Below are 380,301 nucleotides of genomic sequence, written 5' to 3' on the forward strand. Positions count from 1 at the left end.
TGCGCAATGTCACCCTCCAGGTGATGCCGACGGAGACGGAGGCACACCCCGGAGTGGATGGGAAGATCGAGTTGCTGAAGTTCGCGGATGGATCAGCGCTGGGGCGCTCCGACGGGGCTCACAACGGGCGGCCGACTTCCGACCCGCGGGAACTGCGCATCCTCGAACTGAGGTATGGAACCATCCGGGCCCAGGCTCTCACGCCGAGGGAGTCGATCGCCTTCATCGAGCAAGTACTGGGAGAGACATGATCCGCACGACCGCAGTCGGGGACGACCCCAGGCTGCAGTGGTTCAAGAGCAGCTACAGCGATGGCACTGAGGGCGACTCCTGCGTCGAGATCGCCACCGCTCCCGGCACGATCCACGTCCGCGACTCGAAGCACACCGCAGGCCCCACCCTCGCCCTCACCCAGGACACCTGGACGGCCTTCGTCACCGGCGTCCGCGACTGACGTCTGACGGCCCCGGCACAGTCACGCCGGGGCCGCACGCATGCCCCCACGGCAGACATGGGCAGCCTTGCTGCATGAGCGAAAACCGCATCGAGTTGAAGTGGTTCAAGAGCAGCTACAGCGGGGGCAACGACGGCAACTCCTGCGTCGAAGTCGCACGAGCACCCCGCGCGATCCACGTCCGCGACTCCAAGCAGACGACCGGCCCGCAGCTCGCCCTCACCCCCGCCTCCTGGGCAGCCTTCATCACCGACCAAGTCTCGGAACCGGCTTGGTTCAAAAGCACCTACAGCAGCGGCACGGATGGCAACTCCTGCGTAGAGGTCGCCGTAACGCCCCGAGCCATCCGCCTCCGCGACTCCAAACAAGCCGCAGGCCCACAGCTCGCTCTCGCCCACGCCCCTTGGGCAACCTTCGTGCAGCAAGCGGCCGGGCTCGACTGGTTCAAGAGCAGCCACAGCGGCGGAACCGACGGCAACTCCTGCGTCGAAGTCGCCCTGGCACCCCGTACGATCCACATCCGCGACTCCAAACAGGCAGCCAGCGGCCCCCGGCTCGCCTTCGCGCCCGGCTCCTGGGCGGCCTTCATCACGGTGGCGCGGGAGGAACTGTGAGCCCAGACCCCGAGCTGGACTGGTTCAAGAGCAGCCACAGCGACGGCCCGGACGGCAACTCCTGCGTCGAAGTCGCGCGAGCGCCCCGCGCAATCCGCGTCCGCGACTCCAAACACACCCCCGGTCCCGAACTCGCCCTCACCCGCGACACCTGGACGGCCTTTCTCGGAGGTGTGCGGGGCTGACCTCAGCCGACCATGGCGTCGGTGGCAGGCTGGGAGCATGATGTCTCCCTCTGAGCGGGACCTGAGCGCGGTCGTTCGGGATGCCGACTCCCCGGACTGGTCCGTGCGCGCGGCGGCAGGTCGGCGGCTCGCGGCGTCGGACGGGATCGGCGAAGTGGCGGACGTCATCGACCGTCTTCTCCTGGACGTCCAGGATTCCGGGGTCACCCAGGAGACCGCCGAGGCCCTGCTCGCGCGCAAGGACACCGCCGGGCTTCGCTGCGTACTGTCGGCCCGCGGCCGGGCTGTGGAGTCCTGGACCGCGGACCAGCTCCAGGACGCTCTGGACTGCGACCCCGAGTGGATGACGACCGACGGGGCGGACCGGCTGATCCGGCGACTTCACCAGCTGGCCGAGGACGACGACCCCGTCGTCCGGGACGAGGCCCGAGAGGCCCTCTCGCGTCTGCGGCCACGCGAGGAGTGGGCACGCGGTCCCGAGTGACCATCAGCCACCACAGCATGCGCCCCGCCCAGCCGACTGTGCCCCCCCTTCTCCTCGCGGGGCCGTTTCCTTGACACCTCGGTGGCTTTTTGGCCTCCAGGGCCCTGGGTCATAGTCGGCGCCATGAACCATGACGTGGACGTAGTGGTGGCCGGAGGCGGCCCGGTCGGGCTGATGCTGGCGTGCGAACTCCGGCTCGGAGGCGCGCGCGTGGCCGTGCTGGAGCGCCTCACCGAACTCAACCCGACGATCAAGGGCGGAGCGATCACCACGCCCAGCGCCGAGGCGCTCTACCGCAGGGGCATGCTGCCCGCACTGGCCGAGGTGCAGCGGCGGACGCTGGACCGCTTCCAGGCGTTCCTGCGCGAGCGGGACGGCGGGACCGAGGGCCAAGGACTGGGGATCGTCGGGCACTTCGCCGGAATCATGCTGCGCGCCGACCTGGTCGACCGTACGGAACCGGGCCTCGCCGACACCGGACCCGCCGCCGACATCGCCTTCGTGGCGCAGCAGGACATCGAGCGGCTGCTCGCGGAGAGGGCGGACGAACTCGGCGTCGACGTGCGCCGAGGCGTGGAGCTGACCGGCTTCGACGCGGACGACGAGGGCGTCACCGTGCGGACCAGCCACGGAGCCGTACGCGCCCGCTGGCTCGTGGGCTGCGACGGCGGCCGCAGCGCGGTCAGAAAGCTCGCCGGTTTCGACTTTCCCGGTACGGACCCGGAGATCACCTGCCACCAGGCGGTCGTGGAGCTGACCGGCGCCGAGGACCTGACGGTCGGCTGGACCGCCACGGACACCGGGGTGTACGCCTACGGGCCGATGCCGGGCCGGGTCGTCACCGTGGAGTTCGACGGCCCGCCGACCGACCGGGACGCGCCGGTGACCGCCGAGGACCTCCAGGCCCGGCTGCGTCGCGTGTCCGGGGTGGACGTCACGGTCACCGGGGTGCGGACCGCGACCCGCTTCACCGACCACGCCCGCCAGGTCACCGAGTACCGCAGGGGCCGGGTCCTGCTGGCGGGCGACGCGGCGCACGTGCACTCCGCGTTCGGCAGCCAGGGTCTGAGCCTGGGCATCGGGGACGCGATGAACCTCGGCTGGAAGCTCGCCGCGGTGATCGGCGGCCGGGCGCCGGACGGGCTGCTGGACACGTACACCGCCGAGCGGCATCCGGTCGGCGCGTGGGTCCTGGACTGGACCCGGTCCCAGGTCGCGGCCATGCGCCCGGACCCGCGGTCCCGGGCCCTGCGCGAGATCGTCAGCGGCCTGGCGGGGACGGTCGCGGGCACCACGTACCTCACCGCGCGGCTCAATGGCGCCGGGGTGCGGTACGAGCTGCCGGGCGGGCACCCGCTGACCGGCCGCAGCACCCCGGACCTCGAACTCGCCGACGGCGGCCGCCTCGCGGACCACCTCCACGGCGGCCGGGCGCTCCTGCTCGACCTCGCCGACGACCCGGAGCTCCGGGCCCTCGCCGCGGGGTACGCCGACCGCGTCGACATCCTGACGGCCGACTGCCCGGACCGCCAGGACCTGGCGGCGGTCCTCGTGCGTCCGGACGGCTTCACGGCCTGGGCGGCCGATGTGGGGGCCCAGGTGCCGACGGCCGGGCTGGCGGAGGCGCTGGAGGCGTGGTTCGGGGCGCCGGAGGCTGCGGTGGCTTGACGTCACCCCCCGCACCGGTACAGTGCAAAGAGCGGCATGCCCGCGCCCCATGTCCGGCGCCGGTGTCGCGTTTCTCTCTCAGCCCTCGTGCCGATGGTCTTCGACCGGGCCGGGCTTCTTCCCAGAAACACCACGTGGACCAGGGCTTTCATCGCCCCGCCCATGGTGTCGTCCCCGTCGCCCGGAGGCAGGCGTGTCCGCCCCTCCGTGATCTGCGGCCCTTCCTCTTGCCTGCCGTTTCCGTCCGGAAAGGACACCCCCACCATGACCACCACCCTCGAACCCCCCACCAGAACCCAGGACACCACCCGCACCCTCACCGGCGTCCTCCACATCGACGCGCACGGGAAGGGCCACCTGCGGACCCCCGCGAGCCTCCTGCCCTCCCCCACCGACCCCCACGTCTCCCCGGCCCTGATCCGCCGTCACGGCCTGCGGAAGGGCGACCTCGTCGAAGTTGAAGTCGAAGGCAGCGGCGGACCTCAGCGGGCCCTCACCGAGGTCACCGGAATCAACGGCCGCGCCCCCGGAGGGCAGCGCAGGCACTTCCGCGACCTGACCCCGCTGCACCCCCACGAACGGCTCCGCCTGGAGCACCCCGGCTCCGGCCTGGCCGGACGTCTCACCGATCTGCTCGCCCCGGTCGGCAAGGGGCAGCGCGGGCTGATCGTCGCCCCGCCGAAGAGCGGCAAGACCGTCTTGCTCCAGCAGCTCGCCGCGGCCGTCGCGGGCAACCACCCCGAGTGCCGTCTGATGGTGCTGCTGCTGGACGAACGTCCGGAGGAGGTCACCGACATGCGCAGATCCGTGCGCGGCGAGGTGTACGCCTCCACCTTCGACCGCCCCGCCAAGGACCACATCGCGCTCGCCGACCTCGTCGTGGAGCGGGCCAAGCGGCGCGTCGAGGCCGGGGAGGACGTCGTCATCCTGCTGGACTCGCTGACCCGGCTCTGCCGCGCGCACAACAACGCCTCGGCGGCGGGCGGCCGTACGCTCAGCGGAGGCGTCGACGCGGCCGCGCTGCTCGGCCCCAAGCGGTTCTTCGGCGCCGCGCGGCAGGCGGAGGAGGGCGGTTCACTGACCATCCTCGCCAGCGCCCTGGTGGACACCGGCTCCCGCGCCGACGGCTACTTCTTCGAGGAGCTGAAGAGCACCGGCAACATGGAACTCCGGCTGGACAAGGAGCTGGCGGCACGCCGTGTCTTCCCGCCCGTGGACATCGACCGCACCGGCACCCGCCGCGAGGAACTTCTCTTCACACGCGAAGAGTTGTCGGTCACCCGGGGCCTGCGTCGCGCCCTGCGCTCACACGGGGACGCCTCCCTGGAAACCCTGTTGCAGCGAATGCGGGAAACCCCGGACAACGCCACGTTCCTGCGCCGCGTCCAGCCCACACTGCCGGCGAACTGAGCACCGGGCACGGCAGGAGGGGCGACAACAGAACGCCGTCACCCCGCCCCGCGTCAGAACTTGATGCTTCCGATCATGCTGGCGACGTTCGTGGTCAGCTCGCTGATCGTGGGTGCGATGGTCGAGGAGGCGAGATAGAAGCCGAGGAGCATGCAGATGGCGGCGTGCCCCCCTTTCAGTCCCGACTTCTTGATCAGCAGGAAGACGATGATCGCCAGCAGCACCACCGCCGAAATCGAGAGTGCCACGGCGGCTCACCTCCAATGAATCCCAGGGACACGGGGGGTTCGGACTATGGGGGTTGTGACTCGGTCCAGCCCCGGCGGACCAGGCCGGAGGCCAAGTCCACGCGGACGCCGCCAGGTTCATACCCACGCAGCGACAGTGATCATAACTATGTGTGCTCGCGCATCGCTCGGCGCACGGCCGCACAAGGGGGCGCATGGCCAATATGGTCGGGCCATGACGACCCAGACAGTCGACACCGACTCCTTCCCCCGCCGACACGCCCGGACCCAGCGCTTCTCGCTCGGCGCGCCGCGCGCGTTCACCGTGGCTCCCGACGGCTCACGTGTCGCGTTCCTCCGCTCGGGTTCCGGCACCGACCGCGCCAACTCCCTGTGGGTCCTGGACACCACGGACGGCACCGAGCGCCCCGCCGCCGACCCCCGCGCCCTGCTCGCGGGCGCGGACGAGGAGCTGTCACCCGAGGAGCGGGCGCGCCGCGAACGCAGCCGGGAGGGCGGCGCGGGCATCGTCGACTACGCCACCGACGCGGCCCTGGAACTGGCCTCTTTCGCGCTGTCCGGGCGGCTTTTCACGGCCGAGCTGCGGGCCGGGACCGCGACCGAACTGACCGTGCCCGGACCGGTGATCGACCCCCGCCCCGCCCCGGACGGCACCCACATCGCGTACGTCGCCGGGGGCGAGCTGCGGGTCGTGGGCGCGGAGGGGGCCGGTGACCGGGCGCTGGCCACCCCCGAAAGCGAGGAAGTGACGTACGGCCTCGCGGAGTTCATCGCGGCCGAGGAGATGGACCGTACGCGGGGCTTCTGGTGGTCCCCGGAGTCGGACCGGCTGCTGGTGGCGCGGGTGGACGACACGCCGGTGCGGCGCTGGTGGATCGCGGACACGTCACACCCGGACCGTGAGCCACACCACGTGCGCTACCCGGCCGCGGGCACCGCCAACGCGGAGGTGACGCTGTTCGTCATCGGCCTGGACGGCACCCGCACCGAGGTCCGCTGGGACCGCGAGCGCCACCCCTATCTGGCGCGTGTGCACTGGTCACAGGCGGGTGCGCCGCTCCTCCAGGTGCAGTCGCGGGACCAGCGCGACCAGCTGATCCTGGCCGTCGACCCGGACACCGGCGCGACCCGGACGGTGCACGCCGACGAAGATCCAACATGGCTGGAACTTTTCCCTGGAGTGCCCGCCTGGACCCCCTCCGGACAGCTGGTCCGGATCGCGGACGAGGGCGGCGCGCGCGTCCTCACCGTGGGCGAACGCCCGCTGACCGGACCGCGGTTGCACATCCGCGCGGTGCTGGACGTGGCGGCGGACGACGTACTGGTCTCGGCCTCGGCCGGGGAGGCGGCCGAGGACCCGGAGACCGGCGAGATCCATGTGTACCGGGTCAGCGAGCGGGGCGTGGAACGCGTGTCCCAGGAGCCCGGCGTGCACTCGGCGGTGCGCTCGGGCGATGTCACCGTCCTGGTCTCCGCGACGCTGGACAGTCCCGGCGCCCGTGTCCAGGTGCTGCGTGACGGAAAATCGGCGCTCGGTGTCCGCTCGTACGCCGAACACCCCGGTATGTCCCCCCGCGTGACCCTGACCGAGGGGGGCGCACGCCGAATTCCGTGCGCCGTGCTTATGCCGTCGGACTACCCCGACGACACTCCCCTGCCCGTCCTGCTCGACCCCTACGGGGGCCCGCACGGCCAGCGGGTCGTCGCCGCCCACAACGCCCATCTGACCTCGCAGTGGTTCGCCGACCAGGGCTTCGCGGTGATCGTCGCGGACGGCCGGGGCACCCCCGGCCGCTCCCCCGAGTGGGAGAAGTCGATCCACCAGGACTTCACGCTTACCCTCGACGACCAGATCGACGCCCTGCACGACCTCGCCGAGCGCTACCCGCTCGACCTCTCCCGCGTGGCCATCAGGGGCTGGTCGTACGGCGGTTACCTCTCCGCGCTGGCCGTCCTGCGCCGCCCGGACGTCTTCCACGCGGGCGTCGTGGGCGCCCCGGTCACCGACTGGCGGCTGTACGACACGCACTACACCGAGCGCTACCTCGGCGACCCCGGGGCCGACCCGGAGAGCTACGCCCGCAACTCCCTGATCACCGACGAGGGCCTCTCCGACCCCGCCGAACCACACCGGCCCATGATGATCATCCATGGGTTGGCCGACGACAATGTGGTCGCCGCACACACCCTCCGGCTCTCCTCCGCCCTGCTGGCCGGCGGCCGCCCGCACGAGGTGCTCCCGCTGTCCGGCGTCACCCACATGACCCCGCAGGAACAGGTCGCGGAGAACCTGCTGCTGCTTCAGGTGGACTTCCTCAAGCGCACCCTGGGCGCGCCCGAACCGCGTTAACAGACAGGCAACTTGACGGACGTCACACCGATATGGGGACCCGCGAGGCTGATCCGCGTACGGCCGTGCGGGTGCCGTGAAACGGGCCGGGATACGCCATGTCATCCCGGCCCGTTGCCGTGCCCCTCCATCGCGCCCGGCACGACGTGCCGTTCCGCCGCGAACAGACACGCCGACGGATGCGCGACCGGACCGCCCACCGACCGGAACTCCTCCGGCACCGCCAGCTCCGGCACCTCGACAGCGCACCGCTCCTCCGCCTTCCAGCACCGGGTGCGGAACCGGCACCCGGAGGGGATCGCGGTCGGGGACGGCACGTCACCGCTCAGGATGATCCGCTCCCGGCGCGCCCGCGCCTCCGGATCGGGCACCGGCACCGCCGACAGCAGCGCCTGGGTGTACGGGTGCGTGGGGTGCTCGTAGATCTCCGCGTCCGTGCCGGTCTCCACGATCCGGCCGAGGTACATCACCGCGACCCGGTCCGAGATGTGCCGGACGATCGACAGGTCGTGCGCGATGAACACGTAGGACAGCCCGAACTCCGCCTGGAGCCGATCCAGCAGGTTGATCACCTGCGCCTGCACCGACACGTCCAGCGCGGACACCGGCTCGTCCGCGACGATCACCTCCGGGCGCAGCGCCAGTGCCCGCGCGATGCCGATCCGCTGCCGCTGGCCGCCGGAGAACTGGTGCGGATAGCGGCCCAGGAACTCCGGGTCGAGCCCCACCACCTCCAGCAACTCCTGGACCTTGCGACGCCGTTCGCCCTTGGGAGCCACCTCGGGGTGGATCTCGTACGGCTCCCCGACGATGTCCCCGACCGTCATCCGGGGGTTGAGCGAGGTGTACGGGTCCTGGAACACCATCTGGATGTTCCGCCGCACCTCCTTCAGGCGGCGCCCGGACGCGCCGGTGATGTCCTCGCCCCGGAAGCGGATCTCGCCCTCGGTGGGCCGTTCCAGATGGCAGAGCAGCTTGGCCACGGTGGACTTGCCGCACCCCGACTCGCCCACGATGCCGAGGGTCTCGCCCCGGCCCAGGCTGAAGTCCACGCCGTCGACGGCCTTCACGGCACCGATCTGCCTGCGCAGCACGATGCCCCGGGTCAGCGGGTAGTGCTTGACCAGCCCGCGCGCCTGAAGAATCGGGTCAGCCATCGAGGCACTCCCTCCAGAAGTGGCAGGCGCTCGCCCTGTCCGGCCCCGCCTGGTACGGCGGGGGCTCGTCCGTGCGGCAGACGTCCCGTGCCAGCGCGCAGCGCGGATGGAAGGCGCAGCCGGACGGGATGTGGCTCAGGCTGGGCGGCAGACCGCGGATGGCGTACAGCTCCTGCCCCTTGTGGTCGAGGCGGGGGATGGAGTCGAGCAGGCCGCGGGTGTAGGGGTGGGCCGGTGCCTTGTAGATGTCGTGCACGGGCGCCGACTCCACGATCCGGCCCGCGTACATCACCGCGATCCGGTCGGCCACGTCCGCGACCACGCCGAGGTCGTGGGTGATGAGGACCAGCCCCATGTCGTACTCCCGGCGCAGCTCCGCGAGCAGGTCCATCACCTGGGCCTGGACGGTGACGTCGAGGGCGGTGGTGGGTTCGTCGGCGATGACGAGGGCGGGTTCCAGCGCGATCGCCATCGCGATCATGATCCGCTGGCGCATGCCGCCGGAGAACTGGTGCGGATAGTCCCGCACCCGCTGGGCGGCGCCGGGGATGCGTACCCGGTCCATCAGCTCGACGGCCCGTTTCCGGGCGTCCTTGCGGGACATCCCGCGGTGCACGGTGAACATCTCCCCGAGTTGGTCGCCCACGCTGAGCACGGGGTTGAGGGCGGACAGCGCGTCCTGGAAGATCATCGCCATTCCGGCGCCCCGGATCTTCCGCCGCTCCTCCTCCTTCATGGTCAGCAGGTCGCGGCCCTGGAAGAGGATCTGGCCGCCGGTGATCCGGCCGGGCGGTGTGTCGAGGATGCCCATCACGGCCTGCGCGGTCACCGACTTGCCGGACCCGGACTCCCCGAGCACGGCGAGCGTCTCGCCCGCGCCGACCTCGTACGACACCCCGTTGACGGCCTTGGCGACACCGTCGCGGGTGCGGAACTCCACGTGCAGGTCGCGTACTTCGAGCAGCACGGTCACCGTCACCTCAGCTTCGGGTCGAGGGCGTCGCGTACCGCGTCGCCGAGCATGATGAAGGCCAGGACGGTGACCGCCAGCGCCCCGGAGGGCCAGAGCAGGGCGTGCGGGGCGTTGCGGATGTAGGGGGAGGCGGCGGAGATGTCGATGCCCCAGGAGACGCTGGGCGGCTTCAGACCGACGCCCAGGTACGACAGGGTGGCCTCCAGCGAGATGTAGGTGCCGAGCGCGATGGTGGCCACGACGATGACCGGGGCGACCGCGTTGGGCGCGATGTGCCGCAGCAGCAGCCGGGCCGGTGAGGCGCCGAGCGCGCGGGCGGCCTGCACGTAGTCGTTCTGCCGGGCGGTGATGACGGAGCCGCGGGCGATCCGGGAGATCTGCGGCCAGCCGAGCAGCACCATGAACCCGACGACGGGCCAGACGGTGTTGCTGGTGACCACCGACAGCAGCACCAGGCCGCCGAGGACGACCGGGATGGCGAAGAAGACGTCGGTGATCCGGGACAGCACCGCGTCCCAGCCCCCGCCGAAGAACCCGGCGAGGCCGCCGAGCACCGACCCGAGCAGCGCGACCCCGAGCGTGGCGCACACGCCCACCGTGACCGAGGTGCGCGCGCCGTACACCGTGCGGGTGTAGACGTCGCAGCCCTGGCCGTCGAAGCCGAAGGGGTGGCCGGGCGCGGAGCCGTCCTGGGCCTTGGCGAGGTCGCAGTCGAGGGGGTTGCCCGAGGTGATGGCCGAGGGCCAGATGGAGATGACGACCAGGAAGAGGATCACCAGCGCGGAGAGCAGGAAGACCGGGTTGCGGCGCAGGTCCCGCCAGGCGTCGGACCAGAGCGAGCGCGGCTTGCTGTCGGGCCCGCCGCCCGCCGGGCCGCCGGGCACCCGTTCCAGCGTGGCGGCCTCGCCGGTCGCGAGGTCCATCGCGCCGCCCATGCCGGTCCCGGCGATGGCTCCGCGCGGCTCGTACGACGACGGCTCAGGCATAGCGAATCCTCGGGTCGAGTACCGCGTACAGCAGGTCGACCAGCAGGTTGGCGACCAGGAAGACCAGGACCAGCACGGTGACGAAGCCGACCACCGTCTGCGTGTTCTGCCGCAGGATGCCCTGGTAGAGCTGGAAGCCGACGCCGTGGATGTTGAAGATCCGTTCGGTGACGATCGCGCCGCCCATCAGCGCCCCGATGTCGGTGCCGATGAAGGTGACCACGGGGATCAGCGAGGTCCGCAGCAGGTGCCGTACCACGACCCGGCGCCGGGGCAGCCCCTTGGCGACGGCGGTACGGACGTAGTCGGAGCGCCGGTTCTCCGCGATCGAGGTACGGGTCAGCCGGGTGACGTAGGCCAGCGAGACCGACGCCAGCACCAGCCCCGGCACGATCAGCTCGCCGAACGGCGCCTCCGGCGAGACCGAGGGCTTGATCCACCCCCACTCCACGCCGAGCAGCAGTTGGAGCACCAGGCCGGTGACGAAGGTCGGCACGGAGATCACCACGAGGGTCAGCAGCAGCACCCCGGTGTCGATCGGCTTGCCCCGGCTCAGTCCGGTGAGCACCCCGAGGCTGATGCCGACGACGAGCTCGAAGAGGACGGCCACGATGGTCAGCCGGACGGTGACGGGAAAGGCGGCCGCCATCAGCTCGGTGACGGGCTGTCCGTTGAACGCGGTGCCGAAGTCCCCGGTGAAGACGTTCCCCATGTAGGTCGCGTACTGCTGCCAGAGCGGCCGGTCGAGGCCGAACTCGCGTCGGAGCTGGGCGGCGGTGGCCGCGTCGCACTGCCGCTCCCCGCACAGGCCCGCGACGGGGTCGCCCATCACATTGACCATCAGGAAGATCAGCAGGGTGGCCCCGATGAACACCGGGACCATCTGGAGCAGTCGCCGGACGACGTAGCGTCCCATGGCGGGTCAGCTGACCTTGATCTCGTTGTACACCGGCACGCTGAACGGGTTGAGCTGGACGCCGGTGAGCCGCTGGCTGTAGCCCGCGTTGCCGTTCTGGTACCAGAGCGGGATGGCGGCCATGTTGTCCCGGACGACCTCCTCGGCCTGCTGGAAGGTGGAGATGGCCTGGGCCGGGTCGGTCTCGGCGTTGGCGCGGTCCACCAGCTCGTCGAACTCCGAGTTGGACCACTGGCCGTCGTTGGAGGAGGCGCCGGTGAAGTACAGCGGCTGCAGGAAGTTCTGGATGAGCGGGTAGTCCATCTGCCAGCCCGCGCGGAAGGGGCCGCTCATCTTGTGCTGGCCGAGCTGGTTGCGGAAGTCGGCGAAGGTGCCGACCGGGTTGCCGACGCAGGCGTCGTCCTTGCCGAGGGCGTGGTTGATGGAGTTGCAGACCGCGTCGACCCACTCCCGGTGCGAGCCGGTGTCCGCGTTGTAGGTGAGCTTCAGGGTGCCGCCGGGGATGCCGCCGCCCTGCCGGACCAGCCGCTTGGCGGCCGCCGGGTCGTACTCGCAGGCGTGTCCGCACAGGCCCGCCTTGAAGCCGCCGTCGGTGCCGAGGACGGGTGAGGTCCAGTCGGTGGCGGGGGTGCGGGTGCGCTGGAAGATGGTCCGGGTGATCTGGTCCCGGTTGATGGCCATGGAGAGCCCGGTGCGGACCTTCTCCATGCCGGGCCGGTTCCAGCGCTCGTCGTAGTACGGGAAGGCGAGGGTCTGGATGATGCCGGCCGGGGTGTTGATGTACCGGTCGCCGAGGTCGGTCTTCACGTTCTTCAGCTGGGCGGCCGGGATGTCGTCGGCGAGGTCGAGGTTTCCGGACATCAGGTCGGTGTAGGCGGTGTTGGTGTCGGTGTAGACCTTGAGGATCACCCCGTCGTTGACCGCCTTGTCGCCGCCGGGGTAGCCGTCCCACTTCCGCAGGGTCATCTGGGAGCCCTTGGTGTAGGACTCGATGGCGTACGGGCCGTTGCCGACCGGGGTCTTCAGCCAGGCCGCGTGGTCGGTGAAGAAGGCGCGGGGCAGCGGGGCGAAGGCGGCGTAGCCGAGGGTGTCGGGGAAGCCGGAGAACTTCTGGTTCAGGGTGACGGTGAAGGTGCGGTCGTCGACGACCTTGAGCCCGGAGAGGGTGTCGGCGTGCTGGCTCCCCATCTCGGGGTGGACCTGGTCGTAGCCGTCGATGTAGCCGAAGAAGTAGGCGTTCTTCTGCTTGTTCTTCAGGCTCGCGCCGTAGTTCCAGGCGTCGGTGAAGGAGCGGGCGGTGACCTTCTCGCCGTTGGAGAAGGTCCAGCCGTCCTTGAGCTTCACGGTGTAGTGCCGGGAGTCGGTGGTCTCGATCGACCGGGCCAGCATGTTCTGCGCCTCGCCGGTCTTCGGGTCGTACCGCTTCAGGCCCCGGAAGACCATGTCGAGCACCTTGCCGCCCTGCACCTCGTTGGTGTTGGACGGCTCCAGCGGGTTCTGCGGGTCGCCCCAGGAGGAGGTGAGCATCCCGCCGTCCGCGGCGCCGCTCGCTCCCCCGCCGCAGCCGGTCGCGGCGAGCGCCAGCGCGGCGGCGCCGACGAACCATCGGGCGTGCGTGAATCCGCGCATGGCCACCTCCGCAGTCCATCTCCGGCACGCTGTTCCTGGTGCCAACTATCGGCATGAACGACACGGGGCGCATGCGCACTGACCCGTCTGCGGCGCTCCTTACCCCTTTCAGTGCATTCGGGAGCGGCGCAAAGCGAAATCAGTCGATCCACATATCCGCGGCAAGCTCAAGAAGTACTCAAATGCGTTGGCTGGTGCGCGAGTTGCGTGAAGTATCTGACGCGTCCCGAACAAACGGGCGGATGACCACCGCCCCATGTCCTCACGGGGAAGGCAATTCATGAGACGTGCCCTGAGCACAGTCCTGTCCACCGCGCTCCTCAGCGGTGGCGCGGTAGCGATCTCCGCAGCACCCGCTTCCGCGGGAATCGTCTGCGACAGCTCGCCGATCTACAGCGTCGGCGACAAGCGGACGGTCTGGAAGGCGACCAACGTCCACAGTGACTGGGCGAAGCCCGGCGTGACCATCAGCTACGCGAAGAACAAGACCGGCTCCTGGACCGCCACCGGTACCGCGCAGTTCGGCACCGAGGCAGGCGTCGTCTTCGCCAAGGTCTCCACCTCCTTCAGCGTCTCGGTGGGCAAGACCTGGTCGAAGTCCGACACGTGGACCTACTCGGCCACGGTCAAGAACCAGCGCGGCAAGTCCAAGGGCCGCCTGATGATGTACCACGAGGCCAAGGGCTTCAGCGTCACCAAGTACCGGCTGGTGCCCAACGGGCGGCAGCAGTGTGTCAAGCAGAAGGTCTGGAAGAAGACCGGCGCTGTGGCGCCGGTGAAGCGCAACAACAACCTCTGGGGCATCCAGTACGGATGATCCGGACCACGCTGTACCCCCACCGGCTTGCGGCCGGTGGGGGCACAGCCCTTCGCGCACCCTCTCACCAGGCGATCCGCGGCGCCCGCGACCTCCGTCAGGCCCTCACCAGGACCGCTTCACCGGACTAGACCAATGACCCGAACCGAGCCGACCATCACTCGCTTTCCCGCAGGCCACGGCGGCCCTTCAGGCCGTTGACGCGCGCAGATCAGCGCTGATAGACAAGCTCATCCATCTCTACCGCCGACCCGTCGGCCGATCCAGGTCACCAGTCCAACAGGCGCTGTTCGTACGAGTGATGACATGAGGTCATGAGCCATGAGCCCACACGATCAGCACGGGGTGGAGCAGGCGCCGCGCAGACGCCCCTGGTCCCCGGTCCACCGGCTCGTGGCCGCCGGGACCGCCGCCCTCGCCCTCACCGCCGGTCTCGCCACTCCGCTCGCTCCGGCACCGAGCCGGGCGGAGGCGGCCCCCGCCGACAAGGTCCTCACCGTCGCCGTCGCCCAGAGCGTCGACTCGCTCAGCCCGTTCCTGGCGTTCCGCCTGGTCAGCACCAGCCTGCTGCGGCTGACGTACGAGTACCTCACCGACTACGCCCCCGAGGACGCCCGCCCGGTCCCCGGCCTGGCGACGAGCTGGAAGCCCTCCGCGGACAAGCTCACCTGGACCTACACCATCCGCTCCGGAACCAAGTGGTCCGACGGGCAGCAGGTGACCGCCGAGGACGCGGCCTGGACCTTCGACAAGCTGATGACCGACGAGGCAGCCGCCACCGCGAACGGCAGCTTCGTCACCAACTTCCGCAAGGTCTCCGCACCGAGCCCCACCAAGCTGGTCATCGAACTGAAAAAGCCGCAAGCCACGATGGCGGCCCTCGACGTGCCCATCGTGCCCAAGCACGTGTGGGAGAAGGTCAAGGACTATTCCAAATTCAACAACAATGAGAAATTCCCTGTCGTCGGCAATGGCCCCTTCGTGCTCGCCGACTACAAAGCCGACAGTTATGTGCGGCTGAAGGCGAACAAGAACTTCTGGCGGGGCGCGCCGAAGTTCGACGAATTGGTATTCAAGTACTACAAGGATCAGGACGCGGCGGTGGCCGCCCTCCGCAAGGGCGAGGTCTCCTTCGTCGCCGGTTCGCCCTCCCTGACCCCCGCCCAGGCGGCCTCCCTCAAGGGCGACAAGAACATCCGCGTCAACGACGCTCCCGGCCGCCGCTTCTACGCCCTGGCCGTCAACCCCGGCGCCCGGTCGAAGGACGGCAAGAAGTTCGGCGACGGTGACCCCTCCCTGCTGGACCAGCGGGTTCGGCACGCCCTGTTCAGCGCCGTCGACCGCGAGACCATCGTCGACAAGGTCTTCCAGGGACACGCCGTCCAGGGCCAGGGCTACATCCCGCCGCGCTTCGCCGGCTACCACTGGAAGCCCGCCGCCGGCCAGGAACTCGCCTACGACCCCGCCGAGGCGGCCCGGCTCCTCGACCAGGCGGGCTACCGGACCAACGGCGACGGCAAGCGCCTCGGCAAGGACGGCAAGCCGCTCAGCTACCGCGTGCTGTGCCACGCCACCGACCCGAACGACAAGGCGGTCGGGCAGTACCTCAAGGAGTGGTGGGGCAAGCTCGGCATCGGCATGACGCTCGACTGCCTGGACAACGTCACCGACCCCTGGCTCGCCGGCAAGTACGACCTCGCCTTCGACGGCTGGTCCGTCAACCCGGACCCGGACTACGTCCTGTCCATCCACACCTGCGGAGCGCTGCCCGCCACCCCGAAGGACACGGGCGCCACCGACAACTTCATCTGCGACAAGACCTACGACGGCCTCTACGCCAAGCAGCTCGCCGAGTACGACACCGCGAAGCGGGCGACGCTCGTGAAACAGGCCGAGTCCCGGCTGTACGACCTGGGCTACATGAACGTCATGGCCTACCCGAACGCCGTCGAGGCCTACCGCACCGACCGGATCGAGTCGATCGAGACGATGCCCAAGGCCGCGGGCAACATCTACGGCCAGGACGGCTACTGGAGCTGGTGGTCCGCGGTCCCCGCGGAGTCCGGTTCCTCCGGCGGCTCCGGCTCGGTCGGCGTGGTCATCGGCATCGTCGGTGGCATCGTGGTGCTCGCCGTGGCCGCGTTCTTCCTCGCCCGGCGCCGCCGCACCACCGCCGACGACCGCGAGTAGCCCATGAACCGGACCATCCCACCCACCCGGCCACCGGTGGTGCGTCATGACCGCTGACACCGAGCCGACACCGGCCGACACCGCGGGCCCGGTCACCACCGGGCCCGCGGCCCCCGGGCCGCGCTCCCGCGCCGGGAGCGGCTACGTCCGGTACGGGGCCAGCAAGCTGGGCGGCGCGCTCGTCTCCCTGCTCGCCGTCCTCGTCACCGGGTTCTTCCTCTTCCGGCTGATCCCCGGTGACCCGGTACGGACCATGACCGGCGGCCGACAGGTCTCGGCGGAGCAACTGGCCGCCTATCGAAGGCAGTTCGGTCTCGATCTGCCGCTGTGGCAGCAGTTCACGGACTACTGCGGCAAGGCGCTCACCGGCGATCTGGGCACCTCGTACCAGTTCCGCACCCCGGTGATCGACAAGATCACCGAGGCCCTGCCGAACACCCTGCTGCTGACCGGCACGGCCTTCGTGCTCTACACCGCGCTCGGCATGTACCTGGGGACACGGTCGGCGTGGCGGCACGGCCGCCTCGGCGACCGGCTGAACACCGGCCTGGCCCTGACCCTGTACTCGCTCCCGTCCTTCTGGCTCGGCCTGCTGCTGATCATCGTGTTCTCCGTGGGCCTGGGGCCCGTACCCGGCCTGTTCCCGACCGGCGGCATGGAAGCAGGCGGCACGGAGGGCTTCGCCCATGTCCTCGACGTCGCGCACCACCTCGTCCTCCCGGTGATCACCCTGGTCGCCGTCGAGTACGGGCAGACCCTGCTGGTCACCCGATCCGCGCTGCTCGACGAGATGGGCAGCGACTATCTGACGACCGCACGCGCCAAGGGCCTGCGGGACGACCAGGTACGCCGCCGGCACGCCGTGCCCAACGCGCTGCTGCCGACCGTCACCCTGGTCTTCGTGAACCTCGGGCGGACCGTCGCCGGCGTGATCCTGGTCGAGACGGTGTTCTCCTGGCCGGGCCTCGGCGGCCTGTTCTACCAGGCCCTGAGCGTGCCCGACCTGCCGCTGGTGCAGGGCCTGTTCCTCTTCTTCGCCTCGGCGGTGATCGTCATGAACACGCTGGCCGATCTGGTCTACCCCCTCTTCGACCCCCGGGTGGGCCGATGACCTCCTCCACCACCGCACCCGGCCCCCAGGCACTCGCCCGGCAGCGCCGCCTCCGTTCCGCCGCGCGGTTCTGGCGGCAGTACCGCACCCATCGCGCCGGGCTCCTCGGACTCGCGGCGCTCGTCGTCTTCACTCTGCTCGCGCTGACCGCGCCGCTGACCGTCGGCTCGGACGTGTCCGGCGTCACCGACGCGCCGGGCGCGCCCCTGGAGGCGCCCAGCGGACAGTTCCCGCTGGGCACCGACCGGTTCGGCCGGGACCTCCTGGGCCTGGTGATCTGGGGCTCGCGGGTCTCGCTGCTCGTCGGACTGCTCGCGGCCGTGCTGTCGGTGGCGATCGGCGCGCTGGTCGGGATCACCGCAGGCCACTTCCGGGGTCCGTACGCGACCATGCTGATGCGGATCACCGACTGGTTCCTGGTGATGCCGACCCTGGTGCTCGCCATTGCGCTGGCCACCGTCATGTCCCGTTCCCTGGGCACGGTGATCCTCGCCATCGGCGTCACCACCTGGCCGACGACCGCCCGGCTGGTGCGGGCACAGACGCTGGCCGTGGAGTCACGGCCGTACATCGAGCGGGCCAAGGCGCTGGGGGGCGGCCACTGGCACATCATGACCCGGCACGTCCTGCCCAACGTCATGCCGCTCGTCCTGGCCCAGACCACGCTGATGGTCTCCGCCTCCATCCTGTCCGAGGCGACCCTGGCCTTCCTCGGCCTCGGCGACCCCTCCGTCGTCTCCTGGGGCGGGCTGCTCCAGGACGCGCGCGAGGCGGGCGCGGTGAGCGCGGGCGACTGGTGGTACCTGGTGCCGCCCGGCATCGCGATCGCCCTGGTCGCGCTGGCGTTCACCCTGTGCGGACGCGCCGTGGAATCCGTACTCGATCCCCGGCTGGGGGTGGCCCGTTGACCCTGCTGGAACTGCGGAACCTGACCGTGACCTACCCGGGCGGGGCCGCCGCCGTCCGGGGGGTGGACCTGTCGGTGGCGGCGGGCGAGAAGCTCGGAATCGCCGGGGAGTCCGGCTGCGGCAAGTCCACGCTGGCACTCGCCGCGCTGCGGCTGCTCCCTGTCGGCACCCGGGTGGGCGGGCAGGTCCTGCTCGACGGCGAGGACATCCTGGCGATGCGCTGGGGCCGGGTGCGCGCGGTGCGCTGGGCGGGCGCGTCCATCGTCTTCCAGGGCGCCATGCACTCGCTGAACCCGGTGCACCGGGTGGGCGAGCAGATCGCGGAGCCGGTCCTGCTGCACGGCCGGACGACACCGGCCGCGGCCCGGAAGCGGGCCGGTGAGCTGCTGGAACAGGTCGGTCTGCCCGCCGCCCGCGCGAGTGCCTACCCGCACGAACTCTCCGGCGGCCAGCGGCAGCGCGTCATGATCGCCATGGCGCTCGCCTGCGACCCGCGACTCGTCATCGCGGACGAGCCGACCACCGCGCTGGACGTGATGATCCAGGCGCAGGTCCTCCGCCTGATCGAACGGCTCGTCAGCGAGCAGGACGTGGCCCTGGTCATGATCAGCCACGATCTGGCGGTCCTCGCGGACACCTGCGACCGGCTCGCCGTCATGTACGCCGGCCGCGTGGTGGAGGAGGGCGCCGCCCGCGCCGTCCACGAGGATGCCCGGCACCCCTACGCCCGCGCCCTGTCGGGCGCGTTCCCGCGCATCGGCGACCCGGCCTCCCGGTTCGCCCCGCGCGGCCTGCCCGGCGACCCGCCCGACCCGTTCGCGCTGCCCGCCGGGTGCGCCTTCCACCCGCGCTGCCCGGTGGCCCTGCCGGGCTGCGCCACCGACGACCAGCCGCTGCGGGCGGCCGGAACCGGGCGGGAGGCGGCGTGCGTGCACGTGGGGGCGGACACCGAGGACGCCGCGACGACACCGAAGAGCAGGAGCACCCCATGACGACATCGGAGCCGGCCCCCCTGCTCACGGCGCGCGGGCTGCGGGTGGTCTTCCCCGGCCGGTCCGGGGACGCGCCCGCCCGCGCCGTCGACGAGGTGGAGCTGGACATCCGGCCGGGCGAGATCGTCGCCCTGGTCGGCGAGTCCGGCTGCGGCAAGTCCACGCTCGCCCGCGCCCTGCTCGGGCTGGTGAAGCCCACGGCGGGAGAGGTGTCGTTCGCCGGACGCCCGCTGGAGTACTCCACCCGTGCCCTGCGGGCCTACCGCCACCGTGCCCAGTTGATCCTCCAGGACCCCGTCGGCTCGCTCAACCCCCGGCACACGGTGTACGACGCGGTGGCCGAGGGCCTGCGCATCCACGGGTACTCCGGGGACGAGCGGGCGGCGGTCGCGGACGCGCTGTCCCGGGCCGGACTGCGGCCCCCGGAACGCTTCTTCCCGCGCTACCCGCACGAGCTGTCCGGCGGCCAGCGCCAGCGCGTGGTCATCGCGGGCGCGCTGGTCCTGGAACCCGAACTCCTGGTCGCGGACGAGCCGGTGGCCTCCCTCGACGCCTCGGTGCGCGGTGAGATCCTGGAACTGCTGCTGCGGCTGCGCACCGAACTGGGCCTTGCCGCACTGGTGGTCACCCACGACCTGGGCCTCGCGTGGAACATCGCGGACCGGGTGGCGGTGATGTATCTCGGCCGGATCGTGGAGACGGGCCAGGTCGAGCAGATCCTCACCGCACCCCAGCACCCTTACACCCAGGCGCTGTTGTCCGTCCTGCCGGACGCGCCCAGCGACCCGGTGATCCTCACCGGCGAGCCCCCGGACCCCTCCCGCATCCCCACCGGCTGCCGTTTCCACGCCCGCTGCCAGGTCCTGGCCGGCGGCGAGGCGGAGCGGGCTGGCGTGGCGGACGCCTGCCGCACCGAGGACCCGGCCGTCCTGGACGCGGGCCCCACCTCCCAGGCGGCCTGCCACTGGGTGCACGCCCAGGTGACGGCGTAGGCCCCGCGCGTACGGGTCAGGCTTCGGGGGAAGCCACCAACTCGGCTTCGAAACCGTCCGAGTTGGCGAGATAGGCGGCGTAGTGCTCGGGCCCGCCCGCGTGCGGGTGCCGGTCGGGGAACAGCAACTGCCAGCCGTGCGCGGGTGCTCCGGCCGCGAGCGCGTCGACCGCGGCGGGCGGCCCGGCGTGGAAGGCGAGGTGGTTGAGGCCGGGCCGCAGCCGGTCGTGTCCGGTGCCGTGCAGTGCCGGGGACCGCTCGACGACGACATACGTCGGCCCCAGCCGCCAGCTACGGCCATTCTCCCAGCGCTGGTACGGCCGGTAGCCGAGGCGGCCCAGGAGCCAGCCCCACTCGGCCTCGGCGCGCGGAAGGTCGGGCACCCACAGCTCGACGTGATGCAGAGTCATGGCATTCTCCCGCGGAAGTGACGGTGCCTGCTGCGGAGTTCTCGCAGAGCGCCGTGTTCCCGGCACCCCTCGCGACGAAGGGCACCGGGAACACGGTGGGCGAAGCGGCGGTCAGGCGTTGACCACGTCCTTCTCCTCGGCGAAGTGGCACGCCGACTCGTGGGCCGCCGGGGTGTCGATGCCGTGGAAGCGCTCGGGCACGGCCAGCAGCGGCACCTCCTCGGCGCACTTGTCCTCCGCCTTCCAGCACCGGGTACGGAAGCGGCAGCCCGAGGGCGGGTTGGCCGGGGAGGGCACGTCGCCGCTGAGGATGATCCGCTCGCGCCGCTCACGGGCGGCCGGGTCCGGCACCGGCACCGCCGACAGCAGCGCCTGGGTGTACGGGTGCGTCGGGTGCTCGTAGATCTGCTCGTCCGAGCCGATCTCCGCCATCTTGCCGAGGTACATCACGCCCACGCGGTCCGAGATGTGCCGGACGATCGACAGGTCGTGCGCGATGAAGATGTAGGACAGGTTGAACTCGTCCTGCAGGCGCTCCATCAGGTTGATGACCTGCGCCTGCACCGACACGTCCAGCGCCGAGACCGGCTCGTCGCAGATGATGACCTCGGGGTTGAGCGCGAGACCGCGGGCGATGCCGATGCGCTGGCGCTGACCGCCGGAGAACTGGTGCGGGTAGCGGTTGACGTACTCCGGGTTCAGGCCGACGACGTCCAGCAGCTCCTGCACCCGCTTGCGCCGGTCGCCCTTCGGGGCCACCTCGGGGTGGATGTCGAAGGGCTCCCCGATGATGTCGCCCACCGTCATACGGGGGTTGAGCGAGGTGTACGGGTCCTGGAACACCATCTGGATGTTGCGCCGCACCGCGCGCAGCGCGCGGCCGGACAGCTTGGTGATGTCCTGGCCCTTGTAGAAGATCTCGCCGGCCGTCGCCGACTCCAGGTTCATCAGCAGCTTGGCGACGGTGGACTTGCCACAGCCGGACTCGCCCACGATGCCCAGGGTCTCGCCCTGGTAGAGGTCGAAGGAGATGCCGTCGACGGCCTTGACCGCGCCGATCTGCCGCTTGAACAGGATGCCCTGGGTGAGCGGGAAGTGCTTCACCAGGTCGCGGACCTGGAGGATCGGCTCACCCTGTCCGATGGGCGCCTCGATGGCGGCGACCGCCTCGACGTCGGTGGCCGCGTCGACCGTCTCCACCTCGGAGACGTTCGGCGTGGCGTCGTCCTTGGGCCCGTCGTCCTTCGCGAAATTCGTGGACTCAGCCATGGATCGTCTCCTTCCAGAAGTGGCAAGCGGAGGAACGGCCGGGGATCTCCGTGCCGTCCGGCTCGGTCACCGACACCAGCGGCGGAACGTCGCTGTGGCAGATGTCCTGGGCCGCGGTGCACCGCGGGTTGAACGCGCAACCCTTCGGGATCGCCTGGAGGTTGGGCGGCAGACCCTTGATCGCGTACAGCTCCTGGCCCTTCTGGTCCAGGCGCGGGATCGAGTCCAGCAGGCCCTTGGTGTAGGGGTGCGCCGGGCGCTTGTACAGCTCGTGCACCGGGGCGGTCTCCACGATCCGGCCCGCGTACATCACCGCGATCTTGTCGGCGACGTCCGCGACCACACCCAGGTCGTGGGTGATCAGGATCAGGCCCATGTTGTACTCGCGCTGCAGCTCGGCGAGCAGGTCCATCACCTGGGCCTGCACCGTCACGTCGAGCGCGGTGGTCGGCTCGTCGGCAATGATCAGGTCCGGCTCCAGGGCCAGCGCCATGGCGATCATGATGCGCTGACGCATACCGCCGGAGAACTGGTGCGGGTAGTCGTTGACCCGCTGGGCCGCGGCCGGGATGCGCACCCGGTCCATCAGCTCGATCGCCTTCGCCTTGGCGTCCTTGCGGGACATGCCCTGGTGCGCGCGGAACATCTCACCGAGCTGGAAGCCCACCGAGAGCACCGGGTTGAGCGAGGACAGCGCGTCCTGGAAGATCATCGCCATCTTGGCGCCGCGCAGCTTGCGCCGCTCGCTCTCCGGCAGCCGCAGGATGTCCTGTCCCTGGAAGAAGATCTCTCCCTTGGCGATGCGTCCGGGCGGGCTGTCCAGGATGCCCATGACCGCCTGCGCGGTCACCGACTTGCCGGAGCCCGACTCACCGAGCACGGCGAGCGTCTCGCCCGCGCTGACACTGTAGTTGACACCGTTGACCGCCTTGGTCACGGCGTCGCGGACCTTGAACTCCACGTGCAGATCGCGGACTTCGAGGAGCGGTGCGGTCCCGTCCGCTCCGGCGTTGCTGGGGGCCATCTCCAGGCTGGTCATGCCGTCACCTTCATCGTGCTGGGCCAAAGGGGTTCGACTCATGGCGGTGCCTCACCGGAGCTTCGGGTCGAGCGCGTCGCGCAGCCCGTTGCCCAGCAGGATGAAGCCGAGCGCCGTGATGACGATCGCCAGGCTCGGGTAGGTCCACATGAAGTCCTTGACACCCATGAAGTTGCGGCCCGCGGAGATCATGTTGCCCCACTCGGCGACCTCCGGGTCCACGCCGACACCGAGGTACGACAGCGACGCCTCGGCCACGATCGCGATGCCGACGTTGCTGGTGCCGTACACCAGCACGGAGGACAGCGAGTTGGGCAGGATGTGCTTGCGGATGATCCGGCTCTGGCTCGCGCCCAGCGCCTTCGCGGCGTGCACGTAGTCCATCTCGCGCACCGAGAGGATCTGGCTGCGCAGCAGGCGGGCGAAGGTCGCCCAGGTGAAGATGCCGAGCGAGAGCACTACGGGCAGCACGCCCCGGCCCATCAGCAGGATGAGGACGATGGCGCCGATCAGCAGCGGGAAGGCGAAGAAGACGTCGGCCACGCGCATGATCAGCGTGTCGACCCAGCGGCCGTAGTAACCGGCGACCGCGCCCAGGACCACGCCGATGACGAGGGCGACCAGGATCGAGGCCATGCCCACGACCACGGCGATGCGGCTGCCGTAGATGAGCCGGGAGAGCTGGTCGCGGCCCAGGGCGTCGGTACCCAGCCAGTGGCCCGCGCCCGGCGACTGGAGCGTCTGGGTCAGGTCCTGCTTGAGCGGGTCGTGCGGCACGAGCAGCGGCGCGAATATCGCGATCACGACCAGCAGCACAACGATGGCCAGGCCCACCACGGCGAGCTTGTTGGCGACGAAACGGTGCCAGATGTCGGACCACTGGCTGACCCGGGCGACGCTGGGTTCGGCTCCCGGGGGCGCCGGAACGGGACCGGCCGCCGTCGCCTCTTCGGTCTGCGAGACGAGTTCGGTCATTGTGAGACTCCTAGGAGGGGGCGATCCCGCGGGTCAGGCGAGGCGGATACGCGGGTCGAGGGCGGCGTACAGCAGGTCGACGACCAGGTTCAGCAGCACGAAGACCGCCACGCCGATCGTCACGACCCCGACGATGATCGGGTTGTTGTTCTGCTGGATCGCCTGGATCAGCGCGAGGCCGATGCCGTTCCAGTTGAAGATCGTCTCGGTGATGATCGCGCCGCCGAGCAGGGTGCCGAAGGAGATGCCCAGGTAGGTGATGACCGGGATGACCGAGTTCCGCAGGATGTGCCGCATCAGCACCGTCCTGCGCGGCAGGCCCTTGGCGACGGCCGTCTTGACGTAGTCGGCGCGCAGGACCTCCAGCATCGTGCTGCGCGCGAGCTGGGCCACCAGGGCCGCGTCGATGATCGCGAGCGTCACGGCCGGCAGCACGATGCCGCTCAGGCTGTCACCGGCGATCAGCGGGAACCAGTCCAGCTCGATCACGAACACGCGCTGCATGATCATGCCGAGCACGATCGACGGGATGCCGATGGCCAGCGTGGTGATGAAGGTCGCCGACACGTCCCAGATGGAGTATCTCCGCATGGCGGCCAGCACACCGACCCCGATGCCGATGACGACGTCGATCACGATGGCCGCGATCGCCAGCTCGGCCGTGTTGCCGAGCTTCGGGGTGAGGATCTCGGCGACCGGCCGGCCCTGCGTGTAGTCCGTGCCCAGATCACCGGTGAGGAGCTTCCCGACATAGGTGCCGTACTGGACCACCAGCGGCTTGTCGAGCCCGTACTGCTTGTGTAGCTCGGCGATGACCGCGGGGTCACGCGCCTTGTCGCTGCCCGCGATCTGGCCCACCGGGTCTCCGGGGAGCACGAACAGGCAGGCGAACAGGATCATCGTCGCGCCGAGCACGACCACGACCAACTGGCCCAGCCTGCGGACCACATACCTTCCCATGACTGCCTCTCTGCCTCGCTGCCTCTTCCTCGGCAGCTCCCGCGCCCCGGGAACGTGGGGGTGGGGTGGGGCGGGGTGGGGCGGGAGGACACTCCTCCCGAAGGGTCGTCGGGGGTCGCGGTGACCGAGCGGCTGCTCAGTCCCCACGACCCCCGGTTTCCGGATTCCGCCTGCGCGGTGACCCGCTACTTCAGGCTGAGCTCAGCCAGGTTCGGGTTCTCGTGGAAGTCCATCTTGATGTCGGCGAACTTCTTGGTGTTGACCAGACGGAGCTGGGTGCGGTTCCACAGCGGGATCAGCGCCTGGTCGCCCAGGGCCTTCTTCTCCGCCTGCTTGTACAGGGCGTTGCGGCCGGCCTGGTCGGCGGTGCCGCGGGCCTTGGCGAGCAGCGCGTCGAACTCCTTGTTGCTGTAGCGGCCACGGTTGTCACCGGTGACCTTGCCGTTCTCGTCCTTGTTGATGGACGCGGTGTCGAGCAGCGGGTACAGGAAGTTGTCCGGCGTCGGGTAGTCCGCGCCCCAGGCGAAGCGGTAGGCGCCGGTGGCGCTCGGCTTCTGCTGGTCGGCGAGCAGCTCGGCGAACGGCTTGGCGGTGGACTTCACCTTCAGGCCGAGGACGCTCTCGAGCTGCTGCTTGACGGCCTGCATCCACTCCTCGTGGCCGGCACCGGTGTTGTAGGCCAGCTCGAGGGTGGTGCCCGGCTTCAGGCCGCCTTCCTTGGCGAGCTGCTTGGCCTTGGCCTGGTCCTGCTTGACGCAGGAGGTGCAGAGGTTCTTCTCGTACACGTCCTTGAAGACGGGCGGCAGGATCGTCGTCGACTTGGTCTGCATCCCCTGGAAGACGCCCTTGATGATGGCGTCGCGGTCGATCGCGTAGGAGACCGCCTCACGGGCCTGGACGGTCTTCAGCGGACCGTTGTCGGTGATCGGGAGGAGGAAGTTCATCCCGTTCGTGTCGACGGTGAGCCACTCACCCTGCGGGTCGTACTTGGCCTTGGCGGCCGGAAGCTGCGGGGTGGGCATACGGGCCCAGTCGTACTGACCCGACTCGAAGCCCTGGTACTCCAGGGTGGAGCCGTTGGCCGAGTTCAGGATGTCGATCTGCACCTTGTCCAGGTGAGCCTTGGTCAGGCCGTAGCTGTCGTTACGGACCAGCGTGATCGACTTGTTGTGCTCCCACTGGCCCTGCATCTTGAACGGGCCGTTGCCGATGGGGGCCGTGTTGTACGCCTTGTTCTTGGCGTCGCCCGCGACCTTGGGCACCGGGCTGAAGACCGTGTGCGTGGTCTTGATGTAGAACTCGAAGTCCGGCTCGGAGAGCTTGACCTGGATGGTGTCCGCGGCCGGGGCGGTCAGACCGGACATCGTCTTCGACTTGCCGGACTGGGCGTCGGCGAAGCCCGCGATGCCGGCCATGTGGTAGGCCACGTCGGACGCGGCCGACTTCTGCGCCACGCGGTTCCAGCCACGGATGAACGACTCGGCGTCGACCGGCTCGCCGTTGCTGAACTTGGTGCCCGGCTTGATGGTGAAGGTCCAGGTCTTGCCGTCGGCGCTGACCTTCTTCGACGTGGCGAGCGCCGGGACGACCTGACCGTCGGCGGTCGGCTCGTAGAGGCCGGTGAAGAGGTTGTCCGTGACGAGGGTGCCCTCGGACTCCTGCGCGTTGTAAGGGTCGATGGCCACCGGCTCGGTGATACCCAGCCGGAAGGTGCCGCCCTTCTGGCCGGAGCCCTTCGAATCGCCCGAGTCGTCGTCCCCGCCGCCGCAGGCCGTGACCCCCAGTGCCACCACCGCAGCCATCGCCACCCACTTGGCACTCTTGGCACCGCGCATGGGTTCCTCCTCATGAGTCCATTGGTTCACCGCATGGGGGGATACGCGACACATCACCGTTGCCGGCGCCTGAAACGGTCAGGTACCCCCGTGCTCGTGAGTCGGTGTCGTCAACAGCGCTTGACCCGTCCTTCCGAGCTCTACGCGGCTAACTATCTGCCATGCCCGGCGGGACGAACCACACCTTCGAGGTCTCGGTTCGATCACACCTGGCGTCTACTTCTTCCAAAATCCGGACAAAGGGTTTGGTGAAAGATCCCTCCGAAACGGACTTGTTACACAACTATCGGTCTCAGTTGTCCGGATAGCGGACAGAAGGGATGGAAAACCGGTTGCGTTCGCGGCGGAGTGGAAGAACTCGACGCCGTCGGCGTTCCGGTGAGGCCCGATCAGGCCCGGAGACGGAAACGGATCGGACCGGCCCGAGGGGGCCGGGGTCCGGTTCGGACTCTAACAACGGGTCACATCCGCTGGGCCCGAGTAGGGAACCTGACGCCGATTCGTAGGGAAAACCCTGTATGGGAACCCGCGCGGCGGGCCCCGCACCCTCATGGGCGAGGGGCCCGCCCGGCGTCATGCCGGGCGGGCCCCTCGTCACGTCGTCGGCCGCCGGGGAGCGGCCGGCGCTCAGTTGTGCTTGGCGCGGCTCGCGGTGCGGCCGCGCTCCTTCTGGTCCAGGACGACCTTGCGGATGCGCACGGCCTCCGGGGTCACCTCGACGCACTCGTCGTCGCGGCAGAACTCCAGCGACTGCTCCAGGGAGAGCTTGCGCGGCGGCACGATCGCCTCGAACGAGTCGGCCGACGAGGACCGCATGTTCGTGAGCTTCTTCTCCTTGGTGATGTTCACGTCCATGTCGTCGGAGCGCGAGTTCTCGCCGACGATCATGCCCTCGTACACCTCGGTGCCGGGCTCGGTGAACAGCACGCCGCGCTCCTGGAGGTTCGTCATCGCGAACGCGGTGACGGCGCCGGAGCGGTCGGCGACGAGCGAACCGTTGTTACGGGTCGTCAGGGTGCCGAACCACGGCTCGTGGCCCTCGTGGATGGAGTGGGCGATGCCGGTGCCGCGCGTACCGGTCAGGAACTCCGTACGGAAGCCGATGAGGCCGCGGGACGGGACGACGAACTCCAGGCGGACCCAGCCGGAGCCGTGGTTCGACATGTTGTCCATCCGGCCCTTGCGGACGCCCATGAGCTGCGTGACCGCGCCCATGTGCTCCTCGGGGACGTCGATCGTCATGCGCTCGACCGGCTCGTGCACCTTGCCGTCGATCAGCTGGGTGACGACCTGCGGCTTGCCGATGGTCAGCTCGAAGCCCTCGCGGCGCATCTGCTCGACCAGGATGGCGAGCGCCAGCTCACCACGGCCCTGGACCTCCCAGGCGTCCGGGCGCTCGGTGTCGAGCACGCGGAGGGAGACGTTACCGATCAGCTCGCGGTCGAGGCGGTCCTTGACCTGGCGGGCGGTGACCTTGCGGTCCTTGACCGCGGACTTGGCGTCCGCGCCCTTGCCCGTGCCACCGCGGCCGACCAGCGGCGAGGTGTTGGTGCCGATGGTCATGGAGATCGCGGGCTCGTCCACCGTGATCAGCGGGAGCGCGACGGGGTTCTCCGGGTCGGCGAGGGTCTCACCGATCATGATGTCCGGGATACCGGCGACGGCGCAGATGTCACCGGGGCCCGCCACCTCGGCCGGCTTGCGGGTGAGCGCCTCGGTCATCATCAGCTCGGTGATGCGGACGTTCTGCACCGTGCCGTCGCGCTTGATCCAGGCGACGGTCTGGCCCTTGCGCAGCTCGCCCTGCTCGACGCGGAGCAGCGCGATACGGCCGAGGAAGTTGTCCGCGTCCAGGTTGGTGACGTGCGCCTGCAGCGGGGCGGCCTCGTCGTACGTCGGGGCCGGGACGTGCTCCAGGATGGTGGAGAAGAACGGCTCCAGGCTGGTGGAGTCCGTCGGGACCGTGCCGTCCTCCGGCTTGGTCAGCGAGGCGACGCCGTCACGGCCACAGGCGTAGACGATCGGGAACTCGATCTGCTCCTCGTCCGCGTCCAGGTCGAGGAAGAGGTCGTAGGTCTCGTTGACGACCTCGTCGATGCGCGAGTCCGGGCGGTCCGTCTTGTTGATGCACAGGATGACGGGGAGCCGCTGCTGGAGCGCCTTGCGCAGCACGAAGCGGGTCTGCGGGAGCGGACCCTCGGAGGCGTCGACGAGCAGGACGACCGCGTCCACCATCGACAGACCACGCTCGACCTCGCCACCGAAGTCGGCGTGGCCGGGGGTGTCGATGATGTTGATCGTGATCGGGTCCCCACCGTCCTTGGGGTGGTACTTCACCGCCGTGTTCTTGGCGAGGATCGTGATGCCCTTCTCACGCTCCAGGTCGTTCGAGTCCATCATGCGGTCGTCGACGGAGTCGAGCTGATGGGCGGCGAACGCGCCGGCCTGCTTCAGCATGCCGTCGACGATGGTGGTCTTGCCATGGTCGACGTGGGCGACGATGGCGACGTTACGGATGTCGTGGCGCGTGGCCATATTGCGGCGTTCTCCCGGAGTGTGCGGACTGCCCTGCGCGGGATTCTGCTGCGCGGGACCTGCCGGGCTGGACACGCCACGGCCTCACCCCATGGTACGTGGCCCTGCGGGGGACGGCCTCCGCAGGGCCACGGGGCCCGCTTCCGGTCAGCTCCCGGTCAGCTCTTGGACGGGCTCGGCGCGGCCTTCGCGCCCTTCTTCAGGAAGCCCATGTCCTCGTAGACGGGAGTCTGGAAGCCGAAGGCGCCCGCGTTGACCAGGGTCTTCCGGACGCCGACCAGCTGGGGGCGCTGGTAGAGCGGGATGGAACCGGCGGCCGCCCAGATCCGGGTGTCGGCCTTGCGGATCAGGTCGCGCGCCTCGTCCTCGTCCAGCGTCGAGGCGGCCTGGTCGAAGAGCTGGTCCACCTGGTCGGTGCCGACCCGGGTGTAGTTCTGCTCGACGTTCACCGAGCCGTCGGCGGCGGGCGCGGGCTTGGCGAAGATCGGGCGGGCGTCGGTGGCCGGGAAGGCGGACGCGGGCCAGGAGTACAGGGCGAGGTCGAAGTCGCCCGCCGCGATGTGGTCCTTGAAGTAGCTCTCGTCGGGGACCTTGACGACGGTCGTGCGGATGCCGACCTTCTCCAGCATCGCGGAGATCCGCCCGGCGACCGTGTTCAGGGTCGCAGAGCCCGCGCCGGTGGGGAGCACGAAGCGGAGGTTGAGCGCCTGGCCGTCCTTGGCGAGCGGTCCGTTGACCGCGCCCGCGGGGGCGGCGGTGCCCTTGGGGGCGTACGCGCCGGGGGCGCCGCCCTGGCCGGTGTACTGCTTGCCGTCCTGGGCGAGGTGGCGGCCGCTGCCGTCGCCGTGCTCGTTCTTGTCGTCGTGGCTCCGGTCGCCCGGGTTCTTGTCGTCCTCGCCGACGACGTACTCGCCGTCCTTGCCGCCCTCGGACTGGTCCTCGTCGTCCTTGGTGCCGCTCTCGGGACCGGCGGCCTTGTCGGCCTTCTTCTCCGTCTTGACCGGGCCGCCCGCCACCCAGCCCGCGTCGGCGAGCAGGGCCTGCGCCTCCTTGGTGTCCTGGCCGCCCAGCGCGCCGCTGTTGTCGGCGTAGGCCGCCTGCCCGGCCAGCGCGAGGTGGCTGCCGACCGGCTCGGCGGGCAGGCCGAGCGGGGCGAGTACGAGCTTGGCCAGCTCCTTGCGGTCCAGCGCGCGGGCCACCGCCCGGCGCACCCGCTCGTCGGCGAGCAGCCCCCCGGCGCCGTTCAGGGCGAGCTGGGTGTAGGCGGGCTCCAGCGACTTGCGTACGTCGAAGGAGCGCAGCGCCTCCTGCTCCTCCAGGTACCGGGTGATGGCCTTGCGCAGCTTCTTCTGGCCCGCGTGCGCCACCTTCTCCGACGCCAGGCCGTGGGCGAGCGCCCAGGAGCGGAGCTTCTTGGCGGAGGTCTTGCCGCCGCCGACGAGCGGGCTGCCCGCGCTCGTGCCGCCCGCGGCGCCGCCGATCCGCCCGGCCTCGGCCGGGTCGATGTCGGCGATGTCCACGGTGCCGTCGGCGAGCGCGGCGGCCCGGTTCTCGCGCGGGACGGTGTGCAGCACCATCTTGTCGAGCTTGGCGGGCTGCCCCCACCAGCGCGGGTTGCGGGTGAGGACGACGTCCTTGGCTGCGGTGTCGACCTTGTCCACCCGGAAGGGGCCCGCGGTGGTCTTCAGCTTGCGCCGGGCACCGTCGTTGAAGGCGTCCGGGGTGCCCATGACGTCCTTCGGGTACAGCGGGGAGAACAGCGACTTCCAGTCGGCGTACGTGCGGGAGAAGGTGACCCGGACCTGGAGGTCGTTGGCGCCGCGCTCGATCTTGGCGATGCGGTCGTACCCGGCGTTGCGGGCGGTCCAGTAGGCGCTGTCCTTGCCGGACAGGGCGCGCCACTGGGCGACGAAGTCGGCGGCGCCGATCTCGCGGCCGTCGCTCCAGACGGCCTGCTGGTTCAGCTTGTACAGCACCACCTGGCGCGGCTCGGTCTCGATGACCTTGGCGGACTCCAGGTAGGCGGGGTTCACCACCGGGCGGCCGCTCGCGTCGGGCTGGAACATCGAGGGGAGCACGGCCTGGGCGACCCGGGTGGTGCCCGCGTCGGCGTCGGCCTGGTAGGCGTTCAGGGTCTCCGGCAGCGCGTCCACGGCCCATCTGACGGTGCCGCCCTCGGCGACCTTGTCCCGGGTGACCTGGGCGATGTCCTGTCCGGCCAGCGGGCGGCTGGGCTTCTCGTCCGAGCCGCAGCCTGCGAGGAGGGGCACCGCGAGGGCGCCCGCGGTGAGGAAGGCGGTCGCGCGCAGGACCGCACGTGAGCCGACGCCGTCGTGGGACATCTCTGCTACCTCCGGAAAGCCGCGGGCGTGTTGATCCACTTTTGGCGGTATATGGAGCTGATCAGATCTATGCACCCACTGAAAACGACCGCACCGGGGGAAACGGGGCGACACGACCGCGCCACGCGGCAAGCCCACCCGTGCGGCGCAACCCCGCCCGCTCGCGGGGCCGCGAACCCGCCCATACGCTCCCAAAGTGACGTCATCCCTGGTCCGGGGCCGCCCCCGGCACGCCACGGCGCACATACGGGTGCGGGTCGCGCACGCGTTGGTGGGCGCGGTCGCCGGGGCGGGCTGGCTGGCGATCCCGGTGCTCGCGGCGCAGGACCCGGCGACCGCGTCCCCTCCGCCCACGACGGCCGCTCCCGCCGCGCCCCGTGACGACGAGTCGTCCGCCGTCGACCTGATCCTTCCGGTCGCCGTGCTCGGCACCGCCGGGGTGCTGGCCGCGTACGGCTACGTACGCCGGGGCCGCCGCGCGTCCGGGGCCGTCTCCGCCACGCCGACCGCCCCCGCCCCGGCCGAGTCCGACCGTGCGGCCCGCTCCGCCCTGGTCCGGGCCGACGACAGCGTCCGGGCGAGCGAGGAGGAGCTGCCGTTCGTGGCGGCGCTGGCGGACGAGCGCGCCGTCGCCCGCTTCCGCCACGCGATCCACACCGCCCGCGCGGAACTCTCCGCCGCCTTCACCCTGTGGCACCGGTACGAGGAGGGCGAGCCCCGCGACCCCGGCGACCGCCGACAGGCCCTGGCCGGGATCGTCGGCCGGTGCGCCGAGGTGGGGTGGGTGCTGGACGCGCGGGCCGTGGAGCTGGACCGGCCGCGCCGGGCCGGGGTGGGTCCGGCGCTGGAGGTGGCGGAGGAGGCGTTCCGCCGACTGGCGGCACGTGCGGCGGGCGCGCGGGCCATGGCCTCGGAACTGCGCGAGCGGTACGGGCCCTCGGTCGGCGCGCGGGCCGCCGGGGGCGCCGAAGAGGCCATGGACCGGCTGGTGTTCGCCACCTCCCGGCTCAACGAGGCTCGTCGCGCGGCCGACTTGGCCGACGGGGAGAGCGCGGTGCGTCAACTCCGGTTCGCCGAGGGCGCCGTGGCGCAGGCCGGGATTCTGGTGGCCGGGGTGGACCGCACGGCCCGTCGGCTGCGGGCGGCGTCGGCACTGGTACCGGCCGCGCTGACCGGGGCGGAGGCGGTCCTGGCGCGGGCGCGGGCCACGGGCACACCGGTGCCGTCCGGCACCGACGACACCCTGGCCGCCGTACGCGAGGAGCTGACGGCGGGCCCGTACGACCCTCTCGACGCGCTGCGCCGGATCACCCGCGCCCTGGTCCGGCTGCCGGGTGCCCGGAGCGGGGTGCTGGACACCGCCGCCGACCTGGTGGCGCGGGCCGCCGTCGGAGCGGCGGAGGACTTCGTCGCGGTGCACCGGGCGGGGGTCGGCGCCGACCCCCGCTCCCTCCTCGCGGCAGCGGTACGCACCCTCGCCACCCCCCACCCCGTCGAGGCGGCCGTCCTGGCACGCCGGGCCCTGGAACTGGCCGAGCGGGACGTACGCGCGCACGGGGTACCGGCGCCCGACGCGGCACGGCCCCTCAGAACAGACTGAGCAGCGCCTCCGCCGGGTCGGTCAGCGGGCTGTCGGCGCCGGGCAGCGGCAGCTCGAACCACACCGTCTTGCCGCGCGGCGTACGCCGGGAGCCCCAGGCCGCGCTGAGCAGCCCGACCAGTTGCAGCCCGCGTCCGCCCTCGTCGGTGTCCCGGGCGCGCCGCCTGCGGGGCTGGACCAGACCGGCGTCCCAGACCTCGCAGACCAGGGTGCGGTCCAGCAGCAGGCGGAGCCTGATCTCGCCCTCGCCGTACCGCAGGGCGTTCGTCACCAGCTCGCTGACCAGCAGTTCCGTGGTGTCGACCAGCGGCTCCAGGTCCCAGCTGAGCAGTTGCGCCCGCGCGTACTCGCGGGCCCGGCCCACGCTGCGCGGCTCGCGCGGCAGCGTCCAGTCGCCGACCGACTCGGCGGGCAGGCCCTGGACGCGGGCCATGAGCAGGGCGATGTCGTCCTCGCCGTGCCGGGTGTCGAGGCTGTTCAGGACGTGGTCGCAGACGTCCTCCAGCGGCCGGGAGGGGTCGGTGAGCGCCTGCACGAACGCCTGCAGCCCCTCGTCCAGCGGATGGTCGCGGGACTCGACCAGGCCGTCGGTGTAGAGGGCGAGCAGGGCGCCCTCGGGCAGCTCGACCTCCACCTCCTCGAACGGCTCGCCGCCCACGCCCAGCGGCATCCCGGGCGGCACGTCGAGCATCAGGGCGGACTCGCCGGGCTCCACCAGCACCGGCGGCAGATGCCCGGCGTTGGCGAAGGTGCAGCGCCGGGTGACGGAGTCGTAGACCGCGTACACACAGGTGGCGAGGTAGACCTCGCACAGGTCGGCGTCGCGTGGCTGGCGGGCCGCGCGGGTGGCCTGCTGGACCCCGCCGGGGGTGCCGAGACCGCGGGCGATCTCGTCCAGCGCGGAGAGCACCTCGGCCGGTTCGAGGTCGAGCAGCGCGAGCGTACGTACCGCCGTACGGAGTTCGCCCATCGCCACGGCCGCGCGCAGGCCGCGACCCATCACGTCGCCGACCACCAACGCCGTGCGGTGGCCGGGGAGTTCGATGACGTCGAACCAGTCACCGCCGACCTCGGTGGCCGCGTTGCCCGGCAGATAGCGGCAGGCGATGTCCAGGCCGGACGCCTCGGGGTCGCCGGGCGGCAGCAGGGACCGCTGGAGGATCAGCGCGCGTTCGTGCTCGCGCCGGTAGAGCCGGGCGTTGTCGATGCAGACGGCGGCGCGCGCGGCCAGCTCCACCGCGAGGTCGCGGTCGCGGTCCCCGAACGGCTCGCTGCCCTTGGTGCGGGCGAACTGCACGATGCCCACCACGGTGTCGTGCGCGACCATCGGCACGGCCAGCGTCGACTGCACGAGGCCGCCCTCCTCGGCGGGCACCCGTTGGGGCCGGGCGGTGCGCAGGGCGTCCGCGCAGGGGGAGTTGAACGGGTAGCGGTGCACCGCGCCCAGCTCCACCCGCTCCCCCGGGCCGCCGAAGGGCGCGTCGGAGACGGCGCTGGCGAAGGCGACCCGGCGCAGTTCCGCGCTGCCGTCGGCCAGTTTGGGCGGGGCCTCGTCGCCGGTCAGCAGGGCCTGGTAGAGGTCGACGGTGGCCAGGTCGCAGAAGCCGGGGACGACCACGTCGAGCAGTTCGCGGGCGGTCGTCTCCAGGTCGAGCGAGTTCCCTATCCGGGCGCCGGCCTCGTTGAGCAGGGCCAGGTTGCGCCGTGCGGAGGCGGCCTCCCTCGCGGCCTCTCGCCGGGCGGTGATGTCGGTGCCGAGCCAGGCCACCCCGATGGGGCGCCCGCTGCCGCTGTGCACCCGGTAGAGGTTGATGGACCAGTGCCGACGCTCGTCGGAGTCCGGGACGAAGCCGGTGACATGCATGTCCGTGATGGAGTCGCCGGTCTCCAGCACCCGGCGCATGGTGGCCGCCACCCGGTCGGCCTCGGCGCGCGGGAGGAAGTCGTGCACGCCCTTGCCCCGGTGGTCCTCCGGGGTGCCGCCGAAGATCGAGGCGAACCGGGTGTTGGCCCGGCGCACCCGCAGATCGGTGTCGATCAGCAGGAACCCGAAGGGAGATTGGCCGAATATCGCCTGCGAGGCGGCGAGGTCGGTCTCGATGCTGCGCAGGGTCCGCACGTCCACCACGATGCAGACGGCGGCCTTGTCGCCCTCGGCGGTGCGGGTGGGCATGACGTAGACCTCGGCCATGCCCTCCTCGCCGGGCGAGCCGTCCTCCCCGTCCGGCATGCGGAAGGGGACCACGCCGGTCCACTCCCGCCCGTCCAGGATCTCGGCCATCTTGCGCTGGCCGCGACTGCGCAGGTCGGGGTCGACGAACGCCTCGATCGGGTCGAGCCCCACGGCCCGGTGGGCGGGGACGCCGAAGAGCTGTTCGGCGCGCAGGCTCCACTGCTCGATCAGGCCGCCGGGACTGATGGAGAAGGACGCGACCTTGATGTAGTCGTAGATCGAGCCGGGCGGACTGCTCTGCCACATGTCGGCGGGGGCCGCCTCCTCGGCGGCCCGGGCCCTCGCGCCGCCCGACGGGTCCTCGGACTCCGTGGCCTTCGCTGGTATCTCGCTCACGCGAACCGTCCCCTCCAGCTCACCGCGTCCGGCACCGGTCACCGGGGGCGGCTGCCCGCAGTATCCAGCACTACGGCGCCGCACAACACGGTGTTCACGATCACAGCTCGGTACGGGTGCCTTCCGGACCGGGCCGCGACAACACTTCCAGTCTTCTAACCAGGGAACACGGCCTCGAATCACGCGCCCGGCAACGCGCTTGCGCACCGGGGCACGAGCCGACCCACGCGGGGGCGCGCACTCCCCCTCCGTACCCCCGGCTCACCCCGTCGTGCCCCTGATGCACCCGTCCGCGCTCCTGGTCACACGGGGACCGCGCGCGTCGTTCCGGGACCGTCAGCCGGGGACCGCCAGCTCGAACCACACGGTCTTGCCCCGCCCGCCGGGCCGGGTCCCCCAGCGGCGCGCGGAGCCCGCGACGAGCTGGAGTCCCCGGCCGCTCTCGTCCTCGGGGCGCGGGACGCGCTCGCGCGGCGGGTCCGGCAGCTGGTCGGAGACCTCCACCAGCAGGGCACCGTCGAGCCCTCCGGGGCGGACCAGGCGCAGTCCGATCGGGCCGTCCGCGTGCCGCAGGGAGTTGGTCACCAGCTCACTGACCAGCAACGCCGTCAGATCGGCGAGGGAGTCCAGATGCCAGCGGCCCAACTGGCCCCGGACAGCGGCACGGGCCGCGCGCACGGCGCCGGGTTCCGGGGGGAACGTCCACTCGGCGCAGTCGCCCTCGGTGTCGAACACGCCGATCACTTCCCAGGCAAGCGAGCCCACCCATGTCCGATTTCATGGGGTTACTGGCCACATACCCGGTATTCGGGGAGCAGTACCGCGCGGGCCGGGGCACTGTGGCACGAACGGCGTACACACCTCGCGGCGCGGCCCGGAGTCCGCCGCGTACGCCGGGAGTCCGCTCCCTACGCCGGGCGGCGCACCCCGTACGCCGGTCAGCGCGCCTGCGCGCCGAGGCGTGCGGCGATCTCTCGGACGGCCGGGACGTCCTGGTCGAGCCAGGGGACCTCCCAGAGGCGGTCGGGGGTGAGCCAGCGCAGCTCGTCGTGGTCCTGGAGGGCCTCGGGCTCCGGGGAGCCCGGACGGAGCCGGGCCGTCCACACCCACAGCACGTAAGGGGATTTCAGGGTCCACTCCCCCGGCACACGTTCGACCGCCTCGGCGTCGACGCCGAGTTCCTCGCGCAGTTCGCGTACGAGGGCGTCGTCGGGCCGTTCGCCGGGCTCGACCTTGCCGCCGGGCAGCTCCCAGCGCCCGGCCAGCTCCGGGGGCGCGCTGCGCCGTGCGGCGAGCAGCCGGTCCCCGTCGAGCAGGGCGGCTCCCACCACCACGATCCGTTCGGTCATGGTCCGGAGCCTACGGGAGCGCACCCCGCCGGTCGGTCGCGTCAGTTACGTGTGCTCTCGCCGTGCGGTGCGACGCGTTCGACGCTGTACAGCTGCCTGTGCCCGTGGCCGTCGAGACTGTCGGCGATCTTCTGGGCCTCGGCCCGTGTCGCGTACCGGCCGACCCGGTAGCGATTGCCGTTGTCGTCCTGCCGAATGACGAGCCAGGGCAGAATGACCGCACCCTCGTTCATCGCCCCCACCGTTTCCCTTCCCGTGCCCCTTCGCACCCGCCCCACCCGCTTCCTGCTCCGGGGCCCCAAGGTGTCCCGCCCAAGGAAACCGCAATACGCATATGCCCGAGCGTACGCCCAACCTTCACACAGCGAATACGGCTTTTCACGAAGAGGTACGCAACCGGCCAGAACGCAGGGGGGCGCACGGAATCGAACGCGCCGCGTCCGACGAGGCCGGGGAAAGAGGCGCGTGAAGCGGGCCGACCCGCGGCGACCAGGCGGAACGGCCGGATCGCGGCGGGCCGGGGACGTCAGGCGCGCGGTTCGCACACCGGGACGCCCTCCAGGGGAGCGCGTCCCATGTGCGCTACCTCACGAAGAGGCGTCAGCGCACGGATAGGTGGTACGCGACCTGGTAGCGGTCGGCGGGGATGACGACGTCGGCGGTCTCCACCGGGCGGCCCGAGGCGTAGTAGGTGCGCTGGATGACCAGGACCACATGGCCGGGGACACCGCCGAGGAGGATCAGCTCCTCGGCGAGGCCGGGGCGGGCGCCGACCTCCTCGGTGACGTTGTCCACGATCACGTCGATGGCGCGCATCCGCTCGACCACGCCCATCCCGCCGAGCGGGCCCTCCTCGGGCAGCATGACCGGGGTGCGGCCGGTCACGGCGAGCGGCTCCCAGGAGGTGGAGAGCATCATCGGCTCCCCGGCGTCCCGGAACAGGTACTTGGTGCGCATCACGCGCTCGCCCGGCTGGAGGCCGAGCCGCTCGGCGATCCCCGCCCCGGCCTCCGCGCGCTCGCTGCTGGACTCCCAGGTGCCGCGCGCGCTCGCGTCCGCCTGCTCCTGCCGGAAGGGGGTGGCGCCGCCCTGGGGGCGGTACCCCGAGCGCGCCACACTGCGGGGCACCGGCCGCTCGCGCACATACGTCCCCGAGCCGGACCGCCCCTCGACCAGCCCCTCGGCCATCAGCACCTTGCGGGCCTCCAGCGCGACCGTGTCCGAGACGCCGTACTCCTCGCGGATGCGGGCCTGTGACGGGAGGCGGGTATGGGGCGGCAGTGAACCGTCGACGATCTTCTGGCGGAGATCACCCGCCACACGCAGGTACGCCGGCTGCTCACCGAATGTCACGGGCCGCTCCCATCAGGTTGTACAGACAGCAACAGCGTGGCAACCGTGGGTTGTGCCATGCAAGCAAAGGCCAGAGAATCACTCGATGTGATGACGGGGTGGTGCGCACACCTGCGTCCAGCGACTTTCTCCGCCCATGACTCCCCCGTCCGGCCGCGATCACACCTTGGCGTTCTCGTCCGCCGTGTCGTCACCCTCGTCCGGGGCGCCGAGGTCCGGCGGGGTGGTCGCCAGCTTCAGCGCCTTGCGGGCGGGGACGGCGGTGCGCGGTTCGAGCAGGGTGAGGCCGTCGTCGTAGGGCACGTAGAACGCGTCGGCGTCGGTGGCGCGGGCCGCCTCGTCCCAGCGGGCGCGGGCCTTGTCCATGCGGGTGGCCAGGGCGGCGAGGGGCGCGCGGGCGGTGGCGGGCCAGGGGTGGGCGCGCAGGCTCCGCGAGCTGGCGGCCAGGGCGGTGGAGACTCGGCGGGCCCACGCTCTGTGGCCCGGCAGGTCGTCCTCGACATCGGTGGCGTCGGGCGCGCTGTCCATGGCCGCGTCGAGGACGTGAGCGGCCTTCAGGTACGCGACCTGGTGGGCATCGAAGGCGGACTCCTCGGCGCGGAGCGAACCGGTCACGGTGCCGCCGTCGGTGAGGCTGCCGAGCACACAGGTGACCTCGCGGTCGCCGAGCGACCAGCTCTCCTTGGTCGGCGTCACGGGGTAGACGTCGACGTCGTCGGGGAGCGCCCAGCCGTCCATCGCGTAGGCGTACCGCAGGCCGACACAGCGCTCGCCGGCGTCCTCGACGGCATCGTCGCCGGGGTACGCGTTCCCCCTGAGCTTGAACGTGCCGATCACCTCGCCCTCGTGCTTCCCGGCGCAGGGCACGGTGCGGATGCCGTCGATGGTGTCCTTCGGCCCGTCGTCGGCGTCGAAGCAGTCGCCCTTGACCAGCGAGAGGCTCGCGCCCTCGCGCACGCCCTCCTTGACGTCCCGCCAGGCCCGGTCCACGGCCCCGGTGGTGAACAGCAGCACGGCGAGGGCGAGACCGGTCCCGGAGAGGACGCTCCCGACGACCGCCGCGGCCCGGCCGCGCTGGCCGCGCTTGCGGATCTGGGGGAGGGCGATGAGGCCGAGGAGCAGGCCGACGCCGGGGAGGCAGCAGAGGATGCCGGTGACCAGGGAGGCGATGGCGAAGGGGTTTACGGGGGCGGGGGTGCCGTAGGGGGTGTGGGGGACTTGGGGGGTCGGGGGGCCGTAGGGGGCGGGGGACCCGTAGGGGGCCGGCGTCCCGTAGGGGGCGGAGGTCCCGTAGGGGGTGGGCGTCCCGTAGAGGTCCGGTGCCCTGTAGGGGTTCTGCGGGTCCTGCTGGGCCTGCGGGTCCTGCTGGGCCTCTTGGGGTGAGTCGTCCTGGGGCTGCGGGGACGGCTCTGACGGGCCCTTGGGCTCGCCGGGTTCGGGGGCAGGGGATATGGACACCGGTACCGTTTCTGGGACGAGTTGCGGCAGCGGGGGCGGACGAGGACTCTCGGCCGGGCTACCGTACGAATGCGCGCATGGTAAGCGGGTCCGGACAAGACCGGAAACGGCCCGGGTCCCGAACGGGCGCCGCGCGGAACGGACATGGGGGCGGGCAGGGCGTGGGGGACGGAATGAGCGAGGTCGGCATACGGGCGGTCAACGGCCTCACCGCGCGGTGGGCGCGGACGGTCGCGGCGGACGACGGGACGGTGTTCTCCGCGGCCGGGGTGTGGCCCCTGCTGGCCTTCCTGGCGGACGGCGCGGGCGGCCGGGCGCGGGCGGAACTCGCGGAGGCGCTGGGCGTCCCCGCGGACGTGGCGGCCACGGCAGCCCGTCAACTCCTCGCCGAAATGGCCTCGGTGCCCGGACTGGACGCGGCACTCGGCCTCTGGGCCCAGCAGCGGCTACGGCTCCGGGACGACTGGCGGGCCGGGCTGCCCGCCGGGACGCAGGGCACCTTCGGGGACGACCTGATCACCGCGCAGGAACGCCTCGACGCGTGGGCGGCCGAACGTACCGGCGGCGTGGTCGAGCGGATGCCGCTGAAGCTGACGCGGGACGCGCAGGTGGTGCTGGCGAGCGCGCTGTCCCTGCGGACGACCTGGCGCCAGCCCTTCACCGAGGTGCCGCTGCGCCCGGAGCACGGGCCCTGGCAGGGCCGTACGCTGCTCGGGCTGTTCCGCAGGTCGGTACGGCCGGACCGGGTGGGCGTGGCCGCGACCCCGGACGGCCATGTGACCTCCCTGACCGTCCCCGGGGACAACGGCATCGACATCCACCTCGTACTGGGCGAGGAGGGCATGACGCCGGGTCAGGTCATCGCGGCCGGGGTGGGCCTGGTGGAGCGCACGCTTCCGGTCACCGAGGGCGGCCGTCTGCCGCTGGGGCACGTGGGCCCCGGCCTGCGTGTGGAGCAGCGCCCGTCCGCGACCCCGGAGCCGGTGGCCCTGGACGTCCGCACGGTGGCGTACGAGGTACGCGCCGACCACGACCTGCTCGCCGACCCGGCCCTCTTCGGCCTCCCGAGCACCCCGTACGCCCACTTCCCCGGCATCTCGGACACCCCCCTGACGATCGGCGCGGCCCGCCAGTCGGCGGTGGCCCAGTTCAGCGCGAAGGGGTTCCGGGCGGGTGCGGTGACGGCGGTCTCGGCCCCGTACGGCGGCGCACCTCAGCCGACCCACACCACGACGGTCCTCAGCCTCACCTACGACCGCCCCTTCGCCTTCCTCACCACCACCCGCTCCCCCCGCCTCCTCCTCACCACGGGCTGGGTCACGAACCCGGCCCCGTTCCCCCCGATGGGCCTGTCATGAGCAAGCGCCTGATCCTCCTGTACGCGGCGGTACTGGGCGCCCTCAGCGTCGCGGCCGCCGTCCCCGTCGACGCGATCGCCCACCCGGCCATCACCGCTTGGACCTTCGCGGCGATGCCGTCCTCGGTGCTGATGACCGTCGCCTGGATGGCCGCGAGCACCCTGCTCCCGCCCACCTTCACACCGGGCCCGGCTCTCTCCGCCCTCCTCACTCTCACCTTCCACCTGAGCGCGGCCGCCCTCCAGACCGGCGCCCTGCTGCTCCTCAGGAAGGCATGCAGCAAGTGCCGCACCCTGGCCTGCGCATGACCCCCTCGGCCGCCCTGCTCCACCGCATCGAGCAGACCCCCGCGCTCGCCACGGCCCTGATCTGCCCCGGCGACTTCGACATCACCCGCCGGGACCCCATCGACGAACTGCACCTGCCGGGCGAAGTCCCGCTGCACCCGATCGCGGGCTGCGACACGGGCGGCACGTACTACCTCTGCGGGGCCGACGGCGCCGAGCAGCGCCCGGTCCTCCACACCGATTCGGAGGGCCGGGCCACCTTGATCGGCGCGGACCTGATCGAGGCGATCACCCTCGTCGTCGTACTGCCCTTCTGGCGTGACGTGCTGATGGGGTTCCCCCTGCCCGAGCTGAAGTCGGAACTCCTCGAATCCCACCCCGACTTCGAGGCCGAGCGCGACCACCTCCTGCACGCCCTGAACCTCCCCACCCTCCCCGAACCGGAAGCCGCCACCCGTCTCCTGAACACAGCCGCCCGCACGTCCCCCGCGTACGTCCCCTACGTCCAGGACGCAGGCCGACACCCGTACGACCCTACTTCGACCCCGCTCACCAGTAGGTACGCGCGACCTCCTCGGGCCACCGCCCCTGCCGCCGCCACTCCTGAAAAATCACGGCCGCGACGACGAGAAAGGAGCGCCGCACCTCCGGGTCCGGGTGAGGATGCTCCACGTCACCCACACCGCTCGCGAGCAGCATGTCGCCGACCACCACCCCCCGCGCCGTACAGGGACGCGCGACAGCCTCCTCCGTATCGACGAGGAGATGCCCGACGACCCCCTCCCCGGTCTCCCACGCATAGACGGACCCGGTGCCCAGGGAGAGGACCTTTCGACAGACGAGACTCGACGTCACGGGTACTCGGGCCCCCTCACCCACAGGCTCACTGAAGCAGCCGCCCGCGCAGAGCTGGCCGCCGCCGACGCCGAGTACATCAGCAGCCCGGGGGCGTCGGCCGCGTGAACATCCCCTACTTGTACGACGCCGGGGCGCTCATCGCCATCGACAACGACGACCGACGCATGTGGGCCCGCCACAGCTTGGCCCTCGAAGACGGCCGTGACATCCACATCCCGGCCGTCGTCGTCAGCCAGGCATGGCGGGACTCCCGCCGCCAGGTCGGACTCGGCAAGTTCCTCGCCGGGTGCCACGTCGTACCCGTCGGCCTCGAAACCGCCAAAGCCGCGGGCATCCTCTGCGGCAAGGCCGGCACCTCCGACATCGTCGCTGCCACCGTCGTGACCATGGCAGCCGGCCTCGGCGCCATCATCTGGACCTCGAACCCGAACGACATCCGCACCCTCATCGACGCCCAGGACATCGAACCCGCCCCGGTCATCCGAACCGTCTGACACCGCTGCGAGATCTGTCCCATCGGCTTCTGGGAGGACGACGGGGTCCAGTTCCGCCGGCCGGCCATGGCCGGAGGAGCGACTAAGGTCTCCCTGATCGAGGCCCAGCCCAACTACCAGGGCTTCGGCGCCTGCGACCAGCACGGCCGCCAGTACACCCGCCCTCCGGCCGAGAACGAGCCCCGCGGCCCACCGCCCACTCCGTGCTCTGCTGGTGGCTCCCCACCTTCTGGCGCCAGGACCACTCCGCGTCATGACCTCCCCGGAGAGCTAACCGATGCCGTCTCAGAACCCCGCCGGAATCGGCTACGGCCATGTGGTCGAGAGCTACGTGACGAGGACGTACGGGGGCCTGCCGCGCTATCTCGTACTGAACAGCGGGCGGTTCCTGGGCCCCCGGTGGTGGCACACCACCCGCTTCACCCGGCACCTGCTCAATGACGCCGCCGCGGTCACCGACGAGGAACTGGAAGCCCTCCTCGGGTACGAATGGCGCTCACGCCTCACCGCCGCCTGGCTGATCGGCGTGGACCGCCGCGAACAGTTCCGGGCACGCCTCGGCGACCTGCTCCTGGCCAGCGAGGTCTGCTACTCCGGCAGCGCCTACTGCTTCGCCCTGGCCCGCCTCGGCACCCACGCCGACGCCGAGATCCTCACCGCCTACCTCGACCACTACCTCCCCCGCACCGACCTCCACTACGACCAGCCCGCCGCCCTGGGCGCCCTCCTCCGCCTCGACGCGCACCTCGGCACCCACCACGCCGAGCGCTTCACGGAGCCCGACGGCCTCTGGGACGAGTGGGTCAAGGGAGTGGCCCGCCTCGGCTACCCCCGCCACACCCCCGCCGAACAGCACCGCTGGACGGACCTCCAGTGCGAGTTCGCCGACGGTTGGACCCGCCCGTAGCGCGGACGCACCCCAGCACGCTGCGGACTCCGCACGAACCGCAAAGGCCGCCCAACCCGCTCCACCGCAGGTCGGACGGCCTTTGCCGGACGTGTCAGACGTTGAACCGGAATGCCTGCGGCCCGATCCTGACCTGCGACGGAGCCTCCCGTAGCCCCTGAACTGGGATATCTCCGTTGGCGCGCGTGGCTCCCGACAGGCGTTTACGAGTGTCTTGCGGACTGGCTGCGGACTGAGTGTCCCCGCCGCTCGCCCGGCACAATGCGCAGATGCTCGATTTCGACCTCGATACCTACGCCCCCGAGTGGCTTCGCGGCCATGCCGCGATCACCGCCAGCCACGGCGACCGCCTGCGAGCGCTGGTCGGGAAGACACTGGCACGTACCTGGCTGCTTTGGGACGTCGCGGACGACACATGGTTCGCCGATGGTCCCGTTCTGCTCGACTTCGACGGAGAGCAGGTCGAGATCCAGCACCAGAAGTTCGACGACATCTCGGTGGGCTGGAACTCCCTCACCCCCCACGGGTCCGTCCGTTGGCCTGGGTTCGACCTGCGTTGGCGCCACGATGCGGTGCCGGCCCTGGCCGCACTCCATGGCCAGGTGCTACAGAAGATCGAGCTCCTGGAATGGCGCGGCAACGATGCGGCGCAAGGGATGGTGGCTATCGGGTTCGTCTTCCCGCACAGCCGGGTCACCGTCTTCAACGCGCTCGACGAGAACGGCCTGAGCTTCACGGCACCCGAGCCCTTCTACGAGTGCCACTCCCTGGAGTAGCCAGCCTTGCATGCCCTCTGAATGCTGGCTTCGCGATCAGCGAGCTCGGCTCGGACCTTCGGGTCGACCACCCGGACTTCGACGCCGAGCGCGACCCCGGACTACGTGCCGCGCGTGCCGGACTCATCCAGCACGCTGCGGACTCCGTGCGGACCGCAAAGGCCGCCCACCCCGCTCCGTCGCAGGTCAGACGGCCTTTCGCCGTACGTGTCAGACGTTGAAGCGGAACTCCACCACATCCCCGTCCCGCATCACATACTCCTTGCCCTCCATGCGGGCCTTGCCCTTCGCGCGGGCCTCGGCGACCGACCCCGTCTCCACCAGATCCTCGAAGGAGATGACCTCCGCCTTGATGAAGCCCTTCTGGAAGTCGGTGTGGATGACTCCGGCGGCCTCGGGGGCGGTGGCGCCCTTGGGGATGGTCCAGGCGCGGGATTCCTTGGGGCCGGCCGTGAGGTAGGTCTGGAGGCCAAGGGTGTTGAAGCCGACGCGGGCGAGGGTGGCGAGGCCGGGCTCGTCGGCGCCGACGGACTCCAGCAGCTCCATCGCGTCCTCCTCGTCCAGCTCGGCGAGGTCCGCCTCCAGCTTGGCGTTGAGGAAGATCGCCTCGGCCGGGGCGACCAGCGCCCGCTGGGCGTTCTTGAAGTCCTCGTCGGTCAGCTCGTCCTCGTCCACGTTGAAGACGTAGAGGAAGGGCTTCGTCGTGAGGAGGTGCAGGTCGTGCAGGAGCTCCGCGCGCTCCGAACCCTGGAGGATGCCCTGGGAGGACAGCGTGTCGCCCTTCTCCAGGATCTCCTTCGCCTCCTCGACCGCCTTCACCTTCGGCGCGACGTCCTTCTTGATCCGCGACTCCTTCTGCAGGCGCGGCAGGACCTTCTCGATGGTCTGGAGGTCGGCGAGGATCAGCTCGGTGTTGATCGTCTCGATGTCGTCCTTCGGCGAGACCTTGCCGTCCACGTGCACGACGTTGTCGTCCTTGAAGGCACGGATGACCTGGCAGATCGCGTCGGACTCGCGGATGTTCGCCAGGAACTTGTTGCCCAGGCCCTCGCCCTCGGAGGCGCCGCGCACGATGCCCGCAATGTCGACGAAGTCCACCGTCGCCGGGAGGATGCGCTCCGACGAGAAGATCGACGCCAGCTGGGCGAGACGGCCGTCGGGGACGCCGACCACGCCGACGTTCGGCTCGATCGTGGCGAACGGGTAGTTGGCCGCCAGCACGTCGTTCTTGGTCAGGGCGTTGAACAGGGTCGACTTGCCGACATTGGGCAGGCCGACGATTCCGATCGTGAGCGACACGTTGCGACTTCCCGTAGAGGAGTGGGCCAGGGGCTGCCAGGGCCCAGGGGACACCGGCCGATCCACCAGTTTACGGCGTCCCCGCCGGGCAATTAGCGGGAGCGTCCCCCGTCCGGTCGGACTGGCCCTGAGCTCACGTCTTCGGCGTGTCTGATGGGCGATTCGGCACATAAACAGACCTAAGTTGGTCCAGTGGAGCAACACAGAACGCGACCTCCGAAAGACGGGCCGCGACGCGGCACACCCACGCCCGCGCACCTTCCGCCCCAGGCCCGGCGCGGTCCGGACGCCGCGCGCGGCCCGGCCGGGGTGCCCGTCGCGGCCCGCCGCGGCCCCGAGGCCGTACGCGGCCCCGTCGCCGAGCCGGGCCCCGCGCCCACCGGCCGGCGCTTCCCGAACCCCCGGCTCACCGGGCTCGGCGGCGGCCTGTTCTGCGTGGCCGCGATGCTGCTGCTCGGCGGCCTGGACGCGCTGCTGTTCGGCTCGTCGCTGATCGCCTACGGCGTGCTGTTCCTGCCCGTCTGCGTGCTCACCGCGCTGTGGGTGCGGGCCGGTGACGTGCTCACCGCCCCCGTGGCCCTGCCGATCGCCTTCGGCGCCGGGCTCTTCCCCGTCGCCGACGGCAGCGCGGGGTTCCTCGGCTCCCTGATGGGCGTCTTCACCGGCCTCGCCACCCAGGCGGGCTGGCTCTACGGCGGCACGCTGGTCGCCGGGGTGATGGTTCTCGTACGCCGGGTGCGCTGGGTGCGGAGCAGACGGCGCCGTCCGTAGCGGCACGTAGGCCGGGGCGGGACCGGCCCTACAGCTGGTCCCCCGTGCCGGGTTGTTCCGGAGGGTGCATCCCGCCGCCGTCCTTGACGTCCACCGCACAGGTGCGTCGGTCGTAGTACTGGTCGTTGGGGATGAACAGCACTGCGGCCACCCGCTCGGGGTGCTCGACGGCGAGCCATTCGTCGCCCGTGTGGGGATCGGCGGCCGGTCCGAACGCCTGGGACGACTCGACCGTCTGGCACCCCAGCGCCACGCGCTTCTTGTCGACTGCGCAGACGTCCACCGCGAAGTCGGCATTGTCGTCGGCGCCGTCGAAGCGGAAGCGGAAGTGGACCTGGTCACCTTCGGCGGGCACCTGCGGGTGGGGCTCGAGGCGCCAGTCGACGACCACGGCGGTGACGCCGAGCGGCCGCCCGTCCGTCTCCACGACCCGCACCCTGGCACCGGGCGTGCCGCGCTCCGCCCTCGTGTCGGTGCAGCCCCAGGAGGAGCAGCCGGACAGGGCGAGCGTCAGCAGGGCCAGGGGGGCGACGGCCAACGCCCGTACGGGTATCACTGAGACGACCTCCGGTCGGAGTGAGACGGGGCAGCGTATCCCGGTCCGGCGCCCGGCAGCCGCCCCGGCCCCGCTACTCCGCCGAAGCCCGCTGCTCCGCCCGCATCGCCGCGCCCACGATGCCCGCGTTGTTCTGCAGCTGGGCCGGGACGATCTCGGCCTTGATGTCCTTGATGTGCGGGAGGAACTTCTCGGCCTTGCGGCTCACTCCGCCGCCGATGATGAACAGCTCGGGCGAGAAGAGCATCTCCAGGTGCGCGAGGTACTTCTCGACCCGCCGCGCCCAGTGCTCCCAGGTGAGGTCGCCGTCCTCCTTGGCCTTGCTGGACGCCTTCTTCTCCGCGTCGTGGCCGTTCAGCTCGAGGTGGCCCAGCTCGGTGTTGGCGACCAGGACGCCGTCGGTGAAGACGGCGCTGCCGATGCCGGTGCCGAAGGTGAGGACGATGACCGTGCCCCGCCGCCCGCGCCCGGCGCCGAACCGCATCTCGGCGAGGCCGGCCGCGTCCGCGTCGTTGACGAGGGTGACCGGCAGGCCGCCGAGCTTCTCGCTGAACAGGGTGCGGGCGTCCGTGCCGACCCAGCTCTTGTCGACGTTGGCCGCGGTGAGGATGGTGGCACCGTCCTCGACCACTCCGGGGAAGGTCAGCCCGACCGGGCCGGTCCAGCCGAAGTGGTCGATCACTTCCTTGACGCCGTCGGCGACGCCCTCAGGAGTCGCCGGGTGCGGGGTGAGCACCTTGCAGCGCTCCTGGGCGAGATCGCCCTTTTCCAGGTCCACCGGGGCACCCTTGATCCCGGAACCGCCGATGTCCACGCCGAAGATCTGCATGGCCCCACGTTACGGCGTACGACTGACGGTCACGCCTCGGGCGTACCGGTTCCGCCACGCTGGGCCGCCAGGGTGGCGGCCTCCTCGCGCAGATCGCGGCGCAGCTCCTTGGGAAGGGAGAAGGTGATGGACTCCTCGGCGGCCTTGACCAGCTCCACGTCGCCGTAGCCGCGCTGGGTCAGCCACTCCAGGACCTCCTCGACGAGGACCTCGGGGACGGACGCGCCGGAGGTGACGCCGACCGTGGTGACGCCCTCCAGCCAGGCTTCGTCGATCTCGCTCGCGTAGTCCACGAGGTACGCCTCGCGGGACCCGGCGAGCTTGGCGACCTCGACGAGGCGCACGGAGTTGGAGGAGTTGCGCGAGCCGACCACGATGACCAGCTCCGCCTCGGCGCCCATCTGCTTCACCGCGAGCTGACGGTTCTGGGTGGCGTAGCAGATGTCGTCGCTGGGCGGGGAGACCAGGCCGGGGAACTTCGCCTTCAGGGCGTCGACGGTCTCCATGGTCTCGTCCACGGACAGGGTGGTCTGGGAGAGCCAGACGACCTTGGACGGGTCGCGGATCTCGACCTTCGCGACGTCCTCGGGGCCGTCGACGAGCTGGATGTGCTCGGGGGCCTCGCCGGAGGTGCCGATGACCTCCTCGTGGCCCTCGTGCCCGATGAGGAGGATGTCGTAGTCGTCGTTGGCGTAGCGGACGGCTTCCTTGTGGACCTTGGTGACCAGCGGGCAGGTGGCGTCGATGGTGGCCAGCTGTCCGCGCTTCGCCTCCTCGTGCACGGTCGGGGCGACGCCGTGCGCGGAGAACATGACGATGTGGCCCGGGGGCACCTCCTCCGTCTGCTCGACGAAGATCGCGCCCTTCTTCTCCAGGGTCTGCACGACGTACTTGTTGTGGACGATCTCGTGCCGGACGTAGATCGGGGCCCCGTACTGTTCGAGGGCCTTCTCGACGGCGATCACGGCGCGGTCCACACCGGCGCAGTAGCCACGGGGGGCGGCGAGCAGGACACGGCGGCCAGGCGAAGCGGTCATGCGTCCCATCGTAAGGCCGGGTGGCCGACCCCGTAGATCCGCCCAGGGGGGTGTCCCCCGGCGCACCCCCTTTGTCGGTGGCGGCCGTTACGCTCGCCGCATGGCTGTGAACACATCGCCCGAGGCCCCGCTCCCGGTCGGGGAGGTTTCCCGGCTGATCGGACGCTGGATCGACCGGCTGGGCGCGGTGTGGGTGGAGGGACAGATCACGCAGTTGTCGCGGCGGCCCGGCGCCGGGGTGGTGTTCCTGACGCTGCGCGACCCCTCGCACGACATCTCGGTGAGCGTGACCTGCTACCGGCAGGTGTTCGACGCGGTCGCGGACGTGGTCGGCGAGGGCGCGCGGGTCGTGGTGCTCGCCAAGCCGGAGTGGTACGCCCCGCGGGGGCAACTCTCGTTGCGCGCCGCCGAGATACGGCCGGTGGGCGTGGGCGAGCTGCTGGCGCGGCTGGAGCAGCTGAAGAAGTCGCTGGCGGCGGAGGGGCTGTTCGCGGCGGACCGCAAGAAGCCGCTGCCGTTCCTGCCGCAGCTGATCGGGCTGGTGTGCGGCCGGGCCTCGGCGGCCGAGCGTGACGTGCTGGAGAACGCCCGGCACCGCTGGCCCGCCGTCCGCTTCGAGGTGCGCAATGTGCCGGTGCAGGGGGTGCACGCGGTGCCGCAGGTGGTCCAGGCCGTCAAGGAGCTGGACGCGCGGGACGACGTGGACGTGATCGTGGTGGCCCGTGGCGGGGGCAGTGTGGAGGATCTGCTGCCGTTCTCCGACGAGGAGCTGATCCGGACGGTGGCGGCCTGCCGTACGCCGGTGGTCTCGGCGATCGGCCATGAGCCGGACACCCCGCTGCTGGACCTGGTGGCCGACCTGCGCGCCTCCACCCCGACCGACGCGGCCAAGAAGGTCGTCCCGGACGTGGGCGAGGAGCTGGCGCGGGTACGGATGCTGCGCGACCGGGGCAGGCGCTGCGCCCACGCCCTGCTGGAGCGGGAGGAGCGGGGGCTCGCCCACGCGCTGTCCCGGCCGGTGATGGAGCATCCGCACCGGCTGCTGGACGAGCGGGCCGAGCAGCTGGACGCCCTGCTGGGCCGCGCCCGGCGCACGCTGGGCCATCTGCTGGACCGGGCGGAGTCGGAGCTGACCCACACGCACGCGCGCGTGGTCGCCCTCTCCCCCGCGGCCACGCTGAAGCGCGGTTACGCGGTCCTGCAGAAGGAGGACGGCCACGTGGTCCGCGATCCGGCCGAGGTGAGCGAGGGCGAGCCGCTGCGGGCCCGGGTGGCGGCGGGCGAGTTCGCCGTACGGGTCGATGTCGGCGGCGATGAATAGGGTGGGCGGATGAGCAGCAAGGTGGACGAGGCGCTGTCGTACGAGCAGGCGCGGGACGAGTTGATCGAGGTCGTACGGCGGCTGGAGGCGGGCGGTTCCACGCTGGAGGAGTCCCTCGCGCTGTGGGAGCGCGGCGAGGAGCTGGCCAAGGTGTGCCGCCGCTGGCTGGAGGGGGCGCGGGAGCGGCTGGACGCGGCGCTCGCGGAGGAGGCGGACGAGGAGGAGAGTGACTAGCCGCACCGAGATGCTTTGTTAAAGCTTGAACTTCTCTGGCGTAGGGTCGGGTCCGTCATCAGGTCCCGCCCCGCGGGCCGTACGCGCACCCCCAGGAAGTCACAGATGTCTCTCGTTCTCGACCCGGCCGCCCAGGACCTCCTCTTCCGCGAGGCCCGCACCGCGAACTCCTTCACCGACGAGCCGGTGACCGACGAGCAGGTCCGGGCGATCTACGACCTGGTGAAGTACGGCCCCACCGCCTTCAACCAGACCCCGCTGCGGATCACCCTGGTCCGCTCCCCCGAGGCCCGCGAGCGCCTGGTGGCCCTGATGGCCGACGGCAACAAGCCCAAGACGGCCGCCGCCCCGCTGGTCGCGATCCTCTCCGCGGACAACGAGTTCCACGAGGAGCTGCCCGCCCTGTTCCCGGCGTTCCCGCAGGCCAAGGACGCCTTCTTCGGCGAGCGCCCGGTCCGTGAGCGCTCCGCCGCGCTGAACGCCGCGCTCCAGGCCGCCTACTTCGTCGTCGGCGTCCGCGCCGCCGGTCTGGCCGCGGGCCCGATGACCGGCTTCGACGCCGAGGGTGTCCGCAAGGAGTTCCTGGACGACGACCACGCCCCGCTGATGATCGTCAACATCGGCCGCCCGGCCGCGGACGCCTCGCACCCGCGCGGCCCGCGCCTGTCGTACGACGACGTGATCACGACCGTCTGATCAGCACCCTGAAGGCCGCTCACGGCCGACGCGAAGGCCCCCGGAATGCGCTTCCGGGGGCCTTCGCGCATCGTGAGAGGGAGCCGTCACGCCATCTTGAGCGCCGTGGCCATGGTGGTCAGGCGGTCGAAGGACGCGGTGCCCGACACCACCGTGGTGGAACCGGGGGTGTCCTCCAGGACGAGGGCGTCGTAGCGGCCGCCGGTGTAGCGGGTCCAGGTGCGGCCGTCGATCTTCTCGGTCGCCTCGGTCACCCTGGCGCCCTGGGTGGCCTGCTTGATGAAGTCCGAGCGCTTCTGGGTGGACTGCTCGATCTGGACGTACTGGCCCTCGGGGTCCTGGAAGCCGAGGTGCCAGCGGTCGGACTCGTCGCTGCGGAAGCGGACGGAGGTCGCCTTCCAGGTGTCCGGCAGCCCCTGGGGGGCCGCCACCGGGTAGCTCACGGCCCGGCGCGCCGTGGTCGTCTCGACCGTGTAGTCGACCCGAGGGAGGTCGGGCTTGTGATCGTCGTGCGGGACGAACACGTAGATGACCGCCGCCGCGATTCCGATGAGGGCCAGGGAGAGGATCATGTCCCGGACCGTCTTCTGCTTGCCGTTCGAACCTGCCACGCCTCCTATGGTCTCAGGTGCCCTCCGCGCTCATCCGTGGGGCCCCCTGCTCATTTTGTAAGCCCGGCGATAGAGTCACCCCATACTCATCCGGCCGTCGTCGTATCAGAAAGGTGCGCTCCGATGACCGAGCATCATCTGCCGTCCGAACTCGATGTCCCCTCCGAGGCCCCCGACCGCAACCTCGCCCTGGAACTGGTCCGGGTCACCGAAGCCGCGGCCATGGCCGCGGGCCGCTGGGTCGGCCGGGGCGACAAGAACGGCGCCGACGGCGCCGCCGTGCGCGCCATGCGGACCCTCGTCTCCACCGTCTCGATGAACGGCGTCGTCGTCATCGGCGAGGGCGAGAAGGACGAAGCCCCGATGCTCTTCAACGGGGAGCGGGTCGGCGACGGGACGGGGCCCGAGGTCGACATCGCCGTCGACCCGATCGACGGCACCACGCTGACCGCGAAGGGCATGGCGAACGCGATCGCCGTGCTGGCCGCCGCCGAGCGGGGCGCCATGTTCGACCCGTCCGCCGTGTTCTACATGGACAAGCTGGTCACCGGGCCCGAGGCGGCCGACTTCGTGGACATCGACGCGCCCGTGTCGGTCAACATCCGCCGGGTCGCCAAGGCGAAGCGGCGCACGCCCGAGGACGTCACGGTCTGCATCCTGGACCGGCCCCGGCACGAGGGCGTCATCAAGGAGATCCGGGACACCGGCGCGCGGATCAAGCTGATCTCCGACGGTGACGTGGCGGGGTCCATCCTCGCGCTGCGCGAGGGCACCGGCATCGACCTGCTGCTCGGCGTCGGCGGCACCCCAGAGGGGATCATCTCGGCCTGCGCGGTGAAGTGCCTGGGCGGGACGATCCAGGGCAAGCTGTGGCCCAAGGACGACCAGGAGCGCGAGCGGGCGATCGCCGCCGGTCACGACCTGGACCGGGTGCTGACCACGGACGACCTGGTCAGCGGGGAGAACGTGTTCTTCGTGGCCACCGGGATCACCGACGGCGAGCTGATGCGGGGGGTGCGCTACCGCTCCGAGACCGCCACCACCGACTCCATCGTGATGCGGTCCAAGTCGGGGACCGTGCGCAAGATCGAGTCCGAGCACCGGCTCAGCAAGCTGCGGGCCTACAGTGCGGTCGACTTCGACCGGGCGAAGTAGCGGGTCAGGGGGCGCGGGCGGCGCTGCGGGTGCCGGTCCGTCGTGGCTGGTCGCGCAGTTCCCCGCGCCCCTGAAAAGCGCTCGGCTAGCCGGCTATACGCGCTGCGGTCGTCTTCTTCAGCTCCACCTCGCGCCTGCGCCTGCGGGCCAGGACCACCCGGCGTTCGGCCGCGGTCAGGCCGCCCCAGACGCCGTAGGGCTCGGGCTGGAGCAGGGCGTGCTCGCGGCACTCGATCATCACCGGACAGCGGGCGCACACCCGCTTCGCCGCTTCCTCACGGGACAGGCGGGCGGCGGTCGGCTCCTTCGACGGGGCGAAGAACAGACCGGCCTCGTCGCGGCGGCACACCGCCTCGGTGTGCCAGGGCGCGTCCTGGTCCCTGTCTCGCGCCGGGCCCCGCTGGGCCGGAACGGCGGCTACCTGCAGGGACGAATGCGGCGGTTGCAGCACGGGTCTACTCCTGACGACGGATTCGCTAGCGAGAGACGATGCAGCAAGCCCTACCCGTTGTACGCGCGCCTATGCACTGCGTTCCCAACCACCGGCGTACGACGGCCTGTTCGGCGTCAGTCACCCAGGTGCTTGCGCAGCTTCCCGTCGACCTTGCGCAGGGTCCGGTCGAGGATGTCCGCCACGACCTTGCCGCGCCGGGGCCGCGCCTCCACGTTGCCCAGCACCGACCAGCCGTCCACGTAGATCACCGGCGCGTCCGACTGCACCGAGTCCAGGGTGCTGACCTCGAAGTTGCCCAGCACGCTGCCGCCGGTGCCGCGCAGCGACACGTTCTCCGGGACGCGGATCTGGACGTCCCCGAAGACCGAGACCGCCTTGATCACCACCTGCTGGTACTCGAAGACGGCCTCGCTGAGGTCTATCTCCACGCTGCCGAACACCGCGAACGCGTGCACCCGGCGCCCCGCGCGCCAGCGGCCCCGGCGCACGGCGCTGCTGAAGACGGCGACCACGCTGGTGTCGGCCTCGGCCGGGAGGGCGCCGGGCCGCGGCCGGGGCGGGGCGGAGACGTACGCGGGCCCGGCCGGGCGGTCGTGCGCGGCGGGCAGGTCGCGTATGAAGACGTCCAGCTCGCCGACGGTCTTGGTGTGCAGCACCCCCTCCACCCGCTCGGCGTGCTCCTCGGCGGTCAGCCGGCCCTCGGCCAGGGCCTCGCGGAGGATGTCGGCGACCCGGTCGCGGTCGGCGTCCGAGGCGCGCAGGTCGGCCGGGCGCGGGGCGGTGTCCGCGGGCTGGGCGTGCTTCTGAAGGTCCACGACAGCAGAGTACCGAAACGCGATAGATCGCGACTAGGGGCTGTGGACAACTACCGGACAACGTTGCCGCGGCAGGGGCGCCGCGTAAGTGAGTCTTACCTCACCAGCGCACTGTCCGAGGCGGGTTCTACGCTGGACAGGCTCGCCAGCGTCGGCGGGCGCCGTCCGTCGAGTGAGGAATGGGCTGAGATGCCTGAGTTCGCGTACACCGATCTGCTCCCCCAGGGAGAGGACACCACGCCGTACCGGCTGGTGACCTCCGAGGGTGTGTCCACCGTCGAGGGGCCGGACGGGCGGACGTTCCTCAAGGTGGAGCCGGAGGCGCTGCGCAAGCTGGCCGAGGAGGCCATCCACGACATCCAGCACTACCTGCGCCCCGCCCACCTCGCCCAGCTCCGCCGGATCATCGACGACCCGGAGGCGTCCGGCAACGACAAGTTCGTCGCGCTGGACCTGCTGAAGAACGCGAACATCGCGGCGGCCGGTGTGCTGCCCATGTGCCAGGACACCGGCACGGCGATCGTCATGGGCAAGCGCGGCCAGAACGTGCTGACGGAAGGGCGCGACGAGGCGGCGCTGAGCCGCGGCATCTACGACGCCTACCTGAACCTCAACCTGCGCTACTCGCAGATGGCTCCGCTCACCATGTGGGAGGAGAAGAACACCGGCTCCAACCTCCCCGCGCAGATCGAGCTGTACGCGGCCGACGGCGGCGCCTACAAGTTCCTCTTCATGGCGAAGGGCGGCGGCTCGGCCAACAAGTCGTTCCTATACCAGGAGACGAAGGCCGTCCTCAACGAGTCCTCCATGATGAAGTTCCTGGAGGAGAAGATCCGTTCGCTGGGCACGGCCGCCTGCCCGCCGTACCACCTGGCGATCGTGGTCGGCGGTACGTCGGCCGAGTTCGCGCTGAAGACCGCGAAGTACGCCTCCGCGCACTACCTGGACGAGATCCCGGCCGAGGGCTCGCCGCTCGGCCACGGCTTCCGGGACAAGGAGCTGGAGGAGAAGGTCTTCGAGCTGACCCAGAAGATCGGCATCGGCGCGCAGTTCGGCGGCAAGTACTTCTGCCACGACGTGCGCGTGGTGCGCCTCCCCCGGCACGGCGCGTCCTGCCCGGTCGCCATCGCCGTCTCCTGCTCGGCGGACCGCCAGGCCGTCGCCAAGATCACCGCCGAGGGCGTGTTCCTGGAGCAGCTCGAGACGGACCCGGCGCGCTTCCTGCCGGAGACGACGGACGAGCACCTGGACGAGGCCGGGGACGTCGTCAAGATCGACCTCAACCAGCCGATGGACGAGATCCTCGCGGAGCTGACCAAGTACCCGGTCAAGACGCGCCTCTCGCTGACCGGCCCGCTGGTCGTGGCCCGCGACATCGCGCACGCCAAGATCAAGGAGCGGCTGGACGCGGGCGAGGACATGCCGCAGTACCTGAAGGACCACCCGGTGTACTACGCGGGCCCGGCCAAGACCCCCGAGGGGTACGCCTCCGGTTCCTTCGGCCCGACCACGGCCGGGCGGATGGACTCCTACGTGGAGCAGTTCCAGGCGGCCGGCGGCTCCAAGGTGATGCTGGCCAAGGGCAACCGCAGCAAGCAGGTCACCGACGCCTGCGACGCGCACGGCGGCTTCTACCTCGGCTCCATCGGCGGCCCGGCCGCCCGCCTCGCCCAGGACTGCATCAAGAAGGTCGAGGTCGTCGAGTACGAGGAGCTCAGCATGGAGGCGGTCTGGAAGATCGAGGTCGAGGACTTCCCGGCCTTCATCGTGGTCGACGACAAGGGCAACGACTTCTTCCAGGACCCGGCACCCGCGCCGACGTTCACCAGCATCCCGGTGCGCGGCCCCGGCCTGGCCTGAGGCCGGCCCCCCGGTCACCAGGCCCCTCGGCGTCCACCAGGGGGCCTGGTGCGGTGCTCATGCCGCGGGCGGGGCGTCCCCGCGAACGAGCGGGAGGAGCGCCTCGGCGACAGCGTCCGGGGCGGCCACGGTGTCGATGGAGAGCGGCTGGGACTCGGCCATGACCGGGACTCCGTCGTCATTCAGCGGCACGGTCTGCCAGCCGTCCGTGACGTGCCAGAACACCAGCAGCCCTCGCGGACGGCACTCGGTCACCGTCGTCCAGTAGAGAGCGACGCCACGCGCCTCGTCCCAACGCTCGTCCGGAGGGCAGCCGCGGGCGCCAAGGGCCTCGACGACGGCTCCGGCGTACCGGACCATCTCCGGATGGTTGAGCGGTCTCGCCGCGGCCATCGGCATCTGCCCTTCTCGGTATCCGGGCCCGGCATCCCGCGCTCCCGGGCAACACCTAGTGTGCCCGCATGACTTCTGAGGCTTATCTCTCCGGGCTGTTCTCGCTGGAAGGACGCGTCGCCGTCGTCACCGGGGGGAGTTCCGGGATCGGGCGGGGGATCGCCGAGGCGCTGGCGCGGGCCGGGGCCTCGGTGGTGGTCGTGGCGCGGGGCAAGGACGCGCTGGAGGCGACCTGCGCCCAGCTCGCCGGACTCGGCTGCCGTGCCGGGTGGGTGAGCGCCGATCTGAGTACGCGGGACGGGGTGCGGGCCGCCGCCGAGGAGGCCGCCGGGGTGTTCGGGGAGCCCGACATCCTCGTCAACTGCGCCGGGATCAACGTGCGGCCGCCCTTCAGCGAGTTGAGCGACGAGGACTGGGACCTGACGCTCGCCGTGAACCTCAGCGCGCCGCATCTGCTCGGCAAGCGGTTCGGGCCGGGCATGGCCGAGCGGGGTTTCGGGCGGATCATCCACATCTCCTCCCAGCAGGCGCACCGCGCCTTCGTCCGCTCGGGGGCGTACGGGGTGTCCAAGGGCGCGCTGGAGTCCCTCGCGCGCTCCCAGGCCGAGGAGTGGTCCCCGTACGGCGTCACCGTCAACACCCTGGTGCCGGGCTTCGTGATGACGCCGCTCAACGCGCGGCTGTCGTCCGACCCGGAGAAGGTGGCGGCGCTGGCCGCGCGGACGATGGTCGGGCGCAACGGCCTCGCCGAGGACTTCGCGGGTGCCGCCGTCTTCCTGGCGAGCCGCGCCTCGGGATACGTCACCGGCCAGTCCCTCTTCGTGGACGGCGGCTTCTCGGTGCACTGAACATCCCCGCCGAAAAGCGCCCCCGTCCGGCCCAGCCCAGGAACATCACGGCACCTCCGTTCGCTGTACCGGGTATGACCGACGAGTACCGCACCGAGCACGACTCCATGGGCGACGTCCGCGTCCCCGCCCACGCCAAGTGGCGCGCGCAGACCCAGCGCGCCGTCGAGAACTTCCCCCTCTCCGGGCAGCGTCTGGAGCGCGCGCACATCGAGGCGCTGGCCCGGATCAAGGGCGCGGCGGCGAAGGTGAACGCCGACCTGGGCGTGCTGGACCGGGACGTGGCCGACGCGATCCAGGGGGCCGCCACCGAGGTCGCGGACGGCACCTGGGACGAGCACTTCCCGGTGGACGTCTTCCAGACCGGCTCCGGCACCTCCTCCAACATGAACGCCAACGAGGTGATCGCCACCCTCGCCGGTGAGCGGCTGGGCCGGGACGTGCATCCCAACGACCAGGTGAACGCGTCCCAGTCGTCCAACGACGTCTTCCCCTCCTCGATCCACATCGCGGCCACCGCCGCGGTCGTCCACGACCTGATCCCGGCGCTGGAACACCTGGCCGCCGCCCTCACCCGCAAGGCGGAGGAGTTCGCGGACGTGGTGAAGGCGGGGCGCACCCATCTGATGGACGCGACCCCCGTGACCCTGGGTCAGGAGTTCGGCGGCTATGCGGCACAGGTGACGTACGGCGTGGAGCGGCTGCGTTCCGCGCTGCCCCGGCTGGCCGAACTCCCGCTCGGCGGCACGGCGGTGGGCACCGGGATCAACACCCCGCCCGGCTTCTCGGCGGCGGTGATCGAGGAGGTGGCGCGGGCGACCGGGCTGCCCTTCACCGAGGCGCGCGACCACTTCGAGGCGCAGGGGGCGCGCGACGGGATCGTGGAGACCAGCGGCCAGCTGCGGACCATCACGGTGGGCCTGACGAAGATCGCCAACGATCTGCGCTGGATGTCCTCCGGCCCGCGCACCGGCCTGGCCGAGATCCGGCTGCCCGACCTCCAGCCGGGCTCCTCGATCATGCCGGGCAAGGTCAACCCGGTCGTCCCGGAGGCGGTGCTGATGGTCGCGGCACAGGTCATCGGCAATGACGCCACCATCGCCACGGCCGGTGCCGCCGGAAACTTCGAGCTGAACGTGATGCTCCCGGTGATGGCGAAGAACGTGCTGGAGTCGGTGCGGCTGCTGGCCAACGCCTCCCGCCTGCTGGCCGACCGCACCATCGACGGCATCACCGCCGACCGCGAACGCGCCCGCGAGTACGCCGAGTCCTCCCCCTCGGTCGTGACCCCGCTCAACCGCTACCTGGGCTACGAGGAGGCCGCGCGGATCGCCAAGAAGTCGCTCGCGGAACGTAAAACGATCCGTGAGGTGGTGCTGGAGGACGGCTATGTGGAGCGCGGCGACCTCACCCTGGAGCAGCTGGACGAGGCGCTGGATGTCCTGCGGATGACACGCCCGTGACGGCCCGGGAACAGCTCCGCCGATTTCCCGCCACCTGTCCGGAAGGGTGACGCACACCGCGGCATCGGGTGCTTCCGGCACCTAATATCTGTCCATGACGGACGACGAAGCGGTGAGACGAGCGGAAGCGGCCCCTACGGCGTACTGGACGCCCGGCACCCCGATCCTGTGGCGGTACCGGGAGAACGCGGGCGACGCGTTCCACATCGCGCGTCCGGTCACCGTCGTCCGGGACGACGCCGAACTGCTCGCGGTGTGGCTGGCCCCCGGCACCGAGTGCGTCAAACCGGTGCTGGCCGACGGCACGCCCGTCCACCTGGAGCCGCTGGAGTCCCGCTACACCAAGCCGCGCGTGGTGCGGCGGGACCGCTGGTTCGGCACCGGGGTGCTGAAGCTGGCCCGGCCCGGCGAGCCCTGGTCGGTGTGGCTGTTCTGGGAACCGGGCTGGCGCTTCAAGAACTGGTACGTCAACCTGGAGCAGCCGCTCGCCCGTTGGGCCGGCGGGGTCGACTCCGAGGACCATTTCCTGGACATCTCCGTCCACCCGGACCGCAGCTGGCACTGGCGGGACGAGGACGAGTTCGCCCAGGCGCTGCGGGACGGCCTGATGGACGCGGAGACCGCCGAACGGGTCCGGGCGGCGGGACGGCGGGCGGTGGAGATGATCCAGGCGTGGGGGGCGCCGTTCACGGACGGCTGGCAGCACTGGCGGCCCGATCCGTCCTGGTCGGTGCCCGCGCTGCCGGACGACTGGGACCGTACGCCCGCGCACGTGTCCTCATGAGACCCTTGATGCGCCCCCGGACCACAACCGTAGGATCGTCCTCCGCAAGGGCATCGAGATACAACTACCGGAGTCCGCGCAGAGCCTGACCATATGTCACCGAGGGGCGGCAGCACGTGAGCGAGGGGTACGAGAGCGACGGCGGCGCGGTCACCGCGGGGTTCGCCCCGGTGGGGGAAACTGCCGCTGACCACGCGGGAATTCCGTTCCTGGGGCACGTGATCCGGGTATCGGGACTTCGGCGGCATCTCCTGCGCGCCCGGCGCGCAGCCCCGGACGGACGGATTCGACACGCGTGACGGAGCAGCCCACTTCCTCCTGCGGACGCCCCCAGCCGGGCGTCGACCCCGCCGCGCGTGGGGCGCTGCTGGGTGCCCCGGCCCAGGCACGGGGCGGCGCGGGCACGGGGAAGAACAAGAAGAAGGAGCGCCCAGTCAACGGCCCTGAGCACTCGCAGCCTGCCGCCGCCGAGCCCATGGGGGAACCTCCCGCGCGCGCGAAGTCCAGCGTGGGGGAACACCGTCCGAGGCCCGCGCCGGAGTCCATTCCCGCCCAGCCGGGCGCCGAGCAGGAGCGCGCACCGGGCGGCCCGGAGCGGCGCACCGGCCGCGGTGGCCCGCCCGGACGCCCGATGCCCATGCGCCGTGACGGCGACCGGCTGCGGTTCGTGGGCGCGGCCACCCGGCGCATCGCGCGCGGTCTCGACCTGGACGAGATCGTGATGGGCCTGTGCCGCGCCACGGTGCCCACCTTCTCGGACGAGATCCTGGTCTATCTGCGCGATCCGCTGCCGGTCGGCGACGAACGGCCCACCGGTCCGGTGGTGCTGCGGCTGCGCCGCACCGACCGGATTCCGGACGAGCGGGAGACCGAGGGCCTGCTGCTGCCGCCGTTCCCGGAGCCGGACGCGGAGCCGTCGGCGCCGGCGGCGCTCTCGGGTCCGGCCGCGCTGACCGCCGAGCTGTGCGAGGTGCGCCCCGGCGGCGCGCTGAACGAGGTGCTGCGCGGGGTGCGCCCGGTGTTCGCGGACACCCCCGCCGCCCGTGCCGCGCTGCCCGAGCTGCTCGGTGAGGACGGTGAGGCGGTCGTACCGTCCGGGCAGCGGGCGATTCTCGCGCCGTTGCGCGGGCGGCGCCGGGTGATCGGCGCGGCGGTGTTCCTGCGCCGTCCGGACCGGCTGGCGTTCGAGGCGGAGGACCTGCTGGTGGCGGCGCAGCTCGCCACGCACAGCGCGCTCGGCATCGACAAGGCGGTGCTGTACGGCCGCGAGGCGTACATCGCGGACGAGTTGCAGCGCACCATGCTCCCCGAGACCCTCCCGCATCCCACCGGGGTGCGGCTGGCCTCGCGCTATCTGCCCGCGGCGGAGACGGCGCGGGTGGGCGGCGACTGGTACGACGCGATCCCGCTGCCGGGCAACCGGGTGGCGCTGGTGGTCGGCGACGTGATGGGTCACTCCATGACCTCGGCCGCCATCATGGGCCAGCTCCGCACCACCGCGCAGACCCTGGCCGGTCTCGACCTGCCTCCGCAGGAGGTGCTGCACCACCTGGACGAGCAGGCGCAGCGGCTGGGCACGGACCGCATGGCGACCTGCATGTACGCGGTCTACGACCCGGTCGCGCACCGCATCACCATCGCCAACGCCGGGCATCCGCCGCCGGTGCTGCTGCACCTGGGCGGCACCGCCGAGGTGCTGCGGGTGCCGCCGGGCGCGCCGATCGGGGTGGGCGGGGTGGACTTCGAGGCGGTCGAGCTGGACGCGCCCGCCGGGGCCACGCTGCTGCTGTACACCGACGGCCTGGTGGAGTCCCGGCTCAGGGACGTCTGGACCGGCATAGAGCAGTTGCGGGAGCGGCTGACCGCGACCGCGCAGCTGACCGGCCCGGGCCACCCGCCGCCGCTGGAGGCGCTGTGCGACGAGGTGCTGGACATGCTGGGCCCCGGCGACCGGGACGACGACATCGCGCTGCTCGCCGCCCGGTTCGACGGGATCGCGTCCGACGATGTGCGGTACTGGTCGCTGGACGCGGAGGACGCGGCGCCCGGAAAGGCCCGTCGGCTGGCCCGCGCCGCGCTCGCCGACTGGGGTCTGGAGGACCTCACGGACTCGGTGGAGCTGCTGGTCAGCGAGGTGGTCACCAACGCGGTGCGGTACACCACGCGCCCGGTGACGCTGCGGCTGCTGCGTACGGACGTGCTGCGCTGCGAGGTCGGTGACGACGTGCCGCAGCTGCCCCGGCTGTGCCAGGCGAGAGCCACCGACGAGGGCGGCCGTGGCCTGTACCTGGTCAACAAGCTGGCCCGGCGCTGGGGCGCGACCCGGCTGAGCGTCGGCAAGGTCGTCTGGTTCGAGCTGCACGGGGGCTGACCCCCCGTCCGGCACGACGTGAAAGGGGCGCCCGGCATCATGCCGGGCGCCCCTTTCACGTGTGCGTCACTGCTGTCGGCCGTCGTCCCGCTGGGCCGGGTCGAACGGGTTGCGCGGGGTGAAGCCGCCGGACGGCGGCTGCGTGGTCGGCGTCTCGCTCGGGCTCTGGGTGGGGGGCGTCGTGGTCGGAGTGTCGCTCGGCGTCTCGCTGGGCGTCTCGGACGGGGCCTGAGAGGTGGGCGGTTCGCTGCTCGGGGTCTCCGACGGCGTCTGGGACGGGGTCTCGCTGGGGGTCGGCGGCGGGGGCGGGGCGACGGCGGCACCCTGGGTGGTGTCGAGGTCGAACTCGGCCTGGCGGGTCACGCCGAAGGTGTAGGCCGCCCAGATCCGGGCGGGGGGCCCGCCGCCGTTGACGCGGCCGTCGCCCATGGTGCCCTTGAGCGAGACATGGGCGAACTTCTTGACCTTCTGGTCCTCGCAGCCGGTACCGCCGTCCTTGTGCGCCTCGCCGAACAGGCCGACGGAGGTGACGAGGTCGGGGGTGTAGCCGGTGAACCAGGCCGAGCGGTCGCAGTCGGAGGTGCCGGTCTTGCCCGCGACCTGCTGCCCGTCCCGCCGCGGGTTGTTCGCCACGGACGTCTGCGCGGTGCCGTCGTCGACGACGCCGGTGAGCACGGAGGTCACGGTGTCGGCGGTGGTGCGGTCGAGCACCCGCTCGCCGACCGGGTTCGGCAGCGACACCGTACGGCCCTGCTGCTCGGCCGACTTGATGATGCTCGGGGTGACCTTACGGCCGTGGTTGTCGAGGGTGGCGTACATGCCCGCCATCTCCAGCGGGCTCGCGCCCATGGAGCCGAGGGTCTGCGCCGGAACCGCCTGCATGCCCTCGGTGTCCATGCCGAGCCGCTTCGCGGTGTCCATCACCTTGTCCATGCCGACGTCCACGCCCATCTGCGCGAACACGGAGTTGACGGACTTGTTCATGGCCGTCTGGACGCTGATCGGGCCGTAGCTGGCGTCGTCCTCGTTGGGCGGGGCGAAGCCGACGCGGGAACCGTGGTCCCGCACCTCGCGGCGGCTGGTGCCGTCGTAGACGGTGTTCGCGCCGATGAGGTTGCCGCTCTGGGTGGTGGCGCCATGCTCCAGCGCGGCCGCGAGGATGACCGGCTTGAAGGTGGAGGCGGGCTGGTAGTCGTCGCGGCCCGCGTTGTCGACATAGTGACTGTAGTAGTCCTTGCCGCCGTACAGGGCGACGATGCCGCCGGTCTTCGGGTCGACGGAGACCGCCCCGGCCTGGACGTCGGCGTCGACGGGCCGCCTCTTCGGGTCGAGCTTGCTGGTGAGCTGGGACTTCACCGACTTCTCCAGCGCGGTCTGCTTCTTGCGGTCCACGTTGAGGGTGATGGTCCAGCCCTGGCCCTCGACCTTGGCCTCGGCCTCCGAGCGGGAGATGCCCTCCTGCTTCATCAGCTGGTGCTGCAGCTGGGAGTTGGCGAGCTGGACCAGGTAGCCCTTCTGCCCCTCCATGCCGGGGGCGCCCTTGGGCTCCTTGGGCACCGGGAACTTCAGGGCGGCGCGCTTGCCCGGGTCGAGCCAGTGCTCCTTGCCCATGTTGTTCAGGACGTAGTTCCACCGGTCGGTGACCAGCCGCTTGCCGGTCGGGGTGGCGGTGGACCAGTCGTACTGGCTGGGGGCCTGGAGGAGGGCGGCGAGGTAGGCGCCCTGTTCGACGGTGAGGTCCTGGGCGTCGACGCGGTAGTACGCCTGGGCCGCGGCCTGGATGCCGTAGGCGCCGCGGCCGTAGTAGCTGGTGTTGATGTACCCGGCGAGGATCTCGTCCTTGGACTTCTCGCGCTCCACCTTCAGCGAGATGACCATCTCCTTGAGCTTGCGGGAGATGGTCTGGTCCTGGCTCAGGTAGTAGTTCTTGACGTACTGCTGGGTGATGGTCGAGCCACCCTGCTTGCCGCGCCCCGCCAGGGTGTTGAGGATGCCGCGGGCGGTGCCCTTCAGGTCGACGCCGGGGTCGGTGTAGAAGGACTTGTTCTCGGCGGCGACGAAGGTCAGCTGGACCTTGCGGGGCACCTTGGAGAGGTCGACTATCTCGCGGTTGACCTCGCCGTCGCGGGCGAGGACCGTGCCGTCGCTGTACTTGTAGACGTTGCTCTGCCGCTGGGCGGCCGCGTTGCCCGCGGGCACGTCGACCGACATGTACAGCGCGGCGAGGGCGCCCATGCACAGCAGACAGAGCGCGAAGACCGCGCCGACGATCTTCTTCCAGGTGAAGAGGCGCCGTATTCGGCCCTTGGCGGGCTTGCCGCCGGAGCCGTCGGAGCCGTTGGCGGCCGGGGCTGGTGAACGGCGTCCGGGTGCCGCGCGGTGGCCGCCGCGCTGTCGCGCTCGTCTCTCGTCCGCTCGTCCCATGGGTCCCTTGGCTCCGCTTCCGTCTCGGGGTCAGCTCCGAAAGCTAACACCCCCCTATGTGACAAAGAGCGTCCGATCCACTCTTTTACGGACGTGAGAATGAGCACCCACCCCCAAGGAACGGACGGGCGGGAAGGGGCGGAGGTTGTCCGGGGGAATGCCCGAAAAGCGGATCTCTCTCTTCCAGATCCCGCTATACACACGGGGTATACACCGTGTGTAGAGTGCTCGCCATGTCCATTGGTCACACCCTTCTAGGGCTCCTGGAGTCCGGCCCCCGGCACGGCTACGACCTCAAGCGGGCCTTCGACGACACCTTCGGCCACGACCGGCCGCTCGCCTACGGGCAGGTCTACGCGACCATGTCCCGGCTGCTGAAGAACGGCCTCGTGGAGGTCGAAGGCATCGAGGCGGGCGACGGGCCCGACCGGAAACGCTATGCCATCACCGACGCCGGCATCACGGACGTCGCGCAGTGGCTCGCCAGCCCGGAGAAGCCGGAGGACTACCTCCGCTCGACCCTGTACACCAAGGTCGTACTGGCTCTCCTCACCCACCGCGACGCCGCCGACGTCCTCGACACCCAGCGCTCGGAGCACCTGCGCAGCATGCGCGTGCTCACCGACCGCAAGCGCAAGGGCGACCTCGCGGACCAGCTGATCTGCGACCACGCCCTGTTCCATCTGGAGGCCGACCTCAGATGGCTGGAACTGACCGCGGCACGCCTCGACAAACTTCGCACGGAGGTGGTCGCATGACCCCGCCCGCGGGCTCCCTGCTCGTCGCCCATGATCTGCGCAAGTCCTACGGACCGACGGTCGCCCTCGACGGCGCCGCCTTCTCCGTCCACCCCGGCGAGGTGGTCGCCGTGATGGGCCCCTCCGGCTCCGGCAAGTCCACCCTGCTGCACTGCCTCGCCGGGATCGTCCGGCCCGACTCCGGCTCGATCACGTACGCCGGACGCGAGTTGACCACGATGAGCGACACCGAGCGCAGCGCCCTCCGGCGGGGCGAGTTCGGCTTCGTCTTCCAGTTCGGCCAGCTCGTCCCGGAGTTGACCTGCGTGGAGAACGTGGCGCTGCCGCTGCGGCTGAACGGCACCCCGCGCAAGGAGGCCGAACGGACCGCGCTCACCTGGATGGAACGGCTGGAGGTGCACGACCTCGGGCGCAAGCGGCCCGGCGAGGTCTCCGGCGGTCAGGGCCAGCGGGTCGCGGTGGCGCGGGCGCTGGTCACCGGACCCCGCCTGCTGTTCGCCGACGAGCCGACCGGCGCGCTGGACTCGCTCAACGGCGAGCGCGTGATGGAACTGCTCACCGACGCCGCCCGCTCCACCAACGCGGCCGTCGTCCTCGTCACCCACGAGGCCCGGGTGGCGGCCTGGTCCGACCGCGAGATCGTCGTGCGCGACGGCCGCTCACGGGACATGGAGCACAGCGCATGAGCCTTCGGCAGTACGCCCGAGACCTGGGGATGGGGGCCCGGTTCGCCGTGACCGGGGGGCGCGAGGGGTGGGTCCGTACGGCGCTGACCGCGGTCGGCGTCGGTATGGGCGTGGCGTTGCTGCTGCTCACCACCGCGCTGCCCGGTGTCGTCTCCGCCCGCCACGCGGTGGAGAACGCCCGGACCGACTACATGTTCACCCCGCACCCGCTGCCCCGGGGCGACGACACCTTACTGCTGGCGGCCACCGACACCTGGTGGCGGGCCAAGCCCGTCCGCGGTCGCCTGCTCGAACCCGAGGGCCCGAAGGCCCCGACGCCGCCCGGTGTCGGCCGCTTCCCCGCCGAGGGCGAGATGCTGGTCTCCCCCGAGCTGGGCAGGCTGCTCGCCTCCGGCGACGCGAAGCTGCTGCGCGAGCGGCTGCCGTACCGGATCACCGGGACCATCGGCGCGAAGGGGCTGCTCGGCCCGCGCGAACTCGTCTACTACGCGGGCACCGAGGGCCTGAAACCCGGTACGCCCGGCGCCCGCGTGGAGCGGCTGCGCTCCTTCGGCGACCCGCACCCGGAGCCCGAACACACCGACCCGGTACTGCTGATGATCACGCTGGTGTCGTTCGTGGTGCTGCTGATGCCGGTCGCGGTGTTCATCGCCGCCGCCGTGCGCTTCGGCGGTGAGCGGCGCGACCGCAGGCTGGCCGCGCTGCGGCTGGTGGGCGCCGACAGCCGGACCACCCGGCGGATCGCGGCGGGCGAGGCGCTGACCGGCTCGCTGATCGGACTCGCCGTCGGCGCCGGTCTCTTCCTGGCCGGACGGCAGCTCGCCGGGTCGGTGACGGTCATGGGCGAGAGCTTCTACCCCGCCTATCTCGACCCCTCTCCCCTGCTCGTCCTGCTGGTGGCGCTCGCGGTCCCGGCGTGCGCGGTGCTGGTCACGCTGCTGGCCATGCGCGGGGTGGTCGTCGAACCGCTCGGCGTGGTGCGTACCGCCGTGCCCGCCCGGCGTCGGCTGTGGTGGCGGCTGCTGCTGCCGGTGGCCGGTCTGGCGCTGCTCTACCCGATGGTCGGCCAGGGCCGCTCGAACGGCGACTTCAACCAGTACCTCGTCGTCGCCGGTGTCCTGCTGCTCCTGGTCGGCGTCACCTCCCTGCTGCCCTGGCTGGTGGAACGCGCCGTCGCCCGGCTCGACCCGGGTGCGCTGTCCTGGCAACTGGCCGTGCGCAGGCTCCAGTTGAGCAGCGGTACGGCCGCCCGTACGGTCAACGGCGTCGCGGTCGCGGTGGCCGGTGCCATCGCGCTCCAGATGCTGTTCGCGGGCGTGCAGAGCGCGTACGTGAGGGACTCGGGGAAGGACCCGGCCCGCGCTCAGCTGGAGATCGACCTCTCCGACCACGCCCAGGTCGGTCCGGCCGCCGCCGCGGTCGCCCGGACCGAGGGCGTGCGGACGTCGGTCGGGCTGGCCACGGCCTCGCTCGGCGCGAAGCCGCGGGACGCGGACGTCTCATTCGGCTTCGTGATGGGCGACTGCGCCGCGCTGCGGGAGCTGGCGCACCTGCCGTCCTGCCGTGACGGCGACACCTTCGCCCTCATCGACCCGGAGTCCGATCCGACGTACGACCCGTACCGCGACGCCTTGCTGCGTCCGGGCCACACCGCCTACATCGACCCCTCGTACGCCGACATCCGCGGCCTCGCGGTGCCGATCACCGTCCCCGAGCACCTGCGCCGGGTCACGTCCCGCAAGGACCCGCTGATGCCCAGCGCCACCGGTCTGCTGGTCACCCCGGCCGCGTTCCCGAAGGCCGCCGAACCGGCCCTGCTCGGCCAGGTCTTCGTACGGACGGACCCGGCGGTGCCGAACGCGCAGGAGTACGTGCGCAACACCGCCGCGCGGGTCGACCCGGTCTCGGACATCATGGCCGTGCGCCCGACCGAGACATCCTCCCGGTACGCCTCCCTGCGCACCGGCACGCTGATCGGCGCGTCCTGTGTGCTGATGCTGATCGGGGCGAGCCTGCTGGTCTCCCAGCTGGAGCAGTTGCGTGAGCGGCGCAGACTGCTGTCGGCGCTGGTCGCGTTCGGCACCCGGCGCCGCACGCTCGGCCTGTCCGTGCTGTGGCAGTCGGCCCTCCCGATCACGCTGGGCCTGCTGCTGGCCGCCGTGGTGGGCGTGACGCTGGGCGCGGTGCTGCTGCGGATGTCGGCGGCGAAGGTGACCGTGGTCTGGTCCGACGTGCTGGCACTGACCGGCGTCGGCGCGGGCGTCGTCCTCGCGGTCACCCTGCTCACCCTGCCGCCACTGCTCCGGATGACCCGCCCCGACGGGCTGCGCACCGAGTAGCGGATCAGTCCGCCGCGCCCACGATCCGTACGGGCAGCGGGCTCATCGCCTCGCGCAGGGCCGCGGCCAGCTCCTCGTACTCGGCGGAGCGGGCCGCGGCCGTGCGCATGGCGAGGGCGATCCGACGGCTCGGGGCCGGACCGGCGAAGGAGCTGGTGAGGACCTTGCTGCCGCGGGTCGCCTCCAGCCGTATCGCGGTGCGCGGCAGCAGGGTGCAGCCGAGGCCGCCCGCGACCAGCTGGACCAGGGTGGAGAGCCCGGCCGCGGTCGTGGTGACCGGGGCCGCGCCCCCGCCCCGGATCTCCCGGCCGGCCTCCCGGCAGATCTCCAGCGCCTGATCGCGCAGGCAGTGCCCCTCGTCCAGCAGCAGCAGGTTCAGCTCGCGCAGCGCCTCACGCGGGATGCCGCTACGGCAGCCGAGGTCATGCCCGTGCGGGGTGACGAGCACGAAGTCCTCGTCGAACAGCGGGAGTTCACTCACCCCGGGCACACCGAGCGGCACCGCGAGCAGCAGCAGGTCGAGCCGCCCGGAGTGCAGGCCCTCCAGCAGGCTGGCGGTCTGCTCCTCATGTACCTGGAGGTCGAGCTGCGGATAGCGCTCGTGCACCAGGCGCAGCACGGTCGGCAGCAGATACGGGGCGACGGTCGGGATGGCGCCGAGCCGCAGCACCCCGGTGAACGGCGCCCGGACCGCCTCCGCCTCCTCCAGCAGCGCGCCCATCTCGGCCAGCACCGCCTTCGCCCGCACCGCGAGCCGCTCCCCGGCCGAGGAGAGCAGCACCTTGCGGGTCGTCCGCTCCACCAGGGCCACGCCGAGGGTCTCCTCCAGCGCGGCGACCGCCCCGGACAGCGCGGGCTGGCTCATCCCGATGGCGGCGGCCGCGTCCCGGAAGTGCAGGTGCTCGGCGACCGCGGCGAAGGCACGCAACTGCGCCAGGGTCGGCTGCTTCCGCTTGCCACTACTGATGGTCACTGATAGCCACCTCCGATCAACCAGACCGAGTGTAGCTATTTCACTAATCAATCCACCCTGTGCCACCATCGGCGCAGTCCAACCCATGGGAGACATCCCGCAAGCTGGGGCGTCCCCGCGCTGCAAGGAGAGTACGTGCTCACTGTCGGTGACAAGTTCCCCGAGTTCGAACTGACCGCCTGCGTCTCGCTGGAGAAGGGCAAGGAGTTCGGGACGATCGACCACAAGACCTACGAGGGCAAGTGGAAGATCGTTTTCGCGTGGCCCAAGGACTTCACCTTCGTGTGCCCGACCGAGATCGCCGCCTTCGGCAAGCTGAACGACGAGTTCGCCGACCGTGACGCGCAGGTCCTCGGCTTCTCCGGCGACTCCGAGTTCGTCCACCACGCCTGGCGCAAGGACCACCCGGACCTGACCGACCTGCCGTTCCCGATGATGGCGGACTCCAAGCACGAGCTGATGCGCGACCTGGGCATCGAGGGCGAGGACGGCTTCGCCAAGCGCGCCGTCTTCATCGTCGACCAGAACAACGAGATCCAGTTCACCATGGTGACCGCGGGCTCCGTCGGCCGTAACCCCAAGGAGGTCCTGCGGGTCCTCGACGCCCTCCAGACGGACGAGCTGTGCCCGTGCAACTGGAGCAAGGGCGAGGACACCCTCGACCCGGTCGCGCTGCTGGCGGGTGAGTGACCCATGTCCCTCGACTCGCTGAAGTCCCGCGTCCCGGACTACGCCAAGGACCTCAAGCTCAACCTGGGCTCGGTCATCGGCAACTCCGACCTCCCGGCGCAGCAGCTCTGGGGCACCGTGCTGGCGACCGCGATCGCCTCGCGCTCCCCCATCGTGCTGCGTGAGCTGGAGCCGGACGCGAAGGCCAACCTCTCGCCGGAGGCGTACGACGCGGCCAAGTCCGCCGCCGCCATCATGGCGATGAACAACGTCTTCTACCGCACCCGGCACCTGCTGTCGGACCACGAGTACGGCACCCTGCGCGCGGGCCTGCGGATGAACGTCATCGGCAACCCCGGCGTCGACAAGGTCGACTTCGAGCTGTGGTCCTTCGCGGTCTCCGCGATCAACGGCTGCGGTCTGTGCCTCGACTCGCACGAGCAGGTGCTCCGCAAGGCCGGTGTCGAGCGCGACGTGATCCAGGAGGCGTTCAAGATCGCCTCCGTGGTCCAGGCGATCGGTGTCACCCTCGACGCCGAGGCCGTCCTCGCCGAGTAGTACCGCTTGGCAGTACCCCCGCCCGAAGGCCCCGCTCACACCTGGTGAGCGGGGCCTTCGGTGTTGTCGCGGACGTCCTCGGGGGCGGTGCCCCCGGAAACCCCTCCGGCCGGAACGGCCTCGTCCTCAGGCGCCGGACCGGCTGCGTCGTCCGTACCCGGAGTCGGCCAGTCCTGCTCCGCCGAATACCGCTTCAAGTACCCCACGACCGTGTTCGTCACGGCCACCAGCGGAACGGCGACCACCGCGCCGCCGATGCCCGCCACCATGCCGCCCGCCGCGACCGTCAGGACCACCGCGAGCGGATGGACCCGCACCGCCCGGCCCAGGATGAACGGCTGGAGCACATGGCCCTCGATCTGCTGGACCGCGAGCACCACCACCAGGGTCATGAGCGCGGCGAACACGCCCTGCGTCACCAGCGCGACGACGACCGCCAGCGCGCCGGAGGCGACCGCGCCGACCAGCGGGATGAACGAGAACAGGAAGATGAAGACCGCCAGCGGCACCGCCAGCGGCACATCGAGGAAGTAGATCCCGAGTCCGATGAATATGGCGTCGATCAGCGCGACCAGCACCGTGCCGCGCACGTACGCGGTCAGGGTGGCCCAGGCGCGCGGACCGGCACCGGCCACGCCCGGACGGGCGGCGGCGGGCATCAGCTTCAGGAACCACTCCCAGATCCGCTTGCCGTCGTACAGCAGGAAGAGTGTGGAGAAGAAGACCAGCAGGATGCCGGTCAGCGCCTCGACGACGACCTGAACTCCCTCAAGACCGGCGGAAGTTATCTGGTCGGTGTTGGCGCCGACGGCCTCGCGGAGGTTCTTCGCGATCTGGTTGATCTGCTTGTCGGTGACATGGAACGGGCTCTTCAGCAGCCAGTTGCGCAGATCGTCGATGCCGTTCTGGATCTGGCTGGAGAGGGTGTCGATGTTCTCCATGACCTGCCAGGTCACGAACCAGCCCAGCAGCCCGATGATCACGAAGCCCGATATGGCGGTGAGCGCCGTCGACGGACCGCGCGGCATGCCGTACCGCATCAGCCGGGCCACGGTCGGCTGGAGCAGCGCGGTGACCAGCAGGGCGATCACGAACGCGAACACCACGAGCTGGACGGCGCTGATGACCCGCATCAGCACCCAGACCGTGCCCGCCAGGACCAGCAGCCGCCAGCCCGCCTCGGCGGCGACCCGGACTCCCCACGGCACGGCGTGCGCGGGATCGGGGCGCGGGGCGGTCGGCGCCGGGCGGGGCGCGGGTACGGCCACCGCGTCGGGGGGTCCCTCGGGACCCGCGTGCTCCTTCTGGACCTCGGCGCGGCGCTCGTCCAGGCGCTCGCTCATCTCGGTCAGTCCGGCACCGAGCCGTCCGAGCCATCCTGGCATTCGCGTCATGTTGCCTACCCTTCCCCCGCGTCCCGGGCCCACTCCGTCGCGCCTTGTCACAAAGGGGGAGCCATCAGGGGACGACCGTACCGTGCGAAAGCCCCTCACCCCGGGAGGGGGAGGGGCTGCGCGCGGCCGGGTACCAGGAAGCGGCCCAGTACCAGTGGTTGGCCTAGTACCAGTGGTTGGCCTGCCAGAAGGTCCATGCCTCGCACGGGCTGCCGTAGCGGCTGTCCATGTAGTTGAGGCCCCACTTGATCTGGGTCGCCGGGTTGGTCTGCCAGTCGGCGCCCACCGAGGACATCTTGGAGCCGGGCAGGGCCTGGAAGAGACCGTAGGCACCGGAGGAGGCGTTCACGGCACGGTAGTTCCAGCTCGACTCGTGGTCGACGATGTTGCTGAAGCACTGGAACTGGCCGCCGCCCACCATCTGACGGGCCATGGCCTGGATCTGGGAGACGGAGTAGCTGCCCTGGGGGGCGAAGCTGGAGGCGTCGCGGACATCGTCACGGCTGGCGGCGGCGGCCTTGGTCTCGGCCCGCTCCTTCGCCAGCTTGGCCGCCTTCTCGGCGTCCTCCTTCTTGGCGATGGCCGTGTCGGCGGCGGCCTTGCGGGCCGCTGCCTCGGCGTCCTTCTTGGCGCTCGCGTCGGCCGCGATGGCCTGCGCGTCGGCCTGCTGCGTCAGGGACGCGGTCTGGACCTGCGCCTGCTGATCCGCGGGGAGCTCAGCGAGGAGCGTGGTGTCGGCGGCCGTCGGCTCGGCGTCGTTGTTCTGCGCGACGCTGCCCGAGGCAACTCCGACGACGCTTCCTACGGCGGTGACCGCGGTGGCGGAGGCCACTGCGAATCCCCGGACCGAAATCCGGCTCACACGGTTTCCTTCCAGCATCGCCCGCTTCGGTGACCGTGGCGGACGCAATCTTGCCCCCGACACTGGTCTCCCAACTGAAGGGTCACAGGAGACACGGGCCCGGTGGGCAACTCCCGCACGGGGAGCGCCGCGTGATGCGCGGGCGGCATACGACGACGCTATGGAGTTGGCGACTTGCTCCGTGGATCGCGCCTGCCGGGGGGCTGGAACGTGCCTCGGGGTACAGGTGTGTCGTATGCGGGGCCTGACAGGACTGAGACTCTGCCGTAACCCGGCGGCGAGTGGCAATTCCGGGTTGCGTGTGAAAGCTCACACCTCGTTTGGCCCAAGGGAATTCCGGAAATACCAGCGCACGCAGACGCCGCCCGGCTAAGCTCTTCGGCTTCTCCGGGCGGCGTCCGCTGCTGTCCGATGACAGGTCAGATGTGGCCGTCCTCCAGCATTTCGGTCACCAGCGCCGCGATCTGGGACCTTTCGGACCGGTTCAGCGTGACGTGCGCGAAGAGCGGATGCCCCTTCAGCTTCTCCACGACGGCCACCACGCCGTCGTAGCGGCCGACACGCAGGTTGTCCCGCTGCGCCACGTCATGGGTGAGCACCACCCGCGAGTTGGCGCCGATCCGGGAGAGCACCGTCAGCAGCACGTTGCGCTCCAGCGACTGCGCCTCGTCCACGATCACGAAGGCGTCGTGCAGCGAGCGGCCGCGGATGTGGGTGAGCGGGAGGACCTCAAGCATCCCGCGCGCCGTGATCTCCTCGATGACCTCCCTGCTGGCGACCGCCCCGAGCGTGTCGAAGACGGCCTGGGCCCAGGGGCCCATCTTCTCCGACTCGCTGCCCGGCAGATATCCCAGTTCCTGCCCGCCGACCGCGTACAGCGGCCGGAAGACCATCACCTTCTGGTGCTGACGGCGTTCCAGCACCGCCTCCAGGCCCGCGCACAGCGCCAGCGCCGACTTGCCGGTGCCGGCGCGGCCGCCCATGGAGAGGATGCCGACGTCCGGATCGAGCAGCAGGTCGAGCGCGATGCGCTGCTCGGCACTGCGGCCCTTGATGCCGAACGCCTCCCGGTCGCCGCGCACCAGCCGGACGTTGCCCTCCGGGGTGACGCGGCCGAGTGCCTTGCCGCGCTCGGACTGGATGGTCAGTCCGGTGTGCACGGGCAGCTCGGACGCCTCGGGGACGAACACATGGCCTTCCTCGAAGAGGATGTCCACCTGTTCACCGGGGAGCGTCAGTTCGGACATGCCGGTCCAGCCGGAGGAGTCCGTGATGGCGAGTTCGGCGCGGTACTCCTCGGCCAGCAGACCGACCGAGGACGCCTTGATCCTGAGCGGCAGGTCCTTCGACACGACGGTGACGTCGAATCCCTCTGCCTGGAGGTTCCGGGCCACCGCGAGGATGCGGGAGTCGTTGTCCCCCAGGCGGTAGCCGCTGGGCAGCACGCTGGGGTCCGAGTGGTTGAGCTCGACACGCACGGTCCCGCCGAGTTCCCCGATCGGGATGGGGGCGTCGAGACGGCCGTACTTCACCCGGTAGTCGTCCAGCAGGCGCAGGGCCTGGCGGGCGAAATAACCGAGCTCGGGATGGTGCCGCTTGGCCTCCAGCTCGGTGACCACGACGATCGGGAGCACTACCTCGTGCTCCTCGAACCGGGTCACGGCGTTGGGGTCGGCCAGCAGGACGCTGGTGTCGAGAACATAGGTGCGCCGGTCGGGCTTGTGGCGCTTTGTGCTGGTCACCACGGAAGGACGTACCCCCTCGGATGAGGTCGGGGAGCGACGAAGTGGAACTGGACCGGTCTCAGGCCCCCGCGTGCGGCGGGCCGGAGACCGGCCCTCCGCGGCTGCTTCCGTGCGTGCGACGCACGGTCGGGCTGGTGCAAAGGGCCTCCCGGGCGGGCGACCCCGTGCCGCCCGCTGAGTCCGACGCCCGTGGTTCGGGTGTCGGCCTGAGAGCGTTATGCCCTCGATCTCGCGCGACCATGCAGAAGCGGCCACCGGCAGGCCGGTGAACTCCTTGTTACTTCCGGGCGAGGCCGGGTACACGGGAGCACCCCGCCGGACGGGTGCCGACGGGGTGCCTGGTGTGTCCTGATGCGCGCGCGGGGCGCCGGTCAGCCGCCGAAGCGGCGGTGACGCGCAGCGTAGTCGCGCAGGGCGCGCAGGAAGTCGACCTTGCGGAAGGCCGGCCAGAAGACCTCGCAGAAGTAGTACTCCGAGTGCGCGGTCTGCCAGAGCATGAACCCGGAGAGCCGCTGCTCACCGCTGGTACGGATCACCAGGTCGGGGTCGGGCTGGGCGCCGGTGTAGAGGTGGCGGCCGATCATGTCGACGTCCACCGACTCGGTCAGCTCGGCCATGGTGACGCCCTTGTCCTGGGCGTCGGCCAGCATGGAGCGCACGGCGTCGGCGATCTCCTGGCGGCCGCCGTACCCGATGGCGACGTTGACCACTATGCCGTCGACGTGGGCGGTGCCCTCCTCGGCCTCCTTGAGGGTCTGCTGCATCCCGGCGGGCAGCAGATCGCGGGTGCCGACGTGGTGCACGCGCCAGCGGCCGTCCTCGGCGAGGGTGCGGACGACCCCGTCGATGATGTCCAGCAGCGGGCCCAGCTCGTCCTGCGGCCGGTCGAAGTTGTCCGTGGACAGCAGCCAGAGGGTGACGACCTTGACGTCGGTCTCGTCGCACCAGCCGAGGAATTCCTCGATCTTCTCGGCACCGGCCCGGTGGCCGTGGACCGTGCTGGACCCCGCGGCCTTCGCCCAGCGGCGGTTGCCGTCCATGATGACGCCGATGTGCTCCGGCACCGCCGCGTGGTCCAGGTGACCTTCCACCCGGCGCGCGTACACCCTGACGAGCAGGGAGCGCAGCTTGTCGCGCAGGTTCACGTGAGAGCCCCTCCAGAACGGCCGCGGTTGCGGTCCCCGCGGGGGGCGAGCCTACCCGCGACGCTCGCGCCCAAGAAAAACGGGCCGGTCCGTGGGGGGGGAGACGGACCGGCCCGAGGGGGGGTTTCCACCATAACCCTTTGTGAGGGCAGAAGCGCGACCCGGCGCGCCACAACTACTCTGCGGAGTCGCCCGGCGACGCCCCGGTGGGCCCGGAATGCTTGATTCAGGGGCGCGTGATGGCCGATTCGCATCGGATTCCCAGGCGATCCGTCCTCTCAGCGAACGATCATCAGGTTTTTACGCCACTTCGGTGGTCTCCCCCGTGCGCTGCCCGGGTCCCCCCGAAGGACGACCCCGCCGACGAACGGTGACTTGACCATTCCGCTAAGCGACGACCGGTCCGACCCGTTCGACCCGTCCGACCGGTCCGACCGGTCTCCGGGCGACGAGGAGATGGCGCGCGCTGTGCGCCACGAACGGGCCGTCGGCCGTGATCCGCTCGTGCAGCGCGCGCAGCCGGTCCTCGTACGCCTCGACGGTGAAGTCCGGCACCATCCAGATCACCTTGCGCAGGAAGTGCACGACGGCGGCGATGTCGTGGAACTCCAGCCGCGGCCGCGCCGTCCGCACCTCCTCGACCTCCAGCCCGGCCGCCTCCGCCGCCGCACGCTCCAGGTCGGGGTGGCGGCCCCGGCGCACCGCCTCCGGCTGCGGTCCGAGGAAGTACTCGACCAGCTCGAACACGCTCGCCGGTCCGACGTGCTGCGCGAAGTACGTACCGCCCGGCCGCAGCACCCGCGCGATCTCCGGCCAGTCGGGGGTCACGGGGTGTCTGCTCAGCACCAGGTCGAAGGCTCCGTCGGCGAAGGGCAGCGGCGTGCCGTCCGGTGCGGCGACGACCACCACCCCGCGCGGGCCGAGCAGCGCGGTCGCCCTGGCCGCGTTCGGGGGCCAGCCCTCGGTGGCCGCGAGCAGGGCGGGACGGGCCGGGGCGGCCCGCCGCAGCGCGAAGTCGAACACCTCGCCGCCGCCGGTCTGGAGGTCGAGCGCGGCTTCCGCCCGCGCCAGCCGCTCCCCCGCCGAACGGGCGTAGCCCCACTCCGGCCGCTCCTCCGTGGCCCGGCCCGCGAACCAGGAGAAGTCCCAGCCGTCGGTGGGCACGGCGGCGCCCTCCGCCACCAGCTCCTCGAAAGTCCTGTCCATGGGGGCATGGTTCTCGAGCCGGGGGCCCGGCGTCACGGGGTTTTCGCGGCGGTGTTGCCCGCGAAGGGGTCGGCCTACAGGGGGCGTATGGGGTCCTCGGTAACGCCGCGCAGGCGTACGTCTTCGGGTTCGGCTGTCATGGATCGGAGTGTGGCAGGGGGCACTGACAACCGCGTGGGGCGTGGGGACGGTGGGTACGGTCCCGGCGGAGGTGGGGCCGGATGGCGCGCTGGCGGGACGGGCGGGGAACCCTGACGATCCATCGGGGCGGTGGGGAGGTGTGTGTGCCGCTGGAGCGGGCGGTGTCCTACCGGGCGCGGACCCGGGGGCTGCTCGGGCGGGACGCGGTCGAGGGGGCGCTGCTGCTGTCACCGGCCGCGAGTGTGCACACGTTCGGGATGCGGATGGCCATCGACGTGGCGTACCTGGACCGTTCGCTGCGGGTGCTGGCGGTGCGGACGATGGCGCCGGGGCGGCTGGGGCTGCCCCGGCTCAGGTCCCGGCACGTACTGGAGGCGGGGGCCGGGGCGATGGCGGGGTGGGGGCTGGTGGCGGGGGTGCGGGTGTCGGTCGGGTAGGCGGTCACTGGGCGGTGCGGGGGAAGGAGACCTCCACACGGCGGTTCTTCTTGCGGCCCGCTTCGGTGGAGTTGTCGGCGATGGGGTACTGCTCGCCGTAGCCGCGTACCTCGAAGGTGACGTCGGGGGCGTTGAGGTCCTGGTCCAGTACGGCCTGTACGGCGTTGGCGCGCTGCTTGGAGAGGACGTCGCCGTGGGCGGCGGAGCCGAGGTCGTCGGTGAAGCCGAAGACGCGTACGCGCGTGGCCTTCTGCTTCTCGATCTCGGCGGCGATGCCGGTGATGCGGGCGCGGGCCTCCGGGCCGAGCTTGGCGCTGTCCTTGCCGAAGAGGACTTCCGCCTGGAGGGCGAAGGTGACGTCGGCGTTGGTGTCCTCGCGGCGCTCGTCCCCGCTCTGGTCCTCGACGACGGACTTGATGTCCAGCACCTTCGCCCCCGCGAGCGTCGCCCCCTCCGGCAGCTTCAGATCCGGATCGGTGGCGTCCACCTCGACGGGCGCGGCCGCGCTGGGCTCGGTGCCGGGGGGTTCGCTGGGGCCGTCGTCGGCGTGGGCGTTGGCGGCGGTGAGAGGGGTGAGGAGGGCGGCGGTCGCGGCGATCGCGAGGAGGCGGGCGAGACGGGTGGTGGTCACTTTGGCCTCAGCCGGAGATCTTGAAGGTGGCGGTGGGGAAGGTGGGAAGTTGGAAGTCGACTTCGGACGTGTTCGCCGGAGGCGCCGGAAACTGCATGAACACCGCGAGTTCGGCACCGGACTTGAGGCCCGAGAAGCCCGTGGTCGTCAGCGGGCGCCCATCCGTGTCGCGCAGGACGTAATAACGCTTCTTCCCCTTGGAGTCGACCAGGGTCGCGCCTCCGAGCGACCTGCCGTTCCTGATGATCTCTGTTTCGTCGCCGCTCAGGGCCGACGGAATGACGACGTTCTTGGCGCCGTCGTTCCTCAGGGTGCCGTTCACCGTGACGAAACCACCCGAGTCCCGCTTGGCGGAAGTGATGCGGAGTGTCAGTCCGTCCGATCCCCGCAACTCCGCCAGCGGATCGTCCGACTGACCTTCCTGCGCACTCGGATTCGAGCCACCCGAGGTTGTCGCGGAGGCGGAGGCGTGCGGCTTCTTGTCGTCCCCGCCACCACCGCCACAGCCCGCCGCACCAAGGGCAAGGACGGCGGCGACCGAAAGGGCTGCCGCCCCCTTGGCGGTCCGCCGCCCGGTGAAACGCATACTCATGGCTGAATTCCTTTACGCGTCGATCGCCTGTCAGTCGGCGGCCAGGTGGACATCGAAGAGATCCTGCGGTTCGGGCAGGTGAGTGAGATCGTGCGGGTCCAGATCCCAGTCACGGCCGCCCTTGCAGGAAAGCCGCGGCAGCACGTCACCGTGCGCCCCTTCTCCAGGCTTCTCGAACACGCAGAGGGGGTCGATCACGGCCTTCGCGGACGCGGTCGACTTGAACTTCTCCGTGCCCGGGACGACGGACCGTCCGACCGACCTATCGGTCTCGGCCTCGACCGTGAAGGCGAGCGGCCCCTGCTGGCTGCACCGTGCGCCGGCATCGTTCTGGGCCGCCAGTTCGTCGGCTCGCCAGCAGGAGTCAGGCAGCGTGACATCGCCGTCGAACACGGCTTCCCACTTGGTGGGGTCGAGAATGTCATCGACCCATTTCCCCGCCAGCAGATCGCGCCTGTCCTGGGCCGCCGCCAGGGCCGCGGCGTCGGCCGCGGTCTGGGCGCCCCCGCGGTTCACCGATGCCTGGCCGACCGCGAGATAGGCCAACGCGAGAAAGAGCAGGCCCGCCACCACGGTGATGTAGATGGGGAAGGCCTGCCCTGTGTCCTGACGGAATCCTGATCCGGTCAGCCGCCGGTCACCTCGGAGATCTTTTGGGTGATCGCATCGAAGATCGACTGGCCGATACTCGTACCCGTGATCGCCAGCACGATCGCCACCACCACCGCGATGATGCCGAGGTATTCCACCGCGGTCTGCCCAGCGTCGCTGCGGGCGGCGCGGGCCCGCAGGCTCGCGACGGCGGTGTTGAACCAAGCGCTCATGGTGTTCCCCTCCGGATTCGCCTCCGATCCGGGCACCGTATGGCGGGGGAAGGAGGGGGGCCCAGGGTCCGTGGGCCCAAATTCGGGCCCAGTGGGGTGCTCGCATGTCATGCCACCCCTAACCACTTCGCGGTGGCCTGGGACCTGTTCGTGGTGTGGAGTTTGGCGAAGATGTGGTTGATGTGGTTCTTGACGGTCTTCTCGCTGATGAAGCAGGTGGCGGCGATCTGATGGTTCGTCATGCCGGATGCGACGAGGTCCATGATCTCCGCCTCTCTGGTGCTCAGTTGAAAACTCGACCGGAATGAGTGTCCCACGGGGGATTGCAGTTGCGAAAGGGGTTTTGCAGACAAGCCCCGCATCGCAGAGGGAAGTTCGGGTTCCGTGTGTGCAGTCGCACTCGGAGGAAGGAGGGCCCGTGCCGCCCCCGGCGTCACATGCGGACGCCCCTCGCGCACATCCCGCACCGCCCGCACCAACTGCTCCGTGCCGAATTCCCCGTGCACCAGATATCCCCCCGCCCCCAGCCGCAGCGCCTCCCGCACGGTCTCCGCCTCGTGGCTGTAGGTCAGCATCATGACGGGCGCCAGCCGGACCAGGTGGGGCAATGCCGAGATTCCGTCGACGCCGGGCATGCGGACGTCGAGGAGGACGACGTCGGGCCGGTGCAGCAGCGCGGCCTCGTACGCCTCGCGTCCGTCCGCCGCCTCGGCCACCACCGTGGTGTCCGCACGACCGGTGAGGAGTGCGGTGAGGCCGGCGCGGACCACGGGGTTGTCGTCGGCGACCACGAGACGCAGCGGGTCGGTGGGGGGCGGGAACCGCATCGGAGTCTCCTTTCGTGGGCTGGGCTCAGGCGGGCAGGGGGAGTTCGACGCCGATCTCGGTGCCGGAGGCGTGGTCGCCCCGGCCGATGCGGATACGCGCCCCGGCGGACGCCGCTCGCTCCACCATGCCGAGGAGCCCGAAGTGGCCTTCTTCGCGCAGGGTCTGGAGGGTGAGGCCCGCCAGGAGGCCCTTGCCGTCGTCGTGGACCGAGAGGGAGAGGGTGCCGTTCTGGACGCCCGCGGTCACGTCGACCCGCGTGGCGTTCGCGTGGCGGTGGGCGTTGTCCAGGGCTTCGGCGGTGAGGGCGAGCAGGGCGCGGGTGGTGGGTGGGGGGAGGGGCGGGACCGGGTCGCCGGCGAGGTGGCAGGTGACGGGGAGGCCGGTGCGGGCCGTGAAGTCGGCGGCCTGGAGGTTGAGTTGCGGCCACAGGGGGGCGGGCGGCGACTCCTCGCGGAGGTCGGTGAGGAGTTCGCGGGACTCCGCCGCCGCCCGGCGGGCCGAGCGGGCGACCAGTTCCGCCTCCTGGCGCAGCCGGGCGGGGTCGGGGGTGGCGGCCGAGGCGGTGGTCGCGAGGGCGTCGGAGGCGAGGGCGACGCCGTGCAGGGTCTTGGCGAGGGAGTCGTGCATCTCGCGGGCGAGGCGGGCTCGTTCGCTCTGTACGGCCTCCGCGGCGGCCAGCCGGGCCCGTACGGCCGTCAGGGCGTGGGTGGCGGTGCCGAGCCGGAGCATCAGGTTGCGCAGGGTGGAGCCCATGGCGCCGGTGATGACGCACAGGCCGGGCAGCAGCAGGGTCTCGGCGAGCCCGGTGTGGCGTCCGGCGTCCAGGGTGGCGTGGACGAGGAGCAGGATCAGCGACTGGAGCGAGGCGAAGCAGGCGGCACCCCGCCAGCCGTAGAGGAGCCCGGCCAGCAGGGGGGTGCAGACGCTGACGTAGGCGAGGGTGGTGTCCGGCCCGGCGGAGACGAGGAGGAGCGAGCCGAAGAGGGTGTCGGCGGCGAGGAGGCTGGGGTGGCGTAGCAGGAGGGGCCCGAAGCGTCCCCAGTCGCGGAAGAGCACGTACGACACCATGAACGTGACGACGACGGCGGCGCCGACCAGCCGGGCCCCGAGTCCGGGCGCCGCGTTGAGCAACGCCGCCGGAGCCGCCAGTACGATCATCGCCAGCCGGAACCCGAACACCTGCCGTCCCACGGCTTGCAGCGCCCGGACCTGGAGCCCCTCGGAGGGCGCGGGGAGGGCGGGAGCGGCGACCGGTGCCCCCTCCGCGCCCGGCAGCCGCGAGCCGGACGCACGCGCGTCGGACACCCGCACCCCCGGCCTCCGTGTCATGACCCGACCTCCCCCCGTACTCATTCCCCCTCACTCCCCCGCCAACGACCCGAAGTCCACCCCCGACCCCAGCAGCAGCCCCGCTCCCAGGAGCAGCATCGTGGCCGGGACCATGAACGTGGTGATCATCAGCGTGGCCTTGGGGACCGCGCGGGCGGCCTTGCGGCGGGCGTTCTGGGCGTCGGTGCGGCGCATGTCCTTGGCCAGGGAGACGAGGGTGTCGACGATGGGGGCGCCGAGTTCCTCGCCCTGCTGGAGGGCGGTGACGAACATGGCGACCTGTTCGGAGTCGTTGCGGCGGCGGAGTTCGGTGAAGGCCTGGCGGCGGGTCATGCCGAGGTCCATCTGCCGCAGGGTGATGCGGAGTTCGTCGGCCCAGGGACCCTCGTAGTGGGTGGAGACGCGGTCGAGGGCCTGGCGGAAGCCGAGGCCGGCGCTGACGACGACGGCGAGGACGTCGAGGAAGTCCGGCAGGGTCCGTTCGATGACGTCCCGGCGGACCCGGATCGCGGACCAGATGCCGACCTCGGTCCAGAAGGCGCCGAAGGCGAGCAGCAGCAGGGCGACGAACCACTGGCCGCGCAGCAGGAAGACCAGGAAGCCGAGGGTGCCGAGCGCGCCGTAGACCGCGCGGCGGGCGGCGTAGCGGTCGATGGTGAGGCCGCCGGGGTTGCCCGCGAGGTCGATGCGGCGGCGGTAGCGGGTGACCAGGCCGGGGCCCATGAGGCGCAGCACGAGGGGCGCGTACCGCATGCCCATGCGGTCGATGACGGAGCCGACCGCGCCGGTGCGGGTGGCGCCGATCTCCAGCGCGACGGCGAGGTCGCCGGGCAGCTTGGTCTCGGCGCGGTACATGCGGACGCCCGCGAAGGCGCCCCAGACGCCGAGGGCCGCCAGCAGGGCGAGCAGGAGTGTCATCCGGTCCGTCATCCCCTCACACGTCGATCCGGCTCATGCGGCGGATGAGGACGAACCCGACCGCGTACAGGGCGAAGGCGATGATCACGCAGCCCTGGCCGACCGGTGAGCCGGTCAGGCGTTCCAGGGCGCCGTCCTTGACGCCGTTCATCAGGAAGAGCGCGCCGACACCGAGGGCGGGGACGGCGTACGAGGTCATGGTGACCTGGGAGAGCTGGGTGCGGATCTCGCGCCGGGTCTCCTTGCGCTCCTCCAGCGTCTCGGTGAGGTTGCGCAGGGCGGAGACGACCTGGCCGCCCGCCCGGTTGGAGAGCACCAGGGTGGTCACCAGGACGACGAGTTCGCGGGAGGGCAGCCGGGCGGCGAGTTCACCGAGCGCGTCCTCCATGGAGTGGCCGATCGCCAACTGGTCGGACACCTGTGAGAGTTCCTCTCCGGCCGGGGCCTCCAGCTCCTCGGCGGCCATGCCGATGGCGGTGCGCAGGGCGAGTCCGGCCTGGGTGGCGTTGGCCAGGATGCGGGCGAGTTCGGGGAGTTGGTTGATGAAGCGCTCGATGCGTTTCTGGCGCTGCCAGTTGAGGAACTGTACGGCCGCCCAGATGCCGAGGAGTCCGGCGATGGGGCCGAAGAACGGGGCCAGGGTGGCCTGGCCGACGAGCCAGAGCGCGGCGACCGCGGCGAGCATCCCGGCGAAGAACTCACCGGGGGTGAGGTCGAGTCCGGTGGCGGCGAGCCGGAGTTCCAGCGCCCGGCCCAGTGAGGTGCGGCGCAGTCTGCGGTCCAGCCCGCGGAAGCGGCGCCTGCGGCCGCCCGCGGACACCTCGTCGGCGTGTGCGAGCCGGTCCTCCAGGGCGGCGCGCCGGGCCCGCCCGGAGGCGTAGGTCTGCAGGCCCGCGACGGCGAGGACGCAGGTCAGCAGGGTGACGCCGGTGGTGAGCTGGGCGAGGGTGGACAGATCCATGGGCCTACCTGGCTTCTCGGACGGCGAGCTGGTCCGCGGTGTGGGCGACGCCGAACGCCTGGGGCACGGGCTGGCCGGCCATGTAGAGGCGGTCGGCGGTGCGGCGGGGCAGCGGGAAGTACTGGAAGGCGCCGTGGACCTGGCCGTCGGCGGTCATGGGGCGGGCGTCGAAGCGGGCGACGGTCGCCAGCCGGTACGGCTCGCCGCCGTGGCTGTCGAGCAGGGCGACCTCGGTGATGCGGCGGGCGCCGTCGGCGAACCGGGTGAGCTGGACCAGGACGTCGACGGCGCTGTTGATCTGGTCGTGCAGTGCGGCGAAGGGCACCTCGACGTCGGACATGGAGGCGAGGGTCTGGAGCCGGGTGAGGGCGTCCTCGGCGCTGTTGGCGTGCACGGTGGCGAGGGAGCCGTCGTGGCCGGTGGACATGGCCTGGAGCATGTCCAGGGACTCCCCGCCGCGGACCTCGCCGACCACGATGCGGTCGGGGCGCATGCGCAGGGAGTTGCGCACGAGGTCGCGGATGGTGACCTGCCCGCTGCCCTCGACGTTGGGCGGCCGGGACTCCAGCCGTACCACGTGGGTCTGCTGGAGCTGGAGTTCGGCGGAATCCTCGATGGTGATGATGCGCTCGTGCGCCGGGATCAGTCCGGACAGGGAGTTGAGCAGGGTGGTCTTGCCGGTGCCGGTGGCGCCGGAGACGATCACGTTGAACTTGGCCTGCACCAGACCGGCGAGCAGCAGCAGCATGTGGTCGTCGAGCGAGCCGAAGCCGATCAGCTCCTTGAGGGTGTAGGAGCGCGGGAAGCGGCGGATGGTGAGGACGGGGCCGCTGAGGGAGAGCGGCGGGATGATGACGTTGACGCGCTCACCGGACGGCAGCCGGGCGTCGACCATCGGATTGGACTCGTCCACGCGGCGGTTGACGGTGGAGACGATGCGTTCGATGGTCTGCATCAGCTGGTCGGCGGAGGCGAAGCGGAGCGGCAGCCGTTCGACGCGGCCACCGCGCTCGACGAAGATCGAGTCGGGCCCGTTCACCATGATCTCGGTGACGGAGGCGTCCTCCAGGAGGGGTTCCAGGATGCCGAGGCCGAGCGCCTCGTCCACCACGCGGCGGATGAGTCCGGCGCGTTCGGCGGTGGAGAGCACCGGGCCCTCGCGGCTGATGATGTGGCCGAGGACGCGTTCCAGCCGGGCCCGGCGTTCGGCGGCGGCGAGCGAACTCATCTCCGCGAGGTCGATCTCCTGGAGCAGCTTGGCCCGGTAGGACGCGACCAGGTGTCCGTCCTCGCCCCGGCTGCCCTGCTCCTCGGGGGAGTTGATGCGTGCCCGCAGGCTCATGGGACGGCCCTCCTCAGTGGTCGAGCGGCATGGTGGCGGACTTGACGGCGTCGCCCAGGCCCCAGCCGGGCACGACCTGGGGGATCTTGACGGTCGCGGTGACGGTGACCGAGTCCGCGCCCCCGCCGCTCTCCGAGCAGGACACGCTGAGCCCGCCGCTGACCGCGCTCGCGCACGCGCCCTGCGCGCCCTGCTGCAGCGAGGCGGCGCGCGCCCCGGCCCGCGCGGCGGTACCGGCCTGCTCGGCGGCGTAGGCGACGGCGCCGATCTGGATTCCGGCGAGCCCGACGATCAGCAGGACGGGGACGAACCCCAGGTATTCGATGGCTACTTGGCCCCGGTCATGGGGGCGCGTTCGGCTGCGGCGCATCTCAGTCCTTCACCTCCTCCACGGCACCGGCGTGGCCGGGCACCGTGACCGGGAAGTCGACGAAGCCGGGGAAGAGGACGGGCACCTTGAGGCGGACGTCGGCGGTGACGAAGCCGGTGCCGCCGCAGCTCACCGACGCGCCGCCCCGCCACGCCTCGGACAGGTGCTTCAGCCCGGCATCGGAGCAGGCCCCGTCGCGGGCCCCCCTCGGGGCGGCGGTGCCCGCCCGTACGGCCTCGTCGGCGGCGTTCCCCGCCAGCGTGAAGGCGTAGCCGACCAGCACGCACTGCCACATCAGGACCAGGGTCAGCACGATCAGCGGGGTCATCCCGAGGAACTCGATCGCCACCTGCCCCCGGTCTTTCCGTAACCTGCCGCGGCGCCTCATGCCTACTCCTTCCGCCGCCGGAAGCCCACGGCTCCCCGGTCGCCGCCGCGCTGTCGGCCGCCCCGGTGGGCGGGGCCGTCGGGCGCCTTGGCCAGGCCCAGTTCCCCGGCGAGGGCCCACAGGGCCTGGCGTACGGTGCTGCGGGCGTCGAGTTCGTGCACGCGTCCGGCGTCCACCACGCCCTGCAGCTCCTTGAAGGCGGCGGGGACGGTGGTGCGGGCCAGGGCGGTGCCGGTGATGCGCTGGATCAGCGCGGGCTGGATCTCGGTGATCCGGGTGTACCGGTTGACCACGACGGTGGTCTCCTCGGCCTTGCGGATCTGGAGCCGGTCCCACATCCGCACGGTCCGCTTGGCGGCGCGTACCGAGACCACGTCGGGCGTGGTGACCAGCAGCGCGGTGTCGGCGCCCTCCACGGCGGCGGCGGTGGCCCCGGTGAGCTGGGCGCCGCAGTCCAGGACGACGACCTCGTAGCGGGCGCGCAGGGCGTGGATGATCTGGCGGACGGCGCGGTCGGTGACCTCCTCGCCGCGCTCGCCCTCGCCGGGCGCGAGGAGCAGGGCGAGGCCGGTGTCGTGGCGGTAGACGGCGTCGGCGAGGACGCGCGGGGAGATGTCGGCGATGGCGGCGAGGTCGGCGACCGAGCGACGGAACTGGATGTCCAGGAAGGAGGCCACGTCGCCGGTCTGGAGGTCGAGGTCGGCCAGCGCGGTGGACCGGCCCGACGCCTGTGCGGCGAGGGCGAGTTGGAGCGCGACCGTGGTGGTGCCGGTGCCGCCCTTGGCGCCGCTGACGGTGATCACCGTGCCGCCGGGGCCGCTGAGCACGTCGGCCCCGCCGTGCCCGAGGTGGCGGCGCACCCCGCTGGACCACTGGGCCACGGCCTGCACCCGGTGCGCGAGGTCCTCGTACGCCAGCGGCAGCCCGACCAGGCCGCGGGCGCCCGCGTCCATCGCGGCGGCGAACAGCGCGGGCCCCGCGTCGGTGGTGACGAGGATGACGCCGACGGCCGGGAAGCGCAGCGCTATGTCCCGGATCAGCTCCAGCGCCGGTACGGGGCCGATGCGTTCATGGACGACGACGACCTCGGGGAGTTCGTCGACCGACTCGGCGGCGAGCCGGGCCAGGGTGTCGATCAGCTGCGTGGAGTCGGTGACCGGGGGGACCGGTTCGGCGTCCGGGAGCTGGCTGAGCAGGGTGGTGAGGGAGCGTACGGCGTCCGGGTCGGCGCCGGCCGGCAGAATCCTGGTGGGCATGCGGGGCGCCTCTCACTTGTCCGTCGCGAGTTCGTAGGTGCGCTCGCGGTCCGGTATCTGCGACTCGCCGCCGGGAGCGACCAGGGCGAGCCGGACCCGCTGGGCGAAGGACTCGGCGTAGGTGACGCGCTGGGCGTCCAGGGCGGACAGCGCGAAGGTGATCGGGACGGCGTCGGTGGGCTGCCGCTGCTGGTCGCGGTCCCGGTCGGGTTCCAGGGCCCGGATCTCCCCCAGGTCGAGGACCCGGGCATTGGTGACGATGATCTTCGACTGGTCGGGGTCGCCTTCCTTCTTCCCCTCGAAGGTGGCGTAGACGTTGACCCGCGCGCCCGGCGTGATCTTGCCCGCGACGCCGGTGGCCGCGTCCACCATGATGGCGACCTCCTGCTGTCCCGCCTGCAGTTCGGGCCGGTCGACGACCATGTCGGTCTGGAGCAGGGAGCCCGCGCGCAGGGTGGTGACGGCGATCTTGCCGCGCAGCTGGGCGAGGTCGGTGACGGCGTTGGCCGACAGCCACCGTTTGGGCATCCGGATCTTCTCGAACTGGTCCGCGCCGAGCGCGGTGTACGGCTGGACCGCGGACTTGACCCGGTACGCGGTGACCTCGGGGCCGACCTTGGAGCGCACGTCGCCGATGACGGAGAGCACGCCCGCGAAGGCGCCCAGGGCGCACAGGACGGAGAGGATCAGGAGTATGACGCCGCGGCGCTGACGGGAGTTCATGAACCGTGCAACCTCATTGGGGGAATCGGTCGGGCGGGACGGGAGCGTGGTCCGGGTCGGTTCAGGCGGGGGTGCGCCCCTGCAGGGCGTGCGGCGGATGCTCGGGCGGGGAGGCGGAGCAGAAGACACAGCGGTCGCCGATGACGTCGAGACCGCACCAGTGGCAGCTGGACTGCCGTACGGAGGTGACGAGTTGGTAGAGCACCGAGAGGTCGGCGAGATAGCCGCAGAACTCGATCATCCGGCCGGTGCCCCACCAGGCGGGGGACTCGGCGGGCAGCGGGGTCTCGCGCAGTCCGTGCGCGCCCCAGTCGTTCGCGAAGCCGGTGATCCAGTCGGACTGCAGCTGGCCCTTGGCGAGCAGCATCCAGGTACTGAACTCGGGGCCCTTGAGGGTGGCGCCGGGCACGGCCTTGACGAGCTGCGGCTCGGGATGCGCGACGACGGCGAACTGTGCTCCCGGAACCCAGGACTTGGCGTGGGCCTTGAGGCCGACGGGGACGTGGTCGAGCCGGGCCACCGAGCCGAGTACGGCACCGGCGTGGATGTAGTGGGTGAGCAGGCGCCCGGCACAGGCGAGCACACCGGGACTGAGGTCGCAGGTGGCGAGTTGCCGTAACTGCCGGGCGAGGACCGCGACGCCGAGCGGCGGCAGGTCGGGCCGGAACACGGCGATACGGTCGCTCTCCAGCAGGGAGCGCAGGGTGTGCAGTCGGCGCAGTACCGGCTCGGGGGTGGCCTTGGAGCACAGGACGACCAGATAGCCGAACTGGTCGACCACACCCTGGACTTCGGTGAGGGTCTGGTCCAGCGGGCGCCGGTCGAGATCGCGCAGCACGACGGCGGGCATGGTCCGCTCGTCCTGCGCCGGCAGTGCCAGGTCGGCACTGGTCACGGCGATGGCAGTTGGCACGCGCAGCTCCCCGCTCTTCGCACCCTCCGGCCCACCGGCACGGTTCCCCTCGGGCCATGACGACTTCGTTGCGTGACTACCTGAGCACTGTATCCACGCCTGGATCACGGGAGAACAGCGTTTGTGTAGCTCGTGGGGAACTCTCCGGCCACAACTCCCGGCAAAACAGGACACCTCACACCGGGCGGGCGCGAGCGATCCGGACGCCACCCCTTGACAGCCGGATTGGTCTGGACCAACTTGTACGCCAGGGGCGCACCTCGGGTGCGCATTCCCCTCCCCCGCGAAATCCTCCGCGAACTCCCCCACTGGAGGCTCCAGTTGGACCTCGTATCTGTCATGCCCGCGCGTGGCGGGCGCGGCCGGGCCCGTGCCTGGTCGGTGACCGCCGCTCTCGCCCTCGCCGTGGCGGGGCTGGCCGCCACTCCCGCCTCGGCGGCGGACGTCAACAACGCCAGGAACGCGGGCTTCGAGTCGGGCCTGTCCAACTGGACCTGCTCGGCGGGCAGCGGGACGACCGTCTCGTCCCCGGTGCACGGCGGCTCCGCCGCGCTGAAGGCCACCCCGGCCGGGCAGGACAACGCCCAGTGCACGCAGTCGGTGGCGGTCAAGCCCAACTCCACGTACACGCTGAGCGCCTGGGTGCAGGGCGGGTACGCCTACCTCGGGGCGACCGGCACCGGCACCACGGACGTCTCGACCTGGACCCCGGACAGCCCGTCCTGGAAGCAGCTCTCGACGACGTTCACCACGGGCTCCGCCACCACCTCGGTCACCGTGTACACCCACGGCTGGTACGGGCAGGCCGCGTACTTCGCCGACGACGTGCAGGTACAGGGCCCGGACGGCGGCGGAGGCGGTGACCCGGCGCCGACCAAGCCCGCAGCGCCCGGCGGCCTCGCGGTGTCCGGCACCACCTCGTCCTCGGTGTCGCTGGCCTGGAACACGGTGTCCGGCGCGACCGGCTACAACGTGTACCGCAACGGAACCAAGGTCACCGCGGTGAGCGGCACCTCGGCCACCGTCACCGGGCTCGCGGCCTCGACCTCGTACTCCTTCCAGGTCACGGCGACCAACTCGGCCGGTGAGTCGGCGAAGTCGGCCACCGTGAACGCGACCACCACCGCGGGCGGTACCGTCCCCAAGGGTGATCTGCCCAAGCACGCGGTGACCGGGTACTGGCAGAACTTCAACAACGGCGCGGCCGTGCAGAAGATCTCCGACGTGCCCGCCGCCTACGACATCATCGCGGTGGCCTTCGCGGACGCCACCTCCACGCCGGGCGCGGTGAGCTTCAGCCTGGACTCGGCGGGCCTGAACGGCTACACGGTCGACCAGTTCAAGGCCGACATCAAGGCCAAGCAGGCCGCGGGCAAGAAGGTCATCGTCTCCGTCGGCGGCGAGCGCGGCACGGTCGCGGTCAGCGACACCGCCTCGGCGAACAACTTCGCCAACTCGGTGTACTCGCTGATGCAGACCTACGGGTTCGACGGCGTCGACATCGACCTGGAGAACGGGCTCAACCCGACCTACATGACGCAGGCGCTGCGCTCGCTGTCGGGCAAGGCGGGCTCGTCGCTGATCATCACGATGGCTCCGCAGACGATCGACATGCAGTCGACGTCGGGTTCCTACTTCCAGACGGCCCTGAACATCAAGGACATCCTCACGGTCGTCAACATGCAGTACTACAACAGCGGTTCGATGCTGGGCTGCGACGGCAAGGTGTACAGCCAGGGCTCGGTGGACTTCCTGACCGCGCTGGCCTGCATCCAGCTGGAGGGCGGGCTCGCGCCCTCGCAGGTGGGCATCGGGGTCCCGGCCTCCACGCGGGGCGCGGGCAGCGGCTATGTCGCGCCGGGCGTGGTGAACAACGCGCTGGACTGCCTGGCCAAGGGCACCGGCTGCGGCTCCTTCAAGCCGTCCCGGACCTACCCGGACCTCAGGGGCGCGATGACCTGGTCGACCAACTGGGACGCGACGGCGGGCAACGCCTGGATCGGCGCGGTCGGCCCGCACGTGCACGGCATGGCGTAGCGGTACCGGAAAACGGGCGGTGCCCCGGTCTCCCTCAGGGGAGGCCGGGGCACCGCCCGTCGCTCATTCCGACTCGAAGTACGCGTCCAGTACCGCGTCCATCCCGGCGTCCCACTCCGCGAACCGCGAGCGGGAGGGCGCCTCGATCTCGATCGGGTACCAACGGCGGTCCGGGGTGTGCACCGTGACGGTGAAGCGCTTGCCGAACCGGGCCGTCTCCGTCTCCACGGCGGCGATCTCCGGCCAGGTGAACTCGCACTCCTCGGCGTCCAGGCTGAGCCGTACGCCCTGCCGGTCCGCGACTATGCGCGCCCGGCGGTCGGCGGCCTCGAAGACGGGCCCCTCTTCCGCGGGCTCCTCCTCGGCGGACTCCACTTCGGCGTCGGCCGCCTCGGCCTCCTCCGGAACGGATTCCGCGGGCGCCGAACTCCCTTCCGCCTCGGCCGAGTCGGCCGCTTCGGCCGTCGGCTTGGCGTCCTCCGGTTCCCCCTGGGCGGCGGAGCCCGTCAGACCGGGGATGAAGGCCGGGTCGAACCCGGCACCCGTGACGGGCTCGCCCTTCAGGGGCTGGCTGCTCGATCCTATGCGCTGCTCCACGGCGGCAGTATGGACGACTTCCCTGTGCCGGAACCACCCGGCGCTCCAATCCCGCCTGTATCCAGCCGGTAAGTCCCCCGTCCTGTCCGTCAGACGAACAGACTCACTACCGCCGCGACCGCGAACCCGGAGACGGAGAGGACCGATTCGAGGACCGTCCAGGTCTTCAGGGTGTCGCGTTCGGTGATGCCGAAGTACTTGGCGACCATCCAGAACCCGCCGTCGTTGACGTGGGAGGCGAAGATGGAACCGGCCGAGATGGCCATGATGACCAGGGCGGTGAACGCCTGGGAGTGATCGCCCTCGGCGAGCAGCGGGGCGACGATGCCCGCCGTCGTCACGATGGCGACCGTGGCCGAGCCCTGGGCGACCCGCAGGACGAGCGAGATCAGGTAAGCCAGCACGATCACCGGCAGGCCGACGCCGTGGAAGGTGTCCGACAGGGCCTGGGCGACCCCGCTGGCCTTGAGGACGGCGCCGAAGACACCGCCCGCGCCGACCACCAGCAGGATGTTGCCGACCGGCTTCAGGGAGGCGGTGGAGACGTTCTCCAGGGACTTGCGGGACCAGCCGCGCCGGATGCCGAGCAGGTAGTAGGCGAGCACCAGGGCGATGGTGAGGGCGACGAAGGGGTGCCCGAAGAACTCGATGACCGAGCGCACGGTGGACGGGTCCAGGACGACCGAGGAGAAGGTGGCGGCCAGGATCAGGATCAGCGGGGTGCCAATGATGGCGAGGACCGTGCCCAGCGGGACCGGCTTCTCGGCCGGTTCCACGCCCGAGGCGCGCTGCTCGGCGAGGACCGCCTCACGGGCCTCCTCCGCCGCCTCGACCATGTCCTGCGGTACGGGCACGAAGATGCGCCGGCCGACCCACGCGGCGAACGCCCACGCGGCCAGCACCGCCGGGATGCCGCAGACGACGCCCATGAGGACGACCCAGCCGAGCTGCACGTGCAGCAGTCCGGCGGCGGCCACCGGACCGGGGTGCGGGGGCAGGAAGGCGTGCGTCATGGACAGGCCCGCGAGCAGCGGCAGGCAGTACAGCAGGATCGACTTGCCGCCCCGCTTGGCGGCCGCGTAGACCAGCGGCGCCAGGACGAAGATGCCGACGTCGAAGAAGACCGGGATGCCGAAGATCAGACCGGTCAGGCCCATCGCGAGCGGTGCCCGCTTCTCGCCGAACAGCCGCAGCAGGCGCCCCGCGAGGACCTCGGCGCCGCCGCTGACCTCCAGGATCGCCCCGAGCATGGTGCCCAGGCCGATGATGATGGCGACGTGGCCGAGGATGCCGCCCATGCCGGACTCGATGGTGGAGACGGCGTCGGAGCGCTGGACGGTGCCGAAGAGTTCGGTGACCGAGAGACCGGCGAGCAGGCCGACGGTTATGGACACCGTGAGCAGTGCGACGAACGGCTGGAGCCGGACCTTGATGATCAGGAAGAGCAGCAGGGCGATGCCTATGCCGACGACGGTGAGCAGGCCGGGGGTGCCGTCCAGCAGGAGGAGCAGTCCTCCGGTGTGGGGTGGCGCGGCGGGCGCGGGTGCGGCGGCGAGCGGAAGGGACATGAGAGGGCGGTCCTCTGCGTGAGTGAGGTAAGTGCATCGGGCTTTCAGGCAGGGTGGAGCGCGGCACGGCACCCCGAGGGGGATGCCGTGCCGTGTGCGTCGTGCGGGTGGTGCGGTCCTTGAGGGGCGGTCAGCCGAGGACGGCGAGCGCGTCGATCTCGATGAGCAGCCCGGCGGGCAGGCCGACGTAGACCGTGGTGCGGGCGGCCGGGGGCTGGGTGAGGCCCTGCTCGCCGAAGTACGTGTTGTAGATGTCGTTCATCTCTGCGAAGTGGTCCACGTCGGTGAGGTAGACGCGGATCATCATCACGTCGTCCCAGCTCGCGCCGCCCTCCTCCAGGATCGCCTTGACGTTGGCGAGGGTCTGGAGGGTCTGCTCGCGCAGGGTGGGACCGGCGGGGGTGGGGGCCTTGCCCTCCTCGGCGGGCAGGAAGCCGACCTGGCCGGCGACCTGGAGGATGTTGCCCTTGCGGACGCCGTGCGAGAACTTCGCGGGCGGCACCGTGTGGGTCTTCGGGGTGAGGGCGATCTTGTCGGTCATGCGGTGGGGTCCTTCACTGGGGTTCTTCCGGAGTACTCGCCGCTGATCGCGTCCGCCGTGCGGCGCACCCGCGGGAGCAGGGTGAGGAGTTCGTCGGCGGTCACGACGACGTTCGGCGCGGACACCGACATCGCGGCGACCACCCGGCCGTCGGCGCCCCGGACGGGGGCCGCGACACAGTTGATGGACTCCTCGTGGCCACCGAGGTCGGTGGCCCAGCCCTGTTCGCGCACCTTCTCCAACTCGCGCAGGAAAGCACTGGCGTTGGGGGTGGAACGGGCCGTGTACAGGGGGTATTCGAGCTTCTCCGCCAGCGCCCGCCGCTCGGCCTCGGGCAGGTCGGCGAGCAGCAGCTTGGCGACGGCGGCGACCGTGATGGCGACCGGCTTGCCGACGCGCGAGTACATGCGCACCGGGTAGCGGCTGTCCACCTTGTCGATGTAGAGCACCTCGCCCTCCTCGTGCACGGCGAGGTGCACGGTGTGCCCGCACTCCTCGTTGAGCTTCACGAGGTGCGGGTGGGCGATCTCGCGGATGTCGAGGTTCTCCATCGCCTCCTGGGCGAGGGCGAAGAGCCGGGCGCCGAGCCGGTAGCGCTGGTCGGACTGGCGGTAGACCAGGCCGTGTTCGTGCAGGGTGCGCAGCAGGCGCAGCGCGGTGGACTTGTGCACGCCGAGCCGCTCGGCGACCTGGCCGAGGTCGGCGGGGCCCTCCGCGAGCAGCGGGAGGATGCTCAGGGCGCGGTCGACGGTCTGGCTCATGCGGTGCTCGTTCCCTCGGTGACCTGGTCGGCGCCGGTCCAGCCGGGGCCGAGTCGCAGTCTCCCCCACGCCGCGTCGTCGAGGGCGGCCAGCCGGTCGGCGTGGTCGCGGGCGGGCGGGTCGGCGAGGTCGCCGGGGACGGTGAGTGCGGCGGCGGCCATGAGGTGGCCGTGCCGGAGCCGGTCGCGTACGGGCAGCCCGCGCAGGGTGGCGGAGAGGAAGCCCGCGGCGAAGGCGTCGCCCGCGCCGACGGTGGCCACCACGTCGACGGTGAGGGCGGGCACGCGTACGGAGGTCTCCCCCGTGGCCGTGCGCTCGAAGACCGTCGCGCCGAGCGGGCCCTCCTTGACGACCAGCACCCGGGGTTCGGGCAGCAGCCGCCGGACCGCGTCGACCCCGCCCCGCGTGCCCCAGGCGTCCTCGGCCTCGTCGGTGCCGACGAACACGAGGTCGGCGCGCCGGGCCAGGTCCAGCAGCACCAGGGCGTCGTCGGCCTCGCGCCACAGACCGGGGCGGTGGTTGACGTCGAAGGACACCAGCGGGCGCCCCTCGCGCGGCGCGGTCAGCGTGTGCAGCAGCTCCCGGCACCCCGGCGACAGCGCGGCGGTGATCCCGGACAGGTGCAGCACGCGTCCGGCGTCCAGCGCGGCGAGGTCGGTGTTGTCGGCGTCCATCGCGGAGGCGGCCGATCCGGCGCGGTAGTAGGCGACTTCGTGGGCGTCCGTGGCCCGGTCGGCGGCGGTGCGGAAGTAGACCCCGGTGGGGCGGGCCGGGTCCACCCGGACCGCGCCGGTGTCGACACCGTAGGAGCCGATCCGGTCGACCAGGTGCTGCCCGAAGCCGTCCGCGCCGACCCGGCTGACCCAGCGGGCGGAGTGCCCGGCGGCGGCGAGCGCGCAGACCACGTTGGACTCCGCGCCGCCGATGCCGCGTCGGAAGGCGGGCACGTCGGCGAGGCGGCCGGGACGGTCGGGGAGGAAGGTGACCATGGACTCGCCCAGGGCGACGACGTCCACGACATCCACGCTGTCGGGGGCGGCGCTGGACGGTCCGTCGGCGGTCACGATGGTCTCGGCTCCTCGTCGGTGCTCCGGGGATGTGGTCCGGGGGTGCTCCGGGGTGACGACTTCGTTGACCCCGTGTTGGCCGAGATGTTAGACAGCACAGAGCGACATGCGCAATGGACGTTGCAAGCAATGCAACGATGCTGATCAGGAGGCTCGTATGGCTCGTGAGACCGGTTCCGAAGCCCTGGCGCGGCTCGCCGGGGAACGGGTCGACCACCGTTTCAAGGGCCTTCCGCCGGACGCCGCCGGGCTGACCGTGGGCGAGCTGGCCGCCGAGCGCCGCAACCTGTTCACCGGGGGCTTCGCCACGCCCGTCCTGGCGCTGTCCGCCGAGCGTCTGGCGCACAACCTCGCGCTGATGGAGACGTACGCCGACCGGCACGGCCTCGCCTTCGCCCCGCACGGCAAGACCTCCATGGCCCCCCAGCTCTTCGCCCGGCAGATCGAGCACGGCGCCTGGGGCATCACGGTCGCGGTGCCCCATCAGGTGTGGGTGGCACGGGAGTTCGGCGTCCAGCGGATCTTCCTCGCCAACGAGCTGGTGGACGCGGCGGCCCTGCGCCGCATCGCCGCCGAGCTGGCCGCCGACCCGGACTTCCGGCTCGTGACCTACGTCGACTCGGTGCGCGGGGTCGAGTTGATGGACGCGGCCCTGACCGGCGCCGCCCGGCCGCTGGACGTGGTGGTGGAGCTGGCGGCCGGTGAGGGCGCCCGTACCGGTGTCCGCACCGAGGCGGAGTGCGCGGAGGTCGCCGCCGCCGTGGCCGCCACCGACACCCTTCGCCTGGTCGGCGTGGCGGGCTACGAGGGCGAGGTGCCGAAGGCCGACCCCGAGCGGGTCGCCGCCTACCTGCGCCGCCTCACCGCGCTCGCCGCCGCCCTGGACGCCGAGGGCCTCTTCGACAAGGCGGACGAGATCGTGGTGAGCGCGGGCGGCAGCGCCTGGTTCGACACGGTGGCCGAGGTCTTCGCCGAGGTTCCCGAGCTGTCCCGCCCGGTGCTGAAGCTGCTCCGCTCGGGCGCCTACGTCTCCCACGACGACGGCCACTACCGCCGCATCACCCCCTTCAACCGGGTCCCCGAGGAGGGCGCGCTGGAGCCCGCGTTCCGGCTGTGGGCCCAGGTGGTCTCCCGTCCCGAGCCCGGCCAGGCGTTCGTCAACGCGGGCAAGCGGGACGCCGCCTACGACCTGGACAGGCCCGAGGCACAGGTCGTCCGCCGGGACGGTGTCGAACGCCCCGCCACCGGCGTCACCGTGACCGCCCTGTCGGACCAGCACATGTGGCTGGCCACCACAGCCGAGGCCGATGTCATGGTGGGCGACTGGATCGGCTTCGGCCTGTCCCACCCCTGCACCAGCTTCGACAAGTGGCAGCTCATCCCGGTGGCCGAGGCGGACGGCACGGTGGTCCAGTACGTCCGCACGTTCTTCTAGGAGGGCAGCGCCATGGAGGAACTCGTCGTCCGGGACGCGGACGTGGTCGACGGCAGCGGGGCGCCCGCCTACCGCGCCGACGTGGTGGTCGATCAGGGCCGGATCGTCTCCATCGTCAAGGAGGCCGCGGCGGCGGGCTGTCAGCGCCCGCGCGCCCGGCGCGAGCTGGACGCGGAGGGGCTTGTCCTCTCCCCCGGCTTCATCGACATGCACGCCCACTCCGACCTGGCCCTGCTGCGCGACCCCGACCACAGCGCCAAGGCCGCCCAGGGCGTCACCCTCGAAGTCCTGGGCCAGGACGGCCTGTCGTACGCCCCCGTCGACGACCGCACGCTGGAGGAGGTCCGCCGCGCCATCACCGGCTGGAACGGCTACGGCGACGACCTCGACCTGGACTGGCGCTCGGTCGGCGAGTACCTGGGCCGGCTCGATCAGGGCATCGCGGTCAACGCGGCCTACCTCATCCCGCAGGGCACGGTCCGCGCGCTGGTCGTCGGCTGGGAGGACCGCCCGGCGACCCCGGCCGAGCTGGACCGGATGCGGCAACTGGTCGCGGAGGGCCTGGAACAGGGCGCGGTCGGCCTCTCCTCGGGCCTCACCTACACCCCCGGCATGTACGCGAACGACGCCGAACTGACCGAGCTGTGCCGGGTGGTGGCCTCCTACGGCGGCTACTACTGCCCCCACCACCGCTCCTACGGCGCGGGCGCCCTGGAGGCGTACGCCGAGATGGTCGCCCTCACCCGGGAGGCGGGCTGCCCGCTGCACCTGGCCCACGCCACCATGAACTTCGGCGTCAACGAGGGCCGCGCCCCCGAGCTGCTCGCCCTGCTCGACGCGGCCCTGGACGCGGGCGCCGACCTCACCCTGGACACGTATCCCTACACCCCCGGCTCCACCACCCTCGCGGCCCTGCTGCCCAGTTGGGCGAGCGAGGGCGGCCCGGCGCAGATCCTGACCCGGCTGACCGACCCGGCGACCGCCGAGCGCGTCCGGCACCATCTGGAGGTCACCGGCTCGGACGGCTGCCACGGCGTACCCGCGGAGTGGGAGACGATCGAGATCTCCGGCGTGACCAGCCCGGCGCTGGCGCGGTACGTGGGCCGCACGGTGCAGGAGGCGGCGGCGATGCGCGGCGAGGAGCCGTGGGCCACCGTCCGGCACCTGCTGGTCGAGGACCGGCTCGGCACCACGATCCTGCAGCACGTCGGCCACGAGGACAACGTCCGCGCGATCATGCGGCACCGCGCGCACACCGGCGGCTCGGACGGCATCCTCCAGGGCACCAAGCCGCACCCGCGCGCCTACGGCACCTTCCCGCGCTACCTCGGCACCTACGTCCGCGAGCTGGGCGTGCTGTCACTGGAGGAGTGCGTGGCCCGGCTGACCTCGCGGCCCGCGGCCCGGCTGCGACTGCCGGACCGGGGCCTGGTGCGCGAGGGGTACCGCGCGGACCTGGTGCTGTTCGACCCGGCCACCGTCGCCGCCGGTTCCACCTTCGCGGAGCCGAGGACGCTGCCGACCGGGATTCCGCACGTCCTGGTGGACGGACGGTTCGTCATCGAGGACGGGCGGCGCACCGACGTGCTCGCGGGCCGTTCGGTGCGCCGTACCCCGGTGTGACGGTCAGGGCTTGGGGAGCGTGCAGCCGGCCGCGCTCAGGTTGAGCTTGTTGCCGGTCGTGAAGCAGGCCGGTATCTGGTAGGTCTGCTCGGCGTAGTTGATGCCCTGGCGGACGGTGACCTTGCCGTTCTGGTCGACCTCGCACGGGTTGTTCTCGGTGCAGGACTGGCCGTCCTCGTTGCCCGTGTTGTTGACGGCGACGACCTTGCCGGTGGCGGTGTCGATCACCGGGGAGCCGGAGGTGCCGCCGATGGTGTTGCAGGCGGCGGTGTAGCGCAGCGAGTCCTTCCAGGTCCAGCCGCCCTCCTTCAGCCGGTACACGAACCCGTCCGCGTTGCAGGCGTAGATCCGCTTCCAGTACCCGGAGACGACCTTGATGCTGCTCCCGGCCACCGGGTGGGTGTCGCTCAGGGGAAGCGCGTTGATCCCGTACGAGCTCTTGATCGCCGCGTAGCTGGTGGTCAGCCGGTACAGGGTGACGTCGGTGTCGGTCATCGTCGAGTAGACGACCTGGTTGGCGCGGAGCGTGGCGACCTTGGTGCCCGCCGAGTTCAGCAGGCCGAAGGTACGGCTGGAGGACTGGCCGGTGATGACCTGGCCGGGCTGCGGGAAGCCCGTCTCCAGGCAGTGCCCGTTGCTCAGCACCAGCGCGGGGTCGCTGTCCGCCGAGTTGGGCAGCCGGACGACGGAGCCGGAACAGTTGCTGAGCGACACGGTCCCGGCGAAGTCGACGGTCACCGCCTTGGCCTGCGGCGCGGCCATCGCGGGGGTCGCACCGAACCCGGCGAGCGCCACGGCGGAGAGCGCGGCCAGGAGAGGCTTGTTCATGTGGGGGTCCCCTCTTCGTGAATTGTCATGCACATTGTCACGAGAGGGGTGAGAGAGGACAAGAGTGCCGACCCGACGGGCCCCTTCCCCGTGGGGTGTCAACGCATGCGCGCGCCAATGGGGTTGGGTACTCGGAAGAAACCACCGCGAACCATGGCGGAACCGGTGCCGGAACACGTGGTGGAAAACACCGCCCACCAGGCACGGGCGGCCCGTAAGCTCGCGGGCATGCAGGTGATCCAGTCGACCAAGCTCGCCAACGTCTGTTACGAGATCCGGGGCCCGGTTCTCGAGGAGGCGATGCGTCTGGAGGCGGCCGGTCACCGCATCCTGAAGCTCAACACCGGCAACCCGGCCGCCTTCGGCTTCGAGTGCCCCCCGGAGATCCTGGAGGACATCCTCCGCAACGTCTCCACGGCCCACGGCTACGGCGACGCCAAGGGCCTGCTGGCCGCCCGCCGCGCGGTGGTCATGCACAACCAGACCCTCGGCATCGAGACCGACGTCGAGCACCTCTTCATCGGCAACGGCGTCTCCGAGCTGATCGTGATGGCCATGCAGGCCCTGCTCGACGACGGCGACGAGGTCCTCGTACCCGCCCCGGACTACCCGCTGTGGACGGCGGCCGTCTCGCTGTCCGGCGGCACCGCCGTGCACTACCGGTGCGACGAGCAGGCCGACTGGATGCCGGACCTCGCCGACATCGAGCGCAAGATCACCGACCGCACCAAGGCCCTGGTGATCATCAACCCGAACAACCCCACGGGCGCGGTGTACGACGAGGCGATGCTCAGGGGCCTGACCGACCTCGCCCGCCGCCACAACCTGCTGGTCTGCTCCGACGAGATCTACGACAAGATCCTCTACGACGGCGCCGTCCACACCCCCACCGCCAAGGTCGCCCCCGACCTGCTCACCCTCACCTTCAACGGCATGTCGAAGGCGTACCGGGTGGCCGGGTACCGGGTCGGCTGGATGGCGATCTCCGGCCCGCGCGCGCACGCCGACTCCTATCTGGAGGGCCTGACGATCCTGGCCAACATGCGGCTGTGCGCCAACATGCCGGGCCAGCACGGCGTGGTCGCGGCGCTCAGCGGCCGCCAGACGATCAATGACCTCGTGCTGCCGGGCGGCCGTCTGAAGGAGCAGATGGACACGGCGTACGAGCTGCTCACCAAGATCCCCGGCGTGAGCTGCGTACGCCCCAAGGGCGCGCTCTACCTCTTCCCGCGCCTGGACCCGAAGGTCTTCAAGGTCAAGGACGACCGGCGACTGGTCCTGGACCTGCTGCGCCAGGAGAAGATCATGGTGGTCCAGGGCACCGGCTTCAACTGGCCCGAACCCGACCACTTCCGCGTCGTCACCCTGCCCAACGTGGCCGACCTGACGGACGCGGTGACCCGGATCGGAACGTTCCTGGACGGCTACGGCCAGCACTAGGCGCACGACCGCGCCGTCCGCCCGGTGCGCGGCAGGACCAGGTAGGTCAGGGCCAGACCGCCGAGGCTGAGCACGGCACCGGCCAGCCCGGTCCAGCGCAGCGCGCCGACGGCGACGATGACCCCGCCGAGAGCGGAGCCGACGGCGGCACCGAGGTTGAAGGCACCGACATTGACCGCGACGGCCAGGGTCGGAGCGGATTCGGCCTGGCGCAGGATCAGTCCCTGCAGCGGGGCGATGGTGGCGGTGGCCAGCAGTCCCAGGAACAGGACCGCGAGCACGGCGGTGGGCCGCCAGGCGGCGGCGAACGGCATCGCCACCAGCACGCCGGTCAGGCCGCCGAACACCCCGCGCACCGTGGCGGACAGGGACCTGTCGGTCAGCTTGCCCGCGGCCAGGTTGCCCAGAAAGCTGCCGACCCCGTAGGCGAACAGCAGAGCGGAGACGCCGGCCCGGGAGAAGCCCGCGACGCGGATGAGCAGCGGCGCGAGGTAGGTGAAGACGACCGCGACGCCGGAGAAGCCGACCGCGGTGGTGGCGACGGCCAGCAGCACCGGCTTGCGGCGCACCACGCGCAGCTCGTCGCGCAGACCGGCGGACGACGCCCGCTGCGGGGGCAGCACCAGCGCCAGCAGCGCGACAGCGGCCAAGGCCAGCGCGGTCAGCACCGCGAACGGGACCCGCCAGCCGACCGCATGCCCCAGGAGCGAGCCCAGCGGCACCCCGAGCAGAGCGGCGACGGTGAATCCGGAGGCCACGGCGGCGATCGCCGAACCGGTCCGGTGCTCGGGCACCACTCTCGTGGCCGTCACCAGCGCCAGCGCCAGGAACGCGGCATGGCTGAGCGAGGAGATCACCCGCCCGACCAGCAACATCGTGAAGGAGGGGGCCACGGCGCTGAGCGCGCTGCCCGCGGCGAACAGCAGCATCAACCCGAGCGCCAGGGGCTTGCGGGGCAACCGCGCGGTCGCCAGGGTCACCGCGGGCCCGCCGACCACCACCCCGAGCGCGTAGGCGGTCACCGCCTGCCCCGCCGTGCTCTGCGGCACCCGCAGATCCGCGCCGACCTCGGGCAGCATGCCCGCGACCAGGTATTCCGACGTTCCGACGACGAAGACGCTCGCACACAGGGCCGCGAGCGAGACAGAGTTCCTGTTCATGCGGGGAAGCTAGACTTTCACATGGATGTGAGAGTCAAGCGGCGCCCCGCGCCCGAGGCGGCCACGAGGAGGCGACATGCGGATCGGCGAGCTGTCCCGCAGGACCGGAGTGCACGAACGGCTGCTGCGCTACTACGAGGAGCAGAACCTGCTCCGCCCCGAGCGGCGGCCCAGCGGCTACCGCGAGTACATCGAGGCGGACGTGGACACCGTGCGCCGCATCCGCAGCCTGCTCGCCGCCGGACTGAACACCGCTTCCATCGCGACGATCCTGCCGTGCCTGCGCGATGACGGCGAGCGCCTGGTGCCGACCTGCCCCGACCTCCTCGCCGACCTGGCCGAGGAGCGCAAGCGGATCACCAAGGCCATCACCGACCTGAAGGCATCCCGCGCCGCGCTCGACGACGTCATCGCCGCCGCCCCCGCCGACGTCGCCGCACGCGCCACCCGACCATGACCGCCGCCCACCCCGCGACGGACGCCGACCGGCAACACCAGCTGACGGGCACCCGTACCGACGCGTCACCCTCCCGCGACCACCCAGGCGCCGACCCGACTCAACTTTAGACTGAATCCAAGCTAGGATGGTTTCCTGTCAGCGCTGAGGAGGCCGTCCCATGTATGAACCGATCCGCTCCAAGTCGGTCCACAGCACCCCGGCGGCCTCGGACTTCCCGCACCGCTCCCGCGACGAGGAGCTGGACATCCAGCTGGCCGGGCACCTCGCGGCCCTGCTCGCCGTCACGGACGAGCTGCGCGGCCCGGCCGCCGACCCCGAGCTGGACCCGGCCGCCGAACGGCTCTCCGCCGAGGTGGCCCGGCTGCGCGGCGGACAGGCGCCGGTACGGGCGGTGCCGGGAGCGGCCGCCGATCCGGCGCCGCTGCACCGCCGGGCGCACACCCTCGCGGGCCGTGCCCTGGTCGTCGCCGCCTCCCGCGCGGACACGGCGGCCGCGATCCTGGCCGCCGAGCGGATGGAAGCCCACACGGCGGCCCTGGCCGCGCCGAGGGAACTCAGCGCGGCCCGCTGACCCGGCTTCAGCCGAGGCGCTCGACCAGCGCCCGGTACTGGTCCCACAGCTCCTTGGGCGTGTGGTCGCCGAAGGTGTTGAGGTGCTCCGGCACCAGGGACGCCTCCTCGCGCCAGACCTCCTTGTCGACGGTGAGCAGGAAGTCCAGCTCGGCCTCGGTCAGGTCCAGGCCCTCGGTGTCCAGGGAGCCCTTGGCCGGGAGCACGCCGATCGGGGTCTCGACGCCCTCGGCGCGGCCGTCCAGCCGGTCCACGATCCACTTCAGGACGCGGCTGTTCTCGCCGAAGCCCGGCCAGACGAACCGGCCCTCGCCGTCCTTGCGGAACCAGTTGACGTAGTAGATCCGGGGCAGCTTCTCCGGGTCCTTGTCCTTGGCCACGTCGATCCAGTGGGCCATGTAGTCGCCCATGTTGTAGCCGCAGAACGGCAGCATGGCGAAGGGGTCGCGGCGAAGCTCGCCGACCTTGCCCTCGGCGGCGGCGGTCTTCTCGCTGGCCACGTTGGCGCCCAGGAACACCCCGTGGTTCCAGTCGAAGGACTCGGTGACCAGCGGCACCGCGCTGGCCCGGCGCCCGCCGAAGAGGATCGCGGAGATCGGCACCCCGCGCGGGTCCTCCCACTCGGGCGCGATGATCGGGCACTGGTCGGCGGGGACCGTGAAGCGGGCGTTGGGGTGGGCGGCCGGGGTGTCCGACGCGGGCGTCCAGTCGTTGCCCTTCCAGTCGGTCAGGTGCGCGGGCTGCTCCTCGGTCATGCCCTCCCACCACACGTCGCCGTCGTCGGTCAGGGCGACGTTGGTGAAGACCGCGTTGCCCCACAAGGTCTTCATCGCGTTGGCGTTGGTGTGCTCACCGGTGCCGGGCGCGACGCCGAAGAACCCGGCCTCGGGGTTGATCGCGTACAGCCGGCCGTCCTCGCCGAACCGCATCCACGCGATGTCGTCGCCGATGGTCTCCACGCTCCAGCCGGAGACGGTGGGCTCCAGCATGGCGAGGTTGGTCTTGCCGCAGGCGGAGGGGAAGGCGGCGGCGACGTACTTGGCCTCGCCGTGCGGCGGGGTGAGCTTGAGGATGAGCATGTGCTCGGCCAGCCAGCCCTCGTCGCGGGCCATGACGGAGGCGATGCGCAGGGCGTAGCACTTCTTGCCCAGCAGCGCGTTGCCGCCGTAGCCGGAGCCGTAGGACCAGATCTCGCGGGACTCGGGGAAGTGCGAGATGTACTTGGTGGAGTTGCAGGGCCACGGCACGTCCTGCTCGCCCGCCGCCAGCGGGACGCCCAGGGTGTGCACGGCCTTGACGAACTCGCCGTCCGCGCCCAGCTCCTCCAGCACGGCGCTGCCCATGCGGGTCATGGTGCGCATCGAGGCGGCGACGTAGGCGGAGTCGGTGATCTCCACGCCGAGCGCGGAGAGCGGAGAGCCGAGCGGGCCCATGCAGAAGGGCACGACGTACATCGTGCGGCCGCGCATCGAGCCCCGGAACAGGCCACCCTCGCCGCCGGAACCCTGGAAGATCTCCCGCATCTCGGCAGGGTCCTTCCAGTGGTTGGTCGGGCCCGCGTCGGCCTCCTCCCGCGAGCAGATGAAGGTCCGGTCCTCGACCCGCGCGACGTCGGTCGGGTCGGAGGCCGCGTGGTACGAGTGCGGACGCTTCACGGGGTCGAGGCGGGTGAAGGTGCCCTTGGCGACGAGCTCCTCGCACAGGCGCTCGTACTCGGCCTCGGAGCCGTCACACCAGACCACGTTGTCCGGCTGGGTCAGTTCGGCGATCTCGTCGACCCACGAGATCAGTTCCTGATGGGTGGTCGGGATGACGGTGGGAGCCGCGTTGTCGCGCGCCACGATCGCTCCTAAGTGAGGGTTCATTGCCCTGGGTGAGGGATTTTCTCGGCCCCTTGGGGGCTGCGGCCCGGATGCCAGGCGGCAACCCGATCGGGAGTGCCGCTCATCCGGTACCGACCGCACTCATTTGATCATCCGATGCGAGTGCGCATATGTCCAGAGGGCGTCACAGGTGAGCGAGTACCCCCGAACCGGCGCGTTCCGCGTCCGCCCTGCTGACACGCCCACCTCTTTGCGCGCGCCTGGGACACGCATGGCGAATTCTTTGCAAGCGGGACGCGTGGCCGCCATGAGACGATGGATCATGGTGTGGGCGTGACCTCGGCCACCCACCCAGGGGTGCTGATCCGTAACTTACGGTTCCGTAGGTACGATGCGCTTCATGACCGCGTCCGTTCCCACGCTCTCCCTGCCGGAGCCCCTCAAGCCCCGGCTCCGTGGCTGGCTGCACCTGGGCATGTTCCCGGCCGCCCTCATCTCGGGCCTGGTGCTCACCGCCCTCGCGGACTCCACCCGGGGCCGAATCGCCTGCGGGATCTACGCCCTGACGGCGTGTCTGCTCTTCGGGGTCAGCGCGCTGTACCACCGGGGCAACTGGAGCCCCCGGGCCGACCGCATCCTGCGCCGCCTCGACCACTCCAACATCTTCCTGATCATCGCGGGCACCTACACCCCGCTCACCCTGCTGCTCCTGCCGGGCAGCAAGGGACAGTGGCTGCTGTGGGGCATCTGGGCCGCCGCCCTCGCGGGCATCGCCTTCCGCGTCTTCTGGGTCGGCGCACCCCGCTGGCTGTACACCCCGTGCTACATCGCGATGGGCTGGGCCGCGGTCTTCTTCCTGCCCGACTTCATGCGCACCGGCGGCATCGCCGTCCTGGTCCTGGTGGTCGTCGGCGGACTGCTGTACAGCGCCGGGGGCGTGGTCTACGGCATCAAGAAGCCCAACCCCTCACCGCGCTGGTTCGGCTTCCACGAGGTCTTCCACTCGCTCACGCTCGCCGCGTTCATCGTGCACTACGTCGGCATCTCGCTGGTCGCGTACCAGCACTCCTGAGAGCGTCCGGGGCGCGTGCCATGCTGACCGGGTGAACGGACCCGTGATCCACCTCGAAGTCGCCCCGGACCTGCACCTGTTCGTGCCGCACGCGCACCGGGCGGGCGTCGCCGGACTCGGTGTCGACGGCGTCTCCTCCCTCGGCCATGTCGTGGAGTCCCTCGGCATCCCGCTGACCGAGGTCGGCACCCTCACCGTGGACGGCCGCGAGGTCCCCCGCGCCCACGTCCCGGCCGACGGCGAATCCGTCCACGTCGGCCCGGTCCCGCGCCCCCAGCGGGTGCCCGGCGCCCCCTTGCGCTTCCTGCTCGACGTCCACCTCGGCACCCTGGCCCGCCGGATGCGCCTGCTCGGCGTGGACACGGCGTACGAGTCCACCGACATCGGCGACCCGGCGCTCGCCACGCGCTCCGCGGCCGAACGCCGGGTCCTGCTCAGCCGCGACCGGGGCCTGCTCCGCCGCCGCGAGCTGTGGGCCGGGGCGTACGTGTACAGCACCCGGCCGGAGCAGCAGCTCCGCGACGTGCTGGAGCGGTTCGCCCCGGAGCTGGCCCCCTGGTCCCGCTGCACCGCCTGCAACGGCCCCCTGCGCCCGGCCACCAAGTCCCAGGTGGCCGACCGGCTGGAGGCCGGTACGCGGGACACCTACGACGTGTTCGCGGCGTGCGGGGAGTGCGGGCGGGCGTACTGGAAGGGGGCGCACCACGAGCAGTTGGAGGCGATCGTGGCGGAGGCGGTGCGGTTCCGGGCGGAGCTGGGCTAGCGCCGTCCCGGTCTTGGTGCCGTCAGTTCTTGGTGCCGTCCACGATGACCGGGGTGCCGCCGGAGCCGCCGCCGCACGGGACGGCGTACACGGGGTGGGCCTTGGCGGCCTCGCGGTAGGCGTCCAGGCACTGGTTGTAGAGCACCTTGTCGCTGAGGGAGCGCTCCAGGATCTTGTTGGCGCGGGCGGTGCCCTCGGCCTCGATCCGCTTGCGCTCGGCCTCCGCCTTGGCGGTCCGCGCGGACTCGACGGCGCGCTCGGTGGCCTGCTCCTGCTGGATCTTCTTGTCGATCTGGCCCTGCAGCTGCTTCGACGGCCGGACATTGCGCAGATTGACGGTGGTCACGTCGATCCCGCGCGGAGCCAGCCGCTCCTTCACCAGGCGCTCGATCTCCGCGCTGATCCGCTCCCGGGCGGACGCGTACCCCTCCTCGCTGGTGTGCTTGGCGAACACATTGCGGATGATCTCGCGGCTGTCCGGCAGCACCAGCCGCTCCTGGACGGCGTCCTCGCTGCCCGCCAGCCGGTACAGCTCGACCGCCTTGCGCGGGACGACGGCCCACTTGATGGTGACGTCCGCGTACAGCACCCCGCCCTGCGAGGAGCGGACCTCCACCCGGTCCTCACCGCCCAGGTCGAGGTCGACCGGCCGGGTGGAGAAGGAGGTGACGTCGGTGAACGGCGACTTGAAGTGCATGCCGGAGGTCAGCGGGGTGCCGATCCGGCCGAACGTCACCGGGACGCCCACCTCATAGGCGCTGACCACATGAAGACAGGCGAACAGACCGGCCAGGACCCCACCCAGGGCGCCGATCGCAGCCCCGATCTTCCAGCCGGCCTCGGCTCTGCCGCGTCCGACGAAGAACAGCACGACCGCCACGACGAGCAGCAGTATGGACAGCACGAACACGGGCTTTCCCCCCACAGGATGCGCCACCCCCACGGGGCGGCGGGCAGCGCATCGTAGCGGGCACAGATGTACGGGAAGTAGCCGTGTGGGGCACCCGATTCGATCAGTTGTCGTCCAGCGCCGAACGGAGCGCGTCGGGATCGGTCACCGGGGCCTCGCAGGTGAAGTTCCGGCACACATAGGCGGCCGGGTCACCGCCGACCAGGGGGCGGTGGGCGAGGAGGGGGAACTCCTCCCCGTCCGGGGTGCCCGCCGCGACGACCGCGCCGGGGGCGGTGGCGAGGAGAGCCGTACGGTGCAGGGCGGCGGTGCGCTCGTCGGTGAGGGACGGGCCGACGACGGCGACCTCGCGGGGCCCGTCGAGCAGCGCCTCGGCCGCGGCGAGGCCCCAGCCGACGAACCGGGGCACGCGCGGCCCGAGCGCCTTGACCACGCCGAGGGCCCGCTCGGCGGCGGTCCGGTGGGCCTCGGAGCCGGTGTGCGCGGCGTAGGACAGCAGGGCGGCGGCCGCGGCGGACCAGCCGGACGGGGTCGCGTTGTCTGTCGGGTCCTGCGGGCGGCGGATGAGCTGCTCGGCGTCGGAGGCGGTGTCGTACAGCGCGCCGCTCTCCGGGTCGGTGAAGCGGGTCATGACCTGGTCGAGGAGGAGCCCGGCGAAGTCCAGCCAGACGCCCTCGCCGGTGACGGAGGCCAGCGCGAGGAAGCCCTCGGCGACGTCGGCGTAGTCCTCCAGCACCCCGGCGTTGGTCCCGGCGCGGCCGTCGCGGCTGGTCCGGGTGAGGTGGCCGTGCTCGTCGAGGTGGACGCGGACCAGATGGTCGGCGGCGGCGACGGCGGCCTCGATCAGGTCGGGGCGGTCGAAGTAGGCGCCGGTCTCGGCGAGCGCGGCGACGGCGAGGCCGTTCCAGGCCGCGACGACCTTGTCGTCCCGGCCGGGCGCGGGCCGCCGGGACCGCTCGGCGAGCATCCGCTCCCTGATGGAGGCGATCCGCTCGGCGTCGAAGACCCGCTCCGCCTGCGGCAGTTGCAGCACGGACTGGCCGTGCTCGAAGGTGCCCTCGTCGGTCACACCGAAGTACTCGGCGGCGAGGTCGCCGTCCTCGTCCCCGAGCAGGGCGCGCAGCTGCTCGGGCGTCCAGACGTAGTACGCGCCCTCGACGTGCTTGCCGGTGCCGTCGTCGCTGTCGGCGTCCAGCGCGGAGGCGAACCCGCCTTCCTCGGTACGGAGTTCACCGACGAGGAAGTCGGCGGTCTCCAGCGCGATCCGGCGGGCGAGGTCGGAGCCGGTGGCCCGCCAGAGGTGGGCGTACACCCGACAGAGCAGCGCGTTGTCGTACAGCATCTTCTCGAAATGCGGCACGACCCAGTCGCGGTCCACGGAGTAGCGGGCGAAGCCGCCGCCGAGCTGGTCGTAGATGCCGCCGCGGGCCATCCGCTCGCAGGTGTCGCTCGCCATCTGGAGGGCGCCCTCGGAGCCGGTGCGGGCGTGGTGGCGCAGCAGGAACTCCAGCGCCATGGAGGGCGGGAACTTCGGCGCGCCGCCGAAGCCGCCGCGCTGCGGGTCGTACTCCCGGGTGAGCCCGAGCAGCGCCCCGGCCAGCTCCTCCTCACCCGGCACCCCGGCCGCCTGCTGGACGATCTCCCGCTGGGCGAGGTCCCGAGTGATCTTCCCGGCGACCTCGGTGACCTCGTCCCGCCTGCCGTCCCACGCCTGGTGGACCCCCTCCAGCACCTGCCGGAAGGAGGGCATGCCGTGCTTCGGTCGGGGCGGGAAATAGGTGCCGAAGTAGAAGGGCTCGGCCTCCGGTGTCAGGAACACCGTCATGGGCCAGCCGCCCTGCCCGGTCGCCGCCTGCACGGCCTCCATGTACACCGCGTCGACGTCCGGCCGCTCCTCCCGGTCCACCTTCACACTGACGAAGTTCTCGTTCAGGTAGTCCGCGGTGGCCTGGTCCTCGAAGGACTCGTGCGCCATGACGTGACACCAGTGACAGGCGGAGTACCCGACGCTCAGCAGGATCGGCACGTCCCGCCGCCGCGCCTCCTCGAACGCCTCCGGCCCCCAGGGGTACCAGTCGACCGGGTTGTCAGCGTGCTGGAGCAGATACGGCGAGGTCACGTCGGCTAGCCGGTTCATACGATCCAGCCTCTCACAGCGTCCCTCCCGAACCGGGCACCCCGACGGCGGGGGGACAAGAGACCATCGACCGTGAAGGTGGAGGCACGGCGAGATGATCACCGGCGCGGTCAAGGGCGCCCTCCACATTCCCGCCACTGTCGACCTGGGCGTCATCTGGCGGCCGACATGCGCGCAGGCAGCCCGCCATTTCATTCCGGCTTCCACCGCCGAGCACGCACAGATGAATGGTTCGCCTTACCCACTTCTTGTGTAAGTGACAGTAACCAAAGTACCGTGCAGCACATGCGCGATGACGAGTGGTCACCGACTCCCGTACTACTGACTGTCGATCTCGTGATCCTGACGCTGCGGGAGGGCCACCTGCACATCCTCCTGGTGGAGCGGGGCGAAGACCCTTTCCGGGGCATGCGCGCCCTGCCCGGAGGGTTCCTGAACCACGACGGCGAGGAGATTCTGGATGCCGCCCACCGTGAACTGAGCGAGGAAACGGCCCTGGCATCCAGTTGGGTACACCTTGAACAGCTAGCCGTGTACGGGGAATCGGGTCGTGACCCCCGGGGCCGAGTCGTCTCGGTGGCACACCTGGCGATCGCACCGGGGCTACCCGACCCGGTCGCGGGCACCGATGCCACCGATGCCGCGTGGGTTCCCGCGGCCGCCGTGCTGTCCGGCGATGAGGAACTCGCCTTCGACCACCGTCGAATCGCGGCGGATGGGATCGAACACGCGCGCACCAAGCTTGAGTTCTCGTCTCTGGCCACGGCGTTCTGCGGCAAGGAATTCACCATCGCAGAGCTGCAACAGGTGTACGAAGCCGTCTGGGGCACCGCACTCGACACTCGCAACTTCTACCGGAAGGTCCAAGCCGCGAAGGGATTCATCCTCCCCGTCGGTACGGACCGCAGAAGCACCGGCGGACGGCCCGCCCGGCTGTACCGGGCCGGGCCGAAAACCGTGCTGTTCCCTCCGCTGATCCGACCCACGCAGTCCACTGTCGAAGAGCACACGCAAGGGGAAGAGGGATAGATGTCCACAGGCCCGGTGGTGATTCTCACCGCCCTCAATCTCGAGTATCAGGCCGTGCGCGAGAAGCTGGCGAGTGCGCAGGTGCACCGCCATGAGCGAGGTACACGGTTCGAGACGGGAACCGTGCGGGGTACGTCGTGCCGTGTCGCACTCGGCCTGACGAGCAAGGGGAACGGGTCCGCCGCAGTGATCGCCGAACGCGCGATTCAGGAGTTCTCACCGTCGGCCGTGCTTTTCGTCGGGGTCGCCGGCGCCTTATGGGACGCCACCAGGCTGGGTGACGTAGTGGTGGCGTCCCACGTATACGCCTACCACGGGGGCACCAGCGAGGATGACGGGCTCAAAGCCCGCCCTCGGGTGTGGGAAGCACCGCATGGCATCAGCCAGCTCGCCATGCATCTGGCCCGCTTGAACGACTGGGCGGATTCCGCCTCCTCTGACGAGGACGCGCCTCAGGTGCGATTCGGGGCCATCGCCGCCGGCGAGATCGTCCAGAACTCAAGGATCTCGGCCGAGGCGAAGTGGATCCGGCAGCACTACAACGACGCCCTCGCCATCGAGATGGAAGGGGCCGGTGTAGCACAGGCCGGCCATCTCAGCGGAGCGCCGGTGGCCATCATCCGTGGCATCAGCGACCGGGCGGACGGCACGAAGAACAGCACGGACGACCGCAGCCTTCAGCCGCAGGCCGCAGCGAACGCGGCGGCGTTCGCCATCCGACTGGCGGTGGAACTGGCGGCGGAACAGGAGGAGACCGCCGTGCCCCGAAACTCCGGGTCCCCTACAGCCGACCAGCGGGGCCGACACGTCAGCAACACCGCCCACAACAGCACCGTCGGCATCATGGCCGGCTCGGTCTCTGGCAGCAGCGTTCACATGAACCCGGCTCCGCAGGAGTCCGGCCCGATCGACCTGATCGGGAAACTCAACGATTTTCGGAAGAATTTGGGGCGGCACCACACCGAAGGCGCCGTCGACGAGGACACGTACCGGGAGGCCTTGGCCGACCTGGACTCCGCCCTCCGGTCTGCCGACGACAGCACCCCTGATTCGTCGAAGCGGGCGGTCATGATGCTCAGGAGACTGCGTGGCCTGGTCTCGGAGTGCCCTGCGCTCGCGGCCGAGCTGACCCCCCTGATCGCCGCCGCCGGTGACCGGGCATGAGCGACAGCGACGGTTCTACGTACAGCTCGGCCGCGTACGACTCCAACATCGGCATGCAAGCCGGGGTCATACACAACTCCAACGTCTACTACGTCCACCCCGATGCTTCGCCGCAGGAAAAGTTCAAGGTGGGCGTGCGGCTCCTGGAGGACGGGATTCCGAGCCGCGCCCACGAGATGATCACCGATGCGATCGCTCTTGGCCACCACACCGCGGAGGTGCGTTTCCACCAGGTGCTCGCCGTACTCAGCGCACGCACCTACTACGACCTCAGCGCCGAAGAGCTCCAGCGGCTGCAGCGCGTCTCCGGACTCGTACGGAATTATCCCGAGGACGAGTGGAAGGAAGCCCTGCGCGTCACTTTCGACCTGCTGGCGGCACTCAGCACCGCGAGCGGGGAGGCCGGACCTGTACTGAAGCAGTTGCAGGAGCTGCCGTCCCGCCAGCACAACGCGATCCTCCGCCACCTCGACCTCATGCTCACCGGCGGCCTGAAGGACGAGCTCTGGGCGGAGACCCTCGAGCGGGCCGCGGCACAGCGCTTCGGCAACGACCGGGCCCAACGGGTCTGGGCCTACTTCGAGCCCGACCCCATCGGGGCGAGGGCGGCACTCCCCCGCCCGAGCACTTCTGCCGCCGTCGCTGCCCGAGCGGCACTTCCGTCTCGGGTGGTCCTGTTCGTGGTCAGCAGTGTGGCCCTCGGCGTCCTGGCGTGGATCGCGAATCCGACCGAGGCGATCGTCGAGTCACTGGTGGCACTCGGCGCGGGTCGCACCGCGGCCCGATGCGGCCTCCAGTGGTGGGGCCGGAAGCCCCGCCCGGACATATCAGGTGGGGCCGACGTCCCACAGCCGCACAGTCCCGCCCCCGCCAAGGCCGGCTTCACCAAAAGCGTCCACAGTAAGTTCGACCACTACTTCAGCGTCCGCACGCCCTACGGGTTCACCCCGGACACCTGGCTCGCCCACACCACCGAGGTCCGCCGCGACCTCGCCGCCGAGATCGCGGACCTCTACCGGGAAAACCGCATCGGTGTGGAGCGGGTCACTTGGCTGATCCGTCACCTTGCCGAAGAGGCCCGGAACCGCCACAACAACGGCACCCTGTTCGATCAGTACCGACAGGTCCGGACGCCGGCCTGGACGAAGGCCCTCACCGTGGTGGCCCTCGCCGTTCTCGGTGTCGCGGTTCTCTCAGGCTTCGGCACGGCGGTCGCGGGCGCCACCCAACCGAGGCCGCTGTGGGCGGTCCTGGCCTTGCTCGGTGCGGCCTGGTCCGGGCACGCAGCTGCTCACCTGTGGCTGAAGGTCCGGCGTGAAAGACATCGAGTGGCCCAGGAGACTCGGAAATACCAGGAAGATCTGGCCGCACGAAAGAACGCTCAGCAGCGCTGGACGGATCACCTGGACGCCACCCGCCCCAGTGAGCGGGAAATGGAGACCTGGCTCGCCTGCGACAAGACTTCATTCGTCGACGAGGCGCTGCGGCACCACCGGCTCACCTGGCGGGATCTGATCACGCACACCATCCTCGTGACCCCGGCACCTTCCTGCAGACGCGGCCGGGTCAGAGGCGGCCCATGGCGGTACTCGGACTACGTCCTCCGCCTGTTCCTGTTCACCCGGGACGGCATCCGCGAGGTCAGCTCCGAGCTCAAGTTCTCCGACGCGACGCGCAAGAACGAGCAGCGGAGCAACTACCGGTTCGACGCGCTGTCCTCGGTGCAGGTGACGGAGAACGTCGATGTCGGCTACGACCTGGAACTCGTCCTAACCAACGGACCGGCCAGGAAGATCCACGTCAAGGACGCCGACGCCCATCAACTGGCGACGGACGAGAGCGCTCAGGAGATTTCCGAGATCAGTCTCAGTGCCGCCGGATTCACCCATACCTTCCGCCTCCTGGAAGGGATCGCGGCAGACGGAAAGGGCTGGATCGAGCGGCGCGACAACCTGACGCCCTTCCAGATCGCCGACCGGTCCTGAAATCAAGTGTGGGGATGGCTGTGACCTCCATGGATGATGTCACCGAGAGCAAGGTCCTGCTGGCTGAGTACGACCGCCTCAAGGAGGAGCAGAAGACCCGCATAGGGTTCCGCGACAACCTGCTCTACTTCACACTCGCCGCTGTCACCGCGGTCGTGGCGCTCACCGTCCAGAGCGGACAGGCCCAACTCTTGCTTTCCGCCCCCGCGATCTGCCTGATCCTGGGCTGGACCTACCTGGTCAATGACCAGAAGATCTCGGCGATTGGCTGCTACGTCCGCGACCAACTAGGACCGCGTCTTGGGGAACTCGCCTCCGCCCCTGGCGCGGTGTTCGGCTGGGAGGCCTACCACCGCAACGTTGCGGGTCGCATCATGCACAAGCGGCTTCAGACCGCAGTGGACCTGTTCACGTATCTGATCCTGCCTGTGGTCTGCATGACCGCGTTCTGGTGCTCCTCCACCGTTCAACCTCTGCTCGCGCTCACTTCGCTTGTACAGACGCTTGCCCTGGCCGTGCTGGGCTGGCAATTCCTCCGCCGTGCCGAGTGTTAGCGCAGGCCGTGCCGCTGGGCGTCCTCTCGTCTGATCGTCAACACCGGGGGCGGCGCTCTTCGTCAGCCACAGAGTCGATGTGCACATCGGAGAGGTCACTCAGTCAGCGAACTCCGCTCGCGAACCGCTCGTCGTGGGCTGTCCAGCCATGTCACCGAGGCCGTGAGGCACCAGCTCGCCATGGACGGGCTCGCTGAGATCGTCGCGGCCCACGAGGAGGAGCACGGCGCGCTCACGGAGCAGGAGGTCGAAACCGGCTCGCATCGGCATCCCGGCAGGCCGGGGTGCCCGTGTCGGTTCCGACCACTGTCGAAGCAGTGCGAGGGAAGACCGACTTGGCGCGCTTGCAATGGGTGCACATCCCTGCGCTTCGCCTACTCGACCGCCACCGTAGCCCCCCGAGCCGGTCACCCCCTCCAGCTCGCCAGGCCGGTGAGGTAGTCGTCCAGGAGTTGCTGCTGTCGCTCGGGTGGGAAGGCAGACGGGTCGAGCAGGGCCTGTACCACCAGGCCGAGGGTGAAGGACTGGGCGCCCGCCGCGAGGCGTGCCGGGTCTCCGGGGGGTAGTTCGCCGAGGGCCTGCGCGGCTGCCACGTGTTCGGTCAGGCGGGTGCGGCTCTCGGCGTACTTGCGGGCGTGGTCGGCGCCGATGGCCGGGTCCGTGAGGGCGGTGTCCCAGGAGCAGACCCAGATGCGGTTGCTGTCGGTGGCCTCGGGCGTCAGCGGCAGGATGTCGAGCAGGGCGTCCCGCAGCGCCGCGAGCCCCGGCCCGCCGGGGCGGCGGGGGCGGGCGAGGGTGCGCTGTTCGAGCAGGTCGAGCGCGTACTCGAGCAGGGCCCGCTTGGTCGGGAAGTAGTGCGTGAGCAGGCCGGTGGTCGCGCCGAGTTCGGCGGCGACGGCGCGCAGCGTCAGCCCGGCGAAGCCGCGGGTGGCCAGCACCTGCCAGACCGCCGCGGAGACGTCCCGCCGCCGGGCCTCGTGATCTCCCTTGGTACGTGGCATGGCGCCACGGTACATTGCCATAACACTTGTTATGCAAAAGGGGAGGCCCCCATGTTCTCGCTTCCGCTCGGCGACGGCGCCCACCTGGCCCCACTGGAGCCCTGGCACGCCGAGGAGTTCGCCGCGCATCTCGACCGCGCCCGCGAGCACATCCGCCCCTGGGTCGGCGCCGGGTTCGTCACCGAGGACGTACCGGGGGCGCGGGCCACGCTGGAGCGGTACGCCGCCCGCCAAGCTGCCGACGGCGGCCGTCTGTACGGCATTTGGCGGGACGGCACCCTCGTCGGCGGCGTGATGTTCACCGACTTCAGCACCGCTCTCGGCACCTGCGAGGTCGGCTGCTGGCTGGAGCCGTCCGCCGAGGGCCACGGCCTGGTCACCCCGGCCTGCGCCGCCCTGCTGGACTGGGCGTTCGGCACCCGCGGCCTGCACCGGGCCGAATGGCACTGCCGGGCCGACAACGACCGCAGCGCGGCGGTGGCGAAGCGGCTCGGTATGACGCTGGAGGGCGTGCGGCGCGAGGCGTGGCCGTACGGCGGTGCCCGGCACGACAAGCAGGTCTGGGCGGTCCTCGCACCGGAGTGGCACGCCCGGGAGCGCTGACCGGCCACACTCCTGATCCACGCCCCCTCGCGCTCCCCCCGCCCCCGAAGCACACTGGTGCGCAACGGAGTTGGTGGCGTCGAGGGGGACGTATGCGGGACGGGCATCGGGGTGAGGCCGACCGGCTGGTGGTGCGGGCGGTGGAGGAGGAGGTGCGGCGGTCGGGCGGGCGGGCCGACGGGCAGTTGCTGCTCACGCGGGCGCGCGCCGGGCTGGACGGGATGGCCGGGTCGGCGGCCGAGGAGTACGCCGCGTACACCCGCGCGCTCGACGCGTCCGAGGGGGACCGGCTCAGCTTCGCCCGGCGCTACGCCCGCGAGGGTGCCGGTACCCCGCTGCTGGTGGCCGCCGTCGCGGCGGTCGCGGCGGCCGTCGCCGACCTGTCCCTCGGCACCGGTGCGGGCACCGCGTTCGGGGCGGGCGTCGTCGTCGGCGTGGCCGGGGCCGCCGCGACGGTGGTGAAGGTGGCCGGTACGCATCTGCCCGCCGCCCATCACCGCAAGGGCGCGGCGAGCCAGCCCGGCGGCCCCGAGCAGCTGCGGCTGCAGTGGCTGACCGCGCTGGAGGTGCGCGGCATCCGCCCCTTCCTGGACCAGCAGCGGATGCTCGCCGCCTCCACCGCGCCGGGCAAGAAGGCCGGTCCGGCGCTGCGCGGGGCGGACAAGAGCGCGGCGGCCCGGCGTCGGACCGTACTGGAGCAGTCCTTCGGCCAACTCCCCGAACCGGAAGAGCTGTTCGCGGGCCGTACCGAGGAGCTGGCGCGGATCGGGCAGTGGGCGCGGGCCGCCCGCGCGGAGACGGAGACCCGGCCGACCGTGGTCGTCCTGCACGGCGAGCCGGGCTCGGGCCGCACCGCGCTCGCGGTACGCGCGGCGCACGAGCTGCGCGACCACTTCCGGGGCGCGGTCGTCGTCGACCTGCGCGGCGACGGCCGCGAGACCCGTCCGCTGTCCACCCGCGACGCCCTGCTGCATCTGCTGAACCGGCTCGGCGCGCCCCGCGAGCAGTTGCTGTTCCGCGAGCACGCCTCCCCCGAACAGCAGGTCAAGCGGCTGGCCGAGCTGTACCACCAGCACCTGGCCGGGCTGCCCGTGACGATCGTGCTGGACGACGCCTCCGACCCGGCGCAGGTCCGCGCGCTCACCCCGGAACGCTCCGACAGCCTGGTCCTGGTCACCTCCCGCACCCCGCTGAAGCTGGACGCGGACCTGCCCGCCTGGGTGCACCAGCTGCCCGTCGAGGCGCTGGACGCGGCCGGTGCCGAGGAGCTGCTGACCGCCTCCGCGCCGGACTCCGCCCACCCCCACGACGCCGAAGCCACCGAGAGGACCAGGGAGTTGTGCGGCGGGCTGCCGCTGGCGCTGCGCTGCGCGGGCTCGGCGCTCGGCTCCCGCCCGGCGAGCGGACTCGCGGCGGACCTCGCCGCGTACGGCCCCGTCGAGCCGGTGGAGCGGGTGCTGTGGCTGCGCTACACCGATCAGCCGGAGCCCGCCCGGCGTCTGCTGCGCCGCCTCGCGCTGGCGGGCCGGGCCTCGCTGGGCGTGGCGGCGGCCGCCGCGCTGCTGGGCACCGGCGAGGCGGAGGCGGGCCGTCGGCTGGCCGCGCTGGCCCGCGCCGGGCTGCTGGACCATGTGCGCGGCGACCGGTACCGGCTGCACCACCTGGTCCGCGCCTTCGCCGAGGCCCGGCTGCTGGACGAGGAGGAGCAGGCGGAGCGTACGGCGGCGCAGGAGCGGCTGATCGTGAACTACGCGGAGCTGGCCGACTCGGTGCTGCGCCTGGTCGATGGCAACATGTCGACGCGCTCGGACCGCTTCGGCTCGCACGGCTTCGTCTCGCTGGAGGAGGCGCTGCGCTGGCTGGACGACGAGAGCAGCTTCATCACGGCCACCCTGCGGCAGGCCGAGGGCGTGGACCAGGGCGCGGTGCTGAACCTGCTGGGCGCGCTGTGCGACTACTGCCTGCTGCGCGGCGACCTCTACCGGCTCGGTGAGATCAACGAGCTGGCGCAGGCCGTGGACGAGGGGCTGCTGGTGCGCTCGGTGCAGTGGCGTACCGGTATCGCGGCCCGGCAGCTCGGCGAGCTGGACAAGGCGCGCACCACGCTGGCCTCGGTGGTGGACCTGTACCGGGAGGCGCACCACGACGCGGGCGCCGCCCGTGCCCTGTGCTCCCTCGGCATCACCCTGCACCACCAGGGCAACCTGACCGAGGCGGCGGCCAAGCTCCAGGAGGCGCTGGACCTCCAGGCGCCCCCGCAGCTCGCCACCGACCGCGCCTGGACCATGCACGCGCTGGCCGCCGTCCAGCGCGACCGGGCCCGGCTGCCGGAGGCGTTGGACCTGCTGAAGCGCTCCCTGGTGCTGCACCGGGCGGGTGGTTCGGTGCACGGCGAGGCGTGGGCGCACTACCAGCTCGGCCAGCTCGCCCTGTGCCTCGGCGACGTCCCGCGCGCGGAGGACGAGCTGGGGGCCGCGCTGGAGCGCTACGGGCGGACCCGTGACGCGCGCGGTGAGGCGTGGGCGCTGACCCAGCTCGCGCGGGCCCGGCTGGTCGACGGGGACGCGGCGCCCGCCGTGGAAGGGCTGCGCCAGGCGGCCGTACGGCACCGGGACAACGAGGACGCGCGCGGCGAGGCGTGGACGCTGTACCACCTGGGGCAGGCGCTGGAGGAGACCGGCGATCTGGACCGGGCGGTCCGGGAGCTGGAGCGCTCGCGCACGATGTTCTCCCGGATGCGGGACGTGTACGGCCTGGCCTGGGCCCGGCACCACTCGGCGCGGGTGACCCGCGACCAGCGGGCCGCGCAGACCGGCTCGCTGCGCAACTCCGGGTTCGCCCGGCAGCTGCTCGTCGACGCCCGCGCCGACTTCCAGCGGGTCGGGGTCCCGCACGGCGAGGCGTGGACCTGCCTGGAGCTGGCGGTGGTGGACGCGGGCAACGAGCGCGGCCGGCAGGCGCTGGGGCTGTGCGACGAGGCGCTGACGCTGTTCACCGCCTACGGCGACCGGCGCGGCGAGGACTGGGCGCGCTTCCTGCGCTGCACCCTGCTGCCGTACGCGGCGCCGGGCGGCACCGAGGTGGGCACGGCGGTCGCCCAGGAGGAGCTGGCCCGCCTGGTCCGCGCCGACCATCCCCTGCGCGACGAGCGGCTCACCGACTGCGCCCCGGCGTACGCCCTGCTGCTGGAGCGGGGCGTCAGCCTGGAGGCGGGCTGGCAGGCATGGCGGCTGCGCATGACACCGGACCGGCACGCCCGCGATGTGCTGGGGGTGCCGGTACCGGCCAAGGGGTGAGCGGGGCGCGGCCCGGTGCTGCACCGGTCACGCCCGCCACTCGTACGGTCCCGGCGGGGTCAGCCCTGCCGGGGCTCGGTCGCCTTGTCGGAGGTCTCGCCCTGGGCGGGAGCCTCCTTGAAGTCGACCTTCCCCATGTGCTTGCTCATGGACTTCATCAGGCCCCACACGGCCAGGGCCATCACCGCGAACACGATGAAGCCGAGGACACCGGGGGTGACCTTGTTCTCGTCGATCTCCTTGGCGAGGGGGACGAGATGCGTCACTGCGAGGCTCACGCTTGCGCTCATGTCAGGCATTGTCCCGGATGCCCGCGAAGAGGTCGTCCTCGGGGAGGGAGGTGTCCACGAGGGACTTCGCCAGCTCGTACTCCTCGGTGGGCCAGACCTCCTTCTGGAGCTCCATCGGGACCTTGAACCAGCCGCCGTCCGGGTCGATCTGCGTGGCGTGCGCGATCAGCGCCTTGTCCCGGATCTGGAAGAAGTCCGCGCACGGGACATGCGTGGTCAGGGTGCGCTCGACCCGCTCGAACTCGTTCCAGCGCTTGAGCCAGTCCCCGTACGGCGACTCCAGCCCGCGGTCCAGCATCGCGTGGTGCAGGGCCTCGGTGCGGGGGCGGTTGAAGCCCTGGTTGTAGTACAGCTTGCTCGGCTGCCAGGCCGGGCCGAACTCGGCCTCCGGGTACTTCTCGGTGTCCGTCGCGCCCTCGAACGCCACCATCGAGATCTTGTGGGTCATGATGTGGTCGGGGTGCGGGTAGCCACCGTTCTCGTCGTAGGTGGTGATCACCTGCGGGCGGAACGCGCGGATCTTGCGGACCAGCTCACCGGCCGCCTTGTCGACGTCCTCCAGGGCGAAGCAGCCCTCCGGCAGCGGGGGCAGCGGGTCGCCCTCGGGCAGGCCGGAGTCGACGAAGCCGAGCCACTCCTGCTCGACCCCGAGGATCTCGCGGGCCTCGTCCATCTCCTTCTTGCGCACCTCGTGGATGTGCTCCTCGATGTACGCGTCGCCCTGGAGCTTGGGGTTGAGGATGGACCCGCGCTCTCCACCGGTGCAGGTCACCACCAGCACGTCCACCCCGTCGGACACGTACTTCGCCATGGTGGCCGCGCCCTTGCTCGACTCGTCGTCGGGGTGGGCGTGCACGGCCATCAGTCGCAGCTGGTCAGTCAAGACTCGTTCCTTGTAGGTCGGCGCCCCGCGGTCGGTGGGGCAGTCAACGGGTGCCGTGCCTGTGGCACGTCGTCCATGGGGCGGCGGTCGGAGGGCGGGCGGCAGGCTTCTATAGTGACCGAATCGGGGGACGAATAATTCCGCGGAGAGGACGATCATGGGTACGGCGAGCACGCGGCTGCCCGAGGGCCGATACGGCCGCTCCTCGGACGAGCGTGCCGATCACCGGCTCAAGATCCTCGGCGCGGCACTGGGCGCGGCCCTGCTGGTACTGGTCGGCTACTTCGCCTACCACTACGTCGCCAAGAACGAGATCAGCGCCCAGGTCATCACCTTCCAGGCCACGGACAACGCGGTGCGCGCGCATCTCGAGGTGCACCGGGACGCCGATGTCGACGGCTACTGCACCCTGCGCTCCCAGTCGGCGGACGGGGCCGAGGTCGGCCGGGCCGACTTCCGCTTCACCGGGCCCGACACCCGTGTGGACAAGGTCGTCACGCTCCGTACGACGGCCAAGGGGAGCACCGCCGAGCTGCTGGGCTGCCACGCCGGCTGACGGATCACCCGGAATGTGTACTGCGTGACCTGCGCTGATGCGATTCTGATGGCTTATGTCCTCCCCCTTTCGCCCCTGAATTGTTAGGCTCGTGGTTTCGCCCATCCAAGAGAGAACATGCTTCCTGGTAGGGCGATGCTTTGTATTCCCTGTACCGACGAGGAGCACCCTGTGACCCAGACCAGCGAGAACGTCACCTGGCTGACCCAGGAGGCGTACAACAAGCTCAAGGACGAGCTTGAGTACCTTACTGGTCCTGCGCGCACGGAGATCGCGGCCAAGATCGCGGCCGCGCGCGAGGAGGGCGACCTGCGCGAGAACGGCGGGTACCACGCGGCCAAGGAGGAGCAGGGCAAGCAGGAGCTGCGGGTGCGCCAGCTGACCCAGCTCCTGGAGAACGCCAAGGTGGGCGAGGCCCCGGCCTCCGCCGACGGCGCCGTCGCTCCGGGCATGGTCGTCACGATCGCCTTCGACGGTGACGAGGACGACACGACGACGTTCCTGCTCGCCTCCCGTGAATACGCCAGCTCCGATGTCGAGACGTACTCGCCGCAGTCCCCGCTCGGCTCGGGTGTGCTCGGCCACAAGGTCGGCGAGAACGCGGAGTACGAGCTGCCGAACGGCAAGAAGGCCACGGTGAAGATCCTGAAGGCCGAACCGTACTCGGCCTGACCTGGCCCCCTTTTCTTCCGACCGGCCCCCGGTGCCCTAGAGGCGCCGGGGGCTTCGTCGTACCCGGGGGGCCCCGCCACCGCTTCCGTTCAGGCGGTGGCCGAGCGGTACTTGCGGACCGCAAGGGTGCGGAAGACCACGATGATCAGGATCGAGTAGATCAGCGAGGCCCATACCGGGTGCTGCATGGGCCACGCGGTCGACGTGGACTCACCGGGGTTGGCGAACAGCACGCGGGCCGCCTCGACGGTGGCGCTGAACGGGTTCCAGTCCGCGATGTGCCGCAGCCACGGGGTCATGTTGCTGGTGTCCACGAACGCGTTGGACAGGAAGGTCACCGGGAAGAGCCAGACCAGGCCGCCTGAGGTGGCCGCCTCGGGGGTGCGGACGGACAGCCCGATGAGGGCACCGATCCAGGTGAACGCGTATCCGAGCAGAAGCAGCAGGCCGAAGGCGGCGAGGACCTTCAGGGCGTTGGTGTCGCCGTTGGACCCCACCCGCCAGCCGACCAGCAGGGCGACCGCGGCGAGGACCAGCAGGGTGAGCGCGGTCTGCACCAGGTCGGCCAGGGTGCGGCCGGTCAGCACCGCGCCACGCGCCATGGGCAGTGAGCGGAAGCGGTCCACCAGACCCTTGTGCATGTCGTCGGCGATGCCCGCGCCGGAGCCCGCGGTGGCGAAGGTGACGGTCTGCGCGAAGATCCCGGCCATCAGGAAGTTGGTGTAGGCGGTGGCGCTGGTGCTGCCGCCGATCTTCATCGAGCCGCCGAAGACATAGGTGAACAGCACCACGAACATGATCGGCTGGATGAGCCCGAAGATGACCACCTCGGGAATCCGGACCATGCGGATCAGGTTCCGTTGGGCCACGATCAGCGAGTCGCGGACGGCCCGGCTGAAGGGGTTGGCGGGCGCCACGGCCCGCGCGGTGTCACTGACGGCACTCACTTGACGGCCCCCTCGGTGTCGGTGGTGTTCTCGGCGTCCTTGGCGGTGTCCGGGCCGGCCTCGGCGGTGTGTCCGGTCAGGGAGAGGAACACGTCGTCGAGAGTGGGGCGGAGCAGCGCGATGTCGTCTATCTCGATGCCCCGGGTGTCCAGCTCCCGGATGACCTCGGCGAGCAGCTTGGCGCCGCCGGTGACCGGGACGGTGAGCTTGCGGGTGTGCTCCTCGATGGTGGTCTCGCCCTTGCCGAGGGCGCGCAGCACCTCGGCGGTGGCCGCGATCCGGTCCCGCTCGTGCACCACGACCTCGACGCGCTCGCCGCCGGTGCGGGCCTTGAGCTGGTCGGAGGTGCCCTGGGCGATGACCCGGCCGTGGTCGACCACGGCGATGTCGTGGGCGAGGTGATCGGCCTCCTCCAGGTACTGCGTGGTGAGCAGCAGGGTGGTGCCGCCGGAGACGAGCTGCTGGATGACCTCCCAGAGCTGCTGGCGGTTGCGCGGGTCGAGCCCGGTCGTCGGTTCGTCCATGAACATCACGGGCGGCGAGACCACGAGGGCGGCGGCGAGGTCGAGCCTGCGGCGCATGCCGCCGGAGTAGGTCTTGGCGGGGCGGTCGGCGGCGTCGGCGAGGTGGAACTGCTCCAGCAGCTCGGCCGCGCGCTCCTTCGCCGCCTTGCCCCGCATCTGGTAGAGCCTGCCGACCATCTGGAGGTTCTCCCGGCCGGTCAGATACTCGTCGACCGCCGCGAACTGGCCGGACAGGCCGATGGAGCGGCGCACGGTGTCGGGGTGCTTCATTACGTCCACGCCCGCGACGACCGCCTTGCCGCTGTCGGGACGCAGCAAGGTGGTCAGACAGCGGACGGTCGTGGTCTTGCCCGCGCCGTTGGGCCCGAGCAGCCCGAGGACCGTCCCCTCGGGCACGTCGAGGTCGACGCCGTCCAGTGCCCTTACGTCCCCGAAGGTCTTCACCAGACCTTCGGCATAGATGGCGCCCGGCATGATCTCTCCCCGTCGTCGGTGGTGCAGGCAGCTGACTGGCACGCGGACCCGGCACCCCCGGCGAGCGAGCGGTGATCCGGCCCCCACGTCACACACCGTAACGCGATGTATCGCGTCCCTCAACGGGTTTCCGGATTCCTTCCCCGAACGAGTGAACGGTGCCCCGACCGACTCGGCCCGACCCCGCCCGTTCCCCCGTCCGGCGCCGCTCAGTCGATGATCACGTACCCCGACTCCCGCAGGGCGGCGGTGACTTCGGTGCGGTGGGTCGGCCCCTGGGTCTCCAGGTGGAGTTCCACCTCCGCCTCGCTCAGGCCGAGGCGGGGGTCGGTGCGGATGTGGCTGACGTCGAGCACGTTGGCGTCGGCCGCCGAGAGCACGCCGAGCAGGGTGGCGAGGGCGCCGGGGCGGTCGGTGAGGCGCAGCCGGACCGCGAGGTAGCGCCCCTGAGCGGCCATGCCGTGCCGGAGCACCCGCTGCATCAGCACCGGGTCGACATTGCCGCCGGACAGCACCGAGACCACCGGCCCGGTGAAGCCGCCGGGGTCGGCCAGCAGCGCCGCGACCGGGCTGGCGCCCGCCGGCTCCACGACCAGCTTGGCCCGCTCCAGGCACAGCAGCAGCGCGGCCGAGAGGTGGTCCTCGCCGACCGTGCGCACCTCGTCGACCAGCTGCTCCACGATCCCGAACGGCACCACGCCGGGCGTGCCGACCTTGATCCCGTCGGCCATGGTCGCCGGGTTCCCCACCGTCACCGGGTGCCCGGCGGCCAGCGAGGGCGGGTAGGCGGCGGCGCCCTCGGCCTGCACGCCGATGATCCGTACGTCCGGCCGTACCGACTTCACCGCCACCGCGATCCCGGCCGCGAGTCCGCCGCCGCCCATGCCGACGACGATGGTGCCGACCTCCGGGCACTGCTCCAGGATCTCCAGGCCGACCGTGCCCTGGCCCGCGATGATGTCGGGGTGGTCGAAGGGGTGGATGAACACCGCGCCCGTCGCGGCCGCGTACTCCTGGGCCGCCCAGAGCGCCTCGTCCACGACCTGGCCGTGCAGGCGCACCTCGGCGCCGTACTCGCGCGTCGCGCTGACCTTGGGCAGCGGGGCGCCCTGCGGCATGAAGACGGTGGAGTGCACGCCCAGCAGGGAGGAGGCCAGCGCGACGCCCTGCGCGTGGTTCCCGGCGCTCGCGGCGACCACTCCGGCGGCGCATTCCTCGGGGAGCAGTCCGGCGATGCGGACGTAGGCGCCGCGGAGTTTGAACGAGCCCGTCCGCTGAAGGTTCTCGCACTTCAGGTGGACCGGTGAGCCCACCAGCCGGGAGAGGTGCCTGCTGCTTTCCATGGCGGTCGTACGGGCCACGCCCGAGAGCATCTTCTGCGCCCCGCGCACATCGTCGAGGGTGACGGAGCGCAAGGGGTCGGCCGTGCGGTAGCTCATCTCTCAAGTCTCGCAGTTCACGTTCGTCACCGGCGCCGACGGCGGTCGGGAGGGCGGGTTTTACCGGCGCCCGTACGGGCAACCGCCCAGCCGCGTACCCTGTCCCCCAACCCAGCACCCCTTCATGAAGCGAGCCTCCGGCCATGCCCACAACACCTGATATGTCGATGGACATGACAACCGTCGGTGACAGCAGTCTGCTCGACACCCTCCAGCACGAGGTGGCGGTGTTCGCGCGCCGCGCCGAACAGACGCGGCTCGGCGGGGTCGGGCAGGTGCGCAACTCCATGGACCGCGCCGCCTACCTGCTGCTCAACCGGCTCGACAACGAAGGCCCCATGGGCGTCAAGGCACTCGCCGCGAGCATGGGCATCGACTCCTCCACGGTGACCCGCCAGGTGGCCCCGCTGGTCGACGCGGGCCTGGTCAAGCGCACCTCGCACCCCGAGGACGGCCGCGCGGTGGTGCTCCAGCTGTCTCCGCGCGGGGCGACCCGGCTGGCGGAAGTACGAGCCTCGCGGCGCCAGTTGATGGCCGAGCTGACCGAGGAGTGGACTCCGGCCGAACGCGAGAGCTTCTGCGATCTGCTGAGCCGTTTCAACACCGCGCTGTCCGCGCGCATGGCCGTCCAGCCGCAGCCGCCCGCCGCCTCCTGAGGACGCCCCCTCCCGGCTCTTGACCCCCGGGCCCCGGCGGGCCTCAGATGAGATCCGGCCCCGGGCACGCGCCCGGGTGCCACGGGTTCTTCTCGCGCCGCAGGGTGCGCTGGGGGGAGGCGGGGTGCGAGATCGGGCGGCCGTGCGGGATGCCCGCAGGGCACAGGAGTTCGGAGGGTTCGTCGCGGGCGCGGCGGCCCGGCTGCTGCACACGGCCACGCTGCTCACCGCGGAGGAGCCGGACGCCAACCCGCGCGCGCGGCGCCTGCTGACCCGGGCGCTCGCCCACACCTACGCCCACTGGGACCACCCGCCCGGCGAGGACCCCTACGACCGCGCCCGCAGGCACCTGGCGACCGGCTTCGCCCACGCGCCCCGGCACCGCTCCCGCCCGCACGGCCCGCTCGCCGCGCTGACCCCGCGCGAACGGCTGGTCCTGGTACTGCGGCTGTACGAGGGGCTGGCCACCGAGCAGACGGCGACCTTGCTGGGGCTCCCCACCGAGCGGGTGGACGTCCTCTGCCACCGGGCGACGGCCACGGTGCTGCATCCGCCGCCCGGGCCCGCTCCGCGCGGGGCGGGCCCCGTCGTACGACGGCTCCGGCCGTGAACCGGCCGGACCGCGAGGCCGCCGTGCGGCGGCTGATGGAGGCGGTGCCGGTCAGGGTGCCGCCGGAGCTGCCCGGCGAGGCGGTGCGCCGGGGCGCCCGGCTGCTGCGGCTGCGGCGGCACGCGCGCCGGCTGTTGTGGCTGGTGCTGTGCGCGGCGGCGGTGGCGTTCCTCACCTGGGCCGTGCTGACCCGGCCGTGGGCGGAGCCGCCCGCTCGGACGACCCCGCCCCTGTCCGGCTGGTAGGCCGGAGCCCGCTTACTTGCCGAGCGCCTGCTGGAGGTCTTCCAGCAGGTCGTCCGCGTTCTCGATGCCCACGGACAGGCGGACCAGGTCGGAGGGGACCTCGAGCGCCGAACCGGCGGCGGAGGCGTGCGTCATCCGGCCGGGGTGCTCGATGAGGGACTCCACGCCGCCCAGGGACTCGCCGAGGGTGAAGATCTTCGCGCGGTCGCACACCGCGACGGCCGCCTCCTCGCCGCCCGTGACCCGGAAGGAGATCATGCCGCCGAACGCCCGCATCTGCTTGGCGGCGACCTCGTGACCGGGGTGCTCGGGCAGGCCCGGGTAGAGCACGCTGCTCACGCGCGGGTGCCGGGTCAGCATGTCGGCGATCTTCGTGGCGTTCTCGCTGTGCCGGTCCATGCGCACCGCGAGGGTCTTGGTGCCGCGCAGCACCAGCCAGGAGTCGAAGGGACCGGCGACGGCGCCCATCGCGTTCTGGTGGAAGCCGATCTCCTCACCCAGACCCTCGTCGGCGACGATCAGTGCACCGCCGACCACGTCCGAGTGGCCGCCCATGTACTTGGTCAGGGAGTGCACGACGACGTCCGCGCCGAGCGCCAGCGGCTGCTGCAGGTAGGGGGTGGCGAAGGTGTTGTCGACGACGAGCTTCGCCCCGCCCGCGTGCGCGACCTGGGCCACGGCGGCGATGTCGGTGATGCCGAGCAGCGGGTTGGAGGGGGTCTCCACCCAGACGGCCTTGGTGCGCGGGGTCATCGCGGCGCGCACGGCGGCCGGGTCGCTGGTGTCGGCGACGGACCACTCCACGCCCCAGCGGGTGGCGACCTTGGCGAAGAGGCGGAAGGTGCCGCCGTAGGCGTCGTTCGGGATGACGACGTGGTCGCCGGGGCTGAGCAGCGTACGCAGCAGGGTGTCCTCGGCGGCGAGGCCGGAGGCGAACGCGAAGCCGCGGCGGCCGCCCTCCAGCGCCGCGAGGTTCTCCTCCAGCGCGGTCCTGGTCGGGTTGGCGCTGCGGCTGTACTCGTAACCGCCGCGCAGGCCGCCGACGCCGTCCTGCTTGTAGGTCGAGACCTGGTAGATGGGCGGGACGACCGCGCCGGTGAGGGGATCGGCGGTGTTGCCCGCGTGGATCGCCAGAGTCTCGAAGTGCTCGCTGATGTGCCTGTCGCTCATGTGCACCGAGCGTAATGCGCTCGCGGGGGTGCTGCCGGACGCCGGGGGCGCGGCGGGCGGTGGACGGGAGTTTTCCACAGGCTCGGGGGAGGGTTGGCCAACTGTCACCGGCATCTGGTTCGCTTGACGCATGGCGACTCTCTGGCTGCTCCTGGCGCTGGCCCTGCTGGCCTTCGCGCTGCTCCCGCTGATCCGACGCGGGCGCGGCGGGATCGAGCGTGTGCACCCGGACCACCCGGACGCCGCCGACCCCGAGCGGTACGGCTTCCTGCGCCAGGAGGAGCTGGACGTCCGGATGCCGGGCCCGGACCAGGACCTGCTGGACGTGCTGGACGTGGTCGCCCGCACCGGTGACTACCGCGCCGCCGCCCAGCTCCTCGCGGGCACGGAGACGGAGGGCGAGACGCGCTGGCAGCGGGTGCAGGCGTTCGCCGGAGCGGCCTCGCTGGAGCTGCGCGAGCGGCCGGGCGGGATACATGGGACGCCGGGCGGCCAGTGGCTGCGGGTGTGGCGGGCCGAGCAGCCGAAGGACGCGGGCGGCGCGGCGGTGCACGCCGAGTTCCTGGCGCAGCAGGCGTGGCGGACCTCGGTGCCGGGCACGGACGACTTCCGGATCATCATGGAGGAGGCGCGCGACGCGTGTGAGCGGGCCGCGCTCGCCGCCCCCGGCGATCCGGTGCCGCGCATCGTCATGCTGTCCGTGGCGCGCGGACTGGGCTGGTCCCGGCCGGAGTTCGACGAGCTGTGGGGGAAGATCCTCGACGTCGCCCCGCACCACATGGGCGCGCACCTGGCCGCGCTGCACTACACCTGCGAGAAGTGGCACGGCTCGCGCGAGGAGGCGTACGCGTTCGCCGAATCTGCCGCCGCCCGCGCGCCCGAGGGTTCGCTGCTGGCCGCGCTGCCGCTGTTCGCGGTCTTCGAGCATCTGCCGGAGGTGAACCTGGTCGCGGGGTTCTACCGCAGCGAGGTCGTCGTGAAGGCGATGCACGGCGCGCTGCACGCGGTGCACTCCGCCCGGCCGGACGATCCGATGCTCGCGCACGTCCGGCATCTGCTGGTGTTCTTCCTGGTGCGGGCCGAGCGCTGGGCGGAGGCCATGGACCAGCTGGTGCACGTGGACGGCCATGTGGGCGCGCTGCCGTGGAGCCTCTCGGAGGAACCGGCCGAGGAGTTCGCGGTCTACCGGGCCCTGGCGGTCGCGGGCTACGAGGCCAACGGCGGCAACCCGGCGAGCCTCCCGGGCTGACACCGAGCCTCCCCGGCTGACCCCCCGTCCGGCCTCCGCGGAATACGTATTGCCCCACTGACCTGCGGTAGGGCATACTCCGCTTGCCCTGGGCTTTGCTTCTGCTTTGCCCGGGCCCGAGTCCCCCCACACTCAGGCGGCGGCACCGCGCGGCGGTGTGCGCCTCGTTCGTCTTGCTCCGGCCCGGCCCGGATGCCATGGGGGGATCTTTCCGATGGGCGCAACCCTGCGCGCGCTGCGCGCCCTCGTCCTGCTGTCCGGCTTCTACCTGATCAGCCTCGTCCTGCTGGCGGCGCTGGCCGGTACCGACATCGCCCTGTTCCACTGGGGGCTGCGCGGCTTCGGGGCCGTCAAGCTCGCCATCGTCACGGTGCTGCTGGCCGTGCCCGTCGTGCGCGGCATGTTCATGCTGCGCATCCCCGCGGCCGACGACCCGGCCGCCCTCGAGGTCGGCGAGGCCGACGAACCCCGGCTGTGGGCGCTGGTGCGCGAGGTGGCCGACGCGAGCGGCACCCACGCCCCCGCCCGCATCCTGCTCACCCCGGACGTGAACGCCTCCGTACGCGAGGACGCGCGGCTGCTCGGCCTGCGCCCCGGCCCCCGCACCCTCAGCCTCGGCGTGCCCCTGCTGACCGGGCTGAGCGAGGCCCGGTTGCGCGCCGTCCTCGGCCACGAGTTCGGGCACTTCACCGCGGGCGACACCCGGCTGTCCGCGATCGTGGTGCGCGGCCGGGCGCAGATCAGCCGGGTCGTCGAGCAGTTCCACGCCGCCGCCGCCGACAAGGTGGCCGACGAGCGCGAGCGGCAGGAGCGGACCGCCGCCAAACGGATCGCCAAGGGCAGGAAGGCCCGCGAGGTGGACACCCGGCACACCGGCGCGCTGTACCGGGGGATGGCGCGGCTCTACACCTGGTACGCCAAGCTCTATCTGCGCGCCTCCCTGAGCACCGCGCGCGGGCAGGAGTTCGCGGCCGACCTGGTCGCCGCCCGGATCACCGGACGCGACGTCACCGCCTCGGCGCTCCGCGAGATCCCGGTCCTCGTGGCCGCCCACGGCTTCTACCTCGACTCGTACGCGACCCTCGGCCTGCCCGCCCGCACGCTGCCGCCGCGCGGTCAGTTCTTCGGCGGGTTCCGCGAGTTGCTGGCGGCGCGCTCCGCCGAGCTGGAGAAGCTGCGCGCCGGGCTGCCCGAAGAGCCGGAGTCCCGGTACGACTCCCACCCGCCGATGGCCGAGCGGGTGCGCCGTATCGAGACGCTGCCCGCGGACGGACGCCGCTCCGAGGGCGACGGGCCCGCCCTGGCCCTGCTCACCGACCCGGAGCACACCCTGACGGCGCTGGAGGAGGCCGCCCTGACGGTGGAGGCGCTGGGCTTCCGGCGCGCCGCCGACTGGCCGGAGCTGCTGAACGTCGCCATGGCCGAGAACATCACCACCGCGCAGACCCCGCTGCACCGCGCGCTGACCGCCTACAACGGACGCCCCGCGACCCTGGCGGACCTGCTCGACGCCATCGACGAGGGCCGGCTGTGGCGGGTGGCCGAGCGGCTGCCGTTGTCCGAGGAGGCGTCCGCGGCGAAGGGACGGGCGTTCCGCCAGTTCGTGCGGCCCGCGCTGGGCGACTCGCTGCGCACGATGGTGCTGGCCGAGTTCAGCGCGCGTTCGCTGCTGAGCTGGGAGTTCTCCTGGTCGCGCACGGCCACCGTACGGCTGCCCGGCGCGCCCGACGGCGCCGCGGCGAGCCCCGAGGACGCGATGGAGGCCGCCGTGGACGCGGCCCTGGCCGACGTGCCGGACACCGCCCCGCTGCGCGCCCTGCTCCCGCCGACGCTCGTCCAGCCCGTCTGAGCGACCGAACCGCCGAACACCCCCTGACCCGAACGGACCCCACCCGCACATGACCGTCCTGCTCTGGATACTGGCCGCCCTGGCGGTCCCCTTCGTGCTCTTCGCCGCCTGGCTGGCCAAGGTGTTCCTGAAGGAGTTCTTCTCCGGCAACGCGGAGGCCGCCGTCGAGGCCGAGGAGGCCGCCGCGACCGCCTCCGCGAAGGCCGCCGCCTCGACCGCGCTCGGCCTGCTGCCCGCCGAGCGGCAGAACACCGACTCGGCCGGCCCGCCGACCCCGGAGACGACGGCCGCGCTCGCCGCGGTCCGGGACGGCGACTGGCGCCCCGCCGCCGACCTGATGGCGGCCGTCGGCCGGGACTGGGAGCGCCGGTCGCTGCTCACGTTCCGGCTGGCCGACAAGGCGGCCGACGACGACACCTGGCTGCTGGCCTGGGAGGCCGAGCGCCCCGAGGACCCGGACGCGGCCGTGGTCCGGGCCCGCAGCGCGGTGATCCTGGCCTGGCGGGTACGGGGCGGCAAGCGGGCGCAGTACACCACGCACGAGCAGTTCGAGGCGTTCCACCGCACGCTGCTGGAGGCCCGCGAGGAGGTGGCTCGGGCGGCGGCGCTGAACCCGGACGACCCGACGCCGTACGTCGCGGAGATCTGGCTGGCGCTGGGCCTCGGGTACCCCAACGCCAAGATGGACGATCTGTGGACCGAGATCACGGCCCGCGCCCCGCACCACTACGAGGCGCACTTCTCGGCCCTGCAGTACTGGTGCGCCAAGTGGCGCGGCTCGGAGCGGCTGGCGACCGAGTTCGCCGAGCGGGCCGCCGCCGCAGCGCCCACCGGGAGCCTGCTGACGGCGCTGCCGCTGATCGCGCACTTCGAGCACGACGAATCCGACGACACCGCCGCCGACAACACCCCGGTGATGGTGGCGCGGGTGGAGGCGGCCCTGAAGGACGCGGCCGCCGCCGACCCGGAGCACCCGCGCCTGCCGGAGCTGCGCCACCTGCTCGCCTACTACCTGCACCTGCAGGGCCGTGACGAGGCCGCGGTGGAGCACTTCCGGCTGGTCGACGGCCATGTGGACGCGCTGCCGTGGCGGTACCGGAACAACAAGGCGGAGTACTTCTGCGAGGTCCGCGACCGCGCCGTACTGGAGGCCCGGCGGGCCACGGGCTGAACCGGAATTCCAACGGCACGCGGGCCGTTGTACGAAGTGCACGTCCGCACCCGAGACCGACCAGGGAGACCTCATGCTCTTCGGCCGCACACCGCAGTTGCCCACCCCGGAGCAGGCGCTCACGGGGCGGGACGCGCCCGCCTACGAGGTTCCCGCCCGGCACACCGTCCTCGGCAACCAGCTCACCGGCCCCTACCCCGAGCGTCTGGAGGTCGCCGATTTCGGGCTGGGCTGCTTCTGGGGCGCGGAGCGCAAGTTCTGGCAGCTTCCGGCGGGGATCTACACCACGCTGGTGGGCTACCAGGGCGGCTCCACCGAGCACCCCACCTACGAGGAGACCTGCTCGGGCCTGACCGGCCACACCGAGGCGGTCCGCGTGGTCTATGACCCCGAGGTCATCTCGTACGAGCGGCTGCTGAAGACCTTCTGGGAGTCCCACGACCCCACGCAGGGCTTCCGGCAGGGCAATGACGTGGGCACCCAGTACCGCTCCGCGATCTACACCCACACCCCGGAGCAGGCGGCCGCCGCCGAGGCGTCCCGGGCCGCGTACCAGAAGGTGCTCACCGGCTCCGGGCACGGCACGATCACCACGGAGATCCTCCCGGCCGAGGGCCGCCCGTTCTACCCGGCCGAGCCGTACCACCAGCAGTACCTGGACAAGAACCCCGCCGGGTACTGCGGCATCGGCGGCACGGGCGTCTCCTGCCCGATCGGCGTCGCCCCCGCCCAGGGCTGAGCAGACGGCGCTGAGCAGACAGCGCTGAGCACACGGGAACGGGCCGCCCGGCCGGAGCCGGGCGGCCCTTTCGTGTGTCCAGGGTCAGATCGTCGCCGTGTCGATGACGAAGCGGTAGCGCACGTCGCTGGCGGTCACGCGGTCGTACGCGGCGTTGATCTCGTCCGCGCCGATCAGCTCGATCTCGGCGCCCACGCCGTGCTCGGCGCAGAAGTCCAGCATCTCCTGGGTCTCGGCGATGCCGCCGATGCCGGAGCTGGAGATGCTGCGGCGCTGGCCGAACATCGACTGGAGGGTGATCTGCACCGGCTCCTCGGGCAGGCCCACGTTGACCAGGGTGCCGTCGGTGCGCAGCAGGGACACGTACTCGGCGAAGTCGAGCGGCGCCGAGACGGTGTTCAGGATGACGTCGAAGGTGCCCGCCAGCTCCTCGAAGGTCTTCGGGTCGCTGGTGGCGTAGTAGTGGTCGGCGCCGAGCCGCAGCCCGTCGTCCTTCTTGCGCAGGGACTGCGAGAGCACGGTGACCTCGGCGCCGAGCGCGTGGGCGATCTTCACGCCGACGTGTCCGAGCCCGCCGAGGCCGACCACGGCGACCTTCTTGCCGGGGCCGACACCCCAGTGCTTGAGCGGGGAGTACGTGGTGATGCCCGCGCACAGCAGCGGTGCGGCCACGTCCAGCTCCAGCCCGTCGGGGACGCGGACGACGAAGTCCTCGTTGACGACGACGTTCTCGGAGTAGCCGCCGTAGGTGGGCTCGCCCTGCTTGTCGGTGTCGTTGTAGGTGAGCGTGGGGCCGCCGCCGGTGCAGTACTGCTCCAGGCCGGCCTTGCAGTTGTCGCACTCGCGGCAGGAGTCGACCATGCAGCCGACGCCCACCCGGTCGCCCACCGAGAACTTGGTGACCTCGGGGCCGACCTCGGTGACCACACCGGCGATCTCATGGCCGGGGACCATCGGGAAGATGCCCTCGGCCCAGCCGTCGCGGGCCTGGTGGATGTCGGAGTGGCAGATCCCCGCGAACTTGATGTCGATCAGGACGTCATGGGCGCCGACCGGCCGCCGCTCGATCGTGGTCCGCTCCAGGGGCGCCTTGGCGGCGGGCGCGGCGTACGCAGCAACAGTGGTCATGCCAGGGTTCTCCTAAGCTTCGCGGTGGCCCGGACACGGTTTCGACCGGGCACTCCCCCAGAGTGCCCCCATCCCGCGTCCCCACCCAGGTCACGCCTTTTCGTACGACCGGCGTGCCTACCACTGGGAGGGACAGGCTCCGGCGCGTACGACCCGGCGGGGCCCTCGATACTTGAGGCATGGACGAACAGCCGGAGACGGCCGCGAGCCGCCCGCTGGACCGGCGGGCCGAGCTGAGCGAGTTCCTGCGCAGCCGCCGGGCCCGGCTCAAGCCCGAGGACGTGGGTCTGCCCGAGTTCGGCCGGCGCCGCCGGGTGCCGGGGCTGCGCCGCGAGGAGCTGGCGCAGCTGGCCGGGGTGTCGGTGGCGTACTACACGCGGCTGGAGCAGGGCAACGGGCGGAACGTGTCGGCGGAGGTGCTGGACTCCATCGCCCGCGCGCTGCGCCTGACCGACGCCGAGCACGCGCATCTGACCCATCTGGCCAAGCCCGTGCCGCCCAAGAAGCGGCCGCAGGCCCGTCGCCCGCAGGTGCGGACCGCGCTCCAGCATCTGCTGGACTCGATGGACGCGGTACCGGCGTACATCGCGGGGCGGCGCACGGAGATCCTGGCCTGGAACCGGATGGCGACCGCGCTGTTCGGCGACTGGGCGGGGCTGCCGCCCGAGGACCGCACCTGGGCCCGGCTGGTGTTCCTCTGCCCGGAGTACCGCGAGCTGTTCATCGACTGGGAGCAGAAGGCGATCGACATCGTCTGCGGGCTGCGGATGGACGCCGGACGCTTCCCGGACGACGCCCGGCTGGCCGCGCTGGTCGGTGAACTCTCCGTCAAGAGCGAGGAGTTCCGCCGCCTGTGGGCCACCCACGACGTGAAGGAGCAGTTCTACGGCGTGAAGCGGCTGCGGCATCCGCTGGTCGGTGAACTCGCCCTGAGCTTCGAGGGGTTGCGGCTGACGGGCGACGCGGACCTCAACCTGATCGTCTACCACGCCGAACCGGACTCCGCCTCGGCCGAGTCCCTTCGCCTGCTGGCGAGTTGGGGCGCGGCGGCCGTACCGACGCTCTGAGACGAAAGTGCCGCCCCTCACCAGGAGGGGCGGCACTCACGCGCTCAGGGATTCCGGGGTGGGATCAGACGGCCGAACCGGCCTTCCACTGCGCCCAGTCCATGTTCCAGCCGTTCAGGCCGTTGTCGGGCGCGACGGTCTTGTCACCGGTGTTCTTGATGACCACGACGTCACCGACGAGGGAGTGGTTGAACACCCAGGCGGCCGGGGTGTTCGGGTCCTTGGCGCCCTTGGTGTCGGACAGGCCCACACAGCCGTGGCTGGTGTTCTCGCTGCCGAAGATGGACTTGGCGCCCCAGTAGTTGCCGTGCAGGAAGGTGCCGGAGCCGGTGAGGCGGATGGCGTGCGGCACGTCCTTGATGTCGTACTCGCCCTTGCCGTCGTCGTCGGTGAAGCCGACGGTCGCGCCGTTCATCCGGGTCTGCTCGAACTTCTCGGACATGACCATGGTCCCGGCGTACGTCTTGTTCTCCGGGGAACCGGCCGAGATCGGGATCTGCTTGACGACCTTGCCGTCCTGCGTGATCTTCATCTGCTTGGTCTTCGCGTCGACGTACGAGACCTGGTTGCGGCCGACGTGGAAGGTGACCGTCTTCTGCTGGACGCCGTAGACGCCGTCGGCGCCCTCGACACCGTCGAGCGACAGCTTCAGCGTGACGGTGGAGTTCTCCTTCCAGTACGTCTCCGGGCGGAAGTCGATCCGGTTGGCGTTGAACCAGTGGCCGACGACCTCCTGGCCGCTGGAGGAGGAGACGGTGATCCCCTTCTGCACGGCGGCCTTGTCGGTGATCGCCTTGTCGAAGTTGATCGACACGGGCATGCCCACCCCGACGGTGCTGCCGTTGTCCGGGGTGAAGTTGCCTATGAAGCTGTTGGTCGGGGAGACCGTGGTGAAGGAGGCGTTCTCGTGGGCCACGCGGCCCTCGGAGTCCTTGGCCTCGGCGGCGAGCTTGTAGGTCGTCGACCGGTCCAGCTGGGTGGTCGGCTTCCAGCTGAGCTTGTCGGCGGAGAGCGCGCCGTCGACCGGCTTGCCGTCCGCGGTGGTCATGCTCACGCCGGTCAGGGTGCCCTTGGCGACCTTGACCGCGGCCGAGTTGTTGATGGAGGCGTTGTTCGAGCCGTCCTTCGGCGTGATCGTGATCTGAGCCTCGGACGACTTCTGCGCCGCCGCCTCGTCGGCCTGGGCCTGCGAGCTCTCACCGCCGTCGGACGCGTTGGCGTCACCGCCACCGGAACAGCCCGTGAGCACGAGCACGCCACCGAGCAGAGCGGACGCGACCGTCAGGCCGTTGCGCCGCTTACTGTCCGTCATCACACGCTTCTCCATCGTTGCCGAATCCGCCAGAACCCCGAGAGTCCCCGTTGAAATCTTTCAACGCCGGGGCCACGCCTTCCCGTTCCCCGCAAGGGGGTTGTGTGGGGAACGCCACGTCCCCTGCCGGGACGGGCTGTGCGCGGCACTCCGTGCGCCTCTTGTCAGACGTGAAAACCCGGACGGCGGTTGCCGTCCGGGTTGATGCGTGCCCCGAATTCCGCGGCCGATGCCGCCGGTCTACCGCTCGTTCTCGCCGTCCGGCTCCTCGCCGTCCGCCTCATCATCCTCATATAGGTCCCAATCGGGCGAATCCGCGTCGTACTCAGACCGCTCGCTGGACCAGGAGGCTTGCTGGAGTTCCACCCCGGGCACCTCGCTGACCAGGTCGAACGGGTCGACGAGATAGGCCAGCGCCTCGGCGGTGTCTTCCGTCACAGCACCCTCGGCCTGCGTCCGCTCCGCATCCGGCAGCTCCGGGTCGGTGGCGATGCGGCGCAGTGCGGCCTTGGTCAGCTCGTCGTCGTCGACGACCTCCAGGACCAGCTCCACCCGAAGGCGCACAAAACGTGATGTCTCTTCAGCGTCCATGGGGCGAGCCTAGAACCGAAACCTGTCGTGACTTTCCTGTGACCCGCGATTTTCACTAACATCGCTCCACACGGCCAATTCACCAGCGTCACAAGGGGGATCGATACTCCGTGGCATTCGCTCGCCGTCCGTTGATGACCGCCACCGCCGCGGGCACTCTGCTGTGCGCCCTGTGGTTCGTCCCGTCCGCCAACGCCTCGCAGGACGGCCCCACGACGGGCTCGACGGCCGCCGGTACGGCGGTCTCCGGGTCGGCGGACTCCGGTGGCCCGGACTCGGGGATCACCGAGCAGGTCACCACGGTGTCCGGGCTGACCGGTCAGACCGAGTCCGATCCGACCCGGCTGGCGGACACCGGAAGCTTCGACACCACGCCGTACGTGGTCTCCGGCACCCTGTTCCTCGCCGTGGGCGCGGGCTTCGTGGTGTATTCGGTGCGCCGGGAGCGGCTGGAGTTCTGAGAACCGGAACACCGAAAAGGGGCCCCACCCGTAGGTGAGGCCCCTCAGCGGCGGCTAGCGCAGCGGTCCGGTGACCGTCTCGGCGGCCGCGACCAGCCCGCCCCCGCGCACGAAGGCGTCGGCGGCGGCCAGGTCGGGCGCGAGGAACCGGTCCGGACCCGGACCGCCCACCCCGGCCGCCCGCGCGGCCTCGATCACCGCGCGCGAGGCGGGCGCGGGCTCCAGCCCCTCCCGCAGCTCGACGGCGCGGGCGGCCGCGTACAGCTCGACCGCGATGACCCGGGTGAGGTTGTCCACGGCGGTACGCAGCTTGCGCGCGGCCGACCAGCCCATGGAGACGTGGTCCTCCTGCATGGCGGAGGACGGGATGGAGTCGGCGGAGGCCGGTACGGCGAGCCGCTTCAGCTCGCTGACCAGCGCGGCCTGCGTGTACTGGGCGATCATCAGGCCGGAGTCCACGCCCGCGTCGTCCGCGAGGAACGGCGGCAGCCCGTGGCTGCGGTTCTTGTCCAGCAGCCGGTCGGTGCGGCGCTCGGCGATGGAGCCGAGGTCGGCGGCGGCGATGGCCAGGAAGTCCAGGACGTAGGCGACCGGGGCGCCGTGGAAGTTGCCGTTGGACTCCACCCGGCCGTCGGGCAGCACCACCGGGTTGTCGACGGCGGCGGCCAGCTCGCGCTCGGCGACCAGGCGGGCGTGCGCCAGGGTGTCGCGCCCGGCACCGGCGACCTGCGGGGCGCAGCGCACCGAGTAGGCGTCCTGGACGCGCGGCGCGTCGTCCATGTGGTGCCCGGTGAGCTGGGAGCCCTTGAGCACCGCGAGCATGTTGGCGGCGGAGGCGGCCTGACCGGGGTGCGGGCGGATGGCGTGCAGCTCGGGCGCGAGGACCTTGTCCGTGCCGAGCAGGCCCTCCAGGCTGAGGGCGGCGGTGATGTCGGCCGACTTGTAGAGGGAGTCGAGGTCCGCGAGGGCCATGAGCAGCATGCCGAGCATGCCGTCGGTGCCGTTGAGGAGCGCCAGGCCCTCCTTCTCGCGCAGCTCGACCGGCTCGATGCCGTGCTCGCGCAGCAGCTCACCGGCCGGGCGTACGGTCCCGTCGGGGCCCTCGGCGTCGCCCTCGCCCATCAGGGCCAGCGCGCAGTGCGAGAGCGGGGCGAGGTCGCCGGAGCAGCCGAGGGAGCCGTACTCGTGCACGACCGGGGTGATCCCGGCGTTGAGCAGGTCCGCCATGGTCTGCGCGACCTCGGGGCGTACGCCGGTGTGCCCGGAGCAGACCGTCTTCAGGCGCAGGAACATCAGCGCGCGGACCACCTCGCGCTCGACGCGCGGACCCATGCCTGCGGCGTGCGAGCGGACGATGTTGCGCTGGAGCTGCGCCCGCAGCTCGGGGCTGATGTGCCGGGTCGCCAGGGCGCCGAAGCCGGTGGAGACGCCGTAGACCGGATCGGGTTTGGCGGCCAGCGCCTCCACGATCTCGCGGGCCGCGGCGAGCGCGGCCACGGCCTCCTCCGACAGCTCCACGCGGGCACCGGCGCGCGCGACGGCGAGGACGTCGTGCGCGGTGACACCGGTGGTCCCCACCACCACAGAGTGCATATCCATATTCAGGAGCGTACGCATTGAATGCGGTGGTGTCACTACTGGATCGCGTTCGCGCCCCTTACCGGCCCCGGGCCCGGCGGCCCCGGAAGCGGCGGCGCTCGTTCTTCGCGGGCGGCGGGGTCTCGTCCGCCAGCCGCACCACCGGATCGTCCGGACCCTCCCGCCCGGCCACCACCGGCAGGTCCGCGCGCTCGGCCTTGGCCCGGTACTGCGCGGCGTCGGCCAGCCGGAACAGCCGCCGGGCGTCGTGCACCGGACCGATGTCGTGCCCGGTGGACGCGACCCCGCAGGCCACCCCCTCGCCCAGCTCCAGCGCACCGGCCCGGCGGCACAGCTCCCCGGCCGCCGCCACCACGTCCTCCGCCGACGGCCCGAGCGCCAGCAGACAGAACTCGTCCCCGCCGAGCCGCGCGGCGAGCGCGCCCGGCAGCATCGCCCCGCACAGCGACAGCACCGACCCGAACCGCTCCAGCAGCCGGTCCCCCACCTCGTGCCCCTGGGTGTCGTTGACCTTCTTCAGCCCGTTCAGGTCGCACACGACGAGGCTGACCACCGCCCCGTCCGCCCGGTGCTGCGCCACCGCCTCCTCCAGCCGTACGTCGACCGCGCGGCGGTTGGCCAGGCCGGTGAGGGCGTCGGTGAAGGCGAGGCGGCGGACCTCCTCCAGCCGCTCGGTCTGCGCCAGCCCGGCCGCGACGACGGCGGCCAGCACGGTGGCGAAGTCGGCGTCCCCCCGGTCGAAGACCGGCACCCCGGCCGCGCGGGCCACGTACAGCTCGCCCCAGGCCCGGCCGTGCAGCACCACGGGCGCGACGACACAGCAGCCCCGGCCCCGGCGGCGCAGGGCGGCGACCCGCTGGTGGACGTAGCCGGGGGTGCCCGCGGCCGGGCCCCGCGCGGTCTCCACCCAGGCGTTGGGACCGCCGCCCCCGGCCCAGCGTTCGTGCAGGAACTCGGTGATCTCCGGGAACTGGTGGACCGGGTACGCCTCCAGCTCCGGGAACTCCTCCTCGTCCTCGGCGCGCCTGCCGACGTTCACCAGGACCCTGAGCCGCCCCCGCTCCCGCTCCCACACCGACAGCGCGGCGAAGTTCCCGGCCAGCGCCCGGCACGCCCCGAGCGCCGCCGCCCGCCAGGACTCCGGCGCGGTGTGCGCGGCCGCCATGCCCTGCGCCAGCCCCACCACGGCCGCGAGCCGATCATCCTCACCCATCACCCCAGGTTAGGGACGAATGGGCACATCAGGGGCATCGGCGCGGGCGATCAGGTGGTCACCGCGGGCTCACTCGCCCGGCCACTCGGGGGTGCGCTTCTCGTTGAAGGCGGCGACGCCCTCGGCGCGGTCGCCGGAGAAGGCGGTCGCGCGCCAGGCCGCGTCCTCGACGTCCAGGCCGGCCCGCAGGTCCAGGCCCTGGCCCAGGCGGAGGGCGCGCTTGGCGGAGCGGAGGCCCACCGGGGAGTTCTTCGCGATCCTCGCGGCCAGCGCGAGCGCGTCCTCGCGGTCCCGGCCCGCCTCGGTGAGCTGGTCGACCAGGCCGAGCGCGGCCGCCTCCGGCGCGTCCAGCCGTCGTGCGGTGAAGATCAGCTCGGCCGCGCGGGCCGCGCCGACCCGCCTCGGCAGCAGCTGTGTACCGCCGCCGCCCGGGATCACGCCCACGGACACCTCGGGCAGCCCCACCACGGCCGTCGCGTCGGCCACGATCAGGTCGCAGGCCAGCGCCAGTTCGAAGCCGCCGCCGAGGGCGAAGCCGTGCACCGCCGCGATCACCGGCATCGGCAGCTCCAGCACCCCGGTGTACGCCCCGCGCGCCACCGGGCGCTGCCGGACCAGGTCCGCGTCGCTGAACGAGTTCCGCTCCTTCAGGTCCGCGCCGACACAGAACGCGCGTTCGCTGGAGGACGTCAGTACGACCACCCGGGCGTCCCGGTCGGCGGCGAGCGCCGTGCAGGCCGCCGCGAGCGAACGGGCCATCTCCGTCGACACGGCGTTCATCGCCTTCGGCCGGTCCAGCACCAGTTCGGCCACGTGGCCGTGCCTGCGCACCAGCACGAACTCCCCGTACCGCTCCTCGCTCATGCCATCCTCCGGTTAACGCGGGTTAACACACTGTCGGCCCGATCATCGCAGCAGGACCGGTCCCCGGAAAAGAGCGGTGCCCACCCGTTCGGGTGATGACCTGGCCGACCCGGCCCGGACCACTCACACGAGCGCATAGCGTCCCCTTCGGCTGACGCGCCCGGCGGTGCGCGGCCGGGAGGAGCGGAGCGCATGACACCCAGAGAGCGGAAGTCCGCGACGCCTCCACCCCGGCCCCCTGCTGAATCGGTTCCTCTGGTGTCCTCGACCCGCATCCCCACGGACCCGACCAAGCCGCCGGGGGTGTCGTTCCTGGTGCGGACGGGGGTGGGCCGGGGGGTGCCGGTGGGGGGCGCTGAGGGTCGGCCGCAGGCCGGTAGGGAGCCGACTCCGGGTGCCGCACGGGACGGCGCCGAGGGGCGGCCGGACGCAGGGGCGACGCGGGCCGAGACTGGGGGGCGGTCCGGGGCCGGGAGGGAAACGACTGCGAGGCCTGGGCGGGCCACCGACGCGCGGACGGGCGCGACTGCGGAGGCGCGGCGAGCCGGGGCGGAGAGCCGGCACCCGGCCGAGAGGGAAACGGCTCCCAGGCCCGGGCAATCCGTCACCGACACTCGCGCGGGCACGGCTACGTCAGCACAGCAGGCCGGGGCGGACAACCAGCCCCAGCCCGAGGGAGCGGCTCCCCAGGCCGGGCAAACTGGTGCCAGACCTCGGGCAGGCGCGACTGCGGAGATGCGGCGCGTCGGGGCGGAAAGTCAGCCCTCAGCCGGAAGGGAAGCGGCTGCCGGGACCGGGCAACGCGTCACCGACCCGCGAGCGGAGGCACCGCGAGCCGGGGCGGACAACCAGCCCCAGCCCGGCAGGGACGCTGCGGCTGAGAGCCGTGGGCAGGTGCGCGCGCGAGCGAGGCAGGGCGGGGCCGGGGCTCGGCCACCGGCCTCGGCGGGGGCGGAACAGAACGGCGGCGTTGGTCGGCCGGAGGCAGGAGAGGCGAGGGGCGAGGCGGGTCCCCGGTCGCAGGCGGGCTCGCGCGCGGCCGTGAGTACCGCTGCCGCAGCCGATCAGCCCGAGGCGGTCGCGGCCCCGTCCACCCCCGTCGCTTCAACGGCGCCCCTCCCCTTGCCTCCCGAGCCGGACCCCTCCCCCGTAACCGCAACGGGCCGTGGTCGGCATCGGCGGAGGCGGCGGGTTGTGCTGCTCGTGGCGGCGGCGGCCGTGCTCGGGGTCGCGGTGCTGAGCTTCGTGCGGGTCGCGCCGGATGCCGGGCCCGGGACCGCGGAGGCGGAACCGCGGCGGTCGTGGAAGCTGGACGTCGAGCCGTCGCCGGGCGCATCCGCGACCGTCGTCGCCGTACCGTCGGCCTCGCCCGCGTCCGCCCCGCGGTCCGCGCGCCCCACCCGCAGCAGCCCGGTCGGCAGCAGCGCCGAGGTGCCGCCCACGCGCCCGACCCAGTCCCCGGCACCGCCCGTCACCTCAAGCGCACCACGGCCCCCGGCCGCGCCGCACACCACCGCACCGGAGGCGTCCTCCGAGCCCGAGCCCCCCGCCCAGTCCGCACCCGCCCCCGCACCCACGCCGACCCCGAGCAGTACGCCACCCCCGCCGGACAAGCCGGGCGTCTGCGTGCCCGTGCTGGGCCTCTGTCTGGAACTGCGGGGCCGATAGGGCTCAGTTCGCTTCGTCCCGGCGGGCCAGCAGCCAGGGCTCGACCATGCCCAGGCCACGCACCGAGCGCTGCCACATCGACTGGAGGGCGAAACGGTACTGCGGGGGCTCCTCGCCCTCCTTCTCGGCGGTGGCGACGGCCTCGGCCGCCTCCGCCTCCGAGGCGGGCGCCAGACCGGCGCGGATCAGCTCCTCCGCGAAGGCGCTGTCGACCAGCACGGCGTCGCGCGGCGCGATCGAGGTCAGCCGGGAGGCGAGGTTCACGGTCGTGCCGAACACGTCGCCCATCCGCGTGGTCACCGTGCCCAGCGCCATGCCGACCCGCAGTTCGGGCATCGTCTCGTCGTTGGACAGCGTCTCGACCAGGCGCAGGGCGATGTCGGCGGCGGTGGCCGCGTCGTCGGCGACGTACAGCACCTCGTCGCCCAAGGTCTTGATGAGGCGGCCGCCGCGCGCGGCCACCAGGTCGGCGGCGGTCGTCTCGAACGCCTCGACCAGCTCGCCCAGTTCCTCCTCCTCCATCCGGCGGGTGAGCCGGGTGAAGCCGACGAGGTCGGCGAAGGCGACGGCCAGACGCCGGTCGACCATCTCCTCGTCGTCCACGTTCTGCACCACGCGCCCGGCGGACGCGGCGAGCTGGCGGCGCCAGACGTAGACGAGGAACTCCTCCAGCTCGGGCAGGAGCAGTTCGATGATCGGGTACGTGACCTCGGTGCGGGTCATGCCCGGCTCGGGGGGCTCGGTCAGGCCCTCCAGGAAGGAATCGATCTGCCATTCGGCCAACCGGGCGGTGGTCTGCCCGGTGGAGCGGGCCACCTGCACCGCCATGGCCTCACTGAGCAGTCCTGCCTCGACCAGACCGGCGAGCCTGCGCAGGGCGAGTACGTCGGCCTCGGTGAGCGCCTTCGCCTGGCCTATGTCGGCGAAGCCCATCGCCCGCCAGAAACGGGACGCCAGCTCCATGGAGACACCGGCGCTGCGGGCTGCCTGGAAGGGGGTGTAGCGGCGCTCGGCGCCGAGGATCAGCTGTTCGAGGCGGAGGGCGAGCGGGTCGTCGCCGGGGTCGGGGGCATCGGGGTCCACCCGGCCCTCCGCGCCCGCGCCGGAGCCCGTGTCGTCGACGCTCACGCCTGCTGCCCTTCCGATCTGCCGCGGTCAGGTACCGACCGGCCTCAACTCTACGGCAGGTGTGCGCCAGCTCACTCCGCCGGGACCGCCCACCCGGACGCACCCTTCACCCCCCGGAAGCACCGCCCGGCGCGCACCGCGCACGGCAGGGGCGCGGGCCGGTGTCCCCACGCCCCTCTGCCCACTTTCACCCGTCCGGAACGCCCGGAACGCCCGCTACGCCGGGCGCAGATGCACGATGTCCCCCGCCCCGACGGCCTCCCGCTTCCCCTCCGCCGTGGCGATCACCAGCCGTCCGTCGCCGTCGATCGCCACCGCCTCACCCACCAGCGCCCGGTCGCCGGGCAGCTCCGCGCGGACCTGGCGGCCGAGGGTGGCGCAGCCCGCCGCGTAGGTCTCCTGGAGGGTGCTCTCGACGGGGTCGCCCGCGGCGGCGCGCCAGCGGTCGTACCAGGTCTCCAGGGAGCGGAGCACGGAGCGGAGCAGCGTGTCGCGGTCCGTGCTAACGGCGTTGGCGAGGGCCAGGGAACCCGCCTGGGGGACGGGGAGTTCGTCGGCGCGCAGGGTGACGTTGAGGCCCACGCCGACGACCACGCCGTCCTCCCCCGCCCGCTCGGCCAGGATGCCGCCCGCCTTGCGCTCCTCGCCGCCGACCGTGACCAGCAGGTCGTTCGGCCACTTCAGGGCGGTGTCGACCCCGGCCGCGCGGGCCAGGCCGGTGGCGACCGCGACGCCGGTCAGCAGCGGCAGCCAGCCCCAGCGCTCCAGCGGCACCTCGGCGGGGCGCAGCAGTACGGAGAAGAAGAGCCCCGAGCGCGGCGGGGCCGTCCAGCGGCGGTCCAGCCGTCCGCGTCCCGCCGTCTGCTCCTCGGCGACCAGCACCGCGCCCTCCGCGGCCGTACCGGCGGACGCGCGGGCGACGAGGTCGGAATTGGTGGAGCCGGTGCGCTGGAGCACCTCGACCGAGGACCACAGGCCGCCCTCCCGGACGAGTCCGCGGCGCAGCGCGGTCGCGTCGAGCGGCGGGCGGTCGAGGTCGGACCAGCGGCTGGGCCCTGAGGCATTGTGCGGCGTCATGCAAGTAACCCTAGGTGTGGGAAAGACCGCACTCCTGGGAGGTGGGGCCCGCACTACGCTACGGATGAGTAATCGTCCCCCCTTTTGAGCAGGCAGGGAGCCGCATCCCGATGTCCGAGCCGGAAGAGCGTCACGACACCGACATCCACACGACCGCCGGGAAGCTCGCGGATCTCCAGCGGCGCATCCACGAGGCGACGCACGCCGGTTCGGAACGCGCGGTGGAGAAGCAGCACGCCAAGGGCAAACTGACGGCGCGTGAGCGCATCGAACTCCTCCTGGACGACGACTCGTTCGTCGAGCTGGACGAGTTCGCCCGTCACCGGTCCACCAACTTCGGTCTGGAGGCGAACCGCCCGTACGGCGACGGTGTCGTCTCCGGGTACGGCACGGTGGACGGCCGTCCCGTGGCCGTGTTCTCGCAGGACTTCACCGTCTTCGGCGGGGCCCTCGGCGAGGTGTACGGCCAGAAGATCGTCAAGGTCATGGACTTCGCGCTGAAGACCGGCTGCCCGGTCATCGGCATCAACGACTCCGGTGGCGCCCGTATCCAGGAGGGCGTCGCCTCGCTGGGCGCGTACGGCGAGATCTTCCGCCGCAACACCCACGCCTCCGGGGTGATCCCGCAGATCAGCCTGGTCGTCGGCCCGTGCGCGGGCGGCGCGGTCTACTCCCCCGCGATCACCGACTTCACGGTGATGGTGGACAAGACCAGCCACATGTTCATCACCGGCCCCGACGTGATCAAGACGGTCACCGGTGAGGACGTCGGCTTCGAGGAACTGGGCGGCGCGCGCACCCACAACACCAACTCCGGTGTGGCCCACCACATGGCGGGCGACGAGAAGGACGCGATCGAGTACGTCAAGCAGCTGCTGTCGTACCTGCCGTCCAACAACCTCAGCGAGGCCCCGGTCTACGCGGAGGAGGCGGACCTCGCGCTCAGCGACGAGGACCGCGAGCTGGACACCCTCGTGCCGGACAGCGCGAACCAGCCGTACGACATGCACACCGTGCTCGAACACGTCCTGGACGACGGGGAGTTCTTCGAGACGCAGGCGCTGTTCGCGCCGAACATCCTCACCGGGTTCGGCCGGGTCGAGGGGCATCCGGTGGGGCTGGTCGCCAACCAGCCGATGCAGTTCGCGGGCTGCCTGGACATCAAGGCGTCCGAGAAGGCCGCCCGGTTCGTGCGCACCTGCGACGCGTTCAACATCCCGGTGCTCACCTTCGTGGACGTGCCCGGCTTCCTGCCCGGTGTGGACCAGGAGCTGGACGGCATCATCCGGCGCGGCGCCAAGCTGATCTACGCCTACGCCGAGGCCACCGTCCCGCTGATCACCGTCATCACCCGCAAGGCGTTCGGCGGCGCGTACGACGTGATGGGCTCCAAGCACCTGGGCGCCGACCTCAACCTGGCCTGGCCGACCGCGCAGATCGCGGTGATGGGCGCGCAGGGCGCGGTCAGCATCCTGCACCGCCGCACCATCGCCGAGGCGGAGACCGCCGGCACGGGCGAGGAGACGCGGGCGCGGCTGGTCCAGGAGTACGAGGACGCGCTGCTCAACCCGTACGTGGCGGCCGAGCGCGGCTACGTCGACGCGGTGATCATGCCGTCGGACACCCGCGCACACATCGTCCGGGGCCTGCGTCAGCTGCGTACGAAGCGGGAATCCCTGCCTCCGAAGAAGCACGGCAACATCCCCCTGTAGGACCGCGCCGACGGGAGCCGTCATGAACATCAAGGTCGTACGAGGCAATCCCACCCCGGAGGAGCTGGCCGCCGCCCTGGCGGTGGTCCGCGCCCGCGCCGTGGCGGCGGCGGAGACGCCGTCCGGCGCGGCGGGGCCGCGCGACGCGTGGTCGGACCCGGCCCGGATCGCGGGCCGCCGCCTGCCCGCGCCGGGCCCGGTGTCCTGGTCCCGCACCTACTGGCCGGGCTGAGCCGGTCGGGCTGAGCCGGAACCTGAGTACGGGTACTCAGGCGCGCGGGCCGGGCCGCGCCCCACGCTGGAACCATGCTGTGGTCAGACCCGGAGAACGAGCCGCCCGAGGAACTCCGTCACATGGAGGAGAAGCTCAGGCGGCTCGGCCTCTTCATGGCCCTGGCCATGGTGCTGGCGATGATCGTGATCGGACTGAGGTGAGGACGGGTCCGGCGCTAGGCTGATCGCATGACAGACCAGCGCCGCCGCCTCGTCCTCGCCTCCCAGTCCCCCGCCCGGCTGGGTCTGCTGCGGCAGGCTGGGCTCGCGCCCGAGGTGATCGTCAGCGGGGTGGACGAGGACGCCGTCAGCGCCCCCACCCCGGCCGAGCTGGCGCTCGCGCTGGCCGAGGCCAAGGCGTCCGTGGTGGCCGCCCGCCCCGAGGTCCAGGGCGCGCTGGTGATCGGCTGCGACTCGGTGCTGGAGCTGGACGGGCAGGCGCTCGGCAAGCCCGCCGACGCCGAGGAGGCCACCGCCCGCTGGAAGGCGATGCGCGGCCGCGCCGGGGTCCTCCAGACCGGGCACTGCGTGTGGGACACCGCCGCCAAGCGGTACGTCTCCGCGACCGCCTCCACCGTGGTCCGCTTCGGCGAGCCCACGGACGAGGAGATCGCCCGCTACGTGGCCTCCGGTGAGCCCCTCCACGTCGCCGGGGCCTTCACCCTGGACGGCCGCTCGGCGCCCTTCATCGAGGGCATCGAGGGCGACCACGGCAACGTGATCGGCATCAGCCTCCCCCTGGTCCGCAAGCTGCTGCGCGAACTGGGTGTCGGGATCACGGAGTTGTGGGCGCCGTCCGAGTGATGTTCCCGGTGTCGGCCGTACGGCCCTGAGGGTCACCCGTAGGGGTGGACGTGAACTTCGGCTCGGGGGCGGCCTCCGGGGCGCCTCCCCCGCCGGGCGTGTCGGCCGGGCGGGCGCCCGTGTCGCGCGGACGGTCGTACGTCATCAGCAGCAGCACCAGCAGGGCGAGGACCACCATCAGCGTCAGGAACGCGCCCGTGCCCACCAGGCCCCAGGCCACCGCGCCCAGCACGGCGTTCACCACGGCGACGCTGATCAGCAGGACGCGGCCCAGCCCGGCCGGGGCGCGGTCGCGCACCGCGACCAGCAGGGCCACCAGGGCACAGAGGGCGAAGTAGAGCCCGAAGACCACGCCTCCCACCTTCGAGGACGTCGCCATCACCTCGGGATCGAGACCGGCCAGCGACATGTTCTGACCGTCCACCACGGTCCCGAGCAGCCAGTTCACCGCCGCGATGCCGACCGCCTCGGCCAGCAGCACGAACGTCACGATCCAAGCCACCGGTCTGCGCACCACCGGCCCCACCCCACCTTCGCCGCCGCCCCCGCGCGGATCGCCTGTTACCGACAGTACGCCGGGTCAGCGCGAACGCTACTAATGGGTAGCACAGGGGACAAGACCCCGGTCGGCGGCAAAGAATCATTGGGCCATTCGTAGGGACTCCACAAAGAAACCGCGTGGCCCGCAGCACGCTCTCACAGAGACCTTGGCCACATGACAGGGCTAGGGTTTTCCGGTGGAGTCCTGCGTACCGAGGTACGACAAGGGCTTTCGTGGGTCGAGCGGGCCACGCATCACGCTCCGTGTGGGCAAGCTCACCATTGGGGACGGGTCGATGTGCCGTGTCGGCTGTCCCTAAACTCGGCTTGTTTCAAGGAGGGAGCCTCAATCGTGCACAAGGTGCTCATCGCCAACCGTGGCGAAATCGCTGTCCGTGTGGCGCGGGCCTGCCGAGACGCAGGTATCGCGAGCGTGGCCGTGTACGCCGACCCGGACCGGGACGCTCTGCACGTCCGGGCCGCGGATGAGGCGTTCGCCCTGGGCGGTGACACTCCGGCCACCAGCTACCTGGACATCGAGAAGGTCCTGAACGCGGCGCGGGAGTCCGGCGCGGACGCCATCCACCCCGGCTACGGCTTCCTCTCGGAGAACGCCGAGTTCGCCCAGGCCGTGCTGGACGCTGGTCTGACCTGGATCGGCCCGCCGCCGCAGGCCATCCGGGATCTCGGTGACAAGGTCGCCGCCCGGCACATCGCCCAGCGCGCGGGTGCTCCGCTGGTCGCCGGCACGTCGGACCCGGTCTCCGGTTCCGACGAGGTCGTGGCCTTCGCCAAGGAGCACGGCCTGCCGATCGCCATCAAGGCCGCCTTCGGCGGTGGCGGACGCGGTCTGAAGGTCGCCCGCACCCTCGAGGAGGTGCCGGAGCTGTACGACTCGGCGGTCCGCGAGGCGGTCGCCGCCTTCGGCCGGGGCGAGTGCTTCGTGGAGCGCTACCTCGACCGTCCGAGGCACGTGGAGACCCAGTGCCTGGCCGACAAGCACGGCAACGTGGTCGTCGTGTCCACCCGTGACTGCTCGCTCCAGCGCCGCCACCAGAAGCTGGTCGAGGAGGCCCCGGCGCCGTTCCTCTCCGAGGCACAGGTCGCGGAGCTGTACCGCGCGTCCAAGGCCATCCTGAAGGAGGCCGCGTACGAGGGCGCCGGTACCTGTGAGTTCCTGGTCGGCCAGGACGGCACGATCTCCTTCCTGGAGGTCAACACCCGCCTCCAGGTCGAGCACCCCGTGACCGAGGAGGTCGCCGGGATCGACCTGGTCCGCGAGATGTTCCGCATCGCCGACGGCGAGGAGCTGGGCTACGGCGACCCCGAGCTGCGCGGGCACTCCTTCGAGTTCCGCATCAACGGCGAGGACCCGGGCCGGGGCTTCCTCCCCGCCCCCGGTACGGTCACCCGCTTCGAGGCCCCGACCGGTCCCGGTGTCCGCCTGGACGCTGGCGTGGAGTCCGGGTCGGTCATCGGCCCGGCGTGGGACTCCCTGCTGGCCAAGCTGGTCGTCACCGGCCGCACCCGCAAGGAGGCGCTGGAGCGCGCCGCGCGGGCGCTGGACGAGTTCCAGGTCGAGGGCATGGCCACGGCCATCCCGTTCCACCGCGTGGTGGTCCGGGACGCGGCCTTCGCCCCGGAGCTGACCGGCTCGAAGGACCCCTTCACGGTCCACACCCGCTGGATCGAGACCGAGTTCGTCAACGAGATCAAGCCCTTCACCGCCCCCGCCGACGCGGACGCGGACGAGGAGCTGGGCCGTGAGACGGTCGTGGTCGAGGTCGGCGGCAAGCGCCTGGAGGTCTCCCTCCCCTCGTCGCTCGGCATGTCCCTGGCCCGCACCGGCCTCGCGGCGGGCGCCAAGCCCAAGCGCCGCGCGGCCAAGAAGTCCGGCCCCGCCGCCACCGGCGACACCCTCGCCTCCCCGATGCAGGGCACCATCGTCAAGGTGGCCGTCGAGGAGGGCCAGACGGTCCAGGAGGGCGACCTGATCGTCGTCCTGGAGGCCATGAAGATGGAGCAGCCCCTCAACGCCCACCGCACGGGCACCGTCAAGGGCCTCCTCGCCGAGATCGGCGCCTCCATCACCTCGGGCGCCCCGATCTGCGAGATCAAGGACTGACGCGCAGTCATCATCCCGACGCCCGGCGACCGAACATGGTCCGCCGGGCGTCGGCCTTTGTCCGGCAGTCCTCGAAGTACGTGCTTGGCGCAGCACGGCCCAGGAGCGGCCGAAGGAACGGTTCACCCGAGGAGGGGTGCCCGGCAGGGCGCAAGCGCGCCCCAGTGGCCGTGACGTCCCGTCGAGTCGCTACCTGCGGCGCAGGTCCGCCACCCTGGCGCGGTCCGGGGGCTGGTCGCCCAGGACTCCGCGGAGGGGGGCGCCGGGGACCTGGCCGCGGCGGGGGCCGGGGAGCTGGGAGCGCTGGCCGCGGGGGGGCTGGGGCTGGTCGGCCACCGGGGCGCCGCCCGCTCCGGTCACCGTGATCTGCACGCCCTGGTCGGCCAGGGCCTGGAGCTCGGTGGCGGCACGGTCGTCGTGGGCCGGGGGGTCGTCGGTGACCAGGCGGGTGATCGCCTCGGTGGGCACCGTACGGAACATGGTGTCCGTGCCCAGCTTGGTGTGGTCGGCGAGGACCACGACCTCGGAGGCGGCCTGGACCAGGGCCCGGTCCACGGAGGCCGACAGCATGTTGGACGTGGACAGCCCGCGCTCGGCGGTCAGGCCGCTCCCGGAGAGGAACGCCTTGGAGACGCGCAGGCCCTGGAGGGACTGCTCGGCGCCGGAGCCCACGAGGGCGTAGTTGGACCCCCGCAGGGTGCCGCCGGTCATGACGACCTCCACCCGGTTGGCATGGGCCAGCGCCTGCGCCACCAGCAGGGAGTTGGTGACCACGGTCAGCCCGGGTACCCGGGCCAGTCTGCGGGCCAGCTCCTGCGTGGTGGTACCGGCGCCGACCACGATGGCCTCGCCTTCTTCGACGAGTCCCGCGGCGAGGTCGGCGATGGCCGTCTTCTCCGCGGTCGCGAGATGCGATTTCTGCGGAAAGCCGGATTCTCGCGTGAATCCACCCGGCAGTACCGCACCGCCATGTCGGCGGTCGAGGAGTCCTTCTGCCTCCAGAGCGCGCACGTCCCGCCGTACGGTCACTTCGGAGGTCTGGACGACGCGGGCGAGTTCACGGAGCGACACGGCCCCGTTCGCTCGCACCATTTCGAGGATCAGTTGACGACGTTCTGCAGCGAACACGAAACTGACAGTAACCCCAACGACCGTCTGCTTTCAGCAGTTTGCGCCGAATAGCAGAAGTTGTTCGCAAGCGGACCCTGGAACTGATATAAGGCCTTACCGGCCGACTATGCCGCCCGCATGGGCCCGCCCGGTCCGCCCGGTCAGCCCGCCCCGCCCGCCTTGCGCGACTGCAACTGCCGGGCCACCTCGGCGATCGAGCCGGACAGCGACGGATAGACGGTGAACGCCTTGGCGATCTGCTCGACCGTCAGATTGTTGTCGACCGCGATCGAGATGGGGTGGATGAGTTCCGAGGCGCGCGGCGCGACGACCACACCGCCGACCACGATCCCGGTGCCCGGACGGCAGAGGATCTTGACGAAGCCGTCCCGGATGCCCTGCATCTTCGCGCGCGGGTTGCGCAGCAGCGGCAGCTTGACCACCCGCGCGTCGATCTTGCCCGCGTCCACGTCGGCCTGGCTGTAGCCGACGGTGGCGATCTCGGGGTCGGTGAAGACGTTCGAGGAGACCGTCTTGAGGTCGAGGGGGGCCACCGCGTCGCCGAGGAAGTGGTAGACCGCGATCCGGCCCTGCATCGCCGCCACGGAGGCCAGCGCGAAGACACCGGTCACGTCACCGGCCGCGTACACGCCGGGCGCGCTGGTGCGCGAGACCTTGTCGGTCCAGATGTGCCCGGACTCGCGCAGCTTGACCCCGGCCTCCTCCAGGCCGAGACCCGCGCTGTTCGGGATCGCGCCGACCGCCATCAGACAGTGCGTGCCGGTGATGACGCGGCCGTCGGCGAGGGTGACCTCGACCCGGTCGCCGACCCGCTTGGCGGACTGGGCGCGGGAGCGGGCCATCACGTTCATGCCGCGGCGCCGGAAGACGTCCTCCAGCACGGCGGCGGCGTCCGGGTCCTCACCCGGCAGCACGCGGTCGCGGGAGGAGACCAGGGTGACCTTGGAGCCGAGCGCCTGGTAGGCACCGGCGAACTCGGCACCGGTGACGCCGGAGCCGACCACGATCAGCTCTTCGGGCAGCTCGGTGAGGTCGTAGACCTGGGTCCAGTTCAGGATGCGCTCGCCGTCCGGCTGGGCGTCGGGCACCTCGCGCGGGTGGCCTCCGGTGGCGATGAGCACGGCGTCGGCGGTGAGGGTCTCCTCGGTGCCGTCGGCGGCGGTCACGACGACCTTGCGGGAGCCGTCGAGGGCCTGCATGCCCTCCAGGCGGCCCCGGCCGCGCATGACGCGGGCACCGGCGCGGGTGACGGAGGCGGTGATGTCGTGGGACTGGGCGAGCGCGAGCCGCTTCACCCGGCGGTTGACCTTGCCGAGGTCGACGCCGACGACGCGGGCCGCCTGCTCGATGTGCGGGGTGTCGTCCGCGACGATGATGCCCAGCTCCTCGTAGGAGGAGTCGAAGGTGGTCATCACCTCGGCCGTGGCGATGAGGGTCTTGGACGGCACGCAGTCGGTCAGCACCGACGCCCCGCCCAGACCGTCGCAGTCCACGACGGTCACCTCCGCGCCGAGCTGGGCGGCCGTCAGCGCCGCCTCGTATCCGCCGGGTCCGCCACCGATGATCACGATCCGAGTCACGTACCCCATTGTCCCGCACCCGGCGCGAAGCCAGCGCGGCGGGGGCGGAAGGCACCCTCGGTCAACCCTCCGCAGCCGTTTTGCCCAGCCTTTGTCGAAATCTGCATGACAACGATCGCATTCCCATGGGCTCTGTCATCTACGCGCGTAGGAGAACACCGGCTACCCTCATCGGCGTGAACGCATCTCTCCTTCCGGACGACCGCCAGGGCGACCCGCACGCCGCCGCCGACGCCGCCGCCGCGCGCCTGCGCGAACTCACCGGCGCCGAGACCCACGACGTCGCCCTCGTGATGGGCTCCGGCTGGGCACCGGCCGTGGACGCGCTGGGCGAGCCCGACGCCGAGTTCCAGGTCACCGAGCTGCCCGGCTTCCCGCCGCCGGCCGTCGAGGGGCACGGCGGCAAGATCCGCTCGTACCGCTTCGGGGACAAGCGCGCCCTGGTCTTCCTGGGCCGCACCCACTACTACGAGGGCCGTGGCGTCGCCGCCGTCGCGCACGGGGTGCGCACCGCCGTCGCCGCGGGCTGCAAGACGATCGTGCTGACCAACGGCTGCGGCGGCCTGCGCGAGGGCATGCGCCCCGGCCAGCCGGTGCTGATCAGCGACCACCTGAACCTGACGGCCACCTCCCCGATCGTCGGCGCCAACTTCGTCGACCTCACCGACCTGTACTCGCCGCGCCTGCGCGCCCTGTGCAAGGAGATCGACCCCTCCCTGGAGGAGGGCGTCTACGCGCAGTTCCCCGGCCCGCACTACGAGACCCCGGCCGAGATCCGCATGGCCCGCGTGATCGGCGCCGACCTGGTCGGCATGTCCACGGTGCTGGAGGCCATCGCCGCGCGCGAGGCGGGCGCCGAGGTGCTGGGCATCTCCCTGGTCACCAACCTCGCCGCCGGTATGACGGGCGAGCCGCTGAACCACGAGGAGGTCCTCCAGGCGGGCCGTGACTCGGCGGCGCGCATGGGCGAGCTGCTGGGACAGGTGCTGAACCGGCTGTAGCCCTACGGCGGCACCCGGCAGGCAGCGGACGGAATCAAGAGAGAGGTTCACCCGAGGTGCAGGACGAAGTGATCGCACGGGCCCAGGCATGGCTGGCCGAGGACCCCGACGCGGAGACCCGCGAGGAGCTGGCGAAGCTCATCGAGACCGGGGACACGGCGGAGCTGACCGCGCGGTTCAGCGGCACGCTCCAGTTCGGCACCGCCGGGCTGCGCGGCGAGCTGGGCGCGGGCCCGATGCGGATGAACCGCGCCGTCGTCATCCGCGCCGCCGCCGGACTCGCCGCGTACCTGAAGGCCAAGGGCGAGGCGGGCGGCCTGGTGGTCGTCGGCTACGACGCCCGGCACAAGTCGGCCGACTTCGCGCGGGACACCGCCGCCGTCATCACCGGCGCCGGACTGCGCGCCGCCGTGCTGCCGCGCCCGCTGCCCACCCCGGTCCTCGCCTTCGCCATCCGGCACCTCGGCGCGGTCGCGGGTGTGGAGGTCACGGCCAGCCACAACCCGCCGCGCGACAACGGCTACAAGGTGTACCTCGGCGACGGCTCCCAGATCGTGCCGCCCGCCGACGCGGAGATCGCCGCCGAGATCGACGCGGTCCGCGCGCTCGCCGACGTGCCCCGGCCCGAGTCGGGCTGGGAGGTGCTCGGCGACGAGGTGCTGGACGCGTATCTGGCGCGTACGGACGCGGTGCTGGCCGAGGGCTCGGCCCGGACCGCCCGTACCGTCTACACGGCGATGCACGGCGTCGGCAAGGACGTGCTGCTCGCGGCGTTCGCGCGGGCCGGGTTCCCGGAGCCGGTGCTGGTGGCCGAACAGGCCGAGCCCGACCCGGACTTCCCGACCGTGGCCTTCCCCAACCCGGAGGAGCCCGGCGCGATGGACCTCGCCTTCGAGCGGGCGACCGTCACCGAGCCGGACCTCGTGATCGCCAACGACCCGGACGCGGACCGCTGCGCGGCGGCCGTACGCGACGGCGGCGACTGGCGGATGCTGCGCGGCGACGAGGTCGGCGCGCTGCTCGCCGCCCACCTGGTGGGCCGGGGCGTCACCGGCACCTTCGCGGAGTCCATCGTCTCCTCCTCCCTCCTCGGCCGGATCGCCGAGAAGGCGGGCCTCGGCCACGAGGAGACCCTCACGGGCTTCAAGTGGATCGCCCGCGCTGAGGGCCTGCGCTACGGGTACGAGGAGGCGCTCGGCTACTGCGTGGACCCCGAGGGCGTGCGGGACAAGGACGGCATCACCGCCGCGCTGCTCATCACCGAGCTGGCGTCGGAGCTGAAGGAGTCCGGGCGGACCCTCCTCGACCTCCTCGACGACCTCGCGCTGGAGCACGGTCTGCACGCCACGGACCAGCTCTCGGTGCGGGTGGAGGACCTGTCCGTCATCGCGGACGCGATGCGCCGCCTGCGCGAGAACCCGCCCACCTCTCTGGCGGGCCTGCCGGTCACCTCGGCGGAGGACCTCACGCGTGGCACGGCCACCCTCCCGCCCACGGACGGCCTGCGCTACACCCTCACCGGCGCCCGCGTCATCGTCCGTCCGAGCGGCACGGAGCCCAAGCTGAAGTGCTACCTGGAGGTGGTGGTGCCGGTCTCCGGCCGTGCCGCCCTCCCCGAGGCGCGTGCGAAGGCGGCGGGGCTGCTGGCGGAGATCAAGCGGGATCTGTCGGAGGCCGCGGGGATCTGAGAAGTACGTACCGCGCCGGGTCGGCCCTTCGACGGGTGGGCCCGGCGCGGTCGTGTGCTCCGGTCAAGATCTGCACAAGTACCTCGTCCCTGGTGGTGAGCGCGGTCTCGGCCACTAGGGTCCGATCATGACCATGAACATGACTCGCCGCGGCCTGATACGCGGCGGTACCGGGCTCGCCGCGGCGGCCGCCGCCGGGCTCGGACTGCCCGCCCAGGCGGCTGTGGCCGCGCCCGTGGACAACCCCGCGAGCGTGCCGGGCGGGACCGCGCTGATCGATGTCGCCGCCGGGTCCACCCGCTGGCTGGCCGGGGTCGCCAACCAGGACAGCTCGACCACGCTCCAGGGCTTCGCCTTCGACTCGGCGGCCGGGCACTTCTACACACTTCAGGTGGCCGGGGCGAGCCAGATCGCCTACCTCCGCTCGGGCGGCCAGGTCGCGGTGACGGCGTCCATCGGCGGGGACGACCACGCCGAGTCGGGTGACCTGTGCCTGACCCGGCACGACATCGCCACCGGCGCGGTCAACGGGTACATGTACCTGCTGGGCTTCGGCCACGGCGTCTCCCTCGGCATCCAGCCCGCGAGCGGCGGGAACCCGGCGTACGTGTGGACCGAGGCGGGGTGCGGACGCAGCGGGTACGGGCAGGAGTTCGTCCGCTTCCCCTTCGCCACCAAGACCGTGCTGTGGACCAGCCATCCGTCGGTGCAGCGCTTCGGCTCACCGGACCCGGCGGCGACCTCGATGACGCCCTCGGTGGACGTGGACCACAACATCCTGCTGATCCGCTACGCGCTGGGCTCCGACCACTGGTTCGCGGCGTACGACCTCGCCGCGGCGACGGCCACGGCGGGCACCGGCACCCTGCCCGCTCCCCTGGCCCGCATCCAGCAGCCCCCGCTGTACATGTACAAGGCGGACGGCACCCCCGACCCCACCACCCCGGCCACCTTCCAGGGCTTCACGTCCTACGGCCAGTACGTCTACATGCTCGACGGCGACCCCCGTACGAGCACCCCGTCGAGCACCCTGACCGGCGTCGACAAGTGGGCCGTCCACACCACGTCGTTCGACCTGAACGGCACGGCGAACAACCCCACGACGGGCTACATCGCCAGCACGCACTCGGAGGCGGACGCGGCGGCCGACCCCCGCGAGCCGGAAGGCATGGCGATCTACACGGGCGCGGGCGCCCCGCGTCTCTGCTTCGGCATCACGAACAACTCGGGAAGCAACCGGCAGTTCGACCTTTATTACAAGGTCTGAGTCCTGAACACCCGGCGCGGAGCCGGTCTCCGCACCGGGTACGGATCACCGGTACTTCGCCACCGTCCCCACCAGGGCCTCGGCTTCGCCGGGTGTACCGGCTTTGCTGCCCGCGAGCCGGATGTCCTCGTCCGTCATCCCCCGGGCCAGGTCGATGGCCTCCCGCAGCCTGTCCGCGTTCCCCTCCTTCAGCATCACGAAGAACCAGCGCAACGCCTCGACGTCCTGATCCATGGCGGCAAGAAGGTCTCCCAGAACGACGTGGGCGTCGTCCACGCCGCCTTCCGCGGCAGACCGCAGCAGAGCGGCGACCTCCTCCGGCGCACGCTTCCCCCACCACAGCTGGGCGAGGTTGAACTGGGCGTAGGCGTCACCCTGACCCGCCGCCTCGTGGAACAGTCGCTCCGCCTGCGCCAGGTCCTGCGCGACTCCCAGGCCATTGGCGTACAGGTGTCCCAGACTCCGCTTCCCGACCGCGCTTCCGCGCTCTGCGCTCTTCCTGAACCAGGAAGCGGCATCGGAGGGATTCTCCTCAATTTCGAGGAGAATCCCTCCGACCAGATCCTGAGCGGCGACCTCGCCCGATTCCGCCACTTTCCTGAGAGAGGGCAGAATGGCGACCAGGCGATCGACTGCCGCCGAATCCCCCGCCTGGTAGGACTCGAAGAGAGTGCGGGCGGTTCCCGTGATACCCGAGAGCTTTTCAGTCACCGGCACATAATACCGCCCACCCCCACCGACGCGGATATCAAGCTGGACTGAACTCCATGGAGTCACTCCACTCCCAGAAAGCAGTCCCGCATTCGACTTCACCCTGAATGGAGTCCAAAATCGACTGACTCGACGAGCCGTTCGGAAAATCGATCGCGACCATGCGGTCACCATTCCACTCGCTCAGGAGATCCGCGGATTCCACAGCCGCCCGCAACGCCGACCGGCTGTCCACCGACGGCCGAGGCTCCGTGAACAGAACTCGAACCGCCCGACGCCCAGACTTCCTGATGACGCGATCCACCTCGTGCGCATCACTCGTTCCGACCACGTCACCCAGCACCACGCCGTAGGCATAGAACGGGATGCAGGAAACTTCGTACGCCCCGCCTTCGTCGACCTCCCGGAGCCAGAGCTGCTCACGCATACCGGGGAGGTCGAACAGCGTCAGATCCACCATGGCCATGAAGTTGCTCTCACCACGCCACACGGGGTCCTCGTGACTGACGTACGTAACTCCGTCGATTGTGACCTGCAAGACATCCTCCATCGGTGTGTCATATTACGTAGCGGCGAGGAATCTTCGCCACCGTCACCTGACCGTCCATCAGGCATTCGATGAGAACGGAATGGCCGAGCGGGCAGATCCAGAAGTGCGGTCCGGCGTCCAGGATGTCCCGTGCGTGCCGCACTGCGACATCCGCGGGCATGGTCACGGTCGGCATCACATAGTTTCCCCAGATGACAGCGACCCGCTCCCCTTGCTGCACGTACGAGGAAAGCAATTCCGCCGCCATCCTCGCCCAGTGGTCCTCGTCGTCCCACCAGAGGCGCTCTTCGTACGGGGCGGATTCGAAGTCGATGACGTCACCGGTGGCGGCCGCGAACCTGTTCAGGCTCGCTGCCGCAAGTGCACTATTCTCGGCGAGATCCAACTTCACGACCTGTCGGCCGTCCTCGTCGCGGGGGTCGTTCATGAAGTCCGGAAGGTACTCCGGGTGACTCGCGTAGGAACTGCTCTCGGTCATACATTCCGCCTCAGCCATGTCGAAATACTCCTACCGGGGAACCCGATCAATCGCAGAAGCCCCGCGAGGAATTAACTCACGGGGCTTCCGCTTTCCGTGGCGAACGCGATTCACGGCTCTAATGCCGAGCGCTCACCCGGGAGATGTCACCGAGGAAACGTCACCACGCCCTTACGGTACTCCCCCACATTCTTCGGATCTTCCGGACAGATCTCGATCACGAAGTCCCCCAGGGCATCCTGCGTCGGGTTGCCGGCCGCGTCGGCGGCACCTGGCTCGGCCTTCCAATCGATCAGGTGGGCCTGGACCGCATACCGACCAGGAGCGAGAGAGAATTGAAGCCGGTCCGCACCGGTGTATTCTCCGACCGCCTCAAGTCCACCCAAGGCCACCACGCCGTCCGAGACGAGAAGGTAGGGCTGCGACGAAACGAGGCAGTACCGCGCCTCGCGCTCGGTGAGACCGCCAAGCGCCGACACACCGCGAACGGTGAATTGACAGACGCCGTCACCACCGACATTGACAGGCACCAGGGCACCTTCCGCGATGGCTTCGTCGAGGCTTTCCTCGTCCGCGACCTCGTCCTCCCACTCATCCAGTTCGACGACCTCGGCGAAGCGGGAGAGGCGCCACAGGGCGAACATCCCGGCTGACGTGCCAACCGTTTCCGTCACATCCAGGTCCAGCAACGTCATGACTTTCCCGTACCTGACATCGCCTACTTATGTTCAATGCCGTTAATGCACCAAGCGCTCAAGCATGCCCTAAGGATTCCACTGCTTCAGCACGCGGACACCCGAAGGATCTTCCGGCCACACGTCGACCTTGATCCGCTCGATCGTCTCCGGAGATTCATCCGATTCAAGGTCGGCCGCCACAGCATTGGCGAGGTTGGACTTCTGAACTCGAATTCGCACCCACCCGGGTTCGACTTCGACCCGGGTGGCGTCCGGAAGATAGTCCGAGCACCCCATGACAACCATCCGCCCGGACGGAATCTCGACGCTCGCCTCGACGACATGGTCATAGGGGTCCATATCGAGCGAGGGACGACCGCTTGTCGAACTGATCTCCACCTGGACATCGACATCGACCTCGGTGCGAATGCCCAAAATGTCACGGACGGCGACCAGGCGATCGGTCAGGGCCTCATTCGTCCACCTTTCCGCCAACTCGCCTTCCGACGACTCGTCAAGGATGTGGATTTGACAGTAGTCTGCAAACAAACGAATTCGCATGTCTGCAGACTACCGTCACGTCCGGATCAAATCAAATTGATCCGGACCTGCGCGCCATCAGGAAGATCTCTGATCTGCGCATAAATGTCCGCCCGGAATCGAGCCAATTCGAGTTCCCTTTTCGGCTTCAGCGCGTCCAGCGCGAACTCCCCGCCCAGGCAGAAGGGGATCGCGGCAGCGAGTCGGTACCCGCTCCGCAGGGGGCCGTTCGAGGATTGCCAGGCGTGCGCGAGCCCACTGCCCGTCAACTCCTCATGGTCCTGCAGGATTTGATCAGCCCATTCATTCACGGTGGTTGCCATGAATTGCAATTCGGCCGTCTCGGGATCGAACGAGTAGAATCCCTTTTCCCCCGCAGCGAACTGGAACCCGAAGACGTCCTCTGCGAAGAACGTGAAACCGTCGACCAGTTCTCCGTACGGAGCACGCCAGCCTTCCGGAGCGTTCCACCACTCCGCAGAGCCAGCTCCGCCGCCCCACGGCCGCACGAAGAGTGCCGACTCGAACGCGTAGAAGCCGTTTCGACTGCCGATGAGAGAGCGGAGGGGGTCGGGAATCTCGCTGACGTCAGCCCTGTCCGGCGCGATGGCCGACGACGAGATCTCGATGAGGTTTTTGTGTGTCATCACGGGGTCCTTGAGTCGACGACCTTGAGCCTTACGCGCGTACCGTTGGGATATGGGCGCAACGAGTTTCCGATGCGCGCACCGGCTCCGCCATTGTCACCGCCGTCGATCGCACGGACGCTCGCCCCTTTTCCGCCTTCCTTGAACATGGCGGGCGGGTACTCGTCAAGCTGCTTTCCGGGAACCTTCTTGTACCCCTTCAGCGAGTCCTTTCGGTTCTGCTTCGCTCCAGGGCGGTTGATGGTCACGACATCCGGATGCCCGGCAGCCTGTGCGTCCTCGATGTGCTGGGCGGACTCAGGGTGAGTCGCCTTGTCGATCGTCACCTCGATGGGGCACGACGCCGCACCGTGGTTGTGGACCAGCACCTCGCTGGGCCCTGCGACGACATAGTACGTGTGCAGCCCCTCGACGCTCAGGTCGTACGTCACCCGGCTTGCCGTGTACGCCTTGACCTCGCGGATCGCCGTCAGACCGCTGCCACCGTTCTGGAGCTTCTGGCCGGCCTTGAGGTCGCCCGCCTGGGTCCAGGCGTTTCGGGTGGCTTCGTAGAACTGGTGGTGCTTGGTGGTCTGGATCGTCTTGGGGCCGGACTTGGTGGCTATGACGAGGTCGACGTAGTCGCGGTCGGTCTTGGTGACGATCACCGACTTGACCTTGTGCTTCTCCTTCTTCTTCTTGCCGGGCTCGGCCGTCAGGACAAAGTCGCCGGGCTTGACCTGGGAGATGGGCTTCACCATGGCGTTCGCCATGAGGACGCCGGTGCCGCCGGTGAAGCTGTGCGGCGTACAGCCCTTCGCCTTGGGGCCGAACTTGCCTGCCGCCGCGCCGAAGATGCCGCCCGTGGCCGCGCCGATCGCCGTGGCCTTCGCCGCGCCGCTCGCGCTGCAGCCCTCCTCGCTGGAGGCGCAGGAGATGCCGTAGCCGACCGCGCCTTCGGCGGAGCCGCCCGCCGCGCCCATGGCCGCGCCGTTGAGAACCTTGCCGCCGGTACCGGCGAGCAGTCGGCCCACCGCGCCGGAGGCAGCACCACCGGCCGCGCCACCGAGGGCACCGGTCGCGGCGCCGATCGCCACCGATCCGACGAAGCCGCCGACGGACTTGGGGCCGTCGCTCATCATGTAGCCGACGCCATTGGCCACCGCGCCCGCGAGGGCCGCGCAGCCGACCGCTCCGACACCCCAGGTCGCGGCGGTACATCCGGCGAAGACCACCACGCCCACCGCGACCGACACGATCGTCGAGGCGTGCTGCTTGACGAAGTTGCTCGTCGCCTTGGCCGCCGCCTTGACGCCCCGGCCGACCTTCTTGATGGCCCTCTTGCCCAGGTTCACGGCCTTGGCGGCTACGTGCTTGACCGCCTTGGCTACCTGCTTGACCTTCTGTTTGACGTGCTGGACGACCTTGTGCGCATAGCGTTTGACGCGCTTGTAGGTGCGTTTGACGTATCTCTTGACCTTCTTGACGCTGTCGTGGACGTAGTGCACGGCCTTGCGGACGGCCCGGTAGACCTTGTGGACGGCCTTCTTGACGGCCTTCTTGATGTGCTTGGCCGCCTTGCGGACCTTCTTGGCGACGGCCTTGGCCGCGTGCTTGGTCTTCTTCCAGGCCGACTTGGCCTTGCTCTTGACCTTCTTGGCGACCTTGTGGAACGCCTTCTTCACGAAGCCGAACCAGTGCCCGGTCGGGTCGACGCCCGTCATCGGGTTCTGGTTGGCGTAGGCGTACGCGTTGGCGTTCACCGAGTCCGGCAGCGGGTCGTTGCTCACCGTGTCCCGGCTGTTGAACTGCCCGGTCTGCGGCGAGTACCAGCGCGCGGCCATGTTGACCTGGGCGGTCTCCGGGTCGGTCCAGCCGGACTGGTACCCGAGGTTGCCCAGCATCCCCGCCGAGGCGGAGACCTTGCCGAACGGCGTGTAGCTGACCGAACCGCTCAGCGTCTCACCGGAGTCGGTGTACTGCGCGACCAGGTCGTCGTGGATGTCGGTCAGCGCCAGCACCGACGACGCGCCCGACCTCACGCCCAGCAGCGAACCGTCGGCGTCGCGGCTGTAGGTGGCCGAGCCGTCGGAGGCGACGTCGTTGCCGTCACCGCTGTACTGGAAGGAGAAGATGTCCGCGCCGACCTTGTCCTTGGCCTTCAGGACACGGTCCAGACCGTCGTAGGTGTACGTCCGGTCGCCCTCGTTGATCACGCGGTTGAAGGCGTCCGCCTTCATCTCGGTCCGGGTCCCGGACTCGTCCGTGATCGAGCTCAGCGTGCCGCGCTTGGTGTACGCGTACGTGCTGTGGCCGTCCGAGGTGAGCCGGTTGCGGGCGTCGTAGGTGTAGGTGTCGCCGCCGACGCGCGTGCGGTTGCCCGAGGCGTCGTAGCCGTAGACCTCCGTGGTGGTGCCGTTGTTCCAGGACGTCAGCCGGTCCGACCAGTCGTAGGCGTAGGTGTTCGTGGACGCGCCCGCGACACCGGTCGTCGTCTTCGACGCGATGTTGTCGTTGGCGTCCCACCCGTAGCCGGTGGAGGACAGCACCTTGCCGGTCGGCGAGGTCAGCTTGTCGTTGGTGATGCGCTTCAGCGCGTCGTAGGAGAAGGCGCGCTTGGACTTGCCGGTGCCGTAGTCGATCTGGGAGACGGCGTTGTCGGTGTTGTAGGTGTAGGTGGCGGTGGAGTCGGTGACGGCGTCCCGGACCGTCTTCAGGCGTCCGGCGGTGTCGTACCCGTAGGTCGACGTGCCGGAGGCGTCCGTGCGGGACGTCATCGCGCCGTCGCCGTTGTAGGCGAACGAGGAGCTGCCCGACGGGCCGGAGGCCGTCAGCAGTGCGCCCCGGTCGTCATAGGTGAAGGTGTCGTTGTCCGTTCCGGCGCCCGCGACGGACGTGACCCGGTCGTCGGAGTCGTACGCGTAGGTGTGGTCGGCCGTGGCGGCCTCCGCGCCCGAACCGGACTGCTTCACCAGTCGGCTCTTCGCGTCGTACTCGGCGGTGACGGTCACCCCGCCCGGTGAACGCTGCTCGGTCACCCGGCCGTTCGCGTCGTACACCGTGGTGTAGGTGCGGTCGGCCGCGGCGGGCTGGTCCGGGGTGGACGGCTCGACGACGGACTCGGGCAGCCCCCACTTGTTGTAGGTGGTGACGAACGGGTTGCCCCGGCCGTCGGTGAAGCGGGTGGGGTTGCCCGCCACGTCGTAGCCGAAGGACGTGGTGATCGACTCGGTGGCGGAGACCGGCTCCACCGCCTTGGTCACCAGACCCGTGGGGTCGACGGTGAAGGTGGTGGCGTGTCCCCGGCCGTCGGTCAGCGACAGCGGGTTGCCCGCGCGGTCGTAGCTGGCGCTGCTGGTGCGCAGCACCGCTCCGCTCGCGTCCAGGTCGCTGGTGGCGGTCAGCCTGCCGAAGCCGTCATAGGTGTTCTTGGTGCTCGCGTTGTCCGGGTCGGTCGCCGCGAGGACGTCACCGTCCATGGTGTAGGTGAACTTCGAGACGTTGCCGGCCGCGTCGGTCACCTCGGTGGTCTCGCCGAGGGCGTTGTACTTGTACGACTCCGAGACACCCGTCGGGCTCACCCTGCGGGAGAGGTCGCCGCCCGGCGCGTTGTACTCGTTGATCGCCGTGTACGCCCGCTGCGTGGGCTGACGCACGATGTCCGTGCTGGTCAGCTCGTTGCCCAGGTAGTCCCAGGTGGATTCCTGACGGGCACCGCCCGGGCTGTTCGACGACAGCAGGTCACCGGCCGCGTCGTAGACCATCGTCGACGTGCCGCCGCCCGGCTCGGTGACCGAGGCGACATCGCCGAGCTGGGTGTACGTGTACGCCCTGCGGTTGCCGAGCGGGTCGACCTCCGCCGTGACCTGGCCGAGCTTGTTGTACTCGTTCCAGGAGGTGGCCGTGATCGGGGTCGAGGCCCCCGGCGCGGTGTACTCCGGCAGCCTGGTCGACGTCTCCTGGCCGTCGGCGTCGTAGGCGGTGGTCGTGACGTTGCCGAGCGGGTCGGACGTCTCGGTGGTCTCGCCGAAGGTGTTGTAGCCGGTCATCGAGATGGGACGGACCGCCTGGGCCGTGCCGCCGCCGGTCTCGGCGTCGACGACCGGCTCGGTGACGACGCTCTGCTGGGCGGCCTCGTCGTAGGCGTAGTCGGTGGTGTTGCCCAGCTCGTCGGTCGAGGACAGCGGCAGGCCCCGCTGGTCCAGCTTCCAGGTGTTGGTGTGCACCGAGCTGCCGGCCGCCGGAAGCGTGCCGGCCGCCAGGGCGGACACCTGGGACGCGGTCAGCGCGTCGCCGTAGACCTGTACGTCGGCGATCGAGCCCTGTGCGTTCTCGCCGTAGGTGCCGTTGTACAGGCGTCGGCCGATCTGGAGCGGGCCGGTGGCCTCCCAGGGTGAGGTGAAGGCCGTCGTGGTGCCCGACTGGGTGCCGTTGACGTACAGCTTCAGGGATGCGGACGCCTGGTCGTACACACCGGTGAGGTGGGTCCAGGTACCGGCCTTGGCCGCGGCGGTGCCGGAGCTGGTCCGGGCGATCGCGGCGCCCGCGGCGTCCGTGGAGTGGCGGTTGAAGGTCCAGCCGGAGCCGGTGGAGTAGTAGAGCTGGAAACCGCTGTTGAACTGCCCGTCCTGGGCGAGGAAGGTGCTGTTCGCGGCGGTGGAGCCGAGCTTGACCCAGGCGGAGACGGTGAAGTCGCCGCTGGTGTTGACCGCCGGGCCGTCCGCCTGCCCGTAGGCGGTGGCGGTGCCGCCGAGGACGACGGAGCCGCCCTTCTCGGTGGAGCGGGTGACCGAACTGCCCAGGGTCACCTTGCTGTTGCCGCCGGAGGAGTCCTGGGCCGTGAGGCCGCTGGGCTCCGACAGCTTCCAGCGGGCCACCGGAGCGGTGGTGCCGTCGTGCTCCGTGGTGCCGGTGACGTTGCCCAGCCGGTCGTAACGGCTGTCGGTCCGGTCGACGTCACCGGTGGCCGGGTCGGTCTCGGCCTCCGTCACGACGTTGTCGTCCGGGTCGTAGGAGACCTTGGTGCTGCGGTTGACACCGGTCGGGTCGAGCACGGACGAGGCGACGCGGTCGGCGGCGTCCACGGTGAAGGTGGACGTGGTCCGGCCGTCGTTGGTCACCTGCTTGACCAGGTTCCCCGCCGGGTCGTAGGTGTTGGCCTCCTCGACGAACTGCTTGCCGTTCGCCGGGTCCTTGCGGGTGACCGAGGCGGACAGGCCGTCGTCGGTGTAGGTGTACGCCGTCACCCAGCCCATCGCGTCGGTGACCGAGGCGAGCCTGCCCGCCGGGTCGTACGCGCGGGACTCCTGGACCAGCGTGGTCGGCGCCGACGGGTTGTTCGGGTCGCCGGTGTAGCCGGGCAGGCTGGTGGTGAGGGCGCGTCCCTCGGCGTCGAAGGTGTAGGTGTTGACCGTCCCCATCGGGTCGGTCTCCTTCACCTTGTTGCCGTAGACGTCGTACTCGAAGGCCGTCGTGCCGCCGCCGGGGTCCGTCCGCGAGGCGAGACGGTTGTAGGCGTCGTACGTCATCGACGTGGACCGGGAGGCGTCGCCGCCGCGCACGTCGGCCACCGTCTGCGAGAGCACGTTGCCGTCGTCGTCGAAGCCCGTGGTGGTCTTCGCCTGGTGCACCGCGCCGGTGACCCGGTTGGTGACGGCGGGGCTGGTCTCGGTGACGACCTGGTCGTTCTTGTCGTACGTCTGGGAGGTGGTGAGCCCGGACGGCTGGGAGTCGGAGGTCTCCGTGCGGGAGATCTGCCGCCCCAGCTTGTCGTAGCTGTACGTGAGCTTCGCACCGTTGGCGTCGGTGACCGAGGCCAGGTCGCCGGTGGCGAAGTAGGTGTACTTGGTCGTCCGGCCGCCCGGTGTGGTGACCGTGTCCGTCAGACCGGCCGGGGCCGGCACGCCGCCGCCCTCGGCGGCCGGGGTGGACGCCGTGGTGTAACTGGTGCTGGCGGTGCGGCCGCCCGGATGCCCGGGGACCGGCGGACCGGTGACCGACAGCAGGTTGCCGCCGGTGTCGTAGGAGTAGCTGGTGAGGTAGGTGTTGTCCGTGGGGCCCGAGGAACGGCCGTCCCGCTCGGTGAGCAGCAGGTCGTTACGGGGGTCCATCGCCGGGAAGGCGGTCGTGGAGTCCGGGTAGTACGTGTAGTACTCCGTGGCGCACTTGTCCGCCGTCGTGTCCTGGCAGCTGGTCTGCGAGACCGTGTTGCCGCGCACGTCGTAACCGGTGATGCTCCGGTTGCCGTTGGCGTCGGTCACGGTGTGCAGGAAGCCGCCCGTGTCGTAGCCGTAGGTGGTCCGGTTGCCCTCGGTGTCGACCGCGGCCAGCAGACGGTTGCCCATCTCCGCGTCGTAGACGTACTTGAGGGTCTTGTTGGTCGGGTCGGTCAGCGTGACCGTGCGCACCGGGGCGACGCCGGACGACGCCTTGTACGCCGACCAGTGCTGCTCGACCTGGTCCTCGGTCAGCGGGTGGCCGTAGCCGGCGACCTCGGCGATGGAGCCGTTGAAGAAGCTCAGGTCACCGGGTGAGGCGTCCCAGCTCTTGGCGAAGCCCGCGCCGACGAACGACCGCGTGTTGCTCTGGTCGCCGACCGCGCCGGTGAAGTCGGCCTGCTTGGCGCCGTCCAGGTACATGGTCTGGGTGGTGCCGGAGGCCGACAGCACCGCGTGGTGCCAGGTGCCGTCGGTGACGGCGGCCGCGGAGCCGAAGGCACCGGAACCGGTGGCGCTCCACCAGTGGCCGTGCAGCTTGCCGTCGGTGCCCACGTACAGCAGCGGGCTCCAGGAGCCGGACGGGGTGCCGGACGGCGCCTTCGCCTGGTCGGAGAGGATCACACCGGGAGCGCTGGTCCTGAACCACAGCTCGACGGCGCGGTCGCCCGATCCGTGCCAGGGGGCGTACGGGATCTCGGCGTAGGACGAGGTGCCGTCGAAGGAGACGGCGGTCGCGTCACCGGCGCCGAACGGACCGGCCACGCCCTGCGTGACGGTGTTGTACGTGCCGAATCCGGTGTGCACCTCGTTGGCGGCCTGCTGGGCGGCGAGGGTGTCGGCGAGCCGCCAGTAGCCGGCCGGGGCCGAGCCCATCACCGCGGAGCGGTACACCTGCGAGGAGCCGGTGACGGTGGGCGGGTTGAGCTTCCAGGTGCCGCCCTCGGAGTCCGTGGCCTGCTTGACCAGATCGTCGGTGGTGCCGTAGACGACCGACGCCTGGGTCTTGCCGCCCGGCGTGGTGATCTTGTTCAGCAGACCGGCGGACCGCTTGGCGGCCTGGTACTGCGCGGTGATCACCGAGGGGTCGAGCGGCTCGGAGTAGATCGCGGCCTCGGCCAGCTGGCCCGTGTAGTGCCCGAGCTTGTCGTTCGGGTTCATCGCGGGCCAGCCGTCGGTGTTCACACCGGCGCCGAGGGAGAGGTAGGGCTGCTCCCAGTCGTTGATGGTGCCGCTCAGCGAGCCCTGCGAGGCACCGTCGAGGTACAGGGTCTGGCTGGTGGCCATGCCGGTGAGCACGGCGTTGTGCCACTGGCCGTCGGTGACGGAGGCCGTCGAGGCGATGGTGGACATGCAGCCGGGCGACATGGCCAGGCAGCCGCGCAGCTTGCCGTCGGTGCCGACGTAGACGGCGGGGGTGTTCTTCTTGGTGTGGCCGACCGGGTCGGAGTCGCTCAGCGGCTTGTCGCCGTAGTAGAAGAGGACACCTCCCGCGGTGGTCGTCCTGAACCAGAGGGAGACCGTCATGTACGACGGCGTGGCGCCCGGCGCGCTCGGCATCTCCACGTAGGAGGTGGTGCCGTTGAAGGTGGCCGTCTTCTGGGTGGAGCCCGCGAGGACGGACGAGCCGCCCAGGGTCACGTTGTGGTAGAGCGCGTTGTAGCGGCCCTGGTTGTTGTCGACGGAGTCCGCCGCGACGGTGGCACCGGACGCCTCACCGAGCCGCCAGTAGGCGTACGGGTCGGCGTCCAGCACCGTGGTGCGGTAGTGGTTGCCGGTGGCGTAGCCGTAGGTGGTGCACTTGGCGGGGGTGGCGGGCGGGCAGACCGAGGTGAGCTGGTCGCCGCTGTAGCCGTAGGTCCAGGTCTGGACCGTGGCGGAGTCGTTCGTGACCGCCGCGTCGGTGGCGACCGTGGCGACGTGTGCCGTGGTGGCGCCGGACGGCGTGGACCAGGTGAGGCCGAGCGAGCGCTGCGACTTCTCGTTGGTGATCTTCGTGAGCTGCTTGGCGGTGTTGTAGGTGAACTTCTCCGTGCGGCCCGCGTAGTCCTTGATGCCGGATATCGCCTTCGTGCCCGCCTTGGCGGTGGGCTGGGTGAAGGCGTACTCGGTGAAGTCCTTGTCCGTCAGGGCGTAGCCGTCGGTGACCGGCTGGAGCCGCGCGTACCTGCCGAGCGGGGGCTGGAAGGTGCCGTCGGTGTTGCGGCCGAAGGCGACCTGCTCACCACCGGGGTAGGTGATGATGACGCTGGTGACGGTGCCGGAGGGGTTCTTGACCTCGGCGGCCTTCATGTCGGCGACCGTCGACCAGCCCGCGCCGAAGGCTCCGTCGACCCGCGGGTCGATGCTGTTGTAGGAGCGGTCGATCTCCAGCGAGGGGCCGACCACCTCCACGTCCGCGTCGGAGTCGTCGGTGGTGTAGTTGGCGTCGCTCGGGTCGAAGTCGTGCCCGTCGGTGTTCTGGGCCAGGCCCGAGGTGACCGGCGGCTGGGGCACGGCGGTGGTGAAGCGGCTGGAGTACGTCGTCTCGGCGAGTCCGTCGCTCACCCCCGCGTACCAGGCGTAGTTCTTGGACCACTTGAGCTTGCCCGCGGGTATCTTCCAGCTGCCCTTGGTCAGGGCGCCGGAGGTGGCGACGGGGGTGGTGCTGCCGGAGTCGGCGTCGTACACCTCGAAGCTGTAGGACAGCGCCGCGTTGGGCGCCTTGTCGGCGTCGCTCGCGTAGACGAGCAGCTCCGGCTGGAGGGTGTTGGCCTGGAAGTTCTCCGGCGGGTACGAGGCGTTGACCTGCGGCTCGACATTGGTGCCGTAGGTCAGGTCGAGCGAGGGACGCCAGCCGGAGGTGGCCGAGTCGTCGGAGTGGAACTTCTTCCAGTGCAGCCCGTCACCGGTCGGCGCGGCCAGCGCCAGGCCGTAGTTGATCCCGCCTCCGGCGACCTGGGTGAACCAGGACGTCGACAGCGGCACGGGCATCTTCACCCCGACTCCGGTGCTGCCGGTGGTGTTGGTGCAGGAGGCGCCCGGGTCGGGCGTGGTGGAGCCGATGGCCGCGCCGTAGGACGGGCCGGGGTAGGTGGTGGTCGTCGACGGGGACCAGGACTGGGTCACCGGGTAGACGGAGAACGCCTCCGGGGTACAGGTGGCGGACCACAGCCCCCAGACGTTCAGGGTGGCGGCGGAGACCTGCCGGCCGGCGATCGTCGAACCCAGCGACGAGAACTGGAGGAAGGAGTTCGCCTTGGTGGTGCCCGCGTCGTACGAACCGACCTTGATCTGGTTCTCCGCCGAGCGGTTGGAGCTGTAGTCGTTCTGGACGTACGTCGCCTGGCTGGCGTTCACGACCGTCGTCGGGTCGACGGTGACCGGGTAGACCCGCTCGGGGTCGTCCAGCCAGGCCCGGTCGGCGGTCATCCGGAGTGCGGGATCGCCGTCCACGGTGGTCAGTTCGTAGCTGACCTCGTGGGACCGGGCGCCGTCGCCGGAGCGGCGGTCGATGCGCGAGTCCTCCATGTAGGCATGGGGGACGGTCGCGGCCACCTTGCCGTCGGCGCCGGTGAACTCGACGTCGCCGTTCTTGGCGATGCGCGGGGTCAGCCCCTTCGCGTCCAGCGCGAACAGCCAGGAGTTGTCCGCGTCCTTGGAGCGCAGGACGAGGTTCTCCTTGAAGCCGTCCGCGATCGGCGCGAGCTGCACATCGGTGCCGGGCAGGGCGTCGGCGTAGCGGAGGGTGCCGTCCGCGTCCTTCGACGCCTCGGTCTCGCGGGCGCCGATCAGGGAGTACGCGACCGAACTGCCGTTGCCGAGGCCGAGGGAGGCCAGGCGGTCGTCGGCGGCGTCGGGGGCGAAGTCGACGTCGACGGAGTTGGCGGTCTGTTCGAACCGGCCGCCGTCGCCCTCCCTCAGGCTGGTGTCGATCGGCTTCCAGGTGCCGTCCGACGACTTGAAGTTGGCGCGTACGTCGTAGTGGCGGACGGTGGTGGAGCCGTCGGCGTTGACGAAGTAGTCGGAGGTCGCCGTGGACTTCCTGGCGTCCCGCTCGCTCGTACGGGGGTTGAAGCTCTTCGCCGAGGCCAGGGGCTTGGTGGTGGCCTTCTGGGGGTGGCTCGTATGGCGTTGGTAGGCGCCGAGTTCGCCCTTGCCCCGGCCCGGCCGGTGACCGGCGGTGCGATGGGTGCTGGTGGCCGCCGCCGAGGCGTGGTGGCTCTTGCCCCGCGCGGTGCCGCCCTGCTGGTCAGGGGTGTCGAGGGAGGAGCTGTGGGCCCACTTCGCCAGTCCGGCGAGGGAGAGTTCGGGCATGCTCAGCGCCGGCAGGGTGGCACCGGTGGCCGCCGCTGTCTCGGTGGTGAGCATGAAGGAGAGGGAGACGAATACGGAAAGAGCCGTAGCCCTCGCTCGACGTCTGCCGGAACCGTCCGGCGGGAACAAGCGAGGGCTACGGACCCAGCGAACACGCATGGGAGAGCCTTAACTTAAGAAGTCAGCAAAACTTCGTAAGTTTTTCTTATCGTCGATCACTTGATCTATATCAAACCCTTACCTTTAACTGATCTTTACTTCAACTGTCCGCGTGGCACCGGCGCGTGGCCGGTCCCCTGGGATGCGCGCGGCGCAGCGAGGGCGACGCGAAGACGGCACGAAGACGGCACGACAAAAAAGCGGCGGCGGCCGGAGAAGCTCCGTCCGCCGCCGACCGTGCCCGGATTCAGCCCGTGATCAGCAGGACCGCCAGCAGCACCGCACCCGCCAGCGCCGGGATCAGGACCTCGTAGGCCCAGCGGACGGTGATCTCGCCCTGGGCGTACTCCGCCTCGCCGTGACGTTCGTGGAGTTCGCGGAGATCGTCCATGATCTTGTCGGACTCCGCGCGGGCGGGCGCCCCCATCGCGGGTTCGGCCCCGAAGGCACCCGCTCCCCGGCCGCCGAAGGGGCTGCCGCCCCGGGGCTCGTGGGCCCCGAGGGCCGCCTGCGCCGCCGCGCGGGCCTGCTTGTTGGCCGCGCGCTTACGGGCGCGCAGCGAGACGGGGATCGCCCAGAGCTGGAACTTGGTGCCGGAGTCGGCCAGGGCCTCGTTGGAGAAGCTCGAGCGCAGGGAGGCCAGTCGGCCCCAGGGCAGGACGATCACGCGGAAGGGGTTGCGGACCCGCAGCCGCTCCTCGCTCGCGAAGACCGCCGGGCGCAGGGCGAAGGCGCTCACCAGTGGCACGACCAGGATCAGCACGGCCAGCGCGAGCCACGGCACCCGGCCGTGGCCCCGGAAGAGCGCGTCACAGGCGAGCCAGACGACGATGGCCAGCACGAGCCCACCGCCCACGAGTCCCATCGGCGAGCGGTAGATCCGGTCCCTGGCGGCGGGCGCCACGGGCCGCGAAGCGGGTGACTGGTGGTCCGGGGTCGTCATGGCCCCGATTGTGCACGAAGGGGACGCGAGCTCCACCCCCCGGCCCGAGAGAGGAACGCATCCGTGACCTGCGAAGGTGTGACCCCGCACAACCCCACCCCTGGGGCTATACAGCCGCTACGCGCGTAGATATGCTCGTCTGGTGACCATGCCCACCACCACTTCCCCCGCGAAGGCGTTCGCCGACGTCACCGCGTCCGACAGCACGCTGCGCCGCTTTCTCCACGGGCTGCCCGGCGTCGACGCGGTCGGCCTGGAGGCGCGTGCCGCGTCGCTCGGTACCCGCTCGATCAAGACCACCGCGAAGGCGTACGCCATCGACCTCGCCATCTCGATGGTCGACCTGACGACGCTGGAAGGCGCGGACACCCCCGGCAAGGTCCGGGCGCTCGGCGCCAAGGCGGTCCACCCGGACCCCACGGACCGGACGAGTCCGACCACCGCCGCCGTCTGCGTCTATCCCGACATGGTGGCCGTCGCCAAGGAGGCCGTCGCCGGTTCCGGCGTCAAGGTCGCCTCGGTCGCCACCGCCTTCCCGGCAGGCCGCGCCGCCCTCGGCGTGAAGCTGGCCGACGTGCGCGACGCGGTCGCGGCGGGCGCCGACGAGATCGACATGGTCATCGACCGGGGCGCGTTCCTCGCGGGCGACTATCTCAAGGTGTACGACGAGATCACCGCCGTGAAGGAAGCCTGCGGGACGAGCGCCCGGCTGAAGGTCATCTTCGAGACCGGCGAGCTGTCGACGTACGACAACATCCGCCGGGCGAGCTGGCTGGGCATGATGGCGGGCGCGGACTTCATCAAGACGTCAACCGGCAAGGTCGCGGTCAACGCCACCCCATCCAACACCCTGCTGATGCTGGAGGCGGTGCGCGACTTCCGCGCGCAGACCGGCGTCCAGGTCGGCGTGAAGCCCGCGGGCGGCATCCGCACCACCAAGGACGCCGTCAAGTTCCTGGTACTGGTCAACGAGACCGCGGGCCAGGACTGGCTGGACAACCACTGGTTCCGCTTCGGCGCCTCCTCGCTGCTGAACGACCTGCTGATGCAGCGTCAGAAGCTGGCCACCGGCCGCTACTCCGGCCCCGACTACGTGACGGTGGACTGATCACCATGGCATCCGCATTCGAGTACGCACCGGCGCCCGAGTCCCGCTCGGTCGTCGACATCGCCCCCTCGTACGGCCTCTTCATCGACGGCGAGTTCACCGACTCCGCCGACGGCAAGGTCTTCAAGACCGTCTCCCCCGCCACCGAGGAGGTGCTCTCCGAGGTCGCGCAGGCCGGTGAGGCGGACGTGGAGCGCGCGGTGAAGGCCGCCCGCAAGGCGTTCGCGACGTGGTCGGCGCTGCCCGGCGCCGAGCGCGCCAAGTACCTGTTCCGTATCGCCCGCATCATCCAGGAGCGCAGCCGCGAGCTGGCCGTGCTGGAGACGCTGGACAACGGCAAGCCGATCAAGGAGACCCGGGACGCGGACCTCCCGCTGGTCGCCGCGCACTTCTTCTACTACGCGGGCTGGGCCGACAAGCTCGACCACGCCGGGTTCGGCCGGAGGACGACAAACGAGCACAGCGGCGCTTCGCCCCGCCCCCTCGGCGTCGCGGGCCAGGTCATCCCGTGGAACTTCCCGCTCCTCATGCTGGCGTGGAAGATCGCCCCGGCGCTGGCCACCGGCAACACGGTCGTCCTCAAGCCCGCCGAGACCACCCCGCTGTCCGCGCTGTTCTTCGCGGACATCTGCCGTCAGGCGGGCCTGCCCAAGGGTGTCGTCAACATCCTCCCCGGGTACGGCGACGCGGGCGCCGCGCTGGTCGCCCACCCCGACGTGAACAAGGTCGCCTTCACCGGCTCCACGGCCGTCGGCAAGGAGATCGCACGCACCGTCGCGGGCACGGACAAGAAGCTCACGCTGGAGCTGGGCGGCAAGGGCGCCAACATCGTCTTCGACGACGCCCCCATCGACCAGGCCGTCGAGGGCATCGTCACCGGCATCTTCTTCAACCAGGGCCAGGTCTGCTGCGCGGGCTCGCGGCTGCTGGTCCAGGAGTCCATCCAGGACGAGCTGCTCGACGCCCTCAAGCGCCGCCTGTCCACGCTGCGCCTCGGCGACCCGCTGGACAAGAACACCGACATCGGCGCGATCAACTCCGCCGAGCAGCTGGCCCGGATCACCGCGCTGACCGAGCAGGGCGAGGCGGAGGGCGCCGAGCGCTGGTCCCCGGCCTGCGAACTCCCCTCCTCCGGCTACTGGTTCGCCCCGACGCTGTTCACCAACGTCACGCAGGCGCACACCATCGCCCGCGACGAGATCTTCGGCCCGGTGCTGTCGGTGCTCTCCTTCCGCACCCCGGACGAGGCCGTCGCCAAGGCCAACAACACCCAGTACGGGCTGTCGGCGGGCATCTGGACCGAGAAGGGCTCCCGCATCCTGGCCGTGGCGAACAAGCTGCGCGCCGGGGTCGTCTGGTCCAACACGTTCAACAAGTTCGACCCGACCTCGCCGTTCGGCGGTTACAAGGAGTCGGGCTTCGGCCGCGAGGGCGGTCGCCACGGCCTGGAGGCGTACCTCGATGTCTGACCGTCTGAGTGTCTTCAAGACCTACAAGCTGTACGTCGGGGGCAAGTTCCCCCGCTCCGAAAGCGGCCGGGTGTACGAAGTGACCGACTCCAAGGGCAACTGGCTGGCCAACGCGCCGCAGTCCTCCCGCAAGGACGCCCGTGACGCGGTCGTCGCCGCGCGCAAGGCGTTCGGCGGCTGGTCCGGCGCGACCGCGTACAACCGCGGTCAGGTGCTGTACCGCGTCGCGGAGATGCTGGAGGGCCGCAAGGAGCAGTTCGTCCGCGAGGTCGCCGAGGCCGAGGGCCTGTCCAAGGCGAAGGCGGCGGCGGTCGTGGACGCGGCCATCGACCGCTGGGTCTGGTACGCGGGCTGGACCGACAAGATCGCCCAGGTGGTGGGCGGCGCCAACCCGGTCGCGGGCCCGTACTTCAACCTGTCCTCGCCCGAGCCGACCGGTGTGGTCGCGGTGCTGGCCCCGCAGGACTCATCCTTCCTGGGCCTGGTCTCGGTGCTCGCCCCGGTGATCGCCACCGGCAACACCGCGGTCGTCATCGCCTCCGCGAAGGCCCCGCTGCCCGCCCTGTCGCTGGGCGAGGTGCTGGCCACCTCCGACGTGCCGGGCGGTGTCGTCAACATCCTGTCCGGCGGTACGGCCGAGCTGGCCGCGCCGCTCGCCGCGCACCAGGACGTCAACGCGATCGACCTCGCGGGGGCCGACGCGGAGCTGGCGAAGGAGCTGGAGATCGCGGCGGCGGACAACCTCAAGCGCGTCCTGCGTCCACAGGCTGTGGATTACGCCGCGACTCCGGGCACCGAACGCCTGACGGCGTTCCTGGAGACCAAGACGGTCTGGCACCCGACCGGGGCGCTGGGCGCGTCGGGTTCGTCGTACTGAGCACCGAGTTCTGAGCACCGAGCACACCGAAGCCGCGCCGTCCCCTCACCTCGAAGGGGCGGCGCGGCTTCGCGCTGTCAGCCCTTGGGGGTGAGCAGGCCCAGGGTCTGGCCGACGACCGGGACCGCACCGAAGGACGGGGCCTGGGCGATCGGGGCGGTCAGCGCCAGGGTGTTGAGCGGCTTGAAGTCGGCGATGGTGGTGCCGATGCCGTTGTTCAGCGGGTCGGTGCCGGTACCGGCCAGCGGGTTGGGCTTGAGCCCGGCGATGGCGCCGGTGGCGTAGCCGACCGACGTGGTGAGCGCGTTCACCCCGGACTGCGGGTTGATGTCGCCGACGTCGGCGGAGCGCAGCGGCGGTACGTCCACGAGCGGGGCGGCGGCCTCGGCGTGGGCCGCGCTCGCGCCCGCCGCCAGGGCCGCTCCGGCCGACGCGAGGGCGATCAGGGCGCGCCGAGCGGCGGGCCGGCGGGGAGACCGGGGTGCGGAATGTCGGGCCATCGGTGGTGCCGCCTTCTGGTGCGCAGGGTAATACGGTCGACACGTAGGGTAGTTGACATGTGACGCGCGCTCCGATGTGGACCCGCGGGGTCGGCAGGACGGCCACCATGCGTCAAACTGGTGTTCCGTGAGCATCCATCCCCCGTCCCCCGCCCGCGTGGTGCTGCTGTCCGGCCCCTCCGGTTCGGGCAAGTCACTCGTCGCCGCCCTCTCCGGGCTGCCCGTGCTGCGCCTCGACGACTTCTACAAGGAGGGCGACGACCCCACCCTGCCGCTGGTGGACGGAAGCTCGGACATCGACTGGGACCATCCGCTGTCCTGGGACGCCGACGTGGCGCTCGCGGCCATCTCCCGGCTGTGCGCGTCCGGTTCGACGCCGGTGCCGGTGTATGACATCTCGCTGAGCGCCCGTACCGGCGAGGACACCCTGAGCATCGGCCGTACCCCGCTGTTCATCGCCGAGGGGATCTTCGCGGCGGAGATCGTCGAGCGCTGCCGTGAGCTGGGGGTGCTGGCGGACGCCCTGTGTCTGACCCGGGGTCCGGTCACCACCTTCCGGCGGCGTTTCCTGCGCGATCTGAAGGAGGGCCGCAAGTCGGTGCCGTTCCTGCTGCGCCGGGGCTGGCGGCTGCTGCGCACGGAACGCTCGATCGTGTCCCGCCAGGTGTCGCTGGGCGCGCACCCGTGCGGCCGGGACGAGGCGCTGAGCCGGATGGCGGCGGCCGCGGCGGGCCGCCAGGCGCGGCACCGGACGGCGGCGTAGCCGGACGCGGACATGAGGGAGCGGGACCGGACGGCCCCCCAGCCGTCCAGCCCCGCTCCCCGGTACTCCCCCGGTTTTCCCCCGTTGTTCCCCCGTGTTTCCCCTTACGGGTTCTCGCGCGGACCCTCCCCCCGGTGGGCCCCCGCGATTCCCCGTTTCCCCTCGGGCCGAGCCGTGACGGCTCGTTCCCCCGTTCCCCCCGTGGGTCCGTCCCCCGATGGACCCGTCCTTCAGGCCACCAGCTCGCCGAAGGCGTCCTCGTGGTCCCGGCCGAAGCTCAGGACCTCGTCCTCGCGCAGGCGCCGCAGCGAGCGCCAGATGCTGGACTTCACCGTGCCGACGCTGATGCCGAGTATGTCGGCGATCTCCGGGTCGGTACGGCCCTCGTAGTACCGCAGCACCAGCATGGTGCGCTGCGGCTCGGGCAGCCGGGCGAGCGCCTGCCACAGGACGGCGCGCAGCTCGGTGCCGCGCATGGCGTCCGTACCGGCGGGCGTCTCCGGCAGTTCCTCGGTCGGGTACTCGTTCAGCTTGCGGCGGCGCCACGCGCTGATGTGCAGGTTGGTCATGGTCCGGCGGAGGTACCCGCCGACCGCGGCCTTGTCACTGATCCGCTCCCACGCCCGGTAGGTCGAGAACAGCGCGCTCTGCAGCAGGTCCTCGGCCTCGAAGCGGTCGCCGGTCAGGTGGTAGGCGGTCGCGTACAGGGAGGCGCGGCGCTCCTGGACGTAGGCGGTGAACTCCGCCTCCGTCAGCGAGCGACGCTCCCCCTGCTCCCCCCTGTACGCGCTTCCCCCGTGCCCCTCCCCCGTGCGGGCGTCGACCACCGACATGTGACCGGTGTGCTGACGCCCGGTGCCGCGGACGCACCCCCGTACGCCTTGGGACTCGCGGCCGCGTGACGGCAGCGTGGACCCGGCACCGGACTTCCCGGAATTCCCGGAAACCTCGGCCCCCCGGTGTGCGTCGTGCAGACGCGTGACCACTGCGCTGGTGCTCATGCCGTGTGGCGTGTTCATCTCGCGCTCCCCGTCGTGGACTTCCGGTGCCTGGCGTGGCCGGTGATGCTCTCCCGCCTGCAGAAAAGCTTGCCGACCGTCCTTCATGGCCATGTCCGCCGACTGTCACAGACCTGTCACAGGGGCCGGTCGCGGCGGGTCGTGACCGGATCGGGCGGCCCGGAAGTGGCAAGGGCCCGGTTTGGTACGCGGTGTCCCGCTCGCGCCCGGCCTGCGAGAACCCGGTGCGGCACGGGTCGTACGACAGGCGGTACATGGGCCAGAATGAGCCCGTGCCTTCCCTGTTGCTGATCGAGGACGACGACGCCATCCGTACGGCCCTTGAGCTGTCCCTGACGCGCCAGGGGCACCGGGTCGCCACCGCCGCGAGCGGTGAGGACGGTCTGAAGCTGCTGCGTGAGCAGCGCCCTGACCTGATCGTGCTGGACGTGATGCTGCCCGGCATCGACGGGTTCGAGGTGTGCCGCCGCATCCGGCGCACCGACCAGCTGCCGATCATTTTGCTGACCGCGCGGAACGACGACATCGACGTGGTGGTCGGACTGGAGTCCGGCGCCGACGACTACGTGGTCAAGCCGGTGCAGGGCCGGGTGCTGGACGCCCGTATCCGGGCCGTGCTGCGGCGCGGGGAGCGCGAGTCCAGCGACTCGGCGACGTTCGGCAACGTCGTCATCGACCGCTCCGCGATGACCGTGACCAAGAACGGCGAGGATCTCCAGCTGACCCCGACCGAGCTGCGGCTGCTGCTGGAGCTGAGCCGCCGGCCCGGTCAGGCGCTGTCCCGGCAGCAGTTGCTGCGGCTGGTGTGGGAGCACGACTACCTGGGCGACTCGCGCCTGGTGGACGCGTGTGTGCAGCGGCTGCGGGCGAAGGTCGAGGACGTGCCGTCCTCCCCGACCCTGATCCGCACGGTCCGTGGTGTCGGCTACCGCCTGGACACTCCTCAGTGAGCGATCGAGGGGGATTCGGCCGCTGGTCGGCCGAGCGGGGGAGGAAGCTGGCCGGACTGCGTTTCACCAGCCTGCGGCTGCGGCTGGTGCTGGTCTTCGGGCTGGTCGCGCTGACGGCCGCGGTGTCCGCGTCGGGCATCGCGTACTGGCTCAACCGGGAGGCGGTGCTCACCCGCGCCCAGGACGCGGTGCTGCGTGACTTCCGGCAGGAGATGCAGAACCGCGCGGGCGCGCTGCCCGCGCACCCCACGCAGGACGAACTCCAGCGCGCCGCCGGGCAGATGGCGGGCAGCAGTCAGCGGTTCAGCGTGCTGCTGGTCGCCCAGGACCCCGACGGCCGCACGGTGTACGGCGGTTCGGGCGGGCTGAGCGGCTTCTCGCTCAAGGATGTGCCCCCGTCGCTGCGTACCGCGGTGAACAAGCGGCAGAGGACGAGCGGCTCCAACAGGTCGCCGTACCACCTGTACTGGCAGCGGGTCACCGACGGCGGCACGCCGTTCCTGGTGGCCGGTACGAAGGTCACCGACGGGGGCTCCACCGGCTACATGGCGAAGTCGCTGGAGCCGGAGGCGAAGGACCTCAACTCCCTCGCCTGGTCGCTGGGGATCGCCACCGCGCTGGCCCTGATCGGCTCGGCCCTGCTCGCACAGGCCGCCGCGACGACCGTGCTGAAGCCGGTGCACCGGCTCGGAGTGGCCGCACGGCGGCTCGGCGAGGGCCGGCTCGACACCCGGCTGCAGGTCTCCGGCACGGACGAACTCGCCGACCTGTCAAGGACGTTCAACAAGGCGGCCGAGGCGCTGGAGAAGCGGGTCGCGGACATGGCCGCCCGTGACGACGCCTCCCGCCGCTTCGTCGCCGACATGTCGCACGAGCTGCGCACCCCGCTCACCGCCATCACCGCGGTGACCGAAGTGCTGGAGGACGAGCTGGAGTTCGAGGGCGGCGGCATCGATCCGATGATCGAGCCCGCGGTACGTCTGGTGGTGAGCGAGACCCGGCGGCTGAATTCCCTGGTGGAGAACCTGATGGAGGTGACCCGCTTCGACGCGGGAACCGCCCGTCTGGTGCTGGACGACGTGGACCTCGCCGACCAGATCACCGCCTGCATCGACGCCCGCGCCTGGCTGGACGCGGTCGAGCTGGACGCCGAACGCGGCATCCACGCCCGGCTCGACCCGCGCCGCCTGGACGTCATCCTCGCCAACCTGATCGGCAACGCCCTCAAGCACGGCGGTTCCCCGGTGCGGGTCTCGGTCCGCATCGACGGCGACGATCTGCTGGTGGCGGTCCGCGACCACGGGCCCGGCATCCCCGAGGAGGTGCTGCCGCACGTCTTCGACCGCTTCTACAAGGCCAGTGCCTCCCGTCCGCGTTCGGAGGGCAGCGGCCTCGGTCTGTCCATCGCGCTGGAGAACGCCCACATCCACGGCGGCGAGATCACGGCCGCCAACTCCCCGGAGGGCGGCGCGGTGTTCACGCTCCGGCTGCCGCTGGACGCCTCCAGCCTCACGGAGGAGCCCGACGGCGACGACAAGGGCGACTCCCCGGCCGAGGCCGGCCACGGGGAGGCCCGGTGAGCGGGCGCGCGGTGCGCGGGCTGCTGACGCTGGGGCTGCTGGGCGCGCTGGCCACCGGATGCGGCATCCGGCCGACCGAGGTGCCGACCGACTTCGGCGGGGCGCCGTCCCGGCTGCCGTGTTCACCGGCCGGGTCCGGGCAGGCCACGCAGTCCCCGGAAGGGGTGCCGGTGCAGGTGTTCCTGCTGTGCGGGGCCTCGCTGGTGACCGTGGACCGTTCGGTGCGGGTGCCGGAGGGCACGCCGGACGCTCGGCGCCGGGTCATGGTCGCGCAGGGACTCCTGGACCAGCTGGCCGCCGCGCCGTCGGCCGGGGAGCGGGCGGCGGGCTACCAGACCCGGGTGCCGGGCGGCATCACCGTCACCGGCCCCGGACGCGAGTGGCCCGAGGAGGCGCTGCGGCTGAGCGCCGCCCCCGACAAGCTGGGCTCCCCCGCGCTCGCCCAGGTGGTGTGCACGTTCTCCGACTCCGCCGCCGCGGAGGGCGACGGCTCGGTGATCCTCGCCGGTCCGGCCCCGGCCGCTCCGCGCCGCTACGAGTGCACGGAGGACGTCCGCGACCATCCGGGCCGGGTCCAACCCCCGTCCGCCGCCGTCGCGTTGCACTGAGGCGGGGCCCTTTCCGGCGGGCGTGTGGCGCACGCCTCACCGGGGCGGGGGGAGCCGAAGCGGAACCGATCGCGCGCGGCGGCGCGTCTTGGGGGACGTGCAGCGTCAAGGCTCCATCGGCGGCAGCGCCGCGAACCGCATCCGAGTGACCGGGGCAGTCCTCCTCGTCGCGCATCTCGCGCTCGTCGCCTGGCTGACGCTGCGGCCGCTGGACGTGCCGTGGGTACGGCCCGCGAACCTCCGCCCGCTGGCCGGGCTGCGCGCCGACCTGGCGCTGGGCTGGCCCGAGGCGGGCCTCCGCATCGGCGAGGGTCTGGCCCTGCTGGCCCCGCTGGGCGTACTGCTGCCGATGGCGGACGGCAGGCTCACCGTCTCCCCCCTGGCCTCCCTGCTGCGCACGGTCGCCGCGGGCGCCCTGACCTCCCTGGGCATCGCCCTGTTGCAGACCGGGGTGCCGGGGCGGGTGGTGGACGTGGACGTGATCCTGCTGAACACCTCGGGCGTCCTCCTGGCCCACCTGGCACTCGTCCCGGCGGGGCGGGCGTGGCTGCGGCGCCGGGTCCGGGGCGGGGCCGGTGAGCGGGAGGGCGAGGAGTTGGGCCGCCGTGACGGGTTCGGGGGGCGGGGCGGGCTCGGAGGGCTTGGCGGACTCAGGGGCGTCCCTGAGGGGGCGCGTCAGGGTATCTCCGGTGGCGTGGCCGGGGGTTGCGGCGGGCATCCGGCCGGGGAGGCGCGCGAGGCCGACCGGACTGCCGGGGCCGGGGGTGCGGGTCCGGTCGGTGGTGCGGTGAGCGTGCGCGGAGAGCTTTCTCAGGGGCGGACCCCGACGATTCCCAGGGTCGGTATCGCCCCTTAGAGTGATGCTTCTCCCGCTTCGTCTCCGTACCTTTGGGCATACGACGACAGACGGGGCGCGGCACTCGGCCCGACCCGGCAGACGGCCCGTTCGCGGCCGACGACGACGGAGGAGCCCGCCATGACCGCCCTTGTCCGCCCCACCCACGGCCGCAGGATCGGCGGCGTGTGCGCCGCGCTGGCACAGCGCTTCGGCATGTCGGCGGGCATGATGCGCGTGATCTTCGTGGTGTCCTGTCTGCTGCCCGGCCCGCAGTTCCTGGTCTACATAGCCCTCTGGATACTGCTGCCCTCCGAGGACAAGGCCCGCGCCACCGCCTGGTGACGCCGCCCGCCACCCGGCCGGGTTCCGCCTACGCGGACGCCGCCGAGGCCGTCCCGGAGAACACCGGGGGCCTCGGCGGCGTCATGCGTGGGGGGTGTCGCGCTCGGGGTGCGTCGCGCGTCGGAGGCGGCGCGTGTGGGGTGCGTCAGCCGAGCGGGATGCCGTTGAGGCCCAGACCATGGGTGGGCAGGCCCGCCACGGGCAGACCGCCGAGCAGTCCGGCGACGGGGGCGGTGGGGCCCTGGGCGAGCATCTTCTGCACGGCGGGCCGCGCGGTGTTCAGTCCACCGCCGAGCACACCCTGCCCCTGCGAGACCGCCTCGGCGGCGCCGGGCAGCGCCTGGGTGACGTTCGCGGCCGGGAGCGTGTGGGCGACGGAGCCCACGAGAGGGAGGGCGTCCGAGGCGGCCGGGGCCGCGTTGGCCGCGCCCGCGCCCGCGGCGGCGAAGGCGGCACCGAGGGCGGCGACACCGAGGGTCTTGGCAGCAGACTGCTTCATGGTGAATGCGTCCTTGAATGCGGAGACATGGATCACGAATGATCCGAGCGATCCATGACCGTAAACACCGCGAGGCATCTATCGCAATCACCGAAATACGGACGGCTGGTGGATTCCTGTACGTATTCACGGGGCGCGCGATAAGTACTATCGGCACTCCATTTCCGCATAAGCGCTGGTGGCGGCAGCGCACGGGAACAGCCATTCGGGCAACCATCCTTCACGTCCGGGGCGAGTGAAGTCTTGGTCCCCCAGGGGACGTTCACGGAAAGGAATGAATCCTGATCTCATCGCATTGACTCCGAAAACGGCCCCGGAAATCGAGCGTGCGGCCGAACTCTCCGACGGGATGCTCGAATTCAGGCCGTTCACCCAGTGGCGCGATCCGTACCCCGTGCGCGTCGATACGCAATGGTGACCGCCGAGAAGGGTTTCGTACACCTCGCCTTCTGACAGTGTTCTGCCATGGGACAGCAAGCGACGACGCCGGTCCGGACGGCCAGGCTGGGAAAGGCGGTCGGCCCCGCGCCGAGCGCGGTGAGCGGAGCGGTGCTGCTGCTCCCCGGCGGGGACGAGGTCTCCACCCGCCGTCCGCTCCCGGTCCTGCCCGGCACCCTCGTCCGCGCGGTGGCCCGCGCCCTGGCCCGCGCGGGGCACGCGGAGGGGCTCGCCGTCCATCCGGTCCACTACCGCTACCGAGGCTGGAACGGCGACGAGGCCCACCTCGCGACCGACGCCTCCTGGGCCGCGGACGAGGTGGTGCGGCGGTACGGGGACGTGCCGGTGTGCCTGGTGGGGCTGGACATGGGCGGACGGGCCGCGCTGGGCGCCGGTGGCCATGAGGCGGTCGACTCCGTGGTGGCCATCGCCCCCTGGCTCCCGGAGGACGGCGCGGGCACCGCCGAGCCCGTCAAGCAGCTGGTGGGGCGCCGGGTGCTGATCGCGCACGGCACGAACGACGAACGGTGCGATCCGGAGCTGTCGTTCCGGCTGGCGGCCCGTGCGAAGAAGGTGAACCGGGAGGTCTGCCGTTTCGAGGTCCACTCCGATGGCCACGGGCTGCACCAGCACCGGGACGAAGTGCTCGCCCTGACCGTGGACTTCACCCTGGGCGCCCTCTTCGGGCACCCGTTGTCCCGCCCGGTGGAGGACGCGCTCGCCGCGCCCCCGCCGATAGGGCTGCGGATGCCGCTGGCGTCGGGGTTCGGCAAGTCCCTGCGCAAGTAGCCGGATCGTCGGGGTTGGGCAAGCAGCCGCGCAGGTAGCCGGGTTCAGGACGGGAGCAGGCTGCCCCTCCGGGAGAGGAGGAACTTCTTGAAGGCGGCCACCGGCGGGGTGTCCGGGCGGTCGGCCAGCCAGGCCACGCCGATCTCGCGGACCGCCCTCGGCGCCGTCACCGTCAGCTCCACCACGCCCGGCCGGGGCACGGTGGGCGGCGGCAGCAGGGCCACGCCGAGTCCGGCGGCCACCAGCCCGCGCAGGGTCTCCGTCTCCTCGCCCTCGAAGGCGACCCGGGGCCGGAAGCCCGCCTCGCGGCACAGGTCGTCGGTGATGCGGCGCAGGCCGTAGCCGGGCTCCAGGGTCACGAAGGTCTCGTCGGCCGCCTCGGCGAGCCGGATGCGGCGGCGGCTCGCCAGCCGGTGGTCGGCCGGGACGACCAGGCGCAGCTTCTGCTCGTCCAGCCGCCGGGCGACCAGGTCGGGGGCGTCCGGCACCGGCGAGGTCAGGCACAGGTCCAGCTCGCCCGCCCGCAGCCGCTCCAGCATGGCCTCGCCGTAGTTCTGCACCAGGCTGAAGCGGATGCGCGGATGGTCGGCGCGGAAGGCGTGGAGCAGGCCGGGCACGGTCTCCGGGCCCATGGTGTGCAGGAAGCCGAAGGCGACCTTGCCGGTGGCCGGGTCGGCGTCCGCGCGCACCTCCTCGGCGGCCCGCTCGACCTCGGCGAGGGCGCGTTCCACCGAGCCGAGGAAGGTGCGGCCCGCCGGGGTGAGCGAGACCGTGCGGCCGTGCCGGGCGAACAGGTCCACCCCGAGGTCCTGCTCCAGGCGGACCATCGCGCGGGAGAGGGTGGACTGCGGGACGTTCATCTCGTGCGCGGCCCGGGTGACGTGCTCGGTGCGGGCCACCCCGGCGAAGTAGGCGAGGCGGGGCGCGAGCAGCAGCGCCATGTCTTCTGTGTCACCGGACGGTGACAGGCGCGGCCGTGACCTCTGCTGATGCTCCATGGGAACGATTATGACGATTCCATGCATTGGACGGATGAGTGGGCGCGTCCTTAGGTTCGAGGCATGTCTCCCGCCAGTACCGGGGCGTCCGTCAGCCTGGACGCCCGCACGCCCGTCCCCTCCCCCGAGACCCCCTCCGCAGCTGCAGCCCCGGCCGACACGCGGCTGACGCCCGGCGGCCCCGGCTACCGCCGGATGAGCCTCGCCCTCTTCCTCGCGGGCGTGGCGACCTTCGCGCTGCTGTACTCCACCCAGGCCCTGCTGCCGCTGATCTCCGCCGACTACGGCGTGGCGGCGGGCGAGGCCAGCTGGACCGTGGCGGCGGCGACCGGTGGGCTGGCGCTGTTCGTGCTGCCGATGAGCGCGCTGTCGGAGCGGTTCGGCCGCCGGACCGTGATGACGGCGTCGCTGATGGTCGCGGTGGCCGTCGGGCTGCTGGTGCCGTTCGCTCCGTCGATCGGCGCGCTGGTGGCGCTGCGGGCCCTGCAGGGTGCCGCGCTGGCCGGGCTGCCCGCCTCCGCGACGGCGTACCTGGCCGAGGAGGTCCGGCCGAAGGCGCTGGTCACGGCGATCGGCCTGTTCGTCGCGGGCAACAGCGTGGGCGGCATGAGCGGCCGGGTCATCACCGGCTGGGTCGCGCAGGAGTGGGGCTGGCGGATCGCCGTCGGCGTGATCGGCGTGGTCGCGGTGGGCTGCGCGGTGGCGTTCCGGCTGCTGCTGCCCGCGCCGAAGCACTTCGAGGCGGGCTCGCTGCGCCCCCGGGTGCTGGCCCGCGCGGTCCGCGACCACCTCTCCTCCCCGCTGCTGCGCCGCCTGTACGCGATCGGCGCGCTGTTCATGACGGTGTTCGGCGGGGTGTACACGGTGATCGGCTACCGGCTCACCGAGGCACCGTTCTCCCTCCCGCAGGGCATCATCGGCTCGATCTTCCTGGTGTACCTGGTCGGCACGGTCTCCGCGTCGTCGGCGGGCCGCCTGGTGGGCCGCCTCGGCCGCCGCGGCGCGCTGTACACCGCGGGCGGTACGACGGCGGCGGGCCTGCTGCTGTCGCTGGCGCCGTCCCTGCCGCTGGTCCTGCTGGGCCTGGTGCTGATCACGGCCGGCTTCTTCGCGGGCCACGCGGTCGCCTCCTCGGCGGTCGGCAAGACGGCCACGCACGGCCGCGCCCAGGCGACCGCCCTGTACCAGTCCTCGTACTACATCGGCTCCAGCGCGGGCAGCACGGTCGGCGCGCTCGCCTTCCACTCCGGCGGCTGGACGGGCACGGTCGGCGTCGGCCTGCTCGCAATCCTGGGCGTCGTCGCCATCACCGCGCTGGGCACCCTGGCGGCCCGTACCGCCGCGCGCCGGGAGGCCGTACCGGCGCACTGAACCGTCGCGCGCGCCCTCCCGAGCTGCGGGTTTCCCGACTCCGGGGGCCATTGTCAGTGGGCTGCGGTAGCTTCCGGGTTACTGGGGCGCGATGGCGCGCGTACGGGACGGCCACAGGGGTGGGTGGACGATGGGTGACGGCACGGCGACGGCGGACCTCGATGTCGCGCTGGAGAAGCACCGGACCGAGCTGACCGGGTACTGCTATCGCATGCTCGGCTCGTCCTTCGAGGCCGAGGACGCGGTGCAGGACACGCTGGTGCGGGCCTGGCGGAGCTACGACAAGTTCGAGGGCCGGTCCAGTCTGCGGTCCTGGCTGTACCGGATCGCCACCAACGTCTGTCTGGACATGCTGGCCGCGGGCAACAAGCGGGCCCGCCCGATGGACCTCAGCGAACCGACCCCGCTCGCCCGGGCCGCGCTGTCCCCGCGCCCGGACCACACCTGGCTGGAGCCGGTGCCGGACGCGCGGGTGCTGCCCCAGGTGACCGACCCGGCGGAGGCTGCGGTGGCCCGCGAGTCGATCCGGCTGGCCTTCATGGCGGCGCTCCAGCAGTTGCCGCCCAAGCAGCGGGTGGTGCTCATCCTGCGCGAGGTGCTGGCCTGGCGGGCCAGTGAGGTGGCCGAGCTGCTGGACACCACGGTCGCCTCGGTCAACAGTGCCCTCCAGCGGGCGCGGGCCACCCTCGCCGAGCGTGCGGACACCGGCGCCGAGGCGGCGGTCTCCGACCCGCTGGACGAGGAGCAGAAACAGCTCCTGGAGCGCTATGTGAAGGCGTTCGAGGGCTATGACATGACGGCGCTCACCGCCCTGCTCCACGAGGACGCGGTGATGACGATGCCGCCGTTCGACCTGTGGCTGCTGGGCCCCGCCGACATCACCGGCTTCATGTCCACCGTCGGCGCGTCCTGCGCGGGCTCCCGCCTCGTCCCGGTCGAGGTCAACGGCCTGCCCGGCTTCGCCCACTACAAGCCGGACCCGGAGAAGGGCGGCTTCACTCCCTGGGCGGTCCAGATCCTGGAGCTCTCAGGGGGCCGCATCACCGGTTTCCACTGCTTCCTCGACACCCCCCGCTGGTTCCCCCTCTTCGACCTCCCCCTCCACCTGGAGGCCGAGTCCGACGAGGCCGAGCAGGGCGCGTAGCCCGGGGTCGGGGTCCCGCAGCCGTATCCGCCCGCCGCCACGCCGGGCGGCCAGCTCCAGCCGGGCGAGCAGCTCGACGTGCCCCAGCTCCGGCGGGCCCAGCCCGGCCACGTCGCACACGACAACCCCGCTGCTGAGGGCCGACCCCCGCACCACATCGGCCAGCCCCGCCACCTCATCCCGGGTGACGGGGCCACGCAGCACGAGCACGGGGTCGGTCCTGGGGTCCACGGGCGGTAGACCGGGGAGACACCCGCAACTCATCGCACCGGGGTCAGTCCACCGGGAACTCGCTGGTGTCGATCGCCACGTCGAACGGCTTGGGCAGCTGAACGGTGTCACCGAACTTCACCGCGCTGAGCACCCGGTAGACGTCGTCCTTGGGCTCACCGTAGAGCGTGACGGTGGGGCCGCCGGGGGCCCACGGGTCCACGAGGAGATAGAGCGGGATGCCCGCCGTCGCGTACGCGGCCGGTTTGCTGACCCGGTCGTGCCGGGCGTTCGACGGAGAAGTCACCTCGACGACGAGTTCGGCGAGGGCTGCCGGGATGTGGGACTGCGTCTCGGGCGGCCGTAGCGGTGCGACGACCAGATCGGGGATGAACATGCCCATGCGGGAGGGCACGGCGATGGACAGTGTCTGGAAGATCTCCCAGTCTTCGGGGATCACGGAGTAGAGGCGACGCTGGATGCGCGCCGCCATCACATTGTGGCGGTACGCGGGAGCGGGCGACACGGTGACGATCCCCTCGATGATCTCCACCCTGCTGCCCTCGGGCCAGTCCGACTCGTCCCAGAACCGGACGAGGTCGTCCCAGGTCCGGTCGGGGTCCTGGCTCACGGTGAGTGCGCTCATCGCGGTCTCCAATCAGTGCGTCACCGATCCCAGCATGACGAACGGGACCGGCGGAGGTCCACCGACTCCGGTCACCCGAATCAGTGTCACCGCAAGCGACGGTCAGCCGGCCGAGGCAGGGCGGGGGCTGCCGTGGAAGACCTGCCTGGTGTGCCAGGAACGGTGGGTGGCGGCGACGGGGTGGGCACCGGGCGCGCCGGCTCGCGCCGCAGCGCCGCCCGCAGTTCCGGCGCCAGCCGTCCGGCGGCCCCCGCCGTCCGCAGCTCCCGCACCCCGGTGCCGGGGCTGCCCGGTCCGCGGTCGGTGCGCACCTCCCACACACCGTCGCTCACCAGATGGTGGAACGGGTAGGCCGGAGTCGTCCTGTTCGGCGGACCGAACTCGGTCAGCAGCCGCTGGAGATCCGCCTCCACCGCGCTGTACCGCAGCTCGCCGGCGGCGTCCTGTCCATGACGGGTGATCGTACTGGCGTACAACCATCACTGGTCCGGCGGAGTCTGGGGGGGGGGGGGGGGGGGGGGGGGGCGCGGCCCGCGCCCGCCGCGCCCCCCCCCCCCCCCCCCGACCCAGCCAGAGTGAAGGAAGGCATGAAGCGATCCATCCGCCGCCGGGGCGCCGAGCCCCTCGGCCGTCGTACCGCGCAGGCGCTCGCCGTCGGTGTCGTGACAGCGACCGCCGGTGGTCTGCTCACCGTCACGGCCGGTACCGCCGAGGCCGCCGTGACCTGTGCCTCTCCCGTCTTCAAGCGGACGTTCTACGCGAACACCGGTTTCTCCGGCACGCCGAGGAAGACGGACTGCGACTCCGCGATCGACGAGAACTGGGGCACCCGGGCTCCGGCGTCCGGTCTGCCCTCGGACAACTTCGGCGTCCGCTGGGCGGTGACGCGGGACTTCGGCTCCGGCGGACCGTTCACGTTCGCCGCCTCGGCACGTGACGGCGTCCGCGTCTACCTCGACGGCGTGCGCAAGGTCGACCTGTGGCAGAACGGGTCAGCGACCCGGTCGAAGTCCGTCAACCTCACCATCCCGTCCGGCAGCCACAGCCTCCGCGTCGACTACGTCAACTGGACCGGCGCCGCCAACGTCAAATTCACGTACCAGCCGCGCACCTCGGCCGGTGTCGACAAGGTGAAGCCGCTGGCTCCGACGGGGACCTCCCTGTCGTACTCCTCGTACAACGCCAGGTTCGGCTGGGCGCGGAACAAGGAGATGGACCTCGCGGGCTACCGCGTGTACCGCCGGCTCAGCGGCACCCCGTACGGCAGCAAGCCGCTCGCCACGACGACCGCCACCTCGTACACGGACACCTCGCTGCCGCGCGACGGCGCGGTCTACTACTACGAGGTGCGCGCCGTCGACAAGCGGGGCAACGAGTCCACCGGCACCGCCGACAAGGGCGTCACCACCGCCGACCGGGTGGCACCCGCCGCGCCGAAGGGCGTCGACCGGAACTGGTCGATGGAGTACGCCGTCAAGGAGGTCAACCTCGACTGGGAGCCGAACACCGAGTCCGACCTGGCCGGTTACCGCGTCTACCGGTCCACCGACCGGAAGGTCGCCGTCACCCCGGCGAACCTGGTGAGCGGGACCACGCCGCGCATCTACACCTGGTACACGGACACGATCCCGCAGACCGGGGACGACTACTACTACGTCGTCACCGCCGTGGACAAGCACGGCCTGGAGTCCGCGCCGTCCGCCGCGAGCCAGGAGTTCCGGACGGGGGACGAGACGCCCCCGAACGAGACGGCGCTGAACGCCCGGGCCGTCGAGAGCGAGGCCGGGGTCACGCTGACCTGGGACGCGTCGCAGGCCACGACCGCCGACTTCGACGGCTACCGGGTGTACCGGTCGACCACGCCCCGGCCGGCCGGGACGAAGATGCAGGGCGAGCGGATCGGTGAGCACGTGCGGGGCACGTCGTTCGTCGACCGGGCGCCCGTACCGGGCAGGACGTACTACTACTGGGTCGTGGCCGCGGACCGGGCCGGGTGTCTCGGCACGCTGTCGGTGGACATGGAGGTGCCCGTCCAGGGGAACACCACCGCGCCGCCCGCCGTGACCGGCATGACCGCCACGCCGAAGGAGAACGGCGTCTCGCTCGACTGGGACGCCGTCGACGACCCCGGCCTCGACCACTACGAGATCCTGCGCGGCACGCTCGTCGACGGGAGCTGGACGTACGGGCCGCTGGTGGACTCCTGGACTCTCCGCGCGCAGGAGTTCACCGGGACGCATCACGACGACCTCACGGTCGCCGACGGTGAGCGGGTCCGCTACAGCGTCATCGCCATCGACCAGTACGGCAACGCGCTCACCCCCGACGGCGGGTCCACGGTCGCCGACGTGACCGAACTCGACCTCGGCCCGGACGCCGGCGCGACCCCGGCCGCGACCGGGGCCCCGCTCGTCTGGCTCAGCGCCAAGTGGAACGGCAAGACGAGTTCGATCTCCTTTGCCCTGTCCTCCGAGGCCGACGAGGGCGGCCGCAGGGCGACCGGCCTCAATGTCTACCGCTGGAACCCCGGCACCCGGGTCTTCGACAAGCTCACCGCGACGCCGGAGGCACCCTTGTCGGAGGAGTACGCGGACAGGGAGCTGCCCCAGGGCACGACGTCCTTCTACCGGGTGACCGTCGTGTTCGACGACGGGACGGAGTCGGGGGCCACCCAGACAGCGGTGGCGGCCCGCTGAGCACTCCCGTACGGGTCCCGGACAGGGCGGCGCTCCGTCCGGGGCCCGGCGGGACGGACCTCGTCATCCACCGCCGTACAACCTGACGGCGAGGTCCAGCACGCGCCGCACCGCCGGGTCCGGGTCCGGGCGGTGGACGGCGGTGACGGTGCTCTCCAGGCGCCCGGGCGCTCCGCGCAGCGGGACACAGGTGATGCCGGGCACCGGCAGGCCGAGCAGGGCTTCCGTCAGGAGGCTGACGCACAGGCCCGAGGCGACATAGCTGAGTAGGCCGGTGAGGTCGTCGGCGGAGGCGCGGACGTCCGGGGTGAATCCGGCCGCCTCGCAGACGAGGTGGATCTGCGACCGCAGGGTGGGCAGCGCGCTCTCGGTCGGCAGGACGAACGGTTCGCCGCGCAGGTCGGCCAGGTCCAGGGCGTCGGCGGTGGCGAGGGGGTGGCCGGAGGGAAGGGCGGCCATGACGCGTTCGCGGGCGAAGACACCGGTCACCAGTTCCGCCGGGACGACGCCGGGGTCCCGGACGAAGCCCAGGTCGAGCGAGCCCGCCAGGACCATCTCCGCCACCACCGCCGACGAGTCCTGGTGCAGCCGGACGCGCAGTCCGGGCAGCTCCCGCGCCGCCGCGCTCAGCAGGCCGGGCAGGTAGTGCAGGCTCAGCAGGCTGACGTACCCGAGGCGGAGGTCGCCCTCCAGGCCGTGTCCGACGCGGCGCGCCCGGTCCAGGGCCGCCGTCTCGGCGGCGAGCAGCCGGGCCGCGTCGGCCGCGAGGACCTCGCCTGCCGGGGTGAGGCGGACGCCACCGGGCCCTCGGTCGAAGAGCCGTACTCCCACGCGACGCTCCAGCCGCTGGATGGCCTGGCTGAGCGGCGGCTGGCGCATCGAGAGGCGTTCGGCCGCCCGGCCGAAGTGCCGCTCCTCGGCCACGACGAGGAACTGTTCGAGCAGTCGGCTGGACACGTCCATATCTCCGAGGATATGGGATGTACCCCAATTGATATTGGACGGTTTTTCGCCTGCGGCATGTACTGGAGGTCATCCCCCCGCGTACGAAAGGCACCCCTGTGTCCGACACCCTCGCAGGCACCCGCGCCACCGTCATCGGCGCCGGTGTCATCGGCATCTCGTGGACGGCGCTCTTCCTCGCCCACGGCCTCCACGTCACCGTCACCGACCCGCGCCCCGACGCCGAGGACGAGGTCCGGGCCGGTGTCGCGGAGATCGCCCCGACCCTGGCCGCGCTCGGCCTGCCCACCGGCGGGCTGACCGACCGGCTGCGGTTCGAGGGCGACCTGGCCACCGCCGTCGCGGACGCCGACCTCGTGCAGGAGAACGGTCCCGAGCGGCTGGCGGTGAAGCGGGAGATCTGGCGCACCGTCGAGCAGGCCGCGCCCGCGCACGCCCTGTTCGCCACCTCCACCTCCGGTGTGCCCGCCACCGCGATCGCCGAGGCGCTGGAGCAGCCCGAACGGCTCGTCGTGGGCCACCCGTTCAACCCGCCGCACCTGGTGCCGCTGGTCGAGATCGTGCCCGGGGAGCGGACCTCGCCGGAGACCGTGGAGCGGGCCCGCGCCCTCTACACCGCGCTCGGCAAGAAGCCGCAGGTCCTGCGCAAGGAGATTCCCGGCTTCGTCGCCAACCGCCTGCAGTCCGCGCTCTTCCGCGAGGCGGTGCATCTGGTCGCGGAGGGCGTGGTGACCGAGGCGGAACTCGACGCGGTCGTCACCGACTCGATCGGCCTGCGCTGGGCGGTCGCGGGACCGTTCCGCACCTTCCACCTCGGCGGCGGCCCCGGCGGGCTGCCGCACTTCCTCACCCACCTGGGTACGGCGATGGAGGCAGGCTGGCCCGCGCTCGGCCGCCCCGCCCTCGACGAGCCCACCGTCGCCCTGCTCAGCCGACAGGCCGAGGACGCCTTCGGTGCCGAGCCGGTCGCCGAGCTGGCCACGCGCCGGGACCGCGCCCAGCTCGCCCTGCTGAGGACGCTCGACGGGACATCCTGACCGGACCCATCACGACAAGCGACAAGCGACAAGCGACAAGCAAGGAGCACCATGGCGCACCCACCGCCGCCCCCCTTCGACCCCGAACTCGCCGTCGCCCTGGAGGCGATCAACCAGGTCATGCCGCCCGGTCTGACCCCGGAGCAGATCGTCCCGGCCCGCCGGAGCCCGGCACTGCGGGGTATGACCGACGCGGAGCTGACCATGGACGGCGCCTTCGAGGTGGCGGACCGAACGGTGCCTGGCCCCGAGGGCGCCCCCGACATCTCGCTGCTGATCTGCCGCCCCACCGCCCCGGCGACGGGCCCCCGCCCCGTCCTCTACTACACCCACGGCGGCGGCATGGTCGTCGGCGACAACCGGGTCGGCGTGGAACTCCCCCTGACCTGGGCCCGGGAGCTGGGCGCGATCGTGGTGTCCGTCGAGTACCGGCTCGCGCCGGAGCACCCGCACCCCGCGCCGGTCGAGGACGTGTACGCCGGTCTGCTGTGGACGGCGGCGCACGCCGGGGAACTCGGCGGCGACCCCGAGCGGATCGTCACGGCCGGGACGAGTGCCGGAGGCGCCCTCACCGCCGCCCTGGGGCTCCTCCTCCGGGACCGCGAGGGGCCGCGCCCGCTCGGGCAGATGCTGCTGTGCGCGATGCTCGACGACCGCAACGACACCCCGTCCACCCACCAGATGGCGGGCATCGGCGTCTTCGACCGCACGGCCAACGAGACGGGCTGGAACGCGCTGCTCGGCGAGCGCCGCGGCGGACCGGACGTCTCTCCCTACGCCGCCCCCGCCCGCGCCGAGGACCTCACCGGCCTCCCGCCGACCTTCATGGACACCGGCTCCGCGGACACCCTTCGGGACGAGGTCGTCACCTTCGCCTCCCGTATCTGGCAGTCCGGCGGCGACGCGGAACTCCACGTGTGGCCCGGCGGTTTCCACAGCTTCACCGGCTTCGCGCCCGAGGCCACCCTGTCCCGCTCGTCCCGCGTGACCCAGGTGGACTGGCTGCGGAGGCTTCTCGCCCGGTAGGACGGCGCGACCTCGTGCACCCCGGCCCCGGTGTTGCGGAGGCCGGGGTGCGCGGGGTTCAGCCCGCGAGGTAGTCGTGGACCGGGACGGCGGGCGCGAGGGTGAGGTCGGTCAGGATGTGGCTGGCCGAGACCACCTCGCGTACGGGCAGGTCGGCGAACGGCGCCATGACGTGGGCGAAGAGCTCCAGCCGGGCGGGTCCGGTCCAGGCGCCCTTGACCGTGATGTCGGTGATCTCGGTCCGGGCGAGCACACAGACCAGCTCCGGGACGATCTTCACACCGTAGGTGGGGACGGTGGTCTGCGCGCGGGCCTCGTCCAGGTCCATGGGCTCCCACTTGTAGGCCATGGTCGCGGTGGCGACGCGCTGGGTGCCGTAGTCGAGGGTGCCGACCAGGGCCCCGTTGTCCGGGAACAGCGCCGGGGTGCCGACGGTCTTCGGGTACGCGCTCAGCTCGCGGCCGGCCGCGGTGGCGGCGAAGTTGTCCAGGTGCATGGCGTGCAGGTACTCGCCGCGCTCGGCGCCATGTCGTACCGGAATCACCTGGCCGCACTCCAGGTAGGGGCCGTAGCCCTCGACGTCGCCCATCTTCATGATCTCGAAGCGGACCAGCGGCTCGTCGATCTCCAGCGGCTCCGGGACGACGGCGCGCAGGGCCTCGGGGTCGGTGCGGTAGACGACGTTGAGGTACTCGCGGTCGGTGAACCGGGTGGCCCGCGGCGGGTACACGGGGGTGGTCAGCGGGGTGCTGACGCGGTGGCGGACCTCTTCGGCGCGCATGGTGCCTCTTCTCGTCGAACGGGTCGAGCGGCAGGCGGAGCAGCGCCCCGCTTGCATACAAGGTGTATCGGATACATAGTGAATCCGATGGCTCGTCGCCGCAAACCGGCGGCCCGCACCCCCCGCACGGCAGGAAGTACCGCCATGACCTTCACCCTCCCCACCGGCCTCGACTCCCGCCCGGTCGCCGTCCTCGGCGCGGGCACGCTCGGCCGCCGCATCGCCCTGATGTTCGCCACCCGCGGCGGCGAGGTACGGATCTACGACCCGTCCGCCGAGGCCGGGAAGCAGGCGTGCGCCTATGTCGAGGAGCAGGTCGCCGAGGTCGCCGCCCGCGTCGACGGCGGCACGCCCGGTTCCGTGGCCGCCACCACGGACCTCGCCGAAGCGCTCGCGGGCGCGTGGCTGGTCGTCGAGGCCGTCCCGGAGCGGCTGGAGCTGAAGCGGCAGGTCTTCGCCGACCTCGACCGGCTCGCGGAGCCGGACGCCATCCTGGCCAGCAACTCCTCGTCGTACCCGACCAGCCAGTTCATCGACGGCGTCACCACCCCGGAACGGGTGGTGAACATGCACTTCTACATGCCGCCCGCGCAGAACGCGGTGGACCTGATGTCCAGCGGCCGTACCGACCGGGCCGTCCTGGACCTGCTGCTGGAAGTTCTTCCGGGCTACGGCGTCTTCCCGTTCGAGGCCCGCCGGGAGAGCACCGGCTTCATCTTCAACCGCGTCTGGGCGGCCATCAAGCGCGAGGCGCTGTCCGTCGTCGCCGAGGGCGTGTCCACCCCGGAGGACGTGGACCGGATGTGGGCGGTCAACACCGGTACAGAGGGCGGCCCGTTCCGCGCCATGGACCAGGTCGGCCTGGACGTCGTCCTGGACATCGAGAACCACTACGCGGCCGAGAACCCGGCCCTCCCCACCGGGCCGCGCGAGCTGCTCCAGCGGTACGTCGACGCCGGGCACCTGGGCGTGAAGACCGGGCGCGGCTTCTACGACTACGGCACCCGCGACTGAACGCGGCCCCCGGACCGGGACGGCATAGCCTGGTCTGCCGTACCGGCCCCGTCGGGCCGAGGCGTTCGCGGCGCAGACCTGGCACCGCAGAGAGGGTCCATCCATGCCGAAGTCGCCCACCAAGCGCCGCCCGATCACCCGGAGCGCCCTGACCGAGAGCGCCTGGGCGCTGTTCACGGAGAAGGGCTTCCACACCACGTCGATCAGCGACATCGTCGAGCGCGCCGGACTGACCCGGGGGGCCTTCTACTCCAACTACCGCGACAAGGAGGAGATCTTCCTCGCCCTCTACGACGCGCACGCCGACCACGTACTGGCCGAGCTGCGGGAGGCCGCCGCCCAGGTGGTGCCGGGCGACAACCCGATCGTCGGCATCCAGAGCCGGATGGTGGGCCGCACCGAGGAGGAACGCCGGTGGTTCCTGGTGTCCATGGAGTTCACCCTGCACGCCGCCCGGCACCCCGAACTGGCCCGGCAGCTCGCCGTCCACGAGAACCGGCTGAACCAGGGCCTGACCGAGGTCCTCGGCGAGGCCCTCGGCGGCGCCGGTCTCCGCCCGACCATCCCCGTCGAAGACCTGGCCCGCCTGCTGACCGCCCTCTTCGAGGGCCTCACCGCGCAGGAACTGACCAGCGGCCCGGACTACGACGGCCGCCACCTGACCCCGCATGTGATCAACGCGCTCACCGAACCGCTCACGGGCTGAGCGGCGCCGCCCGAGGAGTACACCCGTGTCGCTGGCCATGAACCTGACCCGCGCCTTGCTGCGCGCGAAGCCGAACGTGTTCCGCACCGAGCTGACCCTGCGCGAGGCGCTCCGCCACCCCCGCCCCGACGCCCCGCTCCCGGCGTCCCTGCGGCGGACCTGCACGGTCAGTCGCCGGACCGTGGACGGCCACGAGGTCATCACCCTCACCCCGAAGCGGGGCGCCACGGGCACCGAGGTGATCTACCTGCACGGCGGCGCGTACGTCCGCCCGCTGGTCGCCGCGCACTGGCGCATCGTCGCGGACCTGATCCGCCGCACCGGCGCCACGTTCACCGTCCCCCTGTACGGCCTGGCACCCCGCTACACCGCCGACGACGCGTACCGCTTCCTGGACACCGTCTACCGTGCGGTGCTCCAACGGGCGGGCGACCACCCGGTCTTCCTCTCCGGCGACTCCTGCGGCGCGGGCCTCGCCGTCGGCCTGGCGATCCACTGCCGCGACGAGGGACTCCGCCCGCCCACCGGCCTGATCCTGTTCTCCCCCTGGGTCGACGTCACCATGACCAACCCGCGCATCGCCGCCCTGACGGCCCACGACCCCATGCTGGCCCCCCAGGGCCTGGCCGCCGCCGGCCGCGACTGGGCGGGCGGCCGCGCCGTCACCGACCCCCTGATCAGCCCCCTCCACGACACCCTGGCCGACCTCCCGCCCCCCTGGATATACCAGGGCGGCCACGACATCTTCCTCCCGGACGCGGAGACTTTCACCGCCAAGGCGAACGCCGCGGGCACCCCGACCACTCTGCACGTCTGGCCGTCGGCCTTCCACGTCTTCGTGGGGGCGGGGTGGACACCGGAGGCGCGGCGGGCGTTGGACGAGGCGGCGTCCCGCATCAAGTCGGCCGGACGGGACTGATCAGCTCAGTAGTCGGAGAAGTTCCAGAACATGCCGACCTCGGTGTCCGAGACGACGATCAGACCGCAGTCCTCCGAGTAGACGCTGAGCGGGCTGTACCCCCAGTTCGGGATCGAGAAGTCGAGCGTGCCGGGCACGGCGCCGGGCCGGTCCACGTTGGTGTGGAAGGTGGCCGCGTCTCCGTACCGCGCGAGGACCGTCCGTGCCATGAACCGCAGTTCCTCCTCGCTCTCCGTGAAGCGCCTCAGGTTGGACAGCGTGCAGCAGTCGTCCGTGAGGGCCAGGAGCAGGTTCTCGGCACTGTGCCGGTCGATCTCACGGAGGCGACTCCTGATGTGCTCCGGGGGGTGCGAGACGAAGGGGTACGTGGGGGATGCCGCACGCTCCGCGTCCCGCGCCACGTCGTCCAGACCGACCCAGCCCCGCGGGTCCGGAACGCGGGCCATCAGCGGGAGCAGGTCGAGGACCCAGTCCTCGTGGCGGCGCGGGCCCGTGGCGTCGTACGGGTACGCGTCTTCGAACAGGTGGCGTACCGCGGCTTCCCAGGAGGCTTGGTCGATGGACATGGGGGGGCTGGCCTTTCTCGGCGGCGAGTGGGTGACCGGGGTCAGCGAATGCGGAGGTGTCAGCAGAGGCAGGCAGACTGCGCGCATGGACGCTTCTCAGGAACCCGATCGCGGTGACCGTCGTGGGCTGAAGTGGGTCCAGTCGACGGGCGGCCCCTTGATCGTCGTTCCACAGTCCTCGGTGAACGCGTGGGGCGGATGTACGGGGGACGGTTCCGTCCTCGGCGATGCTGACGGCCGGGACGACTATGACCGGGCCTGCGAGGTGGAGGACTTGGCCGGGGTGATCACTGTGGGCGCGGGCGGCGCCACCGCGCTAGTACTGGCCGATGAACCTGCTCAGACGTGCTTCCTGCCGGAAGAGCTGCTGTTCGTACGGTGGCTGGCCGCGAACTCGGAGGCCGAGTTGTTCGAGGCAGCCCGGGCGCTCCTGGCCGATCCGGACACCGTGTGGGAGGACAGCGGGCTGTGGGTCACCGACGGCCCGGCCGTTCTGATGGATTCGGCCGAAGCGGGCGACGATCTGGGAGCGGAGCACCCCGACGCGGGACGGCCGGACCAGGCTCCGGTGCGGCTCCCGGCAGGTCGGTGGAGGGTGCACGCGGCCCATGCGACGGACGAGTTCCCCTGGGTGGGCGTGGTGCGACTCCTCGCCGAGAACGGCCAGGACTGACGAACCCTTGCTGAGCAGCATGCCCTGCCTCGGGCGATCCGCCCGCTCGGCGGCACCGGCTCATCGTGCCCGAGTAGCCTGACGCCCCTTGGCCGCGCGCTGTCCGACCCGTCGGGTCGGGCCCGGCGCCGATCTCTCAGCACCGGGGCCTGACCTGGCGTTTCAGCTATCGGAGTGGCGGGCTCGACACCGGCCCCCGCCACCCCGGACGTAGAGCCCCGCTCAGTCCACCCGCCCCAACACCACCGGCGAAGCCGAGAACGCCGTCCCCGCCGGGGCGATGTCGAACGACCCCTCCGTCGCCTCCAGCGCGTAGCCGAAGCGGTCCGGGGTGTCCGTGTGCAGGGTCAGCAGGGGCTGGCCCGCGACGACGGCGTCGCCCGGCTTGGCGTGGAGTTCGACGCCCGCTCCCGCCTGCACCGGGTCCTCCTTGCGGGCGCGGCCCGCGCCGAGGCGCCAGGCGGCGATGCCGATGTCGTAGGCGTCGAGGCGGGTGAGGACGCCCGAGGTGGGGGCCGTCACCACGTGCTGCTCACGGGCCACGGGGAGGGTCGCGTCCGGGTCGCCGCCCTGCGCGGCGATCATGCGGCGCCAGACGTCCATCGCGGAGCCGTCCGCCAGGGCCTTCGCCGGGTCGGCGTCCTTGAGGCCGGCCGCGTCGAGCATCTCGCGGGCCAGGGCGAGGGTCAGCTCGACGACGTCCGCCGGGCCGCCGCCCGCGAGGACCTCCACGGACTCGCGGACCTCCAGCGCGTTGCCCGCCGTCAGGCCGAGCGGGGTGGACATGTCGGTGAGCAGGGCGACCGTCTTCACGCCGTGGTCGGTGCCGAGGCCCACCATGGTGGAGGCCAGCTCACGGGCGTCCTCCAGGGTCTTCATGAAGGCGCCGGAGCCGACCTTCACGTCCAGGACCAGGGAGCCGGTGCCCTCCGCGATCTTCTTGGACATGATGGACGAGGCGATCAGGGGGATCGCCTCCACCGTGCCCGTCACGTCGCGCAGCGCGTACAGCTTCTTGTCGGCCGGGGCCAGGCCGTCGCCCGCCGCGCAGATCACCGCGCCGGTGCCGTCCAGCACGGAGAGCATCTCCTCGTTGGAGAGCAGCGCGCGCCAGCCGGGGATGGACTCCAGCTTGTCCAGGGTGCCGCCGGTGTGGCCGAGGCCGCGGCCGGAGAGCTGCGGGACGGCCGCGCCGCAGGCAGCCACGAGGGGCGCGAGCGGGAGCGTGATCTTGTCGCCGACGCCGCCCGTGGAGTGCTTGTCGGCGGTCGGGCGGGACAGCGAGGAGAAGTCCATGCGCTCGCCGGAGGCGATCATCGCCGCGGTCCAGCGGGCGATCTCCCGGCGGTCCATGCCGTTGAGCAGGATCGCCATGTTGAGGGCGGCCATCTGGTAGTCGGCGACCTCGCCGCGGGTGTACGCGTCGATGACCCAGTCGATCTGCTCGTCGGTCAGTGCGGCGCGGTCCCGCTTGCTGCGGATGACGGAGATGGCGTCCATGGCCAGGGAGTTCCTTCCGGGAGGTGCAGGTGTGCGGCCCCCCTGCTCGTAGGGCGAGCAGGGGGGCCGCACGGACTTACTTGGTGAGATGGTCCGGGCCGAAGGCCTGCGGCAGCATCTCGGAGAGCGGGAGGACGCCCTCGGGGGTGTCCAGCAGCAGCGAGGGCCCGCCGAACTCGAAGAGGAGCTGGCGGCAGCGACCGCACGGCACGAGGAGGGCGCCGGTGCCGTCCACACAGGTGAAGTGTGTCAGGCGCCCGCCGCCGGTGCGCTGGAGGTGCGAGACCATCCCGCACTCGGCGCACAGGCCGAGCCCGTACGACGCGTTCTCCACGTTGCAGCCGGTGACCGTGCGGCCGTCGTCGACCTGGGCGGCCACGCCGACCGGGTAGCCCGAGTACGGGGCGTAGGCGTGCGCCATGGCCTCGCGGGCCTCGGCGCGCAGCGCCTCCCAGTCGAACGGGGTCGTCACTTGCCCTGTCCCTTCCGGTACCGCATGCCGTCCGCCTTCGGCATCCGCAGCCGCTGCGCGGACAGCGACAGCACCAGCAGCGTGACGACGTACGGGGTGGCGCCCACGAAGTCGCTGGGGACCTCGTCGGTGAACAGGTACCAGACCAGGACCGCCGCGGCCAGGACCGCGCTGAGGCCGCCCTGCCAGAACGCCTTGCGGTACAGCTTCCAGCCCGCGAGGGCGGCGAGCAGCACGACCAGCAGGAGCAGCAGCGCGTGCACGGTGACACCGCCGTTGCGGAGCTGGAGGGCGTCGGAGTAGCCGAACAGGCCCGCGCCCATGGCGAGACCGCCCGGCCGCCAGTTGCCGAAGATCATCGCGGCGAGACCGATGTAGCCGCGGCCGCCGGTCTGGCCCTCCAGGTAGGTGTGCGAGGTGACCAGCGCGAGGAAGGCGCCGCCGAGTCCGGCGAGGCCGCCGGAGATGGCGACGGCCGCGTACTTGTACTGGTACACGTTCACGCCGAGGGACTCCGCGGCGACCGGGTTCTCGCCGCAGGAGCGCAGGCGCAGGCCGAAGGAGGTCCGCCACAGCACCCACCAGCTGCCGACGAACAGCAGCACGGCGAGGATCGTGACCACGGACACGTCGGTGACGATACCGCCGAGAATGCCCGCGATGTCGGAGATGAGGAACCAGTGGTGTTGCTCGACCGAGTGCAGCGCGTCGGAGAGGCCCGGCACGGTGACGTCACCGAGCGAGTTCACCGGCGGGGACTGCTTGGGGTTGCCGCCCGCCTCGGCGGCCGTGCCCCCGGCGAAGAACAGCTTGGCCAGGTACTGCGTGGCGCCCAGCGCGAGCAGGTTGATCGCCACACCGGAGACGATGTGGTCGACCCCGAAGGTCACCGTGGCGACCGCGTGCACCAGGCCGCCGAGGACACCGAAACCGATGCCGCACAGCAGGCCGAGCCAGGGGCTGGACTGCCAGCCGATCCAGCCCGCGCCGAAGGTACCGAGGATCATCATGCCCTCGAGGCCGATGTTGACCACACCGGCCCGCTCGGACCACAGGCCCGCGAGGCCCGCCAGGCCGATCGGCACCGCGAGCCCGAGGGCCGCGCTGACCTGGCCCTCGGAGGTGAGCTGGTTGGCCCCGGTGATGACCCGGACCACGGCCACGAGCAGCAGCGCGCCGCCGACGATCATGAGGATCTTCGCGAGGGACCGGCCCGAGGGCTGGGCGGCGTCGTCCGCCTTGGGCGCCGCGGGCGGCGGCGCGTCCGTCATCGTGGCGGTCATCACGCCACCTCCTGCATCTCGGTGGGGGCGGCGGCGCGGGCGGCCAGCTCGGCGCCGACGCGCTGCTGCTGGCGCTTGAGGCCGTAGCGGCGCACGACCTCGTAGGCGATCACGACGCACAGGACGATGACGCCCTGGATCACGCCGAGGATCTCCTTGTCGTAGCCCTGGAACTCCAGGTGGTTGGTGGTGCGCTCCAGGAAGCCCCACAGCAGGGCGCCCAGCGCGATGCCCACCGGGTTGTTGCGGCCGAGCAGCGCGATGGCGATACCGGTGAAGCCGATGCCCGCCGGGAAGTCGTTGCTGAACTGGTGGCTGTCGTTGAGCAGGGTCGGCATGCCGATGAGACCGGCCACCGCACCCGAGATGATCATGCTGGTGGCGATCATCTTCTTCACGCCGACACCGCTCGCCGCAGCGGCCGTCTCGGACTGGCCGACGGTACGCAGGTCGAAGCCGAACCGGGTGCGGCCGAGCACGAACCAATAGCCGATGCCGACGATCACGGCGACGACGATGAAGCCCCACAGGACGCCCGCCGGGCCGGTGTCGATCTGGAAGAACCAGGAGGACTCCGGGAGCGGCTTGGTGGAGACCAGCGTGCCCGCCTCGTCGAGCTGGCCGAGCTGGCCGGGCTGCAGCAGGTAGCCGATGATCGCGGTGGCGATCGAGTTCAGCATGATCGTGGCGATGACCTCGCTGACCCCGCGGGTCACCTTGAGGATGCCCGCGATGGCCGCCCACAGGGCGCCGGTCACCATGGCCGCCAGGATGATCAGCGGGATGGCGAGCCAGCCGGGCACGGTCAGCGCGCCGCCGAGGACGGCGGCGACGAACGCGGCGAGCCGGTACTGGCCGTCGACACCGATGTTGAACAGGTTCATCCGGAAGCCGATGGCCACCGCGACACCCGCGAGGTAGTACGTCGTCGCCTTGTTCAGGATGTAGACCTGGCTGTCGGAGGCGAAGCCGTACGTCACCATGTCGCTGAACGCGGCGCCGGGGCTCTTGCCGGTGGCCAGGATCACCAGGGCGGTGACCAGCAGGGCCGCGACGATGGCCAGCAGCGGCGCCGCGATGCCGAGGAGCAGCCGCTCCTTGTCGATCCGTGAGGTCAGCTTGTTCATCGCGCGTCGTCCTCTATGTGCTCCAGGTGGCCGGAGGCCGCTCCCGTCATGGCGGAGCCCAGCTCCTCGGGCGTGATGGTGGCGGGGTCGGCGTCGGCGACCAGGCGGCCGCGGTACATCACCCGCAGGGTGTCGGAGAGCCCGATCAGCTCGTCCAGGTCGGCGGAGATCAGCAGGACCGCGAGTCCGTCGCGGCGGGCCGCGCGGATGTGGTCCCAGATCGCGGCCTGCGCGCCGACGTCCACACCACGGGTGGGGTGGGCGGCGATGAGCAGCTTGGGGCTGTGGCTCATCTCGCGGCCGACGATCAGCTTCTGCTGGTTGCCGCCGGACAGCGAGGCCGCGGTGACGTCGATGCCGGGGGTGCGCACGTCGTAACCGGCGACGATGCGCTCGGTGTCGGCGCGGGCGGCCTTCGGGTCGAGCAGGCCGCGGCGGGAATTGGGTCGCTCGGTGACATGGCCGAGGATGCGGTTCTCCCACAGCGGTGCTTCGAGTAGCAGGCCGTGGCGGTGGCGGTCCTCGGGGATGTAGCCGATACCGGCCTCGCGGCGGCGGCGGGTGGGGACGTCGCTGACGTCGGCGCCGTCGAGGACGACCGTCCCGGCGTCCGGGGCGCGCATGCCCATGATCGCCTCGACCAGCTCGGACTGGCCGTTGCCCTCCACACCGGCGATGCCCAGGACCTCGCCCTGGTGGATGGTGAAGGAGATCGCGTCGAGGATGACGCGCTCGATGCCGTCCAGGTCGGTCTGGGCCAGGTGCAGCCCGGCGACCTCGAGGAGCGCGACGTCGGTGACGGTGGACTCCTCCGTCTCCGGCGTCGGGAGTTCGCTGCCGACCATCAGCTCGGCGAGCTGCTTGGGCGTGGTGGTGCTCGGCTCGGCGGTGCCGACCGTGGTGCCGCGCCGGATGACGGTGATCTCGTCGGCGACCGACAGCACCTCGCCCAGCTTGTGCGAGATGAAGATGACGGTGAGGCCCTCGGCCTTCAGCTCCCGCAGGTTGTCGAAGAGGGCGTCGACCTCCTGGGGCACCAGCACGGCGGTCGGCTCGTCCAGGATCAGGGTCTTGGCGCCGCGGTAGAGGACCTTGAGGATCTCCACGCGCTGGCGGTCGGCGACACCGAGCTGCTCCACGAGCACGTCGGGGCGCACCCCGAGGCCGTACGCGTCGGAGATCTCCTTGATCTTCTTGCGGGCCTTGCCGCTGATGCCGTGCAGCTTCTCCGCGCCGAGGACGACGTTCTCCAGCACGGTGAGGTTGTCGGCGAGCATGAAGTGCTGGTGCACCATGCCGATGCCGCGCGCGATGGCGTCACCGGGGGTGTTGAAGGTGACCTGTTCGCCGTGGAGGGTGATGGTGCCCTCGTCCGGCTGCTGCATGCCGTAGAGGATCTTCATCAGGGTGGACTTGCCGGCGCCGTTCTCACCGCACAGGGCGTGGACGGTGCCCGCGCGGACGGTGATGTCGATGTCGCGGTTGGCGACGACGCCGGGGAAACGCTTGGTGATGCCGCGCAGTTCGACGGCAGCGGGAGGGCTGGACGCGTTGATGGCGCACTCTCCTCGGGGAAGGGGATGCGGGGGATACAGAGGGAGTGGGGGCAGGCGTCGGCGACGCTAGCGCGGCAACAGGCGCCAACTCAGTACTACACGCGTAGAGTTGACACATTGTTATGGCCCGGCGGGGAGCGCGCTTCCTGGCGCCCCCACGCCGAGCCGGGGTCCTTCGGGACCCGTCAGGTCACGGGGTGGTCTTGACCTTGGTGGTGCCGTCGACGATCTTCTTCTTCGCGGCGTCCAGCTTGGGCTGGATGTCGCTGATGAAGCCGCCGCTGGTGGACAGCGAGACGCCGTTCTTGGCGAGGGAGTAGCTGTTGACGCCGGTCAGCGCCTTGCCGTCGTGGACGGTCTTCACGAAGTCGAAGACGCCGAGGTCGACGTTCTTGACCATCGAGGTGAGGATCGAGCCCTTGTACTTGGCGAGACCCGGGATGTTGTACTGGTCCGAGTCGACGCCGATCGACCAGGCGCCCTTCTTGCCGCTGACGGCCTCGATCGCACCGTTGCCGGAGGAGCCGGCGGCGGAGTAGATCACGTCGGCGCCGTTGTCCAGCATGCCCTGCGCGGCTTCCTTGCCCTTGTCGGGGCTGGCGAAGCCGGAGGTGTCCGTGCCGTGGCTCAGGTACTGGGTGTCGACCTTGATCTTCGCGTTGGTGTCCTTGACACCCTGGACGAAGCCCGCCTCGAACTTCTTGATCAGCGGGACGTCGACGCCGCCGATGAAGCCGACGTGCGACTTCTTCGTCTTCAGCGCGGCCGCGACACCGGCCAGGTAGGAGCCCTGCTCCTCGGTGAAGGTGATGCTGTCGACGTTGGGCGCGTCCACGACCGAGTCGACGATGCCGAAGCTGGTCTTGGGGTACTTCTTGGCGACCTTGGCCATGGACTGCGAGTACGCGTAGCCGACACCGACGATCGGGTTGAAGCCCGCGTCGGCCAGGTCGGAGAGGCGCTGCTCGCGGTCGGCCTCGGTGTCGGTGGTCTTGGCGGTCAGCTCCTTGACGGAGCCGCCGAACTCGTCCTTGGCCTTGTCGGCACCGCGCGCGGCGGAGTCGTTGAAGGAGCGGTCACCGCGGCCGCCGACGTCGAAGGCGAGGCCGATCTTGATGCCCTTGCCGTCGCCGGAGGAGGCGGAGTCCTTGTCGTTCTCGGAGGAGGTGCTGCCACAGGCCGTGGCAGAAAGGGCGAGGGCTGCGGTGGCTATACACGCAGCGGAAAGCTTGGCTACCCGGCGCACGGGAAGGCTCCTTCACCTGACCTGAGCGCCACGATGGCGCTTGGTGGGAGCGTCTGACGACGCCCCGGCCGAGACGCCCCGTCGGCGTCGGCTTCGCGGCATCGTAACGCGCGTAGATGTCAGAAAAACACCTCTCGGGCAGCTGTTATCGAACCGAGGCAAACGGCACCTGAACTCGATCTACCAAGCCTTGGGCGCCCATGTTTCGGGGCGGATACGAGGCGGATACGAATGGCCTGCGGATGTGTTGCGCGGACGGCCCCCGCATGCTCGCGGGGGCCGTCCGGGGCACGGCCCAGGGGGGTCGGTCAGACCTCGGGGGACGCCATCAGCGCGGCCGCGGTGAAGAGTTCCACGCCGACCGTGATCGCGTTCTCGTCGGCGTCGAAATCGCCCTGGTGCAGATCGCGCACGGTCCGCTCGCCGGGCCTGCGGACGCCGAGGCGGGCCATGGCGCCGGGGACGTGCTCCAGGTACCAGGAGAAGTCCTCGCCGCCGAGGCTCTGCTGGGTGGACTCGACCGAGTCGATCCCGCAGCGGGCGACCATCGCGCGGCGCAGCAGCTCGGCGGTCTCGCGGTCGTTGACGACCGGCGGCACCCCGCGCACGTAGGTGATCTCCGACTTGGCGCCGTGCAGGGTGGCGACCTCGTCGATGGCGGCGTGCACGATGTCGGGCGCGTCCCGCCAGGCGTCCAGGTCCAGGCAGCGGACGGTGCCGGAGAGTTCGGCGTGCTGCGGGATGACGTTGGGGGCGTGGCCCGACTCGATCCGGCCCCAGGTCAGGGCGAGTCCGCTGCGGGTGTCGACGCGGCGGGCGATGAGGGCGGGCACGTCGGTGGCGACGCGGGCGGCGGCGGTGACCAGGTCGGTGGTCAGGTGCGGGCGCGCGGTGTGGCCGCCGGGGCCGTCCAGGGCGACGTCGAGCCGGTCGCAGGCGCTGGTGATCGGGCCGTGCCGCAGGCCGATCTTCCCGCACTCCACCCGGGGGTCGCAGTGCACGGCGAGGATGCGGCCGACGCCCTCGAGCGCGCCGTCGGCGATGGCGGTCAGGGCGCCGCCGGGCAGCTGCTCCTCGGCGGGCTGGAAGATCAGCCGCACCGGGCGGGCCAGCAGGCCCTTGGCGTGCAGGTCGGCGAGGACCAGACCGGCGCCGAGCACGACGGTGGTGTGCACGTCGTGGCCGCAGGCGTGGGCGCGGTCGGGCACGGTGGACCGGTACGCGCAGTCCTTGGTGTCCGGGATGGGCAGCGCGTCGATGTCGGCGCGCAGGGCCAGCACGGGCATCTCGGAGCGGTCGCCCTCGGTGTGCCCGATGTCGCAGATGAGCCCGGTTCCGGTGACCAGGACGCGGGGCTTCAGCCCGGCCCGCTCCAGCCGCTCCTTGATGGCGGCAGTGGTACGGAACTCCTGGTTGCCCAGCTCGGGGTGCATGTGCAAGTCACGGCGGAACGCCACGAGTTCGGCGTGCAGTGACTCGCTGAGCGCGCCGGGGAGCACAGCACCGGGGAGGTCGGCCACGGTCTCTCGGGTCATCAATCGGTTCACCCTCTGAAGGGTAGGACGCCCGGACGGTCAACTGACCCTCGATCAACAAAAGTTCAGCCCGTGGAGGGAAGAAAAACTGACCGGCGGACGCATGGCGGTGGACTGGGATGGGTAAAACCTTTCTTTCTCCCTCCACGGATACCACGCTCGCCGCTCTCGCGCTCGGTTTGTCCGCGGACCGGACCCTCGTGGCGCGGCGGGCGCCGGTAGGGTGCGGCGGCGTGACCGACAGCACCGTGGACTTCCTGCGCACCACCCGCTCGTCCTACGACGCGATCGCCAAGGACTACGCCGAGCGGTTCCCCTCGGGCCTCCCCCACCCCCTGGACCGCTCGCTGATCAGCGCTTTCGCCGAGCTGGTGACGGAGAACGGCCCGGCCCCGGTGGCCGACCTGGGCAGCGGGCCGGGGTTCGTCACCGCCCTGCTGGACAGTCTGGGCGTGCCGGTGTTCGGGGTGGACCTCTCCCCCGCGATGGTGGCGCTGGCCCGCGAGGCCCACCCGCACCTGCGTTTCCACGTCGGCTCGATGACCGCGCTGGACCTTCCCGACGCCACCCTCGGCGGCATCCTGGCCCTCTACTCCACGATCCACGTGCCGGACGACTCCCTCCCCCGGGCCTTCGCCGAGTTCCACCGCACCCTGCGCCCCGGTGCTCCCGTCCTGCTGGCCTTCCAGACCGGCGACGCCGACCATCTGCACCTGACGGAGCGCTTCGGGCACGAGATCGACCTGGACTACTGGATGCGCTCCCCGGCCGCGATCGCCGCCGGTCTCACGGAGGCGGGCCTGACCCTGGTCGCGTCGGTGGTCCGCGAGCCGCAGGGCGAGGAGTCGCGGGCGCGAGGGTTCGTACTGGCGCGGAAGGACTGAACCCTCAGGTCCCCGGCACCACCGTGGTCAGCCGGTGGGTGTCGCGGGCCGTGCCCGTCACCCCGGACAGGAAGCCCTGGGCGCGGGGGGAGGCGTGGGCGGTGAGCCAGGCGGGGTCTATGTCGCAGACCGCCACCCGGACGCCGGTGCCCTTCAGGGCGAGGGGCAGGGTGTGCACGACCGTGGAGGGGAAGCTCAGCACGGTGCCGCCGATCGGGCCCCGGCGGGCGATCAGTTCCAGGGGGAGGTCGGGGCGGACGATCTCCAGGCCGGTCTCGATGGCCAGCCGGTGCAGTTTCGGGGTGCTCTCGCGGCGGTGCGCGAAGTAGCGGGTGGCGCCGTGCGCCTTGGCCAGGGCCTGCACGGCCGCGAGGTAGCGGTCGGCGTCGACCACGCCGGTCTCCACCAGGGAGGTGCCGACCACGTCCGCGCTCTTCGTCACGCGGGGCGGGCCGAAGCGGGCGCGCGTCCAGGCGAAGTCGTTGGCGGTGACCGTGACGCCGTCCGGGGTCTCGGTCACCGGCATCGCGGAGAAGACCTCCACGCGTCGGCCGCCGCTCGGGGTGAGGCGGCGCCGGGCGGTGGCGGCGACCGGGGCGAAGAGCAGGTCACGGGGTCCGGGCGGGCCGCCCTTGCGGTGCCAGCGGACCAGGCGTTCGCCGCGGGCGAGCTGGGCGACGAACTCCATGGTGGCGGTGCCGTCGTCCACCACGACCAGCTCGGGCGTCCGGGTGATGGTGAGCAGGAGCTGTACGTAGCGGGAGAAGGGGTCGCCCATGACGATCCGGTCGGCCCGCCGGAGCGCCCCGGCCAGCCCGCCGACGGTGTGGAAGGGGGCGCTCGCCCCGCCCCGCGCCTCCTCCCAGCGCACCTCGTACCCCTCGTCCCGGGCGAGGTCGGCCATGCGGCGCAGCTGGCCCCGGGTCATGGGGTCGGTGGGGGCCAGTACGACGAGGGTCAGCTCCGCCCCGGCCCCCTCGCGCGCGGGCACCCCGCCCGCGTGGGCCCACTCCAATACGTTCAGCAGTTGCACCGGGCTCTCCACGAAGGCGAGCGTGCGGGCAGCGGGGCCGGGGTGTCCGGCGCGAGGGCTCATGGCGGGTGGTGACCGTCCCGTCGTAGTGCGGTCGGGCGAGTCGGGGTCAGACCGTGACCGGCTCGCCCGCGGCGGCGGCGATCTCCGCCTCGGCGACCACGCCGGAGACCCGGCGCAGCTTCTTCATCGGGCCCAGCTCGGAGTCGTAGACCTTCTTGACGCCGTCGCCGAGGGACGCCTCGATGGCGCGGATGTCGCGGACCAGGCGGACCAGGCCCTGCGGCTCGACGGAGGCGGCCTGGTCGGAGCCCCACATGGCGCGGTCGAGGGTGATGTGGCGCTCGACGAAGACGGCGCCGAGGGCGACGGCGGCCAGCGTGGTCTGCAGGCCGGTCTCGTGGCCGGAGTAGCCGATCGGGACGTTCGGGTACTCCTTCTCCAGCGTGTTGATCACGCGGAGGTTCAGCTCCTCGGCCTGCGCCGGGTAGGTGGAGGTGGCGTGGCACATCAGGATGTTGTCGCTGCCGAGCACCTCGACCGCGTGCCGGATCTGCTTCGGGGTGGACATGCCGGTGGAGAGGATCACCGTGCGGCCGGTGGCGCGCAGGGCGCGCAGCAGCTCGTCGTCGGTGAGGGAGGCGGAGGCCACCTTGTGGGCGGGGACGTCGAACTTCTCCAGGAAGGCGACGGCCTCGGTGTCCCACGGGGAGGCGAACCAGTCGATCCCCTTCTCCTTGCAGTACGCGTCGATCTGGCGGTACTCGTCCTCGCCGAACTCCACGCGGTGGCGGTAGTCGATGTACGTCATCCGGCCCCAGGGGGTGTCGCGCTCGATGTCCCACTGGTCGCGCGGGGTGCAGATCTCCGGGGTGCGCTTCTGGAACTTCACGGCGTCGCAGCCCGCCTCGGCGGCGGCGTCGATCAGCTTGAAGGCGTTGTCGAGGTCGCCGTTGTGGTTGATGCCGATCTCGCCGGTGACGTAGACGGGGCGGCCGGGACCGGCCTCGCGGGAACCGAAGCTGCGGATGCGGGAGTTGGTGCTCATCAGGGTGTTCCTTACTTGCCGGGGGAGGTGGGGAGGGGGTCGGGAAGGGCGTCGAGGGAGGGGCCGAGGAGCCAGCCCGCGATCTCCCGGATCGCGCCGTAGCCACCGGGGACGGTGGTGACGGCACGGGCGGCGCCACGTACGGCGTCATGGGCGTCGGCGACCGCGACGGGCCAGCCGACGAGGGCGAGGCAGGGCAGGTCGTTGACGTCATTGCCCGCGTAGAGCACTCGCTCGGGGGCGATGCCCTGCTCCTCGCACCACTGCTTGAGGGCGACGTCCTTGCGGTCGATGCCGTGCAGCACCGGCAGCCGGAGCTTGCGGGCGCGGGCGGCGACGACGGGGTTCTGCTCGGTGGAAAGGATCAGCACCGGCACCCCGGCGCGGCGCAGCGCGGCGATGCCGAGCCCGTCGCCCCGGTGCACGGAGACGAACTCCCGTCCGTCGGTGTCGATCAGCACCCGGTCGTCGGTCTGGGTGCCGTCGAAGTCGAGGACGACCGCGTCGATGTCGTCGCGGGTGGGCAGCGCGCCCGCCGGGACGGTGTCGAGCAGCGGGGCCAGCGCGCGGGCGCGGGCCAGGTCGTGCGGGTCGTCGATCTCCAGCACCCGGGCCGGGTCGGTGCGGACCAGTTCGGTGCGGCCGAAGAAGCGGTGGCCGTGGGTGCGGAAGCCGGTGACGTCCATCGCGTAGGCGGCGCCGGTCTCCAGCAGGTCCTGGGGGCGGTCCTGGCGGCGGGGGCGTACGGCCTTGTCGTGGTTGACGCCGAAGCCGCCGGGCGCGTCCGCGTTGCCGGGGGCGCCGTCGCGCCAGACGAAGCCGTGGAAGGGGGCGACGGTGACGGCGGTGTCGGCGCCCTCGTGGGCGACGGCTCCGGCGACCCGGCCGATGTCGTCGGCGAGCAGGAAGGGGCTGGTGCACTGCACGAGCAGCACCACGTCGACGGCTGTCCCGGTCCGCTCCTCGAAGGCGTCGAGGGCGTGCAGCACGGCGGCCTCGGAGGTGGCGGTGTCCCCGGCGATGGCGGCGGGCCGGTTGACGACCTCGGCTCCGGCCGCGCGGGCGGCCGCGGCGACGGCCGCGTCGTCGGTGGAGACGACCACGTCGGTGACGGCGGGGGCGGCCAGGCAGGCGCGCACCGCGCGGGCCACCAGCGGGACACCGCCCACGGGGGCGAGGTTCTTGGCGGGCACCCCCTTGGAGCCGCCGCGCGCCGGGATCACGGCGAGCACCCGGCGCGGCGGGTCGCCCGGATCGGCGGGCCAGTGGGTCATGGGGTCAGCTCCTTGCGAGGAAGAGGGTGCGGTGTTCACAGCTCGCCCATCCGCCGGATCACCGGGGCGACCCGCTGGACGCCGTGCCGGTAGGCGCCGCGGGCGGCCCGGCGCACGATCTGCCGGACGGGTCCGGCCTCCGCGCGGGTGGCGGGGCTGCCGGGCAGCGGGGCGCCGTCGGGGCCGAGGTGGTGGCGGGCGAGGATGCCGGGCAGATAGCCGGGCGCGGTCTCGGGCGTGTAGTAGGGCGCGAGCAGCGGCAGCGCGCCGGACCGCTCCAGCAGGACGGCGATCCGGGCGCGGGCGGCGTCGAAGGCGGTGGCGTACGAGCCGTCCCCGGCGGCGACCCCCTGCCGGGCGAGCCACTCGGGGTCGGGCTCCGGGCGGTGCCCGGCGTCCAGCCGGTCCCAGGAGGTGAGGCAGCCGGAGCCCAGGAAGTGGTGGTTGCCCAGCGCCTCGCGCACCCCGAGGTCGGTCAGCACGGCCGTCGGTACGCGCCGGTGCAGGGACTCCAGGGCGGCGGTGGAGCTGACGGTGACCAGCAGGTCGGTCCGGTCCAGCACCTCGCCCATGTGCCCGTACACCAGGCGGAGGTTGGCGGGCAGCTCCCGCCCCCGGACCAGCTTCTGGTACGGCAACTCCTCGATGTGCGTGGTGTGTTCGCCGGGCTTGGAGCGCAGCTTCAGCAGCACCTCGCGCTCCGGGTGGCGCCGGGCGTGCCCGATGAGCCGCTCCAGCAGGTAGGTCCGGTCGGCCCGGTTCTCCGGTACGGAGGGCTGCGCGGCGAACGTCACCGTGTAGGGCGCCCGTTCACCCGCGTACGCCTCCCCGCCGAGGAACGGCAGCGCCACCTCGGTGACCGCGTCGGCATCCGCGCCGGCCCCCTCGTACACCGCGCGGAACCGGTCCGCGTCCTGGGCCGAGTTGGCGAGGACGAGGTCGGCGCCGTGCCGGAGCAGCAGGCCGTCGGCGAGCTTCTCGTAGACGACACCGACGTAGCCGGTGACGACGACCGGGCGCGGGCCGGTGCCCCAGGCGTGCTTCAGGCCGTGCAGCATGGCCTGCACTCCGCCGCCGACCAGGGCGAGGACGAGGATGTCGTAGGACTCCCCGGTCATGGCGCGCAGGAACTCCGCGCCGGTGACCTCGCGGAGCGAGTCGGCGGTGGCGCCGGTCTCGGCGAGCTGGCGGGGTGTCGGGGTGGCCCGGCCCCGCAGGAGGTAGCCGTCGAGGCGGATTCCGGCGGCGGGAGCGAGACGGCGCGCGGTGAGCGCGCCCCACTTCCACCGGGTGTCGGAATCGGCGAGGACGGCGATCCGCGGGGACTTCGTTGCACTTGCTGGCACGCCGAAGACGCTAGGAAGCGTTTCGTAGGTCCGGCCCAACCCGAACTCAACAAACGGTTAACAGCACATCGACGAATGGGGATTTCGGCCCGGATCGGGGTTCGGGAAAACCTGGTTCACGGCTTCGCCACGCGTCGTTCACCCGATATCAAGGCGAGCGTCGACCCGAATGCCGGGCCCCGCCCTAACGTCCTCGGCGTGGTCAAGCTCTCGGTCATCGTGCCGTTCTACAACGTGCAGCAATACGCGCCGGACACATTGAGGAGTCTTCGTGCGAACGCGCGGGACGATTACGAGTTCATTCTCGTGGACGACTGTTCCCGCGACGGGACGCCGGGCATCCTGGAGCGCGCCGAGCGCGAACTGCCGGGCGCCGTCGTGGTCCGGCACGAGCGCAACGGCGGGCTGGCGACCGCCCGCAACACCGGTCTGGACCGGGCGCGCGGCGAGTATCTGACGTTCCTCGACGGCGACGACTGGCTCGCCCCCGGCTACTACGACCAACTGGTCTCGCACATGGACGAGTTGGGGTGTGACTTCCTGCGCACCGACCATGTCCAGTGCACCGCGCGGGCCCGGTCCGTGCACCGGGTGCCGCATGGCCGGCGGGGGGTCGTCCTGGACCCGAGGGCGGCGATCCTGCCCGCGGACCGGTCGACGTCGGTGGACTACGCGTACGCCTGGGCCGGGATCTACCACCGGCGGCTCGCGGACCGCGGGCTGCTGCACTTCACGGACGGGCTGCGCACGGCGGAGGACCGGCCGTGGATCTGGCGGCTGCACCGGGAGGCGGAGTCGTTCGCCGTGGTGGGGCTGCTCGGCGTCTTCTACCGGCGCGGGGTCGCCTCCTCGCTGACCCAGATCGGCGATGTCCGCCAGCTCGATTTCCTGCGCGCGTTCGACGAGGTCATAGCGGAAACGGCCGCCGACCGGGACGCCGACGCACTTCTGCCGAAAGCCGTGCGCACCTATTGCGCGATCATTTCCCACCATCTGGGAAGCATCGAAAGGTTCGAGCCCCCGGTGGCGCGAAAACTGAAATCCCTGAGCGCGGCCGCCCTCCGGCGCATGCCGCAGGACGTGCTGAACGAGGCGCTGGACTCGATGGACCTCGCCCGCGCCACCCGGCTGCGCCGACTGCGCCGCCGCCCCTCCCCCGCCGGGGCCGCCGCGTGACCACCCAGATCTTCCAGGCGTCCACGCTGTACGGCGTGGCCACCCTGGCCGCCGCCCTGGACTCCGGCTGCTTCGCCCCCGCCGACCAGCGTGTCCTGCTGGTCAGCAACAACGCGGCGACCCCGGAGACCACGCCCCCGCTGGACGAGATGCCCGGCTTCGAGCGGCTGCGCGACCGGTTCGACGACGTGCTCTCCTACAACGAGACCATCCACCCCTTCCACCCCGGCGGCTGGCTCCCCCGGGTGGACGACATGCCGCTGTGGCAGCGGTACTTCCGCCACGAGTGGCGACTCGGTGACGAGCCGGTCGAGTTGGCGGTGGAGTCGATCCAGGTCAACCCGTCGCTGGCGCTCGCGCAGATCTTCACCGGCGCCCCGGTCACGGTCTACGCGGACGGCCTGATGAGCTACGGCCCGACCCGCAGCAAGATCGATCCGCTGGTCGGCACCCGTGTGGACCGGCTGCTCCACCTCGACCTCGTACCGGACCTCCAGCCGCTGCTGCTCACCGAGTTCGGTGTCCCGGCCGAGATCGTGCCGACCGCCGCCTTCACCAAGGTGCTGGCCGAACTCGCCTCCACCGGAGACGAGTTGCCCGCGATCGAGGAACCCGCGCTACTGCTGGGCCAGTACCTGTCCGCGCTGGACATCCTCACCCCGGACGAGGAGGAGGCGCTGCACGTCCGCATGCTGCGCGGCGCGGTCCAACTGGGCCACACCCGCGTGGTGTTCAAGCCGCACCCCACCGCACCGGCCCGCTACGCCCGCACCCTGGAGGAGGAGGCGGAGCGGCTCGGGGCGGACCTCACGGTGCTGGACACCCCGGTGCTGGCGGAGGTGCTGTACCAGCGGATGCGCCCGGCATTGGTCGTCGGCTGCTTCTCCACCGCCCTGCTGACCGCCGCCACGCTGTACGGCCTGCCCGTCGCGCGGGTCGGCACCGGCACCCTGCTGGAGCGGCTCGCCCCGTACGAGAACAGCAACCGGGTCCCGGTCACCGTGGTCGACGCGCTGCTGCCCGAGCTGGGCGACCGGGCGGTAGTCACCGAGGGGCGGCGCGGGATGGAGGTCGCCGAACTGGGCGAGCTGGTCCGCGCGGTGGGCTTCGCCATGCAGCCGAAGATCCTGCCCAAGCTGCGCGCCGAGGTGGAGACCTTCCTCGCCCGGCACCTGGACCCGGCCACCCTGCGCTACTTCAAGCGGCGGCGGCTGACCGTGCTGGGGCTGCCCGGCGGGGTGCCCGCGCAGCTCGCGTTCATCCCGCGCAACGCGACCGTCCGCCGGGTGGCGCGCCGGGCGCGCGGGCTGCGCCGGACCGCCCGCGGCTGAACCGCCCGCTCACCGACCGACTCGATGCCAAGGACTCCGCAGATGACCGCCACCTCACCGCTGGCCCCGCCCACCGGTCTCTCCCAGCCGGTCGCCACCGGGGGGCGGGGGCGGCTGCTCGCCCTGGACGGGCTGCGGCTCGTGGCCGCGCTGATGGTGTGCATGTACCACTACACCGGGCGCGGCGGCACGATCTCGGAGTCCTGGCACCAGAGCCCGTCCGAGGTCTTCCCCCGGCTCTCCCAGATCACCCCCTACGGCTGTCTGGGCGTGCAGTTCTTCTTCGTGATCAGCGGCTTCGTGATCTGCATGAGCGGCTGGGGCCGCACCCTCGGCGACTTCTTCCGCTCCCGCGTGGCCCGGCTGTACCCCGCGTACTGGGTGGCGCTGGTGCTGGTCACCGCCGCGGCCTTCGTGCTGCCGGTGGTGGTGCGTCCGGTGCGGGCGGACGAGTTCCTGGTCAACCTGACCATGCTCCAGCAGCCGATGGGCGCCCACCGGATACTCGGCGTCTGCTGGACGCTCTGGGCGGAGGTCCGGTTCTACGCGCTGTTCGCCCTGTTCGTGGTGTGGCGCGGGGCGACCTACCGGCGCGTGGTGCTGTTCGCCAGTGTCTGGACGCTGGCCGCCGCGATCTCCACCACCGCCGGGAACGCCCTCACCGACGCGCTGGTCATGCCTGAGTACGCGCCGTTCTTCATCGGCGGACTCGCCCTCTACCTGGTCCACCGCTTCGGGAGCAGCCCGCTGCTGTGGGGGCTGGTGGCGATGTCCTGGCTGCTCGGGCAGAGCGCGGCCGTGCGCGGGCTGTGGCATCCGGGGGCGCACGGCGACTTCACCCGGCATCCGGTGGTGATCGTCGCCGTGGTCACCCTGGCCTTCGCCTCGGTGGCGGCCGTCGCGCTGGGCTGGACCCGCTGGGCATCCTGGCCGTGGCTGGTGACGGCGGGCGCGCTGACGTACCCGTTCTACCTGGTGCACGAGCACCTGGGCTGGTTCGCCGTCCGGGTGCTGCACCGGGGGCTGGGGCTCGGGGCCTGGCCGACGCTGGGACTGACGGTGGCGGGGATGCTGGCGCTGGCGTGGCTGCTGCACCGGTTCGTGGAGAAACCGTTCGGGCCCCGGCTGCGGCGAGCGCTCAAGAGCTGAGCTACCGGATGCCGTACGCGGCCTCGATCCCGGCCACGACGAGCTTCAGACCGTCCTCGAACTGCTCGTCGTAGTCGTCGAAGAGCAGCTTCCCGGCCTCGGCCGCGAGCGGGAACTCGGCCAGCCTGCGGGCCCGTTCCTCGACGTCGTACCCCTCGCGCCGCTCGCCGGGCAGCGGGCGTACGCCCTGTTCCTCGGTGACGAAGCCGATGGTGTACATGTTCGCCGTGCGCATCGCCTGCACGGCCTGGGCCAGGGTGAAGCCCGCGCCGGTGAGGACGCGCAGGTGGGACTCCATCGCGGGGGCGTGTTCGGTGCCGGTGAAGCGGGAGCCGCTGAAGACCTTGGCGCCGTCGCGGTAGCCGGTCAGCGCGGTGCGCAGACCCCGGCAGGCCGCCAGCAGCCGTTCCTGCCAGGTGTCGGCGGGGTCGAGCACCGCACCGGCCGCCATCCGCCGGTACATCTCGGTCGCCATCTCGTCGAGCAGCGCCTGCTTGTCCTTGAAGTGCCAGTACAGCGCGGGTGCCTTGACGTCCAGCTCGCGGGCGATGGCGCGCAGGGTCAGCCCGTCCAGGCCGGTCTCGTTCAGCAGCCGCAGCGCGGTGTCGGCGACCTTGCGGCGGTCCAGGGGGGCGCGTCGTTCCGTACTCACGCTTGACAGCTTAACAACGTTAAGGGCACGCTCGTGAGCGACGGCACTTAACGGCGTTAAGGAGAGTTGCGATGAATGCACCGTATGTCCCGACGGATGTGGATGTGCTGGTGGTGGGGGCCGGTCCGACCGGGCTGACCCTCGGGGTGGACCTCGCCCGGCGCGGGGTGGACGCGCTGGTGGTGGAGCGGGCGGACACCCTGTTCCCCGGCTCGCGCGGCAAGGGCGTCCAGCCGCGTACCCAGGAGGTCTTCGACGACCTCGGCGTGCTGGACGCGATCCGCGCGGCCGGTGGCCCGTACCCGCCCCAGATGGTCTGGCGGGACGGCCGACAGCTCGGCGTACGGCCAATGTTCGAGCCGGTGGAGGCGGCCGAGGGCGCCCCGTACACCGACCCGCTGATGGTCGCCCAGTGGCGCACCCAGGAGGTGCTGCACGCCCGGCTGACCGAGCTGGGCGGCCGGGTCTCCTTCGGCCGCGAGCTGACCGGCCTGGAACAGGACACCGAGGGCGTGACCGCGCACTTCGCGGACGGTACGACGCTGCGCGCGCGGTACCTGGTCGCGGCCGACGGGGGCCGCTCGGCGGTGCGGCGCGCGGTGGGCGTCGGCATGACCGGGGAGACGGTGGACCCGAGCCCGTTCCTGGTCGCCGATGTCCGGGTGCGCGGGCTGGACCGGGAGCACTGGCACGCCTTCCCCGGCGAGGACGGCACCGGTCTGATGCTGTGCCCGCTGGCCGGTACGGACGACTTCCAGCTGGCCGCGCGGCTGGCCGAGGGCGAGACACCCGACCTCTCTCTGGAGGGCCTGCGCAAGCTGGTCGGCGCGGGCACCCATCTCGACCCCGAGGACCTCACCGAGGTGCGCTGGGCCTCGGAGTTCCGGCCGCGCGCGGCGCTGGCGGACCGGTTCCGGGCGGGCCGGGTGTTCCTCGCCGGAGACGCGGCCCACGTGCACTCCCCGGCGGGCGGGCAGGGCCTGAACACCAGCGTCCAGGACGCCTACAACCTGGGCTGGAAGCTGGGCGCGGTGCTGCGCGACGGCGCCCCGGACGCCCTGCTCGACACCTACGAGGAGGAGCGCCGCGCCAACGCCGCCGCGATGCTGGACCTCTCCACGGGGGTGCACCGCGGCGAGGTCCAGCGGGGCAAGGCGACGGTCCAACTCGGCCTGGGATACCGGGAGTCGTCCCTCAGCGAGGACACCCGCCCGGAGCCGACGGGCCTACGCGCGGGCGACCGCGCCCCGGACGGCACGGTGGACGGCGTCCGCCTCTTCGACGCCTTCCGGGGCCCGCACTGGACCCTCCTGGGCGCCGAACTCCCCGGCATACGCTCCCTGCCCGCCGCGTACGGCCCCGGCGTCTTCCTGATCCGCCCGGACGGTCACGTCGGCTGGGCGGGCGACTCGGCCGAGGGACTCGGCGCGTACCTCGCCCGCGTCGGCCTGGGCTGACCTAGCCCGCTGCCAGCGACAGCTTCACCGCGAAGCCGAGGAAGAGCACCCCGGCCGCCGAGGTGGCCGTCGCCGACAGCCGCCTGCGGCGCCGGAACGCGGCGGCCAGCTTCGTGCCGCTGAAGATCAGGGCGCTGAGGTAGAGGAAGCTGGCGGCCTGCGCGAAGGCGCCGAGCACGACGAAGGAGAGCGCGGGGTAGGCGTAGGCCGGGTCCACGAACTGGACGAAGAAGGCCACGAAGAACAGGATCGCCTTGGGGTTGAACAGGCTCACCACCAGCGCCCGCCGGAACGGCCGCTCGGCCTCCGGCCCCTCCTCGACGGCCTCCGCCACGACCGCCTCACGCCGGGTCCGCCACATCTGCCAGGCGGCCCGCAGCATCCCGATCGCCAGCCAGGTCAGATAACCGGCCCCGGCGTACTTCACGATCCCGAACAGCACGGCGTTGGCCTGCAGCAGCGAGGCCACCCCGGCCGCGGACAACGTCATCAGCACGGTGTCCCCACACCACACCCCGGCGGCCGCCGTATACCCCGGCCTGATCCCCTTCCGGGCGGCCACGGACAGCACATAGAGCGAGTTGGGCCCCGGAAGCAGAATGATGAGCAGCAGCCCAGCCAGGTAGGCGGGAAGATCGATGACACCGAACATGAAAGCGAGTGTCGCACGACGTCCCGGGCAGCTCAGCGGGCGTCCGGTGGCTGATACACCCCCCACACCGACCGCAGCGTGTCGCAGACCTCGCCCAGGGTGGCGTGGGCGCGTAGGGCCCGCTTCATCGGGGGCAGGACGTTGGCCGTGCCCTCGGCGGCTTCGCGCAGTTCGGCCAGGGCCGTGGCGGCGGTGCGGGGGTCGCGGCGGGCGCGTAGTCGGGCCAGGCGGGCGCGTTGGCGGGCCTCCAGGGCAGGGTCGACGCGGAGGGGGGTGTACGGCTCCTCCGTGTCGAGGCGGAAGCGGTTGACGCCGACGACGACGCGCTCCCCGGACTCGGTCTCGCGGGCGATCCGGTACGCGTTCCGCTCGATCTCGGCCTTCTGGTAGCCGAGTTCGATGGCCGCCTCCGCGCCGCCCAGGTCCTCGACGCGGCGCAGCAGCTCCAGCGCGGTCCGCTCCACGTCGTCGGTGAGCCGCTCCACCGCGTACGAACCGGCGAAGGGGTCGACGGTGGCGGGGACGTCGGTCTCGTGGGCCACGACCTGCTGGGTGCGCAGGGCGAGGCGGGCGCTCTTGTCGGTGGGCAGCGCGAGGGCCTCGTCGAAGGCGTTGGTGTGCAGGGACTGGGTGCCGCCGAGGACCGCCGCGAGCGCCTGCACGGCGACCCGGACGAGGTTCACCTCCGGCTGCTGGGCGGTGAGCTGGACTCCGGCCGTCTGGGTGTGGAAGCGCAGCATCCACGACCTGGGGTCGCGCGCCCCGAACTCCTCCCGCATGATCCGGGCCCACATCCGGCGCGCGGCACGGAACTTGGCGACCTCCTCCAGCAGGCTCGTCCGCGCCACGAAGAAGAAGGACAGGCGCGGCGCGAAGTCGTCCACGGCCATGCCCGCCGCGAGCGCGGTACGCACGTAGGCCACGGCGTCCGCCAGCGTGAACGCGATCTCCTGCGCGGGCGAGGCGCCCGCCTCGGCCATGTGGTAGCCGGAGATGGAGATGGTGTTCCAGCGGGGCAGCTCGCGCGCGCAGTACGCGAAGAGGTCGGCGGTCAGCCGGAGGGAGGGGCGGGGCGGGAAGATGTAGGTGCCGCGCGCGATGTACTCCTTGAGGATGTCGTTCTGCACGGTGCCGGTCAGGCGGTCGCCCGGTATCCCCCGCTCCTCGGCCACCAGCTCGTACAGGAGGAGCAGCACGGCCGCCGGGGCGTTGATCGTCATCGAGGTGGAGACCCGGTCCAGCGGAATCCCGTCGAACAGCTCCCGCATGTCCTCGATCGAGTCCACCGCCACCCCGACCCGGCCGACCTCGCCGCGCGCGAGGGGCGCGTCGGAGTCGTACCCCATCTGGGTCGGCAGGTCGAAGGCGACCGAGAGTCCGGTGACGCCGTGGGCGATCAGGTCGCGGTAGCGGGCGTTGGATTCGGCGGCGGTGCCGAAACCGGCGTACTGGCGCATGGTCCAGGGGCGGCCGGTGTACATGGTCGGGTACACGCCACGGGTGTAGGGGTAGGCGCCCGGTTCGCCCAGCTCGGTGGCGGGGTCCCAGCCGGTCAGTGCCTCAGGGCCGTAGACCGGCTCGATCGGCGTGCCCGACTCCGACTCTCGCGCCATGGCTGCCTCCTGGGCGACTTCACTCCTCTCCCACGATGCCTCGTTGTTCGGGGGCGGGCGCGCGGGGGAAGCATCTCCGGCATGAGGATTCCGGGGAGAACCGTCGCCCTGTTCGCCTCGGCCGCCGCCCTCGCCGTGGCGCTCGGGGGGTGCAAGCCACCGCCGGAGGGGGCGGACGGGAAGCCGCAGTACCCGGTCCACTTCGACACGCCGTCCGCCCGCGCGCACACCTCTACCGGCGCACGGGTGCTCTTCTCGCGTGGGGACAGCGGGACGGGGGTACGGGAGCTGCAGGCCCGGCTGCGTCAGGTGGAGTGGCTGAACGACGGGCCGACCGGGGAGTACGACGACCTCACCGAGCAGGCGGTCAGCGGCTTCCAGGGCAAGCGCGGGCTGCCCCGCACCGGCCGCACCGACACCGTCACCTGGCAGCGGCTGGCGGCGATGACGCACCTGCCGGGTAAGTGGGACCTGTATCTGATGGGCGGCCAGCCCGCCGCCGCGCCCGACCCGCGCTGTCTGACCGGGCGGGTGCTGTGCGTGAGCAAGACCAGCCGCACCCTGCGCTGGATGATCGACGGCCGCACCCTGACCACGGTCTCGGTCCGCTTCGGCTCGCAGTACACCCCCACCCGCGAAGGTGTGTTCAGCATCTACTGGAAGTCCCGGCACCATGTGTCGACGCTCTACGACTCCCCGATGCCCTACGCCATGTTCTTCAGCGGCGGCCAGGCGATCCACTACTCCTACGACTTCGCGGCGCGCGGCTACGCGGGCGGTTCGCACGGCTGCGTGAACGTCCGGGACGAGGGGGCGATCTCGTCGCTGTTCGCGCAGGTCCGCGACGGCGACAAGGTCGTGGTCTACCGGTGAGGGAGCTGAGGGCGCGGGCGGGACCGGGGGAACGTGTCCCGCCCGCGCCGGTGCACGAGCCTTGAGGTACGGGGGGAACCCCGGCTCAGTGCGACGGCCGATGACCAGTCGGCTCACTCAGTACTGCGCCACCGCGTCCAGAAACGTCACACCTTTCCGAAACAAATTTTCGGAAGTGACAAAGCCGCAGGTCAGAGGGGATCTGGCGGGCGGAGGGGAGGTCGAGGTGGGTGCGGGTGCGGGGGGCGCGGTCGCCGTGGTCGCCCCGGCCGCCGTCGCCGCTCCCGCTCTGGTCGCCGGGGTCGCCCGGGTCGCCGTCGTGCAGTCCGTCGCCCTTGCCGTCGCCTATGCCGTCGCCCTTGCCGTCACTCGATCCCTCGCCGGTGCCCCGGCGGTCGCGCAGCCGCCCGGAGACGTCCGGGTCGGTGGCCGAGAGCATGGCCCGGCAGTACGACTTGACGCGCGTCGGGCTGCCCGCGAGGCCCTCCAGGGCGCGCCGGTTCCCGGCCTCGGGCTCCCGGCCGTCCCGCAGGTCGCGGCAGGCCATCGCGGCCGCCCACCAGCGGGTGCCGGGCCGGTAGGAGGGCTCGCCGGAGGCGGGCCGGTCCGCGCGTCCCGTGGCCTCGTCCGGGCCCGCGCCACCGGCTTCCACGTCGGAGTCGTCCGGTGCCGGTGCGCCGGGGGTGACGTCCGGGGTGCCCGAGGTGCCCGGCGAGGGGGCCGGGGACGCCGGGTCGCTGGGCCGGGCCGGGCTCGCGGCGGCGGAGACGGAGGCGCCGGGGCGGGGGGTGTCGTGCCGGAACGGGCCGGGCAGTGCCCCGCTCCCCGCGGCCACCGCGACCCCGCCCAGCGTGCCCGCGGCCAGCGCGGCGGCCAGGCCGAACCGGACCGGCCGGCCCCAGCGGGAGCGGCGGGTACGGGGCTCCGGGGCGCCGATACGGACGAGGCCCGCGTCACCGTGTCCGTACGCGCTCTCGGCGGGCACCGTCGCCCGCGCGTCCCGGAAGGCGGCCAACGCGGCTTTCTCTCCGGGGAGTTCACCGAACGCGGGCGCACCCTGGGCAGTCAGCGCGCCGAGCATCCGCGCGAGCCGGTCGGCCCGGCCGCGCGCGTCGGCGTCGACGGTCTCCAACGGCTCACCGCGCAGCAGACGTTCCGACGTCTCACCGTCCAGCCACTTGTCGTGCTCGTCGGCCATCACATGTCCTTCTGCGTCCGCGTACGCGTATGCGTCACACTCGCGGACCGCACCGCGCCACCGCGCGGGCTTCGCTGGGGCGGGAGCGCGTCGAGCCCTCCCGTCGATTCCGGATCGGTGCCGAGGAGTTCGGCGAGCCGCTTCAGACCCCGGTGCGCGGCGGTACGGACGGCGCCCGCGCGCTTGCCGAGGGTCTCGGCGGCGGTCTTGGCGTCGAGCCCGACCACCACGCGCAGCACGACGGCCTCGGCCTGGTCCTGCGGGAGGCGGGCGATGAGCGAGAGGGTGCCGTCGGTGGTCAGGGCCTCGATGGCCTCACCGGCGGTGTCCGACTCGGCGGCCCGGCCGGTCAGTTCGGTCTCGTCGCCGCCTATCAGGGGGCGACGGCCGCGCATCCGTATGTGGTCCAGGGCGCGGTTGCGGGCTATGCGCGCGGCCCAGCCCCGGAACCGGTCCGCGTCACCGCTGAACCGGTCGAGGTCGCGCGCGATCTGGAGCCACGCCTCGGACGTGACGTCCTCGGCGTCCAAGTCGCCGACCAGCGTCCGTACATAGCCGAGCAGCCGTGGGTGCACCGCGCGGTACACCATGCGGAACGCGGTCTCGTCCCCCGCCTGAGCCGCACGCACCGCGGCCGTCAACTCCGCGTCGTCCCCCTGCACCGCACTCCCTTTACGCCCGTCCTCGGTCGGCGCGAAAGGCACGTTACGGCCTGAAACCGCTGCTCGTCCATGTCTGTGGAAGATGCAACTGACTCGTGACACGCCCAAGGTGTGACACATGACGCGGTCATGACGCAGAACAAGTTACGGACCGCCCGCGGTCCGCACCACGCAACGGCCGGGGTCTCTCCTGTGGGGGGTGGCGGCTCCGGCCGTTGCCTCGGTGCTCACTGCCTCGACCAGCGGCGACGCAGCACACGGGACGTTCGCGTGACCAACCGCTTGACCGACGTGTCCCGGAGTCACCCGATCCTCCCCGGGCCGACGCGCCGCGTGGGCCCCGAGGCTTGCTCGGGGCCCACGTTCCTCACGGCGGGACTTCTCCGCTCGTCGGTGTGTCAGCCGGCGGACACGGCGCCGGCGGGGGCGATGGTGTTCCAGGTGCCGCCGAAGGAGTCGCCGCTGGTCTCCTTGGAGTTGGCGACACCGCCGTTGGTCTGCACGACGAACAGGTCGATCAGACCGTTGGCCTCGGTGACCGGGTTGACCGCGGCAACGGAATTGGCGTCGAGCACGACCTTCCAGGTCCCGGACCAGCCGCCGTTGGCGGAGGACTCGAGCATGCGGGCCAGACCGTTGTTCGACTGGACGATGAACAGGTCAAGCTTCCCGTCGGCGTGAGTGGCCAGAGCGACTTCCTTCGCCGCACCCGCCGAGGACTGCACACCCCAGTCCGCCGCCCAGGAACCGTTCGCGGCACTCTGACCACGGGTCGCCACCGCACCGTTGGACTGCACCATCGCGACGATCATCGCGCCGTTGTCGAAGTTCCCGACCGCGAGAGTGCTGCCACCACCAGCCACGGCCGCGGTCCCCATCGCACCCGCCGGCGCAAAGCTGCCCCACGAACCCCAGCCACCGCTGCCCGCACTCGTCTCCGTGACATCGGCGACACCGCCATTGGTCTGCAGAGCGAACAGGTGAAGACGCCCGTCGGCCTCATGACCCAACGCGAGCCGGACCACACCCGTCGCACCGCCGACCGAACTCCACGAACCCCACGAGTTGCTACCAGGACTGGTCTCCAGACTCCTGGCCACACCACCGTTCGTCTGCACGACGATCATCTCCAGCCGACCGTCGGAGTGCCGCCCCACCACCACCTGCGAAGCCGCGTTCGCAGCGAGCGGGAAACTCCAGGACCCATACGCGTGACTGCCCGCGCTGGTCTCCAACCGCGTCGCCACCCCACCATTGGACTGCAACACGAACAACTGCGTCCGCCCGTCCGCATTCACCGCCTCGACCGATGCCGCAGCCGTACCGGAACCGGCCAGCGATGACAGGGCACCGAACGAACCGGAGTTCGACGAGGACTCCGTCGCCGACACGACACCGCCGTTCGACTGCGTCAGCACCGACTCCAGTGTCCCGTCCTTGTGCAGCCCCACCGCCGGGTTGCCCGCGTTGGCCGATATCGCCGGGGGCACGGGCGGGTAGGGGTTGGCGGTGTCGGTGCCGAGCCCGTTCGACGGACCGCAACGGGGCCAGGCGCCGGCGCCCTGACCTGCGAGGACCTTCTCGCCGATCAGGATCTGCTCCTTCTCGGTGGCCTGGTAGGGGTAGGTGGCGTACACGGCCCCGCCGTAGGCGTTCCAGGTGCTCAGGCTGAACTGAAGGCCACCATAGAAGTTGTTGCCCGTATTGGCGGCCCAGTTGCCGGTGCTCTCACACCAGGCGACTTTCTCCCAGGTGCTCACCGAGGCGGCGTGCGCCGCACCGGTCCCCAGGAGGGAGAGGCCCAGGGCGGTGAGGAGAGTGGGAGCGAGAGCGGCTCGTACGTGCGTGACGAGCTTCCTGCGGGATGCGGGCATGGTGGTCCTCCGGTGGCGGCGCGGGGCGGTTTGCGGCAAGGTCGGCCAGAACTCGGGCCCCGAACGCGATGGTTCGGGGCCCTGACGGGTTGCGCTCAGCTGGTGCTGACGGCGCCGGCGGGGGCGATGGTGTTCCAGGTGCCGCCGAAGGAGTCGCCGCTGGTCTCCTTGGAGTTGGCGACACCGCCGTTGGTCTGCACGACGAACAGGTCGATCAGACCGTTGGCCTCGGTGACCGGGTTGACCGCGGCAACGGAATTGGCGTCGAGCACGACCTTCCAGGTCCCGGACCAGCCGCCGTTGGCGGAGGACTCGAGCATGCGGGCCAGACCGTTGTTCGACTGGACGATGAACAGGTCAAGCTTCCCGTCGGCGTGAGTGGCCAGAGCGACTTCCTTCGCCGCACCCGCCGAGGACTGCACACCCCAGTCCGCCGCCCAGGAACCGTTCGCGGCACTCTGACCACGGGTCGCCACCGCACCGTTGGACTGCACCATCGCGACGATCATCGCGCCGTTGTCGAAGTTCCCGACCGCGAGAGTGCTGCCACCACCAGCCACGGCCGCGGTCCCCATCGCACCCGCCGGCGCAAAGCTGCCCCACGAACCCCAGCCACCGCTGCCCGCACTCGTCTCCGTGACATCGGCGACACCGCCATTGGTCTGCAGAGCGAACAGGTGAAGACGCCCGTCGGCCTCATGACCCAACGCGAGCCGGACCACACCCGTCGCACCGCCGACCGAACTCCACGAACCCCACGAGTTGCTACCAGGACTGGTCTCCAGACTCCTGGCCACACCACCGTTCGTCTGCACGACGATCATCTCCAGCCGACCGTCGGAGTGCCGCCCCACCACCACCTGCGAAGCCGCGTTCGCAGCGAGCGGGAAACTCCAGGACCCATACGCGTGACTGCCCGCGCTGGTCTCCAACCGCGTCGCCACCCCACCATTGGACTGCAACACGAACAACTGCGTCCGGCCGTCCGCATTCACCGCCTCGGTGACCGCGGACGCGGTTCCGGAGGCCGCCAGCGAGGAGAGGGAGCCGAAGGAGCCCGAGTTCGCCGAGGACTCGGTCGCGGACATGATCCCGCCGTTCGACTGGGCCAGCACCGACTCCAGTTCACCGTCGCTGTGCAGCCCCACCGCCGGGTTTCCCGAGTTGGCCACGCCTGCGGCGGGAGCGGCGGAGTCGGCCGGGTTGTGCAGCCACTGGACGGAGCCGCCCTGGCCGGTGATCTCGGCGACGTTCCAGTTGCTGACGGAGGCGGAGTTGTAGCCGTCGTCGCCGGTCCAGTTCTGATCGACGAAGTAGACGGTGCCGTTGCCGGAGGAGTTCACGGTGGACTTGTAGACGACTCCCGTGTGTCCGGGGGTGCTGGCACCGGTGGCAAAGCTGAGGACGTCGCCGGGGACCGGGGTGTAACCGGCGCCGTCGCCGTTGCCGTGCCTCTGGAACTTGGTGGGGTAGGCGTTGTACCAGTTCGTGACTTCCTGGTTACCGTTGCCGCCAGGGCCGTCCAGGCCGTAGCGCTGGACGAGGTAGCGGTCGCTCAGATCGGCGCACTGCCACTCGTACTGGGCCACGCCGGGAACGTTGTCGATGGCGCTCCTTCCGCCACCGCAGACCTGCAGACCCATGAAGATGCCGCTGCTGGAGAGCGGGCTGCCGTTGCCGTCGCAGGTGGAGCTCCACCAGGAGGGCCGGCCCAGGTTGCCGCTCGTCGCCACGCCGAAGGCGCTCATCCTGCCGGTGTCGGACGCCTTGGCCGCGGTGGTGCCGCCGGCACGGACAGCGGTGCGGGCGTTCGTGTCGGCGCCGGTGCGGACAGTGGTGCGGGTGTTCGTGTCGGCGCTGGTCAGCTCGAGGTGCGTACCGAAGCCCTTGGGCAGGTGAGCCCTGTCGTGCTGGAGGTTGACCACCCAGGTTCGGTCGCCGGCGTTGACGATCCACTCGATGGTCTCGACACCGGTGTCGGAGCCCTTCTTGCCCGTGAGGTTGCCGTGCGAGCGGACGACGGTGCCGCGGACCTTCTGCCCGAAGACGGTGGCGACGGGCCCGTTCTGGGAACCGTGCAGGGCGTGGCGCCAGGCGGCGGCGCCGCCGGCCTTCGAGGTGGGGAAGGGGTAGGTCGGATGCGGGAGGGTCTGCCCGAACGGAACGGCCATGACGGACAGGTACCGGTAGGGCTTGAGGTCACCGACCGAGGCGACCTGGACACTCGCGCCGGGTCTGGCGACGTAGGGCGTACCGGCGGGCACGTCGGGGCTGGTGACCTTCAGGGCCACGTGGTCGAGGGTGATCGCCATGTGGTGCTGGGCGCCGCGCACCGCGGGGGTGTCGGCGTGGGCGGGCAGCACGGAGAGGCCGGAGACGGCAGCCGCGACGACGGCGGTGGCGGTGGCGGTCTTCTTCAGACGCGACTTAAACATGGGCATGACACATCCGTTCATCGAGTGCACACGGGGTGCGTCGCATGGGGGGGGTCCCGGTCCGGGTCCGTCGCCGGTCGCGGCTGTCCTGCAGGAACAGCCGGCCGCGGCGATGCCGATGCGGGACTGAATGAGAGGGGGGCGCCGGTGCGGCGCGCGGGGCGGCTTCCGCCGAGTGGGCGGATTGCCGGAATCACCGCTGAGGAACAGGGGCCAGTAGGGACAGCCGTTCTGCGGGAACAGCGGTCGTCAGGCCGAGTCGGGCGGCCGGAGGGCAGCGCCCGGCTACATCGCGGTCAGCCGCGGCGGCAGGTAGCGCCGCCGCAGCAGCGGCGAAGCCCGGTGACTCCGGTTGAGCAGATTCTCGACCTGGCGGGGCGAGCTGCGGACTTCCGGGGTGTCGGACGGGTGGGTGAGGAGGTAGAGCAGCAGGTCGACGCGGTCGGCTTCCGTGCGGCACGAGATGTGTTCGAGGCCGTCGCCGGGAGTGGCGTGCGCCCAGAGGACGTCGAGGACTTCGGTCGCCTCGCCTGACGGCGGCAGGCCGGCCGCCGAGCGGCGGGAGAGGCTGGCGTAGACGATGTCCATGTTCCACTCAGCCCCAGGTGGCGGTGTCCGGGGTGGCCGCCTGAGCGACGGGGGCCGAGACGGCCCGGACGGTTGCGACCGCGGAGGACGGAGCGGCGGCGGAGAGCAGGACGCCGAGGCTCAGCGCGAGGGTGGCGACCGCGGCGGAGACCTGAGCGGTACGGGTGCGGATCATGGTGATCGTTCCTTCCGGATGCTGCGACGGGGTGTCCTTGTCCGGTCTCGCGTCCCGCGGTTGACGCTTCGTCCGGTTGTCGTTCGGGCTGTTCCCTGCTGACAAGGAATAGCTTCGTCGCAGATCAAAGCCCTGGGAAGGCATTCACGGCGTCCTGAACAGGGCCTGTCCGGATCAGGACATTCAGTCATGCCCACGACAAGATTGCCCGAGGCTGGACCCCGTGTCCCGCCCCCGTCCGCCGGACGGACGACGTGCCTGCCCATGACCGGCGAGAAGTCCCCCTCAAGCGCTCCTGAGCTGCATGAACACCCCGAAAGAATCTTGAAAGGCGTAGCTCGGACCTGCGATCCTGACGCTCCAGGCGCGGCCGGGGGGCAGCGCCACGCAGAGGGATCAACCGGCATGCTTCAAGTACTCGGCGTGAGCGCCGACTCCATCGCTGTCTACCAGGCGATGCTCGACCATCCAGGCCACGGCGTCGACCGGCTCGCGGAGTCCTGCGGCCTCACTCCCTCGCAGGTCCATGACTGCCTCGACGAGCTCGGGCAGCTCATGCTGGTCCGCGCGTCCAGCGAACACCCCGGACAGCTGCGGGCCGTCGACCCGGAGATGGGCCTGGCCGACATCGTCGCCCGCCAGGAGGCCGACATCGCGGCCCGACAGGCCCAACTGGCCGCCTCCCGCGCCGCCGTCACCCGCCTGGTCGCCGACCGCGCCGAGCACCGGTCCGCCCACGGCGAGCGACTGAACGGCATGGATGCCATCCAGAGCCGGCTGGAGCGCCTGGCACACTCCGCGACCGTCGAGATCATCGGCGTCCAGCCCGGGGTCCAGCGCCCCGAGGACCTCGATGCCGGGCGCAGCCACGACCTGACCGCCCTCGCCCGCGGTGTGCAGATGCGCTCGCTCTTCCAGGACGTCGTGCGCAGCCACGCCCACGTCGCCTCCTACGCCCACACGTTGCTGAGCCACGGCGGGGAGGTCCGCACCTCCCCCACCATCCCCCAGCGGGTCGTCATCGTCGACCGCGCCCACGCGTTGGTCCCGGTCGACCCCGCCGACACCCGCAAGGGCGCCCTGTACGTCACCGAACCCGGCATCGTCACCGCCCTGCTCGAACTCTTCGAGCAGGCATGGAACACCGCCGTCCCCCTGGGAGCCGTCCGCGCCGACGACCCGGAAGCCGGCCTCACCGACCACGAACGCGAACTCCTGCGACTCCTCGGCACCGGCCTCACCGACGAAGCGGCCGGACAGCGCCTCGGCCTCACCGACCGCACCATCCGCCGGCAGGTCGCCTCGATCATGGAGCGTCTCAACGCCTCCAGCCGCTTCGAAGCCGGCATCAAAGCCGCCCAACGCGGCTGGCTCTGACGGGCCTTTCACCGGACGGCGTCCCGCGATGTGGCCCCCTCACGCCATTGCCGTGACGGCGGTGGCGGCTCCGGCCGTTGCTCTGCTCCGGCCGGGCGGTGAGCCCCGTCCGCTCAGTGGACCCCCGTCGCCTCACGGCACAGCCCCCGCAGGGAGCCCTCGCCGGTGAAAGCACGGCGTGCCTCCGACACCGGGTCCCAGATCCGGCCGTCCGGGGTGCGGAGCCAGTGGTTGTCGGCGGTGGCGCACCACTCCGCACCCGTCTCACGGGCGATGACCTCGCCGGTGTAGGCGCCGAAGCCGCGGAGGACGCGGGCGACGGCCTCGTACGGGGGATGGTCGCGGCGGATCTCCTCGATCACGCGGTCCACCCGCCACAGGCTCTGGGTGGAGTAGTCGAGGCGGAGGCGGGCGCCCTCGCGCATGGTGGCGACCGTGTCCGCGGCCCACCGCGCGGGGCGTGCCGCGGCCGAGGGGCGGTAGTCCGTCTGCGTTGTTGCGTACTGGGTAGTCACATAGGGGTAAGCGGTCCTGACCAGCCGCGCGTCACACGATTCGGCGCTGATTCGGCAACCGGCGCAGGACCGCCCCATCGCACTCCCAGGACGGACACAGAACCCGCCCGGAGATCATGTTTGAAGCCGTGGCGGCCCGCTCAGCCGCGTCCGCGCGCCCGGCGCGACACCACCGCGCGCAGCACCCGGCGCCCCTCCCCGGACACGTCCACCGCGCGCCGCAGCCCCTGCGGGCCGTGCTCGGCGAGGAGTTGCAGGACGACGATCTGCCGACCCAGCTCGGCGGCGACCAGCGGCGGCGCCTCCTCCGCGCCGTCGGCGCCCCGGACCGCCTCGTCGGACCCGGCCGTCAGCGCGCCCCCGGACGGCTCGGCGGGGTCGGCCGGGTCCAGCAGGCGGTGCAGCCGCAGCGAGGCCAGCGAGCAGGCGTCGGCCCACTCCCGCAGCGCCGCCCCGCTCCGCTCGGCCGGAGCCGTCAGCAGCATCCGGCGCGCCAGTCCGGCCGCCTCGTCCGCACCGGAACCAGGACCGGAACCGGAACCGGGCTCCACCGCGTCCACCGCCGCCCGCACCTTCGCCAGACTCTCGGACCAGTCGGAGTCGTCCACGAGATGCGCCCACAACGGGCGCAGCAACTCGTCGTCGTCGACGAGCAAGGACACGCACCGATCCGAACAAGCCAGCCCGCTCGCGGCCAGCCCGCGTGCGTCGGCCTGCGCGATCAGATCCTCCAGGCTCATGGAATGCCTCCCTCGCCTGGGCACCGCCTGTACGGAGCCCGCATTTCCCCTTACTGCGTGCGACGGGCCCGGAGTGTCACAGTCACCGGTTTTCAGCCAAGCGCGGCGGACGGCAGCGAGGGTCCCCGGAGCGCCTTCTCGTGCTGCATCCGGGTCAGCCGAAGGACCATCACGGCGGCCAGTACGGCGGCGACGAGGTCGATGCCGTCGGTCACGGCCCGCATCCCCGCCCCGGACTCCACCCGCAGCAGCCGGTCGGCGACCAGCCCGGCCACCCACGCCGCCCACCACAGGTCGACCAGACCGTGCCCGGCGGGCCGCCCCTGCGGCCCGCTGGCGTCCCACGCGTCCAGGACGATCCGGCGCGGGAACCAGAAGTTCACGATCGGGATGAACCAGCCGCCGATCGTCCACCACCGTGCCTTGCTCTGCGAACTCGCGTCGAAGACCTCGGCGTTGACCCGCACCCGCCACAGCCAGCACAGGAACACGACCGCCGTGGCGAGCAGCAGGACCCCTTGCGTGATGTCGAGGACCGACTCGGTCAGAAGAGACGGCTTCGCCAGGTCGGCCCAGATGGCGACCACGTCACCGGCACCGACCAGCCCGAGCATCACCACCGTCGCCCGCCCCAGCCCGACGGGCGAGCGCAGCGGCGGACCCGGCGGCACGAAGGGCGGGAAGGGCTCGACGGGCGCGCAGCGGGCGCACCGCGTCTCCCCGGTGACGGCCTCGGTGCTGTGGCAACTGGCGCAGATCATGGCGGTGTTCCCCCGGTACGGCTGAAACGGTGTACGCGGCCCTCCCCAGAGCCGCGCACACACGAGCGAACATGAAAACTTACGCGTTACGCCCACATTCCGTCCACTCACCCCGCCCGCTCACCCCAGCTTGTTCGCCAGCTCCTTGAACTGCGGCCAGGGCAGCGCCGGTTGCCCCGGGTCCCAGAGCTTCTGCACGGTGGCCCGCAGTGGCATCCGGATGCCGGAGGCGACCTGGTTCTCGGTCTGCGCGTTGGCGAAGTCGCACCACACCGCGAAGGAACCGCCGAGGATCTGGCCGTCGTACTGCGCCGGGACCGGGCTGGTGCCCCGGATCACGCGCGGGGTCCACTCCTGGTAGATGCGCTGGCCGGTCGGGTAGGTGAAGTCGTTCGGCTCGCCGAGGACGTAGTACAGGTACTCGTCGTTGTAGTTGTAGACCTTGCGGCCCGCGCTCAGGTAGTCCACCGGGGGCCGGGCGCCGATCTCCTTGCCGGTCCAGTAGGCGACCTGGATGTCCTTGGCGGGCTGGATCGTGGAGTCGCGCAGGAAGCCGTCGTTCCAGGCCCGCATGGTGCGGTCGTGGGCCCGGATGGTGTCCGCGCGGCCGTTCAGCCAGCCGGTGGTGAGGTCGGCGACGTTGCCGTTCGCGCCGTAGGCGTCGCGGGCGGCCGCGGCGAGCTGCGGGTAGGACGCCTCGGGGTCGGAGACGACCAGCGCCTGGTACTCGTCGCCGCCCAGGTTCCACTTGCTGCCCGGGAACAGGTCGGCGTACTCGTCGAGCAGATCGTCGACGATCTTCGCGGACTCGGGCTTGGAGATGTCGATCGCGCCGCGCGTGGCCTTGCCGTTGACGTTGCGGAGCTGGAGGTCGGGGTGGGCGGCGATGACGGCGCCCAGGTGCCCCGGCGAGTCGATCTCGGGCACGATCTGGATGTGCCGGGCGGCCGCCAGGTCGACGATCTTCTTGACCTGCGCCTTGCTGAGATGGTCCTTGGAGACGATCTCGGGGTGGCTGGTGGACTGGATGCGGAACGCCTGGTCGTCCGAGAAGTGCAGTCCCAGCTCGTTGTACTTCAGATCGCCCAGCTCGCGTATCCGGTCCTCGATCCAGGTCTCGGAGAACGGTTTGCGCGCGATGTCCAGCATGAAGCCGCGCGAGGGCTTGGCGGGCTCGTCCTTCACCACGCCCTCGGGCGCGGTGCCGCCGCCGTGGACCTCCTGCTTGAGGGTCCGGGTCCCGTAGAAGACGCCCGTGTCGGCGGGCCCGTCGATGTCCACCCGGCCGTCCCGCACGGTCATGGTGTACGACTCCGGGTTGCCGCTCCCGCCGAGGCCGAGGCGGACGTCACCGGCCTTGGCGTCGTTCTTCTCGCCGCCGTAGTCGAGGCCCAGCTCACCGGCTATGAGCTTGCCCTCGTCGGCCAGGGCCGGGTCGGTGACCACCACCCGGCCGCCGCCCTGCGGCTTCCAGCCGGGCCCGCGCGCGGCGGTGTGCTCGCGCACCGCCGGGATGGTCTGCGGCGCCTTCGACATGGGGTACGAGCGGCTGGGCGAGGGGGTCGGCGGGTCGGCCTGCCGGGAGGCGCCGACCGCGCCCGCGTCCGAGCCCCCACCGGAACCACCCCCTCCGGATGACGCCCACACGCCGACGCCCACCCCGGTCACCACGGTTCCTACGACCGCGGCGGCCATGATGGCCCGCTTCCGTTTCAGCTGCCGTGCCGGAGCACGGTGTCTGTGCTGGCTCACCCTCCCAACGTACGACCGAAACGCCGTTCACCCGTCACCGAGACGTTCTGAAACTCTCCCGTCCGAGTGAAATTCGGGCATCAGCCGGACACACAGTGACCACTCTCGATAACGTGTCGGCACATCCTTCACAGGTCCCCCTGTCGCCCCGTGCCAGCACGGCACGCCCTTGTCCCCCCTCCCACGAGGACCCACGCTGCCTGCGCACCGTTCGCCGTATCTCCCCACCCCGCTCGACGCCTTCAACCTGGCACCGGCCGAGGAGGCCCGCGCGCTGCTCCTGCGCTGTCTGCGCAACGCCCGCTGGGCGCACCGGCTCGCCGAGCACCGCCCCTATCCCGACCTGGCCGCCCTGCTGGCCGCGGCGGACGAGGCGGCCTACGACCTGCGGGTCGTCGACCTGGCCGACGCCCTGGCGGGCGAGTCCCTGCCCGAACTGCCCGAGGACACCTACTCGGCCGCCCACACCGCCCTGAGCGCGGCGCACGCCGCCTACGAGGCCCGCTTCGGCCATGTCTTCGTGATCGCGCCGGGCGGCGCCACCCCCGAGGAGGCGCTGGACCGCGTCCTGGAGGGAATCCGGTCACGATTGGCGAACGATCCCGAGGACGAGCGGGTGGTCGCCGCCGCGGAACTGCGGGGCCTGGCCCGGCACCGGCTGGCGACCCATCTGGGCGGCGCGGGCACCCGCGCGACCAGCCAGTACGCGCCCCGGCACGGCGTATAACGGGCGAACCGCCCCGGATGCCCACGAGCCGGAAACCCACAACCGGCCGGATCATCCGAAACAGGCCCCCCGTCAGCCACGCCGCACCTCATGGATACGATGCTGAGGGCCGGTGGACCGTACCCGGCCGGGCCCGACCGACAGTGAAGCCGGCGCGGCCCTAGTCCCCGCATCCGGAGGGTTCTTCCGTGCCGGCTGGAACGTTGTACCGCGGCCGGGAAGGCATGTGGTCCTGGGTGGCTCATCGAGTCACCGGCGTCCTCATCTTCTTCTTCCTGTTCGTTCACGTGCTGGACACCGCCCTCGTGCGTGTCTCCCCCGAGGACTACGACAAGGTCGTAGCCACGTACAAGACCCCGATCGTCGCGCTGCTGGAGTACGGCCTCGTGGCCGCCATCCTCTTCCACGCGCTCAACGGTCTGCGCGTCATCGCCGTCGACTTCTGGTCGAAGGGCCCGCGCTACCAGAAGCAGATGCTGTGGAGCGTCCTCGGCGTCTGGATCATCCTGATGGCCGGCGCCCTGTACCCGGTCCTCGGCCACGCCGCTCGTGTCCTGTTCGGGAGCTGACGCCGATGTCCACCTCTGAGATCAATCTGACGGGCTCCTCCGCGGACGCCGCCGAGGACGCCTACGCGCTGTCCCTCGACGCGCCGCGCTCGCGCACCCGTACCAAGAAGACCCCGAAGTCCACGCGGGGCAACTTCGAGATGGCCGCCTGGCTCTTCATGCGCCTGTCCGGCATCGTGCTGGTCGTCCTCGTCCTCGGCCACCTGCTGATCCAGCTGGTGCTGGACGGCGGCGTCTCCAAGATCGGCTTCGCCTTCGTGGCCGGTCGCTGGGCGTCCCCGTTCTGGCAGGTCTGGGACCTGCTGATGCTGTGGCTGGCGATGCTGCACGGCGCGAACGGCCTGCGCACGGTCATCAACGACTACGCGGAGCGCGTGAACACCCGCCTGTGGCTCAAGGGCCTGCTCTACACGGCCACGGTGTTCACCATCCTGCTGGGCACGCTGGTGATCTTCACCTTCGACCCGAACATCCGCTAGGCACGGGGCTGCGAGAATCATGAAGATCCACAAGTACGACACCGTCATCGTCGGCGCCGGTGGCGCGGGCATGCGCGCGGCCATCGAGTCCACGAAGCGCAGCCGCACCGCCGTGCTGACCAAGCTCTACCCCACCCGCTCCCACACGGGCGCCGCGCAGGGCGGCATGGCCGCCGCGCTGGCCAACGTGGAGGAGGACAACTGGGAGTGGCACACCTTCGACACGGTCAAGGGCGGTGACTACCTGGTCGACCAGGACGCCGCCGAGATCCTGGCGAAGGAGGCCATCGACGCGGTCCTCGACCTGGAGAAGATGGGCCTGCCGTTCAACCGGACGCCCAACGGGACGATCGACCAGCGCCGCTTCGGCGGTCACTCCCGCAACCACGGCGAGGCCCCGGTCCGCCGGTCCTGCTACGCGGCCGACCGCACCGGCCACATGATCCTCCAGACGCTGTACCAGAACTGCGTCAAGGAGGGCGTGGAGTTCTTCAACGAGTTCTACGTCCTGGACCAGCTGATCACCGAGGTCGACGGCGTCAAGACGTCCTCCGGCGTGGTCGCGTACGAGCTGGCCACCGGCGAGATCCACGTCTTCCAGGCGAAGTCCGTGATCTACGCGTCCGGCGGCACCGGCAAGTTCTTCAAGGTGACCTCCAACGCGCACACCCTGACCGGTGACGGCCAGGCCGCGTGCTTCCGCCGGGGCATCCCGCTGGAGGACATGGAGTTCTTCCAGTTCCACCCGACCGGCATCTGGCGCATGGGCATCCTGCTGACGGAGGGCGCCCGCGGTGAGGGCGGCATCCTCCGCAACAAGGACGGCGAGCGCTTCATGGAGAAGTACGCGCCGGTCATGAAGGACCTCGCGTCCCGTGACGTCGTCTCGCGCTCGATCTACACCGAGATCCGCGAGGGCCGGGGCTGTGGTCCCGAGGGCGACCACGTCTACCTCGACCTCACCCACCTGCCGCCGGAGCAGCTCGACGCGAAGCTCCCGGACATCACCGAGTTCGCGCGCACCTACCTCGGTATCGAGCCGTACACGGACCCGATCCCGATCCAGCCCACCGCGCACTACGCGATGGGCGGCATCCCGACCAACGTCGAGGGTGAGGTCCTCTCGGACAACACCACCGTCGTGCCGGGTCTGTACGCGGCCGGCGAGGTCGCCTGTGTCTCCGTGCACGGCGCCAACCGCCTGGGCACCAACTCGCTGCTGGACATCAACGTGTTCGGCCGCCGCGCGGGCATCGCCGCCGCCGACTACGCCCACACCGTGGACTTCGTCGAGCTGCCGGAGAACCCCGAGGCGATGGTCGTCGCGCAGATCGAGCGGCTGCGGGACGCCACCGGCACCGAGCGGGTGGCCGACATCCGCCGGGAGCTGCAGGAGACCATGGACGCCAACGTCATGGTGTTCCGCACCGAGCAGACGATCAAGACGGCGGTCGAGAAGATCGCCGAGCTGCGCGAGCGGTACCTCAACGTGTCCATCCAGGACAAGGGCAAGCGGTTCAACACCGACCTGCTGGAGGCCATCGAGCTGGGCAACCTGCTCGAACTGGCCGAGGTCATGGCGATCTCCGCGCTGGCCCGCAAGGAGTCCCGCGGCGGTCATTACCGCGAGGACTACCCGACCCGCGACGACGTCAACTTCATGCGCCACACGATGGCGTACCGCGAGGTCGGCGACGACGGCTCGGAGACCGTGCGTCTCGACTACAAGCCGGTCGTCCAGACCCGCTACCAGCCGATGGAGCGTAAGTACTGATGGCTACCCCTGTTCTGGACAAGGCCGAGGCGGCGTCCGCCGCGTCCCCCTACATCACGGTCACCCTCCGTGTCCGCCGGTACAACCCGGAGGTCACGCCGGAGCCGTACTGGGAGGACTTCCAGCTCGAGATGGACCCCAAGGAGCGCGTCCTCGACGGGCTCAACAAGATCAAGTGGGACCACGACGGCACGCTGACCTTCCGGCGTTCCTGCGCCCACGGCATCTGCGGGTCCGACGCGATGCGGATCAACGGCAAGAACCGTCTGGCCTGCAAGACGCTGATCAAGGACGTCAACCCCGGGAAGCCGATCACGGTCGAGCCCATCAAGGGCCTGACCGCGCTGAAGGACCTCGTGGTCGACATGGACCCGTTCTTCCAGGCGTACCGGGACGTCATGCCGTTCCTGGTCACCAACGACACGAACGAGCCCACCCGCGAGCGCCTGCAGTCCGCCGAGGACCGCGAGCGGTTCGACGACACCACGAAGTGCATCCTGTGCGCCGCGTGCACCTCGTCGTGCCCGGTGTTCTGGAACGACGGCCAGTACTTCGGTCCGGCCGCGATCGTGAACGCCCACCGCTTCATCTTCGACTCGCGCGACGACGCCGGTGAGCAGCGCCTGGAGATCCTCAACGACCGCGACGGCGTGTGGCGCTGCCGCACGACCTTCAACTGCACGGACGCCTGCCCGCGCGGTATCGAGGTCACGAAGGCGATCCAGGAAGTCAAGCGCGCCCTGATCACCCGCCGCTTCTGAGGCCCCGCCTCCGACGCTCCCCGAGGGCCCCGTTCCGCTTGCGGACGGGGCCCTCGGGCGTCGGTACGGTCAGCGGCCCCCACGCCGCGCCACGTCGAAGCGGCGCAACACCCGCACCAGCCGCCACACCCCGGCCACCGCCCCGACCACGGCCCCGCCCGTCAGCACACCTCTGGACGCCTCACCCGACAGATCGAGCAGATAGGTGAGCCCCAGCGCGACGGCGAACACCACCCCGGCGAGAGCGGCCGCGGTCACCAGCGCGAAGACGATCTCCACCGTCACCGCATCCTTCTCCCACCGCGACTCCCGCCCCATGTCCATGCCGAAAGTCTGGCACAAGGGCCTCACGCGGAGCCTGAGTTGAGAAGCCCCGCGCACACCGCTTCCGCGGGCCCGGGGACACGTCCGGGTGAAGGTGATCGTCCGGGACGCCGGGAGCGGTGCGTCCTACGATGATGGCCTCGACCAGCCCCTGGGAGGCATCGCGATGTCCGCAGCATCCGTAGAGCAGCCCTTCGCCGACGACGAGCCGTTCTCGCTGACGGCGATCGCCGCCGAGATCATGGAGCGCCATCCGGGCTACCGCGTCGAGATCATCGGAGGCCACCTCCTCGTGACACCGTCCCCGGATGCCCCGCACGCCCGTGCCCTGACCAGCCTCATGCGGCCATTCCTCGCGGCCGGCCTGGACGACGGCGAGACCGAGGTGTTCCAGAACATCTCGATCTGGCTCCCCGGAGGCGAGGACTACGCCATTCCCGACCTCGTCGTCGTGGACGGCGACATCGATGACCACCTGATCGAGGGCACCGCATACGACCCCGCCTGCCTCCGCCTCGTCCTGGAAGTGACCTCCGGCAACTGGAAGGACGACCTGAAGACCAAGGTCGGCGCCTACGCCCAGGCCAAGGTCCCCGTCTACGTCGTCGTGGACCGCAAGCACCAGCGTCTCCACGTCCTCACCGAGCCCATCGAGGGCACGTACGCCACCCACCGCATCCACTCCCCCGGCGAGACCGTCGACCTCCCCGACACCATCGGTGCGAAGGTCACCCTGGACGTGGCCGCGATCATCGAGGCGGGCCGCCCCCGGCGTTCTTGATTCGTTTCTGGCCGCCGCGGCTGGACTGGCAGGATGGCTCCGCCAGGACATCGCATGACACAGGGGGCCACCAGCATGACCCAGCCGTACCCGCAGCCCGGCGAGAACCCGCAGTGGGGCCCCGGGCATGCCCCGGCGGCGCCCGGTCACGGCTACCCCGGGCAGCCCCCGGCCGCGCCCGGCTACGGCTACCCCGCGTACCCGCCGCCCGCCGGATACGGCTTCCCGCAGCAGGCCCCCGCCCCGGCCGGTGCCCCGCTGCTGGCCCTCGGGGACATCATGGTGGTCGGCGATCAGATCATCACGCCGGCGGGAACGCTGCCCCTGCGAGGCGCGGTTTGGAACGCCACCGATCTCTCGCAGACCGAGGAGAAGATCCCTCCGCACGCCATCGTGCTGGCGATCCTCTTCTTCGTGTTCTGCCTGCTCGGGCTGTTCTTCCTCCTGATGAAGGAGAAGAAGACCACGGGCTACATCCAGGTCAGCGTGACCAGCGCGGGCCGCCACCACTCCACGATGATCCCGGCCCACCGGCAGGACGCCTTCCAGGCGGTCATGGCCCAGGTCGCCTACGCGCGGTCGCTGAGCGGCATGTGAGCGTCGGGCCGTCTCGGCCCAACGAGTGATCGAACGACCCCCGTGCGAGCGGCCCGCCCCGCTGACGCGGGGGGTCGCCCTAGCCTGACGCCATGTCAGACGACGAAGCGCATGAGCTGCTGGGGTTCGACAATGTGGTGCTTCCCGTGGGAGATCTCGGGGAGGCGGTGGGGTTCTACGAGCGGGCCGGGTTCGACGTGGGGTTCCGGTTCGACGAGGGCGGGATCGCGCTGCTGAGGGTCGGCGGGGAGACGCCCGGCATCCTGCTGCGCCACGAGGAGGGCCTCGGGCACCGCCCGCCCTCCTGGCCCGCGTCCCGGCTCTGGCTGGAGGTCCCGGACGCCCGCGCGGCGGCCCGGCGGCTGAAGGCGGCCGGGATCGAGCCGGTGGACGAGGCGATGTCGACGGCGACCGGGCGGACCGTCGAGTTCGCGGACCCGTGGGGCAACGTCTTCGGGCTGACCGACTACACCAAGCGCCCCGAACTCGCCCGCAGGGCTTGAGACTCGGACCTCACCCCGCTTGGTTGAACACGTTCAAAAACAGGTCTACAGTCATCCCTGTCAGCGTTTTGAACGCGTTCAAGAAGGGGTGGGGCATGGACCGCACCGTCATCGCCTATGTGATCTACCTGGCCGTCAGCATCGGGCTGACCGTCTGGGTCGCCCGTACGCTCAGCCGCAACGGCAGGGTCTTCCTGTCCGACGTGCTGCACGGCAACGAGAAGCTCGCGGACGCCGTCAACCACCTGCTGGTGGTCGGCTTCTACCTGGTCAACCTGGGCTTCGTGACGCTCTACCTGAGCGACGACGGCACCATCGAGGACACCCGCGGCATCTTCGAGACCCTGTCGGCCAAGCTCGGCGTGGTGCTGCTGGTGCTCGGCGCGATGCACCTCGGCAACGTCTTCGTGCTGAACAAGATCCGCCGCCGGGGCCTCATGGAGCGCGAGACGCAGCCGCCGGTCGCCCCGCAGGGGTGGGTCGCGCCGACGGCCGGAGCGTGAGCGGGACCGTGGACCGGGGCGTCACGAGCGCCCCGGTCCGGGGGCTGACCGTCCTCTACGACGCCGGGTGCGGCCTCTGCACCCACCTGCGCGACTGGCTCGTACGGCAGCCGCAGTTGGTGCCGCTGGAGCTGGTGCCCGCCGGGTCGGCCGAGGCCCGGACGCGGTTCCCCGGCGTGGACCCCGCCGCGACGCTGGAGGAGGTCACCGTGATCGGGGACTCCGGGCAGGTGTACCGGGGTACGGCGGCCTGGATCGTGGTGCTGTGGGCGCTGCGCGAGCACCGCCCGCTGGCCCACCGGCTCAGCACCCCGACCGGCGCGTTCCTGGCACGGGGCGCGGTGCTGGCGGCGGCCAAGTACCGGGTCGCGCAGCGGGACGGCCAGTGGGGCGGGCAGGGTACGTACAGCCGTACGGACGGCTGGCGGTACGCGCCCGAGCAGGGCTGGGTGTACGACCCCCCGGCCTGCGCCGACGGCACCTGCCCCACTGGTTAGGCTCCCTACGTGCCCGCGAAGAACGACGGCCCCGAGGCCGGACCCCAGAGCAAGTCGGAACACACCCGCGCGCTGATCCTCGAGACCGCGATGCGGCTGTTCCAGGAGAACGGCTACGACAAGACCACGATGCGGGCCATCGCCAAGGAGGCAGGTGTCTCGGTCGGCAACGCCTACTACTACTTCGCGGGCAAGGAGCACCTGATCCAGGGCTTCTACGACCGGATCGCCGCCGAGCACCAGGTGGCGGCCCGGTCGGTGCTGGCCACGGAGACCGATCTGGAGGCGCGGCTCGCGGGCGTGCTGACCGCGTGGCTGGACATCGCGGAGCCGTACCACGAGTTCGCCGTGCAGTTCTTCAAGAACGCGGCCGACCCGGACAGCCCGCTCAGCCCCTTCTCGGCGGAGAGCGAGCACGCCCGCGAGCAGGCGATCAGCGTGCACCGGGAGGTGCTGGCGGGCTCGAAGTCGAAGGTCTCCCCAGAACTCCGGGACGCGCTGCCCGAGCTGATGTGGCTCTCCCAGATGGGCCTGGTCCTCTACTGGGTCTTCGACCGTACGCAGAACCGCGAGCGCAGCTACCGCCTGGCCCGGCGCGGCGCCCGCCTCACCGCACGCGGCGTGGCCCTGTCCCGCTTCCGGGTGCTGCGCCCCCTGGTCCTGGAGGTCCACGAACTCTTCAACGACTTCCTGCCCGGCATGACGAAGGCCCTCCCGGCACCGCGAACCCGCGGCTGATCCGGCCCGCGCGGCGAGTCATCCCGGCGCGAGGTCGGGGTACACGGTGAGCACCGGATACTTCGCATACTTCGCACGAGAGTGGTGCCCCTCATGGCCGAGACCCAGGACGTCGTCGAGCTCATCCTCCAGGACCACCGGCGCATGGAGGACCTCTTCCGGCTGATGCGCAGCGTGGAGGCGGACCGGGCGGCGGCGCTCCAGGAGTTCGCCGATCTGCTGGTCGCGCACGCACTGGCGGAGGAGGCGGAGGTCTACCCCGCCCTGAAGCGGTACCGGAACATCGACGACGAAGAGGTCGAGCACGGCGAGCACGAGCACGACGAGGGGAACGAGGCCCTCCTGCACCTGCTGGAGGTGAAGGAGGTCGGCTCCGAGGAGTGGGACTCCAAGCTGGAGGAGCTGGTGGAGGCCATCACCCACCACACCGACGAGGAGGAGCGCACCATCCTCAACGGCGCCCGCGAGAACGTGCCGATGAAGCGGCGCGAGGAGCTGGGCGCGGCCTTCGTCGCGGACCGCGACCGCCGTCTCAAGGACGAGCCCGGCTCGGTCGAGAACCTGCGCGAGGTCGTCGGTTCCTGATCCCTGGGGGCGCGGGCCGGGACCAAGGCCCGCGCCGCCGCTCTCAGGCGTCGATGTCGAGCGCGGTCCCGTACAGCCGCCCGCCCCACCGCGTCCCCCGGCACGTGCAGCGCGGCACGCGGGTCGTTCCGCAGGTGCGTGACCTTGATCCGGTCGGCGGTGGTCGAAAAGCGGGGGACATCCCGCGCTCATGTGGTCACCCGTGCAGGAGGTCGCGCATCTCCCAGGAGTGGCCGGGGCCGTGTCCGGCGAACAGGGTGCACACGTCACCCGCGGCGGGCGCCTCGCAGGGCGCCAGACGGACGAACACGTACCGCGTCTCCTCCCACTGGACCCAGAGCTGCGTGCCCCGGTCGATCTCGCCCAGGTGGTCGGCGTGCGGACCGTCGTGCGCGGCCTCCAACTCGCAGGTGACGTGCGTCAGTTCGTGCGGGGGTAACTCGGCGGGGTCCTCCCCGGTGGCCTTCAGCTGGCGGACCAGCATGTCGCGGGGCGGGCGGCCGGGCTTGTTGCAGTGCCGCATGGGTCGGACCACCGGGTCTCCAGCATCTCGAAGTCGTCGATCTTCGGGGTTCACAGGCATTCACCCCGGCTGCGTCTGTTCGCGCGAGCGGTCAGTGCCCGGAGTCGCTGTTCGGGGCTGGCCGGCCGTACGTCCTCGGGACGCACGGTCCACTCGGTCCCACCCCCGGCGGGCCGCAGCGACCAGAGCCCGGCCCACTCCCCGCGGAATTCCCCCACACGTTCGTGTGCGTCCACCAAGAGGGTTCCGATGGGCGGGAGTTGAGGCGGTTCGTCCAACACTGGGCACTCCTCTCCGTAGTGAATCCACTACCAAGGGAAGTCAGCGTGACCTAGAGTTCGGGACCACTCAACCTGGCGTCAGTGGACGGAAAGTCGGTGACCGCGCCTTGAACATCAAGGAGTTGAACCCGGACAGCTCGCCTCAAGCGGCCTTCGGCGCACTTCTGCGCACCCACCGGGAGGAGAGGGGGTGGAAGCAGGACTATCTCGGCGTCGAGATGGAATATTCCAGCACGCATATTTCGTCGGTTGAAACTGGTCGCAAGATGCCGACCTTGCGCTTCTCGCGCAGCGCCGACCGGGCCTTGGGAACAGGGGACTTGTTCGAGCGGCGCTGGCGTGAGCTGAAACACGGCGTGCTGCTGGAGGGGTTCCCGGAGTACGCGGGGCTGGAGGGGCGGGCGACGGAGATCCGGGTCTTCGAGATCGGCATCGTTCCAGGTCTGCTTCAGACGCCGGAGTACGCACGGGTCCTCGCGGACAGCGCCGTAGAACGCGGCGCGATCACACCCGAACAGGCCACCGAGCGCGTCTCGTTCCTCGCAGAACGCCAGGCGGCGCTGGAGCGGTCGCGGCCGCCCATGGTGTTCGTGGTGATGGACGAGAGCTGCGTCCTGCGGTCTGTTGGCGGGCCGGAAGTCATGGACGCGCAGATCGAGCGGTTGATCAAGTTCGCCGCCCAGCCCAACACGATGCTTCAGGTCGCCCCGTTCTCGATAGGGGAGCGTCGGCCGTTCGACCTGCCCGTATACCTTCTGACGCTGTCCGACCGGTCCGTGTCGTGCTACGTGGAGGCACAGACACAGGGACGCCTGGACCGGGAAACCACTTCGGTACTGCCCGTCCTGACGGCCTACCATCAACTGCAGGCCGAGTCGCTCTCCCAGGCGCTGTCTGTGGCCGCGATCAAACAGCTTCGAAAGGGCACGTCGTGACGACCGAATCCCCCCGCTGGTTCAAGTCCTCGTACAGCAACAACGGCGGCGCCTGCATCGAGGTCGCCACCAACCTGCTCCCCGCCCACGGCGTCATCCCCGTCCGCGACTCCAAGGTCACCGCAGGCTCCGTGCTGGAACTCCCCGCCGCCGCCTTCGCCTCCTTCGTGACGGGCGTCAAGAACGGCCACTTCGGCGCCGTCTGAAAATCCCCGCTCCGCCTCGCTGTCCCCTGCCCAACGGCGGGACAGCGAGGCTACGCTGCCGCCCCATGACCGACACCCCGCAGTGGTTCAAGTCCTCGTACAGCAACAACGGCGGCCAGTGCATCGAGGTCGCCACCAACCTGCTCCCCGCCCACGGGATCATCCCCGTCCGCGACTCCAAGCGCACCGACGGCCCCCCGCTGAAGCTCCCCGCCGGGGCCTTCTCCGCGTTCATGGACGGAGTCAAGGCCGGGCGGCTCGGCGCAGTCTGATCACCGGCGCAGGGCGCGCCCCCGGCCGCCCTCGGGCCGCGACCGATTCACCCCTCGTCGTCCTCGTTCTCGCAGTCGCGCAGAAACCACAGGTCGAAGGTGTACTGCTCCGCCACCGGTGACCGCTCCCGCGCCCGGACGACTTCCCCGACCGTCATCGGCTGCCGTGCACCGCCCCGGACGTTCTGGTCGTAGTGATCGGCCGCCGCCTGACGACCGGTCCACCAGGCGTAGCCGGTGTACACACCGGGTCGGGGCAGCGTGGTCGTACCGGCCGGTCCGAGGGCCAATTGGTTGACGACCACGTCGCCCGTCCCGGACTCCAGAACCACGGCGGTCCAGCCCTCGGCGTCCTCGGGAGGCCGCTGAGGGCCGTTCCACACGCGGATGGCGACCGTGACGCGGAGGTCGGGCTGCAGAGTGTGGAGGTACACGTGGTAGCCGTTACCGGCGACCACCTCGGCACGAGCTCTGACGGCCGCCCGGGGGTCCGCCTCGTACGCGGCGGCGTCATAGATCTCGACGATGCCACGGTCCGGCCGTGCGGTGGTGCGGTACTCCGCGATGAGAGCCATGTCCGCGCGCGTCCTCCTGGGCTACGGATCGACAGTGACGTAGAAGGCGTCGCCATCATCGCCTCGTCCGTGCACCGAAGCGAACGGCGTGTCGGACGGGCGGGGCCGGATCGGGGCGGAAGGGTGTCCAAACCGGACACACCACCAGGGAGCGAGCGATGCCCGAAGTCACCACCCCGTACCCGACCGGCACCCCCTGCTGGGTCGATCTGATGGCGCGGGACCAGCAGGCCGCGCTGGACTTCTACCGGGACCTGCTCGGCTGGCAGGGCGCGCCCGGGCCGGGCGAGTTCGGCGGGTACGCGGTCTGCGAGCTGCAGGACCGGCCCGTGGCCGGGATCGGGCCGACGATGGGGCCCGAGGGCGCGCCGGAACCGCCCACCGTGTGGACGAGCTACCTCGCCACCACCGACGCGGTCGCCACCCAGGACCAGATCGTCGCCGCGGGCGGCGTCCTGATCGCGCCGGTGATGGACGTCGGCAGCCTCGGCCGGATGCTGATCGCCGCCGACCCGCAGGGCGCCGTGTTCGGGGTGTGGCAGCCCGGCGACTTCTTCGGCGCGGGCGTGGTCAACGAGCCCGGCGCGCTGACCTGGAACGAGCTGCACACCAGCGACGTGGAGGCGGCCACCGCCTTCTACGGCCAGGCGTTCGGCATCGAGATCACGCCGATGGACGGCCACGACTCCTACTGGGAGCTGCGCGTGGGCGGCCGTACGGTCGGCGGCGCCACCCTCCTCGCCAACGACCCGCCCGGCACCCCGGCCCACTGGCTGACATACTTCGCGGTCGACGACGTGGACTCCACGGTGGACGCCCTGGTCCGCGGCGGCGGCAACGTCCTCGTACCGCCCTTCGACATGGCGGCGGGCCGCATGACCGTGGTCACCGACCCGCAGGGCGCGCCGTTCGCGATGATCAGGTCGGCCGGTTCCTGAGTCAGCCCACCGACGCGGCCGGGGTCTCCACCCGCAGGGCGGTGGTGAAGAACTCGGTCAGCTTCTCCACCGCCGGGTCCATGAACCTCTCCCGGTCGCCGTAGAGGTCGACATGGCTGGCGCCCTCGATCCAGAAGAGTTCCTTGGGGTCGGCGGCCTTGTCGATCGCGCGCTCGGAGTGGGCCCGGCTGTCCGCGTCCGTGCCGACGATCATCAGCAGCGGGCGCGGGGCGATCATCTCGACGAAGGCCCACGCGTCGAAGGCCACGCACTGGTCGATGCTGTACGTGACGATCCGGTTGGGTGCGTTGGGGTGCATGCAGCGGGGGGTGCGGTAGAAGTCGTACGCCTCGCGCATCATGCTGCGCGGCGGGGCCTGTTCGGCCTCCTCCTCGGTCATCGGGATCAGTGGCATGGTGAGTGCCGCCTGCCCCTCGCCCTCCGTACGGGCGTCATTGGCCGTGGCCAGGAGGTGGTCGAGGACGGCGGGGTCCTGGCCGGTCAGGTCGACGCCCTCCCGGAACATGTCCCCGATGTTGACCGCGCTCACCGTCGCCACCGCCTTCATCCTGCGGTCGGTCGCCGCGGCGAACGGCACGTAGCCGCCGGAGCCGCAGATGCCGATGACGCCGATACGGTCGCCGTCGACCTCGCCCCGGGAGATGAGGAAGGACACCGCGTCCTTGACGTTCTCGCTGCGGATGAACGGGTCTTCGAGGAGATGCGGCTGTCCCTCGCTCTCCCCCTGGAACGCCGCGTCGAAGGTGAGGACCGCGAATCCCTTCTCCGCGAGGCGCTGCGCGTAGCGGGCGGGGGACTGTTCCTTCACGCTGGTGACGGGGTGCGAGATGACGATGCCCGGCAGCCCCGCGCCGTTCTGGTCGTCCTCCGGTGTGAACAGTTCACCTGCGAGGCTCAACCCATTACTGAGGAATGTGACTTTCTCTCGCATATCCGAATCCTTTCATCGGGTGGAAAGGCGGGCAACCGCGATCACGGCGGCGCGGGGCGGCGGCCTCAGGCGGCCAGGTGCTCGCCGAAGAAGCCGGCCAGCCGGGCCACGGCCGGGGTGACGTACGCATCCTTGTCGTAGAGGTCGACGTGGGTGGCGCCGTCGACGACGAACAGGTCCGCGTCGTCACCGGCGGCGGCGACGGCCTCGCGGCTGAAGTAGCCGGTGTCCGCGTCCGAGCCGATGACCATGAGCAGCGGGCGGGGCGCGAGGAGCCCGATCATGGCGTACGAGTCGTACTGGGCGAGCTGGTCGATGCTGCGCAGCACCCAGCCGGTGTTCGAGCGCTCGTGGTGGCCGCGCGGGGTGTAGTAGTACTCGGAGCCCTCGCGCCAGAGGCTGCCCTCCGGCAGGCCCTCCCGCGACTCGGGCACCCAGTTCTCCATGGCCGGGGCCTCGCCGCGGGCCTCGGCGGTGCGCAGTTCACCGGCCCGGTCGAGCATGGCCCGCACGACCTCGGGGCCCTGGGTGCGGCCGAGTCCGCGGCGGAACAGGTCACCGGTGTCGGCGGCGCTGACGGTGCCGACGGCCCTGATCCGGTGGTCGGTCTGCGCGGCGAACGGCACGTAGCCGCCGGAGGCGCAGATGCCGAGGGCGCCGATGCGGGCGGGGTCGACGTCCTCGCGGGTGGTCAGGTACGTGACGGCGGCGCGGACGTCCTCGGCGCGCTGGAACGGGTTCTCCAGGCCGCGCGGGGTGCCCTCGCTCTCGCCCTGGTAGGCCGCGTCGAAGACCAGCGCGGCGAAGCCCTCGCGGGCCAGGCGCTCGGCGTAGACGCTCGCGGTCTGCTCCTTCACGCCGCCCGCCGGGTGGGACACGACGACGGCCGGGAGGGGGCCGCCGGTGTGCCCGTCCGGGGTGAACAGGGTTCCGGCCAGCTTCAGACCGGAGCTGGCGAATTCGACGTTCTGCTTCATGTCTTTCGATCTTTCCTTCACGCGGACGGAAATTCGGCGGCGGCGGGAATTCGGATCTTCACGCCACTCGCCATATCGTCGACATTCGCACGCCGGGCCCTCCCGCGAAATGGGCCGAATTTGTCCCCGGACAGAATCGGCCCCCTCTCGGTGGCGGCCCGTCGCCGCGCGGGGAACAGGCGGCGTGTCCGGCGCGGTTGTGTCCGTCGGGGGGCCGTGCCATCGGACCCGCCTTCGCGGCGCGCCCGCCGCACACCTGGACCGATCCCGCAGGAGGACTGTTTCATGACTGACCGGCCCTTGACGCTCATGGCAGTGCACGCCCACCCCGACGACGAGGCGACCGGGACCGGAGGGGTCCTCGCGCGGTATGCGGCGGAGGGCGTCCGGACGGTGCTGGTGACCTGTACCGACGGCGGGTGCGGGGACGGGCCGGGGGGTGTGAAGCCGGGCGAGCCCGGACACGATCCGGTGGCGGTCGCGGCGATGCGCCGGGACGAACTCGAGGCGAGCTGCGAGGTCCTGAAGATCAGCGACCTGGAGATGCTGGACTACGCCGACTCCGGGATGACGGGCTGGGCGAGCAACGACGCCCCCGATTCCTTCTGGCAGACCCCGGTGGAGGAGGGCGCGGCCCGCCTCGCGGAGCTGATGCGGCACTACCGCCCCGATGTGGTCGTCACCTATGACGAGAACGGTTTCTATGGCCACCCCGACCACATCCAGGCCCACCGCATCACCATGGCGGCGCTGGAGCTGACCGATCTGACCCCCAAGGTGTACTGGACCACCATCCCCCGCTCGGGAATGGCCCGCTTCGGCGAGATCATGCGCGAGTTCCAGGGCGACATGCCCGATCCCGACCCCGCCGAGGCCGCCGCCCTCGCCGACCTCGGCCTCCCCGACGACGAGATCACCACCTGGGTCGACACCACCCCGTACAGCGGCCAGAAGTACGACTCCCTGGCCGCGCACGCCAGCCAGGGCGAGAACATCTTCTTCCTCAAGATGGGCAAGGAGAGGTTCGGTGAGCTGATGGGCACGGAGACCTTCCTCCGCGTCCGCGACACCACGGGCGCCCCGACCCCGGAGAACGACCTGTTCGCCGGGCTCCGCTGACCCGGTCCGGCCGGGCGCGGGTGCCGTACTCCGTGAGGAGCGGCAGGCGTCACGCCTCGCGGGAGGCCAGTTCGATCACCGTGATGTCCGACGGGGCCCAGACCCGCGTCGGCGGGCCCCAGGCGCCCGCGCCTCGGCTGACGTAGAGCTGGGTGTCGCCGTAGCGGTCCAGGCCCGCGACCGTGGGGTTCGCCGCCTTCGCGATGAGGTTGCCGGGCCAGAGCTGGCCGCCGTGGGTGTGGCCGGAGAGCTGGAGGTCCACGTCGTGGTGGACGGCCTCGCGGATCTGGACCGGCTGATGGGCCAGGAGGACGCAGGCGCGGGAGGTGTCGCGGTCGCCGAGGGCCTTGGCGAAGTCCGGGCCGTGGCCCTCGCTCCGGCCCTGGACGTCGTTGACGCCCGCCAGGTCGAAGTACGGCAGCTCCGTGCGGGCGTTCTCCAGCGGGCGCATGCCGAGGGTGCGGACCTCGTCCAGCCACTGGGCGGCGCCGGAGAAGTACTCGTGGTTGCCGGTGACGAAGTAGGTGCCGAGCCGGGACTCCAGCCCCGCGAGCGGTGCCGCCGCCGGGCCCAGGTTCTTGACGCTGCCGTCCACCAGGTCGCCGACCACCGCGATCATGTCCGGCTGGGTCGAGTTGATCGTGTCGACCACCGTCCGCGCGAAGCTCCGCCCCAGCACCGGGCCCAGGTGGATGTCGCTGACCACCGCGATCCGGAAGCCGTGCGCCGAGCGCGGGAGCTTGGCCAGCGGGACGGTGACCCGCTTCACGCGCGGGCCGCGCAGCACCCCGTACGTGCCGTAGCCCGTCGTGCCCAGCGCGACCGCGGCCGCCGTGCCTCCAGCGACGCGGGAGACGAAGAGGCGGCGGGAGAGGGCGGAGGCGGCGAGCGCCGTGGCCTGCGGCCCGTCGGAGGCGGACGAGTCGTCAGCCCCTGTGGACGGCTCCACCGGGGCCGGGGACGGAGCCGGGGAAAGGGACGGGGAGGCGGGCGCCTCGTCAGTCCCGGCCGAGGGCTCCACCGAAGGCGCCGGCACCCGCACCCCGCTCAGCCCCGCGAACACCGCTTCCCGCGTCGCCTGCCGGGCCCGTCGCCGCGCCCACACCCGCACCGGCTCGGTCGCGAGCGTCGCCAGCAGCAGGTACAGCGCCAGCGCCATCCACAGGAACCCCGGCCAGGCCAGGGCCCGTTGGAGCCAGAAGGGAGCGCCGGAGCGTTCCGCGACCAGGGCGGCGATCATCAGCACCGGGGCCGCGACGAAGAGCACCGTGCCCGCACGTCGGGCGAGACCGCGCGGGCGGGTGGTGTCGCGGACCAGGCTGCGCCAGACGTACCAGTGGAGACCCGCCACGAGGGCCAGTACGACCAGGGCGACGAGCACGAAGACGATGACCACCCGGCGAGTCTCCCCTATGACGTCCGACGCAGTGCGCGCAGTCCGCGCAACCCGATGACCCCGACGACCGTCCCCAGTACGAAGGACACGACCGCCAGCGTCAGGTGCACCCAGAAGTAGGCCGTGGGATGCCCGTCGTCGAAGGCGAGACCGCTGCCGTCCTTGACCAGATTCTTGACGAAAGTGACCCAGATGACCCAGCTCCACACCCCGAAGGCGAGCAGGAACCAGGAGACCGGGCGGCTGAGCTTCATGAGTCCAGTATCGCCGCCCGCTGTCCGGTTCCATGGCCGGGGTGGAGCGGGAGGCGGGACTTCACAGCCCGTGGCAGGTACGTTTCCGATCGTGTCCGCACCGAAGAAGATCGCTCAGCGATCCCTACTGATCACATCCGCCGCGCTGCTGACCGTCTCCGGCCTCGCCCCGTCAGCCTTCGCCGCACCCAAGCCGTCCGGAAGTCCCAGCACCGCTCCCCCCGCCCGCATGTCCCAGGTCGGCGGCGCCCGCCTCGGCGTGCCCGGTACGCAGGTGAACCTCGCCCCCGGCGTCCCCGTGCTGCCCAAGGGGCTCACCGGCCGCTCCTGGATCGTCACCGACGCCGAGAGCGGCGAGGTGCTCGCCTCGCACAACGCGCACTGGCGGCTCCCCCCGGCGAGCACCCTGAAGATGCTGTTCGCGGACACCGTGCTGCCCCGCTTCCCCAGGGACCAGCGCCACCAGGTGGTGCCCACCGACCTCGCCGGGATCGGCGCCGGTTCGAGCATGGTCGGGATAAAGGAGAACGAGTCCTACACCGTCCACGACCTGTGGCTCGGCGTCTTCCTGCGCTCCGGCAACGACGCCGTGCACGTTCTCTCCGCCATGAACGGCGGTGTCGCGCAGACCGTCAAGGACATGCAGGCGCACGCCGACGCCCTCCAGGCCGGTGACACCCACGTCGTCAGCCCCGACGGGTACGACGCCCCGCAGCAGTACTCCTCGGCGTACGACCTCACCCTGTTCGCCCGCTCCGGGCTGCAGAAGAAGGACTTCCGGGAGTACTGCTCCACCGTGCGGGCCAAGTTCCCCGGCGCGACCACGCAGAAGGGCAAGGGCAAGGGCACCCGCGAGACCTTCGAGATCCAGAACACCAACCGGCTGCTGAGCGGCGACGCGGACACCGCCGTCTATCCGGGCATCGCCGGGGTGAAGAACGGCAACACCACCAACGCGGGCGCCACCTTCACCGGGGTCGCCGAGCGCGGCGGCAAGGTGCTGCTGGTCACCGTGATGAACCCGGAGAAGCACGAGCACGACGAGGTCTACAAGGAGACCGCCCAGCTCTTCGACTGGGGCTTCCGGGCGGCGGGAAAGGTCCAGCCGGTCGGCACGCTCGTCCCGCCGCTCAACGCCACCCCGAGCGCCCGGCCCAGCGGGGCGCCCAGCGCGGACGTCACCGGCGCCCCGCAGGGCACCGCGGGCGCCGGGTCCGAGCCGGTGAAGGGCGCCACCGCCCAGAGCGGCGGCTCACGGGGTGCCGGAACCGCCCTGGGCATCGCCGCGGGGCTGCTGGTGCTGCTCGCGGGCGGCGCCTTCCTGGTCAACCGCCGCTGGCCGCTGCCTGATCTGATGCGTCGGCGGCAGCGTCCGTGACCTTCCCCTCGTCGCTGCGCGTCGCCGTCCAGGCGGCGCAGAACAGGATCAGCTTCGACGTGAAGTTGATCCACAGCAGCAGGGCGACGGGCACACCGAAGGCGCCGTACACGCTCTTCGCGGCGACGCCCTGGATGTAGCCGCTCAGCAGCAGCTTGAGGAGTTCGAAGCCGACCGCGCCGAGCAGGGCCGCCACGATCAGGCGGCGGCGCGGCGGTTCGACCCCCGGCAGCAGGCTCAGTACGTACAGCAGGACCAGGAAGTCGGCGAGCACGGCGACGGCGAACGCGGCGATCCGCAGCAGCAGGGTGCCCCAGCTGTGCTCGTCCAGGCCGATCGACGACGCCAGCTTGTCGATCGCGGCCGAGGCCAGCGTGGAGGCGGCCAGGGTCACCAGCAGGGCGCCGCCGAGCCCGATCAGCACCCCGGCGTCCTTCAGCTTCAGCACCACCGGGTTGCCGTCCCGCTCGGGCAGCTCCCACACCGCGCGCAGACAGTCCCGGATCTGGCCGACCCAGCCGATACCGGTGAACAGCAGCGCCGCACCGGCGATCAGCCCGACCGTGCCCGCGTTCTGCACCAGCCCGTTCAGGTCCAGCTGGTCGGCGAGGCCGGGGAACTGGCTCGCGATGTTCTTCTCCACGGTCTTCTGCCGGGCCGGGTCGAGCGTGGCCGCCGCGACCGCCGCGGCGACGGTCAGCAGCGGGAACAGGGCCATGAAGCTGACGAACGTCATGGCCGCGGCCAGCCAGGTCCAGTTCACCCGGTCCAGGCGCGCGTACGAGCGCCACGCGTGCGTGGTCATCAGCCAGGTCACGATCGGCCCGATGCCGGGCAGCTTTTTCAGCCAGTCCATGATCCGCCTCTGCCCTTTTCGCGGGAACTCCATGTGCCGATACCCCGGATGAAGCCCAACCCGTCGGCCACCCGTCGGCGCGTCCCATTAATCACCCATTGCGGGGAGCCCGGCGCCGCCGTGCGGACACTCGGCCATATGCGGACGATACGGTCACCCGCATGTCTGCTGTCTGCCGTCCTCCCCAGTCCCTGCTCGTCCTCGGCGGCACCTCGGAGATCGCGCTGGCCACCGCCCGCCGCCTCATCGCCCGCCGTACCCGCACCGTCTGGCTCGCGGGGCGTCCCGGCCCCGCCCTGGACCGTGCGGCGGAGCGTCTCTCCGTGCTCGGCGCCGACGTCCGCACCGTCGCCTTCGACGCACTGGACCCGGAGTCCCACGAGACGGTCCTCGGCAAGGTGTTCGCCGAGGGCGCCGTCGACATGGTGCTGCTCGCCTTCGGGGTCCTCGGGGACCAGGCACGGGACGAGCGGGAGCCGCTGCGCGCGGTCCGGGTCGCCGCGACCAACTACACCGGCGCGGTCTCGGCCGGTCTGGTCGCGGCCGGTGCCCTCCAGGACCAGGGCCACGGCTCGCTGGTGATCCTGTCCTCGGTGGCCGCCGAACGCGCCCGCCGCTCGGACTTCATCTACGGCTCCAGCAAGGCCGGACTCGACACCTTCGCGCAGGGCCTCGGCGACGCGCTGCACGGGACGGGCGCGCGGGTGATGGTCGTACGGCCCGGGTTCGTGCGGACCGGGAAGACCGCCCATCTGGCGCCGGGACCGCTGTCCACCACGCCGGAGAAGGTGGCCGCCGCCGTCGAACTCGGGCTGCGCCGGGGCGCGGAGACGGTGTGGGTGCCCGGCGCGCTGCGCCCGGTGATGTCGGTGCTGCGGCACGTGCCGCGCACCCTGTTCCGCAGGCTCCCCGTCTGAGCGGGGTGGGTCAGCGGCTGGGGATGGTGTCGCGCTCCGCGTGTCCGGCCTGCGGCGGGACCACCGGGCTGCCGAACCAGTAGTCGCGCAGCTTGCGCCACACCCCGTCCCGGCCCTGCTCGTACAGCGCGAACCCGGTGCACGGCCAGGCCGCCTCGAACCCGGCCAGCTCCTCGAAGGCGCGGTCCATCGCCGCCTCCTCGATGCCGTGCGCCACGGTGACGTGCGGGTGGTACGGGAACTGCAGCTCGCGCGGCACCGGCCCGGAGGCGTGCCGCACCTGCTGCTGGAGTTCGGTGCACTCCTCGGCGCCCTGCGCGATGTGGACGTAGACCACGGGCGAGAGGGGGCGGAAGGTGCCGGTGCCGGACAGCCGCAGCGGGAAGGGGCGTCCGGCCGTCGCGACCTCCGCGAGGTGCGCGTCGACGGCGGACAGGTCCGCCTCCTCGACCTCGGTGGGCGGCAGGAGGGTGATGTGCGTGGGGATGCTGAGCGCGGCGGCGTCGCCGAAGCCCAGGCGCCGCTGCTGGAGCAGGCTGCCGTGAGGCTCCGGGACCGCGATCGACACGCCGATCGTTACGATCCCCACGTCGTCTCCTGTCGTCGCGTTTCTGTTCTGTGGGCCGTCCTCGCGTACGGCCTTCGGCTATCGACTGTACGGCCACGGATGTCCGCAGGGCAGGCGCAACGGAAGTGATGTGCGGCGCTCTCCCCCACCGGACACGCGTGCGGGTCGCACGTCCGGGGACGGCTGTGCGCCCCCGGACGTCAGGTCAGGGCCGGTCAGTGCTTCGCGGGCAGGAAACCGACCCGGTCGTACGCCAGCGCCAGCGTCTCGGCGGCCACCGCGCGGGCCTTCTCGGCGCCCTTGGCGAGGATCGAGTCCAGCGTCTCGGTGTCCTCCAGGTACTGCTGGGTGCGCTCCCGGAAGGGGGTGACGAAGGCGACCATGATCTCGGCGAGGTCGGTCTTGAGGGCGCCGTACATCTTGCCCTCGTACTCCCGCTCCAGGTCCGCGACCGGCGTGCCGGTGAGGGTGGAGTGGATGGTGAGGAGGTTGCTGACGCCGGGCTTGTTCTCCCGGTCGAAGCGGATCACCGTGTCGGTGTCGGTGACCGCGCTCTTCACCTTCTTCGCGGTCGTCTTCGGGTCGTCCAGCAGGCTGACGACACCCTTGGGCGAGGCCGCCGACTTGCTCATCTTGACCGCCGGGTCCTGGAGGTCGTAGATCTTCGCCGTCTCCTTGAGGATGTACGGCTTGGGGCTCACGAAGGTCTCGCCGAAGCGGCCGTTGAAGCGGTCCGCGAGGTCACGGGTCAGCTCGACGTGCTGGCGCTGGTCCTCACCGACCGGCACCTCGTCCGCGTTGTACAGCAGGATGTCCGCGACCTGGAGGATCGGGTACGTGAACAGGCCGACGCTGGCCCGGTCGGCGCCCTGCTTGGCGGCCTTGTCCTTGAACTGGGTCATGCGGGACGCCTCGCCGAAGCCGGTGAGGCAGTTCATGACCCAGGCGAGCTGGGCGTGCTCGGGGACGTGGCTCTGCACGAAGAGGGTGCAGCGGTCGGGGTCCAGACCGGCCGCGAGGAGCTGGGCCGCGGCGAGGCGGGTGTTCGCGCGGAGGTCCTTCGGGTCCTGCGGAAGCGTGATCGCGTGCAGGTCGACGACCATGTAGAACGCGTCGTGCGTCTCCTGGAGGGCCACCCACTGACGGACGGCACCGAGGTAGTTGCCGAGGTGGAACGAGCCTGCGGTGGGCTGGATTCCGGAGAGAACGCGGGGCTTCTTGTCAGGGGTGGCCATGGTGCCCATTCTTCCAGAGGTGGAGGTGGGTCCAGTGCCCAGGTGGGTGGGGTGTGCGGGGCGCGGGGGACTGCGGCTCCGTCGTGGCTGGTCGCGCAGTTCCCCGCGCCCCTGAGGACGCTCAGGTGAGGTCGATCTCCGGGTACAGGGGGAAGGCCGCGACCAGGTCTGTCGCTCGCTTCGCGATCTCGTCCGCTGTCTTCTGGTCCAGGACGTGCTGGGCCTTCGACGGGGCGCCGGACTTCGTGGTGCCCGGTTCCGTGGTGGTGAGGACGCGGTCCATCAGGGCGGCCACCTCGTCCATCTCGGCCGTGCCGAGGCCGCGGGTGGTCAGGGCGGGGGTGCCGACGCGGATGCCGGAGGTGTACCAGGCGCCGTTGGGGTCGGCGGGGATGGCGTTGCGGTTGGTGACGATGCCGGAGTCCAGCAGAGCGGCCTCGGCCTGGCGGCCGGTGAGGCCGTAGGAGGCGGCGACGTCGATCAGGTTGAGGTGGTTGTCGGTGCCGCCGGTGACCAGGGTGGCGCCGCGCTTCATCAGGCCCTCGGCGAGCGCGCGGGAGTTGTCGACGACGCGCTGGGCGTAGTCCTGGAAGGAGGGCTGCCGGGCCTCGGCCAGCGCGACCGCCTTCGCGGCCATGACGTGCGGGAGCGGACCGCCCAGCACCATCGGGCAGCCCCGGTCGACCTGCTCCTTGAGGGAGTCGTCGCACAGGACCATGCCGCCGCGCGGGCCGCGCAGCGACTTGTGGGTGGTGGTGGTGACGATCTGGGCGTGCGGCACCGGGTCGAAGTCGCCGGTGAGCACCTTGCCCGCGACCAGACCGGCGAAGTGCGCCATGTCGACCATGAGGGTCGCGCCGACCTCGTCCGCGATCTCCCGCATGATCCGGAAGTTCACCAGGCGGGGGTAGGCGGAGTACCCGGCGACCAGGATCAGCGGGCGGAACTCGCGGGCCTGGGCGCGCAGGGCCTCGTAGTCGATCAGGCCGGTGGCCGGGTCGGTGCCGTAGGAGCGCTGCTCGAACATCTTGCCGCTGATGTTGGGGCGGAAGCCGTGGGTGAGGTGGCCGCCCGCGTCCAGGGACATACCGAGCATGCGCTGGTTGCCGAACGCCTGCCGCAGTTCGGCCCAGTCGGCCTCGGACAGCTCGTTGATCTGGCGGACGCCGGTCTTCTGCAGGAAGGGCACCTCGACGCGGTCGGCGAGTACGGCCCAGAAGGCAACCAGGTTGGCGTCGATGCCGGAGTGCGGCTGGACGTAGGCGTGCCGGGCGCCGAAGAGTTCGCGGGCGTGCTCGGCGGCGAGGGACTCGACGGTGTCGACGTTGCGGCAGCCCGCGTAGAAGCGGCGGCCGACGGTGCCCTCGGCGTACTTGTCGCTGAACCAGTTGCCCATCGCCAGCAGGGTGGCCGGGGAGGCGTAGTTCTCGGAGGCGATCAGCTTGAGCATGTCGCGCTGGTCGTGGACCTCCTGGCCGATCGCGTCGGCGACGCGGGGCTCGACCGCGCGGATCACGTCGAGCGCGGCGCGGTAGGCGGTGGTCTCGGCGGAGCCGGACGGAGTGGAATTCTCGGGCATGGGGGCCTCCGGACAGGGCGTCGGTGTGTCGTCGCGTTCGGTTCGGCCCAGGCGCACGGCACTGACTCCCGGGCCGCTCCCCGATGGTCCATCCCATCCCAGCGCGCCAGTCACGGCCCACGACCAGCGTACCGGCCGTGGGCGCGGGAGTGCGCGGGTCTAGAGGATCACGTGCGGGAGGAAGCGGGCGTACGAGTCGGTGATCAGCCCGGACGACTCGCGGATGCCGAGGCCGGCCGCCTCGTCGCCGACGATCCAGGCGCCGAGGACGACGTGGTTGCCGTCGAAGACGGGGAGCGGGGCGAGGGCCTGGTAGCAGCAGGTCTCCTCGGGCGCCGGAGGGGCGGGGCTGCCCGGCGGGTGCAGGGTGACGCCCTCGCCCTCGCGGCCGAGCAGCGGCTTCGCGGCATAGCCGGTGGTGGCGGCCAGCTCGCGGGGGCCGTCCAGGTAGGCCGGGAGGAGGTTGGGGTGGCCGGGGTACAGCTCCCAGAGGATCGCCAGCAGGGCCTTGTTGCTGAGCAGCATCTTCCAGGCGGGCTCGATCCACAAGGTGCTGCCGGTGCCGCCGCCGTTGTCCAGGGTGTCCAGGACGTGGTCGGCGAACTCGTCGGTGGTGAGCCATTCCCAGGGGTACAGCTTGAAGATCGCGCGGATGAACTTCAGCCGGTTGTCCACGAAGCGGCCGGAGAGGGTGTCCCAGCCTATCTCCTCCATGGAGAGCCAGTCGGTGGTGAGCCCGGCCTGCTCGGCGGTCTCCTTGAGGTAGGCGACCGTCATCAGGTCCTCGCCGAGTTCGTCGGCGGAGGAGTGCGCGAAGTGCAGCGGGGCGCCCGGCGGGAGCAGCTTCGCCTGCCTGCGCCAGGTGTCGACCAGCCGCTCGTGCAGCGAGTTCCACTGGTCGGCGCCGGGGAAGCGGTCCTCCATCCAGAACCACTGCGCGGACGCCGCCTCGACCAGCGAGGTCGGGGTGTCCGCGTTGTACTCCAGCATCTTCGCCGGGCCGGTGCCGTCGTAGTGCAGGTCGAACCTGCCGTACACGGACGGCAGTTCGGCACGCCGGTGCCAGGACTCGGTGACGGCCGCGGCCACCCGCGGGTCGGTGATGCCGAGGTCGGCGAGGCGGCCGTGCTCCACCAGGTGCCCGGCGGCGGCCAGGCACATGGTGTGCAGTTCCTCGACGGTCTCCTCCAGCGCCTCCACCTCGGGCAGCGAGAAGACGTAGTGGGCGCTCTCGTCCCAGTAGGGGCGCAGGGAGCCGTCGGGGTGGCGGGTCAGCGGGTAGACGATCCCCTGCTCCTCGACGGTGCGCTGCCAGTCGGGGCGGGGCGTGATCGTACGGCGTTCCATGCTCGTGTCGTCCCGGTTCGGTCAGCCGCCGGAGCTGCCGTGGCCGCTGCCGAAGCCGCCCCGGTGCACGCTGTCGCCGTCGCTGCCGCCCGAACGGCCCGAGCCGCTGCCGGACTTGCGGGGCGCGGTGAAGGAGCCGCTGCGAATCCAGGAGCCGCTCTTCTTGCCGCCGTAGTAGTAGGTGCCACTGGAGCCCGACCGGCAGTTCTTGCCGTCGACTATGTGGTAGCCCTTGCCCACGGTGTAGCTGTCCCGGTCCACGCAGCGCTTGTCCGGGTCGTCCGACGAGCACGCGGTGAGGGCGGCGGCGAGCAGCCCCATGCCACCCAGGACGACCGTGGTGGAGCGCAGTTGCGCGCGGGCGTTGGCCATGTTCTCTTCTCCCCCGTCGATGATGCGTTCGGGAGCCAGCTTAGAGATCGGTGTGAGTTTTCGGCAGGGCGGCCCCGCATACTCCTGTTCCCCTACAGTCACTTTGTGCTTTTTGGAATGGTGTGCGCGCTCGGCGCGGCGGTCTGCTTCGGTACGGCCACGGTCCTCCAGGCGGTGGCCGCGCGGGCGGCCGGGGAACAGGGCGGGGGCGGGGGTGAGGCGGCGCTGCTACTGCGGGCGGTGCGGCAGTGGCGGTACGCGGCGGGGCTCGCGCTGGACGGGCTCGGCTTCGTGTTCCAGATCCTCGCGCTGCGCTCGGTGCCGATCTACGCGGTGGGTGCCGCGCTGGCCGCGAGCCTCGCGGTGACGGCGGTGGTCGCGGCGCGGCTGCTGCGGGTGCGGCTGAGCGGGGCGGAGTGGGCGGCGGTCGGCGTGGTGTGCGCCGGGCTCGCGCTGCTCGGGCTGGCCTCGGGCGCGGAGGGCGACCGCGGCGGCCCGGCCTGGCTGCCGTACGCGCTGCTCGCGACGGCGGCGGGCGTACTGCTGCTCGGCGCGGTGGGCGGCCGGCTCTCCGGGCGGCCGCGCGCCCTGCTCCTCGGCCTCGGCGCGGGGTGCGGCTTCGGGGTGGTGGAGGTCGCGGTACGCCTGGTGAACTCCCTTCACCCGTACGCCCTGTTGACCGACCCGGCCTTCTACGCCCTCCTCCTCGGCGGCGGTGCCGCCTTCCTGCTGCTGACCTCGGCGCTGCAGCGCGGCTCGGTCACCACGGCGACGGCCGGAATGGTGCTCGGCGAGACCCTGGGCCCGGCGGCGGTGGGCGTGCTCTGGCTGGGTGACCGTACGCGGCCGGGGCTCGGTCCGCTCGCGGTGCTGGGGTTCGTCGTGGCGGTGGCGGGGGCGCTGATGCTGGCGCGGTTCGGGGAGGCGCCGGGGGCGGAGTCGGAGTCGATGGCGGAGGCGGAGGCTGTGCGCTGACGCGAGCGCTCGCTGTTCGCCGGGTGCGAGTCTCCCCCGCCGCTACGGCAGTGCCCGGCACAGCGCCTCCAGGACGGTGGGCCAGGTGCTGTCGGGCGGGGTGCCGTAGCCGACGACGAGGGCGTCCAGCGGTTCGGCGACGGCCAGTCGGTGGCGGTAGAAGGAGAGGCCGTGCAGGGCGAGCCCCTGCCAGTGCGCGGCCTGCACGACCGTCCGCTCGGTGCCGGGCGGCAGCCGCAGCACCGCGTGCAGCCCGGCCGCGATCCCGGTGACCGTCACCTCGGGCGCCCGGTCGGCCACGGCGGCGGCCAGCTGGTCCCGGCGGCGCCGGTAGCGCTGCCGGGCGGCGCGCACATGGCGGTCGTAGGCGCCGGAGGCGATGAACTCGGCCAGCGTGAGCTGGTCCAGCACCCCGACGGTGTCGCTGTGTCCCTTAGCCGCGGTCAGCTCCGCCCGCAGCGCCGGGGGCGCCACCAGCCAGCCGAGGCGGAGTCCGGGGGCGAGGGACTTGCTGGCGGTGCCGAGGTGGACGACGTGCTCGGGGTCGAGGCCCTGGAGGGCGCCGACGGGCTGGCGGTCGTAGCGGAACTCGCCGTCGTAGTCGTCCTCCAGGATCAGCCCGCCGGTCCGCCGCGCCCAGTCGACGACGGCTGCCCGGCGGTCGGGGTGCAGCGGGGTGCCCATGGGGAACTGGTGGGCGGGGGTGAGGAGTACGGCACCCTCGGTCGCCAACGGCGCCGTGTCGGTGCCGAGTTGGTCGTACGGCAGCGCGGTGGTCGTCAGGCCCGCCCCGGCGAGCAGGTCGTGGTGGACGTCGAGGCCGTACGACTCGACGGCGACCGTGCGGGCGCCGCGCCCGTGCAGCACGGTGCCGAGGAGGCGCAGGGCGTGGGAGAAGCCCGCGGTGATCAGCACCGAGCCGGGGTCGGCGCGTACGCCCCGGACGCGGGCCAGGTATTCGGCGACGGCGGTGCGCAGTTCGGGGCGGCCGCGCGGGTCGCCGTAGCCGAACGCGTCGTTGGGGGCCCGGGTGAGGGCGCGGCGGGCGGCCCGGAGCCACTCGGTGCGCGGGAAGGCGGCGAGGTCGGGGGTGCCGGGGACGAGGCTGTGCGTGGGACGGCCCGGCGTCCGGCGCCGGACCGGTGCGCCCGCCGCCGGGGACGTCGGTATGGCCCGCTCGGCGACCCGGGTGCCGGAGCCCTGGCGGGCGGTGAGCCAGCCCTCGGCGACCAGGTCGGCGTACGCCTCGGCGACGGTGTTGCGGGCGATGCCGAGGTCCGCCGCCAGGGTGCGGGAGGAGGGCAGCCGGGTGCCGGGGGCGAGCCGTCCGGTGCGTACGGCGTCCCGCAGCGCGTCGGTGAGACCCCGGCGCAGGCCGCTGCTCCCGGCCGGTTCGAGGTGGAGGTCGATGCCCAGATTGGCCCATGAATCCGCCATGGGAATGGACCATACTCCTGGGCAGCTTCGCTCGTAGGCTTGCCGGTATGGAGACCACGGAGAACACCACCGAGTACGCCCCCGAACACCCCGCCCGCCTGTCCTGGACCGAGCACGTGCCCGAGGTCTACAAGGCGATGGTCCGCCTGGACGCGGCCGCCCGGAAGGGCGTCGACCCGACACTGCTGGAGCTGGTCAAGATCCGCGCCTCGCAGCTCAACCACTGCGCGTACTGCCTCGACATGCACACCAAGGACGCGCTGGCGGCCGGGGAGAGCGTGGAGCGGATCATCCAGCTCAGCGCGTGGGACGAGTCCCGCCACTTCTACACCGAGCGGGAGGCGGCTGCGCTGGAGCTGACCGAGGCGGTCACCGTCATCACCGACGGCTTCGTCCCCGACGAGGTCTACGAGCGCGCCGCCAAGCAGTTCGAGGAGGCGGAGCTGGCCCAGCTCATCGCCGCGATCACGGTGATCAACGCGTGGAACCGGTTCGCGGTGTCGACGCGGATGGTGCCGGGGCACTACACGCCGGGGCAGCACCAGTAAGTACCGGCGCCGACGGGTGACTCGGAGGGCGAGCCGTAACATCCGCCCATGATCGAAGACATCAGCATCGCGGGCGACGAGCATGACGCGGAGGCGGAGAGGACCCTGTCCTGGCGGGCCGGGTCCGTTAGCCTCTCGGCCCTCGACGTGGACGACGCGGAGCTGCTGCACGACTGGCGGTCCGACCCGGTGACGGTTCAGCACCTGTGCACATGGCCCCTCCCCCTCTCCGCCCTGCGCGAGCGCATCGAGCGCGACATCGACAACGACGACCGCGACGACTTCCTCGTCCTCACCGCCGACCGCACCCCGGTCGGCCACATCGCCCTGACCGGCCAGAACCTGGTCGATGGCACGGCCGAGGTCGAGCTGCAGCTCGCCCCTGAGCATCGCGGGCAGGGTCACGCCACGGCCGCCCTGGACGCCCTGGTGGACCTCGCCTTCGGCGAACTCCCGATGTACCGGCTCACCGCGGAGACCCACACCGACAACACCCCCGCCCTCGCCGTCCTCACCCGCTCCGGCTTCACCCAGGAAGGCACCAGCCGCGCCGCCTGCCTCCACCGCGGCCGCCGCCACGACGTCGCCGTGTTCGCCCTGCTCCGCCCGGAGTGGGAACAGCTGACGCGGCCTCGCGCGTGGGACGCCTGACCCGGCGGCGAGCCCTGATCCGCCCTCGACTTAGGCTCGCCCCATGACGGAGTCGCCCCTCACCGAAGCCGAAGTCGCCGAGGCGGAACGGGAACTCGAGGTGTCCTTTCCCGAGGACTACCGAGCGTATCTGCGCGAGGTGAGCGCGGGCGGGGCGCTCTTCCGGCTCGAGCGGACCGACCGTGGCTGGTGGTGGGCGGGGAACTACGAGGGGCGACGCGAGCTGCTGGGCATGCCCTTCCCGCATCCCGACTCGTACGCCGAGGCCGAGGCCGAGCTGCTGGCGCGCGAACCACAGGCCGGGCCGTTCGAGGGCGATGAGGCTCGGTCCGCCTGGGACGACGAGGCCGAGAGGTTCGAGGATCTGAAGACGGCGGGCGCGATCGTCATCCAGGAACACGGCTGCGGCTTCTCCAGCTTGCTGGCCCTGACCGGCCCGCTGTCCGGCACGGTCTGGTGGGACGGGCGGGCCACGTGCGACCGCATCGTCCCCCTGTCCCTGGACCACGCCGACGGCGCCCGGCCCGTCCGGTTCAGGGAATGGCTGGACCACGGCTCCTGGGCACTCCTGCCGCCAAACTGGGGTTGACGCAGCGCCGGACGGGCAGGTCGGCTGCTGCGCGGGGCCGTCGAGGTGATGGCTGGAGCCGACGGGGCTCGCGAGTACCAGTCCCGCGACATGTACCTGTTCTGTGTTCCGGCGATCAGGTGAGGAGACAGCCTGCGCGGGGGTGAGTCCGGGGCGGCCCGCTGCGAGGCCCGTGCTCGAACGGGCAGGTGCCTCCGCTGAGTGTGATCACACGCCCTGATGGGGCGGCCCGGCCGCGTAGGCCAGCGGAGGGGCGATCGCCTGCGCGTCCGCTCCCTCGCCGACCCACAGGGCGATGAAGAGTGCGGCGGTCGCCTCCAGGAGTCCGGCGCGTACGAGACCGCCGGCGGTCACGGGTTGGCAGCCCACGTCCCGTACCAACTCGCTCGCACGCGCGAGGGCGGTCTCGTCGTCTCCGCAGACCGGTACGGCCAGTGGTCGTCCGTCGAAGACGGGTGGCCACATGCGCCACACATCCTCGTGGCAGAGGTTGAAAGCCTTGACCACGTGGGCTCCCGGCGCCGCCGCGGCGAGTCGCTGCGCGGCGGAGGGGGCTCCTTCCGTGAGCAACCGGAAGCCCGGACCGACCGGGTTCGAGCAGTCGAGCAGCACCTTGCCCGCCAGCGCCGCGTGCAGGTCCCGTGCCACGACCGCTCCCGCCCCGAAGGGCAGCGCGGCCAGCACCACCTCACCGGACTCGGCCGCCCCACGCAGACTGGCAGGCTTCGCGCCGCCTCCGACGCGCGTCGCGAGCCGCTCCGCCCCGCGTGGGTCCCGTCCCCCGATGGTCACCTCGTGCCCGGCCCGCACCCAGTGGGTGGCGAGTGCGTCGGCCATGTTGCCCGTGCCCAGTACACCGATTCTCATCGCGCGCGGTCCTCTCCATGCCTGCTTCGCTCGTTCACACCGACGCTAGAGAACCGTTCGGGCACCATTCGGTACGTGACGACCGACGCCTTCCTCGCCGACTGCCGCGCCCGCCTCGCCTTCGACCTGCTCTCCAACACCTGGAACGCCGTGGTGCTCTGGGCACTCCGCGACGGCCCCCGGCGCCCGGTCGAACTACGGGAGCGGATCGGTGGCATCAGTTCCAAGGTCCTCACCGAGACCCTGCGCCGACTGCGGTTCAACGGACTGGTCGACCGGCAGACAGACGACGACCACCCCTCACGGGTCGAGTACCAACTCACGCCCCTGGGCCGGACCTTGCTGGCACCCATCGACACCATCGGCGCATGGGCCTTCGAGCACGGCGACGAGGTCATGGCCGCCCAGGAAGCAGCGTCCACTCCCGACCCGCGGTCTCCAGCTTGCTAGTGCCGCATCAGGCAACGTTCGCCCTGCTTGTACGGTCAGGGCATGGATGCCAGCAGCCAGCCAGCTCTTGATGAGATCGAAGATCGCTTCGTTGAGCTTGTCGCGGGTCGGCTGCCCAGGGACGAGGCCGATCGCTGGGCGGCGAGGTGGGTGATGGAGGACGGGATCGTCTGGGACGACCTCTCCTGGTGGGCGCTGAACCGCCTCCACGGAATCGATCTCCCTGCGGGCGAGCACGGTGGCTACCTGCACGACGACGAACAGGTACGGGTGTGGCTCGCTGAGCTGAGGAAACGCCGAGCGATGTCGAGGTGACGTTCACCAGCCCGGACCGCGTCCGGGATGTGATCCACAACTTTTAACGCCGACGGCTTCGACTCCCTCTACCCCAAGTACGAGGGCGGCCGGCCCAGAACCTTCACTCTTCCCGAACGCCGGGAGGTCAAGAAGATCGCCAAGTCCAAGCCGGTCGAGCACGGCCTGCCGTTCTCGACCTGGAGCCTGGCCAAACTGGCCGACTTCCTGGTCGCCGAGGGGGTGGTCGACGACATCAGCCACGAGGGCCCGCGTCGAACGCCTCTACGCGATCGCCGACGCAGAGGTCATACCCGAGGACGGCGAACCCGAAGTCGTCTTATGCCTGGACGAGTTCGTCCCGCTCAACCTCCAGCCCCACCCCGGGCGGCAATGGGCCGAGCGCGGCGGGAAGCACAAGGACCCCGACCGGGAACCCCGCCCCCGCGGGCGGGCGACCTACACCCGCGAAGAACCGCACGAGGTTCCTCGAGTTCTGCCGCTACCTGCGCAGCGTCTACCCGCCCGAGGTCCGGATCGCGATCGTCCTGGACAACTTCTCTCCACACCTGACCACGAAGAAGGACTCCCGGGTCGGCGACTGGGCCGTGGCCAACAACATTGAGTTCGCCCACACACCGACCAACAGCTCCTGGCTGAACCGCATCGAGGCCCAATTCACCGCCCTGCGCTACTTCGCACTGGACGGAACGGACCACGCCAGCCACAAGGAGCAGAGCAGCATGATCCGCCGCTACATCATCTGGCGGAACAAGCATGCCGCCGACGAATGCCTACGCGAGGTAGTCGACAGGGCGAACGTTGCCTGATGCGGCACTAGGTGCCCCATCGGCAGGCCCCGCCCAACTCCGGGCGGGGCCTTTCGCGTGCGTTGTCTGGACGGCCCATGATTCGCTACTGCTCGGCCGAGCAATGGCCGAGCTAGCGATCTCTAGAGTTCCGGACGGATCATGAGTCCGCCGCCCGGCGCTGTCACGTCAGGGAAGCCAGCGCTTCCACTGGTCCGGGTGGGTGTCGACCCACTTCTTCGCGGCCTCCTCGGGGCTGAGCTTCTGCTCGGCGATCATGAGGGAGACCTCGTTCTGGTCCTCCGTCGTCCAGTGGAAGTTCTTGAGGAACTCCGCGCCCTTGCCGCCGGAGCGGGCGAAGTCGGCGTTGAGGAACTTGCGCAGCGGGGTCTTCGGGTACGCGCAGGTGATCTTCGCGGTGTCGGTGTCGCAGCCCTCCTTGTAGGGCGGGAGCTTCACCTCCGTCATGGGGACCTTCTTGAACAGCCACTGGGGGGTGTACCAGTAGGACAGGAAGGGCTTCTTCTCCTTGGCGAACTGCTTGATCTGGGTGATCTGCGCGGCCTCGGACCCGGCGAAGACGACCTGGTAGTCGAGCTTCAGGTTCTTCACCAGGGCCTTGTCATGGGTGACGTAGGCCGGGGAGCCGTCCATGATCTGGCCCTTGCCGCCGGACTCGGCGGTGCGGAACTGGTCCGCGTACTTGTTGAGGTTCTTCCAGTCCGTGATGTCCGGGTGCTGCTTGGCGAAGTACGTCGGCACGAACCAGCCGATGTGCCCGGTGACGCCGAGCCCGCCCGCGTAGGTGACGGTCTTCTTGTCGTGGACGTACCGCTTCTCCTGCTCGGGGTGGCTCCAGTCCTCCAGCAGGGCGTCGACGCGGCCCTGGCTGAGCGCGTCCCAGGCGGGGATCTCGTCGACCTGGACGGTGTCGACGCGGTAGCCCATCTTGTGTTCCAGCAGGTACTTGGCGACCGCCACGTTGGACTGCGCGCCCACCCAGGACTGCACGGAGATGGTCATGCTCTTGGCGCCGCCCGCGTTGGCGAACGGGCTCGCCTGCTTGGTCATGTCGGCGGCGCCGCAGCCGGTGAGCAGGGCGAGCGCGGACGCGGCCGCGACGCTCACCGAGAGGGTCGTACGGAATCGCATGTCACGCTCCCTTCTTCGCGCGGCGGCCGGTGGGCTGGGTCACCCGGTCGAGCATCAGGCCGAGGCAGACGATCGCGGCACCGGCGACCAGGCCGGTCGCCAGGTCGCCCTGGGCGAGGCCGAACGCGACGTCGTAGCCGAGGGCACCCGCGCCGACCAGACCGCCGATGATGACGACGGCGAGGACCAGGACCACGCCCTGGTTGACGGCGAGCAGCAGCGAGCGGCGGGCCAGCGGGAGCTGGACCTGCCAGAGCTGCTGGCGGCCGGTGGCGCCCAGCGAACGGGCCGACTCCAGCGCGGCCGGGTCGACCTGGCGCAGGCCCTGCGCGGTGATCCGGACGACGGCCGGGAGGGCGTAGACCACGGCGGCGGCGACGGCGGGGGCGCGGCCCACGCCGAACAGGGCGACCACCGGGATCAGGTACACGAACTGCGGCATGGTCTGGAACACGTCCAGTACAGGGCGCAGCGCCCGGTCCACCCGGTCGCTGCGGGCGGCCCAGATGCCGGTGGCGATGCCGAGGACCAGGGTGACGGCGACGGCGGCCAGCACCTGGGAGAGGGTGTCGAGGGAGGAGTCCCACACGCCGAGCACGCCGATCGCGGCCATGGCGAGGGTGGCGGTCAGCGCGGTGCGCCAGGTGCCGATCAGCCAGGCGAGCCCGGCGACGATCAGCAGGACCGACCACCAGGGCAGCGCGCGCAGGCCGTCGCGCAGCGGGTCCAGCATCCAGGTGGTGAAGTGCGCGGCCCAGTCGGCGGTGCCGCCGATGACGGGGACGCCGGAGTAGAGGTGCGCGGTCATCCAGTTGACGGCCTGGTTGACCGGCTCCGCGATGTTCAGGGTCGCGCCCCCGGGCCATTCGAGCAGGCCGAGGAAGCGCGCGGCGAGCGCGGCGGCGGCCGTGCCCGCGAGGGCGTACAGCCATGCCTTGCCGCGGGACTCGTCGGTGCTGTCGGCGGCACGGCCCGCGGCCGCGGTCACCCGGTCCAGCACGATGGCGAGCAGCACGATCGGGATACCGGCCGCGAGGGCGGCGCCGACGTCGACGGAGGCGAGCGCCTGGTAGACGCGGTCACCGAGGCCGCCCGCGCCGATGACGGAGGCGATGACGGCCATGGACAGCGCCATCATGATCGTCTGGTTGAGACCGAGCAGGAGTTCCTTGCGGGCCAGCGGGATGCGGGCGGTCAGCAGCCGCTGGCGCGGGGTGGCGCCGAGCGAGCGGACGGCCTCCAGCACCTCGGGGTCGGCGCCACGCAGGCCGAGCGCGGTGAGCCGGGCCATCGGCGGGGCCGCGTAGACCACGGTGGCGAGGACGGCGGCGGGGACGCCGATGCCGAAGACCAGCACCACGGGCAGCAGGTAGGCGAAGGCCGGGAGCACCTGCATGGTGTCCAGCACCGGGCGCAGGGCGCGGTCCATCCGCTCGGAGAGACCGCCGGCGAGGCCGAGCAGGACGCCGACGGCGACGGACGCGAGTACGGCGGCCACCATGAGCGCGAGCGTCTGCATGGTGGGCAGCCACATGCCGAGCGCGCCGCAGGCGAGGAACGCCACGGCCGTACCGGCGGCCAGCTTCACCCCGGCGACCCGCCAGGCGACCAGGGCGCCGAGCGCGGTGACGCCGACCCAGCCCAGGGCGAGCAGGGCGAGGTAAACACCGCGGACGCAGAGCACGACCGCGTTGCTGATGTGGCCGAAGAAGTACAGGAAAATCGGGTGGGTGTCCCGGTTGTTCATCACCCAGTCGCTGGCGTCGCCGAGCGGGCCGGTGAGGCTCACGGTCAGCGCGTGCGGCCAGTGTCCGCTGCCCCAGCGGCTGTCGAGCAGCGGGACGAGGACGGCGGCGGCGACGGCGAGGGTCAGGAGCTTGGCCGCCGGGCGCGATCTGAGCAGGGCGGGCAGGCCGCGGCGGGCGGTGGGGGCGGTGATCGTGGCCATCAGACCGCCTCGCGCTCGGGGGCGGCGGCCACGAGGGTGGGCTCGGCCTCCCGCTCGGCGGGGGCGGCGACGCCGGTGCCCGCGACCACGTTGAGCAGCGCGTCGGAGTCGACGACGCCCATGCAGGTGCCGTCGTCCATCACGCGCGCCGGTTCGCCCGCGCGGGCGACGGCCTCGATGGCCTCGGCGACCGGGGCCTCGGGGCTGACGGCGGGACCGCTGCCCGCCTCTTCGAGGGTGGCGGGGCGCATGGCGGTGCGGCAGGTGACGACCTGCTCGCGCGGCACGTCACGGACGAACTCGCGGACGTAGTCGTCGGCCGGGGAGTTGACGATCTCCTCGGGGGTGCCGAGCTGGACCACGCGGCCGTCCCGCATCAGGGCGATGCGGTCGCCGAGCTTGAGGGCCTCGGAGAGGTCGTGGGTGATGAACACCATCGTCCGGCCCTCCTCCTCGTGCAGGCGGGCCACCTCGTCCTGCATGTCGCGCCGGATCAGCGGGTCGAGCGCGCTGAACGGCTCGTCGAAGAGCAGGACTTCGGGGTCCACGGCGAGGGCGCGGGCGAGGCCGACACGCTGGCGCTGACCACCGGAGAGCTGGCCCGGACGGCGCTTCTCCATACCCGCGAGACCCACCTTGGCGACGACCTCGGCGGCCTTCTCACGGCGCTCGGCGCGGCCCATGCCCTGGATCTCCAGGCCGTAGGCGACGTTGTCGAGGACGGTGCGGTGCGGCAGCAGGCCGAAGTGCTGGAAGACCATCGCGGCGCGGTGGCGGCGCAGTTCGCGCAGTCGGCCGCGGTCCATGGCGCGGACGTCCTCGCCGTCGATGGCGATGGTGCCCGCGGTGGGCTCGATCAGCCGGGTCAGGCAGCGCACCAGGGTGGACTTGCCGGAGCCGGACAGGCCCATGACGACGAAGACCTCGCCCTTGCGGACCTCGAAGGACACGTCGCGCACGGCGGCCGTGCAGCCGGTCTCGGCGCGCAGCTCGGCGGGGCTCAGCGCGGCCAGCTCCGGGTCGGCGGGGACGCGCTCGGGCTTGGGTCCGAACACCTTCCACAGGCCGTCGACGGCGAAGACGGGCGCGTCGGACCCTTCGGTGGCGGTGGGCGGCTTACGGGTGGGAACGGTGAGCGTCATCGCGCGTCACCACCGATCAGTTCGACGGCCTTCTCCCCGACCATGAGCACTCCGATCATCGGGTTCACCGCGGTCATCGTCGGGAAGACGGACGCGTCGGCTATGCGGATGCCGTTGAGACCCCGGACACGCAACTCGGGGTCCACTACGGCGAGTTCGTCATCGGCGGCGCCCATCTTGCAGGTGCCGGCCGGGTGGTACACGGTGTGCGCGACCTTGCGCGCGTACTCGCTCAAGCTCTCGTCGTCCTGGACCTCGGGTCCAGGGCACACCTCGCGCTTGAGCCAGTGGGCCAGTGGTTCCGACTTGGCGACCTCGCGGGCGATGCGGATGCCGTCGACCAGGGTCTGGGCGTCGTAGTCGTCCTCGTCGGTGAAGTACCGGAAGTCCAGCGCGGGCTTGACCTCGGGGTCGGCGCTGGTCAGGTAGAGACGGCCGCGGCTCTTCGGCTTGGGGATGTTCGGGGTCATGGAGACGCCGAACTCGGGCCGCTCGTAGCCCAGTCGCTCCGGATTGTCCGTGAACGGGATCTGGTAGAAGTGGAACATCAGGTCCGGGCCCGCGTGTTCGGGGTCGCGGCGGACGAACAGGCCCGCGTCGGAGTCCATCGCGGAGTTCTCCGGGATGGGCCCGTTGGTCTCCCAGACGATGACCGACTCCGGGTGGTCGAGCAGGTTCTCGCCGACGCCGGGCAGGTCCAGCACCACCGGGATGCCGAGGGCTTCCAGCTCGGCGCGCGGGCCGATGCCCGAGTGCAGCAGGAGCCGCGGGGTGTCGACGGCGCCCGCGCAGAGCACCACCTCGTTGCGCGCCTTGACCAGGAGTTCCTGGCCGTCCTTGGTGCGGACGTGGACGCCTTCGGCGCGGGTGCCGTCCAGCTCCAGCCGGTACGCCCAGGTCTCCAGGAAGAGGTGGAGGTTGGTGCGCTCGTCCATCACCGGGTGCAGGTAGGCGACGGACGCGGAGGAGCGCTTGTTGTTCTCGGGGTGGTACGAGAGGTCGAAGAAGCCGACACCGTCGGTGAACGGCTTCTTGTTGAAGCCCTCGATCCGCGGCACGCCGAGCGTGGACTGCGCGGCGTCCACGAAGTCCCGCGCGATGGCGTTCCGGTCCTTCTCGTCCACCGAGACGATGTTGTTCTTCAGCCGGGCGAAGTACGCCTCCATCGGCACGGCGCCCCAGCCGGTCGCCCCGGCCTGCTCCCACTCGTCCCAGTCGGAGGGGAGCGGCTTGAACGAGATCAGGGTGTTGTGCGAGGAGCAGCCGCCGAGGACGCGGGCCCGGCTGTGCCGGATGTGGGAGTTGCCGCGCGGCTGCTCGGTGGTCGGGTAGTCGTAGTCGAGGTCGCCGCCGAGCAGGCCCATCCAGCGGCGCAGCGTGAGGACGTCGTCGCGGTCGACGTCGCTCGGGCCGCCCTCGATGACGGCGACGGTGACGTCCGGGTTCTCGGTCAGGCGGGAGGCGATGACGGAGCCCGCCGTGCCGCCGCCGACGACGACGTAGTCGTACTCGTGGATGTGTTCGGGCATGGGGTGTCTGACTCCTGGGGGCAGGGAGGTCGTACGAGGAGGTCTGGCGGGGCTCAGCCGGCGAACCAGCGCACGGGGCTCGGGGCGAGGTTCTGGTACACGTGCTTGGTCTCGCGGTACTCGGCGAGACCGGCGGGGCCCAGCTCGCGGCCGGTGCCGCTCTTGCCGAAGCCGCCCCACTCCGCCTGCGGCAGGTAGGGGTGGAAGTCGTTGATCCACACGGTGCCGTGCCGCAGCTTGGCGGCGACGCGCCGGGCGCGGCCGGGGTCGGTGGTCCAGACGGCGCCCGCGAGGCCGTACTCGGTGTCGTTGGCGAGGGTGATCGCCTCGTCCTCGGTGCGGAAGGTCTCGACGGTGAGGACCGGGCCGAAGACCTCTTCGCGCACGACACGCATCTCGCGGTGGCAGTGGTCGAGGACGGTCGGCTCGTAGAAGTAGCCGGACTCGGGGCGGTCGGCGGTGGGCTCGGGGCGCTTGCCGCCGCAGACCAGGGTGGCGCCCTCGGCGAGCGCGGAGGCGACGAAGTCCTCGGTCTTGGCGCGCTGCTGCGCGGAGACCAGCGGTCCGCACTCGACGCCGGGTGCGGTGCCGCGGCCGAGCCTGATCTTCTGGGCGCGCAGGGCGAGTTCGGCGACGAAGCGGTCCCGGACGGACTCCTCGACGATGAGGCGGCCGCCCGCCGAGCAGACCTGGCCGCTGTGGATGAACGCGGCGTTGAGGGCCTGGTCGACGGCGGTGTCGAAGCCCTCCTCGGTGGCGCAGGCGTCGGCGAAGACCACGTTGGGGTTCTTGCCGCCGAGCTCCAGGGCGACCTTCTTCACGCTCGGCGCGGCGGCCTGGGCCACCTTGACGCCGCTGACCAGGCCGCCGGTGAAGGAGACCAGGTCGACGTCGGGGTGGTCGGAGAGGCGGGCGCCGACGGTGTGGCCGGGGCCGGTGACCAGGCCCGCGACACCCTCGGGGAGTCCGGCCTCCACCAGCAGCCCGATGAGCGCGACGGTGGTCATCGGGGTGATCTCGCTGGGCTTGATCACGAAGGTGTTGCCCGCCGCGAGCGCCGGGGCGATCTTCCAGCTTGCCTGGAGCAGCGGATAGTTCCATGGGGTGATCAGCGAGCAGACACCGACCGGCTCGTGCACGACGACGCTGTGGATGTCGGGTGAGCCCGCGTCGACCACCCGGCCGGGCGCCTCGGCGGCGACCAGGTCGGCGAAGTAGCGGAAGGCGTCGGCGACGCAGTCGATGTCGACGCGGCCCTCCTCGACGGTCTTGCCCGCGTCCCGGCTCTCCAGCAGGCCCAGCTCCTCGCGGTCGCGGACCAGGAGGTCGGCGACGCGGCGCAGCAGGGCGGCGCGCTCGGCGACCGGGGTGTGCGGCCAGGGGCCCTCGTCGAACGCGCGGCGCGCGGCGGCAACCGCCCGGTCGACGTCCTTGACGCCGCCCTCCGCGACCGTGGCGAACGGTCGTCCGTCCGCCGGGTCCAGGATCTCGCGGGTCTCCCCGGAGTCGGCTTCCAGCCACTCGCATCCCGCGTAGATGGTGGCCGTAGCCGGTCGTTCCGTTCTGTCCGCCATGATCGGTTTTGCCTTCCGTTCCTGTTCAGCCGCCCTGCGTGACAGAGCTGCCACGTCCGGGCGGTTGACCGCATGCCCTCGGCCCGCGAACCGCATGCGCATTCAGTGGCCGAAAGTGTGCTGCGTCACGGAAATTACGGGAGAAAGGCGGAGGAATCGGGCACTGGAGGGTGGTATAGATCACGACGGCGGTACGCACTCCCGCGAACCGGGTCGATTCGATCAGTCCAGCGCCGCGTTCCCGGTCGGGTCGCAGTTCATGCCGGGCGGGCAGAACCAGGCGAGCGCGGTGGTGAGGAGTTCCAGCTCGTCCTCCCCGCCGTCGGCGTTCGCGCCGTACGCGGCGAGGGCGTAGATCTTGCCGTCGGCGGCGACGAACCGCTCGTCGTATACGTGCCAGGTGCCCACCTCGGGCTCGTCCCGGATGGCGTCGGCCAGGTACTCCAGACGGGAGCCGGTGAAGTCGCCCTCGTCGAGGTTGGTCAGCGCCAGCTTCTCGAAGCCGCGCGGCTTCGCGGTCTGGTCGGACAGGTACAGGTCGAAGGACGCGTCCGGGCTCGCCTCCGACACCTCGTACACCTGGAGCCTGCGCTCCCGGTCGGGGCTGCGGAAGTTGACCACGGACATGCCGTACTGGGAGGGCACCTCGGCCCGCGTCCATCCCTCGGGCACCGCGACCCGGAAGCCCTCGCTGTCGTCGCGCAGCTCGTATCCGGCGGGGGGCGCGCTGGGCGAGGGGGTCGGGGAGGGGGAGGGGGACGCGCTCGGGGTCACCGGGGCGGAGGACGAGTGACGGACGACGGGGCGGGCGTCGTCGCCCTTGTCCCGGCCGACGACCTGGGTCAGCACGAGGCTCACCGCGACCCCGGCCACCGCCGCGCCGACGATCACCAGCCAGAGCACCCGTCGGCTGGAGTCCCTCGCGGGCGGCTCCGGGACCGGGTCGACGGGGGGCCAGGGGGCGGTGACCGGCGGCTCCGGGTTGGTGGTGGTCGGGGACCAGGAGGCGGACGGGGGGTCGGGGTGGTGCGCGGGGGGCCAGGGGGCGGTTCGGGAGTCCGCGGGCGGCCAGGAGGCGGTCGGCGGGTCCGCGGGGGCGGAGGGCGGCCAGGCCGGGGAGTGCGGCTCCGTGGAGCCCGGGGAGTCCGTGGAGTCCGTGGAGGAGGAGGCCGCGGGCGGCCAGGCGGCGGGCGGGGGCGTGCGTCGGTCGGCGGGGGGCCAGGTGGAGGCCGACGGGGCGGCGGAGGCCGGGGGCCGGGCGTCGGTCGACGGACCGGCGGGAGCCGAGGCGTCGGTGGAGGTGGCGTCGGCGGACCCAGGGGACTCGACCGGAGGCCGGGCGTCGGTCGACGGACCGGCAGGAGCCGAGGCGGCGGAGGCCGGAGGCCGGGCATCGGTCGACGGACTGGCAGGAGCCGAGGCGTCGGTGGAGGCGGGGGCGGCGGACCCCGGGGAACCGGCCGGAGGCGAGGCGTCGGCATGGGGTGGGGCGGCGGACTCCGACGGTTCGGCCGGGGGCTGCGGGGCATCCGCAGGCCCGTCCATGGCCGGGGGCGCGGGGTCGGCCCCGGTCCCGGTCCCGGGAGTCTCCGGAGGAGATGTGCGGGGGTCCGCCGGGGGCCAGGTGGAGGTCGGGGTGGCCGCCGAGGGCTCGGCCGGGGGCCAGACGGGGGCCGTGGGCGGGTGGGCCGGGCGGGACGGGGGCGGTGGGGTCGCCCCGGCCCGGTCGACGGTGCCGTCCTCCCAGCGCTGGGTGTCCTCGTTCCAGTACCGCTCTCCCCCGCTCATCGCGGCCCCCCTCCAGGTCTTCCGGTCACATTCCGAGCAGGCCCGCGACGGCGCCCGCCGAAGCGAGCACGCTCAGCAGGGCCTGCGAGTCGTCCAGCAGCTGCCGCAGGCGTTCCCGGCGGGTCGGACCCGCCTGGCCGGTGCGGGCGATCTCGGCCTCGGTCTCGGCGAGCGCCGCGTCCAGCGCCACCGTCTGCTCGGTGCCCCGCACCCGCTCCAGGTCGGCCCGCAACTCCCGTACCGCACGCAGGAGTTCCTGGTCGCCGGGGTCGCCCGAGCCGTGCTGGTGGCTCTCGGCGTGCGCGTGGCTGCCGATGGCGAAGGTGCTCCCCGACACGTCCCCGATGCGTACGTTCGGTTCCTCACCGGCCATTTCCGGCTCCCTTCTGCGGCGCGGGCGCGCTCATGGAGGTGGCGGAGGCGTGGCTGCCGACCGCGAAGGTGCTTCCCTCGACCCGGCCGATGTGCACGTCACCGTTGCGGATGTTGACGATCTTCCGGACGAACTCACCGGTCTGGTAACCGGATTCGGCGAGCGCGGACCGTACGCCGTCGGCCACCCGGTCCTGCACGCCGCGCAGATAGCGGGCCACGTCCATCTCCTGGAACAGCGAGCCGACGGGCGTGGAGCCCAGCTCGCGCACCGAGAGGGCGGGGCCGTCGGGCAGGGCGCCCGCGTAGCCGCCGGTCAGCAGCCGCCAGCCGAGCGTCAGGCCCCGGCCCAGCTGGGCGAACGCCCGGCCCGCCGAACCCGGTACCAGGACGAGGGCGGTGGCGGCCTTGCCAAGGGAGTTGTTGTGGCGGAACCGGTGGGCCATCCGGTCGGCGTCCTTGAAGTCCTCGCGCACCGGCGTCAGCACATGCGGGGCGATCTCCAGCATCAGCATGCCGCCCTGGGTGTGGACGCGGACGTACACCGTGACGACCAGCTCCTCGTCCCAGCCGCCGACCCGGACGCGCAGGAAGTGCCGCCGCTTCTCGGCACCCTCCTCCACCGCCCGCGCCCGGTGCTCCTCGAACGCCTCGGGGGTGTACGGCGCCTGGTCGCGGGTGCGCAGCCCCTCCGCCGGGAGGAACACGCACTCGTCGATCTCCAGTCGGCGCAGCCGGTCCCGGACGCCGGGGCCCGCGTACTCGGCCGGGACACGCAGCTGCTCCAGGCGGGGGCGGATCTTCTCCAGGATCGCCCGGTTGCTCAGCGGCTGCCGTTCCTTCGCCAGCTCGTCCGGCTTGAGTTCCACGGCAAGCACCCAGGTGTCGTACGCGTCCCCGGCGCCGCAGAACGGACGCGCCTCGTGGTACATGACCAGCGGGGCGTGCTGCTCCAGCCGGATGCGCTGCCGGAGCCGCTGGAAGCGGGGGCCGGGCGCCTGCTCGGCGGGGTCGGCGGTGGCGTCCGGGAAGCGCTGCGGGGAGAGTTCGGCGGCCAGGGCCCGGCTGAACTGGGTGCGCTGGGCGTGCACGCACAGCGCGATCAGCGCCAGCACCACGAGCGTGCACCACCCCTGCCAGACCTCGACGGCGGGGGTGAGCGAGTCGGAGAAGTCCTCGGGGCTGCCGTAGCCGTAGGGGTCGTAGGTCGGCTCGTCGGCCGCACCCCCGCCGAACGCGGCGAAGACGGTGATGACGAACAGCGTGGCGAACCACGCGCGCCCCCACCACCGCGCCAGGAAGGCGAAGACGGCGCGGTACAGCGGCGGGCGCGCGGCCCGTCCGCGCAGCCACGGGGCGAGCGCGAGCCAGATACTGGGCCACAGGTACAGCGCGAGCAGCCCGCCGCTGAGCACCGTGCCCACCAGCCACAGCCCCGCGATCACGCCCGCCCAGACCAGCTCCTGCCGCCGGGCGCGCAGCGCGTGCGCGAGCACCCGGGCCGCGTCGAAGCCGAACGAAGGGGCCACGATCCGCTGCTCGTTGAGGTGGAGTTCCTCGATGACGCGGTCCCGGTAGCCGGAGTCCAGATAGACACCCGCGCACAGCAGCCGGGTCGCCTCGCTCGCGTGGGGCGGGGTGGGCGGCGGCTCGACCGGCGCCCCCTCGGCCATGGGCCGCTTCGCCTGCGGCGGCACCTGAGCACTGCTCATGCCATCCCCCGATGCATGGAAGTCCTTGCGCCCACGACGAGATGTGGACGAGCGCCGAGCATAGAGGGGTGACAGGCGGTCAGGAAACCGCAATCCGCTCGGCCATCAACTCCTTCACCGTGGCACGCAGCCAGGCGTGCGCCGGGTCGGCGTCGTGCCGGGGGTGCCAGGCGAGCCCGACCTCCAGCGGCGGCAGCGGGAGCGGGATCGGGAAGGTCACCAGCCCGAGCGGCTCGGCCATGGGCCGACCGCCCCGGCTGACGATCCCGATCAGGTCGGTGTCCCGCACCACGAACAGCGAGGCCGGGTAGGTCCCGACGCTGCCGACCACCTGCCGCGCGAGCCCGAGCGCGGCGAGCGCGTCGTCGATCGGTCCGTGCAGCCGCCCCCGCCGGGACACGCTGAGATGCCCGGCCGCACCGGCGAACCGCTCCGGGGTCAACTCCCCTTCCAGCAGCGGGTGTCCGGCCCGTACGACGCCGAGCATCACGTCCTCGTACAGCGTCTCCACGCGCACCTCGGGGGCGGTGGTGTCGACCACGCCGATCTCCAGGTCGGCGGTGCCCTGGCGCAGGAAGGGGGCGTCGACCGGGCTCTCGGAGAGGAACCGCAGCCGGATGCCGGGCGCCTCGCGGGCGGTGCGGGTCAGCAGCGGGGCGCCGAGGGTGGCGGCGGTCGCGTCGTGGCCGAGGATCGTGAAGGTACGGGTCATGGTGCGCGGGTCGGTGTCCCGGCCGGGCGCGAACAGCGCGCGGGCCCGCTCGACCACCGCGCTCACCTCGGCCCGCACCGCCAGCGCGTGCGGGGTCGGCACCATCTGCCGCCCGGCGCGCACCAGTACGGGGTCGCCGAGCGCCTTGCGGATGCGGCCGAGGGTGCGGCTCATCGCGGGCTCCGACAGATGCAGCCGCCGGGCGGCATCCCGGACGCTCTGCTCCTCCAGGAGCACGTCGAGCGCGAGCAGCAGATTGAGGTCCACGCCCGCGAGCGGCGAGGCGTCTCCAGATTGCGCCACACGCAATCATCCCTTGCGAAGGTTGCACTGGAAAGCAGGTCGGACCCGACCCTACGGTGAAGGCACACCCCCGCACCACCCCGACCAGCTCCCGGAGGAGCCGTGCCCCCGCCTGCCCTGAAACGCTCGACGCTGCTCGTGCTGTGCGCCTGTGTCCTGGTCGCCCAGAGCATGGTCGCCGCGATCAACCTGCTGATCCCCCAGTTCATGGCGTCATCCCCGCACCCCTCGCACAGCCAGCTGCTGTGGATAGTGGACGCCTACGTCATCGCCTTCGCCGGACTCCTCGTCCCGGCCGGCGCCCTCGGCGACCGCTACGGCCGCAAGGGCGCCCTGCTCACCGGCCTCGCCCTGTTCGCCGCGGGCGCCGCGACCGGTGCCCTCGCCGGTGACCCGGCCGTCCTCATCGCGGGCCGGGCCATCTCCGGGGCCGGAGCCGCGCTGATCACCCCGGCCACGCTGTCCATCCTGATGCGGCTGTCCACGCCCGAGACCCGGGCCCGCGCGATGGGCGCCTGGACGCTGTCGCTCGGCCTGGGCGGCGGGGTCGGCAACCTGGCGGGCGGCTTCGCCGGGCAATACCTTTCCTGGCGGGCCCTGTTCGCCGTCATGGTGCCGCTCGCCGCACTGCTCGCCGCCGCCGTCGCCCGGACCACCCCGCGCACCCCGCGCACCCCCGGCACCGGCCTCGACCCACTGGGCACCCTGCTGCTCACCGGGGGCCTGGTCGCCGTGCTGTTCGGCATCATCGAGGGCCCCTCCTACGGCTGGACCTCCGCCCGCATCCTGGGCTCCTTCGCCGCCGGTGCCGTGCTGACCGGCGCCTTCACCGCGCACGCCCTGCGCTCCCCCGCCCCGCTCTTCGACCCGCGCGTCTTCGCCTCGGCCCGGCTGCGCGCCGCGTCCCTCGGCACGGCCACCGGTTTCTTCGGCCTGTTCGCGCTGTTCTTCGTCAACTCCCAGTACCTCCAGGAGGCGAAGGGCATGGGCGCCGCCCTGACCGGCCTGGCGATCCTGCCGCTGCCGGTCGGGATGGCCCTGTCCCAGCGGCTCGCCGGACGCTGGGCCCACCGTCCCCGCGCGCTCGTCGGCACCGGCCTCGCCCTGATCGGCCTCGGCCTGCTCGCCGCGTCGACCGCCGACGCGGACACCCCGTACGCGCTGTACGTGTGCTGGCTGCTGGTGGTCTCCGCCGGTACCGGCCTGTCGATGCCCGCGCTCACCGTGGGCGTGATCACCTCGCTCCCCGCGCATCAGGCCGGACTCGGCAGCGGCCTCGGCACCACGGCCCGCGAGACCGGTGCCGCGCTGGGCGTCGCCGTCACCGGCACCGTGCTCTCCGCGCACACCGGCCTGCTCGACGGCATGGGCCCGGCACTGCGCACGGTCGCCCTGGTGGTGCTCGCGGCGACCGCGCTGGTGGTCGCGGGCTGGGGCGGCCGGAACCGCACCCTCCGGGCCGCGAGCCCCGCCCCGGAGCGCGTAGCATCTCCCTCCCCCCACCGATGATCAACTCAGGTCCGGTAGAACCGAGTTGTCCACTTCTAGGAGCCGTGCATGCCCGGGCTGCTGAACCCCGTCCTCGATCTGCTGATGCTCCGGGGCACCGTGACCGCCGTGGAACGGTTCACCGCGCGGATGCGGCGCCTGCGGATCGAGGGCGACGCGCTGGCCGGGCTCGACGTGCTGCCCGGACAGCAGGTCCGGGTCCTGGTGGGCACCACGCTCACCCGGCGCACCTACTCGGTGTGGCGCTACGAGCCGTCCGGCGCCGTCGAGTTGTGCGTGCTGGACCACGCCGGGGACGGGCCCGGCGCCCGCTGGGCGCGCGAGGCCGCGGTCGGCGACGAGGTGCGCCTCGGCAAGCCGGAGGGCTCGTTCACGCTGCGCCCGGACGCCGCGCACCATGTGTTCGTCGGGGACGAGACGGCGTCCGTCGCGTTCGGCGCGATGCTCGCCGCGCTGCCCGCCGGGGCACGGGTCTCGGGCTGCGTCGAGACGGAGACGGCGGCCGACCGGCTCCCGCTGTCCCACTCGGGACGGCTCGACTGGGTGCTGCGCGGCGAGGTCCCGCTGCCCGAGGCGGTGGGCCGCCTGGCACCCGCGCCGGGCGGGATCGCGTACGTCGCCGGAGAGGCGCGCACCGTGCAGGCGGTACGGCATGTGCTGCGGGACGCGGGCTGGGACCGGCGCTCGGTGCTGACCAAGCCGTTCTGGGCGCCGGGCAAGCGCGGCCTGGAGTAGGCGGGGCGCAGTCGGGACACGGGAACGGGCCCCGTCCGGAAGACCGGAGGGGGCCCGTCACTCGTCGCGTGCGGGGCTCAGATGAGGCCGAGACCGCGGACCGCGTCGCGCTCCTCCGCGAGCTCCTGCACCGAGGCGTCGATGCGGGCGCGGGAGAACTCGTTGATGTCCAGGCCCTGGACGATCTCGTACTTGCCGTCCTTGGTGGTGACGGGGAAGGACGAGATCAGGCCCTCCGGGACGCCGTAGGAGCCGTCCGACGGGATGCCCATCGAGGTCCAGTCGCCCTCGGCGGTGCCGTTGACCCAGGTGTAGACGTGGTCGATGGCGGCGTTGGCGGCGGAGGCGGCCGACGAGGCACCGCGGGCCTCGATGATCGCGGCACCGCGCTTGGCGACGGTCGGGATGAAGTCGTCGGCCAGCCACTGCTCGTCGTTCACGACCTCGGCGGCGTTCTTGCCCGCGACCGTGGCGTGGAAGATGTCCGGGTACTGGGTGGCGGAGTGGTTGCCCCAGATCGTCAGGCGCTTGATCTCGGAGACCGGGGTGCCCGTCTTCTTCGCGAGCTGGGTCAGCGCGCGGTTGTGGTCGAGGCGGGTCATCGCGGTGAAGCGCTCGGCCGGTACGTCCGGGGCGGCGGCCTGCGCGATGAGCGCGTTGGTGTTGGCCGGGTTGCCGACGACGAGGACCTTGATGTCGTCCGCGGCGTTGTCGTTGATGGCCTTGCCCTGCGGCTTGAAGATGCCGCCGTTGGCCTCCAGGAGGTCACCGCGCTCCATGCCCTTGGTGCGGGGGCGGGCGCCGACGAGGAGGGCGACGTTGGTGCCGTCGAAGGCGACGTTCGGGTCGTCGGTGATGGTGATGCCGTTCAGCAGCGGGAACGCGCAGTCGTCCAGCTCCATGGCCGTGCCCTCGGCCGCCTTGAGCGCGGGGGTGATCTCCAGGAGGCGGAGGTTGACCGGCACGTCCGCGCCGAGCAGCTGGCCGGAGGCGATGCGGAAGAGCAGGGCGTAACCGATCTGGCCGGCCGCGCCGGTGACGGTGACGTTCACGGGAGTGCGGGTCATGGCGTTCTCCGTATGACAGCTGGCGGTGGGGCGTCGCTGCCCCGGGCGGATGATCGATCTCTTGGCGTCAAGAGAGATCAGCGGTCAGGCTATCGCGCATCCGGCATGCCGGACGTCCGGGGCCCTGTGGCCCGCCCCACAGCGCGACTTCGCGGGCCCGCCGCCCCGAACGGCGGCGGCGGCCGCCCGTCCGGGAGAGGAGGACGAAGGCGGCCGCCGGTGGGGGTTCCGGATCGCCGGACTCCCGTGGGGGGGTACTCATTCGCGTGCCCCGGTCCGGGCGTCCCATGCGTCCGATGCCGGAAAACTCCCACCGAAGGCCGCCCGCTCACTTCGTGCAGCCGGTCCGCCCGGACGCCAGGGTCACGCACGCCTCCGCCTCGCCCGCACCGCCCACGGCGACCATCGGCGTGTACGCGAAGTCGTCCCCGGCGGCGGTGCCGCCCCGCTGCTCCGTGCCGCCCGCCGTGACGCGCACCTGGTCGCCCTGGACGGCGCCGGTGATCCGGCCCCAGGCGGTGCCGCAGGTCCGGCTGTAGCGGACCTCCAGCGTGGCGGCGCCGACGACAGTGGTCCGGGCGGTGGTCACCAGGTCGCCGCCGCACCCCATGGCCTCGGCGTCCTTGCCGGTGCAGCCGGAGCCCACGCACCGCACACCGGGCGGCAGATCGGCGGCGCTCGTGGCGGACGGCGCGGGGGACCTGACCGCGTCCGGTTTCTCGCCCCCACCACCCCGGCCGGTGAGCAGGACGACGCCGCCGATGACGACGACCGCGGCGACGGCGCCCGCGAGGAAGAGCAGCACCCTGCGCCTGCCCGCACGGGGCTCGCCGGTCACCGGGCGCGGAGGCACGGCGTCCCGCGCGTCCCCCTCCCCCGCGCTCGGCCGGGTCGGGATCACCGGCGGAGCACCGGCCGTGCCCGTCCCCGCGGGTGCGGTCCGGACGCCGCCCGCCGCCTCCGCCTCGGCCCGCGCCCCGCCGAAGTCGCCCAGCTCGGCGCGGGCCTGGGTGATCCGGATCTGCTCCATGGTGCGGTCGTGCCGCATCTCCGCGCGGCTCCAGGCCCGTTCGGCCAGCTCCCACATGGTGGTGAGGTGGACCGGGCTGGTCCCGGTGACCTCGGCGAGCGCGACGACCGCCCCCTTGGGCGCGAGCAGCCGCCCGTTCAGATACCGCTCCCAGGACGTCTTGCTGTACCCGGTGCGGTCGGCCAGCGCGGCGACGCTCAGACCCCCCTGGTCCACAAGGCGTCGCAGCTGTCCGGTGAACTCCCCGATCTGCGGATCGAGATCGTCCGGCAGCGCTTTCCAACGAGCCATGGCTCCCCCCTGGTCACTCCCCTTGCGGCACCGCGACGCCTCCCCGCGTCACGCCACCGCCCCCGCTCCACGATGCCCGAGGGAGGGGCACCTTCGCGGCGAATCCGGCCAACTGCCCCTGTTCCGGCGCCGGTCGAGGCACGTTGTGGCAGGGCACGGACACGGTGGCGGAACGGTCACCTCCGTGCCACAGCGCACGGACAGGCGTTGCCCGGCGCACACGACGGCCGCCAGGGTGAAGTCCCGGTGACTCGCCCCCGATCGGGGGTGGGGGCGAGCCACCGGCCTTGTGCAGAGCCCTAGTTGGCCACCGTGAAGTGCAAGGTGTCCTTCAGGAACGGGAGTTGCAGCAGCGGCTGGGGCTGCGCCATCAAGGCCAGCAGCACGATGGCGAGGCCCAGCACCCCGTAGGTGACGATGTCCGTGAACCGGGAGCGGACGGCCAGCATGCCGACGCCGGGGAGCGTCCAGCGCAGGACGCCGCCCACCAGCAGCGCGGCGCCGATCAGCAGCAGGCCGACCCGGGTCACGTCGAGCGCGATCAGCAGCAGGCCGAGACCGGCCGAGGAGAGCACGACGAGGATGGGCCACTGCCGCGCGGGCGCCGGGGCGTCACCGGCCGCGGCCCGGCCGCCGCCCTCGGGGCGCGCGGTGTCCTTGGTGAACAGCGGGAAGCGCCGGGTCATGCGCCTGGTGCGCCCCTGCGCGTCGGGCGCGCTGATCGCGTCCCGCACCTGCGGCTCCCCGGAATCCTCCGCCACCTGCGGCTCCCCGGAATCCTCAGCCGACACGGCGCTCCGCCGCCTCCACGACGTTCACCAGCAGCTGGGCGCGGGTCATCGGGCCCACGCCACCGGGGTTCGGGGAGATCCACCCGGCGACCTCGGCGACGTCCGGGTGGACATCGCCGACGATCTTGCCCTCGGCGTTGCGGGAGACACCGACGTCCAGCACGGCCGCGCCCGGCTTGATGTCCTCGGCGCGGATCAGGTGCGGGGCACCGGCGGCCGAGACGACGATGTCGGCCCGCTTGAGGTGGTAGGCGAGGTCACGGGTGCCGGTGTGGCACTGGGTGACGGTGGCGTTCTCGCTGCGCCGGGTGAGCAGCAGCGGCATCGAGCGCCCGATGGTCACGCCACGGCCGACGACCACGACCTCGGCGCCCTTGGTCTCCACGCCGTACTGACGCAGCAGGGTGAGGACGCCGTTCGGGGTGCAGGGCAGCGGGGCGGGCTCGTTGAGGACCAGGCGGCCGAGGTTCATCGGGTGGAGGCCGTCGGCGTCCTTCTCCGGGTCCATCAGCTCCAGGATGCGGTTCTCGTCGATGCCCTTGGGCAGCGGGAGCTGGACGATGTAACCGGTGCAGTCGGGGTCCTCGTTCAGCTCGCGGACGACCGCCTCGATCTCCTCCTGCGTGGCCGTCGCGGGCAGCTCGCGCTGGATGGAGGCGATGCCGACCTGGGCGCAGTCGCGGTGCTTGCCCGCGACGTACTTCTGGCTACCGGGGTCCTCACCGACCAGGACGGTACCGAGGCCGGGCGTGATTCCCTTCTCCTTCAGCGCCGCCACGCGGGCGGTCAGATCGGACTTGATCGCTGCTGCGGTGGCCTTGCCATCGAGAATCTGGGCGGTCATGCCCCCATCCTCGCGGATGACCGGCCCCCGGTTCCAATCCGGTCCGCGTGGGCTCCGCCACCGTCGCGTCCCAGATGTCCGGCGATGATCGTTGATGTTGCACTTGCACAACACATCGGGAATGCGGCTGGACAAGGAGTTGCGGCTCCACAACGATGATCGGCGCATACATCGCGGTCCGGTGGGGGGCAAACCGCTCAGATCTTGACGTTCCTCCGTGCTGTCCGCGTCGTTCCCGCAGGTCCAACGGAGGAAACCAGCCATGAGTTTCGGCTCGCCCCAGAACCCCTACGGTCAGCCCCAGGACCCCCAGCAGAACTACGGCCAGCCGCAGCACCCCGGCTACCCGCAGGCCCCGCAGGGCGTCCCCCCGCAGTACGGCTACCCGCAGGGCGACGGCGCCCCGCCCCAGGGGTACGGCTACCCGCAGCAGCCCGGTTACGGATACCCGCAGCAGCCGGGCTTCGGCCAGCCGGGCGGCCCCGGCCCGCGCCAGGCGTCGATGGGCCGCCGCTTCGGCGCCCGCTCGATCGACTTCGCGATCATGTTCGTGGTCTACCTCATCGTGGTGGGCGGCGGCATCGCGAGCTTCGCCAGCTCGGCCCAGGACTGCGACCCGGCCTCGACGACGTACGAGACCTGCATGAACGACGCCAGCTCGGGGATGATGAGCAAGATCGTCCCGATCGCGCTCATGTTCGGCATAGCGACCCTGCTGTACGAGTGGCTGATGGTCGGCCTGGTCGGCGCGACCCTGGGCAAGCTGGCCGTCGGCATCCGCGTCCTGCGCGTCGACACCGGCCAGAAGCCCGGTCTGCTCAAGTCCTTCGTCCGCTGGATCATCCCGACCGCCGCGGGCTACGTCAGCTGCGGCCTCGGCCAGATCCTCGTCTACGTGTCCCCGTTCTGGGACAACTCGGGACGGCTGCAGGGCTGGCACGACAAGGCCGCGGGCACCGTGGTCGTGCACAAGAACTGACCCGCGTACGGCCGAGGGCCGTGTCCCACCCGGATCGGGTGCGGCACGGCCCTCGGCATGTGCCTGCTCAGTGGAAGAAGTGCCGCGTGCCCGTGAAGTACATCGTCACGCCCGCCTCCTTGGCGGCCTCCACGACCTGCTCGTCCCGGATCGAGCCGCCCGGCTGCACGATGGCGCGCACCCCGGCGTCGATCAGGATCTGCGGCCCGTCGGGGAAGGGGAAGAACGCGTCGGAGGCGGCGAAGGCACCCCGCGCCCGCTCCTCGCCCGCCCGCTCGACCGCCAGCTTGCAGGAGTCGACGCGGTTGACCTGGCCCATGCCGACGCCGACCGAGGCGCCGTCCTTGGCGAGCAGGATGGCGTTGGACTTCACCGCACGGCACGCCCGCCAGGCGAACGCCAGCTCGGCCAGCTCGGCCTCGGAGAGCGCGTCACCGCTGGCCAGCGTCCAGTTGGCCGGGTCGTCGCCGTCGGCCTGGAGCCGGTCGGCCTCCTGGACCAGCACCCCGCCGTCGACCGGCTTGATCTCGACGGTGGCGGCCGGACCCTGCGGCGCCTTCAGCACCCGGATGTTCTTCTTCCGGGCGAGGGCCTCCAGCGCGCCCTCCTCGTAGTCCGGCGCCACGATGACCTCGGTGAAGATCTCCGCGACCTGCTCGGCCAGCTCCTTGCTGACCGGCCGGTTCACCGCGATGACCCCGCCGAACGCGGACAGCGGGTCGCAGGCGTGCGCCTTGCGGTGCGCCTCGGCCACGTCCGCGCCGACCGCGATGCCGCACGGGTTGGCGTGCTTGATGATCGCCACACAGGGCTCGTCGTGGTCGTACGCGGCACGGCGGGCGGCGTCCGTGTCCGTGTAGTTGTTGTACGACATCTCCTTGCCGTGCAGCTGTTCCGCCTGCGCGAGGCCGTTCGCGCCCGGCTCGACGTACAGCGCGGCGGGCTGGTGCGGGTTCTCGCCGTAGCGCAGGGTGTGCGCGCGGTCCCAGGTGCCGCCGAGGAAGTCGGGGAACGGGGAGTCGTCCACCGGGGCGTACTCGGTGGCGAACCAGTCGGCCACGGCCACGTCGTAGGCGGCGGTGTGCCGGAACGCCTCGGCGGCGAGCCGCTTGCGGGCGGCGAGGTCGAAGCCGCCCTCCTGCGCCGCGGCGAGGACGTCGGCGTACCGCTCGGGGCTGGTGACCACGGCGACCGAGGGGTGGTTCTTCGCGGCGGCGCGGACCATGGACGGGCCGCCGATGTCGATCTGCTCCACGCACTCGTCGGGCGAGGCGCCGGAGGCGACGGTCTCCCGGAACGGGTACAGGTTGACCACGACCAGGTCGAACGGCGTGACGCCCAGCTCGTCCAGCTGCGCGCGGTGGCTGTCCAGACGCAGGTCGGCGAGGATGCCCGCGTGCACCTTGGGGTGCAGGGTCTTGACCCGGCCGTCCAGGCACTCGGGGAAGCCTGTCAGCTCCTCGACCTTCGTGACAGGGACGCCCGCGGCGGCGATACGGGCCGCGGTGGAGCCGGTGGAGACCAGCTCCACCCCGGCCTCGTGCAGCCCGCGCGCGAGGTCTTCCAGGCCGGTCTTGTCGTAGACGCTGACGAGCGCCCGGCGAATGGGCCGCTTGGTGCTCTCGGCGGTGGCGGTCACGGGATAACTACCTTTCGTCCCTCAATGCGATGGCCGTTGCGGGCGAGCCGCCCCACGACCTCGACGAGCAGCCTTCGCTCGACGTCCTTGATGCGCTCGTGCAGCGCGCTCTCGTCGTCCTCGTCCCGGATCTCCACCGCGCCCTGCGCGATGACCGGCCCGGTGTCGACGCCGTCGTCGACGAAGTGGACGGTGCAGCCGGTGACCTTGGCGCCGTACGCGAGCGCGTCCCGTACGCCGTGGGCCCCCGGAAAGCTCGGCAGCAGGGCCGGGTGGGTGTTGACGAACCGCCCGCCGAACCTGGCCAGGAACTCCTTGCCGACGATCTTCATGAACCCGGCCGAGATCACCAGGTCCGGTTCGTGGGCGGCGACCGCCCCGGCGAGGGCCGCGTCCCACTCCTCGCGGGTCGCGTGGTCCTTCACCCGGCACACGAAGGTAGGCAGCCCGGCGCGCTCGGCGCGGGCCAGCCCCTCGATGCCGTCACGGTCGGCCCCCACGGCGACGATCCGCGCGCCGTACGCCTCGGCTCCGACGCGCTCGATCTCGTCCAGCAGGGCCTGGAGGTTGGTGCCGGAACCGGAGACCAGCACGACGAGTCGCCGGACCGCTGGACCGGCGGAGGTGGCGGCCACGATGGGGCCCTTTCTCGGGACGGCGATGTGTCCGGCCGGCGTTCGCAGGGCTCTTTGTAGGGTTCTACGAATGCTTCGCGTCCCGCCATACGGGGAAGTCTACGAAGCGCCCGGCCGCCAGCAACGATACCGGCACTCCGGACGGCCCCCACGGGACGGGTGCGTGGCCGGAAGGTAGCGTTCGGGGGGAGCCGGCTCGGGAACGCGGTCGCCGTGCGGCGCGTTCACGGGATGACAGCTCACGTCGGACTTTGATTCACCTAGGGGAAGACGCTCCTTTGATGCCCGATCGCAGCCCGCGACTCCTCACGTTCCCGCCGCTGCCCGGCCAGGAGGGCGAGCGTGGCGGTTTCCTGCTGCGGGAGCGGCCGACCTCGCCGCCCCAGGCGCCGCCCGGCGGCCGCGGCGACGACGACCGGGGCGGTGACCGCAAGGACGACAATCCGTACGCGCCCCCGCCCGAGGACCGCCCCGACCAGCCGTGGCGCCCGCGTCACCCCGAGGGCCACGAAGGTCACGAGGGCCGGCAGGGCTCCGGGGACGCCCGCTGGGGCAGCCAGTGGAGCGACCGCCAGCCCGGCCGCGCCCCCGGCGGCTTCGGCGAGCGCCCCGGCGCGGGCCCGGAGGGCCAGGGCGGCGGTGGCCGGAGCAAGCAGCGCTGGGACCCCACCGACCCGGCCCAGCGCCGCGCGCGGTACGCGCTGCTGTCCGGCATGTGGGCCGTCTTCTTCGTCCTCCTCGGCTGGCCGTACGTCTCCCTCCTGCTGGGCGCCCTCGCCCTCTACTGGGGCGGCAGCTCCCTGCGGGCCAAGCCCCGCACCCCCGCCCCCGACGAGCCCGCCGCTCCCCAGGGCGTCCGCCCCCAGACCACGGCGGCGATCGCCGGGATGGTCACCGCCGCCCTCGCCCTCGTCCTGGTCGGCGCGGTCTTCACCGTCCAGCTGGTCTACCGCGACTACTACACGTGCGTGAACGACGCCCTGACCCAGCAGTCGAAGCAGTCCTGCGACCAGATGCTGCCGGAGCACCTGCGGGGCGTGCTGGGGTCGGCGAACTCGTAGGCTGCCCGGCCGGGCTCAGCCGGCGGGGTCCGGGGTGTCCTCGGGGGCTTCCGGGGTTCCGGACGGGGTCAGGGCCTCGGCGGGCCCGGAGTCGCGGGGTGCCGCCTCGGGGGCATCGGGGGATTGCTGCGGCAAGGTGCCGGCCGGTTCCGCCTCCGGGGTCTTCGGGGTGCGCGGCGGGGGCGGGTCGTCGGTGTCGCGGGGGTCCGACTCCAGGAAGTCGTACAGCTCGTCCTTCTCGGGCTCCGGCGTGGGCTCGGCGGGGCTCGGAGTCTGCGCCGCCCGGGACGCCTTCGCAGGGGTCGGCTTCCGCGCGGGGCGATGCCTTCGGGGTGGCAGCACGCCCGTGCTGCGGAGGGTGTGCAGGCGCCAGGCTCGGGCCGCGAGGGTCACCGGAGTGCCCAGGAGGAGGAGCCAGAGCGCGGCCGCCGGGCCGGTCTGCCGGCCGTAGGGGCCGAAGCGGGAGAGGGCGGAGCCGCCCAGGGGCCCGCCGGACAGCTCGGCGAGCAGGGTGAGGGCGACGGCGCCGACCAGGGCGGCGAGTGCCAGTACGCCCATGCTCCGCCACGCCGACCAGTGCAGCCACGGCCGGGCCGGGGTCACGGCCGCCGACGCCACGAACCAGCCCGCGGTCACCCCGGCCGCGATCGGCACCAGGGCGACCGCCCAGTTCAGCGGGGTGCCGGGGCCCGCGTCGGGCACGGCCGCGAGCAGCGGGAACGGGGGCAGCAGCGGGGCCGGGTCCGAGGCGAGGGGGTGCACCATGTGCCCGGCGCCGAGCGCGAAGCCGGGGCCGAGGGCGTAGGAGGCCGACCACACCGCCGCGTTGGGGATCAGCGTGAGGGTGAGCAGCAGCACCGTGAACCGTCCGGTCCAGCCCTCCGTCAGCTGGGTGAAGGCCAGCCGGGCGGTGTCCCCGTGCCAGACCAGGGATGCGCCGAGCAGCAGGGCCCCGCCCCCGGTGAGCACGGCCGTGGCCGCTCCGGCCGCGCGGGCCGCCGTACCGAGCGCGTCCACGCGTACCCAGTGCGGCAGGCGGGACGACAGGGGCGGGTTCGGCCGTCCGCGGCCCGTCCAGACACCGACCCCCGCGGCGCCGCCGACGAGCAGCGGCAGACAGACCGTCACCCAGAGCCACTCGGGGCGGGGTTCACCCCCGTAGGCGTACAGCGTGGCCGCGGCAGCCACGGCGAGGTAGCCGAGGACGACACCCGTCCACGCCGTGCGCGCGGGAACCGGCGGCGGGCCGTCGGGTTCGTCGGACGCGTCCGTGGCGTCCCGCGCCGCCCGATACACCAGCCACACGGGCAGGGCGAGCAGCAGCAGCGGGGTCAGCCCGACCGGCTGGGGCGCCCCGGAGAGCGTGTCGGCGCGGACGAGTTCGACCCCGTGGGCCAGCAGCCACAGCGCGCCCGCGACATGCAGCGCGCCGCCGGGCCCGCTGTCCGGGTAGGGCGAACTGACCCACAGCACCATCACCAGCGCCGCGCACGCGCCGAGCCCGAGCCCGGCCGCGAGCGCTCCGCCCGCCAGCGCGGGCCCGAGGCCGGGTGAACGGTCGCGCATCCGGGACCGCAGGGACGACGACATGCGACGGAGTGTCAGCTGCATCACGCCCGCCATGCTCCCAACGACACGCGCTTTCCCCGCGTAACAGGCGAACCCCGGAAGTGTCGCCCAATATGTGTTTATGTGCCTTTTCACACAGAGGGGTGAGCCGTGACCCGAAGTACCGCACCCTCCCTGACCCCTGATCAGGCGTTCGACGCGCTGTACGCGTTCTGCGCCCCCGCCCTGGTACGGCAGACCTATCTGCTCACCGGGCGGCGGGAGTTGGCCCGCGAGGCGGTGGAGCGGGCGTTCCAGGCGGCCTGGCAGCGCTGGCCCGAGGTGGCCCGCGACCGGGACCCCGGCGGCTGGGTCCGGGCGACGGCGTACGAGTACGCCCTCTCCCCCTGGCACGGCTTCCGCCCCCGCCACCGCACCCCCGAGCCCCCGCCCGCCGACCCCTCCGCGCGCGCCCTGCTGCAGGCGCTGCTCCGGCTCCCGCCCTCCTACCGCCGCACCCTCGTGCTGTACGACGGCGTCGGCCTCGACCTGCCCGAGACGGCGGCCGAGACGGAGGCGAGCACCCCGGCGGCGGCGAACCGGCTGACCCGCGCCCGGGAGGCCGTCGCCGCACAGGTCCCGGAGCTGGCCGACCCGGCCGCCCTGCACCGGCGCCTGACCGAACTCGCCGCCACGGAACGGCTCCGCGCCGACGCCCCGAACACCGTCCGCACCGGCGGCGAGCGCCGCAACGTCTTCTGGACCCGCGCCGCCATCGCCTTCACCGTCGCCATCATCGGCGCCACCGGCCTCACCCTGCGCACGGCGCCCACGCACTACGAGGCGCCCATCGCCCCCGCCCAGGCCGTGCACGGCGTGCCCCCGGCGCCCGCCCTCGGCCCGCTCTCGAAGACCGAGCAGACCCTGCGCGCCAAACTGCGCGCGGAGTCCGGCAACGGCCCGGAACGGCTGGCGCCGTCCCCCGGCTGACGCCGTGTCCGAAAACAGCGGCGGGCCCGCCCCCACGAAGGGGACGGGCCCGCCGGTGTGCTGCCCTAGGAGCTTGAGCGTCAGGCGCTCAGGATCTCCCGCGCCAGCTTGGCCGTCTCGGTCGGCGTCTTGCCGACCTTGACGCCCGCGGCCTCGAGGGCCTCCTTCTTCGCCTGGGCGGTGCCGGACGAACCGGAGACGATCGCGCCGGCGTGGCCCATCGTCTTGCCCTCGGGCGCGGTGAAGCCCGCGACGTAGCCGACGACCGGCTTGGTCACGTTGTCCTTGATGAACGCGGCCGCGCGCTCCTCGGCGTCGCCACCGATCTCACCGATCATCACGATCAGGTCGGTGTCGGGGTCGTCCTGGAACGCGGCCAGGGCGTCGATGTGCGTGGTGCCGATGATCGGGTCGCCACCGATGCCGACGGCGGTCGAGAAGCCCAGGTCACGCAGCTCGTACATCATCTGGTACGTCAGCGTGCCGGACTTCGAGACCAGGCCGATGCGGCCCGGCTTGGTAATGTCGCCCGGGATGATGCCGACGTTGGACTGGCCCGGCGTGATGATGCCGGGGCAGTTCGGGCCGATGATCCGGGTCTTGTTGCCCTTCTTGCCCGCGTAGGCCCAGAAGGCGGCCGTGTCGTGCACGGCGATGCCCTCGGTGATCACGACGGCCAGGGGGATCTCGGCGTCGATCGCCTCGACGACGGCGTCCTTGGTGAACTTCTCCGGCACGAAGATGACGGAGACGTTGGCGCCGGTCTTCTCGATGGCCTCCTTGACGGTCCCGAAGACGGGTACCTCGGTGCCGTCGAAGTCCACGGTCTGACCCGCCTTGCGCGGGTTGACGCCGCCCACGACCTCGGTGCCGTCACCCAGCATGAGCTTGGTGTGCTTCATGCCGGTGGCGCCGGTCATGCCCTGGACGATGACCTTGCTGTCCTTGTTGAGCCAGATAGCCATGGTGTGTACGTGTCCTCGTCCTGAGTGCTTACTTTGCGGCGTGGGCCAGCTCGGCGGCCTTCGCGGCCGCGCCGTCCATGGTGTCGACGCGCTGGACCAGCGGGTGGTCGGCGTCGGTGAGGATCTTGCGGCCCAGCTCGGCGTTGTTGCCGTCGAGGCGGACGACGAGCGGCTTCTCGACCTTCTCGCCGCGCTCCTCGAGGAGCTGCAGCGCCTGGACGATGCCGTTGGCGACCTCGTCGCAGGCGGTGATGCCGCCGAAGACGTTGACGAACACGGACTTGACGTCCGGGTCGCCCAGGATGATCTCCAGGCCGTTCGCCATGACCTGGGCGGAGGCGCCGCCACCGATGTCCAGGAAGTTGGCGGGCTTCACGTTGCCGTGCTGCTCACCGGCGTACGCGACGACGTCCAGGGTGCTCATGACGAGACCCGCGCCGTTGCCGATGATGCCGACCTCGCCGTCGAGCTTGACGTAGTTGAGGCCCTTCGCCTTGGCGGCGGCCTCGAGCGGGTTGGCCGCTTCCTTGTCGTGCAGCTCTTCGTACTCGGGGTGACGGAACTCGGCGTTCTCGTCGAGCGACACCTTGCCGTCCAGCGCCAGGACCTCGCCGGAGGCGACCTTCGCCAGCGGGTTGACCTCGACGAGGAGGGCGTCCGACTTGATGAAGGTGTCCCACAGCTTGATCAGGACGTTGACGACCTTGTCCGCGACCTCGGCCGGGAACTTGGCGGCCTCGACGATCTCGCGGGCCTTGGCCTCGTCCACGCCGTCGATGGCGTCGATCGGCGTCTTGGCGACGGCCTCGGGGCGGGTGGCCGCCACCTCCTCGATCTCCATGCCGCCCTCGACGGAGGCGATGGAGAGGAAGGTGCGGTTGGCACGGTCGAGGAGGAAGGAGACGTAGTACTCCTCCACGATCTCCGGAGCGGTCTCGGCGATCATCACCTTGTGGACCGTGTGGCCCTTGATGTCCATGCCGAGGATGTCCGTCGCGCGGGCGACGGCCTCGTCCGGGGTGGCGGCGAGCTTGACGCCGCCGGCCTTGCCACGACCACCGACCTTCACCTGCGCCTTGACGACGGACTTGCCGCCCAGACGCTCGGTGATCTCGCGCGCCGCCTCAGGCGTGTCGATGACTTCACCGGCCAGCACCGGTACATCGTGCTTGGCGAAGAGGTCCCTCGCCTGGTACTCGAACAGGTCCACGCGCTTCCGTCCCTATCAGTGATCTCGCGGTCGTTGGATGCGTGGGCGTGCCGCGAAGGGCAACGTGACGTCCGCTTGTCACAAGGGGTGCGCACACGGTGTCCGAGCGCGCGGCATGTCCGTCTCGCAGGTTATCCCTGCTTGCCGGGGGGCCCTAAATCGCGAGTCACACCCGAGCGGTGATACCTGTCACATGATGCCGTTTTCCCTGACACGCCGTGCCTCTTGGGGTTCGTTTGTTCGGCCGGTGACCCCATCCGCCTTGTCACGCGGTGTCCGGTATGGGCAGCGGGCGCTTCTCGATCGCGGCGGCCATCACCTCCGGGAACAGGTCCGGGGTGCAGGCGAACGCGGGGGCCCCGAGGGCGGCCAGCGCGGCCGCGTGCTCCCGGTCGTAGGCGGGCGCCCCCTCGTCGGAGAGCGCGAGCAGGGTCACGAACTGCACGCCGGACGCCTTCATCGCCGCGACCCGCTTCAGCATCTCGTCCCGGATGCCGCCCTCGTAGAGGTCGCTGATCAGCACGACCACCGTCTCGGCGGGCCGGGTGATCTTCGACTGGCAGTAGGCGAGCGCCCGGTTGATGTCGGTGCCGCCGCCGAGCTGGGTGCCGAAGAGGACGTCCACCGGGTCGTCGAGCTGGTCGGTGAGGTCGACGACGGCAGTGTCGAAGACGACCATGCGGGTGCTGATCGACCGCATCGAGGCGAGCACCGCCCCGAACACCGACGCGTAGACCACGGACGCCGCCATCGAGCCGGACTGGTCGATGCAGAGGATCACCTCCTTCTTCACCGACCGCGCGGCCCGCCCGTACCCGATGAGCCGCTCCGGCACGATCGTCCGGTACTCCGGCAGATAGTGCTTGAGGTTGGCCGCGATGGTGCGGTTCCAGTCGATGTCGTGGTGGCGCGGCCTGCTGACGCGGGCGCTGCGGTCGAGGGCGCTGGTGAGGGTGGCCCGGGTGCGGGTAGCCAGCCGCTTCTCCAGGTCGTCCACCACCTTGCGGACGACCGCCCGCGCGGTCTCCTTGGTGGTCTCCGGCATCGCCTTGTTCAGCGAGAGCAGGGTGCCGACCAGGTGGACGTCGGCCTCCACCGCCTCCAGCATCTCCGGCTCCAGCAGCAGCGCGGCCAGCCCGAGCCGGTCGATGGCGTCGCGCTGCATGACCTGCACGACGGAGGAGGGGAAGTAGGTGCGGATATCCCCGAGCCAGCGCGCCACGGAGGGCGCCGAACCGCCGAGCCCCGCCGAACGCTCCCGCCCGGCCGGGCTCTTGCCCGCCTTGTCGCCCCGGCCGTACAGCGCGGTCAGGGTGCCGTCCATCGCCGCGTCCCGGCCGGACAGCGCGACTCCGGTGCCGTCCGCCTGGTCGCCGCCGAGCACCAGCCGCCATCTGCGCAGCCGCTCGGCGTCGGCGTCGAGTTGTGTCGTCCCGTTCGTCATGTCCCCACCCCCGCGAGGTCGTCGTCCATCGATGGCCGCTGCTCCGGTGTCAGGCCGAGCAGCAGGCGCAGCACCGGCAGCACGGCGGCCGCGCGTCCGGCATCGGGTTCCGGCGCGAAGCCGGGCGAGGTCGACGGGTGGGCCGTGGCCCCGGTGCCGCCGCCCGGACCGCGTCGGACCAGCTCGCCGAGCGTCCTGCGCACACCGGGCTCGTACGCCGAGAAGGTGCGGCGCAGCAGCGGCAGCACGTCGGTGAACGCGTCGGCGGATACGGAGGTCAGCCAGGCGTCGACCAGGGCGAGCAGCCGCTCGTCGTGCACCAGCAGCAGCCCTCCCCCGCCGCCTCCGACGAGCCCCTCGACCCACGCGGCCGCGTCACCGGGGGCAGTCCCCGGCGACAGCGCCAGCCCCATCAGCCGGGCCACGTCCTCGGCCTCCAGCACCCCGTCGTCCAGCAGCAGCCGCACCGCCCGGCCCCGGAGGAGACCGGGCACGGTGTCCCGCTGGGACAGGGTGCGCAGCACGGCCCGCCAGCGGGGCCGGAGGTCGTCCCGCCCGGTGAGCGTCTCGGACAGCAGGCCGACCGCACCGTGCACGGCGTCGACATGGCCCCGCATCTCCTGGGCGGCGTCGGTGTCCAGGGTGGTGCAGGCGGGCGGGAGCCCGATGAAGACGCGCTCCGCGAGGGCGGCCGCGACGTCGGCGAGGGCCCCGGTGTCGGTGCCGCGTACGTCGCCGTAGCGCAGCGAGCGGACCAGGGCGGGGAGCGCCTGCGCGAGGTGGCTCACGTCGGCGTCGAGGGCCGCGCGGTCGGCGAGCACCCGCATCACCACGGGCAGCGCGTCCGGCAGCCCGGCGAGCAGGCACTGCTCGGCCAGCGCGGTCACGTCGGCCAGCGCCCGCGCACCGATCGCGTCGGCCTCCGCCTTGGCGGTCGCCGCGCCCAGCACCGTGGTGCCCCACACCCCGGCCTCGGCGATGCGTACCGACAGCTCCGGCTCCCAGCGCAGCCGCCAGGTCTCCCGGAAGGTGCCCGTGCTCCCGCGCGAGCGGGCCGGTTCGCCCCAGCCGACGCCGAGCAGCCGCAGCCGGTGCAGCAGCCTGCCGCGCGCGGCGTCGGTGTCCTTGCGAAGGTCCAGCTCCAGCTCGCGCTCCAGCGCCTCCGGCTTGAGCCGCAGCCGGCGCTGCTCCCGGGCCAGGTCCCGCTGCAACGGCACCGCGGGCGCGGACTCCGGGACCTCGCCGAGCACGTCCCCGACCACCAGCCGGTCGTACACCAGGGACAGCGGGACGTCCGAGCCCTCGCACAGCACCGCGCGGACGGCGTCCGTGGTCTCGGTGAGGCCCGGCAGCGGGCGGCCGCGCATCACCGCGAGGGTGTCGGCCAGCCGGACCGCCTCGATGACATGGGCAGAGGACACGATCCGGTCCTCCGCGCGCAGCAGTCCGGCAACCTTGGTGAGCCACCGCTCCACCGGCCGGTCCGGCGCGCCGAACAGGTGGGCGTACCAGCCCGGTGAGTCGATCCCGGCGCCGTAGCCGCTGGACCGGGCCAGCCTGCGGTGGGTCCAGGGCACCCAGGTGAGGTCGGCCTTGACCTTGGGCAGGCCCTTGAGAAGTGCCCGGTCGGCGGTGACCGTCGCCTTCGCGCGGAGGGCAGGCACATGCCAGGCGCCGCAGACCACGGCCACCTCGTCCCCGAACTCCTTGCGGGCGGCGCGGATCTGGAGCCGCATGTACGCCTCGCGCACCAGGTCGCGCGGGCGGCCGCCGTCGCCGTACCGCTCCCGCAGGGCGCCCATGGCGTCCTCCAGCGCGGCGAACGGCGCGAACGGCTCGTCCCGGCCCGGACCCCGGTGCTCGACGGCGTCCTCCCACCAGCGCTCGGGGTCGTCGTACCCGGCCGCCTCGGCGAGGGCGGCGAGCGGGTCCACGCGGGCGTGCTCGGCCTCTTCCTCCTCGTCGCCGTCGCCCGTTTCCTCCTCCCGGGCCAGCGAGTGTGCGGCGGGCAGGTCGATGAAGCGGGCCGGGACCCCGTGCTCGACGGCCCACCGGATCGCCACCCACTCGGGGCTGAACTCGGCCAGCGGCCAGAACGCCGAGCGGCCGGGCTCGTCCACGGCGTGGGCGAGCAGCGCGACCGGCGGACGCAGGCCGGGGTCGGCGGCCAGCGGGATCAGCGGATCGGCCTCGGGCGGGCCCTCGATGAGGACGACGGCGGGCGAGGCGGCGTCCAGCGCGGCCCGCACCGCCCGCGCGGAGCCCGGCCCGTGGTGCCGGACGCCCAGCAGCAGCGGGCCCGCCTCGAACGCCCCGGCCGGGGGCGGGGACCCGCTCACGCGCTCACCTCCCGGCAGGCCCGGTAGAAGTCGGTCCATCCGTCGCGCTCGCGCACGACCGTCTCCAGGTACTCCTGCCAGACGACCCGGTCGGCGGCCGGGTCACGGACCACGGCACCGAGGATGCCCGCGGCGACGTCCCCGGCGCGCAGCACGCCGTCGCCGAAGTGGGCGGCCAGGGCGAGGCCGTTGGTGACGACGGAGATGGCCTCCGCCGTGGACAGGGTGCCGCTCGGCGACTTCAGCTTCGTCCGGCCGTCGGTGGTCACGCCGTCGCGCAGCTCGCGGAAGACGGTGACGACACGGCGGATCTCGGCCAGGCCCTCGGGCGCCTCGGGCAGGTCGAGCGAGCGGCCCAGCTGGTCGACGCGGCGGCTGACGATGTCGACCTCGGCGTCGGCGCTCTCCGGCAGCGGCAGCACCACCGTGTTGAAGCGGCGGCGCAGCGCGCTGGACAGGTCGTTGACACCCCGGTCGCGGTCGTTGGCGGTGGCGATGAGGTTGAAGCCCCGCACGGCCTGCACCTCCTCGCCCAGCTCCGGGATCGGCAGGGTCTTCTCGGACAGGATGGTGATCAGCGTGTCCTGCACATCGGCCGGTATCCGGGTCAGCTCCTCGACCCGCGCCGTCATGCCCTCGGCCATGGCCCGCATGACGGGACTGGGCACGAGAGCCTCACGACTGGGGCCGTGGGCGAGCAGGCGGGCGTAGTTCCAGCCGTACCGGATCGCCTCCTCCGGGGTGCCCGCGGTGCCCTGCACGAGAAGGGTGGAGTCGCCGCTGACGGCAGCCGCCAGGTGCTCGGACACCCAGGTCTTGGCGGTGCCGGGCACGCCGAGCAGGAGCAGGGCGCGGTCGGTGGCCAGCGTGGTGACGGCCACCTCGACGATGCGGCGCGGGCCCACGTACTTGGGTGTGATCACGGTGCCGTCCGGCAGGGTGCCGCCGAGGAGATAGGTGGCGACCGCCCACGGCGACAGCTTCCAGCGCTCCGGGCGCGGCCGGTCGTCCTGCGCGGCCAGCGCGGTGAGTTCGGCCGCGAAGGCGTCTTCGGCATGCGGTCGCAACGTCTGCGGCGCCCGGTCCGGGATCGGTTCGACGTTCGTGGGTTCTGTGGACACAGTCATGGCTGAGGCCCCCTCCAGCTCGGCCGTGGGTCATCTGGCATCCACCATGCAGCACCCCACTGACAATCGCTCCGACCTGTGGATAAGCCCGCCCGTGACCGATTGTCAGTGGGGGGTTCTAACGTCGTTGGCATGACTCAGCAGGGGGTGCGCCCGACTGCGGAACAGGTGCTTGCTCTGGCGCCTGACGCGTCGTCGCGCAAAGCGGGAAGCAAACTGGGTGTGGCGGGGCCGTGGTCCGGTGCGGGCAGCGGCCAGGAGGGGGCGGTGTGGGGTCTGTGCAAGGGGAGCGGCAGCAAGCCGTACCAGACGGTGGTGGACCTGTCGGACCCGGCCGAGCCCGCGTACAAGTGCACTTGTCCGAGCCGGAAGTTCCCCTGCAAGCACGCGCTGGGGCTGCTGCTGCTCCGGGCGGGGGACGAGGGCGCGGTGCCCGTCTCGGACACGGTGCCGGACTGGGCCGAGCAGTGGCTCACGGGCAGACGCGGGCGGGCGGAGGTCAAGAGGGAGCGGGACAAGGCGAATTCGGCCGCCGATCCCGAGGCAGCGCGCCGACGTGCGGAGCGGCGGGACCAACGGGTCACCGCGGGCGCCACCGAGCTGGAGCGCCGCCTCGCCGACCTGCTCCGCGACGGCCTGGCCTCGGCCGAGCGGGCGGGGTACGGGCTGTGGGAGGAGACGGCGGCCCGCATGGTCGACGCCCAGGCCCCCGGACTCGCCTCGCGAGTGCGGGAGTTGGGTGCCATACCGGCGTCCGGTGCGGGCTGGCCGGCCCGGCTGCTGGAGGAGTGCGCCCTGCTCCACCTGCTCGACCAGGGCTGGCTGCACCGTGACCGGCTCCCGGACGCCCTCGCGGCCACGGTCCGCACCCGCCTCGGCCTGCCCACCTCGGCGGACGGGCCACCGGTGCGCGACCACTGGCAGGTGCTCGCGCAGTACGACACGGCCGACGGCAAGCTGACCACCCGCCGCGTCTGGCTGCACGGCGCGGCCTCGGGCCGCACCCGGCTGCTCCTCTCCTTCGGAGCGGCGGGCCGCGCGCCCGAACTCTCCCTCCCGGTCGGCCTGTCCCTGGACGCGGACCTGTCCGACCACCCCGGCGCGGGGCTGCGGGCCGCGCTCGGCGAGCGGCACGCCCCGGCGGCCCCCGCCGCCGCCCGCCCGCCCGGCGTCACCACCACCCGGGCGCTGACCTCCTACAGCGAGGCGCTCCGCGAAGACCCCTGGCTGGAGTCGGTGCCGGTCACCCTGGACGCGGTCATACCCGTCCCCGACGATGCCACCGGCTCCTGGCACCTGGCCGACGCCGACGCGGACACCGCCCTGCCGCTGACCCCGTCGTTCCTGACCCGTCCGGGCCTGTGGCGCCTGGTCGCCCTGGCCGGGGGGACACCGCTCAAGGTGTTCGGCGAGTGCGGCCACCGAGGATTCACGCCCCTGACGGCGTGGCCGGAAGGGACGGCCGAGCCGGTGACCCTGTGCTGAACACCCCGCCCGCCCCGAAGACCCGCCTGGAAGGGACCCCCGTGACCGCGCCCACCTGGGACGACCTCCTCACCACCGCCCTGCTCGGCACCGACCGCCGCGCCCTGCCCGCCGACCCCGCCGGGCGTGAGGCCCCGGCCGCCCTGCTGGACGCCGCCGCGACGGCGGCCGTACAGCGGCGGGCCGGGCTGCGCCCCGGACCTGTGGGCACCCGGCCGGACCCGGCCCCCGAAGACACCCGCCCCGCGCTCCCGCCCGCCGCGGCCCACCGGCTCACACTGCTCCTGGCCGACCGCCCCGGCGGAGCCGGCGGTCGTCGCGGCAGCGCCCCTGACCTCACCGAACTCCTCCCCCAGTGGCTGGCGGCGGCCAACGCCCAGGGGTACGCGGCACCCCCGCAGATGGTGCCCGCCCTGCTGGACGCGGCCCGCGCCCGTACCGATCTCCGCCCGGCCGCGCTGGAGTTCGCGGGGGCGCGGGCCCTGTGGCTGGCCCGACTGAACCCGGACTGGCGGTTCGCCCAGCGAGCGGCCTCAGGCGGCACCTCGGCGCTGCCCGGCGCCGAGGACGAAGCGGGAGTACGACGGCTGTGGCAGGAGGGACTCTTCGCGGAACGGGTCGCCCTGCTGACTGCCCTTCGCACTCGAACCCCCTCCGCCGCGCGGGAGTTGCTCGCGGGGACCTGGGCGCAGGAGCGGGCCGAGGACCGGCTGATGTTCCTGGACTCGCTGCGGGCGGGCCTGGCGGCCGACGACGAGCCCTTCCTGGAGCAGGCGCTCGCCGACCGCAGCCGCAATGTCCGGGCCACGGCGGCCGAACTGCTGTCCACGCTGCCCGGATCGGCGCTCGCCGCGCGGATGGCGAAGCGGGCCGCGACCTGCGTGGCCCTGGACCACACCGGCACTGCGGCCGCGATCGTCGTGGAGGCGCCCGCCGCCTGCGACCCGGACATGGAGCGCGACGGCGTGACCGCCAGGCCCCCGACGGGCCGGGGTGAACGGTCCTGGTGGCTGGGCCAGCTCGTGGAGGCGGCACCGCTCGGCACCTGGCCGGACCGGCTCGGCGGGCGCACGCCGGAACAGATCGTGGCGCTGCCCGTGACGGACGGCTGGCAGGCCGAACTGCACGCCGCCTGGTGCCGGGCGGCCGTACGCCAGCGGGACGCCCGGTGGGCACGGGCACTGCTGGGCTCGCCTTCGGCGCCGGAGGCGGGCGGCCCCGGCGCGGTGTCCCTCGCGGACCGGGCCAAGCTGCTGGCGGCGCTGGAGGCGGGTGAACGGGCCGCGTGGGTGGCCGGGTTCATAGCCGGGCACGGCCTTTCGGAGGCGTTCCAGCTGCTCGGGGTGTGCGCGCTGCCCTGGACGGCACCGCTGGGCCGCGCGGTCGTGGACGCCCTCGACATCGCGCGGGAGGCGGGCAGTTACCCGTGGAGCTTCAGCGGGGTGATGGGCCTGGCCGAGCGCTGCCTCGACCCGGCGGAGACGGCCCGGCTGGACAGCCTGCTGGCCGTGCCGGACGAGCGGGCGGACGCCTCCCCCGGCGCCGGGGGCTACTGGGCGGAGGCGTTCCAGCGGCTGGCCACCACCCTGCGGCTACGCGCGGCGATGGCGGGCGAGCTGGCCCCGGCCGACGGGGCCTGAAGCGCGCTCAGCCGGAGGCGGCAGGCTGACGCGCGTTCTTCCGCACCCACTCCACGATGGAGGTGGTGGTCGCGCCGGGCGTGAAGATCTGGGCGACACCCTTCTCGCGCAGCGGCGGGATGTCCTCCTCCGGGATGATGCCGCCGCCGAAGACCAGGATGTCGGCGGCGTCGCGCTCCTTGAGGAGGTCGATGACCGCCGCGAAGAGCGTGTTGTGGGCGCCCGAGAGGATGGACAGGCCGATCGCGTCGGCGTCCTCCTGGATCGCCGTGGCGACGATCTGCTCCGGCGTCTGGTGCAGGCCGGTGTAGATGACCTCCATGCCCGCGTCGCGCAGCGCGCGGGCGATGACCTTGGCCCCGCGATCGTGGCCGTCGAGCCCCGGCTTGGCCACCACCACACGGATCGGACCGGCTGCCACACCCATCACTGCCTCCATCAAGGGACACCGTCAAGGGACCGCGGAAGCGGCCGCTTCCAGTCCCGTACCGACAAGTACCGCACACCTGGCACGTTCCGCCACCTGTCGAAAGTGAACGAACGTTATCCCCAGCATCGCGCAGCGGACTGTTTCACGGGACGCGGCGAGGGGGAAATCACATGGTGGGACATGAGGGCACGCGGGGGACAGAGCCGCCCCCCGCGTGCCGACAGGAGGTCGGCCAATGAAGGTCACCGGGGTATTGCCACTCTTCCTCCCGATCTGCAGGCGTCTGTGGCCCGGCAGACTGGCCTCCGTGTCCGCGACGCTGGTGAAGGCCACCGCGCTGGAGTCCGTGACGCTGGTCAAGGCCACCGCCCTCGAGGCCGCGATCCTGGCCGGTCACATGCTGCTGTACCCGACCGGCCTCACCCAGGAGCGCCGCCAGGCCGACCTTCCGGTGCCCGCGGGCACGGCGAGGCTCCCCGTCCCGACCGGGCCGCCGGTCGTGCTGCTGCACGGCTTCATCGACAACCGCTCGGTGTTCGTCCTGCTGCGCCGCAGCCTCGCCCAGCACGGCAGGCAGCGGGTGGAGTCGCTGAACTACTCCCCGCTGACCTGCGACATCCGCACGGCGGCCGAGCTGCTGGGCAGGCATGTGGAGGAGATCTGCGAGCGCACCGGCAGCGCCCAGGTGGACATCGTGGGGCACAGCCTGGGCGGCCTGATCGCCCGCTACTACGCGCAGTGTCTGGGCGGTGACGTCCGGGTGCGCACCGTGGTCACTCTGGGCACCCCGCACTCCGGGACCCGCGCCATTCCGCTGGCCAGCGCGCACCCGATCGTGCGGCAGATGCGCCCCGACTCGCCGGTGATCGAGGAGCTGGCCCGTCCGGCGCCGGGCTGCCGTACGCGGTTCGTGAGCTTCTGGAGCGACCTGGACTCCGTGATGGCCCCGCTGGAGGCGGCCTGCGTCGACCACCCCGACCTGGAGGCGCACAACATCCGGGTGAGCGGCATCGGCCACCTCGCCCTGCCGGTCCACCCCACCGTGGCGGCGGGCATACGGGAGGCACTCGACTCCGAGTCCGCCATGAGGCGGCAGGAGGGTGGCGGCCTCACGGTCGCCTGAGAATCCCGCCCACAACAGGTCGCCCGACCTCGTTAGATTCGACCCCATGACGACCTGGGACCGGACCGCGGTGACGGCACGCCTACGGGAGGCCGCGGCGCACGACCGCGCCAGGGAGCGTTTCGGGGCGGATACACACCGTTACGATCTGCGGCCCCCGCTGCCGGAGCCGGAGATCCGCGCCTTCGAGACCAGCCACGGCATCGAACTACCCCCGCCGTACCGCTCCTTCGTCGCCGAGGTGGGCGACGGCCCCGCCGGTCCGGCCCACGGTCTGCTGCCGCTGATCACCCCACGCCCCGAGGCCGCCGACGACTGGGCGGTGGACGACGAGTGGGCGCGGGACCGGCTCCCCGGACGCCTGGCCTCGCCGTTCCCGCTGACCGAGCCCGCGCCCGGCCGCCTCGGCACCGACGCCGACACGCTGACGCGGGGCACCCTGCTGCTGGCGGAGGCGGGCTGCGGAATGTACTTCCGGCTCGTCCTGAACGGTCCGCGCGCCGGGGAGATCTGGCTCCTCGACCCCGACTGGGGCGGCTTCACCCCCACGGACCGCGACTTCCACACTTGGTACACGAAGTGGCTGACAGCCCTGCCACAGCTTCCTCAGGGATGACACAGCGTCACAGGTGCTCGAACACTCCTCGAACACAGGGCCAAACTCGCGTCCCGCGAACCCCGAAACACGGCCGAATGCCCGTTTCCCGTCCACATGAAACCAGCGGAAGATTGTCGCGCCCGCATACCGCCGGGTACAGTCGCCGCACTGCTCTGGCAGCCCCTGTTGTCGAGGCGAAAGAGAAGTTGGTGAACGACCGTCACCCGTCGGGGACCATGACCCCGGCTCCGGCTTCCGACGCCTCCCACGCGCACTACGCGCCGTACGGAGCACCGGAAGTCCCGTACGACGACCTCACCACGTACGGCGGTTACGACACCACCGGTCTCCCGGTGGCCGAGGCGGCCTACGCGGCCGACCCGCACCTCGGCGGCTATCCGGCCGGCCCGCACACCACCGGCGCGTACGACACGACGCACTGGGGCACCGGCGATGGCGGACACCTCGCCCACGACCCCTACGCGACCCAGCAGCACACCGGCTACGACACGGGCGCCTACGACACCACCGCCTGGACCGTCCCCGCGCAGGGCACCCCGGAGGACACCGGCGCCTGGTCGCCGTACGGGCAGCAGATCGCCCCGGACCCCGCCCAGCAGTGGGACTGGGGCACCCAGACCTTCGACACCGGCGCCTACGACGCCACCCAGTGGAACACCGACGGCACCGCCCCGGAGCACCAGCGGGCCGAGGAGCCGTTCGACCAGCAGGCGACGGCCACCTTCGACCAGGTCACCCACGACCCGTACGGGGACGACGCCGCGTACGCGGAGTACGCCGACCACGAGTACGGCGAACACCCCGACGCGGAGGACGAGTCGACCGGTACGGGTGAACTCCCCGTCGTGCCCGCCCTCCTGGACGACCAGGAGGAGGTCGTCCCCGCGCCGCGGGCCGGTTCCCGCGCCGCGGCCCGCTCCCGCCGCCGGACACCGGCCAAGCGTTCCGCGCTGCTGACCGTCGCCGTCCCCTCGGCCTGTGTGATGGGGGTGGCCGGGATCGCGGCCGCCTCGGTCGGCGATCTGACCGGTGGGGCGCAGGAGGCCGCCGCCTCCGCGGCCGACGCGCACGCGGTGCAGCCGTCCGTCGCCAACAGCAAGCTCGACACCCAGCTGCGGACCCTGTCCGCCGGGGCCGACGACTTCACCGACCGGGTGAGCCGGACCCAGGAGCGCATCGACCTCAAGGCGCAGCAGGCGCTGGAGAAGAAGAAGGCCGCCGCCGAGGCCGCGCTCAAGGAGAGACTCCGCCCCAAGTTCGCCATCCCGGTGTTCCAGAAGGGGCTCAGCGCGCAGTTCGGGCAGGCTGGCGTGAACTGGATGTCCGTCCACACCGGCATCGACTTCCCCGTGTCGTACGGCACCACCGTGATGGCCGCGACCGACGGCGTCGTCACGACCAAGTGGAACAGCGCCTACGGCAACATGCTGGTCCTGACGGCCAAGGACGGCACGGAGACCTGGTACTGCCACCTCTCCAGTTACCGCGTACCCTCCGGCACGTCGGTCAAGGCAGGCCACCCCATCGCCTATTCCGGCAACTCCGGCAACTCCACGGGCCCCCACCTCCACTTCGAGGTCCGCCCGGCGGGCGGCGCGGCCATCGACCCGCTCCCCTGGCTCCGCAGCCACGGCCTGGACCCGACCTGATCCCGCCGCCCCGACCTTGACCGAGCCCCGCCCTTCCGGCGGGGCTCGCGTCGTGTCTAGAGCTTCTCCACCGGCGCGTACCGCAGCAGCAGCCGCTTGGCGTTGCCGCCGCCGAAGTCGATCGTGGCCTGTGCCTTGTCGCCGTCGCCCGCCACCGCGACCACCGTGCCCAGACCGAACTGGTCGTGGGTGACGCGGTCACCGATCGCCAGCGACACCACCGGCTTGTCGCCGGTCCTGCGGGTGGCGAACCCGGAGGCACCGGCCGCCGAGGAGCGGGACCGGGACGAGGAGAGGGTGGACGCCACCGAGGAGGCGGCCTTGCCGAACGCGGGCGCGGGCGCCGACGCGGCACCGGTCCGCTTCCACTCCAGATGGGTGGCCGGGATCTCCTCCAGGAACCGGGAGGGCGGGTTGTAGGACGGCTGCCCCCAGGCGCTGCGCAGCGCGGCCCGGGTGAGGTAGAGCCGCTCCCGCGCGCGCGTGATGCCGACGTAGGCCAGGCGCCGTTCCTCCTCCAGCTCCTTGGTCTGGTTGAGGGCGCGCATGTGCGGGAAGACGCCGTCCTCCATGCCGGTGACGAAGACGACCGGGAACTCCAGGCCCTTGGCGGTGTGCAGGGTCATCAGGGTGATGACACCGTCGCCGTCCTCCTCGTCGGGGATCTGGTCGGAGTCCGCGACGAGCGCGACCCGCTCCAGGAACTCGGCCAGCGTGCCCTGCTCGTCGCCCTCGTGCTCCTGCTCGAACTCCAGCGCCACGGCCGCGAGTTCCTGGAGGTTCTCGATCCGGGTCTCGTCCTGCGGGTCGGTGGACGCCTGCAACTCGGCCAGGTAGCCGGTGCGTTCGAGGACCGCCTCCAGCACGGTGGCCGGTCCGGCGCCGGACTCGACGACGGTGCGCAGGTCGTCCATGAGCGCGTTGAACCGCTTGACCGCGTTGGTGGAGCGCGCGGCCATGCCGTACGCCTCGTCCACCCGCTTCAGCGCCTGCGGGAAGCTGATCCTCTCGCGCTGGGCGAGGGCGTCGACCATCGCCTCGGCGCGGTCCCCGATGCCCCGCTTGGGCACGTTGAGGATGCGGCGCATCGGCACCGAGTCCTCGGGGTTGGCGAGGACGCGCAGGTAGGCCAGGACGTCCCGGACCTCCTTGCGCTCGTAGAAGCGCACTCCGCCGACGACCTTGTACGGCAGGCCGACGCGGATGAAGATCTCCTCGAACACACGGGACTGCGCGTTGGTGCGGTAGAACACCGCCACGTCCCCGGCCTTGGCGTCGCCCGCGTCGGTGAGGCGGTCTATCTCGTCGGCGACGAACTGGGCCTCGTCGTGCTCGTTGTCCGCGACGTAGCCGATGATGCCCGCGCCCTGGCCCGCGTTGGTCCACAGGTTCTTGGGGCGGCGGGACTCGTTGCGCTCGATGACCGCGTTGGCGGCGGACAGGATGGTCTGCGTGGAGCGGTAGTTCTGCTCCAGCAGGATGGTCGTCGCGTCGGGGTAGTCCTCCTCGAACTGGAGGATGTTGCGGATGGTCGCGCCCCGGAAGGCGTAGATCGACTGGTCCGCGTCACCCACGACGCACAGCTCGGCGGGCGGGACGTCGTACTCGTTGGGCGGGACGTCAGCGTCCTCTGCGGCGCGGGCCCCGGTGCCGACCAGCTCGCGGACCAGCGCGTACTGCGCGTGGTTGGTGTCCTGGTACTCGTCGACCATGACGTGCCGGAAGCGGCGGCGGTAGTGCTCGGCGACGTCGGGGAAGGCGCGCAGCAGGTTGACCGTGGTCATGATCAGGTCGTCGAAGTCGAGGGCGTTGGCCTCGCGCAGCCGCGACTGGTAGAGCGCGTACGCTTGGGCGAGGGTCTTCTCGAAACCGTCGGTGGCCTGGGCGGCGAAGTCCTCCTCGTCGATCAGCTCGTTCTTCAGGTTGCTGATCTTGGCGCTGAAGGACTTGGGCGGGTAGCGCTTGGGGTCGAGGTCCAGATCGCGGCAGACCAGGGCCATCAGACGCTTGCTGTCGGCCGCGTCGTAGATCGAGAAGGACGAGGTGAAGCCCAGCCGCTTCGACTCGCGGCGCAGGATGCGGACGCAGGCGCTGTGGAAGGTCATGACCCACATCGCGCCCGCGCGCGGGCCGACGAGCTGCTCGACGCGCTCCTTCATCTCGCCCGCGGCCTTGTTGGTGAAGGTGATCGCCAGGATCTGGCCGGGGTGCACATGCCGCTCGGCCAGGAGGTGGGCGATGCGGTGGGTGAGCACCCGCGTCTTGCCGGAACCGGCGCCCGCGACGATGAGCAGCGGGGAGCCCGCGTGGACGACGGCCGCGCGCTGGTTGTCGTTCAGCCCCTCCAGGAGGGCCGCCGCGTCGATCGGGGGACGCGGGGCGCCGTCGCGGTAGTGGGTGTCCCGGTCCGGGGGCACGTCGAACTTCCCCCCGAACAGGTCGTCCGGAACCGGCTCCGGAGCGTGCTCGTCCTCAGGCGGCGCGGGTTCTTCCTCGTACCCGCGCGGGGGCTGGAGGCCGGCCAGGAAGCTGTCGTCAAAGAGGCTGCTCATCGCTCTACGAGTCTAGGGCGCCCCACCGACAACCGTTCCCCGTCCCGGGAACCCGGCCGGATTCCCGGCGGGACGGCCTCCGTGTGGGCCGGTCCTCTTTTCGAGCCCCACGCGCGCGTGCCCTCCCTGCCGGGGACGGACCGCTCCCTAGCATCAAGGACATGTCGGGCATCTCGGGTATGCGTACGTGGGTGGCGGAGCGTCCTCCGGCGGCGGGCACGGCAGTCATGGCGACCGCCGTCGTCTCCATCGGCCTGCGGCTGGCGGGCGTCGAGGTGGTGTCCCGGATCTTCCTGGTACTGGCCTGCCTCGCCTGGCTGACCCTCGCCGCCACCTTCGCGGTACGGCTGGCGCGGCAGCGGGGGCGCTGGGCGGAGGAGGCCCGCGACCCGGCCGCGCTCACGGCGGTGGCGGCCACCGCGGTGCTCGGCACCCGGATCTCGCTGCTCGGCGTCCAGCCCCTGGCCGAGGCCCTGCTGGCCCTGGCGGCGCTGCTCTGGCCGGTGCTGCTGGTCTCCGTGCTGCGGCACTGGGGTCAGCGCATGCCGGGCACGGTGTTCATGTGTTGTGTGGCCACACAGGCGCTCGCCGTACTGGCGGCCACACTGGCGGGCGCGGAGGCGACGGCATGGCTTGCGCACACCGCGCTGGTGCTGTTCTGGCTGGGCCTGCTGCTCTACGCGCTGGCCCTGCCCCGCTTCGACTCCCGCCAGGTGCTTCGGGGGCTGGGCGACCACTGGATCGCGGGCGGTGCGCTGTCGATCTCGGCCCTGGCCGGGGCCCGGCTGATCTCCGCCGACAGCGCGCGGCTGTACCTGTGGAACAAGGACGACAGCGGCGTGCTGCACCAGGTCACCGCGATCCTGCTGGTCCTGGACCTGGCCTGCTACGCGGTGCTGGTGCTGGCCGAGCTGGCGCGCCCCCGGCCGCGCTACGGCCTGCTGCGCTGGGCCACCGTCTTCTCGATGGGCATGACGGCGACGGCGACCCTCGCGGTCGCGGCCGCCCTGGACGTGGCCTGGCTGAGCGGGCCGGGGAAGGTGCTGGTGTGGGTGGCGGTCGCGGTGTGGCTGGCGGCGGCCCTGGGCGCGGTGCTCGCGGCGCGCGCCGGGAGCAGCGGCCCTCAGGAGGCGGGAGCGCCGGACGTCACGTCCACAGCACGGCGATGAAGATGTTCACCGTGGTCAGGGCGCCGACCAGCCCGAACATGCCCTTGTCGACCGTCTCCTCGTCGCGCTTCACGTAGACCAGGCCGAGGATCACGATCAGCAACAACAGCTTGGTGCCGATCTTGATGTTGTTGACGTGGTGGCCGTCCGCCTCGTTGAGGCCGACCAGCACCACACCGGTGACCAGCATGGTGATCGCGCCGTGCAGCATGGCGGGCACGAAGCGGGCCGTACCCCGGCCCATCGCCTTCATCTGGGTGAGGAAGCCGCCGAGCAGCGCGGCGATGCCGATGATGTGCAGGCCGACGAAGACATGGATGAGTACGGTCATGGGAACCGAGCCTAGTTCGGCACACCCCGTCACCCCCGTACCGGACCCCGCGCCCCGCTCACGGTCCTGACGGATCTCACTCGTCTCACTCGCTCGCGGGCTATAGCACTCTCCGCTTCACTCGGGTCCCGCCTTCCCCTCTTTGATCATCAGGCTTCGATTCCACGGTTCCGCCACCAGGACATCCCGATCAGACACGGTCAGCTCCGGGCCCGTCGGGGACAGTTCCGTACAGGCGTTACCAACCCGTCACCATCCGGCCTAGCGTCCTCCCCCAGGTGACCGGCTCCCCACAGCCGCCCGGACCAGGGGCGGCAGCCGGACAGCACCGCCGAGGACCGTCCGTCGGCCGCCGTCTCCCCTGTGCGGACGGCCGCCGGACACCCCGCCCCACCGGGGCAGGACGTCCTCGGCCGCACGAGTCCCATGGAAGGACGTGACGGTCCAGGTGGCAGCGCACCGAAAGCTCCGAGCGCGCTCACTCAGCGGCAACACGGCCCGCACGGCAGCCACTCTCGCCCTGGCGGGAGCGGCCACCGCGACGGCCTTCGACGGAACGGGACACGCCGAGCCGCGACTCACCACCGCCCAGGTCAAGACCGAGGTGGACCGGCTGTACCGGGAGGCGGAGGCCGCCACCGAGAAGTACAACGGCGCGCACGAGAAGGCGAGCGCCGCCCAGCACCGGCTGAACTCCCTGCGCGACGAGACCGCCCGCAGGCAGGTCAGACTCGACACCGCCCGGAGCGCCCTCGGCTCGTTCGCCGCCGCGCAGTACCGCGACGGGACGATCGCCCCGAGCTGGCAGCTCGCCCTCTCCAGCAGCCCCGACCGCTACCTGGACGGCGCCGCCTTCGCCGAACGCGCCGGTGACCGCCAGGCCAAGCAGGTCGCCCGGGTACGCGCCCAGCTCCAGGAGATCGAGCGGCTGCGCGGCGCGGCCCGCGTCGAGGCACGGTCGGTGCGGTCCCGGCAGGCCGAGCTGAAGCGGCAGAAGAACACCGTCACCGCCAAGCTCGAGCAGGCCCGGCACCTGCTGGCACGGCTCACCCCGCCCGAGCGCGCCAAGGCCGCCGACGGCGCCCCCGCGACACCGGCCCGCGCCACCCGCTCCGCCACCGGCGGCCGCTCCGCCCCGGTCCCGGCCGCCCCCGCCAGGACGTCCGTCGGCCGGACGAGCGCGCCCACCGGCCGGGCCACCGCGCCCGACTCCCGCGCCTCGGCGGCCGTCGCCTACGCCTACCGAAAGCTCGGCAGCCCCTACGTCTGGGGCGCGACCGGCCCGAACGCCTTCGACTGCTCGGGCCTGATCCAGGCCGCCTACCGCTCCGCGGGCATCTCCCTCCCTCGCACCACCTACGCCCAGATCAACGCGGGCCGACGCGTCTCCCGCTCCCAGCTCCGCCCCGGCGACCTGGTGTTCTTCTACTCCGGCGTCAGCCATGTGGGCATGTACGTCGGCAACGGCCGCATGATCCACGCCCCCAACCCCTCGGCACCGGTCCGGGTGGCGCCCATCGACCAGATGCCGTTCGCGGGAGCGACCCGGGTGGCGTGAGCGGGGCCGGGTCCCCTGGGGGTTCCGTCGGGGACTTCCCCAGGGGGGTCTGCGTAGGAGCCCTCGGGGTCAGACCAGCCTGCGGGCCGTCGCCCAGCGGGTCAGCTCGTGCCGGTTGGACAGCTGGAGCTTGCGCAGCACCGCCGAGACATGGGACTCGACCGTCTTCACCGAGATGAACAGCTGCTTGCCGATCTCCTTGTACGCGTAGCCACGCGCGATCAGGCGCAGCACCTCACGCTCGCGCTGGGTGAGCCGGTCCATGTCCTCGTCGACCGGCGGGGCGTCGGTGGAGGCGAAGGCGTCCAGCACGAACCCGGCCAGCCGGGGCGAGAAGACGGCGTCGCCCTCCTGCACGCGGAAGATCGAGTCGATCAGGTCGGACCCGGTGATGGTCTTGGTGACATAACCGCGCGCCCCGCCCCGGATCACCCCGATCACGTCCTCCGCCGCGTCCGAGACGGAGAGCGCCAGGAAGCGCACGGGCTGCTCGGGGTCCGCCATCAGGGCCGCGCTGCGCCGGAGCACCTCGACTCCGCCGCCGCCGGGCAGGTGGACGTCGAGCAGGACCACCTCGGGCCGGGTCGAGGTGATGACCGAGACCGCCTGGTCGACGTCCGCGGCCTCGCCGACCACCTCGACCCCGGTCCGCGCGGTCTGCCCGATCTCCGCCTGCACCCCGGTACGGAACATGCGGTGGTCGTCCACGAGCACCACCCGGACCCGGCGCCCGGCCGTGCCCTCCGCCGTCGGCTCCGCGGTGTCGCGTCCGGGGTCGGCCACCTCCGCCTCCCCCGTCGTGCCGTTCGCCTCGGTCGCGTCACTCATGCCGTCTTCTCCGCCCTCTCCATCTCCAACTCGACTTCCGTGCCGCCGTCCGGCACCGGCCGCAGCCGGGCCGTGCCGCCGTTGCGCTCCATCCGGCCGATGATCGACTCCCGGACCCCCATGCGGTCGGCGGGTATGGAGTCGAGGTCGAAGCCGGGTCCCCGGTCGCGGACGGACACGAAGACCGTACGGCCCTCGACCTCCGCGTAGACCTGTACGGCACCGCCCTCGCCACCGTACTTGGCGGCGTTCACCATGGCTTCGCGCGCGGCCTGCATCTGCGCGCTCAGCCTGTCGTCCAGGGGACAGTCGCCCACCACCACGACCTCTATGGGCACGCCGTGCTTGTCCTCCACCTCGGCCGCGTTGCGCCGCACCGCCTCCGCGACCGTGTCCGGCTCGTCGGCCTCGTCCTTGCCGGTGCCCTCCGGCGTGTACAACCAGGTCCGCAGGTCCCGCTCCTGCGCCCGGGCCAGGCGGCGCACCTCGCCCGCGTTGTCCGCGTTGCGCTGGATCAGGGTGAGGGTGTGCAGCACCGAGTCGTGGACGTGCGCGGCGACCTCGGCCCGCTCCTGGGCACGGATGCGCATCAGGCGTTCCTCGGACAGGTCCTGGGTCACGCGGACGAGATAGGGACCGGCGAGCAGGGTGATGCCGACGACGACGGCGAGCGCGGCCTCCAGCACCGCTCCCAGATGGGTGGCGGAGACCTGCATCACGAAGATGGCGGAGACCCCGGCGGTGACCAGCAGCACGCCCACGCCCGCCCGGAGCAGGGTGAGCGTGCGCCGACGGCTGCCGACCTCGACCCAGCGGGCCCGACGGGCGTTGTCCGCCTGACGCCACACCAGGGCGACGCCCGCCGCGACCAGCACGACCGGGACCAGGTACGCCTTGGCCGTGTTGGTCAGATTGACGCTGCCCAGGAAGACGATGGACACGATGACCATGAGGAGCAGGGCGGCCATCTGCCCCTTCTCCGGTTTGCGGGCCACCAGTCTGCGGCGCCCGTCCGGCGAGGTCTCGGTGCCGACCAGCGAGGCGGGCTTGTGGTCGCCCACCCCGCCGACCCCGAGCGGGACGAAGAACCAGAACGCCGCGTACAGCAGCGCACCCAGTCCGTTCGCCATGAACAGGCCCGCGAAGGCCAGCCGCACCCACACCACGGGCAGCCCGAGATGCCCGGCGAGCCCCCGCGCCACTCCGCCCAGCCAGCGACCGTCACCGCTGCGGTAGAGCTTGCGCGGCGGCCGCGGGTCTTCGAGGGGGAGTGCTGCGGCTTCCGGCATGCCAACGATGGTCACACGGCGGTGGGTGCCGGGGCATCAGGGTCGTCCCCCGAGACTCCCCTGATCTTCGCCGGGGTTTCCCTGATCTCCGGCGGACCGCCCGCACCCTGAGCTGGGCTCGGCCCGGAGCCCGGAGTCGAACAAGTCCCCGGCTCGTCTCAGGGGAGATTTCAGGGTTCGACCAGGGTCGACCCGACTGCCCTCACGGCTCCCGGCCCGTCACCATGGACACATGACGGATCACGAGCACGCCGCGACGGGTCCGGGACCCGGCTCCGGCCCACGCCCGGCCTCGGGCACCGGGCCGACGGATGCCGCACCCGCCGCGCCGGAGCGGACGGGCCCGGATCGGACGGACAGTACGGATAGGCGGGAGACGCCCGCCGGAGCGCGGGGCGCGGAGAGAGGGGGTGGAGCAGTGCGGGACTCGGAGACGGCGGACCAGCGAGCGGGGAACTCGGGAGCGAAGGGTTCGGGCCGTCAGGACACAGCGGAGACGGGCACCGCGGCAGGGCACCGGCCCAGCACCGCCGAGGCCCCCCGCCGCTTCCGCCGCGACCGGCGGCACAAGACGATAGCGGGTGTCTGCGCGGGCCTCGGCCGGCAGACGGACATGGACCCGGTGATCTTCCGCATCACCCTGGCCGTGCTGGCCGCGACCGGCGGCATCGGCCTCGTGTTCTACGGCTTCGCCTGGCTCCTCGTGCCGTACGACGACGAGGAGGAGAACGAGGTACGCAAGCTGCTGACCGGCCGGGTCGGCGGACAGGCGCTGGCCGCCGTCCTGTTCGCCCTGATCGGCTGCGGGGTCATCCTGACCACGCTGCGCAACGGCGGGGTGCTGACCTTCGCCGTGGTGCTCTCCCTGCTGCTGGCCGGGGCCGGGTACTGGTCACGGCACCGGGCCACCGCCGACCCCGCCCCCTCCCCTAGTGACGAGCCGAAGTCGCCCAGGGGCCACCCCATAGCCGCGCAGGCCGCGGCGGACGCCCCGCCGGAGACCCAGGCACCGCCGATCTACTACAGCGGGCCCTCCTGGTGGCGGGACCCGATCGTCAAGGACGGCACCCACGTCGGCGGCACCGGCTACTTCTGGGGTCCCCGCGACGCCGCCGAAGAGCACGTCATGCCCTCCCCGCCCCTCGACTTCGTCATGCAGCTCCCCTGGCCCCACTCCCTGGCCGGACGCGCACCGGGCGACAAGCGGCCCAAGCCCCGGGGGCCGCGCTGGATCAGTGGCTGGGTGTTCCTGCTGGCCCTGCTGGCGGGCGGCCTGGGCGGCAGCCGTACCTGGGGCACACGCCCGCTGGCCACCAGTCTCCAGACCGGACTGGCCTGCGCCCTGGTGGTGTTCGGACTGGGCATAGCCGTCAGCGCCTTCCTGGGGCGCACGGGAGGCGGGTCCGCCTTCCTGGCCCTGGTCACGGCGCTGCTGCTGGCCGGAAGTGCCGCACTGCCGGGCGATGTCACCTCCCACTGGAGGCACACGGCCTGGCGGCCGACAGCCACGGCGGACGTCCGCCCCGCCTACGAGCTGGGGTCCGGCTCCGCCACCCTCGACCTGACCGGGCTGCACCTGACCAAGGACCAGACGGTGGCCACCAGGGCGGGACTGGGAGCGGGCCGACTGAAGGTGGTCATCCCGGCGGACGCGACGGCGGTGCTGAGCATCGACGTGGGGGTGGGCGACATCCGGATGCCCGGTGACGACGGCAAGGACGTGGACGTGCGGCCGGGCAGGCACGAGACGGCGAACCTGGCTCCGGACAGGAGCAGCGAGGAGACGGGCGTGCTGCGGATCGATCTGCATGTGGGCGTCGGACAGGTGGAGGTCAGCCGTGCTGCGTCATGAGTTCCAGCCCGGACGGCTGGTCGGCGGAATCTGCCTCACCGTCGCGGGCGCCCTCTACCTGGGGGACGCGCACGGTCTGTGGGACGTGCCCTGGTTCACGGCGATCCCCCTGGCCGTCGGCGGCCTGATTCTGGCGGGAATGACGACCGCCCTCACCCGCGCGATACGCAGGCGGAGCGGCACGGAGGACGAGAAGGTCTGAGGGCGGCCCCCGCCCGCCCCACTATGCCCAAGCCGCCAAGCCCGGCCCGCGCCGCCAAGCCCGGCCCGCGCCGCCGGGCCAAGCCCAGCCAAGCCCCGCCGGTGGGCCAAGCCCCGTCCGGCCCGGATCTAGCGGTAGCCGCCCGACCGGCGGCGGCGGCGGTCCCGGAGGGAGGCGTCGACGGAGAGATAGGGGGTGCCCGCCAGGACGAGCGGGAGCCAGGCCATCAGGTAGGCGAGGTCGTTGCCGTAGTAGTAGGGGCTGGAGGCCCAGCTGACGGTCAGCCACAGGCTCAGCGAGATCAGCGCGCCGCCCAGGGCGGCCAGTCGGCCGAAGAGTCCGATCAGGATGCCGATGCCCACGGCCAGCTCACCGAGGGCGATGGCGTAGCCGAAGCCGACCGGGCTCTTCAGGGCCAGGTCGACGAGGGCCGGAATGGCGGAGGAGTCCCGGACCCCGCGCATCGTGTCGCCGAGCGAACCGGCGCCGGCGGCCTTCATGAAGGCGCTGTCGGTGAGCTTGTCCAGGCCCGCGTAGACGAACGTGACACCGAGGAAGATCCGGAGTGGGAGGAGGGCGTAACGGGTGGCGGTGGCCCGCCAGTCACGGTCGCCGTCGAGATGGGAGGTGCGTGTGTCCGTCCGCATACCGTGAGTCATCACTTCAGTCGCCTCTCGCCCGCCGTGCCGGACCCCTCACACGACGATACGTATGACGAAGGGAGCCGGTTCAATCCTCCCCCGTCCTCCCCTGCGCCGATCTGCGGACATCGGCGCACCGTACGGCGGTGTGCGGGGGCTCAGTCCGTCACTTCGATGGGGTAGCGGTTGGTGGCCAGCCCGGCCGCCGTCACCACCTGGACCTCCACCGCGCCGGGCTCCACCTCGACCGGCACCGGGACGGTGAGGACGCCGTCGGTGGGGTTGCGGAAGCCTCCGGCGACCGGGATCAGCGGCACATGGACATCGACCGCGCCGATGCGGACGACCATGCGGGCGAGGCGGTCGGCGCCCTGGGCGCCGGGCGGGACGAAGCCGGTGCCCCGGATCTCGATGTCGTCCCCGGTGCGGATCGGCCCGTCCAGGTCGCCGGGCTCGCGGGCGCGGACCACGGAGAGGACCACCGGACGGCCGCCCTCGGCGTACTTGCCCGCCAGGTAGGTGGCCGCCGAGATCAGCACCAGCACGGCCAGCCCCCAGGGCAGGTCGGGCAGCTGGTCGGGGCGGCGGCCGAGGCGGACGGCGGCGAAGACCAGGGCGACGGCGCTGATGACGACGTACTGGATGTCGGCGAAGGCGCCCCGGCCCGCGTCGTCGGTCAGCAGGTCGGCGGCGCGCGGCCGATGCGCGGGGACCTTCTGGAGCCGCTGGCCGAGGACACGGAGTCCGACCACCCGGCGCACCAGGACGGAGATGCCGCACACCACGGCGAGGACGGTCACGACACCCGCGCCGCGCCCGAGGTCGAGACCGGCGAGGAGGGCGTCGCGCTCGGCGGGGTCGGAGGCGGCGGCGAGGCGGCCCGCCAGCAGCAGGACGGCGTAGGCGACGAAGAGCACCCAGCAGGCCGCGACCGTGCGGGAGGTCGACATCCGGTTGTCCTCGCCGATCATCGGGGCCAGCGCCCCGCCCCGCGCCCGGTGGAAGAAGCCGGCGAGGGTCAGCGCGGCCGCCACGGCCACCGCGGCGAGCAGTCCGGCGGTGCGGGCGCTGCTCCAGCCCGCGCCGATCGCGGTGAGGGCCTGGGCGAGCAGCAGGACCACCACGGCGCCCCAGGCCAGGAACGCCGTCCGCGTCCACAGCCCGGCCAGCCAGGCGTCGCCCTCGGCACGGCCGCGCTCGGCGACCGCCTCGGCGCGCTGGGCCAGTTCGGCGGAGATCCACTGGCGGGACGCCGAGGCGGAGTGCGCCACGGCCGGGGGCAGCCCGTGTCCGGCGGCGAACTCGTCCCGCCGCTGCCGGAAGGCGACGACGGCACGCCGGTGCCCCTCGCGCGCCCCGTGCGGGCAGTCCCCGCACGCACAGCCGCCGCCATGGGCCCCCGCGCCGTCCGCTGCCGCGCTCTGCCTCGCCTCCTGCACCGCCACGACCGACGCCCGCCTTCCCCGCTACCCGAGATCCCGGAATACGGCCGTCACGCACAGTGCGTGCGGTGGCCGAGCAACTCCCCTGTGAACAAGGCGAATTGTGCCCTACGCCGGGCACCCCGGGTTCGCCGGTCCGCGCAGGGCGGAAAGGACCGCCCATCCTGCTGACCCACTCGCACGCCCGTCCGAGCCCGCCCGTACGGGACGCTCAGCTCAGCAGGTCGGGTTCGCTCCGGCTGATGTCCTGCCACAAGGGCTGGTAGTTGATCCAGGCCACGAGGTCGCCGCCGAGCTGTTCGCGGGTGGCGACGGCCTGCCGGTGGTCGATCAGGACGGGGCGCCCGGCGGCCTCGGCGGTGAGCTGGACCTGGCAGGAGCGTTCCATGGACATGAACCACCAGGCGGCCGCGTCGACCGAGTCGCCCACGGTGAGCAGGCCGTGGTTGCGCAGCACCAGGGCCTTGCTGGAGCCGAGCACCGAGGCGATGCGGCGCCCCTCATCGGCGTCGACGGTGACGCCGGTGTAGGCGTCGTAGAGCGCGGTGTCCTCGTAGAAGGCGCAGCTCTCCTGGGTGATGGGGTCGGGGACCTCGCCGAGGGCGGCGAGCGCGCGGCCGTGCACGGAGTGGCAGTGGGCGACAGCGACGACGTCCGGGCGGGCCGCGTGGACCGCCGCGTGGACGGTGAAGGCGGCCTGGTTGACGTGGTAGCGGCCCTCGACGACCTGGCCGTCCTGGTTGGCCAGCACGAGGTCGCTCACGGTGACGTGCCGGAAGGGCATCCCGAAGGGGTTGACCCAGAAGCAGTCGCTGAACTCCGGGTCGCGGGCGGTGATGTGGCCCGACACGCCGTCCTCGAATCCGGCTCGCCCGAAGAGCCGCAGGGCGCCCGCGAGGCGTTCCTTGCGGTGGCGCCGCTCGTCGTCGACCGACTCGTGCATGGGCGGCATGGCGAACCGCAGCTTGTCGGTGGGCAGCGGCGAGGGAGGGGTGGGCCGGTGCATGGGTCCTCCAGCGCTGGGGTGCTTTACGGACCGGAAGTTACCGTCGGGTGGCGGGGTACCAAAAGAGGCCGGAGTACCAAAAGAGGTGGAACGGCCGGAGCCGTTCCACCTCTTCGCGGAGCCGGTCAGCGGACCGGCGCCGGGGTCACTCCCACTCGATGGTGCCCGGCGGCTTGGAGGTCACGTCGACGACGACGCGGTTGACGTCGCGGACCTCGTTGGTGATCCGGGTGGAGATCTTGGCGAGGACGTCGTACGGCAGCCGGGACCAGTCGGCGGTCATGGCGTCCTCGGAGGAGACCGGGCGCAGCACGATCGGGTGGCCGTAGGTGCGGCCGTCGCCCTGGACGCCGACCGAGCGGACGTCGGCGAGCAGCACGACCGGGCACTGCCAGATCTCGCGGTCCAGACCGGCGGCGGTCAGCTCCTCGCGGGCGATGGCGTCGGCCTCACGCAGCAGGTCCAGCCGGTCCTTGGTGACATCGCCGACGATGCGGATGCCGAGGCCGGGGCCGGGGAACGGCTGGCGCTGGACGATCTCCTCGGGCAGGCCCAGCTCCTGGCCCACCATGCGGACCTCGTCCTTGAACAGCTTGCGCAGCGGCTCGATGAGCTGGAACTCGAGGTCCTCGGGGAGGCCGCCGACGTTGTGGTGCGACTTGATGTTGGCGGTGCCGGTGCCGCCGCCGGACTCGACCACGTCCGGGTACAGGGTGCCCTGGACCAGGAACTCCACGGCCGGGCCCGCGTCCGCGATGATCTCGGCCTGGGCCTGCTCGAAGACGCGGATGAACTCGCGCCCGATGATCTTCCGCTTCTCCTCGGGGTCGGAGACCCCGGCGAGCGCCTTGAGGAAGCGCTCCTCGGCGTCGACGACCTTGAGCTGGACGCCGGTGGCCGCGACGAAGTCCTTCTCGACCTGCTCGGTCTCGCCCTTGCGCATCAGGCCGTGGTCGACGTAGACGCAGGTGAGCTGGGAGCCGATGGCCTTCTGGACCAGGGCGGCGGCGACGGCGGAGTCCACGCCGCCGGACAGGCCGCAGATGGCGCGCTTGTCGCCGACCTGCTCGCGGATCGCGGCGACCTGCTCCTCGATGACGTTGCCCGTGGTCCAGGACGGGGTCAGGCCCGCGCCCCGGTACAGGAAGTGCTCCAGCACCTGCTGGCCGTGCGTGGAGTGCATGACCTCGGGGTGGTACTGGACGCCGTAGAGCTTCTTCTCGTCGTTCTCGAAGGCGGCGACCGGGACCACGTCGGTGGAGGCGGTGACGGTGAAGCCCTCGGGGGCGGCGGAGCACGCGTCGCCGTGGGACATCCACACGGGCTGCTCGTCCGGGGTGCCCTCGAACAGGGTGGAGCCGGACATGGAGACGTGCAGCGGGGTACGGCCGTACTCGCGGGCGCCGCTGTTGTCGACGGTGCCGCCGAGGGTCTGCGCCATGAGCTGGAAGCCGTAGCACATGCCGAAGACGGGGACGCCTGCCTCGAAGAGGGCGCCGTCGAGCTGCGGGGCGTTCTCGGCGTAGACCGAGGAGGGGCCTCCGGAGAGGATGATCGCCGCGGGGTTCTTGGCGAGCATCTCGGCGACCGGCATGGTGCTGGGCACGATCTCGCTGTAGACCCGCGCCTCGCGGACGCGACGGGCGATGAGCTGGGCGTACTGCGCGCCGAAGTCGACGACCAGAACGGTGTCGGGGGCGGCGGCAGACTGGGTCGCTGATGACACGGGGTGCCTTCCGGCGGTTGGGCGGGGGTCTGTATGACCGATTCTAACGGGGTGGGCGCCGACCCCCTCCCGGACGCCGGAGGAGATGTCCACAGGGGGTCCGGGCGGTCCGGTGGCCGTGGCATACTGACCCCGTGTTCACCCAGACGACGTTCCGCTTTACCTATGGCACCGGGCCCGCCGGCTGCCATGGTCGTTCTGCTTGAGCACACCACAAGCGACTTTCGACAGGCACCCCGGGCCGACAAGGCCCGGGGCGCCTGTCGTTTCTCCGGGTCCTGCCGTTCCGGGGCGGCCACGAGCACCAGGAGCCCCTTCATGAGCACCGCCACCCCGCACACCGACTCCGAGCGGACCATCGACGACGCCCGGACGCGGATCGACGCGCTCGACGACCGGATCATCGGCCTCGTCCAGGAGCGGATGGCCGTCTCCTCCGTGGTCCAGCGGACCCGGATCGCCTCCGGCGGGCGGAAGGTGAGCCTGTCGCGCGAGATGGAGATCCTCGGCCGCTACCGGGACGCCCTCGGCAAGCCGGGCACCGCGCTCGCCATGACCCTGCTGGAGCTGTGCCGGGGTCGTATCTGAGTTCGGTGCCGCTCTCACCCGTACGGCGCGTGACCGGCTCGCGCATCGCTTCGTTGAGCCCGTTGTCCGTGCCAGCCAGGGGCGGGCCCGACAGAACCACGCGTGGCTCGCCGGGGCGATGAGGGGTACGGGTCGTGCCGTACGCCATGGGACCTCGTCCCGGAGAAGTGACCGGACGGCAGGGGACAGCAGGCCGGTCACCCAGGAGAAACGGTCGGCTCCGGGGACGCCCGGAGCCGTCCGGCGGACAACTGCACAGCTGAACCCGTGCCGGACCGGGCGGCCGCGGACGCCTCAGGGCGTGCGGTACGCAGCGCACCCTCCCCCATGTCCCCCGCGCACCTCCCGGCACCCTCCCCCGCACCACCCCCACCGCCGGCAGGTGCGGGATCACCGAGGCGGGCGGCGCGACCCCCCGGCGCCGCTTCCCCGGCACCGGCACACCTCCCTGACGCCGGTGCCGAAGACGAAGGGCCCCGCGGCCGAGTCCCGCGGGGCCCTTCGCCATGCCCGCACCCCCATGTGATCGACGCCACATCGGAATACCGGGCTCCAGGCACAACCCCCGGCCGTCCTCGCGTATCGAACCAGGCACCGGGATCAAGAAAACGGTGAGAATCGAGGGACCTGCGTTCGGAGGGGGACGCAGGTCCCTGTTCTCTTTCCGAGCTGCTCGCTCACCCCTTCTTGCGCGGCACCTCCGGCACCGCCAGCAGCGGCAGCCGCAGCGCGCCGAAGGCGTCCGCCGGGACCGCGGGAGTGCGCGGCGCCACCGCCTCCAGCCGCTCGTACGCCGCCCCCGGCACCGGCCGCGGGTCCGCCTCGCCCTTGTTCGGCCAGTACGACATGGCCCGCTCGGCCTGCGCGGTGATCGTCAGCGACGGGTTGACGCCCAGGTTCGCGGAGACGGCGGCGCCGTCGACCACCGAGATGCCGGGGTGGCCGTAGAGCCGGTGGTACGGGTCGATCACGCCGGTCTCCGGGGAGTCGCCGATGGGGCAGCCGCCGAGGAAGTGCGCGGTGAGCGGGGTGCCCATCAGCTCGCCGACGTTGCTGCCCGCGAAGCCGTTGATCTCGGCGGCGAGCGCGGAGGCGGCCTCGGTGGCGGCCTTGATCTGGGTCGGGTTCGGGGCGCCGTGGCCCTGCCGGGCGGTCAGCAGGCCCTTGCCGACGCCGCCGGGCTTCAGGTACGTGGTGAGGGAGTTGTCCAGCGACTGCATCACCAGGCCGATGATGGTCCGCTCCGACCAGCGCCGGTTGGAGACCGAGCGGGCCAGCTGCACCGGGTGCCGGACCGCCTGCGCGAGCCAGCCGAGGACGCGCGAGGAGCCTTCGGTGTAGGGCACCTGGAGGATGGTGAGGCCACCCATGGAGTTGGAGCCCTTGCCATAGCGGACCGGCTCGATGTGGGTGTTGGCGTCCGGGTGGACGGAGGACGTGATGGCCACCCCGCGCGTGAAGTCGACCTTGTCCGCGCCGTGCGCCTTGCGGTAGCGCCGGTCGTCGGTCTGGGCGCCGACCAGGGCCTCGGAGTTGGTGCGGGTGAGGTCGCCGAGCCGGGCGGAGAGGTGGGGCAGCTGATGGTTCGCCTTCATGCGGTGCAGCAGGGTCTGCGTGCCGTAGGTGCCGGCCGCGAGGACGACCCGGCGGGCGGTGAAGAGGCGCCCCTCACCGGTGCGTTTGCGGTCGGTGGGCAGGGTGGCGACCGCGTAGCCGCCGCGTGAGTCGTCCGTGACGGAGACGGCGGTGGTCAGCGGGTGCACCACCGCGCCCGCCTTCTCCGCGAGGTACAGGTAGTTCTCGTTGAGGGTGTTCTTCGCCCCGTGCCGACAGCCCGTCATGCACTCGCCGCACTCGGTGCACGCCCGGCGCGTGGGCCCGGCACCCCCGAAGTACGGGTCCGCCACCTGCTCCCCGGCCCGCGCCTTGGCCGAGCCGTCGGCGTCCTCGCCGTCCCCGAAGAACACGCCGACCGGTGCCATGTGGAAGGTGTCGCCGACGCCCATCCGCTGCGCCGCCGCCTTCAGGTGCGTGTCGGAGGGGGTGGTCGTCGGGTTGAGCCGGACCCCGAGCATCCGCTTGGCCTGGTCGTAGTACGGCGACAGCTCGTCCTGCCAGTCGGTGATGTGCCGCCACTGGGGGTCCTCGAAGAACGGCTTCGGCGGTACGTACAGGGTGTTGGCGTAGTTGAGGGAGCCGCCGCCGACGCCCGCGCCGGCCAGCACCATGACGTTGCCCAGCAGATGGATGCGCTGGATGCCGTAGAGGCCGAGCTTGGGGGCCCAGAGGTAGTTGCGCAGGTCCCAGGAGTTGCGGGGCAGGGTGGCGCGGGTGAAGCGGCGGCCCGCCTCCAGGACGCCGACGCGGTAGCCCTTCTCGGTCAGGCGCAGGGCGGTCACCGAGCCGCCGAAGCCGGAGCCGACCACGAGCACGTCGTAGTCGTAGCCGTCGTCGCGCCCTTCGCGCCCTTCTTCGGTCCGGGTGGGGACAGTCTTCTCCTGCGGCACGTGCTCTCCTCGTCGAGAACGGTGGTGGAACGGGCGGAACTGGTGGGGACGGGGTCAGCGGAAGCGGAACGCCTTCATCACCTTGAGGCTGCGGCTCATGAAGGCCGCGTACGCGGCGTCGTCCATGCCGAGCGAGGGCGCCATGGGCAGCAGCCGCTGGCGGGCGACGGTCTGGGCCTCGGTGTACTTGAGGATGCCCTCGGAGCCGTGGCGGCGGCCGAGGCCGGAGTCCTTCATGCCGCCCATCGGGGACTGGGCGCTGCCGTACGCGGGGGCGTACCCGTCATTGACGTTGACGGTACCGGTGCGCAGCCGGGCGGCGATGTCCATGCCGCGCTTGGCGCTGGTCGTCCACACCGAGGCGTTGAGACCGTACGGCGTGGCGTTGGCGCGCTCCACGGCCTCGTCGTCGGAGCCGAAGCGGTAGACGGAGACGACCGGGCCGAAGGTCTCCTCGGCGCAGACGGACATGGTGTCGTCGACGCCGTCCAGGATGGTCGGCTCGAAGAAGTACGGGCCGATGTCGGGCCGGGCCACCCCGCCCGCGAGCACCTTGGCCCCCTTGGCGACGGCCTCGGTCACATGCGACTCGACGGCCTTGAGCTGGCGTTCCCCGGCGAGTGAGCCCATGTCGGCGCCGTAGGCGAGGGCGGTGCCGAGCCGCATGGCCCGCGTGCGGGCGGCGAAGCGCTCAAGGAAGGCGTCGGCCACCGACTCGTGCACGTAGAGCCGCTCGATGGAGATGCAGAGCTGCCCGGCCGAGGAGAAGCAGGCGCGTACGGCACCGGCGGCGGCCTTCTCGATGTCGGCGTCCTCCAGCACCAGCATGGCGTTCTTGCCGCCGAGTTCGAGGGAGACGCCGATCAGGCGGGCGGCGGCGCCCTGGGCGACCTCGCGGCCGGTGCGGGTGGAGCCGGTGAAGGAGACGTAGTCGGCGTGCCGGACGATCTCCGGGCCGACCACCGGGCCCTCGCCGAGGACCACTTGGAAGGCTCCGGCGGGCAGTCCGGCCTCGATGAGCAGGTCGCGGGCCCACAGGGCGGTCAGGCAGGTCTCGGTGTCGGGCTTCATCACGACCGCGTTGCCGGTGACGAAGGCGGGCAGGGCGTCGCCGACGGAGAGTTCGAGCGGGTAGTTCCAGGGCGCGATCTGGCCCACGACCCCGCGCGGGTGCCGCAGTTCGGTCACCCTGGTCAGGGTCGGCATGGCGCCGGTGTGCCGCTTGGGCCGCAGATAGGCGGGGGCGCGGCGGCCGTAGTGCCGGGCGGAGACGACGACGGCCTGCACCTCCTCGTGGGCGTGCAGTCGGGCCTTGCCGGTCTCCAGCTGGATGAGGTCGAGCACCTCCGACTGGCGCTCCAGCAGCAGGTCGTGGAAGCGCAGCAGCACGGCGGCCCGTTCGCGCACCGGGGTCCGTTCCCACACCCGCTGGGCGGCGCGGGCGGCCTCGAAGGCGGCGGCGACGTCGTCCGGGGTGGACTCGGGCAGGTCGGCCAGCTTGGCCCCGGTGAGCGGGGTGTGGTTGCTGGTCCGGCCCGAGCCGGTGACGCCCTTGGTGAGCTGGGCCACCAGTTCCGGGGTGACCACGTCGGCGGCGGTGCGCACGCCCTCGGGGGCCGGGGCGATCGGGTTGGTGCCGGTGACTTCCAGGGCCTGCGAGTCCGTCATGAGCCGCAGGGTATGCCGGGGGGCGCGCTTTCGGTACCCGTCGGTAACGGGGTTTCACCGGCCGCACACATCCCGCCAGTGATCACTGGCGGCAAATGCGCTGATCAGGGGGTTGTCGGCCCGCTCACTCGGCTCCGGGTTTTTTCGACAGCAGCAGTCCGAGGGCCGCGAGCGGGGTGCGGCGGACGGCGGGGGCGGGCGTCACGACGGTCTGCGTGGGTTCCGTGCGGGGTTCGGGTTCCGGCTCCCCGGCCTCGACTCCGGCGCATCTCTCCAGCACCGCCGCCACCTCCGCCGCGTCCGGCCGGGCATCGGGGTCCGGGCTGCGCAGGCGGTCCAGCAGCGGGGCGAGCGGGCCGGGGTCGCCGTCGGCCATGGCGGCGAGCAGCGCGCCGAGCGACCACAGGTCGGAGGCGGGCCCGGCCCCGCGCCCGGACGCCCGCTCCGGCGCGACGAACCCCTCGGGCGCGTCCTCGGTGTGCCCGTCGCCGATCCCGAAGTCGGTGACGACGACCCGCCCGGTGCCGGACTCGATCAGCACGTTGGCGGGCTTGATGTCCCGGTGCACGATGCCGACCGCGTGCGCGGCGCGCAGCGCGCCCAGGACGGCGAGCCCGATCCGGGCCGCCTCGGCGGGCGGCAGCGGACCGCGCCGTACGGTCTCGCGCAGCGACTCGCCCTCGACCCACTCGGTGACGATCCAGGGCAGCCCGTCCTCGCTGACCACGTCCCGGAGCCGGATGGCGGAGGGGTGGCGCACCCGGGCGGCCGCCCCGGCCTCGCGCCGCAGCCGGTGCGCGGTCCGGCCGACGGCCGCGTCCCCGGCCGGATCGCCGGGCAGCCGGGGCTCCTTGACGGCGACCGTGGCACCGTCCCGTTCGTCGCGGGCGCGCCAGACGGTGCCGGTCGGCCCGGCCCCGACGCGTTCGAGGAGCCGGTAGCGGCCGCCGAGCGGAGGTCCGTCGGGCGAGGGGGCGCCGTCTTCACTCATGCCTCATGAGTACCGCGCGCACCGGGCGCTTGTCGACGCGGTCGACACCCTCAACTCGGCTTGTTTCAGGGCTTGTCGAAGCGCAGTCCGGCGATGGCCTCCTTCGCCACCTCCTGGCCGCGCGCGGTGAGGTCGCCCTTGCCGGGATAGCCGACGACGAGCTTGTACATGTCGCCGGAGGTGGTGCGGTAGTAGAAGAGCTGGAGTTCGCGCGGGAGCGGGTTCTGCGTGTCGTCAGTGGTGTAGACGACGGTGTTCCGGGCGGCCTTGCGCCCCTGATAGGTGGCCGAACCGTCCGGCCTGGTCCTCGCGCCGCTCGGCATGTCGAGCTGGTACTCGCCGTCCTTCTTGAACTTCTCGTCGTCGGCGTACATCTGGGCGGCCGCGTTGCTCTGGATGTCGTTCAGGGAGTCGTCGCCCTTGCGGTCCAGGCTCAGCACGACGGAGACCGCTCCGCTCCAGTCGGTGTACGACACCCAGTTGCGGTCGGTGTCGTCCTTCTCGGGGAGCTTCACCTGGTAGCTCTCCGGGACGGCGAGGGTGGCGCCCAGCGCGGGCGCCTTCCGGTCGGTCCAGCCGTCGGGCAGCGGGCCCGCGAACGGGTCGGCGAGCACCAGCCATCCGGCGACGGCGGCCACCACCACGCCCGCTCCGGCCCCGAGCCACGTCCGGCGGCCCGGCCGCCACCCGGGTGCGGCCACCGTGCGGGGCGGCAGTGCCGGGGGCCGCACGGCGGCCTCCAGCAGGGCCCGTACCTGCGGTGCCGTGGGCCGGGCGGCCGGGTCCTTGCGGAGCAGGCCGTCGATGACCTCGGCCAGCGGGCCCCGCGCGGCGGGCGGCGCCGGGGTGGCGTGCAGCACGGACTGGAGGGTGGCCGGGGTGTTGCTGCGCCGGAACGGCGACACCCCCTCGGTCGCCGTGTACAGGACGACCCCGAGGGACCACAGGTCGCTCGCCGGGCCGGGCCGTCGGCCCAGCACCCGTTCCGGCGCGGTGTACTCGGGCGAGCCGACGAAGCCGCCGGTGTCGGTGAGCTGGGTCTCGCCCTCGATCTGGGCGATGCCGAAGTCGGTGAGGACGACCCGGTCGTGCCGTCCGAGCAGGACGTTGTCCGGCTTCACGTCCCGGTGCAGGACGCCCGCCGCGTGCGCGGTCTCCAGCGCGCCGAGCACGTCGAGGCCGATCCGGGCGGCCTCACGCGCGTCCAGCGTGCCTTCCTGGAGGGCGCTGCCGAGGGAGCGGCCGTGCACCAGCTCCATGACGATCCAGGGGCGGCCGTCGACCACGGCGACGTCGTGCACCTCGACCACGGCCGGGTGGTCGAGGCGGGCGGCGGCGCGGGCCTCGCGGCGCATCCGCTCGAAGACGTTGCCGCGTTCACGCGCGGAGAGGTGGTCGGGCACGCGGGGTTCCTTGACCGCGACCTCGCGTTCCACCGTCTCGTCCCGGGCCCGCCACACGGTGCCCATGCCGCCGTGCCCGAGCTTGGCGAGCAGCCGGTACCGTCCGGCGATCAGCCGCCCGGCACCCGGTTCCCCGGGCGCGGGCGGCTGCGCGGGCACGGCAGGCTCGGGCGGTGGGCCCGGGTCCTGGTCCGGTGGGCGCAGTACGAAACTCGTCGTGTCGTCGGCCGCGCGGCCGACTCCCCCGTCGCTGCTCATGGTTCATGCCTACCAAGCGGTCCGCACGCGCAGCCAGGGGGAACACGAACCGGTCACAGACCCGTGACCAAGCCGGGCCGGTTCAGCGGGCCGTGACGGTGAAGGTGTCCACGGCGACGTCGAAGTGCTCGCGGGCCTGGCGCACCTTGCCGACCGGGCCCGACACCCACACGTCGTACATCCGGCCGTCCTCCTCCCAGCACAGGTCGTAGGTGTGCCGGGCGCCCTCGGCGGGGGTGTAGCCGTTCCAGGTGAACTCCCAGAGCGCGGCGGGGTGTTTCTCGTGGCTGGTCTCGGTGACCCGGCCGTCGCGGTAGCCGGGGTTGCTGTCGGCGCCCTCGGCGGCGAGGCGCTCCAGGACGGCGGCGGGACCGCCGGGTTCGGGTGGGGAGATCTTGATGCCGAGGCGGAAGGTCCCTCCGGCGGAGAGGTAGAAGACGCGCTCGCCCTGCCGTTCACGGGTGAAGCCGTCCGGCACGGCCAGGGCGAAGCCCGCCGGGTCGCGGACGGTGCGGTAGCCGGAGGGTGCCGTGGTGCCGGTCGGACCCGGTGTCCGGGAGGCGGCGGGGGCGCCGGGCGCGTCGTCGCCGCCGTCCCGGTGCTCGTGGAACATCAGCACCGCCGCCGACACCGCGGCTCCGGCCACCGCCGCGATCAGCAGGGCGGCGATCAGCCTCGCCCGTCTCGGGGGACGGCGGGCCGGCGCCGGTGCGGCGGGGCTCCCCGGCGCCTCGGGCGCGGCCGGCGGGTGCGGTGTGTCGGACTTGGCGCCGCGTACCCCGCCGAGCAGCCGGAGCGTGCGGGCGGCCGCCGGGACGCCGGACGCGGGCGGCACCCGGCCGGAGTCCAGGTAGGTGCGCAGCATCCGCTCCGCGTCGGCCGCGCCGAGCCGCAGCTCGGGGTCGCGCTCCAGCAGGCCCCGGATGACGGGGAGCAGCGGGCCCGCCTCGGCGGGCGGCCGGATCTCATCGGTGACGACGGCGTGCAGGATGCCGCCGAGCGAGTCGCGCCGGAAGGGCGACTCGCCGCTGAGTGCCGCGCACAGCAACGCGCCCAGCGACCACAGGTCGGAGGCGGGCCCGCCGCGCAGCCCCGACATCCGCTCCGGGGCGGTGTATTCGGGCGAGCCGACGAAGGAGCCGGTCTCGGTGAGGGTGGTGGCGCCCGCGACCCGCGCGATGCCGAAGTCGGTGAGCACGACCCGGTCGGTGCCGGACTCCAGGAGCACGTTGGCGGGCTTGATGTCCCGGTGCAGCACCCCGGCCGCGTGCGCGGTGGCCAGCGCGCTCAGCAGGTCGGCGCCGATCCGGGCGGCCTCGGGCGCGTCCACCGGGCCATCGGCGGCGATGCGCTCGGCGAGCGAGCAGCCGTCGATCAACTCCATGACCAGGTAGGGCCGTTCGTCCTGCTCGACCACGTCGTGCACCACGATGATGTGCGGATGCCGCAGCTGGGCGACCGCCCGCGCCTCGCGGAAGGAGTGCTCCCGGCGCCTGCGGGCGTCCTCCTCCGACAGGGAGTCGTCCAGGGTGAGTTCCTTGACGGCCACCTGACGGCCCAGCACCAGGTCGTCCGCCCGCCAGACGACGCCCATCCCACCGCGTCCGATGCGCGCCTCAAGGCGGTAACGGCCCGCGATCACACGGAGGTCGTGCCCCTCGGTCCCCATGGGGCCCATCATGCCGTACCGGACGTATCCCCTCCGGGGCGCTGACCGGCCAAGGTGGGGCATCGGACGTCCACTTAAGGCCACGCCCGGTCCGTCACCCCTCCTGGAAGCTGCGCAGAATCCGGCTGAACTGCTTCTTGGTGGTGGCCCAGTCGTCGGCCGGGGAGGACGCGTAGAGGGCGTACTCGGTGTCGTCGCCGTTCATGTAGCCGACGTCGATGGCGTGGTACGGGCCCGGGAAGTAGTGGGGGCCGTCCTTGGCCAGGGCGTTCCACGTGTACTCCCAGCGGGCGCCCGGCTCGTCGCGGAAGACCTCCTCCTTCAGCGCAAGCCGCTGGTACTGCAGCAGCCGGGGCGAGACCCGCTGGTCCAGATCGGTCAGGTGCTCGTAGGAGGTACGGAAGTCGGGCTCGGTGTCGACGGCGACCCGGACCAGGTGCTTGCCCTTGTCGGGCGAGTAGTCGACCTGGCGGAGGCCGTCCTGGTCGATGGAGACGGAACGCTTCCAGCCCTTGGGCAGGGAGAGGCTGAAGCCGACCGGGTCGTCGTACCGCTCCCAGCCGTCGGGGACGGTGCTGGAGCTGCTCGTCGCCGACGCGGAGGCGGAGGGGCTTTCGGAGGGGTCGCCCTCGTCCGTCGCGTGGTGGCCGCCCCACTGGAGGTAGCTGCCGGTCAGGCTCGCGCAGAACACCAGCACCGCGGCGGCGGCCAGCGTGAGCACGCGGGTGCGGCGGCCGCGCCGGGCCGGGGCGGGGGCCACCGGGTTGACGGCGGTGTCCCGGGCGGCGGGGGCGGCAGGCGGCGGGGACGGCGGCGGCACCGGCACGGCCCGTGTCTCCCGGCCCGCGGCCGCGTCGTCCAGCATCCGCTCGGCCGTGAGCGGGTCCGGGCGCCGGGCGGGGTCCTTGTGCAGCAGCGCGGCGATGACCGGGCCGAGGGCACCGGCGTTGCGCGGCTCCTCGGCGTTCTCCTCCACGACGGCCTGCATGGTGCCCAGCGCCGAGGTACGGCGGAACGGCGACCGCCCTTCGACGGCGGTGTACAGCGTCGCGCCGAGCGCCCACAGGTCGGAGGCGGGGCCCGGATCGTGGCCGCGTATTCGCTCCGGCGCGAGGTAGTCCACCGAGCCGACGACCTCACCGGTACGGGTGATGGTGGAGTCGCCCTCGATCTGGGCGATGCCGAAGTCGGTGAGCAGGACCCGGCCGTCCCGGCCGAGCAGGACGTTGCCGGGCTTCACGTCGCGGTGCAGGACGCCCGCCGTGTGCGCGGCGCGTAGCGCCCGCAGCACCCACAGGCCGATCCGGGCGGCCTCGCGGGACTCGATCCGGCCGCGCTCCTTGACCGCGTCGGCCAGCGACTCGCCCTCGACCAGCTCCATCACGATCCAGGGACGGCCGTCGTGTTCGAGGACGTCGTGCACGGTGACGACGGCGGAGTGGTTGATGCGCGCGGCGGCGCGGGCCTCGGCACGGGTACGGGCCAGCAGCACGTGCTGGTCGCTCTCGGAGACGTACAGCGCCGCGGTCAGCTCCTTGACGGCGACCTTCCGGTGCAGCACCTCGTCATGGGCACGCCACACCCGGCCCATGCCACCGCTGCCGATGGAATCGGTGAGCCGGTAGCGGCCCGCCACGAGCTGGCCCTGCATCTGATTCACGTTGCCCCGCAATGTTCTTGTCAGGGTCAGACTATGGACCGCTCCCCGCCCAGGGAACCGGCGGGGTGCCACGGAAACAGCACTGTGACTGTTGTCGCTTCCGCACAGTCGACGCAACCGAACGCCCGCTTCCGCAACGGGTCCTGGCGGAGCGTCTCCTCAGCCGGTGTAGCGGTAGGTGGCCGTCGCCTGGTCGTAGAGCCGGGTGACCTCGTCGCGCTCCGCCTCCGGGCCGCGGACCTGGACGATGTGGTACCGGCCGTTCAGCAGCATCGCCATGTTGCGCACGAACAGGTCGCGGCCCTGGGGGTCGGTCCAGGTGAACTGCCCCTCGGCCATGACCCGTCCGCCCACCTCGATGGTGCGCAGCCCCGACGCGGTGGCCCAGCTGGAGTCGCGGTACGGCTGCAACTCCCGTTCCTTGTCCCGCTGGTACACCATCGGGTCACTGCCGTAGGTGGCGGTGCTGTCCCGGCCGGGTACGACGAGCAGCTCGAAGTTGCCCCGCGAGTAGACGACTTGACCGCTGCCGTTGCGCGGCGTGTGGTTCCAGCCCTTGGCGACGGCGACCTTGAAGCCGGCCGGGTCGGTGCGCAGGGTGAAGCCGTCCGCGGCCGCACCGCCGCCGGTCTGGGTCTCGGTGGCGGGCGAGGAGGCGGTCGGCCCGTCGTCCGGGGCGCTCTCCCCGCTCGACGGCGACTGTGCGCGGGACGGCGCGGGACTCGCCGCTCCCGCACCCCCGGTCCGGTCCGCGCTCTCGCCCTGCTTGGGCATGAACATCACCGCGTAGGCCACGGCTCCGGCCAGCAGCAGGAAGACGAGCAGCAGCAGGACGCGGCCGAGGCTGCGCGGCGAACCGGTGGCCTCCTGCCGGGCGCGCTTGTGCCTGGCGTGCGGATGGGGCACCGGCGCCTTGTTCCGGCGCCGCCACCGGGCCAGCTCGCCACGCCGTCGCACTATCGGCAGCCGGGTCGGGTCGGCGGGCGGCACCGGCACCACATGGGCACCGGCGTCCGGTTCGGGCGCGGACCGCACCAGCGAGCGCAGCCAGCCGTTCAGCTCCTCGAAGTCCAGTCGTTCGGTGGGGTCCTGGCGCAGCAGCGACTCCACGACCGGGCGCAGCGGCCCGCACTCCTCGGCGTAGGCGGGCGGCTCCGCGCAGACCAGCTGCACCAGCTCGGCGGTGGACTCCTCCGGATAGGGCGCGTGGCCCTGGACGGCACGGAAGAGCAGCGCGCCGAGCGCCCACAGGTCGGTCGCGGGCCCCACCGGCGCGGCCAGCTGCCAGTTCTCGTGCACCGGCCCGGCCTGCTCGGGCGCCCACCGCTCGGTCACCGGCCCCACGACGGTCATCCGCATGTGCCGCGCCCGCTCGGCCGCGATCGCGGTACCGGGCCCGCGCCGCGCCCCGGCGGCCTCCGGCGCGTCCCAACCGGACCCGCCCGGCCCGCCGTTCTGCGCGGGCAGCGCGGGGCGCGGCGGCGCGGGGACACCCGGCTGGGCCGGGTTCAGCGGATAGGGCGGCGCCGCCTCCTGCCGGGCGGGGGTGCCGGGGCGGGGTGCGGCGCCGTGCCAGGGCCGCCCGGCCACCCCGTACGGATCGGCCACGGAACCGGGCGGCGTGCCGCCCTCCCCCGCGATCTCCCCCTCGGCGGGCGTACGGGCTCCGGGCAGGGCGGTACGGCCGCCCCGCTCCGTCTCCTGCACGCGGGCGGCGGCCCGGGCACCGGCGCGGTACGCGGCGATGGCCCCGGCGCGGGCGGCCCGGATGTCGTCCCCGGTCTCCGGCACCCGCGGCCGGACCGGGACGACGGCACCGGAGTCGCCGTTCGCGGCGGGTGCGGGCAGGCCGCCGGTCACCCGCGCCTGAATGGCGGCACGCCGTGCGGCCTCGGGGTCCGCGTCGGCGGCGGCCGCCGCGCCCGTACGGGCCACGGCACCCCCCGCCGTCTGCCGGTGGTCCGGCGCGGGCGGCTCCTCCGGACCGTCCTGGGCCGGGACGGGGTCGTACCCGCAGAGCGCCTCCTCGGCCGCGCCGACCGCGAGACCGGTCAGCATGACCCGGCCGTCGTCGCAGACCAGGACCGTGCGGGAGGTGATGTTGCGGTGGGTCCAGCCGTGGGCGTGCAGGACGCGCAGCGCCATCACCACGTCGGCCGCGACCTCGGCCGCCCGGTACGGCGACAGCGGCTGCTCGGCGAGCAGCGCGGACAGCGGGCGCGCCGACACCGCCTCGCTGACGATCCACAGCGAACCGCCCTCGGCGAACACGTCGAAGACCTGGTCCAGGCGCGGATGGTCGGGTATCCGGGCCGCCGCCTGCGCGGCCTCCACGGCGCGCCGGACCGCGGGGTCCTTGGGCGTACGGGTGGCGCTGCGGCCCGCCGGGGTCCGATGGCCGCGCTCACGCGCGGTGAACCCCTCGGGCAGTCCCTCGGCGTCGATCACCTCGGCCTCGACGACCTCCGGCAACGGCACCTGACGGACCAGCACCTCCTGGCCGCTGTAGGTGTCGAAGGCGTACGTCTCGGTGAGTTCGTACGCGTCGGAGGGCGGCAGCGGCAGGCGGTAGCGGTCGGCGAGCACCCGTCCCGCGTACTCGTCCATGCCCGCCACCCCCCTGCCGTTCCGGTCGCCCGCGATCGTTCACCGCCCGTCGGGCGTCACACCCGGCTGCGTACGGTTCTCAACCATTCACGATACGTGCCGGAGGCAACCCGCACCGGGGGGATGACCGATTACCGGCTCCCAACCCGAACTCGTTCAGGTCACGACTTGGGCTCGAAGGACGCCGTGAGCGTCTTCCAGGTGTCCTCGCGCAGCGTGTCGTCCCAGTCGGAGCTCTTCGCCGTGTACATCAGCGCGTGCCCGAGGTGGTCGTTGACCTTGAAACCCCGGTCGATGGAGCGGTACTTGGTGCCGCCGTCCACGTAGGTGAACTCCCAGTCGGCCGTGGTCCAGCCCCGGTAGTCCACCTTCGCTATGCGGATGCGGTCGTACTGGGAGCGGACCATGTAGCGCTCCTGGCTCTCCCAGTCCTTCACCGGGTCGCTCTTGGGCGTGCTGGTCCAGGCGACGAGCAGCTTCTGGCCGTCGGGGCCGGTGTAGCGGTCGCCCGCGCCGCTGGCCGACACGTACTTCCAGCCCTTGGGCAGGCCGATCGAGTAGCCCTGGGAGCTCTTGCGGGTCGTCACGACGGGTGCGCTGCCGGAGCCCTTGTTCCCGGTGGAGCCGGAGGAGGAGTCGTCGTCCGGATCGCCGCTGCCGCCCTTGCCGCCGGAGTCGTCGGCGGTGCTCGCGTCACTGGCCTCGCCGGAGCGGGAGCCGTCGGTGGCGGGCGCGGAACCCGACCCGCCCTGCCCGGTGCCCTTGCTGCTGCCCGTGTCCTTCCCTGCGGAGGAACTCGCGCTGGGCGCGCCCTGGGCGCCGGTGCCCTTGTCGTCGTCACGGCCGAGGGTGAGGACGAGCACGGTACCGACCGCCACCAGGGCCAGCGCGATCACCGCCGCGATGATGATCAGCGTGCGCCTGGGCACCACATCGGTGAGCGATGCCTTCGGCACGGGCCTCGGCGCGAGGTCCAGGTCCGGCGGCGGCATCACGGGCCAGCTCGAACTTGGCTTGTTCGCGCTGGCGTCGGGCGTGTCGGAGCCGCCGCGCCCACCGGCACCCGTCGACGCCGCGGCGCCGCTCTTCGGCCGGGCGGCAGCGGCGGCCGACGCCCCGGCCGCCTTGCGGACCGAGCGCAGCGCCCCGCGCACCTTGTCGCCGGACTCCTCCCGCTTGGTGTCGGGGGAGTCGGGCTGCGCCGGGATCGGCACGACCCGGGTGGCGTCCAGCGGTTCCGGGTCGGCGGCGCGGATGACCTTGGTGAGCATGGCCCGCGCGCCCGCGTCGTCGAGCCGCTGGGCGGGCTCCTTGGTGAGCAGCCCGTGGATGACGTCGGCCAGCGGGCCCGCGTTCTTGGGCTCCTCCGGGTTCTCGGTCATCACGGCGGTCAGCGTGGCGATGGCCGACCCCTTGTCGTACGGCGGCACACCCTCGACCGAGGCGTACAGCAGGCCGCCCAGCGACCACAGGTCGGCGGCGGGACCGGGCTTGTGGCCGCGGGCCCGCTCCGGGGAGATGTAGGAGGGGGCGCCGACGAGCATGCCGGTGGAGGTGATGGACGGGTCGCCCTCGACCTGGGCGATGCCGAAGTCGGTGAGCACGACCCGGCCGTCCTCGGCGATCAGCACGTTGGACGGCTTCACATCGCGGTGCAGGATGCCCTCGCGGTGGGCGGAGCGCAGCACGTCCAGCACGGCGAGCCCGACCTCGGCGGCGCGACGGGGCGTCAGCACACCGTCCTCGCGGATGACCTCGGCCAGGGACTTGCCCTCGACCAGCTCCATGACGATCCACGGCCGGTCGTCCTCGTCGACCACGTCGAAGACCGTCACCGCGCTGTTGTTGCGGATCCGGGCGATCGCCTTGGCCTCGCGCAGGGTGCGCGTGATCAGGCGCCGCTTCTCCTCCTCGTCGATGTTCGACGGGAACCGCAGCTCCTTGACCGCCACCGTCCGGCCCAGGGTCTCGTCCTCGGCACGCCAGACCGTGCCCATGCCACCCCGGCCCAGCACGTCCCCCAGCCGGTACCGCCCGGCGAGAAGACGACGCTCGTTCTTGCCCTGACGAGTCTCCTGACGGGATGAACCCGCCCGCTCCGCCTCCGACATGCGTCCCCTCATGCAACCCGCCCTGACAGAGCCTTCATTGTCCCTCACGCGACAACCGGCCGACGCCCAGGGGGCCTCTCTGGGCGCACCGCGTCCGCAGCGTCGGCACACCCCCTGAACCAGATGTTCCAGTTGCCGGGATGATGTGCCCCGACACGCAAAGGAGCCAGGGATGCCGACCCTTCGGACAGTCTTGTCCATACCGGTTCTCGTGGCTCTGCTGCTCACCCCCACCGCTCCCGGCGCGACCCCCGCCGCCGGATTCTCGGACACTGTGCTTCCGCTGCTGGTCAGCGAGGGTGGAGCCCCCGCAGCTGCCCTGCTCGCGCAGGACCGTCATGGCACACGCCGCGCATGGCGCTACGCGGACGCGGGCCGGGGTATCGCCCGTGCCGACCATTTCCGCGCCGGGAGTGTCACCAAGACCTTCGTGGCGACCGTCGTGCTGCAACTCGCCGCGGAACACCGGCTTTCCCTGTCCGACACCGTCGAACAGCACCTCCCCGGACTCCTGCCCCGACTCCGCGCCGGGACACGGCACTCCGCCGAGGAATCCGGCCGCGTCGCCCCCGCCGGGCCGAGCCGGTCGCCTCAACGGTCTCCCACGTCACCCCCGTCCACCGCACCCCGCGTCGACGGCACCCGCGTCACCCTGCGCGACCTGCTCACCCACACCAGCGGCATCGCCGACTTCACCGACGCCACCCGGGGCGAGGTGCCCCTGACCCCGCTTCAGGCCGTCCGTCTCGCGCTCACCCTCCCTCCCGGCCGCCAGGGCCGCCCCGCGTACGCCAGCACCGACTACGTCCTCCTCGGCATGGTGATCCGTCAGGTCACCGGCCGCTCCTACGCCGCCGAGGCACGGCGCAGGATCATCGCCCCGCTGGGTCTCGCGGGCACCTCCTTCCCCGGCGCCCGCCGCTCCCTGCCCTCGCCGCACGGCCGGGCCTACGCCCCCGACGGCTCCGACGTCACCGAACTCGACCCCCGCGTGGCCGGGGCGGCGGGCGAGCTGGTGTCCACGCTCGACGACCTGGACCGCTTCTACGCGGCCCTGCTGGCCGGCGACCTGCTGCCCCCGCACTGGCTGCGCGAGATGCTGGACACCCGGGCCGCACATGGGGTGTACGGCATGGGCCTGAATCCGGTCCGGCTTCCGTGCGGGCTCACCGTCTGGGGACACGACGGACGGATCACGGGAAGCCAGGTGCGCACCGCCGCCACCGCCGACGGCGGCCGGGTACTCACCTTCCGGGTGAACACGGGCGCGAGAACGGACCCCCGGCTCGAAACCGCCCTGCTCACCGCCGAGTTCTGCCCCCGCACCTGGTAGAACGACCAGGCCGGGAACGGAGATCCCGCACCAGGCCACTCGATCGAGTGAAGCCACCGGACGGTCGCCCGGCCCGCTCGAAGCGCCCTACAGCGGCACGATGTCCGGCGCCCCCAGCCGGGCGGCGTCCGCCGTCAGGTCGTCGGGCTGGCGCTGGGACTCGCGCTCGGCCTCGACCCGCTTCTCGTAGTGCTCGACCTCGCGGGCGATCTGGTCCTCGTCCCACCCGAGCACCGGTGCCATCAGCTCGGCGGCCTCGCGGGCGCTGCGGGTGCCCCGGTCGAAGGTCTCGATGGAGATGCGGGTGCGGCGGGTGAGGACGTCGTCCAGGTGCCGGGCGCCCTCGTGGGAGGCGGCGTAGACGATCTCGGCGCGCAGGTAGTCGTCCGCGTGCCGCAGGGGTTCGCCCAGGGTGGGGTCGGCGGCTATGAGGTCGAGGAGCTGGTCGGCCATCGAGCCGTACCGGTTCAGCAGGTGCTCGACGCGGGCCACGTGCAGTCCGCTGCGGTCGGCTATGCGCTCGCGGGCGTTCCACATCGCCGGATAGCCCTCGGCGCCGAGCAGCGGGATCTCCTCGGTGACCGACTCGGCCACCCGGCGGTCCAGTCCGTGCACCGCCGCATCGACGGCGTCCTCCGCCATCACCCGGTACGTCGTGTACTTGCCGCCCGCGACGACCACCAGGCCCGGCACCGGGTGCGCCACGGTGTGCTCGCGGGACAGCTTGCTGGTGGCCTCGGACTCACCGGCCAGCAGGGGCCTGAGGCCCGCGTAGACCCCCTCGACGTCATCGCGGGTGAGCGGCACCGACAGCACCGAGTTCACATGCTCCAGCAGGTAGTCGATGTCGGCGCTGGAGGCGGCCGGGTGCGCCTTGTCGAGGTCCCACGCGGTGTCGGTGGTGCCGACGATCCAGTGCCGACCCCAGGGGATGACGAACAGGACGGACTTCTCGGTGCGCAGGATCAGACCGGTGCTGGAGTGGATGCGGTCCTTGGGGACGACGAGGTGGATGCCCTTGGACGCCTTCACGTGGAACTGGCCGCGCTCCCCCACCAGCCCCTGGGTGTCGTCGGTCCACACCCCGGTGGCGTTGACCACCTGGCGGGCGCGGATCTCGTACTCCCCGCCGCCCTCCACGTCCTCCACCCGGACCCCGACGACCCGCTCGCCCTCGCGCAGGAAGCCGGTGACGCGGGTGCGGTTGGCGACCTTGGCGCCGTAGGAGGCGGCGGTGCGGACCAGGGTGGTGACGAAACGGGCGTCGTCCACCTCGGCGTCGTAGTACTGGAGGGCGCCGACCAGGGCGTCCTTGCGCAGGCAGGGGGCGACGCGCAGGGCTCGGTTGCGGCTGAGGTGGCGGTGCGTGGGCAGGCCCCGGCCGTGGCCCCGGGCCATGGACATCACGTCGTACAACGCGACGCCCGCGCCCGCGTACAGCCGCTCCCACCAGCGGTGCTGGAGGGGGTAGAGGAACGGCACCGGCTTGACCAGGTGCGGGGCGAGCCGCTCCAGCAGCAGGCCGCGTTCCTTCAGCGCCTCGCGCACGAGGGGGAAGTCGAGCATCTCCAGATAGCGCAGCCCGCCGTGTATCAGCTTGCTGGACCGGCTCGAGGTGCCGGACGCCCAGTCGCGCGCCTCGACCAGGCCGGTGGACAGGCCACGGGTGGCCGCGTCCAGCGCGGTGCCCGCGCCGACGATGCCGCCGCCGATCACCAGCACGTCCAGTTCACGCTCGGCCATCTCCGCCAGTGACTCGGCGCGCCGCGCCGGGTCGAGGGTCGCTGTCCTCACCGCTGCCTCCCGCTCTCGCAAACCCGCTGATGGGCCACGCCGGTACGGCGCGGGCCCCTCCTGCCCCTCCTCATGCCCAGAACCTCTTGCTCAAAAGTGTGGCGGTGTCGGGCGGCATCGGCCACCACGGGCTCCCCACCTGTGGATAACCCGCGCGTATCAGCCCGAAGACACACGAACACAATCACACATAACGGTCATATTTGTACCTAGTCTGACTGTGCGCCCGCTCGTCCAGTCCACAGGGCTTGCGCACCACTCCCCCTTCGGCTATCGGGAAGGACGGCTCACGCCATGCCCGCAGATCTCGCCGTCATCGGACTCGGTCCCTACGGCCTGCCGCTGGCCCAGGCCGCCGTCACCGCAGGCATCCCCACCATCGGATACGCCACCGGCCCCGAGGCGGGGTCACTCAGCCCCGCCGAACTCCGCCGGATGCGCTCCACCGGCTTCCGCCCCTGCACCGACCCCGCCCAGCTCGGCCGGGTCCGCACCGCCGTCATCTGCGCGCCCACCCCGCGCGGCGCCGACGGCGAACTCGACCTCGGCCAGGTCGAGGCGGCCGCCCGCACCCTGGCCGGACAGCTGCGCCCGCACACCACGGTCATCCTGGAGTCGCCCGTCCTGCCCGGCACCACCGAGGACTACCTGCGCCCGATCCTGGAGCAGGGCTCCGGACTGCGCGCCGGACGGGACTTCCACCTCGCCTACTCCCCCAGCCGGGTCGACCCCGGCAGCCGGGACCACGCCCCCGCCCCGAAGGTCATCGGCGGCCTCACCCCCGCCTGCACCGAGTCGGCCGCCGCCTTCTACGGGCGGCTCACCGACAAGGTCGTCCGCGCGCGGGGGCTGCGCGAGGCGGAGGCGGTACGGCTGCTGGAGACCAACTTCCGGCACGTCAACATCGCGCTCGCCAACGAGATGGCCGTCGTCTGCCACGAGCTGGGCGTCGACCTGTGGGACGTGATCCGCTGCGCGGAGACCAAGCCGTACGGCTTCCAGGCGTTCCGGCCGGGCCCCGGCGTCGGCGGCCACGGCGTGCCGCAGGACCTCACCGGCCACGCGAGCCGGGGCCTGCGCATGGTGGAGCTGGCCCAGCAGGTCAACGAGCGCATGCCGCACTACGTCGTCCAGCGCGCCGCCGCCCTCCTCAACGAGCACGGCAAGTCCGCCCGCGGCGCCCGCGTCCTCCTCCTCGGCGTCACCTACAAGGCCGACCTCGCCGACCAGCAGGGCACCCCCGCCCACGAGATCGCCGTCCGCCTGATGGAACTCGGCGCCTCCGTGAGCTACCATGACCCCCACATCCCCGCCTGGCACGTCCTGGACCGCCCGGTCCCCCGCGCCGACTCCCTCTACGAAGCCGCCGCCGCCGCCGACCTCACCCTCCTCCTCCAACCCCACCGCACCTACGACCTCCAGGGCCTCTCGGTAAAGGCCCAGCTCCTGCTGGACACCCGAGGAGTGACCCCGACGGGCGCGGCGCACCGGTTGTGAAGGGGGGCGCGCGGGGGCAGTGCGCCTGAGAGTGGTGGCACCGGACCGCACCCGTCGCTACGGTGGTCACACAGGTGGAGCCCACCGCAGCGGCTACTGCGGCAGGCTCCTGGATGGATCACGGAGTGTCCGCCCCTAGTTGTTGCAGGGGCGGCCGCTCACCATCCGAAAATCCGCAAGATCCACCTCCTTCGGAACTTCACCATCCACAGACGGTTCCGATCCCAACGGGTGGGCCTGCGGTGACGTCCCATGGACGACCCCCTTCCACGACGCCGCCCATCAGCCCGGTAGGCGGTCCGCTGGATTCGGGCCGGGCCCCGAGGGCCGAGGTCCGGATCGTGTCCTTGGAAGGGGGCGTCCCAGACAACTGGGGCGCCGAAAGGGACACTATCGGCTGGTCGGAGCGGTCAACCGCGTATTCGTCCCGAACGCACCCGTGCGCCCCTTGTGCGTCCGGACGCGCCCCCACGCACACGAAAGGGCCCGGTCACCCCAAGGTGACCGGGCCCTCTCCGTGCGAAAAAGCGATCAGCGGCGGTGCTGGCTGTCCGCGACCGTTACCTCGACGCGCTGGAATTCCTTCAGCTCGCTGTAGCCGGTGGTGGCCATGGCGCGGCGGAGGGCGCCGAAGAAGTTCATGGAGCCGTCGGGGGTGCGGGAGGGGCCGGTGAGGACCTCCTCCAGGGTGCCGACGGTGCCGAGGTCGACCTTCTTGCCGCGCGGCAGCTCCTCGTTGACCGCCTCCATGCCCCAGTGGTGGCCCTTGCCGGGCGCGTCCGTGGCACGGGCCAGCGGGGAGCCCATCATGACCGCGTCGGCGCCGCAGGCGATCGCCTTGGGCAGGTCGCCGGACCAGCCGACACCACCGTCCGCGATCACGTGCACGTACCGGCCGCCGGACTCGTCCATGTAGTCGCGGCGGGCGGCGGCCACGTCGGCGACCGCGGTCGCCATCGGGACCTGGATGCCCAGCACGTTGCGCGTGGTGTGCGCGGCGCCGCCGCCGAAGCCGACCAGCACACCCGCCGCGCCGGTGCGCATCAGGTGCAGGGCCGCGGTGTACGTGGCGCAGCCGCCGACGATCACCGGGACGTCCAGCTCGTAGATGAACTGCTTCAGGTTCAGCGGCTCGTGGGAGGAGGAGACGTGCTCCGCCGAGACCGTGGTGCCACGGATGACGAAGATGTCCACACCCGCGTCCACGACCGCCTTGGAGAACTCGGCGGTGCGCTGCGGGGAGAGCGCGGCGGCCGTGACCACACCGGCTTCCCGCACCTCCTTGATGCGCTGGCCGATCAGCTCCTCCTTGACGGGAGCCGCGTAGATCTCCTGGAGGCGGCGAGTGGCCACCTCGGCCGGCAGCTCGGCGATCTCGTCCAGCAGCGGCTGCGGGTCCTCGTGCCGGGTCCACAGGCCCTCGAGGTTGAGGACGCCGAGGCCGCCCATCTCACCGATGCGGATCGCGGTGGCCGGGGAGACGACCGAGTCCATGGGAGCGGCCAGGAACGGCAGCTCGAAGCGGTAGGCGTCGATCTGCCAGGCGATCGAGACCTCCTTCGGGTCCCGCGTACGGCGGCTGGGGACGACGGCGATGTCGTCGAAGGCGTACGCCCGGCGGCCGCGCTTGCCGCGCCCGATCTCGATCTCAGTCACGTCGTGCCTTTCCCTGATGCGTTTCAGCGTCTTCCAGTATCCCCGACCGGCTCGGCGGCGGCCGTCCCGGCGAAGCGGAGGGCGGCTCCGGAAGACCCGGAGCCGCCCTCGCGACGAAAGACCTAGCGCTTGCTGCTGTAGTTCGGTGCCTCGACCGTCATCTGGATGTCGTGCGGGTGGCTCTCCTTGAGACCCGCCGACGTGATCCGGACGAACCGGCCGTTGTCCTGCAGCTCCGGCACGGTGCGGCCGCCGACGTAGAACATCGACTGGCGCAGACCGCCGACGAGCTGGTGCACCACGGAGGACAGCGGGCCCCGGTAGGGCACCTGGCCCTCGATGCCCTCGGGGATGAGCGCCTCGTCGGAGGCGACGCCCTCCTGGAAGTACCGGTCCTTGGAGAACGACCGGCGGTCGCCACGCGTCTGCATCGCGCCCAGCGAACCCATGCCCCGGTACGACTTGAACTGCTTGCCGTTGATGAACAGCAGCTCGCCCGGCGACTCCTCGCAGCCCGCGAGCAGCGAGCCGAGCATCACCGTGTCGGCGCCCGCGACCAGGGCCTTGGCGATGTCGCCGGAGTACTGCAGGCCACCGTCGCCGATGACCGGGACCCCGGCCTCCTTGGCGGCGAGCGCGGCCTCGTAGATCGCGGTGACCTGCGGGACACCGACACCGGCGACCACACGCGTGGTGCAGATCGAGCCGGGGCCGACGCCGACCTTGATGCCGTCCGCGCCCGCGTCCACCAGCGCCTTGGCGCCGTCGCGGGTGGCGATGTTGCCGCCGATCACGTCGATGCCGGACGAGTTGGACTTGATCTTGGCGATCATGTCGCCGACCAGGCGGGAGTGACCGTGCGCGGTGTCGACGACGATGAAGTCGGCGCCCGCCTCGATCAGCGCCTGGGCGCGCTCGAAGGAGTCACCGGCCACGCCGACCGCCGCGCCGACGAGCAGCCGGCCCTCGGCGTCCTTGGCCGCGTTCGGGTACTGCTCGGCCTTGACGAAGTCCTTGACCGTGATCAGACCCTTGAGCACACCGCGCTCGTCGACCAGCGGCAGCTTCTCGATCTTGTGCTTGCGCAGCAGCTCCATGGCCTCCGGGCCGGAGATGCCGACCTTGCCGGTGACCAGCGGCATCGGCGTCATGACCTCGTGGACGCGCCGGGCGCGGTCGCTCTCGAAGGCCATGTCGCGGTTGGTGACGATGCCGAGCAGCTTCTTGTCGTTGTCGGTCACCGGCACACCGCTGATCCGGAACCGGGCGCACAGCGCGTCGGCCTCGGCGAGCGTGGCCTCCGGGTGGATGGTGATCGGGTCGGTGACCATGCCCGACTCGGACCGCTTCACCAGGTCGACCTGGTTGGCCTGGTCCTCGATGGACAGGTTCCGGTGCAGCACGCCCACGCCGCCCTGACGGGCCATGGCGATCGCCATGCGGGACTCGGTCACCTTGTCCATGGCGGCGGACAGCAGCGGGATGTTGACCCGCACGTTCCGGGAGACGTACGAGGCGGTGTCGATCTCGTCGGGCGCCATGTCCGACGCGCCCGGCAGCAGCAGCACGTCGTCGTAGGTCAGCCCGAGTGTCTGGAATTTACCGGGCACTCCGTCGACGTTGGCAGTCATGACACCTTCCCCAAATGGCCTTGATCGGTGCGGATGTCCATGCTAACGGGAAGCGTCGGGAGCAAATTCCACGCTACGGGGATGCTTCAGGCTTCGTATGTTCGTACGGATTGCGCGGCCCGCCGTCTCACGCGCGCGCTCGCGCGGAACAACGGGTGCGAGGCTCTCCGGCTACTGCTCGGCCAGGGCGCGCAGGCGGCTCAGCGCGCGATGCTGGGCGACTCGCACCGCTCCTGGTGACATTCCCAACATCTGCCCTGTCTCCTCCGCGGTCAAGCCCACGGCGATCCGCAGCAGCAGCAGTTCGCGCTGGTTCTCGGGGAGGTTGGCCAGCAGCTTCTTCGCCCAGGCGGCGTCGGAGCTGAGCAGGGCGCGTTCCTCGGGGCCGAGGGAGTCGTCGGGCCGCTCCGGCATCTCGTCGGAGGGGACGGCGGTGGAGCCGGGGTGGCGCATCGCGGCGCGCTGGAGGTCGGCCACCTTGTGGGAGGCGATGGCGAAGACGAACGCCTCGAAGGGGCGGCCGGTGTCCCGGTAGCGCGGCAGGGCGAGCAGCACCGCCACGCAGACCTCCTGGGCGAGGTCCTCCACGAAGTGGCGGGCGTCGCCGGGCAGCCGGGACAGGCGGGTGCGGCAGTAGCGCAGCGCGAGGGGATGGACGTGCGCGAGCAGGTCGTGCGTGGCCTGCTCGTCCCCGTCGACGGCACGGTGCACCAGGGCGCTGATCGGCCCGGGGGCCGTGCCCGCCTCGTCGTCGCGCATCGGTCCATGGTGCCTTGCGGCCGTCCGGTCCGTGGCATCGCGTTCGTGGTTGTGCACCGAAGCGTTATGAGCAGGTGCGCCGGCACTCATCTCCTGCGCCCTCCCCTTCCGCTCGCTTTTCGCTCACTCGACTCGTCCCCGAGAGACTCCACACCTCAAGGATGCGGCATCCCCGCCGAAACGAGCAGCACGCGGTCCCTCGCGGAGCGCGAACAGAACCGATTCCGCCACGTGCGCCTCCGGCCGGGTGGGCACGGGGGCGCCGGTGAGCCCGCGCTTCGGCATGACGGCCGCCACCGCCCGGCCACTCGGACCCGCCGCCGACCGGGCCGGTACGGCGGTGCCCATGAGCCCGCACTTCGGCAGCACCGCCGCCGAAGCCCGGCCGCTGCGACTCGCCCGTCGAGTCGGCCGGGAGCGGACCGGACCGCTCCCACCGGGCAGCCGCAATCGACCCCGGCGGGGAGCACACGAGCCCGCAGCGGGCGCCCGTGGCACGGCCCGGCCGCCGGCGTCGCGACGGTTCTTCGAGAGGTGCGTGTCCGTCAGCCGCCGCCCGGCCGCGCGGGACCCGCCCCGCACCGACCGGCGCGCGAGGGGCGTCACCGGCAGTCGAAGCCCGGCCTCGCGGCGCCCGCCGTCCACCGGCCGACCCGGGACTCGACCTGACGCACCCGTGAAGGGCACCGGCGACCGACACCGGCCGACCGTCTCCGGCGAACGCGGTATCAGCACCGGCCGACGTCGAAGCCGCCCACGCCATCGAGCAGCCGTACCCGCACAGCGCGCCGACGGCGCCGGGCGGAACGAGCCCCGCCGAACAGGCACCTCCCCGAGCGGCGCCCCCGGAACCGGCCGGGGCCGACCGCCCGCGCGCACCCACATCCTCCGACGCTCGCCAGGACCCCCAGGGCCAAGGCCGAGCGCAGCGGCCGCGCATGCCCTTACCGGACCAGACCCCAGCGGAAGCCGAGTGCCACCGCGTGGGCGCGGTCCGAGGCGCCGAGCTTCTTGAACAGGCGTCGGGCGTGGGTCTTGACGGTGTCCTCGGAGAGGAACAGCTCGCGACCGATCTCCGCGTTGGAGCGGCCGTGGCTCATGCCCTCCAGCACCTGGATCTCGCGTGCGGTGAGCGTGGGCGCGGCGCCCATCTCGGCCGAGCGCAGCCGACGCGGGGCCAGCCGCCAGGTGGGGTCGGCGAGGGCCTGCGTCACCGTGGCGCGGAGCTCGGCACGTGAGGCGTCCTTGTGCAGATAGCCCCGCGCGCCCGCGGCCACCGCGAGGGCGACGCCGTCGAGGTCCTCGGCGACGGTCAGCATGATGATGCGCGCGCCCGGGTCGGCGGACAGCAGACGGCGCACGGTCTCGACGCCGCCCAGGCCGGGCATGCGTACGTCCATGAGAATGAGGTCGGAGCGGTCGGCGCCCCAGCGGCGGAGGACTTCCTCGCCGTTGGCAGCCGTCGTCACGCGCTCGACGCCGGGCACGGTCGCAACCGCGCGGCGAAGCGCCTCTCGGGCAAGCGGGGAGTCGTCGCAGACGAGGACGGAAGTCATGACCGCCCTCCGCAGCTGATGCGCGTCACCTTGAGCCTCCAGGCTGGTACGGAATCGTCACCTGTGCGGTCGACCGTCTCGGACGCCTGCCCGAGCACTTCTGTTTTCAACCGCCTCCGCACTCTCAACGACGGTCACCCGAAAGAGTTACGGGTCGGCGTACTGACTTCGGCACTCTACGTGAGGGCTCCGACACGGTGCAGACATGCTCGGCGGACCCACGGCTTTTCATCACAACCCGTGCCCCATTTAGCCGTTTTTGGTCCCTTTTTTTGGTGTCTGAGGCTAGATTCGCAATGAGTCATATTTTCATCTCCTTAGACCGGAGATGTACGGTCGAAGGCACAGTATCCGCCCAGAACGGCTACAAGGGGTCACGTAATGGCAGATTTCTCCCGCCTTCCCGGACCGAACGCGGACCTGTGGGACTGGCAGCTGCTGGCAGCCTGCCGAGGGGTGGACAGCTCGCTCTTCTTCCACCCGGAGGGCGAGCGCGGTGCGGCGCGGAGTGCACGTGAGAACTCGGCCAAGGAGGTCTGCATGCGGTGCCCGGTCCGAGCACAGTGCGCGGCACACGCGTTGGCGGTGCGTGAGCCGTACGGCGTGTGGGGCGGGCTGACCGAGGACGAGCGCGAAGAGCTGATGGGCCGGGCGCGCAACCGGCTGGTGTCCACCACCAGCGGGGGCGTCGGCCCGCACGCCTGAAGGAACGTTTCTGCAATCACCCGGGCACGCACCCGCGTGCCCCTGACCCGTGCCCTCCGACAGGTGCCTAGGCGCGGGACGCCGCCCGGCCCAGCTGCTCCAACGTCGCGGCCACGGCCGGGACCTGGGCCAGGTCGGGCAGGGTGAGGGCGACGATCTCCCGTCGTACCGCGGGCTCCAGCCGGACCACGCGCACCCCCCGTGGCCGTACCGACTCCACCGCCAGGCGGGGCAGTACGGCCACGCCCAGACCGGCGCCGACCAGGCCGACCACGGCCGGGTAGTCGTCGGTGGCGAAGTCGATGCGCGGGGTGAACCCGGCGCCCTCGCAGACCCGCACCAGTTGGCCGCGACAGCGCGGGCAGCCCGCGATCCAGGGCTCCTCGGCCAGTTCCCCGATGGCGACGGCGTCGGCGCCCGCGAGCCGGTGCCGTTCGGGGACCAGGGCGACCAGACGGTCCGTCAGCAGCCGCCGTACGACCAGGTCGTCCCACTCCTCGGTGGGGGCGGCGCCCTCGTAGCGGAAGGCGAGGGCCAGGTCGCAGTCGCCCTCGCGGAGCAGTTCCACCGACCTCGGCGGTTCGGCCTCCTCCAGGGAGACCCGGGTGCCGGGGTGGGCGGCGCGCAGGGCGGCGAGGGCGGTGGGGACCAGGGTGGAGGTGCCGCTGGGGAAGGAGACCAGCCGGACCCGGCCCGCGCGCAGGCCCGCGATGGCGGCGACCTCCTCCTCGGCGGCGGTGAGCCCGGCGAGGATGCCGGAGGCGTGCCTGACCAGGGCTTCTCCGGCCTGCGTCAGCCGCATCTCACGGCCGCCCCGGACCAGCAGCGGAGTGCCGACGGAGGCTTCAAGTGCCTTCATCTGCTGGCTGACGGCGGGCTGGGTGCAGCCCAGATCGCGCCCCGCCGCCGAGAAGGAGCCGGTGGCGGCGACGGCGCGCAGGACGCGGAGATGGCGGGCCTCGATCACCCTTCGAGCATAAGGCGTGCTTGGGAAAGAGTCTCGATATCGCATCGACGCTTTGGGCAACGGTCACGTACCGTGCGCGCATGAAGCTTCTCTCCGTCAATCTGGGGCAACCGCGCGCGGTGCCGTACACCGACCAGGCCGAGGGGGTGACGGGCATCGACAAGCGGCCTTTCGACGGGCCGGTGCGGGTGGCGGCGCCGGGGCCGAAGGGCATCGGCGGCAGCGGGCTGGCCGGGGACGCGGTGTGCGAGCTGCGCCACCACGGCGGGGACGACCAGGCGGTGTACGCGTTCGCGCGCGAGGACCTGGATGAGTGGGAGCGCGAGCTGGGCCGCTCCCTGTCCAACGGCGTCTTCGGCGAGAACCTGACCACCGAGGGGCTCGACGTCTCCGGCGCGCTGATCGGCGAGCGCTGGCGGATCGGTTCCGGGGTGGTGCTGGAGGTGACGTCGGGGCGGATTCCGTGCCGTACGTTCCAGGGCCACATGGCCGAACGGGGCTGGGTGAAGAGGTTCACCCGTAAGGCCGTCACGGGTGCGTACCTCCGGGTGATCGAGCCGGGCGAGATCCGGGCGGGCGACGCGGTGGAGATCGTGCACCGGCCGGACCACGGGGTGACGGCGGCGACGCAGTTCCGCGCGGTGACCACCGAGCGCGAGCTGCTGCCGTCGCTGCTCGCGGCGGGCGACGCCCTGCACGGCGAGACGCTGGCCAAGGTCCACAAGTACCTGGCGGACCAGCCACGCTGAGCGGCCGTCACCACGGGCCGGGGCCCGCCCTACTCTTGGGCCATGACTACGGCTCTGATTACGGGATCGACCGCGGGCATCGGCGCCGCGTTCGCGCGGCGGCTGGCGGCGGACGGGCACGACCTGGTGCTGGTGGCGCGCGACACGGCGCGGCTGCGGGAGCAGGCGCTCGAGTTGCACGACCTGCACGGCGTCGAGGCGGAGGTGCTGGCCGCCGACCTCGCCGAGGACAAGGGCATCGAGACGGTGGCCGAGCGGCTCGGTGACCGCCGCCGTCCGGTCGACCTGCTGGTCAACAACGCCGGGTTCGGCAACAAGGGCCGCTACCTCGACGTCTCCATGGCCGACGAGCTGCGGATGATCAAGGTGCACTGCGAGGCGGTGCTCCGGCTGACCTCGGCGGCGACGGAGGCGATGCGCGAGCGCGGGCGCGGTGGCGTGGTGAACGTCGCCTCGGTGGCGGCCTTCGTCCCGCGCGGCACGTACGGCGCCTCGAAGGCGTGGGTCGTGCAGTTCACCCAGGGCGCGGCGAAGGACCTGGCGGGCAGCGGGGTCCGGCTGATGGCGCTGTGCCCCGGCTTCGTGCGGACCGAGTTCCACGAGCGGGCCGGGATGGGCACGGACAACATCCCCGGCTGGATGTGGCTGGACGCCGACAAACTGGTCGCCGAGGCGGTGAACGACCTCGCCCGCGGCAAGACCGTCTCCATCCCCGACCCCCGCTACAAGGCCCTGATGGGCCTGGCGAAGCTGGCACCGCGGGGGCTGCTGGGCGGGATCAGCGCGCGCACGGGGCGCAAGTACGGGCCGCGGTGACGAAGGCGGGCTGGGATCCGCATGCCTTGCGAGAGATCCGGCAGAGAAGGCTTCGACCACGGCCCTGACCTCGCGCATCTCGGGTCAGCCGACCCCTTCTGTTCCCTGCACACCCCGGGACTGCCCACACGACGGCGCTAGGGCGGCTTGTTCGCCGGGTTCCCGATGGTGGCAGCTACACGCTGTCAGCCATCGCCCGGATTCCTTTCGCCGCCCCGGTATCGGTGACAGCGGGGTTCGAAGCCCAGGCCGCTGTCATGTCTCCGTTGCGAGAGGAGCGGACTCGCAGATGGCCGATCCGATGCCGTAGGCGCCCGTGATCAGCGGATCCGTACTCTCGTGAGTCTCAGCGCAGCCAGATAGGCGTACCCCGGTGCTGTTCACCGGCCACTGTCAGTCGGGGGTGCTACACATACGACTGGCCAGCGTGAATCAGGTCGGTAGAATAGATTCAAAGAGGAGGTGCTTCGTGGATCTCAAGCTTGTGGGGGAGCGGATCCGCAGCGAACGTGAGCGAGCTGGGTTCAACCAGCGCGATCTCGCCGCACGCGCTCAGCTCTCCCAACCCACTTTGACTCGCATCGAAAACGGCGTTCGTGCAGGCGTGACGCTTGCCGAGCTCGACCGCCTAGCCGTGGCCTTGGACATTCCTGTACGTCTGCTGACCAGCGGCGATCCCGTGCGTGAGCGAGTCCAGGTCGCGGCGAGGATCAACGGGAGTGATGCCGGGGAGCGCGAGGTAGCGGTTCGTCGCGCCCTCGATGTCGTGGAACTAGACGCCCGGCTGGACAAACTGGGAGCGAGCGCGCCGCATGAACGGAAACCGGAGGGGCGCCTCCCTGTTCCCGACATCGGATTGGCATGGGAGCAGCAGGCGAAGACACTGGCCGATCAGGTGCGGCAAGAACTACGCCTGGGTTGCGCGCCGATCGCTGACGTTGATGAGCTGATCGAGCAGCTCACCGGCGCTGATACGGCGGTACTGGAACTTCCCAGCGCAATCGACGGAATCACGGCTGTCGATCCGATGCGTCGGACCACCCTGATCACCGTGCGGACCTGCGATGTGCCAGAGCGACAAAGATTCACTTTCGCACATGAGCTAGGGCACCTCCTCTGGCAGGACGGCATCCGCGTTCATGAACTGAACGGGAAGAGGACTCCGGAGGAGAGGCGGTGCGATGCCTTCGCTCGTCATCTTCTGGCGCCTGAAGACGGAATCAGATCATGGCTGTCCAACGAGCGTTACCACACGGCCGGCCTGATCGAAGAACGGACCGCAGCCCTCCTGGCACGGCACTTCCGCGTGAGCTTCCCGGTGATCCTCATTCAGCTCGAGTCGATGTCCATGCTCACCACAGAGCAGAAGAAGAGGATGCTGGGTCCCACAGGAGAGCAGCTCGCACAGAAGTACGGCTGGGGACCAGCCTACGAACAGGAGAAGGACGCGTCTCGTTCCACACGTGCTCCTCGCCGCATTCTCGAACGTGCCGTTGAGGCATACCGGCGAAATCTCATCGGGGTCCGCGCGTTGGCCATGCTCGAGGGGCGAAAGCCGGAAGAAGCCGAAGCGAGTCTCAGGGAAGTGGGTATCTTCCCTGACCTGCCGAAACCCAAGAGAGTAGATCGCGACCGATTGGTCGCTCGTGGCCGTACAAGGGGCAAGTAGACTGATCCCGTTGGGGGACGTCGAAGGGTGGAGGCTTGCCCGAGAAGCACGAAACGGCGCTGGGGGAATCCGCTCCGGAGGAACTGGCGGAGCCGCTGTGCATCCTGGACGCGGTTATCTGCGTGCACTTCGTCGGTGCCAACCTCCACAGGCTGCTTGTGGAGGTTCTCCGCCAGGCAGAACTCGTCCTCCTCGTACCACAGGAGGTCTCTGACGAGATCGTGGGCAAGGACCGGAAGTACCCCGGACTGAAACTCAGGTGGACTCGCCTGGTACGCAGCCCGTATGTCCGCGTCCTTCCGGCAATCGAGGCGCAGACGGCCTCGGCCCGCGTCATCGAGGTTTTCGAGGACGTACGAGGGCGACAGCTCGAGGAAGCCCTGCGAGACCCAAGAGATCTTGGAGAGGCAGTGGTCGTCGCGCATGGAGTGCACTTCCAGGACGAGGGCCACGAGGTGTACGTCGCCATCGACGATCAGGGCGGTCAGGCCCTCGCCAATAACCGCGACCTCACGGTCGTTACGGTCGAGGACGTGCTCTGCATGGCCATCGAATTTGGAAAGTTCCCCACCGAGGGAGACCTGAAGAAGGATTACGCGAAACTGCGGGAGTTCGGTAACGGGCTCCCGTCCTACACCTATACGGAACTTCCACTCGCCTACAAGGGCTGGCGGGAACAGGACATGGCCATCTCCTAGAGATGAGTGCACGCCTTCGATCCGGATGTGCGCCGGGTGACTCGGAATCCCCCCCCCAGCGAAGGCACATGACGACCAGACATTGCCAGCATGTTGTCGGTCGGAGCTTTCATCAACCAACGGTCGAGCTCTGAACAGCGCTTCGCCCCGCCGGGAGGACATGGCGGGGCGAAGTCACTTGCCCTGAACGGGCGTTGCCTTAGTGGGAGTGGCCGTGGCCGTGGCCGTGGCCCGCGGTGGCCTCTTCCTCTTCCTTCTTCTCGACGACCAGGGTCTCGGTCGTGAGGAGGAGGGAGGCGATGGAGGCGGCGTTCTCCAGGGCGGAGCGGGTGACCTTGACCGGGTCGATGACACCGGCCTTGACCAGGTCGCCGTACTCGCCGGTCGCGGCGTTGTAGCCGTGGCCCTTCTCCAGGTCCTTGACCTTGGAGACGATGACGTAGCCCTCCTGGCCGGCGTTCTCGCCGATCCAGCGCAGCGGCTCGACGACCGCGTTGCGGACGACGGTCACACCGGTGGCCTCGTCGCCGGTCTTGCCGAGACCGTCCTGCAGGACCTTCGCGGCGTGCACCAGCGCGGAGCCACCACCGGAGACGATGCCTTCCTCGACCGCGGCGCGGGTCGCGGAGATGGCGTCCTCCAGACGGTGCTTCTTCTCCTTCAGCTCCACCTCGGTGGCGGCGCCGACCTTGATCACGCACACGCCGCCGGCCAGCTTGGCGAGGCGCTCCTGGAGCTTCTCGCGGTCCCAGTCGGAGTCGGTGTTCTCGATCTCGGCCTTGATCTGCGCGATGCGGCCCTGCACGTCGGCGGAGTCGCCGCCACCCTCGACGATGGTGGTGTCGTCCTTGGTGACGGTCACGCGGCGGGCGGAACCGAGCACGTCCAGACCGGCCTGGTCGAGCTTGAGGCCGACCTCCTCGGAGATGACCGTGGCGCCGGTGAGCGCGGCCATGTCCTGGAGCATCGCCTTGCGGCGGTCGCCGAAGCCGGGGGCCTTCACCGCGACGGCGTTGAAGGTGCCACGGATCTTGTTGACCACCAGGGTCGACAGGGCCTCGCCCTCGACGTCCTCGGCGATGATCAGCAGCGGACGCGAGGCGTTGCTCTGGATGATCTTCTCGAGCAGCGGGAGCAGCTCGGTGATCGAGGAGATCTTGCCCTGGTTGATCAGGATGTACGGGTCGTCGAGGACGGCCTCCATACGCTCCTGGTCGGTGACGAAGTACGGGGACAGGTAGCCCTTGTCGAAGGCCATGCCCTCGGTGAAGTCCAGCTCCAGACCGAAGGTGTTGGACTCCTCGACGGTGATGACACCGTCCTTGCCGACCTTGTCCATGGCCTCGGCGATCAGCTCGCCGACCTGCTGGTCCTGGGCGGACAGCGCGGCGACGGCGGCGATGTCGGACTTCTCGTCGATCGGGCGGGCCGAGGCGAGCAGGTCCTCGGAGATCGCCTTGACCGCGGCGTCGATGCCCTTCTTCAGGGCGGCCGGGGAGGCACCGGCGGCGACGTTCTTCAGGCCCTCGCGGACCAGCGCCTGGGCGAGCACGGTGGCGGTGGTGGTGCCGTCACCCGCGATGTCGTTGGTCTTGGTCGCCACCTCCTTCACCAGCTGGGCGCCGAGGTTCTCGAACGGGTCCTCGATCTCGACCTCACGGGCGATCGTGACACCGTCGTTGGTGATGGTGGGCGCGCCGAACTTCTTGTCGATGACGACGTTGCGGCCGCGGGGGCCGATCGTCACCTTCACCGTGTCGGCAAGCTTGTTGACGCCGCGCTCAAGGGCGCGACGGGCGTCCTCGTCGAACTTCAGTGTCTTCGCCATGACAGCGGGAGCCCTCTCGGAAAATCTGGGTGGATGTGCCTGCGCCCCCGGCCGCCCGGCTTCTTTACGGTCGCGGGAACCAGGGGCGCAGTGGTGAAGCAGATGCTTCGGGGTGAACTACTTCTCGATGATCGCGAGCACGTCGCGGGCCGAGAGGACGAGGTACTCGTCGCCGTTGTACTTCACCTCGGTGCCGCCGTACTTGCTGTACAGCACGATGTCGCCGACCTTGACGTCGAGCGGCAGGCGCTCGCCGTTCTCGAAGCGGCCCGGACCGACGGCGAGGACGGCGCCCTCCTGGGGCTTCTCCTTCGCGGTGTCCGGAATGACCAGGCCCGAGGCCGTGGTCTGCTCGGCGTCCAGCGGCTGGACCACGATGCGGTCCTCGAGCGGCTTGATGGCAACCTTGGAGCTGGCGGTCGTCACGATCCGACCTCCCCCTTCTGAGAATTCACGGGGTTGACTGTCTGAGGTGGCGACCAGGTCGATCCGTCGTCGCGGGTGCCGGACCTGCCCGTCGCTTTGTTGGCACTCTCATGTGCCGAGTGCCAGTGCCGAGACTATGACCGGGGTTAGCACTCGGTCAAGCGGAGTGCCAATTGCCGTGCGGCGCGTCGGGGATGGGTACCTCTTTGGTGTGGCTTCACCGTGCCGTTGGGACGCTCGTCGTCCAGGGGGCTGCCGCCCCCGGGCCCCCGCTTCGGCCCTGGACGGGCCTCGTCCTCGATCGCCGGACGGGCTGAAGTGTCTACGGGTAGTCCGTCAGCTTTCCCGGCGTCAGGCCCCGGTCCCGGGCCTCCTTCAGCACCTGCGCCGTGCGCTCGGTCAGGGTGCCCTCCCGGCCCGGGGTGATGCGGATGATGTCGCCGGGGGTCAGGTGTCTGGGGGTGCCCTTGTAGGCGAGGCCGTGGCGGGTGGTCGTGGCGCGCCAGTGGGCGGGGGCTTCGGCTCGGGTGAAGACGGTGACCGGCAGGCGGAGTTCGCCGATCAGGGCGGCCAGCCTCCGGTCGCGTACGGCCTCCTCGTCGTAGGTCAGGAAGACGACCTTGTCGGTCGTGGCCACGTGGTCCACCCCCCGCGTCCCCGTACGGACCGAGAGGGGGCGGGCCGGGGAGGGGCGGTGGACGCCCTGCGCGGCCTTCTTGGTGAGGCGTTCGATGGGGTCGACCGACTGGGCGCAGCCGGTGAGCAGCAGTGCGGCCGAGGCGAGCGCGACGGCCCGTGCCGCACGGTGGGCCGGCCGCGCCCGGCGCCTCACAGGTAGTCCTCCAGGCGTGCCACGGCGTATCCCTCGCGGGTGACCTTGTTCAGGAAGCGGCGCATGTCGTCGAGCATCGTGCCGTCCCACTCGTCGGTGCCCCGGAAGTGGGTGAGGACGATGTCGCCCTTGCGCAGTCGCTGGTCGTCCTCGCGGTACTCCCAGTGGTCGACGAAGACCTCCTCGTTCCAGATCGGCGCGTACTTGATGCCGCAGGACTTGGCGGCGCGCAGGGTGTCCTGGTTGTAGTCGCCGTAGGGCGGGCGCAGGACCTCGGGGCGCTTGCCGTACTGCTTCTCCATGATGTCCTGCATGCCGCAGATCTCCTGGCGCTGCTGCTCGTAGGAGAGGCCGGGCAGGTAGGGGTGGGTCAGGGTGTGGTTGTTGACGGTGTTCCCGTACGACTGCATCTTGCGGAAGTAGCCGTAGTCGTCCTTCACCAGGTAGTTGCTGAGGAAGGCGGTGTACGGGACCTTCAGCTCGCGCATCATCTCCAGGAACCGGGGGTCCTTCTCGGCGCCGTCGTCGATGGTGAGGAAGACGATCTTCTTGTCGGTGGGGACGGTGGTGAAGACCGGGGGGAGGTTCTCGTCCTCCTGGTGGTCCACCTGGAACCCCGCGCGCGCGGTGATCCTCGGCTTGACCTTCGGCGGGGCCGGGGCCGTGAGCGGTACCTGGTCGAGCCGCCACTTGCGGGCCGCCGCCACCATGCGCCGCTGCTCCGCGAGGCGGGCCGAGGCGGCGTCAGGGGCCTTGGCGGGGCCGCCCTGCCCGGCGGGGGCGGAGCCAGAGTCCGAGCAGCCGGTGAGCACGGCGGTCGCGGCCAGCGCTGCGGCCGAGCAGCGCACGGCCAGGGACCCGAACCTGGTCCGGGATTTGTCATTTTGTACTACATGTCGCATGGTGCCGGATCTTGGCAGGTACCCGCCCCGATCCCGGCCCGACACCGCCGCCGGAGGCGCACGGTCCACCGACTGGCCCACAATGAGCCGGTGAACGACCAGCTCTCCGCTCTCCAGGGATTCCACGCGCTGCGCACCGACGAGGGCCGGGCCCTCCTCGACGAGGTGCGCGGCACCGCGCCCGTCGACGAACTCGCCGTGGCCACCCGGCTGCGCCGCACCCACCCGGCGGGGCTGGTGTCGGCCGCGCTCGGCCAGGCCCGGCTGCGCCAGCGGGCGGAGGCCAAGTTCGGGGCCGAGGACGCGCGGCGGATGTTCTTCACGCCGAACGGCGTCGAGCAGTCGACCCGGGCGAGCGTGGCCGCGTACCGCGCGGAGCGTATGCGGGCGCTCGGCATCACCTCGGTGGCCGACCTGTGCTGCGGGATCGGCGGTGACGCGCTCGCGCTGGCCCGCGCCGGAATCCGGGTCCTCGCGGTGGACCGGGACCCGCTGACCGCGGCCGTCGCGCGGGCCAACGCCGAGGTGCTGGGCCTCGGTGAGCTGATCGAGGTGCGCGAGGCCGACGTCACCGAGGTGGACACCGCCGGGTACGACGCGGTGTTCGTGGACCCCGCCCGGCGCGGCGGACGCGGCCGCGTCTTCGACCCGGAGGCGTACTCGCCGCCCCTGTCCTGGGCCGTGGCCACCGCGCTCGCCGCTCCCCGCGCCGCCCTGAAGATCGCGCCCGGCATCCCGCACGAAACGGTGCCCGCCGAGGCCGAGGCCGAGTGGATCTCGGACGGGGGTGATGTGAAGGAGGCCGTGCTCTGGTTCGGCACCGACGCGCCGGGCGGCATCCGCGCCACGCTCCTCCCCGGCCCCCGCACCCTCCTGGGCCGGGGCCTGCCCGACCCGGCGGTCCGTACCCCCGGCCGGTACCTCTACGAGCCGGACGGCGCGGTGATCCGGGCCCACCTGGTCGCGGAGGTCGCCGAGGAACTGGACGGCGGCCTGCTGGACGAGACGATCGCGTACATCACCGCCGACGAACTCCGCCCGACCCCGTACGCCACCGCCTACGAGATCACCGACCGGATGCCGTTCAACGTCAAGAAGCTGAAGGCGCTGCTGCGGGAGCGCGGGGTCGGCAACCTGACCGTGAAGAAGCGCGGCTCGGCGGTCGAACCGGAGGAACTGCGGAAGAAGGTCAAGCCGCAGGGCCCCCACGCCGCGACCGTGTTCATGACCCGCGTGGCGGGCGCGCCGACCATGCTGATCGGGCACCCGGCGTAGGCGCCCTCGGCCCCCGGCCCCTCGCGGGCCGGGAACGGCGAAGGCCGCCCCGGTCGGAACCGGAGCGGCCTTCTGATCTGAGCGCTGGGCAGGTCTTGCACCTGCATTTCCCCGCAGGAAGCGGGGCGTCTTGACTTGGACCACCAACGCGCGGCGTTCGTACCGGAGTTGTTCCGGCCGTTCGCTGTGTGATGATCATAGCCAGAGATCACCGTCGCGCGCCACCCGGAGCCGACGGATCGCGCCCCTCAGTTCTCGACCGGCTCGAACCGCCACCGGTGCACCGGCCGGGACACCAGCTCCGGGTCCGGCGCCGGGAGTTCCGGTACGTCCGCGTCGTAGGCCGCGTCCCACCAGGTGATGACCAGCACCCGGTCCCCCGGTGCCCGGAAGGTCTCGCGGCGCAGCGGGCGCGCGGCCAGCTCCTGCGCGCGCGCCCACTCCAGCAGCTCCCCGCCCCGGCCCTCGGCGGCCTTCGCCTCCCACATCAGGGCGACGCTCACGAGTACAGGTTCTCCTTGCTGACCTCGTGCACATGGTCGTGGTCGTGGCTGTGGCCGTTGCCCGGCACGTGCGGTTCGGTGACCGGCAGGGAGGAGTCGGCGGACAGGTCCCAGTCGGAGGCGGCCCGGTTGCGGGCGACCATCTCGGCGCCGAGTGCGGCGACCATCGCGCCGTTGTCCGTGCACAGCTTGGGGCGCGGCACCCGCAGCCGGATACCGGCCGCCTCGCAGCGCTCCTGGGCCAGCGCCCGCAGCCGGGAGTTGGCCGCGACACCGCCGCCGATCATGAGGTGGTCGACGCCCTCGTCCTTGCAGGCGCGCACCGCCTTGCGGGTCAGCACGTCCACCACGGCCTCCTGGAAGGAGGCGGACACGTCACGCACCGGCACCTCCTCACCGGCCGCGCGCTTCGCCTCGATCCAGCGGGCCACGGCGGTCTTCAGACCGGAGAAGGAGAAGTCGTACGCGGGGTCGCGGGGGCCGCTCAGGCCGCGCGGGAAGGCGATGGCCGTCGGGTCGCCCTCGCGGGCGTAGCGGTCGATGACCGGGCCGCCGGGGAAGCCCAGGTTCAGCACGCGGGCGATCTTGTCGAACGCCTCACCGGCCGCGTCGTCGATGGTGGCGCCCATCGGCCGGACGTCGGAGGTGATGTCCGAGGACAGCAGCAGCGAGGAGTGGCCGCCGGAGACCAGCAGCGCCATGGTCGGCTCGGGCAGCGGGCCGTGCTCCAGCTGGTCCACGCAGATGTGCGAGGCGAGGTGGTTCACGCCGTAGAGGGGCTTGCCGAGGGCGTAGGCGTACGCCTTGGCGGCCGAGACGCCGACCAGCAGGGCGCCCGCGAGGCCGGGACCGGCGGTGACGGCGATGCCGTCGAGGTCGCGGGCGGTGACGCCCGCCTCCTTCAGCGCGCGGTGGATGGTCGGGACCATCGCCTCCAGGTGCGCGCGGGACGCCACCTCGGGCACGACACCGCCGAAGCGGGCGTGCTCCTCGACGCTGGAGGCGACCGCGTCGGCGAGCAGGGTGGTGCCGCGCACGATGCCGACGCCGGTCTCGTCGCAGGAGGTCTCGATGCCGAGGACGAGAGGTTCGTCAGCCATTGATCTCGGTTCCTTGTACGTCTTCCAGGGAGGAAGAGGGGTCGGTCAGGCGCATCACCAGGGCGTCCACGTTGCCCGGCTGGTAGTAGCCGCGCCGGAAGCCGATGGGGGCGAAGCCGAAGCGCTCGTAGAGCTTCTGGGCGCGGGTGTTGTCCACCCGGCACTCCAGCATCACCTCGGCGCACTCGAAGGCGGTCGCGGCCCGCAGCAGCTCGGTCAGCAGCCGGGCGCCGAGGCCGGTGCCCTGCTGGTCGCGGGCGACGGCGATGGTCTGCACGTCGCCGAGGTCGCCGGAGGAGGCGAGCCCGGCGTACCCGACGAGCCGGGCGCCGTCCTCCGCGACGAGGTAGCGGCGGGTGGCGCCGTCGCCGCGGGCGTGCGCCAGCTCGGACCAGAACATGCCCCGCGACCAGGCGTCCTCGGGGAAGAGGTCCTTCTCCAGGCCCAGCACCCGGTCGATGTCCCACCAGCGCATCTCGCGCAGCGTCGCGGTCACTTGGGGGTGACCACCTTGTAGTTCTTCGGCACCTGGGCGTCGGGCCTGCGCAGGTACAGCGGGCGGGGCTCCGTCAGCTCCTCCCCCGCGGCCAGCTTCTCGGCGGCCAGCGAGGCGAGCGCGGCGGCGGACACGTGCTCCGGCTCGTGGACGTCGGGGAAGGTGTCCGGGTAGAGCAGCGCGCCCGCGCCGACGGCGGGCAGTCCCGCGACGCGCTCGGCGATGTCGGCCGGGCGGTCCACGGCCGGGCCGGTGAGCCGGGTGCGGGAGTCGGCGTAGGTCGCCCAGTAGACCTCCTTGCGCCGGGCGTCGGTCGCCACGACGAAGGGGCCCTTCTCGATGTCGGCGGCGTAGGCCAGGCCGTCCAGGGTGCACACGCCGTGCACGGGGACGCCGAGGGCGAGCCCGAAGGTGTCGGCGGTCATCAGGCCGACCCGCAGCCCGGTGTACGGGCCGGGGCCGGTGCCGACGACGATGCCGGTGACGGCGTCCAGCTTGACCCCGGCGGCGGCGAGCACCCGGTCGACGGCGGGCAGCAGCAGCTCTCCGTGGCGGCGGGCGTCCACCTGGCTCGACGAGGCGACGACGTCCGTCCCGTCGTGCAGGGCGACGGTGACGGCGGGGGTGGCGGTATCCAGAGCGAGCAGAAGCACGCGAACAGCCTACGGCGCCGACGGCTCGCGCACGCCCGTCCCGGTCGGACCGTGACTGACTGCTACGGTCTGTATGAAGTACGACATTTTCCGCGAACCGTTACGGGTCGGTACGAGGCAGAGGTGGCGCACGTGGCAGGGACCAGCTCGGGGATCGTGGCCGGACTCGTCGCGGTGTCCGTCGGCACCATCGGCGTCCTCGCCTACCAGGCCCACGCGGACGTCCCGGCGAGCCTGCGCGCCCCCTCGGCGAGCGCCTCCCCCTCGGTGGCCGTCACCAAGGCCCCGCGCGACCGCCGCCACCCCACCGCGCTGCCCGCGAACTCCGGCAAGGGCGAGCGGGTCGTGTACTCGGTCGACGACGACCGGGTCTGGCTGGTGACCGACCGCGGCCGCGTCACCCGCACCTTCGGCGTCCACCCCGGCGGCGTCGACCCGGCCCCCGGCTCCTACTGGGTGACCTCCCGCTCCAACGCGATCACCGGCAGCGACGGCGTCCCGGTCGAACACGTCGTCCGCTTCACCCAGGTCGACGGCGTCACCGTCGGCTTCAGCGCCGCCACCCGCAACAAGACCGCCGACCCCGGCTCCCCCCGCACCGGCGCCATCCGCGAGACCCGCCCCGACGGCGACGCGATGTGGCAGTTCGCCACGATCGGGGTGCCGGTGGTGGTGATCCGCTGATGGCATCGTGTCCGGGGTGCGAACCAGAACCAGGAAGACCTTCATAGCCGCGTGCGGCCTCGCGGCGGGCGCCCTGCTGGCCCTGTCGGCGTGCACGAGCGACGGCTCGTCCGGCGCCCGGTACGAGACGGACTACTCCGGCCATGAGCCGCTGCGGGTGTTCGGCTACCCGTCTGCCGGGTCCCTGCGGGCGGTCCAGGAAGTCGTCTGGCGCCTGGCCGACGGCGAGGCCGGGGAGCTGGCGAAGCTGGCCACCGGCGACGGCGAGCCGCGCCCCACGGCCGCGAACTGGGTCAAGGGCTTCCGTGCGGGCGCCCGGGGCCGGGTCTCCGCCGACTTCTACGACGAGGCGTCCGAACGGCAGGTCGTGGTGCTGTACTTCCGGGACACCGGGCAGGTCAAGGAGCTGAGCCTGCGGGTGGACGGGGACAGCGGGTGGCGGGTGCTGATGGACGAGGCCGACCCCGAGGAAGCGGTCAGGGCGCCGACCTGGGCGCCGAAGGAGCCCGGCGGGCAGGGGTCGGTGTCGACCGGCTGACGCCGGTCAGGCCGCCTCGCGGTGGGCCGGTGTGTGTTCGGCCCGGGCCGGGGGCGGGGGCGGGGTGGAGATCGCCTTCGCCGCCGCGCAGGATGCCAGCAGATCCCGCATGGGGACATGCGGGGCGGCCGGGGTGCGCTCGGGGCGGGCCGGGGGACGCGGAACGGGCATGGGGCGCCTCCTGAGCTGCGGGGGCGGGCGGGGTTAGGTATGCCTAACCACGGGCTGGGTACCATGTGACCACGCCCGGTACGTCCCGCGCAATACGTTTCCGACAGCCTGTCGGGATATCGGTGCCCTCAGCCCGCGAGCGCGTCCAGGCCGGCCTTCGCCCAGCGGTCGCCGAGGCCGGACAGGGTGACGTGGCGGACCTCGTCCGTGGTGTCGCCGACCGCGCGGTGGATGAGGATCTCCAGCCGGTCGTCGGTCAGTTCCTCGACCTTGCCCTCGCCCCACTCCACGACGATCACCGACTCGGGCAGGGACACGTCGAGATCGAGGTCCTCCATGTCGTCGAGCCCGCCGGAGAGGCGGTAGGCGTCGACGTGGACCAGCGGCGGGCCGTCGACCAGCGAGGGGTGCACCCGGGCGATCACGAAGGTCGGCGAGGTGACCGCGCCCCGCACCCCGAGCCCCTCGCCGAGCCCCCGGGTCAGCGTCGTCTTGCCCGCGCCCAGCTCGCCGGTGAGCATCACCAGGTCGCCCGCGCGCAGCAGCCCGGCCAGTCTCAGGCCCAGCTCCCGCATCTGCTCGGGGGAGGTGACGGTGAGCCGGGTCTCAGCCGGGTTGTGCGGTGCTGCTGCCTCGTCCATAGCCGCTAACGGTAGCCCCTGCCGGGACGGCTCCCGCGCGGGTGAGCAGGTCCGCGAGCCGGTCGGTGACGACCTCGGGATGCTCCAGCATGACGAGGTGCCCGGCCTCCGGCACGAGCACCAGCTCGGCGTCGGGCAGCAGGTCCGCGATGGCCTCGCTGTGCTCGCTCGGGGTGACCAGGTCGCGCACCCCGGCCAGCACCAGCACCGGCATGTCCGCGAAGCAGGCCAGCGCCTCGGTCTTGTCGTGGTCGGTGAACGCCGGGTAGAACTCCGCGACCACGTCGATCGGCGTGGACTCGATCATCCGCTCCGCGAACCGCCCGACCGCCGGATCGATGTCCCGCCCCGCGAACGAGTACCGCTTGATCACCCCGGCGAACAGCTCCGCGGTGGCCCGGCGCCCCTTCTCCACCAGCTCCGCCTGCTGCCCCAGCGCCTTCAGCACGCCCGGCAGCACCCGGCGCACCGCGTTGACCCCGGCCAGCGGCAGCCCGAAGTTGACCTCGCCGAGCCTGCCGGAGGAGGTGCCGACGAACGCGGTGGCGACGACCCGGTCCCGGACGTACTCCGGGTACTGCGCGGCCAGCGCCATCACCGTCATCCCGCCCATCGAGTGCCCCACCAGCACCACCGGCCCCTCGGGCACCGCGGCGTCCAGTACGGCCTTCAGGTCCCGGCCGAGCTGGTCGATGGTGACCGGCAGCCCGTCGCGGGTCTGGGACACGCCCCGCCCGGACTCGCCGTGGCTGCGCTGGTCCCAGTGGACGGTGCGGACGACGCCGCGCAGGGCGGCCCGCTGGAAGTGCCAGGAGTCCTGGGCGAGGCAGTAGCCGTGGCAGAAGACGACGGTCACCGGGGCGGGCGCCTTGCGGCCGAAGAGCCTGCGGCGGCGCGGGGAGACGCTCGGGCCGGGATCGGGGTCGATGTCGTCGACCTCGTAGTACAGCTCGGTGCCGTCGTCGGCGTACGCCTTGCCGGGGGTGCCGCGCAGGGTGCCGTAGGGGCCGGTGGAGTCCAGCGCCAGGACGGCCTTGCGGCGCATGCCGCGGCCGACCGTCATCCGCTCTATCGCGACCCCGGCCGCCGCTCCGGCGGCCAGGACGCCTATCGCGGCGCCGGCGAGGCCGGTCGCCCTGCGCCAGCCGCCGGACGCGGCCGTCGCGGCGACCGCGTCCACCACGGCGTCCGCACTGCTCTCGCTCACGTGCCGTTCCTCCTCGCCGTACTGGCGTTCGCCGGGCCGGTGCGCCCGGAGGCTACCGGACAGTAGCGCGCCCGGTACCCGTGCGGGTCATCCGTTCAGATGGACGCGGGGCACGCGCGTACCGATCCGGGTGACGATCTCGTACGCGATCGTGCCGCACACCTGCGCCCAGTCCTCGGCGGTGGGTTCGCCGCCGTCGCCCGGCCCGAACAGCACGGCCCGCGTGCCCGGTTCGGGTTCGTCGCCGCCGAGGTCGACCACGAACTGGTCCATCGCCACCCGCCCCGCGACGGTCCGCCACTTGCCCTCGACCAGCACCGGACCGCCGCCCGAGGCGTGCCGGGGAATGCCGTCCGCGTAGCCCAGCGGCACCAGGCCGAGGGTGGTCTCGCCCGGCGTGACGTAGTGGTGGCCGTAGCTGACGCCCTGGCCGCCCGGCACCCGCTTGACCAGCGCCAGCGACGCGCTCAGCGTCATCACCGGGCGCAGCCCGAAGTCGGCCGGGGTGCCCAGCTCGGGGCTGGGCGAGATGCCGTACATCGCGATGCCGGTGCGGACCAGGTCGAAGTGGCTCTCCGGCAGGGTCAGCGTGGCCGGGGAGTTGGCGATGTGCCGCACCTCCGGCTCCACGCCCCGCTCCTCCGCGTGCGCCACCATCTCCCGGAACCGGGTCAGCTGGGCGGCGATGGAGGGGTGGCCGGGCTCGTCGGCACAGGCGAAGTGGGACCACAGTCCGGTGACCCTGATCAGCCCGGCCGCCTCCGCCTCCAGGGCGGCGCCGACCAGCTCGGGCCAGTCCGCGGGCTGGCAGCCGTTGCGGCCTAGGCCGGTGTCGGCCTTGAGCTGCACGCGCGCCGGGCGGCCCGCCTCGCGGGCGGCCGCGGTGACCTCGCGCAGCGCCCACATGCCGCTGACCGACACGTCGAGATCCGCCTCGATCGCCTGCCGCCAGGGCCCGCCGGGCACCCACAGCCAGCACATGATCCGGCCCGGCAGCCCGGCCGCGCGCAGCGCGAGCGCCTCCTCCGGGGTGGCCGTGCCCAGCCAGGTCGCCCCGGCCTCCAGAGCGGCACGGGCGCACGGCACGGCACCGTGGCCGTACGCGTCCGACTTGACGACGGCCATCAGGTACGCGCCCTCGGCACGGGCACGCAGCGCCCGGACGTTGGCGCGCAGGGCACCCAGATCGATCTCGGCGCGGGCGCGCAGCGGCGCGGTCGGCACAGCGGAAGTCTCGTTCATGGCGCCCCCAGTCTCTCAGAGGGCGTCGGCGGCCCCCGGCCGCACTCCTCGGCGATCCGCCCCGACCGCGCCTGACCTGGTCTCAGTCCCGTACGACGTCCCGCCACGCCTCGGGCAGGTGCTCGGCGATGTCCAGCGCCGCGATGGGGGCGCCGCGTGAGGCGAGGCGCCCGGCGAGGCCGTGCAGGTACGCGCCGACGCTGCCCGCGTCCAGCGCCGACAGGTGGGAGGCGAGCAGCGATCCGGCGAGCCCTGACAGCACGTCACCGCTGCCCGCGGTGGCCAGCCAGCCGGTGCCGGTGGAGTTGACCCGGACAGGGCCGCCGCCGGGGTCGGCGACCAGGGTGGTGGAGCCCTTCAGCAGCACCGTCGCCCGGTAGGTCGCGGCCAGTTCCCGCACCGAGGCCAGCCGGGCCGCCTCCACCTCCTCGCGGCGCACCCCCAGCAGGGCGGCGGCCTCACCGGCGTGAGGGGTCATCAGGGTCGGCGCGGTGCGCCCGCGCACGGTGTCCCGGTCGGCCAGCCGCAGCCCGTCGGCGTCCAGCAGCACGGGCACGTCCGCGCCGAGCACCTTGGCCACGGTCGCCGCGTCCTCCCCGGCGCCCGGTCCCACCACCCACGCCTGCACCCGGCCCGCGTGGTCGGGGCCCTGGTCGGAGACGAGGGTCTCGGGGAAGCGGGCGATGACCGCGTCCCCGGCGGGGCCGACGTACCGTACGGCGCCCGCGCCGCCGCGCAGCGCGCCGGAGACGGCGAGGACGGCCGCGCCGGGATAGCGGGCGGACCCGGCGGCGACGCCGAGCACCCCGCGCCGGTACTTGTCGCTCTCCGCGTCCGGCCGGGGCAGCAGCCGGGCCACGTCCTCGTGCTGGAGGGCCTCCAGCACCGGGTCCGGGGGCAGTTCGAGGCCGATCTCGACGAGGCGCACCGTCCCGGCGTACTCCCGGCCGGGGTCGATCAGCAGGCCGGGCTTGTACGCGCCGAAGGTGACGGTCAGGTCGGCCCGGACGGCGGAGCCGGACACCTCGCCGGTGTCCGCGTCGACCCCGCTGGGCAGGTCCACCGCGACGACCGCGGCCCGCGCCCGCTCGGCGGCCGACGCCAGCCGGGCGGCGTCGGGCCTCAGGCCCCCCTTGCCGCCGATGCCGACGACACCGTCCACCACGAGGTCGGCCCGCTCGATCGCGCCGAGCGCCCGCTCGGGGCCGATGACGGCGCCGCCCGCCCGGCGCAGGGCGGCGAGGCCGCCCTCGTGGGCGCGGTCGGGTGAGAGGAGGACGGCGGTGACCCCGGCGCCGCGCCGACGCAGCAGGGCTCCGGCGTACAGCGCGTCGCCGCCGTTGTCGCCGCTGCCGACCAGCAGCACGACCCGGCTGCCGTAGGTCCGTCCGAGGAACTCGCCGCAGGCGGTGGCCAGTCCGCCGGCCGCCCGCCGCATCAGGGTGCCCTCGGGCAGCCGGGCCATCAGGGCGCGCTCGGCGGCCCGTACCGTCTCCACGCTGTACGCACGTCGCATGGGTCCGAGTCTGCCCCCGATGCGCGGGCCCCCGCACCCGGATGGTTCACCCCTCGGCGATCACCACGGCGGAGGCGACGCCCGCGTCGTGGCTGAGCGAGACGTGCCAGGACCGCACCCCCAGCTCGGCCGCGCGGGCCGCGACGGTGCCCTCGACCCGCAGCCGGGGCTGCCCGCTGTCCTCGACGTACACCTCGGCGTCGGTCCAGAGCAGCCCGGCGGGCGCGCCCAGCGCCTTGGCGAGGGCCTCCTTGGCCGCGAACCGGGCCGCGAGCGAGGCGATCCCGCGCCGCTCCCCGCCCGGCAGCGTCAGCTCCGCCGCGACGAACAGCCGGGCGGCCAGGTTGGGCGTACGCTCCAGCGCCGCCCGGAACCGGTCGATCTCGGCCACGTCGATCCCGACCCCGATGATGCTCATGCCGGGAGCCTACGGCCGCGCCCCTACTCGACCGTCACCGACTTCGCGAGGTTCCTCGGCTGGTCCACCTCGTTGCCGCGCGCGGTGGCCAGTTCGCAGGCGAACACCTGGAGCGGCACGGCGGAGACCATCGGCTGGAGCAGGGTGGGCGTGGCCGGGATGCGGATGAGGTGGTCGGCGTACGGGACCACCGCCTCGTCGCCCTCCTCGGCGATGACGATGGTGCGGGCGCCGCGGGCGCGGATCTCCTGGATGTTGGAGACGATCTTGTCGTGCAGCACGGACCGGCCGCGTGGGGAGGGCACGATCACGACGACCGGCACGTCCTGCTCGATCAGCGCGATGGGGCCGTGCTTCAGCTCGCCCGCCGCGAAGCCCTCGGCGTGCATGTAGGCGAGTTCCTTGAGCTTGAGGGCGCCCTCCAGGGCGACGGGGTAGCCCACGTGGCGGCCCAGGAAGAGCACCGTGTTCTTCCCGGCGAGGGAGCGGGCCAGCTCCCGGACCGGCTCCATGGTCTCCAGCACCCGGTCGACCGCGCCGGAGATGCGGGAGAGGTCGCGGACGACGTCCCGGATCTCGTCGCCCCACTTGGTGCCGCGCACCTGGCCCAGATAGAGGGCGACGAGGTAGCAGGCGACCAGCTGGGTCAGGAACGCCTTGGTGGAGGCGACGGCGACCTCGGGCCCGGCGTGCGTGTAGAGCACGGCGTCCGACTCGCGCGGGATGGTGGAGCCGTTGGTGTTGCAGATGGCCAGCACCTTGGAGCCCTGCTCGCGGGCGTGCCGGAGCGCCATCAGGGTGTCCATGGTCTCGCCGGACTGGGAGATCGCGATGACCAGGGAGCGGCCGTCCAGGATCGGGTCGCGGTAGCGGAACTCACTGGCCAGCTCGACCTCGCAGGGGATGCGGGTCCAGTGCTCGATGGCGTACTTGGCGATCAGGCCCGCGTGGAAGGCCGTACCGCAGGCGACGATGACGACCTTGTCCACTTCGCGCAGCTCGGCGGCGCCGATCCGCACCTCGTCCAGGGTGAGCGAGCCGGAGGGGTCGATACGGCCGAGCAGGGTGTCCGCGACGGCCTTCGGCTGCTCGGCGATCTCCTTGAGCATGAAGTAGTCGTAGCCGCCCTTCTCGGCGGCCGAGGCGTCCCAGTCGACGTGGTAGGCGCGGGTCTCGGCCGGGCTGCCGTCGAAGCCGGTCACCGTGACGCCCTCCCGGCGCAGCTCGACCACCTGGTCCTGGCCCAGCTCGATCGCCTCACGGGTGTGCGCGATGAACGCGGCGACGTCGGAGGCGAGGAACGCCTCCCCCTCGCCGACGCCGACCACCAGCGGGGAGTTGCGGCGGGCCCCCACCACCACGTCCGGCTCGTCGGCGTGCACCGCGACCAGCGTGAAGGCGCCCTCCAGGCGGCGGCACACCAGCCGCATCGCCTCCGCGAGGTCGGCGCTCGCGGAGAACTCCTCCGCCAGCAGGTGCGCGACCACCTCGGTGTCCGTCTCCGAGGTCAACTCATGGCCTCGCTCGGTGAGTTCGGCGCGCAGCACGGCGAAGTTCTCGATGATGCCGTTGTGCACGACCGCGACCCGGCCCGCGTTGTCCAGGTGCGGGTGGGCGTTGGCGTCCGTCGGGCCGCCATGGGTGGCCCAGCGGGTGTGCCCGATGCCGGTGGTACCGGCCGGGAGCGGGCGTTCGCCCAGCTCCTTCTCCAGGTTGACCAGCTTCCCGGCCCGCTTCGCCGTGGCCAGCCCGCCGTCCGCGAGCATCGCGACACCGGCGGAGTCGTATCCCCGGTACTCCAGCCGCTTCAGCCCGGCCATCACCACATCGAGCGCCGACTGCGCCCCTACGTATCCCACGATTCCGCACATGTGCCGCAGCCTACGGTCCGTCAGCGATCGAAAACGGTCGCCGCGTGCCCGAATTCGGAAATTCCCACGGGGGTACGAAGCCCCGGGCGGACATGAAAGAGCGGGGGCGTACCGCGCGGACAGTCGTCCCGCGACACGCCCCCGCTCTCCGGGGCCCCGGGCTCAGCGCCTGCGCGGCAGCGGGGCCTCCAGGCCGAAGGAGGCGCTGTTGAGCCAGCGCCGCATGTACCGCGCGACCGGGCGCTCGACGAGCCGGTGCACCACGTAGGACAGCAGGATCAGCCCGGCCACCGTGGACAGGACCAGCACCCGGGGGTCCATCCGGTCGCCGAAGTGGTGGACGACGGTCACGCCGATCACGTCGTGCAGCAGGTACAGCGGGAACGTCAGGGTGCCCGCGACGCTCAGCCACCGCCACTGGATGCGACTGGTCCAGCCCAGCGCGATGACGGCGATCAGCGCGAAGAAGCCCGTGATCACCAGGACCAGCCAGCCGCGCCACGGGTGCCAGGTGTGCCAGTCCAGGCGGCCGCCGTGCGGGGCCAGGATGAAGTGCATGGCGAGCAGCCACGACATCAGCACGATGCCCCACAGCAGCGGGGTCGCCCGGAACCGGTACATCAGGTAGAAGGCCATTCCCGCGATGAAGAACGGTGCCGAGGTCGGGTTGACCAGGACCGTCATCAGCGGGAGGTGCGCGGCGGGCGCGAGTACCGCGGCGACCGTCCAGATGCCGCAGAAGACCACCACCCGGGTGTAGGTGAGGCCCATCCACACCACGACGGAGAAGGTCAGGTAGAAGCAGAGTTCGGGCCAGAGCGTCCAGTACACCGAGTCCAGATTGGCCACACCGAGCGGCTTCTGGAGCATCGTGAGGTTCGCGAACACCTCCCGCGGGTTCGGATGGCCCAGCGGGGTGTCGAACGTGTAGATGACGAACGCCGACACCAGCACGCCTATCCAGTACATCGGATACAGCCGGGTGACGCGGGAGATGAAGAACTGCCGGGGAGAGCGGCCCCACGCGCTCATGCAGATGACGAAGCCACTGATGAGGAAGAAGAGGTCGACGCCGAGCCGGCCGTACGCCAGGTAGCCGTGCGAGTCGGGGAAGATCGCCTCGAAGGGGCGCCCCCAGATCTGCCGCATCGTCCCCGGGGTCTGGCCGGTGAAGTGGAAGAGAACCACCGCGACGGCCGCCAGGAACCGCAGCCCGTCCAGCGCGGCCAGCCGCTGCCCCTTGCCCCGGGTGCTCGGCGCGGCCGTCTTCGGCTCCGAGAGCGCCTGTGACTCCGGGACGTGGACGGGGGTGACCTCCTCGACGCGTCGCTCATCGGCCGTGACGGCCACGGCCGTGTCATCCTTCTGGGTCATCCATCCACCGTTTCAGTACCAGTCTCTGCGTTTCCTGCTGTGCAAACTTACGTTCACATGACATCTGAGCGAGAGAAAAGTTGCCCTGCCGTCTCCGAACAACCTCCGACCCCGCTCCACACGGCTCGCACACCTTCACCTTCGGGGCTCAGGACGAGACGGTCAGCCCAGCTTGGTCACCTGGGCGGCGATGACGTCGGCCGGGACCCGGTAGTCCTTGCCCGCGGCCATCGCGGCCATGTTGATGGTGGTGAAGGTGGCCACCGTGGCGCCCTTGCGGACGGCGACGATCTTGACCGGGGCCTGGACACCCTCGTCCGCGGCCATGGTCAGGTTCACCGCGACACCCTCGTCCCCGCCCTGCGGGGCGGCGGCGGTGGCGACCTTGAGGAACTTCGTCTTCTCGCCGCCGATGGTGGCCGTGAAGCCGCCCGCGCACTTCCGCGCCGCCGTGGTCAGCCCCTTCAGGGCGTCCTCGGCGGCGCCGCCGTCGTAGGAGCCGAGACCGATCAGCGTCTTGTTCACGTCGAGGGCGGCCATCAGCATGTCCTCGGGCTTGGTGCCGGGCGCGGGCTTCTTCGGCGTACCGAGCCAGGACCGCTTCGCCGTCGACGCGGGCTCGCCCTGCGCCACGGCCGCCTCGGCACGGGCCAGCGGCAGGCACGCCGCGTCGTCGGCGGTGACCTTGTCCGCGGCGAGGTCGTCGCCCGCCGGGACCTTGGTGGTGACCTTGCCGCTCTTCACGTCCGACTGGGCGAGCGCGGCCTTCTCCAGCTCGGCGGCGGTCAGCGCCTTGGCCGCCGGGGCGGCCGCGGCGGGCGAGCCCTCGCCCTTGCCCTCGGCCGCCTTGTCCGCTTCGCCGGAGCCACCGCAGGCGGTGGCGAGCAGGGCCAGCGCGGCGGCGGACGCGGCGAGGACGGTACGGCGGACGGCGGTGGCACTCACGTGAACGCTCTTCTCTGCGGACGGCGGACGACGTCCGCGACACTTTCCCCGCGCTTTACGCACAGTTGCCATGCACATTACGCACAGCCGGGGCACAGGTGATCATCGGGAGGCCAGCCGGTACCGGAACGTGACGGCCATGTGATCTCCACCCCCGCGCGCGTGACGCACCCCACGCCCATCCCCGTTCAAACAGCGTTAACAATGGAATGTGATCTCACCGGTCTCCGAGTTCCCGAGGAGCGCCCACCGGCACAAGCCGGAGGCGACTCCGTACGTCGACCTCACCCGCGCCGAATGGAGCGCGCTGCGCGACAAGACGCCGCAGCCGCTCACCGCCGAGGAGGTGGAGAAGCTGCGCGGCCTCGGCGACGTCATCGACCTCGACGAGGTGCGGGACATCTACCTCCCGCTCTCCCGCCTGCTCAACCTCTACGTCGGCGCCACCGACGGCCTCAGAGGCGCCCTGAACACCTTCCTCGGCGAGAAGGGCTCCCAGTCCGGGACCCCCTTCGTGATAGGCGTCGCGGGCTCCGTCGCCGTCGGCAAGTCCACCGTGGCCCGCCTGCTGCAGGCCCTGCTCTCCCGCTGGCCCGAGCACCCCCGCGTCGAGCTGGTCACCACCGACGGCTTCCTGCTGCCCACCAAGGAGTTGCAGGCTCGCGGCCTGATGTCCCGCAAGGGCTTCCCCGAGTCCTACGACCGCCGCGCGCTGACCCGCTTCGTCGCCGACATCAAGGCGGGCAAGGACGAGGTCACCGCACCGGTCTACTCCCACCTCATCTACGACATCGTCCCCGGCGAGAAGCTCACCGTCCGCCGCCCGGACATCCTCATCGTCGAGGGCCTCAACGTCCTCCAGCCCGCCCTGCCCGGCAGCGACGGCCGCACCCGCGTCGGACTCGCCGACTACTTCGACTTCAGCGTGTACGTCGACGCGAGCGGCGAGGACATCGAGCGCTGGTACCTGGAGCGGTTCAAGAAGCTGCGGCAGACCGCGTTCCAGAACCCGTCCTCGTACTTCCGCAAGTACACCCAGGTCTCCGAGCAGGAGGCGGTGGACTACGCGCGCGGGCTGTGGCGGACCATCAACAAGCCCAACCTGACCGAGAACATCGCCCCCACCCGCGGCCGGGCCACCCTCCAGCTCCGCAAGGGACCCGACCACACCGTGCAGCGGCTGCGCCTGCGCAAGCTGTAGCGGGCGGGGTTGGATGGGCGCATGCTGCACCTGCGCCTGATCGTCCCGTCCGACCGCACGGACGAGGTGGTGCGCCTGATCGAGTCCACGGTCGGCGCCGTCCACCTCGTCGTCCTGCCCGGCGCCGCCCGCGACCCGGCCGGAGACGTGGTGACCTGCGACGTGGCCCGCGAGGCGGGCGACGGCCTGCTCTCCCGGCTCCAGGACCTCGGCATCGACCGCACCGGCTCGATCTCCGCCGACGACGTGGACCTGTCGCTGTCGACGCGCGCCGACCGCGCGGAGGCGGAGGCGCCCGGCGAGGCGGCGGACGCCGTGCTGTGGCAGCACCTGGTCGAGGAGACCCACGAGGAGTCGACCCTGTCGGTGACCTACCTCGCCTTCCTCACCATCGCCACGATGCTCGCGGCCTGCGGTGTGGTGCTGGACAACGCGGTGCTGATCGTGGGCGCGATGGCGGTGGGCCCCGAGTTCGGGCCGCTGGCGGGGATCAGTACCGCGCTGGTGCGCGGGAAGCCCCGGCTGGCGTCCCGCTCGCTGCTGGCGCTGATCGTCGGTTTCGCGGTCGCGATGGCGGTCACGGTCGGCTTCAGCGTGCTGATGGACGCCGCCGGACTGTTCACCGAGGCCGGGCTGGAGGGCGACCGGCCCAACACCGGGTTCGTGTACGCGCCGGACGCCTTCTCGTTCGTCGTGGCGCTGCTCGCGGGCGCGGCCGGGACGCTCTCGCTGACCTCGGCCAAGTCCGGCGCCCTGGTCGGCGTGGCCATCTCGGTCACCACCGTCCCGGCCGCCGCGAACGCCGCCGTGGCCCTCGCCTACGGGGACACCACGCAGACCGTCGGCTCCAGCGAACAACTGCTGCTGAACCTGTTCGGCATCGTGGTGGCGGGGGTGCTCACCCTCCTGGCCCAGAAGGCGTTCTGGGCCAGGAAAGGGAGGAAGAGCGGGCCGGGCGGGAAGCCCGAAACGGCTTAGCCCAGCGCCGACTTGACCGCGTCGGCCAGCCGACCGGCGATCGTGCGGGCCTGGTCGATGTCGGCGGCCTCCACCATGACCCGGACCAGCGGCTCGGTGCCCGAGGGGCGCAGCAACACCCGTCCGGTCGCGCCGAGTTCACGCTCAGCCTCGCCCACGGCGGCCGCGAGGTCGGCCGAGGTGCGCACCCGCGAGCGGTCCACGTCCGGGACGTTGACCAGGACCTGCGGCAGCCGGTCCATCACCGAGGCCAGCTCGCGCAGCGCCCGCCCGGTCTCGGCGACTCGCGCCGCCAGCAGCAGGCCGGTCAGCGTGCCGTCACCGGTGGTGGCGTGGTCCAGGATGATGACGTGCCCGGACTGCTCGCCGCCGAGGGCGTAGCCGTGCTCCTTCATCTCCTCCAGCACGTACCGGTCACCGACGGCCGTCTGCACCAGGCGGATGCCCGCCCGCTCCATGGCGAGCTTGAAGCCCAGGTTGGACATGACGGTGGCCACGACGGTGTCGGCGGACAGTGCGGAACGCTCCCGCATCGCCAGCGCGAGCACGGCGAGGATCTGGTCGCCGTCGACCTCCTCGCCGGTGTGGTCCACGGCCAGGCAGCGGTCGGCGTCACCGTCGTGCGCGATGCCGAGGTCCGCGCCGTGCTCCAGCACGGCGGCCTTCAGCAGGCCCAGGTGGGTCGAACCGCAGCCGTCGTTGATGTTGAGGCCGTCCGGCTCGGCACCGATGGTGACGATGGTCGCCCCGGCCCGCGAGAACGCCTCGGGGGAGACACCGGCGGCAGCGCCGTGCGCCTCGTCCAGGACGATCTTCAGCCCGTCGAGGCGGTTCGGCAGCACCGACAGCAGGTGGGTGACGTAGGTCTCGAAGCCCGCCTCGTAGTCGCGGACCCGGCCGACCCCGGCGCCGGTGGGACGCTCCCAGGGCTCGCCGTGGCGGTGCGCGTCGTAGACGCCCTCGATGCGGGCCTCCAGGTCGTCCGCCAGCTTGTGGCCGCCACGGGCGAAGAACTTGACGCCGTTGTCCGGCATCGCGTTGTGGCTGGCGGAGAGCATCACACCGAGGTCGGCGCCGAGCACGCCGGTCAGGTGGGCGACGGCGGGCGTCGGCAGCACACCGACGCGGAGCACGTCCACGCCCGCGCTGGCCAGGCCCGCGACCACGGCCGCCTCCAGGAACTCCCCGGACGCACGCGGGTCACGGCCCACCACCGCGGTCGGCCGATGGCCCTCGAACGTGCCCGCCTCGGCCAGTACATGAGCCGCCGCGACGGACAGGCCGAGCGCCATCTCGGCCGTCAGGTCCGCGTTGGCGACGCCACGCACGCCGTCGGTACCGAAGAGTCGTCCCACTTGTCCTCCCGAGGAAGCGTCACTGCTGCCAGGAATCATGGCATGCGCCTGAGCGTTCGATCACACAAGCCTTTGAGCGTCTTGTGTCGTTATACGCCCTTGGCGGAGATAAACGAACGCCCCGGCGGCACACAGGGCGTGCCGCCGGGGCGTTCGGAGTACGCGCGAAGCGCCGCTGTTTAGCGCTTGCTGTACTGCGGGGCCTTACGGGCCTTCTTGAGACCGGCCTTCTTGCGCTCGACCGCACGGTCGTCGCGCTTGAGGAAGCCGGCCTTCTTCAGGGCACCGCGGTTGTTGTCGACGTCCGCCTCGTTCAGCGCACGGGCGACACCGAGACGGAGCGCACCGGCCTGACCGGAGACACCGCCACCGGCGATGCGGGCGACGACGTCGTAGCGGTCGTCCAGCTCGAGCACCTTGAAGGGCTCGTTGACTTCCTGCTGGTGCACCTTGTTCGGGAAGTAGTCCTCGAGGGTGCGACCGTTGATCTTCCACTTGCCGGTGCCCGGAACGATCCGGACGCGGGCGATGGCGTTCTTCCGACGGCCCAGGCCGGCGGCCGGCTGCGGCTCGCCGAAGTGGGACGCGAGGGACTCCGAGGTGTACTCGCCCTCGACGGGGAGCTCGGTCTCGGTGGTGTAGCTCTCGATGTCGACGAGCTCGGTCTCTTCGAGCGGCTGCTCGGGGGTGGTCTCGGCCACGATTCTCCTCAGATTCTCTTCAGCGTTAAAGGGTGGCCGGAATTACTGCGCGACCTGGGTGATCTCGAACGGCACCGGCTGCTGGGCAGCGTGCGGGTGCTGGTCACCCTTGTAGACCTTCAGCTTCGAGAGCATCTGACGGCCAAGGGAGTTCTTGGGGAGCATGCCCTTGACGGCCTTCTCGACGGCCTTCTCGGGGTTCTTGTCGAGCAGCTCGTCGTAACGGACCGAGCGCAGACCACCCGGGTAGCCGGAGTGGCGGTAAGCCATCTTCTGGGTCCGCTTGTTGCCGGACAGGTGCACCTTGTCGGCGTTGACGACGATGACGAAGTCACCGGTGTCGACGTGCGGCGCGTAGATCGGCTTGTGCTTGCCCCGGAGAAGGGTCGCGGCGGTGGTGGCGAGACGACCCAGGACGATGTCCTGAGCGTCGATGACGTACCACTGGCGCGTCACATCGCCGGGCTTGGGGCTGTACGTACGCACGGTTCGTAGCCTTCGCTTCGAGTGAATGGTCCTGAACAGGTCACCGAAACGATCACGACAGCCTCGATCGCACTGCGGTGACGCAACCGCGTGCGGATCGCTGGTCATCGGCCCGGTGGACCGGTGTAAGGGCCCGTCCCGTGAGAATGAGCAAGCCAATACACAACGAGGAGCTAGCCTACCGGCCCACCCCGGACGGGTCAAAACGAGCTTGCCGGGGATCGGCCCCCGGCGAGATGTTCCCCCGTGCGCCGAAGGTCCCCCTATCGCCTCCGGGCCCCCTCCCCTCGGGCGTACCCGGACCCTCCGGCCCCCTCTAAGATGCGCCCCATGAGTTACGGGCAGGGGGGTCCCCAGTCTCAGTGGGACCCTTGGACACCTCAATCCCAGCAGCCGTGGAAGAACGGCGACGACGACGGAACCCCGGACTGGGCCGCGCTCGCGGACGCCTCGGAGAACCGCAAGAAGCGCCGCAAGGTGCTGCTCGTCGCGGGCGGCGTGCTCGCCACGGGCGCGATCGGCACCGCCGTCGCCATGGCCGTGGTGAACGCGGGCGGCGACGACCGGGCCGGCGGTCCCTCCAGCCTGCCCGCCACCGCCTCCCTGCCGGGCGGCACCGCGGCCACCGCACCGTCCTTCGCGCCGACCAGCGCTCCGCCCGCGCTGGACCCCAAGGACTTCATAGCCAGCGCCAACAAGGACACCGCTCCGCTGAGCCCGGAGACCCTGTTCCCGGGGACCCAGCTCACCATGGGCGAGACGGTGTACAAGAAGGGCGCCACCAGCGACAGCAAGAACTGCGCGTCCGGCGCGGGCGGCACCCTGGCCAAGGCGCTCGCGGCGGGGAAGTGCACCCGGCTGATGCGGGTCAGCTACGTCAAGGACGGCGTGGCCGTCACGGTCGGTGTCGCGGTCTTCGACAACGACACCGACGCTCAGCGGTTCAAGGACCGGGCGGACAAGAAGAGCATCGTCGCCGCGCTGCCCGGCAAGGGCGTCAAGGCGTTCTGCGACTCCGCGATCTGCCGCTCCACCACCAACACCCTCGGCCGGTACGCCTACTTCACCATCGCCGGGTTCACCGACGGCAAGGACGTGACGACCAAGGACACCAAGGTCTTCGCCGCGGGCAACGACCTGGCCCAGTTCTCCTTCCGCCAGATCCGGCGACGCGGGGAAGCCCAGGCGTCGGCGGCCTCGGGCCAGTAGCCGCCCGCACTCCCCCGCTCCCCCGGCTCCCCCCGGCTCGGCTCAGCAGCACCCCGCCGACGGCAGCGAGCGCCGGTTCCGCGCCTCCTTGTTCCGCGCGGCCAGCAGCTCGTCGGCGGGGTAGCCGACCTCCTCCAGCGTCAGCCCGTGCGGCCGGACCACATGCACCGCGGAGTCCCGCACCCCGGCACCGAGCACCTTCCCCGGCCACTCCGGACCCCGGTGCCCGTCACCGACGAACAGCAGCGCACCGATCAGCGAGCGCACCATGTTGTGGCAGAAGGCGTCCGCGCGCACCGTCGCCGTGATCACCCCGTCCGCCCCGCGCACCAGGCTCAGCTCCTGGAGGGTGCGGATGGTGGTGGCGCCCTCACGCTTCTTGCAGTACGCCGCGAAGTCGTGCTCGCCCAGCAGCACGCGGGCCGCCTCGTTCATCGCGTCCACGTCCAACGGCCAGTCGTGCCACAGGACATGGTTCCGCAGCAGCGGGTCGACGCCGCCGGGGTCGTCGGTGACGCGGTAGGCGTAGCGCCGCCACACGGCGGAGAAACGGGCGTTGAAGCCGGGCGGGGCCTCGGTCAGGGACCAGACCCGTACGTCCTTCGACAGCCGTCCGGCGAGCCGCTTCAGCAGCTTCTCCCGGTGCTCGGCCCACACCGGCTCCGGCAGGTCCACATGGGCGACCTGGCCGCGCGCGTGCACCCCGGCGTCCGTCCGCCCGGCGACCGTCAGCTCGTACGTCTCCTTCGACCGGGTCACCGTGCGCAGGGCGTCCTCGATCTCGCCCTGCACGGTCCGCCGCCCACCGGCCTGCTTGGCCCACCCGTGGAAGTCGCTGCCGTCGTAGGACAGGTCGAGGCGGATACGGACATGGCCGGGCTGTGCTTCGTCACTCACGCGGGAATCCTCTCAAAACAAGAAAGCGGGCCCGCCCCCGTGGGGACGGACCCGCCTCTCAGGCGTCAGGCAGAGCCTCAGGCGTCCTTGTCGCCCTCACCAGCCGCTTCCGCGGCGGGCTCGGCCGGAGCCTCGGTGGCCTCGGTCTGCTCGACCTTGGCCTCGTCGGACTCCTTGACCGCACGCTTGGTGGCGGCCTCGGCCTCACCGGTGGCCTGCTGCGCGACGGTCAGCGCCTCGACCAGCTCGATGACAGCCATGGGCGCGTTGTCGCCACGACGGTTACCGATCTTGGTGATGCGGGTGTAACCACCGGGGCGGTTCTCGTAGCGCGGGCCGATCTCGGTGAAGAGCGTGTGGACGATGCCCTTGTCCGTGATCACCTGGAGCACCTGACGGCGGTTGTGAAGGTCGCCCTTCTTCGCCTTGGTGACCAGACGCTCGGCGTACGGGCGCAGACGGCGCGCCTTCGCCTCGGTGGTGGTGATACGGCCGTGCTCGAAGAGGCTCTTCGCGAGGTTCGCGAGGAGGAGCTTCTCGTGCGCGGCGCTGCCGCCCAGACGGGCACCCTTGGCGGGCTTCGGCATGGTGTTTCTCCTAAGTGTCTGCCCCGGCCGTGTCAGGTACCGAAGTCAGTATCCGAGCAGACGGTTGTCTGTCGGAGATCCGGGAGCAGCCCCGAAGGGGCGCTCCCGGAGGGGGCGCGGGGAACTGCGCGATCAGGCACAGCGCTCCCGCACCCGAGTACGGACCGGAAGGCCCGAGCTCTTAATACTGCTCGGTCTCCACGAAACCGGCGTCCGCGTCGTCGTCGGCGCCGAAGGCGTCCGCGGCGGCGGTCGGGTCGAACCCGGGAGGCGAGTCCTTGAGCGCGAGGCCCATGCCCGCGAGCTTGGCCTTGACCTCGTCGATCGACTTCGCACCGAAGTTGCGGATGTCGAGCAGGTCCGCCTCGGAACGGGCGACGAGCTCACCCACGGAGTGGATGCCCTCGCGCTTGAGGCAGTTGTACGACCGAACGGTGAGCTCCAGCTCCTCGATCGGCAGCGCCAGGTCGGCGGCCAGCGCGGCGTCCGTCGGGGACGGACCCATGTCGATGCCCTCGGCGTCGATGTTCAGCTCGCGCGCGAGACCGAACAGCTCGACCAGCGTCTTACCGGCGGAGGCCATGGCGTCACGCGGACGCATCGCCTGCTTGGTCTCGACGTCGACGATCAGCTTGTCGAAGTCGGTGCGCTGCTCGACACGCGTGGCCTCGACCTTGTACGTGACCTTGAGAACCGGCGAGTAGATGGAGTCGACCGGGATACGGCCGATCTCCTGGCCCACCTGCTTGTTCTGCACGGCGGAGACGTAGCCGCGACCGCGCTCGACGGTCAGCTCCATCTCCAGCTTGCCCTTGCCGTTGAGCGTGGCGAGGACCAGGTCGGGGTTGTGCACCTCGACACCGGCCGGGGGCGCGATGTCGGCGGCGGTGACCAGACCCGGACCCTGCTTGCGCAGGTACATCACGACCGGCTCGTCGTGCTCCGAGGAGACGACCAGCTGCTTGATGTTGAGGATCATGTCCGTGACGTCTTCCTTGACGCCCGGCACGGTGGTGAACTCGTGCAGGACGCCGTCGACGCGGATGCTGGTGACAGCAGCGCCGGGGATCGACGACAGGAGGGTACGGCGGAGGGAGTTGCCGAGGGTGTAGCCGAAGCCCGGCTCCAGCGGCTCGATCACGAACCGGGAGCGGAACTCGTCGACGACCTCTTCGGTCAACGAAGGACGCTGAGCGATCAGCATGGTGTGAATCCTTCAGTCAGGGGCGCCCGCTATTTGACGCCCGAGCAGTACTGCAAGGGTACGGGCGGCACGGCCCGAAAGAGCCGTACCGCCCGGACCCGCGAAACCAGCGGAGCGCTGTGCGTCAGACGCGGCGGCGCTTCGGCGGGCGGCAGCCGTTGTGCGGGGTCGGGGTGACGTCCTGGATGGAGCCGACCTCGAGGCCCGTGGCCTGGAGCGAACGGATCGCGGTCTCGCGACCGGAGCCCGGACCCTTAACGAACACGTCGACCTTGCGCATGCCGTGCTCCTGGGCGCGACGGGCAGCCGACTCGGCGGCCATCTGCGCGGCGAACGGCGTGGACTTCCGGGAACCCTTGAAGCCGACGTGGCCGGCGGAGGCCCAGGAGATCACGTTGCCGGACGGGTCCGTGATCGAGACGATCGTGTTGTTGAACGTGCTCTTGATGTGCGCGTGGCCGTGAGCGACGTTCTTCTTTTCCTTGCGGCGCACCTTCTTGGCAGCGCCCTGACGACCCTTGGGGGGCATCTATTTACTCCTACGGGAGGTGGTCGGTCCTTCAGCGAAGACCGTGGACAGTCGTCCGCTTCGGACTACTTCTTGCCCGGCTTCTTCTTGCCGGCGATGGCGCGACGCGGGCCCTTGCGGGTACGAGCGTTGGTGCTGGTGCGCTGACCGCGGACGGGCAGACCGCGACGGTGACGGAGACCCTGGTAGCAACCGATCTCGACCTTGCGGCGGATGTCGGCCTGGATCTCGCGACGGAGGTCACCCTCGGTCTTGATGTTGCTGTCGACGAACTCGCGGATCGCGACCAGCTGCTCTTCGGTCAGGTCACGAACGCGGGTGTTCGGGTCGACGCCGGTCGCAGCCAGCGTCTCCTGAGACAGGGTCCGGCCAATGCCGAACACGTAGGTGAGGGCGACCTCCACGCGCTTTTCGCGCGGGATGTCAACACCGGAAACGCGTGCCATTCAATGGCTCCTGGTGATTTTCGGAGGTCTTCCGCAGAACCGGTCCCCGGCCGCCGTACGAGGTACGAACCGGGTCCTCGGCCTCCGACCGAGGGTGTCGAGCTGGTTGGCTCGGGCTCTGCGTATGAACAAATTCAGCTTGCGTCGCGCGAAACTCTGCGATGGATGCAGAGGGTTCGGCCGTGCGTCAGCCCTGGCGCTGCTTGTGGCGCGGGTTGTCGCAGATGACCATGACCCGGCCGTGACGGCGGATCACCCTGCACTTGTCGCAGATCTTCTTGACGCTCGGCTTGACCTTCATGGGGTGAGGTTCTCCGGGTCAGTGCCATCACCCCGGCGTTAACCGGGATGCGGGCAAGATCTACTTGTACCGGTAGACGATCCGGCCACGCGTCAGGTCGTACGGAGACAGCTCCACCACGACCCGGTCGTCAGGGAGGATGCGGATGTAGTGCATACGCATCTTGCCGCTGATGTGTGCCAGGACCTGGTGGCCGTTCTGGAGCTCGACCTTGAACATGGCGTTCGGCAGAGACTCGACGACAGTGCCCTCGATCTCGATGGCACCTTGCTTCTTGGCCACGCTTCGCCCTTCGAATCGACTACCTTGATCGACTCTCACACTTTCCCTTGCGGGTGCATGCGGACATGCGGGTGCACGAGAGCCGACGAGTCAGTCTACGTCAGCGCACCCGGAAACACGAATCGAAGAATTCTGCCCCATACCACTGATCCTTATGCCAGCGGATCGGGGGCGGCCGTGACTCCGTACTCCGCCAGCTTCGCCTTGCCGCCGTCCGGGGCGGTGAGGACCAACGGGCCCTGCTCGGTCAGGGCGACCGAGTGCTCCCAGTGGGAGGACCAGGTGCCGTCCGTGGTGATGACCGTCCAGTCGACCAATTCTCGACGCCCCTCTCGCGGGTTTCGGCGCCGAGGCGCCTCACATGCTTCGAGCGGCTGCGCCGGCCTCCGACCGGCGACCCCGCCCCGGCCGCAGGTCAGGCCAGCGGATCGGGGGCGGCCGTGACTCCGTACTCCGCCAGCTTCGCCTTGCCGCCGTCCGGGGCGGTGAGGACCAGCGGGCCCTGCTCGGTCAGGGCGACCGAGTGCTCCCAGTGGGAGGACCAGGTGCCGTCCGTGGTGATGACCGTCCAGTCGACCAATTCTCGACGCCAC

At 71.6% G+C, this 380,301-nt stretch carries 355 protein-coding genes, 5 pseudogenes and 1 riboswitch (1 of these 361 cut by a window edge); of the genes and pseudogenes, 152 read left to right on the forward strand and 208 right to left on the reverse strand.

The features are described 5' to 3' along the window. From ACIPPM_RS15000 to rho, 7 genes are all read left to right on the forward strand, one after another. On the forward strand, positions 1-251 hold the end of the coding sequence (locus tag ACIPPM_RS15000) for a helix-turn-helix domain-containing protein (protein ID WP_401447420.1). 625 nt of this gene lie to the left of the window's left edge; only the last 251 of its 876 coding nucleotides appear in the window; its start codon lies beyond the left edge, outside the window; it ends in the stop codon at positions 249-251. After that, complete coding sequence (locus tag ACIPPM_RS15005) at positions 248-454, forward strand: DUF397 domain-containing protein (protein WP_401447423.1); 207 nt, start codon at positions 248-250, stop codon at positions 452-454. The genes ACIPPM_RS15000 and ACIPPM_RS15005 overlap by 4 nt, the downstream gene beginning before the upstream one ends. A 74-nt stretch (positions 455-528) precedes the next feature. After that, positions 529-1,068: a DUF397 domain-containing protein gene (locus tag ACIPPM_RS15010; protein WP_401447424.1), complete on the forward strand. Its 540-nt coding sequence runs from the start codon at positions 529-531 to the stop codon at positions 1,066-1,068. Further along, positions 1,065-1,253 carry a DUF397 domain-containing protein gene (locus tag ACIPPM_RS15015; RefSeq protein WP_401447427.1) on the forward strand — a complete coding sequence of 63 codons (189 nt, stop codon included), beginning with the start codon at positions 1,065-1,067 and terminating at the stop codon, positions 1,251-1,253. Before ACIPPM_RS15010 ends, ACIPPM_RS15015 begins: the two co-directional genes overlap by 4 nt. Positions 1,254-1,290: 37 nt before the next feature. Next, on the forward strand, positions 1,291-1,737 hold the full coding sequence (locus ACIPPM_RS15020; protein WP_401447429.1) for a hypothetical protein: 447 nt from the start codon (positions 1,291-1,293) through the stop codon (positions 1,735-1,737). Between the two features lie 123 nt (positions 1,738-1,860). Next, a complete protein-coding gene (locus ACIPPM_RS15025; RefSeq protein WP_401447432.1) occupies positions 1,861-3,405 on the forward strand; it encodes an FAD-dependent oxidoreductase in 1,545 nt (514 codons plus the stop codon). Positions 3,406-3,669: 264 nt separating this feature from the next. Continuing rightward, positions 3,670-4,815, forward strand: a complete 1,146-nt coding sequence (gene rho / locus ACIPPM_RS15030; protein WP_401447434.1) for a transcription termination factor Rho — start codon at positions 3,670-3,672, stop codon at positions 4,813-4,815. A gap of 53 nt (positions 4,816-4,868) precedes the next feature. Here the strand turns inward: rho and ACIPPM_RS15035 are convergent, their stop codons facing one another. Beyond that, positions 4,869-5,063 carry a hypothetical protein gene (locus ACIPPM_RS15035; protein WP_018544306.1) on the reverse strand — a complete coding sequence of 65 codons (195 nt, stop codon included), beginning with the start codon at positions 5,061-5,063 and terminating at the stop codon, positions 4,869-4,871. Positions 5,064-5,277: 214 nt separating this feature from the next. Between ACIPPM_RS15035 and ACIPPM_RS15040 the strand changes: the two genes are divergently transcribed. Further along, a complete protein-coding gene (locus tag ACIPPM_RS15040; protein WP_401447437.1) occupies positions 5,278-7,413 on the forward strand; it encodes a prolyl oligopeptidase family serine peptidase in 2,136 nt (711 codons plus the stop codon). A 101-nt stretch (positions 7,414-7,514) separates the two neighbouring features. On the opposite strand, the gene ACIPPM_RS15045 is transcribed toward ACIPPM_RS15040, so the two are convergent. Genes ACIPPM_RS15045 through ACIPPM_RS15065 form a run of 5 tightly spaced genes read right to left on the reverse strand, consistent with a single transcriptional unit; the run spans position 7,515 to position 13,074 of the window. Next, positions 7,515-8,570 carry an ABC transporter ATP-binding protein gene (locus tag ACIPPM_RS15045; protein ID WP_401447440.1) on the reverse strand — a complete coding sequence of 352 codons (1,056 nt, stop codon included), beginning with the start codon at positions 8,568-8,570 and terminating at the stop codon, positions 7,515-7,517. Beyond that, positions 8,563-9,537: an ABC transporter ATP-binding protein gene (locus ACIPPM_RS15050; RefSeq protein ID WP_401447443.1), complete on the reverse strand. Its 975-nt coding sequence runs from the start codon at positions 9,535-9,537 to the stop codon at positions 8,563-8,565. Before ACIPPM_RS15050 ends, ACIPPM_RS15045 begins: the two co-directional genes overlap by 8 nt. Before the next feature lie 8 nt (positions 9,538-9,545). Then, a complete protein-coding gene (locus ACIPPM_RS15055) occupies positions 9,546-10,529 on the reverse strand; it encodes an ABC transporter permease (RefSeq protein WP_401447445.1) in 984 nt (327 codons plus the stop codon). Next, on the reverse strand, positions 10,522-11,445 hold the full coding sequence (locus ACIPPM_RS15060; protein ID WP_401447447.1) for an ABC transporter permease: 924 nt from the start codon (positions 11,443-11,445) through the stop codon (positions 10,522-10,524). Before ACIPPM_RS15060 ends, ACIPPM_RS15055 begins: the two co-directional genes overlap by 8 nt. A gap of 6 nt (positions 11,446-11,451) precedes the next feature. Continuing rightward, complete coding sequence (locus ACIPPM_RS15065; protein ID WP_401447449.1) at positions 11,452-13,074, reverse strand: ABC transporter substrate-binding protein; 1,623 nt, start codon at positions 13,072-13,074, stop codon at positions 11,452-11,454. 280 nt (positions 13,075-13,354) lie between these two features. On the opposite strand from ACIPPM_RS15065, the gene ACIPPM_RS15070 reads away from it, so the two are divergent. From ACIPPM_RS15070 to ACIPPM_RS15095, 6 genes are all read left to right on the forward strand, one after another. Further along, positions 13,355-13,891, forward strand: a complete 537-nt coding sequence (locus ACIPPM_RS15070) for a hypothetical protein (protein ID WP_401447451.1) — start codon at positions 13,355-13,357, stop codon at positions 13,889-13,891. Between the two features lie 321 nt (positions 13,892-14,212). After that, entirely contained in the window at positions 14,213-16,081 is a 1,869-nt protein-coding gene (locus ACIPPM_RS15075; protein WP_401447453.1) for an ABC transporter substrate-binding protein, read from the forward strand. 46 nt (positions 16,082-16,127) lie between these two features. After that, entirely contained in the window at positions 16,128-17,192 is a 1,065-nt protein-coding gene (locus ACIPPM_RS15080; protein ID WP_401447455.1) for an ABC transporter permease, read from the forward strand. Next, positions 17,189-18,100 (forward strand): ABC transporter permease, encoded by a 912-nt coding sequence (locus ACIPPM_RS15085; RefSeq protein ID WP_401447457.1) that lies wholly within the window; start codon positions 17,189-17,191, stop codon positions 18,098-18,100. Before ACIPPM_RS15080 ends, ACIPPM_RS15085 begins: the two co-directional genes overlap by 4 nt. Next, positions 18,097-19,092, forward strand: coding sequence for an ABC transporter ATP-binding protein (locus ACIPPM_RS15090; protein ID WP_401447460.1), 996 nt, complete (start codon positions 18,097-18,099; stop codon positions 19,090-19,092). Before ACIPPM_RS15085 ends, ACIPPM_RS15090 begins: the two co-directional genes overlap by 4 nt. After that, entirely contained in the window at positions 19,089-20,084 is a 996-nt protein-coding gene (locus ACIPPM_RS15095) for an ABC transporter ATP-binding protein (protein ID WP_401447462.1), read from the forward strand. Before ACIPPM_RS15090 ends, ACIPPM_RS15095 begins: the two co-directional genes overlap by 4 nt. A gap of 16 nt (positions 20,085-20,100) precedes the next feature. Here ACIPPM_RS15095 and ACIPPM_RS15100 read toward each other — a convergent pair whose 3' ends face one another. From ACIPPM_RS15100 to ACIPPM_RS15135, 8 genes are all read right to left on the reverse strand, one after another. After that, positions 20,101-20,493, reverse strand: a complete 393-nt coding sequence (locus tag ACIPPM_RS15100) for a VOC family protein (protein WP_401447464.1) — start codon at positions 20,491-20,493, stop codon at positions 20,101-20,103. Between the two features lie 111 nt (positions 20,494-20,604). Then, positions 20,605-21,762: an ABC transporter ATP-binding protein gene (locus ACIPPM_RS15105; protein WP_401447466.1), complete on the reverse strand. Its 1,158-nt coding sequence runs from the start codon at positions 21,760-21,762 to the stop codon at positions 20,605-20,607. Continuing rightward, entirely contained in the window at positions 21,755-22,801 is a 1,047-nt protein-coding gene (locus ACIPPM_RS15110; protein ID WP_401447468.1) for an ABC transporter ATP-binding protein, read from the reverse strand. The genes ACIPPM_RS15105 and ACIPPM_RS15110 overlap by 8 nt, the downstream gene beginning before the upstream one ends. A 51-nt stretch (positions 22,802-22,852) precedes the next feature. After that, positions 22,853-23,776, reverse strand: a complete 924-nt coding sequence (locus tag ACIPPM_RS15115) for an ABC transporter permease (protein ID WP_401447470.1) — start codon at positions 23,774-23,776, stop codon at positions 22,853-22,855. A gap of 33 nt (positions 23,777-23,809) precedes the next feature. Next, a complete protein-coding gene (locus ACIPPM_RS15120; protein WP_401447473.1) occupies positions 23,810-24,736 on the reverse strand; it encodes an ABC transporter permease in 927 nt (308 codons plus the stop codon). Between the two features lie 185 nt (positions 24,737-24,921). Beyond that, positions 24,922-26,571, reverse strand: a complete 1,650-nt coding sequence (locus ACIPPM_RS15125) for an ABC transporter substrate-binding protein (RefSeq protein WP_401447475.1) — start codon at positions 26,569-26,571, stop codon at positions 24,922-24,924. A gap of 627 nt (positions 26,572-27,198) precedes the next feature. Continuing rightward, on the reverse strand, positions 27,199-29,106 hold the full coding sequence (gene typA / locus ACIPPM_RS15130; protein WP_393595424.1) for a translational GTPase TypA: 1,908 nt from the start codon (positions 29,104-29,106) through the stop codon (positions 27,199-27,201). A 158-nt stretch (positions 29,107-29,264) separates the two neighbouring features. Next, complete coding sequence (locus tag ACIPPM_RS15135; protein WP_401447479.1) at positions 29,265-31,448, reverse strand: ABC transporter family substrate-binding protein; 2,184 nt, start codon at positions 31,446-31,448, stop codon at positions 29,265-29,267. Positions 31,449-31,644: 196 nt separating this feature from the next. Between ACIPPM_RS15135 and ACIPPM_RS15140 the strand changes: the two genes are divergently transcribed. Further along, the gene (locus ACIPPM_RS15140; RefSeq protein ID WP_401447481.1) at positions 31,645-33,048 is read left to right on the forward strand and encodes a hypothetical protein; all 1,404 of its coding nucleotides are present in this window, start codon (positions 31,645-31,647) and stop codon (positions 33,046-33,048) included. On the opposite strand, the gene ACIPPM_RS15145 is transcribed toward ACIPPM_RS15140, so the two are convergent. The 6 genes from ACIPPM_RS15145 to ACIPPM_RS15170 form a co-directional block, all read right to left on the reverse strand. Beyond that, positions 33,035-35,617, reverse strand: a complete 2,583-nt coding sequence (locus tag ACIPPM_RS15145) for a SpoIIE family protein phosphatase (RefSeq protein ID WP_393915845.1) — start codon at positions 35,615-35,617, stop codon at positions 33,035-33,037. The two genes, ACIPPM_RS15140 and ACIPPM_RS15145, sit on opposite strands and share 14 nt — an antisense overlap. A gap of 336 nt (positions 35,618-35,953) precedes the next feature. Continuing rightward, positions 35,954-36,382, reverse strand: a complete 429-nt coding sequence (locus tag ACIPPM_RS15150) for an ATP-binding protein (RefSeq protein ID WP_401447483.1) — start codon at positions 36,380-36,382, stop codon at positions 35,954-35,956. 173 nt (positions 36,383-36,555) lie between these two features. After that, on the reverse strand, positions 36,556-36,966 hold the full coding sequence (locus ACIPPM_RS15155) for a (deoxy)nucleoside triphosphate pyrophosphohydrolase (protein WP_401447485.1): 411 nt from the start codon (positions 36,964-36,966) through the stop codon (positions 36,556-36,558). 41 nt (positions 36,967-37,007) lie between these two features. Continuing rightward, positions 37,008-37,199 carry an SPOR domain-containing protein gene (locus tag ACIPPM_RS15160; protein WP_401447487.1) on the reverse strand — a complete coding sequence of 64 codons (192 nt, stop codon included), beginning with the start codon at positions 37,197-37,199 and terminating at the stop codon, positions 37,008-37,010. A 367-nt stretch (positions 37,200-37,566) separates the two neighbouring features. Beyond that, the gene (locus ACIPPM_RS15165; protein ID WP_393595437.1) at positions 37,567-38,319 is read right to left on the reverse strand and encodes a GntR family transcriptional regulator; all 753 of its coding nucleotides are present in this window, start codon (positions 38,317-38,319) and stop codon (positions 37,567-37,569) included. Between the two features lie 159 nt (positions 38,320-38,478). After that, the gene (locus ACIPPM_RS15170; protein ID WP_401447490.1) at positions 38,479-39,777 is read right to left on the reverse strand and encodes a DUF4190 domain-containing protein; all 1,299 of its coding nucleotides are present in this window, start codon (positions 39,775-39,777) and stop codon (positions 38,479-38,481) included. Between the two features lie 173 nt (positions 39,778-39,950). Here ACIPPM_RS15170 and ACIPPM_RS15175 point away from each other — a divergent pair, with 173 nt between their 5' ends. Beyond that, on the forward strand, positions 39,951-41,135 hold the full coding sequence (locus ACIPPM_RS15175; protein WP_401447492.1) for a serpin family protein: 1,185 nt from the start codon (positions 39,951-39,953) through the stop codon (positions 41,133-41,135). Beyond that, on the forward strand, positions 41,132-41,443 hold the full coding sequence (locus ACIPPM_RS15180) for a hypothetical protein (RefSeq protein ID WP_401447494.1): 312 nt from the start codon (positions 41,132-41,134) through the stop codon (positions 41,441-41,443). Before ACIPPM_RS15175 ends, ACIPPM_RS15180 begins: the two co-directional genes overlap by 4 nt. 528 nt (positions 41,444-41,971) lie before the next feature. Here the strand turns inward: ACIPPM_RS15180 and ACIPPM_RS15185 are convergent. Continuing rightward, positions 41,972-42,136, reverse strand: coding sequence for a hypothetical protein (locus ACIPPM_RS15185; RefSeq protein ID WP_401447496.1), 165 nt, complete (start codon positions 42,134-42,136; stop codon positions 41,972-41,974). A 245-nt stretch (positions 42,137-42,381) separates the two neighbouring features. Between ACIPPM_RS15185 and ACIPPM_RS15190 the strand changes: the two genes are divergently transcribed. From ACIPPM_RS15190 to ACIPPM_RS15205, 4 genes are all read left to right on the forward strand, one after another. After that, positions 42,382-42,774, forward strand: a complete 393-nt coding sequence (locus tag ACIPPM_RS15190) for a twitching motility protein PilT (RefSeq protein WP_401447498.1) — start codon at positions 42,382-42,384, stop codon at positions 42,772-42,774. 66 nt (positions 42,775-42,840) lie between these two features. Further along, positions 42,841-43,215, forward strand: a complete 375-nt coding sequence (locus ACIPPM_RS15195) for a CPCC family cysteine-rich protein (RefSeq protein WP_401447501.1) — start codon at positions 42,841-42,843, stop codon at positions 43,213-43,215. Next, positions 43,106-43,681: a DUF6000 family protein gene (locus tag ACIPPM_RS15200; RefSeq protein ID WP_401447504.1), complete on the forward strand. Its 576-nt coding sequence runs from the start codon at positions 43,106-43,108 to the stop codon at positions 43,679-43,681. Before ACIPPM_RS15195 ends, ACIPPM_RS15200 begins: the two co-directional genes overlap by 110 nt. 269 nt (positions 43,682-43,950) lie before the next feature. Continuing rightward, positions 43,951-44,457, forward strand: a complete 507-nt coding sequence (locus ACIPPM_RS15205) for a hypothetical protein (RefSeq protein WP_401447507.1) — start codon at positions 43,951-43,953, stop codon at positions 44,455-44,457. 210 nt (positions 44,458-44,667) lie between these two features. On the opposite strand, the gene ychF is transcribed toward ACIPPM_RS15205, so the two are convergent. Then, positions 44,668-45,756 (reverse strand): redox-regulated ATPase YchF, encoded by a 1,089-nt coding sequence (gene ychF / locus ACIPPM_RS15210; protein WP_401447510.1) that lies wholly within the window; start codon positions 45,754-45,756, stop codon positions 44,668-44,670. Positions 45,757-45,948: 192 nt separating this feature from the next. On the opposite strand from ychF, the gene ACIPPM_RS15215 reads away from it, so the two are divergent. Continuing rightward, a complete protein-coding gene (locus tag ACIPPM_RS15215) occupies positions 45,949-46,527 on the forward strand; it encodes a DUF6542 domain-containing protein (protein WP_401447512.1) in 579 nt (192 codons plus the stop codon). Positions 46,528-46,555: 28 nt separating this feature from the next. Here ACIPPM_RS15215 and ACIPPM_RS15220 read toward each other — a convergent pair whose 3' ends face one another. The 3 genes from ACIPPM_RS15220 to ACIPPM_RS15230 all read right to left on the reverse strand — a co-directional run bounded on the left by ACIPPM_RS15220 (position 46,556) and on the right by ACIPPM_RS15230 (position 48,958). Further along, positions 46,556-47,083: a hypothetical protein gene (locus ACIPPM_RS15220; protein ID WP_401447514.1), complete on the reverse strand. Its 528-nt coding sequence runs from the start codon at positions 47,081-47,083 to the stop codon at positions 46,556-46,558. A gap of 73 nt (positions 47,084-47,156) precedes the next feature. Beyond that, the gene (gene ppgK / locus ACIPPM_RS15225; RefSeq protein ID WP_401447517.1) at positions 47,157-47,912 is read right to left on the reverse strand and encodes a polyphosphate--glucose phosphotransferase; all 756 of its coding nucleotides are present in this window, start codon (positions 47,910-47,912) and stop codon (positions 47,157-47,159) included. A gap of 29 nt (positions 47,913-47,941) precedes the next feature. Continuing rightward, positions 47,942-48,958, reverse strand: a complete 1,017-nt coding sequence (locus tag ACIPPM_RS15230) for a 4-hydroxy-3-methylbut-2-enyl diphosphate reductase (RefSeq protein WP_401447520.1) — start codon at positions 48,956-48,958, stop codon at positions 47,942-47,944. A gap of 91 nt (positions 48,959-49,049) precedes the next feature. Here ACIPPM_RS15230 and xseA point away from each other — a divergent pair, with 91 nt between their 5' ends. The 3 genes from xseA (at position 49,050) to ACIPPM_RS15245 (ending at position 51,200) form a co-directional block, all read left to right on the forward strand. Further along, positions 49,050-50,270: an exodeoxyribonuclease VII large subunit gene (gene xseA, locus ACIPPM_RS15235; protein ID WP_401447522.1), complete on the forward strand. Its 1,221-nt coding sequence runs from the start codon at positions 49,050-49,052 to the stop codon at positions 50,268-50,270. A gap of 9 nt (positions 50,271-50,279) precedes the next feature. Continuing rightward, positions 50,280-50,504: an exodeoxyribonuclease VII small subunit gene (locus ACIPPM_RS15240; protein ID WP_401447524.1), complete on the forward strand. Its 225-nt coding sequence runs from the start codon at positions 50,280-50,282 to the stop codon at positions 50,502-50,504. 105 nt (positions 50,505-50,609) lie between these two features. After that, positions 50,610-51,200, forward strand: a complete 591-nt coding sequence (locus ACIPPM_RS15245) for a malonic semialdehyde reductase (RefSeq protein ID WP_401447527.1) — start codon at positions 50,610-50,612, stop codon at positions 51,198-51,200. 86 nt (positions 51,201-51,286) lie between these two features. Here the strand turns inward: ACIPPM_RS15245 and ACIPPM_RS15250 are convergent, their stop codons facing one another. After that, positions 51,287-51,811 carry a DUF4245 domain-containing protein gene (locus ACIPPM_RS15250; RefSeq protein ID WP_401447530.1) on the reverse strand — a complete coding sequence of 175 codons (525 nt, stop codon included), beginning with the start codon at positions 51,809-51,811 and terminating at the stop codon, positions 51,287-51,289. A gap of 123 nt (positions 51,812-51,934) precedes the next feature. Here ACIPPM_RS15250 and glpX point away from each other — a divergent pair, with 123 nt between their 5' ends. Beyond that, positions 51,935-52,966 (forward strand): class II fructose-bisphosphatase, encoded by a 1,032-nt coding sequence (gene glpX / locus ACIPPM_RS15255; protein WP_388996097.1) that lies wholly within the window; start codon positions 51,935-51,937, stop codon positions 52,964-52,966. Positions 52,967-53,051: 85 nt separating this feature from the next. Here glpX and ACIPPM_RS15260 read toward each other — a convergent pair whose 3' ends face one another. Next, positions 53,052-53,417 (reverse strand): WhiB family transcriptional regulator, encoded by a 366-nt coding sequence (locus ACIPPM_RS15260; RefSeq protein ID WP_393595459.1) that lies wholly within the window; start codon positions 53,415-53,417, stop codon positions 53,052-53,054. 116 nt (positions 53,418-53,533) lie between these two features. Beyond that, the gene (locus ACIPPM_RS15265) at positions 53,534-54,235 is read right to left on the reverse strand and encodes a DUF1707 domain-containing protein (protein WP_401447534.1); all 702 of its coding nucleotides are present in this window, start codon (positions 54,233-54,235) and stop codon (positions 53,534-53,536) included. 189 nt (positions 54,236-54,424) lie between these two features. Here ACIPPM_RS15265 and ACIPPM_RS15270 point away from each other — a divergent pair, with 189 nt between their 5' ends. After that, complete coding sequence (locus ACIPPM_RS15270; protein ID WP_401447537.1) at positions 54,425-56,095, forward strand: fumarate hydratase; 1,671 nt, start codon at positions 54,425-54,427, stop codon at positions 56,093-56,095. A gap of 57 nt (positions 56,096-56,152) precedes the next feature. Here the strand turns inward: ACIPPM_RS15270 and ACIPPM_RS15275 are convergent, their stop codons facing one another. Further along, complete coding sequence (locus tag ACIPPM_RS15275; protein WP_401447539.1) at positions 56,153-56,488, reverse strand: hypothetical protein; 336 nt, start codon at positions 56,486-56,488, stop codon at positions 56,153-56,155. 68 nt (positions 56,489-56,556) lie between these two features. On the opposite strand from ACIPPM_RS15275, the gene ACIPPM_RS15280 reads away from it, so the two are divergent. The 4 genes from ACIPPM_RS15280 (at position 56,557) to ACIPPM_RS15295 (ending at position 61,954) form a co-directional block, all read left to right on the forward strand. Next, positions 56,557-57,336, forward strand: coding sequence for an SDR family NAD(P)-dependent oxidoreductase (locus ACIPPM_RS15280; protein WP_401447541.1), 780 nt, complete (start codon positions 56,557-56,559; stop codon positions 57,334-57,336). A gap of 74 nt (positions 57,337-57,410) precedes the next feature. Further along, positions 57,411-58,799, forward strand: coding sequence for a class II fumarate hydratase (locus ACIPPM_RS15285; protein ID WP_401447543.1), 1,389 nt, complete (start codon positions 57,411-57,413; stop codon positions 58,797-58,799). A gap of 94 nt (positions 58,800-58,893) precedes the next feature. Further along, positions 58,894-59,583: a DUF402 domain-containing protein gene (locus ACIPPM_RS15290; RefSeq protein ID WP_401447545.1), complete on the forward strand. Its 690-nt coding sequence runs from the start codon at positions 58,894-58,896 to the stop codon at positions 59,581-59,583. A gap of 295 nt (positions 59,584-59,878) precedes the next feature. After that, positions 59,879-61,954, forward strand: a complete 2,076-nt coding sequence (locus ACIPPM_RS15295; protein ID WP_401447548.1) for a SpoIIE family protein phosphatase — start codon at positions 59,879-59,881, stop codon at positions 61,952-61,954. 66 nt (positions 61,955-62,020) lie between these two features. Here the strand turns inward: ACIPPM_RS15295 and ACIPPM_RS15300 are convergent, their stop codons facing one another. Then, complete coding sequence (locus ACIPPM_RS15300) at positions 62,021-64,378, reverse strand: transglycosylase domain-containing protein (protein ID WP_401447551.1); 2,358 nt, start codon at positions 64,376-64,378, stop codon at positions 62,021-62,023. A 233-nt stretch (positions 64,379-64,611) separates the two neighbouring features. On the opposite strand from ACIPPM_RS15300, the gene ACIPPM_RS15305 reads away from it, so the two are divergent. From ACIPPM_RS15305 to ACIPPM_RS15315, 3 genes are read left to right on the forward strand one after another with little or no spacing between them, the layout of a single operon-like run. Then, positions 64,612-65,136, forward strand: a complete 525-nt coding sequence (locus ACIPPM_RS15305) for a PadR family transcriptional regulator (RefSeq protein WP_401447553.1) — start codon at positions 64,612-64,614, stop codon at positions 65,134-65,136. Further along, on the forward strand, positions 65,133-65,822 hold the full coding sequence (locus tag ACIPPM_RS15310; protein ID WP_401447556.1) for an ABC transporter ATP-binding protein: 690 nt from the start codon (positions 65,133-65,135) through the stop codon (positions 65,820-65,822). Before ACIPPM_RS15305 ends, ACIPPM_RS15310 begins: the two co-directional genes overlap by 4 nt. Next, the gene (locus ACIPPM_RS15315) at positions 65,819-68,161 is read left to right on the forward strand and encodes an ABC transporter permease (RefSeq protein WP_401447558.1); all 2,343 of its coding nucleotides are present in this window, start codon (positions 65,819-65,821) and stop codon (positions 68,159-68,161) included. The genes ACIPPM_RS15310 and ACIPPM_RS15315 overlap by 4 nt, the downstream gene beginning before the upstream one ends. A gap of 4 nt (positions 68,162-68,165) precedes the next feature. On the opposite strand, the gene ACIPPM_RS15320 is transcribed toward ACIPPM_RS15315, so the two are convergent. After that, positions 68,166-69,134: a hydrogen peroxide-inducible genes activator gene (locus ACIPPM_RS15320; RefSeq protein ID WP_401447560.1), complete on the reverse strand. Its 969-nt coding sequence runs from the start codon at positions 69,132-69,134 to the stop codon at positions 68,166-68,168. 135 nt (positions 69,135-69,269) lie between these two features. Here ACIPPM_RS15320 and ACIPPM_RS15325 point away from each other — a divergent pair, with 135 nt between their 5' ends. Together ACIPPM_RS15325 and ACIPPM_RS15330 are read left to right on the forward strand one after the other, a co-directional pair. Continuing rightward, entirely contained in the window at positions 69,270-69,824 is a 555-nt protein-coding gene (locus tag ACIPPM_RS15325; RefSeq protein ID WP_388996134.1) for a peroxiredoxin, read from the forward strand. Between the two features lie 3 nt (positions 69,825-69,827). Continuing rightward, positions 69,828-70,361: an alkyl hydroperoxide reductase gene (locus ACIPPM_RS15330; RefSeq protein WP_401447564.1), complete on the forward strand. Its 534-nt coding sequence runs from the start codon at positions 69,828-69,830 to the stop codon at positions 70,359-70,361. A 35-nt stretch (positions 70,362-70,396) separates the two neighbouring features. Here the strand turns inward: ACIPPM_RS15330 and ACIPPM_RS15335 are convergent, their stop codons facing one another. The 5 genes from ACIPPM_RS15335 to ACIPPM_RS15355 all read right to left on the reverse strand — a co-directional run bounded on the left by ACIPPM_RS15335 (position 70,397) and on the right by ACIPPM_RS15355 (position 76,713). After that, positions 70,397-71,746: an AI-2E family transporter gene (locus tag ACIPPM_RS15335; protein WP_401447567.1), complete on the reverse strand. Its 1,350-nt coding sequence runs from the start codon at positions 71,744-71,746 to the stop codon at positions 70,397-70,399. A gap of 172 nt (positions 71,747-71,918) precedes the next feature. Next, on the reverse strand, positions 71,919-72,635 hold the full coding sequence (locus ACIPPM_RS15340; RefSeq protein ID WP_393595487.1) for a transglycosylase SLT domain-containing protein: 717 nt from the start codon (positions 72,633-72,635) through the stop codon (positions 71,919-71,921). A 401-nt stretch (positions 72,636-73,036) separates the two neighbouring features. Then, positions 73,037-74,362, reverse strand: a complete 1,326-nt coding sequence (locus ACIPPM_RS15345) for a PhoH family protein (protein ID WP_393595489.1) — start codon at positions 74,360-74,362, stop codon at positions 73,037-73,039. A gap of 371 nt (positions 74,363-74,733) precedes the next feature. Beyond that, positions 74,734-75,507 carry an isoprenyl transferase gene (locus ACIPPM_RS15350; RefSeq protein ID WP_401447569.1) on the reverse strand — a complete coding sequence of 258 codons (774 nt, stop codon included), beginning with the start codon at positions 75,505-75,507 and terminating at the stop codon, positions 74,734-74,736. A gap of 387 nt (positions 75,508-75,894) precedes the next feature. Then, positions 75,895-76,713, reverse strand: a complete 819-nt coding sequence (locus tag ACIPPM_RS15355) for a methyltransferase domain-containing protein (RefSeq protein WP_401447571.1) — start codon at positions 76,711-76,713, stop codon at positions 75,895-75,897. Between the two features lie 221 nt (positions 76,714-76,934). Between ACIPPM_RS15355 and ACIPPM_RS15360 the strand changes: the two genes are divergently transcribed. Further along, positions 76,935-77,291 carry a DUF192 domain-containing protein gene (locus ACIPPM_RS15360; protein WP_401447574.1) on the forward strand — a complete coding sequence of 119 codons (357 nt, stop codon included), beginning with the start codon at positions 76,935-76,937 and terminating at the stop codon, positions 77,289-77,291. 4 nt (positions 77,292-77,295) lie between these two features. Here ACIPPM_RS15360 and ACIPPM_RS15365 read toward each other — a convergent pair whose 3' ends face one another. From ACIPPM_RS15365 to ACIPPM_RS15430, 14 genes are all read right to left on the reverse strand, one after another. Continuing rightward, positions 77,296-77,922, reverse strand: coding sequence for an OmpA family protein (locus tag ACIPPM_RS15365; protein WP_401447576.1), 627 nt, complete (start codon positions 77,920-77,922; stop codon positions 77,296-77,298). A 7-nt stretch (positions 77,923-77,929) separates the two neighbouring features. Next, positions 77,930-78,514 carry a hypothetical protein gene (locus ACIPPM_RS15370; protein WP_401447578.1) on the reverse strand — a complete coding sequence of 195 codons (585 nt, stop codon included), beginning with the start codon at positions 78,512-78,514 and terminating at the stop codon, positions 77,930-77,932. A 30-nt stretch (positions 78,515-78,544) separates the two neighbouring features. After that, complete coding sequence (locus ACIPPM_RS15375) at positions 78,545-79,144, reverse strand: pilus assembly protein TadG-related protein (protein WP_401448485.1); 600 nt, start codon at positions 79,142-79,144, stop codon at positions 78,545-78,547. Then, on the reverse strand, positions 79,141-79,338 hold the full coding sequence (locus tag ACIPPM_RS15380; protein ID WP_401447581.1) for a hypothetical protein: 198 nt from the start codon (positions 79,336-79,338) through the stop codon (positions 79,141-79,143). The genes ACIPPM_RS15375 and ACIPPM_RS15380 overlap by 4 nt, the downstream gene beginning before the upstream one ends. A 107-nt stretch (positions 79,339-79,445) precedes the next feature. Further along, complete coding sequence (locus tag ACIPPM_RS15385; protein WP_401447584.1) at positions 79,446-80,165, reverse strand: response regulator; 720 nt, start codon at positions 80,163-80,165, stop codon at positions 79,446-79,448. 25 nt (positions 80,166-80,190) lie between these two features. Further along, positions 80,191-81,519 carry a sensor histidine kinase gene (locus ACIPPM_RS15390; protein ID WP_401447586.1) on the reverse strand — a complete coding sequence of 443 codons (1,329 nt, stop codon included), beginning with the start codon at positions 81,517-81,519 and terminating at the stop codon, positions 80,191-80,193. A 6-nt stretch (positions 81,520-81,525) separates the two neighbouring features. Further along, positions 81,526-82,413: a DUF5936 domain-containing protein gene (locus tag ACIPPM_RS15395; protein WP_393605139.1), complete on the reverse strand. Its 888-nt coding sequence runs from the start codon at positions 82,411-82,413 to the stop codon at positions 81,526-81,528. 16 nt (positions 82,414-82,429) lie between these two features. Next, positions 82,430-83,374 (reverse strand): type II secretion system F family protein, encoded by a 945-nt coding sequence (locus ACIPPM_RS15400; protein WP_401447589.1) that lies wholly within the window; start codon positions 83,372-83,374, stop codon positions 82,430-82,432. A 4-nt stretch (positions 83,375-83,378) separates the two neighbouring features. Beyond that, positions 83,379-84,716, reverse strand: a complete 1,338-nt coding sequence (locus ACIPPM_RS15405) for a CpaF family protein (RefSeq protein ID WP_388996180.1) — start codon at positions 84,714-84,716, stop codon at positions 83,379-83,381. Positions 84,717-84,729: 13 nt separating this feature from the next. Beyond that, entirely contained in the window at positions 84,730-85,086 is a 357-nt protein-coding gene (locus ACIPPM_RS15410; RefSeq protein ID WP_393595515.1) for a TadE/TadG family type IV pilus assembly protein, read from the reverse strand. 1 nt (position 85,087) lies between these two features. Next, positions 85,088-85,474: a TadE family protein gene (locus tag ACIPPM_RS15415; RefSeq protein ID WP_401447593.1), complete on the reverse strand. Its 387-nt coding sequence runs from the start codon at positions 85,472-85,474 to the stop codon at positions 85,088-85,090. Between the two features lie 2 nt (positions 85,475-85,476). Further along, on the reverse strand, positions 85,477-86,730 hold the full coding sequence (locus tag ACIPPM_RS15420) for a CpaE family protein (protein ID WP_401447596.1): 1,254 nt from the start codon (positions 86,728-86,730) through the stop codon (positions 85,477-85,479). 12 nt (positions 86,731-86,742) lie between these two features. Next, the gene (gene cpaB / locus ACIPPM_RS15425; RefSeq protein ID WP_401447599.1) at positions 86,743-87,453 is read right to left on the reverse strand and encodes a Flp pilus assembly protein CpaB; all 711 of its coding nucleotides are present in this window, start codon (positions 87,451-87,453) and stop codon (positions 86,743-86,745) included. 61 nt (positions 87,454-87,514) lie between these two features. Beyond that, positions 87,515-88,348, reverse strand: coding sequence for a hypothetical protein (locus ACIPPM_RS15430; RefSeq protein ID WP_401448487.1), 834 nt, complete (start codon positions 88,346-88,348; stop codon positions 87,515-87,517). A 357-nt stretch (positions 88,349-88,705) separates the two neighbouring features. Between ACIPPM_RS15430 and ACIPPM_RS15435 the strand changes: the two genes are divergently transcribed. Continuing rightward, the gene (locus tag ACIPPM_RS15435; protein WP_401448489.1) at positions 88,706-90,403 is read left to right on the forward strand and encodes a chitinase; all 1,698 of its coding nucleotides are present in this window, start codon (positions 88,706-88,708) and stop codon (positions 90,401-90,403) included. 63 nt (positions 90,404-90,466) lie between these two features. On the opposite strand, the gene ACIPPM_RS15440 is transcribed toward ACIPPM_RS15435, so the two are convergent. The 5 genes from ACIPPM_RS15440 to ACIPPM_RS15460 form a co-directional block, all read right to left on the reverse strand. Then, a complete protein-coding gene (locus ACIPPM_RS15440) occupies positions 90,467-91,000 on the reverse strand; it encodes a hypothetical protein (protein WP_401447602.1) in 534 nt (177 codons plus the stop codon). Between the two features lie 89 nt (positions 91,001-91,089). Then, positions 91,090-92,568: a GntP family permease gene (locus tag ACIPPM_RS15445; protein ID WP_401447605.1), complete on the reverse strand. Its 1,479-nt coding sequence runs from the start codon at positions 92,566-92,568 to the stop codon at positions 91,090-91,092. Positions 92,569-92,698: 130 nt separating this feature from the next. After that, positions 92,699-93,109 (reverse strand): RidA family protein, encoded by a 411-nt coding sequence (locus ACIPPM_RS15450; RefSeq protein ID WP_030806913.1) that lies wholly within the window; start codon positions 93,107-93,109, stop codon positions 92,699-92,701. Further along, positions 93,106-93,870 (reverse strand): IclR family transcriptional regulator, encoded by a 765-nt coding sequence (locus tag ACIPPM_RS15455; protein WP_401447608.1) that lies wholly within the window; start codon positions 93,868-93,870, stop codon positions 93,106-93,108. The genes ACIPPM_RS15450 and ACIPPM_RS15455 overlap by 4 nt, the downstream gene beginning before the upstream one ends. Then, entirely contained in the window at positions 93,867-94,934 is a 1,068-nt protein-coding gene (locus ACIPPM_RS15460) for a sugar kinase (RefSeq protein WP_401447611.1), read from the reverse strand. Before ACIPPM_RS15460 ends, ACIPPM_RS15455 begins: the two co-directional genes overlap by 4 nt. Before the next feature lie 160 nt (positions 94,935-95,094). Here ACIPPM_RS15460 and ACIPPM_RS15465 point away from each other — a divergent pair, with 160 nt between their 5' ends. Both ACIPPM_RS15465 and ACIPPM_RS15470 read left to right on the forward strand, forming a co-directional pair. Then, positions 95,095-96,372, forward strand: coding sequence for an alanine racemase (locus ACIPPM_RS15465; RefSeq protein WP_401447614.1), 1,278 nt, complete (start codon positions 95,095-95,097; stop codon positions 96,370-96,372). Between the two features lie 12 nt (positions 96,373-96,384). Then, entirely contained in the window at positions 96,385-97,995 is a 1,611-nt protein-coding gene (locus ACIPPM_RS15470) for an amidohydrolase family protein (RefSeq protein ID WP_401447617.1), read from the forward strand. Positions 97,996-97,998: 3 nt separating this feature from the next. Here ACIPPM_RS15470 and ACIPPM_RS15475 read toward each other — a convergent pair whose 3' ends face one another. Beyond that, positions 97,999-98,823, reverse strand: coding sequence for a trypsin-like serine peptidase (locus ACIPPM_RS15475; RefSeq protein ID WP_401447620.1), 825 nt, complete (start codon positions 98,821-98,823; stop codon positions 97,999-98,001). 228 nt (positions 98,824-99,051) lie between these two features. On the opposite strand from ACIPPM_RS15475, the gene ACIPPM_RS15480 reads away from it, so the two are divergent. After that, positions 99,052-100,263 carry a pyridoxal phosphate-dependent aminotransferase gene (locus tag ACIPPM_RS15480; RefSeq protein ID WP_401448491.1) on the forward strand — a complete coding sequence of 404 codons (1,212 nt, stop codon included), beginning with the start codon at positions 99,052-99,054 and terminating at the stop codon, positions 100,261-100,263. On the opposite strand, the gene ACIPPM_RS15485 is transcribed toward ACIPPM_RS15480, so the two are convergent. Next, positions 100,260-101,423, reverse strand: coding sequence for an MFS transporter (locus ACIPPM_RS15485; protein WP_401447622.1), 1,164 nt, complete (start codon positions 101,421-101,423; stop codon positions 100,260-100,262). The genes ACIPPM_RS15480 and ACIPPM_RS15485 overlap by 4 nt on opposite strands. Before the next feature lie 76 nt (positions 101,424-101,499). Between ACIPPM_RS15485 and ACIPPM_RS15490 the strand changes: the two genes are divergently transcribed. Beyond that, positions 101,500-101,880, forward strand: coding sequence for a MerR family transcriptional regulator (locus ACIPPM_RS15490; protein ID WP_401447625.1), 381 nt, complete (start codon positions 101,500-101,502; stop codon positions 101,878-101,880). Positions 101,881-102,040: 160 nt separating this feature from the next. Further along, on the forward strand, positions 102,041-102,454 hold the full coding sequence (locus tag ACIPPM_RS15495) for a hypothetical protein (protein WP_393595538.1): 414 nt from the start codon (positions 102,041-102,043) through the stop codon (positions 102,452-102,454). Positions 102,455-102,461: 7 nt separating this feature from the next. Here ACIPPM_RS15495 and ACIPPM_RS15500 read toward each other — a convergent pair whose 3' ends face one another. After that, the gene (locus ACIPPM_RS15500; RefSeq protein ID WP_401447628.1) at positions 102,462-104,294 is read right to left on the reverse strand and encodes a phosphoenolpyruvate carboxykinase (GTP); all 1,833 of its coding nucleotides are present in this window, start codon (positions 104,292-104,294) and stop codon (positions 102,462-102,464) included. Between the two features lie 373 nt (positions 104,295-104,667). Here ACIPPM_RS15500 and ACIPPM_RS15505 point away from each other — a divergent pair, with 373 nt between their 5' ends. Both ACIPPM_RS15505 and ACIPPM_RS15510 read left to right on the forward strand, forming a co-directional pair. Further along, entirely contained in the window at positions 104,668-105,348 is a 681-nt protein-coding gene (locus tag ACIPPM_RS15505) for a hemolysin III family protein (protein WP_401447631.1), read from the forward strand. 31 nt (positions 105,349-105,379) lie between these two features. After that, complete coding sequence (locus ACIPPM_RS15510; protein WP_401447634.1) at positions 105,380-106,111, forward strand: Mut7-C RNAse domain-containing protein; 732 nt, start codon at positions 105,380-105,382, stop codon at positions 106,109-106,111. A gap of 22 nt (positions 106,112-106,133) precedes the next feature. Here ACIPPM_RS15510 and ACIPPM_RS15515 read toward each other — a convergent pair whose 3' ends face one another. After that, entirely contained in the window at positions 106,134-107,015 is an 882-nt protein-coding gene (locus ACIPPM_RS15515) for a prohibitin family protein (protein ID WP_401447636.1), read from the reverse strand. Between the two features lie 109 nt (positions 107,016-107,124). Then, positions 107,125-109,158, reverse strand: a complete 2,034-nt coding sequence (locus tag ACIPPM_RS15520) for a thioredoxin domain-containing protein (protein ID WP_401447639.1) — start codon at positions 109,156-109,158, stop codon at positions 107,125-107,127. Positions 109,159-109,443: 285 nt separating this feature from the next. On the opposite strand from ACIPPM_RS15520, the gene ACIPPM_RS15525 reads away from it, so the two are divergent. From ACIPPM_RS15525 to ACIPPM_RS15540, 4 genes are read left to right on the forward strand one after another with little or no spacing between them, the layout of a single operon-like run. After that, a complete protein-coding gene (locus ACIPPM_RS15525; protein WP_401447642.1) occupies positions 109,444-110,187 on the forward strand; it encodes an NUDIX hydrolase in 744 nt (247 codons plus the stop codon). Then, positions 110,188-111,351 (forward strand): purine phosphorylase, encoded by a 1,164-nt coding sequence (locus ACIPPM_RS15530; protein WP_401447644.1) that lies wholly within the window; start codon positions 110,188-110,190, stop codon positions 111,349-111,351. Beyond that, on the forward strand, positions 111,348-113,336 hold the full coding sequence (locus ACIPPM_RS15535) for a hypothetical protein (RefSeq protein ID WP_401447646.1): 1,989 nt from the start codon (positions 111,348-111,350) through the stop codon (positions 113,334-113,336). The genes ACIPPM_RS15530 and ACIPPM_RS15535 overlap by 4 nt, the downstream gene beginning before the upstream one ends. Positions 113,337-113,350: 14 nt before the next feature. Further along, positions 113,351-113,890 carry a hypothetical protein gene (locus tag ACIPPM_RS15540; protein WP_401447648.1) on the forward strand — a complete coding sequence of 180 codons (540 nt, stop codon included), beginning with the start codon at positions 113,351-113,353 and terminating at the stop codon, positions 113,888-113,890. 407 nt (positions 113,891-114,297) lie between these two features. Here the strand turns inward: ACIPPM_RS15540 and ACIPPM_RS15545 are convergent, their stop codons facing one another. After that, a complete protein-coding gene (locus ACIPPM_RS15545) occupies positions 114,298-114,891 on the reverse strand; it encodes a TetR/AcrR family transcriptional regulator (RefSeq protein ID WP_401447651.1) in 594 nt (197 codons plus the stop codon). Between the two features lie 51 nt (positions 114,892-114,942). On the opposite strand from ACIPPM_RS15545, the gene ACIPPM_RS15550 reads away from it, so the two are divergent. After that, on the forward strand, positions 114,943-115,494 hold the full coding sequence (locus tag ACIPPM_RS15550) for a GNAT family N-acetyltransferase (protein ID WP_401447653.1): 552 nt from the start codon (positions 114,943-114,945) through the stop codon (positions 115,492-115,494). Positions 115,495-115,586: 92 nt separating this feature from the next. Beyond that, positions 115,587-118,790: a tetratricopeptide repeat protein gene (locus tag ACIPPM_RS15555; protein ID WP_401447656.1), complete on the forward strand. Its 3,204-nt coding sequence runs from the start codon at positions 115,587-115,589 to the stop codon at positions 118,788-118,790. Positions 118,791-118,849: 59 nt separating this feature from the next. Here ACIPPM_RS15555 and ACIPPM_RS15560 read toward each other — a convergent pair whose 3' ends face one another. Both ACIPPM_RS15560 and mca read right to left on the reverse strand, forming a co-directional pair. Continuing rightward, the gene (locus tag ACIPPM_RS15560) at positions 118,850-119,089 is read right to left on the reverse strand and encodes a hypothetical protein (RefSeq protein WP_401447659.1); all 240 of its coding nucleotides are present in this window, start codon (positions 119,087-119,089) and stop codon (positions 118,850-118,852) included. Next, the gene (mca, locus tag ACIPPM_RS15565; protein WP_401447661.1) at positions 119,082-119,963 is read right to left on the reverse strand and encodes a mycothiol conjugate amidase Mca; all 882 of its coding nucleotides are present in this window, start codon (positions 119,961-119,963) and stop codon (positions 119,082-119,084) included. The genes ACIPPM_RS15560 and mca overlap by 8 nt, the downstream gene beginning before the upstream one ends. Before the next feature lie 157 nt (positions 119,964-120,120). Between mca and ACIPPM_RS15570 the strand changes: the two genes are divergently transcribed. Together ACIPPM_RS15570 and greA are read left to right on the forward strand one after the other, a co-directional pair. Further along, positions 120,121-120,519: a DUF4307 domain-containing protein gene (locus ACIPPM_RS15570; protein WP_401447663.1), complete on the forward strand. Its 399-nt coding sequence runs from the start codon at positions 120,121-120,123 to the stop codon at positions 120,517-120,519. Between the two features lie 171 nt (positions 120,520-120,690). Next, positions 120,691-121,191: a transcription elongation factor GreA gene (gene greA / locus ACIPPM_RS15575; RefSeq protein ID WP_393595585.1), complete on the forward strand. Its 501-nt coding sequence runs from the start codon at positions 120,691-120,693 to the stop codon at positions 121,189-121,191. An 89-nt stretch (positions 121,192-121,280) separates the two neighbouring features. Here greA and ACIPPM_RS15580 read toward each other — a convergent pair whose 3' ends face one another. The 3 genes from ACIPPM_RS15580 to ilvA all read right to left on the reverse strand — a co-directional run bounded on the left by ACIPPM_RS15580 (position 121,281) and on the right by ilvA (position 124,575). Beyond that, on the reverse strand, positions 121,281-122,138 hold the full coding sequence (locus tag ACIPPM_RS15580) for an ABC transporter permease (protein ID WP_401447666.1): 858 nt from the start codon (positions 122,136-122,138) through the stop codon (positions 121,281-121,283). After that, the gene (locus ACIPPM_RS15585; protein WP_401447669.1) at positions 122,135-123,136 is read right to left on the reverse strand and encodes an ATP-binding cassette domain-containing protein; all 1,002 of its coding nucleotides are present in this window, start codon (positions 123,134-123,136) and stop codon (positions 122,135-122,137) included. The genes ACIPPM_RS15580 and ACIPPM_RS15585 overlap by 4 nt, the downstream gene beginning before the upstream one ends. Positions 123,137-123,345: 209 nt before the next feature. Further along, positions 123,346-124,575, reverse strand: a complete 1,230-nt coding sequence (gene ilvA, locus ACIPPM_RS15590; protein WP_401447671.1) for a threonine ammonia-lyase — start codon at positions 124,573-124,575, stop codon at positions 123,346-123,348. Between the two features lie 161 nt (positions 124,576-124,736). On the opposite strand from ilvA, the gene ACIPPM_RS15595 reads away from it, so the two are divergent. The 3 genes from ACIPPM_RS15595 (at position 124,737) to ACIPPM_RS15605 (ending at position 126,086) form a co-directional block, all read left to right on the forward strand. Beyond that, positions 124,737-125,231, forward strand: coding sequence for a MarR family winged helix-turn-helix transcriptional regulator (locus tag ACIPPM_RS15595; protein WP_401447673.1), 495 nt, complete (start codon positions 124,737-124,739; stop codon positions 125,229-125,231). Between the two features lie 124 nt (positions 125,232-125,355). Further along, on the forward strand, positions 125,356-125,841 hold the full coding sequence (locus tag ACIPPM_RS15600) for a sigma factor-like helix-turn-helix DNA-binding protein (protein ID WP_401447675.1): 486 nt from the start codon (positions 125,356-125,358) through the stop codon (positions 125,839-125,841). Next, complete coding sequence (locus ACIPPM_RS15605; protein WP_401447677.1) at positions 125,838-126,086, forward strand: hypothetical protein; 249 nt, start codon at positions 125,838-125,840, stop codon at positions 126,084-126,086. Before ACIPPM_RS15600 ends, ACIPPM_RS15605 begins: the two co-directional genes overlap by 4 nt. 12 nt (positions 126,087-126,098) lie before the next feature. On the opposite strand, the gene ACIPPM_RS15610 is transcribed toward ACIPPM_RS15605, so the two are convergent. After that, positions 126,099-127,256, reverse strand: a complete 1,158-nt coding sequence (locus ACIPPM_RS15610; RefSeq protein WP_401447680.1) for a cystathionine gamma-synthase — start codon at positions 127,254-127,256, stop codon at positions 126,099-126,101. A 130-nt stretch (positions 127,257-127,386) separates the two neighbouring features. On the opposite strand from ACIPPM_RS15610, the gene ACIPPM_RS15615 reads away from it, so the two are divergent. From ACIPPM_RS15615 to msrA, 4 genes are all read left to right on the forward strand, one after another. Next, complete coding sequence (locus ACIPPM_RS15615; protein WP_401447682.1) at positions 127,387-128,505, forward strand: hypothetical protein; 1,119 nt, start codon at positions 127,387-127,389, stop codon at positions 128,503-128,505. Positions 128,506-128,719: 214 nt separating this feature from the next. After that, positions 128,720-130,354, forward strand: coding sequence for a M48 family metalloprotease (locus ACIPPM_RS15620; protein WP_401447685.1), 1,635 nt, complete (start codon positions 128,720-128,722; stop codon positions 130,352-130,354). 49 nt (positions 130,355-130,403) lie between these two features. Beyond that, positions 130,404-131,525, forward strand: coding sequence for a hypothetical protein (locus ACIPPM_RS15625; protein ID WP_401447687.1), 1,122 nt, complete (start codon positions 130,404-130,406; stop codon positions 131,523-131,525). Between the two features lie 73 nt (positions 131,526-131,598). Next, a complete protein-coding gene (gene msrA, locus ACIPPM_RS15630; protein ID WP_401447690.1) occupies positions 131,599-132,264 on the forward strand; it encodes a peptide-methionine (S)-S-oxide reductase MsrA in 666 nt (221 codons plus the stop codon). A gap of 84 nt (positions 132,265-132,348) precedes the next feature. Here the strand turns inward: msrA and ACIPPM_RS15635 are convergent, their stop codons facing one another. Next, positions 132,349-133,392, reverse strand: coding sequence for an NAD(P)-dependent alcohol dehydrogenase (locus tag ACIPPM_RS15635; protein WP_401447693.1), 1,044 nt, complete (start codon positions 133,390-133,392; stop codon positions 132,349-132,351). A 179-nt stretch (positions 133,393-133,571) separates the two neighbouring features. On the opposite strand from ACIPPM_RS15635, the gene ACIPPM_RS15640 reads away from it, so the two are divergent. Continuing rightward, positions 133,572-134,459 (forward strand): helix-turn-helix domain-containing protein, encoded by an 888-nt coding sequence (locus ACIPPM_RS15640; RefSeq protein WP_401447695.1) that lies wholly within the window; start codon positions 133,572-133,574, stop codon positions 134,457-134,459. Between the two features lie 64 nt (positions 134,460-134,523). Here ACIPPM_RS15640 and ACIPPM_RS15645 read toward each other — a convergent pair whose 3' ends face one another. Both ACIPPM_RS15645 and ACIPPM_RS15650 read right to left on the reverse strand, forming a co-directional pair. Continuing rightward, positions 134,524-135,771, reverse strand: a complete 1,248-nt coding sequence (locus tag ACIPPM_RS15645) for an Ig-like domain-containing protein (protein ID WP_393595602.1) — start codon at positions 135,769-135,771, stop codon at positions 134,524-134,526. 240 nt (positions 135,772-136,011) lie between these two features. Beyond that, on the reverse strand, positions 136,012-136,362 hold the full coding sequence (locus tag ACIPPM_RS15650) for a hypothetical protein (RefSeq protein ID WP_401447699.1): 351 nt from the start codon (positions 136,360-136,362) through the stop codon (positions 136,012-136,014). Between the two features lie 110 nt (positions 136,363-136,472). On the opposite strand from ACIPPM_RS15650, the gene ACIPPM_RS15655 reads away from it, so the two are divergent. Continuing rightward, complete coding sequence (locus ACIPPM_RS15655) at positions 136,473-136,823, forward strand: hypothetical protein (protein WP_401447701.1); 351 nt, start codon at positions 136,473-136,475, stop codon at positions 136,821-136,823. A gap of 54 nt (positions 136,824-136,877) precedes the next feature. Here ACIPPM_RS15655 and hutH read toward each other — a convergent pair whose 3' ends face one another. The 3 genes from hutH to ACIPPM_RS15670 form a co-directional block, all read right to left on the reverse strand. Beyond that, entirely contained in the window at positions 136,878-138,416 is a 1,539-nt protein-coding gene (gene hutH / locus ACIPPM_RS15660; protein ID WP_401448493.1) for a histidine ammonia-lyase, read from the reverse strand. Between the two features lie 64 nt (positions 138,417-138,480). Continuing rightward, on the reverse strand, positions 138,481-139,635 hold the full coding sequence (locus ACIPPM_RS15665) for a diguanylate cyclase domain-containing protein (protein ID WP_401447704.1): 1,155 nt from the start codon (positions 139,633-139,635) through the stop codon (positions 138,481-138,483). 69 nt (positions 139,636-139,704) lie between these two features. Next, positions 139,705-140,499 carry an enoyl-CoA hydratase/isomerase family protein gene (locus ACIPPM_RS15670; RefSeq protein ID WP_401447706.1) on the reverse strand — a complete coding sequence of 265 codons (795 nt, stop codon included), beginning with the start codon at positions 140,497-140,499 and terminating at the stop codon, positions 139,705-139,707. A 1,194-nt stretch (positions 140,500-141,693) separates the two neighbouring features. Here ACIPPM_RS15670 and ACIPPM_RS15675 point away from each other — a divergent pair. Continuing rightward, entirely contained in the window at positions 141,694-142,167 is a 474-nt protein-coding gene (locus ACIPPM_RS15675; RefSeq protein ID WP_401447708.1) for a hypothetical protein, read from the forward strand. A gap of 3 nt (positions 142,168-142,170) precedes the next feature. Here ACIPPM_RS15675 and ACIPPM_RS15680 read toward each other — a convergent pair whose 3' ends face one another. Together ACIPPM_RS15680 and ACIPPM_RS15685 are read right to left on the reverse strand one after the other, a co-directional pair. Further along, positions 142,171-143,295, reverse strand: a complete 1,125-nt coding sequence (locus ACIPPM_RS15680; RefSeq protein ID WP_401447710.1) for an adenylate/guanylate cyclase domain-containing protein — start codon at positions 143,293-143,295, stop codon at positions 142,171-142,173. A gap of 216 nt (positions 143,296-143,511) precedes the next feature. Next, a complete protein-coding gene (locus tag ACIPPM_RS15685) occupies positions 143,512-144,372 on the reverse strand; it encodes a biotin--[acetyl-CoA-carboxylase] ligase (RefSeq protein WP_401447712.1) in 861 nt (286 codons plus the stop codon). A gap of 110 nt (positions 144,373-144,482) precedes the next feature. Here ACIPPM_RS15685 and ACIPPM_RS15690 point away from each other — a divergent pair, with 110 nt between their 5' ends. The 4 genes from ACIPPM_RS15690 (at position 144,483) to ACIPPM_RS15705 (ending at position 147,161) form a co-directional block, all read left to right on the forward strand. After that, positions 144,483-146,084, forward strand: coding sequence for an acyl-CoA carboxylase subunit beta (locus ACIPPM_RS15690; protein WP_401447714.1), 1,602 nt, complete (start codon positions 144,483-144,485; stop codon positions 146,082-146,084). 22 nt (positions 146,085-146,106) lie between these two features. Then, complete coding sequence (locus ACIPPM_RS15695; RefSeq protein WP_393605076.1) at positions 146,107-146,316, forward strand: acyl-CoA carboxylase subunit epsilon; 210 nt, start codon at positions 146,107-146,109, stop codon at positions 146,314-146,316. A 74-nt stretch (positions 146,317-146,390) separates the two neighbouring features. Then, on the forward strand, positions 146,391-146,519 hold the full coding sequence (gene mmpB / locus ACIPPM_RS15700; RefSeq protein ID WP_086693449.1) for a morphogenic membrane protein MmpB: 129 nt from the start codon (positions 146,391-146,393) through the stop codon (positions 146,517-146,519). Positions 146,520-146,546: 27 nt separating this feature from the next. Beyond that, the gene (locus ACIPPM_RS15705; protein WP_388996334.1) at positions 146,547-147,161 is read left to right on the forward strand and encodes a Maf family protein; all 615 of its coding nucleotides are present in this window, start codon (positions 146,547-146,549) and stop codon (positions 147,159-147,161) included. On the opposite strand, the gene ACIPPM_RS15710 is transcribed toward ACIPPM_RS15705, so the two are convergent. Beyond that, a complete protein-coding gene (locus ACIPPM_RS15710) occupies positions 147,133-147,663 on the reverse strand; it encodes a hypothetical protein (RefSeq protein ID WP_401447717.1) in 531 nt (176 codons plus the stop codon). The genes ACIPPM_RS15705 and ACIPPM_RS15710 overlap by 29 nt on opposite strands. Before the next feature lie 390 nt (positions 147,664-148,053). Between ACIPPM_RS15710 and ACIPPM_RS15715 the strand changes: the two genes are divergently transcribed. Then, positions 148,054-149,826 carry an acetyl/propionyl/methylcrotonyl-CoA carboxylase subunit alpha gene (locus ACIPPM_RS15715; protein ID WP_401447720.1) on the forward strand — a complete coding sequence of 591 codons (1,773 nt, stop codon included), beginning with the start codon at positions 148,054-148,056 and terminating at the stop codon, positions 149,824-149,826. Positions 149,827-150,015: 189 nt separating this feature from the next. Here the strand turns inward: ACIPPM_RS15715 and ACIPPM_RS15720 are convergent, their stop codons facing one another. Beyond that, positions 150,016-150,954 carry a DeoR/GlpR family DNA-binding transcription regulator gene (locus ACIPPM_RS15720; protein ID WP_401447723.1) on the reverse strand — a complete coding sequence of 313 codons (939 nt, stop codon included), beginning with the start codon at positions 150,952-150,954 and terminating at the stop codon, positions 150,016-150,018. Positions 150,955-151,097: 143 nt separating this feature from the next. Continuing rightward, positions 151,098-152,546: an NAD(P)H-quinone dehydrogenase gene (locus ACIPPM_RS15725; RefSeq protein ID WP_401447725.1), complete on the reverse strand. Its 1,449-nt coding sequence runs from the start codon at positions 152,544-152,546 to the stop codon at positions 151,098-151,100. A gap of 167 nt (positions 152,547-152,713) precedes the next feature. On the opposite strand from ACIPPM_RS15725, the gene ACIPPM_RS15730 reads away from it, so the two are divergent. The 3 genes from ACIPPM_RS15730 to ACIPPM_RS15740 all read left to right on the forward strand — a co-directional run bounded on the left by ACIPPM_RS15730 (position 152,714) and on the right by ACIPPM_RS15740 (position 156,493). Further along, the gene (locus tag ACIPPM_RS15730; RefSeq protein ID WP_388996350.1) at positions 152,714-153,538 is read left to right on the forward strand and encodes a purine-nucleoside phosphorylase; all 825 of its coding nucleotides are present in this window, start codon (positions 152,714-152,716) and stop codon (positions 153,536-153,538) included. A gap of 56 nt (positions 153,539-153,594) precedes the next feature. After that, positions 153,595-155,226 (forward strand): phospho-sugar mutase, encoded by a 1,632-nt coding sequence (locus tag ACIPPM_RS15735; protein ID WP_401447727.1) that lies wholly within the window; start codon positions 153,595-153,597, stop codon positions 155,224-155,226. A gap of 127 nt (positions 155,227-155,353) precedes the next feature. Beyond that, positions 155,354-156,493, forward strand: a complete 1,140-nt coding sequence (locus ACIPPM_RS15740) for a hypothetical protein (protein WP_401447729.1) — start codon at positions 155,354-155,356, stop codon at positions 156,491-156,493. Positions 156,494-156,538: 45 nt separating this feature from the next. Here ACIPPM_RS15740 and ACIPPM_RS15745 read toward each other — a convergent pair whose 3' ends face one another. From ACIPPM_RS15745 to ACIPPM_RS15780, 8 genes are all read right to left on the reverse strand, one after another. Beyond that, the gene (locus ACIPPM_RS15745; protein WP_401447731.1) at positions 156,539-157,204 is read right to left on the reverse strand and encodes a tetratricopeptide repeat protein; all 666 of its coding nucleotides are present in this window, start codon (positions 157,202-157,204) and stop codon (positions 156,539-156,541) included. 37 nt (positions 157,205-157,241) lie between these two features. Further along, positions 157,242-157,754: a DUF4265 domain-containing protein gene (locus ACIPPM_RS15750; protein WP_401447734.1), complete on the reverse strand. Its 513-nt coding sequence runs from the start codon at positions 157,752-157,754 to the stop codon at positions 157,242-157,244. Positions 157,755-157,761: 7 nt separating this feature from the next. After that, a complete protein-coding gene (locus ACIPPM_RS15755; protein ID WP_401447736.1) occupies positions 157,762-158,232 on the reverse strand; it encodes a hypothetical protein in 471 nt (156 codons plus the stop codon). 146 nt (positions 158,233-158,378) lie between these two features. Then, on the reverse strand, positions 158,379-158,927 hold the full coding sequence (locus ACIPPM_RS15760; RefSeq protein ID WP_401447738.1) for a hypothetical protein: 549 nt from the start codon (positions 158,925-158,927) through the stop codon (positions 158,379-158,381). Between the two features lie 69 nt (positions 158,928-158,996). Continuing rightward, positions 158,997-159,470 (reverse strand): hypothetical protein, encoded by a 474-nt coding sequence (locus tag ACIPPM_RS15765; RefSeq protein WP_401447740.1) that lies wholly within the window; start codon positions 159,468-159,470, stop codon positions 158,997-158,999. A gap of 26 nt (positions 159,471-159,496) precedes the next feature. Next, a complete protein-coding gene (locus ACIPPM_RS15770; protein ID WP_401447742.1) occupies positions 159,497-160,096 on the reverse strand; it encodes a hypothetical protein in 600 nt (199 codons plus the stop codon). Continuing rightward, positions 160,096-170,640: a LamG-like jellyroll fold domain-containing protein gene (locus tag ACIPPM_RS15775; RefSeq protein WP_401447744.1), complete on the reverse strand. Its 10,545-nt coding sequence runs from the start codon at positions 170,638-170,640 to the stop codon at positions 160,096-160,098. Before ACIPPM_RS15775 ends, ACIPPM_RS15770 begins: the two co-directional genes overlap by 1 nt. Before the next feature lie 352 nt (positions 170,641-170,992). After that, positions 170,993-171,688, reverse strand: a complete 696-nt coding sequence (locus ACIPPM_RS15780) for a PH domain-containing protein (RefSeq protein WP_401447746.1) — start codon at positions 171,686-171,688, stop codon at positions 170,993-170,995. Between the two features lie 142 nt (positions 171,689-171,830). Between ACIPPM_RS15780 and deoC the strand changes: the two genes are divergently transcribed. Genes deoC through ACIPPM_RS15795 form a run of 3 tightly spaced genes read left to right on the forward strand, consistent with a single transcriptional unit; the run spans position 171,831 to position 175,142 of the window. Continuing rightward, complete coding sequence (gene deoC / locus ACIPPM_RS15785) at positions 171,831-172,796, forward strand: deoxyribose-phosphate aldolase (RefSeq protein WP_401447748.1); 966 nt, start codon at positions 171,831-171,833, stop codon at positions 172,794-172,796. 5 nt (positions 172,797-172,801) lie between these two features. Further along, complete coding sequence (locus tag ACIPPM_RS15790) at positions 172,802-174,265, forward strand: aldehyde dehydrogenase family protein (RefSeq protein WP_401447750.1); 1,464 nt, start codon at positions 172,802-172,804, stop codon at positions 174,263-174,265. Then, the gene (locus ACIPPM_RS15795; RefSeq protein ID WP_401447753.1) at positions 174,258-175,142 is read left to right on the forward strand and encodes an aldehyde dehydrogenase family protein; all 885 of its coding nucleotides are present in this window, start codon (positions 174,258-174,260) and stop codon (positions 175,140-175,142) included. Before ACIPPM_RS15790 ends, ACIPPM_RS15795 begins: the two co-directional genes overlap by 8 nt. A 77-nt stretch (positions 175,143-175,219) precedes the next feature. Here ACIPPM_RS15795 and ACIPPM_RS15800 read toward each other — a convergent pair whose 3' ends face one another. Beyond that, complete coding sequence (locus tag ACIPPM_RS15800) at positions 175,220-175,642, reverse strand: hypothetical protein (protein ID WP_401447755.1); 423 nt, start codon at positions 175,640-175,642, stop codon at positions 175,220-175,222. 127 nt (positions 175,643-175,769) lie between these two features. Between ACIPPM_RS15800 and ACIPPM_RS15805 the strand changes: the two genes are divergently transcribed. Next, complete coding sequence (locus ACIPPM_RS15805; protein WP_401447758.1) at positions 175,770-176,405, forward strand: uridine kinase; 636 nt, start codon at positions 175,770-175,772, stop codon at positions 176,403-176,405. 230 nt (positions 176,406-176,635) lie between these two features. Here the strand turns inward: ACIPPM_RS15805 and ACIPPM_RS15810 are convergent, their stop codons facing one another. Then, positions 176,636-177,424 carry a SigE family RNA polymerase sigma factor gene (locus tag ACIPPM_RS15810; protein WP_401447760.1) on the reverse strand — a complete coding sequence of 263 codons (789 nt, stop codon included), beginning with the start codon at positions 177,422-177,424 and terminating at the stop codon, positions 176,636-176,638. A gap of 272 nt (positions 177,425-177,696) precedes the next feature. On the opposite strand from ACIPPM_RS15810, the gene afsQ1 reads away from it, so the two are divergent. From afsQ1 to ACIPPM_RS15835, 5 genes and pseudogenes are all read left to right on the forward strand, one after another. Beyond that, complete coding sequence (gene afsQ1, locus ACIPPM_RS15815) at positions 177,697-178,374, forward strand: two-component system response regulator AfsQ1 (RefSeq protein WP_388996392.1); 678 nt, start codon at positions 177,697-177,699, stop codon at positions 178,372-178,374. Then, on the forward strand, positions 178,371-179,954 hold the full coding sequence (locus tag ACIPPM_RS15820; RefSeq protein ID WP_401447763.1) for an ATP-binding protein: 1,584 nt from the start codon (positions 178,371-178,373) through the stop codon (positions 179,952-179,954). Before afsQ1 ends, ACIPPM_RS15820 begins: the two co-directional genes overlap by 4 nt. Next, a complete protein-coding gene (locus ACIPPM_RS15825) occupies positions 179,951-180,562 on the forward strand; it encodes a hypothetical protein (RefSeq protein WP_401447766.1) in 612 nt (203 codons plus the stop codon). Before ACIPPM_RS15820 ends, ACIPPM_RS15825 begins: the two co-directional genes overlap by 4 nt. A gap of 97 nt (positions 180,563-180,659) precedes the next feature. Beyond that, positions 180,660-181,121: pseudogene (locus ACIPPM_RS15830) on the forward strand (VanZ family protein); the annotation flags it as partial. A gap of 417 nt (positions 181,122-181,538) precedes the next feature. After that, positions 181,539-181,742: a PspC domain-containing protein gene (locus tag ACIPPM_RS15835; protein WP_401447769.1), complete on the forward strand. Its 204-nt coding sequence runs from the start codon at positions 181,539-181,541 to the stop codon at positions 181,740-181,742. A 145-nt stretch (positions 181,743-181,887) separates the two neighbouring features. Here the strand turns inward: ACIPPM_RS15835 and ACIPPM_RS15840 are convergent, their stop codons facing one another. Next, entirely contained in the window at positions 181,888-182,241 is a 354-nt protein-coding gene (locus ACIPPM_RS15840; protein WP_401447771.1) for an ATP-binding protein, read from the reverse strand. Between the two features lie 274 nt (positions 182,242-182,515). Here ACIPPM_RS15840 and ACIPPM_RS15845 point away from each other — a divergent pair, with 274 nt between their 5' ends. Both ACIPPM_RS15845 and ACIPPM_RS15850 read left to right on the forward strand, forming a co-directional pair. Continuing rightward, a complete protein-coding gene (locus ACIPPM_RS15845; RefSeq protein WP_401447773.1) occupies positions 182,516-182,659 on the forward strand; it encodes a hypothetical protein in 144 nt (47 codons plus the stop codon). 47 nt (positions 182,660-182,706) lie between these two features. Further along, a complete protein-coding gene (locus ACIPPM_RS15850; protein WP_401447775.1) occupies positions 182,707-183,468 on the forward strand; it encodes an alpha/beta hydrolase in 762 nt (253 codons plus the stop codon). A 44-nt stretch (positions 183,469-183,512) separates the two neighbouring features. Here ACIPPM_RS15850 and ACIPPM_RS15855 read toward each other — a convergent pair whose 3' ends face one another. Further along, the gene (locus tag ACIPPM_RS15855) at positions 183,513-184,466 is read right to left on the reverse strand and encodes a LysR family transcriptional regulator (RefSeq protein WP_393595656.1); all 954 of its coding nucleotides are present in this window, start codon (positions 184,464-184,466) and stop codon (positions 183,513-183,515) included. 63 nt (positions 184,467-184,529) lie between these two features. Between ACIPPM_RS15855 and ACIPPM_RS15860 the strand changes: the two genes are divergently transcribed. Further along, entirely contained in the window at positions 184,530-185,837 is a 1,308-nt protein-coding gene (locus ACIPPM_RS15860) for an MFS transporter (RefSeq protein ID WP_401447778.1), read from the forward strand. A gap of 130 nt (positions 185,838-185,967) precedes the next feature. Further along, on the forward strand, positions 185,968-186,981 hold the full coding sequence (locus ACIPPM_RS15865) for a sigma-70 family RNA polymerase sigma factor (protein ID WP_401447780.1): 1,014 nt from the start codon (positions 185,968-185,970) through the stop codon (positions 186,979-186,981). Here ACIPPM_RS15865 and ACIPPM_RS15870 read toward each other — a convergent pair. The 3 genes and pseudogenes from ACIPPM_RS15870 to ACIPPM_RS15880 form a co-directional block, all read right to left on the reverse strand. After that, positions 186,865-187,245 carry an STAS domain-containing protein gene (locus ACIPPM_RS15870; protein ID WP_401447782.1) on the reverse strand — a complete coding sequence of 127 codons (381 nt, stop codon included), beginning with the start codon at positions 187,243-187,245 and terminating at the stop codon, positions 186,865-186,867. The genes ACIPPM_RS15865 and ACIPPM_RS15870 overlap by 117 nt on opposite strands. Before the next feature lie 10 nt (positions 187,246-187,255). Then, positions 187,256-187,837 (reverse strand): Uma2 family endonuclease, encoded by a 582-nt coding sequence (locus ACIPPM_RS15875; protein WP_401447784.1) that lies wholly within the window; start codon positions 187,835-187,837, stop codon positions 187,256-187,258. A gap of 197 nt (positions 187,838-188,034) precedes the next feature. Beyond that, positions 188,035-188,313, reverse strand: a pseudogene (locus tag ACIPPM_RS15880) (restriction endonuclease); the annotation flags it as partial. Positions 188,314-188,424: 111 nt separating this feature from the next. Here ACIPPM_RS15880 and ACIPPM_RS15885 point away from each other — a divergent pair. After that, positions 188,425-190,533, forward strand: coding sequence for a fibronectin type III domain-containing protein (locus tag ACIPPM_RS15885; protein WP_401447786.1), 2,109 nt, complete (start codon positions 188,425-188,427; stop codon positions 190,531-190,533). 63 nt (positions 190,534-190,596) lie between these two features. Here ACIPPM_RS15885 and ACIPPM_RS15890 read toward each other — a convergent pair whose 3' ends face one another. Continuing rightward, the gene (locus ACIPPM_RS15890; protein WP_401447788.1) at positions 190,597-191,496 is read right to left on the reverse strand and encodes a LysR family transcriptional regulator; all 900 of its coding nucleotides are present in this window, start codon (positions 191,494-191,496) and stop codon (positions 190,597-190,599) included. A gap of 98 nt (positions 191,497-191,594) precedes the next feature. Here ACIPPM_RS15890 and ACIPPM_RS15895 point away from each other — a divergent pair, with 98 nt between their 5' ends. Both ACIPPM_RS15895 and ACIPPM_RS15900 read left to right on the forward strand, forming a co-directional pair. Next, positions 191,595-192,533, forward strand: a complete 939-nt coding sequence (locus tag ACIPPM_RS15895; protein WP_401447790.1) for a 3-hydroxyacyl-CoA dehydrogenase family protein — start codon at positions 191,595-191,597, stop codon at positions 192,531-192,533. 51 nt (positions 192,534-192,584) lie between these two features. Beyond that, positions 192,585-193,559: an alpha/beta hydrolase gene (locus ACIPPM_RS15900; RefSeq protein ID WP_401447792.1), complete on the forward strand. Its 975-nt coding sequence runs from the start codon at positions 192,585-192,587 to the stop codon at positions 193,557-193,559. A 58-nt stretch (positions 193,560-193,617) separates the two neighbouring features. Here the strand turns inward: ACIPPM_RS15900 and ACIPPM_RS15905 are convergent, their stop codons facing one another. After that, a complete protein-coding gene (locus tag ACIPPM_RS15905) occupies positions 193,618-194,340 on the reverse strand; it encodes an acetoacetate decarboxylase (RefSeq protein ID WP_401447795.1) in 723 nt (240 codons plus the stop codon). 144 nt (positions 194,341-194,484) lie between these two features. Here ACIPPM_RS15905 and ACIPPM_RS15910 point away from each other — a divergent pair, with 144 nt between their 5' ends. The 3 genes from ACIPPM_RS15910 (at position 194,485) to ACIPPM_RS15920 (ending at position 196,979) form a co-directional block, all read left to right on the forward strand. Then, positions 194,485-195,354, forward strand: coding sequence for a 3-hydroxyacyl-CoA dehydrogenase family protein (locus ACIPPM_RS15910; RefSeq protein WP_401447798.1), 870 nt, complete (start codon positions 194,485-194,487; stop codon positions 195,352-195,354). A gap of 103 nt (positions 195,355-195,457) precedes the next feature. Further along, on the forward strand, positions 195,458-196,060 hold the full coding sequence (locus ACIPPM_RS15915) for a TetR/AcrR family transcriptional regulator (RefSeq protein ID WP_401447800.1): 603 nt from the start codon (positions 195,458-195,460) through the stop codon (positions 196,058-196,060). 25 nt (positions 196,061-196,085) lie between these two features. Continuing rightward, positions 196,086-196,979 (forward strand): alpha/beta hydrolase fold domain-containing protein, encoded by an 894-nt coding sequence (locus ACIPPM_RS15920; RefSeq protein WP_401447802.1) that lies wholly within the window; start codon positions 196,086-196,088, stop codon positions 196,977-196,979. 5 nt (positions 196,980-196,984) lie between these two features. Here ACIPPM_RS15920 and ACIPPM_RS15925 read toward each other — a convergent pair whose 3' ends face one another. Further along, positions 196,985-197,545: a hypothetical protein gene (locus ACIPPM_RS15925; RefSeq protein WP_401447804.1), complete on the reverse strand. Its 561-nt coding sequence runs from the start codon at positions 197,543-197,545 to the stop codon at positions 196,985-196,987. On the opposite strand from ACIPPM_RS15925, the gene ACIPPM_RS15930 reads away from it, so the two are divergent. Continuing rightward, positions 197,538-198,218 carry an Imm21 family immunity protein gene (locus ACIPPM_RS15930; protein ID WP_401447806.1) on the forward strand — a complete coding sequence of 227 codons (681 nt, stop codon included), beginning with the start codon at positions 197,538-197,540 and terminating at the stop codon, positions 198,216-198,218. The two genes, ACIPPM_RS15925 and ACIPPM_RS15930, sit on opposite strands and share 8 nt — an antisense overlap. A gap of 222 nt (positions 198,219-198,440) precedes the next feature. Here the strand turns inward: ACIPPM_RS15930 and ACIPPM_RS15935 are convergent, their stop codons facing one another. The 7 genes from ACIPPM_RS15935 to ACIPPM_RS15965 all read right to left on the reverse strand — a co-directional run bounded on the left by ACIPPM_RS15935 (position 198,441) and on the right by ACIPPM_RS15965 (position 206,937). Next, positions 198,441-199,724: a thymidine phosphorylase gene (locus tag ACIPPM_RS15935; protein WP_401448498.1), complete on the reverse strand. Its 1,284-nt coding sequence runs from the start codon at positions 199,722-199,724 to the stop codon at positions 198,441-198,443. 70 nt (positions 199,725-199,794) lie between these two features. Beyond that, complete coding sequence (locus ACIPPM_RS15940) at positions 199,795-200,190, reverse strand: cytidine deaminase (RefSeq protein WP_401447808.1); 396 nt, start codon at positions 200,188-200,190, stop codon at positions 199,795-199,797. Next, positions 200,187-201,473 carry an ABC transporter permease gene (locus ACIPPM_RS15945; protein WP_401447811.1) on the reverse strand — a complete coding sequence of 429 codons (1,287 nt, stop codon included), beginning with the start codon at positions 201,471-201,473 and terminating at the stop codon, positions 200,187-200,189. Before ACIPPM_RS15945 ends, ACIPPM_RS15940 begins: the two co-directional genes overlap by 4 nt. After that, positions 201,473-202,600: an ABC transporter permease gene (locus ACIPPM_RS15950; protein ID WP_393605020.1), complete on the reverse strand. Its 1,128-nt coding sequence runs from the start codon at positions 202,598-202,600 to the stop codon at positions 201,473-201,475. Before ACIPPM_RS15950 ends, ACIPPM_RS15945 begins: the two co-directional genes overlap by 1 nt. Then, positions 202,597-204,123, reverse strand: a complete 1,527-nt coding sequence (locus tag ACIPPM_RS15955; RefSeq protein ID WP_401448500.1) for an ABC transporter ATP-binding protein — start codon at positions 204,121-204,123, stop codon at positions 202,597-202,599. Before ACIPPM_RS15955 ends, ACIPPM_RS15950 begins: the two co-directional genes overlap by 4 nt. Positions 204,124-204,346: 223 nt before the next feature. Beyond that, a complete protein-coding gene (locus tag ACIPPM_RS15960; RefSeq protein WP_401447814.1) occupies positions 204,347-205,402 on the reverse strand; it encodes a BMP family protein in 1,056 nt (351 codons plus the stop codon). A gap of 308 nt (positions 205,403-205,710) precedes the next feature. Then, on the reverse strand, positions 205,711-206,937 hold the full coding sequence (locus tag ACIPPM_RS15965) for a M20 family metallopeptidase (RefSeq protein ID WP_393595685.1): 1,227 nt from the start codon (positions 206,935-206,937) through the stop codon (positions 205,711-205,713). A 233-nt stretch (positions 206,938-207,170) separates the two neighbouring features. On the opposite strand from ACIPPM_RS15965, the gene ACIPPM_RS15970 reads away from it, so the two are divergent. Then, positions 207,171-207,821, forward strand: a complete 651-nt coding sequence (locus ACIPPM_RS15970) for a class I SAM-dependent DNA methyltransferase (RefSeq protein ID WP_401447816.1) — start codon at positions 207,171-207,173, stop codon at positions 207,819-207,821. A 4-nt stretch (positions 207,822-207,825) separates the two neighbouring features. Here the strand turns inward: ACIPPM_RS15970 and ACIPPM_RS15975 are convergent, their stop codons facing one another. From ACIPPM_RS15975 to ACIPPM_RS15990, 4 genes are read right to left on the reverse strand one after another with little or no spacing between them, the layout of a single operon-like run. Further along, the gene (locus ACIPPM_RS15975) at positions 207,826-208,917 is read right to left on the reverse strand and encodes a hypothetical protein (RefSeq protein WP_401447818.1); all 1,092 of its coding nucleotides are present in this window, start codon (positions 208,915-208,917) and stop codon (positions 207,826-207,828) included. A gap of 46 nt (positions 208,918-208,963) precedes the next feature. Further along, complete coding sequence (locus ACIPPM_RS15980; protein WP_401447820.1) at positions 208,964-209,902, reverse strand: N-acetylneuraminate synthase family protein; 939 nt, start codon at positions 209,900-209,902, stop codon at positions 208,964-208,966. Positions 209,903-209,913: 11 nt separating this feature from the next. Next, complete coding sequence (locus ACIPPM_RS15985; protein WP_401447823.1) at positions 209,914-211,176, reverse strand: cytidylyltransferase domain-containing protein; 1,263 nt, start codon at positions 211,174-211,176, stop codon at positions 209,914-209,916. Positions 211,177-211,211: 35 nt separating this feature from the next. After that, positions 211,212-212,522 carry a DUF6716 putative glycosyltransferase gene (locus ACIPPM_RS15990; RefSeq protein WP_401447825.1) on the reverse strand — a complete coding sequence of 437 codons (1,311 nt, stop codon included), beginning with the start codon at positions 212,520-212,522 and terminating at the stop codon, positions 211,212-211,214. Positions 212,523-212,720: 198 nt separating this feature from the next. Here ACIPPM_RS15990 and ACIPPM_RS15995 point away from each other — a divergent pair, with 198 nt between their 5' ends. The 3 genes from ACIPPM_RS15995 to ACIPPM_RS16005 are packed head-to-tail and all read left to right on the forward strand — an operon-like array spanning position 212,721 to position 216,178. Next, positions 212,721-213,698 carry a glycosyltransferase family 2 protein gene (locus ACIPPM_RS15995; RefSeq protein WP_401447827.1) on the forward strand — a complete coding sequence of 326 codons (978 nt, stop codon included), beginning with the start codon at positions 212,721-212,723 and terminating at the stop codon, positions 213,696-213,698. Next, positions 213,695-215,029, forward strand: a complete 1,335-nt coding sequence (locus ACIPPM_RS16000; RefSeq protein ID WP_401447830.1) for an alpha-2,8-polysialyltransferase family protein — start codon at positions 213,695-213,697, stop codon at positions 215,027-215,029. Before ACIPPM_RS15995 ends, ACIPPM_RS16000 begins: the two co-directional genes overlap by 4 nt. A gap of 42 nt (positions 215,030-215,071) precedes the next feature. Beyond that, the gene (locus ACIPPM_RS16005) at positions 215,072-216,178 is read left to right on the forward strand and encodes an acyltransferase family protein (protein ID WP_401447832.1); all 1,107 of its coding nucleotides are present in this window, start codon (positions 215,072-215,074) and stop codon (positions 216,176-216,178) included. 1 nt (position 216,179) lies between these two features. Here the strand turns inward: ACIPPM_RS16005 and ACIPPM_RS16010 are convergent, their stop codons facing one another. Then, complete coding sequence (locus tag ACIPPM_RS16010; RefSeq protein WP_401447835.1) at positions 216,180-216,830, reverse strand: TetR/AcrR family transcriptional regulator C-terminal domain-containing protein; 651 nt, start codon at positions 216,828-216,830, stop codon at positions 216,180-216,182. A gap of 71 nt (positions 216,831-216,901) precedes the next feature. Here ACIPPM_RS16010 and ACIPPM_RS16015 point away from each other — a divergent pair, with 71 nt between their 5' ends. Then, positions 216,902-218,287, forward strand: a complete 1,386-nt coding sequence (locus ACIPPM_RS16015; protein WP_401447837.1) for an FAD-dependent oxidoreductase — start codon at positions 216,902-216,904, stop codon at positions 218,285-218,287. 1 nt (position 218,288) lies between these two features. On the opposite strand, the gene leuE is transcribed toward ACIPPM_RS16015, so the two are convergent. Both leuE and ACIPPM_RS16025 read right to left on the reverse strand, forming a co-directional pair. Continuing rightward, complete coding sequence (gene leuE / locus ACIPPM_RS16020) at positions 218,289-218,939, reverse strand: leucine efflux protein LeuE (RefSeq protein WP_393605000.1); 651 nt, start codon at positions 218,937-218,939, stop codon at positions 218,289-218,291. 32 nt (positions 218,940-218,971) lie between these two features. Beyond that, entirely contained in the window at positions 218,972-220,552 is a 1,581-nt protein-coding gene (locus ACIPPM_RS16025) for a methylmalonyl-CoA mutase (protein ID WP_401447840.1), read from the reverse strand. Between the two features lie 81 nt (positions 220,553-220,633). Here ACIPPM_RS16025 and ACIPPM_RS16030 point away from each other — a divergent pair, with 81 nt between their 5' ends. After that, a complete protein-coding gene (locus ACIPPM_RS16030) occupies positions 220,634-221,425 on the forward strand; it encodes a L,D-transpeptidase family protein (RefSeq protein ID WP_401447842.1) in 792 nt (263 codons plus the stop codon). Positions 221,426-221,510: 85 nt separating this feature from the next. Here the strand turns inward: ACIPPM_RS16030 and ACIPPM_RS16035 are convergent, their stop codons facing one another. The 6 genes from ACIPPM_RS16035 to ACIPPM_RS16060 form a co-directional block, all read right to left on the reverse strand. After that, positions 221,511-222,623 (reverse strand): hypothetical protein, encoded by a 1,113-nt coding sequence (locus ACIPPM_RS16035; protein WP_401447844.1) that lies wholly within the window; start codon positions 222,621-222,623, stop codon positions 221,511-221,513. Further along, positions 222,623-223,285: an RNA polymerase sigma factor gene (locus tag ACIPPM_RS16040; RefSeq protein ID WP_401447847.1), complete on the reverse strand. Its 663-nt coding sequence runs from the start codon at positions 223,283-223,285 to the stop codon at positions 222,623-222,625. Before ACIPPM_RS16040 ends, ACIPPM_RS16035 begins: the two co-directional genes overlap by 1 nt. Before the next feature lie 398 nt (positions 223,286-223,683). Continuing rightward, positions 223,684-225,045 carry a transglycosylase family protein gene (locus ACIPPM_RS16045; RefSeq protein WP_401447849.1) on the reverse strand — a complete coding sequence of 454 codons (1,362 nt, stop codon included), beginning with the start codon at positions 225,043-225,045 and terminating at the stop codon, positions 223,684-223,686. A 209-nt stretch (positions 225,046-225,254) separates the two neighbouring features. Further along, entirely contained in the window at positions 225,255-227,594 is a 2,340-nt protein-coding gene (locus ACIPPM_RS16050) for a hypothetical protein (protein WP_401447851.1), read from the reverse strand. Between the two features lie 285 nt (positions 227,595-227,879). Beyond that, positions 227,880-228,182: a hypothetical protein gene (locus ACIPPM_RS16055; RefSeq protein ID WP_401447853.1), complete on the reverse strand. Its 303-nt coding sequence runs from the start codon at positions 228,180-228,182 to the stop codon at positions 227,880-227,882. Positions 228,183-228,189: 7 nt separating this feature from the next. After that, entirely contained in the window at positions 228,190-228,357 is a 168-nt protein-coding gene (locus tag ACIPPM_RS16060; RefSeq protein ID WP_401447855.1) for a hypothetical protein, read from the reverse strand. 405 nt (positions 228,358-228,762) lie between these two features. Here ACIPPM_RS16060 and ACIPPM_RS16065 point away from each other — a divergent pair, with 405 nt between their 5' ends. After that, positions 228,763-229,734 (forward strand): LuxR C-terminal-related transcriptional regulator, encoded by a 972-nt coding sequence (locus ACIPPM_RS16065; RefSeq protein ID WP_401447858.1) that lies wholly within the window; start codon positions 228,763-228,765, stop codon positions 229,732-229,734. 113 nt (positions 229,735-229,847) lie between these two features. Here the strand turns inward: ACIPPM_RS16065 and ACIPPM_RS16070 are convergent, their stop codons facing one another. The 4 genes from ACIPPM_RS16070 to ACIPPM_RS16085 form a co-directional block, all read right to left on the reverse strand. Continuing rightward, positions 229,848-230,249: a hypothetical protein gene (locus tag ACIPPM_RS16070; RefSeq protein ID WP_401447861.1), complete on the reverse strand. Its 402-nt coding sequence runs from the start codon at positions 230,247-230,249 to the stop codon at positions 229,848-229,850. Positions 230,250-230,389: 140 nt separating this feature from the next. Beyond that, complete coding sequence (locus ACIPPM_RS16075) at positions 230,390-230,989, reverse strand: hypothetical protein (protein ID WP_401447863.1); 600 nt, start codon at positions 230,987-230,989, stop codon at positions 230,390-230,392. Positions 230,990-231,081: 92 nt separating this feature from the next. After that, positions 231,082-231,750 (reverse strand): DUF4328 domain-containing protein, encoded by a 669-nt coding sequence (locus tag ACIPPM_RS16080; RefSeq protein ID WP_401447866.1) that lies wholly within the window; start codon positions 231,748-231,750, stop codon positions 231,082-231,084. 120 nt (positions 231,751-231,870) lie between these two features. After that, positions 231,871-233,445, reverse strand: a complete 1,575-nt coding sequence (locus tag ACIPPM_RS16085; RefSeq protein WP_401448502.1) for a glycoside hydrolase family 20 protein — start codon at positions 233,443-233,445, stop codon at positions 231,871-231,873. Positions 233,446-233,671: 226 nt separating this feature from the next. On the opposite strand from ACIPPM_RS16085, the gene ACIPPM_RS16090 reads away from it, so the two are divergent. The 5 genes from ACIPPM_RS16090 (at position 233,672) to ACIPPM_RS16110 (ending at position 237,812) form a co-directional block, all read left to right on the forward strand. Then, entirely contained in the window at positions 233,672-234,229 is a 558-nt protein-coding gene (locus ACIPPM_RS16090; protein WP_401447868.1) for a 2-oxo-4-hydroxy-4-carboxy-5-ureidoimidazoline decarboxylase, read from the forward strand. A gap of 188 nt (positions 234,230-234,417) precedes the next feature. Then, on the forward strand, positions 234,418-234,798 hold the full coding sequence (gene sdhC / locus ACIPPM_RS16095; protein ID WP_037774792.1) for a succinate dehydrogenase, cytochrome b556 subunit: 381 nt from the start codon (positions 234,418-234,420) through the stop codon (positions 234,796-234,798). Between the two features lie 5 nt (positions 234,799-234,803). Then, the gene (locus ACIPPM_RS16100) at positions 234,804-235,277 is read left to right on the forward strand and encodes a succinate dehydrogenase hydrophobic membrane anchor subunit (RefSeq protein ID WP_030806556.1); all 474 of its coding nucleotides are present in this window, start codon (positions 234,804-234,806) and stop codon (positions 235,275-235,277) included. Positions 235,278-235,296: 19 nt separating this feature from the next. Then, positions 235,297-237,051, forward strand: coding sequence for a succinate dehydrogenase flavoprotein subunit (gene sdhA, locus ACIPPM_RS16105; RefSeq protein WP_401447872.1), 1,755 nt, complete (start codon positions 235,297-235,299; stop codon positions 237,049-237,051). Further along, positions 237,051-237,812 carry a succinate dehydrogenase iron-sulfur subunit gene (locus tag ACIPPM_RS16110; protein ID WP_401447874.1) on the forward strand — a complete coding sequence of 254 codons (762 nt, stop codon included), beginning with the start codon at positions 237,051-237,053 and terminating at the stop codon, positions 237,810-237,812. Before sdhA ends, ACIPPM_RS16110 begins: the two co-directional genes overlap by 1 nt. 69 nt (positions 237,813-237,881) lie before the next feature. Here ACIPPM_RS16110 and ACIPPM_RS16115 read toward each other — a convergent pair whose 3' ends face one another. Further along, positions 237,882-238,136, reverse strand: a complete 255-nt coding sequence (locus ACIPPM_RS16115; RefSeq protein WP_401447876.1) for a DUF6332 family protein — start codon at positions 238,134-238,136, stop codon at positions 237,882-237,884. A 166-nt stretch (positions 238,137-238,302) separates the two neighbouring features. On the opposite strand from ACIPPM_RS16115, the gene ACIPPM_RS16120 reads away from it, so the two are divergent. The 7 genes from ACIPPM_RS16120 to ACIPPM_RS16150 all read left to right on the forward strand — a co-directional run bounded on the left by ACIPPM_RS16120 (position 238,303) and on the right by ACIPPM_RS16150 (position 242,340). Beyond that, complete coding sequence (locus ACIPPM_RS16120) at positions 238,303-238,917, forward strand: Uma2 family endonuclease (RefSeq protein ID WP_401447878.1); 615 nt, start codon at positions 238,303-238,305, stop codon at positions 238,915-238,917. 75 nt (positions 238,918-238,992) lie between these two features. Then, positions 238,993-239,514, forward strand: coding sequence for a hypothetical protein (locus ACIPPM_RS16125; RefSeq protein WP_401448504.1), 522 nt, complete (start codon positions 238,993-238,995; stop codon positions 239,512-239,514). A 92-nt stretch (positions 239,515-239,606) separates the two neighbouring features. Beyond that, a complete protein-coding gene (locus ACIPPM_RS16130; RefSeq protein ID WP_401447880.1) occupies positions 239,607-240,017 on the forward strand; it encodes a VOC family protein in 411 nt (136 codons plus the stop codon). Between the two features lie 95 nt (positions 240,018-240,112). Further along, positions 240,113-240,520 (forward strand): hypothetical protein, encoded by a 408-nt coding sequence (locus tag ACIPPM_RS16135; protein ID WP_135783788.1) that lies wholly within the window; start codon positions 240,113-240,115, stop codon positions 240,518-240,520. Next, complete coding sequence (locus ACIPPM_RS16140) at positions 240,517-241,017, forward strand: thiol-disulfide oxidoreductase DCC family protein (protein ID WP_401447884.1); 501 nt, start codon at positions 240,517-240,519, stop codon at positions 241,015-241,017. Before ACIPPM_RS16135 ends, ACIPPM_RS16140 begins: the two co-directional genes overlap by 4 nt. A gap of 9 nt (positions 241,018-241,026) precedes the next feature. Continuing rightward, complete coding sequence (locus tag ACIPPM_RS16145) at positions 241,027-241,755, forward strand: TetR/AcrR family transcriptional regulator (protein WP_401447886.1); 729 nt, start codon at positions 241,027-241,029, stop codon at positions 241,753-241,755. Positions 241,756-241,848: 93 nt separating this feature from the next. Then, positions 241,849-242,340 carry a hemerythrin domain-containing protein gene (locus ACIPPM_RS16150; RefSeq protein ID WP_401447889.1) on the forward strand — a complete coding sequence of 164 codons (492 nt, stop codon included), beginning with the start codon at positions 241,849-241,851 and terminating at the stop codon, positions 242,338-242,340. 65 nt (positions 242,341-242,405) lie between these two features. Here ACIPPM_RS16150 and ACIPPM_RS16155 read toward each other — a convergent pair. After that, positions 242,406-242,519, reverse strand: a pseudogene (locus tag ACIPPM_RS16155) (PPOX class F420-dependent oxidoreductase); the annotation flags it as partial. Positions 242,520-242,536: 17 nt separating this feature from the next. Further along, on the reverse strand, positions 242,537-242,875 hold the full coding sequence (locus tag ACIPPM_RS16160; RefSeq protein WP_401447891.1) for a hypothetical protein: 339 nt from the start codon (positions 242,873-242,875) through the stop codon (positions 242,537-242,539). A 376-nt stretch (positions 242,876-243,251) separates the two neighbouring features. Between ACIPPM_RS16160 and ACIPPM_RS16165 the strand changes: the two genes are divergently transcribed. The 3 genes from ACIPPM_RS16165 (at position 243,252) to ACIPPM_RS16175 (ending at position 244,557) form a co-directional block, all read left to right on the forward strand. Beyond that, positions 243,252-244,079, forward strand: a complete 828-nt coding sequence (locus ACIPPM_RS16165; RefSeq protein WP_401447893.1) for a helix-turn-helix domain-containing protein — start codon at positions 243,252-243,254, stop codon at positions 244,077-244,079. Then, entirely contained in the window at positions 244,076-244,285 is a 210-nt protein-coding gene (locus ACIPPM_RS16170; RefSeq protein ID WP_401447895.1) for a DUF397 domain-containing protein, read from the forward strand. Before ACIPPM_RS16165 ends, ACIPPM_RS16170 begins: the two co-directional genes overlap by 4 nt. Before the next feature lie 65 nt (positions 244,286-244,350). After that, the gene (locus tag ACIPPM_RS16175; RefSeq protein WP_401447897.1) at positions 244,351-244,557 is read left to right on the forward strand and encodes a DUF397 domain-containing protein; all 207 of its coding nucleotides are present in this window, start codon (positions 244,351-244,353) and stop codon (positions 244,555-244,557) included. A gap of 47 nt (positions 244,558-244,604) precedes the next feature. Here ACIPPM_RS16175 and ACIPPM_RS16180 read toward each other — a convergent pair whose 3' ends face one another. Further along, positions 244,605-245,132, reverse strand: a complete 528-nt coding sequence (locus ACIPPM_RS16180) for a hypothetical protein (protein WP_401447900.1) — start codon at positions 245,130-245,132, stop codon at positions 244,605-244,607. Between the two features lie 158 nt (positions 245,133-245,290). On the opposite strand from ACIPPM_RS16180, the gene ACIPPM_RS16185 reads away from it, so the two are divergent. Continuing rightward, positions 245,291-246,070, forward strand: coding sequence for a VOC family protein (locus ACIPPM_RS16185; RefSeq protein ID WP_401447902.1), 780 nt, complete (start codon positions 245,291-245,293; stop codon positions 246,068-246,070). A 1-nt stretch (position 246,071) separates the two neighbouring features. Here ACIPPM_RS16185 and ACIPPM_RS16190 read toward each other — a convergent pair whose 3' ends face one another. Together ACIPPM_RS16190 and ACIPPM_RS16195 are read right to left on the reverse strand one after the other, a co-directional pair. Continuing rightward, positions 246,072-246,989 (reverse strand): alpha/beta hydrolase, encoded by a 918-nt coding sequence (locus ACIPPM_RS16190; RefSeq protein WP_401447904.1) that lies wholly within the window; start codon positions 246,987-246,989, stop codon positions 246,072-246,074. Between the two features lie 98 nt (positions 246,990-247,087). Next, positions 247,088-247,999 carry an alpha/beta hydrolase gene (locus ACIPPM_RS16195; protein ID WP_401447906.1) on the reverse strand — a complete coding sequence of 304 codons (912 nt, stop codon included), beginning with the start codon at positions 247,997-247,999 and terminating at the stop codon, positions 247,088-247,090. Positions 248,000-248,284: 285 nt separating this feature from the next. On the opposite strand from ACIPPM_RS16195, the gene ACIPPM_RS16200 reads away from it, so the two are divergent. Further along, complete coding sequence (locus ACIPPM_RS16200) at positions 248,285-249,118, forward strand: PIG-L family deacetylase (protein ID WP_401447908.1); 834 nt, start codon at positions 248,285-248,287, stop codon at positions 249,116-249,118. 49 nt (positions 249,119-249,167) lie between these two features. Here the strand turns inward: ACIPPM_RS16200 and ACIPPM_RS16205 are convergent, their stop codons facing one another. Continuing rightward, entirely contained in the window at positions 249,168-250,514 is a 1,347-nt protein-coding gene (locus ACIPPM_RS16205) for a metallophosphoesterase (RefSeq protein WP_401447910.1), read from the reverse strand. A gap of 14 nt (positions 250,515-250,528) precedes the next feature. After that, positions 250,529-250,768, reverse strand: coding sequence for an SCO4848 family membrane protein (locus ACIPPM_RS16210; protein WP_030806504.1), 240 nt, complete (start codon positions 250,766-250,768; stop codon positions 250,529-250,531). A 91-nt stretch (positions 250,769-250,859) separates the two neighbouring features. Here ACIPPM_RS16210 and ACIPPM_RS16215 point away from each other — a divergent pair, with 91 nt between their 5' ends. After that, entirely contained in the window at positions 250,860-252,146 is a 1,287-nt protein-coding gene (locus ACIPPM_RS16215; protein WP_401447913.1) for a D-alanyl-D-alanine carboxypeptidase family protein, read from the forward strand. Here the strand turns inward: ACIPPM_RS16215 and ACIPPM_RS16220 are convergent. Further along, positions 252,094-253,002: a YihY/virulence factor BrkB family protein gene (locus ACIPPM_RS16220; protein ID WP_401447916.1), complete on the reverse strand. Its 909-nt coding sequence runs from the start codon at positions 253,000-253,002 to the stop codon at positions 252,094-252,096. The genes ACIPPM_RS16215 and ACIPPM_RS16220 overlap by 53 nt on opposite strands. Positions 253,003-253,163: 161 nt before the next feature. Between ACIPPM_RS16220 and ACIPPM_RS16225 the strand changes: the two genes are divergently transcribed. Further along, the gene (locus ACIPPM_RS16225) at positions 253,164-253,919 is read left to right on the forward strand and encodes a decaprenylphospho-beta-D-erythro-pentofuranosid-2-ulose 2-reductase (protein ID WP_401447918.1); all 756 of its coding nucleotides are present in this window, start codon (positions 253,164-253,166) and stop codon (positions 253,917-253,919) included. A 10-nt stretch (positions 253,920-253,929) separates the two neighbouring features. Here ACIPPM_RS16225 and ACIPPM_RS16230 read toward each other — a convergent pair whose 3' ends face one another. From ACIPPM_RS16230 to ACIPPM_RS16250, 5 genes are all read right to left on the reverse strand, one after another. Next, positions 253,930-254,508, reverse strand: a complete 579-nt coding sequence (locus tag ACIPPM_RS16230) for a 2'-5' RNA ligase family protein (RefSeq protein ID WP_401447920.1) — start codon at positions 254,506-254,508, stop codon at positions 253,930-253,932. 194 nt (positions 254,509-254,702) lie between these two features. Further along, positions 254,703-255,722, reverse strand: a complete 1,020-nt coding sequence (gene trpS, locus ACIPPM_RS16235; protein WP_401447923.1) for a tryptophan--tRNA ligase — start codon at positions 255,720-255,722, stop codon at positions 254,703-254,705. Positions 255,723-255,843: 121 nt separating this feature from the next. Next, positions 255,844-257,301, reverse strand: a complete 1,458-nt coding sequence (locus tag ACIPPM_RS16240; RefSeq protein ID WP_401447925.1) for a glycine hydroxymethyltransferase — start codon at positions 257,299-257,301, stop codon at positions 255,844-255,846. A gap of 38 nt (positions 257,302-257,339) precedes the next feature. Beyond that, a riboswitch (ZMP/ZTP riboswitch) is annotated at positions 257,340-257,425 on the reverse strand. 35 nt (positions 257,426-257,460) lie between these two features. After that, complete coding sequence (locus tag ACIPPM_RS16245; protein ID WP_401447927.1) at positions 257,461-258,648, reverse strand: glutathionylspermidine synthase family protein; 1,188 nt, start codon at positions 258,646-258,648, stop codon at positions 257,461-257,463. Positions 258,649-258,669: 21 nt separating this feature from the next. Then, positions 258,670-259,020 carry a hypothetical protein gene (locus ACIPPM_RS16250; protein WP_401447930.1) on the reverse strand — a complete coding sequence of 117 codons (351 nt, stop codon included), beginning with the start codon at positions 259,018-259,020 and terminating at the stop codon, positions 258,670-258,672. 117 nt (positions 259,021-259,137) lie between these two features. Here ACIPPM_RS16250 and ACIPPM_RS16255 point away from each other — a divergent pair, with 117 nt between their 5' ends. After that, entirely contained in the window at positions 259,138-259,995 is an 858-nt protein-coding gene (locus ACIPPM_RS16255; RefSeq protein ID WP_401448507.1) for a hypothetical protein, read from the forward strand. Positions 259,996-260,037: 42 nt separating this feature from the next. On the opposite strand, the gene ACIPPM_RS16260 is transcribed toward ACIPPM_RS16255, so the two are convergent. Further along, the gene (locus ACIPPM_RS16260) at positions 260,038-261,432 is read right to left on the reverse strand and encodes a PLP-dependent aminotransferase family protein (protein ID WP_401447932.1); all 1,395 of its coding nucleotides are present in this window, start codon (positions 261,430-261,432) and stop codon (positions 260,038-260,040) included. A gap of 47 nt (positions 261,433-261,479) precedes the next feature. Between ACIPPM_RS16260 and ACIPPM_RS16265 the strand changes: the two genes are divergently transcribed. Genes ACIPPM_RS16265 through ACIPPM_RS16275 form a run of 3 tightly spaced genes read left to right on the forward strand, consistent with a single transcriptional unit; the run spans position 261,480 to position 263,220 of the window. After that, complete coding sequence (locus tag ACIPPM_RS16265; RefSeq protein ID WP_401447934.1) at positions 261,480-261,980, forward strand: carboxymuconolactone decarboxylase family protein; 501 nt, start codon at positions 261,480-261,482, stop codon at positions 261,978-261,980. A 48-nt stretch (positions 261,981-262,028) separates the two neighbouring features. Continuing rightward, on the forward strand, positions 262,029-262,631 hold the full coding sequence (locus tag ACIPPM_RS16270) for a GNAT family N-acetyltransferase (RefSeq protein ID WP_401447937.1): 603 nt from the start codon (positions 262,029-262,031) through the stop codon (positions 262,629-262,631). Positions 262,632-262,674: 43 nt separating this feature from the next. Next, positions 262,675-263,220 (forward strand): SMI1/KNR4 family protein, encoded by a 546-nt coding sequence (locus tag ACIPPM_RS16275; RefSeq protein ID WP_401447939.1) that lies wholly within the window; start codon positions 262,675-262,677, stop codon positions 263,218-263,220. Positions 263,221-263,427: 207 nt separating this feature from the next. On the opposite strand, the gene ACIPPM_RS16280 is transcribed toward ACIPPM_RS16275, so the two are convergent. Continuing rightward, complete coding sequence (locus ACIPPM_RS16280; RefSeq protein ID WP_401447942.1) at positions 263,428-264,087, reverse strand: NADPH-dependent F420 reductase; 660 nt, start codon at positions 264,085-264,087, stop codon at positions 263,428-263,430. Positions 264,088-264,162: 75 nt separating this feature from the next. On the opposite strand from ACIPPM_RS16280, the gene ACIPPM_RS16285 reads away from it, so the two are divergent. The 3 genes and pseudogenes from ACIPPM_RS16285 to ACIPPM_RS16295 all read left to right on the forward strand — a co-directional run. Beyond that, entirely contained in the window at positions 264,163-264,537 is a 375-nt protein-coding gene (locus ACIPPM_RS16285) for a winged helix-turn-helix transcriptional regulator (protein ID WP_401447944.1), read from the forward strand. 42 nt (positions 264,538-264,579) lie between these two features. After that, positions 264,580-264,852, forward strand: coding sequence for a hypothetical protein (locus ACIPPM_RS16290; protein ID WP_401447946.1), 273 nt, complete (start codon positions 264,580-264,582; stop codon positions 264,850-264,852). After that, positions 264,846-265,661: pseudogene (locus ACIPPM_RS16295) on the forward strand (helix-turn-helix domain-containing protein); the annotation flags it as partial. The gene ACIPPM_RS16290 and the pseudogene ACIPPM_RS16295, both read left to right, overlap by 7 nt. 168 nt (positions 265,662-265,829) lie before the next feature. Here the strand turns inward: ACIPPM_RS16295 and ACIPPM_RS16300 are convergent. From ACIPPM_RS16300 to ACIPPM_RS16340, 9 genes are all read right to left on the reverse strand, one after another. Next, complete coding sequence (locus ACIPPM_RS16300) at positions 265,830-266,792, reverse strand: ABC transporter substrate-binding protein (RefSeq protein ID WP_401447948.1); 963 nt, start codon at positions 266,790-266,792, stop codon at positions 265,830-265,832. A gap of 1 nt (position 266,793) precedes the next feature. Next, a complete protein-coding gene (locus ACIPPM_RS16305; protein WP_401447950.1) occupies positions 266,794-268,740 on the reverse strand; it encodes an ABC transporter permease in 1,947 nt (648 codons plus the stop codon). After that, positions 268,740-269,882, reverse strand: a complete 1,143-nt coding sequence (locus tag ACIPPM_RS16310; protein WP_401447953.1) for a glycine betaine/L-proline ABC transporter ATP-binding protein — start codon at positions 269,880-269,882, stop codon at positions 268,740-268,742. Before ACIPPM_RS16310 ends, ACIPPM_RS16305 begins: the two co-directional genes overlap by 1 nt. Then, complete coding sequence (locus ACIPPM_RS16315; RefSeq protein WP_401447955.1) at positions 269,879-271,411, reverse strand: GMC family oxidoreductase; 1,533 nt, start codon at positions 271,409-271,411, stop codon at positions 269,879-269,881. The genes ACIPPM_RS16310 and ACIPPM_RS16315 overlap by 4 nt, the downstream gene beginning before the upstream one ends. Before the next feature lie 53 nt (positions 271,412-271,464). Continuing rightward, positions 271,465-272,985, reverse strand: coding sequence for an aldehyde dehydrogenase family protein (locus ACIPPM_RS16320; RefSeq protein WP_401447958.1), 1,521 nt, complete (start codon positions 272,983-272,985; stop codon positions 271,465-271,467). Positions 272,986-273,207: 222 nt separating this feature from the next. Further along, on the reverse strand, positions 273,208-274,773 hold the full coding sequence (locus tag ACIPPM_RS16325; protein WP_401447960.1) for a hypothetical protein: 1,566 nt from the start codon (positions 274,771-274,773) through the stop codon (positions 273,208-273,210). 25 nt (positions 274,774-274,798) lie between these two features. Beyond that, entirely contained in the window at positions 274,799-275,146 is a 348-nt protein-coding gene (locus ACIPPM_RS16330) for a hypothetical protein (protein WP_401447962.1), read from the reverse strand. Continuing rightward, a complete protein-coding gene (locus ACIPPM_RS16335) occupies positions 275,136-276,857 on the reverse strand; it encodes a hypothetical protein (protein ID WP_401447965.1) in 1,722 nt (573 codons plus the stop codon). Before ACIPPM_RS16335 ends, ACIPPM_RS16330 begins: the two co-directional genes overlap by 11 nt. Positions 276,858-276,936: 79 nt before the next feature. Next, entirely contained in the window at positions 276,937-277,878 is a 942-nt protein-coding gene (locus ACIPPM_RS16340) for a LysR family transcriptional regulator (RefSeq protein WP_401447968.1), read from the reverse strand. A gap of 96 nt (positions 277,879-277,974) precedes the next feature. On the opposite strand from ACIPPM_RS16340, the gene ACIPPM_RS16345 reads away from it, so the two are divergent. Next, a complete protein-coding gene (locus tag ACIPPM_RS16345) occupies positions 277,975-279,381 on the forward strand; it encodes an MFS transporter (RefSeq protein WP_401447970.1) in 1,407 nt (468 codons plus the stop codon). 48 nt (positions 279,382-279,429) lie between these two features. Further along, the gene (locus ACIPPM_RS16350) at positions 279,430-280,116 is read left to right on the forward strand and encodes a siderophore-interacting protein (RefSeq protein WP_401447972.1); all 687 of its coding nucleotides are present in this window, start codon (positions 279,430-279,432) and stop codon (positions 280,114-280,116) included. A gap of 77 nt (positions 280,117-280,193) precedes the next feature. Here the strand turns inward: ACIPPM_RS16350 and ACIPPM_RS16355 are convergent, their stop codons facing one another. The 4 genes from ACIPPM_RS16355 to ACIPPM_RS16370 form a co-directional block, all read right to left on the reverse strand. Beyond that, positions 280,194-281,183 carry a malate dehydrogenase gene (locus tag ACIPPM_RS16355; RefSeq protein WP_135783754.1) on the reverse strand — a complete coding sequence of 330 codons (990 nt, stop codon included), beginning with the start codon at positions 281,181-281,183 and terminating at the stop codon, positions 280,194-280,196. Positions 281,184-281,511: 328 nt separating this feature from the next. Continuing rightward, complete coding sequence (locus tag ACIPPM_RS16360) at positions 281,512-282,504, reverse strand: DUF2690 domain-containing protein (RefSeq protein ID WP_401447975.1); 993 nt, start codon at positions 282,502-282,504, stop codon at positions 281,512-281,514. A gap of 299 nt (positions 282,505-282,803) precedes the next feature. After that, positions 282,804-283,265: a DUF3017 domain-containing protein gene (locus ACIPPM_RS16365; protein WP_401447977.1), complete on the reverse strand. Its 462-nt coding sequence runs from the start codon at positions 283,263-283,265 to the stop codon at positions 282,804-282,806. 19 nt (positions 283,266-283,284) lie between these two features. Next, entirely contained in the window at positions 283,285-284,139 is an 855-nt protein-coding gene (locus ACIPPM_RS16370; RefSeq protein ID WP_393595810.1) for a bifunctional methylenetetrahydrofolate dehydrogenase/methenyltetrahydrofolate cyclohydrolase, read from the reverse strand. Between the two features lie 262 nt (positions 284,140-284,401). On the opposite strand from ACIPPM_RS16370, the gene ACIPPM_RS16375 reads away from it, so the two are divergent. Then, positions 284,402-285,118, forward strand: coding sequence for an RDD family protein (locus ACIPPM_RS16375; protein WP_393595812.1), 717 nt, complete (start codon positions 284,402-284,404; stop codon positions 285,116-285,118). A gap of 67 nt (positions 285,119-285,185) precedes the next feature. On the opposite strand, the gene purH is transcribed toward ACIPPM_RS16375, so the two are convergent. Together purH and purN are read right to left on the reverse strand one after the other, a co-directional pair. Continuing rightward, positions 285,186-286,757: a bifunctional phosphoribosylaminoimidazolecarboxamide formyltransferase/IMP cyclohydrolase gene (gene purH / locus ACIPPM_RS16380; RefSeq protein WP_401447981.1), complete on the reverse strand. Its 1,572-nt coding sequence runs from the start codon at positions 286,755-286,757 to the stop codon at positions 285,186-285,188. Continuing rightward, positions 286,754-287,392, reverse strand: coding sequence for a phosphoribosylglycinamide formyltransferase (purN, locus tag ACIPPM_RS16385; protein WP_401447983.1), 639 nt, complete (start codon positions 287,390-287,392; stop codon positions 286,754-286,756). The genes purH and purN overlap by 4 nt, the downstream gene beginning before the upstream one ends. A gap of 281 nt (positions 287,393-287,673) precedes the next feature. Between purN and ACIPPM_RS16390 the strand changes: the two genes are divergently transcribed. Beyond that, positions 287,674-288,453, forward strand: a complete 780-nt coding sequence (locus tag ACIPPM_RS16390) for a hypothetical protein (RefSeq protein ID WP_401447986.1) — start codon at positions 287,674-287,676, stop codon at positions 288,451-288,453. A gap of 15 nt (positions 288,454-288,468) precedes the next feature. Here ACIPPM_RS16390 and ACIPPM_RS16395 read toward each other — a convergent pair whose 3' ends face one another. Then, positions 288,469-290,076 (reverse strand): DUF6350 family protein, encoded by a 1,608-nt coding sequence (locus ACIPPM_RS16395; protein WP_401447989.1) that lies wholly within the window; start codon positions 290,074-290,076, stop codon positions 288,469-288,471. Between the two features lie 96 nt (positions 290,077-290,172). Between ACIPPM_RS16395 and ACIPPM_RS16400 the strand changes: the two genes are divergently transcribed. Then, positions 290,173-290,991 carry an RNA polymerase sigma factor gene (locus ACIPPM_RS16400; protein ID WP_401447992.1) on the forward strand — a complete coding sequence of 273 codons (819 nt, stop codon included), beginning with the start codon at positions 290,173-290,175 and terminating at the stop codon, positions 290,989-290,991. A gap of 80 nt (positions 290,992-291,071) precedes the next feature. Here the strand turns inward: ACIPPM_RS16400 and sucD are convergent, their stop codons facing one another. From sucD to ACIPPM_RS16425, 5 genes are all read right to left on the reverse strand, one after another. Beyond that, positions 291,072-291,956, reverse strand: coding sequence for a succinate--CoA ligase subunit alpha (sucD, locus tag ACIPPM_RS16405; protein WP_030811903.1), 885 nt, complete (start codon positions 291,954-291,956; stop codon positions 291,072-291,074). Positions 291,957-291,984: 28 nt separating this feature from the next. Beyond that, positions 291,985-293,166 carry an ADP-forming succinate--CoA ligase subunit beta gene (gene sucC / locus ACIPPM_RS16410; protein ID WP_388996661.1) on the reverse strand — a complete coding sequence of 394 codons (1,182 nt, stop codon included), beginning with the start codon at positions 293,164-293,166 and terminating at the stop codon, positions 291,985-291,987. Positions 293,167-293,431: 265 nt separating this feature from the next. After that, positions 293,432-294,610 carry a VWA domain-containing protein gene (locus tag ACIPPM_RS16415; protein ID WP_401447995.1) on the reverse strand — a complete coding sequence of 393 codons (1,179 nt, stop codon included), beginning with the start codon at positions 294,608-294,610 and terminating at the stop codon, positions 293,432-293,434. Then, on the reverse strand, positions 294,607-296,988 hold the full coding sequence (locus ACIPPM_RS16420) for a DUF5682 family protein (RefSeq protein WP_401447998.1): 2,382 nt from the start codon (positions 296,986-296,988) through the stop codon (positions 294,607-294,609). Before ACIPPM_RS16420 ends, ACIPPM_RS16415 begins: the two co-directional genes overlap by 4 nt. Further along, the gene (locus ACIPPM_RS16425) at positions 296,946-298,076 is read right to left on the reverse strand and encodes an AAA family ATPase (RefSeq protein ID WP_401448000.1); all 1,131 of its coding nucleotides are present in this window, start codon (positions 298,074-298,076) and stop codon (positions 296,946-296,948) included. Before ACIPPM_RS16425 ends, ACIPPM_RS16420 begins: the two co-directional genes overlap by 43 nt. Before the next feature lie 132 nt (positions 298,077-298,208). Here ACIPPM_RS16425 and ACIPPM_RS16430 point away from each other — a divergent pair, with 132 nt between their 5' ends. After that, a complete protein-coding gene (locus ACIPPM_RS16430; protein WP_401448002.1) occupies positions 298,209-299,561 on the forward strand; it encodes an SWIM zinc finger family protein in 1,353 nt (450 codons plus the stop codon). A gap of 41 nt (positions 299,562-299,602) precedes the next feature. After that, positions 299,603-301,201 (forward strand): DUF5691 domain-containing protein, encoded by a 1,599-nt coding sequence (locus ACIPPM_RS16435; protein ID WP_401448005.1) that lies wholly within the window; start codon positions 299,603-299,605, stop codon positions 301,199-301,201. A gap of 7 nt (positions 301,202-301,208) precedes the next feature. Here ACIPPM_RS16435 and ACIPPM_RS16440 read toward each other — a convergent pair whose 3' ends face one another. Next, positions 301,209-301,628 (reverse strand): cobalamin B12-binding domain-containing protein, encoded by a 420-nt coding sequence (locus ACIPPM_RS16440; RefSeq protein ID WP_388996678.1) that lies wholly within the window; start codon positions 301,626-301,628, stop codon positions 301,209-301,211. A gap of 238 nt (positions 301,629-301,866) precedes the next feature. Here ACIPPM_RS16440 and ACIPPM_RS16445 point away from each other — a divergent pair, with 238 nt between their 5' ends. The 3 genes from ACIPPM_RS16445 (at position 301,867) to ACIPPM_RS16455 (ending at position 305,022) form a co-directional block, all read left to right on the forward strand. After that, on the forward strand, positions 301,867-302,754 hold the full coding sequence (locus ACIPPM_RS16445) for an esterase/lipase family protein (RefSeq protein ID WP_401448008.1): 888 nt from the start codon (positions 301,867-301,869) through the stop codon (positions 302,752-302,754). A 46-nt stretch (positions 302,755-302,800) separates the two neighbouring features. Then, a complete protein-coding gene (locus ACIPPM_RS16450; protein ID WP_401448010.1) occupies positions 302,801-303,370 on the forward strand; it encodes an SMI1/KNR4 family protein in 570 nt (189 codons plus the stop codon). Between the two features lie 191 nt (positions 303,371-303,561). Further along, on the forward strand, positions 303,562-305,022 hold the full coding sequence (locus ACIPPM_RS16455; protein ID WP_401448012.1) for a M23 family metallopeptidase: 1,461 nt from the start codon (positions 303,562-303,564) through the stop codon (positions 305,020-305,022). Positions 305,023-305,078: 56 nt separating this feature from the next. On the opposite strand, the gene pcrA is transcribed toward ACIPPM_RS16455, so the two are convergent. After that, positions 305,079-307,574 carry a DNA helicase PcrA gene (gene pcrA / locus ACIPPM_RS16460; RefSeq protein WP_401448014.1) on the reverse strand — a complete coding sequence of 832 codons (2,496 nt, stop codon included), beginning with the start codon at positions 307,572-307,574 and terminating at the stop codon, positions 305,079-305,081. 161 nt (positions 307,575-307,735) lie between these two features. On the opposite strand from pcrA, the gene ACIPPM_RS16465 reads away from it, so the two are divergent. Further along, a complete protein-coding gene (locus tag ACIPPM_RS16465) occupies positions 307,736-308,743 on the forward strand; it encodes a hypothetical protein (RefSeq protein ID WP_401448016.1) in 1,008 nt (335 codons plus the stop codon). On the opposite strand, the gene ACIPPM_RS16470 is transcribed toward ACIPPM_RS16465, so the two are convergent. Next, the gene (locus tag ACIPPM_RS16470; protein WP_401448019.1) at positions 308,721-309,074 is read right to left on the reverse strand and encodes a hypothetical protein; all 354 of its coding nucleotides are present in this window, start codon (positions 309,072-309,074) and stop codon (positions 308,721-308,723) included. The two genes, ACIPPM_RS16465 and ACIPPM_RS16470, sit on opposite strands and share 23 nt — an antisense overlap. Positions 309,075-309,522: 448 nt before the next feature. On the opposite strand from ACIPPM_RS16470, the gene ACIPPM_RS16475 reads away from it, so the two are divergent. Continuing rightward, the gene (locus ACIPPM_RS16475; RefSeq protein WP_401448022.1) at positions 309,523-310,632 is read left to right on the forward strand and encodes an NlpC/P60 family protein; all 1,110 of its coding nucleotides are present in this window, start codon (positions 309,523-309,525) and stop codon (positions 310,630-310,632) included. A 69-nt stretch (positions 310,633-310,701) separates the two neighbouring features. On the opposite strand, the gene ACIPPM_RS16480 is transcribed toward ACIPPM_RS16475, so the two are convergent. Next, positions 310,702-311,460 (reverse strand): LuxR C-terminal-related transcriptional regulator, encoded by a 759-nt coding sequence (locus ACIPPM_RS16480; protein ID WP_401448025.1) that lies wholly within the window; start codon positions 311,458-311,460, stop codon positions 310,702-310,704. Next, positions 311,457-312,749: a PspC domain-containing protein gene (locus ACIPPM_RS16485; protein ID WP_401448027.1), complete on the reverse strand. Its 1,293-nt coding sequence runs from the start codon at positions 312,747-312,749 to the stop codon at positions 311,457-311,459. The genes ACIPPM_RS16480 and ACIPPM_RS16485 overlap by 4 nt, the downstream gene beginning before the upstream one ends. A gap of 232 nt (positions 312,750-312,981) precedes the next feature. On the opposite strand from ACIPPM_RS16485, the gene ACIPPM_RS16490 reads away from it, so the two are divergent. Beyond that, positions 312,982-314,601, forward strand: a complete 1,620-nt coding sequence (locus ACIPPM_RS16490; protein ID WP_401448029.1) for a PspC domain-containing protein — start codon at positions 312,982-312,984, stop codon at positions 314,599-314,601. Beyond that, on the forward strand, positions 314,588-314,803 hold the full coding sequence (locus ACIPPM_RS16495; RefSeq protein WP_401448031.1) for a hypothetical protein: 216 nt from the start codon (positions 314,588-314,590) through the stop codon (positions 314,801-314,803). The genes ACIPPM_RS16490 and ACIPPM_RS16495 overlap by 14 nt, the downstream gene beginning before the upstream one ends. Positions 314,804-314,931: 128 nt before the next feature. Here the strand turns inward: ACIPPM_RS16495 and ACIPPM_RS16500 are convergent, their stop codons facing one another. The 4 genes from ACIPPM_RS16500 to guaA form a co-directional block, all read right to left on the reverse strand. Continuing rightward, positions 314,932-315,450, reverse strand: a complete 519-nt coding sequence (locus ACIPPM_RS16500; protein ID WP_393595838.1) for a DoxX family protein — start codon at positions 315,448-315,450, stop codon at positions 314,932-314,934. 152 nt (positions 315,451-315,602) lie between these two features. Continuing rightward, positions 315,603-316,889, reverse strand: a complete 1,287-nt coding sequence (locus ACIPPM_RS16505; RefSeq protein ID WP_401448034.1) for a hypothetical protein — start codon at positions 316,887-316,889, stop codon at positions 315,603-315,605. Positions 316,890-317,097: 208 nt separating this feature from the next. Next, positions 317,098-317,892, reverse strand: coding sequence for a class II aldolase/adducin family protein (locus ACIPPM_RS16510; protein WP_401448036.1), 795 nt, complete (start codon positions 317,890-317,892; stop codon positions 317,098-317,100). 145 nt (positions 317,893-318,037) lie between these two features. Beyond that, positions 318,038-319,618, reverse strand: a complete 1,581-nt coding sequence (guaA, locus tag ACIPPM_RS16515; RefSeq protein ID WP_393604907.1) for a glutamine-hydrolyzing GMP synthase — start codon at positions 319,616-319,618, stop codon at positions 318,038-318,040. A 318-nt stretch (positions 319,619-319,936) separates the two neighbouring features. Here guaA and ACIPPM_RS16520 point away from each other — a divergent pair, with 318 nt between their 5' ends. Then, positions 319,937-320,206, forward strand: coding sequence for a chorismate mutase (locus ACIPPM_RS16520; RefSeq protein ID WP_401448039.1), 270 nt, complete (start codon positions 319,937-319,939; stop codon positions 320,204-320,206). 677 nt (positions 320,207-320,883) lie between these two features. Here ACIPPM_RS16520 and ACIPPM_RS16525 read toward each other — a convergent pair. The 8 genes from ACIPPM_RS16525 to ACIPPM_RS16560 form a co-directional block, all read right to left on the reverse strand. Continuing rightward, the gene (locus ACIPPM_RS16525; protein ID WP_401448041.1) at positions 320,884-322,713 is read right to left on the reverse strand and encodes a GMC oxidoreductase; all 1,830 of its coding nucleotides are present in this window, start codon (positions 322,711-322,713) and stop codon (positions 320,884-320,886) included. A 54-nt stretch (positions 322,714-322,767) separates the two neighbouring features. Then, the gene (locus tag ACIPPM_RS16530) at positions 322,768-324,381 is read right to left on the reverse strand and encodes a succinic semialdehyde dehydrogenase (protein WP_401448043.1); all 1,614 of its coding nucleotides are present in this window, start codon (positions 324,379-324,381) and stop codon (positions 322,768-322,770) included. A gap of 124 nt (positions 324,382-324,505) precedes the next feature. After that, positions 324,506-325,372 carry a serine/threonine-protein kinase gene (locus ACIPPM_RS16535; RefSeq protein WP_401448046.1) on the reverse strand — a complete coding sequence of 289 codons (867 nt, stop codon included), beginning with the start codon at positions 325,370-325,372 and terminating at the stop codon, positions 324,506-324,508. A gap of 65 nt (positions 325,373-325,437) precedes the next feature. Continuing rightward, positions 325,438-327,033 carry a protein kinase gene (locus ACIPPM_RS16540; protein ID WP_401448049.1) on the reverse strand — a complete coding sequence of 532 codons (1,596 nt, stop codon included), beginning with the start codon at positions 327,031-327,033 and terminating at the stop codon, positions 325,438-325,440. Positions 327,034-327,115: 82 nt separating this feature from the next. Further along, positions 327,116-328,702, reverse strand: coding sequence for a serine/threonine-protein kinase (locus ACIPPM_RS16545; RefSeq protein WP_401448051.1), 1,587 nt, complete (start codon positions 328,700-328,702; stop codon positions 327,116-327,118). Positions 328,703-328,796: 94 nt separating this feature from the next. Further along, the gene (locus tag ACIPPM_RS16550; protein ID WP_401448053.1) at positions 328,797-330,353 is read right to left on the reverse strand and encodes a serine/threonine-protein kinase; all 1,557 of its coding nucleotides are present in this window, start codon (positions 330,351-330,353) and stop codon (positions 328,797-328,799) included. Positions 330,354-330,521: 168 nt separating this feature from the next. Then, positions 330,522-332,969 carry a protein kinase gene (locus tag ACIPPM_RS16555; RefSeq protein ID WP_401448055.1) on the reverse strand — a complete coding sequence of 816 codons (2,448 nt, stop codon included), beginning with the start codon at positions 332,967-332,969 and terminating at the stop codon, positions 330,522-330,524. Between the two features lie 161 nt (positions 332,970-333,130). Then, on the reverse strand, positions 333,131-335,080 hold the full coding sequence (locus ACIPPM_RS16560) for a serine/threonine-protein kinase (protein ID WP_401448508.1): 1,950 nt from the start codon (positions 335,078-335,080) through the stop codon (positions 333,131-333,133). 172 nt (positions 335,081-335,252) lie between these two features. Between ACIPPM_RS16560 and ACIPPM_RS16565 the strand changes: the two genes are divergently transcribed. Next, on the forward strand, positions 335,253-336,413 hold the full coding sequence (locus tag ACIPPM_RS16565; RefSeq protein ID WP_401448058.1) for a serine hydrolase domain-containing protein: 1,161 nt from the start codon (positions 335,253-335,255) through the stop codon (positions 336,411-336,413). Positions 336,414-336,500: 87 nt separating this feature from the next. Here ACIPPM_RS16565 and ACIPPM_RS16570 read toward each other — a convergent pair whose 3' ends face one another. Continuing rightward, complete coding sequence (locus ACIPPM_RS16570; RefSeq protein ID WP_401448061.1) at positions 336,501-338,207, reverse strand: glycerol-3-phosphate dehydrogenase/oxidase; 1,707 nt, start codon at positions 338,205-338,207, stop codon at positions 336,501-336,503. Between the two features lie 294 nt (positions 338,208-338,501). Between ACIPPM_RS16570 and ACIPPM_RS16575 the strand changes: the two genes are divergently transcribed. Continuing rightward, positions 338,502-339,704 (forward strand): nucleotide sugar dehydrogenase, encoded by a 1,203-nt coding sequence (locus tag ACIPPM_RS16575; protein WP_401448064.1) that lies wholly within the window; start codon positions 338,502-338,504, stop codon positions 339,702-339,704. A gap of 531 nt (positions 339,705-340,235) precedes the next feature. Here ACIPPM_RS16575 and ACIPPM_RS16580 read toward each other — a convergent pair. The 4 genes from ACIPPM_RS16580 to ACIPPM_RS16595 form a co-directional block, all read right to left on the reverse strand. Next, positions 340,236-341,360: a GuaB3 family IMP dehydrogenase-related protein gene (locus tag ACIPPM_RS16580; RefSeq protein WP_401448066.1), complete on the reverse strand. Its 1,125-nt coding sequence runs from the start codon at positions 341,358-341,360 to the stop codon at positions 340,236-340,238. 122 nt (positions 341,361-341,482) lie between these two features. After that, complete coding sequence (gene guaB / locus ACIPPM_RS16585) at positions 341,483-342,991, reverse strand: IMP dehydrogenase (RefSeq protein ID WP_401448069.1); 1,509 nt, start codon at positions 342,989-342,991, stop codon at positions 341,483-341,485. A gap of 171 nt (positions 342,992-343,162) precedes the next feature. Then, a complete protein-coding gene (locus tag ACIPPM_RS16590; protein ID WP_388996761.1) occupies positions 343,163-343,750 on the reverse strand; it encodes a sigma-70 family RNA polymerase sigma factor in 588 nt (195 codons plus the stop codon). 944 nt (positions 343,751-344,694) lie between these two features. Then, positions 344,695-345,306, reverse strand: coding sequence for a response regulator transcription factor (locus ACIPPM_RS16595; protein ID WP_003948568.1), 612 nt, complete (start codon positions 345,304-345,306; stop codon positions 344,695-344,697). 381 nt (positions 345,307-345,687) lie between these two features. Here ACIPPM_RS16595 and ACIPPM_RS16600 point away from each other — a divergent pair, with 381 nt between their 5' ends. Continuing rightward, positions 345,688-346,011, forward strand: coding sequence for a WhiB family transcriptional regulator (locus ACIPPM_RS16600; RefSeq protein WP_388996764.1), 324 nt, complete (start codon positions 345,688-345,690; stop codon positions 346,009-346,011). 67 nt (positions 346,012-346,078) lie between these two features. Here ACIPPM_RS16600 and ACIPPM_RS16605 read toward each other — a convergent pair whose 3' ends face one another. Then, positions 346,079-346,978, reverse strand: coding sequence for a LysR family transcriptional regulator (locus ACIPPM_RS16605; protein WP_401448073.1), 900 nt, complete (start codon positions 346,976-346,978; stop codon positions 346,079-346,081). An 80-nt stretch (positions 346,979-347,058) separates the two neighbouring features. Here ACIPPM_RS16605 and ACIPPM_RS16610 point away from each other — a divergent pair, with 80 nt between their 5' ends. The 4 genes from ACIPPM_RS16610 to ACIPPM_RS16625 all read left to right on the forward strand — a co-directional run bounded on the left by ACIPPM_RS16610 (position 347,059) and on the right by ACIPPM_RS16625 (position 350,910). After that, positions 347,059-347,727, forward strand: coding sequence for an MOSC domain-containing protein (locus ACIPPM_RS16610; RefSeq protein WP_401448075.1), 669 nt, complete (start codon positions 347,059-347,061; stop codon positions 347,725-347,727). A gap of 42 nt (positions 347,728-347,769) precedes the next feature. Continuing rightward, positions 347,770-348,543 (forward strand): SDR family NAD(P)-dependent oxidoreductase, encoded by a 774-nt coding sequence (locus tag ACIPPM_RS16615; RefSeq protein ID WP_393595857.1) that lies wholly within the window; start codon positions 347,770-347,772, stop codon positions 348,541-348,543. A 469-nt stretch (positions 348,544-349,012) separates the two neighbouring features. Further along, a complete protein-coding gene (locus tag ACIPPM_RS16620; RefSeq protein WP_401448077.1) occupies positions 349,013-350,212 on the forward strand; it encodes a helix-turn-helix domain-containing protein in 1,200 nt (399 codons plus the stop codon). 35 nt (positions 350,213-350,247) lie between these two features. Next, the gene (locus ACIPPM_RS16625; RefSeq protein ID WP_401448080.1) at positions 350,248-350,910 is read left to right on the forward strand and encodes a hypothetical protein; all 663 of its coding nucleotides are present in this window, start codon (positions 350,248-350,250) and stop codon (positions 350,908-350,910) included. 199 nt (positions 350,911-351,109) lie between these two features. Here the strand turns inward: ACIPPM_RS16625 and groL are convergent, their stop codons facing one another. From groL to ACIPPM_RS16645, 4 genes are all read right to left on the reverse strand, one after another. Further along, entirely contained in the window at positions 351,110-352,738 is a 1,629-nt protein-coding gene (gene groL / locus ACIPPM_RS16630; protein ID WP_401448082.1) for a chaperonin GroEL, read from the reverse strand. Between the two features lie 117 nt (positions 352,739-352,855). Further along, complete coding sequence (groES, locus tag ACIPPM_RS16635; RefSeq protein ID WP_018543953.1) at positions 352,856-353,164, reverse strand: co-chaperone GroES; 309 nt, start codon at positions 353,162-353,164, stop codon at positions 352,856-352,858. Positions 353,165-353,486: 322 nt separating this feature from the next. After that, positions 353,487-353,996, reverse strand: a complete 510-nt coding sequence (locus tag ACIPPM_RS16640) for a hypothetical protein (RefSeq protein WP_401448085.1) — start codon at positions 353,994-353,996, stop codon at positions 353,487-353,489. Continuing rightward, the gene (locus tag ACIPPM_RS16645; RefSeq protein ID WP_401448087.1) at positions 353,993-354,898 is read right to left on the reverse strand and encodes a polysaccharide deacetylase family protein; all 906 of its coding nucleotides are present in this window, start codon (positions 354,896-354,898) and stop codon (positions 353,993-353,995) included. The genes ACIPPM_RS16640 and ACIPPM_RS16645 overlap by 4 nt, the downstream gene beginning before the upstream one ends. Here ACIPPM_RS16645 and ACIPPM_RS16650 point away from each other — a divergent pair. Continuing rightward, positions 354,881-356,173, forward strand: a complete 1,293-nt coding sequence (locus ACIPPM_RS16650; protein ID WP_401448090.1) for a methyltransferase domain-containing protein — start codon at positions 354,881-354,883, stop codon at positions 356,171-356,173. The two genes, ACIPPM_RS16645 and ACIPPM_RS16650, sit on opposite strands and share 18 nt — an antisense overlap. Before the next feature lie 248 nt (positions 356,174-356,421). On the opposite strand, the gene ACIPPM_RS16655 is transcribed toward ACIPPM_RS16650, so the two are convergent. Genes ACIPPM_RS16655 through tsaB form a run of 4 tightly spaced genes read right to left on the reverse strand, consistent with a single transcriptional unit; the run spans position 356,422 to position 358,925 of the window. Then, complete coding sequence (locus ACIPPM_RS16655; protein ID WP_401448092.1) at positions 356,422-356,676, reverse strand: hypothetical protein; 255 nt, start codon at positions 356,674-356,676, stop codon at positions 356,422-356,424. Continuing rightward, a complete protein-coding gene (gene tsaD, locus ACIPPM_RS16660) occupies positions 356,673-357,776 on the reverse strand; it encodes a tRNA (adenosine(37)-N6)-threonylcarbamoyltransferase complex transferase subunit TsaD (RefSeq protein ID WP_401448094.1) in 1,104 nt (367 codons plus the stop codon). Before tsaD ends, ACIPPM_RS16655 begins: the two co-directional genes overlap by 4 nt. Then, positions 357,769-358,251 carry a ribosomal protein S18-alanine N-acetyltransferase gene (gene rimI / locus ACIPPM_RS16665; RefSeq protein ID WP_164195974.1) on the reverse strand — a complete coding sequence of 161 codons (483 nt, stop codon included), beginning with the start codon at positions 358,249-358,251 and terminating at the stop codon, positions 357,769-357,771. Before rimI ends, tsaD begins: the two co-directional genes overlap by 8 nt. Before the next feature lie 17 nt (positions 358,252-358,268). Beyond that, positions 358,269-358,925, reverse strand: coding sequence for a tRNA (adenosine(37)-N6)-threonylcarbamoyltransferase complex dimerization subunit type 1 TsaB (gene tsaB / locus ACIPPM_RS16670; RefSeq protein ID WP_393595868.1), 657 nt, complete (start codon positions 358,923-358,925; stop codon positions 358,269-358,271). Positions 358,926-359,057: 132 nt separating this feature from the next. On the opposite strand from tsaB, the gene ACIPPM_RS16675 reads away from it, so the two are divergent. Both ACIPPM_RS16675 and ACIPPM_RS16680 read left to right on the forward strand, forming a co-directional pair. After that, positions 359,058-359,609, forward strand: a complete 552-nt coding sequence (locus ACIPPM_RS16675) for a hypothetical protein (RefSeq protein WP_401448098.1) — start codon at positions 359,058-359,060, stop codon at positions 359,607-359,609. Positions 359,610-359,625: 16 nt separating this feature from the next. Further along, positions 359,626-360,147 (forward strand): hypothetical protein, encoded by a 522-nt coding sequence (locus tag ACIPPM_RS16680; protein WP_401448100.1) that lies wholly within the window; start codon positions 359,626-359,628, stop codon positions 360,145-360,147. Between the two features lie 6 nt (positions 360,148-360,153). On the opposite strand, the gene ACIPPM_RS16685 is transcribed toward ACIPPM_RS16680, so the two are convergent. From ACIPPM_RS16685 to ACIPPM_RS16725, 9 genes are all read right to left on the reverse strand, one after another. Next, complete coding sequence (locus tag ACIPPM_RS16685; RefSeq protein WP_401448103.1) at positions 360,154-360,318, reverse strand: hypothetical protein; 165 nt, start codon at positions 360,316-360,318, stop codon at positions 360,154-360,156. 128 nt (positions 360,319-360,446) lie between these two features. Beyond that, complete coding sequence (gene tsaE, locus ACIPPM_RS16690; RefSeq protein WP_401448105.1) at positions 360,447-360,959, reverse strand: tRNA (adenosine(37)-N6)-threonylcarbamoyltransferase complex ATPase subunit type 1 TsaE; 513 nt, start codon at positions 360,957-360,959, stop codon at positions 360,447-360,449. Continuing rightward, positions 360,925-362,166 (reverse strand): alpha/beta fold hydrolase, encoded by a 1,242-nt coding sequence (locus tag ACIPPM_RS16695; protein ID WP_401448107.1) that lies wholly within the window; start codon positions 362,164-362,166, stop codon positions 360,925-360,927. The genes tsaE and ACIPPM_RS16695 overlap by 35 nt, the downstream gene beginning before the upstream one ends. 87 nt (positions 362,167-362,253) lie before the next feature. Then, a complete protein-coding gene (gene alr, locus ACIPPM_RS16700) occupies positions 362,254-363,408 on the reverse strand; it encodes an alanine racemase (protein WP_401448109.1) in 1,155 nt (384 codons plus the stop codon). Positions 363,409-363,490: 82 nt separating this feature from the next. After that, positions 363,491-364,924, reverse strand: a complete 1,434-nt coding sequence (locus tag ACIPPM_RS16705; protein ID WP_401448112.1) for an NAD(P)H-hydrate dehydratase — start codon at positions 364,922-364,924, stop codon at positions 363,491-363,493. A 46-nt stretch (positions 364,925-364,970) separates the two neighbouring features. Next, entirely contained in the window at positions 364,971-365,342 is a 372-nt protein-coding gene (locus ACIPPM_RS16710; protein ID WP_401448114.1) for a holo-ACP synthase, read from the reverse strand. A gap of 23 nt (positions 365,343-365,365) precedes the next feature. Then, positions 365,366-367,213 (reverse strand): glutamine--fructose-6-phosphate transaminase (isomerizing), encoded by a 1,848-nt coding sequence (gene glmS / locus ACIPPM_RS16715; RefSeq protein WP_401448116.1) that lies wholly within the window; start codon positions 367,211-367,213, stop codon positions 365,366-365,368. Between the two features lie 162 nt (positions 367,214-367,375). Continuing rightward, positions 367,376-368,587 (reverse strand): acyltransferase family protein, encoded by a 1,212-nt coding sequence (locus tag ACIPPM_RS16720; protein WP_401448118.1) that lies wholly within the window; start codon positions 368,585-368,587, stop codon positions 367,376-367,378. Positions 368,588-368,749: 162 nt separating this feature from the next. Then, on the reverse strand, positions 368,750-369,532 hold the full coding sequence (locus ACIPPM_RS16725) for a hypothetical protein (protein ID WP_401448120.1): 783 nt from the start codon (positions 369,530-369,532) through the stop codon (positions 368,750-368,752). Between the two features lie 211 nt (positions 369,533-369,743). Between ACIPPM_RS16725 and coaA the strand changes: the two genes are divergently transcribed. Both coaA and ACIPPM_RS16735 read left to right on the forward strand, forming a co-directional pair. After that, the gene (gene coaA / locus ACIPPM_RS16730; RefSeq protein ID WP_401448122.1) at positions 369,744-370,733 is read left to right on the forward strand and encodes a type I pantothenate kinase; all 990 of its coding nucleotides are present in this window, start codon (positions 369,744-369,746) and stop codon (positions 370,731-370,733) included. A gap of 21 nt (positions 370,734-370,754) precedes the next feature. Then, the gene (locus tag ACIPPM_RS16735; RefSeq protein WP_401448124.1) at positions 370,755-371,711 is read left to right on the forward strand and encodes a DUF389 domain-containing protein; all 957 of its coding nucleotides are present in this window, start codon (positions 370,755-370,757) and stop codon (positions 371,709-371,711) included. Here ACIPPM_RS16735 and glmM read toward each other — a convergent pair. From glmM to rplM, 3 genes are all read right to left on the reverse strand, one after another. Beyond that, positions 371,708-373,066, reverse strand: a complete 1,359-nt coding sequence (gene glmM, locus ACIPPM_RS16740; protein ID WP_401448126.1) for a phosphoglucosamine mutase — start codon at positions 373,064-373,066, stop codon at positions 371,708-371,710. The genes ACIPPM_RS16735 and glmM overlap by 4 nt on opposite strands. A 179-nt stretch (positions 373,067-373,245) precedes the next feature. Continuing rightward, on the reverse strand, positions 373,246-373,767 hold the full coding sequence (gene rpsI, locus ACIPPM_RS16745) for a 30S ribosomal protein S9 (RefSeq protein ID WP_388996844.1): 522 nt from the start codon (positions 373,765-373,767) through the stop codon (positions 373,246-373,248). A gap of 42 nt (positions 373,768-373,809) precedes the next feature. Continuing rightward, positions 373,810-374,253, reverse strand: a complete 444-nt coding sequence (gene rplM / locus ACIPPM_RS16750; RefSeq protein ID WP_030811719.1) for a 50S ribosomal protein L13 — start codon at positions 374,251-374,253, stop codon at positions 373,810-373,812. Positions 374,254-374,583: 330 nt separating this feature from the next. Between rplM and ACIPPM_RS16755 the strand changes: the two genes are divergently transcribed. Next, on the forward strand, positions 374,584-375,462 hold the full coding sequence (locus ACIPPM_RS16755) for a hypothetical protein (RefSeq protein WP_401448129.1): 879 nt from the start codon (positions 374,584-374,586) through the stop codon (positions 375,460-375,462). A gap of 42 nt (positions 375,463-375,504) precedes the next feature. On the opposite strand, the gene truA is transcribed toward ACIPPM_RS16755, so the two are convergent. The 8 genes and pseudogenes from truA to ACIPPM_RS16795 all read right to left on the reverse strand — a co-directional run. Then, positions 375,505-376,359, reverse strand: coding sequence for a tRNA pseudouridine(38-40) synthase TruA (gene truA, locus ACIPPM_RS16760; protein ID WP_401448132.1), 855 nt, complete (start codon positions 376,357-376,359; stop codon positions 375,505-375,507). A 77-nt stretch (positions 376,360-376,436) separates the two neighbouring features. Next, positions 376,437-376,946 carry a 50S ribosomal protein L17 gene (rplQ, locus tag ACIPPM_RS16765; protein WP_401448135.1) on the reverse strand — a complete coding sequence of 170 codons (510 nt, stop codon included), beginning with the start codon at positions 376,944-376,946 and terminating at the stop codon, positions 376,437-376,439. Between the two features lie 181 nt (positions 376,947-377,127). Next, the gene (locus ACIPPM_RS16770) at positions 377,128-378,150 is read right to left on the reverse strand and encodes a DNA-directed RNA polymerase subunit alpha (RefSeq protein WP_161182732.1); all 1,023 of its coding nucleotides are present in this window, start codon (positions 378,148-378,150) and stop codon (positions 377,128-377,130) included. Positions 378,151-378,274: 124 nt separating this feature from the next. Then, positions 378,275-378,679: a 30S ribosomal protein S11 gene (rpsK, locus tag ACIPPM_RS16775; RefSeq protein WP_003956432.1), complete on the reverse strand. Its 405-nt coding sequence runs from the start codon at positions 378,677-378,679 to the stop codon at positions 378,275-378,277. 65 nt (positions 378,680-378,744) lie between these two features. Continuing rightward, positions 378,745-379,125 carry a 30S ribosomal protein S13 gene (gene rpsM, locus ACIPPM_RS16780; protein ID WP_388996860.1) on the reverse strand — a complete coding sequence of 127 codons (381 nt, stop codon included), beginning with the start codon at positions 379,123-379,125 and terminating at the stop codon, positions 378,745-378,747. Between the two features lie 187 nt (positions 379,126-379,312). Beyond that, positions 379,313-379,426, reverse strand: coding sequence for a 50S ribosomal protein L36 (gene rpmJ / locus ACIPPM_RS16785; protein ID WP_003974245.1), 114 nt, complete (start codon positions 379,424-379,426; stop codon positions 379,313-379,315). A 60-nt stretch (positions 379,427-379,486) separates the two neighbouring features. Next, a complete protein-coding gene (infA, locus tag ACIPPM_RS16790; RefSeq protein WP_003948620.1) occupies positions 379,487-379,708 on the reverse strand; it encodes a translation initiation factor IF-1 in 222 nt (73 codons plus the stop codon). A 152-nt stretch (positions 379,709-379,860) separates the two neighbouring features. Then, positions 379,861-380,019, reverse strand: a pseudogene (locus ACIPPM_RS16795) (type I methionyl aminopeptidase); the annotation flags it as partial. Between the last annotated feature and the right edge of the window lie 282 nt (positions 380,020-380,301).

It is taken from the genome of Streptomyces sp. NPDC090119 (assembly GCF_044747085.1).
Classification (GTDB): domain Bacteria; phylum Actinomycetota; class Actinomycetes; order Streptomycetales; family Streptomycetaceae; genus Streptomyces.

What these genes read in the sequence shown, in the direction of transcription:
- ACIPPM_RS15005 (WP_401447423.1), top strand. Translation starts at nt 248, where the DNA reads ATGATCCGCACGACCGCAGTCGGGGACGACCCCAGGCTGCAGTGGTTC.
- ACIPPM_RS15010 (WP_401447424.1), top strand. Translation starts at nt 529, where the DNA reads ATGAGCGAAAACCGCATCGAGTTGAAGTGGTTCAAGAGCAGCTACAGC.
- ACIPPM_RS15020 (WP_401447429.1), top strand. Translation starts at nt 1,291, where the DNA reads ATGATGTCTCCCTCTGAGCGGGACCTGAGCGCGGTCGTTCGGGATGCC.
- ACIPPM_RS15025 (WP_401447432.1), top strand. Translation starts at nt 1,861, where the DNA reads ATGAACCATGACGTGGACGTAGTGGTGGCCGGAGGCGGCCCGGTCGGG.
- rho (WP_401447434.1), top strand. Translation starts at nt 3,670, where the DNA reads ATGACCACCACCCTCGAACCCCCCACCAGAACCCAGGACACCACCCGC.
- ACIPPM_RS15040 (WP_401447437.1), top strand. Translation starts at nt 5,278, where the DNA reads ATGACGACCCAGACAGTCGACACCGACTCCTTCCCCCGCCGACACGCC.
- ACIPPM_RS15045 (WP_401447440.1), bottom strand. Translation starts at nt 8,570, where the DNA reads ATGGCTGACCCGATTCTTCAGGCGCGCGGGCTGGTCAAGCACTACCCG.
- ACIPPM_RS15055 (WP_401447445.1), bottom strand. Translation starts at nt 10,529, where the DNA reads ATGCCTGAGCCGTCGTCGTACGAGCCGCGCGGAGCCATCGCCGGGACC.
- ACIPPM_RS15060 (WP_401447447.1), bottom strand. Translation starts at nt 11,445, where the DNA reads ATGGGACGCTACGTCGTCCGGCGACTGCTCCAGATGGTCCCGGTGTTC.
- ACIPPM_RS15065 (WP_401447449.1), bottom strand. Translation starts at nt 13,074, where the DNA reads ATGCGCGGATTCACGCACGCCCGATGGTTCGTCGGCGCCGCCGCGCTG.
- ACIPPM_RS15070 (WP_401447451.1), top strand. Translation starts at nt 13,355, where the DNA reads ATGAGACGTGCCCTGAGCACAGTCCTGTCCACCGCGCTCCTCAGCGGT.
- ACIPPM_RS15075 (WP_401447453.1), top strand. Translation starts at nt 14,213, where the DNA reads ATGAGCCCACACGATCAGCACGGGGTGGAGCAGGCGCCGCGCAGACGC.
- ACIPPM_RS15080 (WP_401447455.1), top strand. Translation starts at nt 16,128, where the DNA reads ATGACCGCTGACACCGAGCCGACACCGGCCGACACCGCGGGCCCGGTC.
- ACIPPM_RS15085 (WP_401447457.1), top strand. Translation starts at nt 17,189, where the DNA reads ATGACCTCCTCCACCACCGCACCCGGCCCCCAGGCACTCGCCCGGCAG.
- ACIPPM_RS15095 (WP_401447462.1), top strand. Translation starts at nt 19,089, where the DNA reads ATGACGACATCGGAGCCGGCCCCCCTGCTCACGGCGCGCGGGCTGCGG.
- ACIPPM_RS15100 (WP_401447464.1), bottom strand. Translation starts at nt 20,493, where the DNA reads ATGACTCTGCATCACGTCGAGCTGTGGGTGCCCGACCTTCCGCGCGCC.
- ACIPPM_RS15105 (WP_401447466.1), bottom strand. Translation starts at nt 21,762, where the DNA reads ATGGCTGAGTCCACGAATTTCGCGAAGGACGACGGGCCCAAGGACGAC.
- ACIPPM_RS15110 (WP_401447468.1), bottom strand. Translation starts at nt 22,801, where the DNA reads ATGACCAGCCTGGAGATGGCCCCCAGCAACGCCGGAGCGGACGGGACC.
- ACIPPM_RS15115 (WP_401447470.1), bottom strand. Translation starts at nt 23,776, where the DNA reads ATGACCGAACTCGTCTCGCAGACCGAAGAGGCGACGGCGGCCGGTCCC.
- ACIPPM_RS15120 (WP_401447473.1), bottom strand. Translation starts at nt 24,736, where the DNA reads ATGGGAAGGTATGTGGTCCGCAGGCTGGGCCAGTTGGTCGTGGTCGTG.
- ACIPPM_RS15125 (WP_401447475.1), bottom strand. Translation starts at nt 26,571, where the DNA reads ATGCGCGGTGCCAAGAGTGCCAAGTGGGTGGCGATGGCTGCGGTGGTG.
- typA (WP_393595424.1), bottom strand. Translation starts at nt 29,106, where the DNA reads ATGGCCACGCGCCACGACATCCGTAACGTCGCCATCGTCGCCCACGTC.
- ACIPPM_RS15135 (WP_401447479.1), bottom strand. Translation starts at nt 31,448, where the DNA reads ATGTCCCACGACGGCGTCGGCTCACGTGCGGTCCTGCGCGCGACCGCC.
- ACIPPM_RS15155 (WP_401447485.1), bottom strand. Translation starts at nt 36,966, where the DNA reads ATGACCGAACGGATCGTGGTGGTGGGAGCCGCCCTGCTCGACGGGGAC.
- ACIPPM_RS15160 (WP_401447487.1), bottom strand. Translation starts at nt 37,199, where the DNA reads ATGAACGAGGGTGCGGTCATTCTGCCCTGGCTCGTCATTCGGCAGGAC.
- ACIPPM_RS15175 (WP_401447492.1), top strand. Translation starts at nt 39,951, where the DNA reads ATGAGCGAGGTCGGCATACGGGCGGTCAACGGCCTCACCGCGCGGTGG.
- ACIPPM_RS15180 (WP_401447494.1), top strand. Translation starts at nt 41,132, where the DNA reads ATGAGCAAGCGCCTGATCCTCCTGTACGCGGCGGTACTGGGCGCCCTC.
- ACIPPM_RS15195 (WP_401447501.1), top strand. Translation starts at nt 42,841, where the DNA reads ATGGCCGGAGGAGCGACTAAGGTCTCCCTGATCGAGGCCCAGCCCAAC.
- ACIPPM_RS15205 (WP_401447507.1), top strand. Translation starts at nt 43,951, where the DNA reads ATGCTCGATTTCGACCTCGATACCTACGCCCCCGAGTGGCTTCGCGGC.
- ppgK (WP_401447517.1), bottom strand. Translation starts at nt 47,912, where the DNA reads ATGCAGATCTTCGGCGTGGACATCGGCGGTTCCGGGATCAAGGGTGCC.
- ACIPPM_RS15230 (WP_401447520.1), bottom strand. Translation starts at nt 48,958, where the DNA reads ATGGGACGCATGACCGCTTCGCCTGGCCGCCGTGTCCTGCTCGCCGCC.
- xseA (WP_401447522.1), top strand. Translation starts at nt 49,050, where the DNA reads ATGGCTGTGAACACATCGCCCGAGGCCCCGCTCCCGGTCGGGGAGGTT.
- ACIPPM_RS15240 (WP_401447524.1), top strand. Translation starts at nt 50,280, where the DNA reads ATGAGCAGCAAGGTGGACGAGGCGCTGTCGTACGAGCAGGCGCGGGAC.
- ACIPPM_RS15245 (WP_401447527.1), top strand. Translation starts at nt 50,610, where the DNA reads ATGTCTCTCGTTCTCGACCCGGCCGCCCAGGACCTCCTCTTCCGCGAG.
- glpX (WP_388996097.1), top strand. Translation starts at nt 51,935, where the DNA reads ATGACCGAGCATCATCTGCCGTCCGAACTCGATGTCCCCTCCGAGGCC.
- ACIPPM_RS15270 (WP_401447537.1), top strand. Translation starts at nt 54,425, where the DNA reads ATGCCTGAGTTCGCGTACACCGATCTGCTCCCCCAGGGAGAGGACACC.
- ACIPPM_RS15275 (WP_401447539.1), bottom strand. Translation starts at nt 56,488, where the DNA reads ATGGCCGCGGCGAGACCGCTCAACCATCCGGAGATGGTCCGGTACGCC.
- ACIPPM_RS15280 (WP_401447541.1), top strand. Translation starts at nt 56,557, where the DNA reads ATGACTTCTGAGGCTTATCTCTCCGGGCTGTTCTCGCTGGAAGGACGC.
- ACIPPM_RS15285 (WP_401447543.1), top strand. Translation starts at nt 57,411, where the DNA reads ATGACCGACGAGTACCGCACCGAGCACGACTCCATGGGCGACGTCCGC.
- ACIPPM_RS15290 (WP_401447545.1), top strand. Translation starts at nt 58,894, where the DNA reads ATGACGGACGACGAAGCGGTGAGACGAGCGGAAGCGGCCCCTACGGCG.
- ACIPPM_RS15300 (WP_401447551.1), bottom strand. Translation starts at nt 64,378, where the DNA reads ATGGGACGAGCGGACGAGAGACGAGCGCGACAGCGCGGCGGCCACCGC.
- ACIPPM_RS15305 (WP_401447553.1), top strand. Translation starts at nt 64,612, where the DNA reads ATGTCCATTGGTCACACCCTTCTAGGGCTCCTGGAGTCCGGCCCCCGG.
- ACIPPM_RS15310 (WP_401447556.1), top strand. Translation starts at nt 65,133, where the DNA reads ATGACCCCGCCCGCGGGCTCCCTGCTCGTCGCCCATGATCTGCGCAAG.
- ACIPPM_RS15315 (WP_401447558.1), top strand. Translation starts at nt 65,819, where the DNA reads ATGAGCCTTCGGCAGTACGCCCGAGACCTGGGGATGGGGGCCCGGTTC.
- ACIPPM_RS15330 (WP_401447564.1), top strand. Translation starts at nt 69,828, where the DNA reads ATGTCCCTCGACTCGCTGAAGTCCCGCGTCCCGGACTACGCCAAGGAC.
- ACIPPM_RS15335 (WP_401447567.1), bottom strand. Translation starts at nt 71,746, where the DNA reads ATGCCAGGATGGCTCGGACGGCTCGGTGCCGGACTGACCGAGATGAGC.
- ACIPPM_RS15340 (WP_393595487.1), bottom strand. Translation starts at nt 72,635, where the DNA reads ATGCTGGAAGGAAACCGTGTGAGCCGGATTTCGGTCCGGGGATTCGCA.
- ACIPPM_RS15355 (WP_401447571.1), bottom strand. Translation starts at nt 76,713, where the DNA reads ATGGACAGGACTTTCGAGGAGCTGGTGGCGGAGGGCGCCGCCGTGCCC.
- ACIPPM_RS15360 (WP_401447574.1), top strand. Translation starts at nt 76,935, where the DNA reads ATGGCGCGCTGGCGGGACGGGCGGGGAACCCTGACGATCCATCGGGGC.
- ACIPPM_RS15370 (WP_401447578.1), bottom strand. Translation starts at nt 78,514, where the DNA reads ATGAGTATGCGTTTCACCGGGCGGCGGACCGCCAAGGGGGCGGCAGCC.
- ACIPPM_RS15380 (WP_401447581.1), bottom strand. Translation starts at nt 79,338, where the DNA reads ATGAGCGCTTGGTTCAACACCGCCGTCGCGAGCCTGCGGGCCCGCGCC.
- ACIPPM_RS15385 (WP_401447584.1), bottom strand. Translation starts at nt 80,165, where the DNA reads ATGCGGTTCCCGCCCCCCACCGACCCGCTGCGTCTCGTGGTCGCCGAC.
- ACIPPM_RS15390 (WP_401447586.1), bottom strand. Translation starts at nt 81,519, where the DNA reads ATGAGTACGGGGGGAGGTCGGGTCATGACACGGAGGCCGGGGGTGCGG.
- ACIPPM_RS15395 (WP_393605139.1), bottom strand. Translation starts at nt 82,413, where the DNA reads ATGACACTCCTGCTCGCCCTGCTGGCGGCCCTCGGCGTCTGGGGCGCC.
- ACIPPM_RS15400 (WP_401447589.1), bottom strand. Translation starts at nt 83,374, where the DNA reads ATGGATCTGTCCACCCTCGCCCAGCTCACCACCGGCGTCACCCTGCTG.
- ACIPPM_RS15405 (WP_388996180.1), bottom strand. Translation starts at nt 84,716, where the DNA reads ATGAGCCTGCGGGCACGCATCAACTCCCCCGAGGAGCAGGGCAGCCGG.
- ACIPPM_RS15410 (WP_393595515.1), bottom strand. Translation starts at nt 85,086, where the DNA reads ATGCGCCGCAGCCGAACGCGCCCCCATGACCGGGGCCAAGTAGCCATC.
- ACIPPM_RS15415 (WP_401447593.1), bottom strand. Translation starts at nt 85,474, where the DNA reads ATGAGGCGCCGCGGCAGGTTACGGAAAGACCGGGGGCAGGTGGCGATC.
- ACIPPM_RS15420 (WP_401447596.1), bottom strand. Translation starts at nt 86,730, where the DNA reads ATGCCCACCAGGATTCTGCCGGCCGGCGCCGACCCGGACGCCGTACGC.
- cpaB (WP_401447599.1), bottom strand. Translation starts at nt 87,453, where the DNA reads ATGAACTCCCGTCAGCGCCGCGGCGTCATACTCCTGATCCTCTCCGTC.
- ACIPPM_RS15435 (WP_401448489.1), top strand. Translation starts at nt 88,706, where the DNA reads ATGCCCGCGCGTGGCGGGCGCGGCCGGGCCCGTGCCTGGTCGGTGACC.
- ACIPPM_RS15445 (WP_401447605.1), bottom strand. Translation starts at nt 92,568, where the DNA reads ATGTCCCTTCCGCTCGCCGCCGCACCCGCGCCCGCCGCGCCACCCCAC.
- ACIPPM_RS15450 (WP_030806913.1), bottom strand. Translation starts at nt 93,109, where the DNA reads ATGACCGACAAGATCGCCCTCACCCCGAAGACCCACACGGTGCCGCCC.
- ACIPPM_RS15455 (WP_401447608.1), bottom strand. Translation starts at nt 93,870, where the DNA reads ATGAGCCAGACCGTCGACCGCGCCCTGAGCATCCTCCCGCTGCTCGCG.
- ACIPPM_RS15465 (WP_401447614.1), top strand. Translation starts at nt 95,095, where the DNA reads ATGGCTCGTGAGACCGGTTCCGAAGCCCTGGCGCGGCTCGCCGGGGAA.
- ACIPPM_RS15470 (WP_401447617.1), top strand. Translation starts at nt 96,385, where the DNA reads ATGGAGGAACTCGTCGTCCGGGACGCGGACGTGGTCGACGGCAGCGGG.
- ACIPPM_RS15475 (WP_401447620.1), bottom strand. Translation starts at nt 98,823, where the DNA reads ATGAACAAGCCTCTCCTGGCCGCGCTCTCCGCCGTGGCGCTCGCCGGG.
- ACIPPM_RS15480 (WP_401448491.1), top strand. Translation starts at nt 99,052, where the DNA reads ATGCAGGTGATCCAGTCGACCAAGCTCGCCAACGTCTGTTACGAGATC.
- ACIPPM_RS15485 (WP_401447622.1), bottom strand. Translation starts at nt 101,423, where the DNA reads ATGAACAGGAACTCTGTCTCGCTCGCGGCCCTGTGTGCGAGCGTCTTC.
- ACIPPM_RS15490 (WP_401447625.1), top strand. Translation starts at nt 101,500, where the DNA reads ATGCGGATCGGCGAGCTGTCCCGCAGGACCGGAGTGCACGAACGGCTG.
- ACIPPM_RS15495 (WP_393595538.1), top strand. Translation starts at nt 102,041, where the DNA reads ATGTATGAACCGATCCGCTCCAAGTCGGTCCACAGCACCCCGGCGGCC.
- ACIPPM_RS15505 (WP_401447631.1), top strand. Translation starts at nt 104,668, where the DNA reads ATGCGCTTCATGACCGCGTCCGTTCCCACGCTCTCCCTGCCGGAGCCC.
- ACIPPM_RS15520 (WP_401447639.1), bottom strand. Translation starts at nt 109,158, where the DNA reads ATGAACCGGCTAGCCGACGTGACCTCGCCGTATCTGCTCCAGCACGCT.
- ACIPPM_RS15525 (WP_401447642.1), top strand. Translation starts at nt 109,444, where the DNA reads ATGCGCGATGACGAGTGGTCACCGACTCCCGTACTACTGACTGTCGAT.
- ACIPPM_RS15530 (WP_401447644.1), top strand. Translation starts at nt 110,188, where the DNA reads ATGTCCACAGGCCCGGTGGTGATTCTCACCGCCCTCAATCTCGAGTAT.
- ACIPPM_RS15535 (WP_401447646.1), top strand. Translation starts at nt 111,348, where the DNA reads ATGAGCGACAGCGACGGTTCTACGTACAGCTCGGCCGCGTACGACTCC.
- ACIPPM_RS15540 (WP_401447648.1), top strand. Translation starts at nt 113,351, where the DNA reads ATGGCTGTGACCTCCATGGATGATGTCACCGAGAGCAAGGTCCTGCTG.
- ACIPPM_RS15545 (WP_401447651.1), bottom strand. Translation starts at nt 114,891, where the DNA reads ATGCCACGTACCAAGGGAGATCACGAGGCCCGGCGGCGGGACGTCTCC.
- ACIPPM_RS15550 (WP_401447653.1), top strand. Translation starts at nt 114,943, where the DNA reads ATGTTCTCGCTTCCGCTCGGCGACGGCGCCCACCTGGCCCCACTGGAG.
- ACIPPM_RS15555 (WP_401447656.1), top strand. Translation starts at nt 115,587, where the DNA reads ATGCGGGACGGGCATCGGGGTGAGGCCGACCGGCTGGTGGTGCGGGCG.
- ACIPPM_RS15560 (WP_401447659.1), bottom strand. Translation starts at nt 119,089, where the DNA reads ATGCCTGACATGAGCGCAAGCGTGAGCCTCGCAGTGACGCATCTCGTC.
- ACIPPM_RS15570 (WP_401447663.1), top strand. Translation starts at nt 120,121, where the DNA reads ATGGGTACGGCGAGCACGCGGCTGCCCGAGGGCCGATACGGCCGCTCC.
- ACIPPM_RS15585 (WP_401447669.1), bottom strand. Translation starts at nt 123,136, where the DNA reads ATGCCGGGCGCCATCTATGCCGAAGGTCTGGTGAAGACCTTCGGGGAC.
- ilvA (WP_401447671.1), bottom strand. Translation starts at nt 124,575, where the DNA reads ATGAGCTACCGCACGGCCGACCCCTTGCGCTCCGTCACCCTCGACGAT.
- ACIPPM_RS15595 (WP_401447673.1), top strand. Translation starts at nt 124,737, where the DNA reads ATGTCGATGGACATGACAACCGTCGGTGACAGCAGTCTGCTCGACACC.
- ACIPPM_RS15610 (WP_401447680.1), bottom strand. Translation starts at nt 127,256, where the DNA reads ATGAGCGACAGGCACATCAGCGAGCACTTCGAGACTCTGGCGATCCAC.
- ACIPPM_RS15615 (WP_401447682.1), top strand. Translation starts at nt 127,387, where the DNA reads ATGGCGACTCTCTGGCTGCTCCTGGCGCTGGCCCTGCTGGCCTTCGCG.
- ACIPPM_RS15620 (WP_401447685.1), top strand. Translation starts at nt 128,720, where the DNA reads ATGGGCGCAACCCTGCGCGCGCTGCGCGCCCTCGTCCTGCTGTCCGGC.
- ACIPPM_RS15625 (WP_401447687.1), top strand. Translation starts at nt 130,404, where the DNA reads ATGACCGTCCTGCTCTGGATACTGGCCGCCCTGGCGGTCCCCTTCGTG.
- msrA (WP_401447690.1), top strand. Translation starts at nt 131,599, where the DNA reads ATGCTCTTCGGCCGCACACCGCAGTTGCCCACCCCGGAGCAGGCGCTC.
- ACIPPM_RS15635 (WP_401447693.1), bottom strand. Translation starts at nt 133,392, where the DNA reads ATGACCACTGTTGCTGCGTACGCCGCGCCCGCCGCCAAGGCGCCCCTG.
- ACIPPM_RS15640 (WP_401447695.1), top strand. Translation starts at nt 133,572, where the DNA reads ATGGACGAACAGCCGGAGACGGCCGCGAGCCGCCCGCTGGACCGGCGG.
- ACIPPM_RS15645 (WP_393595602.1), bottom strand. Translation starts at nt 135,771, where the DNA reads ATGACGGACAGTAAGCGGCGCAACGGCCTGACGGTCGCGTCCGCTCTG.
- ACIPPM_RS15650 (WP_401447699.1), bottom strand. Translation starts at nt 136,362, where the DNA reads ATGGACGCTGAAGAGACATCACGTTTTGTGCGCCTTCGGGTGGAGCTG.
- hutH (WP_401448493.1), bottom strand. Translation starts at nt 138,416, where the DNA reads ATGCACTCTGTGGTGGTGGGGACCACCGGTGTCACCGCGCACGACGTC.
- ACIPPM_RS15665 (WP_401447704.1), bottom strand. Translation starts at nt 139,635, where the DNA reads ATGGGTGAGGATGATCGGCTCGCGGCCGTGGTGGGGCTGGCGCAGGGC.
- ACIPPM_RS15670 (WP_401447706.1), bottom strand. Translation starts at nt 140,499, where the DNA reads ATGAGCGAGGAGCGGTACGGGGAGTTCGTGCTGGTGCGCAGGCACGGC.
- ACIPPM_RS15685 (WP_401447712.1), bottom strand. Translation starts at nt 144,372, where the DNA reads ATGACGCCGCACAATGCCTCAGGGCCCAGCCGCTGGTCCGACCTCGAC.
- ACIPPM_RS15690 (WP_401447714.1), top strand. Translation starts at nt 144,483, where the DNA reads ATGTCCGAGCCGGAAGAGCGTCACGACACCGACATCCACACGACCGCC.
- ACIPPM_RS15695 (WP_393605076.1), top strand. Translation starts at nt 146,107, where the DNA reads ATGAACATCAAGGTCGTACGAGGCAATCCCACCCCGGAGGAGCTGGCC.
- mmpB (WP_086693449.1), top strand. Translation starts at nt 146,391, where the DNA reads ATGCTGTGGTCAGACCCGGAGAACGAGCCGCCCGAGGAACTCCGTCAC.
- ACIPPM_RS15705 (WP_388996334.1), top strand. Translation starts at nt 146,547, where the DNA reads ATGACAGACCAGCGCCGCCGCCTCGTCCTCGCCTCCCAGTCCCCCGCC.
- ACIPPM_RS15725 (WP_401447725.1), bottom strand. Translation starts at nt 152,546, where the DNA reads ATGGGGTACGTGACTCGGATCGTGATCATCGGTGGCGGACCCGGCGGA.
- ACIPPM_RS15740 (WP_401447729.1), top strand. Translation starts at nt 155,354, where the DNA reads ATGACCATGAACATGACTCGCCGCGGCCTGATACGCGGCGGTACCGGG.
- ACIPPM_RS15750 (WP_401447734.1), bottom strand. Translation starts at nt 157,754, where the DNA reads ATGGAGGATGTCTTGCAGGTCACAATCGACGGAGTTACGTACGTCAGT.
- ACIPPM_RS15755 (WP_401447736.1), bottom strand. Translation starts at nt 158,232, where the DNA reads ATGACCGAGAGCAGTTCCTACGCGAGTCACCCGGAGTACCTTCCGGAC.
- ACIPPM_RS15760 (WP_401447738.1), bottom strand. Translation starts at nt 158,927, where the DNA reads ATGACGTTGCTGGACCTGGATGTGACGGAAACGGTTGGCACGTCAGCC.
- ACIPPM_RS15765 (WP_401447740.1), bottom strand. Translation starts at nt 159,470, where the DNA reads ATGCGAATTCGTTTGTTTGCAGACTACTGTCAAATCCACATCCTTGAC.
- ACIPPM_RS15770 (WP_401447742.1), bottom strand. Translation starts at nt 160,096, where the DNA reads ATGACACACAAAAACCTCATCGAGATCTCGTCGTCGGCCATCGCGCCG.
- ACIPPM_RS15775 (WP_401447744.1), bottom strand. Translation starts at nt 170,640, where the DNA reads ATGCTCACCACCGAGACAGCGGCGGCCACCGGTGCCACCCTGCCGGCG.
- ACIPPM_RS15780 (WP_401447746.1), bottom strand. Translation starts at nt 171,688, where the DNA reads ATGACGACCCCGGACCACCAGTCACCCGCTTCGCGGCCCGTGGCGCCC.
- ACIPPM_RS15790 (WP_401447750.1), top strand. Translation starts at nt 172,802, where the DNA reads ATGGCATCCGCATTCGAGTACGCACCGGCGCCCGAGTCCCGCTCGGTC.
- ACIPPM_RS15795 (WP_401447753.1), top strand. Translation starts at nt 174,258, where the DNA reads ATGTCTGACCGTCTGAGTGTCTTCAAGACCTACAAGCTGTACGTCGGG.
- ACIPPM_RS15800 (WP_401447755.1), bottom strand. Translation starts at nt 175,642, where the DNA reads ATGGCCCGACATTCCGCACCCCGGTCTCCCCGCCGGCCCGCCGCTCGG.
- ACIPPM_RS15810 (WP_401447760.1), bottom strand. Translation starts at nt 177,424, where the DNA reads ATGAACACGCCACACGGCATGAGCACCAGCGCAGTGGTCACGCGTCTG.
- ACIPPM_RS15835 (WP_401447769.1), top strand. Translation starts at nt 181,539, where the DNA reads ATGACCGCCCTTGTCCGCCCCACCCACGGCCGCAGGATCGGCGGCGTG.
- ACIPPM_RS15840 (WP_401447771.1), bottom strand. Translation starts at nt 182,241, where the DNA reads ATGAAGCAGTCTGCTGCCAAGACCCTCGGTGTCGCCGCCCTCGGTGCC.
- ACIPPM_RS15845 (WP_401447773.1), top strand. Translation starts at nt 182,516, where the DNA reads ATGAATCCTGATCTCATCGCATTGACTCCGAAAACGGCCCCGGAAATC.
- ACIPPM_RS15850 (WP_401447775.1), top strand. Translation starts at nt 182,707, where the DNA reads ATGGGACAGCAAGCGACGACGCCGGTCCGGACGGCCAGGCTGGGAAAG.
- ACIPPM_RS15855 (WP_393595656.1), bottom strand. Translation starts at nt 184,466, where the DNA reads ATGGAGCATCAGCAGAGGTCACGGCCGCGCCTGTCACCGTCCGGTGAC.
- ACIPPM_RS15860 (WP_401447778.1), top strand. Translation starts at nt 184,530, where the DNA reads ATGTCTCCCGCCAGTACCGGGGCGTCCGTCAGCCTGGACGCCCGCACG.
- ACIPPM_RS15865 (WP_401447780.1), top strand. Translation starts at nt 185,968, where the DNA reads ATGGGTGACGGCACGGCGACGGCGGACCTCGATGTCGCGCTGGAGAAG.
- ACIPPM_RS15870 (WP_401447782.1), bottom strand. Translation starts at nt 187,245, where the DNA reads ATGAGTTGCGGGTGTCTCCCCGGTCTACCGCCCGTGGACCCCAGGACC.
- ACIPPM_RS15875 (WP_401447784.1), bottom strand. Translation starts at nt 187,837, where the DNA reads ATGAGCGCACTCACCGTGAGCCAGGACCCCGACCGGACCTGGGACGAC.
- ACIPPM_RS15885 (WP_401447786.1), top strand. Translation starts at nt 188,425, where the DNA reads ATGAAGCGATCCATCCGCCGCCGGGGCGCCGAGCCCCTCGGCCGTCGT.
- ACIPPM_RS15890 (WP_401447788.1), bottom strand. Translation starts at nt 191,496, where the DNA reads ATGGACGTGTCCAGCCGACTGCTCGAACAGTTCCTCGTCGTGGCCGAG.
- ACIPPM_RS15900 (WP_401447792.1), top strand. Translation starts at nt 192,585, where the DNA reads ATGGCGCACCCACCGCCGCCCCCCTTCGACCCCGAACTCGCCGTCGCC.
- ACIPPM_RS15905 (WP_401447795.1), bottom strand. Translation starts at nt 194,340, where the DNA reads ATGCGCGCCGAAGAGGTCCGCCACCGCGTCAGCACCCCGCTGACCACC.
- ACIPPM_RS15910 (WP_401447798.1), top strand. Translation starts at nt 194,485, where the DNA reads ATGACCTTCACCCTCCCCACCGGCCTCGACTCCCGCCCGGTCGCCGTC.
- ACIPPM_RS15915 (WP_401447800.1), top strand. Translation starts at nt 195,458, where the DNA reads ATGCCGAAGTCGCCCACCAAGCGCCGCCCGATCACCCGGAGCGCCCTG.
- ACIPPM_RS15930 (WP_401447806.1), top strand. Translation starts at nt 197,538, where the DNA reads ATGGACATGGGGGGGCTGGCCTTTCTCGGCGGCGAGTGGGTGACCGGG.
- ACIPPM_RS15925 (WP_401447804.1), bottom strand. Translation starts at nt 197,545, where the DNA reads ATGTCCATCGACCAAGCCTCCTGGGAAGCCGCGGTACGCCACCTGTTC.
- ACIPPM_RS15945 (WP_401447811.1), bottom strand. Translation starts at nt 201,473, where the DNA reads ATGACCGCCACGATGACGGACGCGCCGCCGCCCGCGGCGCCCAAGGCG.
- ACIPPM_RS15950 (WP_393605020.1), bottom strand. Translation starts at nt 202,600, where the DNA reads ATGAACAAGCTGACCTCACGGATCGACAAGGAGCGGCTGCTCCTCGGC.
- ACIPPM_RS15965 (WP_393595685.1), bottom strand. Translation starts at nt 206,937, where the DNA reads ATGACCCGAGAGACCGTGGCCGACCTCCCCGGTGCTGTGCTCCCCGGC.
- ACIPPM_RS15975 (WP_401447818.1), bottom strand. Translation starts at nt 208,917, where the DNA reads ATGAGCCCTCGCGCCGGACACCCCGGCCCCGCTGCCCGCACGCTCGCC.
- ACIPPM_RS15980 (WP_401447820.1), bottom strand. Translation starts at nt 209,902, where the DNA reads ATGAGCACCAACTCCCGCATCCGCAGCTTCGGTTCCCGCGAGGCCGGT.
- ACIPPM_RS15985 (WP_401447823.1), bottom strand. Translation starts at nt 211,176, where the DNA reads ATGACCCACTGGCCCGCCGATCCGGGCGACCCGCCGCGCCGGGTGCTC.
- ACIPPM_RS16005 (WP_401447832.1), top strand. Translation starts at nt 215,072, where the DNA reads ATGACCGCCACCTCACCGCTGGCCCCGCCCACCGGTCTCTCCCAGCCG.
- ACIPPM_RS16015 (WP_401447837.1), top strand. Translation starts at nt 216,902, where the DNA reads ATGAATGCACCGTATGTCCCGACGGATGTGGATGTGCTGGTGGTGGGG.
- leuE (WP_393605000.1), bottom strand. Translation starts at nt 218,939, where the DNA reads ATGTTCGGTGTCATCGATCTTCCCGCCTACCTGGCTGGGCTGCTGCTC.
- ACIPPM_RS16025 (WP_401447840.1), bottom strand. Translation starts at nt 220,552, where the DNA reads ATGGCGCGAGAGTCGGAGTCGGGCACGCCGATCGAGCCGGTCTACGGC.
- ACIPPM_RS16030 (WP_401447842.1), top strand. Translation starts at nt 220,634, where the DNA reads ATGAGGATTCCGGGGAGAACCGTCGCCCTGTTCGCCTCGGCCGCCGCC.
- ACIPPM_RS16035 (WP_401447844.1), bottom strand. Translation starts at nt 222,623, where the DNA reads ATGGCCGACGAGCACGACAAGTGGCTGGACGGTGAGACGTCGGAACGT.
- ACIPPM_RS16050 (WP_401447851.1), bottom strand. Translation starts at nt 227,594, where the DNA reads ATGTTTAAGTCGCGTCTGAAGAAGACCGCCACCGCCACCGCCGTCGTC.
- ACIPPM_RS16055 (WP_401447853.1), bottom strand. Translation starts at nt 228,182, where the DNA reads ATGGACATCGTCTACGCCAGCCTCTCCCGCCGCTCGGCGGCCGGCCTG.
- ACIPPM_RS16060 (WP_401447855.1), bottom strand. Translation starts at nt 228,357, where the DNA reads ATGATCCGCACCCGTACCGCTCAGGTCTCCGCCGCGGTCGCCACCCTC.
- ACIPPM_RS16065 (WP_401447858.1), top strand. Translation starts at nt 228,763, where the DNA reads ATGCTTCAAGTACTCGGCGTGAGCGCCGACTCCATCGCTGTCTACCAG.
- ACIPPM_RS16075 (WP_401447863.1), bottom strand. Translation starts at nt 230,989, where the DNA reads ATGAGCCTGGAGGATCTGATCGCGCAGGCCGACGCACGCGGGCTGGCC.
- ACIPPM_RS16080 (WP_401447866.1), bottom strand. Translation starts at nt 231,750, where the DNA reads ATGATCTGCGCCAGTTGCCACAGCACCGAGGCCGTCACCGGGGAGACG.
- ACIPPM_RS16085 (WP_401448502.1), bottom strand. Translation starts at nt 233,445, where the DNA reads ATGGCCGCCGCGGTCGTAGGAACCGTGGTGACCGGGGTGGGCGTCGGC.
- ACIPPM_RS16100 (WP_030806556.1), top strand. Translation starts at nt 234,804, where the DNA reads ATGTCCACCTCTGAGATCAATCTGACGGGCTCCTCCGCGGACGCCGCC.
- sdhA (WP_401447872.1), top strand. Translation starts at nt 235,297, where the DNA reads ATGAAGATCCACAAGTACGACACCGTCATCGTCGGCGCCGGTGGCGCG.
- ACIPPM_RS16110 (WP_401447874.1), top strand. Translation starts at nt 237,051, where the DNA reads ATGGCTACCCCTGTTCTGGACAAGGCCGAGGCGGCGTCCGCCGCGTCC.
- ACIPPM_RS16115 (WP_401447876.1), bottom strand. Translation starts at nt 238,136, where the DNA reads ATGGACATGGGGCGGGAGTCGCGGTGGGAGAAGGATGCGGTGACGGTG.
- ACIPPM_RS16120 (WP_401447878.1), top strand. Translation starts at nt 238,303, where the DNA reads ATGTCCGCAGCATCCGTAGAGCAGCCCTTCGCCGACGACGAGCCGTTC.
- ACIPPM_RS16125 (WP_401448504.1), top strand. Translation starts at nt 238,993, where the DNA reads ATGACCCAGCCGTACCCGCAGCCCGGCGAGAACCCGCAGTGGGGCCCC.
- ACIPPM_RS16130 (WP_401447880.1), top strand. Translation starts at nt 239,607, where the DNA reads ATGTCAGACGACGAAGCGCATGAGCTGCTGGGGTTCGACAATGTGGTG.
- ACIPPM_RS16135 (WP_135783788.1), top strand. Translation starts at nt 240,113, where the DNA reads ATGGACCGCACCGTCATCGCCTATGTGATCTACCTGGCCGTCAGCATC.
- ACIPPM_RS16150 (WP_401447889.1), top strand. Translation starts at nt 241,849, where the DNA reads ATGGCCGAGACCCAGGACGTCGTCGAGCTCATCCTCCAGGACCACCGG.
- ACIPPM_RS16175 (WP_401447897.1), top strand. Translation starts at nt 244,351, where the DNA reads ATGACCGACACCCCGCAGTGGTTCAAGTCCTCGTACAGCAACAACGGC.
- ACIPPM_RS16180 (WP_401447900.1), bottom strand. Translation starts at nt 245,132, where the DNA reads ATGGCTCTCATCGCGGAGTACCGCACCACCGCACGGCCGGACCGTGGC.
- ACIPPM_RS16185 (WP_401447902.1), top strand. Translation starts at nt 245,291, where the DNA reads ATGCCCGAAGTCACCACCCCGTACCCGACCGGCACCCCCTGCTGGGTC.
- ACIPPM_RS16195 (WP_401447906.1), bottom strand. Translation starts at nt 247,999, where the DNA reads ATGAAGCAGAACGTCGAATTCGCCAGCTCCGGTCTGAAGCTGGCCGGA.
- ACIPPM_RS16200 (WP_401447908.1), top strand. Translation starts at nt 248,285, where the DNA reads ATGACTGACCGGCCCTTGACGCTCATGGCAGTGCACGCCCACCCCGAC.
- ACIPPM_RS16210 (WP_030806504.1), bottom strand. Translation starts at nt 250,768, where the DNA reads ATGAAGCTCAGCCGCCCGGTCTCCTGGTTCCTGCTCGCCTTCGGGGTG.
- ACIPPM_RS16220 (WP_401447916.1), bottom strand. Translation starts at nt 253,002, where the DNA reads ATGGACTGGCTGAAAAAGCTGCCCGGCATCGGGCCGATCGTGACCTGG.
- ACIPPM_RS16225 (WP_401447918.1), top strand. Translation starts at nt 253,164, where the DNA reads ATGTCTGCTGTCTGCCGTCCTCCCCAGTCCCTGCTCGTCCTCGGCGGC.
- trpS (WP_401447923.1), bottom strand. Translation starts at nt 255,722, where the DNA reads ATGGCCACCCCTGACAAGAAGCCCCGCGTTCTCTCCGGAATCCAGCCC.
- ACIPPM_RS16240 (WP_401447925.1), bottom strand. Translation starts at nt 257,301, where the DNA reads ATGCCCGAGAATTCCACTCCGTCCGGCTCCGCCGAGACCACCGCCTAC.
- ACIPPM_RS16245 (WP_401447927.1), bottom strand. Translation starts at nt 258,648, where the DNA reads ATGGAACGCCGTACGATCACGCCCCGCCCCGACTGGCAGCGCACCGTC.
- ACIPPM_RS16250 (WP_401447930.1), bottom strand. Translation starts at nt 259,020, where the DNA reads ATGGCCAACGCCCGCGCGCAACTGCGCTCCACCACGGTCGTCCTGGGT.
- ACIPPM_RS16255 (WP_401448507.1), top strand. Translation starts at nt 259,138, where the DNA reads ATGGTGTGCGCGCTCGGCGCGGCGGTCTGCTTCGGTACGGCCACGGTC.
- ACIPPM_RS16260 (WP_401447932.1), bottom strand. Translation starts at nt 261,432, where the DNA reads ATGGCGGATTCATGGGCCAATCTGGGCATCGACCTCCACCTCGAACCG.
- ACIPPM_RS16265 (WP_401447934.1), top strand. Translation starts at nt 261,480, where the DNA reads ATGGAGACCACGGAGAACACCACCGAGTACGCCCCCGAACACCCCGCC.
- ACIPPM_RS16270 (WP_401447937.1), top strand. Translation starts at nt 262,029, where the DNA reads ATGATCGAAGACATCAGCATCGCGGGCGACGAGCATGACGCGGAGGCG.
- ACIPPM_RS16275 (WP_401447939.1), top strand. Translation starts at nt 262,675, where the DNA reads ATGACGGAGTCGCCCCTCACCGAAGCCGAAGTCGCCGAGGCGGAACGG.
- ACIPPM_RS16280 (WP_401447942.1), bottom strand. Translation starts at nt 264,087, where the DNA reads ATGAGAATCGGTGTACTGGGCACGGGCAACATGGCCGACGCACTCGCC.
- ACIPPM_RS16290 (WP_401447946.1), top strand. Translation starts at nt 264,580, where the DNA reads ATGGATGCCAGCAGCCAGCCAGCTCTTGATGAGATCGAAGATCGCTTC.
- ACIPPM_RS16300 (WP_401447948.1), bottom strand. Translation starts at nt 266,792, where the DNA reads ATGCGATTCCGTACGACCCTCTCGGTGAGCGTCGCGGCCGCGTCCGCG.
- ACIPPM_RS16305 (WP_401447950.1), bottom strand. Translation starts at nt 268,740, where the DNA reads ATGGCCACGATCACCGCCCCCACCGCCCGCCGCGGCCTGCCCGCCCTG.
- ACIPPM_RS16310 (WP_401447953.1), bottom strand. Translation starts at nt 269,882, where the DNA reads ATGACGCTCACCGTTCCCACCCGTAAGCCGCCCACCGCCACCGAAGGG.
- ACIPPM_RS16315 (WP_401447955.1), bottom strand. Translation starts at nt 271,411, where the DNA reads ATGCCCGAACACATCCACGAGTACGACTACGTCGTCGTCGGCGGCGGC.
- ACIPPM_RS16320 (WP_401447958.1), bottom strand. Translation starts at nt 272,985, where the DNA reads ATGGCGGACAGAACGGAACGACCGGCTACGGCCACCATCTACGCGGGA.
- ACIPPM_RS16325 (WP_401447960.1), bottom strand. Translation starts at nt 274,773, where the DNA reads ATGAGCGGGGGAGAGCGGTACTGGAACGAGGACACCCAGCGCTGGGAG.
- ACIPPM_RS16330 (WP_401447962.1), bottom strand. Translation starts at nt 275,146, where the DNA reads ATGGCCGGTGAGGAACCGAACGTACGCATCGGGGACGTGTCGGGGAGC.
- ACIPPM_RS16335 (WP_401447965.1), bottom strand. Translation starts at nt 276,857, where the DNA reads ATGAGCAGTGCTCAGGTGCCGCCGCAGGCGAAGCGGCCCATGGCCGAG.
- ACIPPM_RS16350 (WP_401447972.1), top strand. Translation starts at nt 279,430, where the DNA reads ATGCCCGGGCTGCTGAACCCCGTCCTCGATCTGCTGATGCTCCGGGGC.
- ACIPPM_RS16355 (WP_135783754.1), bottom strand. Translation starts at nt 281,183, where the DNA reads ATGACCCGCACTCCCGTGAACGTCACCGTCACCGGCGCGGCCGGCCAG.
- ACIPPM_RS16360 (WP_401447975.1), bottom strand. Translation starts at nt 282,504, where the DNA reads ATGGCTCGTTGGAAAGCGCTGCCGGACGATCTCGATCCGCAGATCGGG.
- ACIPPM_RS16370 (WP_393595810.1), bottom strand. Translation starts at nt 284,139, where the DNA reads ATGACCGCCCAGATTCTCGATGGCAAGGCCACCGCAGCAGCGATCAAG.
- ACIPPM_RS16375 (WP_393595812.1), top strand. Translation starts at nt 284,402, where the DNA reads ATGAGTTTCGGCTCGCCCCAGAACCCCTACGGTCAGCCCCAGGACCCC.
- ACIPPM_RS16390 (WP_401447986.1), top strand. Translation starts at nt 287,674, where the DNA reads ATGCCCGATCGCAGCCCGCGACTCCTCACGTTCCCGCCGCTGCCCGGC.
- ACIPPM_RS16395 (WP_401447989.1), bottom strand. Translation starts at nt 290,076, where the DNA reads ATGGCGGGCGTGATGCAGCTGACACTCCGTCGCATGTCGTCGTCCCTG.
- sucD (WP_030811903.1), bottom strand. Translation starts at nt 291,956, where the DNA reads ATGGCTATCTGGCTCAACAAGGACAGCAAGGTCATCGTCCAGGGCATG.
- ACIPPM_RS16415 (WP_401447995.1), bottom strand. Translation starts at nt 294,610, where the DNA reads ATGACGAACGGGACGACACAACTCGACGCCGACGCCGAGCGGCTGCGC.
- ACIPPM_RS16420 (WP_401447998.1), bottom strand. Translation starts at nt 296,988, where the DNA reads ATGGACCGACTTCTACCGGGCCTGCCGGGAGGTGAGCGCGTGAGCGGG.
- ACIPPM_RS16425 (WP_401448000.1), bottom strand. Translation starts at nt 298,076, where the DNA reads ATGACTGTGTCCACAGAACCCACGAACGTCGAACCGATCCCGGACCGG.
- ACIPPM_RS16430 (WP_401448002.1), top strand. Translation starts at nt 298,209, where the DNA reads ATGACTCAGCAGGGGGTGCGCCCGACTGCGGAACAGGTGCTTGCTCTG.
- ACIPPM_RS16440 (WP_388996678.1), bottom strand. Translation starts at nt 301,628, where the DNA reads ATGGGTGTGGCAGCCGGTCCGATCCGTGTGGTGGTGGCCAAGCCGGGG.
- ACIPPM_RS16445 (WP_401448008.1), top strand. Translation starts at nt 301,867, where the DNA reads ATGAAGGTCACCGGGGTATTGCCACTCTTCCTCCCGATCTGCAGGCGT.
- ACIPPM_RS16450 (WP_401448010.1), top strand. Translation starts at nt 302,801, where the DNA reads ATGACGACCTGGGACCGGACCGCGGTGACGGCACGCCTACGGGAGGCC.
- pcrA (WP_401448014.1), bottom strand. Translation starts at nt 307,574, where the DNA reads ATGAGCAGCCTCTTTGACGACAGCTTCCTGGCCGGCCTCCAGCCCCCG.
- ACIPPM_RS16465 (WP_401448016.1), top strand. Translation starts at nt 307,736, where the DNA reads ATGTCGGGCATCTCGGGTATGCGTACGTGGGTGGCGGAGCGTCCTCCG.
- ACIPPM_RS16470 (WP_401448019.1), bottom strand. Translation starts at nt 309,074, where the DNA reads ATGACCGTACTCATCCATGTCTTCGTCGGCCTGCACATCATCGGCATC.
- ACIPPM_RS16480 (WP_401448025.1), bottom strand. Translation starts at nt 311,460, where the DNA reads ATGAGTGACGCGACCGAGGCGAACGGCACGACGGGGGAGGCGGAGGTG.
- ACIPPM_RS16485 (WP_401448027.1), bottom strand. Translation starts at nt 312,749, where the DNA reads ATGCCGGAAGCCGCAGCACTCCCCCTCGAAGACCCGCGGCCGCCGCGC.
- ACIPPM_RS16490 (WP_401448029.1), top strand. Translation starts at nt 312,982, where the DNA reads ATGACGGATCACGAGCACGCCGCGACGGGTCCGGGACCCGGCTCCGGC.
- ACIPPM_RS16500 (WP_393595838.1), bottom strand. Translation starts at nt 315,450, where the DNA reads ATGCGGACGGACACACGCACCTCCCATCTCGACGGCGACCGTGACTGG.
- ACIPPM_RS16510 (WP_401448036.1), bottom strand. Translation starts at nt 317,892, where the DNA reads ATGCACCGGCCCACCCCTCCCTCGCCGCTGCCCACCGACAAGCTGCGG.
- ACIPPM_RS16520 (WP_401448039.1), top strand. Translation starts at nt 319,937, where the DNA reads ATGAGCACCGCCACCCCGCACACCGACTCCGAGCGGACCATCGACGAC.
- ACIPPM_RS16530 (WP_401448043.1), bottom strand. Translation starts at nt 324,381, where the DNA reads ATGACGGACTCGCAGGCCCTGGAAGTCACCGGCACCAACCCGATCGCC.
- ACIPPM_RS16535 (WP_401448046.1), bottom strand. Translation starts at nt 325,372, where the DNA reads ATGAGTGAAGACGGCGCCCCCTCGCCCGACGGACCTCCGCTCGGCGGC.
- ACIPPM_RS16540 (WP_401448049.1), bottom strand. Translation starts at nt 327,033, where the DNA reads ATGAGCAGCGACGGGGGAGTCGGCCGCGCGGCCGACGACACGACGAGT.
- ACIPPM_RS16545 (WP_401448051.1), bottom strand. Translation starts at nt 328,702, where the DNA reads ATGGGGACCGAGGGGCACGACCTCCGTGTGATCGCGGGCCGTTACCGC.
- ACIPPM_RS16550 (WP_401448053.1), bottom strand. Translation starts at nt 330,353, where the DNA reads ATGCAGGGCCAGCTCGTGGCGGGCCGCTACCGGCTCACCGATTCCATC.
- ACIPPM_RS16555 (WP_401448055.1), bottom strand. Translation starts at nt 332,969, where the DNA reads ATGGACGAGTACGCGGGACGGGTGCTCGCCGACCGCTACCGCCTGCCG.
- ACIPPM_RS16560 (WP_401448508.1), bottom strand. Translation starts at nt 335,080, where the DNA reads ATGTCGGAGGCGGAGCGGGCGGGTTCATCCCGTCAGGAGACTCGTCAG.
- ACIPPM_RS16565 (WP_401448058.1), top strand. Translation starts at nt 335,253, where the DNA reads ATGCCGACCCTTCGGACAGTCTTGTCCATACCGGTTCTCGTGGCTCTG.
- ACIPPM_RS16575 (WP_401448064.1), top strand. Translation starts at nt 338,502, where the DNA reads ATGCCCGCAGATCTCGCCGTCATCGGACTCGGTCCCTACGGCCTGCCG.
- guaB (WP_401448069.1), bottom strand. Translation starts at nt 342,991, where the DNA reads ATGACTGCCAACGTCGACGGAGTGCCCGGTAAATTCCAGACACTCGGG.
- ACIPPM_RS16590 (WP_388996761.1), bottom strand. Translation starts at nt 343,750, where the DNA reads ATGCGCGACGACGAGGCGGGCACGGCCCCCGGGCCGATCAGCGCCCTG.
- ACIPPM_RS16595 (WP_003948568.1), bottom strand. Translation starts at nt 345,306, where the DNA reads ATGACTTCCGTCCTCGTCTGCGACGACTCCCCGCTTGCCCGAGAGGCG.
- ACIPPM_RS16600 (WP_388996764.1), top strand. Translation starts at nt 345,688, where the DNA reads ATGGCAGATTTCTCCCGCCTTCCCGGACCGAACGCGGACCTGTGGGAC.
- ACIPPM_RS16610 (WP_401448075.1), top strand. Translation starts at nt 347,059, where the DNA reads ATGAAGCTTCTCTCCGTCAATCTGGGGCAACCGCGCGCGGTGCCGTAC.
- ACIPPM_RS16615 (WP_393595857.1), top strand. Translation starts at nt 347,770, where the DNA reads ATGACTACGGCTCTGATTACGGGATCGACCGCGGGCATCGGCGCCGCG.
- groL (WP_401448082.1), bottom strand. Translation starts at nt 352,738, where the DNA reads ATGGCGAAGACACTGAAGTTCGACGAGGACGCCCGTCGCGCCCTTGAG.
- ACIPPM_RS16645 (WP_401448087.1), bottom strand. Translation starts at nt 354,898, where the DNA reads ATGCGACATGTAGTACAAAATGACAAATCCCGGACCAGGTTCGGGTCC.
- tsaD (WP_401448094.1), bottom strand. Translation starts at nt 357,776, where the DNA reads ATGGCTGACGAACCTCTCGTCCTCGGCATCGAGACCTCCTGCGACGAG.
- rimI (WP_164195974.1), bottom strand. Translation starts at nt 358,251, where the DNA reads ATGCGCTGGTGGGACATCGACCGGGTGCTGGGCCTGGAGAAGGACCTC.
- ACIPPM_RS16685 (WP_401448103.1), bottom strand. Translation starts at nt 360,318, where the DNA reads ATGCCCGTTCCGCGTCCCCCGGCCCGCCCCGAGCGCACCCCGGCCGCC.
- tsaE (WP_401448105.1), bottom strand. Translation starts at nt 360,959, where the DNA reads ATGGACGAGGCAGCAGCACCGCACAACCCGGCTGAGACCCGGCTCACC.
- alr (WP_401448109.1), bottom strand. Translation starts at nt 363,408, where the DNA reads ATGAACGAGACTTCCGCTGTGCCGACCGCGCCGCTGCGCGCCCGCGCC.
- ACIPPM_RS16705 (WP_401448112.1), bottom strand. Translation starts at nt 364,924, where the DNA reads ATGCGACGTGCGTACAGCGTGGAGACGGTACGGGCCGCCGAGCGCGCC.
- ACIPPM_RS16710 (WP_401448114.1), bottom strand. Translation starts at nt 365,342, where the DNA reads ATGAGCATCATCGGGGTCGGGATCGACGTGGCCGAGATCGACCGGTTC.
- glmS (WP_401448116.1), bottom strand. Translation starts at nt 367,213, where the DNA reads ATGTGCGGAATCGTGGGATACGTAGGGGCGCAGTCGGCGCTCGATGTG.
- ACIPPM_RS16720 (WP_401448118.1), bottom strand. Translation starts at nt 368,587, where the DNA reads ATGACCCAGAAGGATGACACGGCCGTGGCCGTCACGGCCGATGAGCGA.
- ACIPPM_RS16735 (WP_401448124.1), top strand. Translation starts at nt 370,755, where the DNA reads ATGCTGCACCTGCGCCTGATCGTCCCGTCCGACCGCACGGACGAGGTG.
- ACIPPM_RS16755 (WP_401448129.1), top strand. Translation starts at nt 374,584, where the DNA reads ATGAGTTACGGGCAGGGGGGTCCCCAGTCTCAGTGGGACCCTTGGACA.
- rplQ (WP_401448135.1), bottom strand. Translation starts at nt 376,946, where the DNA reads ATGCCGAAGCCCGCCAAGGGTGCCCGTCTGGGCGGCAGCGCCGCGCAC.
- ACIPPM_RS16770 (WP_161182732.1), bottom strand. Translation starts at nt 378,150, where the DNA reads ATGCTGATCGCTCAGCGTCCTTCGTTGACCGAAGAGGTCGTCGACGAG.
- rpsK (WP_003956432.1), bottom strand. Translation starts at nt 378,679, where the DNA reads ATGCCCCCCAAGGGTCGTCAGGGCGCTGCCAAGAAGGTGCGCCGCAAG.
- rpsM (WP_388996860.1), bottom strand. Translation starts at nt 379,125, where the DNA reads ATGGCACGCGTTTCCGGTGTTGACATCCCGCGCGAAAAGCGCGTGGAG.
- rpmJ (WP_003974245.1), bottom strand. Translation starts at nt 379,426, where the DNA reads ATGAAGGTCAAGCCGAGCGTCAAGAAGATCTGCGACAAGTGCAGGGTG.